The sequence below is a fragment of the Desulfitobacterium sp. LBE genome (genome assembly GCF_007830365.1).
Taxonomy (GTDB): domain Bacteria; phylum Bacillota; class Desulfitobacteriia; order Desulfitobacteriales; family Desulfitobacteriaceae; genus Desulfitobacterium; species Desulfitobacterium hafniense.
Genome location: NZ_VLKD01000001.1, coordinates 1,800,162 through 2,261,534 on the forward strand (window position 1 = coordinate 1,800,162; position 461,373 = coordinate 2,261,534).

Annotated in this window: 418 protein-coding genes, 6 pseudogenes, 14 riboswitches and 1 other annotated feature (2 of these 439 running past the window's edge); of the genes and pseudogenes, 71 read left to right on the forward strand and 353 right to left on the reverse strand. The window is 47.8% G+C overall.

The genetic code is table 11. From position 1 onward, the window contains the following. Positions 1-490, reverse strand: the 5' portion of a protein-coding gene (locus DESLBE_RS08570; protein WP_005809520.1) for an FAD-binding protein. Its footprint begins 1,667 nt before the window's first position; only the first 490 of its 2,157 coding nucleotides appear in the window; it begins with the start codon at positions 488-490; its stop codon lies off the left edge, out of view. A 200-nt stretch (positions 491-690) separates the two neighbouring features. Between DESLBE_RS08570 and DESLBE_RS08575 the strand changes: the two genes are divergently transcribed. Further along, on the forward strand, positions 691-1,509 hold the full coding sequence (locus DESLBE_RS08575; protein WP_005809521.1) for a MerR family transcriptional regulator: 819 nt from the start codon (positions 691-693) through the stop codon (positions 1,507-1,509). Positions 1,510-1,594: 85 nt separating this feature from the next. On the opposite strand, the gene DESLBE_RS08580 is transcribed toward DESLBE_RS08575, so the two are convergent. Both DESLBE_RS08580 and DESLBE_RS08585 read right to left on the reverse strand, forming a co-directional pair. Further along, positions 1,595-2,665 carry an acyltransferase gene (locus DESLBE_RS08580; protein WP_041272581.1) on the reverse strand — a complete coding sequence of 357 codons (1,071 nt, stop codon included), beginning with the start codon at positions 2,663-2,665 and terminating at the stop codon, positions 1,595-1,597. Beyond that, a complete protein-coding gene (locus tag DESLBE_RS08585; protein WP_011461313.1) occupies positions 2,665-2,901 on the reverse strand; it encodes an AbrB/MazE/SpoVT family DNA-binding domain-containing protein in 237 nt (78 codons plus the stop codon). The genes DESLBE_RS08580 and DESLBE_RS08585 overlap by 1 nt, the downstream gene beginning before the upstream one ends. A 42-nt stretch (positions 2,902-2,943) precedes the next feature. Here DESLBE_RS08585 and DESLBE_RS08590 point away from each other — a divergent pair, with 42 nt between their 5' ends. Next, entirely contained in the window at positions 2,944-3,519 is a 576-nt protein-coding gene (locus DESLBE_RS08590; protein WP_243131267.1) for an ABC transporter permease, read from the forward strand. 100 nt (positions 3,520-3,619) lie between these two features. Here the strand turns inward: DESLBE_RS08590 and DESLBE_RS08595 are convergent, their stop codons facing one another. The 6 genes from DESLBE_RS08595 to DESLBE_RS08620 form a co-directional block, all read right to left on the reverse strand. Further along, positions 3,620-4,798: an MFS transporter gene (locus DESLBE_RS08595; protein WP_011461315.1), complete on the reverse strand. Its 1,179-nt coding sequence runs from the start codon at positions 4,796-4,798 to the stop codon at positions 3,620-3,622. A gap of 70 nt (positions 4,799-4,868) precedes the next feature. Continuing rightward, on the reverse strand, positions 4,869-6,233 hold the full coding sequence (locus tag DESLBE_RS08600; protein WP_005809528.1) for an MATE family efflux transporter: 1,365 nt from the start codon (positions 6,231-6,233) through the stop codon (positions 4,869-4,871). A gap of 42 nt (positions 6,234-6,275) precedes the next feature. Then, complete coding sequence (locus DESLBE_RS08605) at positions 6,276-6,698, reverse strand: MarR family transcriptional regulator (RefSeq protein ID WP_011461316.1); 423 nt, start codon at positions 6,696-6,698, stop codon at positions 6,276-6,278. 128 nt (positions 6,699-6,826) lie between these two features. Continuing rightward, positions 6,827-7,438 carry a DNA-3-methyladenine glycosylase gene (locus tag DESLBE_RS08610; protein WP_011461317.1) on the reverse strand — a complete coding sequence of 204 codons (612 nt, stop codon included), beginning with the start codon at positions 7,436-7,438 and terminating at the stop codon, positions 6,827-6,829. A gap of 99 nt (positions 7,439-7,537) precedes the next feature. After that, positions 7,538-8,140: a class I SAM-dependent methyltransferase gene (locus tag DESLBE_RS08615; RefSeq protein WP_005809532.1), complete on the reverse strand. Its 603-nt coding sequence runs from the start codon at positions 8,138-8,140 to the stop codon at positions 7,538-7,540. Between the two features lie 65 nt (positions 8,141-8,205). Beyond that, positions 8,206-8,748, reverse strand: coding sequence for a DUF4256 domain-containing protein (locus DESLBE_RS08620; RefSeq protein WP_011461318.1), 543 nt, complete (start codon positions 8,746-8,748; stop codon positions 8,206-8,208). A gap of 272 nt (positions 8,749-9,020) precedes the next feature. On the opposite strand from DESLBE_RS08620, the gene DESLBE_RS08625 reads away from it, so the two are divergent. From DESLBE_RS08625 to DESLBE_RS08635, 3 genes are all read left to right on the forward strand, one after another. Further along, the gene (locus tag DESLBE_RS08625) at positions 9,021-10,292 is read left to right on the forward strand and encodes a D-alanyl-D-alanine carboxypeptidase family protein (protein WP_041272582.1); all 1,272 of its coding nucleotides are present in this window, start codon (positions 9,021-9,023) and stop codon (positions 10,290-10,292) included. A gap of 84 nt (positions 10,293-10,376) precedes the next feature. Next, a complete protein-coding gene (locus tag DESLBE_RS08630) occupies positions 10,377-12,458 on the forward strand; it encodes a catalase (protein ID WP_011461320.1) in 2,082 nt (693 codons plus the stop codon). A 177-nt stretch (positions 12,459-12,635) separates the two neighbouring features. Beyond that, positions 12,636-13,157, forward strand: a complete 522-nt coding sequence (locus DESLBE_RS08635; RefSeq protein WP_005809539.1) for a ferritin family protein — start codon at positions 12,636-12,638, stop codon at positions 13,155-13,157. A 113-nt stretch (positions 13,158-13,270) separates the two neighbouring features. On the opposite strand, the gene DESLBE_RS08640 is transcribed toward DESLBE_RS08635, so the two are convergent. The 15 genes from DESLBE_RS08640 to DESLBE_RS08710 all read right to left on the reverse strand — a co-directional run bounded on the left by DESLBE_RS08640 (position 13,271) and on the right by DESLBE_RS08710 (position 29,151). After that, positions 13,271-13,735 (reverse strand): cupin domain-containing protein, encoded by a 465-nt coding sequence (locus DESLBE_RS08640; protein ID WP_011461322.1) that lies wholly within the window; start codon positions 13,733-13,735, stop codon positions 13,271-13,273. 77 nt (positions 13,736-13,812) lie between these two features. After that, positions 13,813-15,090, reverse strand: coding sequence for a hypothetical protein (locus DESLBE_RS08645; RefSeq protein WP_242659952.1), 1,278 nt, complete (start codon positions 15,088-15,090; stop codon positions 13,813-13,815). Between the two features lie 387 nt (positions 15,091-15,477). Beyond that, complete coding sequence (locus tag DESLBE_RS08650; RefSeq protein WP_011461324.1) at positions 15,478-15,918, reverse strand: MarR family transcriptional regulator; 441 nt, start codon at positions 15,916-15,918, stop codon at positions 15,478-15,480. A gap of 256 nt (positions 15,919-16,174) precedes the next feature. Next, positions 16,175-16,996: a TIM barrel protein gene (locus tag DESLBE_RS08655; protein WP_011461325.1), complete on the reverse strand. Its 822-nt coding sequence runs from the start codon at positions 16,994-16,996 to the stop codon at positions 16,175-16,177. Between the two features lie 59 nt (positions 16,997-17,055). Further along, positions 17,056-17,259 (reverse strand): 4-oxalocrotonate tautomerase family protein, encoded by a 204-nt coding sequence (locus DESLBE_RS08660; protein WP_015943568.1) that lies wholly within the window; start codon positions 17,257-17,259, stop codon positions 17,056-17,058. Positions 17,260-17,457: 198 nt separating this feature from the next. Continuing rightward, a complete protein-coding gene (locus DESLBE_RS08665) occupies positions 17,458-18,672 on the reverse strand; it encodes a 4Fe-4S binding protein (protein WP_041272583.1) in 1,215 nt (404 codons plus the stop codon). A 30-nt stretch (positions 18,673-18,702) separates the two neighbouring features. Continuing rightward, positions 18,703-19,560 (reverse strand): NrfD/PsrC family molybdoenzyme membrane anchor subunit, encoded by an 858-nt coding sequence (nrfD, locus tag DESLBE_RS08670; protein ID WP_005809553.1) that lies wholly within the window; start codon positions 19,558-19,560, stop codon positions 18,703-18,705. A 16-nt stretch (positions 19,561-19,576) separates the two neighbouring features. Beyond that, a complete protein-coding gene (nrfD, locus tag DESLBE_RS08675) occupies positions 19,577-20,455 on the reverse strand; it encodes an NrfD/PsrC family molybdoenzyme membrane anchor subunit (RefSeq protein WP_015943565.1) in 879 nt (292 codons plus the stop codon). A gap of 26 nt (positions 20,456-20,481) precedes the next feature. Further along, positions 20,482-21,177, reverse strand: coding sequence for a molecular chaperone TorD family protein (locus tag DESLBE_RS08680; RefSeq protein WP_011461328.1), 696 nt, complete (start codon positions 21,175-21,177; stop codon positions 20,482-20,484). A gap of 38 nt (positions 21,178-21,215) precedes the next feature. Continuing rightward, entirely contained in the window at positions 21,216-21,752 is a 537-nt protein-coding gene (locus DESLBE_RS08685) for a 4Fe-4S dicluster domain-containing protein (RefSeq protein WP_011461329.1), read from the reverse strand. Positions 21,753-21,776: 24 nt separating this feature from the next. Continuing rightward, positions 21,777-23,981: a molybdopterin-dependent oxidoreductase gene (locus DESLBE_RS08690; protein WP_011461330.1), complete on the reverse strand. Its 2,205-nt coding sequence runs from the start codon at positions 23,979-23,981 to the stop codon at positions 21,777-21,779. Between the two features lie 200 nt (positions 23,982-24,181). Further along, positions 24,182-24,871 carry a molecular chaperone TorD family protein gene (locus DESLBE_RS08695; RefSeq protein ID WP_011461331.1) on the reverse strand — a complete coding sequence of 230 codons (690 nt, stop codon included), beginning with the start codon at positions 24,869-24,871 and terminating at the stop codon, positions 24,182-24,184. 50 nt (positions 24,872-24,921) lie between these two features. Beyond that, positions 24,922-26,127 carry an NrfD/PsrC family molybdoenzyme membrane anchor subunit gene (gene nrfD / locus DESLBE_RS08700; protein WP_041272584.1) on the reverse strand — a complete coding sequence of 402 codons (1,206 nt, stop codon included), beginning with the start codon at positions 26,125-26,127 and terminating at the stop codon, positions 24,922-24,924. 17 nt (positions 26,128-26,144) lie between these two features. Beyond that, positions 26,145-26,765 (reverse strand): 4Fe-4S dicluster domain-containing protein, encoded by a 621-nt coding sequence (locus DESLBE_RS08705; RefSeq protein ID WP_005809567.1) that lies wholly within the window; start codon positions 26,763-26,765, stop codon positions 26,145-26,147. A gap of 13 nt (positions 26,766-26,778) precedes the next feature. Next, the gene (locus tag DESLBE_RS08710) at positions 26,779-29,151 is read right to left on the reverse strand and encodes a molybdopterin-dependent oxidoreductase (protein WP_011461333.1); all 2,373 of its coding nucleotides are present in this window, start codon (positions 29,149-29,151) and stop codon (positions 26,779-26,781) included. A gap of 313 nt (positions 29,152-29,464) precedes the next feature. On the opposite strand from DESLBE_RS08710, the gene DESLBE_RS08720 reads away from it, so the two are divergent. The 3 genes from DESLBE_RS08720 to DESLBE_RS08730 are packed head-to-tail and all read left to right on the forward strand — an operon-like array spanning position 29,465 to position 33,369. Beyond that, positions 29,465-31,531 carry a molybdopterin-dependent oxidoreductase gene (locus tag DESLBE_RS08720; protein ID WP_035213676.1) on the forward strand — a complete coding sequence of 689 codons (2,067 nt, stop codon included), beginning with the start codon at positions 29,465-29,467 and terminating at the stop codon, positions 31,529-31,531. 4 nt (positions 31,532-31,535) lie between these two features. After that, complete coding sequence (locus DESLBE_RS08725) at positions 31,536-32,141, forward strand: 4Fe-4S dicluster domain-containing protein (protein ID WP_035213677.1); 606 nt, start codon at positions 31,536-31,538, stop codon at positions 32,139-32,141. Then, positions 32,128-33,369, forward strand: a complete 1,242-nt coding sequence (locus DESLBE_RS08730) for a helix-turn-helix domain-containing protein (protein ID WP_005809578.1) — start codon at positions 32,128-32,130, stop codon at positions 33,367-33,369. Before DESLBE_RS08725 ends, DESLBE_RS08730 begins: the two co-directional genes overlap by 14 nt. Before the next feature lie 169 nt (positions 33,370-33,538). Here the strand turns inward: DESLBE_RS08730 and DESLBE_RS08740 are convergent, their stop codons facing one another. Next, on the reverse strand, positions 33,539-35,113 hold the full coding sequence (locus DESLBE_RS08740; protein ID WP_242831848.1) for an FAD-binding protein: 1,575 nt from the start codon (positions 35,111-35,113) through the stop codon (positions 33,539-33,541). A gap of 540 nt (positions 35,114-35,653) precedes the next feature. Here DESLBE_RS08740 and DESLBE_RS08750 point away from each other — a divergent pair. The 5 genes from DESLBE_RS08750 to DESLBE_RS08765 all read left to right on the forward strand — a co-directional run bounded on the left by DESLBE_RS08750 (position 35,654) and on the right by DESLBE_RS08765 (position 41,282). Continuing rightward, positions 35,654-36,271 (forward strand): TetR/AcrR family transcriptional regulator, encoded by a 618-nt coding sequence (locus DESLBE_RS08750; RefSeq protein WP_005809583.1) that lies wholly within the window; start codon positions 35,654-35,656, stop codon positions 36,269-36,271. A gap of 14 nt (positions 36,272-36,285) precedes the next feature. Further along, positions 36,286-38,118 (forward strand): PEP/pyruvate-binding domain-containing protein, encoded by a 1,833-nt coding sequence (locus DESLBE_RS08755; RefSeq protein ID WP_282433447.1) that lies wholly within the window; start codon positions 36,286-36,288, stop codon positions 38,116-38,118. Between the two features lie 24 nt (positions 38,119-38,142). Then, positions 38,143-38,958, forward strand: a complete 816-nt coding sequence (locus DESLBE_RS27255; protein WP_282433448.1) for a PEP-utilizing enzyme — start codon at positions 38,143-38,145, stop codon at positions 38,956-38,958. A 214-nt stretch (positions 38,959-39,172) separates the two neighbouring features. Further along, the gene (locus DESLBE_RS08760) at positions 39,173-40,279 is read left to right on the forward strand and encodes a helix-turn-helix transcriptional regulator (protein WP_005809588.1); all 1,107 of its coding nucleotides are present in this window, start codon (positions 39,173-39,175) and stop codon (positions 40,277-40,279) included. A gap of 16 nt (positions 40,280-40,295) precedes the next feature. Further along, the gene (locus tag DESLBE_RS08765) at positions 40,296-41,282 is read left to right on the forward strand and encodes an alpha/beta fold hydrolase (protein ID WP_050810362.1); all 987 of its coding nucleotides are present in this window, start codon (positions 40,296-40,298) and stop codon (positions 41,280-41,282) included. Here the strand turns inward: DESLBE_RS08765 and DESLBE_RS08770 are convergent. Next, positions 41,236-41,811, reverse strand: a complete 576-nt coding sequence (locus DESLBE_RS08770) for a uracil-DNA glycosylase (RefSeq protein WP_011461340.1) — start codon at positions 41,809-41,811, stop codon at positions 41,236-41,238. The genes DESLBE_RS08765 and DESLBE_RS08770 overlap by 47 nt on opposite strands. Positions 41,812-42,281: 470 nt before the next feature. Beyond that, positions 42,282-42,414, forward strand: a riboswitch (molybdenum cofactor riboswitch). Between the two features lie 87 nt (positions 42,415-42,501). On the opposite strand from DESLBE_RS08770, the gene DESLBE_RS08775 reads away from it, so the two are divergent. After that, positions 42,502-44,040: a keratin gene (locus DESLBE_RS08775; RefSeq protein ID WP_144676320.1), complete on the forward strand. Its 1,539-nt coding sequence runs from the start codon at positions 42,502-42,504 to the stop codon at positions 44,038-44,040. Between the two features lie 129 nt (positions 44,041-44,169). Here the strand turns inward: DESLBE_RS08775 and DESLBE_RS08780 are convergent, their stop codons facing one another. Then, a complete protein-coding gene (locus tag DESLBE_RS08780; protein ID WP_041272587.1) occupies positions 44,170-44,946 on the reverse strand; it encodes a DUF3102 domain-containing protein in 777 nt (258 codons plus the stop codon). A gap of 416 nt (positions 44,947-45,362) precedes the next feature. On the opposite strand from DESLBE_RS08780, the gene DESLBE_RS08785 reads away from it, so the two are divergent. Next, the gene (locus DESLBE_RS08785; RefSeq protein WP_011461343.1) at positions 45,363-46,055 is read left to right on the forward strand and encodes a winged helix-turn-helix domain-containing protein; all 693 of its coding nucleotides are present in this window, start codon (positions 45,363-45,365) and stop codon (positions 46,053-46,055) included. A 20-nt stretch (positions 46,056-46,075) separates the two neighbouring features. On the opposite strand, the gene DESLBE_RS08790 is transcribed toward DESLBE_RS08785, so the two are convergent. The 3 genes from DESLBE_RS08790 to DESLBE_RS08800 all read right to left on the reverse strand — a co-directional run bounded on the left by DESLBE_RS08790 (position 46,076) and on the right by DESLBE_RS08800 (position 49,946). Next, positions 46,076-46,951 carry a DMT family transporter gene (locus DESLBE_RS08790; RefSeq protein ID WP_005809600.1) on the reverse strand — a complete coding sequence of 292 codons (876 nt, stop codon included), beginning with the start codon at positions 46,949-46,951 and terminating at the stop codon, positions 46,076-46,078. A gap of 83 nt (positions 46,952-47,034) precedes the next feature. Continuing rightward, positions 47,035-48,165, reverse strand: coding sequence for a response regulator (locus tag DESLBE_RS08795; RefSeq protein WP_005809602.1), 1,131 nt, complete (start codon positions 48,163-48,165; stop codon positions 47,035-47,037). Beyond that, positions 48,162-49,946, reverse strand: coding sequence for an ATP-binding protein (locus DESLBE_RS08800; RefSeq protein WP_015943545.1), 1,785 nt, complete (start codon positions 49,944-49,946; stop codon positions 48,162-48,164). Before DESLBE_RS08800 ends, DESLBE_RS08795 begins: the two co-directional genes overlap by 4 nt. Positions 49,947-50,149: 203 nt before the next feature. On the opposite strand from DESLBE_RS08800, the gene DESLBE_RS08805 reads away from it, so the two are divergent. The 3 genes from DESLBE_RS08805 (at position 50,150) to DESLBE_RS08815 (ending at position 53,390) form a co-directional block, all read left to right on the forward strand. Beyond that, positions 50,150-51,139 (forward strand): HD domain-containing phosphohydrolase, encoded by a 990-nt coding sequence (locus tag DESLBE_RS08805; RefSeq protein ID WP_005809605.1) that lies wholly within the window; start codon positions 50,150-50,152, stop codon positions 51,137-51,139. Positions 51,140-51,167: 28 nt separating this feature from the next. Beyond that, the gene (locus tag DESLBE_RS08810; protein WP_005809606.1) at positions 51,168-51,593 is read left to right on the forward strand and encodes a chemotaxis protein CheW; all 426 of its coding nucleotides are present in this window, start codon (positions 51,168-51,170) and stop codon (positions 51,591-51,593) included. 78 nt (positions 51,594-51,671) lie between these two features. Beyond that, entirely contained in the window at positions 51,672-53,390 is a 1,719-nt protein-coding gene (locus tag DESLBE_RS08815) for a HAMP domain-containing methyl-accepting chemotaxis protein (RefSeq protein WP_005809608.1), read from the forward strand. A gap of 159 nt (positions 53,391-53,549) precedes the next feature. On the opposite strand, the gene DESLBE_RS08820 is transcribed toward DESLBE_RS08815, so the two are convergent. From DESLBE_RS08820 to DESLBE_RS08870, 11 genes and pseudogenes are all read right to left on the reverse strand, one after another. Then, positions 53,550-54,275 (reverse strand): GntR family transcriptional regulator, encoded by a 726-nt coding sequence (locus DESLBE_RS08820; protein WP_035213694.1) that lies wholly within the window; start codon positions 54,273-54,275, stop codon positions 53,550-53,552. 42 nt (positions 54,276-54,317) lie between these two features. Next, positions 54,318-54,947 (reverse strand): cobalamin-dependent protein, encoded by a 630-nt coding sequence (locus DESLBE_RS08825; RefSeq protein WP_005809612.1) that lies wholly within the window; start codon positions 54,945-54,947, stop codon positions 54,318-54,320. 207 nt (positions 54,948-55,154) lie between these two features. Then, the gene (locus DESLBE_RS08830) at positions 55,155-56,399 is read right to left on the reverse strand and encodes a uroporphyrinogen decarboxylase family protein (RefSeq protein WP_011461347.1); all 1,245 of its coding nucleotides are present in this window, start codon (positions 56,397-56,399) and stop codon (positions 55,155-55,157) included. A gap of 34 nt (positions 56,400-56,433) precedes the next feature. After that, positions 56,434-57,069, reverse strand: coding sequence for a cobalamin-dependent protein (locus DESLBE_RS08835; RefSeq protein WP_005809616.1), 636 nt, complete (start codon positions 57,067-57,069; stop codon positions 56,434-56,436). Positions 57,070-57,477: 408 nt separating this feature from the next. Further along, a complete protein-coding gene (locus DESLBE_RS08840; protein WP_005809618.1) occupies positions 57,478-58,086 on the reverse strand; it encodes a zf-HC2 domain-containing protein in 609 nt (202 codons plus the stop codon). Further along, positions 58,083-58,199 (reverse strand): annotated as a pseudogene (locus DESLBE_RS26955) (RNA polymerase subunit sigma); the annotation flags it as partial. The gene DESLBE_RS08840 and the pseudogene DESLBE_RS26955, both read right to left, overlap by 4 nt. Before the next feature lie 3 nt (positions 58,200-58,202). Next, complete coding sequence (locus DESLBE_RS08850; protein ID WP_005809620.1) at positions 58,203-59,387, reverse strand: MFS transporter; 1,185 nt, start codon at positions 59,385-59,387, stop codon at positions 58,203-58,205. A gap of 26 nt (positions 59,388-59,413) precedes the next feature. After that, complete coding sequence (locus DESLBE_RS08855; RefSeq protein ID WP_035213695.1) at positions 59,414-60,088, reverse strand: Crp/Fnr family transcriptional regulator; 675 nt, start codon at positions 60,086-60,088, stop codon at positions 59,414-59,416. Positions 60,089-60,287: 199 nt separating this feature from the next. Beyond that, entirely contained in the window at positions 60,288-61,100 is an 813-nt protein-coding gene (locus DESLBE_RS08860; protein WP_005809623.1) for a DmsC/YnfH family molybdoenzyme membrane anchor subunit, read from the reverse strand. Positions 61,101-61,111: 11 nt separating this feature from the next. Then, positions 61,112-61,675, reverse strand: coding sequence for a 4Fe-4S dicluster domain-containing protein (locus tag DESLBE_RS08865; RefSeq protein WP_005809624.1), 564 nt, complete (start codon positions 61,673-61,675; stop codon positions 61,112-61,114). A gap of 20 nt (positions 61,676-61,695) precedes the next feature. Continuing rightward, on the reverse strand, positions 61,696-64,098 hold the full coding sequence (locus DESLBE_RS08870; protein ID WP_005809626.1) for a molybdopterin-dependent oxidoreductase: 2,403 nt from the start codon (positions 64,096-64,098) through the stop codon (positions 61,696-61,698). Between the two features lie 360 nt (positions 64,099-64,458). On the opposite strand from DESLBE_RS08870, the gene DESLBE_RS08875 reads away from it, so the two are divergent. Beyond that, positions 64,459-65,304 carry a sialate O-acetylesterase gene (locus DESLBE_RS08875; protein ID WP_011461349.1) on the forward strand — a complete coding sequence of 282 codons (846 nt, stop codon included), beginning with the start codon at positions 64,459-64,461 and terminating at the stop codon, positions 65,302-65,304. 219 nt (positions 65,305-65,523) lie between these two features. On the opposite strand, the gene DESLBE_RS08885 is transcribed toward DESLBE_RS08875, so the two are convergent. The 7 genes from DESLBE_RS08885 to DESLBE_RS08905 form a co-directional block, all read right to left on the reverse strand. After that, positions 65,524-66,801 (reverse strand): DEAD/DEAH box helicase, encoded by a 1,278-nt coding sequence (locus DESLBE_RS08885; protein ID WP_243131269.1) that lies wholly within the window; start codon positions 66,799-66,801, stop codon positions 65,524-65,526. A gap of 64 nt (positions 66,802-66,865) precedes the next feature. Further along, complete coding sequence (locus tag DESLBE_RS08890) at positions 66,866-67,324, reverse strand: VOC family protein (protein ID WP_144676324.1); 459 nt, start codon at positions 67,322-67,324, stop codon at positions 66,866-66,868. Further along, positions 67,290-67,418 (reverse strand): hypothetical protein, encoded by a 129-nt coding sequence (locus DESLBE_RS27260; protein ID WP_274532759.1) that lies wholly within the window; start codon positions 67,416-67,418, stop codon positions 67,290-67,292. The genes DESLBE_RS08890 and DESLBE_RS27260 overlap by 35 nt, the downstream gene beginning before the upstream one ends. A 323-nt stretch (positions 67,419-67,741) precedes the next feature. Then, positions 67,742-67,915 (reverse strand): hypothetical protein, encoded by a 174-nt coding sequence (locus DESLBE_RS26960; RefSeq protein ID WP_005809636.1) that lies wholly within the window; start codon positions 67,913-67,915, stop codon positions 67,742-67,744. A gap of 10 nt (positions 67,916-67,925) precedes the next feature. Continuing rightward, entirely contained in the window at positions 67,926-68,303 is a 378-nt protein-coding gene (locus tag DESLBE_RS08895) for a hypothetical protein (RefSeq protein WP_005809638.1), read from the reverse strand. Between the two features lie 3 nt (positions 68,304-68,306). Continuing rightward, positions 68,307-68,732 carry a VOC family protein gene (locus DESLBE_RS08900; RefSeq protein ID WP_005809639.1) on the reverse strand — a complete coding sequence of 142 codons (426 nt, stop codon included), beginning with the start codon at positions 68,730-68,732 and terminating at the stop codon, positions 68,307-68,309. A 157-nt stretch (positions 68,733-68,889) separates the two neighbouring features. Continuing rightward, positions 68,890-69,519 carry a class I SAM-dependent methyltransferase gene (locus DESLBE_RS08905; protein WP_005809641.1) on the reverse strand — a complete coding sequence of 210 codons (630 nt, stop codon included), beginning with the start codon at positions 69,517-69,519 and terminating at the stop codon, positions 68,890-68,892. Positions 69,520-69,838: 319 nt separating this feature from the next. Here DESLBE_RS08905 and DESLBE_RS26965 point away from each other — a divergent pair. Beyond that, positions 69,839-70,174 (forward strand): annotated as a pseudogene (locus DESLBE_RS26965) (IS110 family transposase); the annotation flags it as partial. Positions 70,175-70,360: 186 nt separating this feature from the next. Here DESLBE_RS26965 and DESLBE_RS08920 read toward each other — a convergent pair. From DESLBE_RS08920 to rlmD, 5 genes are all read right to left on the reverse strand, one after another. Further along, positions 70,361-71,056: a response regulator transcription factor gene (locus tag DESLBE_RS08920; protein WP_011461351.1), complete on the reverse strand. Its 696-nt coding sequence runs from the start codon at positions 71,054-71,056 to the stop codon at positions 70,361-70,363. Between the two features lie 3 nt (positions 71,057-71,059). Continuing rightward, a complete protein-coding gene (locus DESLBE_RS08925; protein WP_018305012.1) occupies positions 71,060-72,481 on the reverse strand; it encodes an ATP-binding protein in 1,422 nt (473 codons plus the stop codon). Between the two features lie 39 nt (positions 72,482-72,520). Beyond that, on the reverse strand, positions 72,521-73,171 hold the full coding sequence (locus DESLBE_RS08930; protein ID WP_015943530.1) for a TrkA family potassium uptake protein: 651 nt from the start codon (positions 73,169-73,171) through the stop codon (positions 72,521-72,523). 11 nt (positions 73,172-73,182) lie between these two features. Beyond that, positions 73,183-74,523 (reverse strand): TrkH family potassium uptake protein, encoded by a 1,341-nt coding sequence (locus tag DESLBE_RS08935; protein ID WP_018305011.1) that lies wholly within the window; start codon positions 74,521-74,523, stop codon positions 73,183-73,185. An 818-nt stretch (positions 74,524-75,341) separates the two neighbouring features. Beyond that, complete coding sequence (rlmD, locus tag DESLBE_RS08955) at positions 75,342-76,682, reverse strand: 23S rRNA (uracil(1939)-C(5))-methyltransferase RlmD (protein WP_018305009.1); 1,341 nt, start codon at positions 76,680-76,682, stop codon at positions 75,342-75,344. A 357-nt stretch (positions 76,683-77,039) separates the two neighbouring features. Between rlmD and DESLBE_RS08960 the strand changes: the two genes are divergently transcribed. Then, positions 77,040-78,443 (forward strand): MATE family efflux transporter, encoded by a 1,404-nt coding sequence (locus DESLBE_RS08960; RefSeq protein ID WP_005809662.1) that lies wholly within the window; start codon positions 77,040-77,042, stop codon positions 78,441-78,443. On the opposite strand, the gene DESLBE_RS08965 is transcribed toward DESLBE_RS08960, so the two are convergent. The 4 genes from DESLBE_RS08965 to DESLBE_RS08980 form a co-directional block, all read right to left on the reverse strand. Further along, the gene (locus DESLBE_RS08965; protein ID WP_005809664.1) at positions 78,431-78,808 is read right to left on the reverse strand and encodes a metal-dependent transcriptional regulator; all 378 of its coding nucleotides are present in this window, start codon (positions 78,806-78,808) and stop codon (positions 78,431-78,433) included. The two genes, DESLBE_RS08960 and DESLBE_RS08965, sit on opposite strands and share 13 nt — an antisense overlap. Before the next feature lie 140 nt (positions 78,809-78,948). Further along, the gene (locus tag DESLBE_RS08970) at positions 78,949-79,365 is read right to left on the reverse strand and encodes a DUF523 domain-containing protein (protein WP_144676326.1); all 417 of its coding nucleotides are present in this window, start codon (positions 79,363-79,365) and stop codon (positions 78,949-78,951) included. Further along, positions 79,362-80,681, reverse strand: a complete 1,320-nt coding sequence (locus tag DESLBE_RS08975) for an MFS transporter (protein WP_144676328.1) — start codon at positions 80,679-80,681, stop codon at positions 79,362-79,364. Before DESLBE_RS08975 ends, DESLBE_RS08970 begins: the two co-directional genes overlap by 4 nt. A gap of 35 nt (positions 80,682-80,716) precedes the next feature. Further along, positions 80,717-81,409, reverse strand: coding sequence for a FadR/GntR family transcriptional regulator (locus DESLBE_RS08980; protein ID WP_144676329.1), 693 nt, complete (start codon positions 81,407-81,409; stop codon positions 80,717-80,719). Positions 81,410-81,596: 187 nt separating this feature from the next. Here DESLBE_RS08980 and DESLBE_RS26540 point away from each other — a divergent pair, with 187 nt between their 5' ends. Further along, positions 81,597-81,926 (forward strand): hypothetical protein, encoded by a 330-nt coding sequence (locus tag DESLBE_RS26540; RefSeq protein ID WP_005809669.1) that lies wholly within the window; start codon positions 81,597-81,599, stop codon positions 81,924-81,926. On the opposite strand, the gene DESLBE_RS08985 is transcribed toward DESLBE_RS26540, so the two are convergent. The 5 genes and pseudogenes from DESLBE_RS08985 to DESLBE_RS27410 all read right to left on the reverse strand — a co-directional run. Then, positions 81,915-82,607, reverse strand: a complete 693-nt coding sequence (locus DESLBE_RS08985) for an LrgB family protein (RefSeq protein ID WP_144676331.1) — start codon at positions 82,605-82,607, stop codon at positions 81,915-81,917. The genes DESLBE_RS26540 and DESLBE_RS08985 overlap by 12 nt on opposite strands. Continuing rightward, positions 82,608-82,982, reverse strand: a complete 375-nt coding sequence (locus DESLBE_RS08990) for a CidA/LrgA family protein (RefSeq protein WP_144676333.1) — start codon at positions 82,980-82,982, stop codon at positions 82,608-82,610. Positions 82,983-83,183: 201 nt separating this feature from the next. After that, positions 83,184-84,071: a LysR family transcriptional regulator gene (locus tag DESLBE_RS08995; protein WP_026198655.1), complete on the reverse strand. Its 888-nt coding sequence runs from the start codon at positions 84,069-84,071 to the stop codon at positions 83,184-83,186. Positions 84,072-84,236: 165 nt separating this feature from the next. Then, entirely contained in the window at positions 84,237-88,367 is a 4,131-nt protein-coding gene (locus tag DESLBE_RS09000) for a DEAD/DEAH box helicase (RefSeq protein ID WP_144676335.1), read from the reverse strand. 70 nt (positions 88,368-88,437) lie between these two features. Continuing rightward, a pseudogene (locus DESLBE_RS27410) lies at positions 88,438-88,527 on the reverse strand (transcriptional regulator); the annotation flags it as partial. Between the two features lie 173 nt (positions 88,528-88,700). Here DESLBE_RS27410 and DESLBE_RS09010 point away from each other — a divergent pair. Next, positions 88,701-89,501, forward strand: a complete 801-nt coding sequence (locus tag DESLBE_RS09010) for an arylamine N-acetyltransferase (RefSeq protein WP_144676337.1) — start codon at positions 88,701-88,703, stop codon at positions 89,499-89,501. A gap of 164 nt (positions 89,502-89,665) precedes the next feature. Here the strand turns inward: DESLBE_RS09010 and DESLBE_RS09015 are convergent, their stop codons facing one another. From DESLBE_RS09015 to DESLBE_RS09120, 22 genes are all read right to left on the reverse strand, one after another. Beyond that, positions 89,666-90,298, reverse strand: a complete 633-nt coding sequence (locus tag DESLBE_RS09015) for a hypothetical protein (RefSeq protein ID WP_243131270.1) — start codon at positions 90,296-90,298, stop codon at positions 89,666-89,668. A gap of 65 nt (positions 90,299-90,363) precedes the next feature. Then, on the reverse strand, positions 90,364-90,663 hold the full coding sequence (locus tag DESLBE_RS09020) for an isopentenyldiphosphate isomerase (protein WP_144676339.1): 300 nt from the start codon (positions 90,661-90,663) through the stop codon (positions 90,364-90,366). Positions 90,664-90,922: 259 nt separating this feature from the next. Then, a complete protein-coding gene (locus tag DESLBE_RS09025; RefSeq protein ID WP_243131271.1) occupies positions 90,923-96,787 on the reverse strand; it encodes a cell wall-binding repeat-containing protein in 5,865 nt (1,954 codons plus the stop codon). 355 nt (positions 96,788-97,142) lie between these two features. Then, entirely contained in the window at positions 97,143-98,009 is an 867-nt protein-coding gene (locus tag DESLBE_RS09030) for a response regulator (RefSeq protein WP_144676341.1), read from the reverse strand. 92 nt (positions 98,010-98,101) lie between these two features. Beyond that, a complete protein-coding gene (locus DESLBE_RS09035) occupies positions 98,102-101,152 on the reverse strand; it encodes an ATP-binding protein (RefSeq protein ID WP_144676343.1) in 3,051 nt (1,016 codons plus the stop codon). Between the two features lie 203 nt (positions 101,153-101,355). Then, positions 101,356-101,721, reverse strand: coding sequence for a hypothetical protein (locus DESLBE_RS09040; RefSeq protein ID WP_005809690.1), 366 nt, complete (start codon positions 101,719-101,721; stop codon positions 101,356-101,358). A 119-nt stretch (positions 101,722-101,840) separates the two neighbouring features. After that, complete coding sequence (locus DESLBE_RS09045) at positions 101,841-103,001, reverse strand: amidohydrolase (protein ID WP_035213685.1); 1,161 nt, start codon at positions 102,999-103,001, stop codon at positions 101,841-101,843. A gap of 204 nt (positions 103,002-103,205) precedes the next feature. Further along, positions 103,206-103,940 (reverse strand): GntR family transcriptional regulator, encoded by a 735-nt coding sequence (locus DESLBE_RS09050; RefSeq protein WP_144676345.1) that lies wholly within the window; start codon positions 103,938-103,940, stop codon positions 103,206-103,208. Further along, entirely contained in the window at positions 103,930-104,127 is a 198-nt protein-coding gene (locus DESLBE_RS09055) for a hypothetical protein (protein ID WP_015943514.1), read from the reverse strand. The genes DESLBE_RS09050 and DESLBE_RS09055 overlap by 11 nt, the downstream gene beginning before the upstream one ends. 161 nt (positions 104,128-104,288) lie before the next feature. Further along, positions 104,289-105,098, reverse strand: a complete 810-nt coding sequence (locus tag DESLBE_RS09060; protein WP_144676348.1) for a CPBP family intramembrane glutamic endopeptidase — start codon at positions 105,096-105,098, stop codon at positions 104,289-104,291. 109 nt (positions 105,099-105,207) lie between these two features. After that, the gene (locus tag DESLBE_RS09065) at positions 105,208-106,575 is read right to left on the reverse strand and encodes a diguanylate cyclase (protein WP_144676350.1); all 1,368 of its coding nucleotides are present in this window, start codon (positions 106,573-106,575) and stop codon (positions 105,208-105,210) included. A gap of 200 nt (positions 106,576-106,775) precedes the next feature. Then, positions 106,776-108,368, reverse strand: coding sequence for an ATP-binding cassette domain-containing protein (locus DESLBE_RS09070; protein ID WP_144676352.1), 1,593 nt, complete (start codon positions 108,366-108,368; stop codon positions 106,776-106,778). A 68-nt stretch (positions 108,369-108,436) separates the two neighbouring features. Further along, positions 108,437-109,048, reverse strand: coding sequence for a hypothetical protein (locus tag DESLBE_RS09075; protein ID WP_005812540.1), 612 nt, complete (start codon positions 109,046-109,048; stop codon positions 108,437-108,439). Positions 109,049-109,129: 81 nt separating this feature from the next. Continuing rightward, a complete protein-coding gene (locus DESLBE_RS09080; RefSeq protein ID WP_005812538.1) occupies positions 109,130-109,522 on the reverse strand; it encodes a YbaN family protein in 393 nt (130 codons plus the stop codon). A 218-nt stretch (positions 109,523-109,740) separates the two neighbouring features. Next, positions 109,741-110,652: a hypothetical protein gene (locus DESLBE_RS09085; RefSeq protein ID WP_144676354.1), complete on the reverse strand. Its 912-nt coding sequence runs from the start codon at positions 110,650-110,652 to the stop codon at positions 109,741-109,743. Positions 110,653-110,903: 251 nt separating this feature from the next. Beyond that, the gene (nspC, locus tag DESLBE_RS09090; RefSeq protein ID WP_144676356.1) at positions 110,904-112,034 is read right to left on the reverse strand and encodes a carboxynorspermidine decarboxylase; all 1,131 of its coding nucleotides are present in this window, start codon (positions 112,032-112,034) and stop codon (positions 110,904-110,906) included. A 4-nt stretch (positions 112,035-112,038) separates the two neighbouring features. Beyond that, on the reverse strand, positions 112,039-113,244 hold the full coding sequence (locus DESLBE_RS09095) for a saccharopine dehydrogenase family protein (RefSeq protein WP_011461406.1): 1,206 nt from the start codon (positions 113,242-113,244) through the stop codon (positions 112,039-112,041). A gap of 72 nt (positions 113,245-113,316) precedes the next feature. Continuing rightward, the gene (gene lgt / locus DESLBE_RS09100; RefSeq protein WP_005812530.1) at positions 113,317-114,132 is read right to left on the reverse strand and encodes a prolipoprotein diacylglyceryl transferase; all 816 of its coding nucleotides are present in this window, start codon (positions 114,130-114,132) and stop codon (positions 113,317-113,319) included. A 77-nt stretch (positions 114,133-114,209) separates the two neighbouring features. Next, positions 114,210-115,070 (reverse strand): alpha/beta hydrolase, encoded by an 861-nt coding sequence (locus DESLBE_RS09105; protein ID WP_144676358.1) that lies wholly within the window; start codon positions 115,068-115,070, stop codon positions 114,210-114,212. A 222-nt stretch (positions 115,071-115,292) separates the two neighbouring features. Continuing rightward, complete coding sequence (locus tag DESLBE_RS09110; protein WP_005812525.1) at positions 115,293-116,486, reverse strand: ABC transporter permease; 1,194 nt, start codon at positions 116,484-116,486, stop codon at positions 115,293-115,295. Then, the gene (locus tag DESLBE_RS09115; RefSeq protein ID WP_144676360.1) at positions 116,483-117,217 is read right to left on the reverse strand and encodes an ABC transporter ATP-binding protein; all 735 of its coding nucleotides are present in this window, start codon (positions 117,215-117,217) and stop codon (positions 116,483-116,485) included. Before DESLBE_RS09115 ends, DESLBE_RS09110 begins: the two co-directional genes overlap by 4 nt. Next, on the reverse strand, positions 117,201-118,442 hold the full coding sequence (locus tag DESLBE_RS09120; RefSeq protein WP_018213546.1) for an efflux RND transporter periplasmic adaptor subunit: 1,242 nt from the start codon (positions 118,440-118,442) through the stop codon (positions 117,201-117,203). The genes DESLBE_RS09115 and DESLBE_RS09120 overlap by 17 nt, the downstream gene beginning before the upstream one ends. Before the next feature lie 266 nt (positions 118,443-118,708). Here DESLBE_RS09120 and nagB point away from each other — a divergent pair, with 266 nt between their 5' ends. Further along, on the forward strand, positions 118,709-119,524 hold the full coding sequence (nagB, locus tag DESLBE_RS09125) for a glucosamine-6-phosphate deaminase (protein ID WP_018213547.1): 816 nt from the start codon (positions 118,709-118,711) through the stop codon (positions 119,522-119,524). Positions 119,525-119,536: 12 nt separating this feature from the next. Here nagB and DESLBE_RS09130 read toward each other — a convergent pair whose 3' ends face one another. After that, positions 119,537-120,493 carry a hypothetical protein gene (locus tag DESLBE_RS09130; protein ID WP_242830601.1) on the reverse strand — a complete coding sequence of 319 codons (957 nt, stop codon included), beginning with the start codon at positions 120,491-120,493 and terminating at the stop codon, positions 119,537-119,539. Between the two features lie 116 nt (positions 120,494-120,609). Between DESLBE_RS09130 and DESLBE_RS09135 the strand changes: the two genes are divergently transcribed. Continuing rightward, positions 120,610-120,756, forward strand: a complete 147-nt coding sequence (locus DESLBE_RS09135) for a small, acid-soluble spore protein, alpha/beta type (RefSeq protein ID WP_005812514.1) — start codon at positions 120,610-120,612, stop codon at positions 120,754-120,756. Between the two features lie 63 nt (positions 120,757-120,819). On the opposite strand, the gene DESLBE_RS27415 is transcribed toward DESLBE_RS09135, so the two are convergent. Then, positions 120,820-121,524, reverse strand: a complete 705-nt coding sequence (locus DESLBE_RS27415; protein ID WP_144676362.1) for a DUF5655 domain-containing protein — start codon at positions 121,522-121,524, stop codon at positions 120,820-120,822. 216 nt (positions 121,525-121,740) lie between these two features. Beyond that, positions 121,741-121,997, forward strand: a binding site (T-box leader). A 52-nt stretch (positions 121,998-122,049) separates the two neighbouring features. On the opposite strand from DESLBE_RS27415, the gene tyrS reads away from it, so the two are divergent. Continuing rightward, positions 122,050-123,282, forward strand: a complete 1,233-nt coding sequence (tyrS, locus tag DESLBE_RS09145; protein WP_018304984.1) for a tyrosine--tRNA ligase — start codon at positions 122,050-122,052, stop codon at positions 123,280-123,282. Here tyrS and DESLBE_RS09150 read toward each other — a convergent pair. The 26 genes from DESLBE_RS09150 to DESLBE_RS09275 all read right to left on the reverse strand — a co-directional run bounded on the left by DESLBE_RS09150 (position 123,236) and on the right by DESLBE_RS09275 (position 159,639). Continuing rightward, positions 123,236-124,249, reverse strand: a complete 1,014-nt coding sequence (locus DESLBE_RS09150; protein ID WP_015943504.1) for a radical SAM protein — start codon at positions 124,247-124,249, stop codon at positions 123,236-123,238. The two genes, tyrS and DESLBE_RS09150, sit on opposite strands and share 47 nt — an antisense overlap. A gap of 131 nt (positions 124,250-124,380) precedes the next feature. Beyond that, positions 124,381-125,463 (reverse strand): ABC transporter substrate-binding protein, encoded by a 1,083-nt coding sequence (locus DESLBE_RS09155; protein WP_018304983.1) that lies wholly within the window; start codon positions 125,461-125,463, stop codon positions 124,381-124,383. A gap of 25 nt (positions 125,464-125,488) precedes the next feature. After that, positions 125,489-126,277: an ABC transporter ATP-binding protein gene (locus tag DESLBE_RS09160; RefSeq protein ID WP_005812501.1), complete on the reverse strand. Its 789-nt coding sequence runs from the start codon at positions 126,275-126,277 to the stop codon at positions 125,489-125,491. Beyond that, positions 126,277-127,299 (reverse strand): iron ABC transporter permease, encoded by a 1,023-nt coding sequence (locus DESLBE_RS09165; protein ID WP_015943502.1) that lies wholly within the window; start codon positions 127,297-127,299, stop codon positions 126,277-126,279. The genes DESLBE_RS09160 and DESLBE_RS09165 overlap by 1 nt, the downstream gene beginning before the upstream one ends. Positions 127,300-127,334: 35 nt before the next feature. Continuing rightward, complete coding sequence (locus tag DESLBE_RS09170) at positions 127,335-128,537, reverse strand: molybdopterin molybdotransferase MoeA (RefSeq protein ID WP_018304982.1); 1,203 nt, start codon at positions 128,535-128,537, stop codon at positions 127,335-127,337. Between the two features lie 32 nt (positions 128,538-128,569). Continuing rightward, positions 128,570-129,790 carry a nitrogenase component 1 gene (locus DESLBE_RS09175; protein WP_035248471.1) on the reverse strand — a complete coding sequence of 407 codons (1,221 nt, stop codon included), beginning with the start codon at positions 129,788-129,790 and terminating at the stop codon, positions 128,570-128,572. A 5-nt stretch (positions 129,791-129,795) separates the two neighbouring features. Next, positions 129,796-131,037: a nitrogenase component 1 gene (locus DESLBE_RS09180; RefSeq protein WP_144676364.1), complete on the reverse strand. Its 1,242-nt coding sequence runs from the start codon at positions 131,035-131,037 to the stop codon at positions 129,796-129,798. Further along, positions 131,030-131,788 carry a nitrogenase iron protein NifH gene (locus DESLBE_RS09185; protein ID WP_144676365.1) on the reverse strand — a complete coding sequence of 253 codons (759 nt, stop codon included), beginning with the start codon at positions 131,786-131,788 and terminating at the stop codon, positions 131,030-131,032. Before DESLBE_RS09185 ends, DESLBE_RS09180 begins: the two co-directional genes overlap by 8 nt. Positions 131,789-131,802: 14 nt before the next feature. Then, positions 131,803-133,113 (reverse strand): molybdopterin molybdotransferase MoeA, encoded by a 1,311-nt coding sequence (locus DESLBE_RS09190; protein ID WP_144676367.1) that lies wholly within the window; start codon positions 133,111-133,113, stop codon positions 131,803-131,805. A 142-nt stretch (positions 133,114-133,255) separates the two neighbouring features. Beyond that, positions 133,256-133,388, reverse strand: a riboswitch (molybdenum cofactor riboswitch). Between the two features lie 154 nt (positions 133,389-133,542). After that, positions 133,543-134,199, reverse strand: coding sequence for a double-CXXCG motif protein (locus DESLBE_RS09195; RefSeq protein WP_243131273.1), 657 nt, complete (start codon positions 134,197-134,199; stop codon positions 133,543-133,545). Positions 134,200-134,352: 153 nt separating this feature from the next. Continuing rightward, a riboswitch (cobalamin riboswitch) is annotated at positions 134,353-134,532 on the reverse strand. A gap of 167 nt (positions 134,533-134,699) precedes the next feature. Continuing rightward, positions 134,700-135,098 (reverse strand): type II toxin-antitoxin system HicB family antitoxin, encoded by a 399-nt coding sequence (locus tag DESLBE_RS09200; protein WP_005812484.1) that lies wholly within the window; start codon positions 135,096-135,098, stop codon positions 134,700-134,702. A 330-nt stretch (positions 135,099-135,428) separates the two neighbouring features. After that, positions 135,429-135,866: a HEPN domain-containing protein gene (locus tag DESLBE_RS09205; protein ID WP_005812482.1), complete on the reverse strand. Its 438-nt coding sequence runs from the start codon at positions 135,864-135,866 to the stop codon at positions 135,429-135,431. Further along, on the reverse strand, positions 135,863-136,180 hold the full coding sequence (locus tag DESLBE_RS09210; protein WP_005812480.1) for a nucleotidyltransferase domain-containing protein: 318 nt from the start codon (positions 136,178-136,180) through the stop codon (positions 135,863-135,865). Before DESLBE_RS09210 ends, DESLBE_RS09205 begins: the two co-directional genes overlap by 4 nt. A gap of 135 nt (positions 136,181-136,315) precedes the next feature. Beyond that, entirely contained in the window at positions 136,316-136,858 is a 543-nt protein-coding gene (locus tag DESLBE_RS09215) for an enhanced serine sensitivity protein SseB C-terminal domain-containing protein (protein WP_144676371.1), read from the reverse strand. Positions 136,859-137,110: 252 nt separating this feature from the next. Further along, positions 137,111-137,395 carry a hypothetical protein gene (locus DESLBE_RS09220; protein WP_243131274.1) on the reverse strand — a complete coding sequence of 95 codons (285 nt, stop codon included), beginning with the start codon at positions 137,393-137,395 and terminating at the stop codon, positions 137,111-137,113. Between the two features lie 160 nt (positions 137,396-137,555). After that, a complete protein-coding gene (locus DESLBE_RS09225) occupies positions 137,556-140,213 on the reverse strand; it encodes an ECF transporter S component (protein ID WP_144676373.1) in 2,658 nt (885 codons plus the stop codon). Continuing rightward, positions 140,210-141,118: an energy-coupling factor transporter transmembrane component T gene (locus tag DESLBE_RS09230; protein ID WP_144676375.1), complete on the reverse strand. Its 909-nt coding sequence runs from the start codon at positions 141,116-141,118 to the stop codon at positions 140,210-140,212. Before DESLBE_RS09230 ends, DESLBE_RS09225 begins: the two co-directional genes overlap by 4 nt. Positions 141,119-141,182: 64 nt before the next feature. Further along, positions 141,183-142,052 (reverse strand): DUF4430 domain-containing protein, encoded by an 870-nt coding sequence (locus DESLBE_RS09235; RefSeq protein WP_144676377.1) that lies wholly within the window; start codon positions 142,050-142,052, stop codon positions 141,183-141,185. Positions 142,053-142,069: 17 nt separating this feature from the next. Beyond that, entirely contained in the window at positions 142,070-142,372 is a 303-nt protein-coding gene (locus DESLBE_RS09240) for a cysteine-rich small domain-containing protein (protein ID WP_144676379.1), read from the reverse strand. A gap of 77 nt (positions 142,373-142,449) precedes the next feature. Next, a complete protein-coding gene (locus DESLBE_RS09245; protein ID WP_144676381.1) occupies positions 142,450-144,402 on the reverse strand; it encodes a cell wall-binding repeat-containing protein in 1,953 nt (650 codons plus the stop codon). Positions 144,403-144,579: 177 nt separating this feature from the next. Further along, positions 144,580-145,830, reverse strand: coding sequence for a DUF4430 domain-containing protein (locus tag DESLBE_RS09250; protein WP_144676383.1), 1,251 nt, complete (start codon positions 145,828-145,830; stop codon positions 144,580-144,582). Between the two features lie 129 nt (positions 145,831-145,959). Continuing rightward, positions 145,960-148,881, reverse strand: coding sequence for a leucine-rich repeat protein (locus DESLBE_RS09255; RefSeq protein WP_144676385.1), 2,922 nt, complete (start codon positions 148,879-148,881; stop codon positions 145,960-145,962). Between the two features lies 1 nt (position 148,882). After that, positions 148,883-157,225, reverse strand: coding sequence for an InlB B-repeat-containing protein (locus DESLBE_RS09260; RefSeq protein ID WP_144676387.1), 8,343 nt, complete (start codon positions 157,223-157,225; stop codon positions 148,883-148,885). Between the two features lie 33 nt (positions 157,226-157,258). Beyond that, entirely contained in the window at positions 157,259-157,570 is a 312-nt protein-coding gene (locus tag DESLBE_RS09265) for a DUF2149 domain-containing protein (protein ID WP_243131275.1), read from the reverse strand. After that, positions 157,521-158,195 (reverse strand): MotA/TolQ/ExbB proton channel family protein, encoded by a 675-nt coding sequence (locus tag DESLBE_RS09270; RefSeq protein ID WP_144676389.1) that lies wholly within the window; start codon positions 158,193-158,195, stop codon positions 157,521-157,523. Before DESLBE_RS09270 ends, DESLBE_RS09265 begins: the two co-directional genes overlap by 50 nt. A 135-nt stretch (positions 158,196-158,330) precedes the next feature. After that, positions 158,331-158,507, reverse strand: a riboswitch (cobalamin riboswitch). Between the two features lie 229 nt (positions 158,508-158,736). After that, a complete protein-coding gene (locus DESLBE_RS09275) occupies positions 158,737-159,639 on the reverse strand; it encodes an AraC family transcriptional regulator (RefSeq protein WP_144676391.1) in 903 nt (300 codons plus the stop codon). Positions 159,640-159,885: 246 nt separating this feature from the next. After that, positions 159,886-160,074: riboswitch (cobalamin riboswitch) on the reverse strand. Positions 160,075-160,281: 207 nt separating this feature from the next. After that, positions 160,282-160,461: riboswitch (cobalamin riboswitch) on the reverse strand. 579 nt (positions 160,462-161,040) lie between these two features. Here DESLBE_RS09275 and DESLBE_RS09280 point away from each other — a divergent pair. Together DESLBE_RS09280 and DESLBE_RS09285 are read left to right on the forward strand one after the other, a co-directional pair. Further along, positions 161,041-161,301 (forward strand): AbrB/MazE/SpoVT family DNA-binding domain-containing protein, encoded by a 261-nt coding sequence (locus tag DESLBE_RS09280; protein WP_144676392.1) that lies wholly within the window; start codon positions 161,041-161,043, stop codon positions 161,299-161,301. Continuing rightward, entirely contained in the window at positions 161,301-161,555 is a 255-nt protein-coding gene (locus DESLBE_RS09285; RefSeq protein WP_144676394.1) for a type II toxin-antitoxin system YafQ family toxin, read from the forward strand. Before DESLBE_RS09280 ends, DESLBE_RS09285 begins: the two co-directional genes overlap by 1 nt. Before the next feature lie 151 nt (positions 161,556-161,706). On the opposite strand, the gene DESLBE_RS09290 is transcribed toward DESLBE_RS09285, so the two are convergent. After that, positions 161,707-162,519, reverse strand: coding sequence for an Rpn family recombination-promoting nuclease/putative transposase (locus DESLBE_RS09290; RefSeq protein WP_282433897.1), 813 nt, complete (start codon positions 162,517-162,519; stop codon positions 161,707-161,709). On the opposite strand from DESLBE_RS09290, the gene DESLBE_RS27270 reads away from it, so the two are divergent. Further along, a complete protein-coding gene (locus DESLBE_RS27270; protein WP_282433882.1) occupies positions 162,406-162,669 on the forward strand; it encodes a hypothetical protein in 264 nt (87 codons plus the stop codon). The genes DESLBE_RS09290 and DESLBE_RS27270 overlap by 114 nt on opposite strands. Before the next feature lie 330 nt (positions 162,670-162,999). Here DESLBE_RS27270 and DESLBE_RS09295 read toward each other — a convergent pair whose 3' ends face one another. The 13 genes from DESLBE_RS09295 to ligA all read right to left on the reverse strand — a co-directional run bounded on the left by DESLBE_RS09295 (position 163,000) and on the right by ligA (position 178,563). Further along, the gene (locus tag DESLBE_RS09295) at positions 163,000-163,242 is read right to left on the reverse strand and encodes a 4Fe-4S binding protein (protein WP_015943492.1); all 243 of its coding nucleotides are present in this window, start codon (positions 163,240-163,242) and stop codon (positions 163,000-163,002) included. 26 nt (positions 163,243-163,268) lie between these two features. Continuing rightward, positions 163,269-163,955: a response regulator transcription factor gene (locus DESLBE_RS09300; protein ID WP_015943491.1), complete on the reverse strand. Its 687-nt coding sequence runs from the start codon at positions 163,953-163,955 to the stop codon at positions 163,269-163,271. Between the two features lie 75 nt (positions 163,956-164,030). Beyond that, entirely contained in the window at positions 164,031-165,146 is a 1,116-nt protein-coding gene (locus DESLBE_RS09305) for a HAMP domain-containing sensor histidine kinase (protein ID WP_041272054.1), read from the reverse strand. A gap of 254 nt (positions 165,147-165,400) precedes the next feature. Further along, positions 165,401-165,548: riboswitch (cobalamin riboswitch) on the reverse strand. Positions 165,549-165,726: 178 nt separating this feature from the next. Beyond that, positions 165,727-166,011, reverse strand: a complete 285-nt coding sequence (locus DESLBE_RS09310) for a DUF4491 family protein (RefSeq protein WP_041271930.1) — start codon at positions 166,009-166,011, stop codon at positions 165,727-165,729. A 258-nt stretch (positions 166,012-166,269) separates the two neighbouring features. After that, positions 166,270-167,697 carry a sodium:solute symporter family protein gene (locus tag DESLBE_RS09315; RefSeq protein WP_144676396.1) on the reverse strand — a complete coding sequence of 476 codons (1,428 nt, stop codon included), beginning with the start codon at positions 167,695-167,697 and terminating at the stop codon, positions 166,270-166,272. A gap of 107 nt (positions 167,698-167,804) precedes the next feature. Further along, complete coding sequence (gene larA / locus DESLBE_RS09320) at positions 167,805-169,082, reverse strand: nickel-dependent lactate racemase (RefSeq protein WP_018304959.1); 1,278 nt, start codon at positions 169,080-169,082, stop codon at positions 167,805-167,807. Positions 169,083-169,205: 123 nt separating this feature from the next. Beyond that, positions 169,206-170,417 carry an NADP-dependent isocitrate dehydrogenase gene (locus tag DESLBE_RS09325; RefSeq protein WP_005812388.1) on the reverse strand — a complete coding sequence of 404 codons (1,212 nt, stop codon included), beginning with the start codon at positions 170,415-170,417 and terminating at the stop codon, positions 169,206-169,208. A gap of 31 nt (positions 170,418-170,448) precedes the next feature. Then, the gene (gene nifV, locus DESLBE_RS09330) at positions 170,449-171,597 is read right to left on the reverse strand and encodes a homocitrate synthase (protein WP_144676398.1); all 1,149 of its coding nucleotides are present in this window, start codon (positions 171,595-171,597) and stop codon (positions 170,449-170,451) included. A 281-nt stretch (positions 171,598-171,878) separates the two neighbouring features. Beyond that, positions 171,879-172,700: a methyl-accepting chemotaxis protein gene (locus DESLBE_RS27275; RefSeq protein ID WP_015943487.1), complete on the reverse strand. Its 822-nt coding sequence runs from the start codon at positions 172,698-172,700 to the stop codon at positions 171,879-171,881. 469 nt (positions 172,701-173,169) lie between these two features. After that, complete coding sequence (gene gatB / locus DESLBE_RS09345) at positions 173,170-174,624, reverse strand: Asp-tRNA(Asn)/Glu-tRNA(Gln) amidotransferase subunit GatB (protein ID WP_005812379.1); 1,455 nt, start codon at positions 174,622-174,624, stop codon at positions 173,170-173,172. Then, entirely contained in the window at positions 174,624-176,099 is a 1,476-nt protein-coding gene (gene gatA, locus DESLBE_RS09350) for an Asp-tRNA(Asn)/Glu-tRNA(Gln) amidotransferase subunit GatA (RefSeq protein WP_005812377.1), read from the reverse strand. Before gatA ends, gatB begins: the two co-directional genes overlap by 1 nt. 81 nt (positions 176,100-176,180) lie before the next feature. Further along, positions 176,181-176,465 carry an Asp-tRNA(Asn)/Glu-tRNA(Gln) amidotransferase subunit GatC gene (gene gatC / locus DESLBE_RS09355; protein WP_144676402.1) on the reverse strand — a complete coding sequence of 95 codons (285 nt, stop codon included), beginning with the start codon at positions 176,463-176,465 and terminating at the stop codon, positions 176,181-176,183. A 118-nt stretch (positions 176,466-176,583) separates the two neighbouring features. After that, positions 176,584-178,563, reverse strand: a complete 1,980-nt coding sequence (ligA, locus tag DESLBE_RS09360) for an NAD-dependent DNA ligase LigA (RefSeq protein ID WP_144676404.1) — start codon at positions 178,561-178,563, stop codon at positions 176,584-176,586. A 378-nt stretch (positions 178,564-178,941) separates the two neighbouring features. Here ligA and DESLBE_RS09365 point away from each other — a divergent pair, with 378 nt between their 5' ends. After that, positions 178,942-179,124, forward strand: coding sequence for a hypothetical protein (locus DESLBE_RS09365; RefSeq protein WP_018304954.1), 183 nt, complete (start codon positions 178,942-178,944; stop codon positions 179,122-179,124). Between the two features lie 82 nt (positions 179,125-179,206). On the opposite strand, the gene ltrA (DESLBE_RS09370) is transcribed toward DESLBE_RS09365, so the two are convergent. Further along, positions 179,207-180,616 (reverse strand): group II intron reverse transcriptase/maturase, encoded by a 1,410-nt coding sequence (gene ltrA / locus DESLBE_RS09370; RefSeq protein ID WP_144676405.1) that lies wholly within the window; start codon positions 180,614-180,616, stop codon positions 179,207-179,209. A gap of 436 nt (positions 180,617-181,052) precedes the next feature. Between ltrA (DESLBE_RS09370) and DESLBE_RS27420 the strand changes: the two genes are divergently transcribed. Beyond that, positions 181,053-181,274, forward strand: coding sequence for a hypothetical protein (locus tag DESLBE_RS27420; RefSeq protein ID WP_144676407.1), 222 nt, complete (start codon positions 181,053-181,055; stop codon positions 181,272-181,274). A gap of 38 nt (positions 181,275-181,312) precedes the next feature. Here the strand turns inward: DESLBE_RS27420 and DESLBE_RS09380 are convergent, their stop codons facing one another. The 5 genes from DESLBE_RS09380 to nrfD (DESLBE_RS09400) form a co-directional block, all read right to left on the reverse strand. After that, positions 181,313-182,947 carry a putative manganese-dependent inorganic diphosphatase gene (locus DESLBE_RS09380; protein ID WP_011461447.1) on the reverse strand — a complete coding sequence of 545 codons (1,635 nt, stop codon included), beginning with the start codon at positions 182,945-182,947 and terminating at the stop codon, positions 181,313-181,315. Positions 182,948-183,020: 73 nt separating this feature from the next. After that, positions 183,021-185,288 carry a DNA helicase PcrA gene (pcrA, locus tag DESLBE_RS09385; RefSeq protein ID WP_144676409.1) on the reverse strand — a complete coding sequence of 756 codons (2,268 nt, stop codon included), beginning with the start codon at positions 185,286-185,288 and terminating at the stop codon, positions 183,021-183,023. A gap of 237 nt (positions 185,289-185,525) precedes the next feature. After that, positions 185,526-186,422, reverse strand: a complete 897-nt coding sequence (locus tag DESLBE_RS09390; RefSeq protein ID WP_144676411.1) for a rhodanese-like domain-containing protein — start codon at positions 186,420-186,422, stop codon at positions 185,526-185,528. 45 nt (positions 186,423-186,467) lie between these two features. After that, positions 186,468-187,136, reverse strand: coding sequence for a molecular chaperone TorD family protein (locus DESLBE_RS09395; protein ID WP_041272599.1), 669 nt, complete (start codon positions 187,134-187,136; stop codon positions 186,468-186,470). Between the two features lie 20 nt (positions 187,137-187,156). Then, positions 187,157-188,305 (reverse strand): NrfD/PsrC family molybdoenzyme membrane anchor subunit, encoded by a 1,149-nt coding sequence (gene nrfD, locus DESLBE_RS09400; protein ID WP_144676412.1) that lies wholly within the window; start codon positions 188,303-188,305, stop codon positions 187,157-187,159. A 639-nt stretch (positions 188,306-188,944) separates the two neighbouring features. Between nrfD (DESLBE_RS09400) and DESLBE_RS09410 the strand changes: the two genes are divergently transcribed. Beyond that, positions 188,945-190,192: an IS110-like element ISDha12 family transposase gene (locus DESLBE_RS09410; RefSeq protein ID WP_005808714.1), complete on the forward strand. Its 1,248-nt coding sequence runs from the start codon at positions 188,945-188,947 to the stop codon at positions 190,190-190,192. A gap of 145 nt (positions 190,193-190,337) precedes the next feature. Here DESLBE_RS09410 and DESLBE_RS09415 read toward each other — a convergent pair whose 3' ends face one another. From DESLBE_RS09415 to DESLBE_RS09430, 4 genes are all read right to left on the reverse strand, one after another. Further along, on the reverse strand, positions 190,338-190,886 hold the full coding sequence (locus tag DESLBE_RS09415) for a 4Fe-4S dicluster domain-containing protein (RefSeq protein WP_144676414.1): 549 nt from the start codon (positions 190,884-190,886) through the stop codon (positions 190,338-190,340). Continuing rightward, positions 190,886-193,084 (reverse strand): respiratory selenite reductase catalytic subunit SrrA, encoded by a 2,199-nt coding sequence (srrA, locus tag DESLBE_RS09420; protein ID WP_144676417.1) that lies wholly within the window; start codon positions 193,082-193,084, stop codon positions 190,886-190,888. The genes DESLBE_RS09415 and srrA overlap by 1 nt, the downstream gene beginning before the upstream one ends. A gap of 26 nt (positions 193,085-193,110) precedes the next feature. Continuing rightward, a complete protein-coding gene (locus tag DESLBE_RS09425) occupies positions 193,111-194,223 on the reverse strand; it encodes a rhodanese-like domain-containing protein (protein WP_018213577.1) in 1,113 nt (370 codons plus the stop codon). A gap of 299 nt (positions 194,224-194,522) precedes the next feature. After that, positions 194,523-195,206, reverse strand: coding sequence for a Crp/Fnr family transcriptional regulator (locus DESLBE_RS09430; protein WP_005817200.1), 684 nt, complete (start codon positions 195,204-195,206; stop codon positions 194,523-194,525). Positions 195,207-195,389: 183 nt separating this feature from the next. Between DESLBE_RS09430 and DESLBE_RS09435 the strand changes: the two genes are divergently transcribed. Together DESLBE_RS09435 and DESLBE_RS09440 are read left to right on the forward strand one after the other, a co-directional pair. After that, complete coding sequence (locus tag DESLBE_RS09435) at positions 195,390-195,674, forward strand: metalloregulator ArsR/SmtB family transcription factor (protein ID WP_005817201.1); 285 nt, start codon at positions 195,390-195,392, stop codon at positions 195,672-195,674. 18 nt (positions 195,675-195,692) lie between these two features. Beyond that, positions 195,693-197,438, forward strand: a complete 1,746-nt coding sequence (locus tag DESLBE_RS09440) for an FAD-dependent oxidoreductase (protein WP_144676419.1) — start codon at positions 195,693-195,695, stop codon at positions 197,436-197,438. Positions 197,439-197,527: 89 nt separating this feature from the next. Here the strand turns inward: DESLBE_RS09440 and DESLBE_RS09445 are convergent, their stop codons facing one another. From DESLBE_RS09445 to DESLBE_RS09525, 17 genes are all read right to left on the reverse strand, one after another. After that, positions 197,528-198,550 carry an FAD:protein FMN transferase gene (locus DESLBE_RS09445; RefSeq protein WP_243131390.1) on the reverse strand — a complete coding sequence of 341 codons (1,023 nt, stop codon included), beginning with the start codon at positions 198,548-198,550 and terminating at the stop codon, positions 197,528-197,530. A 224-nt stretch (positions 198,551-198,774) separates the two neighbouring features. Beyond that, entirely contained in the window at positions 198,775-200,022 is a 1,248-nt protein-coding gene (locus DESLBE_RS09450) for a lipoprotein (RefSeq protein WP_026184102.1), read from the reverse strand. A 426-nt stretch (positions 200,023-200,448) separates the two neighbouring features. Further along, entirely contained in the window at positions 200,449-201,255 is an 807-nt protein-coding gene (locus DESLBE_RS09455) for an energy-coupling factor transporter transmembrane component T (protein WP_018213581.1), read from the reverse strand. Positions 201,256-201,335: 80 nt separating this feature from the next. Beyond that, positions 201,336-201,959: a Gx transporter family protein gene (locus tag DESLBE_RS09460; protein WP_015943476.1), complete on the reverse strand. Its 624-nt coding sequence runs from the start codon at positions 201,957-201,959 to the stop codon at positions 201,336-201,338. Further along, positions 201,952-202,341, reverse strand: coding sequence for a NusG domain II-containing protein (locus tag DESLBE_RS09465; protein ID WP_011461457.1), 390 nt, complete (start codon positions 202,339-202,341; stop codon positions 201,952-201,954). Before DESLBE_RS09465 ends, DESLBE_RS09460 begins: the two co-directional genes overlap by 8 nt. Before the next feature lie 38 nt (positions 202,342-202,379). Continuing rightward, positions 202,380-203,522 carry an FAD:protein FMN transferase gene (locus tag DESLBE_RS09470; RefSeq protein ID WP_005817208.1) on the reverse strand — a complete coding sequence of 381 codons (1,143 nt, stop codon included), beginning with the start codon at positions 203,520-203,522 and terminating at the stop codon, positions 202,380-202,382. Between the two features lie 279 nt (positions 203,523-203,801). Then, positions 203,802-204,482, reverse strand: coding sequence for a bifunctional phosphoribosyl-AMP cyclohydrolase/phosphoribosyl-ATP diphosphatase HisIE (hisIE, locus tag DESLBE_RS09475; protein ID WP_144678636.1), 681 nt, complete (start codon positions 204,480-204,482; stop codon positions 203,802-203,804). 56 nt (positions 204,483-204,538) lie between these two features. Then, positions 204,539-205,300, reverse strand: coding sequence for an imidazole glycerol phosphate synthase subunit HisF (gene hisF, locus DESLBE_RS09480; RefSeq protein WP_144676423.1), 762 nt, complete (start codon positions 205,298-205,300; stop codon positions 204,539-204,541). Continuing rightward, on the reverse strand, positions 205,300-206,070 hold the full coding sequence (gene hisA, locus DESLBE_RS09485; protein ID WP_144676425.1) for a 1-(5-phosphoribosyl)-5-[(5-phosphoribosylamino)methylideneamino]imidazole-4-carboxamide isomerase: 771 nt from the start codon (positions 206,068-206,070) through the stop codon (positions 205,300-205,302). The genes hisF and hisA overlap by 1 nt, the downstream gene beginning before the upstream one ends. Next, a complete protein-coding gene (gene hisH, locus DESLBE_RS09490; protein WP_144676427.1) occupies positions 206,042-206,677 on the reverse strand; it encodes an imidazole glycerol phosphate synthase subunit HisH in 636 nt (211 codons plus the stop codon). Before hisH ends, hisA begins: the two co-directional genes overlap by 29 nt. A gap of 16 nt (positions 206,678-206,693) precedes the next feature. Then, positions 206,694-207,284 (reverse strand): imidazoleglycerol-phosphate dehydratase HisB, encoded by a 591-nt coding sequence (hisB, locus tag DESLBE_RS09495; RefSeq protein WP_172625409.1) that lies wholly within the window; start codon positions 207,282-207,284, stop codon positions 206,694-206,696. Between the two features lie 48 nt (positions 207,285-207,332). Next, entirely contained in the window at positions 207,333-208,415 is a 1,083-nt protein-coding gene (gene hisC / locus DESLBE_RS09500) for a histidinol-phosphate transaminase (protein ID WP_144676431.1), read from the reverse strand. After that, a complete protein-coding gene (hisD, locus tag DESLBE_RS09505) occupies positions 208,409-209,689 on the reverse strand; it encodes a histidinol dehydrogenase (protein WP_144676433.1) in 1,281 nt (426 codons plus the stop codon). The genes hisC and hisD overlap by 7 nt, the downstream gene beginning before the upstream one ends. A gap of 35 nt (positions 209,690-209,724) precedes the next feature. Next, positions 209,725-210,396 (reverse strand): ATP phosphoribosyltransferase, encoded by a 672-nt coding sequence (gene hisG / locus DESLBE_RS09510; RefSeq protein WP_144676435.1) that lies wholly within the window; start codon positions 210,394-210,396, stop codon positions 209,725-209,727. Between the two features lie 576 nt (positions 210,397-210,972). After that, the gene (locus DESLBE_RS09515) at positions 210,973-212,007 is read right to left on the reverse strand and encodes a virulence RhuM family protein (protein WP_015943469.1); all 1,035 of its coding nucleotides are present in this window, start codon (positions 212,005-212,007) and stop codon (positions 210,973-210,975) included. Positions 212,008-212,282: 275 nt separating this feature from the next. Next, positions 212,283-213,434 carry an ATP phosphoribosyltransferase regulatory subunit gene (gene hisZ / locus DESLBE_RS09520; RefSeq protein ID WP_144676437.1) on the reverse strand — a complete coding sequence of 384 codons (1,152 nt, stop codon included), beginning with the start codon at positions 213,432-213,434 and terminating at the stop codon, positions 212,283-212,285. Between the two features lies 1 nt (position 213,435). Further along, the gene (locus DESLBE_RS09525) at positions 213,436-213,777 is read right to left on the reverse strand and encodes a YerC/YecD family TrpR-related protein (protein ID WP_015943467.1); all 342 of its coding nucleotides are present in this window, start codon (positions 213,775-213,777) and stop codon (positions 213,436-213,438) included. A 198-nt stretch (positions 213,778-213,975) separates the two neighbouring features. Further along, a riboswitch (SAM riboswitch) is annotated at positions 213,976-214,076 on the forward strand. Between the two features lie 80 nt (positions 214,077-214,156). Here DESLBE_RS09525 and DESLBE_RS09530 point away from each other — a divergent pair. From DESLBE_RS09530 to DESLBE_RS09540, 3 genes are all read left to right on the forward strand, one after another. Further along, on the forward strand, positions 214,157-215,179 hold the full coding sequence (locus DESLBE_RS09530) for a methionine ABC transporter ATP-binding protein (RefSeq protein WP_144676439.1): 1,023 nt from the start codon (positions 214,157-214,159) through the stop codon (positions 215,177-215,179). Continuing rightward, positions 215,172-215,849, forward strand: a complete 678-nt coding sequence (locus tag DESLBE_RS09535; protein ID WP_015943465.1) for a methionine ABC transporter permease — start codon at positions 215,172-215,174, stop codon at positions 215,847-215,849. The genes DESLBE_RS09530 and DESLBE_RS09535 overlap by 8 nt, the downstream gene beginning before the upstream one ends. A 201-nt stretch (positions 215,850-216,050) precedes the next feature. Beyond that, positions 216,051-216,896 (forward strand): MetQ/NlpA family ABC transporter substrate-binding protein, encoded by an 846-nt coding sequence (locus tag DESLBE_RS09540; RefSeq protein ID WP_015943464.1) that lies wholly within the window; start codon positions 216,051-216,053, stop codon positions 216,894-216,896. 97 nt (positions 216,897-216,993) lie between these two features. On the opposite strand, the gene DESLBE_RS09545 is transcribed toward DESLBE_RS09540, so the two are convergent. Then, entirely contained in the window at positions 216,994-217,497 is a 504-nt protein-coding gene (locus tag DESLBE_RS09545) for a hypothetical protein (RefSeq protein ID WP_144676441.1), read from the reverse strand. A 208-nt stretch (positions 217,498-217,705) separates the two neighbouring features. Between DESLBE_RS09545 and DESLBE_RS09550 the strand changes: the two genes are divergently transcribed. Beyond that, positions 217,706-218,407: a hypothetical protein gene (locus DESLBE_RS09550; protein ID WP_005817226.1), complete on the forward strand. Its 702-nt coding sequence runs from the start codon at positions 217,706-217,708 to the stop codon at positions 218,405-218,407. Here DESLBE_RS09550 and DESLBE_RS09555 read toward each other — a convergent pair. The 12 genes from DESLBE_RS09555 to DESLBE_RS09610 all read right to left on the reverse strand — a co-directional run bounded on the left by DESLBE_RS09555 (position 218,402) and on the right by DESLBE_RS09610 (position 233,956). After that, the gene (locus tag DESLBE_RS09555; RefSeq protein ID WP_015943462.1) at positions 218,402-219,757 is read right to left on the reverse strand and encodes an MFS transporter; all 1,356 of its coding nucleotides are present in this window, start codon (positions 219,755-219,757) and stop codon (positions 218,402-218,404) included. The genes DESLBE_RS09550 and DESLBE_RS09555 overlap by 6 nt on opposite strands. Positions 219,758-219,934: 177 nt before the next feature. Next, positions 219,935-220,489, reverse strand: coding sequence for a manganese catalase family protein (locus DESLBE_RS09560; protein ID WP_011461471.1), 555 nt, complete (start codon positions 220,487-220,489; stop codon positions 219,935-219,937). Between the two features lie 79 nt (positions 220,490-220,568). Then, on the reverse strand, positions 220,569-221,828 hold the full coding sequence (gene purD / locus DESLBE_RS09565; protein WP_144676443.1) for a phosphoribosylamine--glycine ligase: 1,260 nt from the start codon (positions 221,826-221,828) through the stop codon (positions 220,569-220,571). Between the two features lie 34 nt (positions 221,829-221,862). After that, the gene (locus DESLBE_RS26980) at positions 221,863-222,273 is read right to left on the reverse strand and encodes a hypothetical protein (RefSeq protein WP_243131276.1); all 411 of its coding nucleotides are present in this window, start codon (positions 222,271-222,273) and stop codon (positions 221,863-221,865) included. A gap of 294 nt (positions 222,274-222,567) precedes the next feature. Then, complete coding sequence (gene purH / locus DESLBE_RS09575; RefSeq protein WP_144676445.1) at positions 222,568-224,124, reverse strand: bifunctional phosphoribosylaminoimidazolecarboxamide formyltransferase/IMP cyclohydrolase; 1,557 nt, start codon at positions 224,122-224,124, stop codon at positions 222,568-222,570. A gap of 52 nt (positions 224,125-224,176) precedes the next feature. Continuing rightward, a complete protein-coding gene (gene purN, locus DESLBE_RS09580) occupies positions 224,177-224,776 on the reverse strand; it encodes a phosphoribosylglycinamide formyltransferase (protein ID WP_005817233.1) in 600 nt (199 codons plus the stop codon). After that, positions 224,776-225,795, reverse strand: coding sequence for a phosphoribosylformylglycinamidine cyclo-ligase (purM, locus tag DESLBE_RS09585; protein WP_011461474.1), 1,020 nt, complete (start codon positions 225,793-225,795; stop codon positions 224,776-224,778). Before purM ends, purN begins: the two co-directional genes overlap by 1 nt. A 41-nt stretch (positions 225,796-225,836) precedes the next feature. After that, positions 225,837-227,255, reverse strand: a complete 1,419-nt coding sequence (purF, locus tag DESLBE_RS09590) for an amidophosphoribosyltransferase (protein WP_011461475.1) — start codon at positions 227,253-227,255, stop codon at positions 225,837-225,839. 18 nt (positions 227,256-227,273) lie between these two features. Further along, positions 227,274-227,990 carry a phosphoribosylaminoimidazolesuccinocarboxamide synthase gene (gene purC / locus DESLBE_RS09595; RefSeq protein ID WP_144676447.1) on the reverse strand — a complete coding sequence of 239 codons (717 nt, stop codon included), beginning with the start codon at positions 227,988-227,990 and terminating at the stop codon, positions 227,274-227,276. Positions 227,991-228,107: 117 nt separating this feature from the next. Further along, entirely contained in the window at positions 228,108-229,403 is a 1,296-nt protein-coding gene (gene purB / locus DESLBE_RS09600) for an adenylosuccinate lyase (RefSeq protein WP_144676449.1), read from the reverse strand. Between the two features lie 153 nt (positions 229,404-229,556). Continuing rightward, positions 229,557-230,051: a 5-(carboxyamino)imidazole ribonucleotide mutase gene (gene purE, locus DESLBE_RS09605; RefSeq protein WP_005817242.1), complete on the reverse strand. Its 495-nt coding sequence runs from the start codon at positions 230,049-230,051 to the stop codon at positions 229,557-229,559. Positions 230,052-230,101: 50 nt separating this feature from the next. Then, positions 230,102-233,956 (reverse strand): phosphoribosylformylglycinamidine synthase subunit PurQ, encoded by a 3,855-nt coding sequence (locus tag DESLBE_RS09610; RefSeq protein ID WP_144676451.1) that lies wholly within the window; start codon positions 233,954-233,956, stop codon positions 230,102-230,104. Between the two features lie 304 nt (positions 233,957-234,260). Further along, a riboswitch (purine riboswitch) is annotated at positions 234,261-234,362 on the reverse strand. A gap of 301 nt (positions 234,363-234,663) precedes the next feature. On the opposite strand from DESLBE_RS09610, the gene DESLBE_RS09615 reads away from it, so the two are divergent. After that, positions 234,664-236,103 carry a YncE family protein gene (locus DESLBE_RS09615; RefSeq protein WP_243131277.1) on the forward strand — a complete coding sequence of 480 codons (1,440 nt, stop codon included), beginning with the start codon at positions 234,664-234,666 and terminating at the stop codon, positions 236,101-236,103. A gap of 52 nt (positions 236,104-236,155) precedes the next feature. Here the strand turns inward: DESLBE_RS09615 and DESLBE_RS09620 are convergent, their stop codons facing one another. Then, positions 236,156-236,959 carry a glycosyltransferase gene (locus DESLBE_RS09620; protein WP_144676453.1) on the reverse strand — a complete coding sequence of 268 codons (804 nt, stop codon included), beginning with the start codon at positions 236,957-236,959 and terminating at the stop codon, positions 236,156-236,158. A 247-nt stretch (positions 236,960-237,206) separates the two neighbouring features. Between DESLBE_RS09620 and DESLBE_RS09625 the strand changes: the two genes are divergently transcribed. Then, entirely contained in the window at positions 237,207-238,292 is a 1,086-nt protein-coding gene (locus DESLBE_RS09625) for a hypothetical protein (RefSeq protein ID WP_243131278.1), read from the forward strand. Between the two features lie 862 nt (positions 238,293-239,154). Here DESLBE_RS09625 and guaA read toward each other — a convergent pair. The 34 genes and pseudogenes from guaA to DESLBE_RS09790 form a co-directional block, all read right to left on the reverse strand. Beyond that, positions 239,155-240,687, reverse strand: a complete 1,533-nt coding sequence (gene guaA / locus DESLBE_RS09630; RefSeq protein WP_018213724.1) for a glutamine-hydrolyzing GMP synthase — start codon at positions 240,685-240,687, stop codon at positions 239,155-239,157. Between the two features lie 111 nt (positions 240,688-240,798). Next, the gene (hpt, locus tag DESLBE_RS09635) at positions 240,799-241,344 is read right to left on the reverse strand and encodes a hypoxanthine phosphoribosyltransferase (RefSeq protein ID WP_005817255.1); all 546 of its coding nucleotides are present in this window, start codon (positions 241,342-241,344) and stop codon (positions 240,799-240,801) included. Positions 241,345-241,564: 220 nt separating this feature from the next. Beyond that, the gene (locus DESLBE_RS09640) at positions 241,565-242,230 is read right to left on the reverse strand and encodes a hypothetical protein (protein WP_144676457.1); all 666 of its coding nucleotides are present in this window, start codon (positions 242,228-242,230) and stop codon (positions 241,565-241,567) included. 800 nt (positions 242,231-243,030) lie between these two features. Further along, positions 243,031-243,570, reverse strand: a complete 540-nt coding sequence (locus tag DESLBE_RS09650) for a DUF3231 family protein (protein WP_072772112.1) — start codon at positions 243,568-243,570, stop codon at positions 243,031-243,033. Between the two features lie 379 nt (positions 243,571-243,949). Next, on the reverse strand, positions 243,950-244,153 hold the full coding sequence (locus DESLBE_RS09655; RefSeq protein ID WP_015943421.1) for a hypothetical protein: 204 nt from the start codon (positions 244,151-244,153) through the stop codon (positions 243,950-243,952). A 542-nt stretch (positions 244,154-244,695) separates the two neighbouring features. Beyond that, positions 244,696-245,058: a hypothetical protein gene (locus DESLBE_RS09660; protein WP_144676459.1), complete on the reverse strand. Its 363-nt coding sequence runs from the start codon at positions 245,056-245,058 to the stop codon at positions 244,696-244,698. A 14-nt stretch (positions 245,059-245,072) separates the two neighbouring features. Further along, a pseudogene (locus DESLBE_RS27425) lies at positions 245,073-245,592 on the reverse strand (N-acetylmuramoyl-L-alanine amidase). 14 nt (positions 245,593-245,606) lie between these two features. Next, positions 245,607-245,903 carry a hypothetical protein gene (locus DESLBE_RS09670; protein ID WP_015943419.1) on the reverse strand — a complete coding sequence of 99 codons (297 nt, stop codon included), beginning with the start codon at positions 245,901-245,903 and terminating at the stop codon, positions 245,607-245,609. A gap of 127 nt (positions 245,904-246,030) precedes the next feature. Continuing rightward, positions 246,031-246,138, reverse strand: a complete 108-nt coding sequence (locus tag DESLBE_RS27280; protein WP_282433451.1) for a CD1375 family protein — start codon at positions 246,136-246,138, stop codon at positions 246,031-246,033. Continuing rightward, positions 246,138-246,566 (reverse strand): hypothetical protein, encoded by a 429-nt coding sequence (locus DESLBE_RS09675; RefSeq protein ID WP_072772109.1) that lies wholly within the window; start codon positions 246,564-246,566, stop codon positions 246,138-246,140. Before DESLBE_RS09675 ends, DESLBE_RS27280 begins: the two co-directional genes overlap by 1 nt. 20 nt (positions 246,567-246,586) lie before the next feature. Continuing rightward, positions 246,587-247,597 carry a hypothetical protein gene (locus DESLBE_RS26995; RefSeq protein WP_243131279.1) on the reverse strand — a complete coding sequence of 337 codons (1,011 nt, stop codon included), beginning with the start codon at positions 247,595-247,597 and terminating at the stop codon, positions 246,587-246,589. Between the two features lie 12 nt (positions 247,598-247,609). After that, a complete protein-coding gene (locus tag DESLBE_RS09685; protein ID WP_144676461.1) occupies positions 247,610-248,368 on the reverse strand; it encodes a hypothetical protein in 759 nt (252 codons plus the stop codon). Positions 248,369-248,391: 23 nt separating this feature from the next. Beyond that, on the reverse strand, positions 248,392-248,643 hold the full coding sequence (locus DESLBE_RS09690) for a hypothetical protein (protein WP_144676463.1): 252 nt from the start codon (positions 248,641-248,643) through the stop codon (positions 248,392-248,394). Between the two features lie 95 nt (positions 248,644-248,738). Further along, positions 248,739-249,818 (reverse strand): sodium:proton antiporter, encoded by a 1,080-nt coding sequence (locus tag DESLBE_RS09695; protein ID WP_144676465.1) that lies wholly within the window; start codon positions 249,816-249,818, stop codon positions 248,739-248,741. A gap of 5 nt (positions 249,819-249,823) precedes the next feature. After that, positions 249,824-250,663, reverse strand: a complete 840-nt coding sequence (locus DESLBE_RS09700; RefSeq protein ID WP_144676467.1) for a radical SAM protein — start codon at positions 250,661-250,663, stop codon at positions 249,824-249,826. Positions 250,664-250,678: 15 nt separating this feature from the next. Next, on the reverse strand, positions 250,679-250,816 hold the full coding sequence (locus DESLBE_RS26545; RefSeq protein WP_172625410.1) for a CD1375 family protein: 138 nt from the start codon (positions 250,814-250,816) through the stop codon (positions 250,679-250,681). Next, the gene (locus tag DESLBE_RS09705; protein WP_144676469.1) at positions 250,809-251,093 is read right to left on the reverse strand and encodes a hypothetical protein; all 285 of its coding nucleotides are present in this window, start codon (positions 251,091-251,093) and stop codon (positions 250,809-250,811) included. The genes DESLBE_RS26545 and DESLBE_RS09705 overlap by 8 nt, the downstream gene beginning before the upstream one ends. Positions 251,094-251,105: 12 nt before the next feature. After that, the gene (locus DESLBE_RS27000) at positions 251,106-252,836 is read right to left on the reverse strand and encodes a hypothetical protein (protein ID WP_243131280.1); all 1,731 of its coding nucleotides are present in this window, start codon (positions 252,834-252,836) and stop codon (positions 251,106-251,108) included. A gap of 2 nt (positions 252,837-252,838) precedes the next feature. Beyond that, a complete protein-coding gene (locus DESLBE_RS09715; protein WP_018213737.1) occupies positions 252,839-253,120 on the reverse strand; it encodes a hypothetical protein in 282 nt (93 codons plus the stop codon). Continuing rightward, complete coding sequence (locus DESLBE_RS09720) at positions 253,117-253,704, reverse strand: putative phage tail protein (RefSeq protein ID WP_015943415.1); 588 nt, start codon at positions 253,702-253,704, stop codon at positions 253,117-253,119. Before DESLBE_RS09720 ends, DESLBE_RS09715 begins: the two co-directional genes overlap by 4 nt. Next, complete coding sequence (locus tag DESLBE_RS09725) at positions 253,697-254,776, reverse strand: baseplate J/gp47 family protein (RefSeq protein ID WP_144676471.1); 1,080 nt, start codon at positions 254,774-254,776, stop codon at positions 253,697-253,699. The genes DESLBE_RS09720 and DESLBE_RS09725 overlap by 8 nt, the downstream gene beginning before the upstream one ends. Beyond that, positions 254,776-255,177, reverse strand: coding sequence for a DUF2634 domain-containing protein (locus tag DESLBE_RS09730; RefSeq protein ID WP_144676473.1), 402 nt, complete (start codon positions 255,175-255,177; stop codon positions 254,776-254,778). Before DESLBE_RS09730 ends, DESLBE_RS09725 begins: the two co-directional genes overlap by 1 nt. After that, positions 255,174-255,533 carry a DUF2577 domain-containing protein gene (locus DESLBE_RS09735; RefSeq protein WP_144676475.1) on the reverse strand — a complete coding sequence of 120 codons (360 nt, stop codon included), beginning with the start codon at positions 255,531-255,533 and terminating at the stop codon, positions 255,174-255,176. The genes DESLBE_RS09730 and DESLBE_RS09735 overlap by 4 nt, the downstream gene beginning before the upstream one ends. Before the next feature lie 28 nt (positions 255,534-255,561). Beyond that, a complete protein-coding gene (locus DESLBE_RS09740; protein ID WP_144676477.1) occupies positions 255,562-256,533 on the reverse strand; it encodes a hypothetical protein in 972 nt (323 codons plus the stop codon). A 25-nt stretch (positions 256,534-256,558) separates the two neighbouring features. Next, the gene (locus DESLBE_RS09745; protein WP_144676479.1) at positions 256,559-257,230 is read right to left on the reverse strand and encodes a LysM peptidoglycan-binding domain-containing protein; all 672 of its coding nucleotides are present in this window, start codon (positions 257,228-257,230) and stop codon (positions 256,559-256,561) included. Positions 257,231-257,266: 36 nt separating this feature from the next. Then, on the reverse strand, positions 257,267-259,105 hold the full coding sequence (locus DESLBE_RS09750; protein ID WP_144676481.1) for a hypothetical protein: 1,839 nt from the start codon (positions 259,103-259,105) through the stop codon (positions 257,267-257,269). Between the two features lie 243 nt (positions 259,106-259,348). After that, positions 259,349-259,762 carry a hypothetical protein gene (locus DESLBE_RS09760; RefSeq protein WP_144676483.1) on the reverse strand — a complete coding sequence of 138 codons (414 nt, stop codon included), beginning with the start codon at positions 259,760-259,762 and terminating at the stop codon, positions 259,349-259,351. A 166-nt stretch (positions 259,763-259,928) separates the two neighbouring features. Further along, positions 259,929-260,396: a phage tail tube protein gene (locus DESLBE_RS09765; protein WP_144676485.1), complete on the reverse strand. Its 468-nt coding sequence runs from the start codon at positions 260,394-260,396 to the stop codon at positions 259,929-259,931. A gap of 19 nt (positions 260,397-260,415) precedes the next feature. After that, positions 260,416-261,732 (reverse strand): phage tail sheath family protein, encoded by a 1,317-nt coding sequence (locus DESLBE_RS09770; protein WP_144676487.1) that lies wholly within the window; start codon positions 261,730-261,732, stop codon positions 260,416-260,418. Further along, on the reverse strand, positions 261,733-261,912 hold the full coding sequence (locus tag DESLBE_RS09775; RefSeq protein WP_144676489.1) for a hypothetical protein: 180 nt from the start codon (positions 261,910-261,912) through the stop codon (positions 261,733-261,735). It lies immediately after the preceding gene. Further along, positions 261,905-262,372, reverse strand: coding sequence for a DUF6838 family protein (locus DESLBE_RS09780; protein WP_144676491.1), 468 nt, complete (start codon positions 262,370-262,372; stop codon positions 261,905-261,907). The genes DESLBE_RS09775 and DESLBE_RS09780 overlap by 8 nt, the downstream gene beginning before the upstream one ends. Continuing rightward, the gene (locus tag DESLBE_RS27285; RefSeq protein WP_282433452.1) at positions 262,369-262,500 is read right to left on the reverse strand and encodes a hypothetical protein; all 132 of its coding nucleotides are present in this window, start codon (positions 262,498-262,500) and stop codon (positions 262,369-262,371) included. Before DESLBE_RS27285 ends, DESLBE_RS09780 begins: the two co-directional genes overlap by 4 nt. A gap of 100 nt (positions 262,501-262,600) precedes the next feature. Then, a complete protein-coding gene (locus DESLBE_RS09785) occupies positions 262,601-263,029 on the reverse strand; it encodes a transcriptional regulator (protein ID WP_144676493.1) in 429 nt (142 codons plus the stop codon). A 122-nt stretch (positions 263,030-263,151) separates the two neighbouring features. After that, a complete protein-coding gene (locus tag DESLBE_RS09790; RefSeq protein ID WP_144676495.1) occupies positions 263,152-263,412 on the reverse strand; it encodes a DUF5405 family protein in 261 nt (86 codons plus the stop codon). An 848-nt stretch (positions 263,413-264,260) separates the two neighbouring features. Here DESLBE_RS09790 and DESLBE_RS09795 point away from each other — a divergent pair. Next, a complete protein-coding gene (locus tag DESLBE_RS09795) occupies positions 264,261-264,602 on the forward strand; it encodes a helix-turn-helix transcriptional regulator (protein ID WP_018213754.1) in 342 nt (113 codons plus the stop codon). Positions 264,603-264,717: 115 nt separating this feature from the next. Here the strand turns inward: DESLBE_RS09795 and groL are convergent, their stop codons facing one another. From groL to DESLBE_RS09910, 23 genes are all read right to left on the reverse strand, one after another. Then, the gene (groL, locus tag DESLBE_RS09800) at positions 264,718-266,352 is read right to left on the reverse strand and encodes a chaperonin GroEL (RefSeq protein WP_144676498.1); all 1,635 of its coding nucleotides are present in this window, start codon (positions 266,350-266,352) and stop codon (positions 264,718-264,720) included. 100 nt (positions 266,353-266,452) lie between these two features. After that, a complete protein-coding gene (gene groES, locus DESLBE_RS09805) occupies positions 266,453-266,737 on the reverse strand; it encodes a co-chaperone GroES (RefSeq protein ID WP_005817319.1) in 285 nt (94 codons plus the stop codon). Positions 266,738-267,136: 399 nt separating this feature from the next. Then, positions 267,137-267,961, reverse strand: coding sequence for an NYN domain-containing protein (locus tag DESLBE_RS09810; protein WP_144676500.1), 825 nt, complete (start codon positions 267,959-267,961; stop codon positions 267,137-267,139). A 125-nt stretch (positions 267,962-268,086) separates the two neighbouring features. After that, positions 268,087-268,587, reverse strand: a complete 501-nt coding sequence (locus tag DESLBE_RS09815; protein ID WP_144676502.1) for a MogA/MoaB family molybdenum cofactor biosynthesis protein — start codon at positions 268,585-268,587, stop codon at positions 268,087-268,089. Further along, positions 268,587-269,021 carry an MOSC domain-containing protein gene (locus DESLBE_RS09820; protein ID WP_144676504.1) on the reverse strand — a complete coding sequence of 145 codons (435 nt, stop codon included), beginning with the start codon at positions 269,019-269,021 and terminating at the stop codon, positions 268,587-268,589. The genes DESLBE_RS09815 and DESLBE_RS09820 overlap by 1 nt, the downstream gene beginning before the upstream one ends. A 43-nt stretch (positions 269,022-269,064) precedes the next feature. Then, positions 269,065-269,556: a cyclic pyranopterin monophosphate synthase MoaC gene (gene moaC / locus DESLBE_RS09825; protein WP_026184117.1), complete on the reverse strand. Its 492-nt coding sequence runs from the start codon at positions 269,554-269,556 to the stop codon at positions 269,065-269,067. A 2-nt stretch (positions 269,557-269,558) separates the two neighbouring features. Further along, positions 269,559-270,530, reverse strand: coding sequence for a GTP 3',8-cyclase MoaA (moaA, locus tag DESLBE_RS09830; RefSeq protein WP_144676506.1), 972 nt, complete (start codon positions 270,528-270,530; stop codon positions 269,559-269,561). 72 nt (positions 270,531-270,602) lie between these two features. Further along, a riboswitch (molybdenum cofactor riboswitch) is annotated at positions 270,603-270,729 on the reverse strand. 199 nt (positions 270,730-270,928) lie between these two features. After that, on the reverse strand, positions 270,929-271,552 hold the full coding sequence (locus DESLBE_RS09835; RefSeq protein WP_144676508.1) for a molybdenum cofactor guanylyltransferase: 624 nt from the start codon (positions 271,550-271,552) through the stop codon (positions 270,929-270,931). Positions 271,553-271,766: 214 nt separating this feature from the next. Next, entirely contained in the window at positions 271,767-274,448 is a 2,682-nt protein-coding gene (fdhF, locus tag DESLBE_RS09840; RefSeq protein ID WP_144676510.1) for a formate dehydrogenase subunit alpha, read from the reverse strand. 17 nt (positions 274,449-274,465) lie between these two features. Continuing rightward, positions 274,466-276,259 (reverse strand): NADH-quinone oxidoreductase subunit NuoF, encoded by a 1,794-nt coding sequence (gene nuoF / locus DESLBE_RS09845; protein WP_005817338.1) that lies wholly within the window; start codon positions 276,257-276,259, stop codon positions 274,466-274,468. Between the two features lie 11 nt (positions 276,260-276,270). Continuing rightward, a complete protein-coding gene (gene nuoE / locus DESLBE_RS09850) occupies positions 276,271-276,753 on the reverse strand; it encodes an NADH-quinone oxidoreductase subunit NuoE (RefSeq protein ID WP_144676512.1) in 483 nt (160 codons plus the stop codon). Between the two features lie 28 nt (positions 276,754-276,781). Then, entirely contained in the window at positions 276,782-277,384 is a 603-nt protein-coding gene (locus tag DESLBE_RS09855; protein ID WP_005817342.1) for a 5-formyltetrahydrofolate cyclo-ligase, read from the reverse strand. Positions 277,385-277,527: 143 nt separating this feature from the next. Beyond that, entirely contained in the window at positions 277,528-278,454 is a 927-nt protein-coding gene (locus DESLBE_RS09860; RefSeq protein ID WP_005817344.1) for a lysine exporter LysO family protein, read from the reverse strand. Between the two features lie 532 nt (positions 278,455-278,986). Next, the gene (gene tsaD, locus DESLBE_RS09865) at positions 278,987-280,006 is read right to left on the reverse strand and encodes a tRNA (adenosine(37)-N6)-threonylcarbamoyltransferase complex transferase subunit TsaD (protein ID WP_015943403.1); all 1,020 of its coding nucleotides are present in this window, start codon (positions 280,004-280,006) and stop codon (positions 278,987-278,989) included. A gap of 29 nt (positions 280,007-280,035) precedes the next feature. Next, on the reverse strand, positions 280,036-280,482 hold the full coding sequence (rimI, locus tag DESLBE_RS09870) for a ribosomal protein S18-alanine N-acetyltransferase (protein WP_005817348.1): 447 nt from the start codon (positions 280,480-280,482) through the stop codon (positions 280,036-280,038). Then, positions 280,479-281,195 carry a tRNA (adenosine(37)-N6)-threonylcarbamoyltransferase complex dimerization subunit type 1 TsaB gene (tsaB, locus tag DESLBE_RS09875; protein WP_005817349.1) on the reverse strand — a complete coding sequence of 239 codons (717 nt, stop codon included), beginning with the start codon at positions 281,193-281,195 and terminating at the stop codon, positions 280,479-280,481. Before tsaB ends, rimI begins: the two co-directional genes overlap by 4 nt. A gap of 8 nt (positions 281,196-281,203) precedes the next feature. Further along, the gene (gene tsaE / locus DESLBE_RS09880; RefSeq protein WP_005817350.1) at positions 281,204-281,707 is read right to left on the reverse strand and encodes a tRNA (adenosine(37)-N6)-threonylcarbamoyltransferase complex ATPase subunit type 1 TsaE; all 504 of its coding nucleotides are present in this window, start codon (positions 281,705-281,707) and stop codon (positions 281,204-281,206) included. 105 nt (positions 281,708-281,812) lie between these two features. Continuing rightward, complete coding sequence (locus DESLBE_RS09885) at positions 281,813-282,982, reverse strand: amidohydrolase (protein ID WP_144676514.1); 1,170 nt, start codon at positions 282,980-282,982, stop codon at positions 281,813-281,815. Positions 282,983-283,034: 52 nt separating this feature from the next. Next, positions 283,035-285,200: a Tex family protein gene (locus DESLBE_RS09890; RefSeq protein ID WP_015943401.1), complete on the reverse strand. Its 2,166-nt coding sequence runs from the start codon at positions 285,198-285,200 to the stop codon at positions 283,035-283,037. Positions 285,201-285,368: 168 nt separating this feature from the next. After that, positions 285,369-286,073 (reverse strand): DUF4652 domain-containing protein, encoded by a 705-nt coding sequence (locus DESLBE_RS09895; RefSeq protein ID WP_243131281.1) that lies wholly within the window; start codon positions 286,071-286,073, stop codon positions 285,369-285,371. Between the two features lie 347 nt (positions 286,074-286,420). Continuing rightward, positions 286,421-287,449 carry a homoserine dehydrogenase gene (locus tag DESLBE_RS09900; RefSeq protein WP_144676518.1) on the reverse strand — a complete coding sequence of 343 codons (1,029 nt, stop codon included), beginning with the start codon at positions 287,447-287,449 and terminating at the stop codon, positions 286,421-286,423. Between the two features lie 106 nt (positions 287,450-287,555). Continuing rightward, positions 287,556-287,657, reverse strand: a riboswitch (SAM riboswitch). 109 nt (positions 287,658-287,766) lie between these two features. Continuing rightward, positions 287,767-288,570, reverse strand: a complete 804-nt coding sequence (gene larE / locus DESLBE_RS09905) for an ATP-dependent sacrificial sulfur transferase LarE (protein ID WP_144676520.1) — start codon at positions 288,568-288,570, stop codon at positions 287,767-287,769. A 50-nt stretch (positions 288,571-288,620) separates the two neighbouring features. Next, positions 288,621-288,977 (reverse strand): hypothetical protein, encoded by a 357-nt coding sequence (locus DESLBE_RS09910; protein ID WP_005817362.1) that lies wholly within the window; start codon positions 288,975-288,977, stop codon positions 288,621-288,623. Between the two features lie 248 nt (positions 288,978-289,225). Beyond that, positions 289,226-289,324: riboswitch (SAM riboswitch) on the forward strand. 109 nt (positions 289,325-289,433) lie between these two features. On the opposite strand from DESLBE_RS09910, the gene DESLBE_RS09915 reads away from it, so the two are divergent. Continuing rightward, a complete protein-coding gene (locus tag DESLBE_RS09915) occupies positions 289,434-290,570 on the forward strand; it encodes an aminotransferase class I/II-fold pyridoxal phosphate-dependent enzyme (protein WP_172625411.1) in 1,137 nt (378 codons plus the stop codon). Positions 290,571-290,575: 5 nt separating this feature from the next. On the opposite strand, the gene DESLBE_RS09920 is transcribed toward DESLBE_RS09915, so the two are convergent. From DESLBE_RS09920 to DESLBE_RS09985, 14 genes are all read right to left on the reverse strand, one after another. Next, positions 290,576-291,244: a membrane protein gene (locus tag DESLBE_RS09920; RefSeq protein WP_005817367.1), complete on the reverse strand. Its 669-nt coding sequence runs from the start codon at positions 291,242-291,244 to the stop codon at positions 290,576-290,578. 116 nt (positions 291,245-291,360) lie between these two features. Then, complete coding sequence (locus DESLBE_RS09925) at positions 291,361-292,584, reverse strand: MFS transporter (protein WP_144676525.1); 1,224 nt, start codon at positions 292,582-292,584, stop codon at positions 291,361-291,363. 97 nt (positions 292,585-292,681) lie between these two features. Next, positions 292,682-293,326, reverse strand: coding sequence for a TetR/AcrR family transcriptional regulator (locus tag DESLBE_RS09930; protein ID WP_011461502.1), 645 nt, complete (start codon positions 293,324-293,326; stop codon positions 292,682-292,684). Positions 293,327-293,398: 72 nt separating this feature from the next. Next, a complete protein-coding gene (locus DESLBE_RS09935; RefSeq protein WP_144676527.1) occupies positions 293,399-293,782 on the reverse strand; it encodes a DUF2809 domain-containing protein in 384 nt (127 codons plus the stop codon). A 112-nt stretch (positions 293,783-293,894) separates the two neighbouring features. Next, entirely contained in the window at positions 293,895-294,107 is a 213-nt protein-coding gene (locus tag DESLBE_RS09940) for a hypothetical protein (protein WP_005817375.1), read from the reverse strand. Positions 294,108-294,128: 21 nt separating this feature from the next. Beyond that, positions 294,129-294,656 (reverse strand): GNAT family N-acetyltransferase, encoded by a 528-nt coding sequence (locus DESLBE_RS09945; RefSeq protein ID WP_144676529.1) that lies wholly within the window; start codon positions 294,654-294,656, stop codon positions 294,129-294,131. Positions 294,657-294,734: 78 nt separating this feature from the next. Then, positions 294,735-295,256, reverse strand: a complete 522-nt coding sequence (locus DESLBE_RS09950; RefSeq protein WP_144676531.1) for a hypothetical protein — start codon at positions 295,254-295,256, stop codon at positions 294,735-294,737. Positions 295,257-295,340: 84 nt separating this feature from the next. Continuing rightward, entirely contained in the window at positions 295,341-296,042 is a 702-nt protein-coding gene (locus tag DESLBE_RS09955) for a substrate-binding domain-containing protein (RefSeq protein WP_144676533.1), read from the reverse strand. Positions 296,043-296,469: 427 nt separating this feature from the next. Continuing rightward, the gene (locus DESLBE_RS09960) at positions 296,470-296,886 is read right to left on the reverse strand and encodes a hypothetical protein (RefSeq protein WP_242830607.1); all 417 of its coding nucleotides are present in this window, start codon (positions 296,884-296,886) and stop codon (positions 296,470-296,472) included. Positions 296,887-297,052: 166 nt separating this feature from the next. Continuing rightward, positions 297,053-298,768, reverse strand: coding sequence for a methyl-accepting chemotaxis protein (locus DESLBE_RS09965; RefSeq protein ID WP_144676537.1), 1,716 nt, complete (start codon positions 298,766-298,768; stop codon positions 297,053-297,055). Positions 298,769-298,958: 190 nt separating this feature from the next. Beyond that, a complete protein-coding gene (locus tag DESLBE_RS09970; RefSeq protein ID WP_144676539.1) occupies positions 298,959-300,095 on the reverse strand; it encodes an FtsX-like permease family protein in 1,137 nt (378 codons plus the stop codon). 33 nt (positions 300,096-300,128) lie between these two features. Then, positions 300,129-301,289: an FtsX-like permease family protein gene (locus DESLBE_RS09975; protein ID WP_144676541.1), complete on the reverse strand. Its 1,161-nt coding sequence runs from the start codon at positions 301,287-301,289 to the stop codon at positions 300,129-300,131. Beyond that, positions 301,286-301,984: an ABC transporter ATP-binding protein gene (locus DESLBE_RS09980; RefSeq protein WP_144676543.1), complete on the reverse strand. Its 699-nt coding sequence runs from the start codon at positions 301,982-301,984 to the stop codon at positions 301,286-301,288. Before DESLBE_RS09980 ends, DESLBE_RS09975 begins: the two co-directional genes overlap by 4 nt. Before the next feature lie 67 nt (positions 301,985-302,051). After that, positions 302,052-302,633: a DUF2318 domain-containing protein gene (locus DESLBE_RS09985; RefSeq protein WP_144676545.1), complete on the reverse strand. Its 582-nt coding sequence runs from the start codon at positions 302,631-302,633 to the stop codon at positions 302,052-302,054. Between the two features lie 339 nt (positions 302,634-302,972). On the opposite strand from DESLBE_RS09985, the gene DESLBE_RS09990 reads away from it, so the two are divergent. The 6 genes from DESLBE_RS09990 to DESLBE_RS10010 all read left to right on the forward strand — a co-directional run bounded on the left by DESLBE_RS09990 (position 302,973) and on the right by DESLBE_RS10010 (position 307,643). Beyond that, positions 302,973-303,740, forward strand: coding sequence for a tRNA threonylcarbamoyladenosine dehydratase (locus tag DESLBE_RS09990; RefSeq protein WP_144676547.1), 768 nt, complete (start codon positions 302,973-302,975; stop codon positions 303,738-303,740). 179 nt (positions 303,741-303,919) lie between these two features. Continuing rightward, positions 303,920-304,612 carry a response regulator transcription factor gene (locus tag DESLBE_RS09995; protein WP_005817393.1) on the forward strand — a complete coding sequence of 231 codons (693 nt, stop codon included), beginning with the start codon at positions 303,920-303,922 and terminating at the stop codon, positions 304,610-304,612. Between the two features lie 4 nt (positions 304,613-304,616). After that, positions 304,617-306,008 (forward strand): ATP-binding protein, encoded by a 1,392-nt coding sequence (locus DESLBE_RS10000; RefSeq protein WP_144676549.1) that lies wholly within the window; start codon positions 304,617-304,619, stop codon positions 306,006-306,008. 150 nt (positions 306,009-306,158) lie between these two features. Then, positions 306,159-306,326 (forward strand): hypothetical protein, encoded by a 168-nt coding sequence (locus DESLBE_RS26550; protein WP_015943386.1) that lies wholly within the window; start codon positions 306,159-306,161, stop codon positions 306,324-306,326. Positions 306,327-306,457: 131 nt separating this feature from the next. Continuing rightward, positions 306,458-306,775: a zf-TFIIB domain-containing protein gene (locus DESLBE_RS10005; protein ID WP_144676551.1), complete on the forward strand. Its 318-nt coding sequence runs from the start codon at positions 306,458-306,460 to the stop codon at positions 306,773-306,775. A 325-nt stretch (positions 306,776-307,100) separates the two neighbouring features. Further along, a complete protein-coding gene (locus DESLBE_RS10010; protein ID WP_005817398.1) occupies positions 307,101-307,643 on the forward strand; it encodes a nitroreductase family protein in 543 nt (180 codons plus the stop codon). 61 nt (positions 307,644-307,704) lie between these two features. Here DESLBE_RS10010 and DESLBE_RS10015 read toward each other — a convergent pair whose 3' ends face one another. Beyond that, on the reverse strand, positions 307,705-308,280 hold the full coding sequence (locus DESLBE_RS10015) for a DoxX family protein (protein WP_005817399.1): 576 nt from the start codon (positions 308,278-308,280) through the stop codon (positions 307,705-307,707). A 328-nt stretch (positions 308,281-308,608) separates the two neighbouring features. Here DESLBE_RS10015 and DESLBE_RS10020 point away from each other — a divergent pair, with 328 nt between their 5' ends. Then, complete coding sequence (locus tag DESLBE_RS10020) at positions 308,609-310,843, forward strand: sigma 54-interacting transcriptional regulator (protein ID WP_144676553.1); 2,235 nt, start codon at positions 308,609-308,611, stop codon at positions 310,841-310,843. 95 nt (positions 310,844-310,938) lie between these two features. On the opposite strand, the gene DESLBE_RS10025 is transcribed toward DESLBE_RS10020, so the two are convergent. The 17 genes from DESLBE_RS10025 to DESLBE_RS10105 form a co-directional block, all read right to left on the reverse strand. Continuing rightward, positions 310,939-311,895, reverse strand: coding sequence for a radical SAM protein (locus tag DESLBE_RS10025; protein WP_144676555.1), 957 nt, complete (start codon positions 311,893-311,895; stop codon positions 310,939-310,941). Positions 311,896-311,941: 46 nt separating this feature from the next. After that, entirely contained in the window at positions 311,942-312,304 is a 363-nt protein-coding gene (locus tag DESLBE_RS10030; protein ID WP_144676557.1) for a NifB/NifX family molybdenum-iron cluster-binding protein, read from the reverse strand. An 18-nt stretch (positions 312,305-312,322) separates the two neighbouring features. Further along, positions 312,323-313,111, reverse strand: a complete 789-nt coding sequence (locus DESLBE_RS10035) for an ABC transporter ATP-binding protein (protein ID WP_144676559.1) — start codon at positions 313,109-313,111, stop codon at positions 312,323-312,325. After that, positions 313,108-314,124, reverse strand: a complete 1,017-nt coding sequence (locus tag DESLBE_RS10040; RefSeq protein WP_144676561.1) for an ABC transporter permease subunit — start codon at positions 314,122-314,124, stop codon at positions 313,108-313,110. The genes DESLBE_RS10035 and DESLBE_RS10040 overlap by 4 nt, the downstream gene beginning before the upstream one ends. A gap of 21 nt (positions 314,125-314,145) precedes the next feature. Continuing rightward, on the reverse strand, positions 314,146-315,249 hold the full coding sequence (locus DESLBE_RS10045) for an ABC transporter substrate-binding protein (protein ID WP_011461517.1): 1,104 nt from the start codon (positions 315,247-315,249) through the stop codon (positions 314,146-314,148). A 37-nt stretch (positions 315,250-315,286) separates the two neighbouring features. Beyond that, positions 315,287-316,804 carry a nitrogenase component 1 gene (locus tag DESLBE_RS10050; protein ID WP_144676563.1) on the reverse strand — a complete coding sequence of 506 codons (1,518 nt, stop codon included), beginning with the start codon at positions 316,802-316,804 and terminating at the stop codon, positions 315,287-315,289. A 10-nt stretch (positions 316,805-316,814) separates the two neighbouring features. Next, positions 316,815-318,149 carry a nitrogenase component 1 gene (locus tag DESLBE_RS10055; RefSeq protein WP_144676565.1) on the reverse strand — a complete coding sequence of 445 codons (1,335 nt, stop codon included), beginning with the start codon at positions 318,147-318,149 and terminating at the stop codon, positions 316,815-316,817. Between the two features lie 38 nt (positions 318,150-318,187). After that, on the reverse strand, positions 318,188-319,066 hold the full coding sequence (gene nifH / locus DESLBE_RS10060; protein WP_144676567.1) for a nitrogenase iron protein: 879 nt from the start codon (positions 319,064-319,066) through the stop codon (positions 318,188-318,190). Between the two features lie 197 nt (positions 319,067-319,263). Beyond that, positions 319,264-319,464, reverse strand: a complete 201-nt coding sequence (locus tag DESLBE_RS10065) for a YezD family protein (protein WP_011461520.1) — start codon at positions 319,462-319,464, stop codon at positions 319,264-319,266. 57 nt (positions 319,465-319,521) lie between these two features. Then, positions 319,522-319,830, reverse strand: coding sequence for a DUF2325 domain-containing protein (locus tag DESLBE_RS10070; protein WP_041272609.1), 309 nt, complete (start codon positions 319,828-319,830; stop codon positions 319,522-319,524). Positions 319,831-320,092: 262 nt separating this feature from the next. Next, entirely contained in the window at positions 320,093-322,222 is a 2,130-nt protein-coding gene (locus DESLBE_RS10075) for a molybdopterin-dependent oxidoreductase (protein WP_243131282.1), read from the reverse strand. Between the two features lie 294 nt (positions 322,223-322,516). Beyond that, on the reverse strand, positions 322,517-323,239 hold the full coding sequence (locus DESLBE_RS10080) for a gamma-glutamyl-gamma-aminobutyrate hydrolase family protein (protein ID WP_144676571.1): 723 nt from the start codon (positions 323,237-323,239) through the stop codon (positions 322,517-322,519). A gap of 196 nt (positions 323,240-323,435) precedes the next feature. Continuing rightward, positions 323,436-323,786, reverse strand: a complete 351-nt coding sequence (locus tag DESLBE_RS10085; protein ID WP_005817423.1) for a type II toxin-antitoxin system PemK/MazF family toxin — start codon at positions 323,784-323,786, stop codon at positions 323,436-323,438. Next, the gene (locus tag DESLBE_RS10090) at positions 323,783-324,061 is read right to left on the reverse strand and encodes a ribbon-helix-helix protein, CopG family (protein WP_011461523.1); all 279 of its coding nucleotides are present in this window, start codon (positions 324,059-324,061) and stop codon (positions 323,783-323,785) included. Before DESLBE_RS10090 ends, DESLBE_RS10085 begins: the two co-directional genes overlap by 4 nt. Positions 324,062-324,290: 229 nt before the next feature. Further along, on the reverse strand, positions 324,291-325,055 hold the full coding sequence (locus DESLBE_RS10095; protein ID WP_005817427.1) for a glutamine amidotransferase: 765 nt from the start codon (positions 325,053-325,055) through the stop codon (positions 324,291-324,293). A gap of 2 nt (positions 325,056-325,057) precedes the next feature. Continuing rightward, positions 325,058-326,458 carry a MurT ligase domain-containing protein gene (locus tag DESLBE_RS10100; RefSeq protein ID WP_144676573.1) on the reverse strand — a complete coding sequence of 467 codons (1,401 nt, stop codon included), beginning with the start codon at positions 326,456-326,458 and terminating at the stop codon, positions 325,058-325,060. Positions 326,459-326,593: 135 nt separating this feature from the next. After that, positions 326,594-327,610 carry a 2-hydroxyacid dehydrogenase family protein gene (locus DESLBE_RS10105; protein ID WP_144676575.1) on the reverse strand — a complete coding sequence of 339 codons (1,017 nt, stop codon included), beginning with the start codon at positions 327,608-327,610 and terminating at the stop codon, positions 326,594-326,596. A gap of 292 nt (positions 327,611-327,902) precedes the next feature. Between DESLBE_RS10105 and DESLBE_RS10110 the strand changes: the two genes are divergently transcribed. Beyond that, a complete protein-coding gene (locus DESLBE_RS10110; protein ID WP_144676577.1) occupies positions 327,903-328,433 on the forward strand; it encodes a gamma carbonic anhydrase family protein in 531 nt (176 codons plus the stop codon). A gap of 186 nt (positions 328,434-328,619) precedes the next feature. On the opposite strand, the gene alr is transcribed toward DESLBE_RS10110, so the two are convergent. The 6 genes from alr to DESLBE_RS10140 all read right to left on the reverse strand — a co-directional run bounded on the left by alr (position 328,620) and on the right by DESLBE_RS10140 (position 335,502). Further along, complete coding sequence (gene alr / locus DESLBE_RS10115; RefSeq protein ID WP_144676579.1) at positions 328,620-329,732, reverse strand: alanine racemase; 1,113 nt, start codon at positions 329,730-329,732, stop codon at positions 328,620-328,622. 10 nt (positions 329,733-329,742) lie between these two features. Next, a complete protein-coding gene (locus DESLBE_RS10120) occupies positions 329,743-331,308 on the reverse strand; it encodes an NAD(P)H-hydrate dehydratase (protein ID WP_144676581.1) in 1,566 nt (521 codons plus the stop codon). 540 nt (positions 331,309-331,848) lie between these two features. Further along, positions 331,849-332,961 carry an IS110 family transposase gene (locus DESLBE_RS10125; RefSeq protein WP_144675186.1) on the reverse strand — a complete coding sequence of 371 codons (1,113 nt, stop codon included), beginning with the start codon at positions 332,959-332,961 and terminating at the stop codon, positions 331,849-331,851. 209 nt (positions 332,962-333,170) lie between these two features. Then, positions 333,171-333,527 (reverse strand): holo-ACP synthase, encoded by a 357-nt coding sequence (locus tag DESLBE_RS10130; RefSeq protein WP_015943369.1) that lies wholly within the window; start codon positions 333,525-333,527, stop codon positions 333,171-333,173. 21 nt (positions 333,528-333,548) lie between these two features. Next, the gene (locus DESLBE_RS10135; protein ID WP_005817438.1) at positions 333,549-334,829 is read right to left on the reverse strand and encodes a histidine kinase; all 1,281 of its coding nucleotides are present in this window, start codon (positions 334,827-334,829) and stop codon (positions 333,549-333,551) included. A 67-nt stretch (positions 334,830-334,896) separates the two neighbouring features. Continuing rightward, positions 334,897-335,502, reverse strand: a complete 606-nt coding sequence (locus DESLBE_RS10140) for a TrkA C-terminal domain-containing protein (RefSeq protein ID WP_005817440.1) — start codon at positions 335,500-335,502, stop codon at positions 334,897-334,899. Between the two features lie 177 nt (positions 335,503-335,679). Then, positions 335,680-335,807: riboswitch (cyclic di-AMP (ydaO/yuaA leader) on the forward strand. A 104-nt stretch (positions 335,808-335,911) separates the two neighbouring features. Here DESLBE_RS10140 and eam point away from each other — a divergent pair. Then, the gene (gene eam, locus DESLBE_RS10145; RefSeq protein ID WP_005817444.1) at positions 335,912-337,153 is read left to right on the forward strand and encodes a glutamate 2,3-aminomutase; all 1,242 of its coding nucleotides are present in this window, start codon (positions 335,912-335,914) and stop codon (positions 337,151-337,153) included. A 24-nt stretch (positions 337,154-337,177) separates the two neighbouring features. Next, positions 337,178-337,372, forward strand: coding sequence for a hypothetical protein (locus DESLBE_RS10150; protein WP_144676583.1), 195 nt, complete (start codon positions 337,178-337,180; stop codon positions 337,370-337,372). A 60-nt stretch (positions 337,373-337,432) separates the two neighbouring features. On the opposite strand, the gene DESLBE_RS10155 is transcribed toward DESLBE_RS10150, so the two are convergent. From DESLBE_RS10155 to DESLBE_RS10170, 4 genes are all read right to left on the reverse strand, one after another. After that, complete coding sequence (locus DESLBE_RS10155; protein ID WP_144676585.1) at positions 337,433-338,437, reverse strand: TIGR01212 family radical SAM protein; 1,005 nt, start codon at positions 338,435-338,437, stop codon at positions 337,433-337,435. Positions 338,438-338,457: 20 nt separating this feature from the next. Beyond that, on the reverse strand, positions 338,458-338,838 hold the full coding sequence (locus DESLBE_RS10160) for a VOC family protein (RefSeq protein WP_144676587.1): 381 nt from the start codon (positions 338,836-338,838) through the stop codon (positions 338,458-338,460). A gap of 44 nt (positions 338,839-338,882) precedes the next feature. Continuing rightward, the gene (locus DESLBE_RS10165) at positions 338,883-340,046 is read right to left on the reverse strand and encodes a DVU0298 family protein (protein WP_144676589.1); all 1,164 of its coding nucleotides are present in this window, start codon (positions 340,044-340,046) and stop codon (positions 338,883-338,885) included. 133 nt (positions 340,047-340,179) lie between these two features. After that, entirely contained in the window at positions 340,180-340,395 is a 216-nt protein-coding gene (locus DESLBE_RS10170; protein ID WP_005817453.1) for a tautomerase family protein, read from the reverse strand. A 264-nt stretch (positions 340,396-340,659) separates the two neighbouring features. Here DESLBE_RS10170 and DESLBE_RS10180 point away from each other — a divergent pair, with 264 nt between their 5' ends. Continuing rightward, entirely contained in the window at positions 340,660-340,848 is a 189-nt protein-coding gene (locus DESLBE_RS10180; protein WP_015943365.1) for a CooT family nickel-binding protein, read from the forward strand. A gap of 5 nt (positions 340,849-340,853) precedes the next feature. After that, on the forward strand, positions 340,854-341,471 hold the full coding sequence (gene tsaA / locus DESLBE_RS10185) for a tRNA (N6-threonylcarbamoyladenosine(37)-N6)-methyltransferase TrmO (RefSeq protein ID WP_144676591.1): 618 nt from the start codon (positions 340,854-340,856) through the stop codon (positions 341,469-341,471). 88 nt (positions 341,472-341,559) lie between these two features. Here tsaA and DESLBE_RS10190 read toward each other — a convergent pair whose 3' ends face one another. Then, positions 341,560-342,390 carry a manganese catalase family protein gene (locus DESLBE_RS10190; RefSeq protein WP_144676593.1) on the reverse strand — a complete coding sequence of 277 codons (831 nt, stop codon included), beginning with the start codon at positions 342,388-342,390 and terminating at the stop codon, positions 341,560-341,562. Between the two features lie 145 nt (positions 342,391-342,535). Next, positions 342,536-344,512: a methyl-accepting chemotaxis protein gene (locus DESLBE_RS10195; RefSeq protein WP_144676595.1), complete on the reverse strand. Its 1,977-nt coding sequence runs from the start codon at positions 344,510-344,512 to the stop codon at positions 342,536-342,538. A 329-nt stretch (positions 344,513-344,841) separates the two neighbouring features. Between DESLBE_RS10195 and DESLBE_RS10200 the strand changes: the two genes are divergently transcribed. The 6 genes from DESLBE_RS10200 (at position 344,842) to DESLBE_RS10225 (ending at position 353,916) form a co-directional block, all read left to right on the forward strand. After that, positions 344,842-346,935, forward strand: a complete 2,094-nt coding sequence (locus tag DESLBE_RS10200; RefSeq protein ID WP_144676597.1) for a glutamine synthetase III — start codon at positions 344,842-344,844, stop codon at positions 346,933-346,935. 152 nt (positions 346,936-347,087) lie between these two features. Beyond that, positions 347,088-348,710 (forward strand): sigma 54-interacting transcriptional regulator, encoded by a 1,623-nt coding sequence (locus DESLBE_RS10205; protein ID WP_144676599.1) that lies wholly within the window; start codon positions 347,088-347,090, stop codon positions 348,708-348,710. Positions 348,711-348,956: 246 nt separating this feature from the next. Beyond that, complete coding sequence (locus DESLBE_RS10210; RefSeq protein ID WP_018213786.1) at positions 348,957-350,315, forward strand: amino acid permease; 1,359 nt, start codon at positions 348,957-348,959, stop codon at positions 350,313-350,315. A 129-nt stretch (positions 350,316-350,444) separates the two neighbouring features. Next, positions 350,445-351,833: a tryptophanase gene (locus DESLBE_RS10215; protein ID WP_015943364.1), complete on the forward strand. Its 1,389-nt coding sequence runs from the start codon at positions 350,445-350,447 to the stop codon at positions 351,831-351,833. Between the two features lie 202 nt (positions 351,834-352,035). Then, a complete protein-coding gene (locus DESLBE_RS10220; protein ID WP_144676601.1) occupies positions 352,036-352,416 on the forward strand; it encodes a RidA family protein in 381 nt (126 codons plus the stop codon). A 138-nt stretch (positions 352,417-352,554) separates the two neighbouring features. Next, positions 352,555-353,916, forward strand: coding sequence for an FMN-binding glutamate synthase family protein (locus DESLBE_RS10225; protein WP_144676603.1), 1,362 nt, complete (start codon positions 352,555-352,557; stop codon positions 353,914-353,916). Between the two features lie 134 nt (positions 353,917-354,050). Here DESLBE_RS10225 and DESLBE_RS10230 read toward each other — a convergent pair whose 3' ends face one another. Then, entirely contained in the window at positions 354,051-356,300 is a 2,250-nt protein-coding gene (locus DESLBE_RS10230; protein WP_144676605.1) for a cell wall-binding repeat-containing protein, read from the reverse strand. Positions 356,301-356,950: 650 nt separating this feature from the next. Here DESLBE_RS10230 and DESLBE_RS27005 point away from each other — a divergent pair. Continuing rightward, on the forward strand, positions 356,951-357,292 hold the full coding sequence (locus tag DESLBE_RS27005) for a hypothetical protein (protein ID WP_242659942.1): 342 nt from the start codon (positions 356,951-356,953) through the stop codon (positions 357,290-357,292). Here the strand turns inward: DESLBE_RS27005 and DESLBE_RS10240 are convergent. The 4 genes and pseudogenes from DESLBE_RS10240 to DESLBE_RS10255 form a co-directional block, all read right to left on the reverse strand. Further along, positions 357,289-357,786: a PspC domain-containing protein gene (locus DESLBE_RS10240; RefSeq protein ID WP_144676609.1), complete on the reverse strand. Its 498-nt coding sequence runs from the start codon at positions 357,784-357,786 to the stop codon at positions 357,289-357,291. The genes DESLBE_RS27005 and DESLBE_RS10240 overlap by 4 nt on opposite strands. Positions 357,787-357,879: 93 nt before the next feature. Further along, a pseudogene (locus DESLBE_RS10245) lies at positions 357,880-358,761 on the reverse strand (NAD(P)-dependent oxidoreductase); the annotation flags it as partial. Between the two features lie 179 nt (positions 358,762-358,940). Further along, a complete protein-coding gene (locus DESLBE_RS10250) occupies positions 358,941-359,906 on the reverse strand; it encodes a DUF2935 domain-containing protein (protein WP_018213791.1) in 966 nt (321 codons plus the stop codon). Positions 359,907-360,175: 269 nt separating this feature from the next. Next, on the reverse strand, positions 360,176-364,381 hold the full coding sequence (locus DESLBE_RS10255) for a cell wall-binding repeat-containing protein (RefSeq protein WP_172625412.1): 4,206 nt from the start codon (positions 364,379-364,381) through the stop codon (positions 360,176-360,178). A 51-nt stretch (positions 364,382-364,432) separates the two neighbouring features. Here DESLBE_RS10255 and DESLBE_RS26555 point away from each other — a divergent pair, with 51 nt between their 5' ends. Further along, complete coding sequence (locus DESLBE_RS26555) at positions 364,433-364,696, forward strand: hypothetical protein (RefSeq protein ID WP_172625413.1); 264 nt, start codon at positions 364,433-364,435, stop codon at positions 364,694-364,696. A gap of 53 nt (positions 364,697-364,749) precedes the next feature. On the opposite strand, the gene DESLBE_RS26560 is transcribed toward DESLBE_RS26555, so the two are convergent. After that, positions 364,750-365,121 carry a hypothetical protein gene (locus DESLBE_RS26560; RefSeq protein WP_172625414.1) on the reverse strand — a complete coding sequence of 124 codons (372 nt, stop codon included), beginning with the start codon at positions 365,119-365,121 and terminating at the stop codon, positions 364,750-364,752. 266 nt (positions 365,122-365,387) lie between these two features. Here DESLBE_RS26560 and DESLBE_RS26565 point away from each other — a divergent pair, with 266 nt between their 5' ends. Then, a complete protein-coding gene (locus DESLBE_RS26565) occupies positions 365,388-365,591 on the forward strand; it encodes a hypothetical protein (protein WP_172625415.1) in 204 nt (67 codons plus the stop codon). A 403-nt stretch (positions 365,592-365,994) separates the two neighbouring features. Here DESLBE_RS26565 and DESLBE_RS10260 read toward each other — a convergent pair whose 3' ends face one another. The 4 genes from DESLBE_RS10260 to DESLBE_RS10275 all read right to left on the reverse strand — a co-directional run bounded on the left by DESLBE_RS10260 (position 365,995) and on the right by DESLBE_RS10275 (position 371,865). Further along, complete coding sequence (locus DESLBE_RS10260) at positions 365,995-366,297, reverse strand: hypothetical protein (protein ID WP_144676613.1); 303 nt, start codon at positions 366,295-366,297, stop codon at positions 365,995-365,997. Positions 366,298-366,328: 31 nt separating this feature from the next. After that, complete coding sequence (locus tag DESLBE_RS10265) at positions 366,329-366,868, reverse strand: hypothetical protein (RefSeq protein ID WP_144676615.1); 540 nt, start codon at positions 366,866-366,868, stop codon at positions 366,329-366,331. A 115-nt stretch (positions 366,869-366,983) separates the two neighbouring features. Then, complete coding sequence (locus DESLBE_RS10270) at positions 366,984-369,431, reverse strand: LuxR C-terminal-related transcriptional regulator (protein WP_243131283.1); 2,448 nt, start codon at positions 369,429-369,431, stop codon at positions 366,984-366,986. A gap of 205 nt (positions 369,432-369,636) precedes the next feature. After that, on the reverse strand, positions 369,637-371,865 hold the full coding sequence (locus DESLBE_RS10275; protein ID WP_144676617.1) for a YcdB/YcdC domain-containing protein: 2,229 nt from the start codon (positions 371,863-371,865) through the stop codon (positions 369,637-369,639). Between the two features lie 241 nt (positions 371,866-372,106). Between DESLBE_RS10275 and DESLBE_RS10280 the strand changes: the two genes are divergently transcribed. Next, on the forward strand, positions 372,107-372,658 hold the full coding sequence (locus DESLBE_RS10280; protein ID WP_026184123.1) for a hypothetical protein: 552 nt from the start codon (positions 372,107-372,109) through the stop codon (positions 372,656-372,658). Positions 372,659-372,823: 165 nt separating this feature from the next. Here the strand turns inward: DESLBE_RS10280 and DESLBE_RS10285 are convergent, their stop codons facing one another. The 19 genes from DESLBE_RS10285 to ltrA (DESLBE_RS10370) form a co-directional block, all read right to left on the reverse strand. Next, positions 372,824-374,233, reverse strand: coding sequence for a sodium:proton antiporter (locus DESLBE_RS10285; RefSeq protein ID WP_144676619.1), 1,410 nt, complete (start codon positions 374,231-374,233; stop codon positions 372,824-372,826). Between the two features lie 213 nt (positions 374,234-374,446). Beyond that, complete coding sequence (gene cydC / locus DESLBE_RS10290) at positions 374,447-376,168, reverse strand: thiol reductant ABC exporter subunit CydC (protein ID WP_144676621.1); 1,722 nt, start codon at positions 376,166-376,168, stop codon at positions 374,447-374,449. Continuing rightward, positions 376,165-377,934 carry a thiol reductant ABC exporter subunit CydD gene (gene cydD / locus DESLBE_RS10295; protein WP_144676623.1) on the reverse strand — a complete coding sequence of 590 codons (1,770 nt, stop codon included), beginning with the start codon at positions 377,932-377,934 and terminating at the stop codon, positions 376,165-376,167. Before cydD ends, cydC begins: the two co-directional genes overlap by 4 nt. 107 nt (positions 377,935-378,041) lie before the next feature. Further along, positions 378,042-379,046, reverse strand: coding sequence for a cytochrome d ubiquinol oxidase subunit II (cydB, locus tag DESLBE_RS10300; protein WP_144676625.1), 1,005 nt, complete (start codon positions 379,044-379,046; stop codon positions 378,042-378,044). Further along, positions 379,037-380,425 carry a cytochrome ubiquinol oxidase subunit I gene (locus tag DESLBE_RS10305; protein WP_144676627.1) on the reverse strand — a complete coding sequence of 463 codons (1,389 nt, stop codon included), beginning with the start codon at positions 380,423-380,425 and terminating at the stop codon, positions 379,037-379,039. Before DESLBE_RS10305 ends, cydB begins: the two co-directional genes overlap by 10 nt. Before the next feature lie 268 nt (positions 380,426-380,693). Next, positions 380,694-381,830, reverse strand: coding sequence for a threonine-phosphate decarboxylase (locus DESLBE_RS10310; protein ID WP_144676629.1), 1,137 nt, complete (start codon positions 381,828-381,830; stop codon positions 380,694-380,696). Continuing rightward, a complete protein-coding gene (locus DESLBE_RS10315) occupies positions 381,772-382,761 on the reverse strand; it encodes a GHMP kinase (protein ID WP_144676631.1) in 990 nt (329 codons plus the stop codon). The genes DESLBE_RS10310 and DESLBE_RS10315 overlap by 59 nt, the downstream gene beginning before the upstream one ends. Continuing rightward, a complete protein-coding gene (locus tag DESLBE_RS10320) occupies positions 382,761-383,321 on the reverse strand; it encodes a cob(I)yrinic acid a,c-diamide adenosyltransferase (RefSeq protein ID WP_144676633.1) in 561 nt (186 codons plus the stop codon). The genes DESLBE_RS10315 and DESLBE_RS10320 overlap by 1 nt, the downstream gene beginning before the upstream one ends. A 2-nt stretch (positions 383,322-383,323) precedes the next feature. Further along, positions 383,324-384,787, reverse strand: a complete 1,464-nt coding sequence (locus DESLBE_RS10325) for a cobyrinate a,c-diamide synthase (RefSeq protein WP_144676635.1) — start codon at positions 384,785-384,787, stop codon at positions 383,324-383,326. 295 nt (positions 384,788-385,082) lie between these two features. After that, on the reverse strand, positions 385,083-385,214 hold the full coding sequence (locus tag DESLBE_RS27290) for a hypothetical protein (protein WP_282432839.1): 132 nt from the start codon (positions 385,212-385,214) through the stop codon (positions 385,083-385,085). Between the two features lie 575 nt (positions 385,215-385,789). Continuing rightward, on the reverse strand, positions 385,790-386,755 hold the full coding sequence (gene cbiB / locus DESLBE_RS10330) for an adenosylcobinamide-phosphate synthase CbiB (RefSeq protein ID WP_058490862.1): 966 nt from the start codon (positions 386,753-386,755) through the stop codon (positions 385,790-385,792). A gap of 5 nt (positions 386,756-386,760) precedes the next feature. Next, on the reverse strand, positions 386,761-388,305 hold the full coding sequence (locus tag DESLBE_RS10335) for a cobyric acid synthase (RefSeq protein ID WP_144676637.1): 1,545 nt from the start codon (positions 388,303-388,305) through the stop codon (positions 386,761-386,763). A 15-nt stretch (positions 388,306-388,320) separates the two neighbouring features. Continuing rightward, positions 388,321-388,959 (reverse strand): precorrin-8X methylmutase, encoded by a 639-nt coding sequence (locus DESLBE_RS10340; RefSeq protein ID WP_005812307.1) that lies wholly within the window; start codon positions 388,957-388,959, stop codon positions 388,321-388,323. After that, a complete protein-coding gene (locus DESLBE_RS10345) occupies positions 388,956-389,324 on the reverse strand; it encodes a CbiX/SirB N-terminal domain-containing protein (RefSeq protein ID WP_144676639.1) in 369 nt (122 codons plus the stop codon). Before DESLBE_RS10345 ends, DESLBE_RS10340 begins: the two co-directional genes overlap by 4 nt. Further along, positions 389,314-390,099 carry a precorrin-6A reductase gene (cobK, locus tag DESLBE_RS10350; RefSeq protein WP_144676641.1) on the reverse strand — a complete coding sequence of 262 codons (786 nt, stop codon included), beginning with the start codon at positions 390,097-390,099 and terminating at the stop codon, positions 389,314-389,316. Before cobK ends, DESLBE_RS10345 begins: the two co-directional genes overlap by 11 nt. Beyond that, the gene (gene cobJ, locus DESLBE_RS10355; RefSeq protein ID WP_026184126.1) at positions 390,096-390,782 is read right to left on the reverse strand and encodes a precorrin-3B C(17)-methyltransferase; all 687 of its coding nucleotides are present in this window, start codon (positions 390,780-390,782) and stop codon (positions 390,096-390,098) included. Before cobJ ends, cobK begins: the two co-directional genes overlap by 4 nt. A 26-nt stretch (positions 390,783-390,808) precedes the next feature. Next, positions 390,809-391,948 (reverse strand): cobalt-precorrin 5A hydrolase, encoded by a 1,140-nt coding sequence (locus DESLBE_RS10360; RefSeq protein WP_144676643.1) that lies wholly within the window; start codon positions 391,946-391,948, stop codon positions 390,809-390,811. After that, positions 391,945-392,730: a precorrin-4 C(11)-methyltransferase gene (gene cobM / locus DESLBE_RS10365; protein ID WP_144676646.1), complete on the reverse strand. Its 786-nt coding sequence runs from the start codon at positions 392,728-392,730 to the stop codon at positions 391,945-391,947. Before cobM ends, DESLBE_RS10360 begins: the two co-directional genes overlap by 4 nt. Positions 392,731-393,196: 466 nt before the next feature. Continuing rightward, on the reverse strand, positions 393,197-394,606 hold the full coding sequence (ltrA, locus tag DESLBE_RS10370) for a group II intron reverse transcriptase/maturase (protein WP_144676648.1): 1,410 nt from the start codon (positions 394,604-394,606) through the stop codon (positions 393,197-393,199). A 413-nt stretch (positions 394,607-395,019) separates the two neighbouring features. Here ltrA (DESLBE_RS10370) and DESLBE_RS27430 point away from each other — a divergent pair. Next, positions 395,020-395,204 (forward strand): annotated as a pseudogene (locus tag DESLBE_RS27430) (hypothetical protein). Positions 395,205-395,239: 35 nt separating this feature from the next. Here the strand turns inward: DESLBE_RS27430 and cobI are convergent. The 6 genes from cobI to DESLBE_RS10410 all read right to left on the reverse strand — a co-directional run bounded on the left by cobI (position 395,240) and on the right by DESLBE_RS10410 (position 402,160). After that, positions 395,240-395,983: a precorrin-2 C(20)-methyltransferase gene (gene cobI, locus DESLBE_RS10385; RefSeq protein ID WP_144676650.1), complete on the reverse strand. Its 744-nt coding sequence runs from the start codon at positions 395,981-395,983 to the stop codon at positions 395,240-395,242. A gap of 97 nt (positions 395,984-396,080) precedes the next feature. After that, positions 396,081-397,421, reverse strand: coding sequence for a precorrin-6y C5,15-methyltransferase (decarboxylating) subunit CbiE (gene cbiE, locus DESLBE_RS10390; protein ID WP_172625526.1), 1,341 nt, complete (start codon positions 397,419-397,421; stop codon positions 396,081-396,083). 9 nt (positions 397,422-397,430) lie between these two features. Next, a riboswitch (cobalamin riboswitch) is annotated at positions 397,431-397,609 on the reverse strand. Positions 397,610-397,644: 35 nt separating this feature from the next. Continuing rightward, positions 397,645-398,808, reverse strand: a complete 1,164-nt coding sequence (cbiD, locus tag DESLBE_RS10395) for a cobalt-precorrin-5B (C(1))-methyltransferase CbiD (protein ID WP_005812293.1) — start codon at positions 398,806-398,808, stop codon at positions 397,645-397,647. 28 nt (positions 398,809-398,836) lie between these two features. Beyond that, the gene (locus DESLBE_RS10400; RefSeq protein ID WP_243131284.1) at positions 398,837-399,679 is read right to left on the reverse strand and encodes a glycosyltransferase family 8 protein; all 843 of its coding nucleotides are present in this window, start codon (positions 399,677-399,679) and stop codon (positions 398,837-398,839) included. Between the two features lie 134 nt (positions 399,680-399,813). After that, entirely contained in the window at positions 399,814-401,640 is a 1,827-nt protein-coding gene (ftsH, locus tag DESLBE_RS10405) for an ATP-dependent zinc metalloprotease FtsH (RefSeq protein WP_144676656.1), read from the reverse strand. A 67-nt stretch (positions 401,641-401,707) separates the two neighbouring features. Then, positions 401,708-402,160 carry a MarR family winged helix-turn-helix transcriptional regulator gene (locus DESLBE_RS10410; protein ID WP_144676658.1) on the reverse strand — a complete coding sequence of 151 codons (453 nt, stop codon included), beginning with the start codon at positions 402,158-402,160 and terminating at the stop codon, positions 401,708-401,710. Positions 402,161-402,338: 178 nt separating this feature from the next. On the opposite strand from DESLBE_RS10410, the gene cls reads away from it, so the two are divergent. Beyond that, positions 402,339-403,868, forward strand: coding sequence for a cardiolipin synthase (gene cls / locus DESLBE_RS10415; protein WP_005808122.1), 1,530 nt, complete (start codon positions 402,339-402,341; stop codon positions 403,866-403,868). A gap of 107 nt (positions 403,869-403,975) precedes the next feature. On the opposite strand, the gene DESLBE_RS10420 is transcribed toward cls, so the two are convergent. The 16 genes from DESLBE_RS10420 to DESLBE_RS10495 all read right to left on the reverse strand — a co-directional run bounded on the left by DESLBE_RS10420 (position 403,976) and on the right by DESLBE_RS10495 (position 421,936). Beyond that, positions 403,976-405,388: a 4Fe-4S dicluster domain-containing protein gene (locus DESLBE_RS10420; RefSeq protein WP_144676660.1), complete on the reverse strand. Its 1,413-nt coding sequence runs from the start codon at positions 405,386-405,388 to the stop codon at positions 403,976-403,978. A 16-nt stretch (positions 405,389-405,404) separates the two neighbouring features. Next, the gene (locus DESLBE_RS10425) at positions 405,405-407,681 is read right to left on the reverse strand and encodes a nitrate reductase (RefSeq protein WP_144676662.1); all 2,277 of its coding nucleotides are present in this window, start codon (positions 407,679-407,681) and stop codon (positions 405,405-405,407) included. 33 nt (positions 407,682-407,714) lie between these two features. Further along, positions 407,715-408,020, reverse strand: a complete 306-nt coding sequence (locus tag DESLBE_RS10430; protein WP_015943351.1) for a hypothetical protein — start codon at positions 408,018-408,020, stop codon at positions 407,715-407,717. A 15-nt stretch (positions 408,021-408,035) separates the two neighbouring features. Beyond that, positions 408,036-408,614 carry a 4Fe-4S dicluster domain-containing protein gene (locus DESLBE_RS10435; protein WP_144676664.1) on the reverse strand — a complete coding sequence of 193 codons (579 nt, stop codon included), beginning with the start codon at positions 408,612-408,614 and terminating at the stop codon, positions 408,036-408,038. Further along, a complete protein-coding gene (locus DESLBE_RS10440; RefSeq protein ID WP_005808112.1) occupies positions 408,607-408,867 on the reverse strand; it encodes a chaperone NapD in 261 nt (86 codons plus the stop codon). Before DESLBE_RS10440 ends, DESLBE_RS10435 begins: the two co-directional genes overlap by 8 nt. Before the next feature lie 190 nt (positions 408,868-409,057). Next, positions 409,058-409,762: a response regulator transcription factor gene (locus DESLBE_RS10445; protein ID WP_005808110.1), complete on the reverse strand. Its 705-nt coding sequence runs from the start codon at positions 409,760-409,762 to the stop codon at positions 409,058-409,060. A gap of 24 nt (positions 409,763-409,786) precedes the next feature. Continuing rightward, complete coding sequence (locus DESLBE_RS10450; RefSeq protein ID WP_144676666.1) at positions 409,787-411,469, reverse strand: ATP-binding protein; 1,683 nt, start codon at positions 411,467-411,469, stop codon at positions 409,787-409,789. Between the two features lie 54 nt (positions 411,470-411,523). After that, positions 411,524-412,030: an iron reductase gene (locus tag DESLBE_RS10455; protein WP_005808104.1), complete on the reverse strand. Its 507-nt coding sequence runs from the start codon at positions 412,028-412,030 to the stop codon at positions 411,524-411,526. An 81-nt stretch (positions 412,031-412,111) separates the two neighbouring features. Next, a complete protein-coding gene (locus DESLBE_RS10460; protein ID WP_243131285.1) occupies positions 412,112-412,930 on the reverse strand; it encodes a DmsC/YnfH family molybdoenzyme membrane anchor subunit in 819 nt (272 codons plus the stop codon). A gap of 219 nt (positions 412,931-413,149) precedes the next feature. Further along, complete coding sequence (locus DESLBE_RS10465) at positions 413,150-413,992, reverse strand: DmsC/YnfH family molybdoenzyme membrane anchor subunit (protein WP_005808100.1); 843 nt, start codon at positions 413,990-413,992, stop codon at positions 413,150-413,152. 2 nt (positions 413,993-413,994) lie between these two features. Beyond that, complete coding sequence (locus DESLBE_RS10470) at positions 413,995-414,573, reverse strand: DMSO/selenate family reductase complex B subunit (RefSeq protein ID WP_005808099.1); 579 nt, start codon at positions 414,571-414,573, stop codon at positions 413,995-413,997. Continuing rightward, a complete protein-coding gene (locus DESLBE_RS10475; protein ID WP_144676670.1) occupies positions 414,573-417,170 on the reverse strand; it encodes a molybdopterin-dependent oxidoreductase in 2,598 nt (865 codons plus the stop codon). The genes DESLBE_RS10470 and DESLBE_RS10475 overlap by 1 nt, the downstream gene beginning before the upstream one ends. Positions 417,171-417,189: 19 nt before the next feature. Further along, on the reverse strand, positions 417,190-418,020 hold the full coding sequence (locus DESLBE_RS10480; protein WP_011461565.1) for a DmsC/YnfH family molybdoenzyme membrane anchor subunit: 831 nt from the start codon (positions 418,018-418,020) through the stop codon (positions 417,190-417,192). Between the two features lie 2 nt (positions 418,021-418,022). After that, a complete protein-coding gene (locus tag DESLBE_RS10485; protein ID WP_015943344.1) occupies positions 418,023-418,598 on the reverse strand; it encodes a 4Fe-4S dicluster domain-containing protein in 576 nt (191 codons plus the stop codon). A gap of 17 nt (positions 418,599-418,615) precedes the next feature. Continuing rightward, complete coding sequence (locus DESLBE_RS10490; protein WP_144676672.1) at positions 418,616-421,192, reverse strand: molybdopterin-dependent oxidoreductase; 2,577 nt, start codon at positions 421,190-421,192, stop codon at positions 418,616-418,618. Between the two features lie 45 nt (positions 421,193-421,237). Further along, on the reverse strand, positions 421,238-421,936 hold the full coding sequence (locus DESLBE_RS10495; protein ID WP_144676674.1) for a molecular chaperone TorD family protein: 699 nt from the start codon (positions 421,934-421,936) through the stop codon (positions 421,238-421,240). Between the two features lie 259 nt (positions 421,937-422,195). Here DESLBE_RS10495 and DESLBE_RS10500 point away from each other — a divergent pair, with 259 nt between their 5' ends. Both DESLBE_RS10500 and DESLBE_RS10505 read left to right on the forward strand, forming a co-directional pair. Further along, entirely contained in the window at positions 422,196-423,875 is a 1,680-nt protein-coding gene (locus DESLBE_RS10500; RefSeq protein WP_005808085.1) for an ATP-binding protein, read from the forward strand. A gap of 17 nt (positions 423,876-423,892) precedes the next feature. Further along, positions 423,893-424,594, forward strand: coding sequence for a response regulator transcription factor (locus DESLBE_RS10505; protein WP_058490848.1), 702 nt, complete (start codon positions 423,893-423,895; stop codon positions 424,592-424,594). Between the two features lie 106 nt (positions 424,595-424,700). Here the strand turns inward: DESLBE_RS10505 and DESLBE_RS10510 are convergent, their stop codons facing one another. The 31 genes from DESLBE_RS10510 to DESLBE_RS10660 form a co-directional block, all read right to left on the reverse strand. Then, a complete protein-coding gene (locus DESLBE_RS10510) occupies positions 424,701-425,303 on the reverse strand; it encodes an ATP-binding cassette domain-containing protein (protein ID WP_144676676.1) in 603 nt (200 codons plus the stop codon). Continuing rightward, entirely contained in the window at positions 425,293-426,204 is a 912-nt protein-coding gene (locus tag DESLBE_RS10515; RefSeq protein WP_144676678.1) for an ABC transporter ATP-binding protein, read from the reverse strand. Before DESLBE_RS10515 ends, DESLBE_RS10510 begins: the two co-directional genes overlap by 11 nt. 11 nt (positions 426,205-426,215) lie before the next feature. Then, positions 426,216-427,076: an ABC transporter permease gene (locus DESLBE_RS10520; RefSeq protein WP_005808079.1), complete on the reverse strand. Its 861-nt coding sequence runs from the start codon at positions 427,074-427,076 to the stop codon at positions 426,216-426,218. Continuing rightward, complete coding sequence (locus tag DESLBE_RS10525) at positions 427,069-428,067, reverse strand: ABC transporter permease (RefSeq protein WP_144676680.1); 999 nt, start codon at positions 428,065-428,067, stop codon at positions 427,069-427,071. The genes DESLBE_RS10520 and DESLBE_RS10525 overlap by 8 nt, the downstream gene beginning before the upstream one ends. Before the next feature lie 66 nt (positions 428,068-428,133). Continuing rightward, the gene (locus DESLBE_RS10530; protein WP_144676682.1) at positions 428,134-429,735 is read right to left on the reverse strand and encodes an ABC transporter substrate-binding protein; all 1,602 of its coding nucleotides are present in this window, start codon (positions 429,733-429,735) and stop codon (positions 428,134-428,136) included. A 340-nt stretch (positions 429,736-430,075) separates the two neighbouring features. Then, positions 430,076-430,864, reverse strand: a complete 789-nt coding sequence (locus DESLBE_RS10535) for an alpha/beta hydrolase (protein ID WP_144676684.1) — start codon at positions 430,862-430,864, stop codon at positions 430,076-430,078. Between the two features lie 68 nt (positions 430,865-430,932). After that, positions 430,933-431,562, reverse strand: a complete 630-nt coding sequence (locus tag DESLBE_RS10540) for a DUF3786 domain-containing protein (protein ID WP_026184133.1) — start codon at positions 431,560-431,562, stop codon at positions 430,933-430,935. A gap of 96 nt (positions 431,563-431,658) precedes the next feature. Beyond that, a complete protein-coding gene (locus DESLBE_RS10545) occupies positions 431,659-432,201 on the reverse strand; it encodes a DUF1697 domain-containing protein (protein WP_041272617.1) in 543 nt (180 codons plus the stop codon). Positions 432,202-432,260: 59 nt separating this feature from the next. Next, complete coding sequence (locus tag DESLBE_RS10550) at positions 432,261-432,725, reverse strand: hypothetical protein (protein WP_026184134.1); 465 nt, start codon at positions 432,723-432,725, stop codon at positions 432,261-432,263. Between the two features lie 69 nt (positions 432,726-432,794). Beyond that, positions 432,795-433,613 (reverse strand): DNA-formamidopyrimidine glycosylase family protein, encoded by an 819-nt coding sequence (locus DESLBE_RS10555; protein WP_144676686.1) that lies wholly within the window; start codon positions 433,611-433,613, stop codon positions 432,795-432,797. A gap of 63 nt (positions 433,614-433,676) precedes the next feature. Further along, on the reverse strand, positions 433,677-435,290 hold the full coding sequence (locus tag DESLBE_RS10560; RefSeq protein ID WP_144676688.1) for an ASKHA domain-containing protein: 1,614 nt from the start codon (positions 435,288-435,290) through the stop codon (positions 433,677-433,679). Between the two features lie 103 nt (positions 435,291-435,393). After that, the gene (locus DESLBE_RS10565) at positions 435,394-435,681 is read right to left on the reverse strand and encodes a hypothetical protein (RefSeq protein WP_005808060.1); all 288 of its coding nucleotides are present in this window, start codon (positions 435,679-435,681) and stop codon (positions 435,394-435,396) included. Positions 435,682-435,721: 40 nt separating this feature from the next. Continuing rightward, positions 435,722-436,174: a hypothetical protein gene (locus DESLBE_RS10570; RefSeq protein WP_035213278.1), complete on the reverse strand. Its 453-nt coding sequence runs from the start codon at positions 436,172-436,174 to the stop codon at positions 435,722-435,724. Positions 436,175-436,227: 53 nt separating this feature from the next. Further along, entirely contained in the window at positions 436,228-436,923 is a 696-nt protein-coding gene (locus DESLBE_RS10575) for an aspartate/glutamate racemase family protein (protein WP_144676690.1), read from the reverse strand. Positions 436,924-436,979: 56 nt separating this feature from the next. Then, on the reverse strand, positions 436,980-437,429 hold the full coding sequence (locus tag DESLBE_RS10580; RefSeq protein WP_144676692.1) for a DUF3788 domain-containing protein: 450 nt from the start codon (positions 437,427-437,429) through the stop codon (positions 436,980-436,982). 98 nt (positions 437,430-437,527) lie between these two features. Next, positions 437,528-438,436: a TIGR01777 family oxidoreductase gene (locus DESLBE_RS10585; RefSeq protein ID WP_144676694.1), complete on the reverse strand. Its 909-nt coding sequence runs from the start codon at positions 438,434-438,436 to the stop codon at positions 437,528-437,530. Between the two features lie 158 nt (positions 438,437-438,594). Then, the gene (locus tag DESLBE_RS10590; RefSeq protein WP_041272618.1) at positions 438,595-439,128 is read right to left on the reverse strand and encodes an HD domain-containing protein; all 534 of its coding nucleotides are present in this window, start codon (positions 439,126-439,128) and stop codon (positions 438,595-438,597) included. 193 nt (positions 439,129-439,321) lie between these two features. Further along, positions 439,322-439,891, reverse strand: coding sequence for a GNAT family N-acetyltransferase (locus DESLBE_RS10595; RefSeq protein ID WP_144676696.1), 570 nt, complete (start codon positions 439,889-439,891; stop codon positions 439,322-439,324). Next, complete coding sequence (locus DESLBE_RS10600) at positions 439,888-440,415, reverse strand: DUF5680 domain-containing protein (protein ID WP_058490828.1); 528 nt, start codon at positions 440,413-440,415, stop codon at positions 439,888-439,890. Before DESLBE_RS10600 ends, DESLBE_RS10595 begins: the two co-directional genes overlap by 4 nt. Continuing rightward, positions 440,396-441,952: an AMP-binding protein gene (locus DESLBE_RS10605; RefSeq protein WP_144676698.1), complete on the reverse strand. Its 1,557-nt coding sequence runs from the start codon at positions 441,950-441,952 to the stop codon at positions 440,396-440,398. Before DESLBE_RS10605 ends, DESLBE_RS10600 begins: the two co-directional genes overlap by 20 nt. Beyond that, positions 441,945-442,805 (reverse strand): SDR family NAD(P)-dependent oxidoreductase, encoded by an 861-nt coding sequence (locus tag DESLBE_RS10610; protein ID WP_144676700.1) that lies wholly within the window; start codon positions 442,803-442,805, stop codon positions 441,945-441,947. The genes DESLBE_RS10605 and DESLBE_RS10610 overlap by 8 nt, the downstream gene beginning before the upstream one ends. Positions 442,806-442,832: 27 nt before the next feature. Then, entirely contained in the window at positions 442,833-443,651 is an 819-nt protein-coding gene (locus DESLBE_RS10615; RefSeq protein ID WP_144676702.1) for a metallophosphoesterase, read from the reverse strand. Positions 443,652-443,758: 107 nt separating this feature from the next. Continuing rightward, on the reverse strand, positions 443,759-444,553 hold the full coding sequence (locus tag DESLBE_RS10620) for a lipid II flippase Amj family protein (protein WP_011461588.1): 795 nt from the start codon (positions 444,551-444,553) through the stop codon (positions 443,759-443,761). Further along, positions 444,553-446,469, reverse strand: a complete 1,917-nt coding sequence (locus DESLBE_RS10625; RefSeq protein WP_144676704.1) for a sensor histidine kinase — start codon at positions 446,467-446,469, stop codon at positions 444,553-444,555. The genes DESLBE_RS10620 and DESLBE_RS10625 overlap by 1 nt, the downstream gene beginning before the upstream one ends. 192 nt (positions 446,470-446,661) lie before the next feature. Then, entirely contained in the window at positions 446,662-447,441 is a 780-nt protein-coding gene (pstB, locus tag DESLBE_RS10630) for a phosphate ABC transporter ATP-binding protein PstB (protein ID WP_005808031.1), read from the reverse strand. Between the two features lie 14 nt (positions 447,442-447,455). Then, positions 447,456-448,361, reverse strand: coding sequence for a phosphate ABC transporter permease PstA (gene pstA, locus DESLBE_RS10635; protein ID WP_050754238.1), 906 nt, complete (start codon positions 448,359-448,361; stop codon positions 447,456-447,458). A gap of 2 nt (positions 448,362-448,363) precedes the next feature. Next, positions 448,364-449,287: a phosphate ABC transporter permease subunit PstC gene (gene pstC / locus DESLBE_RS10640; RefSeq protein WP_011461592.1), complete on the reverse strand. Its 924-nt coding sequence runs from the start codon at positions 449,285-449,287 to the stop codon at positions 448,364-448,366. Positions 449,288-449,387: 100 nt separating this feature from the next. Continuing rightward, positions 449,388-450,404 (reverse strand): PstS family phosphate ABC transporter substrate-binding protein, encoded by a 1,017-nt coding sequence (locus DESLBE_RS10645; RefSeq protein ID WP_011461593.1) that lies wholly within the window; start codon positions 450,402-450,404, stop codon positions 449,388-449,390. A 239-nt stretch (positions 450,405-450,643) separates the two neighbouring features. Then, entirely contained in the window at positions 450,644-453,061 is a 2,418-nt protein-coding gene (locus tag DESLBE_RS10650) for a methyl-accepting chemotaxis protein (protein ID WP_243131286.1), read from the reverse strand. A gap of 484 nt (positions 453,062-453,545) precedes the next feature. Then, positions 453,546-454,205, reverse strand: a complete 660-nt coding sequence (phoU, locus tag DESLBE_RS10655) for a phosphate signaling complex protein PhoU (RefSeq protein WP_011461595.1) — start codon at positions 454,203-454,205, stop codon at positions 453,546-453,548. 172 nt (positions 454,206-454,377) lie between these two features. Then, positions 454,378-455,082 carry a response regulator transcription factor gene (locus tag DESLBE_RS10660; RefSeq protein ID WP_041272621.1) on the reverse strand — a complete coding sequence of 235 codons (705 nt, stop codon included), beginning with the start codon at positions 455,080-455,082 and terminating at the stop codon, positions 454,378-454,380. Positions 455,083-455,344: 262 nt separating this feature from the next. Here DESLBE_RS10660 and DESLBE_RS10665 point away from each other — a divergent pair, with 262 nt between their 5' ends. Further along, positions 455,345-457,504 carry a bifunctional diguanylate cyclase/phosphodiesterase gene (locus tag DESLBE_RS10665; protein ID WP_144676706.1) on the forward strand — a complete coding sequence of 720 codons (2,160 nt, stop codon included), beginning with the start codon at positions 455,345-455,347 and terminating at the stop codon, positions 457,502-457,504. An 86-nt stretch (positions 457,505-457,590) separates the two neighbouring features. Here DESLBE_RS10665 and DESLBE_RS10670 read toward each other — a convergent pair whose 3' ends face one another. Beyond that, complete coding sequence (locus DESLBE_RS10670) at positions 457,591-458,187, reverse strand: superoxide dismutase (protein WP_144676709.1); 597 nt, start codon at positions 458,185-458,187, stop codon at positions 457,591-457,593. Positions 458,188-458,473: 286 nt separating this feature from the next. On the opposite strand from DESLBE_RS10670, the gene speD reads away from it, so the two are divergent. Beyond that, positions 458,474-459,304, forward strand: a complete 831-nt coding sequence (gene speD / locus DESLBE_RS10675) for an adenosylmethionine decarboxylase (protein ID WP_011461599.1) — start codon at positions 458,474-458,476, stop codon at positions 459,302-459,304. Positions 459,305-459,400: 96 nt separating this feature from the next. Here speD and DESLBE_RS10680 read toward each other — a convergent pair whose 3' ends face one another. Both DESLBE_RS10680 and DESLBE_RS10685 read right to left on the reverse strand, forming a co-directional pair. Beyond that, positions 459,401-460,363: a DUF5668 domain-containing protein gene (locus tag DESLBE_RS10680; RefSeq protein WP_144676711.1), complete on the reverse strand. Its 963-nt coding sequence runs from the start codon at positions 460,361-460,363 to the stop codon at positions 459,401-459,403. Position 460,364: 1 nt separating this feature from the next. Continuing rightward, a complete protein-coding gene (locus tag DESLBE_RS10685; RefSeq protein ID WP_058490752.1) occupies positions 460,365-460,823 on the reverse strand; it encodes a PspC domain-containing protein in 459 nt (152 codons plus the stop codon). Between the two features lie 229 nt (positions 460,824-461,052). On the opposite strand from DESLBE_RS10685, the gene DESLBE_RS10690 reads away from it, so the two are divergent. After that, a protein-coding gene (locus tag DESLBE_RS10690; RefSeq protein WP_026198861.1) for a hemolysin III family protein crosses the window boundary here: on the forward strand, positions 461,053-461,373 show its 5' end (the start). The gene runs 324 nt beyond the window's last position; the window shows 321 of its 645 coding nt (coding positions 1-321); its start codon is at positions 461,053-461,055; its stop codon lies beyond the right edge, outside the window.

Below are 461,373 nucleotides of genomic sequence, written 5' to 3' on the forward strand. Positions count from 1 at the left end.
TGGCGTTATCCTTGAACGTCACATCCGCCTTAATCATTCCGGTCCAGCTGAAGCCGGGAGCCTGACCGCTGTAAGTACCGTCGGCTACAGGGGTCTTCTGGTCGGTATCCTCCCCTTTGGCCTGGGCCACGCAGTTCGCGGCGGCGGCCAGGACCGCTTTGCTTGTGTAGCTGGCGCCGCTTATGCCGTCGATGTCGGCAGACTGCGCCTCCATGAGCATCCCGGGAAACTCTTCGATGGCTTTGCCGCCGACGGCGGGAGTCTCGTCAGCCCCCTCAATCTTCACGTCGGTGATGGCATTGGCGTCAAAGGTCATGGTGACGGAGACCTTGCCGCCGAATCCCGCTGCCTGGGCAGTATAGGTGCCAGGGGTATACATTCCTGCTTTCGTTCCTGTTTTAACTCCGGAGCCGGAGCAGCCGGTCAGTACCAGACTCAGTGCCAGCAGGCAGAGCAAGAGTGTGCCGCAATGCTTTTTCATTCCTTTCATTCTCCCTTTCCTTCCTTTCTTCTCCTTGCCGACTTGTTAATCGGAACTTTATAAAAAAGATACATTAATCATAAACTTGGGGGTTACACCGGAGTCAACACTGTTTGTGAAAGTATTTTTATTTAATTGTACTTTTTTTAACAATATTGTATGATTGAAAGTGTATACCCCTTAGATTCTTAAGCAAGGAGAGAATAGTCATGAAATATCGTATAGGCGAATTTTCTAAGCTGCTGGGGGTTACAGTAGATACGCTGAAGCATTACGAATCATTGCAAATCATCGAACCGCTTAAGGATGAGAAAAACAATTATCGTTACTTTGACGACTATGATGCCAGAACCATTATTAAGAGCAGAACTCTGAGAAGCCTGAACTTGCCTTTAGACGATGTGGCAAAACTCATGGCAAGTGATTCGACAACAGATGTTGTTGAGAAAATGGAAGAATCAAAACAGGCCTTAAAGGAGCAAATTCATAAAAACACCCTACTTCTGAATAAAATGACAGAAGTTCAGGATGAAATAATCGCGATTAACTCATCGCTGCATAAATTTAAAATTAAATCCCTGCCTGGGCTGTATCGCCTGCAGCATACAGATAAAGATCATTTGTTAAAAAATAGTTCCATCGAAAATGCCGTCAGCAGCTGGATGAATGCTTTACCCTATACATTTTCTTGTTTCCGAATTAAGACGGAAGAATTTTTATCCGGACTGGAGATTTATGACTATGACTGGGGACAGGCTATTTGGGAAAATGAATTAGAATATGTTGATCTGAAAATTACTGAGGATATTGAATATATACCCCCACAGACTTACTTATCTACGGTATTATCCAGCACGAATCGTGAATATTTCCTAAGTAATTCAAGAGCCTTGATCATGAATCAGATCAATGAACAGCCCTATGCCATTATGGGAGACATTGTCGGCAAGTTGATCTTTACGTCGATAAAAAATGGGCGGCGCATCTCCTATATTGAAATATACATCCCTGTTCAGGGAGAACTTTAGATTCTCATTGAATCCCCCTTATAATAGGAAAAACAACTAAGGCATCAGAACTTTTTAGGTTCCGATGCCTTTTGTCAACGATTCCTCATTTCCCCAATAAAAGATAGCGGATGACCGGTATTCTGCTAACGATTTCATAGAAAAGTATGGGTGCGGCGAAAGTGAACGGCAGCAGAATCAGATAAACCGCCGCCATGGGCAGCTCGGTATAAGTCGTGAGCCAATACGCCGCCGTGACCAGAAGGGGATAATGGAACACATAAAGCGCGAAACTGCGTTTTTGCAGATACTTCGTTAAGGAATTGCTGAAATCAAGCCATCTCTGCGCACATCCCAGAATAGCGAGAATCATCATCCAAAGGTATAGGTTCGTGAGCGGGTGCTGCAGGCAGGCGTCGGACGCATAGTTCTGGCCGAAAAAATACCAAACTTCAGCGACCCCCAACCCGACGGCAATGATGGAGAACAGGACAGCATGTTGCTTAAGCTTTGCCAAAACGGTGTCATGGGAAAATACATAGTAGCCGAGCAGGAACATCAGCCAATAAATCCCGTTGCGGAAGACAACGACAACAGGCAGATTGAGCACAAAGGAAGAACCCCATACCGGCAGGAAGAGCAAAACCATCAGCGGCAGGCTGGCCTTCCCCGCCAATGTCCAAAGTCTGTCCCGGCGATCAAGCTTACGAATCAGCAGCAGAAGAATGGAAATCACAAACAGCTCCAACAAAAACCACAGCGGCCCTATATTCAGAGTATATACCAGATATTTTACAAAACCCGGAACCGCCTGCCCGCCGAACATATCCACATAATGGGCGGTAACCCACCCGTTGAGCCAGCCCAGTAAAAACGCGCCGCCCAAATACGGGACGATCAGTTTGCGCACCCTTTCCCGGGCGAATTGCCCGGCGCTGCGTGTCTGCAGGGAATACCTGGCGCTGATGCCGGCAACCACAAACAACAGGCACATAAACCAGGGGTAAAGAAAATAACAGATGCTGTCCAGCGCCGGAATTCCCTGTATAGGAATATTGCTGACAACCCCCGCGCTGTTAAAAATATAAACCACATGATACATGAGTACAAGTACAATTGTCGCGGAACGGATATTATCAAAGTACTTTTTCCTTGGCGGAGGGATATTGCCGGACATTATTCCTCCTCCCTTCCGCCGTTCTCCGGAGGCCTGTTCTGGGAGAAGATCGCCTTTGCCAGCTGGGCAAACATATCCTTCGGGGGGATGGCAATACCCTGCTTTTCATCGGCTAAAACAATCAGTGTGTCACCCGGCTTGATATTAAAAATCTCTCTCGCTTCCTTGGGAATAACAAATTGTCCTTTTTCGCCCACCTTGACAGTCCAGGCATATTTTCCTTCGGGAGAAGCCATAGAATTATCTCACATCCTTATGGTATAATTTGTGTCTTGAGTATGAAAAGTATGAATGGTATCCTTATTATAAATCGATTACCTTGCCCAGTCAAGGTATCCGCAACGCTTGCTGTTTTTTCGGGCATGCTGATTGCCAAGGACAAAACCAGCTCATTTATGCTGCGCTTATTTACCTCCCCCTTAACCTCAAGTCATTTTATCTTCGGGTATACCCTTCCTCTGTTCCCTATGGCCGTGTTGCAGATTGCCGTATGCTTTACGGTGGCCTTTATTCTTGGGTTGGCTTTTAATATAAATGCCTTGCTCACCATTGTGGTGTTGATTCCGGCAGCAGTATTATTTATTGCCATCGGTCTGTTATGCGGAGCTTTATTAACCAATTTAACTGCGTGGCTTTCCGACATTTGGTTTGATCTCGATTTGGTCGGTGGTGCATTTAAAAGCATTGCCGAGGCTCTGCCATTCGTTCATGCTGTTGAAGCGGGAAGAGCCGCGCTTGCCGGAGATTATTCAGCCATATTCCCGGACTTATGGTGGGTCATCTGTTATGCCGCTGTGATTATGGCGATTGCCATATTGGTCTTTACAAATAAAATGAATAGTGACACCACCTAAAAATAGGACGTCCTCTGAAATTCCCGATGTCATCCAGGAATCAGATAAAAAAACAAGGCCAAAAGCTGCACTTCTTCGGCCTTGTTTTTGCTTATTTTCTTCACATTTTCCTTTTGGCGCTTATTAAGCTGCTTATTAAGGCTGCTCCACTGCAGATCAATGGCAAAGTGAAGAACCCCCATTTGGTAATAATAAAACCGCCCATCATGGAACCAAGGGTAATCCCAATATATAAGGCTGTGTTATTTAAGGCAAGGGCCATACCACGAGTTTCTGGAAATTCTTCCGCCAAACGGGCTTGATATGAAGTAAAGGAAGCATATCCAATCAGTGCCCACAAAAACAACAAAAAATAAACCCAAGTTCCCGCTGAAAGGAAAAAACCTAATAAGGCAAGTATGCCGACAAGCATGACTGTACTGAATATGGAAACCTTTCTTGCACCAATTTTATCTGTAACTCTTCCACTGAACAGACTGCCAGCCACAGCTCCTATACCATAGGCAGTGATTGAAGCCGCAAGTTCACTTGAAGAAAAATGGTTATCTAAAACCAATCCTGTGCCGAGAAATACATAAAGAGCATACATGGCAATTGCCCAAAAAGCAGTGACACTCACTGCAGAAATAATTTTCAGGGCGCTTCCTTTCACCTGTGCTTCTTCTGGATGTGCTTGATTTGTTGATGCCCAAACCCTGAAGTTTAAAATTGACAGTAAAGCAGCAATGACAGCTAAACTAATAAAAACAGAACGCCACCCCAGAAATTGTTCCAACAAAGTTCCCAGCGGCGCTCCTGCCCATAAAGCCGTAAGATGTCCTGATACTACAATAGAAAGCCATACTCCCCTACGTTCAGGCAATGCTGTATCGCCAATAATTGCATAGACTAAAGGGGTTATTGACGCAACAGATAAACCGGCAAAAATACGGCTGGTTATTAACATTGCAAATGATTGGGAAATGGCTGTCAAAAAATTGGCTATGCCAAACGAGAATAAACCGCAAACAATCAGAAGGCGGCGGCCTTTGCGGTCTGAAAGCCATCCAAAAAGCGGGGCACTGATGGCATACATCAGTGAAAATACAGTAACCAGCCACCCTGCAACAGCAGGAGTTATTTCGTATTCTTGAGCAATAAAGGGCAACAAGGGAGATATCACAAACAAATCAGTACCAATGATAAATAAGGTAAACCACCCTGTAAGAAGATAAATGGCTTCTTTTAAGCTAATACGAATATCAACCACCCTTAAACAATATATTGGCATCTCGATCATTTATGAGTATTTCCAGAGACTGAATAAAATGAAAAAATCTCCACTGCTTTAATGTAGTGGAGATTTTCGCTTAGACGCTTTCCTGGGGAATCGGCACGCTTTTGGGAAGCTTTTTCATCTCGAAAAGGATAACGGTGGAGGTAATCAGGACCGCTAAACTATCGGCGATAGGAGCTGTTCTCCATACCCCTTCGATTCCCCAAAAATTCGGCAGAATCAGAAGCAGCGGAATGAAGAGCAGCACCTGCCGGGATAAGTTGAGCAAGGTGGATTGAAGCGGCTTGCCCACAGCCTGAAAATAACTGGAGCAGAGAATTTGAATTCCGATCAGGGGCAAAAGCGCAAAGAAGACCAACATGGCATGAACGGTAAGCTGGGTAAGAGCCACATCATCTTTGCTGAAAAGACCGATAATTTGATAAGGCCAGATCCGGATCACCACATAGCCGACGACGGCCAGGATGGTGCTGAAAAGAACGGATTTCTTCAAGGTTTCTTTGATCCGGTCATACTGCTTGGCCCCGTAGTTAAAGCCGATAAGCGGCTGAGCGCCCTGGCTGATGCCGACGATGGGCATAAAGATAATGGTGGAGATGCTCATGATGATGCCTACGGCCGAAAGGGCTATATCACCACCATAGACCATCAGGGTCTTATTTAAAATCGTTTGCTGAATACTGTTGGCAATTTGCATAGCGAAGGGAGCAAAGCCGATCACCAGAATGCTGAAAACGATAGATGGTTGGGGTTTAAGGTTTCTGAGGTGAATTTTGATCGTGCTCCGGTTAGTAAAGTAATACCCCAGGACAAAAAGCGCTGAGACGGTTTGACTGCAGATGGAAGCCAGGGCTGAGCCTTTGATCCCCAAGCCCAGTTTGAAAATGAAAGTATAATTCAAAATGACATTCAAGACTGCACCGATGATCTGAGTGAGCATGGCATAACGTGGATTTCCTTCAGCCCGGATAAAGTTGTTCATGCCAAAGGCAATGGAACCGGAGACTGAACCCAGCATAATAATATGGGTAAAATCCCTGGCATACGGCAGAACTTCCGCACTGGCGCCGAACAATTTCAGAATCGGGTCGGTAAATATGAGATAAACAATGGTGAGCAGCAAGGGCAGCAGAATAAGCAGCCCGGTAGCATTGCCGGCAATCTTTTCTGCTTCTTCTTTTTTCTGTTCGCCCAGACGGATGGAGATCAGGGCCGTGGCGCCAATGGCAATCAGCATCGAAGTAGCCATATTGATAATCATAATCGGGAAAGCCACCGTGGTTGCGGCAATTCCAATATAGCCGACGCCCTGTCCGACAAAGATTCGGTCCACGATATTGTATAAAGCATTGACCAGCATGCCGATAATTGCCGGCAAGGAGAACTTCCAAAGAAGTTTGTCGATTTTCTCATCACGCATTTCTAAATTCCTATTCATTATCTGTCCCCTCTAAACTCTTTTTATTATTCTAAAAAATATCTATAAATTTTCATATATTCTATTAAGTATTTCAAGCAATTTTTGTACTTCCTGTTGATCGATGCCTTTCAAAACTTCCTTTAACTTTTTTTCAGTCAGGGGTATCAGGATATCTTTTAATTCTTTTCCTCTATCTGTAAGATATATTAAATAGGAGCGATTATCCGCAAAATTCACCTCTCTGAATATCAGCCCTTTTTTCTCCAGCTTTTTTAATATTCTTACAGTTGTGGGCTGGTCCTTGAATGTCAATTCCGCTATGCATTTAGGTGAAATCCCATCTTGTTGCCATAAGCGCTTTAGTGTCCCCCATTGCTCTGGTGTGATATCATATGGTTTCAAAATTTGAATCAAGGCATTTTTAAGTTTGTTATTAGTCCGATTTAAAACAAATCCCAATGAATTATCAGGTCCGGAAGTCATTATTACACCTCCTCAATATAATTGTCAAGACAATTATATTGATTAACTTTTAATGGGTCGGGTTGGGAACTCCGGATCATGTTTTTCCATCCCATCGAGGATTCCGGAGATGAAGAAGGTTATATCTTTTACTTTACTGAAACATACTGGCTATCTTCTAGATAAAATCGCCAAGGATAATCTTTAGCTTCCTCAGCATAATCAATTCCCACCCGTTTAGCAGTTACTATGCTCAAGCTTTCCTGGCTTTCCTCTGCCACATAGAGTTTACTGCCACACAAATCTTCTCCATTTAAGCTTTTATCAATTGATAAAGCCCTGCATAACTTCCCCGGTCCATTGGTCAGCCCAAGTATTTGGCTCTTGTTTAACTGATGATATGACTTTTTAAACCGATTTTGGGCCATCAGCTCAGAGCCTTCCCTTGGTTCAGCCGCCCTGATCAATACAGCCTGCGGGTTTCCTTCTTCTCTGGTAACCACATTAAAGCAATAGTGCATACCGTAGACAATAAATACATAAGAAAACCCTGGCCCTCCATACATCACTTCTACTCTGGGCGTTCTTTTTCCGCCATAAGAATGGGCAGCTTTGTCTTCAATACCCCTATAGGCTTCTGTCTCAACAATTCTTGCCGAAACTTTCTGCCCTTCTATTTCGTGTACGAGGACCTTCCCCAGCAGTTCTCTGGCGACGATTAATGAATCTCTATTATAAAATTCTCTGCCTAATCGTTTCATTTTATTGCTGTATTCCTTTCCACATTTCAGGACCTTTATCATATCTTCCTCTTTTTTTGCCGGATTTGCCCGGAGCAATCCATCCCTTATCGAGAGGATTTAGAGTTTCTGGGAATCAAGGATAAACAAAGATGCGTCCTGCCCCATGAATTTAGCTCCGGTATAAAAAGTCCTGGTTTGAATCTTTCTGTAGCCTATTTCAGTCATGAGCTCAACCAGCTCTGTTTGTTCAAATCCGTTATGAACCTGATCTGAAACTACTTTTTCATTTTTATCAAAATCCACGATCAATAAATGTCCGCCTTCTTTTAGTACCTCATACAATCTTGATAAAACCAGTCCAACATCAGGGATATGAAGCAATACCTGAGCCATAAAAATATAGTCGGCATGCAAGCCCGCAAGGCTGTCTTTTTCAAAGTCAAAGCATAATGTGGTTGCTTTCTGTAGATTGGAACCGGCTATTTTCTGCTTAATTTGCTCAATCATGCCTTGTGATGTATCCAGAAAAAGCATCGAATCAAACTCATTCAATAAGTTCATGCCCACAAGGCCGGTTCCACACCCAAAATCAATAGCACTCTTGCTTTTAGCCTCAACTAAATATTCGCGAATAGCAGCTGCTGATTCCTTGGCAATTTCCACTCTTTCAGGTGTGTCATATCGATCAGCTATCATTTCAAATTTATCCGTATTCCCCATGATCACCTCTCCAATCTACTTTGGCAAACTGTTGTTGCAATATTAAAACCAGCCCTTTGAAACATTCAAACCCTCAGGCAACCACGAAATGCCCTGCTGCTATAGAAGGAGGGTGCGCTGTTATGATAAACGAAGACATGGTCGTAGCGACGGTCGGCAAAGATGGCTCCGCCGAACTTTCTAATGTCGGAAGGTGTCTTCAGCCAGCTGGACGTCTTCAGATCGAATTCGCCAAGTCTCTGCAACTCTCTATAGAGTTCTTCCGTTAACAGCTCAATGCCCATGGCCGCTGCCATCTCAACTGCATTGCCCTTCGGAAATATTCCTTTCTTGTTTCTCTCTTCCTGGCCTTTACCGTCATAGCAAATATTCCTGCGCCCGCTTGGCGTTTCCGGTGAACAATCGTAAAAAATGTATTCACCCGTCACTTCATCCTGAGCAACAACATCGGGTTCACCGCCGGTTCTTTCCATTTCACTGAGTGACCAAAGTTTTTCCCCACTCTCTTCCAACCTTGCCTGCACCTCAGCCCATTCAAGACCTTTATGCCGGTTCATATTTTCCTCAAAGCGTTTCTTTAATAGTCCGATTAATTCGCTGTTTGTCACTGCTATCCCTCCATCTTCATCTCATTCTCTAATTACGTACTATGGTTCGTATTTTTTTCAGATTGCTGATATTTCATGCCCATGATCTTGGTGTGCTCCCCGTCAAGTAGATAGAACAGACAATTGAGAAATTTGGAGAATGGAGACCCTTTGCTGATGTTGGAACGACTTCAATGTTTTTCCCCCGGTAAGATAGATTATTTTATCAATTTTTGATAAGCTTCTTAGGTAACGCTTATCGATTATTATTTTGTTCCTTGGAGGTTTTAGCTTTGAGATTAATTACAGTACTATTCACAGCCCTGGCTATGCTACTAAACTTCGCAGTACCTGTCTTCGGCTCTCCAGATAAAGTTCCGGTTCCGGAAATAAGCAGCGAAGGTGCCATTTTAATTGATATTACCACGGGCCAGACCCTATTTGCCAAAAATCCCGATCATCCTTATGAACCGGCCAGCACTACCAAAATTATGAGCGCTCTCATTGCTCTGGAAAAAGGAAATCTAAATGATCTGGTGACCGCCGGTCCCTCCGTGCTGGATCAGGAATTGACCCAGGGAACACGTATCTATCTGGAACCAGGTGAGCAAGTGACTCTGGAAAACCTTCTCTATGCTTTGTTGCTTAACTCTGCTAACGACGCAGCGGTGGCCATTGCGGAGCATATTGGCGGCGATATCCAAGGCTTCACAGATTTGATGAATGCTAAGGCCAAAGAAATCGGAGCATTAAACACCTCTTTTAAGAACCCCAGCGGCTTAAGCGCGGACGGTCATCTAACTACAGCCCGGGATCTGGCAATGATTGCCCGTTTTGCTTATCAAAATCCTGTTTTCAGAGATTACGTCAAGACGAAGACGAAGATTATCCCTAGAAACAGAGAAAATATTCCTACGGAAATGTATAACATCAATGAGTTTATCTGGACCGAGCCTACCGTAACCGGTATGAAAACCGGTTATACCTCTTCAGCCGGCAATACCTACGTCGCTACTGCTGAGAGAGACGGACGTGCCTTACTTGGCGTTGTTTTAAAGTCGCCAAGCAAGACAAGTATCTATACGGATATGAGAAAACTTTTTGAATATGGTTTTACCAACTTTGAAAATGTAGTCTATAAGCCCAAAGGCACGGCGCTTTCCAGTCTAATGGTAGGTGATACCCCCGTTAATCTCATTCTTACCGACGAGATAATCCATACCAGAGAAATTGGCAGTACCGCCCCTCCGGATATATCGCTTCATGTACTGCCGATTGCTTCCGAGCTCAAAGAAATAAGGAAAGATCAGGTTCTAACCAGCGTCGAAATAGTAGAGGAGGATAGGGTTCTTAATTCCTTTGCCTTAATGGCCGACAGCAGTGTTATCCCCCCCATACCCCCCCAGCCGCCCAGTAAAAAATCCTTCAATTGGGCTGCGCCAATTATCTTAATCTTATTATTATTTCTCTATATGGTATATAGGAGAGTATCCTATCTAAGAAGACATCGAAGCATTGAGCGGAAAATTACAGCCGGAAGATACCGGGACAGGGATCTCTTTTAAGGATAGTTTTTAAAGGCAGCTGATTCGCTGCCTTTTTCAGTGCTGTTCACATGAATTCACTCTTTTAGGGGACACTATTGCTATATGGCAATTTCTATAGGGAGGTACACTATGGAGAATCAGCAAACAAACCAGAAATCCTTGGATCTTGATGCCGCTCGGGTCAGTCATGACAAGGGGTATCTCACTACCAACCAGGGGGTCGGGGTTAGCAATACGGATGACTCTCTCAAAGCAGGCAAACGGGGCCCTACCCTCATGGAGGATTTTATCTTTCGGGAAAAGGTTACCCATTTTGACCATGAACGGATTCCCGAGCGGGTTGTTCACGCCCGGGGCTCAGGTGCCCATGGTTACTTCCAGGTTTACGAGAACCTGTCTCATCTGACCAAGGCTCATTTTCTCAGTGATCCCAATCTGATTACGCCGGTCTTCGTCCGTTTTTCCACTGTTGCCGGGTTTCGCGGCTCCGCGGATACGGTGCGGGATGTCCGGGGTTTTGCGGTCAAGTTCTACACACAGGAAGGCAATTATGATATCGTGGGCAACAACATGCCGGTATTCTTTATTCAGGATGCTATTAAGTTCCCCGATCTCATCCATTCCCTAAAACCTGAGCCCAACAATGAGATGCCCCAGGCGGCCTCGGCCCACGACACCTTCTGGGACTTTGTGGTGAATACTCCGGAGACCATGCACAATGTCATGTGGCTGATGTCTCCCCGCGCTGTTCCCAAAAGCTTTCGCATGATGGAAGGCTTTGGCATCAACACCTTCCGTCTGGTCAACGCCAAAGGGGAATTTAAATTTGTAAAATTTCACTGGAAGCCTGTTCTGGGTGTCCATTCCCTGATCTGGGATGAAGCTCAGAAGGTGGCCGGCAAGGACCCTGACTTTAACCGCAGGGACCTTTGGGAGACTATTGCACAGGGCCAGACCGTCGAATTTGAACTTGGCATTCAGGTGCTGAAGCCGGAGGATGAGTTCAGATTTGATTTCGATATTCTGGACCCCACCAAGCTTTGGCCTGAGGAATTAATCCCCGTTCAAAAAATCGGCAAGATGACCCTGAACCAGAACCCGGACAATTTTTTCGCCGAAACGGAACAGGTGGCTTTTTGTCCGGCCAATGTGGTGCCCGGCATTGATTTCAGCAATGATCCTTTGCTCCAGGGCCGGCTGTTCTCCTATCTGGACACTCAGCTCTCCCGTCTGGGAGGTCCCAACTTCCACCAGCTCCCCATTAACCGTCCCCTGCCCAAGGTAAACAACAACCAACGGGACGGCATGCACCGCATGACCATTGACGAGGGACAGACCAGCTACTATCCCAACTCCTTGAATAAGGGTGAGCCTCACGCCGCCCGCGCTGGGGAAAGTCACTTCGAACACTATCAGGAAAAAGTGGATGGCCATGTTATCCGGGAGCGCAGCGAGAGCTTCCGGGATCACTACACCCAACCGGCTATGTTTTGGAACAGTATGTCCGACTGGGAAAGGCAGCATATCATCGATGCTTTCCGGTTCGAGCTGGGCAAATGCAAGCATAAGCATACCCACCAAAAGCTTGTGGATATGCTGGGCAACGTGGATCCGGAGCTGGCCCAAAAGGTGGCGGAGGGCTTAGGGGCCACACCTCCGGCCAACGGGGCCAATCCCACCACGGCTTCTTCCCCCGCTCTCAGTATGGCCAATACCGCCAAGAGCCCGAAAACCAGAAAAGTGGCTGTCCTGCTTGAAAGCGGTTTCGATAAAGCTCAGTTTGATGCTCTTACCGCTACCCTTATTGCTGCCGGCGCTTGTTTTGATGTGGTGTCCTGTAAGCTGGGACCGGTTACTGCCGGTGATAACGGCAGGGTAGAAGGCAACCAAACTTACGCTACCACAGCTTCGGTCTTTTACGATGCCGTTTATATCCCCGGCGGTTCCCACACTGAGGCCCTCAAAGGCTCGGCGGATGTAAAGGGTTTCCTCTTGGACACCTTTAACCATTATAAGACCATTGGGCTAAGCGGTGAGGCGTCGGCCCTGCTGGGCCTGTTGCCTTCCGGACAAAAGCCGGAACCAGGTATCGTCTGCGAGTCGGCCGGAAACATGGAAATCTATGCCAACAACTTCCTGGCAGCTCTCACAACAGGACGCCATTTCGAGCGGAATGTCCACTAAAATAATCCAAAAGGGACCCCAGCGCTCTATCAGATAACACAATCTGAAGACGCTGCGGTCCCTTATTTTTTGCTCCGTTCCCCGCGGCATATCAATCCATCCGCCATGTTAACGGCACTGTTATAATCTCCTCTTCGCCCGAATAAATTGTATCATAATCAAAATGGGAAAGGGAGCATGGCGATGAATGATAACAACATCAACACATGTCGGTACAGGGTGGATGTGCCGTATCCGCCGGTGCGGGTGGTCGGCCCCAATCCCGTTTATGCCTGTGAGATGCTTGGCAACATGGGGGACGCCGTTTCCGAAATGAGCGATGTTACTCGGTATTTCTATATCTCTGTCGTGACGAAACCCCAGTATAGTTGGATCTCAGCCTGCTTTCGCGATATCAGCATCGTTGAAATGCACCATCTCAATATATTCGCCGAGCTCGCTCTGCTGCTGGGAGCGGACCCGCGGCTTTGGAGCTGCCGGGATGGTATGCAATGGTGGTCCCCTTCCTATATCGGTTATCCCCACGGGTTGCGCCCTCTGATCACCGAATCAATTCAAGCAGAGGAAGCAGCCATCCGCAAATATTCCCATCAGGCGGATACCATCTGCGATAGGAATATTGTGGCAATCTTACGCCGCATCATCCAGGACGAGATGCACCATCTCCAGATTTTCAGAGAGATGTACCAGCAGGTTTAACAAACACTATCCCACATTTTTATCTGCTGCCTGAAAACCGTTTCGTTTTGAGCATTTACTCATATTAAAAAAGAATCTGTTATGCAGCGCTAAGGAAGATGAGCCTTTCAGTATTATGAATTCGGATCGGAGGTCCAGCCTTTCATACAATCTTTGATATCAAATACCAAACCTTTGTTCCTTATAAAGACTACGTTTTCATCAGGATATGTCGCAATATCATCCTTTTCACGAGTACCTGCATCAAGTATCTGCAGGATCTCCGAACCATTGTTAATGAATTGATGGGCGATCTCCTGACCGGCAGGTTTGGAAATGACATCACCCGTTTTAATGGATACCTCTTCACCATTCATCCTCAATAGACCACTCCCCTGCATGATGAGAAAAAACTCCTCTTGCTTCGAATGGGAATGATATTTTACGCTCTTGCCGCCTGGTTTTACATAGTCGATGTTGACATAGATTTTTTCACATCCCAAAGCGTTACCTATTAATAAGGTTTGCATTTTTGATTGAAAATCCGGATCATCGATATGCTCCCTGGGCATGTTATCAATGTTTAATATTTTCTTCATGCAGAGTCCTCCACTTTTTACCCGTATTGTATCGTATTTGCTTCATACCATGACCTCGTCTTCCCAGGCAAACCGCTTCAGTAATCGGTGGAGTAGATATCCGCCCAAGCCAGCGTGTCATACCGCCCGAACAGCATAGCGATGTGTACATCGCCGGTAAAGATATCCACATTGTGCAGGGTGGAGGCAAATCGGTAGTCGCGGGTAAAATAGCTGTCCGGCGAGCCAGGTAGCTGGCCTTCTTCCTGGCCTGAAGGGAATTTTTTGATCACGTCTTCATAAGCGTCCCCCAGCTTAATGTCACGGAAAATCACATCGAGATAGTCGCGGATGTTGATCGCCATAAGATATTGGTTTTTGTCATCGCTCTTTTCCTTGGGGAGAGTGCGGAAGGTATAGCTCCAGCCGTCGGCATTGACCAGGGTATAATCAGCATAGCTGTCTTCACGGTATTCATAGGCCCCTTCGGGCAGCTTAAGCAGCTTTTTCGCCTCATCCAGGGTCATGCCGATGGCAAGCCCGTGAAAGGATTTTAGTTCATCGCGGCTTACCTTTTTTAAGTAGTCCGTCTCCTGGGGCGGTGAGGCAAATGGTCCTTCACGGGGTATCAGGGTAAATTCGCTGAACTTTAAATAATACGACTCTCCCTCCGGGATTTCGGTGAAAGTCGCCTTCACATCCTGCGTATGGTAGACCTCCATTCCCGGATCCCCCTCAAGAATCCTGCGATCTAAGTCGGGCAGCACGCGATCCGTCTGGATTTGATACAGTTTAAAAACCGCACTGTAACTGCCGTTGCCGTTATCGGTAAGCTGCTTTAAAAGCAGCCGGTGCACCCGGATCACATCCTCAATCACACTGCCCATCTGAACATCTCCGCTGGCCGTCATACTGGAGATTCCTGTGCTGTATCTTTTCGGCTTGATCCCGAAATACTTCATCAGGACATCATCGACCTGCTTCTGCGTGCGGATATTAGCCGACGTTCCCTCCGCCGGCTCCGTATTCATGAAGGCAAAGTAGATCACATCGTCCTGCAGCGTATTTTCATTGATGGTAAATACTCTGTTATCCACCAGGGTGTGGTGATCCACAAAGTAGTTGTAGTATTTCTGTACAGCAGGGGCTGTCGGCTGCGTTGCCTCGTGTTCTGTCCCGTTAGACACAGGGGTATCCTGTGCCGGTGCTGAAACACCAGGCGGTTCGGAAGGTGGAGGAGTGTTGTCCGTCTGATCACCGGACAGAGCCGGGTTTGTGCAGGCGGACAGAAGCATGACGATCAGCAAGGACGCACACCCACACCACACTTTGCTTTTCTTATTTTTAATGCTATTCCATTTTTTTACCGCAGTCATACCCATTGCCTCTCCCTTGATAACGTTTATTTCAAATCAAAACGTCCCATGATTCGGGCAGTTTACCAAGGTCGCTTTGCATCTGATTATGAATATTTTACCATAAGGAGGGTGTCTATATATCTTTTTAATAGCTTAAACTGAGGAAAGTTTAGTTATATTGTTTATCAATACCGGAATTGCATTTCAACAACGGTGGCCAATGGGGTTAAGTCCGATACATGCGCGCAATAATAAAAAAGAACCTACTGATTGTAAGCTCTCCTGGATAGACAATATCTTATAAATCGATCTTATTGTTACTAGCCTTACTGCCTTGAATCATCTCATGAACTCAAACGCCTCTTCTTTACTCTCAAAATGACCCGATTGGAATACCCCCTGCTATCAGGAAAGGTTGCCAATAATCTTATCGAGAACGTTAATACAGGTTTCAATTTCTTCCCGGGTAATGCCCCGTGTCACTTCTTCATTTGTTTTTTGGCCCAAAAACATAAGCATTTCCTTCATATTTCTGCCGCTTTCTGTCAGATGAATTAGATTAGTACGGCGATCGTTGGGATGAGGGGTTCGGAGCACCAGATTGTTTTTTTCCATCGTATTAATGATCCGCGAAATGCTGGGCTCATCTTTTCCAGTGGCCTCAGATAGGCTGCACTGGGTCTGGCCATCCTCACGATACAGGTAAAGAAGAATCTTCCACTGTTCCGTACTGATCACAATATCTTGATCTTTAAAATTCCTGGCTAGCTGCCGGGTGATCAGGAGTGCCGACTTATTGGCCTTATAGTCAAAAGATCCACGGGTATATTTATCAACGGATATCATAGTATTCAACATCACCTTGTTCAATTCTATTGTTAATGTCCTTCAATACCTTAATGTCAGATATTCTTTAAAAACAAAGAACATTTTTGCGATAAATTTATTTTATTAATCATTCTCTTTTATTTTGCTGTTTCCTGTGTAACTTTTATATTCAATAAAAGCATTAAATATGGCTACTGCTACTTAAAAATTTATCACTTTTTTATCTTCTCCGCAAGTTCCAAGAAGCCCTATCACAGATAGAATTATTTCCGGCCTATTGCAGCTTTTCATAGGTTTCTTTTAGAAGCAAAGCATCTCTTTCTAAAAGAGGCCCTTCGGCTATGACACATCCCCGGACACCATAATCTTTTATAGCCCTTAGACATTCCTGATAATTAAAGTCACTTTCCAGTAATGGAGCATGACTTCTTTCCCCTTTCGCTGTGTATCTTATTCCACCCATATGGATGTGTAAATCCTCCAGGGCCGTTCTGCCTAAATGATCTAGGACGTACTTAAGAACACCGGCAAAATCATCATAATTCTTAAGGCCGCCGTTTGATCTCGCGTGAATATGAGCGAAATCAAGGCAAAGCTTACATAAGGACACCTCTTGACAAAGAGAAACCAGCTCTTCCAGCGTTCCAAACTGAGACCCTTTTCCGGTTGTCTCAAGCCTGTAATCTATGCCACAACTCGAAAGCCTCATCAAATTGCTTTTAATTGTAGCGTAAGCAACTTCCTTGGCGTCACTCATGTAGAATCCCGGATGGAATACCAAACTCCTTCCTCCAACCTTTGCTAAGCCTTTTGCAGCACCAATTATTCTGGCAATTGATTGGTCTTGCTTAGCGATATCATTGGAATTTAGGTTGATATAATGAGATGCGTGGGCTGAGAGATAAAAGCCTTCCTTTTGCTTTGCCTCCAGGATAGCCCCCTTGTTGTTATCCGTCACATTGACACTGTGGCCAAACAGCAGTTCCATGGCATCCAGCCCTATAGACTTTAAATAATGTATGCCGGTTGCATAATTAAACCGTTTCGTCCCATCACCTAACGGCAAACCGGAAATACCAAATAATAATTTTTCCATGCTGATTCACAATAATCCGGGTTCTATTTATTCAATAAAACCCGGATTCCTTTCAAATGTCAGCGGCCGTCTTTTCTGCGAGCTGTAATAGTTTCCCCGCCAATACCCCAATTATCAGTATTGACCTCATCGATTACCACAACCGTTGTATTAGGATTTTTGCCCAACACATCCACAAGCAATTGGGTAGCTCCCTTGATAAGCAATGCTTTCTTTTCCGGAGTGACGTTTTCATTCGTGATTCTGATGTTTACATAGGGCATAATAATTGCTCCTCTCCATTTCTTAATTACATAATGTATCCGAACCGATCTTACTAAGGTCTTTTTTCTCATCACCTCCCTATCTCTTCCTTAAATAAAGCGGGACAAAAAGTTGATACTAATCAACAAAACAGTTGAACCAATGAGGAGTAGAAATAGCTTATCCTGTTTATTTTCGTTGGAATTCATCGTCGCACCTCATTGATCCACTGAATTTTGTGCTGAACACCCTTGGTTTGATTTTGCTCCCAATTTCCTCTTAAAATCAATCAAATGATGCCTTAATCTCAAAATAATTCTATTGACAATCATTCCCGGACAAAAAAAGCGGCACCAGAATCTCCGCATCAATAATGAGGAAAATAAGACAACCACTAACACCAGCCACTCGGTGATATTTCCCTGCATTCCGAATAGGGTGGCAAACGGTTCATAACCGGCCACTCCCGGCGACTGATAGATTACAGCGCCCAATAAGGCAATATATACCAAAGCATACCTGACCAGGGCAGCCTTTTCTTCTACCCCCCGGCTGCAGCAAATAACCTCTTTGCCTACAAATACTTTGGCCAATAACTCTTGCAGGGCTCCAAAGGGACAAAGCCAGAAGCAGTATAGGTTCTTACCAATCAGAAAAGTTAATATCGGAATAACCATTAAAAATATATACCAAACCAGGTTCTGCTGAATTGAAGGAAGATACCCCATTAACAAGGAGGCCAGATTTGAAAGTGAGATAGGTGTGTTGTATTGGAAACCAATCAACACCAGACTTCCTGCTATGGTTAGCCAGCGGATTCTATCACTTTTCAGCGCTATCCCCACAAGCATCAGGATAACCAAGGCCATAACAGAACCTTCTCTCACTCCAAAAACCCATGCCGCTTCTTCATCTTCTACGTCCAGCCCCAATTGATTTCTGGCCACCTCATGACTGCCGATCGAAATCGCTTCGGCAATGCCTCGGGAGCTATACGTTGCTCCCGATATGGCATTGATGTCCTGTTTGATCGATAGGGGATCGGTTATTTTTCTATCTTCGAACTGCTTGAGAAAATCATATTTCTTAATAACTCTAATATATGAAGGTGTATCCTTGTGTTCAATAATAGCTGTGCCAACAATAACCCCATGGGGGTCAATTCCTGTGGCGATGACCATGGGTCCGCCATAGGAACTCCCCTTTGCGATGACAACATAGCCTTTGACCTCTTCTTCACCATGGGGGCCCTGACTTATCCCCTTTAAAGTAAGGGGGGCAGACGCAATCTTCAGGAAAGACTGCGCCTCAGGCAGGACCTCTTCAGCTTGCAACAGCACAGCCTCTCCTGGCTTGACCCAGCTTAAGCCTATAAAAACAGCCAATATTAAAGATAAAGTCATGATAAGCGCTTTTTTCATCTCTATTTTCATACCCTTAGCAGTCACTCCCGGTCGGGTCGATTATATACTCCAGATAGGCAATGCCGACAATACGATAACGGCCCGCAGGGTTGCCCCTCCGATCAGTGTGGCCACCTCGCTTAACAAACCGAAGATCTTGCCACTCTTTTCGTTTTGCTTTTTCTTGGGATAGACGTTGTTGAAAAGCGGCAAAACCAATCCGACAGCAATTAACAAAATCCAAAAATAGGCGGCTAGTCTTCCGGTGACAACTATTTGGGCAGAATCAGCAGCAACCGGACCTTTAGCCCCTGAAAAAGAGAGCAGAAGCAAAGCCGCTAAGAGCACCCATTCCACCAAGAGGAGGCTGATGTTTATCCTGGTTACCGCAGCCCCCCCTTGCTGAACGGGTTTTTCGATGATGCGGGCCAGCAGGGATGAAGAAGCCAATCCCATGATCAGTGCCGACACTACAAATAATCCCGGTACAAGGATCGTGTTCCAGAAGGGTTGAGCAAAAAGAACGGAAAGCTGCCCCCCGGTGTATATGGCTGTTACCACTGCCAGTAATGCTCCCGCTCCTGAGATCATTGCCGGAACTTGCTTGTTTTCACGTTTATGATAGGCACTCCAAAAGGCCAGGACCATAAACATGATTAAGAGATAGACCCCCCAAGTCATCACCGACGTAGGATTACCGATCATGGTTAAAATTCCAGTGATGCTGACACCCAGATTCAGGGAAAAAAGAAACAGCCCCACGGCCAGGCAAGGACCTGAAATAAAATAACCGGCCCGCACCAAATTACTCTCTTTGCCAAACAAACCTTTTTCCGCTGCAAAAGATGTCAGATAAGCACCCGAGCCAAGACCGCCAAAGAACAGGAAGCCAATAATAAGCCAGCCCCAATTTCCCACTGATTTCCCTCCTATCTTAAAAAACCCTCACGGCGCATAAGACTATGGTGGCCCTCAGAGTCAGCCCTCCGATGAGCACGGCAAAGTCAGTTGATAGACCATTAAAGAATGAAGCCAGCTTTCTTTGCCGTTCTTTGGCTGAGACAATATAGTAGACCAAAGGAAAAACTAAACCGATGGCCACCACCAACAGCCAGAATGGCAGGGCTAAGGAACCACTGGTAAGCATGTGTGCAGAAGCAGCAGCACCGGCCCCTTTTGCGCCTGTTAAGGCTAATGCCAGAAGCATCATGATCAGAATCGATTCTAAGCCAAGCAACACCAGATGAACCTTGTTCGTCTTTGCTTCACTTGACCGATCCCCTCCCTGCTCCCCTTTCTTTTCCAGGAAATGCGCGCACAATGCGGTAGCGGCGAGACCTGTCGATAAAGCGGAAACAACAAATAAGAAGGGAAGAAGCAAGGTGTTCCAGAACGGTACAGAGGTAACCACAGCCAGTAAAACCCCGGTATAGGCTCCGGTTCCTAATGCAAGAATTGCTCCTAGAAGAGATAGCATTGCAGGCACTTCTCTGTTCTTCCCTGTATAATAAGCAGAAAGAAATCCAACCAGAATGAACAGCGATAATATATAAATCCCCCAGGTCATGACCGAAGTAATGTTGGCGAACATTCTTAAAACACCGAGGGGATCGGAGAATGCTATACCCAGATCCAAAAACAACAACAAACTTCCGATGACGATGCAAGGCCCGGACAAAAAGTAGCCCGCTCTGCCCAGTTTGCTGTTTTCCCCCAACCAGCCTTTTTGAGCTGCAAAAGACGTTAAATAAGCCCCTGCTCCTAATCCGCCTAAAAACAAGTAAATGATAATTTTCCAGCCCCAATGATACATATGATCCTTATCCTCCATTCCGCCGCTTAGATCTGGCAATATAAATTGAGTTCCCGTTGAACCCGCTGGATCTGTTCCTTGTCTTCTTCTATATAGTTCTCGGTAAAGACAGCAATACTTCTCCAGAATTCGTTCTGAGACGATTTCAGGATATCCTGACAGAATTGGGGTAACCACTTTAGCAGGTGAAGATCCACGAATTGTTCCTGAGCGGATAAAATCCTCTTTAAACTCTCGAAATTCCCCTCCCGAAAAGCTTGCAAAGCCTCTTCACTCAGGGCATACATAAACTCCAGCTCTACCCCGATCTGATCATCAGGTTCCTTATAGACCCCGCTTCTTTCATAACCGTTCTCTCTGTAAAACCTTTTGACATTCATGGTAACATCCTGCATCATGAGCCGGTTGGCGTTGCGGTATACCGATTCATAAGGAGGAGCTTCCAAGTGATAAGGTCCCACAAAGAGTCTGGTAAACTCTATCGTTGCTTCATGATAGACCTTTTGCAGCTCTGCCGAGGATAGGGATGACAGACCTTTCCTGAATCGGGCTTCTGCACAGTCTGGGGCCATTGCTTCACCACGTTCCAACTCTGACCAGGAGAGTATGTCTGCGAAAAGTTCTTCCGGGCATTCCCACATAAATAAACTTCGCAGCAAATCAAACACAACACATCGATAAGCCAATCTTTCCCGAATCTCGTTATCGTCAAGACTTCTCAAAACGTCCCATCCCTTCGCGTCTAAATCTTAAGAGCACTCTACTGCTTCATCTTCACAAAACGCATGGATGGATTGGTGGCAAAGGCCTGGAAACCGATGGCTTCCTTAACCGCTCCTTCAGCATCGAGCTTATCGATATCCTCTATTTTTAAGACCTGTACCGGACACCCCCGGACACACATGGGTTGTTCCCCTGCGTCAATCAAGTCATAACAGCCTGTGCATTTTTCCACCTTTTTAGTATGGGGATTCATCTTCGGTGCCTGATACGGGCAAGCATAGATGCAATACCCGCACCCCACGCATTTATCGTGGTCCTGAATCACCAGCCCATCCTCCCGTTTGGTATAGGCTTTGGTAGGACATACTGAAGCACATTGAGGTTCTGCGCAGTGCATACAGGAATGGGAAAGATAACGCTCCACCATTCTTCCGTTGATCTCAACCTCAAAGCTATCCAAGGTTCTCCAGCTTACACCCACATCCACTTGGTTCTTGACCATACATGCCGTTTCACAGGAATGGCATCCTACGCAATAATTCTGATTGTAAAAAAACGCTTTCTGACCAGCCATCGTTCAGGACTCCTTTCACATCAATCAAGCTTTCGTGATTTGCACTAAATTTGTATTATAGGTGGAGATTCCGTCTAAATCGCCAATCGCATCGGGGGCCAGGCAATTGATCGTGTTTCCATCCGTAAACTTATTCCAATAGCTTTTGAAGCTCACGGCCACGCCTGCTTTAACTGCACTATTGCTGACCTTCGCTTTCAGCCTGACCTGCCCCCTGTCATTTTGAATCAGACAATAATCCCCATCTTTAATTCCCCTGTCTTCGGCGTCCTTGGCATTGATCGTGACAAAAGGCTCACCCAGGTTTTCCTGGATATAGGGGACATTATGCCATTGTGAGCTTAACAATTGGGGTGAAGCCGGGGTCAGGAGGTTAATGGGGTATTTTGCAAATAAGGCCGGCGAACCGTCCTGACTCTCCTCTTCCGGCAGATATTCCGCCACCGGATGCAGCCCTGCTTTGATGATATTCTCAGAATAAAATTCGATTTTCCCCGAGGGCGTATTAAATTTGTGGTCACTGAAAACATTCCCGAAATCCACCTTGATCCAGTGATTTTTCCTCAGGTTCTCATAAGTGATGTCTTTAAAGATGGGCTTATTAAGAATCCCCTTCTTAATGATATCGGTGGATGTTTCATTGAAACACTCATCAGTGAACCCCATGCGTTTGGCCAGTTCATTAAACAGCTGCACATTGGATTTGGATTCTCCCATGGGCTCCAGCCCTTGTTCGCTGTAGCGGACATACCAACCGAGATAATCGGCAATGACATCCTCAAATTCAATAAAATGAGCAGCGGGAAGGATAATATCGGCATAGTCCGCCGTATCCGTCATAAATACTTCGTGAACCACTGTGAATAAATCTTCTCTCTCCAATCCTTTCTTGATCAAGTTCACATTGGGAGCCGAAGGAATCGGATTGCCGCCGAAGCAGATCAATACTTTCACCGGATTCTCCTTCGTGGTGGGAAGCTCTCCGGCAATCGCCCTGCCTAATTCATTCATATTAATGGTCCGCATCTTGCGGGGAGCTAAGTCCGGACGTTTCGTGTAACTGTTGTCAAAAGGATAATGGTTGTAGTTAACATAGCTGAATCCCCCACCCTCGACACCGACCACTCCCATCAGGGCAGGAAGAAACGAAATGGCCCTGACCATCCCCCCGCCATGGGTCCGCCTTTCAAAACCAAAGCCCATTCTAATGATCGAGGGCTTAGCCTGGGTATACATCTTCACAAATTCCCTTATTTCTTCTTCTGTAACTTCACATAATTGAGCTACCTTGCTGGGCGGATAGTTCTGGACTTGTTTTTTAAGCTCCTCGAAGCCCATCGTATAGTTTTCCACAAAGTCCTTGTCATAAAGATTCTCATTGATGATGATATGCTGGACACCCAGAGCAAAGGCGGCATCGGTTCCCGGTTTAAGCTGAATGAATAAATCCGCTTGGGAGGCCAGGGGATGGCGATGGGGATTAACCACAATGAGTTTGGCCCCATTATCCCGCGCTTGTTGAATGAATTTCACGGAATGGACATTGGTGTAAGATTCATTGGTTCCCCAGGTAACATAGCACTTTGTTTTCGCAAAGGTTTCCGGATCGATGGATGAGAAATCGCCATAGGTGTAGGGCAGCGCCGCCTTGCCACCGGTATTGCATACCGTTCTGGTAATATTGGTCGCTCCGATCTTATTGAAAAACCGCCAGGGAACACCATGCTGATGAACAAACCCGATGGTCCCCGAAAAATTATAGGGCATGATCGATTCTGAACCGTATTGGTCGATGGCTTCCTTAAGTTTTTGGACGATCGTAGCATAAGCTTCATCCCAGGTAATCTTTTCCCATTTTCCTTCCCCTTTTTTACCGGCACGCTTAAGGGGATGTAAAATACGATCAGGATGGTAAAGCACATTGATGTGGGTTTGTCCCTTGACACAAGGTGTCCCTGCGGTTATGGGATTCTTAGGGTCGCCGACAATCCTGACGATCCGCCCATCAACCTTCTCTCCAATCAAAGAACAGGTATCATAGCAATTGCGGGGGCAGGTATGAGTGGTGAAGGTTTTTTCTCCATTCTGAACACCTATTACACTTTTGCTGCCTGAATTTTTGTCCGTACATGCTGTCAGGCCAAATAACCCCATACTTAAACCCAAAGCTGTTGAACCCTTTAAGAAACTGCGGCGGCTAAATCCTTGGCTACCCTTTGCATCAGTCATTTAAGTACCTCCTTTTTAACAAAACAACTTTGATCTTTATTCGATTCATTAATTCGTTAATTTCTTAACCATGGCCTATGTTATTAACTCCAAATATCGGGGGGATCCGTTGTGAAAATACACATTATCCCTTGAATGACTTGAGATAAGGGCATATAGCGAAACCATGGCTCCGCTATATGCCGCGCTGCATCAGATGCCTATCCTAAAATGTCAGCTAAGTCCTCATCCTGAGCCAAAAACTCCTGCAAGAGTTCACGATCCCAGAGGAGAATTCCCCAAATCAGTTCGATCAATCCACCATAGTAGCCTAGGCTGCCATTTTGTTTCGCATCCTGGCAAAGCCCGGGAATCCAGGAAAGCAAGTGCTCATCTATAAAGGAGGCCTGCCGGCCAATTCTCGTCTTTTGCTCCTTCCGTTCCTGTACATCCTGCACATTCTCACTCATAAGAGCTAAGGCAAGCAATTCAATCCCAATATGATCTTCAGGCTGGTGGTTTTTTTCTACCATTTCCAAGCCGTTGTCCGCAAGGATTTTTCTGACTTCATACGTTGTTCTTGAAAACAGCAGCTGCCCTTCCGTCCGATACACGGACTCCCACGGCGGGGCTTTGGGCCGGCCAGGTCCCAAAAAGAGGATGGTGTACTCCACCATAACTTCTTGTCGGGCTTCATTTGGCGGCATAATCTTAAGACCTTCCGTACACTTTCTTAGCTGCTCCAGTCCGGAGTCCATCTGCCGATTAGCCGGCTCTAAGGGGAAACTTTCCCATACCTTTCCATCAAAGGTCTTCGTCGTTGATGCCGAGAGGGGCTCCAACAGGCAATTGCCCAGAAACTTATACAGCTCGGTTCGCAACTTCCAAACTTCAGGCCAGGTATACATCATGACCACCCCTCCTCCTTTCTGACCATTTTCTCTTCCTTCCCTTCAGCAGGTTATTTGTTCTCCGCAGCTTGTCCTGACTTCACCGTTGGTATGAAGTCGGTTCTTCCTAAAAGGAACCGGTTGCTGAGGTAGGTGAAGAGCAAGGCACCCATGGACAACATGCCGATGATGATGGCTAATTCAACCCAGGTTGGCGCATAACTGCCCTGAAGGGACCACATATCCCCCATAGTTTCAGTAAATTTTCCATAGGTAACACCGGGAGCCCCTTGAACATTAGGATGGATAAACGAGGAAAACAGCAGCCAGACGCGTTTGCAAAATACTCCTAAAATCACGATCACCGAAGCAAACATAACACAATTCGTATTCTCTCTGTTCTTCTTAAATACCAGAATCATCAAGGGCAGGATAAAGCCAAGGATGATTTCCCCCCAGAAAAACGGAGCAGCAAACCCGCTGGTCATTTCCCTTAATACAAGCATGGCCGACTCTTCTCCCGGATAAAACATCGTCAGAACTTCCGAGAAGACGAAAAAGGCATCAACGGCAACACAGGTAACGAGGAGGCCGGCTAAAGTAGAAATCAACTTTTTCTCCACTTCAAATACTTTCAGTCTGTTCAAGGCCAACAAGGCGATAATCAATAACGCCAGTCCGGAATCCAGGGCCGAGGCAACAAATAGGGGTGCCATCAGGGCACTGTGCCAGCCTTCACGGGCTATCTGTAAGCCAAAAATCCAAGCTGTGACGGAGTGGACCAGCACTGCCGTCGGCAAAGCGATCCTGGAAATAATCTTTAATTTTCTTTCATCGGGCTCCGATCGGCTCATGAAATAGAGGTAGACCAGATTCAGCGCCAGGTATAAGCTGATGACCACAACATCCCACATCAAAGGAGAACGGAATTGAGGATGCAGGATTAAATTGTAAATCCGCCATGGGCTGCCAATATCCACAATAATGAATACCCCGGCGATAATAATACAGACCGTAGAAAGAATGACTGCCGGCTTCGCTACAACTTTAAAGGACGGGATATTGAATACCGTTGCCGAAGAAGATACAATCAGTCCCCCGGCGGAAAGCCCCACAAAGAGCATGAACATCGCAATATAGGATCCCCAGGAAACGACATTATTCATTCCTGTTACGCCAAGTCCATTGACCAGCTGGAAAGCCCAAGCTCCTAACCCCACAAGGGTTAATAGCGCCAAGACAACCATTCCGATAGTTAGGTTTCCCTTTTTATCCATCACATTACACCTTCCTTCTAGTCCAAATAATATACTTGCGGCTTCGTCCCTTTTTCCGATAAAAGTTGCTGTCCATTCCTTTCCCGAATCAAACGGGAAACTTCACTTTCCGGATCATTCAAATCACCGAATTTCCGGGCTCTGGTCGGACAACACTTTACGCACATGGGTTCTAATCCTGTGTCGGTACGTTCCTTGCACATTGAGCATTTTTCCATGACACCTACTTTACGAATCGGCACGTCTTTATCTCCATAATTAAAGCCAGGGTCACGCACCGGTTCCTCCCAGTTAAATACCCGGGCATTATAGGGGCAGGCAGCCATGCAGAAGCGGCAGCCAATGCATCGGTCGTAATTGATCACTACCCTGCCCAGCTCATCTTTGTAAGTGGCACCTACCGGACAAACCTTAACACACGCTGCATTTTCGCAATGCTGGCAGGCCATCGGGAGGAAGCTCTTTTGCAAATTCGGGTATACTCCTGCGCTGGTATCATACTCTTCCCCGCCTTCTGTGAGCACACGGTTCCATAACATACCCATCGGAACATTATTCTGCATCTTGCACGCGTTTGCACACGTTGTGCATCCCGTGCAGCGCTTTAAATCAATCACCATGCCTAATTTCTTTGCCATCTTTCTTCACCCCCTATGCTTTCTTCACTTCAACCAAAGTATCATAAAAAGGAAAGATCGGTCCGTATTTTCGCTTAAATCCACGGGAATTAAAGGCATCATTGATTACATTATTCATATCTCCTTCAGGCATATCTTTGGACCACCAGCCTTCTTCCATCCTGACTGCCCCTGACCGCAGATCATGCATAATCTTGCAGCGGGCTTTAAATTTACCCCGGTCATTGAACACCTCAACGAGGTCTCCATTTGCCAATCCCCTACTCTTGGCATCAGAGGGGTTGAGCTCCAGCCTTGGCTCAGGGCAAAACTGCCTAATCCAGGAAACTCTCATGAACTGGGAATGAACATGGAACCGGGAACGATACTGAGCAAATTGCAGCGGATACTTTTGCCTTAACTCAGAGTTCATTTCCGCAGGTTCTTCATAGGCCGGTAAAGCTTGGTCGAATTCTATCATTTTCTCATTGTAAATCTCCAGTTTAGTGGATGGTGTCTTATATATCTGATCCTTGGAAGCTATATAAGGTTCTGTCGGGCAATTCAAACGCATAATGAAATTATTTGCTTTAAGCGTTTCCACCGTGATTCCTTCCAGGAAAGGATGGGAAGAACTCAGCTGGGCTCTTATATAATCTTCCGGGGTTTTGGGCATGTATTCTGCAAATCCTAATCTGGCAGCCAATAACTGTTCGATCTCAAAATCGCTCTTGCTTTCAAAGAGGGGTTCGATTACTTTTTCGGAAAGCAGAGCATGATTTCTGTTCAATTGGAAGCGCGTGATATCATAGTTACTCTCAAAACAGCTGCCGATAGGCAGTACAATATCAGAGTAAGCTACGCTGAGATTGTCCCATACATCCACCGTAACTATAAATTCTAATTGTTCTTTGAACCATTTTTCGGCTTGATGGAAATTAGGAAAATGCTGCTGGAAGCTGTTCCCAAGGTTGAGAACGGCTTTTACAGAATTCGGTCTGGAACGCATGAGGGCAGTAGGCATTTCCATTACACCGGTCTTGAATTGAGGCGGCAGCGGCCATGGGGCAAGGGGTGTAACATATGCCCAGCTGATTCTATGGAACAGGCAATTGCCTACACCGCCGCCTGTTCGCCCGAAATTACCGGTCAGAGCCCCGAGGATAGCTCCGGCATGCCCGAAAATATCGCTATTGGAAATCTTCTCTGCGCCGCCAAAGCCCCAGGCCAGACGTGCCGGACCGCCTGTAGCATATTGCCGGGTTAAGTCTATGATGGTCTGTTCCGGTATTTCTGTCGTCTCAGCAGCCCAGGCTGGTGTATAGTGCTTCATTTGTTCCTTTAATGCAGAGAATACAGTCTTGACCTGCATCCCGCCGACAGTGAATTCTCCTTCCAATTTAGGTTGAATTCCAGCGGCGTTATAAGGCTGCAGAGAATCGCTAACCTCATCCCACACCATGAACGGATTCTGATCAGGCCCGTCGGCAGAGTCGTTTTGCCTAAGCAATTTTTGATTATCCGATCTGATTAAGAACGGCGCGGACGTATTCTTCTGCAGGAAGTCGGCTTGATACCAGCCATTGGCAAGGATAAGGTTAATCATCCCCAGGAGCAGAGCCGGATCGGAACCTGGCTTGATCGGAATCCATTGATCGGCTTTTGACGCTGTCGTACTGTAATTGGGGTCTATGACAATAAGTTTGGCACCTGCTTCCTTCGCTTCAAAAACGAATTGGGAATCAGTTACCGTCGTTTCAAAAATATTGACGCCTATCATAATGATCGTCTTGGAATTGACCAGGTCTGTAATCTCATGATGAGAATAACCAAAAGGCGCTGTACCTGTTACTTCTTCATATCCACTGGCGATTCCGGTATCAATCGAAGTTTCGAGGGCAATCGGCATTCCTAACAAAGATGATAAAAGGGGCATTGCATATTCCTGATTTGCCGAAATCATTTTTAAAATGGATTTGCCGCCATATTGGCTGTGCAATTCTTTAAATTTGTCGGCAACCGTTGTAATCGCCTCATCCCAGGAGATAGGAACAAATTTCCCTTCGCCCCTTTCCCCTACTCTTTTCAGAGGGGTTTGGAGACGGTCGGGGCTATACACCCGCTGCAGTTCGCTCAGCCCTCTTGTGCAGAGCACGGAATACCGGTGATCCGGCCAATCATTCGGTTCAATCTTTACCAGCTTGCCGTCCCGCACCGTGCATTTATATGCACAGCGGCCGCCACAGCCCGGGGGGTGATACGTATAGGCTATTCTTTCTTCAGCATCGTTTGCCGCGGTGGCGGGGCGCAGCCATCTGCCGGCAAAGAGCAAGCTGCCGGACAATCCCAGTGTTGCTGTACCAGCCACACCACCCTTAATGAAATTACGTCTCGAAATGTTCATCATGATTTTCCTTTCTTTTCGGTATTAAGTATTAAAACTTTCGCTAAAGCTATTTCGTTTTTATACTTTCTTTCTCTTCTGTAGGAAAATCCATGAATTGCCTCTTTTATTTGTGAAAAGCACAGTGGCTTTTTTGTTAATATCCCTATCATTGCAACCTGTGTGGAAATTGACATTTCAAAGGAATCATGATTGTGATAAACCACATTATCACTTTCCAGGCGCCTAAAAGGGTGAATTTGCCGGCAAATTCTGATAAAATGAGGTGAATTTTCAAGATCACTATCCTTTTCAAATAAAGGGAGGTATCCATAAGATGTCTCAAACCTACTGCAATGTCTGCACTGCCGATTGTCCCGCCTCCTGCCGCCTCCTGACCGAGGTCGCCGACGGCCGGATTATCAACATAAAAGGTGATCCCCGGGATCCTTATACCCGGGGAAAAATCTGCGCCAAGGGTTATGCACTGAAAGAGCTGGTCTACTCTCCCGACCGGGTTCTTTATCCCCTTAAACAGCAAAGAAAAGGCAGTGGAAATTGGCAGAGGATTTCCTGGGAACAAGCTTTCCTGGAAATTGGGAACAAACTGGTTGGCATAGCACAAGACTATGGCAGCTTATTGCCGGTCAGTATGAATAAATTCTTGGGAACTACCGGCCTTCTAAGCCAGAGTGTAGAAGGGTTTTTCAGCTCCTTGGGGCCGATCACCGCCCTTATGGGCAACCCCTGTGTATCCGCCGGAACGGATGCTTTTATTCTGAATTATGGTGCGCTTAAAAAACCCCTTCCTGAAGACATGAAGAACTCCCGGCTCATTCTCATTTGGGGGGCGAATCCGGCTTGGACGGCCATCCACCAAATGCGTTATATTTTTGAAGCTCAGGACCAAGGAGCCATCGTTGTCGTGATCGATCCCATTTTCACCTCTACAGCTGCCCGCAGCGATATTTATTATCGGATACGCCCGGGGGCAGATGGTGACCTGGCTCTGGGGCTTGCCAAGATCCTAGTTGAACAAAATCTGATCGACCATGAATTTTTAAATAACTTCACTTTTGGCTGGCCTGAATACCGTGATTATTTGGAAACCGTCGATCTCAGCCAGGTTTCATCTTCTACGGGTATTCCCCTCGCCGAACTGTACGAGTTGGCACGTTTGTATGGCACCACCAAACCCGCTACGATCAGGTTGGGTCCCGGCATTCAACGGGGTCCCTCCGGCGGACAAAACGCCAGAATCATTGATTGCTTGGCCGCCTTAACCGGCAACATCGGTATTTCCGGCGGCAATGTGCATTATACTTCCTATGAACAGTTACTCCATACCGGTAAGTACGGTCAGCTTCGTTTGCCTTATGGAGCAAGGCAGCGTTTATCTGAACATAAAATTGACAATCGAATTCTGGGGACCGATTGGTACACTCATTTGGATACCCTTGATCCGCCTTTAAAATTCCTGTGGATTGCCGGACGCAACCCGGTGGCCCAAGACCCCGACTCGGCACAAATTATCCAGGCCCTGAAAACGATTGATACGGTGGTTGTCGCTGAGCAAACTCTCTCTGCCACCGCCCAGATGGCTGATTATGTACTGCCTGTTTCTTCCCCTTTTGAATTTGAAGATGTGGTTATTTCATTTTGGCATTATGGTGCGGCGATTAATCAGCAAGCCATTCCCCCTTTAGGAGAAAGCAAGTCGGATTTTGCCATAATGCACGGGCTGGCCTCCATGCTTCATCAGCTCAAGCCGGGTTTAAGCTCTTTTCCCTTGCACGGAGATGCCCGGACATGGCTGACCCAGGAATTTACTTCACTCAATGATTTTCTGGGCATCACCGACTACCGCGAACTGGCCCATCACCCTGCCCGGGTAAACCTGCCGGCTGTCCCCTGGCAGGATCGTCAATTTCCTACGGCCTCCGGGCTCTATGAATTTTACTCCTTTACAGCCGCCTTCCATCAAACCCCTCCCTTGCCCATTCCTGTTGACCAGCCGGTTTCATCACATTCCTATCCTTTGCGCTTAATGGTTTCCCGCTCTCCTATCACTCTAAACTCTCAGTTTTACTCTATCGATTTATTACGGCGTTTGGAAAACCTCCCTTTACTCCTCATTCATCCTGATACCGGCCGGCAAAAGAACCTGGCGGAAGGGGATCTGGCGAAAGTCTATAATGAAATGGGTGAACTGGAATTGCCCGTTTCCTTCTCCCTCAGCCTCCCACCTGATATCGTGCTCACTTATATGGGGACGGAAGATATCCATAACACACTAATCAATACCCTGCTTAGTTTTGAGAGTACCGATCTGGGAAAAATCTTCTCAGGAAGCCCTGGCATTGCTTATAACAATTGTTTCGTCAATTTGGTCAAGATGGGGTAGCAAAATGAATCAAAAAGGTTTTGTTTTCAATCCAAACCGTTGTCTCGGCTGCCGTTCCTGCCAGACGGCATGCTCTGTCAACCATAACCTGCCGCCAGGTATTACTCTGCGCAAAGTAACTGCCATAGAATTGGCAATGGAGGGGCGTCTCCTCAAATACTATCTTTCTTCATCCTGCAATCATTGTCTCAACCCTGAATGTTTTCGTTTATGCCCTAATCACGCCTATCGCAAGCGACGAGACGGCATTGTCGTATTTGACGAAGGAAAATGCAAGGGCTGCGGCACCTGTATACGCAGCTGTCCTTTCGAAGCTCCCGTACTCCTCCCGGATACCGGAAAGGTCATCAAATGTGATTTGTGCTTTGCTAAATTGGAAGAAGGGGAGGAACCTTTCTGTATAGGAGCCTGCCCGGTCGGAGCCTTAAAACTCTTTGATCCCTCGGAACATCACGAACACCTTTTGCTTAAGGTCCTCCCCGGAATCCCCCGGATTCAGGTTACCCGGCCGGCAGCCCGCTATCACCCGCTCAAAATAGGGAAACAAGTCGGCTTACAGCTCCCCAACCATACTATGATGAAGGAAGGTAGCAGTAATGACTCATCCTGATAGCCTATTCTATCAGCTCATTCAAGATCTTGCTCAAGGTAAAGGGTTGCCTCATTTAATCTGGCGCTTATCTCAAATCCTGAACCGGCCGGTGCTGCTTACCAATTCAGTCCACCGCATCCTGGTCTTCCATGATCCCCATAATCTCAATCTTGATTTAGATGAGTTCTTATATGTTCCCCCTGTAAAACTCAATGAAGCGGATTTTCTCAGCCGCTCTGAACATAGTTTGCATCATGCCCAACTTACTTTAAATGGTCAGGTTTTTCCCTTTGTCTATTTGCCCTTGCTGGCCGGAGACTATTGCTTGGGCTATATTCTTGTTCTGGAAACCTACCCTGTTGCCGATTCACTAAAACTGAAATCCTTATCTGCAAAAGACAAGGAAACTATCTTCGATGCCGCTATGCCCTTGCTGCTCTGCCTGAAAAACAGCAGTGAAGTCAGCTTAAGACAAGAACAATACCGGGACGATTTCATTCGCGATATTCTTTACAACAATTATGACTCGAAAGCAGCCATCCATGAAAAAGCAAAATCCTGGGGGTGGAATTTACAGGGCTCCCTGCTTGCCCTGGTTATTGATTTGCCGGATCAAGATTTTAAAACGGCCCGGGAAATACTGCCCCGCTTATTTAACCACTCCTCACCGATTAGCGCTTATATCAACCTGCAATTGGTGATTATCCTCAATATTAATGGGTTAAAAAAAGTAAAGCTTAAAACTGCCTTGAATAATTTTATTAACAGCTTTCTCGATCGGCTTGCTGACCACGGAAAAGACCGTTCCTCCATCGGTATAGGAATAGGCTCAGGAGTCCCTTCCATCACTGATTTATATAAAAGCTATCAGGAAGCCAAGGTCGCCTGGGAATTAGGAAAAGTCTTTGATCATAAAAGCGTTTGCTACTTTGAAGAGATGGGGTTTCTTAAATTTATCTTTACCCAGCCGGCCAGGGAGCTGGAGGAATTCAGCCAACGGGTTCTCGGTCCTCTGCTTGAATACGACCAGGCTGAAAATACAGGATTGCTGGACAGCCTCAGGGTATTTATCGAGTATAAATGTCAGATTGCCGAATGTTCTAAAGCTCTCTACGTTCATGAAAATACCCTGCGCAACCGCATTAAAAAAATCGAACAAGTAACAGGCTTCGACCTGCGCCGGGTTGATCATATGGTCAATGTCTATATCGCCCTACAGGTATTAAACTTGGGGAAAGATGATTAACCTAACCAATCATTAATATTGAAAACCAGATCTTTATTCCTTATAAAGATCTGGTTTTGATCAGGATAGGTTCCCATATCATCCTTTTCACGAGTTCCTGCATCAAGTATCTGCAATATATCCAAACCATTGTTTGATAAGGCGGGCAGGTCTTGAAGATACCGGATGGTTATTGAAGGGCTGCTATGTTTTTGCCGGCAATCCTGCCAAAGACGGCCGCTTCACCTAAATTGCCTCCGCCATTGTACATATCGGGCCACATGGCACCGCACTCACCGCAGCTATACAGGTGTGGGATGGGGTTTCCATCCAGATCAAGGACTTCTGCTTTGCTGTTTCTTTCCGGTCCGCCCTGAGTATTATACATGGTGGGACCCAGCTTCATAGCATAATAAGGAGCGGTAGCCACCGGAAGCAGTGAGGCTCCGCTGCGACCGAACAGTGCATCGGCTCCTTTGGTGCAGCTGGCATTCCATTCATCCAAGGTCTCTTGAAGGGTTTTGGCATCCAATTCACAGGCCTTGGCCAGCTCTTCCACCGTGTCGGCCTTGATAATCCAGCCTTTGGCAATTTCTTCTGCATTGCCGGCACTGAATGAACTGACCAGTTTGTTGGCGGCAACCTGGGTGCTGTCCACAATATACCAGGTAGGCAGGGGGACCGGCATGTTCACCCAACGTCCACCAAAGTTGATCCTGCCGTGGCGGTTGGTCTGAGCTTCATTCATAAAGCGTCTAGCATTGGGTCCGACCATGATGCCTTTCTGGGGAGTTACCGTTTTGCAGCGCTTGGCATCGGGGGGCATGAATCCCCACAACCAGCCGGCGCAGTTGCTCATATGCCAAAGCTTGGCTTTAACCTCCTGGGCCATTTTTATCCCATCCCCAGTATTATAGAGAGCTCCATAAGGGTAAAAGTAGGGTTGCTGAGTAAAGTTGGCCAGCATCTCTTCATTATTCTCAAAACCGCCGCACGCCAGCACCACACCATTGTTTGCCCGTACATTAAGGACTTTGCCGCTTTTAACAACCTGCACGCCCAGGATTGCCCTGGTCTCAGGGTCCTGAATCAAATGAGAGCCGGGTGAATCATACCAGACCTCGATCTTGTCAGCCCGCTTTTCCACATTATCATGGAGCAGTTGATAGAAGGCACCGTCGAAATTTTTGCCGCTGACCAGCCAGCAGATGCAATGGTCGCTGCCGGGCAATTCCGGGTATTCATTCCAAATCCACGGCTTGCCTGATCCGCCCATTCCTTCATCGAGTACATCAGCATTTGCCCCAAGGCTGATCAGCCATTCACGATTTTCCTTAGCTCCATCGGCGAAAGCCCGAATGATCTCATCGGAAATAGTGTGGGTGAACAAGCCGCTCATGGCTTTCACATACTTAAACAGCTCATCGGCATTGTCCGTGCCCATGATACCTTGGCCGGAATACTTGGTATTTCCCCCTTCCTCGCCTTTGGCTGCCTTTTCAATCAGAAGGACCTTAGCACCTGCATCGGCAGCAGTGATGGCGGTAGCTGCTCCCCCTGCACCGAAACCGATAACGACCACATCTGTCTCATGATCCCAGGATTGCGAAGCGGTGCCATTATTGCCGGCCGAGGCGGGCTCAGAGTTGCAACCCGTCAAAAAGGTGGCTCCAAGGGCGGCGCTTCCGGCCAAAAGTCCGGTGTTTCTGATAAAATCTCTCCTGGAAAATCTCTTGTTCTCCCTTTCTTTCTTGGTGTCAGACATTTTCAATCCCTTCCTTTTCCTTACAGCTTTCCACACAAACGAGATAGATATCTCTTTCACAATCTCAGGCCTGCCACTGCTGTCAAGGGTGTTGAGAAAGTTCAGATAGCGAAATGATATCTCACATTTGCATAGTAATTCTTTAAGAATCAAGCGTCAAGAAACAAATTTGCACTTTATTTTTCTTTTCTTTTAATTATTTCTCAGTGTTTTAAAGTGTTTGACATTTTAGTATGGAAATATTGTTGTATATTAGTGAATTATAAATTTTAATAGATATTTTTTCAGATAAATACAAAGAATAGACCTTTTGCCAGGGGCGGCAAGAATTTTGTATCTTTACTGCATGCAGCTCAAATGATGCAGCGCTGCAACATTTGAACTGTCTTCCCCGTGGGAGAGGCGAGTTAGGGACCGTATTCCCGGTAGGTTTTCATCAGCCTGGCCGCCGTGCTGCGGGATATTTTTACCCTTTACCTAATCCTAAAAAAGTGCTATCTTTGAAGTATAGAATATCATTCTACGCTTGGAGTTGATCAAATGGCGTATAAAACCCCCAAACATGTTCAGGAGAAAAAGGATGCCAAGAAACATCATATTCTCGATACCGCTTTAAAGTTATTTGCCCTGAAGGGCTTCGAAAACACCTCGATTCAGGACATTTGCCAGGCAGCGGAGGTATCTGTGGGGTCAATGTACTTTTATTTCCCCAGCAAAGAAGACATTTATGAGGAAGTATACTCCCGCATCAACAATCAATCTCTCCAGCACTTGGAACGGGCTGTCGCTGGTGCCGCAAATCTTGAGGAAATCATCCGGAAAGTAATCGAAACCATCGTATTGTCTGCTCTGCCCGACCGTACCGAGGCACAGTTTTTTCTTGCCAACCGAACCATGAGCAATCTGAAAATCAAGCGTGATGATTCCCTGCAAAAGTTCGCCCGCTGGTTTAAGGCCATACTTGATGAGGCTGTTGAAAATGGGGAATTCAATCCTCAAAATACGGAACTGGCTGCAGTAAGCTTTATTTACGGCACCTACCAGAGCGTCCGTTACTGGAATGTTTTTCAGCTTGAGACATCTGCGGAAGAGATGATCGATACCCTTTACGCTTATCACAGCAAAGGTCTTGGCTTAGAAAACTGCACACCAAAGTGAGGGAGCAACCCATGATGTTTATTAAAGAATTCGGGCAAATCGATATCAACAGCATTCAGGAAGTCGGCGGCAAGGGGGCTAGCTTAGGTGAAATGACTCGGGCCGGACTGCCCGTTCCACCGGGCTATTGCATCACCGCCGGGGCTTACCGCCAATTTGTGAGCCGGGCGGGCTTAGCTGAGCTCTTGGCTCAGTTTGCCGAGCCCTCGACTATGAAGAATGAGGATATTGCTCTCCTTGCCCAGGAGATTTCCCAACGCATTCTGGAAACTCCCCTCCCGGAAGAATTGGAGCAGGAGATTGTTCAGGCCTTTACCCAAATAATCGGTCACGGCTCTCTGGCTGCGGTCCGTTCCTCGGCCACAGCGGAAGACCTGCCTGAGGCCTCCTTTGCCGGGCAGCAGGAATCCTATCTCAATATCCCCCGGTCTGAGCTGCTCAATCATATTAAGCAGTGCTGGGCTTCCCTTTGGACGGAGAGGGCCATTCATTACCGCATCAATAACGGCTTTGACCATCGTCAGGTTTATTTGGCTGTCGTTGTACAGCAGATGGTGGACTCGGAAGTTTCCGGAGTGGCCTTTAGTGTCAATCCCATGAATGCCAAGGAAAATGAGATGGTCATCGAATCGGTCTGGGGGCTTGGGGAAGGTATCGTTTCGGGCAAGGTAACCCCGGACCACTATGTGATTAATAAACAAAATGACCCGCTCATCCGTTACGTCATCGCCGACAAAGAGAAAATGGCAGTGCGCCCTTTGCACGGATCGGGTACACTTTTTGCTGAGGTTGCCGAGGCTCAGCGGCAAAGGAGTTCTTTGAGCCAAAAGGATATTCTGGAGCTTACGGAGCTGATTAAACGCATAGAGGAACATTACCAGCTCCCTCAGGATATTGAATGGGCAAAAACAGGCAACCGCTATTACATTCTGCAAGCGCGCCCGATCACTACCCTGGATAAAGCCCCAGTTCAAGTTGATGAGTCTATAGGTGAGAGTGAATTCTTCAACTTTGATCCGGAGCTTGAGTGGACAAATCTCGGCGGAGTCAAGGAGCGCTACAATAAACCCTCTTCGGTTCTGGGCTGGTCCATTCTCGAACCTTGCGACACCGAAGGCGGGCTGTATGCTTACCGCTCAATCAGCAAGAAGGAGCTTCCCTCCCCCCTATTTGCTGCCAATATTTATGGTTACTTATATCTCAACTTTACCAGCCTCAAGTCCCTTCAACCGCTGAAAATGCTTGAGCCCTATGCTGCTGTCCCGGATTGGCAGCAGTTCGCACCCAAGCGGGCCTGGTTCCAGGAGCTTACCCTCACCATCGGGTCCATAAAAGCCGGGAACAAACTTATCAAATCTTTGGCCAAAGACTTTTATGCCATGCTGCCCGGTTATCTGGATAAGATAGACAAGTATAAAAAGACCGATGTCACTGGTCTGACTACGCCGGAACTTCTGGATTATATTAACAACAACCTGGAGCTGGCCAAACAGTTCTTTCAGCTTCAGCTGCCCAGCTTATCGGTGACCGAGGCTCTCTACAACATGCTGACCGGTTTCATGAAAAAGTGGCTGGGAGACAAGGATTTGACCTTAAGCTCCAAGCTGGTCTCAGGCCTGCCCGATAATCTGACCGTCCGGACCAACAACAAACTATGGGAGTTGACTGAGACCATTGCCTCATCGCCCTATTTGCGGGAATTATTGGCACAGAGCACTATTCCCGAATTTTTAAGCAGGTTGGCTGATTCTGCAGAGGGGAAAGCTTTTCAAGCCCAATTGACTGATTTTCTGGGGGACTATGGGCATCTCAATGTCAACATGGATATCGCCGAAGACTTCTGGTGAGAGAACCCGGGGATCGTATTAGCCATGGTGAAAGGCAGCCTTACCGCCGACAAACGGATTAATCCGGAAGAAAGGGAGCAGCAAAAGCAACAAGAACGGGAAGAAACTGAAGTCTTGGTTCGCAGCAAACTGAACTTTGTACAGAGGGAGATCTTCGCTAAACTGCTTAAATCCACCCAGTCCTATATGCTTCTGCGAGACAACCGCCATTTTTACGTCACCATGCCCTTCTCCTTAATCAAAAAAGCTGTGGTCACCCTTGGGGAAAGGCTTACAGCACAAGGATATTTGCTTGACCCGCGGGATATCTATTATTTAACATTGGCAGAGATCGAAGGATTGCTGTCCCACCAGCTGGCCTGGAGCCAGGGCTATGAGAAGATCAACAGAAGGAAATCGGCCCCCCGGGTTGCCCTTGATGATCTGCCATCCTTATTTAAGGGCTGGCCTAAATTAAGCGGGGATGCAGCAACAGCCAGGCAAGCATCTTCTGTCCCCTCAGCAAACAGCGGGCAGGGCTCAGCTCTTCAAGGTGTGGCCGGGAGTCCGGGGCAGGTGCGCGGCCAGGTCAAAATCATTTGTTCTCCCGCCGATTTCTCACGATTTCAGGCCGGAGATATCCTGGTTGCGGAAAATACCGATCCGGCCTGGACTCCCTTGTTCTCTATCGCCAGCGCGGTAGTCACTGAACATGGCGGGCTCCTGAGCCATGGGGCAATCGTCGCCAGGGAGTACGGCATACCTGCGGTGCTGGGGGTGAAGAACGCCACCAAAATCTTCAGGGATGGACAAACCATCACGGTGGATGGTAAAAAAGGTGCCGTCTATCCCGAGTCATAGCAGTGATGATCCATGAGCACCTAACTATTTTCCTTGATACATTGTATTTTTGAATCCCAGTATACTATTTTAAAACACAGTTCATCCTACATGGAGAACTGTGTTTTAAAATAGTATACTGTTTCCCTGTAGTTGATTTTTCCCTGAAAAGTCAACTACAAGTTGCTTTAAGGTTGACTTTGTAAACCTTATACTATAAGTGGAGGTGACATTGATGAAAGAAATCAATCTGGCGTCGGTCCTTGTGGCCAAACGCAGGGAAAAAGGAATCACCCAGGATGAACTTGCAGCCTATATCGGTGTTTCCAAAGCATCTGTTTCTAAGTGGGAAACGGGGCAAAGCTATCCCGACATCACATTCCTCCCACTGCTTGCTGCCTATTTTAACATCAGCATCGACGAGTTGATGAGCTATTCTCCGCAAATGGAGCGCTCGGACATCGCCAAGCTCTACACCCGGTTAGCCGCCGATTTTGCTAGTCGGCCTTTTGAAGATGTGATCGCGGAGTGTGCTGCCCTCATCAAAAAATATTACTCCTGTTTCCCGCTCCTTGTGCAACTGGTCAAGCTGTACACAAATCACTTCATGTTGGCGGGAACACAGGAGCGCCAAGAGGTCCTCCTGAACGAAACCGTGACGCTATGTGAGCGGATTCAGGCAGAAAGCGGCGATGTTCAGCTGGCCAAAGAAGCGGTTTCATATCAGGCCCTTTGCTGTCTGGCTCTGCAAAGGCCACAGCAGGTTCTGGATTTACTTGGGGAAGGAATCCGTCCCATGCTGCCGGAGGGTATGTTAATCGCACAGGCCTATCAGGTTATGGGCAACATCGGCAAAGCCAAAGAAACCTTGCAGACAGAGCTATATCAGTATGTAATGGTGGCCTTTCAAGGGCTGCTGAACGTCCTGCAAATGGCTACGGACCATTTTGAAAAAGCGGAAGAAGCCTTTTTGAGGGCCTCAGATCTGGCACAAATTTTTAATATGAAACAGCTGAACCCCAACAATGTCATCCTGCTTTACGCACTGGGCGCCCGTATGTATTGTGCGAACAATTCCCACGCCAAAGCTATTGAACTGCTTGGCAACTATGTGGATACCTGTGTGGGAGCATTCTTTCCCTTCGAGCTCCATGGGGATGCCTTCTTTGATCTGATTGACCCGTGGCTGAAGGATTGCGGTGCAGCCGCCCCCCGTAGTGAGCAGGTGATCAAGGAAAGCATGCTGCGGGATGTACTGATGAATCCAGCCTTCGCTTCGCTGCAGGATGACCCTGGCTACCGGCGGCTCGTCCAAAAAATGGAGAGATTTATAGGAAGGTAACATGGAGGTTATGGACATGGATGAAGAAGTAATCATTGGCAGAGAAACACCATACCCTTTGCAGGGAATTTTGTCCTTGCCGGATCATTGTTCGGCAAGAGTTCCGGCTGTGGTTCTGGTGCACGGCTCCGGCCCTGCGGATAGGGATGAAAGCATCGGCGCCAATAAGCCGTTCCGCGATATTGCCGAAGGGCTGTCCAATAAAGGAATCGCCGTACTTCGCTATGACAAGCGCACAAAGGTTTACGGAAAACAGCTGCTGAAAGCAGGCCCCAGCGCTGTAACTGTGAAAAGCGACACCATCGAGGACGCCATCCTCGCCGCCAAAGTGCTTAAAAATGACAACAGAATTGACCCCGGCCAGGTGTATATTTTGGGTCACAGCCTCGGCGGGATGCTCGCACCGCGCATTGACGCTGAGGGCGGCGATTTCGCGGGTATGATCATCTGCGCAGGCTCACCGCGCCTTTTTAGCGACATTTTATTGAGTCAAAACGAGGATATGCTGGGCCAATTGCCAAAGTTGCTGCACTGGATCGCCAATAAGCAAATCGCAAAGCTCAAAGCCAAATTCACCGCCATCGCCGGCATGAGTGAAGAAGAAGCCAAGCAGGTGAAGGTTTTTGGCAAAACCTACGCATGGTATTTCAAGGAGATGGACGCCCATCCTGCTGCCGATTACCTTGCCAGGACGGAAAAGCCCGTGCTGATTTTGCAGGGCGACAAGGATTTTCAAGTCACCGCAGAAAAGGATTTCGCTCTCTATCAGCAAATCTGCATCGGTAAGCCCAATGTCTCTTTCAAGCTCTACTCCGGACTGAACCACCTGTTTATGAAGTCGGTTTACGGCAGGGTCAAGGATTTCAAAAAAGAGTACAAAGTCCCGCAAAAAGTGTCTGCAGAGGTTTTAGCGGATATCGCAGAGTGGATAGCAAGGTATGATCAATCTCGCATCTTCAACAACCTGATAAGCGCTGCCTCAGCATATCCCAATCCTCTCTAAACTGACGTGCCAGATTGGGCCGTCTCCTTACTGCCAAGGGATGGTAGGAGACGATGCAGGGGTATCCCAGTATAACATGCCATGATCCTCGCAGATTCTTTACGTGGGCCTCCTGGTCATCAAACATCGCCTGAACAACGGTATCTCCCAGACAAACCAGCAATTGCGGCTGTATGGTTTTAATTTGTTGGATCAGAAATGATTTACTGAAGGCCCTGGCTTCTTCTTTATTGTATCGGCGAAGGGGCCGGCATTTTAAAAGATACGTTATATAAATGTCATCCGGCGTCAAATCAGCTTGATGCAAAGCTGTCTGCAACGTTTGCCTTGTGCCGCAGACATATTCATGGCCATCTTTGTCTTCACGGGCGCCTGGATTATCTAAAATTATAACAACAGGCGCCTTGGGATTACCCTCTCCCCAAATGATCCGCGCTTTTTCCGTGCAGACTTCACATTCCCTATAAGCGACGGCTTCTTTGGGCAATTTATCTTCCGGCCAAATCACCGGTTCAAAACACGAATCCATATTAACTCTCCTAACCCTGCTGGGATTATTAGGACCAACTATTTAGCTATCGCTTTAATGGTTATATTGTCCATAATTTGCGATATATTTCATGATCGCATTACCACCCATTACATATTACCTATCACTCATTACCCATACCCATTTCCTTCCCTGCACTTTTGCGACCCATTACGCATGAAATTTGCTTCGTCAGCTTGCATCGATGCATGGTGTTATTAGGAAAAAATAAACCGTTTTCTCCCAAAACCAAACAAAACCATTGATAAATATAAACGTTATGCAGTATAATATCATTGGAAGAATGTAAATCATGTTTATGTCAGTTCAATAGCGACGTTCACAAACTTCATCCTCTCACCAACACTAACACAAGCAAATAAAACAAACATCACCATTAAGCTGCATGTTCCCGAGCTAATCGGATACCAGTCAATTGTGCTGGTTTTGACAGTAAATTTAGATTAAAAACTGAAAAAGATCTCCGAGCCGGAATGAACCTAAAGAGCAATTCTATGGACACCGGACAGGGCCCAGGCCCTCGGGGTATACTTGGAAACGGGTATGCCTTCACGTTTGAAAAGGAGGTGGATTAAAGCCAACTGTGTATGAAATCAGTTATGGCTCCGCTTTCTATTGGCGGAGCCATTATTTTTTTTAAATTTTAAAACTGTTAGGTGGTGAATTTCATTGGCAAGTATAAAAATGAAACAAGTCATGGAATTTTTTGCGGAGAACTATGATATAAACCTCAATGATGCTGAAGAATATTTCATGGCCATTGTTTCTGTCGGATTGTCTTTAAATAAGGAAATGCGAAAAGATGTAGCTGCAATCTATAATCAGAACAAATTAATGTTTTTTGAAAGCACTAAAGAATTTTCAGGATATAATCATGTTTTGCTGAGCAGCGGCGACCTGGAACAAGAAATTTATGCTAAAAAAACTTTAGGTATTTTGCTAAGCGCTGAACAGTCCGAGCTGATCAAAGTGAAGATCTTACGGCTGATCAAGAAGCATTACAAAGATATCTATGTTTACGCTCAAAATAATAATTACGATGGATTTAGAAAGAAATTATCAGCCATAGAAGACACCAGCAAAAACCTCAAGGTAACAGAAACCCTGATTGTTTTATTTTTTTACACTATGAAACAATTAAATGAAAATATAATCAACCTGCAAGTAGTCGAAAATGCCTTTAATGCGGCGAGTTTGTTTATTAACATTAACCCTATCAATACGGATATTCAAAATGAATTAAAAAGAGAAACCAGATTAGCCCAGGTAAAACAGATCGTCAAGGATGAACTTGGAACAATAAAAAACTCTTCAGATATTCTTTATAGTAACCATAAAGATTTAAAAACTATGGTAAGTTGTTTGCGCAATCTCCTGATCATAGATAAATTAGATCTTGATTTCATTGCACCCAAGGTTAACCAGGATGATTTGGATAAAGTTATGCTGGCCTTTATAAAAACTACAGGAAAAGCGGAATTTGATGAAACTCAAGTTGTGCAATCCTTCGGTGCCGGATATATTATGAAAATGCTGCTTAATGAATACTTAAGAGCGAGGGAGCTTTATCTTACTTATAGTGATGAAGATGCCCTCTATTCCGAATTAAAAGCTCTTAAGGAAAAGCTGGATACTGCATCATTGGCAAAGGACACTGTTGAAATCCAGGCGCACAAACTGAAAAGCGAGATTGAAACGCATGAGCTTAAACTGAAAAATGCCTTATCAGAGCAAAGCAGATTTTATGAAGCACAAATCAATGAGTTAAATAAGGAGATCGATAGACTTAAAATAAACCTGGATGCGGAAATGAAAAATAGAGAGGAACTTTTTCAGCTTCGGGAGTTTTTCATCGATCTTAAAAACGACTATTCACCTACAGATACCTCCTTGGATCTATCGAGGTTTATCGCCAACAAGAAGCTCTTAATCATCGGCGGGACCCCAAGTTGGCGGAAACGTTTGGAGGCTAAATTCCCCACCATCCTTACGGCAGATGGCTTTAATGACAAGATTGAACTGAGAAGTTATGGAGAGGTGGATTTCGTTCTCTTCTATTCAAGCTATATGAGTCACAAAACCTATTATAAAACCGTCGATTTCATAAGAGCCAATGATATTCCGGCCGGTTATATTGGTAGAACAAATATGGATTTAGTCGAATTTGAAATAGCTGAAGAATTAAATAAGCGATTAGCAGCTCATTAGGGGATTTTTAATCCTGTTCTCGGTTTGAGCATAAAAAGACGGTATGAATCTGTACATTTCATCAAAATGTTCAGGTCTCATACCGTCTTTCCTTTACTGTGGAGATAATAGGACTCGAACTGTTTTGCATTAAGGAGGCGTCGTGTTCCCATGAATCTTCAAATTCGTCTTAATCCTGGGCGGATACTCTTTCAGCGTCGTTGCCATGTTGGTGGCGATCTTCAAGGCCTCTTTTCTATTTCTTTCCTTCTTCACCGGGTCTGTTCTGTCCAGGGCGACGAGGGTTTTCAGCAGCTCTCCGTAATTGTTGAGGATGTTATCACGGTGCATAGCGTATTGGGCATCATACCTCTCGCTGTCGGGATGAACACTTTCGGCAGGCCGCACCGGTTTCGGCTTGATGACTCTCGTTATGACTGGAATTGGTTCCGCGGTCCTTGCCAACTCTTGTTGCCTGGCTTCGCTGTTTTGGTCATTTTCCTCTGGCGTCTGCTTCCTTTCTTTGACGGTCTGCTCCAATTCGCGGACAGACATGGTTTCCACCTCGTTGTCTGCCATAAATTGCTCCCGCTCTTCATCCGGGACGCCAAAGAGGATGAGTCCCTGCATATAGCCCAAATGATGCAGCGCTGCAACATTTGCACTGTCTTCCCCATCGGGTGAGGCGAGTTGGTGACCGTATTCCCGGTAGGTTTTCATCAGTCTGGCCGCCGTGCTGCGGGAATAACTGACTGACTCCTTAAGCCAGTTGATCCACTCCCCATGAGGTACCAGTTCCTTGGCCTCCGTCAGCCGCCGCCCAATCTCGACGGCGTTGACCAGCAGCATTTGACCGCTTTGTTCCTTAATAAGGTTAATCTCGGACGCGATTTGCCCAGGCGTCCGGGCAGATAGTATATCACTCATATTATGACCCATCCTTATCCGGCATGTCTTTTTCATACTACGTTATAGAATATGCCGGCCTCCAGACAGGTGTGTGTACATCAGAAGCAACCTTATTCAATTGACCTGTAACCATGATACAGGATTGACATTCTTCTCGGACAGTTCCCTTGAGCTTCATCAATTAGGCTTAGGAGGATTTCGTGCCGTAAATATTAGGCTGTCCCTTTTGGTAGCATATATATGCCGCAGATAATGGCTTGCAAGCAATTCCAACTGGTTAAGCACCAGGCCATGCATAAACATAGCTATTGCACCCAGCATAATTGCTGGTAACATAATAATCAGCCAAGTAAAATGTTTAAGCTTCCATGCTGAGCACTCTAAGACTTCAGACATTTAAGAGAAAACTATTGAGGAGAAAGGATTTGGTTGACATGAGTATAAGCCCAAACCCAAACATTGCTGAAATAGCTGCTCTCTTTGGGGAAACATCCCGTGCAGCGATACTGACAAGCTTACTGGATGGCCGTCTGCATACCGCCAGTGATCTGGCTTATCGAGCAGGGATAACCCCTCAAACCGCCAGCTTCCATCTTGGCAAACTGGCAGAAGGAGGGCTCGTCAGCGTTGAAAAACACGGCCGTCATCGCTATTATCAGCTGGCAAACGGCGAAGTTGCCAGCCTTTTGGAATCCTTTCTGGTTATTTCTCCCCAACCTGAGGTCAAGTCTTTAAAACAATCCGCTCAAATGGTCATGCTGCAAAAGGCCCGAACTTGTTATGATCATTTGGCTGGGAAACTAGGTGTAGGGATTACTGATTCCATGCTGGATTCCGGTTATTTGAAAAAGGACGGCAAAGAATTCGTCCTCACCGAAGCAGGAGTACAGTTTGTAATTAATTTCGGACTTGATCTGGAAAGCATAAAGAGAAAGCGACGCTCCTTATCTCATGCCTGCTTGGACTGGAGTGAGCGCAGCTATCATCTTGCCGGTGCTTTAGGAAATCAATTTATGCAACATTTTTTTGACTTGGGATGGATTACACCCCTGCCGGGCATCCGGGCTGTCAAGGTGACCGATCAAGGAAAAGCAGGCTTTAAACAATACTTCAATATATCCCTGTAATTACTCCCTCGCTGCCTCGTTCAATTTGCTGAGACCCTTTTGCGATTGAAATCTTTATTGACAAGGAAAATACCTATAATGATCAGCAACCCGCCGGCTAACAGGGAAGGATATAATGGATCGCCTAAAAGCAGCCAACCGGTCAGCACCCCAAAAAACGGGGCTAAAAACAAAAAAGCACTGGTTTTTCCCGGTTCTCCCTTTTGCAACAGGTAATACCAAAGGGCAAATTGAACAATCGAAGATATGAGGCTTAGCCATAACAGAATAAGCAATGCAGTTCCGTTTACAATAAAGAATGGGGTTTCCAGTATAAAGCTGCCAACCCAAAGGATCAGTCCGCCGAAAAGCATTTGATAAGCCGATAAAACCCATATATCCGTTAAGCCGCCCCACCTTTTCGTTAATAATGTAGCAATTGCCCAAAAAACGGCTGAGAGAATACCGAAGAATACCCCTATCCTAAATTCAATTTGCGCCCCCATGGTAATACTCACTCCAACCAAACCTAAAATGACACCTATCCATTGATAAAGCCGGTAGCGCATTTTTAGAAAGACAGTGCTGAATAAAACCACCAGCAATGGATTCGTAAACGTGAGAATGGCCGATTCACTGGCTGTAATTGTCCTTAAACTTAAGAAAATACACCCCATCACTCCTGCAGTCTGGAAAGCTCCAATGATCAATAGTTTAACCCATTGGCCTTTTGTGGTTGGATGGGTTCTTTTTAATACGCCTACGATGATTCCCATGATGCCCCCGGCAAGGATGAAGCGCAGTGCCGCCAACAACAACGGGGATGAATAAATCAGACCGATTTTGACGACTGCGAAAGAGGACCCCATCAGAAATGTCGTCACCACTATCAAAAGCGTAAATCTGGAAGCACTCATTTTCCCATCTCCTTCTCATGCTTTGCTCATTAGAATCATTATAGCCGCTTAATACTTCAACAGCCCTCGAAGTATGCAATACATTACAGAAGGGATTTCTTTAAACTCAGAAACAATTGTGCCGTCCGATTGCTTGGTGAGATGGCCAGCTCCCGCTGCAGGAGTTGGACATAACGATCATAATGCCGAATAAGGGAGGGCAGGTCGTTCTGCGCCGCATAAACTTGCAGCAAAAAGCAATGGGACTCTTCATCCAGTTCATTTATGGCCACAAGTTTCTTAAAGACCTGCAGCGCTAAGGCTGAATTCTGATTCTCCAAAAGGTACCGGCCCAGCTTTTTAGCAAAGCTGCAATAGATATCCCCTAATCTCTCCTTTTCAGCTAAGGACCATTGGTAATCCTTATCCCCAAAAAGTTCCCCGGCAAATAAATGAAACGTCTGGATTGCTTCCTGGAGATTAGCCTCGGTGATGCTCGGCAAGGTACGGACTTTATTTTCAAACTCGATGAAATCAATATAGAAATCCTTTATTTCCATGACATAGCTCTCACTGGCGACCACAATGGCCGAGCGTTTTCCATATTGCTCTAATACTTTTCGTAATTTATAGACGGTTGTATTCAGATAGGTTTCCGCATTCTGGGGAGACATGCCCTGAAAAACATCCTCCATGATTCTCCATTTGGAAGTCAGTCTTTCCCGATGGACTAATAGATAGGCAAATAACTCCTGCCCTTTGGATGAGCTAATCATCACAAAGTCATCGTTGGTATTTCTAAGATCCAGTCCGCCTAAACAATAGACGAATAAGACCTTGGCCTGTTCAACCGTGTTCCGTGAGGAAATCCCGGCAGCCTTGCGTTGCAGGACACGGCTTACCGTCCTTTCCAGCCTTTCCTGTTGGATCGGCTTGACGATATAGTCAAATGCCTGAACTTCAAAGGCCTCCACGGCATAATCTTTATAGGCGGTTAAAAAAACCACATAGAGATCCGGGAATTCCGCCAAGCTTCTCCATGCAAAATCAAGCCCGCTTTCCCCTGGCATTTTAATGTCCACAAAGGCCAGCTCCACAGGGTTATGCTTAAGAAAATGATACGCATCTCCGGCGTTCAAGAATTCGCCGACGATTTCCACCCTGGGGATCTTGGCCAGCATTTTGTTCAGAATAAATAAGGTCGGCTGATCATCATCGATAAGAATTGCCTTCATGCTTCTCCCCCTGCAAAAATTGATTTACCGGATGTTGAGAGAGAAAAACTGAAGGTGCTTCCTTTTCCCAGTTCACTTTCCACCCATATCTCCCCGCCGTGACTATGCAGGAATTCTTTACAGAGCCTAAGCCCCAGCCCTAAGCCCTTTTCTCCTTCAGTTCCCCGGGTCCCTGGAGTGGCATCCTCGAACAGGGTTCTTAACCTCGCCGGGTCCATCCCGATTCCGGTATCCGTGACTGAAACAATCACGTTGGTGGAGGATGAGTGTGCCTGAATGGCGATTGTTCCGCCTTTGGCCGTAAACTTTATGGCGTTGTCCAGGAGATTGCGCAGAACAAATTCCACTAACTCCCTGTCTGCATAGACATGCAGATTGGCTGTGATCCTGTTTTTGACCTCTATCCCTTTCCCTTCCGCTTGCCTGGCATAAATCCTGAGGGTTTTTTGAGTGTTTAGATACAAGTTGATTTGGGAAGGGTTTAGACTTACTTTCTCTTTCTGTTTTTGAAACCACTTCAAGACGTTTTCCATCATAGCATAGGTATATTTGACCTGATCTGACACTGTCGTTAAAAGGTTGTGATAGTCTGGGTCATGATAGACTGGGTCACGTTCCTTTCCCTCCAGCAGTTCCATCAGACTGACCAGGGTTGCGATAGGGTTGCGGATATCATGGGTAATTGCCTGAATGAGCTGATCTTTTGTCATATTGAGCTCAGTCAGCTTCTGCGTCAACTGAGCCTGTCTTTTGTGAAGAATTTGATCCGTTATGTCCTGGGTAAAGAATACAGCATAGGTCACATTTCCTTCTTCATCATAAATAGGCGTTCCGTTAAACAGCAAATGGGTCTCACCGGTTATCCCCTTCATCATAAAGTGATATTGAGATACTTTTTCTCCACTGAGCACTTTGATCTCCGGGATATCACAATAGTCCATTTCTGTTCCGCCGGCATAAAAATACAATCCTTTGCGGAAGGCCGAGCCAATCGTAAGATCGGCGGCAGCTTCGACAAATTGGGTTTTGACGGCCTCGGTATAAAACAAGTAATTACCGTTGCGATCCACAATGGATAACAACGCCCGGTCCGATATGGTGCTGAAAACCATCTCCATTTGCCGTTTCAGCAGGGTTAACTCTTTTTGAACCAGCTCTCCGCTGCATTCTGAATCCGAGGTCTTCTGTCCCCGGATTCTGTCCTCCGTAATATCCGTAAGCACCGAAACCGTTCCCCTTTTCCGGAAATTATATTCTTGAAGAGGATACACTTTTACCCGGAAGAATCTGGCCTTTCCCCAAGCTGAAACATCGATCTCAAACTCATCTTCATGCCCATTCTTACAGGCCGATTGCCATTGGGGCCAGGCAGAGAGCACCGACTCAATATTCTTGCCGATGACATTGCGCTTCACCCCGATAATGTCGTAGATAAACCTGTCTACGGCAACATTATGATCAACGACTCCGCCCTGTTCGTCGACGATGATCATCCCTTCCTGAATCGCATCGATGGCTGCCGCTCTTGCCAGGGGCAGCCATGGCAAGAAACGATACCTGGATATACCTAAAAAAATACCCATGCCTGCAATAGACACCGCAGGCAGCATTTTATTCTTTTGGGCAATGTCAAGCACAGATTCTACGGCCAAAACAGCCCTTACCTGTATAGGCAAAGAAAATACACCGGCGATTCCCACATCTTGCACCCTATACCCACAGATAACCAACCCTAATGAAAAGATCGCAAAAAGCAAGGTTAATTGCTGATGAAACTTCACTGAACAAACCCCTAATCTAACTTTGGAATTCATCACTCAAATCAGTCTGACGTTATCGTAGCATCACCCTTTGGTTTTGCATAGCCATGAGCAATTAATGACTCATGGCTTCGCTTTTACTAAGACCATAGCAAGCGGGTTGTCAGAATTCTGTCAGATTCCTATAGTATTATTTTACGAAAAAGACCGTTTATTGTCTATTAATGCAAATATATGCAAGTTTATTGTTGATTTTGAAACTTGAGCGAAAGCTGTGCATTTTTTCCGGAAAGGTGATGGAACTGTACGAAATGTATTACTTTGCTTTCAACAAATCATCGGAACCCATGTTATTTGCCGATCCCAATACAGGAAGGATCTTCGATGTCAATCAAGCCTTTCTGGCTCTGCTGGGTTATGCCAAGGATGAAGTCATGGTCAAAACAACCATTGAGCTGGGATTATTGCCAGAAGAAGACAGCCAGCCCCGCCAGCCCCTATGGGTTAAAACCAAAAATGGCTCTTTAAAATCCGGGATGGTTTCAGCCACTGATTTAGTGCATAAGGAAAAAATGATGCGCCTTATGGTTTTTCAGGAACAATCTGAGAACGGCAACTTTACCCTTGAAGAAATGCTGACCCAAACCATCAGCCTCATCTCCAAAATCAGCGAATTTCGGGACCCCTATACTTCAGGGCACCAAAAAAGGACGCAAAAACTGGCCTGTGCCATTGCCGCAGAGATGAAGCTTTCAGGGGAGGCGATCCATCATGTTTCTATGGCTGCTGCGATTCATGATGTGGGAAAAATATATATTAGCTCCGATATTTTGAACAAACCAGGAAAGCTGACCCAACTTGAGTATCAGATGCTCCAAACCCATGTGGAAGTTGGTTATGAAATTATTAAAGATTTCCAGCTTCCTTGGCAGATCCCGAAAATCATCAGCCAGCACCACGAGCGGTTGGATGGCTCAGGCTATCCCAAGGGCCTGACCGCCTCACAGATCTTCCTTGAAAGTAAAATCATCGCCGTGGCAGATGTTGTCGACGCTATGAATTCACACCGCCCTTACAGGCCGGCCCTCGGGATAGAGGCTGCCCTTGAGGAAATCTGCAATTATAAGGGTGAAAAATATGATTCTGAAGTTGTTGAGCATTGCGTGAGACTTTTTAAAGAAAAGCAAGCAATGCCCAATCGCTTCAAAATATGATTTTAATAGCAAAGGAGGGATACCACACATGCAGGTCGTCGTATTTAAGCTCAATGATCAGGAGTTCGCTTTCCACATCCAATCGGTAAAAGAAATCATCAAAATTACAGCCATAACCCATGTTCCCAATGCTCAGGAGTCTGTCCAGGGAATTATCAATCTCAGAGGAATGGTTACACCGATTATTAACTTAGCAGAGAGATTTGGCTTTAAGGAGAAGCCCACTACCGAGCATTCCCGAATCATTATTCTTAATATTTTCGAAAGTACGGTTGGGGTTATCGTCGATAGCGTTTCCGAAGTCTTAATGTTCAAGGATGAAGATATACTAGCCCCTGGTGATGAACCGCTGGTCCTTGAAAAATTCATTCATGGCATTGGAATGCTGGACGATCGGTTGCTTATTCTTTTGAAGCCTGAGGAGATTCTCGGTGGAATATCTCAAAGTGCCTGAGGCTTGATATCTTGACTCATCTCACCCCGTATTGAACACAGCATCACCTTTAGTTGAATTTCAGAAGGGAGAAACATAATGAAAGCTTTACAGAATCTCAGAGTAGGAACCAAAATAATCGCTCTTGTGATGTTAATGGCCGTCTTTCTTTCCGTTGTGGGTTACACAGGCTATTACAATAATCTGAAGTCCAATGATATTATCAATACCTTGTACACCGACAAGCTTAGATCCATATCTTTGCTTAAAGAAGCCCGGGCAGCTAACCGCAACATTCAAGGCATCTCTTACCGGTTACTGACAGCCCCTCTCACTCAAACTGAATATCTTGAACTGAAAAACGAGATGGATGCTTTAATCACTCAATTCAATGAAATCTGGACCAATTATAAACAGACCAATCCAGATACTTATGAACAGGATATGTTCCCAACCTTTGAGTCAGAGTTGGAACAATATCGGACCGAGCGCGAAGAGGCCCTGGCCATTGCCTCAGCAGGGAATGAGGAGGAGGGGTTCCGGTATTTTACAAGGGAAGTTACCCCCCACATGGAGAAGCTTAACTCCATCCTGCTGGAAATATCCGATTACAACGATCGGACATCCAAAGAAATGATGGATCAGGCCAATGAAGATTTTAAAAGCTCTACTCGGGTCATCATCATCGTCTTGGCCGCAGCAGTGGTGTTGGCAATCGCCGTGGGCACGTTCATAGGCAGACTTATTTCAGTACCGTTAAATAAAGTCGTGACCAATGTCAATGAGATTGCCCGGGGCAATCTTACCGTTGAAGCGGTCAAGCTGGATACGAAAGATGAAATGGGGATCCTGGCCCAAGCGGTCAACCAAATGGCTGCCAATCTTAAAGACCTGATCAAACATGTCAGTGTCTCGGCGGAACAAGTGGCTTCTTCCTCAGAAGAGCTCTCGGCAAGCTCTGAGCAGCAGGCACTTGCCACAAGCCAGGTCGCCACAGCCATTGCTGATGTAGCCGCCGGAACGGAAAAACAATCCATGGCCATTGATGATACGTCCATGGCCATTGAACAGATATCTGCAGCGATTCAGCAAGTAGCCGCCACCAGCAGCGAGGTGGCCGAACAAGCCAGCAATACTTCCCTGGCGGCCCAGGATGGTCAAAAAGTCATCGACCAGGCTATCAAACAAATGAATAGGATCGGTCATGCTACAGACGTCACCCAAGGAGCCGTTGACAAACTGGCCCAGGGCTCCAGAATGATTGGCGAGATAACGGATGTGATCTCCGACATTGCCTCCCAGACTAATTTACTGGCCCTTAATGCTGCAATTGAGGCCGCCCGGGCCGGCGAGCAGGGCCGCGGTTTTGCAGTGGTTGCTGAAGAAGTGAGGAAACTGGCCGAACAATCCTCCAAGGCAGCCAACCAAATTGCGGAGTTAATCAACGAAAATCAACTCAATATCAATAACGCCGTAACCGCCATGCAGACTGGAAACCAGGATGTGCAGCAGGGCATCGAAATGGTATCTTCTGTCGGCGCGACCTTTGAGCAAATTGCCGGCTCAATCAACCAATCCGTCAACAGCATCCAGGAAGTATCCGCCAGTGTCGAGGAAATGGCCGGTGGAAGTCAACAGATCGTTAATGCCATCAACCAGATCGACACGATCAGCAAACAAAATCTCAGCCAAAGCCAGACCGTTTCAGCGGCCACCGAAGAACAAAGCGCTTCCGTGGAACAGATCTCTTCTTCCAGCCAGGCCTTAGCGAAAATGGCCCAGGATCTTCAGCTTGCTGTGAGCAAGTTCAGCGTCTAGGCCGAAAACAAATCAGGCACCCTACGCTTCATTCAGCGTAGGGTGCCTTTACACTCATTTTTTTATCCTCGGAAACATCTAAAACAAAGTCAACTGGATCAGCAAAATAATGAATAATATCATATTAACGAAACCATTCCCCGTGCTTGAGCAAGCAGATTACCCGTTATCATACAGCCTTTGCCCAAAGCTCCACATGGCATTCAGTTCACAAAATTCAGCGATATAATATATTTCTCCCCAGCCGATTACCTTGTTTTCAGCAGTATAAAGCTTCTGACTAATGACCAGCAGGGGATGGCCTTCTTCAACATTTAACAGGGTGCATACTTCTCCGGTAGCATTTTTAGCGCAGATTTTCAAATCCTTCTTAATCGAAAACAAGGATGTTTTTTTCCCGGCTAACTCAGGGAACGTAGCATACTTAATTTCCCTTTCGACCAAAGGCAGGCCACGGTTGTAAGGCAAATACTTAACATCGTACGCAATCGGGGCACCCTCCGCCAAGAGAAGTCTCTTGATGACAATAACATAGCGGTCGTCAGGAATCTGCAACTCATACATCATTTTGGTGCTGGGAGGAACGACATTCACTTCCAATAATTTGCTGGAGGCGGCAGATCCGCCGGCATTATTCATTTCATTAAAGTTTAAAATATATTTGTCTGTTACCGGTTCGCGGACAAAATATCCTTTTCCGGGCGCAGAATAAGTATAGCCTTCCTGTTCCAATAAGGACAGGCTTTTTCTTACCGTCACTCTGCTGATCTGGTACTCTTGGGACAACTCATTTTCAGAGGGGAGCATATCGCCAGGTTTTAATACGCCCAGCTGAATCTTTTTTCTTAGTTGGTCCACTAATTGAATGTACAAAAGTTCTTTCATTGCCAGCTCCTCAAACAACACATTTGCCGGGACGAGCATTTATTATGCTTCGAACCAATCCAAACATAGTTTCACCCCTTCTGAGGGGTCGACCGTATAGGCATCGGCTCCGATAAAATCGACGCCGTTTTTGACAATTGTCCCCCCGAGAATAATCTTGACCGAATCCCTTAAACCGGCGGCAGTTATTAATTCCACTGTCTCTTTCATGCCCTCCAGCGCAACAATCAGGACGCCGCTTATCCCCACAATCTGGGGCCTAAACTCCTTGATACGTGCGACAAAGGTTTCCGGGGCAACATCAACCCCTAAATCCAGAACTTCAAATCCAGCCATTTTCATCATGCTGCCGAAAACATTTTTGCCAATATCGTGCAAATCGCTTTTGGCAGTCCCCAACAAAACTTTGCCAATCTTGCATTTTTTGCTTTCAGTGGTATAGAGATTCATTTCTTCAATCTTCAGCACATTGTTGAAGATGATGCCGGACATGATCAGATCGGCAATGAAATATTCGCCTTTTTCGTAAAGCTCCCCTACCTTTTCTATCCCGGTCTGGATCTGCTTCAGAATAGATAAAGGCTCCAAGCCCTGGCTAAGCTCCTCTTTTACCAGCTTCAAAACGGCTTTCTCATCTAATTCTGCCATTGCCTTAATCAATTTGTCATCCATTCCGCTCACCCACTTTCTCACTGCCGATCGATTAAATCAATTAATTTCCGCTCAATAACTTGTTAATATTTGTATTTTATTATAACTTTCCCAATTTATATGGTCAAGTTCTCAGCATAACCCAGGCGCACGGGAAATAAAGATAAGGGGCCAAAGGCCCCCCATACTGTTTGTGACAGTTTTGCTTGTTTCAGGCTGTTTTTACGCCTATCTGTAAACTCCGTATTCTTTGGTAAATTCGAACATTGCTTTGACGTTTTCAGGTTTTGCTTCGTCAATCAGCGCCCCACTGTCCATCATGAAGCCGCCGTCTTTGCCGCAAACATCAATCAGTTTCTTACAATAATCTTTGACCTCCTGGGGAGTCCCGAAGTATAGTAACGAATTAGGCACATTGCCGGAGATGCAGGCCACATCGCCCAGTATTTCTTTGGCTCTGAACATATCCACATGTTCAAAGTGGTATAAGACTTTGCCTTTAGGTACGTCTCTTAAAACCTCCAGGCGCGTGTTCATACTGCCTTCACCGTAAACCATTGGGGTAAGTCCGGCATCAATCAGCCCCATCAGCAATTTTCTCAGGCTAGGCCAGTAAAAGGTTTTATATTGCTCATCAGACATGAAATCATCGACCCCTTTATGCAGCCAGATCCAAACAAAGGGGTTGCCCATGGTTTTGGCCGAATTAATGCCTGATTCGATAGCAATCGGGACCATGGCCTCAACGGCCCTCAACAATTCCTCCGGATGTTTGCGCATATCCATCAGAGCCGGGACTGTACCGCGCAGGGTATCCGCCACCATATCAAAGGGGGCAAAGGCAAAAGCGCCCCAGGCGGCCGGAAAGCCTTTTTCCTTCAGTTTCTGACGATACTCAAAGATCGAGCCAAACCAGCGTGCCAGTTCTTCACTGGCTTGCATCAGGGTATTCAAGGATTTCTGCACTTCCGGCAGGGAGAAAGGGTAAAAGGAAGAGAACCAGCCCAGCCAAAGGGAATCCCTCATGGAAGACAAATTGCTGAATGCTTCGAGGGCACCGAAAGACCTGGGGATCCACTTGCTCATAATAAAGTTGGTAGGATCGGAAATCAACTCTTCATATTCGTTGGCTTTCATGTATTCCCCTTCGAGGAATTGATACATGCTGTTTGCTCTAACCCCATGCCCAGGCCATCTGAACCATTTAAGGTCCAGCAATTCCATAACTTTGGCCGGATACAGCAAAACGTTGTCCCAGGCCAAATCCGGGTCAAAATCCGCATAAAGCTTGTCATGGGCCTCAGCTGCTTTAGCATAATCGTTCATGGCCTCTTCGAGGGTTACCCCATAATGGTAAAATGGGAAAGCCTGAAAAATAGGAATAAGGGGCACCCGGTCAGGGACTTTAAGCTGAATGGCATCATTTACTCTTTTAAGTCTCTCTTCATATAATTGTTCAGGTGATTTATTCACACCAAACACCTCCACGCTTTATGTACCGGAATCGTTATTTAACCCATTCCTGGCAGATCTTTACCCCTTCAGCGGCATTTACCGTGAAGGCATCCGCCCCAATATGCCTGCAGGCATCTTCCGTTACCGGGCTGCCTCCCAAAATGATTTTAATCCCGTCACGCACGCCGGCGGCTGTTAAGGCATCCACCGTAGCTTTCATGGCGCCGAGCGTCAGGGTCAAAAGACCGCTCATCCCTACGATCTGCGGCTTTATTTCTTTTACTTTTTCTACAAATACGCCGGCGGGAATATCAATGCCCAAATCATAAACTTCAAAACCGGCTGCTTCCATCATGCCTCTGAAGATATTTTTGCCGATATCATGCAAGTCACCTTCAACAGTACCTAAAACCATTTTGCCGATTTTTTCCGTGCTTGCCTCTCCAATCACCGGTTTTAAAATGCCCAGTGCGTTGTTCAGCAGCTCGCCGGCATAGATCAGATCGCCAACAAAATATTCGTTTTTCCCAAATAAATCACCAACAATAGCCATACCCTGCTGGCACGCTCCAACCACACTATTGACCTCGGCTTCACCGGGCTCTGAGGTAACAAATTCATTCAGCATTTTTTCCATTGATTCTCCGTCGAGATTACCTAAGGCCTGCGTCAATGCCTTTAAATCCATCTTTACATCCTCCCTGAATCAATCTTTCCAACCGGTTAAATCCAAACTGAACACAAACATTTCGTGTTAAAAAGATAAGACAACACCTCCTCATCTCTCAACCCGATATTAACTTGTATTAATAAGTTGTGGTTTAAAAATAGCTGCCTTTTGGATTTGGCAGTTTGCTGCGTATATTTTTTTCAAGCAATATTTCACTCAGATTATTTATAGATTTTCAACTTATTAATACAAGTATTATCAACTTAATTATAGTTGGGCTATCCGGATTGGTCAATCGTTTTTGTCGTTATTTTCTGACTTTATTGTTTCGCCCTTGTCCTATCTGTTGATCCACCCTTGACGGCATAATAAGCAAGGCACTCTACGGAATTTAACGTAGAGTGCCTCCGATTTAGTGATTGATGGTTATTCCACCAGCCTGCCGTCGATAAACTGAACAGTTTTATCGGCAAATTCAATCGTAACGGTATGGGTAACCCCAGCCGGGGAATTCGGCCCCGGCAGCTCGCTCCCCATAGTAAACGTGGAACCGACGTCGTCAAAGGGATTATGAAATACCCATGTGGGACGGTAGCGCTGTCCCGTACCGATAACCTGATGATTTTCGTCATAGGTTATCTCCGGTGTGTAGGAGCCGAGCAGGTCATGTCCGTTTTTCAGCTGAAAATGAATTTCCAGGTGATTATCCTTAACCTCATAGGTCATGTCCATGTCCTGAGAAGAGACGGAAAAGCCCACGGCAAACAGACTAATGAGAACAAGCAGACATACCACCGCACTCCCCACCGCGACAGCGGCCCTGCGGATATAACTGATCCGCACTTTTTTCAGGCAGTCAACTTCCTTATCTCCGGCAATGGGGACCTCTTCCCTGATCTCACCTGCCATCTCGCTGTGAAAGGTCCGGCATTCTTCGCAGCCGGCCAGGTGTTTTTCGATTTCTTCGTTACTGGCTGCGCTGGCCAGGCCTTCAATATAGGTGGGCAACAGGTCCCGGATAATATCGCATTTCATACCCTTCTCCCCTTCATGATTTTTTGTTTTCCCCTGTAAAACGTGACCCGGGCCCAGGTTTCATCTTTATCCAAAATCTCCCCGATCTCACGGAAGCTGAATTCCCCCGTCAGCGTTTAGCCCCTAAACCCGCTATATCTTGAAACTATAAAAGCATAGCCAACCCACACCATTCCTAAAGTTCCATAGAGCCAAGCAGCGTTGCCGACTGCGGCCAGCAGCATCCCGAACATGCCGCTGCCCGCCGCAATCCCCATGTCCAAGGCGTTCTGCTGCAAAGAAAGGGCGGTCGTGCGTTCGTTCAATTCAGCTTTTTCGGTCATCCAGGCCATTAATACGGCGATGCTGCCAAAATAACCGGCCCCGGAAAATAATCCGGCGGGATAAAAACAAAGAGGCACTTGCGGGATGATTGAGAAAAGAATGATCCCGCCGCCCAATAATAAAAAGGACCAGCTGTTGATGGGCAAGCGGCCCCAACGATCGGAAAGCCAGCCGAAACCAAGATTGCCCAGGATTCCTCCCAGGGAGAAAAGGGTAAAAAAATAACCCGGATTGCTAATCTTGGTTTCATCTTTAAGAAATAAAACCGCAAAAGAGATCAGGATCCCGTAAATCAAGGCGGCGGCAAAAGTATTGCTTATAATCAAGGGACACTTTTGTAGAAATATCCATAAATTGAGCCTTTGCCGCAAATTCATTTCCCTTGGGTTTGTTTCCTGAGGAGGCCCGGCTTTCTTTAAAGAAATCAAGAAGATGGGCAGCATCCCTAACAAAGCCAACCAAGCCGTCCCCTGAAAAAACAAAGGATACCTGTAATTTTGAATGATATAAAGAGCACCAACAGGGCCAACCATCAAAGATAATGACGCCACCATCCGCAAGATGCCGATATATTGACCTTTTTGGCCACTGCCCCCGCAAGTGGCGGCCGTTGCCGAAGCGGCCGGAAAATATGAAGCCAACCCTACTGCCTGCAGCAGGCGCAGCAGGACAACCTGCCAAACTGTTCCGGCATAACAGAGCATAACCGAGGCAAGCAAAAAAGAGGCGCTGCCCAGGAGCATGACAAAGCGCCTGCCCCGCACATCGGCCAGGGGTCCGAAAAAGAAACGCAGGATTACAGCCGCAGCCAGAAAGAGGGTTGACTGCAAGCCCACGATCATATCCGTACCGCCCATCCTGACCAGCAGTACCGGTGTTACCACCATAAAGATATTGTTGTAGGTATAGATAAAAAAAGCGGAAATCAGGAGAATCAGGAAATCCCGGCACTCCCTGGCCGGTTGTTCGGAACACATGCCGCTCACTTCCTTCTTGCCAATGATTATACGTACTCCTTTAAGCGGGGTAAATCAGCAATAACCAATCTTCCTCTGCCCTTATGAATCAGCTTCTGCTTTTGAAATACGGATAAAGCATTAAAGACGCTGTTGCGGCAAGCACCGACCATCGTCGCCAGTTCCTCATTATTAAAAGGAATCTCAATATAGCCCCGCTCATTCTGGGGAAATTCTTCCGCCAGAAGAACGAGAAGGGCAGCCAGTCGTTCCGCCGTATTGTATAAGGATATATTGACGATTTCCTCTGCCTCCACCGCCATATGGTGAAAAATATAACTTGTGAAAGCAGCAAAATATTGAGGGTTGTTCATAACAAAGGTGTAGAGCAGGGAGAACTCACAGGCGTAAAGTGAAGTCGGTAAAATGGCTGTGGCTGTGGTAATCGTCCTTTTTTCTTTAGCTAAATTCTGAAATCCTAAAAGAGAACCGTTTGTATAGTAAAACAAGGCTTTTTCCCGGCCTTCTTTCGTAACCACGTGAAGCTTGATGATGCCATTGATAATAAAATAACTGTAAGGGTGGGGCTCTTTGTCATGCCAAAGGATTTCACCCTTTGGCAAATGCCTTACCGTGCAGGGTATAAGTTCATTTTTAAATATTTCTTGGATGCTGAGCGATAAATCGTTTCCTTTTAAAAACTGTTTCATAATTTTCGCCATGAAAACGACTCCTTTCCAGGTATACTCGCTGCTTCTTCCTTCTTTCCATCTGTTTTTGTCCCATTCAGACATTACAACTTAATCCCATTATACTACATTTCTTCCTCATAAACGGCCATTAGTTTGGCCGCCCTTGCTGAGGCTGTGACCGCAGGCGGAAGCAGAAAGGCCATCCCTCCTGCTCCCGCCCTCACCTCACTTAGAGATGAACTCCCTGCATAAAGAAGATCAGGCGCGAGAAGATTTCACCAAGGATGACACATCCCAAAAAGAAGCGGGCGGCATTTTTACTGCTTATCTTGCCCTTCAGAGCCAGATAAGCTATAATGGCCGGCGCCACCAGCCCAATTCCCCAACGCACCATATCCAAACCCACTGTTGAGGGAAGTACCACATCCATGGTCTGAAGGCGCAGCTGCAGCATAAACGCTAGAGACACGATAATCTGCACAGCCACGGCGCTTAAAGCCACAACGGTCATTTCCTTGCCGGCTTTTTCCTCATGATACTGCATATGAAGAGCATAGATCACCGCTGCTCCAAGCAGGAACGCACTGCTGAAATAATAAACCACCGTCAGGCCGCCGTTCCAGGCCGGGATACCATTGGCTCTCACATAGACCAAGGAACAAACCAGAAGCAATCCACAGGACACTACGCTGCCGATGATATAAAGCGCTGTAGGTATCTTCTTATCTTTGTATACCAAAAAGGCGGCAACCAGGAGAATGATCCCGAAAACCAGGGACCAAAGCCCTTCCTGGGCGATCATAGAACCCAGATTATGAAAGGCGTTGAGAAAACGGAAAGGCCTGCCCAGGTGGGTTGCCGAGGCCAGCATAGCGATGCCTGCAAGAACCAAAAGAAGAGGCATAACCTGACGCGCTGTTTTTTCCCGGACCTCTGCAGAGGGAATGCCGCTGGCCTGCCAGAGTGTATAGGACAGGAAGGTTCCTGTGCATAAACCCATCAATAACGTGAAAACGACCAAGGATAAATTAAGTTCTGCCATAGTTCCACCTCCTACACATAATAAACGGACGGCCCGGTTCCGAATTTGGGCAAAAAGGGCTGGGCGTGTTTGGCGGCAATAAGACGGGAAATCTCACTGTCCGGATCGCTGATCACCCCGAAGATCCGCGCCTCCCCGGGACAGGATTCCACACAATAGGGTTTTTCACCCTTAGCAATGAGTTCCATGCAAAAGGTGCATTTGCTCATCACTTTTTTCTCTGTATCAAATTCCGGGGCATCGTAGGGACAAGTCCAGACACAATATTTACAGCCGATGCAGACATCCTGATTGACTGAAACCAGCCCGTTATCGTCCTTGTGCATCGCTCCTGTCGGACAATTCTTAACGCAGGCCGGATCTGCACAATGATTGCACAGCCGGGGCCGGAAGGCCAGCACCGGATTCGGATAGTTTCCGGCCGGCTGATACATGATCCGGCTGCCGATCATCTCCACACTGCTCCAATGAGCGCCTCCCGGGACTTTATGATTGATTTTACAGCCGATGACACAAGTTTGGCAGCCTACGCATCTTGTGGTGTCAATCAACATTCCGTATTGTTTATTGGACATGGGTCAACCCCCTTTGTAATTTATACTTTTTGCACTTCCACCAGAACATCATAAAAAGCTGAATTGGTCTGACTGATGGCTTCTTCAACCGGATTAAGGGTTAAGTGGGTTAAGTTTTGCAGATTCCCTTCAATATAGTAATCCGGCGACCAACCGCTGGCTATGGCAGTAACTCCGGGCACAATGCCTTCCGTCACAAAGGCTTTGACCACGCAATGGCCCCGATCGTTGAAGACTTTGACCTTATCCCCATGGGTGATGCCCCTGGCTGCGGCATCCACCGGATTGATCTGAATTTCCGGCTCTGATTGCACGATGCGCAAGGCGGGGTAAAGCATGTGCTGAGTGTGGACATTCAGGCGGTCATGATAATTGATACACACCAAGGGGAACTTTTTGCCAAGTTCTCCCCGGGGATTCTCCAGCATGGGCTTATAGGTCGGAACATGCTCACCCAGCTCTTTGAGTCTTTCCGTGTAAAATTCGAATTTGCCGGTTGGGGTCTTATACTTTTGATCCTTGAAGGAATAGACAGGGTCAAAGATACCGTCAGAGCGGGTGAAAATCCCTTCTCCCACGAATTTATCCCAATTAAAGGAAGCGAAGGCAGGATGCTCGGAAGTCATAAAAGTACGCACCCATTCCTCATCGGTTTTATTCCAGAGATGCCCGAAACCCAGTCTTTCGGCGACACCGGAAGCAATTTCGCAATCGGATTTGCTCTCGCCCATGGTGGGGATAGCGGGCTGATCGAGCATAACCCAGGGAGAGCGCACTAGAATGTCCCAAACTTCCCAATGGGTTTTGCCCGGCAGAACCAGATCGGCATATTTGCCTGTCCAGGTCCAGAAGGGATCCACATGAACGATAAAGGGAATGTTCGGCAGAACCTTATTGATCACGCGATTGGCATCCGGAGATTGATTGACAAAGTTGGAGACCCCAATCCAAAGGAATTTGATTTCCCCTTTTTCAGCCATATCATAGATATGGGCACTTTTTCTCTCGGTAATCGGTTTGCCGCCAATATCGGTCCATTCCTTAAAATTGAAATCAGGTACGGTAACACCGGGAATAGGGTTGATGGAAGAGGTTCCGCCCATATGGGAAGCTCCGCCCCCGGAAACACCGATATAACCGGCTACGGCTGCCAAAGTGGCCACTGTCCGGAAGGGTGAAAAAGAATGATACACCCGCTGCATCCCTTGACCCATGCGGATACCGGCCGGCTTCATGGTCGCGTACTCATGGGCCAGTTGCTCCACAACCGCTTCTTCCAGCCCGCAGATTTCAGCCGTGGCTTTAATGGTATACTTGGCAGCTTCGTCAACCAAATCGACAAAGGAGGGATGGCATTTCAGGCCCTCGGCAGAGGTATATTCCCCGGCAAGGGCAGGATTTATATTGGGGGTATCCGCAGGGACAATGGTCCGGGAGTTTTCGTCCCAAACAGCATATTGCTCACCCAGGCGCAGATATTGGCCATTGTCGTTGCGCACAAGCAAAGGGGCGCAGCTATTGGCTTTAAGCCAGGCTGTGTCATGCAGATTGTGGGAGATGAGGTAGTTGATCATGCCCAGAGCCAGGGCCGGATCAGTCTGAGGCCGGATGGGGACCCATTGGTCGGCGACCGCTGCAGTGCTGGATTGGCGGGGATCGATAACGATGATTTTGGCGCCGTTTTCCCTGGCCTTAATGATGTAACGCAATTCGCTGGTATGGGTATCGGCAAGATTGCGGCCCCAGATGATCACCAGTTTGGAGTTCAGATAGTCCCGGGTATCATGGCCGCCACGCTCCTGACCGAAGACCAGCCTCATGCCCATACTGGCGCCGTGGTCCCCCATCAGCCCTTCTGTGATGTACGTCGTGCCGCCGAAACATGCACCTAAACGGGTGGTGGATTCCCAGGCCAGCTTGGCCAGATTCCCTGACATGGTAAAAAAGGATGCCGCTTGTGTTCCATAGTTTTCTTTGGTCTCGGTAAGCTTTTCAGCGATGATATCATAAGCCTCATCCCAGGTAATCTGTTCGAACTTCCCTTCTCCCCGCTCTCCCACTCTTTTCATGGGATAGAGTACACGCTCCTTAGGGTCCTGCAGGCGTTGGGCATAACTCATTCCACGCAGACAGGCATTGGGATAATCATCCCGCCCCGGCAAGAGCCCAGGGGTGACGGCGACGATTTTGCCGCCTTGCACATGTCCCTTCAGATGACAGCGTGAGGTACAGTTAACAGTGCAGCAGCTGTGAACGTATTTGACCGTTGCCTCATCCGCGGCCTTCAATGCCGGCGAGCCGGAGCTCAAAGCACCGGCTATGCCCAGGGAGCTCGTCACTGTAACTGCCCCTACCCCTTTGAGGAACATCCGCCGGGTAATCTTGGGGCCTTTAAAGGATAAACCCATTGAAACTTTTTTCATTAAAATCCTCCTTCCAATTAGTGAATAATATTATGAGTACTTGCTCCTATCTTAACAGCGATCCTTGTTCCCTTCTGCACAATATTGGGCGTAAGTCCACGAGTACATAATAAAAAATACGACCCTCATCTCCACTTCCCGGTGATAAGAGTCGTATTTTTCAACTCTGGAAAGATGTCATTTCCCTCTGGTACCCCCTTGGCGGCACACTATCATTTTCTCAGGTATATGGGCACTGTTGTGAATAACTATGCTTTCGAAAAGAAACGGAAATATCTCCATTTATTATTTGATATAATATAAATGTTGTTACGTTCAGAATTACCTAAGAAATATAGATAAAAAGGAGTTTACTTCACAATGATTCATTCTTTTTTAATGATCGGACAGTCAAATATGGCTGGCCGGGGCTTTTTAAACGATGTTCCACCTATTTATAATGAACGCATCAAGATGCTCCGAAATGGGCTTTTTCAATTTATGGAGGAGCCCATAAATTATGATCGCTCAATTGCCGGTGTTGGTCTTGCGGCATCTTTTGCCGCTGCATGGTGTAAGAAAAACAAGCGGGATGAAATAGGTCTTATTCCCTGCGCCGAGGGAGGCAGCAGTCTTGATGATTGGTCAGTGGACGATGCACTCTTTGCCAATGCCATAGCACAGACAAAGCTTGCTCAGCGTATTAGCACATTGGACGGAATAATCTGGCACCAAGGAGAAGCTGAGTCTCATTCGGGAAAGTATCGTGACTATTACGATAAGTTCTTTGTAATTATTGAAAGACTGCGCCAAGTACTTGATGTTCCGGAAATTCCTCTGATCATTGGCGGTCTTGGTGACTATCTTGGCCACGGCATAATGGGAGGGTATTTTAATGAATACAGCCAAGTCAATGAAGAACTTAAAAGGTTTGCCCACAGTCATAACAACTGTTACTATGTCACAGCTGAGGGATTGACTTGTAATCCGGACGGTATTCATTTGAACGCTGTATCTCAAAGGATTTTTGGTCTGCGCTACTATGAAGCTTATGACCAAAAATGTCATATTCTTGGGCCTGTTAGAAATGAAAACAGCGCGAATGAGATAGATAACGATAGACCACATACCAAGGCCGAAAAAGCACAGATGATCAACGTACTCTTTTTTGGTGGAAAGATTTCTTTTGAAGAATACCAGCAGAAGATGTCACAAATCGGTGACTAACAAAGCAATCCCTAATTACTTTATAGCATACCTGACAATAAAAAAGCAGAAAAACCCTGGCTGCAGCTTCCAGGATTTCTGCTTACAAGAAGAGTATCTTTCACACTATACTATATGTCCCTAACGCCATAGATGTGACAGGCACCGATTAGTTTTCGGTGCTTTTTTCGTGCGTGAGCAGCTCCCCCACTCCGACGTCCAGGTAGGTGCAGAGCTTATCTATAAGATCTTCCGGGGATTTGGCTTTGCTCTATGTGCACCTTGTTGGGAATAGGCTGCCGTCTTGGCTGTGGCGGGCTTTTGAGGCCTTGCCGCAGCTGCTTGCTGAGATGTCTTTGCTTTTGGCACGATAACGGTGTTGACCAATGGATAGGGATGCTCCTTCACTTCGGGTAATGTTTTACCGATTCGTTTTTGAATGTCGCGCAATAAGGGCTTTTCTTCAAAGTCACAAAACGTAATTGCCTTGCCGCCGAGGCCGGCTCTGCCTGTACGACCAATCCTGTGAATATAGGTTTCAGGAACCTCCGGCAGGTTGTAATTGATGACATGAGAAAGTTCTTGGATATCCAGCCCGCGGGCAGCAATATCTGTTGCAACAAGAATTCTTGTTTTCCGTTTTTTAAAAGCATGCAAAGCCTGCTCCCTGTTGGCTTGAGATTTGTTTCCGTGAATTGCTACTGCTGTAAATCCCTTTTTATTCAGTTCTTTTACTATTTTATCTGCACCATGTTTTGTCCGCGAAAATACGAGCACAGAATCATATTCGTTGTTTTTCAGCCAATAAGTCAACAGAGCCGCCTTGTTGGCCTTATCCACAAAATAAACTTCCTGTTCAATGATATCAAGCGGAGAAAATTCCGGCGTCATTGCAATCTTCACAGGTCCTTTTAAGATGGTATCCGCGAGCTTTTCTATTTCAACCGGCATAGTTGCTGAAAACAACATGTTCTGCCTTTCCCTGGGCAGGTAAGTGATAATCCTTTTTACGTCGTGAAGCATACCCATATCCAGCATTTGATCAGTCTCATCAAGCACAAAATGTTCCACATGGCTTAAATCGATAAATCCTTGGTTGATTAAGTCAAGCAGTCTGCCCGGGGTTGCCACCAGGATATCAATTCCCTTTTCCAGTTTCCTTGTTTGCGGGGCCTGCCCTACACCGCCAAAAATGACCAGCGGCCTTAGGGGCAGGTTGACTCCGTAAGCAGTGAAGGACTCTGCGATTTGAGTCGCCAGTTCCCGGGTCGGCGCGAGAACTAAGGCTCTGATCTGTCTTTTGCCCTTTAGCAAACCCTGCCCCATGGCAAGGCTTTGCAAGATCGGAATTGCAAAAGCGGCGGTCTTGCCCGTGCCTGTTTGGGCACATCCCAACAAATCCAGCCCCTCAAGCAGGTGCGGAATCGCCTCAGCCTGGATAGGGGTTGCCTCTGAATATCCTTGCGCTGTCAGCGCCTTTTGAATCGGATTGATTATCTTTAGTTCGTTTAATAACACTTGTTTCACCTTTAATCCTTTAATATTGATAAAATTGGTCGTTTTTTTCTGACACTTTGTGTCATTATAAAGAAAGTTCCCTGATGATGATCTTTTGCATTTTCATCATCGCCTGTATTTGAGCGTCCGTGCCGGTTAAGGCTCTCATGTTATAGGGTACGATCTGCCAGGACAGACCAAACTTATCCTTAGCCCAACCACATTGCTCCGCCTCTTTGACATGAGACAGCTTATCCCAAAAGTAATCGATCTCATCCTGGTCTTCACACTCGATCGTCATTGATATGGCTTCGTTAAAATGGAAGTATGGGCCACCGTCCAGCGCAAGATACTTTTGTCCGTTTAATGTAAATTCAGCAGTTATTATTTTACCAGACATACCTTTAAAATGTTCATCAAGAGCTTCATTGGGATACCTTACAATTTTCTGTATTTCAGAATTGGGGAATACATTGACGTAGTAATTTATTGCCTCTTCACAATTATTGTCACCGAACCATAATGACGGTACTATCTTTTTCATGTTTCCTCCTTGCTGGAATCTCCTGCTCTTCAGAATCGATGGGGTGCCGGGCCATAATGGTCAAAGTGTTGACTACCACTGACGCATAATACATCCCGGCTGTTTCCTTCCTTAAAATTCGGCAGTTTGGAAAATCGCGAAGCCTGCTTCCTGATTTTTAAAAAGGGCGGATTTTCAAGATGGCCTCGAAGAGCTCCGCCACGTATAGCGCCAGTGGCTGACCGGATCTTGCCAATATCTCAAAAGCTACCGGACACACTTCAACCACATTCAACACACTGTAAAGACTCTTTAACCTTTCCGGCTGGTTTGTATACGGATACGTCTTGCAGCTTTCAGGTTTCACATCACCTAGTTTACATTCCCCATCTTCAGCCAGAAAATCACAGGGCCGGTGCTTGGTTTGATAATTATACCCTACTTCGTCGAACCCAGAAAGAACTCTTTGAACTGATCAGCTGTTAGCTTCATGTATCCCGCTGCTTTTTCCAGTTCATCTTCATCGGCACGATTCTTCAGGAAGGAACGAAATCTGAAATTATCAGCCTCTATCATCTTTGCTGCTTTTTTAACTTCACTCGGTTTCAGCATATCTTCTGTTTCATCTCACATTATTAGCAGTATTGGCAACATAATGTGTAGCATAGGCTTTTTCTATAAGGGCATCTCCGGATTTACTAAAACGCAAGGGGATTTTTTTGCCTTTTACACCCCACCGGTTATATGCTGTCCATGAAGGCTTTAACTGATTCTCCAGAGCATATGCCCTCAGTTCTTTCATAATAAATGACAACTTCCTCAAGTTGGCCTTACATACCTTTTCAAGGTACGGTACACGGCCGCACCGCCAATCTTCATAATCTTTGGCAGATAATACTCCGATTTTCATCAGTAGCCCTACAGGAGATATGTAAATCTCCTCCGTTAGTGTACTGCTTGCCATAGAGTGTATCTTATGTTTTAGTTCCTCGTTATTCATTCTTCATCCCTTCACTTGCTTTGGTCCTTCCTCAGCGACGACGTTCCAGTTCACGCCAAATTTGTCTCTTACTGCGGCATGGAACACACTGTAGAAGGTCTCGGTCGGCGGGAGCGTCACCTCGCCACCCACGCAAAGCACGTCGAAGATAGCCGTCGCTTCCTTGCCCGTAGGTACCGTGGCGGTTAGCTTGATGTTATCACCGTTCTTGGGTGGTGCAGCTTCATCGGCAAACCAGACGTTCGTACCACAGACGATCATCTCAGCGTGCATGACCCAAGTACGCAGCAATTCAGGCGGCGTCTTTGAGCCCTCCGGCATATAGTCACCGTAAGGCAGAATTTTTGGTTCGTCACAATTGAAGACGGCGCGGTAGAAATTCAGCGCATCTTTGCAATTCCCGTTGAATGTAAGATAAGGTATAATCATGGTTTTATCTCCTTTGTTTTACGTTTGGTGATACTCCCTCTTATTCTTTCCCAATATTTCTAACGAGCAATCTTTTTCAGCCGGATCTCAACAACGTTTATCATCCAGTTAATTTTCTGCTGTACTTTTAGATCCGAGCTTTTCATTTGCTCTAATTTTATAAAGATTGACTGACTTTAGTCGCCTCAAGATAGACAAGCGGAAAGGCGGCTCTTAATACTTTCCGCCGGCCAACAGAAAAACCATTTTTCTCAATAAACCCGGTATATTCCTCCGGTGTCCACTTCGAGTAAGTTTCAAACCCGATAAGTTTCAGTATTCTGGCGTTCAGATTCCAGGTAGAGTTTTTCAGGTGCCCATGGGCAAAGGTCGGCGCGATCAGTAATCCGTCAGGTTTCAGTACCCTGCGGATACTCGCAAGGGTTGCTTCGGGGTCTGGCATAATATGCAAGGCATTGGAAATGATGACCGCATCAAACGAGTCATTCGCAAAGGATAACGCCGTAGCGTCTTCGAGGGAAAATCTAACATTTGCCGGAGCAATTTTCTTTTTTGCGGTTTCAATCATCTTGGGGGAGAAGTCCGTCGCCTCAACTTGCCGGACAAATTTGGCTATGCCAAGGGCCATCAAACCGGTTCCGGTGGCGACTTCCAAAACCCGCATATCGGCTCTCAGCACTTCCGACATCAGACTGTACATTTCTTCGTATGCCGCTTTGTTAAACCGATTAATCTCGAAGTCATACAGCCCGGAATACCGGTCCCAAAATTTTTTGTTGTTGCGCATAGTCAATTACTCCCTTGACCTGAAATTTAATCGTCCAGGCTAAGCTCCACTTCTAAAACATCACGAACAAATTCCTCAAACTCCCGGGGCGAAAAACAGTTATGAAAAACATAATTCGGCATTTGTACCTTTAAAATATTGTAAACTATTGTCATAATATAATAATAAGACCAAACATATGTTCAGGTCAACCTGATAACATATATTTGGTCTCAAAACTTAAGTTACACTCACAAAATAGTTTCATAAGAATCCTTCTACAATTACCACCGATAGACACTATCCAATCCTTCCATCATTGCACCCTTATGGGATAAACCAGTGGCTTTTGGCAAACAACTGCAAGGATGTTTGTATGGAATCGACCGAAAAATATTGGACTCCCGTTTACAATATCCTCGAAACCGACTGCAAAATCGTCCTCGCCCACCCAAGTATGTCAAGGCCATTCGCGGCAAAAAAACCGATAGAGCACGATTTGGTGTCCGGCAGCTTTATCCCTCCGGCAGAGATTCGCCAGCTTCGGGATTTGATGCGCTATCAGAACAAACTGACCAACTTTTCCACCGGAGAAAAGAACCGTGCTCAAAAATGCCTGACGGTTTCCAATATCAAATTGGATGATGTGTTTTCCGACGTTTTTGGAAAAAGTGCGTCATTCCAAATCAACTGTCTCTCCTTTTTTGTTTATCATGCCTTGAGAATGCCAAAGAAGATAAGGTTCCGGATCACTCCGTCTTCTCTCAAAAACGCAGACGCCGCTTCAAGGATACGGAAGTGTTTCGGGCGACTTTCAATACCGTGGTTAAGCGCTGCGCCGAAGCGGGCCTCATCGGCGGCGCTATTCGTCGACAAAACGATAGCCGACCCCGATTTCAGTCAGTATAAATCGCGGCTTTGCAATGTTCTTCTCTATTTTACGCCGCAGATTGGCCATAAAAACCCGGATAGTTTTCGTATCGCCTGTTTCACTATAGCCCCATACTTCCTTAACGATATAGTTGTGGGTCAGAACCTTCCCCTTGTTGGCAATCATGAGCTGCAGCAACTTGTATTCCATCGGAGTTAAATGGACCTCATTCCCATCAACGAGGACTTTGCGTTTTTCATAATCCACCGTTAAGTAATCACAGGAAAAAACGGATAGGGATGGAGGCGCCAATTGTTGCTGGAGCCTTCTCTTAACCGCGCGGATTCTCGCCAGCAGCTCGCCCATATGGAAAGGTTTCGTAATATAATCGTCCGCTCCCAAGTCCAATGCTTCGATCTTTTCCTTTTCCTGCTCTCTTGCCGACACCACAAGTATTGGCGTACCGGAAAAGCCGCGAATTTCTCTGATGACCACCAGCCCGTCCTTATCCGGCAGTCCGAGATCCAGTAATACCATATCGGGATGATTGGATGTAAATAAAAACAGCCCTTCATCCGCGCTTTCGGCAACCGTGACCTTATAGCCCTCCTTTTTGAGAGAAACCGCGACGAAGTTTGAAATATACCTATCATCCTCAATCAGCAACACAGTGAGTTCATCCGTCATTTTTTATTCACCTCCATTTGGAAGGGAGAACACAAAACGGGCGCCTCCGGCCGGCTGATTTTCCGCCCGGATCGCTCCGCCATGAGCTTCTACAATAGCCTTGCAAATTGCAAGACCCAGCCCCATTCCGCGTTTTCCATCAATAATATTGTTTTTTTGGGTTGTAAACCCATCAAACAGCCTGTTCATGATATCTTCGGCAATGCCATTTCCATTATCGCAGACTTCAAATACCACGTCATTTCCCAATATACCTACTTTAAGATCAATACAGCTGTCAAGGGGTGTATGCTTGACGGCGTTGTCCAGTAAATTTACAAGAACCTGCACGACAAGCTTGCCGTCCATGGGTAATGAAATCACCTCATTGGGCAACGAAACCTCTAAATGTCTGTTTTTCAGAATTCGAGACATATGAGAAGTCGCTTCGTTCACAACATCATCCACAACCTCGTCCTCTTTGTGCAAAAAAAGCTGGCCTTCTCCTATACGGGTCATATTCAATATGTTCTCTACAAAATTGGCCAGCCAGATCATTTCTTCGCTAATGTCGGCGGCCAGCTTTTTTTGCTCTTCAAGCGATAATTGCTCAAATTTGTCCGTTAGCAGCGAGCTTGCGCCGGTGAGCGCCGTGAGCGGGGTACGCAAATCATGGGCCACCGAACGCAGCAGCGTACTGCGCAAGCGCTCCCGCTCCATAGCGACCCGTATTTCTTCCCGTTCACGATAGCTGTACTCTCTGTCCAACGCGGCCCCAAGCTGTGTCGCCACGGTTTTTACTACCAGTTCCTGCTGGAAGGTCAACTCATCCCTTCCGCAATATAAGGTGAGCGATCCCATTTGCTTTGCAACGCCTTGTATGGAAATTGTGAGCCCTTCCATATCTGATTGGGCATACTGTTCGCTGAAATATTCCTGATCATCCCCGTCCAGGATAACGCGGCTTGCATATCCTGTATGATCATAGATGTACTTAATTCCCCGCAGAATGATATTGCGTTTTCCTGTGATATGCAGGAAATCTTCGGCCACTTTATAGAGCAACCTCGCCGTCAGCTCGCTCTGATGGGAAATGCTTATTTGCTTTTGCAGGCGGGAGGTGATCGTGCCCGAAACAACGGCGGTTACAAGAAAGAACAGCAACAGCATCACGTCCACCGCACTGTAGATCAAAAAGGCATAACGTGGCTCCGTAAAGAAAAAATCGAACAATACCACGCCGGCCACGGATGCAGCAATGCCATAAATATATCCATTGGTCAGTATCGTTACAAACAGAACGCCAAGCAGAAACATCATGAGTATGCTTTCTCTGCCTGCGCCAAGTCTGGCGATCAGGAGCGAACCTAACAGGGATAACGTCAGTACAACCAGCACCTTCATTACCGAACGGGCGATTTCTCTGTTTTTCCTGTTTATCGTCACGAGTCCATAACCTCCCTTCGCCAGAGTACATAATTAACGTTATTTCATATCCAGTATACGGGAGCAGTCTTTCGTATTTCCTGCGATGATCAGGTGCTGGTTCTTCATAAAAACATGCTCGGCGCTGGTAACGGGGATTATTTTCCCGTTTTTCTTTATAGCGATGATATTGATATTATATCTGGAACGGACATTTACCTGTTTAATGCTTTTATCTACCCAGTTATCCGGCACCTCGATCTCAAAGATCGAAAAATCCTCTGCCAATTCAAAATAGTCAAGGACATTGCGCGCGCTATATTTCCGTGCGGCCTTCAGCGCCACGTCCCGCTCGGGATGAATGACCTCGTTGGCTCCGTTGCGCAGCAGGAACTTTTCATGAATCGTTCTGTCTGCTTTTGATACCACATACTTTGCTCCAAACTCCTTCAGCAACGATGTGATTTCCAAAGACGCTTGAAAATTATCGCCGATGCATACAAAGCATATGTCAAAGTTGCTTACGCCCAAAGAACGCAGCAGCTTTTCATCCATACAATCGCCGATATGGGCACGCGTGACGCAGGGCAGCAGGTCGTTTATCTTTTCCTCTTCCTTATCGACGATCATGACTTCATTGCCAAGCTCCGTCATCCTTGTGGCCAAATGCTTTCCAAACCTGCCAATGCCGATGATCAATACTGTTTTCATGTTCTTCCTCCCTAGCCGATGATAATCTTTTCTTCCGGATTTCTAAGCTTCGATTTCGTTCCCATCATTACAGCCATTAACAATGTCAGGCTGCCTACGCGCCCGCTGTACATGAGCAGTATGATGACCATGCGTGACAGCGTATCCAATTCTCGTGTGATCCCTGTGGACAGCCCTACCGTGCCAAGGGCCGACAGCGTTTCAAAAGCCGCATCTTTCACAGGCAATCCCTGCGTAGTAATGAGCAAAAATATGCCCAAAATCGATAACATAATGTATATTGTCGTACTGCAATAGGCCCGTTTGATCGTATTGTTCTCCAATCTCCTGTGGAAAATATTGATGTCGTCCGTATTCCTGATGTAGGATATCGTCGCCAGCAAGATGACCATGATGGTGGTCGTCTTGATACCGCCGCCTGTAGAACCGGGAGATGCTCCGATTAACATCAGCAGCATGGACAAAACCGTGCCGCCTTCAGTTAACGCAGCAGTATCCACCGTGTTAAAACCGGCTGTTCTTGGCGTGATCGATTGGAAGAGCGAGGCCAGCAGCTTATCGATCGGGTGCATCGCCGCGAGCACGTTGCCCTGTTCCATGGCATAGAACAGAATTGCGCCGCCGATAATTAAAAACGCCGTCGACAGTAGAACAATCTTGGTATGAAGCTTATAGCGTACGTAACGCAGCTTGTGCTCCATGATATCATCCCAGACCACAAACCCAAGTCCGCCGATGACGATCAGCGTCATAATCGTCAGATTGACCAGCACATCGCTCTGATAAGGTATCAGAGATGTGTATGGGGCAAATCTTCCCATCAGGTCAAAGCCCGCATTGCAAAAGGCGGATATCGAATGGAATATGGCATAATAAACGCCTGTCGCTACACCCATCTGAGGACAAAAGCGAATAGCCAACAATATCGCACCCATGCCCTCAACTATCGCAGTACAGATGATTATGCGTCGAATCAATCGCACAATACCGCCTATTTGAAAAGCGCTGACCGACTCCGTCAAAACACCCCGTTCCGCAAGACCGATCTTGCGCCGGGCCATCATCAAAAAGAGAGTAGCCACCGTCATAAAACCCAATCCGCCGATTTGAATCAGGCATAAGATCACGATCTGGCCGAACAGGCTGAATTGCGTATATGTATCATGCACAACCAACCCTGTCACGCAGGTGGCGGAAGCGGAAGTAAACAAAGCATCGATAAACGGGAGAGAAGCTCCGTCCCTGCTGGCGGCGGGGAGCGATAGAAGAAGCGTTCCTAACAATATGATACCGGCAAAACCAAGCGCGATCATCTGTATGGAATTGGCTCTGAATTTCCCTAAAAACATCATAATGTTATTATCAACCTCTCAGGCAAGCGAGTATCTGGTTTACAGAAACACCATTTTTTAGTATTACCGTATTATGCCAACTGAAACAACTATAAGGAGGACAATCATGCAGACACCTCCCTTATGACAATAGTATAACGAACCGGACATAAACATAGTGCAAATATGCTTCCGGTTTGTGTTAATTTTGTATAAACGCCGCTTATTCCTGCTCTGAAAAAAATGGTTATAAGATCAAAAATGATAGATTTACTGAAAAAGGAATCTTAATAGGAAAGAATATTTGTAATGAGCAAATTGGAAATTAAGATTTTAACCAGAGATTACAGCAAAGGCCGGGGGGTATTCGATCTGTCCTTCTCAGTTAGCCAGGGTGAGGTATTCCGGCATTGGCGTTCATCATACAGATGATGGCCAATACCGGAAAAGAGCTGGAAAACGCAAAGTATGCCACATTCTTCACCTGTTCAATCCGGATGGGATCATTGCGGGGGAATCAGCGGCGATTTGGGGCATAGCTGTTCTTTTCGTAGGCGCCATTATCTTATTCTCATCCGCAATCGCAATATTTGCAAAAAAGATTTGCCCATTTAGCAAAAGGAGGAATTGACTATGCCATCATGCGGGCGGTTTCCACGTATTCAAGTAAAAGAGGATCCCCAAAAAACTTATACTTTGTGATACGTAAAAAAGGCATATCTTCATTGTGAAAACATGCCCGCTCCTTTTGTTGTGTTTCTATATTCAGTTGTTTGCGAGATGGGGCTATGTCATCTATAGAATAGGCCCAAAACGCTATATATGGTATCTGAACCGTCTTATTTGCCCTTTTGACCACTATACGTCATCATTATTATACTCTCAACGCTCACCGTCCATGGAAACATATCCACCGGCTGCACCTCAGCCACCTGATACCCACCGTTCTGCAGTATCCCCAGATCCCGGGCCAAAGTCCCCGCATCACAGGAAACATAAATGATCTGCTCCGGCTTCAGTTCCAGCAATCCCTCCAGTACTTTCCGGTGGGCTCCGGCCCGGGGCGGATCAAGGACCACGATATGGGGTGAATCGCCGATCTGCTGAAAGGTGTCCTCCGCTTTGCCGACCATAAACTCCACATTATTCACTCTGTTGCGCTTGGCATTTTCCCTGGCATCTTCCACGGCATAGGGGTTTTCTTCAATTCCCCAGACCTTTTTGGCCTTGGCAGCTAAAGCCAGGGTAATGGTTCCGATTCCGCAGTAAAGATCCCAGACCACTTTCTCGGTGGAAAGTTCCGCCCAGTCCAGCACTTTGTTGTAAAGTTTACGGGTTTGAACCGGGTTCACCTGCAGGAAGGCCAGCGGGGAGATCTTAAACCTAGCCCCCAGCACATCCTCGGTAAATTCTTTTTGACCAGCGATTCGCTCCGGCTCACCCGAACTGTTGATACCCCAAACCGAGTGGATTCCCCCGCCCATCTCTGACCATACATCAGCCTTTCGGACATCCTTCAAAGAGTCCAGAATCAACATTCCTTCCCCCTGGGAATTTTCCCGGAAGGTCAGCGCGTTCAGGTCAGGAAAGAGATTTTTATCCTGTTGGCCAAGAATTGCCTCGGCTTCCCGGACCCACCGGTTCATCGATTCACTGATCAGAAGGCAATCGGTGAAGGGAACTGTCGCTTTGCTTTTTTCCTGATAATAGCCAAGCGTATTCCCCTCTCCGCGATGAAGCCGCGCTTTGTTCCGGTAACGCCAGGGTTCATCCATACCCAAGGTTGGATGGACTTTGACTTTTTCCAGAGGGATTTTGCCGATCCTGGTCAGAGCATCTTCTACCCAGCGCTTTTTCCAGAGCAGGGTCTGGGCATAATTGAGGTGCTGCAGCTGACAACCGCCGCATCGGCCGAACACCGAACAGGGTGGTTCGATTCGCTCTGCCGAGGTTTTGCAGAGGCTCAGCAGTTGACCTCTTTGCCAGTTCTTTTTCTCTTCCACGATGCGAATCTGCCCTGTCTCCCCCGGCAGTAATCCGGAAACGAAGGTAGCTTTTCCTTCATGATATCCCACCCCGGAGCCATCTGAAGAAAGGCGCAGACATTCTATAGTAATCGGACGATGGGTACCAGCCGATTTCTTAACCATAGGTTTTGTATCCATTGAGTTTTTGCTCACAGAGTTGCCTCCCCTACACTATTTCCAGTTCATTGTAAACTAAAAGAAACCCCTCTGTCCAATTAGAGATGTGAGAATGATCCTCATTTTCCTGTTGACAAAGAAAGATAACAGCGTTATCATAACATTGTTATATAACATCGTTATGTAGCAATGTTATCATTCTCTACTGACAACAGGGACGCAATAGCAAAACAAGACGCAATGACTGAGCAACCGGGCAGAATAAATCAGATTGCAGGAAGGAGGGTACAAAAATTTTTACCCCCAAAGTTAGGTTAATCTAACTAAGGAGAATCCCCGCTGCGCTTTCACAGAAGCGGGTTTCATTTTAGATGGAGAAGGGAGAATTTAAAAATGGCTACTACATTAGTGGAGGAAAAAGAAAAGCAAAAGCATTTTATTTTATCCGGAAACCTCTGGAAGGTTATGGCTGATTTATCCTGGCCGGCGATTGTGGCCATGGTGTTATACGGTATGAATTCCGTGATGGATGCCTTCTTTGTCGGTCGGTACGTGGGCGAAGCCGCTCTGGCCGGGGTTTCTGTGGCTTATCCTCTGTCACAGATCAGCGTCGCTTTCGGCTCTCTGATCGGAGTCGGTGCCGGCTCGGTTTTGAGCATCGCCCTGGGTGCCAAAGACAGAAAGACCCAGGAACATTTGCTGGGCAATGTCAATTTACTTTCGCTCATCGTCACCGCTGTATACATGCTTCTGGGCCTGGCCTTCTCCACCCAGCTGATCGCTATGATGGGCGGCAGGGGTGAAGCTCTCATACTGGGGGATCAATACTTCCGCATTACGATTTACGGCGCCTTCTTCTGGGTATACGGATTGGCCGGCAATATGATCATCCGGGCGGAAGGTAAAATGAAAACCGCCGCAGTGATGATGGGCTTCGGTCTGGCTGTGGACGTCATCTTTAAATATCTGTTCATTGTGGTATTCCAATGGGGCGTTGAAGGGGCCGCCTGGGCAACCAATATCGGCATGTTGGTCTACACCCTGGTCAGCTGGCTTTATTTCAGCAAAGGCTGGGCAACCTTTCACTCCAAGCTGGCTTCCCTTCGCTGGGATCAAAAAATCGGAACTTCCGTGCTGCGGCTGGGGGCTTCATCCCTGATTATGAGCGTCATGAGCCTGGTTCAGGCTATATTCGTCTTCAACGCCTTATCTAAATACGGCACAACGTGGGATGTGGCCTTCTACGGTGTGGTCTACCGCATCTTCACTTTCCTGCTGACCCCTATTTTTGGCCTGATGCGCGCTTTGCAGCCGGTGATCGGCATCAATTACGGTGCCCGGCAATATGACCGTGTGATCAGTTCCTACAAGATCTTCGCCGTAACTGCCCTGGTATTGACGCTGCCTTTCTGGCTTTTATCCATCGCCATCCCCGGTCCCATTCTGGGCCTGATGATGAAGGATGCAGCCTTCAGCGGTGCAGATCTCCTGTACTTCAGAGTGTATATGGCCATTTTGCCGGTGCTGTCCTTTATCTTTATGGCCATGACCCTCTTCCCATCTGTGGATAAAGGCAAACCGGCAGCCATGATCGGTATCGCCCGGCAGTTGGTATTTTACGTTCCGGTCATGATCTTTTTGCCCAAAGCAATCGGCGTTGCCGGGGTTTATTACGGCTCACTGGCCATTGACGCCGTCATCATCCTCTGGACCCTGTTCATGGTGCGCAAAGAGTTTTCCCAGCTGCGGCAAAAAGCCCGCTCCGATAAGCCGGAAAGTATAGCCTATTCCTTATAATTACGCAGAAATTTCTCCATGGCTTGTATGGAGTCGTTGCTGATCACATGTTCGATAGCACAGGCATCCACGCCGGCCGTATCGGCGTTCAGCTTCAGAACCTGAGTAAAAAACTTTTCCAGTATGCGATGCTTATTGGAGGTAAGCTTGGCCAGTTTTCGCCCTTCCGGAGTTAAAAAGATCTCCCCATACTTTTCATTGGTAATCAGGCCCTTTTCAGAGAGCGTTGCCATGGCTCTGTTGGTGCTGGCTTTGGTAACGCTGAGCCGCTCGGCTATGTCGGATAGCCTGGCACCGCTTCCTTTCTCTGAAAGTTCGTAGACTGCCTCCAAATAATTTTCCATAGTAAAGGTCAGTTTTGTCATTTTACACCCCTCATTTTTTCAGTTCCAGGTCATTACTAGCAAAAGAGATTGTCCCAATTTATCGTGTAGCATAAATCTTTATAGAACAGAAACACTAGAGTCCCGATTTTCTGTCTTGAAAAATCGGGGCTTTTAATTATTCAGAAGTCCCCGGCATCCATCACCCGATATCCCGCATCCCTTAATGCCTGAGCAAATAGTCCCTGACCTGCAATGAGCTTCCCGGTAAAGCTCCCATCATATATTGTCCTTACCCCACAAGTCGGGCTTCGTGATTGCAGGATGGCGAAGTCTATTTCTTCATCCTTAATAGCCCTTAAGGCCAATGCCACTCCTTTGCGATATAACGCGTCCACATCGGCTCCATTTTCGTCTCTTATTTTCCCCTCCACCATCTCTGCACAGGCCCTGGGGGTTCCCATTCCCGCCATTATCTCCGGGCAGATTTCCATAATTTCTTTGTCCTTTAGATAATCGACTACTTTGGGGCTTAAATTATTGCCGCCGTTATACTTGCAGTTGTATCCCAGCAGGCAGGAGCTTACCAGTATCTTCATAATCGCCCCCCTCTATTTTTCACAGTTGCACTGATATACCGATCACCTGATGCACAAAAACCGGTAAGCCAGCAGAGAACAGCGACGGCGATCAGAATGATCAGCGGCAGCGTCCAGTTAGCGGTTAGATCGTGCAGATACCCAAAAAACATAGGCCCGAAGGCAGCCAGGAGATAGCCAATCGATTGGGCCATCCCGGAGAGCCTGGCCGCTTCGTCCGCATTTTCCGTGCGCAGGCTGAAAAGCATCATCGCCAGACTGAAGGTAAATCCTCCCCCAATTCCCAATATGATAATCCATAATAAGGTCAGCCCTGACCCGCCCCAAAGGAGCAGCCCCGCAAGCCCTATGATCACGCACACCGAACCGAAAGTCACCAATGAATGCTGACTGGCCTTGCGCCCGGCAAGAACAGAGCCCACAAAGGTCATGGGGATCAGTGCCAGCTGCATAAGGGAAAGCATCCAGCCTGCTTGGCCTGAATTCATCCCCGCCTGAATTAAAATGTCCGGCAGCCAGGCAACCATGCAGTAAAACACCATGGATTGCAGCCCCATGTACAAGGTGACCTGCCAGGCCAAAGACGATTTCCACATGTTTATGCTTTTGGCGTCCGCTCCCTGCGCCCTATTCCTATGCTTAACTTCTTCAGAGCGTCTATAGGTTTCTGCTTTGGCCTCCCTAGTGATGGATTCTCCGGCAACTGAGCTTCCTTGGCTGTTCCGCCTTAACTGGGGAATCCAGCAGAACATGGCGATCAGGCTAAGTACCGCCCAAATCCTTAACGCCCCGGTCCATCCTAAGCCCAAGCCCACCGCTAAGGGAATACTGATACCGGAGGCCAGTGCCGCAAAGGTATTCATGGAAACGGTGTAGACACCTGTCATCACTCCGACCTGTCTGGGAAACTCTCTTTTTATCAGACTTGGTATCAATACATTGCCCACTGAGATGGAAAGCCCCAGAATTGCCGTTCCCAGAAACAAGCCGAAACTTCCCGACCAGGAACGCAGTAAAATTCCAGCGGCAAGAATGACAACGGAGCCAAACAACACCCGTTCCATCCCAAATCTGCGGGCCAATCCGGGAACAAGGGGAGAAAACAAAGCGAAGGCAAACAGGGGCAAGGTAGTCATCATACCCGCTAAGGTGTTGGAAATATGCAGGCTGTCGCGCATTAAACTGACCAAAGGTCCAACTGAAGTCAAAGGTGCCCGCAGATTGGCTGCGAGCAGGGCGATTCCCAGCATCAAGATCAGGACTGTTCTATTTGGCGAAGATGAATGCTGTGTTGGTTTAGTGCTTAACTGATTCATTGTTCTATTTTCTCCTTAAATGACATACTTTCCTTTTATTCATTGATCAAATGACTCAGAGACTTCTTAGCATCCTCCAGATAATGATTGACGCTATCTAACGCCAGCTGGGAGTCGCCGGCTTGAATTGCTTGAAAGAGATTGGTATGGATTTCGTTTTCATAATTGATAGGATTTCTGATTCGCAAAACCTCATCCACCGAACGCTGTAAAGCATCGGTAATGTGCTCGTACATTTCAATAAACATTGTATTATGTGTGGCTTTTACCACAGATTTATGAAAAGCCGTATCCGCCTCTATAAATCGGCCCACTTCATGGCTTTGGGCCGCTTCTTTGCAAAGTTCAAGGCAAGCTTCCATGTGTTGCAAATCCTCTGCCGTTCTTTTCCCGGCGGCCAGCTGAGCGGCTTCTCTCTCCAATCCTAAGCGAACCTCTAAGGTTTCATAAAGATTGCTTTTTTGAACTTTCTTTGCCAAGGCCAGGGCAAAGTTACTGTTGGCTTTTACCGTAGTCCCGATGCCTTGACGGGTCTCCAGCAAACCGACATGAACCAGGGCTTGGATTCCTTCTCTTAGGGTATTTCTGCTTACATCAAACCTATCCATCAATTCCGGTTCCGCAGGTATTTTTTCACCAATCTGCCATTGCCCGCTTTCTATCATGTGCTCCAGTTGGGCAGTTACCTGCCCCACTAAAGTGGATCTGCTCGCTTTCTGAATGGACACCGAAGCTCCTCCTTTCTAAACGTAGGATGATTGGTTTATAGTACATTTATAAAGAATCTTGTCTCTTTTGTCAAGTAAAGGCTTGAGGAGATGAATGATGCTCCGGACCATTGAAAATACCCCTATCCGTAGTATTGGATAGAGGTGTTTTTGCTTACTGGAGATTGGCTGGCTATTAGGTTAAGTCATGGCTGCCGCCCTCAATTCATTTGTTTTGCTCAGGAAATTTGTTTTCCTCTTTCCTGTCTTTTTCCGGGTAGTGTTGGCAATGGTCAAGAAGGCAATGCCCTTTTTCGTCAGCCATCATGCAATGTTCCCTATGCTTGGCACACCTGTACCAACCATCGTTTTCACTTACAAAGGCCCTGCTCATGAAGAACCAGCTTCCTTTCCTTACCTTTCTTTTTATTGTGTTTTCTATAGTATATCATTTTTTCAAATTACTTTTTCAGATTCACTTGCCGATGGTTTTCAAATGGTGCACCGGTGCAACATTTGCAGACCTTTACAAACTTAATAAATTATGGACTAAAAACGGAGCAGCCACCGACATATAAATGGCGGCGATTCCCATGGCCACCCCGGACATGGAACCCTGAAGCGTTCCCTCAGCCAGAGCCGAAGCTGTGCCCTGACCATGGGCCGTCGTTCCATAGGCTAATCCGCGCACCAGGGGATTGGTCACTTTGAACAGATTTAATAAAACGGGAGTCAGAAAAGACCCAATGATTCCAGTAGCAATGACAAAAACCGAAGTGAGGGTCGGATCGCCGCTTAAGATACCGGAGACGCTGACGGCAATGGGCACGGTCACGGATTTGGGCACTAAGGAGGTCACAATGAGCTTATCCAGCCCTAACCATTCAGCCACCAAAACCGTCGTAACGATATTGACCGTCGTTCCCACCACGATCCCGCCCACCACCGGCAGGATATTTTTTCTTAATACCTCCCGGCTCCGGTAGAGGGGAATGGCCAAAGCCACTGTGGCCGGCCCCAGCAGGTAAGTCAAAATAGCCTTGGTATCCTGGTACTGGCTCACCGTGATGCCGGAAATCCAAAAAACGGCGATGATTAAGGCGGTGCTCAGGAAGACCACATTGACCAATGGACTGGGATAACGCTTATTTAAGAAACGGCTGAAGGCATAGGCGCCTACCGTAATGGCCATCATCATCAATACAAACAACAGGTTCATTTAAACTCCTCCTTTAGGTGAACGAAACCGGACCAGCAAGGTGGTCACTGAGTTCATAACCATAACACATACTGCCGTGCCCAAAACAATGGACACTAAAAGCTGGACGCCGCTTAACTGGAACAGGCCAATCCATTGCATCAATCCTACGGCAATGGGAATAAAGAAAAAAGCTAGATGTTTAAGCAGCAAATCTGCTCCTTCTTCGATCCATTCCATTCTAACAATTCCCGCCAGCAATAACAAAAATAAGATAATCATACCCAAAACATTTCCCGGAATGGGAAGATGGCTTTTTTCCGCTACCCAATTTCCCAATTGATAGATTACCCAAAGCAAAGCAATCTGCAGGATAAAACGCAACCCCTGAGCCATGAACTCTCACCTCTTTCTCTTTCTATATACGATTATAGAGTCATTCTTTTCATTTGTAAAATAGATAGTTGTCATCAAATCTATCTATTTAATAGATAGTTAAAGTCAGGAATCTGCACTATTATTCCCTGAAAAATAAAAAAGACTTTTCCTTCCTAAGATAGGTAAAAGCCTTTAACTACACATATTCCCCCAAGCCAATCAATTTTTGACAAAGAACTTGGCGGCAAACTGCAGCCATAAATTAGCCGCATGGGACATGGATCGTCCTCGTTTCCAAATGATAAACATCTGGTGAATAATCTGGGGATTGGTCACCGGTATAACGGCAAAACGCCGCGGGTCCAGCTCCCGGCAAGCGGCCCCCGGCAGGAAAGCGATTCCCAAATCGGCGGCAACCATCTGGGTCATCAGTTCAAACTGAGAGGTCTCAAAAATAATGTTCGGTGCAAAGCCCTCATTTTTACATTTGCTGATGATCTCGTCATGCAAGCTGAATTCGCTGGAATATAAAACAAAGGGCTCATCTGCTAAGGATTTGAGATCGATGGATGCCGATTTGCTGATGGGATTGCGAACGGAAACGATAACATATAAGGGATCTTCAGCAAAGGCAAAGGATTCAAAATACTGACTGTCCGGCACGCTGCAGACCACTCCCACATCTAAGGTTCCGTCTAAAATATCCATGATCACTTTCTTCGACCCGCGCTCAGAAAGGCTGATCTCTATTTGCGGGTACTTCTTTTTAAATTCTCCCAGCAATTCGGCAAATAAGGTGGTTCCGGTAATGGGCAGCAGGCCAATGGCAATCTTTCCTCGTTCCAGTTTAATGCGGTTTTGAAATTCATGGGTTAAATTTTCGAACTTGGTTACGATCTCCAAGGCTTGATCGAGAAATATAGCCCCTGTATCCGTCAATTGCACGTACTTGGATGTCCGGTTAAACAGCGAGGTGCCCAGTTCCCCTTCCAGATCTTTGATCAATTTGCTGATGGTTGATTGGGTAACGTGACATTTTTCCGCAGCTTTACTGAAACTCTTCTGACGAGCTACTTCAACAAAATACTCCAAATGCTTGATTTCCATAGTAAACCTCCCCAACGCCTGAACCTTGCCCAACTCTCATAAGCGTTATCCTTAACGCTTTTGCTGACATTTTATCATCTCCTTCGGGAAATAAAAAGCGCCCTTCAGTTTCGTTGGGAAACCAAAAGACACTTATGTTACTATTTATTCCGTTTGCATTCCCGCTCACCGATAAGGCCGGTAGAACACATAGTCCAGCAGCTCACGGCTGAAGCCGGCAGCACTGAGGGCTGCGGCAGCTTCCGGCGGATAGTCCTTGACGACAATCCGGGTCTGGGCCGGGAAGACCCGGCGGCCGGCATAATCCTGGACGAAAGCCTCCAGGGCTGAAGCCAGATGCTCGGGCGCAAAGACCCGCAGGTTCCTGCCCTGCCGTTCCAGCACGGCCACAGGCACACCGGCGCGCAAGGCCACTACCGTTCCGGGCAGATTGTGAAATTTCCTGTCCGGCTGGTGAGGCAGGCTTTTGCCCCAGGGCTGGGCCGGATCGCCGGCATTCAGCCAGAGGATCTGATCCCGAGGCTGGGCTAGAGTAAGCATGGTACCGGCATAATCCTTCTCCCGGATAAACTGGATTCCCGACAGCCCCTCGATAAAGTAGCCCCGGCGTACCCGGCCGGTATATTCCCAGATGCGCAGGGTTGCCAGGGCGGTGCTCCAGCCCATTCCCTGGATGGTTTCACGGCAGAGAATCACCGCCCGGTCAAAATTGCGCTCAAGCTGCTCTTCCACGCTCAGAGCCTTAAGCGGGCGGATCACTTCCCAGCGTCCGGTGGCCAGAATTCTCATCCGGGCGTTGACCCGCTGTCGGGGTGTGCTCTTTTGCAGTTTATCCCGGTCCAGCCACTGGCGGACGGGAATAAAGCTGTCCGAGCTCACCAGCCCTTGGGCTGCCAGTTGGAGCAGGGTATCATAGGGGGAGCCTTCCACCAGTCCATTCAGTCGTTGCATAAAGCTGGCCCCATAATTCAACAAAGCCTGATAGATCACCTTTTCCTTGCCTGTTAAAGCTTCCAGGGTCCCGGACAGATCCGCCTCCCAGTCAAGATCAGCGGTCAGGTGAAAGCTGAGCCCGCCATCAGGACTGAGCCGCCAGAATAAGGTGCCGCCGGCCAGACAAACATCCATCAGCTCCGGACGGTAATTCTCCACCCGGGCGGGCAGCAGGATAGCTTCCCAGGCTTCCGCCGGAAAGGGCTGATCCCTGAGGGTTTTCAGCGCGGTCTTCAGTTGTTCGGCGGTCGGGGCTGAAATCTGCATCCGGCTGGTCAGCAGGGCAGCATAGCGCTCGGCCGGCAAAGTGGTTACCTGCCGCCGGCTTTTAAGCGTGGCCTTTCTGGCCCGGTCATAAAGCTCTCCATGGTAATACAGCCCTTCCTGTTCCACCGCTTTTCCCTCGGCACAAAGCGAGGTCAGAAGCTCAAGGGCCCTCTCCACGGGCCACAGGTAACGTTCCCCCACCTGCTCGGCCGATTGGGCTCCCCGGTAGCGCAGCAGCCTGCGGACCAGCCGTTGGGCGGCTTGCACATCCCGGCCGGATAAAGCCTCCTCATATTCCTGGGCCTGCTCGGCGGCAACCCACAGGCCGGGCTCGATATACTGAACCCGCCCCCCGGCCGCCAAAGCCTCCAGCCATTCAATCGGGACCTCCAGTTCCCCCGCCGTCAGATCCCCCTCCATCATCAGCAGGGCATGAAGCTGGTCCGCATCCTGGGGAAGTCTGGTCCGCTCGGATACGCGGGCCAGCTGCTCCGGAGCCGGATCAATCCCGTCCGCTTTCTTTAAGGCTGACTCTATGGCCTGATGGATGGGTTGGGGCGTGGGCGCATAATCGTACATCATGGCAGCTTCCGTCTGCCGCCTTAAGGTCAGGGACATGGGTGAAGGGACATCAAGGTACAACTCCCGAACCTGGATATCCCCCGCCCGAATGCCCTCCAGGAGATATTCGACTCCGTCCAAATCCCAGTAATCCTCCAGGCATTCCCGCCTGGTTTCCCGGATCAGCGGATGCTGTTCCTGCTCCACCAGAGAAGCGAGAAGTTCCGCGCTGCGCATGCGCTGAATCCACAAGGGCTGGCGCTGATTGCCTTTTACCCCCATCAAAAGAGCCCGGGCTGTGTTATAACGGAAATTCATATTATAGAGCGGGGTGGCCGGCAGCAAAGCGGCGGCAATCCGCCGGGCGGTGGCCGGCACCACCTCTTGGAGCAGGCCCTGGGGCAGGGGACTGCCGTCATAAGGAAAGAGCAGGAAGCCGTCATCGTCGGCCACTGCATTGATGGTGGTCTCCATATAGCGGGCGGCCACTTCCTTGATCAATAGGGAGAGGGGCTCATTCACCGGGCGGCCGAAGATGGAATGGACCATCAGCTGATGGTTGCCGCTTTCATCCTTAAAATGCTCGATGATGATGGTTTTGTCATCGGGCAGGCTGCCGGTACTCTGGAGTTGGCGCTGGAGAAAGCCCAGAGCGCTTTGGGCGGCAGCCTCATCCAGCCCCAGCTTTTTCAGTTCCTTGAGCAAGGTCCCTGATGGAGCCGCCTGGGTCAGTCGGCGGAAAATCTCACCAAAAGCCAGGCCGGTGCGCAGCCTGCGTCCTTTCAGATCCCCGTGCCAAAAGGGCAGTCTGGCCCCGGCCGTAGTGGCCGGGGTTACGGTCACAGTGTCCTTGGAAATGCCGGCAATCTGCCAGGCAAAGGTACCCAGCAAAAACCGGTCCCCGAGCCTCGATTCAAAGACAAATTCCTCGTCCAGTTCCCCCAGCTTGACTCCGCTTTCCGTCCGGCAGGCATATAATCCCCGGTCCGGGATGGTTCCCCCCGCGCTGACGGCCAGCATCCGGCTGTAGGCATCCCCCCGGACCTGGTCATGGAGCCGGTCATAGATGATTCTGGGACGGACGGGGATATCCTGCTCATGTTCGTAATCCCCCGCCAGCATACCCAGGATTGCCCGCACATCCTCTGCTGTTACCTCCCGGAAGGGATATGCCCGGGGCAGCAGGCTCAGCACATCCTCCACCGTATAACCCTCGCCGCAGGCCATGGATACCAGATGCTGGGCCAGGATGTCCAGGCAAAGCCGGGGCGGCCGGGAGTACTCGATTCCCCCCTGGCGGGCCACCTCCGCAGTCAGTCCGCAATAGAGGCCTTCCACCCCTTCCCTGGGAAACATGTGCATGACGCTGATCCGGTTGGGATTGTGTCCGGCCCGGCCCAGGCGCTGCATGGTGCTGGAGATGGAACGGGGACAGCCAATTTGGAAGACCTGATTGATCTCCCCCACGTCGATACCCAGCTCCATGGAGGAAGTGGCGCACAAAAGCCTCAGACTCCCACTGCGCAGAGCCTGCTCCACTTCAAAACGCTGTTCCTTGGCTAAGCTGCCGTGATGGGTGCGGGCAAAGCCCTCTCCCCCGAGCTGATTAATAAAATAAGCCAGCTTTTCCGCGTAAGCCCGCCCTTCCACAAAGGCAATGGCACTGCCGGCACCGCCGCAATAGGCATAGACCGTTTTCGCCAGCTCTTTCCAGACCGTATCCTTTAAGGCCACCCGCTGATCGGATAAGGGGCTGGTCACTTCAATGCGGATCTGTTTTTCCATCTGAGGGGCGATCACCGTCACCGGGTCGGGAGAAAGATAGTGGGCGGCGATATCTAAAGGCTCGATGGTGGCTGATAAGCCAATCCGCTGCAGCGGCCGGCCGCACAGCCTGTCCAACCGGGCCACGGACAGCATCAGGTGCGCCCCCCGCTTGGAATCGATCAGGGCATGCAACTCATCGATAACGATCACCTGGGCAGTGCGCAGGATTTTCTGCCCGGATTGGCTGGTCAGCATCAGATAAAGGGATTCGGGAGTGGTGATCAGAATATGGGGCGGCGTTTTAATCATCCGGTTCCGCTCTTTTTGCGGGGTATCGCCGGTGCGCATACCAATGTGCAGCTCCGGACCGGCCGGGACACCTGCTTTTGACCGTTCCGCCAGAATCCCCTCCAGGGGACGGCGCAGATTCTCCCGGATATCACCGGCCAGGGATTTCAGAGGGGAGATATAGATGAGCTGCAGCTCTTGTTTTAAAGCACCCCTTGCAGCCTGTTCCAGCAATCTATCGATAAAGACCAAAAATGCCGTCAGGGTCTTGCCGGTACCGGTAGGGGCGGATACCAGCGTATGCCGGCCGGCGGCAATCACCGGCCAGGCTTGCTCCTGAACGGCCGTGGGCGCACCAAGGTCGTTGGTAAACCAGCGCTCCGTCAGCTTATTAAAGATTTCCAGTGAAGGTTCTGACATGGGCATCTCCCGCTATCTCTTGATTTCTTCTTCCGCTTACGGCTCACTATTGCCGTCCGGGTATTTTGATTCACTTTGACTTGAACAATTCATCTACGGTGACCTGCAGTACCTCCGCCAGCTTATAGGCTAAAGAAAGGGTAGGGTCATATTTGTTGTTTCAATGGCATTGAAAGGTGCAATGATAAGCCCTTCCGGGTTTCATAAGTCTGCCGAAAAGAATAATGGCAGACAAGCCTGTTGTTATATGATATGGTTAATTTGATTATTAAGAATATTGAATATTGCCCATTTTCTTAGTCCAGCATTGTTAAACGAGGAGATGAAGATATTATGTACGAAGAATTATCCGCACCACTGCCGGATAAAAAGCGGTATCTGGAAAGAATCGGCTTTACCGGCGAACTGAAGCCCAACCTGGACACGCTCAATCGACTTATCCTGGCCCAGCTGCACACTGTTCCCTTTGAAAATCTCGACGTTTATGACGTTGGCCGGGAGATTCTCCTGGACACCGAATCCCTTTTTGACAAAATTGTCGTCCAGGGCAGAGGCGGCTATTGCTTTGAACTCAACGGGCTTTTCATGAGCCTTTTGCAGGATATTGGCTTCGACTGTTATCCTGTTATGGTGCGGGTGGTCTGGATGGCGACGGGCTATATGCCTATTTCGCACTGTGCCGGAATTGTCACTATTGAAGGAACACGGTACTTCTGTGATGTGGGTTTCGGCGGCCCGGCCCCCTGCAGCGCGCTGAGACTGGATGACCCCGGGGAGCAGCAATCGGGAGCGAACCGCTTTGTTTTTGCTCAAGCTCCTGATGGCGACTTTATCATTTACAGGACAGCGGATGGCGACAGGGAGCAACTCCTCAAATTTAACGATCGCCCTTGCCAGAATGTAGATTTCCTTGCCCCCAACGAATATTTATCCCGCAATAAACAATCCGGCTTTAAACAAATGCGTATGATCAATATCGCCCTGGAAGGCGGCAGTGCCGCGATCAACAACAATGTTCTGAGGCTCCATCAGGGCGGGCAGGTGGAGGAAACCCTGCTCGACACGGAAGGCAAGCTCAGGGAAGCGCTCCTGAATTATTTCGGTCTGGCGGTCAGCTTTCCCCTCAAACTTTAACCGTATTCATGCTCAGTGTTTCATCAGTCTCTGGAATCCATGGCTCAATCTTTCCTCAGTCTCTGGAATCCCAATCATAGTTTTCTCATAGTTGACCTTTTAAAATCACCGTTTTGGGTTCGGGCCCTCCACTCTCCTTAAAAAATCGCCTGTTTTTGAAATAGTCATCTAGATGAGTCCATCTCCAAAACGGCGAATTTTAAAATAGCCGAACCGAGTGACCCGGCTCCGGATGCAACATAGTCGTCGATTTGCCGGCCGGATTGATCATAAAACTGAAACTCGGCCGAGGAATACTGGTCATCCGGGCATCTTAGAACGGTCATGCCGGGAATAGTGCCGCCCACATAGCTGGAATCGGCCACACCGTTGACCGTGCGTTGGATGCGGGCCAGATTTTCATTATTGCTGAGGATTACATCATACTTCGAAGGTGTTTTGCTGAAAGAGCAGACAACTATTTTGTCTTGGGAAATGGCTCCGTCTTTACACCGATAATAGCTCTCCAGGCTGTATTGATCACCTTCCCGCCGAAACAGCGCTGCGCCCAGATCGGATCTCGCTTCGCTGCGGTCGGCAAGAAACCCCAGGATATACCACCCCTCCTCCCAGGTTTCGTAAGTACCGAACACTGTAATCTCGTTTTCCGCCAGCCCCAATGCCCGGGCGATAGCCGCTTCGGGGGTTGGGCTGTTTTTGGGATTGGTCAGAAAGCATAAGGCAACTCCAATACAGAAAATCAAAGCCACAACCCTAATCCATGAAGCCGGCTTTTGGTAATTCAAGATATTTTTCACTTTTGTTTCACCCCCACCTCCGAAGACCATCAGGAAAAGCAATCCCGTCTCTTCTTGCGCTGTATCTAACGTGTGCAAACAAATATTAATTCTCTCCCATTTTCAATAGGTGATTTATCGTACCATCCATATTCTTCTTTGATGCGGAAGCCAGCATCCTGCAAAAGCGTTGTCAGCTGTTCATAGTAATAATATTTGAGTGCCAGATGATTATCGGCGAATCGTTCAACCACCCCGTTGCTCGCCATAACTTCATAGGCAAAGCCAGGATATATTATCTGATTCTCAACATCGATCCGCTGACCATGCTGGAAGACCTGCATAATTCCAACTTCGTAACCCATTTCGACGCTTTGTGGCCCCATTCCTCCTGTCTGGATAGTTTATCTACTATGGCTAGGCATACTGTCTATCATATAAAAATGAGCATTTTCTATGTCTAACCACGAATTGGTTCCGCTGAAAAATTGCTGCTGTCCGCATAAGAAAAACCGCCACCCCGATTATTAGGTGATGGCGGTATTATAAGTTTTTTAATTTTTTCCTTTTCCAAAGTGAATAAAAATGCCGTGCTTATTTCAAGAGTTCTGTTGCTTTCTTCTTTTCTTTCTAGCGATCAAGAGATCATTTCCCAATCCAGGACCTGAGCTGCTCTTCAATATTTTTAGTCACTGCTCCCTCTCCTCCAAACAAGGTCATTCCCGTCAAATTTCGGGCCTTTACATACTCGCTTAGGCTGTTTGACAGGCTACTGTCCACCAGCAGAATCGGAGCATTGCGCTTTGCAGCATAGACGCTTCCAGCCAAGGCATCGGGGAAGTTATTGCCGGTAGCCAGGCAAAGACTTCCTCCCGCTTCATTAAAGTACTGCGCTACCGCCAGTGACGTTTCGTAACGGTCCTGTCCTGCAATTCTCACGATATTGGTTTGATCCAATGATGTGAGCTGAGCTGTCTGGGCTGCCACTGCCGTGCTGATGACCCCTGTTCCGCCGATCAGATAGACTTTGGCCGGCCTGATCTTAGTCATGGCTTCCTTGATGTCCTTACTGAGCCCATCCTTTGGCACTAAGAAAATCGGGCTCTGCATTCTCGCTGCGATACTGCTGACCGACAGCGCATCAGGATAGCTTTCTCCATAGGCCAAAATAATAGGTGTTCCGGTTTTGACTCCTAAGCGTTCAGCGATTTTGAGGGCTGTTTCATAACGGTCTTTTCCAGCGAGCCTGGTGATGTGGTTGAAACCTTTAGCCACGATTTTGGCTTCCATATCTGCCCCGACAACCCCTGTGCCTCCCAGGATATAGACTTCTCCTGCTTTATCCATGCTGTTATTGATATACTCAATGACCTTCGCTTGATCGGCTTCCGTACTTCCCACTAAGAGAATGGGGGCATTCAATTGGTAAGCCAGCACGCTCCCGGCTAAGGCATCCGGATAATTGCCGGCGGTGGCTAAGATCACATGATTTACTTTTCCCGGGAAAGCTGCTTTGGCAATGGCCAAGGCCGTATCCACACGTGTTAAGCCGGCCAGTCGGTTGACTCCCGGGCTGGGTTTCATCATTTGGATATCCCATTTGACGATATCCTGTTCTACGCTGATGGTGGGACTCTTATACTCTTCATATCCCTCCTTGGTAGCGACAAGGTAGTAATCGGTGATGGGAAATACCATGAATCCATAGGCTCCGTGGACATCGCTGAGCTGAGGATTTCTATTGCTGTTGGGCTTAAAGTCTTCAAGGATGGGCAGTTCCACAAGGGACCCGGGCGTTTTGCCTGCGGCTTTATTTCTGGCTGTGTCGGCATAGTAGAGAGTTATGTGAGCTCCGGCAATCACCTCTCCGGTTGTGCCGTCGGTGAGGATTCCATAGGGGTCAATTAAGGTAACGGTAAGCTCAAACACATTGCCGGCTTCATCAATTTTGATCTCCAGGGTGCCCAGGTTGATTTTCTGGCCATTCCCAAAATCATAGCTGATCTTATAGGTATGGTCTGTGCCTTGAGCAAGGCTGGAGACCTGTAGGGTTCCATCGGCTGAGACGGCAAGGGGAGTTCCTGTTTCACTGGTGATGGCAACCTTGGCCACATCGATTAAGGGACCGGTTGTACCGTCGGGCTGCTTGACAACGACAAGCTGGGCTGCCGGCATGGTGAGGGTCAGTCGATTATTGCTTTCCTTGGTCACTGTCGCGGTTATATTGGCTACAGTGTTTCCGGTGGTTCCATTTTTAATATCCCCTGTAACGGTGGTGGGTTGGGTAGAAGGTGTGGAGGGTGATGTTGGTGCTGTGGGAGTGGATGGCCTATCGTCATCCGATGAAACCCGCGTCCATTTGGCATAGACTGTCACATTGCCCGTCACCGGAGTGGTAGCTGTAAACCCATGGGCAAAGGTGCCATTGTCAGTGTACCAGCCGGCAAAATAGTACCCGTCTTTCGTCGGTACTGTCGGCAAGGTTATCGTGCCATTGTCTGCCACATTGCTGATTGCTGGAACCGCGTTTCCTCCGTTAGTGTCAAAGGTCACGGTATAGGTGGTTGAAACGGCCGTCCACTTGGCATAGACGGTTAGATTGCCGGTGACTGGGGTCGATGCAATAAAGGCATCGGCAAAGGTGNCATTGTCCTTATACCAACCGGCAAAAGTGTAGCCAGCCTTCGTCGGTTCGATCGGTAAGGATACAGTGGCATTTTTGGCAATATTGACAATCGCTTCGACTGCACTGCCGCCGTTGCTGTCAAAAGTCACCGTATAGGTTTGGGCCGATTTTTGCACCCTGTTATTATTGGTATCGGCTACATAGATATTGCCATCATTGTCCACTGCTATGCCCAAGGGATTGTCAAACTGACCGGCACTGTTCCCACGGGTTCCCCATTTCGCCAGCAAAGTACCGGTAGAGCTGAACATCCTAATCCAATTGGCGCTGGTGTCTGCCACATAAACATTGCCGGCACTGTCCACAGCGATTCCATGTGGGAAGAAAAACTGGCTATCACCGGCTCCCAGGCTTCCCCACTTCAATACAAATTCGCCATTGGCATCAAACTTTTGTACCCGATTGTTATTGTTATCGAGCACATAGATATTTCCACTACTGTCAACAGCTACACCACTTGGGCTGTTAAACTGGCCATTACCGTTGCCGTAACTGGTTCCCCCCCATATATATTGCGGCTGGAATGTAGAGTCGAACTTCTGCATCCGATGATTCAGGGCTTCAACCACATAAATGTTGCCATCACCGTCCACGGCGACTCCTGACGGCCTTTTAAATTCTCCTTCACCTGTACCGGTGCTGCCAAACGCTTCCGGATTTCCGCCCATCGAGTCAAACTTCTGAACACGATCATTTTCGATGTCGGCAACGTAAACATTGCCGTTACTGTCCACGGCGATTCCTTTAGGCGAATTAAACTGACCAAGCCCAGTACCGTAGCTCCCCCACGTTGTAATAAACACACCCGCAGCATTAAATTTTTGAATCCTGTGATTATTACTGTCCGCAACATAGATATTGCCATCACTGTCCACAGCAATTCCATAAGGACGGTTGAATTCTCCTTCATCAGAACCGTTGCTTCCCCACTTCGTCAGAAAGCTGCCTGACGAATCAAATTTTTGGATCCGCTTATTACTGGTATCTACCACATAAACATTACCGCTGCTGTCTGTCGCAACATCTTGTGGGGCGCCAAACTGAACATTCCCTACACCATTACTTCCCCACTTCGTTAGAAACTCACCTTCCGCACTGTACTTTTGAATCCGGTGGTTAAGTGTATCTGCAATATAGATGTTTCCATCTTGATCCACGGTAACACCGAGGGGAAGGTTGAATGGACCCCCAGTGCTGTCTGAGCCTCCAAATGCCCCTACATAAACGCCATCAGATGTAAATTTTTGAAGCCGCGGGTCATTACTATCAACAACATAGATATGACTGTTGTTATCCACCGCAATATCGGATATCAGGCTAAATTGGTAATCTCCATTGTCCTGACTATCCCCCCATTTCGTAATTAATGTACCATCTGAATCGAACTTTTGAATCCGCTTGTTCGTGGTATCTGCAACATAGATATTCCCATCGTTATCTACGGCCACACTTTTCGGATTTCTAAATTGTCCATCTCCGCTGCCGGTGCTGCCAAACTCCATCAAGTAACCGCCTGTGGAACTGAACTTTTGAATTCGATTATTACCCGTATCAGCAACATAGACATTATTATCACTGTCTATGGCAATATGACCTGGAACATTCAATTGACCCTCTGCGTTGCCATAGCTTCCCCATGTGGCCAGAATTTCCCCCGTAGAACTTAATTTCTTGATATGATGTCGGTTTGAATCGACAATATAAATATTGCCATTGCTGTCCACTGCCGCAGCGGCTGGAACGTCAAAGAACCATTGCTCATCTGGAATGATGGGTACAAAGCCGCTTGGTGCCCCAACCGCCGTCCATTTCGCATAAACGATTATATTTCCGGTTACCGGAGTAGCTGCGGTAAACCCATTTCCAAAGACTCCGTTATCCTTGTACCAGCCGGCAAAAGTGTAGCCAGCTTTGGTTGGAGGAGTGGGCAAATCCACCGTCGTATTGGCTGTCACATTGCTGATCGCTGCAACCAGGCTGCCGCCATTGCTGTCAAAGGTCACCGTATACCCTGCCGGAGCAGTAGCTCCCAGCTTTTGAACCCGGTTATTACCGCTATCCACAACATAGATATTATTGTTACTGTCAAGCGTTATACCACCCGGCATGAGAAACTGACCGTCAGCAACCCCAGGGCTTCCCCATTTTTCTATGGATTTTCCTGTAGAACTGAACTTTTGGATCCGATAGTTACCACTATCTGAAACATAGACATTCCCCGCACTATCTACGGCAATGCCATTTGGGTATCTGAACTGGTCGTTCGCGCCTCCAAAGCTCCCCCACTCCAGGTCAAAACTTTCAATATTAAACTCACTGAACTTTTGTACCCGGCTATTTTGGGTATCAAGCACATAGATGTTTCCACTGCTGTCAACGGCTACACCGCCGGGGGCAATAAATTCGCCGGGGCCAGTACCGGGGTCGGTACCGGATTCAGCCCCTCCCAAGGTCCCCAAGGAACTGCCTGCAGGGCTGAACTTTTGCACCCGATGGTTCATCAGTTCAGTGACATAAAGGTTATCGCTGCCATCCACCGCTAAACCCATGGGCATATTTAAGCTGAAGTCCGATTCTTCCGAACTCTCAATGGTCCCCAGGTACCCGCCCGCAGAATCGTACTTCTGAATTCTATTATTACCCATATCAGCAACATAGACATTGCCGGCAGAATCCACCACGATGCCCATTGGCATATTTAGCTGATCCTCATCACTGCCATTGCCCCATGATGTAACAAATACACCTGCAGCATCAAACTTTTCAATCCGGTTATTGCCCGTATCGGAAACATAAATAGTTCCTTCATGATCCACTGCGACTCCATAAGGTTGATAAAACTCACCGTCAGCACTGCCTCCCCTCCCCCACTTTTTCAGGAAGGTGCCTGAGGAAGCAAATTTTTGAATTCGGTTGTTCATACTATCGCTAACATAAATATTTCCGGCACTATCTACCGCGATACTGCGTGGAGTGGCAAACTGACCATCGTCAATGCCTGCGCCGCCCCAGCCCATTATAAAACTGCCTGCCCCATCAAATTTCTCAATTTGTCGCGTACTGGCATCGATTGCATAAACATTTCCCATGCTGTCCACTGTAACACCCTGGGGCTCAATCAGCTGGCCTCCGCCAAGCGTCATCAGAAAATCGCCTTCCGAAGTTAATTCGACGATTTGGCCCGTACCCGAATCAACTACATAGACATTTCCGTGAAGGTCCACTGCAATATCGGTTGGCTGACTGAATTGATATCCACTGGCCTGACTCCACCAATCAGTGACCACTTGCCCTGATGAATTAAATTTTTCAACCCGATTATCATTCATATAGCTGACATAGATGTTACCATCGCTGTCCACCGCAACTCCACTTGGTGACATAGGGTATTCACCATTGCCGTCGCTCTCCAGGTTCATCTGGAAACTATGATAATCTTCTATTAACATGAATTTTTGGACCCGGTTGTTACCTGAATCAGCGACATAAACATTTCCGTCACCATCTACAGCAATGTCCGCTAATTCATTGATTTGCCCATTTTCTTCACCAAGAATCCCCCAAGAATCCAAAATCACACCCGCAGGGCTTAATCTTGTAACCTGGTATGGGTTTTCATCGCTGGCATAAGTACCCACATAAATATTCCCGCCGCCGTCAACGGCCACCGCATTCGGGGTATCAAAAAACCATTGCTCCCCTGGAATAATCGGTTGAAAATCTGAAGCAGTAGAAGCTGAAACCGTCTTACTGCCTAAAGGAAACATGGTCAATACCAATACTAAAATCATCAATACACTGATTGATTTTCTGAACACTCTCACGTTTTTACATCCTCCTTGTTAGTGCCCGCCAAAATCTGTCTTGTTTTGGCTGACCTGATCATTTAAATGTGCTCGCCATCTCCATCTGCTTCATTAAACTTTTGGTCTTTGTTCGTGATTTAGCATCTTCCCCCTCTGTATCCCAAAAAAATCGCTTCGTTCCACAAAATTCCTTTATTATTAGTTAATATCATAAAACACTCAACCTAAATGGACCCTAAACAAACCCTAAATGAACCCTAAATGGAAATTACCCCACAGGACTTATGTCCTATGGGGTAATTACCTTAAACCCTTATTTATCAATGATTTTCATCTTTTCATTGTCTAAACATGTAGATTATGCGCAAAAAAATTATTTTCTCTTTTCCAAATTCTTAAGTACTCTCTTGCATACGCCATCAAGTTCAGCGGCCTTGGCATAGGCCCAGACATACCCGCTCCCTTCCATATAACCTCTTTGCTCCAACTGCTCAAGCAAGCGGACCTCTTCCTTGCCCATAATCCGCTCACCCTTGATCAACTCTTCCAGTTGATAGAGGTCACAATGAACCTGGTCTTTGATGATTCGGTAATTTCCCCGTCCGTTTTCAAGAATCTGAGTCAGGCCTGCTTCCGCCAATCTCTTCCGCAGCAAATAGGTGGTGGCATGAAAATTGGTTTGGGCTTTTTCTGAATTGTAATCAGGCCAAACCGCATCACTTATTTTTTCCCAGTTGGCCGGCACACCTTGCTGGTGCACCAAAAAAGCCAATACTTCCTTGGCTTTGGAGTTTTTCCACGCCAGCGCTTTTCCATCCAGAAAAACTTCAAAACCCCCAAAGCATTGAATAAAGGGTTTCCCGGGCCGATCCGTTGAACCTTTGGTTTTCAATAACCGTTTTACCGTTTTTCCCAGCCTATCTTTGCTTAAAGGCTTCATAAGATAGTCCATCGCCTGCAATTCAAAAGCCTCGACAGCATATTGGTTAAAGGCAGTCACAAAAACGATATCGATAGTTTCATTCAGGTCCAGGATCTGCCCGGAAAGCTGAAGCCCATTAATACCTGGCATCTCAATATCCAGAAAAACGACATCCAAGGGATGCTCTTTAATATAGGCTAATAGCTGTTTCCCCGTATTAAACAGTCCGCACAACTCAAGCTCCTTGACTTCCGACACCATTCTCTCAAATCGTTCCAACGCATGCCTCTCATCATCTACTGCAGCAATCCGTATCATGATTGTGTGTCTCCCCATTTCCAGTTTCACTATGTATTCCCACCGCTCCCACGCAGGCGGGCATCCCACGCCGCTGCTGCCAGTGAAGCAGGTCACCCTCGGAAACAAAACTGAACCTTGGTCCATTCTCCTTCCCGACTGGTTACATGCAATTCTTCCCCGCAGAAGTGCTTCAACCGTCGCTGGATATTGGCCAGCCCCACTCCCCGCCTCTCGGAAGAGGAGTTATCGCTCAGCCACAAATTCTTTAATTGCTCTTCTCTTATTCCCACCCCATTGTCCCACACTTCAACGTGAACCCTATCCCCTGCCAATTGGATGGTCAGACGGATGGTTCCCCCCTCCTCACGCTTCATCACCCCATGGCGGATGGCATTCTCCACCAAAGGCTGGATGGTGAGAGGCAGGATCCTCTTCAGCAAAGCGCCCGGATCAACCTCATACAACACAGTAAGGCGGTCCTCAAATCTGGCCTTTTCAATTTCCACATAGGCTTCCACCAGCCGGAGTTCATCTTGCAAAAGCAAGAAACTATCCGTCCGGGGCTCAAAGCATCGCCTTAAGTAATAGCTCAAATGGGTTATCAGCTGCTCCGCCCGCAGCCCATCCGTCCCGCATAAGGTGATAATGGCGTTTAGCGCGTTGAACAGGAAGTGGGGCTTAATCTGTGATTGGAGAAAATCCATTTCTGCCTTCAAGGCGGCTGCAACCGACTGTTTCAGCTGCAGGAGGGTTTCGGTCCTGGCTCGTACCTCCAGGGCGTCGAAAGGCTTGATCATAAAATCATTAGCTCCGGCCTTAAAGCCTGCCGCGATATCGCCGGGAGAATGGCGCACTGTCAATAAGATAACCGGCAATTCAAACAGGGAAAACTGCCGCCTGATCTCCCGGCACACCTCATAGCCTGACATTCTGGGCATCATCACATCCAGCAGAACCAAATCGATATCCGAACGGCTTTTTAACAGCTCCAAGGCTTCCAGCCCATTGGTCGCCCAAAGCACGTTATACGGTTCATTAGCGAATAAGCGGGCTAAGACCTGCAGGTTGGCCGAATCATCATCCACAGCCAGCAGCGTGAACTTGCCCGTGCCTCCCTGGGGCAGCTCCGTCCTGCCCCAGGGTTCATCCATTAGGTATTTTTCCGGGGGCCGGACGGCCGCCGGGGCAGAGCACGAACCTTTAGCCGCCAGCGGCAGAGTAAAGGCTATCCGGGTTCCCCGCTCCGGCTCGGACCAATCGATATAAATTTCCCCGTCCATCATCTGCACCAATCTCCGGCAAATAAAAAGCCCTAAGCCTGTCCCACCATACTCATTGGGAGAGTGGGCCTGCTCGAAAAGTTGAAAAACCGTATCCCAGTCGGATGGGGCAATTCCCACTCCGGTATCCTCAACCATAATTTTCACATGGTTCTCCAGGACCTGGGCGGAAATGGCAATCGTTCCCGCACTGGTAAACTTCATGGCATTGCCGACCAGGTTATGGATAATCTGCCGCAGCCGGTTCTCATCCGCATAAACAAAAGGCAAATCCTCAGGAACCCTATTGATCAGCCTGATTTTTTTCGCTGTGATCAAGTGCTTAAGTAAATCAAAGACCAGGGAAACGGTCACCCGGACATCGACCTCAGCCGGATGAACCGTCAATTCATTGCGCTTGATTTTATCCAGGTCCAGAATATCGCGGACCAAAGCGGACAGCTTTCGGGAAGTGTCCCTGATCACAGCCAGATTCTGCAGATGATTTTCGCTCAGTTCCCCCTCGATCTCCAGCATGGACTGGGACAAATTAATAATGCCGTGGAGAGGAGTTTGAAACTCATGGGAGGTATGGAGCAAAAACTCGTCTTTTTGCTTGTCGGCTTGCTGAAGCTCTGCAGCCATGCTTTCAATGGTCTTATAGGCTTCGGAAAATTGGTACGACATGATGAATGAAGCCAGAAAACAAAAGCTCAAAATCGCATAATATCCTAGTTTATAATCAAGAACCACACTGCTCAGATAGAGCCCATAGTCGATTAAACCCAGAAGATAGCAGCCCAAGGCCAGGATAAAGAGTCCCAGGCTTTTCCGGTTGAATTCGCCGTATCTTCCCTGCCGGAAAGAATAGAGCAACAGCCCGACGATGATGATGTTAGCCGCCATTTGAATAAAGCTGAACAATAAATTGAAGGGGGAATACCATTGGAAGGGCGTGACAAGGACAACACCGCTATACAAACCCATCCCATAGATAATACCCTTGGTCAGCCAGCGGGGGATCAGTCCTTTGCACATGGTTTTGATGAACATGGCCATGGGAATCAGGGAAGAGTACAAAGAGATGGCCTGGATCTTATAATAGATTTCCGTGGGCAGGTTAAAGTACTCAATCAGGAGCCTGTCCCCGGTAGAGGCATACGACCAGGCAATCACGACGCAGCTTAAGCCAAAATAGAGGGGACCTTTTTCCTCTCTGCGGATAATAAAGACACTCAGCTGATAGCACCCCAGCATGAGCAGGGACACAATCAGGCTCACATTAAGCAGGGTCGTATTGGTATTTAAGGTATGAATGCCTTGGGCACTGCCGAAATATAGACGATAGGGAATCCCTCCCTGATTATTTTCATAGTTGGCCACATGAATCAAAATTTCCGCCGTATCCCCCTGCACGGGAAAAAATACATTATACGGCTTATTCTCGTATTGATACTCATCCTGGGTTAAAGCGGGCTTACCGCTCCCCCCCGCCTGATTTCCATTCACATAGATCGCGCTGGCCATCCGGATGTTGGAAATCCTCAGCCCATAAACCGTATCCGAAGGCTTCAGTTTGATCGTCAGGCGATAGGTAGCGGCTCCCCTGGCATGGTCAATCCTGGTTGCCATATCATTTCGCCAAAAACCCGGAACTTGAATAACATTTGCCGCGGAATCAGGTTCTCCACCCGGTTCCAGCAGCTGATTCCAATAAAATTCCCATTGTCCGTCCAAGGGAACAACCTGATCGGAAGCAGCATCCCAATCCCGCAAATCCAGAACCCCTTGCTGAGATAGTTCTGATTTGAGGACTTTATTATCCGTGGTCTCCAACAGGCCAAAAAGCAGAAGAAAACACCCGAAACTCACTGCAACAAGCGCTATCAGCATTTTTCTCATCCAATGATCGACTCCATATCCATCATATCAGTTTTTTGGAAATGAATATGACCTAAATATTCTTCATTATGCCATAAAAGCTATCCATCGGATAGCCATTAAATAACAAAACACTGCTATGACGGCAGCTCTATTCAACTTGTCTTCAGTACATGAAAAAGTCCGGCCTCAGATTGCCCTGAGACCGGAAGCTTTTTGGGTGATCAGATGAGGCCGTCTTGAGCACGAATTTCCTGGCGCAGCTGCTCGAATTGGGACTCATCGACAATCGCCGCCAGTAAGATATCCCGGCCAGAGGCGGCTGTTCCGCCCCCATCACTCATGCCGCTGGCTGAAGTATCGGCTGCCATTAAAGGACCTGCACCCCCGCCGCCACTGCCCAGGGTTAAATCCGCTAAGCTGCCCATCTGACCGGTGAGTGGATTCATGAGATGATCAGCGGTCCCTTCAGAGAACTTATGAATTCGATCAATCTGTACATCCGTTATTCCTAAATCTTTGATGCGGTTGGCGATAACTTCAGCTTGTTCCACCGTGTTGAAATACGCAAGAATATTTCTTTCCGCCATATTTCGAACCCCTTTCCTTAGATGATCTTTGTTGTTTTGCCCTTTGAAGAAGGTGATTTGAATTTAGAGTCGGTTATTTTCAGCTATTCTATTCTTCTTACCTCACTAACCATCTCTGCTTATCGCTGACTATCGCCAGGGTATCCCCGCTTAAAGACAACCTCACCATCGATCAGCACCCAGGTGGTTTGCGCCTGAACATCCAAGGGATGCCGGTCAAAGACCGCAATATCTGCGTCTTTACCCGCCTCCAGGGAACCTACCCGCTCCGAAATCCCCAGGATTTCAGCAGGATTCAGAGTTATGGCCTTAAGGGCCGTCTCTTCAGCCAGTCCCGCTTTGACCGCCAAGGCCGCGCACACCGGCAGATAATGTACGGGAACAACCGGATGGTCGGTCATCAAGGCTATTTTCAGCCCGGCTTTATGCAGGATCGCCGGGGTAGCAAAGGTCAGTTCTTTTAACTCCACTTTTCCCCTGGGGCCGATGAAGGGCCCTGCGATGACGGAAAAGCCTTCTTCCGCCAGCTCATCAGCGATTAAATGCCCTTCAGTGCAGTGCTCCAGGGTCATCTTAAGGCCAAACTCTTTGGCAATGCGAATTGCCGTGAAAATATCATCGGCTCTGTGCACATGGGCTTTGACATTCAGCTCACCTTTCACCACCGGGATCAAGCTTTCCAGCTTCAGATCAAACCCTGAACCCTTCTCTTTATTCTCCAGATAATTTTTGGTTTTAAACAAATACTCTCTCCAGATCGCTGCGGTGGCCATTCTTGTCGAAGGGCTTTGTTGCTTGGCACTGTATCTTTTCTTCGGATTTTCACCGAAAGCAACCTTCATCGCCGCCGTTTCCTGGAGAATCATCTTATCGATTCTTGTCCCTTTGGTTTTAATCGTGGCAAATTGCCCACCTATCACATTGGCACTGCCGGGACCGGTGCAGATGCAGGTCACGCCATGTTCATAGGCTTCCGTCAAAGCTCTGTCCCTCGGATTAATAGCATCGATGGCCCTAAGGTGGGGTGTCGCCGGGTCAGTACCTTCATTGCCGTCCGCTCCCTCAAAATCCAGCCCGTCCTCCCACATACCTGCATGGCAGTGAGCGTCAATCATACCAGGCATGATAAAACCGCCTTCAGCATCAAGGGTCGGACAATGTTCGGGAATGCTCAAATCCTTGCCCACGGCAATGATTCTGCCCTTATCCACGAGCAGTTGGCCATTCTCAATCGGTTCACCTGTCATCGTAAGCAGCGTTCCATTTTTAATTAATAACATACTAATCTCCTCCTGTTTTTTACAGCTATAGAAAAAACCGCCCAAAGAAAAAAGTACCCCCCTCCTGTAAAGGCAGGGCACTTTTTCTGTCCGCAATTAATTCTATATCCCTAAGATCTAAAAAAGATATCCAAGGTCGCCGCCTTTGGATATCTCTTTTTATATTATAGCACATTTAAACAACAAAGTAACCTGTTTATGACTCTATTTGCCGGTCTGATTTTCAAGTTTTATAATCGCTTTTAGATACGGAGCCATATGTGCCTGAAAGGCGGCTAACACCTGATCAAGCACCCCTGTACGGCAGGCCTCGATGATCCTTTTATGTTCATCATGTTTTTCCATAACTGAGCCTAATGTTGATATATCCCTGTTCATCGCCGCCAGCAATTGGAAGTATTGGTTTTCTAAAATCTCCACCCTGCGCAGGCTTTCTGATCGTTTCCAGAAAAATTCATGAAAAGCCAAATCACAGGTATTAAAAATATAGTTTTTCTCCCTGACATCCATGGCCATTTCCTTGTCTGCCCTGATCATCTCCTGATTCAGCTTCTCCAGATAATCTAATTCCTGTTCCTGTAAAAGGGATTTTTTAAAAATAAGGGTCAGCACCTGCATCTCCAGCGGAATTCTTATGGACAGGATTTCTTCAATGTCTTTATAACCTAAATTAAGCACCTGACTGCCCTTCTTGGGCAAAAATATCAGGATTCCCCGCATATTCAACTCTCTTAAGGCCTCGCGTATAGGGGCTCTGCTTATCCCCAGCTCTTCTGATATATCCGTTTCAACCAGCCGATCCCCGCTCTTCAATTCCCCGGTAAGAATCTTATTCTTCACATAGGAGACCACGGTCTCACTTAGATTTGCTTTTGAATAGGTGATCATATGATTTAATCGATCATAAGCATTATTCCGATCATAAGCATTATTCAGCATGCGCCCACCTCTTGGTATTATACCCCCTGATCATTTCCTCAATTTTTTCAGGAGCTGCTTCTGCTTTTACCACTGCTTCGACTTTTTCACCATTTCTATAGATGGCCATAACTCCCAGAAAATCAACCAAAACAGTCTCTTTGAATTCTGATACTAATGCTTCAAACCCAGCCTTAGCTCTCTCCATACGGATCCTCATCCCTATCTTCTCGCAAATTTCCTTTTTAAATTGTAGATTGTCTACAATTTTTTAATTTAATTATAGCACTAATAATCTCACTGGCAAGAAAATAGTTACCATATTTTTCTTCGATTTTCTACAAATATCGACTCTAAAATTACCCCTCTCTACCGTTGTATCCACACCATTAAAGCCATGAGCGTATTCCAGGTGCCATGGGCGATAATCGAAGGCCAGAGGCTGCCGGTCTTTTCGTAGAGCCAGGTTAAAACGACTCCCCCCACCAGTAAGGGAATAAAGCGCAGAACATCAAAATGCAGCAAAGCGAAAAGCCCCGCCGTAAAAAGAATCCCTTTACCCCTGCCATAGCCTTGGCGAAAGGGTGGATAAAAAATTCCCCGAAAAAAAACCTCTTCCTTGATCGGAGCAATCATGCCGCCCAGGATAATAAGCAGCATCAGCTGCCAATCGTATTGAGCACCCATAAGCACGAGGGTGAAGCTTTGGGGCGCAGGTGTTCCTAATTTGTTGGCCAGGAAATTCCCGATCAGCCCTACGACCACCAGGAGAAAAACTCCCATCATCAGCCCCAGTAGAATATAGCGAACATGAGGTCTGACCAGACCTAACTCTCTGAGAGGACGGCGGATGAGCTTAAAAAAACATAAAATGATGATAAGGTAAAGCAGAGCCTCACCCATTCCCACGGTCAAAAAGCGAAAGAACCCCTCTAATTGATCTAAATCCTTAGGAGTTCTAAGCCAACCGAGAAAGAATTCAATTCCATAGATAATGAGCAGCAGAAAAAGCCCTTGCCAAACATTCCATACCGGATGACGGGGAGGGATTCTGTTATCCTCTTTATTTACTGTTTCTTTTTTATTTTTATCTTGAATTTTATCTTTATTTTTATCCTTATCTTTATACTTATCTTTCTTATTACCTTTGGGCACTTTTCGGTATGATTTATTGTCCATGGATAATTTCTTCCCAACTTTCTCTATGTAAAGCCATTATGTCAGGCAAATCTCATTCTATATTGTAAACGAAAGGGCTAAACGTGTCTACATGGCATGGCTGTTGGGGTTATGGCGTGCATACACAATTTCTTCCGGTTTTCTTGGCTTTATATAGAGCCATATCAGCCTTATGCAGCAGTTCCTCCAAGGAGTTATCCACGGAAGGCAACGCCGTGGCCACACCGATGCTGGCCGTGACCACTCTATCCACATCGGAAATTTCGGATGGGATATTCAGCTTGACGACAGCCCTGCGCAAACGTTCACCCACCAGCATAGCGCCAATCCGATCCGTATCCGTAAGAACGCAGGCAAACTCTTCCCCGCCCCATCTGGCTACCAAATCTGAAGAGCGCTTTACATTTGACTTTAAGGTTTGGGCAATTTTATAGAGGCATTTATCCCCCTCCAAGTGACCGTAAAAATCATTGTACTTTTTAAAACAATCCACATCGATCATCAATACGGATAAGCTATTCCCGTTACGCCTGGCCCGATTCCACTCTATAGTCACCGTTTCATTGAATTTCCGACGATTGGCAATTTGCGTCAATTCATCAATATAGCTATTTTCTTTTTGCCGATCCCTGTATTTCTTTTGCTCCACATGGTTTCGGAGCCGGCCTTTGATGATGGGCAAGCTGAAGGGCTTCGTGATATAATCCACTACCCCCAATTGCAGAGCATACTCCTCATTCTTTTCGTTTTTGAGAGCGCTAAGGAAAATTACCGGAATATCCCGCGTCTCCGGCATTTCCCGCAGACGAATGCATACTTCATAGCCATCCATCACCGGCATAATAATATCCAGCAGGATAATATCGGGCTGGCTTTTTCCCGTGGCCAGCTCTAAGGCCTCAATCCCGTTGTCGGCGGTCATCACGATGTAATCTTCTTTAAGAGCACTTTCTAAAAGCTTCAAATTAAAAAGCTGATCATCCACGATTAACACTCTGGGTTTGGAGGGTTCTTCATCTTTTAGCTCACAGGATATATCGCTGGCGAAATCAGGCTTTTCGCACCAAGCCGCCCCGCTGATCCCTGTATGAATCTCATCAGGCTCCAGGAATGGGGTTGAAGAAGCTCTTTCTTCTTTTGACAAATCCTTAATGATGGCAAAAAGACAAGGCTCATTATGCCACTTCCCCTGCCAGATACGCGCTTTTGCAGGGATGGAGGTTCCCTCCTTTTTTTCCAGGGACAAAGGGAGACTCTCTTTTTTGCCCGCAAACAGCTCAGCTAAGATCTTTTCACCTTCAGCCATCTTACCGGCGCTGGTAATGGTCAGGATATGCATGCTCATTAATTCTTCATGAGGATAGCCCAGCTTCTTAGGCACGGCAGTATTTGCATATAATAATCTTCCTTCCCGATTAATAATGAGGATCATATCCTCAATCGTTTCCAGAAAATTTTTCATATCAACATCTTCCACACTACGCATCTCCTATCGAGCCCTCATGAACCAATAAAAACCTATCAAATCCCAGTAACTTGATAATTCGCTATATTTCAGGAATCACCTCTCGATTTCCAAGAACAACGATTAATTTTCCCGGTGAAGTTGGGATGGCTGACATTGAGGAAGCAAAAAGGAATGCCGCCGGCATTCCTAATCTGTCTTTATCCCCTTCATTATCCGATAGCCAGGTTATCCAGAAACTCATCATAGGTCAACCGAACATCGAGCATCTCTTCAGGAGTGATCTGAATAATGCGGTTGGCAATGGTCTGGATGAATTGATGGTCATGGGAGGTAAAGATAATATTGCTTTTATAATCCGTCAGCCCATTGTTCAGGGCTGTGATGGATTCCAGATCCAAGTGATTGGTGGGCTGGTCCAAAAGCAGCACATTGGCCTGACTCAGCATCATTTTAGCCAGCATGCACCTGACCCGCTCGCCGCCGGAAAGGACTTTAAGGGATTTCAGGGCTTCTTCCCCGGAAAAGAGCATCTTGCCCAGAAAACCACGGACATAGGTGTCGGTTTTATCCGCGGAAAACTGCCGCAGCCAATCCACCAGGCTCAAGTCCACATCCTGAAAATACTCTGTGTTATCCTTGGGGAAATAGGCCTTGGTAATGGTGACGCCCCATTTATAGCTGCCGCTGTCCGGCTCCATTTCTCCGGCCAGTATCTGGAGCAGAGCGGTATAGGCCCCTTCATTGGTGCCTACCAAAGCGACTTTATCCCCTTTGCTCAGAATAAAGCTGACATTATCCAAGACCTTAACTCCATCGATGGTTTTGCTCAAACCTTCTACCGTCAGGATATCATTGCCCACTTCCCGCTCCGGTTTAAAGCCTACATAGGGATATTTGCGGTTGGAAGGTTCAATATCTTCGATATTCAGCTTATCCAGCATCTTTTTCCGGGAAGTGGCCTGTTTGGATTTGGAGGCATTGGCGCTGAAGCGGGCAATAAACTCCTTAAGCTGTTTGGCCTTTTCTTCTTTCTTTTTGTTAAGATCCCGGGTCATTTGCAGGGCTAACTGACTGGATTCATACCAAAAATCATAATTGCCCACATAAAGCTTGATCTTGCCAAAGTCCACATCCGCCATATGGGTACAAATCTTATTGAGAAAGTGCCTGTCATGGGAAACGACGATGACCGTTCCCTCAAATTCGATCAAAAACTCCTCCAGCCAGCGGATGGATTGGATATCCAAATGGTTGGTGGGCTCGTCCAAAATGAGGATGCCGGGATTGCCGAAAAGAGCCTGAGCCAAAAGCACCTTAATCTTTTCCACACCGGTCAGTTCAGACATAGCCTTCTCATGCAGCTCTGTGCCGATGCCCAGGCCTTGTAAAAGAGTCGAGGCTTCGGACTCCGCTTCCCAGCCGTTCATCTCTCCGAATTCATGCTCCAGCTCCGCAGCCTTGATTCCGTCCTCATCTGTAAAATCAGCTTTCCCGTAGAGGACTTCCTTCTCCTTCATGATGGCATAAAGCCGCTGGTTGCCCATAATGACCGTATCTAAAACCGTATACTGATCATACTGGTAATGATCCTGCTTGAGCATCGATAGCCGGACTCCCGGCGCGATGGTCACATCTCCGGAGTTCGGCTCAACTTCTCCCGAAAGAATTTTGAGAAAAGTGCTTTTTCCGGCACCGTTAGCGCCAATCACGCCATAACAATTACCTGGCGTGAATTTCAAAGAGACATCTTCAAAGAGCTTCCGCCCGCCATATCTTAAGCTCACGTTATTAACACTAATCAATTTATGCCCGCCTTTATGATCTTTATTTTTGTATTTGCATACATCATAAGAGTATAGCACAAATACGATCATAATGCATTAATCTTAAGCCCTCTTCTCCCCACCTCATTGGCATACAGATCGATGGTTGTCCGGGGTTTCACTGCTTTCAGGTCACCTTGATAGATGATCCGGCCTTCGGCATGGAGCAGGTTTTGCGGCCTTACCAGGTTTCTGGGTATCTGTAAATCCATAACACCGCTTTCCTTTAAGACATAGTACACAAATTCCGAACACATAAAGCGATCCTCACTGGACAAGGGCTTATCCCATATACTATCCCAAAGGCCCCGGTAATTATATTTATAACGATCACTATGCGCAATAAAGTGATCCAACACTTCTTTCACTTTGTCATACTGCTGCTTGGTTACCTCGACTTCAACAATAGCGCCGGGTAAATTCTCACAGAAGCCATAAACCCCTTCATGGATATCTTCCCTTCTGAACCGCCCGATAAAAGGGTTATAAGGATTCCTTCTGCCAAAACTGTACATATGATTCAGATCGCTGTCCAGGGACAGCGCCGCATGGGTATAGTCGTCTTTCTTCAACAGATGAATAAGCCTGGACAGAACGGTAGTGGTGCGGGTCAATACGATATATAAATAATATGTTTGCATAATGAGTTCTTCCTCCATGAATTTAAATTAAATGACATGCTTAATTATGACACAGAGAATTAAAGAACTCCTAAAGAAAATCTTAAAAAATGATTAATTTTATTCATTGGCTCTTTCATCTTTTTTTAATGTAGTGATATGAAAAGTAAAATAATAGTATTTAAAGATAAACATGCCGGCGATCAGAACTCTGGCCAAAATACTGTTAGTGAAAACAAAAGCGAGGAGAAGCATGGCTGACGCGAAGGCCAGTATGCTTGCTTTCGTTTTAAAGGTCATGGAGCGGGTGCTGACAAAACTCTCCAGATGGTTTTTATACAACTCTGTTCCTAAAAACCAAGTGTTGAATTTTTCTGAACCCCTGGCAAAGAAAAAGGCTGCGGCCAGGAGAAAGGGTGTGGTTGGCAGCAGAGGCAAAAGGACACCGACAGCACCCAGTCCGAAACACAGCAATCCCAAGCCTATACACATATATTTTTTGATCACCTTCATCACTCCCGCTCTTTAAAACTAAGCACACAGGAGACATCCCTTAACTGGTATGAGGAATGATGCCGGCATCATTCCTCATAAAAAATTAATTGATCTTTCTTTTTCTTCTTCAGCTAAGCACTTGACGGAAATTTTTGAGCAGCCGCAAGTTAGCAACAGCTAACTTGTATGATCACAATATACTATGGATGACCATTTGTCAATGTTTTTTTCACATCCTAGTTCACCTTATCATACTGAGGCGCATAGAGAATCTTTCCCTCATTGTCCATAATAATAACCTCACCCATCCACATCCATTCATCGCCGCGAACAGGTTCAGCATGTTCATCCAAAGTGAATTTATCTAAAATCACCTTATGAATCAAGCCAAAGCTATCTGTTGCCAGGGCTGCCAGGGTTAAGGTTTGGCCTGCGGAAAGGGTAATTTTTTCGTCAATCTCAGTCCCTAGACCACCAGAATTCAAAGCCTTTTCGGAAACAATACTGCCATCCACATCCACAACAAAGCGTGCTTTCTCTATGGTATTATTTTGTACCGGCGTTACCACCATGCTCAAGTTCCCTTTGCTGCGATACTCACCGGATGATTCAGCAGGTGTCTTTCTATAGATCGTTCCGCTTTCACGCTCAAATCTTGCCTGGACAGCCGGCAGCACCCTGGCGCGCAGGTCCTCCCATACCTCCAATTTTTCGGTTCTCTCCGTGCCGTCATCTGCTATGACCACCTTAGCATCAATGGTATCAAAAATATTTACCGGGAGGGTGCCGGAAAAGCTGGTTCCGCTTCTGGCCATTTCCGTACTTTGACCTGATACATATAAGGTGGCAAGAGTCTCCGCCTTCGTTTCCTTAGGTGAGATGTTAAAGGTTACGGGGACAGTGAGACTGTCTCGGTCAAAAGTTCCCAATGCATAATCATAGCTATCGATAATGCTTGCCTGGCGTTTCAGCATCGAATCGATATTGGCGTAAATACTGTTGATCTGGCTTGACTGGGCAGATGTCATATCCATAAGTTGATTCCGTGTATTTTGGAGTTCATCCTGCAGATCTCCGATCCGGACCAGGGTCACCACCTGTAAAAGGATGAGTATGGAAATTATAATCGGGACTATGTTTTTTTTCATTACTTACCTCCGTTGTTACGCTTGTAAACTCTGCCCCTCTATAATTCGACTCACCTTAGCGTCTCTCCTTCCTGTTTCAATACTACTCAGAAAAAGGGCCGAAAGCTGATTCTCCAGGATTTTGGGTCTGTGCAGTGCGGCTACGCAATCCGATTCGCGTTTTTCATCCTCTACCAGTGCCGCCTAAAAAGATAGCAAAAGGCCTGCCGCCCTACGTATGCAACGTTTGGCGACAGGCCCTTCAGCTCCAGCTAAGATAATCGGTTTTTGAAATCCTCATAGCCAAAACGGCGCACCATTTTAAAGCCTTCTTCTTCATTATAGAGCATAATATTGGGCAAATTTACCCCGTTGAACATATTATTCTTGACCATGGTGTAATGAGCCATATCGCAGAAGATAAGCTTGTCCCCCGGCTTTAAGGGTTCGGCAAAGGAATAGTCGCCGATCACATCCCCGGCCAGGCAGGTATTGCCGCCCAACCGATAGGTGTAGGGATGTTCCCCCGGCTCCCCTCCATTGATAATCGCCGGACGATAGGGCATCTCCAGGACATCGGGCATATGGCAGGCCGCCGAAGCGTCAAGCAGGGCGATCTTCATTCCATTATCCACGATATCCAGCACCTTGGTGACTAGGAACCCTGTATTTAAGGCGATGGCCTCTCCTGGCTCCAGATAGATCTCCACCCCGTATTTTTCCCGTAAATAAAGGATACAGCGGACCAGGGTCTCAATATCATAATCAGGGCGGGTAATATGATGGCCGCCGCCCAGATTCAGCCATTTCATCTTCCGGAGATGTTCACCGAATTTCTCTTCCACCACTTTAAGGGTGCGTTCCAAGGTATCCGAGTTCTGTTCACATAGGGTATGGAAATGCAGTCCATCAATTCCCTCAAGTTCTTCAGGCCTGAAATTGGCCAGGGTCACTCCCAGCCGGGAATTCTGATAGCAGGGGTTATAGATATCCGTGGCAATCTCCGAATACTCAGGATTAACCCGAATTCCACATTCAATGTGGCCAGGATGGTTTTTCACCTTATCTTTGAATTTGCGCCACTGATCAAAGGAGTTAAACACCATATGATCACAATACCCCAGCAGCTCGTCAAACTCCTCTTCGATATAGGCCGGTGAGTAGACATGAACTTCCTTGCCCATCTCTGCAACGCCAAGTCGCGCCTCAAACAAGGAGCTGGCGGCGATACCCTTCAGGTATTGGCCCACCAAAGGAAACACAGCATGCATGGAAAATCCTTTCAAGGCCAGCAGGATCTTGCACCCTGTCCGCTCTTGAACAGATTGCAAAATCTCCAGATTTCTCCTGAGCAGGTTTTCATCCACCACATAACTGGGTGTGGGTAGTTCTTTTATATTCATGACTTTATTCCTCATCCAATAATGTGGGGGCAAAATCTTCCCGCCAAGGCAATCCGTACTTATTCAGGTCTGCCATAAAGGGATCGGGATCAAACTCTTCAACATTATAAACGCCGGGCTTCTGCCATTTTCCTTCCATAATCAACTTAGCGCCGATCATGGCCGGTACCCCGGTGGTATAGGAGATAGCCTGAGAGCCCACTTCAGCATAGCATTCCTGGTGATCGCAGATATTGTAGACATAATAGGTGCGGGGCTGACCATCCTTGACTCCTTGGATAATGCAGCCGATATTGGTTTTGCCCTTGGTTCGCGGTCCCAGGGAGGCCGGATCAGGCAGGACAGCCTTGAGGAAATGGAGGGGAATGATTTGCTGACCCTCAAACTCAATAGGTTCGATGGAGGTCATGCCCACATTTTCCAGAACCTTTAAATGGTTGAGATAATTATCGGAGAAGGTCATCCAGAAACGGATCTGTTTGATTCCCTTAATATTCTGTGCTAAAGATTCCAGCTCTTCATGATAGAGCAGGTAGATATTCTTGGGCCCAATCTCCTCAAGATCATAGACCTTCTTCACGGACAGGGGATCGGTTTCAATCCATTCTCCCTCTTTATAGTAACGACCCTTGGCGGTGATTTCCCGAATATTGATCTCCGGGTTGAAATTAGTGGCGAAAGGATAACCATGATCCCCGCCATTGGCATCGACAATATCGATGGTATGAATCTCATCAAAATAGTGCTTTTGGGCATAGGCGCAGAAAACACCGGTTACCCCGGGATCAAAACCGCTTCCCAATAAAGCCGTTAATCCGGCTTGGGCAAATTTTTCCCGGTAGGCCCATTGCCATTTGTATTCAAACTTCGGCACATTGGGGGGTTCATAGTTGGCAGTGTCCACATAATGAACGCCGGTGGCCAGACAGGCCTCCATAATGGTCAGGTCCTGATAAGGAAGGGCCACGTTGATCACCAGCTCCGGTTGAAACTCCTTAATGAGTTGGATGACTTCTTCTGTCTGATCGGCATCAACCTGAGCGACCCTGACTTTAGTCCGGCTGCCGGTTAATTTATCTCGAATATCCTCGCATTTTTTCAGCGTCCGGCTCGCAATGCAAATTTCCTCAAACACCTCAGGAACTTGACAGCATTTGTGGGCGACCACATTGGCCACACCGCCGGCCCCAATAATCAAGGCTTTTCCCATGTTAAGACCTCCCATTTCAAATAAATTCACAAAGATGATTATAATGAATGTCGAAGAGTTTATCAACAAGAATTATCCATTGCTGTCCATCAGATATTTCCCTTCATAGTCCAAATGCTCTTTAAACAATCTTTTGCGGAAAACGAACATCAGAATGCCCACAGTAATCAGGATTAAGGATAAAGCTTGGGATACCCGCAACCCGGGAATCAGGTAAAGACTGTCCGTGCGCAGCCCTTCAATCCAAAACCGTCCCAGCCCATACCCGATGAAATAGGTGGCCAACAGCTGCCCGGTAAATTTCGTTCTCTTGCGAAAATAGATGAGCACAGCAAAAACAGCCAGATTCCACATGCTTTCATAGAAAAAAGTGGCTTGGTGCCATTCCCCTAACCGGTCGATCAACACAGCATAGGGAAAAAACTGCAGGTTAGGATTGGTGACCAGGTTGCCGAAAGCCTCCTGGTTCATAAAATTCCCCCAACGGCCAATGGCTTGTCCTAAAATTAAACTGGGCACCACCATATCGATCAGCCTAAACAAAGGAAAGCCATTTCTTTTGGCAAAGATCAACGCCCCGATAAAGCCGCCGATCACACCGCCGTAAATAGCCAAGCCGCCTTCGCGGATGGCAAAGATGCGCATGGGATCATCGGCGTAGTTGGCCCATTCAAAGATGACATAATAAGCCCTGGCCCCGATGATTGCCAAGGGCAGAACGATGATTAAAAAATCGAAGATCATATCCCCTTTTAATCCCTGCCGCTCTGCTTCCCGGCTGGCTAACCATACTCCCAGGATAATGCCGAAGGCAATAATTGCCCCATACCAGGCAATGTTCAAACCTTCAATACCAAAGAGATTTTGAACTAAAAAACGATCGGTCATGTGGTGCTCACCTTTCTATGCTTCTTTAAGTCCTTCTCAAAGTGTACCACAACACTATTTGTCATACAAACAGTTGTTCAGAGGTTTTGTCCCGCAATAAAATCCCCCACTACTCTGGCAAACTCCTCGGGGCGCTCTTTCTGGGGCCAGTGCCGGCAGCCTTCCATAATATGCAGTTGGCAATTGGGGATCAGCTTGCTGGCCGCCAAAGCGTCTTTGAGGGGCACCGCCTTATCCTTGCTGCCATGGATCAGAAGGGTTGGCACGGCTATTTCCGAGAGGCGGCTATACAAATCCGTGTGCAAACCGGTCCTGGTGATTTCGCTTCTTTGAAAGGAGATAAAGGGTTTCCCGGCCTCAGGCTCCAGCATCCCATCCCGGACCTCTTCCACCAAAGCCTCGGTGACCTTTGACTTATCTCCGAATAAGTTGTAGGCCAGGGACCAACGAACAATAGCGGGGTACTTGCCGGTCCATTGGTATAAATTGTCGTTTAATTTCGAGCGGGTGTACCAATGAGTCAAACGGTGATAGGGAAGCTTGGGAAACAGCCCCCAGGCGTCGACAGGTATCAATAAGCGGATCAGCCCAGGATAGTTAAGGGCCATATTCAAACTAATGCCACCGCCCAGAGAAAGCCCCACCAGCACCACCGGCGGGCATTGGAATGCTTCGATAATCCCTTTCACTGTTTCAGTGTAGAACTCAAGGGTGTATTCACCGTCAATGGAGTCGCTGCCGCCATAACCGGGCAAATCGGGAGCAATCACCCTATAGTTTTCTCCCAAGAGCCGTATAACCTCAGCCCAGGACATCATGGCTGAATCCACTCCGGCGCCATGTAACAGGACAATCGTTGCCGCGCCATTTCCGGCATCAAAGCATTGTATGTTTATGCCCTGCACAGTAATCATCTTCTTATTAATATCAACAGCCATTATGCTCAACCCCCTCCATTCTATTCTTTCTTAATCATTCCCCTTTTATTATTAAAGAAAGCCCGGCTGTAGCTGAGCCTCTGGGGAAAGCGGCTGCCTAGCTGCCCTTATGCTTAGAAAGTATAGTGTGCAAGTTTTTTACTTTTTACATAGTGAGAAATCCCCTGCCGGTTTAATCTCCGCAGGGGATTTTGCTGCTTATTCTATATCTGCATTAACACATTACTCATAACGCAAAGCTTCAACAGGACTCATCTTAGCGGCTTTGCGGGCCGGGTAAAGGCCGAAGAAAAGCCCGATGGTCGTGGAAAAGCCAAAAGCAATCACAATCGTGAGGGGGGAGATGGCCGGCGGAATCTTCGCCAAGCCCGCGGCCAGGACACCGCCGCCGATGCCAAGCAAAGCACCGATGGCCCCGCCTATGGAACAGATGACCACTGCCTCAATGAGAAATTGGATCATAATATCCTTATATCTGGCTCCTAAAGCCTTGCGGATGCCGATCTCCCTTGTCCGCTCAGTCACTGAGACCAGCATGATATTCATGACCCCGATCCCCCCTACCAAGAGGGAGATCGCAGCGACAGAGCCGATTACCAGCTGCAAGATGGTCATAATGGTGTCAATCTGTTCCACATCCTGCTGCAGGCTATAGGCATAATACCGATCCTCCGCATGATGACGGCTGTTCAGGATCTTTTTGGCCTGGTTCATAGCGCTGTCGGTTTTATCCTTGCTCACGGCACTGCCTTCCACATAAGGAACATAATCGATATTAACCATGGTCCGCAAAGCGGAGTAGGGAATATACAGGGATGAACGCTGATTCGGCCCGCCCATCAGGAAACTGTCATCCCGCTGGGTTATGCCAATGACCGTATAGGAGGCGCCAAAGATCGTGATTTGCTTTTTCAGAGCTTCTCCCCGGCCGAACAGGTCTTCTGCCAGCTTGCTGTCGATGACCGCTACCCTCCGGCCTCCCTTTTCATCTTCTTCGGACAGGAACCGGCCTTTTTCCAGCTGAATATTTCTGATCTGCTTGTACTCAGGCCAAACCCCATAAGCATAGACCTGTTTGCTCTTTCTTTCATATTGGGCCGAAAAAGACCATGAATCAGCCGGGGAAATGTATTGAATATCGGTGGCTACATTGCGGATGACCTCTAAATCCTGAACGGTCATCATATCAGCTTCGGTAAGAGAAGATTGTTCATCACTGCGGGGATAGACACAAAACAAATTGGTGCCCATCTTCTCCAGAGAAGACATAATCGCCGCCTGGCCCACCTGCCCGATGGCCACTACGGTAATGACGGCCGCTACCCCGATAATAATGCCGAGCATGGTCAGGGCCGAGCGCATTTTGTTGGCTCTGATCCCTTCGAAAGCAACCTGAATGCATTCTTTTAAATTCATACCGGGTCCTCCTCAGCAGGGAGTCCGGCCAGAATGTCTCTGGCCTGAACCGGCTCTTGCACCCCTTCATCTTCCCTGAGCAGACCATCCCGGAATTTAAGGATTCTCTGGGTATGCCGGGCGATTTCCGGTTCGTGGGTGACCAGGACGATGGTAGCCCCTTGCTGATGAAGCTCCTGAAAGATCGCCATCACTTCTTCTCCCGAGCGGGTGTCGAGATTGCCGGTGGGTTCATCGGCCATGATGATGGCCGGATTATTGACCAAAGCCCGGGCAATGGCTACCCGCTGTCTCTGCCCCCCCGATATTTCTGTAGGGCGATGAGCCGCCCACTTCAGCAGCCCCACTTTTTCCAGGGCATTGTAAGCTTTCTCTTTTCTTTCCTTTTCCGCAATTCCCGCATAAATCATCGGCAGCTCAACATTGCGCAAGCAGGATATTCTCGGCAAGAGATTAAAGGTCTGGAAGACAAAGCCGATTTTAAGGTTGCGGACCTTGGCCAGATCTTGCTCCTCCATATGGGAAACATCCAGTCCATCCAGGATATACTGCCCGGCGGTGGGCGTGTCCAGGCACCCTAAAATATTCATCAATGTGGATTTCCCTGAACCTGAAGGGCCCATAATCGCCACAAAACTGCCGGCCGCGATATGGAAGGTAACCCCTTTCAAGGCCGTTACGGCAATTTTCTCCGTATGGTAGACCTTAACTAAGTCAGTTGCTTTGAGCATTAACGATCACCTGCACTCCGTCCTTGATTTGTCCATCGGGGTTCAGAATGACCTTTTCTCCCACTTGAAGACCCGCGACAATTTCCATGAACAGCTCATTGCTTAAGCCTGTCTGCACTTCTTTTTCGGTCACTATCCCATCCTGTCCCACGACATAGACCAGTTTCTGACCTTCACCCTCAATGACTGCTTCCAAAGGAACTAACAACGCTTGTTCCTTTTGCTGGAGGATGACTTTAAGATTAACATTAAAACCGGGTTTTAAGGGAGATTCTCCTTCAGTAGCCGGCACATTAATCCTGATTTTCACTTGGGTTTGCTCACCTTGAGAGGTTGCCACCACCTCGGCTGTAGGAGCAATGGCTTCAATACTGCCGAGCAGGGGTTCCTTAAGCAGGGCGCTGTTGGTTATTTCCACCTGATCTCCTACCTTGAGCAGGGCGGCGTCCACTTCATTGATACCTGTTTCAATCAAAAGCTGAGCCGGATTACCGATTTGCGCCAGGATCGTTCCAATCTCCGCTTCCTGGCCAGCCTTGACCGGTAAATTCAAAACGATCCCCTCGTAAGGGCTATGTAGTGTCGCTTTCTGCAATTTTTCCTGGGCTTTCCGGTAGAGCACTTCAGCTTGCTCGAGCTGAGCTTTGAGCAGAGGCAAATTGGCCTCTTGCTCCACCACTAATTTTTCTTTGGTCTCAGTCACCTTTTGCTCGGCCTGCTCCAATTCCTTAAGGCTGGCCGCGCCGCTTTCCATAAGAATCTTCGTATTGTCATAATCCTTTTGCGCCAGATCATAAGCTTGCTGAAGAAGTCTGATATTCGATTCACTATTGATTATTTTGGCCCGGAGCTCCTTGCCTTCCAGCTCCTTTTGGGATGCTTCCACATTCAGGTTGCCGGTATCCATCATCAAAATAATCTGGCCTTTAGCTACTTTGTCCCCAGGCTTGACCAGGATCTCCTGAACCGTGGTTTTGGTTTCAGCCCTGAATTCAGCCAGGTCTTTCACTTCCAATTTGCCGCTGGCAAAAACATTTTGTTCGAAGTTGCCTTGAACCACTTCCGCCGCACTTACGGGGATCAAGCCGGCTTGCCGGTTCAAAACCTGGGAAGCAATCAGCACCCCGGCGAGCAAAATAATGACGACGATTAGTTTCTTGCGGTGTCTCCGCAAAAACGAACCCCTTCCATGAACATTGTTTGAAATACTGGTATCTGGTTGCATAATCTCCTCCTGATTATTATAAAATTATTTCTTTGCATAAATTACCAAGATATCAATAGGTTCATTATAACAGTAATTTACCAGCAAACTTATAAAGAAACTATTAATTTTTCCATAAAAACTATGATTTTCCTGATGATCTGCTAAGACTTTTGCCTTTTTTTAAAAATGATTTTAATACCAAGAGTATTTATCTTTGCATAGACTTTTAGTAAAATAAATAAGTATCTTCAATCCTAATTATTAGAGTGAGCTGGGAGAAAAACATGGATATTATTATCAGAGAAAATTATGAACATATGAGCCAATATGCCGCAGACATTATTGCGGGTTATGTTCGGTCCAAGCCGGATTGTGTGCTGGGACTGGCCACGGGAAGCACTCCCATCGGCATTTATCGGGAGCTGATCAGAAAACATCGGGAAGAAGGCCTTGACTTTTCCCAAGTCAAAACCTTTAATCTGGATGAATACCTGGGGACCGGAATGGATTTGGAGAAGCCTTATCCACTCGATCAAAGCTATGCCCGCTTCATGCACGAAGAGCTGTTAAAACATATTAATGTCAAAAAAGAAAATATCCACATACCTGATGGCTTAAGCAAAGAACCAAAAAGGTTCTGCCAGTGGTATGAGGACGAAATCAAAAAAGCCGGGGGTATCGATCTGCAGCTTTTAGGACTTGGCGGAGACGGCCATTGGGGTTTCAATGAACCCGGTTCATCTCTCAGTTCCAGAACCCGGGTCGTAGTCTTGACACAGCATACCCTGGATGATAACTATGAAGCCTTTTACAAGAAAGCCGGTATCGAGCGCAGCCAGATGCCTCATTTTGCCATCACTATGGGCATCGGAACCATCCTGGAAGCCAGGAATATTTTAATGATCGTCAATGGCGCTAAAAAAGCCGGCATGGTCGCCCAATGCTTAGAAGGTCCCGTGACCTCTCAGGTTACCGCATCGGCTATCCAGCTGCACAGCGGCGAAATCACCGTGGTGCTTGATGAAGGAGCAGCTTCCCAATTAACAAACTCTGTTCATTACAGACATACCGAAAACATTAAATGTGCGTATGGGCTGTGAGAATTTTAAGTTTCAAAAGAACTCTTCTCTTTCATCGGTGGTATAAAAAAGCTGTCTCATTTCTTGATCATTGATTGAATCTCTACAGGCCAGGAGCCGTTTCCTGGCCTGTTCTCTTTCCAGAGAAGCCCTGGCTTTTAGATCCTCTAACACCTCAGGTATCCCGCCCTCGACCAGCCTTCTTTTGACCTCGGCAAACAGAGCCTGGTTCCCGCACAAGAATTGCCCTTCCTCCAGAACCTTGGCCGCCACCATGGATTCAAATCCGACAAATTCCAACTGTCTCTCCACTGTGGCAAGATCCTTGATCACATAATCGATTTCCTCTTTATAACCGGGATGTTTAAGCAAATAAAATTTCCAATCATAGATGGCGGAGTCCAGCTCTTTGATCCTCTCTTCCGGCAAGTCTTGATAAACAATCACGATATCCAGATCAGAGCCATTGACCAATTTCCCTGTGGAAAATTCAGGCCTTGGTTCAAGATGAGCCATGTCATAGGCCACGTCACCCGCAATAATAAAGCAGGTTTTTTCTTGAATACCTTGCGGATCCGGCTGAGCTGCTATGATCTTTTCCATAATATCCTTCGCCAGCGCCAATTTATCTTTGCTGATCTTGATGATGGATTGATGGAGCTCTTCCGCCTTGATCCGGGCTTCCTCAGACTGTTCCTTCAAACTAAGCACTGTGTAATTGTAAAATTCTCTGATGATCGAAGGAGAAAGCCGGGCAAAGCCTTCCACATGTTTGTCCAGCCTGAGATACTTGGTGCCAATGGTTTTCGTGACAATATCAGCGCATTGATTGCACTCCTCCCAAAGATCAAAAAGATTCATGACAGTTTTTTCGTGGATTTCTTTACCTGTGAGGGGTCCATGAACTTCAAGCAAATGAATAAGCTTCTCCATACGCAAAATCCTTTCAATGATAATCCAAGGCCTTCCCACCGGGTTTTTCAATGTCATTCCTCTTCACAGTCCATAAATTTCCTGATTATTTGTCCTGAAATCGGGTAAATTAGAATCAGTGATTCAAGCCTCAAAAAACCTAAACTACTAAACATCTTGGGAGGTAATCAATCATGGCAAAGTACAATTTACCTGTAGACAAAAACACGGTAGCAACCCAATTTAACGTCACTTTAGGTCCGGATGCCACTTCCCGTCAAAACGGTTCCGTTGGTGGAGAAATGGTTCGTCGTACATTTGAAAGCTTTGGCAAACGATAAATAACTGCCGCTAAAGGCCAGCAAACGCTGGCCTTTAGTATGTTTACGCTCTCTTAAAATCCTTTATTCCACTTCCCCCGCCCTGAAGCGGGTGATTTCTGCGATCAAAGCATAGGGCATGGGTTCGGACAGTGGAAATTGGATCGCGCCCTTGGAGGTTTTATAACCTCTCAGCTGATCAGCAAAGGCACGGACTCCGCTCTCACCCGGATAAAATCCGATATGATGTTTCGCCACAGCAAAATGGACAAGATTCTCTTTCTGCCGGAAGGTCGGCATCTGCCAGCTTATCTTCTCTGCAGCCTCCGGGGCGGCCTTGCGGATGGTCTGCCTGATTTGTTCCAGTATCTCCTGCAGCTCAGGGGGGAAGAGGGCGATATATTCATCAATGGTTGTAAAGACGGGTTTTTCCGAAGGGGTCTTCGACGGACGGTTGGACTTGGTAAGATGGTAAGCCTCGGCAATACCCTCCACCAAGGCCGGGAACTGACCATTGTCCACAATCTGAAAATAATGGGCCACCCGGTTTTTCGATGTCTGCACTACTTTATCCGGCTGCCATTCATCATGGCGGACAGGGGCAGCAAAAGCGACCACCAGGCCATCCTTTTTGGCACTCACTTCGGCAAAGGCCGAGCTATGCCGCCAGAGTACGGCACTTGCGGTCTCATGTTCTTCAAATGGTCCTAATTTTTCCACAGCCATGCTGCGAAGCTCTTCATACAGCGGCTGCCACTTGGCGCGGACACCGGAAAAAACCTCATTCACCTCTTGATCATCTCCCCTATTTCAGTTTAACCCTTTTCAGCCTAGCATAACACTCTCCTGCCTTCTGAGCAACTTTCTCAGACGCTTGAAGGAACCGACCTTTGAATTGGTGCATGAACTGACACTTGACAATTCTCCCTTGCTTCACTACAATAGACCCTAATTTAATATCTCCAATCAAGATTTGCAGAGCTTTCTGCATTTCGGAGTAGCAAAACAAAAGCTGTGATAAGAACAAGTAATAACCCGTACCGCAAACAGAAAGTTGCCGGCTGATGAGAGGCGCTTGGCAGGCTGGTTATGAATACCTCTTTGAGCTTCACACCGAACATCTTTCAGTAGGCTGTGACGGTTTCCTGCACACGTTATAGTGCTAGAGTATACCCATATCCATGGCGTACTCGAAGAGGCGGGCAATGGGAATTGTTCGTAAAGGTAAGGTGGTAACACGGGAGCATACTCTCGTCCTTCTGGCAATGAAGGACGGGAGTTTTTTGTTTTTATTTTAATCAAGGAGGAGTCACTATGCAAACAATAGCAGAACAATTTCAGATCATTACCAAAGGAGTCAGTATGCTGGTCAATGCTGAGGAACTGAAAAACAAACTGGCGGAATCCCATAAAAACCGCCGCCCTCTGGTCATCAAGCTGGGGCTTGATCCCAGCGCACCGGATATTCATCTGGGCCATGCCGTAGTGCTGCGCAAAATTAAGCAGCTGCAGGATCTGGGTCACGAAGCGGTGATCGTGATCGGCGATTTTACCGGCAAGATCGGTGATCCATCCGGCAAAGCCAAGGGCCGCACAGCCCTTTCCGATGAACAGGTTAAGGAAAATGCCCGCACCTATTTCGAGCAGATCTTCAAGGTGCTGGATAAGGAAAAAACCACGGTCCGTTATAATAGTGAATGGCTCAGCAAACTGAATTTCGAGGATGTTCTCAAGCTTGCCGCCACCACTACGGTGGCCCGGATGCTGGAACGGGACGATTTCCAAAAGCGGTTCAGCGGCAATGTCCCCATCGGCATCCATGAGTTCTTCTACCCTTTAATGCAGGCCTATGATTCAGTCGCTCTGCAAACAGATATAGAGCTGGGCGGCACCGACCAGACCTTTAACATCCTCATGGGCAGGACGTTGCAAAAGGCCATGGGGCAGCCCCAACAGATCGCCATGTTTATGCCGCTTTTAGAAGGGCTGGACGGCGTGGAAAAAATGAGCAAGAGCCTGGGGAACTATATCGGAGTCTATGAGCCTGCCCCGGTGATGTTTAAAAAGGTCATGGAAGTCCCCGATCCCTTGATTCTGAAATACTTTGAACTGGCCACTGATGAACACCCGGACCGCATCGAAGCCTTCCGGGTAGAGCTGGCCCAGGGTAAAAATCCCCGGGATGTCAAATATGCTTTGGCCGAGATCATCACCCGGCTGTATCACACAGAACAGGATGTCATGACTGCCAAAGCATATTATGAGGCCGCCTTCAGCAAGAAGGCCATCCCCGCTCAGCTCCCCTTGCTGCCCATCAAGGCCCGAAGCCGGCTGATTGAGCTTGTTCCCCTCCTCGTCCAAAGCGGCTTTACCGCCAGCAATGGGGAATTCAGACGTCTGGTTCAACAAGGGGGCGTCCAGCTCAATCAGCAGAAAATCAGTGATCTGGACCGGGTCTTAGCCGATGGAGATGTCTTGAAAATCGGTAAAAAATGTTTTGTTAAAATTGTGACTGAAGGGCCCGGTAATCCGGCATCTCACAAGTAACCTCCAGATTCATGCCCTCCAGGACCCTGGCCACCTGTTGGCGCTTATCGACCACATAGGCTCCTTCCCCGATGGCATAGACATCCACATCCGGAGTCGCCGGGGGTTCCTTTCTGGTGATGGATACGCCGAGCAGTTGGCTGCCCCCTCCCGCCAGATACCACAGGGGTATATCATCATTGCTGTTGCCTGCCGCCAAACTGATCTCCAGATTGGGCAGAATCAGGCGGGCCATCGCCGTGATCAGAGCAGTATCCCAGGGTGAGCAGCGGGACCTGTCCTTATAAAGAGTTCCCGGAAAAGGCATAAAACGGGATAAACGCAGCTGATAGAGTTTTTTAAACTGCTGCAAATAGAACAAATGCTCAATTCTCTCCTGATCGGTTTCCCCCAGTCCCAGGAGCATCATGGAGCGGCTGGGCATATCCGCCTCTTCACAATGGTGCAGCAATTCACGGCGCCGTTCCAGACTATCACCGGGCTTGGCCCTGGCAAAGATCGCCGGCGTGTTGCACTCCAGGGAGCTGGTAACGCTGTCGATGCCCAGTTTCTTTAACTCCAGAACGGTTTCTTGCCGAAAAGACGGTCCCAGATTGATTTCCAGCTTTAAGCCTGAACGGGTTTTAATGGCTTGCACAAGCTCCAGCAGCTGTTCGTCATACCCTTCGTCCAGATCCGTTCCGCCGCTGATATGGAACTGCTGAATCCCCAAACTTTCAATGAGTTCCAGACCTGTCAGCAAAACATCGGTGGGAAACAGCTTTTCTGTATAATAAGTGCAATAGGAGCAACGGGGCTTGACCAGGCAAGGGAAAATACCGCCTGAGCCTGAAGACCACCATAAGCGTTTACCAAAAACTTTGTCTCTGACTTCTGCCGCCTGGGCAAATAAATCATAGGCTTTATCCGGATTCCGGGCACTTTGCAAAATGAGCAAAGCCTGCTCACTGGTTAAATTCGGATACATGTCACTCCCTCTTTTCCATAGGATTATCCGCTGTAGAATTGTCCCGCTGTATTGAATTGTAGCTCTGCGTAAACGTACAGCGTCAACGCAGAGCTACTGGGTTGCAACGGCTGCTCAGCCGGCCACAATCATTATTGGCCCATAATCTCCTTAAGCTGGTCAGCATTGAAATCGTATTTGAAGAAGTGGCTGTAGAAGTAGGAGATATCTTCCGCCAGCTGGCTGTCCGTTACGATCTCGGGATAGAGTTTGTTCATAGCCCACATAATGGTCAGGGGCTGTTCGGTGGTGCGGTTGCCCCAGACATGAGCAATGCGGGGGACGATATAGATGGCGCCGTTCTTGACAGCGGTAATCTCACCCAAACGGGCGTCTGCCAGGACGTCTTTCTTCTCGGCGGCGCTGGCTACGAACATCACATCCGGATTCCACTTCAGCAAATCCTCCAGAGTATAGGTCAGGGATTCTTTATTCGCTTTCGTCATAGCCTCGCTGGTCACGCTGATGCCGCCGGCTTTATCAATCCACCATTCGGCGATCACATGGGGTTGGGAGAATTTGCTCACGTTGCCATAAACCACGGTTTTCTTATCGGCATCCTTAATATCTTTGGTCAGGTCTGCCGTTTTGGCCAACATATCATCGAAGTATTTCAGATAATCGGCGGCAACTTCCTGCTGGTTGAGCACTTCGCCCAGGAGAGTGATGCATTCTTTGACATCTTCGGTCTTCGTCCAGGAAAGCTGAACCACATTGAGTCCTTGCTTTTCCAGCTGTTCGGTCAGGTCGGTACTCATGGTCAGGCAAACATCCGGTTTGGCGGCCAGGATATTTTCCATCAGCAGTTCGTTGTCCGCACCTTGGAAAGGTTTCAGATTCTTGATATGAGGTGTGAATTGGTACTGATATTTTTCCCAGGTGGGGCTTTTGACAAAGGATGGGGAGCCTTCGTTGGCGAGTCTTTCCCCTGCGCTCAGGGTTTCCACAAAGGCGTTAAGAACGCCGATGGAGCCGAAGGTTCCTACAGTTTTAACTTCAGCAGGCAGAGTCACTGTGCGTCCGGCCATATCGGTGACTGTGCGTTCAGTTGGAGTGCCGGCCTCTGGTGCAGCCGGTGGATTGGCAGGGGCCTGGCTGGTTTGTCCGCAGCCGGCCAGGCTCACAGCAAGCAGAGCCGCCATAAGCAGGGCAAGAATTTTTCTTTTCAGTTTCATGATACCTCTCCTTTTGTTTTGTTTTTTAATTATTCATAACCGGGATACACACTTTCATAGCGGTATCCATAGCATCCAATCTGGCTTCAGCTACACAGACAGGGGTAGAATAAAGCCTGGTCAGATTCTCGGTGGTTACGACCTCATCAGGGTGTCCTTGGGCCATGATCACGCCGTCCCGCATGAGCACCGCTTTGCTGCAGGCCAGAAAGGCGTGATCCGGAAAATGGGACGTCATTAAGATGGCGTACCCCTGCTCAGCCAAGGCTTTGATCACCTTGAGCATTTTTACTTGGTTATAATAATCCAGATTGGCGGTAGGCTCATCCATGACCAGAATTTTGGCCTGTTGGGCAATGGCTCTGGCGATCAGCACCATCTGCTTTTCTCCGCCGCTCATCTCATTAAAGGGATAGCTGCTCATGTGCAGAATTCCCATCTTCTCCATCGCTTCTTCAGCCAGCTTCCGATCCCGTGCCGAGGGCCGGGCTCCCAGGGACAGATTGACGACCCGCCCCATCTGTACGATCTCCGCGGCTTCGTAAGGGAAAGCCACCGTGGTAGCCTGAGGGACATAAGCCATCATCTCCGCCCGCCTTTTGGGGGAAATTTTGCTTAACTCCAAACCATTCAGGGTAATCCGGCCGCTTTTCATTTTATTGAGGGAAAGGATGCATCTGAGCAGAGTGGTTTTACCGGTCCCGTTGGGCCCCAGCAGGCAAAGAATCTCATGGCTGTCCAGATCAAAGGAAATATCTTTGAGGATGATTCGTTCCGGTTGGTAGTGGAAACTTAAGCTTTTAACACTCAGCATCAGGACCACCCCTTTTTCACTCTGGACAGCAGGAGGACAAAGACGGGAGTACCCACCAAAGCTGTCAGTACGCCGAGGGGGAGTTCAACCCCTTCCACACCGCGGATGATATTATCGATCAGGAGCAGAAAAACCCCGCCGATAAAGAAGGATGTGGCCACCAACTTAGAGTAATTGGCACCGGTAAGCATCCGGGCAATATGGGGGACGACCATGCCCACCCAGCCGATAATACCGCAGATACTGACGGAGCAAACCGTCATCAGGGTGGAGCTGCAGATGACTATCAGCTTGACCAGGGGCACATTGACCCCCATCGTGGCCGCCTCATCCTCCCCGGCAGCCAGAGCATTGATTTGATTGCGAAACAGGAAGAGCAGCGCCAGGGAAAGCACCATGGCCGGCAGCATCAGCATCACATCCTGATTGGCCCCTTTGCCCAAGCCCCCCATCAGCCAAAAGGTAATGGCCGGCAATTGGTTTTCCGTATCGGCTAAGGTCTTGATAATAGAAATCAAAGACTGAAACAAGCTGGAAACCACAACCCCGCCCAGAATCAGGATCGTAATCGTCTGCCTCCCGAAGACATAAGCGATGATATAGGCGGCTATAACGGCGATCATGCCAAAAGTAAAGGCCGTGGTCTGGATCTGCCACCATGAACCATCATTGATCATGGCCAGAGCCGCTCCGAAGCCCGCCCCCGCCGACACGCCCAGCAGATCCGGCGAGACCATAGGGTTCTTAAACAGGGTCTGGTAAGAAGCACCGGAAACGGACAGGGCCCCTCCCACCAGAATACCGAGGGCAATCCTGGGCAAGCGTACCTGCATAACCACCGTTTCCAGGGTAGAATCCCAGTATTGGGGGATGGGTAAAAATTGGGAGAGGATGATATCCATGACCGTCTGGGGGGGAATCGGATAGCGTCCCACCAGAAAGGAGCCGAAAAACAATGCCACTGTTAAAGCTACCAGGAGCAGGATCTTGACACCAAAATATTCACTGTTTCTGATCTTCAATCTTGACTCCCCTTTATTACTGAATGAAGTGTTGTTCAAAGATATTCAGGCCCGCACATGAGCTCCACTTCAACCTCTTCTCCTGCTTGATACCCGGCAACACCGATGGGCACGATCAAAATTGCGTCCATTTTCAATAGGGAATCGGGCAGATTCCGATCCCAGCCCAGGGGAGTGGCTTCATAGCCCCCGTCCTTCCCGGTCACCATCAGCCTGAAATAGAATTCGTAATCAGGCCGCTTCTCAAGAGCTTTGGTTAAGCTGACCTTGACTTTCGGCCGCTGGGGTGCCGGCAGTCCGTAATAATGATGGACCAGACCGGAGACACACCAATCCATGGCCAAAAATGTGGCAAAAGTAGGTCCGGGCATATTGATCACCGGTTTACCAGCGATGATGGCCATACCCACCGGTCGGCCGGGAATAGCCCTGACTCCGTGCCGGAAAAGATCGGCCCTTTTCCTCAGGAGAGCGGTGTTGAAATCCTCAGCGCCCTTGGAGGAGCCACCGTTGATTAAAACAAGATCAGCGGCCTGCAGGGCTTTATCCAAAGCTTCCGCCAGTTCTTCAGGCTTGTCCTTGATAATGGGATAGCAGGTCACATCCGCTCCCCATTGCTCCAGCAAGGCGGTTACCATCAGGCTGTTGCTCTCGATGGTTTGACCGCGCTCCGGTCTGATTCCGGCTGTAATCAATTCGCTTCCGGTGGGGATATAAATGACTCTGGGCTTCCGCAGCACTTCCAAATGATAAATGCCGCTCAGGGCCAGCATGCTGAGGTGCAAAGGAGTCAGCCTGACCTGAGCGTCGGCGATCAGATCCCCCTGGCGCACTGCTGTTCCTGCCGCTCCTACACAGTCTCCTGCTTTCAGAGTAAGACCCTTGGCTAGACCAAGCCGGCCGTCGCTGTCGTAATGAGTATCCTCGACGGGAATAACCGTATCGAACTCATCGGGGAAGTCATCCCCGGTATCGGCCTGAACATAGTCCACACCTTTCACCCAGCCTGAAGTATCGGGGATGCCATTCATAAAATCACTGAAGCGGACCGCAATGCCATCCACCTGGGAGATGCGGTAAACCGGCATGGTGTTTTGAGAATAAAGAGGCTTTGCCGTAACCCGCCCTAAAGCGTCTTTTAAGGAGATCCATTCCCTTTCCTGTTCCGGATTCCAGGAGCTGGACAGCAGCTCCAAAGCCTCCCCTCTGGTGATAAACAAATTCGTATCTTCACTCATGTTGTTTCTCCTTTGCTTTGTTAAATTATTCTTTAATTGCCGTCACTCCAGCTCAAAATGAGCTTTTCAAATTCCTCGCCGAGGAAAAGAGGCACATCCTGCCAGTGCAGCAGGCTGGATATGGCCGGGTGCGGGAGGCTATGGCCCTTAAGCCCGGCTGCGGCGGGAATACTGAGGATCAGCGGATCGGCCATAAGCCTTGTATAAGCGCCGCTGCGCAAAAGCTTAATCAGCTGCTTTTCGCTTTTCAGCAGCAGATCGCCGGGTAAAGCCAATTCCGGTTCCAGGTCAAAGAAGCTGGCCACGGTGATGTCCTGCCTGCAATCGGCTTGCCGGAGAGCGGCCCGCAAAGAATTGGCCATTACCTGATCGCCGATTATCAGCAAAGCCCCTGTCCCTGCCGCCGGCCAAGCTCCATCTTCTCCGGCGGCCAGCCAAGCAGCACCAGTTCCCGTCTTGGCATCCTTAATGATCCGATTTTGCTTATCCGCCATGGTCTGCCCTAAAGCCTCCAGCACCATCCTGCTGTGCCTTATCCCTAAAGGAGCCGCCGCCACATAGGGAATACCGTAACTTTTATAGAGGTATTGAGCAGCCGCCCAACCGGACTGGGATACCACCAGATTGACCTTCGCGGCGGGAGCCCGCCGCACCTGGTCCAATCCCGTCTGCATCCAAAAGCTTACGTTAACCCGGAAGCCGTTATCTTCCAGCAGACGAATTAGATCTCTGCTGTTATCATTGGCCGAGAAATCCAGGGGAGTCAGGCCTAAAATATTCACATGACCGGCAGCCGTCGGGATTCCGGGGACAGCGAATCGCTGAAGCAGCTGCAGGTGAGCGGCGGAAATTCCTTTGTTGTAATAGGAAAATCCGGTCGTATCAAATCCTAAGGCCGCAAAACCGCTGCGCGCTTCAATCTCCCGGGCGATACCCTTCATATCCCTGCCGATAATCGCCGGCACAGGGCTGCCCAGCAGAGCAATGAATTCCGGCTTGAGCTTCTCTGCCGCTTCAATCGTCTGGCTGATCAGCCGTTCTTCATCCCCCAGCACTGCTTCAATGGTTCTTAGATTGGAACCAAAGGTGCTGCGCGTGCTTTCCGTCCAGCGGGGTTCGTCATAGGTGACATAATTGCGGGTACAGCATGAGGCATCATCGATAATGATCAGACAGTTCAATTCATACAGCGCAGAGCAGACTCCGGAGTAATCGCTGGCAAAAGGCGGGAGATAGACAGCTAGCCGTTCCATGATGCTCACTTCCCCTCATCCTTTTTCTCGTTCAGGTGTTCCCAGTCCGCTGACCTGGCGGCAGCTTTGCCCATCAGCCCCATCAGCTTGCGAATACCGTGGAACCCATAATGGGATTCGTCATTGAACATATTCACAAAATACCTGGCCTTCAGCAAAAAAGCACAGTCATAGCCAATTGCCATGCATTCCTTGTCCAGGCCATAACCGGCAACGGCTTTGACACCCTCTCGGTAAATTACGGTGACCTGAGGGTGATGATCGGCCAGCCATTGCCGCTCCTCAGCATCCTCCCGGGGAGAATGGGGGGCAAAGACCGCCTTCACTTGAAAGCCGTAGCCCAGAAGAGCCTTGGCCAAAGCAAAAGGCCGCATGGAGGCGGAAGAATCCACAACAATCGGAATATCCCCCACCATTTCTCTGGCGACTATGATGTCCAGCAGGGTCTGCCGGATCTCCCCGCCAAAATCCGGGCAGGACTTGCCCAACAGGTCGGCGAGATCTTGATAATGCTGCAAAACTTCCTTTATATCATAGGAAACCGGGTTGTCATAATAAGGAATGCCCAGCTTTTCCGTCATGTTTTGAGCGGCAACCTGACCCATCGGCATCAGGACCAGGTTTAACCGGCTGGAGGCCATCTTCTGATAGTCCGCAAAGGTCTCACAGGTGAAAAGCTCCCGTATGGTGTCAATCCCCCACTCCTTCAGGACAGTAAACAACTCGCTCTCCGGGTCGAGGGAAACATAATTGCCGATGAAATTGAGGCTATTTTCCTTTTGCTCCGTATATTCCAGCAGCCCATACATCTGGTTATGCTTGCGCATGCCCTGGGATATTTTTTCATCAGCCGCCACGGGATTGATATGGCAAACTGTGAAATAAAGCCCGGGAAAACGGCTTTTCAGCTCCCGCAAAAGCGCTTTTTCATCAGTACCCAGAAAATCGTCGATACAGTTGAAGTACAGCACAAAGGCCTTGGGCACCGGCTCCAGCACTTCCAGGAGCTCCTCTACGGCATCGCCGATATTCTCCACATATTGCCCGGAAACCGCATCCTCTTCCCCAATATATAGAAAGGAGAGAAACTCCTTTTCCCCGTTTTGCAAAGCGCGGATAGCGTTGCGGCGGCCACAGGCCGTGGGGCAGATATGGAGACTGTGGCTTTCCGGGATGCGCAGAATCGTTTTTGACCTGCTCCGGTTGGGAATATAATAGAGAAGATTATTTTGAACCCTTTTACTCATGTTCGCACACCTCAAGGAAGCGCCGGGCCAGAGTGCGGTAGCCTTGGGCAATCTCCGTTTCCGGAAAAATCTCCATAACCGTCTTGCCCTGCTCTTCCCCCTTCTGGATCTCGGCCGCCCGGGGAATAACGGAAATAAGCTCGCCCTGAGTTTCCGCCGCCAGCTGCTGCACCAGCTCCATCTCCCTGTCCACATTGCGCCGGTTCAGGATCAGCCCTCCGTAACGGGCATAGTCCCGGCTGCGAAAATTGGCCAAAGCTGCGGCGATATTGGAAGCTGCATACATGGACATCATCTCTCCCGAGGTAACGATAAAGACCACATCCGTATACTCCCCCCGCAGAGGCATGGCAAAGCCGCCGCAGACCACATCTCCCAGCACATCGTAAAGCACAATATCCGGCTGGTAGACTTCATAAGCCTTCATTTCCGCCAAGGTATCAAAAGCGGTGATAATTCCCCGTCCCGCACAGCCGATGCCGGGCATAGGACCCCCTGCTTCCACACAAAGTACCCCGTTATAGCCCTCCTGCACAAAGTCGCTCACCTGCAGGTCATCCCGTCTGCTGCGCACTAGCTCCAAAACGGTAGGAATGGACCGGCCCCCGGTCAGCATCCGCGTGGAATCCGCCTTGGGATCGCAGCCGATCTGCATTACTTTATAGCCCATCCCGCTCAAGGCCACCGCCAAATTAGAGGTGGTGGTGGATTTGCCAATCCCTCCCTTACCGTAAACAGCTGCTCTAATCATGGTTTATGCACTCCTTACCCGATGGGTTTGTCCTGCCCAGTTTGACTGCGCCGCCTGAGCGTCTTTTCGCCGCAAAGCAGCCGTACTGTAGCTGGTTCCCCCTTTTTTAGCAAACGGTCCTCAGCTTCCTCCATCAAAATCCCCGTGGCATTGACAAAACAATCCACTGTGTCTCCCATCCGGATAGGAACAATCTCATAATCCTCCCCGGTCCAACGGAGACCTACATGAGCATGACGGCCGGAGCGGATTCCGCTTTGGTAATCTTCATGCAGCCGGGCTTTGATCTCCGGCCGCTCATAACACGGACAACTCAGAAAGCGTTCCATAATCGCCGGCAGGTACTGCTCAGCCTGAGTCAGAGCCGCATGAGGAGGCGCGGGAATTCCCACGACACATTTCCCCTGGATTTCTGCCAGCAGCATGGCTTTCCCACCAGGGTTGAATCCCATGCCCTGGACCAGCACTCTGCCCAGTTTTTCGACAGCCTGGACGGTATAATCCCCATACCGGGCTCCGCTGCGGCCTAAGCCCCCGATCAGAATCAGAACATCACAGCGGAAGATAACCTGCAGAATAGCCTGGCAGATCAGGTCTACCCCATCCCCTGCCACCGGTTCTGTCCAGGCCTCCCCGCCGCATTCCTGAAGGATCCCTGCCAAGAGAATGCTATCCGACTCCACTACCTGTCCGGGGCCGGGCCGGCGGCCGGGTGCCACCAGGTCGTCCCCCACCGGAATGATGGCAGCTTTGGGCTTTTTCCATACGGTTATCGTTTCCACTCCGGCAAAACGCAGGATCGAGAGATGAGCCGGGTTTAGTCGGTAATTGGCCGGAACAAGCCGCTCACCCCCCCTGATGCTGCTGCCTGCCCCCTTGATTCCCTGCCCCGGTGCGGGCAGGGCCTTGATTTCCACTCTTCCATCTGTCCAATGCTTTACCTGTTCCAACGGAATCACTGTATCAAAAGGCGGTTCAATCACCGCGCCCATGGCCCGGAGACAAAATTCATGTTCAGCCAGCACCCGGCTGCCGCTCTCAAGCAGCTTTTTAGCCTGTTCCCAGTTCACCATAATTCCGTCATGCTGGGCGGTATCTGCCGAAGGCACCGAGAAGGCCGCATAGGTCGGTTCCGAAGTCACCCGGCCCAAAGCTTCATTCAGTGGTACGAATTCCTTGGCCAGTTCAAATTTGGCCTGGTCGAAAAGGATCGCCAAAGCCTCATCCCGGGAGAACGGATCATTCTGCTGCCGATGACAGCGTGTGGCACAACCGATGCAGGATGAGGAGGGGCAGCTGATGTGATCATGCTGATTGTTTGCCATGGTTTTCTCCTTATAAAAACAATATAAATGACACAATATGAATAACATCATAGAACTCATTACCAACAGAAAAGGCGGCCTGCCTTTCTAAAGCAAAACCGCCTGATGACGAAAACAGCAAAAGCCAGCATCCGATCTGTCAATCCTGTATTTTCTGCTTCCTTTTCATCAGTGAAGGCCAGCTGGTTTCCTGACTGACCCCGTGAGCGGTTTGCTCAGGCTCCTCCGTCATGAGATAGTCTTTTAGACAAAGGAGCTCGGAAAACTATTCAATTTCGTTGTTTATCCATAAACATAACACAACATAAATCAACACAAAAATAAATATCCTGATTTTATTTTACATTAAATTAGGTTATATAGGTTTATATAGTTATAAAATTGGGGTATACAAAGCTATGTTTATGCTCAAAAAAGAAGTGCCTGATATCAAAGCACTTCAATCTCGGTAAATGTCAGCCCTGTGAGCTCGTGTCTTTTATAGACTTCCACAAATCGCTCGGAGCAATAAACGGTAACACCGTAGCCCTTGGCTCTGAACAGATCCGCTCCTTTGAGGGATTCTTCTCTTAAATAAAGGTAATCCCGCGCTTCAACCCGCTCCTTGTTCTCGGCACTATAGGTTTCGTAGCCGCATTCCGGACAACGATCGAGCAGAATAACATTTGATTTTTTATAAAATTCGGCACTCACGGCGACATGAAGCTTGTGATAGGCCGGCGGTTCCGTGGGTATCTTATGGATTCTGATCCCCTGGCGCCGGAGCTCCTTTAGTTGCAGATCCGATAGATCACGGACGGATAGTACATGAGCTTTCTCTAAGCTGTAACCCGTAATCTTTTCTCTTTCCAGAACGTCTTTGGCCTTCCCTGAGATATGGTTGATATAAAACCAGAGAAAATCAGGATAATTATCATTAGACAAAACAATAGGGTTATCGGTTCCCCAGTCATACATTGTGCTTTTTTTCCATTCTCTTTGGCATAGTGGACAATGGATCTCTTTTCTTGGCCATTCGCCTACACTTGCTCCATAGGCGTAGGGCTCTTTTTCTCCTTCATCAATTTCCAAACAATAATAGCGCATCTCATCACCTTCCAATATATACTCTACCTTCCAGCATATACTCCGATAATAAAAAAAGAGCCGGTGTATTCGGCTCTGGCAAACGTCATGTAATAAGTAAAGATGAGCGATCATCCTACCCATAAATTTGCTACACTTATTCTCCCCCGAAAACTTGTGTTTCCGGAATGGGGCAGGTATCCTGACTTGAACTCATCCTCATCCCTTACCTTCCCGGTTTTCACCAGTGGATCCTCTAAGGGACTCGTCCTTCTTACAGTAGCGGGGCTGTCCCGGCTTCACACCGGAGTTCCCTATTAATGCATTTAAGCAACCCTATTCCGCCTGATATTCAGTTTTTTCCTAAACTTTCCCTTAGTCAACATTATATCAAGTACCACTGTAAGTCAACAGAATATTTTGCCTACAGCAAAGAGCATCACTCAAGTTAGGAGTCATTTTGGCTCTTTCACTTCAAAGCAAAAGTCCAGGGAACTAATCACTCTGGATTTTTCTATCGTTTACTGGATACCTAATTGCTCTTTTAAAGCATTTTGTAGAACTTGAGAAAAGTTGATTCCTTCACGTTCTGCGATTGAATTAAGCCATTGAGGAATAGTAAGAGTTTTCTTTATCGCTTTGTTGTCGTGAAACTTCCTATACTCAAGAGTATCAACGCCAATCAGAGTAATAAAAGAGCCGTGCTCAAAAGGAATGTCTGCCGGATTGGAAGGTGTAGGAATAGGTTCATTAGATTCTTCCAGATCATAGAGCCGTAAGCATAAAACATCTTCAGCCATTTCATAAGCGTCTTGCACGTCATCCCCTTGGGTATAGCAGCCTTCAATATCAGGAAAATTGATTGAATAGATACCATTGGCTTCTTGCTTAAAAACTGCGGGAAATAGATATTTAGCCATAATTAAAATCTCCTTTCAAATCTGTTAAAGATACGAAATCTTATTTCAATCCCGCATCTCTTAGAATATTGTCAAGTGTACCTATTCCCCTCTTTTTGATTATAATTTTTAACACGTATAAACACGTATTTAAATAGCAACTATGTATTCATACGTATTATTTTAATAAAGTTAAAACACCTCTACCAGGGTTGTACGGCTCTCGTAGCGGTGTTTTAGTGTTGCTATAGTGTGGCTTACGTTGGGTGACTGTCGCTGTAAGGGGTATCGGGGCAATAATCAATGTCTTGCGGCCATATTACCTGTCGTCGCAATGGCTAACATTCGTATTCATAACTCCTGTTCATCTTTACTTTGTTCTAAGTTGAATTCGGGAGTTGTTAAATGTTCCTTATTAATTACTGTAGAAATCTCTTTAATTAATTCTCTGACACTGTCTCTGACTTTTTTTGCTTCTTCTGTTGAAAAGATTTTGAAATCCTCATAATCTGCTTGAGCTCGCAATGCAAATACATTAGTAAAGGTTTTTGACGACTCTTTACTTATGATTTGTGTTTTAACAAATTCTTTATTGAAAAGAGACATTACCCCACTGTGTTTGGGTGAATCTAATTTATTCAACGCTAATAATGCCCGAACCGCATAAAAAGCCGCATAGTAAAATCGATTAATAGCCCCCTGATTAGATCCGATGGCTAATAATTGCTCCCCATCATTAAACGTATCCATAGCCCTCTCTAAACGCCACTCAGATAATCCGTTTGTCATAAAACAATCCCTTCTCTCTCAATAGCTTGATAAAAACTCGTTTCTTGAAATAGTGGGAATTTATATTCGGTTGCCGTCATAACCACAGGACATATAACGACATCATGTTCTACATTAACATCCACCGTGGCTTCGACTATCTCATCTCTCGTTCGTTCATCGACATCTTCCAAAAGAACCAAGATATCAATATCCGATTCTGGAGTATCTGTTCCCCTAGCGACAGAGCCAAAAAGTTTGGCAACAATTAAATTATCACCTAACTTATGAGAAAGACGTTCTTTATATTCATTAATTGCCGCTTCATGCTTCACAACGGTTCATCCTTTCTATATTCTTCACCAGAAAACCATTCTATGGAAATAGTATACCACACTCTATTGGTTTGCCCATAAGTTGTTATCGGGATTATTTCGTCTGATACAGGCTACACACCAGCATAGGTGTTTTTAATCTTCTTCCCGCTGAAAAAGGGGTTCGCCCTTGGCCGCAGCCATCTCCAGCAAGCGGGGAGGCGCTTTCAGCAGCTCAAAGGCAAATCCCCGCTTCATGTAACCTCTTACCGCTTGCGCCACCTGCGGGAACAAGTCACTTTCCGCTCCGTCAAAGTCGATCAAAAAAAGCCAGTATGGTTCGGGTTTCTCCGGTTCCTGCGCCAGCATCAGGTAAACCCGGCGGACTTCTCGCCGTTGGCGCCAAAAGTCCTTCATCCCTTCTACAAGCCCGGAAGGCAGGCTCCCTGGACACAGCTGGCGCAATCCTTTCTCGTGCCACACCCGCCGTACGGACATGCCCTGTACCGCCCTGTCGATTTGTTCAATCTGACTTAGCCTGAGCACCATCGCTTTACCAAAGGGATTAATCACAATACCTGTCAAATTTTGCGGGTCCGTCAGCATCGTATGTTTTAGATCGTCAAGGGAATATATGGATACTCTTCCTTGCTCCAACGGCCGTTTGTCAAGTTCCGCACGGGCAGAAAAAGCGGGCATTTTTTATCGCCGTAAAAAAACGGAACTCTCTTTCCTGCTCTGACTCCCCCTGCCGCCGTTTCAAGCTCTCTTCCGGCTGGAAATCAGCCTGAAACGAAAAGGTATTATCCTCTCTGGCTGTATCTTTCATATTTTTCTTCCCTTCTATAAAACTATAAACCCATCGCTATTACTCCTACCACTGGGCATTCAAATGCAACACCTTTGACTCCGGATGGTAAAAGACAAATAGATTTCCATGGTCCCCAAAAATCAGGTAATCATCAGGGATGGCACGGTTTTCCCTATTAACCACTTTGATCGAATCATCGGAATTAATAGTGCAGACAAAGCGCATGACGCTACATTGTTATCCTGCCAGTACCCGGCAGTTACTCCGCCAATCGTAATTGAAGTCACTCCACTGGGCGTGGGAAGTGGCGTGCTTGAGGTCGGCGCGTCCAGCGCAAACATGGGGACGGCGCTCAGAAGCAGCGCCATGATCAGCAGCACCACTATCCAGCCCCTTTTCTTAGAGCGCTTGGCAAATAGACTCATCAATTTCGACTCCTTTCATAAATCCTAATTTTCACCTTCCAAATTCCTTGTACCGGATTTCCTCAATTCTTCATTCTCTCTCCCCGAGCCTTCCTCATTCAGCCCATACTTCAGCTTCACCCGCTCCAGCTTCCCGGACCGTGGAATTGCTTGTATCCCCTCAATCTACCAGTCCGTATTTGACCTTAATCCGGTCGAGCTTTTCCAGCATAGGCTCTGCAGCGAACCAGAGGAAGAACACGGTGGCCGCGGCACGCACCAAATCCACAGGGAATCCGGTGATATAGTAGGTCAGGAGGATCTTCCAGTCCAGGGTATGGGCCCACATGAGAGCGGCGGCCGGATTCATGATGCCACCGTAGATAAGGACACTGGCAAGGGCGCCAAAGACACAGAGAGAGGCGCGGCTGCGGCGCAGCCATCCCTTGCGGAACAGCACACCCGCCAGAAAGCCGATGATGCCCATAGCGAACATCTGCCACGGCGTCCAGGGCCCCTGGGAGAACATGACATTAGAGGCCAGCATCGTCAAGGCTCCCACAAGAAATCCTGCTTCACCGCCGAAGGCCACCCCGGAGATAATGACAAGGGCTACCACAGGCTTAAACTCCGGCAGCATGAAAAAGGCCGCCCGTCCGGCAACACCCAAAGCGCATAGGACGGCGATAACCACCAGCTCCCGGGCCTGGGGCCTTCGTCCTTCAAACACCATAGCGAAGGGCAGCATGGTTTCCAGCAGGATCAGCAAAGCAATGAAATAATACTTCCGTGCCCCCAAATAATACACACCCACAAAGATGGTTAGGGGAATGAGCAGCAGAATCATAATTGCCGCAGCCAGGGTGCGCTTCCCAAGCTTGCGCTTTTCCCGGGGCACCTGCACAGGATGGATGGGCGGCGGGGACTTGCGGCTGACCGACAGAGCCAGGACAAAGAGCGCCGCGATCAGGACGGCATAGATAAGAGTGTAATCACCGGCTAAACCGCTCATGCCCGACGGCGTTAAAAGGGCCGAAAGGTCGGTGACACCGATGGATTTTATAAAAGCGGCCAGGGCGATCAGGCCGGACAAAGCGGCAATGACCTTGCGCCACAGGGGAAGTTTGACCGGCTTCCCGTCCCTTGCATCCGACCCAGGTTTGGGCAGGGGCGGGGCATCCCCACTAAGCTCCGCCGCCGGGGGAACCTGGCCGCCGCAGGCCTCAATCACATGGGCGGCAGTAATGGCCTCAGGCAGAAGACCCCGGGCCATGCGGTTGGCGGAGGTGGTATAAAAGCTGTTGCCGGAGAAGAAGGCGCGAGGTGTGCCTTCCGTGACAATCCTACCATCAAAAAACAAGGCACAGCGCTGGGTGTACTCGGCACAGAACTCCACATCATGACTGACCATGAAGATCGTCACGCCCCGGCGTTGCAGGGTCTTGAGAATCACAGCGAAAACCTGCTTAAACTCAGCATCCAGCCCCTTTGTGGGCTCATCCAGCAAGAGAATCTCCGGGTCGAGGAGCAGGACCTTGGCCAGCGCCGCCCGTTGCTGTTCACCCCCGGACAGATCATAGGGATGGCGGTCAAGGAGCTGCTCAAGGCGGCAGAGTTTTACCACCCGGGCCACCTTATCGTCCTTTTCCTGATCGGAAAGACCTTTTCCCTTGAATATCTCGTCCAAATCCTCACGAACAGTCTTTTTCACAAACAGGGCTTGAGGGTTCTGGGGCAGAATGCCCAGGCTGCCGGAGACGGTAACTTCCCCCCGGTACGCCCTACGCAGCCCGCCGATAATGGCAAGAGTCGTGGTCTTGCCCGTGCCGTTACCGCCGAGGACGGCGAAGAATTCCCCTTTCCTCACGGTGAGAGACAGACCCTTTACAACATCGGGCAGGTCCTTTTCGTATTTAAACCAGATATCCTCAAGGGAGATGGCCACTTCTCCTGCCAGAGAGGCCGTTTCTGGCCATGACCCTGTTATAAGGGTATGATTTGCCGCAAAGTCCGCCAGCCAGTCCCGCCCGTCCCGGACGGTGATGGGGCAGTCCCTATGATTGGGCACCGCCGCCCAAACCCGCATAGCCGTGGGCATAGCCAGGAACATGGTGTGGCCCGTGTCCTTGAGCTGATGGCCCACCTGTCGTGGCGGGCCGTCCGCGATGAGGCGGCCCTCGTCCATGACCAGCACCCGGTCGGACATGGGGAAGACTTCTTCAAGGCGATGCTCCGTCATGATCACCGTCGTGCCCAGTTCCCGGTTGATCTTCCCCACAGTGGCGAGAAAGTCCGCTGCCGCGATAGGGTCTAATTGGCTCGTCGGCTCGTCTAAGATAAGTACGGAGGGCTGCATGGCCATGATGGAAGCGAGATTGAGAAGCTGTTTCTGGCCCCCGGAAAGCTCCGTAACCCTTTTATAAAACCATGTCTGGATACCGAAAAAGCTGGCCATCTCCGCTACACGGCCCCGGATGGTAGGTGTATCGTAGCCCAGGCTTTCCAGACCGAAGGCCAGCTCATGCCATACCTTGTCCGTAACGATCTGATTTTCCGGCGATTGCTGGACAAAGCCGATACGGGCGGATTGCTCCCGCTGGTCAATAGAATCCAGGGGTCTTCCCTCAAACCGTATTTCCCCCGTCTTCACGCCGTGGGGTGCGAGGACGGTTTTCAGTTGACGCAGCAACGTGGATTTTCCACAGCCGGAAGGGCCCACGAGGGTCACAAACTGTCCCGGCTCCAGGGCAAAACTCACCTCTTGCAGCGTCTCTTTTTCCTGTTCGGGGTAGTAGAACGTCAGATTCCGTATGGTATAGCCGGATCTTGGATTCCTCATACGTCTTCTCCCTTCCCGAGCCGGGCCCATGCCCAATCCTCTTGCTGGTTCAAAATTATCGGTGTCAGACAAAGGGCAAAATACACCACCATGAAGCTGATGGGGAAGGGCGACAGAAGGACACCCTTCAGCGTGGGGTAGTATCGCCAGTACATGCCGCCGGCCAGCCAGCCGGAAATGATATACCCACCGCAGAACAACAGCCACAAAAGGGCATTTTTATCCCGGCTGTTGAAGCGGTAGATGGAAAATGCCGTGCGCCCGGGCAGACCGTAGCCCCGGCTTTTCATGCTGTCGGCGGTTTCGATGGCGTTCTCCAAGCTCCAGGTAATCATGATGGAGAGGATGGTCAGGCCGTTTTTGGCCCTTTGGATAAGACTCCCCTCAGACACATCCCGCCCGATACAGCGTTGGGCTTCGGATACCACTTTAATCTGGCTCGTAAACCTGGGCACAAAGCGCAGGGTCATGGAGAGCACCAGAGAAAGGGCAGGAATGATCCGCCCGAACAAGTAAACAAATTTATCCGAGGTCATCACCTCGTTGTAACAGGTAAACCAGATGACGACAGAAGCCAGCATCACCGCCGCGGCGATGCCGTAGATGATGCTTTCCAAGGTCAGGGGGTTATCTGAAGGCAGATAGGTCAGGATGGTCGCCCCCTCATGGTTGAAGGCGGGATTGATAAGAGCGGCCAACAGCAGCATAGGCAGCATAAATAAAAGGGAAAACCGCACAGCCTTTCTCCCCCGCAAATAGATGCTGTAGGTCACCGCAGTCACTAGGGATACGGCAAGGTAAACCGGGTGCATAAAAAACATGGTAAAGACCAGCACCAGGCCGAAGTACAGAAAGTTGATAATAGGATGACAGCCGGAAAAGGCGTCTTTGTTTTGCATTTGCATCAGTCCATTTCAAGAGGGTGCGGCAGTTTTTTGCCGCACCCCTGTCCTATTTCTTTCCAGAAAATTATTCACCCATGGCATAGCCGCCACCCACATCAAAGCCCAGGTCACAGGTATAGATCCATTCAATCACATCCCCGGCTTGAACCTGATAACGGGAGCAGCCGTAGTTGGGGAACCAATCGTTCACCTTATACATCCAGCCGGACAGCTCTCCCACATCGAATTCATAGAGGTTATGGATGCCCTCGATATAAGCCGAGTTATAGATGGGGGTATTCATATACTCCAGATGAATTTTATGCTCCTTGCAGGTGCGCCGGAGAACATCGAAGACGCTCTCCCCCTCGTTGAAGGTTACCACAGTGGGCTTCAGGATCCAGCCGTCCTCAGGTACCAATTCCACCTTCTCCGGATTGCAGAGATCCATATTGTCCAATATGGTCGCGCAGGAGATGGAGATGGTACAGGGATATGCCGTAGGGGCGACTTTCACCTCCTGGGGCTCCACAGGCAGGGGCTTGCCCTCCGGTACCGGGTCGGTCAGATAGTTGTCCTTGCCGGTTTCGGGATTGATTTCCTGTGTAGACTCCGCTGCTTTTGTCTCCGGAGCCTCAGGGGGCGGGGGAGTCTCCGCGGGTCCGGCCTTCTCCTCCAGGTCAGGTGTCTGTTCCGGACTTTCTATTGGTGGGGAGGATTCCTCCGGCGGGGATGTCTCGGTCGATTCCTTCTCACCCTCCTGCCCGGGCTCATCTGCTGCTGTGTCCGGTGTTTCCGTAACCCTTGCCGTCATCCCAGCGGAGGACGCCGGAGTATCAGCGACACTCCAGCCCCGGGAACCGGGGGCGTTGCCCCCGTAGTAAAACACACCGGCCAATACGGCTGCCATGAGCACCGGGATAATAACCTTCCATTTATGCTTTTTCCACCCCATGGTCCACTCTCCTTACCTTAGCCTGGCTTTTGTCTTCCTTCTAATGATTGTTTTCTTCTCCCCATGGCTTCAACGATTTGGGAAAAGCGGCTTGTTATATAGTCGTAGCCCTCTTGGTTATGGGGCAGAAGACAACTGCTGCAATCCTTAAACCCTTTTTCGGTATAGGTAAAGCTGCCCCCGCAACCTTCCCCCAACATATATAAGGGGCAATAACAGAATAGGCAATTAAAGCTGTCGATATCTGCATCCGGATGACAGGGAAAAAACCGGCAAGCCCGGTTGGAAAAATAGCTATAGGAATCCACAGTTTTCTTCATAGTCGATGCTCCTTTTCCGCGGTGACTTCGAGCTTGCCCATACCACCGTCAGCCAGTTGACGAAATGCCTCCTATCGTTATTTTCCCAGGACTTCCAGGGCATCCCGCAGAATTCCGCCGGAGACAGCCCCTTCACCGCCCAACACATAAAGCTCCGTGACTGTATCCTTTACCCCTTCCAGCATATCCTTCTGTTCGGCACTTAATCCCCCCTGAGCGGTCAGGAGGATCCAGCTATTGGCTTGCGCCGCTACAGCCCCTCCGGCCAGGGCATCGGCAAAGTTTGAACCTGTGGCCAGGTATATCTTTGTAGGCTGAGGCTGAAGCTGGTTCAAGACCTGACGATTCGTCTCGTAAATATCCTTTCCGCTATAGCGCTGAACTCCCGGCAGCAAGCTCTCCAAGGAAGCCGGCAAAGCTCCCTCCTCCCCCACCAGGAAGGTTTTCTCCACATTCAGCTCTTGGATAGCCTTAGCCGTCGCCTCCGGTAAATTACCGGCCCCATCCAGGAAAAGAATGGGCACCCCCTGATAACCGGCCCAGGGAGAAATCGATAAAGCATCAGGGAAGCTGACCTCGGTATTGCCTTTGACCAAAGCTGCCTTGCCTTGATTGTTCAAGCTTTTAGCAATCCAGTAAGCAGTCTCGTACCGATCCTTACCGGCCAGACGCTCAACCTTCAATCCTTTAGCCTTAAGCTCTCCTTCAATCTCTTTGGCAACGACTCCCTCTCCACCGATGATCAGGACATTTTTAGCCTTTAAATTTTGTATTCCCGTCAGAATTTTATCCGGCAGCTTCTGTGAGGGTGTTAAAAGGAGGGGGGCCTGGTGTTTATGAGCCAGGGGTACCGCCGCCAGAGCATCTGCCGCCAGCTCCCCCCCGGTCAGCAGCACCGTTTCCGCACCATCGGGAAAACTCCCTCGGACGATCTCCCATGCCGTCTCATAGCGGTCGGCACCGGCCAGACGGTTGCCCAGCTCACTCTGATTCCTCACAATATCGGAATAATCATAGAGGGGGGTTTTCCCATCTTTGAATCTTACATAAGAAGCTAAAGCAATCAGGGCCTGCTCGGAAGCCATGGCATCTGTGCCTTGATCCAGGATATGTTTGAATCCTCCATCGTCAGCTCTGAACTGAAGCAAATTCCCCGGCAAAGTCCGGCCGTTTTTAATGAAGCGAGGATCTGTATCAGGATCGATCCCCAGTGAGCACAGAGCAATGATCACCTGAGCAGTGCTCTCACTGTTGACCGCTCCCCAGGAGATATAGTGCCCATCCTGATCCTGCAGCTTGGACAAGGTAGCCAAGGCCTCATCCACAACGGTCCTTACCTCAGCCCGACCTTCCCGGTAATAAGGTGCCAGGGCCTGGAGAGCCATGGCGGTCATATCAGGATCACTGCTTCCGGTGCTCCTTAGGTTGAAGCCACCATCGGGAAGTTGTTTGCTGAGAATGATCTCCAGCAAATCCTCCCGGCTCCATTTCGCCTCAGCGGGAACCACATAATTGCCGCTGTCCAGAGCAATAAGGGCAAAAATCGGTCCGTTCAGACCTTGGGCCTGAATATTAGGGAAGTTATAGATCTCGGCGATGAGATCCTTACCGGCGAAATTCCGGGGATCTCCCTGAGCCGCCCCTGTTGCCAAGGCGATTCTCTCCAGATCGGTTACTTTGCGGGAAATAGACTGCCAGTTCTGAGCGGCATAGTATTCCGTTTCAGTCAGGTATTTTTCCAGGCCATCATAGTAGCCCAATCTGGCCAAACCCAGGGTCGGCCAGTTATAAATGGTCGGTTCAACGATGTTCTCCGGTGACTGCCCCGCAAAAGCTTTCTCCAAATAAGCTTCTTCCCATTGCACCAGATCCGTAATAACCTGATCAATCTGCGCTCTGGTCGTGCCTTGTTCCTGAGCAAAAGCCGCCCCCGGCAGTCCCCCCAGGAATACCAAGCTGCTCATCAGGATTATGGCTATAAAACGATTGAACTGAGCAATTTTACTTATACTCTCGTTATTGGTGATCATTTACTTCAGCTCCTTTCACAAGGAATTAATATCAGACTCTCCAGTGCTTTAGGCTCCTGCTAAAAACAAAAGAGCCAGAGCCAACCCGAATGGGGCTGACTCTGCAAAAAAGGGGTCAGTGTAGGGTGCTATATTAAAGTGTCAACTTTGGCGATTAATGCTCGCTAAGAGCGAAAATTAGAAATGGTTGAAGTAGTCGGTGGTATAGAACCAGGTAATGGTTCCATCCGTGGTCAAGGCATAATCAGCCGCGCCCACCCAGGGAACGGAGACAGTCAGTGAATAGGGAAGATCCGTATACATCCAGCCGGAAAGAGCTCCACCGTCAAATTCGCCCAGCCCGTTCAGACTGGAGAGATAGGTGCCGCTGTTGCTGGTTGGATAAGGGAAATAGTCGATAGATAACGGATTATCTCCATTCGCCCAAGCGGTAAAGTCGAGCATGATATCCATTACCGTAGTCCCGGAAGGAACGGTAATGGGCTGTCCACCAGTATAGGCATTGATAGCAGCCTGAATTTGGGCGGCCTTAGCCCGCAGTTCCGGACCGTTACCCTCATAATAAGGGAAGTCTTCGTTATAGACATCTTCGCCCAGCTCCGTAAAGTCGAAAAGATAACCAACATTCACAGTCGTCGGATCGGAAGCGAACACCCGGTAGAGGCGCTCATTGCCGCCGTTGGTCACGACGAAGCTGGGCACAAGGCTGCTGAGATCGAATTCATAATTGTTGCCCCCGGTATTTACAGCGTCACCGGAGATTACGGCACCAGTGGCTGTAGTCATGGTTCCTGCTACCTGAGCGCGGTTCGCCGGCACGCTGCTCAGGTCAACCGAGACGAAATAGTTAAAGTTATTGCTGTCAGTGTCGGTCCAGGGGATAGCGTTGCTGACTAAATAGGGGTTGCCCATATAAGGGCTTTGCACAACTGCGATATAGACGGTGGCGCTATCTCCGGCGATACTGACATTGGCCACTCGCAGGGGATCGCCGGCGTTAAGGGGAACCCGGCCGAAGCCGGCTGCCAGAGTATAGGTGGTGCTGCCGATGGTTACGTCATAGGCCTGGTTCAGCAGATCCACATTGCTGGCGGTACGGGTGGCGGTGCCGCCGCCCGTGAAGGTCAGGGTGGTGGAAGTCACCGGGGTCGCCGCACTGTTCAGATTGATGGTAACTGTGGCTGCATCCAGAGCGGTCAGAACCTGGTTAACCTTGGCCCGGATGTAGATGTCACTGCCCGTGTTGTCATCCGTTTCATAGTAAGCGGTTTCACCGTTGATCTGGACGGAAGCGATTTCCGCAGGCTTCGCTACAGGATTATGGGCAGTCGGCCGATCTCCCGGGGCGGCAAAGGCTGGGATGCTGAAGGCCAGCACCATCACAAGGGCCAGCAGGACGGAGAGACTTCTTTTAGTGAATTTATTCATTTTGGATCCTCCTTCAAATCAGATATTGATTTGGGTAACTTTACAAAGCCGTTCAGTCACCTCTTTTTCTAGTTCATGGGAATCACCCCCCTTCCGAAATCCGCTTCTCTCATTCCTCATAAATAGTATTTACCGGCTTTGTCGGTATTTTTGGATTCTCCCTGCCCCGCCCAGAGCAACAAGGGTCAAGGCAGCTATTCCCAACATCATCGTCAGCCAGGGATTTTCCGCAACAGTTTTTTTGACGATTTCCAAGACAGTGGCTGTTTCTTCTTTTGGGCCTTCTTTTTCGCCGTCAACTCCCTTGCTGTCGGCAGCCGCCTCTCCAGCGGTGTCTGCAGAAGGCTGAGTTCCCGGATCGACAGGGGGGGCGGAGCCCCAGTTGATCCTTGCCAGTGTCGGGGACCCACCACCCGGATTGGCAGCTAAGGCCGGCTCCCCATTGCCCGTCGGAAAACCAGTAAAGGTATCCAGTTGGATATTGCCGAAAGCATCCCTGACCCCCGTCCGCACCTTGCTGTTGAATAGGGAACCCCAGTCGTTGCCGTCAGCCGGATGCAGAATCACCAGATCCTTGCTCTCCTGGTAGTCGTATTTAATATGCTTGTTGTCAATCCCCCGGATAAAATCGATGCTAAGGGCTGCAAAGGGGTTATAGTTTTCTGTAATACCAGTTTCCTGCCGCATCAGGTAACCCTGCAGCTCCACCGTCTTCAGATTGCTGCAGCCGCTGAAATCATACATGTTCAAGGCCTGCAGGGTGGAAGGAAGGGTGATGGATTCCAATGAAGCGCAGCCGGCAAAGGTGTAGCCGCCGGTTGCGGTGATGCCTTCGGCCAGGGTTACTTCCGTTAAGCTGCGGCTGTCCCGAAACACGCCGATGCCCAGGGGGTATTCCAGATTGCTTGACTTGACGGTCGCCGATTGCAGCTCCTGGCAGCCGGCAAAGGCAGCATCCTGAATCCAGGTGACGCTTTGCGGTACAACAAGCTCCCGAATGCCGGTTCCGGCAAAGGCGTTGACCCCGATGTCCCTGATCCCTTCCTCCAAGATAACCTCCCGGAGCAGGGCGCAGTAATAAAAAGCGTTATTGCCAATGGTTTGCACGGTGCCCGGTATCCTGACCCTTCTGATGGAGGGATTTTGGGCAAAGGCATGGCTGCGGATGGCTCCGACAGTATAGCCCCCAAGGATCCGGGGAATTTCCAGATCGGTCATTGCCCCCTCGCCGATTCCTTCCCGAAAGCCGTTGATAATGGCCGTTCCGTCTCTCTGTACACTCCAGGTAAAGGGCGATTCCGGGCCTGTTGCCCTAACTTCTACTTCCCCTATGTAAAGGGTTCCTTTATAGATAAGGGTCGCGGTAATAACGCTTACCCCTGCTTGAAGCACCGTCACCCTGCCGGAATCATCCACGGCGGCGACACTGGGGTCGGAAGAGCTCCAGAGGATGGGTCCCGCATCCGTCGGCAGTCCGGCCCTGATCAGGCCGGGAACCTCTGCCGTACTGCCTGTCTCCAGATGGGCAAAGGACTCAGGAGCGTGGAGGATCAAGCGGGGATTGTCCTGCTCTGCTTCCCTCTCCAGCGTGTAGTACTCCACCGGATAAACAAAAGGTATTCTGCTGGTCGCTCCCCACCCCTCCGCGAAATCTTTAAAGGAGTTTTCCCAGCCCCGGGCCCCGGCAAGTACATAGATTTTCAGCTTCTCGGCCACAGCCAGGGGCAGGCCGCTGAAAGAGTCATTTTCCCGGGTCCAGACTTCATTAGGGACACTGGTTCCAGGCCCATCCCCTCTGAGGGGCATATTGCCTTCAAAATAGACGGCCTTCAGAGCGGTGCAGCCTGCAAACACGCCGCTGCCCAGGCTCTTCAGGGTATAAGGAAACGTGATGCTTTCCAGTTCAGCACAGCCGGTAAAGCTGCTTTTTAGCTGCCGCAATTGGGCCGGTAAGGTGATCTCCGTGAAGGTGCAGTTGCGGAAGGCGGAATCTTCAATCACAGTAATCCTGTCTCCCAGGGTAATGTCCTGTAAGCGTACACAGTCCCAAAAGGTCCCATAGGGCAGGGTCTCCAGCCCGGACCCGGCGAGATCCGCTTTTTCCAGTCCGGAGCCTTTGAAAGCGTTCTGTCCCAAGGAGGTCAGACCGGCCGGCAGGACAATTTCCTTTAAGGCAGCTGTGCCTTCAAAAGCATTAGCACCAATGCTCTCCAGCCCTTCGTTGAAGAGAATTTCACCAAGGCGAAGGCAGTCTTTAAAAGCCTTGTCACCGATGCTTTTCAGTCCTTCATTCAAATTGACCTCTTCCAGCTGCAGGCAGCCGCTGAAAGCCTCCGGGCCGATGGTTTTCAGGTTCGACCCCAGAGTGATTGTGGTGAGCGGGTGGTGAAAGAAGGCACCGGAGCTGATTTCCGTCACCGGGTCCGGTACCACAAAGCTGTCGCTGCCGATGATGCCCGCCCGAACCAGGGTCTTACCGTCTTTGGTATAGATGACTCCGTCCCGGCAGGTATATACCGGATTCTCCTCCGCAACGGCAAAGCGGATATCCCCATTGCTGCCAAAGGTATTCAGGTTGAAGTCCTTCAGACTGGCGGGAATATTGACTTCCCGGAGGGAGCCGCAGGCTCGGAAGGCCTGCCCTCCCAGCTGTTCCAGGCCCTCCGGCAGATTGATCCCTGTCAGGCTTTGGCAGCCTGCGAAGGCGGCGTAGCCGATTGTTCTGAGCGTGTCCGGCAGCCTGATTTCCGTCAGATCCCGGCAGCCGCTGAAGGCTTCCCTGGCAATGTTGGTGACCGGTTTGCCCTCGATATAGTCCGGGATATCAATCCGTGTTGCCGCTTGATCACAGGCGGTGATGGTAATGCCTGCGGTTCCTGCTTTATACTTGAGAAAGCTGCCGTTATCGTAAACAATGCCGGTCAAATTTCCCCCCGCGGGGGCGGTCTGGGCTTCGTCGGCCCCAACGCCTGCCGGCAGGAAAAAGGCCAGCAGGAGGGCTGCCAGGAACAGTTTCTTTTTCTTTTTTATGGCTATCGCCTTATCCTGCATCCTAGTTATCTCCCTTGTGCCTCTTATACCGACGCCAGCCGGCGGCGGCCAGGATACCCAGAACTCCGGTTGAGACAAGAGCGACGGCCAGGGGATTTTCCTTTACCACATCCCTGACGATTTCAAATACGGTCAGCTGCTCCTTATCTTCGTCGTCCTCAGCTTCGTCCTTGGCTCCGCCGGCCGGGGAACCGCCCTGCTCCTGATCCTCTTCTTGGTTGCCTCTATTTCTTTCAATCGTCGTCTGTTCATCCTGCCGGGCCATTACTGAAGAAGTCGCTGTCTCTTCCCCGTTGTCCGAAGGCGCTCTGCTGTCGGCTGAAGCCGTCCGGTCGGCATTGCCTCCCTGTCCGTCACTGCTGCCGTCGCCTATGCCACTGCCGCTTCCGGTACCAATACCGCCGTCACCAGTGCCCGGTCCGCTTCCCGATCCTTCTCCATTTCCAATACCACTTGGGGGAACCGGGATTGGGTCCACTGGAGGAGCCGGCGGGGGACCCGGTGGGGGAGGAAGAACACTACCTCCTCCTGGCAGGGGGCCCGGCGGCTTTGGTTTTTCTTTTTCCTCCATCTGGAAGGTGGCCCGTACTGTTGCATTTGATTCGAGATCAAATTGTGAATCTTTAATAGGTTTTTCTTCTCCGCCTTGTTCGACCACAAGCTTTACGAGTTTATACTCATAGGATGTTGTCTCGTCCTTGGGCTCAGAGGGGTTAGGGGTTGCCGTCACATGAATTGTAGAGGTTTGGCCGGCATAAATCTCTGTCTCCGGGTCTCCTTGAGCATAGTCTGTGCCTTTGTCGGTTCGTTTCGGGTCAATTACAGTAAATGACACAGTACCAAAGTCTTTTCCATCTATTATTTCCGCAGTTATTCGGTAATAGGTCGGTTCCCCCCATTCCGGACGGCCTGCACTGTCATCCTGAGTCCAGACATTTTGATGCTGCCCTTCATCGCCGTCCAGCAGATAGGCGACCTCGCCACTGGCGAATTGCTCCGGCGTCATCCCTGTTGAGCCTTGGCCATCATTGGCATCGCTTAACACCGAATCAGCCGCAAGCGGCTCTCCATACACCCGCAGGGCCTGACTTGCGCCAGACTGCGGCTGGATGCCGTAGTAGTTATAGGCGCTGCCGGCGGCAGTGGCATTGCTGATGCCAAAGATCTCACCTGAGCCGGAATCGATAGATTCTCCATACCAGAAGCTGTTGGCAACGATCAATTTGGTGTTGGTTGCCGACCCGCCGGAGACCTCTCCGTATAACAGGCCGTAAGCGCCGGTTGTGCCTTTGATTGTACCGGTGCTGTAGCAGCTGCTTAAAGCCTCCGCGCCACGGGCGCTATAGTTTTCCATGCAATAACCAATCAAGCCGCCGGCCCGGCCGGCTTTTGCTTCAATATCCCCTGTGCTGAATGATTTTACGAATCTGACCTGATAGCCCCATCCGCATAATCCGCCCACATTGTCTTTTCCTGTTACCGCCCCCTTATTGAAGGTGCCTGAGCGGCCATAAACCACAGTAGCATTACCCACTAATCCACCCACATGGCCTGCATTTTCGGCAATGATCGCTCCCTCATTACCGCATTCTTTTCCATTCTCAGCTTCAAAAGAAACAGTGTCTGTGTTGCCGATCAGACCGCCGACAAAATTACCGGAAGCTGCGCTAACTGTGATATTACCTGTGTTTGTACAAGCGGCTAAGATTGCACCACTACTACCACCACCACCAGATATGCCGATAATTCCGCCGACATTGCTGACAGAGTCGCCCGTCAGATTAAAGTCTGCTTCATTAAGGCAATTCTTAATGTCAACTGACTTACCGCCCCTTCCGATAATCCCGCCGATGCATTGTCTACCGGAAACCGGCTTATGGTTCTGGCAATTGGAAATCGACACAGAGCCTAAAAGATCAGTTACTCCTCCCATAATCCCGCCGATATTTTCTGTGGCGGCGACTGGGCCGTTGTTCTTGCAATCCGAAATAGTCACCGTTCCAGAGTCCGGGGCCTGGCCGACGATGCCCCCGACATTTTTACTCCCTCTAATGGCGCTATTGCTATTGTTCGTGCATCCTGTAAATTTGCTGCCGGATTTAGCGACGCCGGCGACGCTGCCGATATTATCAAAGCTGCCGCCGCTGACATCGAAATTCACAGAGACGGTGGTGTCGGAAATGGTTCCATAATTGTACCGGGCAACAGTTCCGGTATCGTTGTCTGTGATCTTGAAACTGCCCTCCATTGTGAGGCCGGTTACGGTTCCGCTGCCGCCGATATTGCTGAACAGCGGAACAGAGACATCCACCAGGGTGATGGTGTGTCCGTTGCCATTAAAGGTTCCCTGGAAGGGAAAAGCGGGATTGACGGCGATGCTTTCCTGCCAGTTGTCTGAACTAAGCCTAAGATTATCTCCCAGAGCAAAATGTTGGCCTGCGAAGGTTTCCCTGGCGGCAACCCGATCCCTGAGGATGTACAAAACGTCCATGCTTTCGATTTTAAAGGGCTTGGCCGCCGTCCCGGTCAGCAAGTTATCCATTTTCGTCCACTGGGCGTACAAGGTCAGATCGTCTTCAATAGCCTTCTCAAAATCCCAGGCTGCGCCGCCGCTCCTCCGGTCGAACCATCCCGCAAAAGTATAGGATATAATTTCGGTGCCGCCGGGCGGGGTGATGCTTGGCCGCGTAAGCTTAGCTCCCGGCTGGACTTCCAGGGTATAAACAGCCTCGCCATTGACTTCTCCGCCGTTGGCGTCAAAGGTAACGAGAACTTTTCCGGCTTCCTTCCAGCGGGCGGCCAGGGTAAGGTTCCCGATGACGGAAAGGGTAAAATCATACTTTTCGCCATTCAGAGTGTACCAGCCCAGGAACACATAACCCGGTTTGCCGGGCTGCTCCGGAATTGGCACCGCCTCTCCGGCCTGTACGGTCTCCGTCTTCGTTTCCAAATTGTCTGCAAATTCTCCGCCGGCGGCAGCAAAGATAACCTGATATCCCTTATCATCTTTTGGGATAAATTCCGCCGTGATCGTTATATCGGTACTCGGCATGGTGAAAGTGATATCCAAACCCGTCCTGCCTGGATCTCCCTTGCCGGGATCCCCTACGGCAAATCCGGCAGGGTCACTGATCCTGACTTGTTTCAACATTTGCTCCGCAGCGGGAACCGCCGTTACCTTCACCTGCTCCCCCGCCTTAAAATACTGATAATCCGGGATTAAGGCCAGACTGCCGCCGCCTGTTACCGTCCCGCGTACAGCCTTGTAGATCAGACCGTTGCTCTCATCTGCGATGATGGGATAGCCGTTCTCTTCTGTCCGCTGCTGACTCCAAATCCCTCTCCGGAATCCAGTCTGACCGCCGTCCAACAAATAGGCTACCTCTCCGCTGGTGAAGGCTTCCTTGCTTTGGAGCATCACATCCGCACTGTCCGCGTTACCTTTAGGATCAGTGGTCCAGTTATCGCTGCAATAATAATTATTCACATTGGTTCGAGAGTTCTTCCCTGTAATCGCACCCACGAAGGATCCCGTCGGCGTGCCGGAATAAGAGCCATAGTTGTAGCAATATTTCACCGCTGCCGAGGCGTCGCTGTTTTGCCCGGCGATACCCCCTCCGTTGCCTCCGGCATTGATTTGACCCAGGTTGTAGCAATCCTGGACAAGGCCGCTGTTTTCTCCGGCAATGCCCCCTACATTGGTGATGCCTTTAATCAAGCTCTCATTCCAACAGTACTGAATATTTCCGTTGTTTTTGCCCGCGATACCGCCGCCTCCACTGCCTGTTATCGTTTGTCGGTTCGAGCAATGCTGAATGTTACCATTGTTGTCGCCCGCGATACCGCCGATGTTGCCTCCCGTCACCGTCAGGACTCCTTCGTTGCTACAATAGGTCACTTGAGCCCCAGAGTTTACCGAACCGGCTATGCCGCCGAGGACGTCACACCCCGTAAGAGTACCCGTATTGCTGCAGTCTGTCACTATCACATTGGCACCAATTACCCCGCTGATGCCGCCAGCGTTCTGGCCGCTGGCGGCAACTGTTCCCTGGTTTTGGCAGTCACTTACCTTGCCGGACGCGATATAACCGACGAGGCCGCCGATGCCCATATCACTCTTGCCTCCGGTCACCTCGCCTGCGTTGGTGCAGCTGGTAAGCGTTGCTCCGTCCGCGTAGCCGATAAGACCGCCGACATAGCTGCTGCCGCTGATTTTGCTGTCGATAGGCGTACTGTCATCCACGGTATCGGCGACAACCTGACAGGCAGTGATGGCGGTGTTTTTGGCATAACCGACGATGCCGCCGGCATAGTTACCCCTGGTTTTAACCTTCCCTTTAACGGTCAGGTTCTTGATTTCCCCGCCGCTGGTATAGCCGAACAAGCCTTGATAGTCGGCATCCGTATCAATCAGCAAGCCGGAAATACTATGGACCTTGCCGCTGAGATCCTGACCGTTGAAGGTCCCCTTGAAAGGGTGGTCAGGGGTTCCGATGGGCATAAAACCCGCCGTAATGACAATATCCTCATCCAGAACAATCGTCTTGCCGGCAAAATCCACAGCCTCAACCGGTGTTTCGGCTATCATAACCGGTGTTCCGTCCATTTTCTCGCCGCGCACCAGTTCCGCCAGGCCGACCAACTCAGCGTCCGAAGCGATGTGAAATTCACTTTCGTTCGGATCATACCATGAGATATCACCTGCTACCGGCGTGACGAACATGTATTGAAGGACGATGTTATTGGTGCTTGAATCCGCTGGCATGGTTAGTATATAAGTGACGGTGCCGTCTTCGCCGCTTGCTTCAGTGACCATTTTTCTCGGTTCAAAGCTCAGCCTGAATAATTCGTATTCGGGATCGGGATTAATAACCACCTTGAAAGGGACCGTTGCACTGAGAGGCAAATAAACGCAGTCGTAGCTGTCACCGTCGATAAGGTCCGTGAATACTTTCTCCCCGGGCAGATCAAGTTCTACCGACCCCGCCGCCGTTGCACTGCCCCTCAGCGTCAGCTTATAGAATGAGTCCGGCGTGCCGACACCTTTCAGGATAGGGTAATCGTCCGTATCCCGCTGAGTCCATGTTTTATTGGCGGCGCCGGTCTGTCCTGCATCCAGAAGATAGGCCACCTCGCCATATTTGAAAGCATCGGCATTTTTGGCTGAGGGATCGTCGCTTGTACCTGCCACAAAGTAGTAAGAATGCGTTGCCTTTCCACTTCCCGAACCGAGAATGTTATTTACTCCACCGTCGGTTAAATTATAAGAGAAACAGGACGTGACTGCTGCTTTATCTGCACGAGAGCCGCAGATTCCACCAATCGTAGTTTTCCCTATCCCCCCGGAAACGCTGCCGGTATTGTAACAGCTTTCCACGGATGTCATTGCCGACGTTTCAATCCCTCCCACAACTCCGCCTACATTCTCGGCACCTGTTATCGTTCCTTCATTGCCGCATTTTGTAGTACATTTGTTGTAGCCTGATCTAATATACCCCGCTATGCCGCCCACATAATTGGCACCCGTTACCGCTCCAGTCTGACCATTGATACATCCTGTAAGGGTGCAGGAAGCGTCGTTCGGCTGAAAATAACCCACAATCCCGCCTATATAATTTTTCGTGCCTGTTATCACACCGATATTGCTGCATTGCTCAATCCTGCTAGTGAAACGACCGGCGATCCCGCCCATGTATTGCATTGCAGCTGTCCCGTCACAGAGTACTTCCCCGCTGTTCTCACATGATTTCAGGACATACTGTAGTGACTGACCACACCCCACGATGCCCCCGACATACTGATTATGGCCGATGATGCCACCCGAGTTCTTGCAGTTGGTAATCGTTACATTTTGAACGGTTATACCGGGCATTAGATTTCCAACTACACCTCCCACATAGTTCTTCCCCTCCACCTTGCCTGTATTTTCACAGCCGCTGATGGTTCTTTGGTTGGTGTCACCTTTGCCATTATTGTTATACATTGTACCTCCGGCAATACCACCAATATAATTAGTGGTGCCTGTAACCTGGCCGTTGTTGGTACAGCCGCTGACCAAGGACAAATCCCCGGCTCCCACTTCAGCTTTACAATTTATATAGCCTGCAATGCCGCCAATATACTGGTTAGTAGTTGTGCCCGTCCCTGTCACCGCGCCTGATTCGTAATTTGTACAGCCGGTAATTTTATACGTTAGGTTACCGGCAATACCGCCGGCGTGGGTTGTTGCGGTTGATACTGTACCGTAATTACCGCAATTTTCGATCTTTCCCGCCGCATCTGAGGTGCTGCCGACGATGCCGCCGACATACTTATTTCCCGCCACCGCACCAGGTTCCCCCGCACTGCCAAAAACACAGCCTATTAAGGTCGTACCGACCGCCTGGCCGACAATCCCACCGACATAGTCTTTGGCGCTGTAAACATTTCCCCTGACGGTCAGATTTTTGATTTCCCCGCCGTTGGTATAGCCGAATAACCCCTGGTAGTTTGTTGTGTTTTTCGGGTTCGCTTTGCTGCCCAGTTGGTAAATGATAGTGTTGTTATGTCCGTCAAAGGTTCCCTTAAACTGGTTCTCCGTATTTTTCCCATAATCCCCGATCGGTGTCCAATCCGTTGTCACCGTAATGGCGGACCCGGTCGTCGGTGCCAGGTCGATGACCTTGCCGGAAAAAGAATCCTGAGCAATCGATGACTCGCCATTTTTGGCCGTACCGTTAACGATATTAGCCAGGCCCACCAGCTGCGCTTCCGTACTGATGGTATAGGAGGAATCGCCAGCGTTGTACCAGTCATATTCAGCCGTCACTTGTCCCCAAAACCGGTATGTGAGCGCTACGTTGTGGTCCTGAAGCACGGCTGTGTACTGCTTGGTTGCGCTGTCATAGCCTGACACCGTTTCAGCAGGAGCGAAGACCACCTCATCCTCAGCAGCGGCACCTTCTTTGCTCACTGCCAGTTTGATGGAACTGCCGGCCCCGCCGCCGCCCGGCAGATAGGTGTATTTATCGCTGCCGTCACCGTCAAATATCCTATAGTTGTCACTCACCTGGGGTGCGACAAAACTTACCGTCCCTTGCTCATAAGGCGTTACCGGCTGCACCAGGGTCAGCTTATAAACGGAGTTCGTCCCAAAGACAGGATAGCCGTTATCCCCCTGGGTCCAGATTTTGTGATGCGGCATTGTGTCGCCGCCCTCCAGAAGATAGGCAACCTCTCCATATTTAAATGCCTCTTCGCTCTTAGCCTGTTCACTGTCATCCTCATCGTCATGGGTCAGATAAAAGCTATTAATTATTCCTGCTGTGCCGCTGCATAAGGGAGGAATCCTTTCCTCCGCCGCGCCTTTCCAATATGAAAAGCTGTTCGCGATCGATACCTTTTCTCCAGCGCCCCCTGCCAGACTGCCTGTTGTATCGGCTTTACCTTGAACCTTCGCCAAATTAGCACAGTTCCGAATAACCCCTGTTTCAATACTATCTCCAGCAGATACTCTTCCGGCAATACCGCCGGTATTACCATTTCCCATCACTGTCGCTTTGTTTATACACTGATCCAGCTCACCTCCGGCGAGAAAGCCGATGATGCCTCCCACATAATCGCCGCCGGTCACTGTTCCCTCTACCGTTACTTTTTTAATTATGGCATCTTTGGCATAGCCAAAGAGCCCCTGATAATCCTCACCAGCTTTGTCAATTGCAAGACCGCTGATCCTATGTCCATCGCCATCAAAGGTCCCGCTAAAAGGATTCTCCTCCATCCCGATGGGAATCCATTCCTCCACACCCTGCAAAGTTATATCCTCAGCCAATTTAATCGTCTTTCCGGTAAAGCTGATCGCGCTCGGAGTCGAACTTGTCGCAAAGCTCATCGCACTGGGAGTCGTACTTGCGCCAGAATCTATCGCACCCGGAGTTGTATTTACCGCGAAGCCCATCGCCCCAGATGTAGTACTTTCAGCGAAGCCTATGGCACCAGGTGTCGTTCCTCCGGCGACGCTCATCCCGCTTAAGACCCCTCTTCCCTCTGCTCCTGCCGTACCGTTAACCAACTGCGCCAAGTAGCGAAGTTCCGCTTCATTTTTTATAGTGAATGTTTCGGCATCCGGATCATTAAGATACCAGGAAGTAATCCCATCATCCTCGGCCTCTGTCCCATCCCCCATCAAAAACACCGGCTCAGAAGCTATCTCCTCTACTGCCGTCCTTTCCTCCGCCATAACTTCCACAGGTCCCGCACCGGACAGATCATCCCCATAGACAAAGCCGCTCATCGGCTGCAACACCAGAACAAAGCATAATAGCATACTTAAAAAAGAATAAATCCATCTCTTTTCCCTTTTCACTTAAATCTCCTCCCCAAATATGCCGCTGAAAAGTTATTCGGAAATGATATACATCCTGCCGGTTTTCGGATCTTCATACACCATGCCTTTGGAAGTGAATCCCTCGGCAAAGGAACCATCCTTAACGGCTTCTTCCAGGTCTTCAACCTCCACCAGATCGTCGGTGGAGATCACATCCTTCACCTGGCTCAAATCCACACCCCAATAGATAACAATGGACAGCATCAGACCGCAGGCAAAGACCAGCATGGCATCGACGAGATTGACAATACCGTCCAGGGGATTGATTTCTTCCCTATATAACCGTGATCTGCGCCCGCCCCTTAGGGCTCTGTTCCTGAGCATGGGCAGCCACCTCCTCCAGAACGCATTCCATGATCAGCTCAAAGTTGGTCAGGTAATCGTCATACCAGCGTTTGCGGATGTTGGATATCACATAGCTGACCGCGGCTGAACTGACACCGGCAATGGCCGTATCGAAAGCAATCGCCAGGGAAGCGGATAGGGTGGCCGTATCCCCCATTCCCAAAGCCACGATTCCGGGACCCAGGGGAATCAAAGTACCGAGCAGTCCGAACATAGGACCCAGCTTCGCCACCAGATCGGTAACCGCCGTCGTCCTTTCGTACTTACCCTCTTCCGTGGCCAGAAGTCTCTGGGCCGTGGCGATCAATGAGGGGTGCGGTAAGTTTTTTGACTCTATCACCAACTGCTGGAGAGCCTCCCGCTGCCGGCGGATCAGCCCGCTGCCCTCTATGGTCTTGCGCAAGCCTTCCGGACCGGCTCCGTGAATTTCCTTAATGAGGGTATAGATATCGACTTTCATCCGGCGTCTTTCCATAAACAGTTCCACCAGCAAGTCCCCTACCTGCCACACAGAGGTTATAATCAGAGCAACCAAGACGATCAGACAGGGCACCAGAATTCCCTGCCCGATTAAGTGCAATGTTTCGCTAAGCCAATGTTCCATCTTCTTTTATCTCCTGTCTCTTCTTAAAATGAAAAGGAGCCGATACATCCGGCTCCGAAAATAAATGACTTAGCTGTTAAAATGACTCTTCCTCATTCAACAGCAAAGCTGCTCACATACTTCCCCCCCGAAAGATTCGTGATTTTTGAACAGGGCAAGTCTCCTGACTCGAAATCATCCTCATCCCTTGCCTTCCCGGCTCCAGCCAGTGGATCTTTTAAGGGACTCGTCCTTCATACAGTAGCGGGGCTGTTCCGGCTTCCCACCGGATTCCTTATTAATGCATCTGCAACCCTATTCAGTATTCAATTTTTGCATCCATATTAAGATTTTTCTTCGTTACATCCCTCCAAGGCCTGTCCACTTTGAACTCATTTTTGTGACAGGTTTTTTTATAATGTAAAGTAAAAAAGAGCCTGCTTTCGGCTCCGGTAAACATCATGCAACAAACAAAGATGTATGATACATCCTGACTTAGACTTGTCACATATGTTTCCCTCCGAAAACTTGTGAGTCATCTTATCCCTTATCTTTATATCAATTATCCATTCTCTTTGATCTTTTTCACGGGAATATAAATATTGGCAACGGCACTCATGCTGTCCATCCCGCCATTCTCATTCGTGTAGAACTCAAAGGCCAGCTTTTCCTGGTCAAAAATATAATCGCTTTCTTCAAACCATTCCTCAAAAATATATTCCCAGGTCTTTTGAACCTCTTGGCCAAAAGCAAATCTGTCATGGGCCAAATCCGCCGGACAGGTGGTGAACACTGCGTAATCGGCCCCGGGAACCTCCAGAGTGACCATTCCCCGGGGAACGTAAGCAAAATCCTCCACCACAGGCCCAAAAAAATAATTTAAATTGTCGCTTTCCTGGTCGGGTTGAAACCACAGGCCAATTTCATCGGCGATCTCCCCTTTGGCCAATTTGGCATAATCCTCTTTGCTGACGGAAGAAAAATCGGCATGGAGCCAGTAGGCTCCCAAATCGGAGACTTTTGATTCCCTGCTCTTGCGTTCATCCTGAGGGGATATAGAATATCCCACCGCTTTGAAGCCTTCCTTCCGCGCCATCTTTACCTGCATGCCCATTCTTCCTTTCTCTGCATGCTCATTGTGCTGAAGCAGCATTTTTTTATGGGCCCGGGCACTCATGCCAAATTCTTTTTGAAACGCTTTGGCAAAACCCGCAGACGTCTCAAAACCGGACTTTAAAGCGATTTCGGTGATCCGCCCTCCCTGTCCCAGGGCTTCCCGCGCCCGCTGCAAGCGCCGGCGCCGCAGGTATTCGCCAATCGACAGGCTGTTGCAGATGCGAAACACATGGCAGAAGTGATAAAAGGAATATCCTAAGAATTCCGCCAAATCCTGCGCTGTAATGTTCTCATCGAGATGGGCCTCGATATAATCGCGGCAGCGCTCCATATCCCTCTTATAAGGCATACTTATGCCTCCTTGTCTCTTCAGTATAGCAGGTTAAGATATAAAAACTTTTCCAAACTTGCGAAATTTTAACAAGATCACTCTATTTCTTACCGTTTTCCCCAGGAATAAAAAAGAACCGACACATTCGGCTCTGAAATAAATATAACCAAGCTTTTTAAATAACGAGAAAATCAAACAGCTAGAATACAGCTCTCCGTTCTTCTCAGCCAACAGCAAAGTTGCTCACTTACTTCCCCCCGAAAGACTTGTGACTCTGAATAGGGCAAGTCTCCTGACTCGAAATCATCCTTATCCCTTGCCTTCCCGACTCTAACCAGTGGCTCTTCAAGGGACTCGTCCTTCATACAGTAGCGGGGCTGTTCCTGCTTCTCACCGGATTCCTTATTAATGCATCGGCTTAATGCCTTTGCAACCCTATTCAGTATTCAATTTTTGTATTTCTTTTTATATTTTCATTGAGAGCCTTTTTTGCCACACCCCTTTAATGCTTGTCCGTTTACTTCATTCTTCAATAGCTCTTCATAGGTAAAGTGAAATAAAAAAAGAGCCTGCTTTCGGCTCCGGTAGACATCATGCAACAAAGCAGAGATGTATAAATACACCCCAACTTAGATTTGTCACACTCGTCTCCCCCCGAAAACTTGTGTTCCTGAATAGGGCAGGTATCCTGACTTGAAATCATCCTCATCCCTTGCCTTCCCGGTCTTAGCCAGTGGTCTTTTAAGGGATTCGTCCTTCATACAGTAGCGGGGCTGTCCTGGTTTCTCACCAGAGTTCCCATATTAATGCCTTGAAGCAACCCTATTCACGAAAATATCCTATTTTTTATCTGTAACTCTCTTCTATAACCAACATTATAACACTCCTCAATTGTAGTCAACAGAATACTTTGACAATTAAACAGGCATTTTGTCATATTATGCTGAATTGAGCAAGTAACTGGTTTTTCATTCATCTGCCCGATCTCTGTGTTAGATATAGATCACTTTTTAGAGTTTTTTGAAATTGCCAACCAGTTGGGCATTTGGATAGCATTAACCGTCTACCTGTTTAATTGCCCTCTCATGGCCTGGTTGCTTTTATGCTTAGAAAGTACATAACGCCTGTTCACTCTTGACAGATCCCCTAGGCAGGGACATAATGAAGAAAATTTTCATTATTGCGAAAATTGGCAAAACGGCCCAAATAAGATTTAACATGGAAAGTGAGGAAAATCATGAGAGAAATCGCATTGCAACCACTATAGCTTTCATCAGAAATTCCCAAGCGCTTGGGAATTTCTGAACAGAAAACTAGATTATAATCTTTGAGGTTCGGGGTAGATATCTTTTGAAAAAAAGCATTACTATTGGTAAGAAAGTTAGAAAGTTATAATACTTTAATAGGAGATGATAAGCTATGTTAGCAGAGCTACGGGCCAAATCACAAATTACCATCCCCAAAGAGCTTGTGGATAAATTGGGCCTCTCCGAAGGGGACAAAATGGAGATTTACGAACGGGACGGTATAATCTGCATCATGCCGGTGGCTGTATATCCTAAGAAATATCTGGATGAACTTCGGGAAGAAATCAATAATACGAAAGTAAAAATTGCCTCCGGAGAACAGCCCGTTTTTGATAATGTAGACGCGCTGTTTGCAAAGCTGGAGGGAAACTGATGGCTTACGAGTTTACCTTTACCCCTCGCTTTCAGAAGCATTTCAAATCCTTGACTGCACAGGAAAAGCAGCGGCTTATGAACAAACTGGAATTACTGTCGAAAAAACCAATGCACCCTTCCTTACGGACTAAGCGCATTCAAGGGACAGCGGATTTATTCGAGTGCAGCGTCAATATGGATATTCGTATCATTTGGTATTACGAGGGCGACACTATGATTATCCTCGTTAACGTGGGACATCACAACATTTGAAGCAGTATTAGCGTTCTTGCAGTGTCCTACTTTCCTGGACAGTCGCAGGAAGCGCTAACTCCCACTGAGTAGCTCCTGAACAGATTGGATTTTTAGGACAGTCCAAAAAAAGCATCACTCCATACGAGCGATGCTTCTCAAAAGCACACCATCAGTTCATAAGTTTTCTTATCTCATCCTCCGGCAGTCCTGTAGCCTTCACGATCTTATCCATCTCTATCCCTAACTCCAGCAAATTTTTGGCTACTTCCAGCTTGCCTTTTTCCATGCCTTCTTCTCGGCCTTTTTCCATGCCCTTTTCCATACCTTCCATAATCAGCTTCTCTGCTAAAGTCATCATCATTTCACCCCTTTCCAGTGAAACTTCCTTGGCTATTTCGTAAATTCTTTTCAACTCCAGGTCCTGCCGGGTACTTAAGATGTATATGATCAAGGTTTCAAAGAATTGCTTCGCCTTTTCCTTGTCTTCCACCTTCTCCAAGTTGAGAACTAATTCATGCAGGATGGTATAGAAATTTTCTTCATCTTTGATAAAGATGGCCCGCATCGCCCTCAATACAATCAGGAGCAACATATTGCTGACCAGTTCTTGATCAGTGTATGTGGAGAGGTTGTAGAGGATGTATCTGTACTCCGGGATATATTGGGTTACCGTATCAGGCAGCTGTTCATAATAGTCGATCATCCCAGATAGTTTCAGCGGACCGTTCCATTGCTCCTGACCGTGATAGATTACCAGCGGAATGATGACCGGTAGTCTATCTGTCGGAGATTCCTTTAGCTTACTTTCCCATATCCTGACCATATATTTCAGCAGCTGCAGGGCTATGCTTTGGGATGGGGAGCTTTTATGCTCGAACAGAAAATAGAAGTATCCTTCATTCCCACGGATCCTCACTCGAAACAGCAGGTCGGAAAAGCTTTCCTGCAGCTCCTGATCGATATAGCTGTCCTTTTGCGGCAGGACGGTTTTCAGATCAACCAGTGCCCGAACCTCCTGGGGAAGATAGTTCTACAGAAAACTCCTGGCCGTGCCGACATCACCAAAGGTTTCTTTAAAAAATTTATTGTGGGGATTGTGAATAAGACTCATATTCTTCCCCTTCTTACTTAAATATTAATATATCATAGTTTGAGGTTATAGAGTAACTAATACCTGGATTTTAGGATAATTACCTTTTATTCCTTCAATAAAATTGCACCAAACATATGTTCTAAATACCATCACTTATGCGAATATTATTTGAATCTTTAAAATCGGATTCGTATCCGCTTTTAGCCATCTCCTCTGCTATAACCCTTCTGATAAATATCTTGCCCCAAGTTTCCAAGCGCTTGGAAATTTGGGGCATTTCACATGGTTTCGTTCTCCTGCTTAGGACTAGATCACCTCTTAAGCTCCGAAATTCCCAAACGTTTGGGAATTTCAAATGGCATTAACCCATCAACCGACTTTAATCGCCCGCTCATGGCAGTTATTTTGACACAGTTTACACCTTGTACAGGCGGATTCATTGCTGACATAGGCTCTCGAATTACCCTTGACTCTGATCTTTAATTTTCCCATCATATTAAGCTGATTATAATCGGCCTGCTTAACCTCTTTTAATTCCAATACCTTAGCCGGACATTGGCTGATACATAACCCACAGCCATCACACCGATTTAAATTAATGCTTACACTCATAAACCAACACTCCCCTAAATTAAATTTTACGGATTAAACCGATAGCCGGTTCCCCAGACGGTCTCTATATATTCCGGGTTGGCCGGGTCTCTTTCGATTTTCTTCCTGATCTTTTGAATATGAACCGGGACGGTTGCCAGATCCCCGTAGTACTCTGCCCCCCAAAGCAGATCAAAGATGCGCTCCTTGCTGAAAAGTATATTCGGGTTGGAAGCAAAGAAGAGCAGGAGTTCGTATTCCTTGGCGGTGAACTGAACTTCTTTGCCATTGACATAGACTTTATGGGAGGCGGTATTGATTTCCAGCCCACGGTGATTAATCACCTCTATGCCCTGGTGCTTACCGGTCAGACGTTCGTATCGTTTCAAATGGGATCGGATGCGGGCCATGAGCTCCGCGGGGCTGAAAGGTTTCGTCAAATAATCGTCGGCACCGTAATCCAGTCCCCTGATTTTATCAATATCTTCACTGCGGGCCGACAGGACGATAATGGGAATCTCCAACTTCTTGCGGACTTCTTTAATGATCTCAAACCCGTCCAGCTGGGGCAGCATTAAATCGACGATCAGAATATCATAAGTCCCGGAGACAGCTTTCTTCAGCCCCGTTGCTCCATCCAGGACGATATCGACCTGGTAGCCGTTAAGCTGCAGGTAATCCCGTTCCAGTTCGGCAATATTGACATCATCTTCGATGATCAGGATATTTTTCATTGCCATAGGCCCTCCATCCTATTGTCATGATTGAACTACACTATTTCGCGCGGAGCAAAGTATTGAGAGGATTTATTAAGATGATTTACTAATAGGCAGCTTTATGGTAAAGCGGGAGCCGGCCCTGTCTGTGCTGGCAGCTGAGATTGTGCCCCCCTGGGCTTCAATCAACTCTTTGGCTATGGCCAAACCCAGTCCCGTACTTGTGAAATCTTTGGAGCGTTCCGTGTCAAGCCGGTAAAAGCGGTTAAAAATATGGGGCAGCTGCTCTTCCGGAATTCCCGGGCCATTGTCGGCAATGTCGATGCAGATATCATCTTCCTGAACATATAGCTCCATTGTCACCTTTAAATCCTGCTCCGGCCCATACTTCATGGCATTATCGATGATATTGCGGATCCCTTGATACACCCGTTTCCCATCAATAGTGACCGCATAGTCCCGATCCGTTCTGTTCTGATAGAAAAACTTGAATTGCCTTTCTTCAAACTCAAATTTTAACTCGGTGGCCAAATCGTCCAGATAAGCGCCTATGCTCAGGACTTCATAATTCATCGCCACTTTGTCCAGATCCAGCTTGGAAAACAAAAACAGATCGTCAATCAGCTTATTCATATAGGCAGTATTGCTGTAAATCGTCTCCAGGTAACGCTTTATTTTTTCCGGTTCGCCGACGCACCCCTCAAGAATTACTTCCAGATAGCCCTGGATCGAGGTAATCGGCGTTTTTAGATCATGGGAGATGTTGGCCACCAGAGTCTTTCTGTTTTTCTCATACTCCTGATTGCTTCTTTCGCTTTCCTGCAGTTTAAAAGCCATTTCATTAAAAGCGTAAATCAGCTGCGTGAATTCATTTTCGACTTCCGGCTCAATTGACACCTGATAATTTCCTTTGGCGATTTCATCAAAGCCCTGCTTCAATTGTTCCATCGGTTTAAAGACCCTCTTCTCCAGACGCCGGAAAAAACCGAGCTGGAGTATTTCCCGGGTGATGAGGATCAAGGCAAAAAATACAGCAATGGCTTTGAGCCCGATCCATTGAAAGAGCAGGTATAAAAGAAGCAAATTCAAAAGGACGCCGACCGGGCGCAGAAACTTCATGGACCTGCGCAATTCCCGAAATTCCCCGTGCTGCCTGCCCTTATGAAACTCCTCATGATACAATTTATGAAACTTTCTATCTGGTCTCAATCCATCACCCTCTTCCTGAAACCTCTACCTAAAATAACCCTTAACATCAATCCACCTGTTTTAATTTTACTTTATTATTTTAAATATCTTATAAACCAATTATAAAAACTTTATAAAAATCAAAAAGGATCTTTATATTTTTGCCCCTTTCTGCAAAAAAAGCCGGCTGCCACGTTCTTCGCGGCAGCCAGCTTTTGCTTTATTTCTTTATTATGTCCCTAAACCCGGTTCAATACCCTCTATCGCTCGTAGAGAGTCATAGGCATAAAACAGGCAGGTCTTCTGACTTGAGCAGGAAAAGACTCCTCTCTTACAGCGGCGGGACCGTGCGGGCCTTGCACCCGGCTTCCCCTTTAATCAAAGATGGCTCCATCTTCCGAAACCTGTTTTGACATGATTCAGTTTTACGGCCATTATAGCATAGTACAGATGGGGTAAACACCTAAAACTTTGAGAATCTACAGTCAATTCACCCCAATTTGAGCCCAGCCGTTGAATATAAGCCAAATGATGCAGCGCTGCAACATTTGACCTGTAGCCAGTCTGCAGCCAAACAGAAATGCAAAGACAGGCTTTCCACTTACCTTCTGTTCGGATTACCCGGAAACCAACCTTTTTTCACCCGTTTTTCCTGCTCAAAAATTTCATGGATGCTCCAGAGGCAGGAAAAGCCTGTCACACTGACGATGGCGGAAAGCATATTATTCGCGATGAACAGAGAGGCGCCTATCAAGACTATCCCGGCAACCAAGAATAATGGCCAGATCCTTTTTCCGAAATAGTATTCACCTTTGATGACAATGGGATGAAACACGCCGATGATGATAAAAGCCATTGCCCCGATGATCACACCTTGAAAACTTATCTGAATCCCCTCCCTCCGGACTTATTAATCCGTTAATGCCCAGTACTCTTTAACACCTAGTTCTTCACATTTCCGGCGGTTAAATTTTCCGCAGGACTGAGAATTTCAAGAGTCACAGAGTCCTAGAAGTTTATTTTAATCCCATAGCTCTCTTTTGTCACTAGTATAGTACGCTCAATGGCTTCCGGAAATACTGCTTCCCGACAACCAAAAAACCGAGGCCCAGCCTCGGTTTTATACACATACAACACTCCAGCCCTACTTGGCAGTTTGCCCTAATGCAGAAGCTTCCTTATTTCCAAGTCGAATAGGCTGTCTGTCAAAGATAGGCACGAGTAAAAACGTCACTAAACAAGCAATCCACTCCAAATAAATCACATGAGGGAACACCCGTACCGCCGGGATAAACTGCCACAAAACAATGACGGCAATCCCCACGAGATTCGTATAAAAAGCGGAGTTCCTCCGGGCAAGCCCCGGGGCAAAAACCGTGAATAAAAACACAATGGTAAAGGCCGTGGTCAGACTGAGCCCGATCATAATCGTCTTCAGAATTCCACTGACCGTTAAAGCTAAGATAAAGGTCAGAGCACCTAAAGCGATCACCGAAAACTTCGTCACCCACATTAAATGTTTCTCATCGCTGCCCGGGCGTAAAAAGCGCTTATAGATATCTTGTGAGAACAGTGTCGCAGAGCCTAACAATAAGCTTCCCGCTGTGGAAACGTCCGCTGCCCAAAGAGCAGCCAGAGTAATTCCGGCCAGAACCGGCGGCAAGGACATGATCATCTGGGGCAGCGCCAAAGTCGCGCTCATATCCGGATACATTCCCTTGGCGGCAATCCCCATCAAGGCGGCCAGGAAACCGATGGGCAGCATCAGGAGTCCCCCAATGACAAACCCATTCCGTGCAGTTTTGGCATCCTTAGCGCTTAAGGAAATCTGCACTGTACCCTGCAGGGACATGGTTTGGGTCATCATCACCGCAAACCAGCTGGCAATGGCAATCCACCCCAGACCACCCACCCAATGAAAATAAGGCACCTCCTGTGGAAGCTTGACAGCGATTTGGGCTATCCCTCCCTGATTGATGAGGGTAGCAATGGTCGCTATGGCTATGCCCAGATAGATTAAAACCACATTCAGGATATTCGAAATGCCGGCAGACCACATTCCTCCGACAAAAGTAATGCCAATGAAAACGATGGCACTGGTAATAATTCCCGACTGCAGAGTAAACACGGAAGGGAGCAAGGAAGCCAGGATCGCTCCCCCTGCCAGGTATTGCAGGGATGTTATGACCAGTTGAATGGTGATTTGACTCAGTACACAGATCACCCGGCCCTTGACATCATAGAACTTCTCAAACATTTCGGGAACTGTAGTGATATTCATACTACGGTATTTGGCGGCCGCCAAAATTCCCATACAAATTGCCCCTGCCCCCCAGGCCACATTATACCAGCCGGCAGCAAGACCTACATTATAGGCCTGTTCCGCCACACCGATGGTGGAAGCTCCGCCGATGGCTAAACCTGTAATCAACACAGCAATGAGGGGAGTCGTCATCTGACGGCCGGCAAGGAGGAACCCTTCCGTTCCCTTGGCCCGTTTTGAGGCATAAAAGCTTATTCCAAATAAGGCAAAAATATAAAGAATCACAATCAGCAAAGGAATATTGAACATCTCCGCCACCATCCTACTAAATTATTAAAAATCACCCTATTAAATTTTCATAAGTTTCCTACTGAACTTCTGTACTTCACCTTTTATAACTACACATTACTTTGCCCTTATCTCTTTTGATACAGCGGTATGGTTGCTCCCCCATAGGGCATTAAAATCACATCCTGATTTTCCTGATCAACCCCAGCCAATTCTATCGCCTCTGCGAAGGAGTTGGCCCCGATCATTCCCATAGGTTTAACCAATTCAGACTCTATCTCCGAGTAGAGAATGACTTTTGCCTTAGCGGCCGATTCCACGGCAGCATAGAAGATGTAGCCGGGAATGGTAAAATTTTTACGCAGCTCCGGATCAAGGGTTTTCTCTTTAAGGGGTTCACTCCATCCGAAAAACTCATCCGCTCCGGCGCCTTCCCGGCACTCAGCCAGAAGAAGAATCGTACCGCCGGGTTTGACGGCAAGTGCCGCATTAAATAAGGTCTTGGTACTCTGATAGAGGGAGATATCCTTAGGGAAGCCTCCGCAGCTGGCAATGACGAGGTCGGCCTGCTTATCAATCGGCACGCCATAGTTCTCATCAGCCCATGCGCAGCCCTCTTCCCAAGCCTTTAGCCAGTGTCCGGCCACAAATTTAGCAATCCGGCCATCAGTATGCATAATGGTATTAATGAGAAAATCAGGATTCACAAGACCTGTCCCATCCACCATATCTTCATGTAAAGGGTTATTGATAAGTGCTCCTACCCCAATCAGTGGATTAGACTGCTCAGCGTTGGGGTCTAAGGAATGCAGATGATTCTGAGCAATGGTCTTCCGGCTTGCTACTCCGGGGATAATGGACTTGCGCCCGCCACCGAAGCCTGCCATCAGGTGATGAACGATTCCTCCGGTGAGAATAACCTTCCGGTCCACAACTAAGCGGTTAACAACGACTTCCGTTCCCCGCGGGGTTGTTCCCACATACACCATCTCCGAATGATCGCAGTCATGATCCACCACCTCAATTCGAGCATACACCTCCTCTCCGACAATCTTCTTTTTCTCCTCAGGAGTTTGTCCCCGGTGAGTTCCGGTAGCCGTCAGGATCAGCATATCCTCATCCGGGATGCCTAAACTATTCAAGCGATTCACAATCGTGGGCAGATAGTCAGGGAGCTTTAACAGACGTGTGATATCACTGACCACAATCGTCACCTTATCCCCTGCTTTAAAAAGGGTATTGAAAGGCGCAGAAGCGATGGGGTCATCAAGAATTCTCCCGATTTCCTTAACCACATCCTCTACAGGTTGAATCGCTTTGGCATGGAGCTCTTGAATAACATATTGCGGATTGAGCAGAAAACTCTGATAACCTTCACCATATTTGAACTGATATTCCTTCTTCACACATTTTCCCTCCTTCTCAAAGTCTCAGATTCCTTTGCACCCTGTCATTGAGCACTGAATCAGCCTAAGATAAGGGAAAGGCCCCTTATCTCAGGCAGAGATAGGGGAACCTTTCCTCTTGGCCTATGGGCGGAGCGTATCGAGAGTTTTCTTAATTTCTTCGAGGAAATCCTTGGTGTTGACGGTTTTGATATTGGGCAGTTCCGAGATCAGAGCCAGATCCTTGGTCATAATTCCGGCTTCGATGGTCTTTAATGAGGCTTCCTCCAACTGAGCGGCAAAGTCGGCTAAATCCGGCAAACCATCCAGCTCTCCCCGTTTCTTAAGGGCGCCTGTCCAGGCAAAAATCGTCGCAATGGGGTTGGTGGATGTCTCTTCACCCTTAAGATGTTGATAATAGTGACGGGTTACCGTACCATGGGCCGCCTCATATTCGAAATTCCCTTCGGGCGAAACCAATACCGAAGTCATCATCGCCAAGCTTCCGAAAGCAGTCGCTACCATGTCCGACATGACATCCCCGTCATAGTTCTTACAAGCCCAGATATAGCCTCCTTCAGAGCGAATAACCCGAGCCACAGCATCGTCAATAAGAGTATAGAAGTATTCAAGCTGAGCCGCTGCAAAGCGTTCCTTATATTCCTTGTCATAAACTTCCTGGAAAATATCTTTAAAGGTATGATCATATTGCTTGGAGACCGTGTCCTTGGTAGCAAACCACACGTCTTGTTTTACATCGAGGGCATAATTAAAGCACGCTCGGGCAAAGCTCTCGATGGAGCTATCAAGGTTATGCATGCCCATGAGAATTCCCTTGCCTTCAAAGTTACAGATGGTTTGACGGGATTCCTCCCCATGTTCACCTGAGAAAACCAGCTCCGCCTTGCCGGGACCACCCACCCGATACTCCACATTTTTATAGATATCGCCATAGGCATGACGAGCGATGGTAATCGGTTTCTTCCAGGTGGTGACCAAAGGCTTGATCCCTTCTACCAAGACGGGAGCGCGAAAGACCGTTCCGTCGAGCAGGGCCCGAATCGTTCCATTGGGGCTTTTCCACATTTGCTTCAGATTGTATTCCTCAACACGCTGGGCATTGGGTGTAATCGTCGCACATTTAACCGCTACCCCATATTTTTTGGTGGCCAGGGCTGCATCAACGGTGATCTGGTCATCGGTTTCATCCCGTTTCTGCAGACCCAGATCATAATACTCGGTCTTCAATTCAATATAGGGATAAAGCAGGATTTCCTTGATATAGTCCCAGATAATCCGGGTCATTTCATCTCCGTCCATTTCCACCAGGGGGACATTCATTTGAATTTTAGTCATAGCTTCCTCCTTATATTAAAACCACTTTGGGTTAGGTTGACGATTTTCCTTTTTCCCTATGCAAATCTTCGTAAATATACATGAGCTCCTTATCAAAAAGGGAGCGCTTCATATCCACAGCAAAAGCTCTTACCCGGGCCAGCAGCTCATTGGCTTCTTCCTCGGAAATCTCTTTGCCGTATTCATTGCGGAACTTAGCTTTGATGGCCGCAGTTCCCGAGTGCTTGCCAATCACAATCTGGCGCTCCAGGCCCACTTCCTCCGGTTTAAACACTTCGTAAGTGAGGGGATTTTTCAAAGCCCCGTCAGCGTGAATCCCCGACTCATGGGCAAACATATTGCTGCCCACGATAGCCTTCCAGGCAGGAACAGAACGTCCTGACGCTCTCGCTACAAACTCTGAAACCTCGACAAAACGCTCTGTGGCAAATTTCAGATCGACTCCGGCCAAATACTTCAGGGCCATGACAATTTCCTCTAAAGCTGCATTACCGGCCCGCTCGCCCAAGCCGTTGACCGTTACCCCAATATGGCTGGCTCCCGCTTTCACACCGGCTAAGGCATTGGCCGTTGCCATACCAAAGTCATTATGAGTATGCATCTCCACATCGATATCGATGGTTTCTTTGAGCTTCGTGATTCGCTCAAAGGTCGTGAAAGGCTCAAGGATCCCCACCGTATCGCAATAGCGAAGCCGGTCTGCCCCCGCCTCTTTGGCCTGACGAGCAAATTCCAGGAGAAAATCCAGATCGGAACGGGAGGCATCCTCCGCATTCACGGATATGTAAAGCCCGTTTCTCTTGGCAAATTCAGCAGCCTTGACCATTCTGGCCAAAACGTCTTCCCGTGTGGTCATCAGTTTATGTTCGATATGAATATCTGAGGTGGAAATGGATATAGCCACCGCATCGCATCCACATTCAATGGATTTTTCAATATCGGCTATGACCGCCCGGTTCCATCCCATAATACTGGCTTTCAAACCCATTTTAACAATATCACGGATTGCCTTCTGCTCATCGCCGCCCATGACCGGAACCCCGGCTTCAATCTGATGGACACCGAGATCATCCAGCATCCGGGCAATCATCAGCTTCTCCTGATTAGAAAATACTACTCCTGCGGTCTGTTCTCCATCCCGCAATGTCGTGTCCACGATGGTTAATTTTCTTTCCTCCACGACGATTCAGCTCCTTAGCATTTTTGGCAATTATTCATCGACCTTAATACTAACACAATCTAGAAATTTGTGAACTATTATACGCCAACAAATACTGTATACTTTGCGAATAATAAAGAAAACCCGGCTTCGCCGTGCCTTAAACGCATACTTGCAGATGAGGCGAAGTCGCTGGTTGCCCTTATGCTTAGAAAGTATACAGCGCAAGCTTATACTTCTGATAGTGCAAAAACAAGACTTCCTTTCTGTCGGATTATACTCCAGAAAAGAAGCCCCATTGCTTATAGCTTTGCCGCGAAGTCCTTCAATTTTAACCCTACATTGCGCAATTCATCGATAGTTGCAGTATTCTCCTGAATGGCGGCTGCTTGCTGCTGGGAGATCGCTCCTGATTCCTCCGCTGAAAGGATCATAGTCTTGACCGCCGAAGAAATCGCCTCAATGATGACCTTTACCTGCTCTGTGGAATGTTTGCTTTCATCGGCCAATTTTCGGATTTCCTGAGCGACGACACCAAACCCCCGCCCATATTCTCCAGCCCTGGCGGACTCGATGGCTGCATTTAAGCCAAGCAGATTGGTCTGATTGGATATGGACTTGATGGAATTGATGATGACTTCCGTTTCAGCAATTTTCTTATCGGACAATTGGGCCTTCTCGGTAAGTGCTTGCCCGACTTCCGCCAGCCTTGCCGCTCCAGAAGCAATCTCATTCATCGCCCCGGCCATTTGGTCCAGCGTATCAGCTAATTGCTCAGCAACCTGATTGACATCCTGCTGTTTTTTTCGGCCTGTAGCACAGATTATGGTACCTACGGAATTGTTATTTTCATCGAGGATCGGAATGTTAACCCCTTTAAATGGCATGCCGTCACGGACATTAAACGTTGTTTTTCTTTTTTCCACCATACACTTTTCCGTGGCTTTTCCCCATACCTTGCTTCCCACAGTGATGCCAATCGGTAAATCGGAACCTTCCACAGCTTGTAAGTATTTTTCGCCATCAGTTACATAGAGTGCCATATCTTCAGGCAGAGACTTAACGATATGAGGCAAAACACCAACCAGAGCCTGCAACGCTTCCTGCCCTTTCAATACTTCTATCTTCTTTCCTCCAGACTTCGCAATTGAACGAAACTTGGGATTCACCATCATTTTACTATGGTTTTTCAAGGGAAACAATCTTGTGAATAATTATTTTGAAATTTCCAATTATAAAACGTTGATGCTGTTACCAGAGTCGATGCCTTACCAGAGCATACGCTTTCATCTCTTTTCTTGTGCTATGATGCACATGAAGCCGGACATATTTTCACTATATCTGCACATCTATGCTATATGTGGATAGCGTAACATATTTAGGTATAATCGTCTTTGTTCAATATCGACAATCATTTCTAATAATTTTTTACATAATTGCATAAACATTCCTGATTCCACGTCAATTCTTTTCAGCAAAATAATTATGCTTTGCCTATCTCATACACATCTCGCTAATAAAGCTTCCCTTCCAAGACCATGTCCGGAAAGGAAGCTTTTCAAGCAAATCTTCTGAGCTTTATGAACTTCAGGCTTAAAATTTCGCCAGCTGCTCCTTCAGCAAGTCGTTGACCACGCCAGGGTTCGCCTGGCCTTTAGTGGCCTTCATAATCTGGCCGACCAGGAAACCGATGGCCCGGTCTTTGCCGGCCTTATAATCTTCCACCGATTGGGGATGAGCGGCAATCACTTCATCCACCAGCTTCAACAAGGCAGCCGTATCGCTGATTTGGGCTAAGCCCTTCTCCTTGATGATAACTTCCGGATCCTTCCCGGATTCAAACATTGCTTCGATAACCGTTTTGCCGATCTTACCGCTGATGGCACCTTTTTCGATCAAAGTCAGGAGTTCAGCCAGCTGAGAGGGCCGAACCGGGGATTCTTCCACACTGATTTGTTTGGCATTGAGGAGACGGGTGAATTCCCCCATCACCCAATTGGCCAGGGCCTTGGCATCGCTATAGCTCTGCAGCGCTTCATCAAAAAAATCCGACAGCGCTTTCGCCGCGGTAAGCACTCCTGCGTCATATTCCGTCAGTCCCAGGGACTGATAGCGTTCCCGGCGAGCCCCGGGCATTTCCGGAAGGGTTTGACGGATTTCTTCCACCCACTCCCTGGCGATGACCAGGGGCACCAGATCCGGCTCAGGGAAATAGCGGTAGTCATGGGCCTCCTCTTTAGAACGCAAGGAAAGGGTGACTCCTTTACCTTCATCCCAGGTCCGGGTTTCCTGAATAACTTTTTCCCCATCATCCAACAGCCGGGCTTGCCGCTCAATTTCATATTCCAGGCAGCGCCGTACCGAGCTGAAGGAATTGAGATTCTTCGTTTCGGTCCGGGTACCAAACTCCTTCTGTCCGTGGGGGCGCAGGGACACATTGATATCAAAGCGGACCGAGCCTTGTTCCATCCGGCAATCGGAGACTTCCGTGTACTGAATGGTCCGCACCATTTCTTCTAAAAAGCTTACCACTTCGGCAATAGACCTCATATCCGGTTCTGAGACAATCTCCAGGAGCGGCACTCCGGTCCGGTTGTAATCCACAAAAGACTCCTCCGAGGTGGAGATGGTGGCGCCGCTATGCACCAATTTTCCGGCATCATCTTCCATATGGGCCCGGGTTATGCCCACCCGCTTCTTTTCTCCGTCCACTGCAAATTCCAACCAGCCGTTTTTGCAGATGGGCAGATCATATTGGGATGTCTGAAAGTTCTTGGGGGCATCGGGATAAAAGTAATTCTTACGATCGAATTTAGAGAAGTCGGCAATGTCGCAATTTAAAGCCAGACCTGCTTTAATGGCCAGATTGACCACTTCACGGTTGAGGACCGGCAATACTCCGGGCAGCCCCAGGCAAACGGGGCAGACATGGGTATTCTGCTCTCCCCCAAACTCAGTGGAGCAATTGCAGAAAATCTTGGTCTTGGTGGCCAGCTCCACATGAACTTCCACGCCGCAGACCATTTCATAACGTTCAAAAATGCTCATTACCGCGCACCTCCTTTGCCTAAACCCGGTTTCATGGTATGGAAGGGGGTATTTTTCTCGAAGGCGTAAGCCGCTTTATAGAGGGTTCCTTCAGCAAAATGTTTCCCCATCAGCTGCATGCCCACGGGCAGTCCGTCCGCAAAGCCCGCTGGAATGGATAGAGCAGGAATTCCGGCCAGATTAATAGGAACCGTGCAGACATCGGACAGATACATAGTAAGAGGATCTCCGGATTTCTCCCCGATGCGGAAAGCGGTGGTGGGTGTTGTTGGAGAAAGGAGCACATCAAATTTCGCCAAAGCCTCTTCGAAGTCCCGGACGATTAAGGTTCTCACTTTTTGGGCTTTCAAATAATAGGCGTCATAATAACCGGCACTCAAAGCATAAGTGCCCAGCATGATCCGGCGTTTAACCTCTGGGCCGAAACCTTCAGCCCGGGTTTGGCAAAACATCCCGATCACATCTTCAGCCCCTTCGGCCCGCCGGCCATAGCGAACCCCGTCATAACGGGCCAGGTTGGAGCTGGCTTCTGCCGTGGCAATCAAATAATAAGCCGGCATAGCATATTCCGTATGGGGCAGGGAGCATTCTTCAACGATCGCTCCCAGACTTTCATAAGTACGCAGGGCTTCCTGAAGGACCCCTTCCACATGGGGATCCAGCCCTTGTCCAAAGTACTCCTTAGGTACACCGATTCGTAAGCCCCGGATATCCTCGGTTAAGAATTGGGTATAATCCGGTTTTTCAAAGACCGCCGAGGTGGAATCCTTCGCATCATGTCCGGCGATAGCATTAAGGACCAGGGCATTATCTCTTACAGTTTTCGTCACCGGCCCGATCTGATCCAGGGAAGAGGCGTAGGCGATCAGGCCATAGCGGGACACGACACCGTAGGTAGGCTTTAGACCCACCACACCGCAGAAAGCTGCCGGCTGGCGAATCGATCCCCCTGTGTCGGAACCCAGGGCATATACCGCTTGGTCGGCGGCTACCGAAGCTACTGAGCCTCCGGAAGATCCTCCCGGTACCCGTTCCGGATCCCAGGGATTGCGGGTGGCGAAAAATCCGGAGTTCTCCGTAGAAGAGCCCATAGCGAATTCATCCATATTGAGCTTGCCTAACAGAACGGCGCCTGAGTCATGTAACTTCTCCGCCACCGTAGCCTGATAAGGGGGAATAAAATTCTCAAGAATTTTAGAGGAACAGGTAGTGCGGATTCCTTCTGTGCAAAGATTATCTTTCAGGGCCATGGGAATCCCCTCTAACATCCCCAGCTTCTCTCCCCGCCCTAGTTTTTCATCCACAGCCTTGGCTTGGGCAAGGGCTTCTTGCTTAGTAACTGTAATAAAGGCTCTGATATCGGGATCTACGGCTTCAATTCTATCCAAAAACCCTTGGGTAAGCTCTGTGGCACTGAGCGTCTTGCCCGCCAATAACTCATGCAGCTCACCAATGGTCAGTGCTGTCATCTCCATGAAGATCTTTTCTCCTTTCCGAATAAACAAGCGAAAGCATTTAAAAAGGCACTTTATTTAAGAAGGTATTTATTATAGAAGTTAAACAATCCGCGGTACTTTAAAGAAACCATCCTGGGCATTAGGCGCATTAGCCAGCACCTTTTCCCGGGCCATGGAGGGCTTAACCTGATCTTCCCGCAGCACATTATGTAAGGGAACTGCATGGGCTGTAGGTTTTATATCGTCCGTATTCAGCTTTTCCAGCATGGCGGCATAGTCCAGAATGGAGTTCAACTGTTCTGTATTGGTCACCAATTCTTCTTCAGTCAATTCCAAGCGGGCCAGAAAGGCCACATGTTCTACTTCTTCGCGAGAGATTTTCACTTCATTCACCATCCCTTTGTACAAAATAACGGCTAGAGTTTAATACTATAACCCCAAAATGTATATTACAACAATTTTATGGGTAAATATACATTTTTCTGGAACAAAAATCAAGTTTTCAGGGCAAAAGTTCCGCAAATTCCTCTTCGCTTAAAACCGGAATTCCCAGTTCCTTAGCCTTGGCGAGCTTGGAACCGGCCTTCTCCCCGGCGACCACAAAGGCGGTTTTCTTGCTGACACTGCTGGCAGCCTTGCCCCCGAACTCTTCGATCATGGTCTCTACATAGTGGCGATCCCAACGTTGCAAAGATCCTGTCACCACAATGCTTTTCCCCGCAAAAATCTGAGGCTTGGCAGAATGCTGCGCACTCATCACTACTCCTGCCTGGCGCAGTTTATTCAGGAAGTGGTGGGTGCTTTCCTGCCGGAAGAACTGAGCGACACTTTGGGCCATAGCGGGGCCCACATCCGGGATCTCCTGCAATTCCTCCACCTGAGCTTTCTCCAGGTCTTCCATGGTTCCGTATTTTTGGGCTAGGATCTTGCCGGCTTTTTCTCCCACATGGCGGATTCCCAGACCAAAGATAAGCGGAGCCAATCCTCGTTCCTTGCTGTCTTCGATAGCTTTGAGCAGATTCTCGGCAGATTTTTTACCCAGCCGCTCCAATGGAACCAGGGCATCATATTCCAAAGCATAGAGATCGGCGGCATCCTTAATCAGTCCGGCTTCCAAAAGCTGATAAATAACCGCCGGTCCCAGTCCATCAATATTCATGGCATTCCGGGACACAAAATGAATAATGGCTTCCCGCTGCCGGGCCGGACAGGTGATGCTGGTACAGCGGTGGGCTGCTTCCCCTTCTTCCCGGATGACCGGACTCTGGCACTCAGGGCAGAGCTCGGGCATCTCAAAGATCCGCTCCTCACCTGTCCTTTTCTCCGGCAGGATTTTCACTACTTCAGGGATGACATCTCCAGCCTTTTGGATCAAAACATGATCCCCGATGCGAACATCCTTGGCGCGGATATTATCCAGGTTATGAAGAGTAGCCCGGCCCACGGTGGAGCCGGCCACAAAGACCGGAGTCAAATAAGCTGTGGGAGTCAGCACTCCTGTCCGCCCTACCCGAATCACAATGTCCTCCACAACAGTTTCCACCTGCTCCGCCGGAAATTTATAAGCGATGGCCCAACGAGGACTTTTGGCCGTAAAGCCCAGTTCCCGCTGCTGAGCGATATCATTGACCTTAATCACCAGTCCGTCAATATCATAAGGATAGTTATGGCGTTTCTCTACCATTTCCCCGCAATAAGCAATAACCTCTTCTATGGCGGAAAAGACCCGATATTCAGGGTTAACCGAGAACCCCTGCTCCTTAAGATAATCCAGTACGGCAGTCTGGGAAGCCAGCTCTCCCTCTTCAGGAGTCAGGACCTGATAAGCAAAATACCCTAATTTGCGCTGGGCCGTAATCCTGGAGTCAAGCTGGCGCAAAGAACCGGCCGCCGCATTCCGGGGATTGGCAAAGAGAGGCTGTCCAGCCTCTTCCCGTTCCTGATTCAGGCGCAAAAAGGAGCCCTTAGGCATATAACCCTCTCCCCGCACATCCAGGCGGGCGGCCTGTTTACGCAGCCGCAAGGGAATAGCGGGTATGGTCTTCAGATTGGCGGTAATTTCTTCACCCACTTCACCATCGCCACGAGTAGCGCCGCGCACCAGCGCTCCATCTTCATAAGTTAAAGCAACGGTTAAGCCGTCGATTTTAAGCTCCACCACATACTCCACTTCGGCAACCAAAGCGCGGACCCGGCGGTCAAATTCCAGAAGATCTCCGGCATCAAAAGCATTATCCAAACTAAGGAGGGCTTCAGCATGACGAACTTTAGGGAATTCCTTGGCGATATAGCCGCCGACCCGTTGGGACGGGGAATCGGGAGTCAGGAATTCCGGGTGTTCTTTCTCCAGGCGAATCAATTCCTGGAGGAGTGCGTCATACTCTGCATCACTTAAGGTCGGCTGATCCAAGCCATAATATTGATAATTGGCTTCCTCGATTTGTTCACGTAAGGCCTCGATTCTTTGTGACACATCGGACATAAAGTTATTCCCTCCTTGCATTGATTAAAAATATTCAGGTTGGAGCGCTTTGCTCACAGGCCATCTTTGCTCGGGTCGCGTAGCTTTAGGCACAACGGTCACTCCATAGCTCCAGGGCTGGTTCACTCGCTTTCTTAACAGCTCCGCCAAACCCCGCTGCTATCTGCATGTTAACCGTGACTCCGCTTCGTTAAGAAAGCCTCGTTCACCCGACCGCCCCTCCGCTAAATCCGTTCCCTTTTGTGCCTAAAGCTACGTCTTGCGGGACTTAGACGCTTTTTCCGGGGCTTTTGCGGGGCTTTTCTGAGGTCTTTTCTGGGACCCTTTCTGGAGCCTTTTCTATAGCCACCCCTTAAACCTTTCCCAGGATAGCCGACCTTGCCGCCTCAAGCGGCGTCGGTAAAGACGGAAAAAGCAACCCAGGTCAGCAACCTGCCCCATCTTTCCCACAAAGCCCTGCTCACTCAGACCCATGAAGCTGCCCAAGGATTTTGCTTTACACTAGGGAGCGAATTTAAGCAAGCGGAAACAAAACTTCGCGAAAAGCACGCAATCGGGTAGGAGGCTAACCATTATTTGGTCAGCCGACCTCCCACAGCACCGTACGTACCGTTCGGTATACGGCGCTTCCAAAGTTTACACCTTACTTTGCAGAATAACATCCTGTGAAACTGAGATATCCAGCTTGTTCGAATCGTTTGTTAGGCAAGGCAATCCTCACTATTGGACTATGAGCTATTCGCCAATATCCTTTTCTTGTGTTTGCCCACATCCATGCCTTTTCTTTGCTTATGCCTGCTCTCTTCAGGTAGTCATAGCGGCTTCGAATTCGCTTCCACTGTTTCCAGGCCACCATTCGTATCCGGCTTCTCATCCATTCGTCTATCTCTTTCAGCTGACTCTTTGCGTCTGCCAGCTTAAAGTAATTCGTCCATCCTCTGACCACTTGGTTCAGCTTGGTTTTCCTTTCTTCGATTCCCATCCCGTTACTTCGCCCTGTGACTTCCCGGATTTTGTCCTTGAGTTTTCTGATGCTTTGGGGATGGATTCTCAGTCGGCCTTCTCCTCGAGAGATGTAAAAGCTATACCCAAGGTATTTCACATAGTTGACATGCGACACCTTGGTTTTCTCTCGGTTGACCTTCAGAAATAATTTCTTCTCGATATACGGTAAGATATGTTCCAAGCTTCGCTGGGCCGCTTTCTTACTTTTGCAGAAGATCATCAGGTCATCCGCATACCTCACAAAGCGGTGTCCTCGCTTTTCCAGCTCTTGGTCACATTCATTCAACATGATGTTACCTAGTAGCGGGCTTAAGGGGCCCCCTTGGGGCACTCCCTCTGGACTTTCTTCGAACATTCCATCGACCATAATTCCCGCTCTGAGGAATTTGTGGATGAGCGATATGACCCGCCCATCTTTGATACTCTCCGATAGGATTTGGATGAGCTTGCTTTGGTTGACGGTGTCGAAGTATTTCTCCAAGTCCATATCCACTACGTATTTGTACCCTGCTGTGATATGGCTTTGACACTTCTTCAGCGCATCATGAGCACTCCGGTTGGGCCGGAAGCCGAAACTACTCTCTGAGAATTGTTTTTCGAAGATAGGGCTCAGAACTTGGGCTATAGCCTGTTGGATAAGCCGGTCGACTACAGTGGGGATTCCTAGTTTTCTGGTCGTTCCGTTTTCTTTGGGTATTTCCACCCTTCTTACGGGGCTTGGACGATACGTTCCTTCTCGTAGACTCTCTAGGAGTTCCTCCTTGTGGTCTCTCAGGTAGGGTAGAAGTTCCTTCACCTGCATGCCGTCGATTCCACCGGCTCCTTTGTTCTTCTTCACCTGCCGGTAGGCTTGGTTTAGATTTTCGAAGCTCAGGATTTGCTCCAGTAGTTCTTCGTTCTGCTCGTTGGTGTTGGTGTTGTCGGTTTCCGTCATCTTCAGTGGCACCCACGCCTCTGCATACTCTCTCTGTTCCGCAGATGTCCTTTGCAGCTCGCCTCCGTTTCGAAGTTGTCTGTGGTTTAATTCGCCACCTTCAGTAACTTTCATTGACCCACAACCTCCTTTGGTTCAGCCCTTCCTTCGGGTTTGTCTTTCAACCTCTGCTACTTATGGCTTCTGCTTGACTCCCTCACGATAAATTTTCTTGTTTCACCGCGGCTTCTTTCTCTGCTTCTGGCCCCGTCCGTGAGGCCTCCCACGAGTAAGATGATTTCACTTTCATTCCATCTACCCGCACCATTTACGCTGAACGTGTCCGTGTAGCTTTTGGGCTTCGACTTGTCTCGCGCAGTCTCACCCCACCGTTTCGCGCCGTGCATTTGCTGTTTGTGTTCCTCAGGCCGGAACTTTGCCGCTGGCTTCCTTCAGATTCCATCTCGCGATGGACACCCTTGCCTTAAGGCTAATGGTTGGTCGCTACATACCCCCATAGCGGACTTTCACCGCCAAGTTAATCATCATGCGTGGCGCACGCGGAGTCGGGTTGGAAACAGGACGTTTCCAACCGCCCACTGAGCAGGAGCGATTTGGGCGGGCACCCGACGGAGCGGAGGGCTTGAGCGTTAGTTTTGTCCGCGCAGCTTATGGAGCGACCGGTGTAAAGCAAAATCCTGGAGACCTAGCTTTCATGCCTTTCAAAACAGGCATTCAGTTTTGTATTTTACAGGAGAGGCGCTGCGGGTCACCCTCACAACGCCATCTATAGTCTAACCCGTTAAAGGAACTCAATTCTCCGGGAGCTATTTATTGAAGGAAATATTTCGACAAGGGGGGAACCACCTGCTTCTTCCGGGACAGCACCCCAGGAAGGAAAATGCTCTCCTTGTCCAGGGGTTTATCAAACGCCTTGGCTATCTCCTCAGGCTTGGCGCCGCTGATGAACAATTCCGTGTTTTCCTCCAAGAGGTCGGTCACCATCAGCATCAGGTAATTCATAGCCCGCTGGCCGCGAATCTCTTCCAGCCTTTGGGATAATTCGGCCCGCAATTGATCCAGACCTTCCAGCCCCATGACACTGAATTGACCGATGCCAACCCGGAGCTCTCCCATAGTAAATTCTTTGAGATCTTCTTCGATCAGCTCATCCACTTGCCGCTCCCCAAGATTGGAAGCTGCCTTGAACATTTGCACCCCAAATTCCTTGGGATCTACTCCGGCGATGCTGGCCAGGTAAGTGGCATTCTCTCTATCGATCTCGGTGCAGGTGGGAGATTTAAAAATAACCGTATCGGATAAAATAGCTCCCAGCATGATTCCTGCGATAGCTTTTTCCGGAACAACATCCCAATCCCGATAGCATTTGGCCACGATGGTGCAGGTGGAGCCCACAGGCTCATTGCGGAAGAGGATTGGCTCTCCGGTTTGGATTCCGCCTACCCGATGGTGATCGACCACCTCAAGAATCTGGGCTTGATCCGTGCCCACGACGGCTTGGCCAAATTCATTGTGATCCACGAGGATCACTTGTTTCCGGCTCAGGCTCAGAAGATGATAGCGGCTGATCAAGCCGACGACCTTGCCCTGTTCATCCAGGACAGGATAATTGCGGAAACGGGTTTCCAACATCTTCTCTTTGACTTCAGAGATCAGATCATCTTCATTAAAAGCGACGATACCCTCTGTTTTCATGGCATTTTGCACCGGGGCGGTCATGGGCAGGAGCCGGGCCGCCGTAAAAGTATCATAGGGCACAGAGATGACCACGCAATTCTGCTGACGGGCTAAGTCTTCCAGCTCCGGCGCTAAGGTCGCACCCCCCGTAAGGATCAGGGCCGATACCCCTTGGCGGAGAACGCTTTCCTGGGCGGTCTGCCGATCTCCCATCAGGACAATATTGCCATTGCCTACATAAGCTTCCAGAGTCTCATGGCGCATGGCCCCCACATAGACATTCCCTTTAAGATCCTGCTCGGCACTGCCTACCAATAAGCGTCCGTTCAGTGTTCTGATCACGTTTTCCACCGGGATATGCAGGGATTCCAACTCATGATCCGCCATGCTCTCAATATAAGAACCGGATAAATCACCTACTGTGATCATCCCGATCATTTGCTCGGTATGATCCACCACAGGCAGGGTCTTTTGGTTACTCTCCTTCATAATCTTCCAGGCTTCCAGAAGAGAGGTTCTTGGTTTAACCGCAGGAATAGGACCATTGAGCATATCCTTGACGCGAAGATGAAGATCCTTTAAGAGCTCCGGAGCTTCCACTCCGAAAGCATTTAAGACGAATTCCGTCTCACGGTTGATTTTTCCGGCCCGGTAAGGGATAACATGGTCCATGCCCAGGCGCTGTTTTAAGCGAGCATAGGCAATGGCTGCGCAAATAGAATCGGTATCCGGGTTTCTATGACCTACGACATGGATTTTTTTTGACACGTTGTTCTGTCCTTTCCCATAACGACATGAATATATCAGACTAAAGGTTCTCAATCAAACCAAGCATTCCCAATCAAAGCTTAACAAGCCTGGCATATTCCGCCATAAGCTTCTTGATCTCGCCCCCAAAGACCACGGAAAGTTCAGCCGAACTCCCCTCGCCTTTGATAGCTACAATCACACCTTTGCCAAATTTGGCATGTTCCACTTTTTCTCCCACTTTATAGTCCACCCCGGGGGCATCCTGGACGGGATTGCCAATAGTTCTCTCCCCGGTTCTCCAGGGTGATGGGCCTCCCGAGGGCGTCGCTGCCGGCCTTGCCGCAGCTGAATGGGCCTTCTGGGCCCGGGTGGGCGGGGGATCAATAGGATCCCGGTCCACCAGGACATGGGTGGGAATTTCCTGAAAGAACTCGGAAGGGCGGTTGTATTGAGTTCTTCCGTAAAGCATCCGCTGCTGGGCATAGGCCAGATAGAGACGCTCCCGGGCACGGGTTATGGCCACGTAGCAAAGTCTCCGCTCTTCCGCCAAAAGCACCGGATCAAGCATGGAGCGGCTGCTGGGGAAGATTCCTTCCTCCATCCCGCCCAGGAAAACCACCGGGAACTCCAGTCCTTTGGCACTGTGGATGGTCATCATCACCACAGCATCATCTGCCTGATCCAAGGAGTCGATCTGAGCTACTAAGGACACTTGCTCCAAAAACCCTGTTAGTCCAGGAACCAGGGCATCTTCAATCCCCTCCTGGACCACCGCGGTTTCGTAGTTATCCGCTTTCTCATCATATTCGGCAGTCACGGATAAGAACTCCCGCAGGTTTTCCAGCCGGGCTTCCGCTTCCGGCGATTTATCACTAACCAGATTATCCCAATATCCGGTCCGTTTTAATACTTCTTCAACCAATTTGGTTACTGAGCTCTCCGCGGCGGCTAAGGCCCTGAGCTCTTGCATCAGGTGGGCAAAAGCCAGCAAAGGTTTCTTGGCCCGTGACTGCAGCTCAGGTATATAGTCGGCCTCCATGATCGCATCCAGAACAGGCATCTCCTGTTCATTGGCATAATCGAGAATCTTTTCTAAAGTGCTCTCTCCCAAGCCCCGCTTGGGAACATTCAAAACCCGGGAAAAGCTCACTTGATCCGCCGGGTTATGAAGAATGCGCAGATAAGCCAGGATATCCTTGATTTCCATCCGTTCGTAGAACTTAAGTCCCGAAAAAATCCGATATGGGATTCCTTCCTTCATAAAGCGTTCTTCAATAACCCGGGATTGAGCATTGGTGCGGTAAAGTACGGCAAACTCATTAAATTTGCGGCCTTCCACATTGAGCAGGCGTTGAATGCGCTCACCCATATAACGGGCTTCATCATGCTCATTGTCTGCCACGTAATAGACAATAGGCTGCCCGTCCTCATTTTCCGTCCATAGGGATTTTTCTTTTCTCTCCGTATTGTTCTGAACCACTGAATTGGCGGCCTGGAGAATAGATTTGGTTGAACGGTAATTCTGCTCCAGCTTCAAGGTTTTGGCTTCGGGATAATCCCGTTCAAAATCCAGGATATTCTGCACATCGGCCCCGCGAAACATATAGATGGATTGGTCGTCATCCCCCACCACACAGAGGTTGCGGTATTTCTTAGCCAGAAGATTGACCAAAGCGTATTGGGCATGGTTGGTATCCTGATACTCATCCACAAGAATGTAGCGGAATTTATCCTGATACTGGGACAATACTTCAGGGTTCTCCCGGAACAGCCGGACCGTCAGCATGATGATGTCATCGAAATCCAGAGCATTATTGGCCAGGAGCTTCTTTTGATACAGTTCGTAGACCCGTTCTGCCTTTTGCTCAAAATAATCCTTGGCCCGGCGGGAAAAATCCTCCGGTGTCAGCAGCTTATTCTTGGCATCACTGATCACCGCTTCGATAGCCCGGGGTGCAAATTTCTTCTCATCCAGGTTCAGTTCTTTCATGCAGGATTTGATCAATGCCAGCTGATCCCCACTGTCATAAATGACAAAACTCCGCGAATATCCGGGCAAATAGCCGATCTCGCTTCTTAAAATCCGCACACAAGCAGAGTGAAAGGTTGCTACCCAAAGCCCTCTCCCTTCACTGCCTACCAGGCTGTAGACCCGGTCACGCATTTCCTGGGCTGCTTTATTGGTAAAGGTAATGGCCAGAATGTGCCAGGGCTCAACGCCTTGGGCGATTAAATGGGCGATACGGTAAGTTAAAACCCGTGTTTTCCCGGAGCCTGCCCCTGCTAATATTAATAGGGGACCTTCCCGATGCTCTACCGCTTGGCGCTGAACCGGGTTCAAATCCTCTAAACGATACATCTCACTCCACCTCACTATTCGACTTATTATTATATCATAGGATGGGGAGCTTATTTAAGACTTTCCTGGAGATTTCCTTTCAGCTTAACATGAAACAGGCCGCCGTAGTTGAACGGCGGCCTGTTTAAGCCATAAATGTTACATCGTCATCGTCCAGAGGGATGATAAAAATGATATCCCCATGAGCAACGCTGGCAAAATCATAATTATTACCATGATAATTTTTACTTAGGTTATTTATTCAAACTTATAGTTGCCGCTGGCATCAATGGTAATCTTATTGTCCAGGGTTATTACATTAGTATAGCCTTCAGCCTTCAGATGAGCCTGAGCTACTTTCGCACGGGCGCCTACCGCGCAATGAACCAGGACTAAAGCATCTTTGTTGGGAATGGCTTCCTTCACTTTGGCGATGGTGGCGGCATGATCCACAGTGAATTGATCTCTGACACCGAAATTCAAAGCGCCTTCAATATGTCCGGCATCATATTCACTCTTGTCACGGGCATCGAGGACATAATATTCTTTACCAATCGTTCCTTGCATTTTTGCTACCCAGGCATCCGGCTTAAGCTGCTCGGAGCTGGCAGTAATTTTCGTGGCGCCAAAATAGCCTTTGGCATCAAAAGCAGTCCAGCCGTCAAGGGCAAAAGCATTGACATAGCCTTTGTCTAAGAAAGCTTGAAGATTCTTTTTCGCTCTGCCCCCGGATTTGCAATGAACGAGGACGACGGCGTCTTTAGCTGCACCTTGCAGTTTTTCGTCGATAACATCGGTATTGCCGGTGCCCAGGGTGGCATTGGCATCGATGTTGATGGAGCCTTCCAGGGCTTTTTCCAGCTTGATTTCATCAGGAGTTCTTAAGTCGACGATGTAGTAATCCTTGTTAATGGTCCCTTTCATTTTGGCTGACCAATCATCCCAGCCTAAGGTGTTGGACTCTACGGTAGGAGCAGTTGCCGCCGGTTGTTCAGGCTGCGCCGGGGTTTCCGGTTTAGCAGGTTCCTGACTTGCCGGCGGTTGGGCAGGCGTGGTGGATGCGGGTGCAGAGCCGCAGCCGGTAACGAGACTGAGAACAAGCAGCAGAGAGGTGACCAGTGTTAAGGCTTTTGATTGTTTTAGATGTTTTAACATTCTTTTTCCCCCTTTTTTATTTAAACTGACTCGTAATGAGCCAATTTAATTCAGAAACCTGGCCGGTTCAATCATTTCCTGCAAAGGTCCATGCTTCTGATCCTGATTCAGGAAAGCTTGGAGAAGGCCTTCTAATTCAGCAAGAGCCGCCATGAAAAGGCGTCCATTGACGGGAAGAGCTTCAATAGCCTTTTGCAGATCCGGCAGCCAGTCAAAATGGTCCCGGCAAAACTGCTTAGCCTCTTTTTCAAAACCGCCCCCTACCAAAAAGGCCAGCAATTCCAAAAGAATGATCAGGTGATCCGGCATCATCGTGTATTCAGGCGGGATTTCCAGGCCAAAGGATTTAAGAATATGCTGAACATGGTGTGCGGAATCCCCCATCAGGTACCCTTTTTGAGCTTTAAAGGACACTTGAAAGCTTTCATCCCCGGTCCAGGGCTTGTAGAGCGATTCAATGGGCGGGGCAAAGGGCTTCTGGACTCCTAAGAAGCAGTGATTATAGGCAGTCACCCACTCCTCATAGGTCAGGGCATCCTGCTTAAATTCGCTTTCTCTGGGCAGCCCTGCTCCTTGACTTAGTTCTTTTACCTGCAGATCGACAAGCCCCTTGCGGACCGCTGCACAGAACTCCTCATCAGGGAAAGTGAAAAACTCTGCCAAAAGCTGCAGCAAATTCTGTAAGGCCTGCCGGGAGGCACAGGTGTTATTCATAGTTACACCTTCATTCCCGCTTAATGATGAGAATCCAGAGAAAGTTTGCTTTCGGCATAATCGAACACCAGGATAATCAAGCCTACAGCCCCTATAATCAGAGACCATTCACTCCAGGTCGGTGCATAAGCATTGAACACATGCACAGCCTTGGCCGCCGCGTCGGTCAATTGCAAGGGCACCACTTGGCCGGCGTAGACAAAGTCCAGTCTGGAAAAGAGCAGGCCAACCATGGTCAGGATTCCGGCCCAGAAGGATAGCCCCGGTGATGAGAATTTAGATCGATAGAGAATCAGCAAGGGAGCCACAATTCCTACCAAGACTTCCATCAGCCAGAAAGGTACTGCCATCGGACCGGATATCAAGGCTTGAGCGGCCTGAGCCACTGCCTGATTGCCGCTGCCCAGGGATGTGCCTACCTTGATGGCCTGGAAGAGCGCAAAGACAAGCAACCCACCGGCTAAGATCTGACTGAGTGTGCGGGCAAGGTCTTTGCCCTGAGGGTTTTGTGAGAAGGACCCCGGGGATTCTTTTCCGGATAGATAATGAATCATGGTCAGCACCGCAGCACCGGAAACCACTGCCGAAACCACCATATACGCCGGATAATAATACCCGTCCCAAAAGCTGCGGGTGGTAGTGAAACCAAACACTCTGCCTAAATTGATGATGGCGGATAATTTAACGATCAAGGACACATAAGCAATTCCGGTAGCGGCTTTGTGATTGTTTTTCATGGTGAAAAAGAACTCACCGAACAGCAGCACCAGATAGAACCCATAAAAGACTCCCATCCAAAGGATTGGGCTGGACAAATTAGGGGAAAGCAGGAGGTATACCATCTTAAAGGGATTGGACAGCTCCACGGCCAGCACGATGAAAGCGGCAAGCAGCAGGAGTATGGAGGCCAGCAGAGCGCGCTTGGAGAGAACTTCGAATTTCCTGATGCGGAAGACATGGCCTAAGGAACCCACCAGCCCTGTCCCGGTAGCAGCCACGGCAAAGAAGACATAGCCGGAAATCAAGGCTCCCCAGGGAACGTCCGGGCTGACGCCAAAGGCATGCTCCCCGCTGATCAGGTACTTATTGATGGCTCCCGCCACAGCAAAGGCCAACAAAAGAAGAGACACATAGGTCCAAATACTTCGCCGATACTTTCTTTTTTCCATGGGCTCACCTCCTCGTATAATTGATTTAGTTCCTGCCCCACGAGTCCCAAAAACTAATGGAACGTGGGGTATTTAAATGACCATAGAAAACTGGAAATTCAGTAGATATGGTCAACAGCAACAAGATGCACACAGGATAACGCATACCCCATGCAGCCGTCGTGCCTGTGGGCAGTGTGGACAAGTCAACCCCAAGGCATACTTCAAATTCGACTTGTCCAAAGCCTGTTGGGAAAGCTCTTTTAAGACAGACCCCAAAGGACTTTTCCACAGGCTGGCACTGTCCACAGGCTCAGGATGAGGAATACCTGAGATTCCTCAGATCGTTCTTTGACAACAAAAAAGTATTTAAATTTGTTGGGATTTCAAGCAAAATGGTACCGTGAGGTTCGTTCTGGCAAAGCCTTTTCCTCCTTGAGGCTCTGACCTCTTTTTAAGTCTGACTGCCAGCCCACAATTTGAACTTTTAACTCGAAGGTTGCACAGCTTAAAGGGAACTCCTCCGATAGTAGCAGATCGGTTGGATCCGAGGTCTTTTTAGGACAAGTGCTGATTCGGCGAGGTTGTTGACCTGTTGTGGTGCCTGGTCCCAACGTTAATCTTACAAATTGTTTGGCTCAGAAAGTGAGGTGATTTTAATTGAGTTTATTTGTCGGTATTGATGTGAGTTCCAGTGATTTTAAAGTGCGAATCTTAGATGAGCGTGGTAATGAACCGGTTAAAAGGCTACGGGCTTTGAATGATCAGCCTGGTTGTGAGCAAGTTGCCCGATATCTCTTTGACGCCTGTGCTCAAGTGAATGTGGACCGGCTGGTTATTGGTTTAGAGGCCACTTCCGTATACAGTTGGCCGTTACAAATGTTCTTAGCGGAAGACCATTCTTTAGCCCCTTTGCAGCCCCAAATTTATTCCTTTAACCCCAAGGTCGTTGCTAATTTCAAGAAGGCTTATGTGGACCTTCCGAAAAACGATTGGATTGATGCCTGGGTCATTGCCGAACGTCTACGCTTCGGTCGGCTCCCAGAGGGCTCTCAGGTCGATTTCCGCTACTTACCCTTACAGCGCCTCACTCGCTTTCGGTGTCATTTGATTGAGATGATTTCCAGAGAGAAGAATTATTTTCTCACGAACTTGTTCTTGAAGTTTAGCACGCTTGCCCAAGGTGCGGTTTTTAGTAACACTTTCGGCGCTACTTCTGAATCCTTGACACTTGAGTTTTTTTCTCCAGAAGAGGTTGCGGCTCGACCGCTTGATGAACTGATTGATTTCCTCATGGAGAAAGGAAAACGTCATTTCGAGGATCCGGAAACCAAAGCCAGAGAGTTGAAGGAAGCTGCCCGCAAGGCCCATCGACTGCGTGGAAGCCTATTGCAACCCATTAACCTTATCCTGGCCACGAGCATTGAAACCATCCACACCTTGGAGAAGCAGGTAAAGAAAATCGATAAGGCAATCGAAGCAGAAATCAGGCATTTCCCGAATACGCTCATTACCATTCCCGGTATTGGCCCTGTGCTTTCAGCGGGTATTATTGCTGAGATCGGAGACATCCGTCGTTTTCCGAATGAAGGAGCCTTAGCAAAGTTTATTGGGTTAACCTGGCGTACCCACCAGTCAGGTGATTTTACAGCCGATGACACACCCTTAACTCGAACTGGCAACACCTACTTGCGCAGTTATATCATCCAGGCTGCTAACTTAGTACGCCAAAAGGAACCAGAGTACAAGGTCTTCTACCAACGTAAATTTTCGGAAAGTAAGACTCATCATCATCGCCGTGCTCTCGTGCTTACTGCACGCAAACTCGTCCGTATGGTTGATGCTCTGCTACGCAGCAACCAAATCTATAGGCCACATGGCAATAGGGGGAATGCTAACCAAGCATGAATTGCGCTAACCGATACTCCATTTTTGTAACTTTTTCCCACGATAGTTTGGGAATGAGATGGTTTCTTGTTGCCTTTTTTGCCCACTGATTATTAGCTAACTGAAAATTTGACTCGCTTAGAGTCTTGACATATTACCGAAGGACTTAAATACGTTTACTCTTGGCATAGTAGATTCTCGGCTTGGTCTGGAGATCAGCCCGGAGTTGGATAAGGTCTTGGTTCTTGAGCAGTTCATGAAGAGGACTGCCGGGGTCGTCCAGGTCGCCAAAAACGCGCACATCGTTCATACAAGTGGATACGCAGGCCGGTGTTTCCCCATTGACCACATACTCGGCACAGAAGCGGCATTTCTCCGGCACTCCGTGCTCATTGATGACCCGGGCATTATAGGGGCAGGCTACCATACAATATTTACAACCAATGCACTTCTGGGCGTCAATTAAAACAATTCCATCTTCCCGCTTGTAAGTCGCCCCCGTTGGGCAAACCTTTTGACAAGGAGCGTCGTCACAATGCTGACATTGAACGGGGGTAATCAGCCGCTGCACCTTGGGATATTTCCCTGTCTCCTGTTCGATGAGGCTGTTAAACTTCAGAGTTGGCGCTAACCCCCACTGGGCCTGGCAGGCGATTCGGCAGGCATTGCAGCCTGTGCAGCGGTTGGGGTCAATGAACATTACATAGTCAGCCATCATTTCCCCCCCTTTGTAATAGTCACGATGCATTCCTGTCCCATCACATGACCGGTCTTCTTATCGATACGGGCAGGAATAAAATCGTTGTAATTCACACCCTGGCCATAGCCAAGTTCCAGTTTTTCAGAAAAGGTCCCGTAGGTTGAGGGCAGCCAAACACATTCCGGGTGAAGGCCTTCCGTTATATGGACCTGCACCTGTTTGGAGGTTATATCACTGGACACTGTAACCCAATCCCCCTCCTGGATACCTAACTCACCGGCCCGGGAACTGTTCATCCACATATAGGTTCCCTTTTTCTCTTCGGTAATGGCCATTAAATAGGGGTTGTTGGTGGTCATGATGTGGGAATGCCAGGGTTGCTTGCCATGAATCAGACGAAATTGGTTGACTTCCGCCGGCTCCACTAGAGGGGGCACCCAAGTGGGTACACCCAGGTATCCTTCTTTTCTCCAGGCTCCTATAGAGAACTCTATTTTTCCGGTAAAGGTGCCGAAGGTTAAGCCTTCCTCTTTAGGCAGCACTGAGGGCATCAGCTCGATGCAGCCCTTTTCCCGCAGCTCATCCACACTGACCCCAATGGGACCCAGAGCCACCTCCAATTCTTCCTCCACGGTATAGCCGTAGAGGTTTTCGATTCCATAAGCCTTGGTCAAGCCTTTCATAATATCCAACAGATCGAGGCTTGAAGTGGTGCTCTCCAGAGCTTTAAAGCGGGTAGCCACTTGAGTAGCCGGCCAATAGATATTGCCATTGATGACCTTGGGATGTTCCGTCCGCTCCAGATAGTGGTTCTCAGGCAGAATATAATGGGCGGTGTAGAGAGAGGTCTCATTCCAGTCATAGGGAATGCTTACCACTAAATCCGCATTCTTAATCTTCTTTTGGTATTCCGGTTCAGGAGCTGAGCGCAAAGGGTTGTAGGAGTAGAAGAACACCATTCTGGCTCTGCCTTTTTCGATCATGTCGGGGATTCTTTGCGGAATACCCCGGGAAGGTTCCACTAAGGGATATTCTCCTACCTCACCGGCTCCGTCGGCCCGGATTCCTTTAGCGGCGACAGGTCCGTAATAGGTGGCTTCAGGATGACCAAAGGTGGTACTGGCGGCGGGGAACAATCCGCCGGCTTTCCAGAAGTTGCCCAGCAGAGCATTGATAATAATATTGAGCATCATGGTCTCATTGGAGTTTTGGTAATGGGCGGCCAATCCGTGATAGCCGGGATCCAGGAAAGCATGGGGAGCACTTCCGGCCAATTCCCTGGCCACTTCACGAATCTTAGCGGCGGCGATGCCGCAAATCGTGGCTGCCTGATCGGCACTGAAGTCCTTATTATGCATCCAGAATTCGTCAAAGCCATAAACATATTGCTCCACAAAACTCTGATTATAGAGGTTTTCCGTAATCAAGGTGTGGGCGATTCCTAAAAAGAAAGCCAGGTCTGTACCGGGCCGAATGGGAATCCATTCGTCGGCGATGGTCGCCAATTCACAGAAGCGGGGATCGACAACGATGATTTTTCCCCCTTTGGCTTTGGCTTCCGTGATCCGTTTCATAGCAGCGGGAATAATTCCCCCGGCATAGTTTCTGCCTACAAAGAGCATGGTTTTGGCCTGATCGAAGTCTGGATTAAACATACCGCCCACCATGTTTTGCCAGATGTTGGTTTTTGCTGAAAAGCAGGTCGCATAATGAGTTATATAGGTAGAAGAACCGATGATATCCATGAATTGCTGGGCATAACTTTCCTTGCCCCCATGGCAGGCCCAGACCATCTTGTCGCCGCCATGTTCTTCAACGATGGCTTTCATCTTCGCACCCACCTCCTGGAAGGCCTCCTCCCAGGTCATGGGTTGGAAATTGTTTTTGTCATCCACACGCTTCATAGGCTGAGTTACCCGTCCAGGGTTATACACATTCTGAGCAATTCCATGCCCCCGGGCACAGATATGCCCTCTGGATTTCATATGAATGTCGTTGCCTTCAATTTTCCACAATCTGCCGTTTTTCACATAGGCCCACACTCCACAGTAGCTGGAACAGCCATTGCAAAGGGATGGAACCCGTGTGACCTCTGCATGCTTAGCCTCTTCGGCAAAAGCTTGGAAATCCATCTTCAATGCTTGGGGCAGAGCAACGGCTGTCGTGGTCGCAGCAGCAAGTTTTAGAAACGACCGACGTGATATTGGCTGCATAACCTTCCCTCCTTGTCCGTAATTCATCAACCACAACCTGCCGCACCTGTACTCGGTGGGAGATAGTTCAACGGAGTTAATGGGTAATATTCCTTAACAAGGCTGTGCACCGGAACCGCCCCCGTGGCGGCTTCCTGAGCACTCCAATAGCTCATGCCATACTTCAGAGCCACGCAATCATATCCCAAGGTGACCAGGCTCCGGGCGCCCTGGCTGGCATCCATACCGTCATAGCCGATTAAAACAATCCGTTGATCCGGTGAGTAGTTCTTAACCTGATCCGAAGCGGCCAGTTGGTCCAGGGGAATATTGACGGCTCCTTCAAGATGCCCCTGCTGGTAATGCTTCGGTTCACGAATGTCCACCAAAAGATAGTGCTCTGCAGGCCCTTGCTGCAGCTCACTATCAAGTTCCTCCGCAGTAATGACTCCTTTATAATTCCGATCCAGATAGGTTCTGGTGGTGTGAACGATATACTCCTGGGTTTTCCCCTCAGGGTACTTAATTTCCGGAAGAGCATTCTCTCCAAGGGTTGCTGTTGTCATGTCTGTAACCAGGGTGTTATTGAGCGGTTGGGCAGGAAATGCCTCATAACCGGTGGGTGATGCTTCCTGTGTCCAGCTTTGCATGCCATAGAGAAGCGGTACCGCCTGATATCCCAATTGATTCCAGGTGGCTGCCGTTTGTGCCGCCAAATGGCCGTTATAGTCAATAACCACCAAGGTTTTGTCTTTAGGCAAACTTTCCAGCCTTTCCGGGTTAGAAGTTTGGGCGTAAGGTATGCTGACCGAACCTGGGATATTGCTGCTGACGAAATCCTGATTAGCTCTTATGTCCACTAAGAAGTAATGACCGTTACACTCCCGGACGATTTGATAAAGCTCTTCAGGCGTCATGGCGGTGACTTTATCCCCGGCCAGAAATTCATCCACCACTTGCCTGACGGATTCAAACTGCTCCACCAAGGGTGCTTCACTAATGCCCGGATCAACCACAGTCGCCGGGCTTGTATTGGCACACCCTGCCAAAGCAAATCCAAGCAACGACACTCCCAGCAGAGTCTGGAATCGAATCCGATGTTTCATTGGCTCCCCCTCCTTTTTAATGTCCTCATATTTTGTGATAATACTCACATTCATAAAACGAGCAGTACCTTTGGTTCATTTACTGCCAGGATACAGAACTGCTGAGATACAGATGGATCTCTGACTTGTTCATTCCCTGCTCTTTATGTAACATTTATCACAACTCTCATCCTTATCCTAACATAACTCCCTTTACTTCATCTGTGACTAAAGTACAATTGTGAAGAAAATGTGAAAAGCATCCTTCCTCAGGCTTATTGGCAAGACCACATGGCAGCTGATTTAAAAAAAGGTGAAGCGCAAGCTATGCCTGCCTTCACCTTTTCTAAGCTTTATTAAAACTATGCCAGCTGCTATTGAACGAGCTTTTCTAATTCCTTAGGATCTTTAATATCCAGACGTCCCCGTGATAAGGTTAAAATACCCAGCCGCTCAAACCCTTTCAACTCCCGGCTGATAACTTCCCGTGCTGTACCCAGCTCCCGGGCAAAGCCCTCATGGGTCATATAAACGGGAGAGCGTCCACCATTACTGCTGGCGAACAAAAGCTGAGCCAGCCGTTTTCTTACCGGAACAAAGGCAATACTGTCCACCACTTCCGTCGCCTCGAAAAGCCGATTGGATATATCGTTGATCACAAACCGATAAAAGGGTTCCGATTCGGCAAAAGACCGTGCGAAAAACCTGCGGGATACCCAAATGACCTTAACGTCGGTCTCAGCTGTAACCGTGACCGTGTTGCCTTTAAAATCACCTAACACACAGGCCGCCGACAGAGGACAAATCCTGCCTTTAAAAATATGATAAATGGTTACTTCCCGCCCGTCCTCCGAATTCATAGCCACCCTCAGCTCTCCGGATAAAAGTAAAGCCAAGCCGTGGCAATAGGAACCCTTTTCCGCAATGATGGTACCGGCAGGGACTTCTTGAATATTTGAATGTTCCACCAAGGCCTCAATCTGCTTATAGGATAACTCTTGAGCAAAGCTGAAGGTTTCGATTAATTCCTCAACGATACCTTTAGTTTTACCTCCCATTTATCACCCTCCTCAATTTACTTGCTCTTGCTGTTGCCTATTCGACACTGAGCAAGGATTTCCCTTTTAAAACAATTCTTTAAAAGCAATTGACAATGACTTGCTTTTCATTATATCGTATTATATGAATATAATGATACAAAAAAATTAAAAAGTCCTATCATACAGAAAGGCGGTATCTCTTTGGATCATGGTTACGCAAAATACAATGAGGTCGCTGAATTGCTTAAAGTTTTAGCTCATCCGGTAAGACTTTGTATTGTGAGCAGGTTGCTGGAAATGGGGGAATGCAATGTAACCACCATGCATACTTGTCTCAATGCTCCTCAGTCCACCATATCCCAGCATCTGCAGAAATTGCGTTCCGCCGGCATCGTGGAATACCGCAGAAACGGTCTGGAGATCTACTACAAAATAAAGAACAAAAAAATCAGCCAACTTGTCAGCGATGTCCTTCAAGAAGTGTGAAAGAAAGGATTGGCCAACATGAAGAAAAAAGTGCTCATTGTCGGCGGAGTGGCCGGGGGAGCCTCCGCAGCGGCGCGACTAAGACGTCTGGATGAAGATGCGGAAATCATCCTCTTTGAACGTGATGACTACATATCTTTTGCCAATTGCGGATTACCCTACTATATCGGAGGAACGATTACGAAACGGGAGCGATTAATGGTTCAGACCCCGGAAGATATGCAGGCCCGCTTCAACATTGATGTGCGGATTCGCAGTGAAGTCATCCGGCTTGATGCCGCTAACAAGAAAGTTCTCGTCAGAAGTCAGTCCAGAGGAACCTATGAAGAGAGCTACGATGCCCTCATCCTCTCCCCCGGCGCTAAGGCTTTGCGGCCTAATATTCCCGGCATCGACAGCGAGAGAATCCTCACTCTCCGCAATATCCCCGATACGGATGCTATCAAGGGCCTGGTGGATCAGAAAGGCGTGCAGAGCGCCATTATCATTGGCGGTGGTTTTGTCGGAGTTGAAATGGCTGAAAACCTCAGGGAACAGGGATTGAATGTCACTCTCGTGGAAGCCGCTCCTCATATCCTCGCCCCCTTTGATACGGATATGGTGGTCCTTGCCGAGAAAAAACTGGTGGCCCACGGAATTCGCCTTGTCCTGAACGATGGTGTGAAATCTTTTCAAGATCTGGAGAACCAGGTTGAAGTGACCCTGGCCAGCAATAGGAAGCTCCAGGGAGATCTGATCATCCTGGCCATCGGCGTCATTCCTGATACAGGATTCCTCAAAGAAAGCGGTTTAGAGCTGGGGCCCAAAGGTCATCTGATCGTCAATGAACATATGGCAACGAATCTTCCCCATGTCTATGCCGCAGGGGATGCTGTGGAGGTTCTGGACTATATAACCAAGACGAAAACGGCCATTCCTCTGGCCGGCCCGGCCAACAAGCAAGGCCGCATTGCAGCGGATAATATCGCCGGCTTAAATTCAACCTACAAGGGCACTCAGGGGACTTCCATCATCAAGATTTTTGAACTCACTGCCGCCAGTACCGGTGCTAATGAGAGAACACTGCAACGGGCTAATCTGCCTTATCACGTCATCCATATTCATCCTGTTTCTCATGCTTCCTATTATCCCAACGCTTACCCGATGACCCTGAAACTCATCTTTGGCGCCGATGGGAGGATTTTCGGCGCCCAGGGCATCGGCAGGGATGGCGTCGATAAGCGTATTGATGTCATCGCCACAGTCATCCGCCTGGGGGGTACCGTCGAGGACCTGACCGAGCTGGAATTAGCCTATGCACCGCCCTTCTCTTCAGCTAAAGACCCTGTGAATATGGCCGGGTATGTGGCTCAAAATGTCTTAACCGGCCAAGCTCATATGCTGGTATGGGATGATCTGAATAAGATCGACGAAGAATATACTTTTGTTGATGTTCGGACTAAAATTGAATTTGCCAAGGGTCATGTAGAAGGTGCTATAAATATTCCCGTGGATGACCTTCGCCAACGAATCCAAGAGCTGGATCCTGGAAAACTCATTGTTGTCTATTGCGAAGTGGGATTAAGAGGCTACTTCGCCGAGCGAATTCTTACCCAAAAGGGCTATCGGGTCTTAAATCTCACCGGCGGCTATACCACTTACTCTGTCCAGGGCTTTGATCCCAATCAAGCCTTGGATGACTACAAAAAAGATTTCAACCCTTACCCCTGCTGCGCCGGCGAAGACATAATCGATCCCGATACCCAAAGGATCAAGCATCAATAGTTTTATAGATCAAACATCAATAGTTCCATAACGGTCATTTCCCTTAAAGAACAAGAGGGCTCTCCAATTATTGAGATGCCCTCTTGTTGTCATTTGCTTTCTGGGGAAGATGTCGTCTGCAGATGATAATCAGGGTTGGTGATTTCAAAGTTGGAGCTGTTGATGCCTGACGTTACATATACCTTTTTATCGGCGGTGATGAATATCGCTTCCGTATCAGGAATCTTTTCAATCATTTTCATACCTTCCTCAAGGCCCAGCAGGAAGGTTCCGGTGGATAAGCCATCGGCATTAATAGATTCTTTCGTAATGATGGAAACACTGATCAACCCATTTTCCCCAGGATAGCCTGTATCCGGATCAATCAGGTGATGATAAACTTTACCACCTTCTTCGAAGTACCGTTCATAGGTCCCGGATGAGACCATGGTCTGGTCATTGAGCAGAACCACGCCCATGGATTTACCCCTGATTTCATAAGGATCCTGCAAACCAAGCCGCCAAAGGGAGCCATCGAGTTTAGTATTCATCGCCACAATATTGCCGCCAAGATTAACAATGGCGTGTTCGATCCCGGCCTCTTTGAGGATCTTTACCGCCTCATCCGCAGCATACCCTTTAGCGATAGCTCCTAAATCCACCACCATACCCTCTTGGTTCAGCTTAGCACTGGAATTGTCTTTATCGAGAATAAGATTATGATAATCCACCAAAGGCAGCTTTTTATTTATTTCATCAATACCAGGAACCCGGGCATTATCCGAGCCGATATTCCAAAGCTTGACAATGGGACCGACAGTGATATCGAATTTTCCTTGCGAAAGCTCAGCGAGATATTTTGCTTTCTCTAAAACATAAAATGTATCGGGGTTTATTTTCACAAACTCCTTACCGGAAGCTTTATTCAACTGGATTATCTCACTGTTCGGATAGTCATCATTAATCGTCATTCTTTGCTCAATATCGGTGAGACGATCAAAAACCCTCTGAAAGATTTCGTTATCTTTTATCTCATCGTAGATGGTAATCTTGGCCACTGTTCCCATCAAAAAAGTTGTTTCGACGACAGGTTCAAATTCCTTCACCTTGGTCTCTGCAGACAAGCATCCCACCAGGGAAAAGCTTAAACATACACAAATTAACATCACAAGCAGCCGAGATTTGAAGGATGACGGTCTTAGATTTTGCATAGTAGAAGAAAACCTCCATCTTTGCGAGTAATCATCTTGTCCCAAGCCTTATTATAGTATGAAACAGTGTTTTTTTATAGAAGAAAGAAATGAAGAAGCAGCCGAAACCGCTTCTTCATGGTCTTAGTATTCTTGCCTAAACCCTATTATTTGGCACCTTCGAGGGCCTTTTGCGCCAGTTTGAAGAACTCACCAACTGTTACGGATACTCCAGCGATATCATCGGAATGACCGGCATCATCCTTATAGTTGATCTTGGTCGGATCTTGGGTCTTTAAGAGATAAGCTTCGGCTTTTTGAGCTTGCACAGCCCATTCACCCTGGTTTCCAGGAGCGAGTTTGTAATCGCCCTCAGTGGATTGAACGTCTTTATTCGGCTTGGTAGCATCTTCGGGGATACCATTCCAGTCAACACCAACAATCGTTCCGTTCTTAACGACGATACTGGTCATATACTTCCAGCCGCCTTTGAAAGCCTCTTCGGCAGCATAGTAGATGCCGTCTTTATAAGAACCTTGGGCAATGGGTCCTTTGTCTAAGGCAGCTTTAGCCAGGTCAAAGAACTCAACAACATGAATGGATACACCGGCGATATCGTCGGTATGACCGGCATCATCTTTATAGGTGATCTTGGTAGGATCCTGGGTTTTTAAGAGATAGGCTTCAGCTTTTTTGGCTTGTTCATGCCATTCCGCCTGAGCTTTACCTTTTTCTACCAGACCATATTCCCCGTCAGCAGATAAGGTGTCCTTATCTTTGCCGCCGTTAACATTTAAGCCGTTCCAATCAGCAGCCACGATGTTGCCGTTGATAACCGTCAGGCTGGCAAAGTATTTCCAGCCGCCGCTGCCATACATAGCATCCTCAGCATAGTAAGCACCGTCTTGATATGGGCCTTTGCCTACAGGGCCGGCATCCAGAGCTTGCTTGGCTAAATCAAAAAACTCATTGACATGAATGGATACACCGGCTATATCATCCGTGTGCCCTTCATTATCTTTAAAGGTAATCTTAGTGGGATCTTGGGTTTCAATCAGATAAGCCTCGGCTTTTTGAGCTTGCTCATGCCACTCAGCCTGAGCTTTTCCTTTGGCTACCAGACCGTATTGACCGGATGCCGAGAAGGTATCCTTATCGGGTCCACCTTTTTCATTGGCGCCATTCCAGTCGGCAGTAACAATTTTACCATCTTTCACTTCGATGGTGGCGGTATATTTCCAACCGCCATCAAAGTCGGATTGTGCAAAATAAATCCCATCTTTATACTTTGCCTCTTGGGCAGGAGCCGGATCTTTAACCGCAGTAGCCGGTGTAGTTTGACCACCTGAGCATCCACTTAAAACAAGAACAGTCCCTAAGGCAATAACTGACGCTAATGATTTAATCTTTTTCATTTCCTTCCTCCTCCTTGTGAAACTACCTTTATACACTTTTCATTAAAGAATTAAGTTATTTAGAACAGCCCCTCTCCCTGTCCTCCTTCCCTTAGTCTCTATGAAACAATTCTGAGAAAGCTCTCGTGGAGAAAATGAAGATTACCACAAGCTTGCATATTCAATAGATGCATTTGCAATAGATGTCTCAGCAACATATGTAATTGCAATATTTGTCACAACAAGCTTTTCTCAAGTAGACTTTATCAAAAAGAGGTTTTGCTGTCAATACATAATTCAGAACTCTTTTAAATAATTATTAGATAAACAATTGTCTGAAAGATCAGCCGCCAGGACACAACTAAAAAACAGCGGGCAGGAATCCCCTTGGGAACCCTTACCCGCTGTTTTTCGATTACTTTTTAATTGTTTTCAAGTTTTCCAGCTCTATAGTATTATGCCGTTTTCTATCAGCCAAATCATCACTGCCAAGGCAAGGAAGCTGGCCAGAGCTACCCCATCCTTCAGGGAAAACTTAAAGTGATAATGATACAACTCCTCAGGACTCACTTTGTCAACATACTCCTGAACCTTATCAATTTTATCGAAGGAATCAACGATAAGATTGACGATAACCTGGGAAATCCCTTTTACATTGATTTTAAACTTACGCTTTCCTTCCCCAACCACTGTACGCATCTTATCTCCCAAGCTCTTCTTCACTTCAGAGCCTGTATCTTTCAGCTGGGCTACGATACACATGATGATTTTCAAATAGTCCTGAACCGGCAGCCCCAGCTTTTTTAACGGCAGGAAAAATTTATCCAGCATTCCTATAAAAGTCCTCATTGGGGTGGTATGGAAATACAGGATGCTGATATACCAAATCACAAAAAGCTTGAAAAGCCTTAGAAAAACCGCCCCAAATCCTTGGAAAGCAAACATTGGGTTCTGGGAAAAATGAAAAAAGACAGCATTCATCATCAGGCCAAAAAAATAGGGAATGAGTACGATAATCCCAAAGGAAGCCCCGCTGATCATTAAGGTGCGCAAATTAATCTTAAAAATCCAGGCAACCAGGATTAAATAAGCACTTAAAAGGCCAAAGCTTAAGGAGCTTCGGAACCAAAAGGGCATAACCATAAGCAGAATCGCCAGGATCAACTTGATCAGTCCATCCATCCTGAAGCATTCTGCTTTATTTAACCCCTTATTTTCCTCATCAGAATTCATTACCGTTAAATCCTTCGCCATAAACCACTCAATCTCTTCTCCAGTATTTCATCTTGCTTCCCTTTGCCATGAAATTCTATCCTATTCTTTTCTATTGTTTCCTATTCTTCCCTCCGCTCTATCATCCCGGTTTTAATCTCAGCACGGGGAAGGTCCTCGTCCTCTTCACTCTTGAAAGGGATCTGTTCTTCCTCATTCACATCAGGTTCGGCGGTCTTAGCAAAAATGTCCTTTTTACTCACTTCATTAATGGCCAATTCGCCTATGCTCCCGGTGATCAAGCCAGTAACCACCGCGGATATAAGAAGGATCGGCAAATAGTAGAACACCACCACTTGACCAAGGATGAAGGACGCTACAGTGATCTGGGTCGTATTGTGAACGATGGCCCCGACAATGCTGACTCCTTTAATGCTGAAAAATCTGGAAAGTTTTTTATAAAGCAGCCACATGACCAAGGCACTTAAGAGACCGCCCGTCAAGCTGAAGGCCAGCATCATCACACCCCGGGTCAGTATAGCCACCACGAAGCACCGGACTACCACGATAAATAAGACATCCTTCAACCCTAAAAAAGCAATGGCAATCATCGTGATAATATTGCCCAGGCCCAGCTTAATCCCCGGCACGGGAATGGGCACAGGAATAAAGGATTCCAGAAAAGATATGATAATCGCATTGGTAACTAAGATGATAATTATGGCAAAACGCTTATTTCTATTCATATTCATCACCCTCAATAGTCACGATAGTTCCCGCAGGCAGGCAGGCCGCGAAATCACCGGGCTTGCTCAAAGATCCGGTTTTTACACAGATTTGATCGGGGCATTGGGATTCTAAAAATCTAATCTTGCCATTCTCAGCAACGATCGTCAAGGCAATGCCGCCTTCATAATGGAAATGCTGAGGCTCAGTGACTTTATCCAGATTGATCCTGGCCACTTCCTTGCCGTCCCGGGTAATCACTGCAATGCGTTCGTGTTCCCCATTCCCCCCACCTGGATTAAGCTGATTCCAGAGCCAGGGCACCGCCGCTCCAACTCCGATGATCAGCACAACCAGAATAATGAGCAAATCACCTTTTTTTCTTTTACCTTCTGCTTGCATAGTTCTCTCCAGTCCCCTATATCCGGCAATTAGTAAGTTCAATCTTTGACGAATTCGTACTCTTTGCTTTCGTCAAAAAATTCAAAGCTGTCCTTTAACCCATCTGTGACATAGATCTTTTTATCTCTGGTGATAAAAACCGCTTCCACCCCGCCATAGTTTTCGAGCATCTCCCGGCCTTTTTCCAAACCGAGAATATATACTGCCGTATCCAGAGCATCAGCCAGCAAAGAGGAATCCGTCACCAAGGTGACGCTCATCAAATCCGATTGGGCCGGATAGCCTGTGTGAGGATTGAGAATATGGTGGTAGCGCACCCCGTCTACTTCAAAATAGCGCTGATCATCACCGGCCGTCACAACCGCTTTATCCGCCACAGTAATCATACCCACGATCTGATCCTCTTCACCGGCAGGACGAGGGTTACGCACCCCTACGGTCCAGGAGCTGCCATCCGGCTTAGTCCCCAAGGTCACCACATTACCGCCGAGGTTGATAAAAGCTGAGGTGATGCCTTGCTTTTTATAGACTTCAATAGCCGCATCTCCGGCGTACCCTTTGGCAATACCACCCAGGTCCACCATCTGACCTGCTTGTTTAAGATAGGCTGTGTTTCCCTCAATAAGCAGATTTTTATAATTAACAAGAGGCAGCAGCTCTTTCAATTCTGTCTCAGAAGGAATCCGGGCATTGTCCGTACCAATCCCCCAGCTTTTCACGATGGGACCCACAGTCACGTCAAAGGCTCCGCCGCTGAGTTCAGCTACTTCCTGAGATTCTTTCAAGACAAGCAAGGTCTCCGGCTGGAGTTCTACACTTTGCTTCCCGGCATAATCATTGAGTTTATTAACGTCTCCTCCTGGAGCATTGAAGGTCAAAAGTGCTTCCAAACTCTTTATCTTCTCCAGTGCTGCGTCGATGGCAGCCTGTCCATTATCGCCAAAGACTCTTTGCGATATTACCGTACCCATGGCAATATCCGTGCTTTCAAACTTCTTAACTTCTTCCTGTTGTACAGGTTTCCCATTGCATGCAGTCAGTAGTCCCAGTGTTATCAAGGCAACTGCTACAAACGATAGTTTTTTTCTTCCGCACTTTTTCTTGTCAAACAACAACTCCAGCTCCTTTATCTCTAAACCCTCTTTATTGCTTATAGTGACCAGCCTAGCACTCTGTAACACCTAATTCCTCATTCTTCCGCCTTGTCCTGCGCAAATTTCCCTCGCCGGGCACGGCGAGTTTTAAGTGTTAGAAAGTACTAGAATTAGCTTAACCCGATTCAGCTTAATTCTCTACAAATAATACCATACGAATCTTGAGATTAAAATAGCTTATCCTTTAATCACAGATCTTACACAACTGCTTTCTGATTACTCTATATCGCTATGGTACGACACTACAAAAAAATCCCCGCAAGGGTGCCTTGGCGCTCCCCTTGACAAGGATTCTTGTATGTCTGACTATTTTCTTCGTGACTGCAGCTCCTGAGCAATAGCCTTTAAACTTACCCCCCGTTCTTCCAACAGGACCAGAACATGATAAATGAGGTCTGAGACTTCATAGCGAATTTCCTCAGCGGAGTTGTTTTTGGCAGCAATGATGGTCTCCGCGCATTCTTCCCCCACCTTTTTGAGGATCTTATCAAGCCCTTTGTCAAACAGATAGGTTGTATAGGCTCCTTCCGGACGTTCCATATTTCGTGAATGAATCACTTCCGCCAGCAGCTCCATGGTCCTGCCCAAGGGTATTGCCGGAACTTCTTCAGGCGCTCCCAGAGTTACATAGCCTTCTCCCTGGACTCCATAATGAAAGCAGGAGTAAAACTCTTCATGACAAGCCACACCCTTTTGCCTGACCGTCAGCAGAATCGTGTCCCGGTCACAATCAAAGCGGAGATCCACAACTTCCTGGGTATGGCCTGACGTTTCTCCTTTCAGCCACAGAGATTGACGGCTGCGGCTGTAATACCAGGCCCTTCCCTCCTGAAGGGTGAGCCTGAGTGCTTCTTCGTTCATATAAGCCAGCATCAGGACCTCTCGCGTATCCACATCCTGCACCACGACAGGAATTAAACCATCAGCATTCCAGCGTATCCCTTGGGGGAGCTGGGTCTGTGATTCTTTAGAGTTAGATGTATTCATCAAATCTTCGCCTCTTTGCCTATGATTTAGTTTGGTTTTGCTGCGGGAGAACCCATCTAACCCTTCCTCACCGGAATCCCCCGCTCCTCCAGATAAGCTTTCGCTTCCCCAATGCTGTATTCCTGATAATGAAAAATCGAAGCGGCCAACACCGCATCCGCCTCCCCTATGGTCAGCCCTTCAGCCAGATGCTCCAGGGTTCCCACCCCGCCGCTGGCAATGACCGGCAAAGAAACTGCTCTGCTTACAGCCCTGGTCAGCTCCAAATCATAGCCATTTTTCGTCCCATCCCGATCCATGGAAGTCAGCAGGATCTCACCCGCTCCTAAACGCTCCACTTCCTCGGCCCACTGCAAAACATCCTTCCCGGTGGGAGTCCGTCCGCCATGGATATAGACTTCCCAGGCTCCCGGACGGGTTTGCCGTGCATCGATGGCCACGACGATACATTGGCTGCCAAAAGCGTGAGCCCCCTCCTCGATCAGCCCAGGAGTCTGGACAGCCGACGTATTCAAGGATACTTTATCCGCTCCGGCTCTGAGCATCTTGCGAATATCTTCAACCCTTCGCAGCCCCCCGCCAATGGTAAAAGGAATAAATACTTGTTCCGCCGTTCTGCGCACCACTTCAACCATGGTTTCCCGTCCTTCAGCCGATGCCGATATATCAAGAAAAACCAATTCGTCTGCCCCTTCTCGATCATAGAGAGCCGCCAATTCCACCGGATCTCCGGCATCACGGAGATTGACGAAATTTGTTCCTTTGACCACGCGCCCCTCATGAACATCCAGACAAGGTATAATCCGTTTCGCTAACATCAATCTTCCCCCTTGCCGCCCTTATTTACGGCTTCGCCACGCTGACCAACAACCCTAAGGGCCTCCGACAGCGAGAAGGCGCCGGCGTAAAGAGCCTTGCCCACGATGGCCCCCTCAAGGGACACCCCCCTATTCGCTTCTTCCCGGAGCAGCCTGAGATCTTCCAGCCGGGAAACTCCGCCTGAGGCCACTACCTGCAGACCGCTTAAGCGGGCCAATTCAACGGTGCTTTGAATATTGGGACCTTGAAGCATACCGTCACGGGAGATATCCGTAAAGACCAGATGCTTAACGCCCGCCTCCTTCATACTCAAAGCCAAATCCAGAGCCTTAATCTCTGTCTTTTCCGCCCAGCCCTGTACCGCTACCAGGCCATCCTTAGCATCAATTCCTACCACGACGGCTTCTCCAAAGCGCTGCACTGCCTTTTCCACAAGCTCAGGGTTGCGCACAGCCACTGTACCGAGAATAATCCTTTCAACTCCTAATTTCAGAAGCTCCTCTATTCTCTCCAAAGTTCGAATCCCTCCGCCAACCTGCACCCGCAGCCCGGAGGATTGAATAAGCTTAAGTATCACAGCATCATTGACAGGCTTACCGGCAAAGGCACCGTCCAAATCCACCACATGGAGGGAATCCGCTCCTTGTTCCTTAAAATTCCTGGCTACTTCTACCGGCTGCTCCCCATATACGGTAGCATCTTCCATTCTTCCCTGAAGCAGGCGGACGGCTTTCCCCTCTTTAAGATCGATGGCTGGAAACAGTCGCATCCTCATTCACCCACTTTCCAAAGTTCTCCAAGAGCTTAAGACCCCAAGGACTGGACTTCTCGGGGTGGAATTGCGCTCCCCAAACCGTATCTCTTCCCACCAAAGCGGGAAAAGGCACTCCATAGTCGCTCATTCCAACAAGAATCTCCTGCTCCTCACTGGCCACATAGTAGGAATGAACAAAATAAAAATAAGCTTCCTCGGGAATCCCCTCAAGAAGCCGGCAAGGCTTTTCCTGATGAAGGGTATTCCAGCCCATATGAGGAATCTTGCGGCCGGCCGGGAATCTAACCACTCTCCCGGGGAGCAATCCCAATCCCTTATGCTCACCATGCTCTTCCCCAACCTCAAAAAGCACTTGCATGCCGAGGCAAATCCCTAAGAAGGGCTTTCCTGAATGGGCATAGTGAATTAAGGGCTGAATCCATCCTTTTTCTTCAAGAGCTGCCATAGCATCGGCGAATGCTCCCACTCCCGGCAAAATGATGCCCTTCGCAGTCATCAGTTCAGCGGGAGATTCCAGAACCTTAGCCGGATATCCTAATTTCCAGAGGGCTTTTTCCACACTGCGCAAATTCCCGCGACCATAATCGATGATTCCTATCATAGCGAGAAAGACCTCCTTAAAGTACTCCCTTTGTCGACAAAACTCCTTGGAAACGAGGATTCTCGCGGAGAGCCAAGCCCAGGGTCCGGCCAAAACCTTTGAAGATCGCCTCCAGGATATGGTGACGATTCTTGCCGGAGAATAGCCGAATGTGCAGAGTTATACCTGCTTGAACAGACACCGCCCGGAAAAATTCCTCCGCCATTTCCACAGGGAATCCTCCTACCATCCCATCGGGACACTCCACATCCCAAACCAGATAGGGACGGTTGGAGAGATCCAATGCAACCTGCACCAAAGCTTCATCCATGGGAAGAAGAGTATCGCCTACCCGCTCAATGCCACGACGCTCCCCCAAGGCTTCCCTGATGGCCTGCCCGAAAACAAGACCACAGTCTTCAATGGTGTGATGAGGGTCCACCTGCAAATCCCCTTCAGCGGCTATTTCCAGATCAAGATAACCAAACCGGGCCAAGGCCTCCAGCATATGATCAAAGAAGCCGATACCCGTATCGACCTGAGCTGCACCGGCTCCGTCAAGATTCAGCTTAACCCGAATCCTGGTTTCTTTGGTTTGACGTTCAATGTGTGCTTCACGCATTTTCAAAACCTCACTTACAAGGTGTTACCCTAATTACTGGGATGGCTGAATCATCTATTTTAGAATCTCCTCAAGTGCTTTGATAAGTCTCTCATTATCTTCAGGCAAACCGGCGCTAAGCCGCAAGGCCTTGCCCACCAGCGGCTGATTACCCATATTGCGGATCAAAAACCCCTTCCCGATCAATTCCTGATAGACCCGGTCCGGATCCTCGGGCTGAAAAAGAACGAAATTAGCCCGGGTTGCAAAAACCTTTACCGAAGAAAAAGCCGTCAGTGCCTCAACGATCTTTTCCAGTTCGGTAATCAGAACCCGACCTTGTTCAGCGTATTCCTCCCCATAATTCAGAGCAATCGCTCCCGCCTTTTGACTGAAGCTGTTCACATTAAAGGGCTGCCGGGCCCGGTTCAAGGCTTCAATGATGGAGGGTTGTCCCAGAAGATACCCAAGCCTGAGAGCAGCCATGGCAAACAGCTTGGAAAAGGTCTTCATCACTAAGAGATTGGGGCAGTAAGGAATCTGATCCACGACGCTCTCCCCGGAAAATTCTCCATAGGCTTCATCCACAATGACGATCTTGCCCGATTCTGCCACGATTCGCAGTATCTCTTCCCGAGGGAACAGGGTTCCCGTAGGGTTATTGGGGTTGCAGAGTACAATCATATGGACCTGAGGCCGGGCCGCCGCCTTAAGTATCCCTTCCACATCCAGGCGGAAGTCCCTGCCGGTTTCGGTGAGGAGAAGCGGAACTTCCAGAACCCCCGTGCCGGTCACCCTGGCCGCAGCTTCATACATACTGAAGGTGGGCGGATGAATAACCACAGCTCCCTTCTCGCCGCCAAAGGTCGTCATGAGCAGCTGGATCAGCTCATCAGAGCCGTTTCCTGTTAAAATCCCCTCAGCGGGCACTCCTGTATAGCGGGAGAGGGCCTCCTTAAGTTCTTGAGCCCCACCATCAGGATAGCGGTTAAAGGCAATGGCTGAACCCAATAATTGCTCAATCATTCCTGGGGGCCAAGGCAGAGGATTTTCATTGGCATCCAAGCGTACACAGTCCGGGATGGATTTGCTCTCATAGGCTTTTAAGGTTCGTATGGATGGCCGCATCCACTGTTCAAGGTTCATTTTATCTACCATAGCTTCCTGGCCTCCACAGCCCGGGCATGGGCTTCGAGTCCCTCTTTCCGGGCTAAATGAGCGATGTGCCTGCCGTCCCGCTGCAGGGCCTTTTCCGAATAACTGATCACACTGACTTTCTTCATAAAGGTATCCACATTTAACGGAGAATAAAAGCGGGCCGTACCTCCCGTGGGCAATACATGATTGGGGCCGGCAAAATAATCGCCTACAGGTTCCGGTGAGAAACGGCCCAGAAAGACAGCTCCGGCATTTCTTACCCGGCCCAGCCAGCTATAGGGTTCCTTAACCACCAGTTCAAAATGTTCGGGAGCTATCTGATTGGCTAAACTCATGCCCTCAGCCAGATCCTTAACCAAAATCGCCGCCCCATAAGTCTCCCATGAAGCTCGGGCGATATCCTGCCTTGGCAGCAATTTTAATTGTCGCTCCACTTCCGCCACTGTCTCCTCCAGCATTTTCCGATCAGGAGAGACTAAAATGGAGGAAGCCAAGGGATCATGCTCAGCCTGGGAAAGCAGATCGGCGGCAAGCTCTTCCGGCTGGGCGGACTCATCGGCTAAAATGAGTATCTCGCTGGGACCGGCCAGCATATCAATATCCACGGTGCCAAAGACCTGTTTTTTGGCCAGGGTGACGTAAATGTTCCCCGGTCCGGTGATTTTATCCACAGGAGAGATTTCCCCTGTACCAAAGGCTAAGGCGGCAATAGCCTGAGCCCCTCCTACCTTATAGATTTCCGTGACTCCGGCTTCCGCAGCGGCTACCAGGACTTCCGGCAGTAAGCTGCCATCCTTGCGCGGAGGGCTGACCATCACGATCTCTTCGACCCCTGCTACCACGGCGGGGACCGCATTCATCAGCACTGAAGAAGGATAAGCGGCGGTTCCTCCCGGAACATAGATACCAACCCGTTTGAGTGGAAGCAAAAGCTGTCCCAGGATACTGCCATCTTCTTTGGCATCCAGCCATGAGGTGCGCTTTTGCTTTTCGTGGTAAGAGGTAATATTCTCCTTGGCAAGCCGCAGGGCTGCCAGGAATTCCTCATCCACCTGGGAGTAGGCTTTCACCAGTTCTTCTGCTTGAACGCGCAGCCCGGATGGGCGGAGATCCACTCCATCATATTTTTCTGTTAAGGCATAGAGGGCTGAATCCCCTTCTTTCTTAATCTCAGAAAGAATTTCCGCTACCTTATGTTCCAGCAATTGATCATCGCCATAGGATTTGCGCGTAAGCATAGTCAAATCCAATTCCTCAAGGGTCTTAATCTCCATAGCTGTTCCCTCCATCTTAGCCAACTCTCCCGAGCTTAATGAGCTTTGCCGAGAAGCTGACGCAGCTTCTCAGTCAGCTCATTAATGCGTTCATGCTTCATCCGATAAGCGACACGGTTGGCAATCAATCTTGTCGTCGCTTCAAGAATGGGAGCAATTTCTACCAGCTTATTTTGCCGCAGTGTGGTTCCGGTGGATACGATATCCACAATCATCTCTGCCAGCCCCACCCGGGGGGCCAATTCGATATTGCCATGAAGCTTAATGGGCAGAACCTGCATCCCCTGCTCCCGGAAAAAGTCTTCCGCTACCCGGGGAAACTTGGTGGCCACCCGCTGATGATTTAATCCGCTCAGATCAAATTTGCCGTCCGGCAGACGGGGAGGAACCTTTTCTTCCGGCATGGCTACAACAAAGCGGCAATAGCCGAAACCAAGATCCAAAAGCTCCACCACATCTTTGTTTTCTTCCAGCAGGGTATCTTTACCGACAAAACCTATATCCGCCGCCCCATATTCCACAAAGGTGGGGATATCCGTGGGGCGGCAGATGATGATCTGAGCTTGAGCCTTTTCCAGAGGAAAGACTAATTTCCTCGACTCTTCACTGACCTCTTGGCATTCAATTCCTATCTTTGTCAAAGCCTCCAGGGAGTCTGTCAATAATTTTCCTTTAGGAAGAGCGATAGTTAAGAAATTACGAGCCAACCTTTCTCAACTCCTTGACCTGTATTTTATCACTTTAATTAGTTAAAGCATTAGCGTATTATGGTTATTATAACAACCTCATTTTTCCCTGGCAATAGTTTTTTAATATTTAATGACTTCCGGTGAATTTCCTGCCTCTTCTACCCATAGCTTCAGGACTGCCTGTAAGAGTAACAACATGTCCCAGAACGCGACAACGTTGTCGTGTTCTGGGACATGCTAAAATCAATACCGCAGAAACTCGGCAGATCATTTTTTCGCTTGATCTTTTGTAAGATCGGCTCATGCTGAAGAATCTGTTCAAATGCTTGCCTCATCTTTGTTCGCCATACTTTTTCTACATGTTTAATCTTATCCTTGTGACCAGTAATAAGATCTCCTTTTCCTCTTATTACTTTTCACAAGCAAATATACGAGCTTCTGGGTCGTACGGGTAACGATCAAGACGGTTATTATAACTGGCAGCTACCGCTTTTTCCACTGTTGCCAATACATCATTCCCGGGGAGAAAGACAATTATGAAAATCATAATTTGGCATTTATTCAACGCACTCCCTTTAGCTTCCGAACATTTCTTCACTCTTGATCATTGCCAATACTGTCTATCAACCTATCGAAATCTGACATAAAAAGCCTGTCCTGAATGACACGATATTTTTCAAACTCACCCTCCGCAAATTCCTTAGCAATTGCAGTGGTCACTTTTCCCGCATTTTCTAATATATCCTTTTCATTGAATTGCAGAAAAGCATTGAGCCTTTTGGCCCAGTCTTCCATTGTCATTGGAATATTCTTCTCCGCCTGGCTTTCAGCGTAATCAAGATACATGGTAACGAAACGGTCCAATGATCTGATTTCTTTTTCCGAAAGGTAGTTCTTGGCGACAGAAACATCGCTTTTTACGATTTTGCCATGTGGCGCGTTTTTCCATGTAGTCAGACCCATATGGGCTTTTATGCTGTCCGCTCTGTTATAAATGACTTCTGCCGCCGTGCAGCCATGAATCGCATAATGCAGTTTGTTTTGAACGGTCTTAAAGAAATCCTTTGTCAATTTGGTGTGAAGATTATAATCTACAGCAGTAGCATAAATATCCGTAATTTTTTGATAGAACCTTCTTTCACTGGCTCTGATTTCTCTGATTTCTTCCAGCAAATGCTCAAAATAGTCTTCATTCAAGAAGGTCCCGTTTTTTAATCTTTCTTTGTCCAAAACATAGCCCTTGATGGCAAAAGTACGTAATACACCGGTTGCCCACTGTCTGAATTGAGTTGCTCTGATTGAGTTTACTCGATAGCCGACCGAAATGATGGCATCAAGGTTATAGAACTTTGTATTATACTCTTTCCCATCAGTTCCAGTATGTCGGAATTCCCGACATACTGAATTTTCGTCAAGCTCTCCCTCGTTGAAAATATTCTGTAAATGCTCAGTAATTGTATTTCTGCTTTTATCAAAAAGCTGGGCAATCAATTTTTGAGTTAACCAAACTGTCTCATCTTCAACTCGAACTTCTATTGTATTTTCATTTGCTTGCGAAGAGAATATTAGAAATTCTGCTGTACTGTTTCTGATTTGTAATTTATCCTGACGCTTTTTTTTATTATCCATCACAGCAATACCTCCAAAAACATGTAAACTATTGTCATAATATAATACTAAGACCAAACATATGTTCAGGTCAACTACTAAACATATATTTGGTCTCAAAAACTTAAGTTACACTTCGCGAAAAAACTACTTTCTGCACAGTTATTTACGCGTTCGATTCCAAATCGGCTGAACTAGCTTGGTAGGGGAAATTAAAAAACGCATGCGAGGTCTGTTATGCTTCATTATCTGCTAAATCCTAACCTAACTCCAATCAACCGGAAGCATGTCTTTAATCACCTTACGCACACTATTTCCTTAATTCCTTTACGGTCGGCTAACTCTATAGCTTGTTCCCGAGTCAGGGATTCCAGGCACATCTCCACTCGTTTCCCTGCTTGGCGGAGCTGCCGGGCTTCGGCGATCACTTGGAAAACGTCACTGCCGCAGACATAAACCTCCGGGCTTTCCGCATTGGAGCAGGCCATTTGCTCGATGATCGCCTTGAGGTTGATCGCAAAACCGGTGGCCGGGGCATCCTCCCCAAATTCACCGTACAGAGCGTCATAGCGCCCCCCCTCAACAACGGGGAAACCCACTCCGGGAACATAGCCTTCAAAGACCGCCCCCGTATAATAGCTGAAGCCGCGCAGAATACCCAAATCCAGAGACACATAATCCTGGACTCCGAAATCCTTTAAGTACCGATAGACCTGCCTCAGGGCAGCCACCGCTTCCAACAGGGAAGGCCGCCGGCTCCACTCCAGAACCTGATCCAGCATATCCTCTTGGCCGTGAAGATGGGGAAGCTTTAAAAGAACGTCCTGAACCCCAGCTTCAAAACCGTAGTCCTTAACCAACCGCTCAATCCCCACAAAATCCTTGCGGGCCAGCTTCTCCTGATAATGGAGCTGGAATTCCTGAGGAACCCCTAACTCAGCCATAATACCGGTAAAGATCCCCATATGTCCCAAATTGATTTGAAAGTCCATGCCGCCGATTTTGCGGAGAGCTTCAATCGCTAAGGCGACCACTTCGGCATCTGCCGCAGGAGAGGCCGAGCCAATCAGCTCCACTCCCACCTGCCTGAATTCTTGTTTATGAGATTTAGAATAGCGGAAGACATCTGCTGCGTAACATAAGCGCAAAGGAAAGGCAGTCCCCCGCATCCGGGTGCTGACCATCCGGGCGATGGGAGTGGTTAACTCCGGACGCAGCACCAGGACATGGCCCTGACGATCAAAGAGCTTAAAAAAACTATCCCCTTCCTCTTCGACCGGCTGGATGCATGCCCCATACTCCAAGGTCGGAGTGACAACCTTCTGATAAGCCCAGGCTTTGAATAAATCCAGTGCAGAGGCCTCTGCCCGCTCTTGTAAGGCTAACTCATCAGGAAGAAGATCATGCATCCCTTCCGGGATTCTTAAGCCCAGAGAACTTCGCAGCATATTAATCCCCCCCCTTTTCCTTCTCCTCCAGACGCTTCAGGACCATCTGATAACCGTCGGCCCCAAAGTACAGGCACCGCTTAACCCGGCTGATAGTCGCCGTACTAGCCCCTGTGGATTGGGCGATGGTGGTATAGGTCACATTCTTCTCCAGAAGTTTGGCCACTTCCAGACGCTGAGCCAAAGACTTAATCTCCGCCACCGTAGCGATATCCTGAAAGAACCTATAGCACTCTTCCCGATCCTTTAATAATAAAATAGCGTCAAAAAGCGCATCCGTTGAGGAATCACGCAGGCGCTGATCAATTCCCTTGAAATCATCGTCTTTATATTCATCCATCATCGATCATCTCCTTATACTTCTATACTTTAATTTATTAAAGTATAGGGCCCTTGTCAATATTCATAGCCTCTCTTCAGAAAATTTGTTTAACCTGCCAGAACTTTCTATTGAAAAAATTACTTGCCAAGACTCTATGCTTTATGTTAATATAATGTCTATCAAGATTTCGACTGAAACTTGGTACAAAGTTAATAAACACTCTTATCCAGAGTAGGTGGAGGGACTGGCCCGATGAAACCCGGCAACCGACATGAAAATGCACGGTGCTAAATCCTGCAGGAAATACTGGGAGATGAGAGGAAACCCGACTATAACTCTGCGGATTTCCTCGTGGAGTTTTTTGTTATATTCAGTTAGAACCTAACGAGGGGGAACAGCGTTGATTAGAATTGAGAACTTAACAAAGGTTTACACCTCCCGCAAAGAGCAAGTTACAGCCATTGAAGATATCTCCCTGCATATTCCCAAAGGAGCGATTTACGGCATCATCGGTTTAAGCGGTGCCGGTAAAAGCACCCTGGTCCGTTGCATCAATCGCTTGGAAGAGCCCACCGGGGGTAAAATCATCATCGATGGTCAGGATTTAACAGCGATGTCCGCGGCAGAGCTCCGGCAAGTCCGCCAAAAGATCGGCATGATCTTTCAGCACTTCCATCTGCTCCAGTCCCGCACCGTTTTTGATAATATTGCTTTTCCTTTAGAAATTGCCGGTTTTAAAAAACCAGAGATAGAAGAGAGGGTTAAGGAGCTGCTTCCCCTAGTAGGCTTGGAGGATAAGGCCCATGTCTACCCTTCCCAGCTCAGCGGCGGTCAAAAGCAAAGAGTGGGGATTGCCCGTGCGCTGGCCACCAACCCTAAAGTGCTCCTTTGCGATGAGGCCACTTCCGCCCTTGACCCCCAAACCACTTTATCTATCTTGAATCTCTTAAAGGATATCAATCAGCGTTTCGGCTTAACCATTATTATGATTACTCACGAAATGAAAGTGGTTAAAGAGATCTGCACCGATGTGGCCGTCATCCATGAGTCAAAAATCGCTGAACAAGGGCCTGTGGAATCCGTCTTTATTCAACCCCAGTCCAGCGTCGCCAAGGAATTCATCTCCACTGTATTTCCCAATGAACTCCCTGAAGATTTGCTTCGTGAACTGGCCACTCATCCCAATTCTCAGATTGTGCGCATCCAATTCCTGGGTTCACGGGCATCGGACCCCATCATTGCCGACCTTATGAAAGAATGCGAGGTTCGGGCCAATATCCTTTATGGAAGCATCGACCACCTCCGCTCCACTCTCTTTGGCACCTTAACCTTGGAGCTGCAGGGAGATCCCGGACAACTGGCTTTAGCTCATCAATATCTAGCCCAGCGCGAACTCAAAGTGGAGGTGATCCAAAATGTTTGATTTTACCAACCCTCAATACTGGGAAACCATCTATCAACTTCTGGTCCCTGCTACAGGAGAGACCCTATACATGGTTATGGCCTCTACTCTGCTGGCTTATCTTCTTGGTGTTCCTCTGGGGGTCATTCTGGTCATCTCTTCTCCCGATCATATCTCGCCGAATCCTTGGATAGAACGCACCCTCGGCACAGTGATCAACATCTTTCGCTCGGCACCTTTTATCGTTTTGCTTCTGGCTTTGATTCCTGTCACTCAAGCCATCATGGGCACATACATCGGTACCGACGCTGCAATAATCCCTCTGGTCTTTGCCACAGCACCTTTCGTGGCCCGCATGGTGGAGAGTTCGCTTAAAGAAATTCCTTACGGAGTCATTGAAGCGGCCCTATCCATGGGCTCTTCCCCTTGGCAGATTATCCGTAAAGTTCTTTTGCCTGAAGCCAAGGCCTCTCTCATCTTAGGCGCCGCCATCACCACGATCAGCGTCGTCGGCTATACCGCCATGGCGGGGACCATAGGAGCCGGTGGCTTAGGAGACGTGGCTATCCGCTACGGGCATCAACGTTTTCGGACCGACGTGATGATTATGACCGTCATCATTCTCGTGATTATCGTCCAATTGGTTCAACTCTTTGGCACCAAACTGGCTCGCCGGATTAGTAACCACTAAGCATGTTCCAAGCGCTCACTCAAATTCATGGCGGGCGATACCGGTACTCCTGTCAAGTTCTTTGGGGAGGAGGCTTGAGCATATATCTTCTCAAGGGTATCTCACAATGAAGGGTATCTCACAATGAAGGGTATCTCACAAAAAATGTCTTCATGTGTATCTTCAGAGGAAAAGAAAGAAGAATTTAAGGAGGAAATAAGAATGAAACGTAAACTCTCGACTTTAATTATCGGCTCCGTAGTAGCCCTATCCTTGGTACTTACCGGGTGCGGAAGCACCCCTCAGAAAACCGATACCCCACCCGCCTCCGGTAATGCCAATGAGCCTGTGACGATCAAAGTAGGCGCTACCCCCGTTCCCCATGCCGAAGTGCTTGAATTCGTCAAACCCAAATTAGCAGAACAAGGCATCAATCTGGAAATTGTTGATTTTACGGATTATGCTCTTCCCAACCCAGCCGTTAACGACGGATTACTCGACGCCAACTACTTTCAACACACTCCTTACCTGGATACCTACCTTGCTCAAGGCATGAAGCTGGCGATCATCGGCACTGTGCATATTGAGCCCATGGGCTTCTACTCTGAAAAAGTAACCAAAATCGATGAGCTCAAAGACGGTGATGCTATTGCTATCCCTAACGATCCCTCCAATGGCGGCCGCGCTTTAGCCGTCTTAGAACAAGCCGGATTGATTAAACTTAAAGACGGTGCCGGTGTTACCGCAACAGAATTGGATATCGCTGAGAACCCGAAAAAGCTAAAAATTCAAGCTATTGAGGCTGCTCAGCTCCCCCATGCTCTTACCGACCCCAAAATTGCCGGAGCTGTCATCAACACCAACTACGCTTTAGAAGCCGGCCTCAATCCCACTGAGGATGCCATCGTCCTTGAAGGCAAAGATTCTCCTTATGCCAACATCGTCGTAGCTAAAGAAGATCGCAAAGACGATCCCAACCTCAAAAAATTAGTGGAAGCTTTGAACACCCCAGAAGTTAAGAAGTTTATCGAAGATACCTACAAAGGTGCTGTCGTTCCTGCCTTCTAAGAATTATTACTTCAACTCATAAAGAAAGAGCCGTTCCTCAGCTGAGGGCGGCTTTTCTCATTGCTATGCATTCTATATCTATTTTAATCTTAACGATTTAATCTTTGCTCTTACCCTTGGCTAGATTCACTAGGTATAAATCCTTAATTTCTCGGTCATGTTTACTGGATTCCATTTGTAAAGCCTCAACCTTAGTACCTAAAATCTTAATTTCACTTTTGACTTCCTCATTAAACTGTTTCTGAGTCTCCCGCCAATCATAAAAAAGAATATCCAGCTTCCTACCAAAGTCTTGCTCCATCCTGACCTGAGATTGCCTAAGGACAACTAGATCCGTCTCCATCCTGGTTTGAGATTCCTTCAACCCGGTTACATCTTGCTTTACTCCGGCTAGCTCTACCTTCATCCCAGCTACATCTTGCTTTACTTCAGTTAGCTCTGCCTTCATCCCAGCTACATCTTGCTTTACTTCAGTTAGCTCTGCCTTTATCCCTGCTACATCTTGCTTTACCTCAGTCAGCTCCGTCTTCATGCCAGTTAATTCATTAAGTACTTTTCCAAAATGCTCCAGCATCAAATCCTGAAATTTCTCATTATCCATGAATCCACTTCCTTATTCCTAGGAATGGAATAATTATATCATATCCCCTAAATTAACCCAAGGATAAGTTTCTTTAATGCCTGTACTTACCCCTGCCATGATTACCATATTTTTGATGGCATAGAACGGGTCACTCCTCACACACTATAGACAAATTACCCAGGATGAAGAACTAATCAACATTCTGGAACATGAGGAGAACATCTCTATGAATTCCTTCGATAAGAAAATTCAGACCCGCTTGCGCATGCACCCGGAAATGCTGCGCCACATTCTAACCGAGCCCAATGAGGAGACCCTCACGACCTTGACCCGCTATAAACTATTTGAATCCAAGGGAGCCTATCTCGGCCAACTCCTGCTTTCCCTGCTTCCTCAATGGGAATACCTGGCCTGCGAAGGCAATGCCCATTTAGGGCAAATTATTCGCAACCTGGAAAAGACCCCCATCAGTCCGGTTTCCCAGGAATCCGATTTTCTGCGGGCAAACCTGTTGCGCATCCGCATTCTTGCCGAAACTCCGGGAGTATTCCCTTTCTCTCCCTTCATCATTCAGGAACATCTCCTTAACTTTTTAGAAGGTGCGGATCTGATCGCAGATTTGCCTCAACTGACGGTCATTAACTTCAGCAGGGATGAGCTGAGACCCTTAGCCTCCGAACTGGCGCAATACAGGCTAAGCCCTTTAAGCCGCCGCTATGTGCAGAACCTTTTCCACCAGGAACGTCAGGAAGCCATTCTCGCCAACCTTGCTTATCTATGCAAAAATTATCCTTTGCTGGGTACTTGCCGGCAAGCCTATGCTTTGCTGCTCTCCCTGGACAACATTGAAAACTGGAGCAAACATCCCTTCTGCCTCCGCCTGGTATCCAACCGCTTCTGGGATTACCGCACCAAGGAGATTCTATAGTTCATCCATGGGCCGGCCTTTCGTCTCTTCGCCAAGAATGAGGACATTAAACACAACGAGGATGAGCACTCCGGCAAACATCAGGAAAACCGTTTCCGTAGGCATTTCCGCTCCCAGCATACGGCCTACCACCATAGGTGCTAAGATGCCGCCGATGCGGCCAAACCCGGCGGCCCAACCGGCACCGGTGCCCCGGGCTCTGGTAGGATAAAGCTCAGGAGTATAGGTGTAGAGAATTCCCCAGGCGCCAAGGTTAAAGAAAGACATGAGGGAACCAAAGACCAGAATCATCATTACACTGTTGCCCAGTCCAAAGAAATAAGCGCTGATCGCTGTCCCTAAAACGAAAGCGGCCAAGGTAGGCTTGCGCCCAATGCGATCGACCAGAAATGCCGCGCTGAAATAGCCGGGAATCTGCGCCAAGGTCATAATAATAACATAGCTGAAGCTCTTGGTCAGGGAAAAACCCTTTAAGGCAAGAATAGAGGGCAGCCATGTAAAAATTCCATAGTAAGAATATACGATTCCAAACCAAAGCAACCAGAGAAACACCGTTCTGCGCAGGAACTTCCGGGAAAACAATTCCGCTACCGTGACTCGCTTCAGCACCTTAGTCTTGGCCGTCCCCTTCTGGGGCTGCCTGTGTTCACGTTTTGCCTCCTCAGCAGTTCTGCCCGCCTTTACGTCAGGGCCTGCCTCCCCGGCGACCAGGCGGTACACTGCCTCAGCCTCCTGGATTCTTCCCTGTTCCTCAAGAAACCGCGGTGACTCCGGGATGTACTTCCAGAGATAAAAAACGTAAAGAGCCGGAATGGCACCAATGAAGAAAGCAATATGCCAACCATAGTTGGGAATGATCAGATAGGATATAACGGAGGCCAGGAGCCACCCTATAGCCCAGAAGCTCTCCAAAAGGACCAGAAATTTTCCCCGGTGTTTAGCAGGAGTGAACTCACTCACCAATGTTACCGCAACCGGCAATTGCCCTCCCAAACCAAACCCCACCAGAAAGCGAAAGAACAAAAGGGAGGCATAGCTCCAGGCCAGGCCGCATAATCCGGTAGCCAAAGAATACACCACCAAGGTAAAGGCAAAGACCTTTTTTCTGCCGATTCGATCCGCCACACTCCCGGACAGAATAGCTCCCAAAGCCATTCCTAACAGGCCGACACTCCCGATATTTCCCACCTGTTCCGGTGTTAACCCCCAAGTCTTCATCAACACCGGCAGGACAAAGGAAATAATGCCCGTATCCATGGAATCGAACATCCATCCCAAACCTGCAGAGATAAGGAGTATATAGTGAAATCTCTTAACCGGTAATTTTTCTATTCGTTGTGATATACTCATCTTTATCCTCCTGTGCAAATAGCTGATATTTTTATTAGGCAAATTGCTGATAATTTTATATAGTTTAGCAAATTTTAGTAAAAAAATAAAGAAGCTTGGGGATAAGCTTCTTTTTGCATTTTCAAATTTCCTGCTTTCATGATCTATCACTTATTAAAAGGAGCTGAACTATCTTTCTTACTCTAATACCTGGAGGCTCATTTTATACTCATAGATAATCTCCATATACTGCTCTGACGTTCCCCCTTCAGTCAGAACCTTATAACACCGATAGAGAAGCCTCTGATGAACCCCTTCACGCCGGGCTAAAAAAGTAAGCAGACGTTTCACCCCAGGATCCTGGGTCATGGCTGCATGCTTCTCATACAAAAGGCGTGCTCTCTTTTCCAAAGCAGCGTTTGCTTTCAAAAGTTTATCCGGTTCAGAGTACTGGTTTACATAGGAAAGAGACCAGGGAGTATCCTCATGATCACTTAAGCGAGTAACCTCCCCCCCCAGCTTGGTAATCATTGCCGATAAAGTCTCTAAATGAGCAAGTTCTTCCGCCATGATGAGCCCCAAAAGTTCACGCAAAAAACGGTTGTCTATATTAACCTGATGATTTAAGTACTGAACTGCCTGGGTGAGTTCTCCATCCCTTCCACCATAATGCTCCAGCAATTCTTTAGCCAGGACCGGATCGGGCCTTTCCACATGGATTGGATAAAAGAACCTTTTTCGATAGATGTACACACCCTTCCCCCCTTGAACGTCGTCCTGCCTTCATTATATGAAGATAGGACAACCTAAGGTCACAGGAGGAAAAGCCGAACTAAAGACCTTTTACCCCAATATCTTTCCGATAATGAGCGCCGGGGAAATTTATTTTTTCTACTAAAGCATATCCCAATTGACGGGCCTGGTTAAGATCATCTCCCCAAGCCGTTACCCCCAAGACCCTTCCGCCGGAGCTTTGCAGTTCTCCCCCCTGGAAAAGGGCAGTCCCGGCATGAAAAATCACGCTCTCTTGAGCAGGGACTTCAGGCAAAGTGATCGGAATGCCTTTGGCATAGGCCATGGGATAGCCCGGTGCGGCCATAACGATACAGAGTGCGGTTTCTTTTTTCCAAGCCAGCTTTAGATTCTCGATCTGTCCTTCCGTACAGGCCCACAGAACCTTGAATAAATCCGATTCCATACGGGCCATCACCACTTGGGTTTCCGGATCACCGAAGCGGACATTAAATTCCAAGGTTTTCGGACCGTCCTTGGTCAGCATCAGCCCGGCAAAAAGAACTCCTTGAAAGGGCATCCCTTTATCCTTCATGACTTGTAAGGTGGGCTGCACGATGGTTCTTAGTGCCTCCTCTTCCAACTCTGGATTCCAGAAAGGCGGGGGGCTATAGGTACCCATGCCGCCGGTATTCAAGCCCAGATCCCCATCCAAAGCCCGTTTATGGTCCTGAACAGGGACTAAGGCAACCGCATGCTCACCATCACAGAGACAGAGCAAGCTCACTTCCTGCCCTTCCAGATATTCTTCAACCAGAAGCAATTTTCCCGATTCGCCTAAAGAGCCGTCCATTAACTCATCCACAGCCGTCAAAGCTGTGTCCAAATCCATGGCCACAATCACACCTTTGCCGGCTGCTAAGCCATCGGCCTTTAAGACGATCGGTGCTCCCACCTGTTTGATATATTCCTTAGCCTGCTCCGGTTCAGAGAATACCCGGCTTTGAGCTGTGGGAACCCCCGCCGCCTCCATGATTTCCTTAGCAAAAGATTTGCTGCCCTCCAGCCGGGCGGCTTCTTGAGTGGGTCCGAAAATCCTCAGTTCTTCTTTTTGGAAAGCGTCTACAATCCCTAAAGTCAAAGGTGCCTCAGGGCCCGCAATTGTCAAATCAATGCCTTCTTTTTGGGCAAATTCAAGCAACCCGGGGATATCTGTAGCCGCAATCGCCACATTCCATTCCTGAGTTCCGGCGTTTCCCGGAGCAACGTACAATTTCCCGACCTCCGGGCTTTGGGCTATTTTCCAGGCAAGGGCGTGCTCCCTGCCGCCATTGCCTACTATTAAGACTTTCTTAGCCATGGGGCACCTTCTTTACTATTTGATTTAGACTGCTTCAGGAAAACTCTAAAGCTGATTCTCCAGCTGAGTCTCCAGGATTTTGATTTACACCGGTCGCTCCATAAGCTGCGCGGACAAAACTAACGCGCAAAGCCCTCCGCTCCGAAAGGTGCCCCGCCAAATCGCTCCTGCTCAATGGCGGGTTGGAAACGTCCTGTTTCCAACCTTTCTCCGCTGTGTGCTTTTCGCGAAGTTTTGTTTCCGCTCGCTTAAATTCGCTTCCTACCGTAAAGCAAAATCCTTGGGCTGTTTTTGGAGTTTGAGCGGGCAGGGCGTTGCGGGAAAGGTGGAGTAAGTCGCCTGACTCCCGGCTTAAGTCGCTTTTTCCGTCTTTGCCGACGCCGCTTGGGGCGGCAAGGTCGGCTACCTTAGGAAAGGCTTTGAAGGCAACCCAAGAAATCCTCACAAAAAGTCTCGGGAACCAGGTCCTTAAGGAAAAGCTAAAAGAGACCCGCAAGACGTAGCTTTACGTACAAAAGCGTACGGATTTAGCGGAGGGGCGGTCGGGTCAGCGAAGCTTTCTTAACGTAGCGAAGCCATGGTTCACATCAGGTATTACCCTGAGGTTTGGTGTAGCTGTTAAGAAAGCGAGTAGACCAGCCCCGGAGCTATGGAGTACGCGTTGTGCGTAAAGCTACGCGACCCAGGCAGGAGCCTTTTCACTCTCTGCCAAAACCGCACAGCGACATGACAGCTATACTCAGTGCTTAAAGTGACGGCGGTTCGTAAACACCATAATCAAATTCAAACGGTCAGCCGCTTCGATAACTTCCGCATCTCTGACAGAGCCCCCCGGTTGAACCACAGCCCGCACTCCTGCCTTAGCCGCCTCTTCCAGGGAATCGGGGAATGGGAAAAAAGCATCGGAGGCCAGATAAGCCCCTTGGGCTTTATCCCCCGCCTGTTCTAAAGCAATCTTAACTGAGCCAACCCGATTCATCTGTCCCGCTCCCACGCCAAGGGTTTGACCGGCTTTGGCCAGTACAATGGCATTGGATTTAACATGCTTTACCACCCGCCAGGCAAAGTCCAGTTCACGAAGTTCTTCAGGTTCAGGTTGGCGCTTGCTGACGACCTCCCATGCGGAGATCGGCGTAGTCCCCCCATCCTCTTCCTGAATTAGAAATCCTCCTTGAATGGAACGAACTTTCCAGGGCGTATGGGCTGGCTTCCCGTCCTGTGCTACTTTGACGAGACGAAGGTTTTTCTTTTCCTGTAGTATTGCCCTGGCGTCAGAGCTGAACTCATGGGCAACGATAACTTCATAGAAGTGAGCCTTAAGTGAGGCGGCACATTCAGCATCGACGGTCCGGTTAAAGGCAATAATTCCGCCAAAGGCCGAGACCGGGTCCGCTGCCAGGGCCTTTTCATAAGCTTCCAAAGCAGTTTTCCCCAAGGCTGTACCGCAGGGATTGGTATGCTTAATAATAGCACAGGCCGGCTCACTGAAATCCTGAACAATCCCCCAGGCCGCGTCCATATCCATCCAATTGTTATAGGATAATTCTTTACCCTGAATCTGTTCACCATAGGCCAAGGTGCCCGCTGCATCCGCCCCCCGGTAAAAGGCCGCCTTCTGAGCAGGGTTTTCCCCATAGCGAAGATCCTGAGCCTTTTGGCCCCCAAGTGTTATGGTTGCAGGGAAAGGTGAAGAAGAAGAGGAAACGGATTCCTCAGCAAGTGCGGCAGTCAAATACCCGGCAATGCATTGATCATATTCGGCTGTATGGGCAAAGGCCTCTGCCGCCAAACGTTTACGCATATCATAAGAGATTTCCCCTTGCTCACGCAGGGCCTGAAGCACCTCCGGGTACCGCTCCGGATTGACGACGATACTCACCCGCTCCTGATTCTTTGCCGCCGCACGAACCATGGAAGGACCGCCAATATCAATATTTTCAATAGCCTCCTGGAACGAAACCCCCGGCCTGGCAATGGTCTCCTTAAAGGGATAGAGATTGACCACCACAAGATCGATCAACCCGATGCCATTGTCCTCCAGCTGCTGCAAATGCTCTGCCGTAGCTCTGGCCAAAATACCCCCATGAATCCTGGGATGAAGGGTCTTGACCCGCCCATCCAGAATCTCCGGAAATCCCGTGACCTCGGTAACATAGCGAACAGGCAGCCCCGCTTCGGTCAACGTTTTAAAGGTGCCGCCGGTAGAAATCAAGTCAAAGCCCAATTCCACAAGTCCTCGGGCAAGCTCCACAAGACCTGTTTTATTGGAGACGCTGAGCACAGCTCGACGATTCATCAAAAAACCCCCATCCAATTCCTTTACAACTGCTCATTTTATTTTACTATGCCTATAGCTTAACTACGATGCGCCCATTTCTTTTGATCCGTCCACCGGCCACCCATCCTACTGCTTCCGGATAAAGACGGTGCTCTGCTTCCAAGATACGGGCAGACAAGGAATCCTCCGTATCCCCCGGCAAAACCGGCACCGCTTCTTGGGCAATAATGGGGCCGCTGTCCAGACCTTCATCCACAAAATGAACTGTGCATCCGGAGATTTTGACCCCGTAGTCAAGGGCTTGCCTTTGAGCATGCAATCCTTGGAAAGAGGGCAAAAGGGAGGGGTGGATATTGAGTACAGGAATCTGAATATCCTGGAGAAACTCCTTGCTTAAAACCCTCATAAATCCGGCTAAGACCAAAATCTCCACCTTTTGTTCCCGCAGCCAGGTCAGGATCGCTTTCTCCTGCTCCTGGCGGGAAGAAAACCGGCTCAAGGGAAAGGCACCATGGGGTATTCCAGCCTCTTCCGCTCTTTTGAGAGCCAGGGCCTCTTCATGGTCCGAACCCACAGCCACCAGTTCCCCGTTTAATTCGCCAAGCTTCCAGGCTTCAATCAAGGCTTGCAAATTACTCCCGCGCCCTGACGCAAGCACTCCGATCCGCATCAAAGATAACTCACTCCTTCGCTTTGCCCGCTTACCTCTCCTAAGACAAAGCACTTTTCACCGGCTGCCTGGAGCTGAGTCTGAATAAAATCGACATCTTCAGGATGGACGATCAGCACAAAGCCAATGCCCATATTAAAGGTGCGCAGCATTTCTGCTTCCTCCACCTCACCCAGCCTTTGCAAAAGGGTGAAGAGGGCCGGGACCTGCCAAGCCGAACGAGCGATTTTTATTCCCAATCCTTCAGGGAGAATCCGGGGAATATTTTCCGTAAGACCTCCCCCGGTAATATGGGCCATACCAAGAACTTTGCGGCTTTCGATCAGAGGCAGGACAGTCTTGACATAAATCCGGGTGGGCCTAATTAAAGCTTCACCCAAGGTTTCTCCCAGCTCCGGATAGTTTTTCTCCCATAGGTCAGGAGTAAAAATTTTACGAACCAAGGAATAGCCATTGCTATGAAATCCTGAAGAAGGAAGTCCGATCAGAACATCCCCTGCCTGGATTTGTGAACCGTCAATCAGGTCAGGCCGATTCACAGCCCCCACAGCAAAACCGGCAATATCGTATTCCCCTTCGTCATAAAAGCCCGGCATCTCTGCCGTCTCTCCCCCAATCAGGGCACAGCCCGCCAATTCACAGCCCTTGGCGATTCCGCCGACCACCTGGGCTACCCGTTCCGGAACCAGCTTTCCTACGGCGAGATAATCGAGAAAGAACAAAGGCTCCGCACCTTGAACTAATATATCATTGACACACATAGCCACTGCATCCTGGCCAATGGTATCATGACGGTTCATCTGAAACGCCAGCTTAAGCTTCGTTCCCACACCGTCCGTTCCCGAGACCAGAACCGGTTCCGGATATTTTTTAAGATCCAGGGCAAACAGCCCGCCAAATCCACCCAGTCCGCCCATGACCTCCGGTCGAACAGTCCGTTTTACCGCCGGCTTCATCAGTTCCACCGCCTGGTTTCCTGCATCAATGTCCACCCCGGCCTGCCGATAAGAATATCCCATTACAGAACCACCTTTCTATGCAACCCACTCAGCGTTATCTCTTAGCACTTGCTTTTAAATTCTGCCCATTTCTCTCTGGTTCCCGCAGGTATCCCTGCAGGGTAATCCCCATTAAAGCAGGCCAGACAGACTGACAACTCGCCTAAAGCCCGCTGAACGCCCTCTTCCGATAGATAATGCAGAGAATCCGCTCCTACATAGTCACGTATCCCCTCCCGATCCAGCTGAGTAGCAATCAGCTTCTCCCGTTCCGCCGTATCGATGCCATAGTAACAGGGATAAAGAACCGGCGGCGAGCAGATGAGGAGATGGACCTCCTTGGCTCCCACCTTTCTCAGCAATTCGACGATGCGGGAACTGGTGGTTCCTCTCACGATGGAGTCATCGATCATAATGACCCGCTTGCCCTTAATCACTTGGGCATTGGCATTGAGCTTCAGGCGGACCGCTACTTCCCGCATTTCCTGGGTGGGTTGAATAAAGGTTCTTCCCACATATCGGTTCTTCAGCAATCCCTGGGCAAAGGGGATGCCGGATTCCTCAGCATAGCCAAGAGCGGCGGTCATCCCCGAATCAGGTACCGGTATGACAATATCGGCATCGACAGGATATTCCCGGGCCAGCTCAACGCCCATTCTCCGCCGGCTCTCGGTCACATTCAATTGATCCATGGTACTGTCGGGACGGGCAAAATAAATGTATTCGAAGGCACAGACCGCTGTTTTCTGGGCGGGAAACCCCTGCCGGGAATGAAGTCCTTCCTCATCGATGGTCACAATCTCTCCAGGCTGAACATCGCGCACGAATTCCGCTCCGATAGTATCCAGGCCACAGCTTTCCGAAGCCAGAACATACCGTCCTTCCAGCTGACCAATACATAAAGGGCGGACGCCATGGGGGTCGCGCATCCCCAGAATCTTGTCTTCTGCAGCCACTACTAAAGCATAGGCTCCCTGCAAATCCAGCATGGTTTTGACGAGGGCATCCTCTAAGCTCCCCCGGCCGTAGCGGGCGATCAGCTGGACAATCACCTCTGAGTCAACAGTGGTCTGAAAGACTGCCCCTTCTTTAGCCAATTCCTCCCGCAATTCTCCCGCATTGGTCAAGTTGCCATTATGAGCCAGAGCCATCATACCCTTTTGGTAATGAACCACTAAGGGTTGGGCATTGGTCAGGAGGCTGGAACCTGTGGTTGAATAACGCACATGGCCGATGGCCATTTTACCGTCCTGTTCAAGTTCCTTAAGAATTCTTTCCGAAAAGACCTCCGCCACCAGTCCCATTCCTTTATGGACTTGGATATCCCGGCCATTGGATACAGCAATCCCTGCACTTTCCTGTCCCCGATGCTGTAAGGCATAGAGCCCGAAATAGGTGAGACGGGCCACCTCCTGCTCAGGCGCATAAATACCGAATACTCCGCATTCCTCATGGGGTTTATCATCCCAGGGTTCTCTCAAAGCGATGCCCTCCTAATTTTAATCCTTAAGGACTTCTTTAACACGTCGATACACTTCCGCATAGGCTTCTTCAACCTTGCCCAGATCACGGCGAAAACGATCCTTATCCAGCTTTTCCTGAGTTTCTTTATCCCAAAAGCGGCAGGTATCGGGTGAAATCTCATCTCCCAAATAGACTTTACCCTCCGCTTTGCCGAATTCCAGTTTAAAGTCTACCAGGATGATGCCGGCCTGGTCCAAAATCTTTTGCAGCTCTCCATTGATTTTCAGTCCCAGCTCCTGAATCTCTTTAAGATCTCCTTCTTCAGCCCAACCCATAGCTAAGGAATGAGACTCATTGACAAAGGGATCACCCAAAGCATCATCCTTGTAGTACAATTCCACCACAGGCCGTGATAATTTCAGCCCCTCTGCCACTCCCAGACGCTTGGCCAGGCTGCCGGCGGCGATATTGCGCACCACCACTTCCAGGGGAATCATCTCCAGCTTGCGCACCAGCATTTCCCGATCGTTGAGCAGCTCTATAAAATGAGTGGGGATCCCGGTCTTTTCTAAAACTTCGAAAAGGAGGGCGGAGAGACGATTGTTAACTATTCCCTTATCCCCAATGGTCCCTTTCTTCTCCCCGTTAAAAGCAGTGGCATCATCCTTATACTCTACCCAATAGATCCCTTCCTGATCGGTTGTATAAACCTTCTTGGCTTTTCCTTCATATAACATTTGGCCTTTTTCCATAGCACACTCTCCTCATATAAATTGCTTCATGTAAATCGTTTCATGCCAATCACTTCAGTAATTGCCACCAGCTTCAGCCTGTACATCACCTCAGCTACGCTGGTTTCCCAAAGAAATTTAAAGAAGCCCGACTCTCTTGAAAATGGTATCCACATGCTTCGTATGGTAGCTGTAATCGAAAAGTTCGGCAATTTCCTCTTCGCCTAAATACTTCCGAATATCCTGATCCTTAAGCACCAAGGATTGGAAAGCCTCCTTAGTCTCCCAAGCCTGCATAGCATTCCTTTGGGTCCAGGCATAAGCGTCTTCTCTGCTCAGTCCTTTTTCCACCAAGGTCAGCATAACCCTTTGGGAAAAGATCAGGCCAACTACTTTATTGATATTTTCCTGCATGGTTTCCGGGTAAACCCGCAATCCCTGGATCAGCTTAATCATTTTATCCAGCATATAATCCAAGGCAATGGTGCTGTCCGGCAGAATAATCCGCTCCGCCGAGGAATGGGAGATATCCCGCTCATGCCAAAGAGCCACATTCTCTAAAGCCGTCTGGGCATTGCTGCGGATAACCCTGGCCATACCGCAGATTCTTTCCCCGGTAATGGGGTTTTTCTTATGGGGCATTGCCGAAGAGCCCTTTTGTCCCTTGGCAAAAGGTTCCTCCACCTCATGAACATCGGTGCGCTGAAGATTGCGCAGTTCTGTGGCTATTCTGTCCAAGCTGCTGGCTACCCCGGCCAGAGCAGTCACGTAAAAGGCGTGGCGGTCACGCTGCACTACTTGGGTGGAGATGGGATCCGCCTTTAATCCCAGGGACTCACAGACCCATTCTTCCACAAAAGGCTCAACATTAGCAAAAGTTCCCACTGCCCCGGAGATTTTTCCCACCCGAATCTCCTCCCGGGCAAACTGGAGGCGGCTGATTTGGCGTTTAATCTCCTCGTACCACAAGGCAAATTTCAGCCCCATGGTGATGGGTTCCGCATGGATGCCATGGGTTCTCCCCATCATCAAGGTATCTTTATGCTCAAGAGCTCTCTCTTTCAGCACTTCTTCCAGCCGTACCAGCTTCGCCAGCAAGATGTCCGCAGCTTCCACCATCTGCAGGGATAAAGCCGTATCCAGAACATCTGAAGAAGTGAGACCCAGGTGAATGTATTTAGCTTCCTCACCTACATATTCCGCTACATTGGTGGTAAAAGCCAGCACATCATGGTGGGTGATCTCTTCAATTTCCTTGACTCTTTCCCAGGAAAACGCCGCCCGCTCACGGATCACCTTAACTGCATCTTCCGGAATTCTGCCCAGCTTTGCCCAGCCTTCACAGGCTGCTATCTCAATCTTGAGCCAAAGCTCCAGCCGATGTTCATCCGTCCAGATCCTCCCCATCTCAGGAAGGGTATACCGTTCAATCATCTGCAAACCCCTTTATCGGTTATTTAGAATAAAGAAAACCCTGAAAGCACTGCTTTCACACCTGTTGCTTCGCCCGAAGACACTGTCGACCCACTTATTTGCCCTAAACGCATACTTGCAAATGAGGCGAAGTCGCTGTTCATAAAAACCGGATTACTTCTGAAGTTTCTCCTGCAGAGCTTTATCCTTCTCTTCCACCCCTTGCGCCATCTTGACCCGGTAGTTATGCAAAGCTTCTTTCAACTGATCATCAGCATTGGCCAGCATCTGAACCCCTAAGAGTCCGGCATTCTTAGCCGCGTTGATCCCTACAGTTGCCACAGGAATGCCGGGAGGCATCTGGACGATGGCATAGAGGGCGTCCACACCCTCCAAGGCGCCGCTGCGAATAGGTACCCCGATCACCGGCAGAGTCGTCGCTCCGGCCACGACACCGGGCAAGTGGGCAGCCATTCCTGCCCCCGCAATAATCACCTTGCCCCCCTGTCCTTCAAATTCCTTAACCCAATTCAAGGTTCTTTCCAGAGTTCGATGAGCAGAGGACACCTTGACCTCAAAACTTACCCCGAATTCCTTCAGGACTTTGATAGCATCCTCCATCACGTTAAAATCCGAATCACTGCCCATGACGATACCAACCAAATTCATATTGCTTCCTCCCTTTGCTTTGTCCCTTGTTTCATTAATCGGTAATACGATTATCCTCTAAAATAATTCACGCCGCCTGCAAAGATCGGCTGATATTTATTCCCGCTGATATTGATGGCCACACCTTCACCCACACGCTCGGAGTGCCCCATCTTGCCCAGGACACGGCCATCCGGACTGGTGATCCCCTCAATGGCTTCATAGGAGCCGTTGGGATTGTAAAGAACTTCGTTGCTGGGACATCCTTGGTGATCCACATATTGAGTGGCCACTTGTCCCCTCTCCATCAGCTTCCTGACCACATCCGGGCTGGCCACAAACCGGCCTTCCCCATGGGATACAGGGATGGTATGAATATCTCCCAACTCCATCCCACTGAACCAGGGAGATAAGGTGGAGACCACTTTGGTCTGCACCATACAGGAAACATGGCGTCCGATTTTATTATAGGTTAAGGTTGGCGCCTCTTCATCCAGATCCATGATTTCCCCATAGGGCACTAAACCTAATTTGATCAAAGCCTGGAACCCGTTGCAGATTCCCAGCATTAAGCCATCTCTTTGCTTAAGCAGTTTCATGACCGCTTCTTTGATGCGGGGATTGCGGAACATCGTGGCGATAAATTTACCGGAACCGTCCGGCTCATCCCCGGCACTGAAACCGCCGGGGAGCATAACCATTTGTGCTCTTTCTATCCCTTTGACAATCCCGGCAATAGACTCTTCCACATGGTCAGGGGTCAGATTGCGAATCACTAAGGTCTCCACCACAGCCCCGGCTTTGGTGAAAGCCCGTTCTGAATCATACTCACAATTCGTCCCCGGAAAAACAGGGATAAACACCCGGGGCTTGGCCAGTTTAATGGCTGGCCGTTGTGAATTTCGTTCACCAAAAGAAATCTTTTGCGGCTGATCTACGGTTGCAGTTTTGGTGGGGAAGATTCTCTCCAAGGGTTTTTCCCAAATTGCCAAGGCTTTATCCAGGAAGATTTCCGCTTCATTCAGTTCGATGGCAGGCTTTTCCTGAGTGCTGCCCAGAACCATATACCTGACTTCGCCAAGGGCATCCCCGAGCTCAACTGCTGCGGGAATTTCCAAAATAATGGAGCCATAATCCGTCCGGAACAAATCCGCCCCGGCCATAGGTGAGCTGAACTTCATGCCGATCCTGTTGCCAAAGGCCATCTTCGTAAGAGCAGCAGCCAGCCCCCCCATTTTTACAGTGTGGGAAGACAGGACTTTACCCCCATGAATCAGTTCATGAACTTTATCATAATTCCCGGCGAGATGTTCAAAATCTATCACTTCATCCTGATCCCGCCTTGCCGGAACCAGGACCACCTGGCTGCCTGCCTGTTTAAACTCCTGAGAAATAACTCTATCTGTATTTAACACCCCTACTGCGAAAGCCACTAAAGTGGGAGGCACATGCCGATCCATGAAGGTTCCGGACATGCTGTCCTTACCGCCAATAGCGGGAATTCCCAGCTTCTTTTGGGCATAGAAGGCTCCTAAAAGAGCAGAGAAAGGTTTGCCCCATTTCTGAGGATCCTTGCCCAGCTTTTCAAAATACTCCTGCAGGGTTAAGCGAATGCTTCGATAATCGGCTCCCAGGGCCACCATTTTCGTAACCGCCTCCACCACGGCATAGAGGGCACCGTGGAAAGGACTCCATTGGGCACATTGGGGATTATATCCGTAGGTCATCGCCGTCGCCGTGCGAGTATCTCCGGACTCCACAGGAATCTTGGCCACCATTCCTTCGGCCGGGGTGGCTTGATATTTTCCGCCAAAGGGCATCAGCACTGTATTCGCGCCAATGGTACTATCGAAGCGTTCCACCAGGCCTTTTTGACTGCAGACATTCAGATCCTGCAGATTGGCTAACCAGGCATCCTCTAAGGCCATTCCTGCTAAACTCATATCACCTGCCGCTGCCCCTGATGAGCTGTCGGCGGCAGCACCTGAAGCGGTCTCTCCGCTTCTGCCCCCTTGGGGAAGCTGTCGGAAATAATTCTCGCTGCTTTCCGGAAGCAGCACAGATACATCCGTCTTTTGCTTCACGCCGTTCGTGTTCAGAAACTCCCGGCTGATATCCACAATGGTTTGGCCCCGCCAGGTCATATTCAGCCGGGGATGCTCACTGACCTTAGCCACTAAAGTGGCCTCCAGGTTTTCCTCATCCGCATAGCCGACGAAAGCTTCCAGGTTTTCCGCGGCGATGACCACCGCCATCCGCTCCTGTGATTCAGAGATAGCCAGCTCCGTACCATCCAGGCCCTCATATTTCTTGGGAACTGCGTCCAGATCGATCTCTAAACCATCGGTTAATTCACCAATAGCTACCGACACCCCACCTGCCCCAAAGTCATTGCATTTCTTAATCATCCTGCTGACTTTAGGGTTGCGGAAGAGGCGTTGTATTTTTCTCTCCGTGGGGGGATTCCCCTTTTGCACTTCTGCTCCACAAGTGGCCAAAGATTCCGTAGTATGCTCTTTGGACGAGCCCGTAGCCCCTCCGCAACCATCCCGGCCGGTACGTCCTCCCACTAAAACCACCACATCCCCGGGTTTAGGCGCTTCCCGCACCACATTTTCCCTGGGTGCCGCGGCGATAACCGCGCCGATCTCCATCCGCTTGGCGATAAAACCTTCGTCATAAACTTCGGCAACTTGTCCGGTGGCTAAGCCGATTTGGTTGCCGTAAGAACTATAGCCGGCTGCAGCAACTGTAGTAATCTTTCGTTGCGGCAGCTTTCCAGGCAAGGTTTCCTCTACTTTGGCCCGGGGATCGCCGCTGCCGGTAACCCGCATGGCCTGATAGACATAAGTCCGCCCGGATAAAGGATCCCGGATGGCCCCGCCCAGACAGGTGGCCGCGCCTCCAAAAGGCTCGATTTCCGTAGGATGGTTATGGGTTTCATTTTTAAACATGACAAGCCATTCTTCACTCCGGCCATCTACATCCACATTGACAACAATGCTGCAAGCATTAATTTCATCAGACTCGTCAAGATCCTGAAGAAGTCCCTTCTTTTTCAGCTCCTTCATGCCGATCACAGCCAAATCCATCAGACAGACATCCCGGCTCTCAGCCTTTTCCCCATAAACCAACCCCCGGGACTCCTGATATTCCTCATAGGCTTTGCGAATAGGCTCCGCAAACTCCCCTTCCGCGATGACGATATTTTGCAATTGGGTAAAAAAGGTAGTATGGCGGCAATGATCCGACCAATAGGTATCGATAACCCGAATCTCCGTAATGGTGGGATCCCGTTTCTCTTCATCCCGGAAATACCCCTGACAGAAAGCCAAATCCTCCAGGCTCATGGCCAGGCCTGCTCCTTGATAGAACTGTTCCAGCTCTGTTTGCGCCATCCCTGTGAAACCCTCAATGGTTTCCACATCCTCAGGCAGTTCAGGAACAAAGGCCAGGTTTTCAGGTTTCTCCAAACCGGCCTCCCGGGATTCCACCGGATTAATGCAATACTGCTTGATGCGCTCCAGTTCAGCTTCTGTGATCTGCCCCTTAAGAACCATCACTTTCGCAGCAGCAATCTCCGGACGCTCCTTTTGGGTAAGAATCTGAATGCATTGCCTTGCTGAATCCGCCCGTTGATCATATTGACCGGGAAGGTACTCCATGGCAAATACACGGTCTTGGGGAGCAAGCTTAAGTTCTTCATCATAAACCCAATCCACGGTCGGTTCGGAAAAAATGATCCTTCTGGCCTGAGCGTATTCTTCAGATGTAATACCTGCCACATCATAGCGGTTGATGATCCTTAAATCTTCCAAGTTTTTGATGCCCAGGTTTTCCTGAATATCCTGCAGCAGCCCCTGGGCTTCGATATTAAAACCAGGCTTCTTCTCCACATAAATACGCTTTACGCTTTGCAGTTCCATGATACCCTCCTGTTCAATGTCTTCTTAGCTATTACCCACTAACCAATGAAACAATCATTAGTGAAAAAAAGACAGGTAGATTCCACCTTGCTTAAAAAGAGTGAAACCTACCCGCCTGGGCTTGTCTCCACGACTATCCGCCACCAGGCTCCACTCTTGAGCGGGTGCAAGTGACGAAACGTCCTGGACATAGGAAATATGCTTCCTTTGTCCCATGGGTGTGATCCGACAGCAGACCAAGGTCCATTCCTTAAAGAATCCACCTTAGCAGGCAACCGTCAGACCTGTGCCCCTCGGGCAATACCCTGGGCACAGTTTCGCTCATAGTCAGGCCATTTACGGCAGCCCGGTAGAAACTTGCGGACCCTATCTCCGCGATTATATGAACGCCCTATTTAAATTTTTTGTTTGCTTTGCAGTAGCTATCTTCTGGAATAATTGTACCGTTTCTTAATTCATCGGTCAACACTTTTTCGAACATTTTATTGTTTTTAAACAAAATCGTTCGACTTTTTTACAAGAACTCCCTGCCCTTTCCGCCTGCAAATATCCTCTCCGATCTGTAGCTTCTTTAAATCTTAAGAATAGAATACTACAGGATCAACCGGAGCCTTATTGGAATCCTGAGAAAAAGAACCTTGAGAAAGAATCCTTAAAAAGTTAGAGTGCCTAAAGTTGAACCACAGTGTTAAAGGAGGCCGAAAAATTTGACTCATAGTTTGCTGGCTTGGGTGAGCATGCCGGCAATTGACTCCTCGTTGCGGGGTGATATTGCTGTCTATCATATGGAATCAGAAAAGCTTCTCGGGATGATTCCCGTGGGGATCGGCCCCGGATACTTAGCCTGCTTTCCGGAAGGTAAAAAACTTTATGTCCCCAATCGCGGAAGTGCTACCCTTTCCGTAATTGATTGTGACTCCTTCATTGTAAAAAGGACCATCCCCGTCGGAAAAAATCCTCAAGCTCTGGTAATCGATTCTGCAGGTGCCAAGGGGTATGTTGCCGGCCCTGAAGAGCAGCTCATCTCGGTTATCGATCTGCATAAAGATGAAGTCATAAATACCATTCCCTTAAATTTATACCCCAGCGGCCTTGCTCTATCCAGTGATGGCAAAAAACTTTATGTATCCCACCAGGCTGGCTGTTCCATTTCCATCATCGACACAGAGCATCATCAAGCTGCGGACACTTTTCATCTCAAGGATTACCCAAAGAATTCTCCTTTATCTTCCCCAGACCTAGCTTTATCCCCCGTAGGCCTGGCCTTATCTCCTGACGGTACCCTCCTCTACCTCATTCTATCCCCTGAAAATCGGGTTTCCGTAGTCGACCTTGGCCTGCGGGGGGAAGTCGCCTCAATCCCGGTAGGCCGGAATCCCCAGCGGATTGCGCTCCATCCCAGTCGGCCCCTCGCTTACGTTACGAACCATGATTCCGATTCCATCAGCATTATCTCCACCTACGAACATCAGGTACTTGCAACCATACCGTCACTATCTGCTCCTCGTGAGCTTACCCTGACTCCGGAGGGTTCCCAACTCTGGGTAACCAATGGTTGCCAGCTTACTCTGATCGATACTGAAACCAAGGCAATCATCAGCACTCTCTATGCCCCGCTCTCAGTCCAAACCCGTCAAGGGGTTGCCATAAGTGAGAGCCATCGTCAATTGCTTCTATCTGAGGTCCTCCCCTGCAACACTCAAAGGCCCTATTCCTTTGTCACGGAAAAGCTCTATTTTAAACCGCCTAAGCCCTTTGACCTTACCATTCATCACCAGTTCCCCATACCCGCAGCTATTGCCGAAGGATTAATCTTTGAGGAGGCCGAAGTCAAACATCATTCCATCAGTATCCTCCCCATTCCACTTCGGCCTAATTATCATCATCTCACCTTTTCCCTGCGGATTCCTTATAAAATTATTTATCGAGATGAGCAAAACCAGCTTCACGAGCTAAAGGATGCTATCCACCATGTGCTCTCTGCCGTAGAAACCCATCTTACTCCATCTCGAATCAAACAGAATTTCAACTTAAGGATCTTTACTCAATCCGAAGTCATTGGCAAGTCCGTTCCCACCCCCAACTCCCTGGACCTCATTATCCGGACCCAGCTTGTGGCCATGCAGCAGATCCACCCCACAGAATAAACCAAAGGGCTCCTTACACAATCCGTGTTAAGGAGCCCTAAAATTTCCTCGTTCATACTGTAATCATCGGTAGAAAATCTCCCCCCTGCTGTAAAATATGAGCTTGCCGGTAAACAAAGTCAGAGTTTACACTCCAGGTATGATCCATGCGATCCCCATGACGCATGTAAACATAATTATAGCGATCCGCTCCATAGATCAAGATATTCCGTCTCGTGCACTCCTGAAGAAATTTCACATCCTCCCCTAAGTTTACGGAGGGAAACCTCACCTTCCCGAAAACCTCTCTCTTGATCATAAAGGTCCCCCCCGACAAGGACGGTCCCCTTGTATAACGGTTTTCAAAAAACACTCCTTCCTCAAGGGAGTAGGGAACGGCGATAGGCAAGCGGATCCCTAAGGCAAAATTGGACTCAAAATAAACAAAATGGACCCCTTTACCCACAATCTGTGCATTGGTATATTGGAAAGCCAGCATCAGATCCTCTAAGAAAAAGGCTCCATAATAGTCATCGTCATCCATTTTCCCGATATAATCATACTTGGCCATGTCGATACCATAATTAAGACAATCCCCCAGAGTGTAGCTCTCGTTTAAAACTAAAAACCGGATCTCTGCCAAATCCTTTAACTTCTCATAATAGATCTCAGGCCGGGCGCGGGAGGTGTTGATAATCACGATGTATTCGACCTTCGGATAGTGTATGCGCTGAAGGTTAGCATAGATATTTTGTAAATACTTTGGCTTAGAAGTGGGTAAAATGATGGACACCCCGGGCCTCTCTATCCCTTGGTATTTCTCCCGAAGTTTTCTGATTTGGCTTTTCTCCTTCTCCATGCGGATTAGTTCATCCATAGCCTCGCTCCTATTTGTCATAATACTGTCTCTTCTTTTGTCACTCTGCTCCATTCTATGCAATCTTTCTAAGGAAAACCTACAAAAGCACAGCAAAATGCCCTTCCAAAAAATTCATTTTTCGCCAAGTGCCCCTCAAATTACTCCCCCAGAATAATTTGACCTTCTTAAAAGATAAAAAACTTCTAAGATTCTGTATAAGAAAGAGGATTCTCTTCATTTATTGTGAATATATTAACTAGAGAGGATGATTCACTTGAACAAAAAAAGCAGAACCTTAGTCATTACACTTTTCTTGGTATGCATCACTTTGCTGGGAGGAAACCACTTTGCAGTCAGTGCCTCCGCTCTCCAGGCTAATTCCGAGGCCCCTCTCCTAACCTATAAAGGCACCCATGGTGTGGAGATTCGCAGCTACGTACCCGGTTATGACCTGGACAAGCTCAAAGAAATCTATGATGAATTTGCGAAGAATACCATAGGGGAGGAAATCGCTTATTTATCCCACATCAATCTCTACCCTGATTATCCCAGAGGGACGAATACCGTAGGCATGTGGCACGGGGAGTGGTTTAGAGACCAGATTGCTCCAGGGCGCTATATTGATCTTTTTGGCGTGGGGGATGATAATCCCTATGTCCTCAATACCCTCTCTCATGAATACGGGCACCATTTTCTTTATTATTATCTGAATAAAAAAGAAGGCATATCCAATAATTATCTTGATTCTGAATACGCAAAAATCCGCAATCTCAACCACTATACAGAAATCGACAACGGTGACCACTGCTGGTCAGCCGTGGAAATTGCTGCCGAAGACTATGTACAACTTTTTGGCAGTCCAAATTTAACCCGGATCCGTTCCTATCAGTATACCCCCCAGGAAAACGCTCATCTGCCCCTGGCCTGGGAAGTTCCCGGGCTCTATGATTATTTTGTCAATCTTTCCGGACTTAAGGGTAAAGAAGATCGGGATGCCCCCAGTATGCCCTTGCTTCAACTCACCGAGGTAACTTCCGAAGGACTCTTTTTCCAATGGGATGAAGCCACAGATGATTCCAGGGAACCTCTCATTTACTCTATGGTGGGGGTAACTCACCCTACTGAAGATTCTACCGTCAAATATCTGATGAGTATCACCAAGGAAAACAATTGTTATAAATCCTCACTCAGCAGAAGACAATTAAGGGAGGACCGTATTAAGGACATCCTGGTCAAGCTTATTGTTATGGACCAAAGCGGCAATGCCGTATCCAATAACATACAGATTGATCTAAGTCGTCCTGAGGACTACTTCTTCCTGATGCCTTCTCCGGTTCTGTACCTCAAATAATTACATGATAATTACAAAAATTTAAGCGGTTAAGATTTCATTAGCATGAAGTCCTAACCGCTTTTTCATTCGGGTCTATAAGTTCAATTTTCGTAGTAGTTCCCCAAAAATCCCAATCGTCTCATCCTTGTATCGGATCTGTTCAAACCTGGGATCAGTGCCATGAACCGGCTAAAGACTCTTACAAAAAACCAACACCGGCTGAATCGCAAACTGATACCCTTCAACAAACCATTACAAGCTTTTGATCATGATATCGACTAATATCGATCAAAAGCAGATGGGATAAGAGGGTGTTAAGCTGTATTTTGTCTTAGCTAAACCAATTTCTTTATCTTCAGATTGGCAAGCGCTTGCCAATCTGCCGAGACTGGCAGTGGGAACCATTTTCCATAAGGAATCAGACCTCTGGCCTCCACCAGACGGCAATCGGTTTCATCCTATCCTCCGCCACGGTTCCTGCCTTAATCAGGAAAACGCAGTTCATGGTCATGGCCGCTCATCCTTTTAGGTGACTTACTCATAGGATATGAGGCCAAGGTCTCAAATGTGACAAATCTTATTATTATTTTATTTATTAGTCAATCTCTTCCTTCGCCTGAGTGACCATACCTTCCCCTGGTCGAATACCGTGCCTTCTCCGTCCAGAATACAGGGCTGCTTTGCACTATCGCTCTATCCTATTCATTTACCCTCATAGTATAATAGCGGATTCCCCATATCCAAACGCTCGCCGAGAGCCTGCAGGCCAAGCGTATTTTCCATGATTTAAAGGCTTAAGCCCTATAGAGCCAAAGTAGAGCCAAGGACAAAAAAAGAGCCGGCAACCCTTTATACATACGGGTTTCCGGCTTTTCCATTCTTACTCCCACTCAATGGTCCCAGGGGGTTTTGAGGTAATGTCATACACTACCCTATTGACACCCTTCACTTCGTTGACGATGCGGGTGGAGATTTTCTCCATCAGGTCATAGGGAAGTCTTGCCCAGTCCGCCGTCATAGCATCCTCGCTGGTCACGGCGCGGACAACGATGGGATAGGCGTAAGTCCGGCCATCTCCCATGACGCCAACGCTTTTTATGGTAGGAAGTACAGCGAAGGATTGCCATACCTCTTTGTAGAGTCCTGCATTACGGATTTCTTCCACGATGACGGCATCAGCCTCCCGAAGAATGTCCAGCTTTTCTTCCGTAACCTCGCCAATAATGCGAATCGCCAGTCCCGGTCCGGGGAAAGGCTGCCGCCAGACGATCTCGTCGGGGATACCTAATTCAGCACCTACTTCACGAACCTCATCCTTAAAAAGCATATCCAACGGCTCAATCAGCTCAAACTGCATATCTTCAGGAAGTCCGCCCACATTATGATGGCTCTTGATGGTTTCGGCGGTATCCGTACCACTCTCCACAATATCCGGATAGAGGGTGCCTTGAACCAAGAAATCAATCTGTCCTAATTTGCGGGCTTCATCTTCAAAAAGGCGGATGAACTCATTGCCGATACCGATCCGTTTGGTCTCAGGATCGGATACTCCGCCGATCTTGGCCATAAAACGCTCCCGGGCATCCACAAAAATCAGCTTAAGATGGAACTGCTCCGTAAAAATCTTCTTGACCTGTTCCGGCTCATTCTTACGCATAAAGCCATGATCCACAAAGACGCAGGTCAGTTGGTCGCCGATGGCCTTGTGAACAAGAACGGCTGCTACAGAGGAGTCTACACCGCCGCTGAGGGCGCAAAGGACCTGCCGTTCTCCCACTTTCTCCCGAATAGCTTTGACTTGGGCGTCGATAAAGGACTCCATCGTCCACTCCCCATGACATCCGCAGATATCAAACAAAAAGTGCTTAAGCATGGCCTGCCCGTCTGGAGTATGCTTTACTTCCGGATGGAACTGTACTCCGTAAAAATGACGTGTTTCGTCCATCATAGCAGCTACCGGGGTATGGTCTGTATGAGCGGCGATAACGAAGCCTTCAGGAAGCTCAGTGACTGAGTCCCCGTGGCTCATCCAACATTGGCGTTCTCCCCCCAGGCCTTTCCACAGACCCTTGGCCTGATCCACATGGAGCATAGCTTTGCCATATTCCCGAACTTCGGGATGCATTACCTTTCCACCCAGCTGAACCGTCATCAACTGCATACCATAACAAATACCGAAAATAGGAATGCCTAATTCATAGATGGCCTCATCCACCTTGGGTGCCCCTTCTTGATTGACGCTGGCAGGTCCGCCGGAAAAAATAATTCCTTTGGGGTTTCTTGCTTTAATCTCCTCCACAGGTGTTTTATATGATATCATCTCCGAGTACACATGAGCTTCTCTGACACGCCGAGCAATCAGCTGATTATATTGGCCACCAAAATCCAGAACCAACACGAGTTCTTGAGCCATCTTTGTACCTCCATCCTTTTTATCAAAAATTCATAAAAACAAACAGTATGCTTAAAAGAGCTCGGCAAATCTGCCGAAGCTCTATTCTTGTTCATGCTTCAACTTCTTCTTTTAGCCTTCTGAGCTATAAGCTTCCGGCTTTAGAATACCAACATAGGGCAAATTGCGATAGTGCTCATCAAAATCAAGGCCATATCCTACCACAAATTCATCGGGAATCGTAAAACCATTATAATCCGGCACTACCTCAGCCTTGCGGCGGTCCGGCTTGTCCAGCAACGTAACCACCTTGATACTGAGCGGATTCCGGGCAGCCAGATTCTCTTTTAAGTACTTCAGAGTCAAGCCAGTATCAATGATATCTTCCACAATCAATATATGGTGATCTTCTACACTTCGCTCCAAATCCTTGAGAATCCTTACTACACCGGAAGAATGCGTAGAAGCGCCGTAACTGGAAACAGCCATAAAATCATACTTTAAAGGAATTCTAATCTCCCTAATCAAATCCGCCATGAAGGGAACTGCCCCTTTAAGAATTGCTAGAACTAATAAATTCTGGTCTTTATAATCACGGGTGATTTCCTCACCCAGCTCCGCGACACGTTTTTGAATTTCTTCACGGCTGAGCAACACTTTGCCAATCTTTTCTTCCACCCTAATAACACCTCCGCCAACTAAAAGTCATTCTAGAAATAAAATTATAACAGAGGCATTACATCCAGTCAAACGAAAAGCGAACGATTTGCGGAATCTAAACTCCAAAGTCCGGGGAGAGAAAGTTAAAAGAAAGAGGCCTTCCAAATTCTCAGAAGCCTCTTTCCGCTGACACAAATTAAACCTTTCTCATTTGATTTTCTCAGGAAATTATCCCTCGTTAATTATTAATGGGTACAGAAATATTCATCGTTTCACCGTAATCTTTAAACTCCATCATCAAGGACATCATCTGACCATCTGTCTTGCTCTTAGCTTCGATAATGACGCGGTGAATCAGTTTATCTCGTTTACCAATGAACATAATATAGGCGAAATCGGTCCAACCATCTTCCATGATTTGATTTTGAATTGTAGGGCTAAATTTCAATACCCAAGTATTTACCTTATCCAGCTTCTCTTGTCCCTGAAGCACCACCTCACCATACTCTTTAAATTGCAGAGATGATAATGGATTGAGCTCCGCCAGAAAGGCTTCATGGGCAGCCGGGACACTGGGATACCGAATCCACCGTTTAGTAAATGGGTCTTGCATGTAGAGACCTTCACTGGTGAGAATCATTTCCGTTTTTGTGCCCACAACCTCCCCTGAGATTCGAGTGTTCCCACCGTCCTTTTCTCCTAAAATCTGATTGAGTATGCGATCCTTTCCTTCTACCGTTTGATGTTGGATCATAGTGTAGCGAAAAGAGGTCGCCTGGGTCAATTCTTCTAGGCCGTGTGTAAGCAACTCTATGGGGTCGGGTTTCCATAAAAGTTTCCCCGCAATTCCCCCTAGTAACACGGTACTGATTAAGATGAGTAACAGTATGCCTCTTTTCTTCATATGCTGGCCCCCCTGGCGGAGTTCTTATCACACTCTATGTATTTTCAGGTTGCCTTATTCCATGGTAAATTTTACAGGGCGGCAATAATAATCTCTCGACAAGCCGTAACCTCTTGTCATCCATGTACATATATTAAATCAAGGAATAACAAAAAATCTCCCCTATTTCTCACTCTTATGAAGCCACTGCGGCGTGGCAAGAACTCGAAAGGGGATCAATCTTTATGTTATTCCGTAAAAGAAACACTTGGCTTTGCCAGGATAATGCGCAATTGCCTAATAACAGTCCTCAGTTATGTCGAAGTGATGTGCAATTGCCTAATAACACTCCTCAGTCTCGTCAAGGTGATGTGCGATTGCGTAAAAACAATCCTCGCTTTTGCCAAGGTAATGTACCATTACGCCAAAATAATACGTCTATCATGGCTTTATTCTGCAGCCTTCCTTTGGGGACCAAGCTAGACGTGAGAGCTGGAGATCGCATATGGAGCGGCAACTTTTCCGGAGTTTCTAACTGCGTTATCACTTTAGCAGAAGCACAGCTCCTCTCCGATTCGTTCAAACCGATTATTGGAACTAAGCACAGTATTCGGATTCCCGTCTCAGACATTAGCTTCGTCAGGGAAGGATGTATTCAAAGATGGCCGTGCGTAGTGAGAAACTGCAATTGCCACTGCATCTCTTGACCATTTGAAAGATTGGACACACATGTGTAGATTAGATACACATGTGGTCCAATCTTTTTTCTATAAAAAAACTGAGAATCACGAAATACGTGATCCTCAGCACCTTTTTAGGTTTTAATGTGTAATTTTAGCAACGTGAGGCAGCCAGCCGCGATTGATCATCAATTGCAGGAGACGATAGTTCCAATCCAGGCTTTCATCCAGGAATTTGCGGAACATAATTCCAATATGCAATTGATAGGAGTTCTGCAAAGCAGCCAGGATATTAACCTGAGCCGCCTTGGCCATAGTTCCAACGGCAGCCGCAATTTCCATATCTGTCATTCGAGCATCTTCAGGAATATTCAACTTCTCCTTATGCTTTTTATGATTGGTGAAATGGAATTGAGGAACCTGAGCATTGCTTTCTTTCAAAAGTCCTTCACACTCTTCAATTAAAGGGCGTGTAAGCTTTTCCATGGCTTCTTCGATACGTTCTTTCAGTTCAGAATCCTGGGCATGGTTATACATAATCTCCAAAGTACATAAATTATGTCGTCCTTGAGAGATTATACCATAAATACCCCCGCCTTCAAGATAGTTAACAGGTTCCCGGTCGACAATACCTTGCACTGTCGCCCGTGTAGCGGATTGAACTTTATCCATTATGGTCATAGAGCCACCTCCTTGAAATAACTTCACATAGCTATTAATGTACATTTTTAAAGTATTTATTCTTTATTAAAGATACTTACTTGCTCTTATTTCTTTTACTGCTCTTATTAATCTTGTCACAAAATTTTTATTTAGGGCCATAATTATTGCACAAGCGGACTTTACCTACTCGAAAGAGAAAAAGGCCTCACAAGAAGTTCTTTCTGAACCCTGTGAGGTCTGGTCTGGTTTGTCGTATAAATTATATGTTCCAAAAGGAAGTAAGGTTCCATGGGTGTTAGTGTGGTGTTAGTGCACTAGAACATGCCGCCCAGTCGGCAAATAAAGCCTATTGTTAATTTATGCTTATAATGATTTGTATGTCTGCGTTACCCTTATGTTACTTCTCACGTACTGTTAAATCATTAAGTGTTTTAAAGTCATCAAGTCCTTTTCTCATTTGCTCACACGCATCCACAAAACCATTATAATTAACGCTTCTATCTTCCTCATTGAGCAGCCTGATTCTTTCATTAAACACAAACAAACAATTTTCTAAGCGTGTATATATTTTATCATAATAATAAACCTCGAATTCCTTCATAAAATTAATTACCTCACTTATACAGTCATTTCTTGTTGCCTTCATTGGCATAAATAGGTATAATTCAGTTGGGCATTACCCTTTAGGGTAATTCTATAAGAAGCCAAATGCTCTGGGGAGGGTAGCTGGCTTCTTATTATTTTTTGGTTTTTTGATTTTTGGGTTTCTTTGTTTTTTTGATCCTTTAATTTCTTTGATCTGATTTTGTTTTCTTCGCCTTCAGAGATTTAACTTTCTAGTCCATCATCCTTCCAAAACGCGCATTTCATTCCGACTCATAGCCATACCTTTAATCGTAATCCTGCTCAGCATAAATCCTATTGCTTCATCCCAATATTACTACCCTTTAAGAACATATATTTCTTATATATTAGAACATATGTTCTGATATTGTTCAAGGGGTAATTTGTCGAATATCCTCTACGTTCAGTTTTCACCAGCTGCCAAGATCTTCTGTAATTTTAATGTATGTCTATAGACGGAATTTCCTGATGTTTGTCGGAAAAGCGAAAAATATCTCTATTAAGAGATGATTTTAAGTCTTATCCATGATCTATTTCCTTATGATTCTTAATTTGTACCGGGATAGACTTTTTGTCCAGGCTCATCAAATAACTTTTTGCTTCCTCATATAATTCATAGGCCAGCTCAACAAACATCTTATAGGTGATAAACATCTCTATATACTTAGGCAGCAGTTGGTACCCTCTCTCGACCACAAATCTAAACTTCTCTTCACCCGTCAGCAATGCATACTCTTCTGCTTGCTTTTCCAATCTCAACATCAGCGAGAGTAATATCTTTCCCGCTTTCGCCCTTCCCTGGCTGACCAGATAAATAATAAAGGCTGCCATAACAAGCAGCAGCCCCCAAAAATCCTGAACATAACCTAATGCAGTTTCCATAGCCCATTCCCCCCTTATAATCCTAACTTTGCCGTCTCGATTCGATCACTGCCGGCATAGTAGTAATTCCCGTTACCGTTTATCCCCAGTACCCCAATCCAGTGCTTATTTTTGGCATGAACTTCATCGGCAAAGGCCTTATGGATCATCGGACATTTCAATTTAAAGCTGAGCAAAAGCGCGGTCCCTACATCTCCGTCGGCATAAACCACAAGATTATCCACCTCATTCTCTCTTTTCAAATCCGCAAATAACCTTACCCACGGAAATTTAGTTCCTGGGCAATTCGGCCTATTGACACTGTCAATGCGATAATGGCCGATTATATGATTTATGTCCAGTATCCTCATCTTTGACCATCTGTAATATACGACCGTTTCTTAGAACCAGGTAATGAGCACTTACTTGGGATTTTGGGTTCTGCATCCAGCTTAAGCAGCCAGGATAATAACCGGCAGTGGTATGGGCCACAATGGCCAGCGGCTTGCGGCCATTGCGCCCGGATCTAAAGTTCGGTGTACCTACCCATTCAATTTGTGGCGTTTAACTTACTCTCCTTTCTGCTCGATGCGGTCAATCCTTTTATGAGCTTGTTTGGATGACTCTTCAACTCGGCTAAGGCGTTCGCCCATGGTATCCATGCGTTGCCCTTGTGCCCGTTGCTCTATCCGGATATCGTCTACCCCACGTTTTAAATATTCCATGTCCGTCCGGATTACTGTATCTATTTCTGCATCTTTTCTTACTTCGTTTTTAGCTTCCTTTGCCCTTGCCGACCAGCCTAAGATGATTCCAGACAAAGTTGCCGCAATCCCAATTAGTGCTGTAATAAGTGTAAAGTCCAAAAAGCATCACCTCTTTCAAGCCTGTACATTATATGAATTTTGCATCAGTATTGTGACTAACCTGCTTTTGAGCATAAAAAATACGCCCTGTGTGGCGTTATTCTTGGTGTTGCGCAAAAAGGGTCTATTACGCAGCAGCGTCTATCATGGCCCGAACTTCTGCTCTCCACCGGATTGGCACATTTTCTACTTGCCAAAGCCCTGCTTGGATCAAATCAAAATAGATTTTTGCCATTATTCAGCACCTCCGATCATGCTGCCCAGTTCTGCCAAGGCAAGCTGAATCTCCATTTTGTCCATCTCTTGTGTCGATGCTAACTCAGCAATGGCTAGTTTAATGCTTAGGCTTTCCTGCTTAAGACTATTGTTTTCAGCCTCCAGTCTGTCTACCTTTACAGATAAAGGCTGCTCAAAAATGGGGTAATTAAACACCAGATTCCCGGTCGCTAAGTCAACCCTCCAAGAGTTCGCTGTCAGGAAGTCGCTGGAGTACTGCCCGTATTCGAGTTGAATTACACCTATCGATTCTGGACTATAAGCTTGTAAAGCCTGATACATAGCAAGATCCTGCTCTTTGGTTGTATCGATCCCGTTTAATTTTTCTAATGTGGTCAATACCACATTACCCGTGGGTAATTCGTAGTATATTTTTCTTCCTATCACAAAAATGCATCCTCCTTATTTTATGCTAATATAAAGAAAATTGTCCCTGAAGAATATCCGCTTACTGAAGATGAATCTTTATAATGTGCAAACCTTCCTGTTACTTGCCCAGGACTAAACACAACATCAGAAAATTCAACCCAACCTCCATATGAACCATTCACTCTAGCAGTTAAATAATCACCGTAAGCTAAATGTCCAGATTTTTCATTAACACCTTGACGATGCGTAGCTGAAGCGAATACTTGTCTTGGTGTAAAATTTAAATTATCTATAGTGAAATATTCGCTATAAGTGTATCCATAGGAAGAAGTACTCGCAGAAATAGAAAAACTAACGTTTTTTGCCGCATAAGAAATAGGTACAAGAGTCCCAATCTTACCAAAAATATTTACACCTTCTTTAATATTAGCCGGAATTAAATTCGGACTCCCCAAAATCGTCTGCACTCCACTCAAATACTGCTCTGTCGCAATGGTCTGATTCGTTGTGGTGGGGGTGTAGGTCTGCGCCCCCTTACTGGGGATAGTGCCAGTCAGCTTTGTTTTAGCGTTGTCACGGTAAAAGGTTTTCCCGCTTAAGACATCGGCTGCAACAGCAGTTCCAGTGAGCTTAACACCCCCTTTACCCTGTAAGATAAAATTTGTGCCATCATACCGTAGAGTAAAGACTCCGCCTACTGCCAAATCTCCTGATTCAACATTTGTTCCGTCAGGATTTTTGATAGATTTTGCGCCCTTACCGTTCCAGTTAAGAGTAGCAGCGCCCGTGTTGGCAGCATGGATTTTAACTGCAATGGCCACTCCAGCCACCAGAGCAGGCAAAGCAGGAGTCGTAGCTGCCGTATAAGCGTTCGCACTCCCTGCGGTCACAGCATACGGTATTTGTTGCGTAAAATCCGCCAAGTGCGTAGCAAGGGTATCTCCTTCGGCGTTGATCAATACATTCTCGGCAGTGGTAATCGGCAAAACGGAATCCCAGCCATTGTTCGTTGCATTGCGCTTTTTTATAACTGTGTTGTATGTGGCCATTTTAAGCCCTCCTTAAATAATCGCATACCATAAGTCGCCAGCAGCGGGGCTACTTGGCTCATTAGCATTTACTGCTATGCTAGTTAACCCGTCAAGTTTTGATTTATCCCCGCCGCTCATCAGACCGGCGTTACCCCCTGCTACGGCATCCGGAATTACGTCGGTACCACCCGTGATATGTGTTGCTCCGTGGGCAGAGGGTGTACCTGACGCGTGTGAGTGTGAAGATATTACTCCTGTAAGTTTGGCCTCAATCTCGGCTTTGGTGATGTCACTATTTTTCTGAGCATTAGCTGGAGCGTGGGCAGATTGGCTATGATCGTAAGCTGTTTTTCCACGGTCACCGCGATAGGCTGTACTTGACGTTTCACCCAGGGCCAGGGAGGCACTTATTTCAACATAACTAGTACCACCCCAGCGATAGGTTTTATTCGTATCTATTGCGATGTAGATTTTCCCAGTTTCGCCGGTCGAGGGAAATGCGGCCTGATTTGCGTATTCTAAAACATCGTCTACATAGGATGGCAACTGCGATGCAGGCACTTTGCCGCTTGCATCGAGTTCAGGATACCCGTTAGCCGTTCCTTTTTTACTCGCATTTTCCGGTGTAAAACCCAGAGCAGTTTGCTTACCATTCCATGATGCTTTTTCAGTATCTGACACAAACCTTTTAGCCGTGGACTCGGTTACGTTCTCGGCTTTTGTCTTCGGATAGAGATTATCCCAAATTTCTCCGTTTCTTTGTTTGATTTGGACGTTTATATCAGCCATGGTATTGTCCACCTCTTCCTTTACTAATTTTTTATAGGCTCAAACCAATAACCATCAGTTTCCGGTGGAGTAGTGCTGGTTTGAGCATTTGCAATATTTACTCCACCGCCATCAAAATTTGCTTCAGATCCTATTGCAAACCACAGTGTTTTATGGTTCACTGCTGATGGTTCCTCTTCTTGCAAATATATACTTTCCGCCTCATACGCAGCAAAATCATCTATTTTCTGTGATAGCAATGGATGCAATTCTTCTTTTGTAATTTTTCCAGCCACTATTTCACTCTCCTCATAAGATAAATTATTCCTCTTTACATCGTATTAAGGGTCTATTGCTCACTTGCTTTTTATATTTTTGTCTCCTTCCCCTATTAAATTATTATCATTCCTCTCATAAAATAAAAATAAATGGTTAAAACAACTAATTGGGAAAATACAACAAACAATCCCTTGCCAAACATAGTTTTTTGACTTAATCCGTAGCTAGATGCTACGGCTAACCCAGAATTTGCAAAAATACTTAGATAGCTCATACCTATGGCTTTTGTTACTAATACGTATAACCAGATATTATCAGTAAACTGGCTACCTATGACTAATGGCAATAGTATTGTAGTAAGACCTGTATTTGTCATTATATTCGTTAGAACAATTACAACTACGAGAATTACAATAATACCTAACAATGAATAGGCGTTCTGAGGGATACTAAAGAGTACATTGTTTTTAATAAATGAACTAATCGTAGTGCCAAATAAAATACACATTGTCCAGATATAGAACCCTTTGTAAGGCATTTGTAATAACATATGCTTATCAATGTGAACCAAGAGACCAGCAATTAAGGCACAGACAGCTGTGATATACCAAGAAGATGAATTTACGAAAATACTACATAGTCCTATCAAACCAATTGTGCCAACAAGATACATTCGAATAGTTATCTTTGGATATTCAGTAGTTTTTATAACTATCTTTTGATTCTTAGTGAGTAATATCAGACAAATCAGGGTACACAACAAAGCTAAGAAAGTTGGCACCCAAAACAATCTAGCCCACGTCAGCATATCGAGAGGATGCCCTAAATAATCTGATAGGAGCATCCACCCGATAATATCATCTCCTCCGCCAAAGTATGTCCATTCACTACCAACCATATTTCCCCAGGTTGTAGCCAATAAAATATCTACTTTATTCATATCCCGGTATTCTGCATATAGGACAGCTAACGGAGTTAGTATATAAGCTAACGTAAGATCAATAGTAAAAGCACTTAATGTTGTGGCTAACATGAACCAAACCATGATCACTGTTTTGGAGTTAATAATTTTGTCTAAAGGCTTATACAATTGCTCAAGTAAGCCAGCCTTCTTCAAGCTCAAGATGATAATACTTAGAGAAAACATGATGATTAAATTTGCCCCTATCTTGCTTAGTAACATTGGTTCCATTATCTCTATCCCTCCGGAACACCGTTAGGATAATTACAGGTACAATTCTGAATAACAGACTGCATTTCTTCTCTCACCTTATCAGCATCATAGTCGTAAATGGTACCAAATTTATACTTTCCTAACATGGGACAAGGCGTAATATAACCGCACTCGTCGATGCTAAGCCTCTCACTAGACAATAGTAGTGGGCATTGTGTTTTTCTTCTCCTTAGTGTGCAATCCCTTATACTCTTGTTTGATACACGACTTTCTAATAACTGCTGAACGGATACTTCAGAAATTTTATCATCTTGTTTTAAATAACGACCTCGTCCATTAGGTGTGGCGAATTGCAATTCCAAAGGGACCTGTAGTCCTATTGTTACATAGTCAATAAACTTCTCTAGACTCCTTAGGTTTTTATGCTGCCCCATGAGAACATGCATCACTTTGACATTATGCCCTTTCGCCTTCTGTGTTTGGATAAATTGTATTGCCTTGTCGAATACTCCTTTACCTCTGATATTGTCATGAACCTCACTGAGGCCATCCAGGCTAACTTGAAATTTTATCCGGTCTACGACTTGATGACTGAATTCATGGGTTCCATTCGTATTGATGTGGGCAGTGCCCTGCTTTTGTAAGATATAATCAACAAAAGCTTTAGTTCTTCTATAATTAAAAGGAGCTAAAGGTTCTCCACCTGTCAGACGCAAGTGGTTTAAAGAGGGAAAAGTATCCAAAAACTTCAATACATCTTCAGTAGGCACTTCTACGTTTTTAATAGGCATGGCATCCTTGAAGCAATGCGGACAGTTTAGATTACATGAATTACTGACTACGATAACAGCACTCTCAACCATAAGACTCACTCCTAATTAAGAAGGTAACTTATTGCCGTCTTCATCATAGCCCCGCTTTATCAGGACTATACGCACGGCATCTTTAAGATCATCTGGTACTTCGTCAAAATCTCTTTTCCCTAAGATTATCAGTTTTGCAAATACATCAGCCATCTTTATATTCCTCCGATCGACTAGCTAATTGAATACATAGGTCCGCTATAGCACTCATAATAACTATCTGGTTTTCTAAGACTTCTTGTACATCAATTGATGGTTTAGGATCTTCTCCATAAAACATGTTAGTAACAGGATCGTAGAACCAACCCTCTTGAACCTCAGATATATCTGTGATATCCATAAGTACAATATTTGAAGCGAATTCAGGAGCTTCTTCAGCTTCAAATATCCACCATGCTTTATTTTCATGTATTTGGGCAAATCTTTTCACTATAAAACCTCCTTACCAAGTAATAGATATAGCACCATTTGTACCTTTTTCCCCTGCCTCGCCAGCGGCTCCTTTACCATATACTTTACTTGTTGTATCTGTAATACCCCCACCAGCTTTACCACCAGCACCACCATTACCACCAACACCAATAATTATAGTAATTGGTTGACCCGGATTTATGGTGAATTGTTGATTTAATGTATTAGGGGGGTAATGCCCACCTCCACCGCCACCGCCTGGATAATTAGTTCCCCAACACATACTACCTACCCATGACCCATGACCTCCTTTTCCACCACCTATAGCACCTCCACTATTACCCCCATAAGTGTTATTGGAATTCCCAGTATTATATCCAGTACCACCAGCACCACCTCTGCCAGTACCGCTTTGCCAATACCCACCAGCACCACCTTGTCCTACACCTGTTGCTGGTAACGATGCGTAACTACCAAAACTGGTAACACTACCACCGCTCCCTGCACTCCCTGATTCACCATTAGCCATAGATGGCGAAGAAGATTGTCCACCTCCACCTCCACCTCCACCGCCTGTTGCAGAGGTTATATTAACTGTAACCTTTGTCACACCAGCAGGGGGAGTCCAAGTATATGTGCCGGGGTTTGACCAAGATGCAGAACCAGATATTATAGCAGTCCCAACTTTGCCGAACAAATTGACACCATAAGCTATGTTATTTGGTACATAATCAGCATCCGTTATTGTTATATTGGAATCAATCCCATAGTATGCTGATGCTGGCATATTTAACTTTAAAGTAGTTCCTGATACAGATGAAGAATTACAGACATAATCCCCAGTATTTCTATTTGGCATTGTACCTGTTTTCAATCCCTCCTCGGTGCCAAAGGTAGTTCCGACTAAAACCTTATCTGGGGCTACGTCGCCATACTCACCCCCTTCACCCAATAATTGAAAATTTGAGCCAGTATAAACCAAGTGTACAATCTGGCCAGCTTTAATATTACCAGATGATAAGGCACTTCCATTGCCCTTGGTAATGCTTTTTGCGCCTAGGCCGTTGATGTTAATCGTGGACGCTCCGGTGTTGGCATTGGTGAACTTGGTTTTGACACTCAAACCCTCTGTCAGGGCTGTAATGCCTGTGATGGATACCATATAGGTATTTGTGCCGGATGCAGTGGCATAGCCGATATGCTGCACTTTATCTGCCAAATGCACAGCAAACGCATCATACCCCGCCACTCCTCCGGGCACATCCTTTTTCATCTCATCAGCCATTTTAGACACTGTCACAGTATCATTAGCTAGCACTGCCGCTGATATCGCTCCATCCGGACCGATAGGCACATTCTTCCACACCTGAATAAATATTTCTGTTCCTATATTTACGCCTTCCACCAACCGAACTATTTTCGGGTCAACAACACTATATCGCTCCGTGCTCAGCACCGTACTATTCTGGGCAACGGTTACCGTGTCTGTTTCCTTAACAAAGGTTTCCAAAGGTATTTCAAAATCAGTTTGACCCTGCTGATCAGCCGCCAATACATATGAGTAGGTTACCAGCTTGGGGATGCCGGTAGCTGTAACCAGCTGAATTTGCTGATCGGTATAGGCTTTGCTGCTTTGTTCCGCTTCCCCAAGCTGCTCTTCCAGAACAGCTAATCCAGCTGTGGCTTCATTTACTTCTTGCCCCAACTGGCTAAAATCTTCCTCAGTAACAATTTCACCATATTGCCAGTTTGTCTTTGCCATTCTCACCCCTCCTTAACCCGAATGGTCTGCGTTATGATTGTATCTGCGGTAATTGGTACATATACTTCATTTGAGCTGATGACATTATCAGAAACATCCTTAAGCTCGATTAAAACTACTGTCGGCACCACGCCACTAGGAACAATATATTGCATATTAACCAAGCCTTGCTCTGTCTCTTTAATACTAAAGTCGGTGATTTCGTAGCTCTCATTTAATACGATCTTGGCTACCTGACCATCTACATAATCTGCCACATTGGATAAAAACTCTGTTGATATCACTTAACGCTCACCTCCAAATCTGCTACGGCAAAAGGTGTCATTCCTACCCTCCATGTTGAACCCAGCCGGGTTTGCCTCTCTAATGTACGGAAACGTATATGCTCTTCCATGGAGATATGATCACCTAAAGCGGTTTGCTGGTTATAGATCAAGTTTGCCGGTTTGATGGTTTTTATTGTCCGCTCGACCTCTTTAAAGAGCGCCGCATTTTCAATGGCGGTCTCCACGAAAAGTAAAAAGTCTTGACCATCCGCACTCACAATTGCTTTCTCCTCACCCACTAGAAAATCCAAGCGGTCTTGAAGATAACGAATAGTGAACGGCGGCTTCGTTGAATAACGGTTAATAATCCGTTTTTTCCGGAAGTCCAGCGTTTCATTCGTGGGATCAGCCTGGATGCCCAGCATCCTTTCCCGGCGTTTTACCGCCTCATAGCCTGAAGTGAGAACAAATTGGTCAGCGAGTTGCTGATCCACTGTCTCACCTAGAGACTGTATTTCGGTATCCACTGCATCAGCTAGAAGCTGAAAGTCTAAAATGTTATCAAACAATTGGGGCCAATATTCTCTAATAGACTTACTCATTGATAATCACCGTCCCCAAGATTGGAATTTCTTCCTCATCAAGCAAGAAATTGGCCTCCGTCCCATTAAGCTTTGTTCCAGTCACATCTTCGACGCCTTGGACAGTAAGCATCCGAGCATCAATTTGTGCCATACGGATGATGATCTGGGTTTGCGCAGCCCAGGTTTTTCTTTGTTCTAAAAGATAGGCATCTAAGATCGCTTCTACATCGGACTGAACCTGCCCGGGAGTTACACCTGGCGCAAGTGTGAGTGTCGTTTCCACATCCACCGTAACCTTATCCACCCCGGCTATCGTCACGGCATGGCCGATCGGTGCCTGCCCCAGTCCCATCCCCTGATTCTCTTCCGGATCCATGGTGGATTGGACCTCATTCACTAATTCAGGAGATGGCTTAGCCCAGTCAGAGGCAATAATCGTGCATTTCACAGTGCCACCTCCAGCCCAGGTGGGAAAGACTTTGGTTCCTCCTACGCCATTGATAGCGTTGATTTTCTGCCGATAATCTGCCATATTCCCGCCAAAAGCCGGTTCGTTTACCGTCTCATAGTATCGGGAGAGCAGGGCTTCGTCTGTCTCCTCATCCTCACCTGGAACCAGCACCTCGGTGAGTTCCGCCTTGGCCAAACTATTGACATAGGCGATAGGGAGCAAATCCCCAAACTGCTGATTGCCTGCTGTGCCGGCCGTTTCACATTCAAGAACATACGCGCCGGTACTGATCTGTTCGATAGCTGTATAATTCAGCCCACCGATGCTGTAGCGGCTGCCTAGCGGAATGTTAAGAAGGGCATTATTACTATCCAGAAATCCGCCACGCCGCCAGGCTTTTGTAGCCACCTTCCGCTTGATTCCAAACTCAGCGGCCCGGCGGGTTAAAAATTCTCCGCTGGCCGTATCCGCGAAAGAAAGATTATTGTTAACCTCTAACTCGGCATATGCCTGAGCCAGCTCTGCCGCTGCCGGGGCCAGGGCATCGTAAATCAGACTGCCCTCCCGCTTGTCGATGGTCTCCGGCACCCTGGCGAGCATCCTGACCAAAATCGCCTCATAAGTCTGATGTTCATACATTAATCGCCCACCTCCTGAGTCATATTGAATCTCCCATAGGTGCTGATCACGGTAAACTCAATCAGCAGGCCATCTCCCGCAGCTGTGGTCTGCACATTTTCGACTCCTGTGATCCGATCATCTTGAGTCAATGCCTCTTCAAGCATCCTAACAGCTTCAGATTTCACAAAAGCCCGATTCATGCCTATCAATTGACCCAACTCACTACCGTAATTTGGGGTGTAGATCAAATGGCGAAACCGCTGGGTCTGCAGAATCTTGGCCGCGGCTTGTTGCACAGATTCCAATCCGTCCAGCCTCCCAGTGATGCGCCCTTTGGCCGGGTCAAGCCTCCAGGTAAGGGAAGGCCGTTGGGCATACTGAATCACCCCATGGGTAATGCTTCCACCTGTGGGGATCATAAAGACACCACCACCTTATCTAAAATGACATAACGCTGCCCACCCTGGACTCTAAGCATCAAAACCCTATCCCCCGGGGCAAGTCCGGAGCGAATCACGATTCTTTGGGTTAAAGCTTCCGACGTGTTACTCGTAGACCCATCATCGGTGTATTGGTGCGTATGTTGTAAATCCACTTCATATTTTGACATTCTCTCCGGCACAATTAAAAAATCCGCCGGCAGTATAAAGCGTTGATCGACTTTGACACTGAGCGGATGCACGGTTAAGATTTCGCCAAAAAGGATATTTACAGGGTTCGAGGCATCCACAGCATCAGATCCAGCTGCTTTGATCAAGTCTAATAAACTAGACATTATATCACCTTCCTAGTTTGTTTTTCCATCAAATAACCCTTAATTCCAGGCTCATAGTATGATTCACCCCATCGAAGCTATGAGTACATTCATCGACCAGAAAAGGCTGATTGATTCCATACTCCGCTATTTGAATTCGTACATAGCGACCGGCCCGAACCTGGATATCCCCTAGCGCCTCGATCTTAAGAGATTTCGTCTCCCGATTTTTAATGGCAGATAGATTTTTAAGCAGCTCATCAATCTGGGCATAATTCATCTTTTCATCTACCGATTGACAAAGCTGCAACACTCCCCATTTGGCCACATTAGCACTGTCGCGTTCCTCGTAGACTTCACGCATCCCGGTTTCCTCATTGTCCTTATATAACTTGATGACATTGTGCGTATCAGAATCAATGGAAACCTTATGACTGAAGCCTGTCATAAGGCTATGATCGCCGATGATAAAATCCAAGAGAAAATCCTCAACATTCTGAACGGTTAGAACCCCGAAATCATCAAAGAAGACATAGTTCTTGCCGGTATTGATGAGCGTCAGGTCCAGTGCCTTACAGATCATATCCATCAGCTTCTGGTTATCTTCGGATAGAGTCGGTATCCTATACTCTGTATCATCAATGCGGCCTATCTCAAGTTGGAATTTGGCCGCTATATCTCTGACTAGCTCTGAGGCTGTGATATTCGTATAAATACAAGTATCACTGGCCATGAGGTAGCGCAGCTGGTCATAGCAGGTGATTCTGACCTCCTCATCCTTACCGCCATCTATACTAAAGATATAACCATAGAAGACTTTGGTGCCATCTTCCATCTGAACATGGACAATGTCCCCGTTGGAGTACTTAAAGGACTGTTCCTGATCGGGCGCATTCTTGATGAGCGTAAAATCCATGCTACCGGCCTTGCCAATCCGGCTCGTTTTCCAATTCAGAGCAGCGACGATCTGGGAGACGTCCCACACGTTTCCATCTTTATTGTCGATCGCGATTTTCAGCATCTTTAACTCCCTTCCGCTGGATCTATTAGGGCAATTTTACTACCCGACCGATCTGCAGCCGCTTAATCTCCGCGTCCGTAATACCATTTAGCTTTTGTATTTCCGGCCAGCGGGCACCATTGCCCCAATGCTTCTGAGCCACCGCCCACAGGGTATCCCCAGCCACCAGTGTATAGGTCTTAGGGGAGTTAGTTTCATTTGGTCTGACCGGCGCCGGAGGCGGTACTGCCGCTGTGGAAGCCGATTTATGGATAAGATTTTCTATCGGTACCTTTTGTGCCGCATAGGGGATATACCTTTTTAGCTTAAGTGAGTATTCAAGATCCCCTGAGCCGCCGGCAACCTCTTTCCATTCAAAGCTCTCAATACTGGCCAAGGTGTTGATTTCAAATCTGTCCGAGCTAAAAATAAAGTGGATGGATTGCTTAGACTCCATCCATTTTATGATAAGTTGGACATATTCGATAGGCTGCAAGAGTGTTTGAACTGTCACAAAGGGATAGCGCTGGGCTGGAAAGATGCTGCTGAATCCGTACTCGATGCGCTGGGGATTCTTAATAATGTTGATTTCACCCAGAGCTATGATGTCATAGGTTTTGTTGTTGCCAGACTTATTCACTTCAAGGCTTCCCGGCATGACAGGAAGCTCGAAGGATTCGGCCTGGTTGCTGAGGCTGAGTTTAATGTTATAGGGCATTTGGAATCACCTGCCTTTCAAGGGTATCTTTACTACTTAATTTCCATATACTGCTGATGCTGATGATGTGATATCTCTCTCCAGCATTGTCTTAATCTTTGCGACGATGGTGTCCGCATCGCTCCCGTTACGGATGTCTCCTGTAGTCACAGATACGGTCGGTGTCAGGGTAACGAAGTTTTGGATGTTCTTCATTTCGGCCAATTCACGCATGATCTTCAGATCCTCACTGGAGATATCTACAGTATCCTTGATTTTGCCGACTGTTCCAACTTCGTCAATGTTGGGGATGCCTTCTTCCCCCCCTCCTCCAGCTATTGCTCCAATATCGTTGTTAAGTCCGAACATATTTGTTAAATCAAACTTTTTACTGAGGTCGTCTCCCCATTTATATCCAGACTCAAAAGCCTTAGTAGGCTCATAGCGTTCAAACTGTATATCACGCGAATCCAAGCGTTCAAATTTGTATGTCGGCTCGCCCACTAAATCATCAACTACACCCTTCAGCCCGTCCCGCCATCCACCAACTACATCAACTAAGTTAGATCCAAATATTGCGTCGATCGCCGATGCTACGGTCACCAGAATCGAAAGAATTGTATCGGCCATACCGGAGAATAACCTTACTATCGAGCCTACTGGATCATTAAACACATTGGCGATGAATTCCGCAAGTATAGGAATAATATTTAATACTGTGTCTACTGTATTTAGCATAAAGTTTGCAATCGCAACTAGAATGTTTCCTATGAAGGCTACAAGCCACATAAAAGCCCCTGCGATTAGACCTGTAGCAGAAATACTAGTTCCTGCGAAATGATTCACGGCAGCCACAGCGAGATAGAAGATACCAATCAAAATGAAGATTGCTCCGATAATCCAGGTGATAGGGCATGCGGCTAGGGCAGCATTCAACCCATTCTGGGCTATTATTAATCCCATTATTGCTAGCGTTTCTGCCGATGAGGCTGCGGCATGTGCAATCTTAAGCGCAATATCTTTAACTGTATTTGCCATACTTATAAGCGATTTGCTGTTGTATATGATCAAAGCACCAATTATCATCCACAATAATGGTATGATCATGCTCCAGTTCTGCTGTATTCCTATCGCTAATCCTATAGCCATACTCGACAGATTCGACACAAGTTTTGAAACCACAAAAATACCATTACTTAGCCCATTGAAAAAGGCTTGCATTTGCCCGTCCTCAAACATTTGGTTTATCAGATCAAAAAGTGGCGTTAGTGCTGCAACGGAGCTTTCCCCGGCATTCGCCATATTAAATTTAAAATTACTTACAGCTCGTTCCCACTTTGCAGCCGGCCTATCCAGCATCTTTTCAAAAGCTTCCTCCGTCATATTTTGTTGATTTAATAACTCATCCATTCCTTTAATGAATCCATCCACATCCCCTTTCAGCCCGGCTTGGTATGCCGCACTGCCCTGGAGCATTGTTCCGCTCATATTAAAGCCTTCGGCGATTGATGTGTAGTCGCCGGACATAAGTTCCTTCATGGAAAGAGCTGCCCCCTCTAATCCTTCTGCAGGATTCAGTTTTGAGAGCCGCGCCGCTAAAGCATTAAGTTGAGTTAACTTATCAGGATCCATGGTAGTGGACATAAAGGACATTGCTCCCGAAAGAGAGGTATTTACATCTTCTCCCCATCCCAAGGCCTGCTTTGTAATCCGGTCATAAATCACCGCACCTAAAGGCTCGCTCCCGGTTTTTACACTGAAAGTATCCATGATCTGCTGTTGCTCCATTGCAGCACCAATTGTTGGCTCACCGATTACTTTAGCTGCCTCTATTAAGCGGTCTGCAACATCGGACATTTTACCGAACATTTTTAACGCTGAATCGATCGTTGCCACATTGCCACCTCCTTTTGGGTTTCCTGGCGAAAACAAGGTTTCGGCTAGTATGGTGTATTAGATATTATCTTCTTTTCCTTTTAGCCCTGGCCGCCTCGTCTTTCTCCTTTTTAATCCTGATATCAATCATGGCATAAACAACCGCCTTTTCCTTACGGGGTAATCTTACCAATGCCCCGGGTAAAATATGAAGCTCGTGGAGGGCGTAGTAAGCGTAATTCGCCTCACCATCGCCCTCCTCAATTAGTTTTTTGCTTCTTCGACCAAATCGTTCATGCTCTTGTCATAACCATTGACTTCACTGACAATATTGGAAAAAGTGGCATATTCGCCATCCTTCATTTTCGTTTTCATAGCTTTCAACAGATTTTCAGCCCCCAGCACACCCCAGCTTTGCTGAAGCTCCTGAGATTTGAAATCAGGAACTGTTGTTGTTTCAATAATTAACTTAGCCACAAAGGCATCCTGATCCGTTTCAACAAGCCGCTGACCTTTATGGAAGGTTGTTTTGCGGCAGCTCCTCCTGATCTCGTCACCCGTGGCGGCTGAAATAGGCTTAAACTTCATAATCTTTTCCTTCCCGCCAAGGCTTACTCTCCGTTCAATCGGTTCAACCTCTTCAAAACTGTCCATTAAGAAATCCTGTAAATCACTCATAATTCTTTAATCCTCCTAAACTCCCCAAGACTTAAAACTCTTATTGCCGCAGGCAAGAGAAGGAGACCAGAATACTGCTGATCTCCTTTAAAACTCTTCTTTAAGACGAGTTGGGGATATGCCTCATACCCTGTCCATAACCCCGGCCCATAATCGCAAAACCCTTTTATCCCGTCACCGGCCGGCTGAACTGATCCAGCATATCAATATCCTCAAAGGTAAAGGGCATCTCCTCTTCCAAAGGATCGTCTGAAGTGATATCAAAAGACGCTGCTGTAACGCTGTCCAAATTGCAGCCCTTAAGCACAACGGTCTGCTTTCCTACACCCGAGGCCGGGTCCTCATTGACGATCTGAAGATCAAAGTAGAAATCCCGCCCGGTTTTCACATAGTCGATCATCAGCTGCCTGAACAGGCTCGTAATGTAATAGATCGTCAGGGTCCCACTGCCGGTCCAGCCAGCAGCCTTCTTTCCCACATTCGTCCTGCCGAGAATAGGCACATCCGCTTTATTCTTTTCGATAGTTGCCTCAATGGATTTAGCATAAAACAACTCTTCCACCCGGCCATTGATCGTAGCAAAAGCTTTGGCCTGTTTGCCGCTCACTGCGTCTTCCGCTCTTAAAAATGCCATCTTATCTCACCTGCACTTTCTATTTAATCCGCACACGAACATAAATCTTTTCAATGCTGTCTACCGGCCATGCGTAAGCCTCAATATAGACCCCATCCACATCGTCCCCGGACTGGACTGTTAGATCAGTCTGACCATCAAAATTCTTAATTGCGTCAATATCCTGCAAAGTGTTCATGTAGTTAATGCACTCTGATTTCAACAAATTCCGTCCCTCTGCATTATTGGACACTTTACCGATATAGAACTTAGAAAAAATCCGCACAAAATCATTGTTGATTCCGTCCAAGACCCTGATCACCCGGTTCTTGGCGAACTGTTTCCCTTTATCCGCCATGAAACTGGTCAATGTATTAATGTCCTGTTCCACCAACGCCTGGTTGTCATTAGCAGTAAATAAAAATTCCCCCGCCTGCAAAGCTGCGATGATCTGTGCATTGGTATACCGGGGGGACACATCAACAGCCCCATCATAGCCCTGGTAAGTGAGGGATTCGTTCACCCGTGCCCCTGCCGTGGCACCGGCCACCCACGCTGTCGCCTGAGCTGCTGTCAAGGCAGTTCCATCAGCGAGCACCACACCATTTTTAACACTAATCACACCCTCATAGTCAGCCGCCGGATAGTTTTCGAGAACGACCTGGATCTTCTTCCCTTCGTCATCCCGGAGCCGTTTGGCAAAGGCGGTGAAGGTGGCTTTGAGCGCATCATCTGTGCTGGGCAGTGCGATAGTGTTAAAATCGCAAATCTCCACAGCAGCCAGATAATCCACATAGGCCTGATTGGTTACAGTTCCGTCGGAGCCGTTCACCAGTGGGGCACCTGCTGTTTCTGTTAAGGCGCCGGTACCGGAAAAGATGACCCAGTCGTTTGCAGCAAGGCCGGCGATATCGGACACAGTTTGCTTATCGAGCTCAGCTCCATCCACTAAGGTGGACACATCAAACTTTGTCTCATCATCGATATTTTCCTGGATAACGAGGGCCATGTCGTTGCCACGGGCTCCACCCCACTTAGCCGTTACCGTCAAGTTTCCGACCGTCACCGCCGCCTTCGTGCCGGCGTTCAGCCGGTAGAGGAGCAACGTCTTGGCCCGTTTCAAAGCCTCATTGATCAAGCGTAATTGGGCATCCATGATGGAGTACCCCAATTTTGGGAATACATCCTCACCGGCTTCGATGGTGATCATTTTACCGGGTTCGCCCCAGCTCAGAATCAGGGGCATGGATACAATCCCCCGTTCCCCCAAAGTCCCTGCCGCTTGGGGCTCAGATTTGAAATTGATATATACGCCGGGTCTCACCTTGTTTTGAGCTGTAAATGTGCCTGCTGCCATTTATTTAGCCTCCTTTGTTCGAAAGTCCTCAGAAATTGAGATAACCTCACTCTTGGTATAGTTGGCATCGTCCTGCAGCAAAGCCTCCAGCACATCCCTTTGCTGCGCTGAGAATTGCTTTGATTGCAGAATCTGCAGCTTTGAATATACTTTTTCAATAAGTTCATCTTTCTTAGCCACGAATAAATCCCTCCTGTTCCATGGTCTGCATCAGTGGCTCCAGGGTCGCCTCTTTTATAACCTGGAAATTATAATCCACAAAAAAATGCAGTACCCCTTCGATGATTTCATGTCGCATTTTCGTGCCTCGCATTAGTCTGTCGCCCTCGTCAACCACTGGGATCAACTCCATTGCTTCGTACAGTTGCTCAGCCACATCGTGCATGTCTTGATTTTGTCTATTCCCTTCGCCTTCTCCCTCATCTACCACTACCGGGAAGTAGCAAATATCGAAAGAGTGGTTCCGTTGATATCGCCGGCCAAGAAGCTGATTCTGCGACACCGGGAAAAGCTTGACAAAAAAACAAGGCTTATCAAAGCCTTGCCGGATCTCTTCGCCATAAACAGAGATGCCGGGGAAATGTTGATGCAGTATTGTTATCACACTGTCCCGGATCCCATTGCCTGTAATAGCGCTCATTGGATCACCCCCTTCGACAGTCGGTTATTCATGATTTGCCCCATTGGCCGCTTGGCCGGATACTTGGTCCAGCTCTTTTTCTTTCCGACATACGTCCCGGTAAAGCCGTAGTTCTCCTGATAGGCCATCCTCACCTCCTATAATAAGGAAAGGCGCCCATCTCTTGACGCCTTTCACTGATACCATAATACTACGGAAATGGTGTTAAATACTTCGCAAATTCTACACTTATATTAACCTCATCCTTAAAGCAAACTTCCTGATTATTCTTTTTTTATCTCCATAGTATTTTGTTTGCCCTATGTGCAGCTCACCGATGATTCCAAAGTCTGTATAGCAACTCTTAAAATACTTCATCTCCACTAATCGTGTTTCCTCTTCCGACAACTCTGCTAAGACATCCTCGATGCACATCACAACATCTTTCATCCTTCTAACTCTCTGTTCATTAGCAATAACCCCTGCTACTTCATCATGCGTTGGGTCACTGATCCGATTCTGCGAAAACCTCCCCGTCGGGTCTTTGCCAAGCCCCGATCTAGCACCTCTATACAGCATCTCTTTATCGTATTCACCAATAAGTTTTTTATAGGTCCGATAATTCCTAAGTTCTGCCTCGACATATTGGTGAATATGCTTCTCAATTCTTTCTTCCACTGCCGCTCCACTCCTTTATCTGCTCACACCAACTCTATCAGCTCATTGGAACATCGCACATCCACCAACATGTATTGCTGTGGTGCCCGCGTGACCCATAGTGAAGGTGCTCTTCACAACGCTTAAAAATTAATAGTTCTATTTATTTCACTTCTGATTTCTTCTATTCGCTTTACAACGTCTCTGAGGGAAATGCAATCTGATTCCCTGATTTGACGCTTTACAAGTTCCTTAAGACAATGATTGAGATCTGAGCAATAAGCAACTGCTTTTAATTCTTCTTGCCCCTTTGTCTTTTTACCGTTACTAACGAATTTTGTGTTAAGAATATATTGGTATTCATCAGAGGTGATGCAGTATTTCTCATTTATGTCGATTCGCATACTATCTCTCCACCTTTATATCCAACTTCTCCGCGCTCCGCCTGGAAGAGTTTTTTCCTGTAGGTTCAATCCATGGTAATCTATTCATTATCCCATCCCCGCCAAGTCATTTGGATTTGCATCATTGACTATAGGATCAGTGGTTTTCTAGTTTGTATAACCTATTATGCTAGAGAACCACTGATCCTACTTAAGCAATCCACACAGCAGACAGCTTCAACTTGATTATTAATGAGCTGATGTACTGACTTGGCGAAACATGATATACTAAGATAGAGATTATTTTTATTCTGCCCGTTAAATCTGCCAGGACTTGCGGGCATTTTCTTTTTGTTCAGGCATTTTCATTAGCCTGACTTCCCTTCAATAAAAATGAATTCTGCATTTGACTTTTTTCTTGAGCATTGTGGTTCACCTCCACCTTTTCTCTTTGGATAGTCAGGGCTTTATGGTCCCTCCCCTGACTAATATCTCAGCCCATTTGCTCTTAGGGAGATTATCCAGCTTTCGAGTACGATAAGACGTGATTGCCTTAAGCCACTTCAAAGGTTTTATTCTATATAGCCTGCAACCGCTCATTCATTTCACCTCCCATCCCCATCGATAATCTCTAAAATAACTACTGGCAAGGGTATCTTTGACGTTCACGCCGACGGAGAAGAGTTGCAATCCTTAAAGCTTGGTTTTCACCAAACATATTCTCATTCCAACTTCATATTTCATGAACCCCTAATACCACCTTACTTCACAAACTGTGATGTGTCAATATATTTTATTCATATTTCATGAATATTATCTTGATTAAGATCATAGTTATCTATATAATCAACACAAGGGAGTGGTTATCAATGGAGGCAATTAAATTAAGGGTGGCGGAAAACCTACGCAAATATCGCGAAAGAAAAGGTATAACCCAGAAACAATTAGCCGACCATCTAGGGGTCAGAGACAATACGATCTCATCGTGGGAGAAAGGGACCAACTCTATCGACATATCTACTCTTCTGAACATTTGCAATTTCCTAGAGATTAACCTGGACGATATCTATGGAATAAGTGACAAAAAAATATCCCCCGTTGAATTAACAGAGGATGAACTGGCTCTTGTCTCAAATTTTCGCAAGCTGTCCCATGATAACAAAATGAAAATCCTTGGAATGATCGAATTAAAAGCTTCCGAAGATGCATGATGCAAACTTATACAAAACCTCTAAAAAAATCGAGACTCATGTTAGCAAGATGTTGGCTATGGCCACATCGCAACACGAGTCTCGCTTATTTCAGGGATTTATTTGTGATTTAGGCTTACATCATTCCGCCCATGCCACCCATGCCGCCCATACCAGCCATAGCAGCCGCACCATTATCCTTTGATGGGATATCGGAAACTAAGCACTCGGTAGTAAGGAGCATAGCAGCGATGGAAGCTGCATTCTGCAGAGCAGAGCGCGTCACTTTAGCGGGGTCAACGATACCGGCAGCAATCATATCTTCATATGTTTCGGTCAGAGCGTTGAATCCTACCCCACGGCCGCCATTGCGAACCTTCTCCACAACGATGGAGCCTTCGAATCCTGCATTATTGGCAATTTGACGGAGAGGCTCTTCTAAGGCACGATAGACAATAGCTACACCGGTCTTTTCGTCTCCGGTAAGCTTAAGGCTGTCAAGGGCTTTAGCAGCATCCACTAACGCGCAGCCACCACCGGCTACGATACCTTCTTCAACTGCTGCGCGGGTTGCAGCTAAAGCATCTTCAATGCGGAGTTTCTTTTCTTTCATTTCAACTTCTGTTGCAGCACCTACTTGAATCACAGCAACACCGCCGGCTAATTTAGCCAAACGCTCTTGAAGTTTTTCCCGGTCGAAATCAGAAGTCGTTTCATCGATTTGCTTTTTAATGGCTTCCACACGGCTCTTAATATCATCTTGAGAACCGGATCCCTCGACAATGGTGGTTTCTTCTTTAGTTACGCGAATTTGACGAGCACGGCCCAGCATATCAATCGTAGTGTTTTCCAGCTTTAAGCCAAGATCTTCGGTAATGACGGTACCACCAGTGAGAATCGCGATATCTTCCAGCATTGCCTTACGGCGATCACCGAAGCCAGGAGCTTTTACAGCAACGCAGGTAAAGGTTCCGCGGAGTTTGTTCAGAATGAGGGTAGCCAAAGCTTCCCCTTCGATATCTTCGGCAATAATCAGAAGTTGACGGCCGGCTTGAACGACTTTCTCAAGAACAGGGAGAATGTCGGCGATAGCGCCAATCTTTTTATCGGTAATTAAGATGTAAGGATCATTTAAAATAGCTTCCATCTTATCGGTATCGGTGATCATATATGCAGAGAGATAGCCCCGGTCAAATTGCATACCTTCGACAACTTTGAGCTCGGTGGTCATTCCTTTAGCTTCTTCTACGGTGATTACGCCGTCTTTGCCGACCTTTTCCATAGCATCAGAAATCAGAACGCCGATGTTGTCATCGCCGGCGGAGATAGAAGCTACTTGAGCGATAGATTCCTTGCTTTCAATGGGTTTAGCATTGGTTTTAATATCCTCGACAACAGATTCAACAGCCTTCTCAATGCCCCGCTTGATGCCCATAGGATTAGCACCGGCAGCTACATTCTTTAAGCCTTCACGGATAATCGCTTGGGCCAATACAGTTGCAGTGGTGGTTCCATCCCCTGCTACATCATTGGTTTTGGTTGCAACCTCCTTGACAAGTTGGGCACCCATATTCTCGAATGGATCTTCCAGCTCAATTTCCCGGGCGATGGTTACACCATCATTGGTAATCAAAGGAGCGCCGAATTTTTTGTCCAAAACCACATTACGGCCTTTAGGTCCAAGAGTTACCCGGACAGACTCAGCCAGGGCATTAACACCACGCTCTAATGCGCGGCGAGCTTCTTCATTGAAAACGATTTGTTTTGCCACCTGTAAGTTCCTCCTTAAAAATCCAAAATTCAAGGGTCAATAAGTAAAAAACACTGTACAATGTCAAGTTCATTAAGTGAATAAAGCAAAGAGTATTATCTTAGCCAATAACCGCTAAAATGTCAGTTTCCTTAAGAATAAGATACTCTTGACCATCATACTTTACTTCAGTACCGGCATATTTGGAATAAATCACGCGGTCACCCACTTTAACATCCAGGACGATGCGCTCTCCTTTTTCCATTTTTCCAGGTCCTACTGCAACGACTTCACCTTCTTGAGGCTTTTCTTTAGCCGTATCCGGCATGATGATTCCGCTTTTTGTCTTTTCTTCCATGGGGAGTGCTTTAATGACTACCCGATCACCTAGAGGCTTAATGTTCATTGAAGAAAGTCCCTCCTTAAGAACTCAAATATTATTTTGATATTGTTAGCACTCATTCCTATTGAGTGCTAACATCATACTATAATAATATGCAAGGTGGATGAAGAAATCAAATCCTGTCATTTGCATTTTTAAGAGATTTACAAGCGAAAACCTTCTATTTTCTCCTTATATCTTCCCCTTATTGCATCACTCTTAAATTGACAGAATCTCATAGCTTCGACTTGCATTCACTAAGCAATATATTGACCAGTCCCCGGGGGGTTTATTCATCCTTTGGACAAAAAATCATCACGGCATCTAAGAAGAAGGGATATCCAGCCCTCCCGGCCAGATACCCCTTCTTCTCATTCTTTTATTACCCTATGCCGTGCCTGCTCAATTTTACACGGCAAACCATCAATGAGTTCTTAATTTCTCATAGCGTTTGCGAATCTCTTCGATTGCGGAACCCAGAACAACTTGAACCATAGAATGGTCAAGATTCAAAAGATAGACCTTGGTTTTACCGATCTTTAAACTGGAATCGGCATATTCTTGTTCAAGAAGAATCCCCTCTCTTAATGCGTAGCGAATAAGCTCTTTCACTTGGGATATGGTAACTCCCAGATGATCCGACAGGGCGAGCCTCGCTTTGGTGGAAGCAATATACGTCATGCTTAGCTGAAGCTGAGCTATGATTGAGATTGCTTGTTCAAGATCCTTTTCAGGCTCATATTCCTGCGGTCGCTCCTGAGGGAGAAACTCACCGAAAAAGTCCCCGGAATCACTGAAGGCTTGAAGTTCGTGGTGCATGCTTCCCTTCACGCCGATAACTTTAACATCTTTTCCCCAGGCCCTTACTTTGCGAAGTAAAGGCAAAAAATCTCCATCCCCAGTTAGAAGAAGAAACACATCAAAGGTTGCGGTACGGGTGAGCAAGATCTCCTGCGCTTCCAATATGAGCTCCACATCCGCCGCATTTCGCCTTAATCCTGTACTGGCAAAATTGTTTTTTCCGTACACATGGCGTGTATATACATGAATCTTCTCAAAAGAAGTCTGGGCACGCCAGAATTCTTCCCGATCGAAATTAGCATAGAGATAAATAGCAGATAGAACATAGTCGTTTTTCTTGGCATACAGTTGAATGGATTCCATAAGGATTTCCGGAGTTAATTCATAACCTTGTTCAAAGAGTCCAGTCCATATATTTTCATAATCAATAAAAGCAATCGCCTTCAAAACAATGTCACCCCATTTCCACTTTCCCTTACTATAGAGTACGCAGGAAAAGGACAGGAGTGACAAGCAAAAAAATTTTTATATTGAATTGAACCTAAAAAATCTCAAAAACACGCTGAAGATGCCTATTGATGAACAGGCACAGCACACTCGCTGGCCTCCCCTTTGAGGATCTGAATTCCATGGGGCAAAGCAGGGACAAGGGCTGCCCAACACTCCTTACAGGCCTTAGGCGAACCCGGCATATTGATGATTAGAGTCTGCTTGCGCAAGGCCGCTACTGCCCGGCTTAACATAGCCTTCGGAGTAATTTTGTAGCTTTCATAACGCATCACTTCAGCAATCCCGGGGACCATACGATCCGCAATAGCAATCGTCGCCTCCGGGGTAACATCACGCAAGGAGAAACCCGTGCCACCTGTGGTCAGAATGAGATCTAAGCCCTCTTCATCGGCCCACTTTTTCATAGTTTGGGCCAAAAGCTCCTGATCATCCGGAAGAATGGTATAGAGAACGACCTCGCCGTCAATCTCTTTCACCAGTTCCTTGAGAACAGCACCGGAAAGATCCTCTCTTTGCCCCTGAGATCCTTTATCACTGGCGGTTATAACCCCAACCCTCAGCATTACTCCATCACCTCAACACTATCTCCCACATTAATAGAGCCGCCTTCCAGAACACGGATGAAGATCCCTTCCTTGGGCATAACACAGTCCCCCGCTTGATAATAAATAGCACATCGGGTGTGACATTCTTTGCCGATCTGTGTCACTTCGCCCACGCCGGTTTCACCTATCTTTAATTTTGTGCCCAGGGGCAGGCTCACCAGATCGATTCCTTCAGTGGTTAAATTCTCGGCAAAATCTCCCGGTCCTACATCAAGTCCCATATCCTGCATCTTCTTGATGCTTTCCATCGCCAGCAAGCTTACCTGACGATGCCAATCCCCGCCATGAGCATCTCCTTCGATACCAAAATCAACCTTCAGTACTCCCTCCCCTACATTTTTTTTCCGCATCCCTTTTTTCTCACTTGTACAAACTGCGATAATCTTCGCCATCATCATTCCTCCTAATTTATTTTAAATCATTCGAATTTATCTATTAAGTTGTGCCCTTTAAGTGATCTTCGCGAATAAAATGCCCGCTCTTGCCGCCGGTTTTTTCCATAAGCCGGATATCGCCGATGACCATGGTCTTGTCGATAGCCTTGCACATATCATAAATAGTTAAGGCAGCAACACTGACAGCCGTAAGCGCTTCCATCTCAACCCCGGTTTTACCCGTGACTTTGACAATTCCTTCGATTTCTATGGTTCCGGGAGGGACAATTTCGAAATTCAGCTTTGCTCCGGTAATAGCCAGAGGGTGACACATAGGAATCACATTTGAAGTTTGTTTGGCTGCCATGATTCCCGCGACCTGGGCCACCGCCAACACATCCCCTTTGGCAATCTGTCCTGAGCGAATCCTCTCCAAAGTCTCCGCCTGCATTTCCACCTTACCCCGGGCCGTAGCCACCCGGGTCGTCTCCGCCTTATCCGAGACATCCACCATACGTGCCCGGCCTTCTTCATCAAAATGTGTCAGTTCCATAATTATCCTCCAATCTGGGACATAATCCGTTGATCCTGCCAGGCCTGATCATTCATATGATGTTCAGCCGGCTTATTCCAAATCGCCTGGGCAAAAACATCCCTGACCTCGTCATCACTCTTGTTGGAGCGAAGCACTGCACGAAAATCCACTTCTTTGGAACTGTGTAAGCACAGGCGCAGCTTCCCGTCAGGCGTCAGGCGAATTCGATTGCAAGTGCTGCAGAAATGCTTGCTGATAGCGCTGATAAAGCCCACACTGCCCTTAAAACCCTCTGAAGTGATATATTCCGCAGGACCTCCTCCTTGAATATCGTGAGTGGCTTTAAGGCCTTCTAAACCCAGTATCGCTTTCATCTCATCGATAGATACAAAATCACTGCGTTTATCCGAGCTGATCCCGATAGGCATCAATTCGATAAAGCGAACATGAAGTGGATAGTCACGAGCTAATTCCATAAAACGGGGCAGCTCATGGCTATTGAAATCACGAACCACCACCACATTGAGTTTAACCGGATGCAGCCCTACTTCGAGAGAGCGGTGTATTCCCTGAAAGACTTTCTTAATATCCCCACCACGGGTAAGTTCCCGGAACCTATCTTCATTGAAAGTATCCAGGCTTATATTGACCCGATTAACTCCCGCCTTTTTCAGATCTTCCGCCATGTCCGCAAGAAGTATCCCATTGGTGGTCAGCATCAAATCTTCCACTCCTGGAATTTGCGAGGCATTCTGCAAAAATTCCAGAACTCCGGCCCTGATTAAGGGTTCCCCGCCGGTGATGCGGAACCGTCTAAAGCCCAATGTGGTGCTAATCCGCATGACACGCAATATTTCCTCATAGGTTAAGATGCGCTCATGAGGAATCCATTGGACTCCTTCAGCGGGCATGCAATATTTACATCGTAAATTGCAGCGATCTGTAATGGAAATCCTCAGGTATTCGATCTGGCGCCGATATTGATCTTGCATAGATTCCCCTCACCTTCACGTTCATTATTCCACAAAATAAATAAGCCCCACGGTCTGTAAAACCGCGGAGCTCCCGCATACCCTACAGACTCCTTTCCAAATGGGAGGCATTACTGTTTCCAATAATACCCGGTGCAGAATGCACGACTGGTAAACCATAGCTAACTTTAGGTTTCCAGTTTCGGAGCACATAAACATATTCTATTTGCTCATTATTCCATGTTTCAAAATAATTATAGCAGAATGAATGTAACTACTTGTAGTATACACCATTTTGGAGATTGCCAAAAGAGTTCAAAGCAATAATATTTCTTAATCCTTATTAATATTTCTTAATATATTCCAGATAAATAACATTTTTTCCATTAAAAATAATAAAGAATGTTCTTTTTACAGCATTAAATACTATGACTATTGTGTTGCCGCAGCTCCAGGCACTCCTGAGGGGTATTCATATTGCTTAAAAAAAGATGTATTGCGGGAAAATCCCGGAAATCCTTCTCCCTTAGATAACGCACTCTGCTGTATTGCTGAACAAGTTTTGTCAGTTTAAGATGCTTTGCCTTTAAGCTCTCGGCAAGCAAGGGGAGGCAATTCTTGTGGTAAAAAGCATGAAGAGGGTGAACTACACCCTCAATCTCGGGGACTAAAATATCCTCGCCTTTAATTTCTTCAGCCATAAATCGAATCACCTCTGTATTCAAAAAAGGCATATCGCAAGCAGCAAAAAATGCATAATCATAACGGGCTTCCCGCAGGCATGCTTCCAGTCCACCTAATGGCCCATGATCCGGATAATTATCCTTGATCACCTTTACTCCATAGTCAGCGTAAAGCTCCGGATGATTGCTGCTAATCATCACTTCCGCAAAAACCGCATTGAAGACAGCTAAGCTGTGTTCGATAAGCGGTGCCCCATCCCATTCAATAAAAGCCTTGTTGCAACCCATGCGGGAACTTTTCCCACCGGCCAGAATAATCCCGGTCATCGGCAGAAGGGTTTGTCCATAATCAGCACCCATATCCTATGTCTCCCTTATCTCTATCAACGTTTAAGCTTTTGTCTTATATTGTAACACAGATAGCGAAAACATGCCTAGGGTGGAGCTCTAGAAGGTTTTAACCATTGCTGCCTTTTTTCTGTAACAAAAAGAGAGTGCCCTACGCTATATACTGGATATAGCCAGGCACTCTCCTATTCTTATCCACTTCGAGGATAGGCCAACTGCGCTTAAATTACTTCAAAGCTTCCACACGCACACCACAGACCTTATATTCGTAGGTCTTGGTTACTTTATCATACGCCCCATTGGTTAAGACATTGGTCGGTGACTCCCTATAGTGCAGGGTCATAAAGAGCACCCCTGGCGGAACTCGTTTGGTTACCCAAACCTTGGTCACTACCTCACCGCGGCGGGAAACTACCTTGATTTTCTCACCATCCTGAATCCCCAATCGCCGGGCGTCCTTAGGATTAAGCTCAGCCAATTCCTCGGGGGCATGCTCATCCAGCGCCGCCGAGAAACGGGTGGAGATGTTATAATGCTGCAGCTTGCGACCCGTGGTCAGCAGGAATGGGTACTCTTCATCGGGCAGCTCATCCGGCAGTTGATGCTCAATCACCGTGAACACGCCTTTGCCGCGGGTAAATTTCCCTTGGTGCAGGAACTTCGTGCCCGGATGCTCGGCGTGGGGAACCGGCCATTGCAGGCCTTTTTTGCCCAGACGCTCATAGGTAACACCAGCAAACTGCGGTGCCAAGGAGGCAACCTCCAGCATGATCTCTGCAGGCGATGGGTAAGCCATCGAGTACCCCATCCGGTTGGCAAGCTCGCAAATGATTTCCCAGTCCGCCTTCGTATTGGCGATCGGCTTAATCGCCCGGTTAACCCGTTGTACCCGACGCTCGGTATTGGTGAAAGTACCGTCCTTTTCCGCAAAGCTGGCCCCCGGTAAAATAACATCGGCCAATTCGGCAGTCTCAGACATAAAGATGTTCTGAACAACCAGGAAGTCCAAGGCCTTCAGGCCTTTACGCACATGATTGGCATCGGCATCGGTCAGTACAGGATCTTCGCCCATGATATACATGGCCCGCAATTCCTTCTTGACCGCTGAATCAAACATATCCGGAATCATGAAGCCCTGATTGGGATTAAGGGAAACTCCCCAGGCCTCTTCAAACTTAGCCCGTGCCTCTGGGTTGGTAACACTCTGATAGCCGGGGTAAACATTGGGCAGAGCTCCCATGTCGCAAGCTCCCTGCACATTGTTCTGCCCCCGCAGCGGGTTGACCCCGGAGCTTTCTTTGCCGATATTTCCGGTCAGCATGGCCAGATTGGCCAGGGACATAACATTATCCGTACCACAAACATGTTCCGTGATTCCCAGGGTGTAGAAAATCTGAGCTCGCTCCACACTGGTGTAGAGACGGGCAGCTTCTGCCATCAGCTCCACGGGAACTCCAGTGATTTTGCTGACTTCTTCCGGCGGGAATTTCTTGAGATTTTCCCGGAGTTCCTGATAGCCTTCGGTTCGCTCCTCAATAAAGGCACGATCCTCCCAGCCGTTCTCGACAATGATGTTCATGATCCCGTTGATCAGGGCAATATCCGTACCTGGTTTCAATCTCATCCAGATATGAGCATCCCTGGCCAGTTCGATCTCCCGCGGATCAGCTACAATAAGCTTGGCTCCCCGGGCCAGAGCCTGCTTCATCTTGGTGCCGATAATCGGATGGGCTTCTGTAGTATTGGAACCAATCACAAACATGACTTCGGCATTAGGGATTTCGTTGATAGAATTAGTCATCGCTCCTGAACCAAATGAAGTGGCAAGACCTGCCACAGTGGGAGCGTGTCAGGTACGGGCGCAGTGATCAACATTATTGGTTCCGATCACTGCGCGCATAAATTTTTGCATCAGGTAATTTTCTTCATTGGTACAGCGGGCCGAACTGAGTGCCGCAAAAGAATCCGGTCCATAGTCCTCTTTAATCTGGGAGAACTTTGCGGCAATTAAATCAAGGGCTTCATCCCAGCCTGCCGGGACGAATTCTCCATCCTTTTTAATCAAGGGAGTGGTCAGGCGCTGAGGGCTGTGGATCAAATCCATGCCAAAACGGCCCTTGACACAAAGGGCTTTACCGTTCACCGGTGACTCCGGATTGGAGGTTACCCCGATCACTTTGCCATTGCTGACATTCAGGTCAAAATTACAGCCTGTGCCGCAGAAAGGGCAGGTGGTCTGTACTTTTTCGATGTTCCAGGCCCGAGCCTGGCCGACCATCTTTTTCTCCACCAAGGCTCCCACTGGGCAAACCGAAACACAGGAACCGCAGAAAACGCATTCCGATTCACTATAAGGAACATCAAAGGCCGGTCCCACCTGGGAGTCAAACCCCCGTTTAAAGAAATCCAACACACTTCGCCCCTGAATCTCTTCACAGGCCCGCACACATTTGCCGCAGAGAATGCATTTATTCGGATCTCTGAGAATAAAGGGGTTGCTGTCATCAAGGGGCAGCTCACGCCGTTCTCCCCGGTAATCTTCGCCAGTCACACCATATTCATAGGCATACTGAGCCAGCGCACAGTCTCCCATTTTCTGACAGGTCATGCAATCCAAAGGGTGGTTCGCCACTAAGAGCTCCAGAATCACCTTGCGGGACTTGCGCACCTTTGGTGTCTGGGTCTTCACAACCATCCCCTGGGTCACCTGGGTAACGCAGGAAGGCGGCAGATTGCGCATACCTGCGATCTCAACAATACAGAGACGGCAAGCTCCGACATTGGTGAGTTCCGGATCCTGGCAAAGGGTTGGAATCGGAATATCGTGCATACGGCATGCTTCCAAGACCGTGCTCCCTTTGGGTACGACAACTTCTTTTTCGTCAATAGTTAAGTTAAGCCATTCCACTAAATCCACTCCTCCTTCTAGGCCCGGATAACCGCGCCAAATTTGCAGGAATCCATACAACTTCCACAGCGGATACATCTTTCCCCATCGATCACATAGGGGGTATTCTTATTGCCGCTGATACAGTTAGCCGGGCAATTTCTGGCACATAGTCCGCATTTTTTGCATTTTTCGGCATCGATAGAGTAGGTCAGAAGTTCACTGCAGACTCCGGCCCGGCATTTTTTGGCGTGGATATGCTCCTCGAACTCTTCCCGGAAATACTTTAAGGTAGCCAGGATAGGGTTGGGCGCATTCTGACCTAAGCCGCACAGTGAAGTTTCCTTAACTGTATAAGCCAGGGTTTCCAGTTTTTCAATATCATCCTCCCGGCCTTCACCGCGGGTGATGCGGTCAAGAATCTCCCACATCCGTTTATTCCCTTCGCGGCAGGGGGTACATTTTCCGCAGGACTCGCTCTGGGAAAAGTTCAGGAAAAAGCGGGCAATATCCACCATACAAGTGGTTTCGTCCATGATAACCAGACCACCGGAACCTACCATAGCACCGGCCTTAGTTAAGGTATCATAATCTACAGGGAGATCCAGCATATCTTCCGGCAGGCATCCCCCCGAGGGGCCGCCGATTTGAACCGCTTTGAACTTTTTACCATCTTTGATGCCGCCGCCGATATCGAAGATAATATCTCTTAAGGGCATTCCCATGGGAACTTCAACCAATCCTGTGTTGTTAACCTTACCTGTTAGAGCAAAAATCTTGGTCCCCTTGCTCTTCTCCGTTCCGTACTGGGCATACCATTGGGCTCCGTTTCTCAAGATATGAGGAATATTGGACCAGGTCTCAACATTATTGATATTGGTGGGCTTCCCCCATAATCCACTTTGGGCCGGGAAAGGAGGCCGCACACGAGGCATACCGCGTTTGCCCTCGATAGATGCCATCAAAGCGGTTTCCTCACCGCAGACAAAGGCTCCGGCTCCGGCGTTGATTTTTAAATGAAAATTAAATCCGGAACCCAGGATGTTATTCCCTAAGAATCCCGCTTCTTCTGCTTGTTTGATGGCAATTTGCAGGTTCTTGATCGCCAGGGGGTACTCTGCTCGGCAATAAACATAGCCCTCATCAGCACCAATGGCATAAGCGCCGATCAGCATACCTTCAATGATCGCGTGAGGATCTCCCTCGAGAAGACCGCGATCCATAAACGCACCCGGATCTCCTTCGTCAGCGTTGCAAATCACATATTTTTTATCAGATGGGGTAGCCCTGCATAAGCTCCATTTCAGACCGGTTGAGAAACCGGCCCCTCCCCGGCCACGCAAGCCGGATTCCTTGACCTCCTCCACAATGGCCTCCGGAGCCATCGTAAGGGCTTTTTTCAAGCCTTCATAGCCTTTGTGAGCCAGATAGTCATCAAGTTTGGTGGGATCGATAAATCCACAATTTTTAAGAGCAATACGAGTTTGCTTAGCAAAAAAGCTGATGTCCTCATAACTTAAAGCAGGTTCCCCCGACTGAGGATCCACATAGAACAGGCGCTCCACTTTTTCCCCTTGAGCTAATTCCTTCTCTACCAGTTCCGGAATATCTTCCGGCTGAATTCTCCGGTAGAATCTTTGGGCAGGTTCAATAACTAAAGTCGGCCCTTGCTCACAAAAACCACGGCAACCCGTGGCAATGAGCTCCACATCTTTTGCTAACCCTTGACGTTCTATCTCCACGTTCATTAAGTCGATGATTGTATTAGCTCCTGAAGAGATACAGCCTGTGCCTGCACAGATAAAAACCTGTTTTTTAGCTTCTGTGTTCATCCCTATTCCCCCTACTTATACTCTGCCAGGATTCCTGGGATTTGATCTGCATTCAATCTTCCGTGGACATTCCCATTAATGGACATAACGGGAGCCAATCCACAGGCTCCAATACAGTTGACGATCTCTAAAGTAAAGCGCCCGTCTTCCGTGGTCTGCCCATCTTTAATCTTTGTATCCTTCTCTATGGCTTCCAGAACTTTAGCGCCTCCGCGAACATGGCAGGCCGTACCTAAGCAGACACTAATCACATTGCGCCCCATAGGGTTAAGGCGAAATTGAGCATAAAATGTAACGACTCCATAAACCTTAGCTGAAGGTATGCCCAGCCCCCTGCTGATGTGCTTGATCACATGTTCAGGCAAATACCCATAAAGCCCTTGCGCTTCCTGCAAAACAGGAATAAGCGCCCCTTTCTCCCGCTTATGATGAGCTAATATCTGATCCAATTGCTCCTCTTTAGGATCAACTAACTCTTTACACTCCTCACACAAAATAGTTCTCCTCCCTTTTCCACTAAATTCAAAGCGTTTCCTTAAAACGCATGGCACCTTGTTCAGTGATCAACATATCTACCTTCTTATCGTAAACTTCAACTGGGATTCTGTCCACAATCTGGCAGTGAAAAGCGAGAGCAATCTTAGGCGTCCCTTCTCTTACCCTTTCGAAAAACCGATCATAATATCCGCCCCCATAGCCAAGGCGATTTCCCTGCCCATCAAAGGCGGCCCCAGGAACAAAGATACCGTCGATCTCCAAAGGATCTACCTCAGTGAGTTCTTGCTTTTTGGGCTCACGGATCCCCCACATTCCCGACTCAATATCTTTTGCCAAATCTCCGATAAGTGCCGGTATAAGCACCCCTTTAGGGGCACATCGCGGCAATACCAACCGCTTCCCCAAGTCCAGGACCTTCTGGGCCAGCTCAGTCGTCTCTACCTCATCACGGAAATTCATAAACAGCATGATAGTGCCTGCTTCCTGAAACTCACGGGTCTGAGTCACGATAGCCCGAATCCTTTGGCTTTTAGAAGCCCGTTCTTCCGGTGTCAACGCTGATCGCAGGGACAGTACATGTTCCCGCAATAACCGCTTCTCCTCAGACACCTTTCCATCCTCCTTCATATCCCCTGCTAAAACAAAAGCAGCTCTTCCATTTTATCGAAAATTCAGTCAATCCTACTAATGGATTCGTCAAAGATTAAAATATTCCTTCTCCAAACTTCGATAAAAATACTTTAACTGCTCACTATGCTTGCTAATTAAGGTTAACCCAAAACCAAAGGCACCAAAACAGGAACTAAAAGAGATAAAGAAAGACCGCTTATGATAGCTACTATACTGACACCTTTAGGTCCCACCGCCACCAAGAGAGGAAGTGTGGAGTCCATAGCTGTTGCCCCACTGGGAGCAACAAGAGCCAGCGGCCCAACTCTCCTGGCTAAAAAGGGGGCAAATATTATGGCTAAAACCTCTCTGAATATATTGCTCAAAAAAGCGATTGTACCCAAGGAGACTGAATGAAGGTCAGAGATCAAAACACCGGATAAGCTGTACCACCCAAACCCGGCACCAACTGCTCCCCCTTCGCGAAGGTTCCATCCAAAGCATAAACCTACCAGCATAGCCGCCGCAATACTGCCGAGCACCACACCCACAGGTGCTAAAAACACCTGCCAACCGACTTTGAGCATATGTCTCCAAATATCGCGATTCAACCCTAAATCAATACCTACCATAACCAAAGTAAAATCAAGGGCTAAGGTCGTAATGGTGGGCAAATATACCGTCCATACCTGAGGAAAAAAAATCATCCCTCCGAAAACTCCTGCAATAAACGCTCCAATAATTGTAAACGTCATACGGTAGGGATGAGTCGTCTCGGTGCTATCGACTTCCAGCTTATCCTGCTGTGGAACCATGCCCGCTTTCCCGATGAAAGCTCTTTCCAACAGCAGAACAGCCACTACACTGCCTATAATTGCCGCAACGGCAAATAGAAAGGCCTGCAACCCAAAGTTCCCCAGCTGGGAGAGAGTGTCCTGATCAACGCCAATACGCAAACCCATGGTTAATAAGAGAATCAATACCCCGATCATCATCCCCCGCCCCGCTTGATTCAAGACAGCCTTAGGCAATAAACGAAACCATCCCACAAAAGCTCCTGCTATGAGGCATACAAATAAAACCCACATGTTCGTTCTCCGTTCTTATAAATAAAATAAACCAGTAAAGCTTCCAATCATCTATAAGGGCTCTCCCTCATGGTATATGAAACTCTGTAAACACATGTTTCTATTTTATCTCGAACAAAGGGTAAAAGAAAAGCACTTTGTGATACTTTTCTATTTTTAAAGTTATCCCCATATCCATCCCCCTAAAAAACCCCTTGTTCCTAACTTATCCACATTATCCACAGGATCTGTGGGTAATTATGGACAATACTCTCTCATAGATCCAACACCTCTCAGCCCGCCAATATCAGTTAGTCACAGAGTTATCCACATTGTCCACAGAGTTAACTATCCACAGAACATATTATCCCTTGCAAAATTGCTTACCCGAATGTCCTACCGACTAGTGCGATAGTGCCTTTTCGACTGTCCTAACCTGTTGCGAGACCCCCGCATTACATATAGAGGCTGCTGCAAATTTCCAGGCGCTTGGAAATTTGCAGCAGCCTCGTCAACCTACTGACAGCGTTTAAACCAATTTTCTTCTATACTTTTAAGCCAAATTCAGTCCCGGTATAGCATTCAAATTCCAAGGAGCATAATCCTTATCCAAATAACGGTAATATCCGGCAGTCGCGATCATGGCCCCATTATCCGTACAGAGGATTGGGGGCGGGTAACTAAAAGCAATTCCTCTTTTTTGAGTTGCCTCAGTGAGGCGTTCCCTTAGCAGAGTATTAGCTGCTACTCCCCCGGCCAGAACCAGAGTGGGAGCTTTTGTCCTAGCCAAGGCCAGCAAGGTCTTACGCACCAAGACATCGACGATGGCCTCCTGAAAAGAAGCCGCCACATCGGCAACATTTACGGTCTCGCCCTTCATTCGTGCCGAATTCAAGGTATTGAGCACCGCCGACTTCACGCCGCTGAAGCTGAAGTCCAGACTGCCGGGCTCAAGCATTGCCCTGGGAAATTCGTAGGCATGTGGATTCCCTTCAAGGGCAGCCTTCTGAATATATGGTCCACCCGGATAACCCAGCCCTAAGGTCCGGGCCACCTTATCCAAAGCCTCTCCGGCAGCATCATCCCGAGTCTGCCCAAGAACCTGGTATTTTCCATGTCCTTCAAAATAGACCAAATGGGAATGCCCTCCCGAGACAAGGAGAGCCAGCAAAGGAAACTTCAGCCCCGGATTATGAAGAAAGTTCGCATAGATATGTCCTTCCAAATGATTAACTCCCAGCAGCGGAATCCCTGCCCCATAAGCCATCGCCTTTGCTCCTGCCACCCCTACCAGGAGAGAGCCCACAAGCCCCGGTCCATAGGTTACGGCAATTCCCGCCAAATCGCCAAACCCCATCTTTGCCTCTTGCAAAGCCTGCTCCACAACACTTTGCAAATGCAGGATATGCTCCCGAGAGGCCACTTCCGGCACAACTCCGCCATATTTTTGATGGGTCTTTATCTGTGATGAAATAATATGACTGAGCAGCTCACAGCCATTGCGAAGCACAGCAGCTGAGGTCTCGTCACAGCTTGTCTCAATTCCAAGTATATTAATATCTTTATTGTTCACCGGCAACCTCCTGATATCAGCCTGCTTCTCTAGTCTTTGCCTATGTCAAGCCACATAATGAGGGCATCTTCACGATTATCTGAATAATAGCCTTTACGAACTCCCGCTGTCACAAAGCCAAGACGTTCGTACAATCTTTGGGCGGAGGTATTGGAAGCTCGTACCTCAAGGGTCATACGTTCCATACCTTCCTTAACCATCAAATCGATCACAGAGCGCATCAGAAACTCTCCACCGCCCATCCCCTGATACCCCGGCGCTACAGCTACGTTGGTAATATGTCCTTCCTCGAGGATAAACCAGAGCCCCATATAGCCAATGATATTGCCCTCGTGTTCCAGACAAAAGTACCGCGCATATTCATTATCTCTCAATTCGCTGACAAAAGACTGGGGAGCCCAAGGCGCCGGAAAGCAGGCATGCTCTATCTCCAGAATTGTGGATAAATCACTCTCTTGCATGGGGCGAATCATCATTTCCCCTTTTGCGCCTCCTCTTTCTTAGCCCAATTGGTCTCAGCTTCCGATAACCGAATATAATACGGTTCCACAAGCTTTTCCTGGCTTCCCTTCTGCCATTCATTCCAGACACACCGAACAGTATACGCTCCCCGCGGCAAAGCTAAATAATCCGGGAGAAGCACTGCCTTATCCCCCAGGATGGCCTTGATCTTCTCTTGATAACGGGAAACAGCGTCACCGACAAAAACAATGGGCTTGCCTTGTTCCGCCAATTCCTTAAGCCAAAGTGCCGGCTCTACCGCGAAAGGCTCTCGGCTTCGTATGGGGATTTCCTCCCTTTCCGACCATCGGTACTGAGCTGTATACCATTCATTCTTGCGGGCATCAAGAATCGGTACGATCTCTTCCTTTCGGCTATGTCCGGCCCAAGCCAAGGAATCCAAGGAAAGCACACCTATTAAGGGAAGCTTAAGCACTTGCGCCAACCCCTGAGCTGTGGCAATCCCAATACGGATTCCTGTGAAAGAACCCGGTCCTCGCACCACACCAATAAAATCAAGATCCTGGAGCTTCCAGGCCGATGCCTCCAGGACTTGATCCAGTACAGGAATCAACCTCTCCGAATGGGTTTTGGATGTATGCAAAAAACCTTCCGCCACCAGCTGCCCGTCATCCGCCAGAGCTAAAGCTGTGACTTTGGTGGTTGTATCGATGGTGAGATACTTCATCGTTCCTCCTAGTATTCGAAAGGATTAACAAGATTTATTTCTGTGATAATATCTTTGAGCCGTTCTGCCCAGGCTTCCGCTTGGGAAGAAAAGCCGATTAAGCGCGGCTCCTCACCTGATCCTTCAATCCGGATTGCTAATGAATCATCGGGCAGGATATCCTCCGCAATTCCCGGCCATTCAATCAAGCAGATAGCATCCTCTTGAAAAGCATCTTCTACCCCGATTATCTCTACCTCTTCCGGATAACGCAAACGATATAAATCCATATGGATCAGCCGCACGGGACTATCCTGAGCCATCCCTGAATACTCAATCTGGAAGGTAAAGGTTGGGCTGGTCATGGGTTCCTGTACCGCCAGGGCTTCCCCAATTCCTTTTGCTAAGGCAGTTTTTCCCGCCCCCAGATCGCCGGCAAGACACACCACATCTCCACCACGAAGCACTTTTCCTAAATTGTAGCCCAGGGCATGAGTATAATCTGCACTTAAGCTTTGAACTTCCAGCTCCATCCTGACTTCCTTCCTTTAATCATTCGCTCTGAATTCTAACTATAATGTCTATTTACGTATCCTTAATTCCCAAAGTTTCCGGCCTTTTCTCAATCATTCGGAAAGCTAATCCGTGATCACCTTACCGTTGATAATCACCGTTTCCGGGCGTGACTTTAAGACAAAAGGATGTTCACTCCAAATCACGATATCCGCATCTTTACCCACTTCCAAAGACCCTAAGCGATGATCCACACCCAAAATTTCCGCCGGGTTAATTGTAATGGCCTTTAAAGCCTCTTCTTCATCCATTCCGGCCCGTGCCACCAGCGCTGCACAAAGGGACAGCTGTTCAATCGGAGTCACCGGATGGTCTGTAATAATAGCCACCTTAACACCTGCTTGTGTCAGGACATGGGGGGTCTCAAAAGACTTATCTTTCAATTCCACCTTAGCCCGGTTGACCAGTGAAGGACCCACAACGGCAGGATATCCATACTCGGCGATTTCCTCAGCAATCTTATGTCCTTCGGTACAATGTTCAATAACCAGATCCACATTGAATTCTTTAGCAATGCGGATAGCCGTCATAATATCATCGGCCCGGTGAGCATGGGCCCGCAGAGGAATCTCACGTTTAATCACCCGGATTAAACTTTCCATCCCCAGATCCCGCTCAGGTACCTTTTCCGGGTCCTCGATGCCTTGTTCTAACTTTTCCAGATAAGTCTCAGCATCCACCAGCGCTTGACGAAGCAGGGCGGCAGTAGCCATACGGGTCATAGGCATTTTCTTTTGTTCCCCACCATAGACCATTTTGGGATTCTCTCCAAAGGCCACCTTCAGCCCTGCCGGCTCCCGTACAATCATCTTATCCACGACTTTGCCGACTGTTTTCAACACGACACCTGTCCCACCAATAACGTTGCCGCTGCCCGGTGTGGAGAACACAACCGTAACTCCTCCTAAACGAGCATCCCGTAAACCTTCATCCTCCGGATTGATGCCATCGATAGCACGAAGCTCAGGGGTAACCGGATCGGTCATTTCGTTGAGATCATCCCCTTCGTTTTGGTAGATCTCCTCTCCCAGCCCCACATGACAATGGGCGTCAATAAAGCCGGGTAAAATCAACTTCCCATGGGCTTCAATAATCTCCGCTCCCTCAGGAGCAACCAGATTCTCCCCAAGAGCTTTTATCTGTGTGCCTTCCACCAGGATGCTGCCAATGAATTCCTGACCCTTCATGGTCTTGATCAGACCATCACGGATAAAAAGGCTAGTCTTTGCTTTCATGATTACCTCCGTTATAAACAGTATTGCTTTTAGCTTGTTCTTATAGACAGGGCTATATGGATACCATGGCGTCCGCTGCAATCTCCTTCATGGAGAGACTGACTCGCTCACGGGCGGTATCGATGCCTAGAACACGGACTTTAACGATGTCTCCCACGGAAAGCACTTCCATAGGATGCTTAATAAACTTCTCGCTGATTTGAGATATATGCACCAAACCGTCGTGTTTGACCCCTATATCAATAAAAGCTCCAAAATCAACAATATTTCTCACAGTTCCTTCCAGAATCATTCCCGTTTTTAAATCCTCCAGATGGGTAACATCCTGACGCAATTTCGGCCTGGGCAGATCCTCCCGGGGATCCCGGCCAGGGCGTTGCAGAGCGGCAAGAATATCTTTGACTGTAGGAACTCCGGCACTGAACTCCCGAGCACATTCCTCAGGATTTAACCGGGCAATCCCCAGCCGTACTTCATTAGGACGTTCTTTTAGATCCATGATAGTGAATCCTGCCTTATGCAGGATATTTTGAGCCAGCTCATAGGATTCCGGATGAACCGGTGTATTTTCCAGAGGGTTGGCCCCTTCAGGAATACGAATAAAGCCGGCGCACTGCACAAAGGTCTGCTCCCCAAGACGGGGAACCTTTTTCAGCTGCTCCCGTTTTTGGAACTTCCCATTACTTTCCCGAAAAGCCACAATATTTTTGGCAATGGTCGGTTTAAGCCCGGCCACATATTGAAGGAGGGAAGGCGAGGCCGTATTCAAATCCACACCTACAGCATTAACGGCGGATTCAACGACACCATGCAAGGATTCCTCCAAGCGCTTAGGCTGAACATCATGCTGATATTGCCCGACACCCACGGCTTTGGGTTCGATCTTAACCAGCTCAGCTAAAGGATCCTGCAAACGCCGGGCAATGGAGACAGCACTGCGCAAAGAAAGATCAAAATCCGGAAACTCTTCTCCAGCCAGTTTAGAAGCAGAGTATACGGAGGCTCCGGCTTCACTGACGATGATATATTCCGAAGCCAGGTCACTTTCCCGAATCATCTCAGCAGTGACTTCCTCAGTCTCACGAGATGCTGTGCCATTGCCAATGGCGATAACCTCCACTTGATATTTAGCAATAGTATCTCTAAGTACCTTCTTCGCTTCTTCCCGCTTGTTTTGAGGGGGATGAGGGTAAATAACACCGACATGAAACAGTTTTCCGGTATCATCCACTACAGCAAATTTACACCCTGTCCGAAAGCCCGGGTCCAATCCCAGTACAACTTTCCCCCGTACCGGAGGTTGGAGCAGAAGCTGTTTCAAATTCTCAGCAAAAACCTTGATGGCTTGCTCCTCCGCCTTCTCAGTCAGAGCTCCCCGGATTTCCCTCTCAATAGAAGGGGCTATTAAACGTTTATAAGAATCATCTGCAGCATTACGAACAATCTCCGCTGCGGGTCCATGCTTCACATAAGCCTGCTCGAGCAGAGCAAGCATACGCTCTGTAGGAACATCCACTTTAACGCTGAGAACCTCTTCCTTCTCACCGCGATTGAGAGCCAGGATACGGTGAGGGGGCAGCTTTTTCACAGGTTCCCGGTAATCATAGTACATCTCATAAGGAGAGCGTTCCTCAGCCTTTTTGGCCGAAGCTGCAATATCGCCAAAACGAAAGGTTGCTTCCCGGATTCTCTTGCGCATGGCGGCATCATCAGAAATCATTTCCGCAAGAATATCCGAAGCCCCAGAGATTGCTTCTTCTGAGGTTTCGACACCCAGTTCAGGGTTAATATACTTTTGAGCTTCCTCTAAAGGCTGGGCCTTGGGATATTGCTCCAATATCCATAGAGCTAAGGGTTCAAGTCCCTTCTCCTTAGCTATAGTAGCCCGTGTACGCCTTTTCTGTTTGTAGGGCCGATAGAGGTCTTCCACCTCTTGGAGAATTGAAGCGTTCTGAATCTGCTCTGCTAACTCATCTGTGAGTTTGCCTTGCTCTTCAATCAACCGCAGGACTTCACTTTTCCGTTGCTTTAAGTTCCTTAGATATTCCAAACGCTCTACGATACTGCGCAGGGCGTTCTCATCCAACTCTCCGGTGGCTTCCTTACGATAACGTGCAATAAAAGGAATGGTATTCCCCGCATCCAAGAGTTGAATGGCTTCTTTGACCTGATGGGCACGCAAGCTAAGTTCTTGCGCGATACTTTCCGCAAATTCCAAAGGATAATCCCTCCTGATAGTTCTCAATTTTTTATTATACCATTCTTTTCCCAAAAAGTTAAAGAAAGATAGGGAAAGTGAAAAGCAAGCCCACTAGAGACCTGCTTAAAACTATCCTGAGAGGAAGTGATTTCTTTTATAAACAATATCCTGCTGAGATGATGTATCTCAATCAAACAGGGGAACTCTCATCTCCTCCTTTTCCAGACAGAACCCATTGGCATCTAAGTGATCTATAGTGATAATCAGCTCTTCTTCCACCTGTTCAAAATCAATAACTTCTTGGTTGAGCTTTTGATATGCCGGATAAAGTGTTTCCGCTTCACCAGTGGCCGGTGTAACCTTTACCAGCTCTCCACCCTTGGCAATCGTCCCATAGGCCAAGCCGATAATGGTAATAAACTCTTGATCATTAAGCCATAAGATCTTCTTTTTCGGAGTATATTTTCCTTCAGGTGCAAAAGAATTCCACATTTTTATCCGGTTCTCCTGATTGATCTGCAGCCGAGTCCAACGATTGCTTACATTATCTTTGATATAAATATCTCCAATGGTTTCCCATTCATCCGGGTAGATATAAGCTGTAAATTGCTTATTGGGCGAACTGCCATGAACCACATAATTTCCTTGGAGAATAAAGGCCGGGACATAGGGATTGGTAGTCACACGAAAAAGCTGCCCTGATTGCTCGGTAGTTACCGGTTGCGGAGTCTCTTCCTTCACTGCTCCCCGATCAGTTTCACTTGGGTTAGCTGCAGCGGTCTTTACTTTCTTAACATAAGCAGCATAATTGGCTCTTTGCTGTTGGATTCTTTGCTGCGGCGTTTGTTCGGGATCGGTGACCAGCATTGCCGAGTAAGTCGGTTCCTCCACACCGGGCTCCCTAAAAGAAGCACTTAAAGGAAAGATATCAAAATTCAAGAACAAGATACAGAATACCACCCCCAGGAAAAAAAGGGTGCCGCGAATAATTCTTCGTTTCTTGATAACGCTCCCTCCTTAATCTGTTTCTAATCGAATTACACCATACCATTATTTACCATATTCTTAGAATTGATTCTCTGTTGCTGTTTCTCAATCCTTCTTTTAGCAAGGATATGCCAAATTGCTTTAGGAATCGTGCCGATAAAAAGGAAATCATCAAAAAGCGAACCGGCCTGAACCAGTTCGCTTTAATTCCACTATACATTTTAAGAAACTCAACATTGAGCCTGCTTTACTTAACGAGCAGCATTTCCTATGCTGCGCTCTACAACTACTTTCTTCGCGATCTCAACAATATCGGACAAAACGGCTCCCCCTGTGGCCAATCCACCAGCGCCAGGCCCCTTCCAAAAAAGATCACCCACCAACTGCGTTTCCAGTGATAAGCCATTATCCACACCGGAGACGTGACTGAGAATTGCTTCCCCCGATAACCACTGCACACCCACTTTAGCCATAATTCCTTCCCGTTTTTTTTCCGGCTCTGACGAAGAGTGCTCAATGATGGCTGCCTCGGCAACTAATTTAGGCACCCGCCCCTGTTCTTTTTGCTCCGCGACCTCTTCCGGCGTCAGCCTTTGGATTCCATTAATCTCCACCTCTTCAAGAGGAATATTCAGCTCAAAGCATTCCCGGCAGAGAATAACAAGTTTACACGCCGCGTCCAAACCGGTTACATCCATAGTCGGATCACTTTCCGCATAACCAGCCTCTTGCGCTTCGCGCAATGCCTCCTCATAGCCTTTTCCAGACTCCGCCATTTGAGTCAGAATATAATTAGTGGTCCCATTTAAAATGCCACAAATTTTCTTCACCTGGTCTCCGGCCAGCCCATATTGAATGGTTCTAAGGATCGGAATCCCTCCTAAGACGCTCCCTTCATAAAGCAGGCAGATTCCTTTACGCTGGGCTATTTCTTGCAACTCCGCGCCATGAAGAGCCAGTAAGAGCTTATTGGCTGTCACTACATGCTTTCCTTTAGCCAGCGCCTCTTTGATAAAGGAATAAGTGGGATGCTCACCACCCATAACTTCCACTACTACCTCAATCTCCGGGTCATCGAGAATATCCTGGGGTTTCTGGGTTAGAACAACACCCTCAATCGCCCGCTCTTTACTTATATCTTGAACAAGGGCCTTGCTTACAACCAATGTGGCCCCCAGTTTGCGAAGAATCTTGTTTGAATGGAGCAGTATTCCTTTTATCACCCCTTGGCCCACATTCCCACACCCTAATAGACCAATATTCACTGTATTTTCCTTCATCTCTTTGTTCCTCCCCTTCATCGGTCCTTGACGTTGCCTGCAATATTATGGCAAGAGCATATAAAAAGCCCTTCCCTATTCCAGGAAGAGCTTATGTGTCATATTTTGCTCATCTTCCAGGAATAATCCTGCTGGAATTAGCACCACTGCCATATAGGCCGGTTGCCGGGTTTCATCGGGCCAGTCCCTCCACCACTCTGGATGAGAAGTATTCAATTTTTCATTATTATATGACAGTAAACAAAGTAATGTCAATAGAGCAGATTGATATATTACAGAATAATGTAATCCCTTCACTATAGAACTCTGAAGCAGTGCTACAGAATTTGTATTCCTTCGTTTAGACTGCCGCTTCGAAAACCCTCTAAATCCAGAGTAACATAGGTAAACCCTAATTCCTTGAGGGGCTTGACAATAGTATCGTGGTCCAATTCCATAAGTTTTAAAAAATCCTTTTTAGGAATTTCCAATCGGGCCATATCCTGATGATAACGCACTCTTAAATTTGCAAATCCCAGTTCTTTAAGTAAAGCTTCCGCTTGCTCTACGCGCCGAAGCTTTTCGATCGTGATCTCCTCTCCGTAGGGAAAGCGAGAAGATAGACAAGGGCTGGAGGGCTTATCCCAAGTTGAAAGTCCCATCTTCTTGGACAATTGACGAATCTCTTCTTTGTTTAAGCCCGCTTCCTGCAGCGGACTCCTGATCCCCAAAGCTCTGGCTGCCTGCATGCCGGGGCGGTAATCCTTAAGATCGTCGGCATTGCTCCCGTCAAGAACCCAATTGATCTTCTTCTCTTGGGCAATGCCTAACAGCTTTGTAAACAGCTCATTTTTACAATGAAAACAACGATTCTGGGCGTTCTTTACAAACTCCTCTTTGCCCATTTCTTCAGTTTCGATGACCAAAAACTTTGCCCCAAACTCTTTGGCCTGCTGCAAAGCATTGTTATAATCGGCTGAAGGCATAGTTTCCGAAGCACCGATGACAGCAAGACAGTGATCCCCCAAGGTTTCATGAGCTACTTTTAAGAGAAAGGTGCTGTCCACCCCACCCGAAAAAGCCACCACAACCGCTTCCATTTCTTTGATAATTTGCTTTAAGTGATTCAGCTTTGCCTGCATGATTTACCTCCAGATTACTCAAGCTTAATTAACTTTCACGCTTCAATCGATTATGCTTTAGAATTATCGCTAAAATAGTAGTTTCTCAGTTTCTCCATTTTTCGAGAATATTCCTCTTGAGTCAAGATTCCTTGCCTGACTAATTCCGAAAGCACTTTCGTATAGCGTTCTAATTCTTTCATCTTTTTACTTGAAACCTTCTTTTGATTGTAAAACTGTATGACTTCTTCTAACTCATGATTATCCAGCACACCGATAGCTTGCAACTTAACCAAGCTTAACTCGCCTTCCTCATTAACCGCAACGTTATTGGCGTTTTTGATCAATGGCTGTATAGCCAGCCTTACGGCAAGAAATATAATAATGAAAAGTAATATCGAATATACAAGGATTCCCTCTATTGTCATAGCTCCCCTCCGCGAGTTAAATTAATCAGTTACTCACCAATCTTGTTCCCAGTGTAAACAGTTCAAGGCTGGATTCCTGCTTAGCTCCGCTTAACTAAGGTATTCTCAAAAAGCATAGAATTTTCCTCTTTTCAGAATGAAGTATATTTAGGACATAAAAAATTCACTTGCAAAGCCCATAGGAATAATATAATATTATAAACATCTTAGCAGGCTTAAAGCGAATTAAATATGGACTTATGTCAAAGCTCTTATCAAGAGAGGCGGAGGGACTGGCCCCATGAAGCCCGGCAACCTACATATGTGAGGTGCTAAATCCAGAGAACCATCAGGTTCGAAGATAAGAGGACGTGGAAACAGTTCACGACCTCTTTGGAGGTCGTTTTTGTTAGTTCGAATCTTCTTTGAGGCTCAACAACATGAATAACCTTTGCCAATGTGTTCATACGAGGAGGAATGAAAATGAATATTTTAACCGAACTGGCTCAGATCGGCAATCGCCGGGATCCTTACGGAGCGATCAGCTTTCCTGTTTACCATTCGTCTACCTTTGCTCACCCCGGCTTTGGCCAAAGCACAGGCTTTGATTACTCACGAACCGGTAATCCCACCCGCCAAGCATTAGAAGATGCTATGGCAAGCCTGGAAGAGGGTACCAAAGGGTTTGCTTTTTCCTCAGGCATGGGTGCCATCACTACCATCCTCTCCTTATTCTCCCAGGGCGAGCATCTTCTCGTCACCGAAGATCTCTATGGAGGAACCTACCGCATCCTTGAAGAGGTCTTCAGCCGCTTTGGCCTCCAAGTCACTTTTGTTGATTCCAGTGATCTCGACACCATCGCAAAAGAGATCCGCCCCCACACAAAAGCCATCTTCACCGAAACACCGACCAACCCTCTAATGAAGATTGCCGACCTAAAGGGGATCGCTTCCTTGTGCCAGAAGCACGGTCTCTTAAATATAGTGGACAATACTTTTCTTACACCCTATTTGCAAAAACCACTGAACTTGGGAGCAGACATTGTTATTCATAGTGGCACCAAATATCTTGGCGGCCATAATGATGTCGTGGCGGGCCTCGTCGTGGTTCAAGGAGAAGAGCTTGCAGCTCGCTTTGGACGTTTGCAGAACTCTCTCGGCGCTACATTGGGCCCCCAAGATTCCTGGCTAATTATCCGGGGGTTGAAAACCTTGGCCCTGCGCATGAGAGCACAAGAAGAAAATGCCCTCCAGATTGCACAATGGCTGGAGACGCATCCCCTTGTCACCGCGGTCTATTATCCCGGACTTAAGCATCATCCCGGCTATGCAACTCAGCTTGAACAAGCCCGAGGCTTTGGTGCTATGTTATCTTTCCGGGTAAAAAGTCCCAGCTTAATCCCCGAGATATTAAAATCCCTCAAAATTATCTCCTATGCGGAAAGCCTTGGTGGTGTAGAATCTCTAATCACTTATCCCGCTACCCAAACCCATGCCGATATCCCTCACGAAGTAAGGACAAGGCTTGGGGTGGACGATTGTCTTCTCCGGTTATCCCTGGGTATTGAAGCCGCCGAAGATCTCATTGACGATTTAGAACAAGCTTTAAAATAGATGCTTTAGGCATCCTCGCCAACGGATTTCTTATAAAACCCCTTCAGATTCTTTACCGTTTCATCAATGGTCTCATGTTTAACCGAGGTCGCATCAAATTTCACCCAAGCAAAGACCATCTGTACGCAGATCCCTATTCCAAATGCGGAAATAACTGTACCAATTCCTACGGGTCCGCCCAAAATCCAGCCTATCAAGCACACCGTTACTTCAATAATCCCACGGCAAAGCCCTATAGATAATTTAGTCTTTCTCTCTAAAGCCACCATCAGACTATCCCTTGGGCCTGCTCCAAAACCAGAGGCAATGTAGAGATAGGAACTAAAGGCGCAAAGGAATAAGCCAAGAATGAGCATAACCATCCCTGGAATAAAACTCTGCATCTCAGGGATTAGCTTTAAGGGCAATAATAAGTCGATATAAATTCCAATGGCAAATATATTAAAGATAGTGCCAAAACCCAGCTTCTCTCCAAGCAATACAACGATGATAGAGATCACCAAACTGGCCACTATAGAAACATTGCCAATCGTCATGCCCACAGTATCAGCAGTCCCCCGATGGAACACATCCCAGGGAGCATAGCCTAAATTGGCTTTCATGGTCATCACAATTCCCACGGATAATAAAAAAGTGCCTAAAAATAAATACACAAGCCTTTTCCATAAACTCATATCCGCACTTCTCCTCAATATCTCCTGATCGATTATCTAATAAGTGTAACATTTTATTGAGCACATTTCCAAACCTTTATTTTATTTCTAAGAATATCTTACTCATAAAAACGGTATTAGGGCTGGGAGACAACCAAAAGAAAGCTAATGCTTGTAATGATAAAAAACGCTATGCCCGTTAGATAAAACCAGAATTTCACCCCGTAAATTTCAGCCACTGGTCCCGCGATTAAAAGTCCCAGCGGCATCGTTGCCGACATGAGGCTGCTCATGATAGAAAAAGCACGCCCTTGTACCTCACGAGGGATTTTCTCCTGCATATAGGCTATGTAGGGGATATTATAGAGGTTTCCGCTTGCTCCCATAAACGTGCATAATGCTGCAAAGAGCCAGAAAGCGCTCTCATTCTGAGGAAGTAAACCGCAGAAAAAAGCAGTAAGCCCTAGTCCCAGAAGTCCAATATGCACCACGAACAACTTCTTTTTGATCCGGCCATAGGCTCCGATCAGCAAAGCACACAACATCATTCCCCCCGAATAGCCAAATTGGACTATACTGGCATGCCAAGCGCTTGCTTTAAAATAGTCACTGGCCATCAGGGCAAAGAACGAAGAAAGCGGCATATAAAAAATCATAGAAAGTGCAGCTGCTAAGGTAACGATACACAGTTTTTTATCTCTCTGAAAAACAGCCACTCCCTCGTGCATTTCTTTTCGAAAATTTGGGGCAAGCTGTTTTTCTTTTTTTAACTCAGGGATTTTGACCGCTGCCACAGCGATGCTTGCCAGCAATGCTCCTACTAAATCCGATAATAGTACGATAGGGAGTGGAAAAATTGCATACAATGCCGCCCCCAAAACCGGCCCCAGCATCAAAGCACCCGTCTGAGCAAATTGACTCCACCCATTCACCCGAACAAGCTCTTTTTCCGGAACCAGCAACGGTATCACCGATTGAATCGCCGGAGTATGAAAAACACTGCCAATGGCTCGAATTCCGAGGACAGCACACGCCGACCAAAAGGGCGGATTCACAACGATAAGGATCAGTGCATAAACAGCGGCTACCATCCCTATAAAAAGATCGGCACAGATAATTACGGTTTTTCGTTTTAAGCGATCTACCCAGACCCCAGCAAAAGGTCCAAGCAATAATTGCGGCAAAAAAGCAAACAACCCTGCCATAGCCAACATAAGTGGTGAAGAGGTATTGCTGGCAATCCACCAAATTAACGTAAACTGTACCGCTGAACTTCCAACTATAGAAATTGTTTGACCGATAGTTATCGTAAAAAAGTTTCTCTTCCATGGCTGTTTTCCATTGCTTGAATCAATACTCATCCTCGCATCTCCTCTTTTAAAATATACCGACGTTTGGTATGTATGTTTTCAAAATATTAGCTATTCTCTACAAGCCATTTGTAAAGAATAGCTACTTCTATTTTTGGGAAAGCGAATGGAGTTCGCCAATGGATTGAAGAACCTCTTCTGTAACTATAGGGACCCCTATTTCTTCAAATACATTTCTTGCAAAGGAAATGATATCCTTTAACTCATTGGGAGTCCAGGAATACATCCACGGGTTAAACCAAACGTTAAAAAACAAGAGAATCATCTGGGCAAGCTGACGGGGTTGAGCTGTATGAATAGAACCGTCTCTAATACCTTCCTCAATAACACCTGTAAGCAGGTCGGCTGCGGAGCCCATAGTATCACGCATATGAAGAGCCAATAACTGAGGATTTCTAAGAAACGGCGGTACGGTCTGATCGAGAGCCTCGTGTTGGGCCGATTGGATAGAAAACACAAGCATCTTGCAAAGTTTATCCAACCCGGATAGACTGCGCTCGTGAGCAATTGTTTTTATATCGGCTATCCCCTGCTCAGCTAATCTTTTATTCACCGCATCCATGATTTCTTCTTTTGACTTGAAGTGATGATAAATAGCGCCCTTGCTCAAATCTCCCAATCCATCGATGATATCCTGGATCGTCGTATGCTCATATCCTTTGGACATGAACAATTTCATAGCTGTATCGAGAATGCGGTTTATCGTTACTTCAGGATACTTATTCCGCGCCATAGTGATACCCCATTTTTTATTACATACTTTCGGTATGTATCATAGCAGGTTGCTACGTAGATGTCAAGGCAGCTAAGAGTTTATCTGCCTGTCTATGACTGCTCCCACTGCTGCTCCGATGGTGTAGGCCACTAAATCCCTCCACAAAAAGCCATACCCCAGCACCAAACCTCCCAGCCGGATTTGCCTTATAGCATCAATCCAGGGAGCATGATAAAGCTGACTGATTTCAATTCCAAAGGCGAAAAGCAACGCTACTGCAGCAAGCCAGCCGGTTCCTTTCGACCTGAAAATAAAGCAAAATATAAAGAAAACCATAAGTGCCCATAAGGCATCTCCCAAGTAGAGATTGATTGCTCCGGGCAAATCCCCTGAAAACTGCCGGCTGCTTAAGCCAAGCATTATTGTCACTCCAACCAAGATAAGGTAAGTCCATCGATTTCTTTTTATTGCCATAATCATTTCCTCTTTTGACAACAACCAATAAATTTCAATAGCTCCTCCACAGCTTGATTATACTTAATTTTCTCAACCTAGTTTAAGCATCATTAAAACATAAGCTACAGAGTTATCCTATTAAAAGTAATTTTAACAAGCTGAGTACGGAAAGCGTAGCGAGGATGATTCCTCCGCTTCTTTCCATCAGCTTTATCTTCTCATCGGGCATGGGGAGTCTTTCCCTTACCCAGCCAATATATCTCCTGCTATAGGTAAGTGTATATAGTACTATTCCCGCAAGCAGCCCAAAAATCCATAAAGATATATTAAACCACTCGGGCATCGCTTTCCTCCTTAGGCTAAATTAAGACTGAGGATTATAATTTGATCTGTTTATTCTGGCCATCAGATATTCATCTTCATATTTTCCATTTCTTATTGCCGCCAAGCGCTTTACTCCTTCTTTTTCAAAGCCAAACCTTTCATACAAATGTATAGCTCTGGCATTGTCTGCGAATACAGTCAACTCAATCCTAACCAACATTAGCCAGTTGTCCGCAACATCTACAAGCCTTCCTAACAAGGCACTGCCAACACCCTGATTCTGGTAGTCTTTATGAATCATTATGCCAATGCCCCCACTATGCCGCATGCGCTGATTAGGATATACCGTTAAGCCTGCATGTCCGATGATCACTTCCTGACCATCCTGAGATCTGGCTACCGCCACAAATTGATGCTGGTTGGCATCTAAATTGGCGATAAAATCCTCATTCCGCTTTAACTGCTCGGACGGGATACCTAAAATATTTTCAAAAACCCCAGGCATGCGCCTTAATACATTTATCCCTTTACCATCACCAATTTCTATCGGTCGAATATAAAACTCCATTCTTATTCCCTCCTGGCAAAAGTTATTGCTGCATTCCTACCCTATGCGGCTTCAACATCCTATTGTTCTTCCATTCCATCATTCTTCTGATTCTGAATCCCTTTCTCTCTTTAGCCCGATCGTTCTAATGAGGCTCAGTAGATTAACCAACCCCTGTGAACCAAGAAAAATGCCTATTCCAATAAGCAATTCGGTTATTGGTCCTCCTAAAAAAAGTATCAGCAACCCGGTGGGTTCTGACAATCCATAGCTGGAAGTATGCAGGCCGACTAATTTATTCACCAATTCCGGCAGTGAGTTTCCAATAAAATAAAGTCCCAATACTGAAAAGCCTATTCTCTGTAGCTCACTAGCCCCTAATCCGACAGTCTCATTTCGATTCTTTTCCTTAACCAAAATTTTAGCTAATTTATCAGAAAAGCACCACAGGAAAATACCAAATAGGATCGTAGTTAACGAATAAAAAGTATTTATTATACTATAATTATCTATCATATTTACCGCCGCAGGTACATTAAGTGAAAGCACTCTGAACCCTTGAATAATGAAAAAAATCCCAATAAGCTTACACCCTATACTAGCAATCTCACGCTGGTTCATTCTTTTCCCTCCCTTAAACAACCTATCACCTTTACATCAGCATTCAAGGTATTGGCAAAGCTTCTCTATTCAAATTCCGGCTCATTATGGCGACTCATACAACGTCTTTAATGCACCCAATCCGGAAATAGCGACTTCCCATTGACCACTGGTCGTCACAAGCCAATCCGCAATTTTCCGCGCCGGATGATCCGCCGGCAGATCTTTGCGCACGACTGCGTAATAATTGATGGCGAGGGGGTACTCCTTGCATACAATCGTTTCCGGCGTCGGATCAATCCCGTTATAAGAAAGCGCCTTAATATCCCTTCTTCCGTTCACGCTTTCGGAAATCTGGATATAGTAATAGAGCGAATAACCCAACGAATAGGCACTTTCCTCTCCCTCACGGGCAAAATATCGGTAATCCTCCACCATTTCCAGTATTCCGTTCATATCCCGCTCCATGTAGTTATCCTCTATTGCTGGGTTTATCGTCCTGCCCATCAGTACCAGATTCTCCAACTGTGCTTGAGAGCCGGAATCAGCGTTGCGGCAGATAGGCACGATACGCCCTTTTAGGCCTCCGAGCTCCGACCAGTCGGTAACCGACATATCGGAGTAAATCTGTTGCACCTGGGAGGCGGTAATATTGTTTACGATATTATCCTTGTGCGTAACAAACACAAGAGCTTCCGCCCCGATGGGGATATATTCAAGCTCCGTTCCTGAACTCTCAGCCATCTGCCGGATCTCTTGCGAAGGGTCCGGTACGAGAATTAAATCGACGTCTCCTGCGATAAGCATCTCATAAGACCTCATTGTTTTGGAAGCTTTCTGCGGAAGGCCCGGCCATCCGTCTCCACCGCCATCCACGTGCAGAAACATCCTTTTATATATCCTCTGCACAAGCGGAAGCGTGGAGGTCGAACCGTCGATGCGCGGATAATTTTCCGCCGTGATACCGATGGCTGCAGCGTCCTCCGACGGTGTCGGCGTTACCGTTTGCACAACTGATTTTTGAGCCGCCGGCAACTGAGACGGCAACGGCCCTTCCGCATTCCCCGTTTTCGTACAGCCCTGTATAAGAAGAGGTATCATAGCAAGCACCAAGCCCGCTGCAATTCTCATTACAGTTTTTCTAAGTTTGATTATTCTTATCCTCATAGTTCCTCCATGACTGACTGCCATAACAATCAGTTAAAAATGAATTATTGCCGGGCAAATCCATTGCTCACGTGCTTTCCCAATTATATTTAATCAGGCCAAAATGATAAATTTCAATATCACATGCAAACCATTCATGATTTACCGTCATATTACAGACGAACTTTGCCTGATTGTAACCATATGTTTCATCTATAATATCAATGATAAACACACCAGCCTGTAGTTTCGTTGTGAAATCTCGAATATCCCACTCTTTTCGATAATTATCTCTGCCGGTACAGTAGATCCTGCAAAAATCAAAGTCCGCTTTTGGAAAAGAAACCATTGCCTTTCCGATTTGTTCTACCTGATTACCATCAATAGTTCGTATCCCATCTTCCATGACAAAGATTATCATGTCACTCTCTACTCTAATACTGCTCAACCTGGCATCATGTAAGCTGATTGGCAATATCATATTAGGTTTTACATATTCCTGCATCCCGGCTACCTCCGCTAACTGATGAATCTTAGTTTCTTTACTAAGATATAGCTTCGCCAAATTAGAACATTCTTCCTTCTAATCCTTAAATTTGCACGGGATAAAGTGCAAGCACTGAATGACGGGCTTTCTCGTCATTCAGTGTTTGTCGATGGGAATTCTGACATTAAACCCTAAACTTCCCGATTGAATTTTGCAGTTCATCCGCCATCTTGGCCAGTGCTTGACTGGATGCGGCAATCTGTTCCATAGATGCGGACTGCTCTTCGGTAGCAGCCGAGACAGTCTGAGTTTGGCTGGATGCCTCCTTGCTGATATGCTCAATATCCCGTATCGAATCCACGATTTGCTGGCTTCCGGAAGCCATCTGTTGAATTGCTGCTGAAATTTCCCTGACTTGGGTGGAAACTTCACCGATAAGATTTACAATCTCTTTAAATGCCTGTCCAGCAGAGTTTACAACTTCAGATCCAACCTTTACTTCACGGGTGCCATCATGCATAGCATTGACTGCACTGCCGGTTTCCTGCTGAATTTCTGCGATCAAGCCGGCAATTTCCTTAGCCGCTTCCTGGGATTGCTCAGCCAGCTTGCGTACTTCCTCAGCAACTACGGCAAATCCTCTGCCTTGTTCGCCGGCACGAGCAGCCTCTATCGCCGCATTCAGTGCCAACAGATTGGTTTGGGCGGCAATTCCGGAAATCGCATCAACTATCTGACCGATTTCTTTCGATCGCTCACCTAATTGCCTAACTACCTGAGCTGTACCTGCTACCGTGATTTCAATGTTTTTCATCTGGGTCACCGCTGCTTCCACAGCCTTATCTCCTTGGCCAGCCGCAGTTGCAGTCATTTCAGCAGATCTCGAAACAGTATTAGCATTCGCCGCAATCTCCTGAACACCTGCCGACATCTGCTCCACGATGGATGCTGTATCATCTATAGCAGCTTCTTGCCTGGTTGCTCCTGCAGCTACATCAGTAATTGTTGCGGCAATCTGATTCGTGGCAGAGGCTGACTGCTCGGCACTGGCCGTTAGTTCCTCTGAAGAAGCCGCTACTTGTTCTGAAGTGTAGGCTATATTTTTGACTAAAACCCGCAAGTTGTCCGTCATAGTATTAAATTCAGCAGCCAGCTGACCAACTTCATCTTGAGAAATAAGATCCATTCTTCTTACCGCTAAGTTGCCTTGGGCGATTTCGCGAACTGTTCCTACTAACTGAGCCAGGGGATTAGCAATCATCCTGGCGATATACCAACCTATGCCCAAAGCCAAAACTATAGCGGCGAAAGTTATTCCTATCATAAGTTTGCTTACCATTGAAGCTAACGACTTGCTTTTTATCTCTTCATCATCGGCAATTTGGGCATTATAATCAGCAAGTTCCTCTAAAAGGGCATTCACAACATCGAGGTCGTCAGCAGCATTAGCAGCAAAATATGTATAGGCTTCATCCTGCTTTCCCGCTAATGCCAAATCCACTGCTTTGCTTCTTTCTGTCCGGTATATCTGCAATTCATCCATCAGCTTTGGTAATCGTTCTTGTTCGTATGTGTCCATAGTTGTCTTGCCATAATCGCTAAGGAGGGTGTCTACTTCCGCCGCCCGCTCTTGGACGTCCTGGAGAATCTCCTGCTGTCTGTCTTGATCCTGAGTGATAAATAATTCAAGAGTCATTGCCTCTACTGCCCTGCTTTGCCCCCGGGCTGCATTGAGCCATTTGATTGGCAGCAAATTATCCTGATACATACCTTCCAAAGAAGCAGCTAAGTTATTGGCGGAATATATCCCCACGAAGCCTACAAGCCCAAGAAATACTGCCATGAGCAGGACTAAACTATTAATTTTTGAGGCTGTTTTCAGATTGCGGAATTTTTGCATTGCTGTTACCCCCTTTTGCTTACGCTACAAATAATTTCTGAAAGTAAACATTCCTGAGTGCAGTTTCTATACTTAAATAATTCTATTGAGATTTATAAATTCCTCTAACATAAGTTTAAGTTTAGGGCAATTATTTATTAATAATAAAAGAGGAAGCCTTTTTGGGCTTCCCCTTCTACACTGCACTAAGCTAAAGTGCAATCAATATTTCCTGTAAATCAAGTTTCAATGTTCTCCATGCAGGATAAATCATCGCCAATATTCCCACCAAAAGAGAACCGATAACCAAAGCGCTTCCTAATCCGACATGAAAGGCAAAGGAAAATTTGCCATAGCCTAATAACGGCCCCAGAACCAGGGGAGCAACGATTCCTATACTGTAGCCAAGAAGACTTCCGACAAGGCTGATGATCAGCGCTTCTCGGCCAAGCAAGAATAATATATGCTTTTGACGAAAGCCAATCGCACGGAGCACTCCCAGTTCCCGAATCCGGTCATTCACATTTCCGGCCAAGGTCACGATAATCACCATGGCTCCAATTAAGCCCATGGCTAAGGAGATAGCCCGGGAAAAACTGGTGAAGCGCTCCACATTCTCTTGGGAGCCTTGAACGAGCTGAGTCACTTCCGTGACATTAGCCGACTCCAGAACAGGCCTTAATTGGGCTACGGTCTGTGCAGCATCCGGCGTGTTAAGTTCGATCAAGGACCATTCGGAAGTAATTCCTGTAAGAGTTCGGGCAGTATGGATCGTTGTAAACACTCCTTGGTCCTCAGAGCCCCCTGTCTCTGCCATAATTCCTACCACCGGATAGTTTCCCTTCCCCAAATCCAGAGTATCCCCTATCTTCAGGTCAGAACTCATAGCCAACCGGGAACCGATGACCACCTGGTTGTCTTGAGCAGCCATGCCCTCAATTTTCCACCATGGCTTCATCTTAAGCTCTTGGTCGAAGTCAACGCCGATAATCATAAAGGTTTGGCCCGGGGTTTCCGCTGAGCCAATAACTTTGGGAGCAATGATCACTTCCTGGCCCACCTCTTGGGAGACCTTCTCCCCAGTACCGGCATCCAGCTTCTTGACCTCATACTCCACTCCTGAGACAGATAATCCGCCATAGCTTAAATTCAAGTGCTCGGAGCGCGGACTAATCACTACATTGGCACCATATTCGGTTAAACTTTTCTGCAAGTTTGCTTTCATTTCCAACGCCAGAATCGTTAAGGCGGAAATGGCCGCAACGATAAAGGCAAAAATCAGGATCAAAAAGAGGGTTTTGCCCGGTCTTCTACGCAGATTTTGCAGAGCGATGTGGTTAAGTGTCATATATACCTCCGGAATAGAAGTAAGCAAAATTCCTTAGAAATAACGCAAGGCTTCAACAGGATCAAGCCTGCTGGCCTGCCAGGCTGGATAGATGCCGGCTATAAGGCTGATCACCAGAGCGGCTGCCAGAGAATAAAGGGCAAGCAGCGGCTGAAAGGGTACCTGAACGGTCATCTGGACCACAGTGGAACCCAATTGCATCGCCAGCCCCATGCCCAGAGCAAAGCCCATTAAACCTCCTAAGGCGCTGAGCAGGCTGACTTCATAAAGAAACATACGCAGAATATGCTTTTTCCGAAAGCCAATGGCGCGCAAAATTCCAATATCCCGTGTCCGTTCTTTAACTGCCGAGATCATGGACATGGCCACTACAAAGCCACTGGTCATGAGCAAAATCACGGATATCACCGCAGCAAAAAGGCTGAACTGAGCGACGGTATCATCCCTTGATTCTATGGTGGACTGGAGAGCGGCCACTTTAGTACCGGGAAGTTTTTCACTTAATTGCAGGCTGACATCTTCAATGGGACAGGTATAGCAAAGCACTGCTGCTTCAATAAGGCTGATAGCGGTGGGCTTATCTTCAACTTTTTGCAAGGCAGGCAAATCCATAAAGATCGCCTGGTCATTCTCCAGGGAACCTGTGGGTTGGATGATTCCTCCTACCCGGAATTTTTCCCCTTTAATTTCAACCTCTTGCCCAAGGCTAAGATCAAGGATGCGTGCCACTTCGCTGCCGATCAGAATCTCGTTGCTCTTTGGGAGCTGACCAGCTGCCAATCCATCAATCGTCCACCACTTTTTTAGGCGCAGCTCCTCAGGGAACTGCACCCCCACCAGGAGTACTCTCTTCGTGTTTATCTCCCCTTCGGCAAGCAGTTTAGGGGATATGGTGGCTAACGTCTCATTATTCTTAATGGTTTTCATCTGCGGGATCATGTCCATATCCAGCTCTTGGCCCGGGCTGGTTCCCACGGTCACCCCGCCAAAGGATAAGGTTTCGCCAGTCTTGGGGAGAATGAGAAGATTGGAGCCAAACTGGTCGATTTTATCAGCTACATCCTGTTCCATAGAGCGGGTGGTGGTAAAAAGAAAGACACTGGAGGCCACACCGATGATGATGCTGAATAAAAGCAAAAGAGAACGCAGTTTGCGCCGTTTTAAATTCCCCAGAGTAATGGTGAAGAGGTTCATATCACACCACCGACCACAGGCTGAGGAGCTTTTTCAATAATTCCATCCCGAATCTGCACCGCATGGGAGACATAGGCAAGATTCTCCAGATTATGGGTCACCATAATGATCGTCTGCCCCTCTTTATTCAAGGCTTGGAAGAGTTCCAGAATTTCCTTGGCCGTCTTGGTGTCAAGGCTTCCTGTCGGTTCATCGGCGAACAGAATCACTGGATTATTGACGATGGCCCGGGCAATGGCCACCCGGTTTTGCTCGCCACCGGAAAGCTGGTTAGGCAGGCGTAGAGACTTACTGCCCAGCCCCACCTTTTCCAGAACGTTTTGAGCCATCTCACGCTGGGTTCGATCCGAGTGCCGGGTGATCGCTAAAGGGAGCATCACATTTTCCAGGGCGGTGAGATAGGGTATCAACTGATATTGCTGAAAGACAAAGCCAATATACTCGTGGCGGAAATCAGCTCTGCGCTCTTCATCCAGCCCATAGATATCAATATCATCGATGAAGACCTTACCCTCTGTGGGCAGATTCAAGGCACCGAGGATGCTGAGCAGGGTGCTCTTCCCTGAGCCGGAAGGTCCCAGCAAAGCCAGAAACTGACCTTGAAGAACCTGGAGATTCGTATCTTTCAGGGCATAGACTGTTCCCTCGCCGCCTTGATAGATTTTTGCTACATGATCGACCTTGATTAAACTCATCTTCAACCTCCCTGCTGCTCAAGGCTATTTACCTGAATACTGCTGGATTCCATGGGCAAGCTATTGACTAAACTCTGGGCTTCCAGGCATCCAGTATCCCTTGATCTACCTCCAGGTTATCCCCATTTTGAGTATAGATAAGGCGATCCGGCGGATAAGCCTGGCATCCTCCGCTTAAGCCTTTGAAAGAGTCCAAGGCCCAGGTAGTGTTGCAGGCATTGCAGACCAGCTTTGTCCCTTCAATCCGGAAAGAGTCACTGTTGCAGGGCTCACAAATACTCACAGCCACAATGGCTTTGCCATCGGGCAGAGCGATAGCGGTAAGCGGAATGGTCTTGTGATTGACCTGATATTGAGTATAGATAAATTTCTTTTCCTTAAGTTCGGATAACGTGGTGACCACCACTTTGCCGTTTGCGGCCTGAACAGGTGGCGTTTCCACCTGGGGAAGAGGAGACCCGCTGTAATCGAAGGTTTGACCAAGAGTTGCGACAGCGTATTGATCCCCGTCGGAGCCTTTGTTCCCCAGGAAAAAGCTTCCAGCAATAATGGCGATTCCTAGTACGATCACTCCGCCAATCAGAGGCGCCTTACTTTTTTTCTCAGGTTGGGTGAATTTTTCTTTTTTACTGTTTTGGTTATTGCTCATCAGATCCATACCTCCATAATTTTTGTTTGGACAGTCATACCATATACAATACAAGTGAGCGATCGTCCACGGTCTGTACCTCACGAAACCTCTCAGAAAATAATAGCTTAAACGTAATCTTTACAAACTGGCCTTTCCTAAATATAATCAAAATACGAGAGTTTTTCAAGTAAGCCTATCATCTTTCTAATATTTTCTTGTTCTTCGTTCAGGGCACCGCCTTTCACACTCACTTTCTTTGCCTAAAACACTATGCTATACTGATTAACTGAAATCATCAGATCAATCCAATCAATCAATAAACTTCTACTAAACTTCCGACAAATGAGGAGGATACTCATGCAGCATAAATTCTCAAGAACTGAGCTTCTTATCGGCAAATCCGCCTTGGCGAAGCTCAGCCAAAGCACAATCATCATCTTCGGCATAGGCGGCGTAGGCTCTTATACCGCAGAAGCCTTAGCACGGGCCGGCGTGGGGCATTTAATCCTCGTGGACTACGACGAGATTTGCCTGACCAATATCAACCGTCAGCTTCATGCTCTCCATTCCACCATCGGTAAAGCAAAGGTTGATGTCATGAAAAACCGCATCTTGGATATTAACCCCAAAGCGAAGGTGGATGCCGTTAAAGAATTCTTCTCCGCTGAGAATGCGGAAAGCTTCCTGGGCCAAAAGCCGGATTATGTGGTGGACGCCATCGATACCGTCTCCGGTAAAGTTGCCCTGGCTAAGGAATGCAGCCAGCGCAATATTCCCTTGATTGCCAGCATGGGAGCCGGCAATCGCCTTTCTGCCGAAAATTACCGCATTACAGATTTATCCAAAACCAGCGGTGATCCTTTGGCCAAGGCCGTGCGGAAATTACTGCGCAAAGAAGGGATTACCAAGGGAATCAAAGTCGTCTATTCTCCCGATCTCCCCCTTACTCCTCTGGATACGGAAGCCGACTGCCGCTCCAACTGCATTTGCCCGGGGGGCGATGCCCATTGTGCCCTTAAACGGCAGATTCCCGGCAGCATTTCCTTTGTTCCTCCTGTATCAGGACTTCTCATGGCCGGGCAGGTCGTGAATGACCTAATTGCCGATTGTCCCCGTGAGGCCTGAAAACTAAGAAGACCGAAAGCAAACGGCTTGGGTCTTCTTTATTTTTACTGATGGCTGTGATTTCCCTATGAAAAACTTATGACTTTCTTATGAATTCCATGAATAATCCAGATTGATTACTTTCCAACAGCAATTTGGTCCACTAAAATTAAACTATGTTGAAAAAGAGGTGAATCTTCATGCGAATTCTCTTAGTTGATGATGAAAAAAATATCAGCAATGTCCTGAAAGCGTATTTACAGCAAGAAGGGTTTCATGTGACCACAGCGGTCAATGGCCTCGTAGCCTTGACCTTATTTAAAGAGAACTCCTACGATCTCGTCCTTCTCGATCTTATGCTGCCAGGTTTATCCGGTGAGGAGATCTGTAGAGAGATTCGTAAAATCTCGGCCACTCCCGTTATTATGCTCACAGCCAAGGTCGAGCTGGAGGATCGGCTGCAAGGCCTTAACTTGGGTGCCGATGACTATATCGGCAAACCTTTCAGTCCCCGGGAAGTGGTGGCCCGGATCAAAGCCGTGCTTAGGCGAACCCATATTGAGACCTCTCTCCTTGCCGACAGCATCACTTACGATAACGGTTTGACCATTGATAACGCACAGCACGAAGTCCGTTTACAGGAAGAGGTTATCTCCCTTACCCCCACTGAGTTCAAAATTCTTGGTGCTTTAGCCAAGTATCCGGGGCGAGTGTATTCCCGGGGGCAGTTGGTACAAATCGTCCAAGGCCATGATTTCGGCGGGGATGAACGGGTAATCGATGCCCATATCAAAAAATTACGCCAGAAACTTGAGCGAGTACCCAGCGATCCTAAAATTATACTGACGGTCTATGGAGTCGGCTATAAATTCAATGCCCATAAGGAGGAGTAAACTCATGCGTAAACGCTTATTTCTCTCCTTCCTGGCCATTATTCTCCTGACCTTATTGCTCAGCATTCTGTCCGTTAACTTTGTCTTCCAAAAACATTTCAGTGATTATCTCGCCCGCTCCACGGAAGTAACTCTGGAACAATTGCCCGAGCGTTTAAGCAGCAGTTTCTTCAGCCATGGGTGCTGGAATTCCGATTCCCTGTATAACATCGCCCACTCCCTTCCCTTTGGAACCCATATCGTAATCAAAGAACCCTCCGGGAAGACCATCTTGACCCTCATCAACCCCATGGAATCCATGCTGAAAAATGATCCCGGTCTATGGATGGACATGGGTTTAAACTACACCATCGAGGAATGGAAAAACAAGACCCTTATGATCTCCGGTCCCAATGGAGTCTTTGCTGTTGCGGAAGTTCGCTATCCGGCCAGGGCCAGGGTTTTGAACCCTGCTGATCAATCCTTTATTTCCGCTATCTACCAATCCTTGTTTCTGGCCGGAGCTTTGGCCTTGATCATTGGCATAATCCTGAGTTATTGGATCAGTCGGCGCCTGACTTCCCCTTTGCAGGGGTTGACGAAGGCCGTGCAGAGGGTGGGGGAAGGATCTCTGGACGAACAAGTCCCAGTTACCACTAAAGATGAAGTCGGTCAATTGGCTACTGCCTTCAATGGGATGGCCGAAAACCTGAAAAAGCAGGAACGGCTCCGCAAGCAGTTCACTGCAGATATTGCTCACGAATTGCGCACTCCCTTAACCTCTATCCGCAGTTATATCGAAGCCTTCCAAGACGGAGTTCTGCCAGCCGACAAGGAGAACCTTGCCATTATCAATGAAGAAATTGAGCGGTTGACAAGGTTATCCAGCGATCTTAAAGATCTCAATGTCGCGGAGATGGGAGCCTTACGCCCTTATTTGACTCAGGTCAATCTTTCCGCCCTTATCGATAAAACAGTGAATATGCTCTCCCCGCTTATCCAGGAAAAAGGAATTTCTTTAACATGGCACAAGCCTGAATCAATTCTTATCGAAGGGGATGAATACCTGCTAACCCGCCTCTTCTACAACCTTCTTCACAATGCTTACAAATTTACGGAAAGTCCGGGCAAAATTGAGGTTCAAATGGAGCTTCGCCATCAGGAGGTCCTGATCACCATTTCCGACTCTGGAATCGGTATTCCTGAAGAAGATCTTCCCTTTATTTTCGAACGGTTCTATCGCTCAGAAAAATCCCGCTCTCGGGAAACTGGCGGTACAGGCATCGGCCTCGCCTTAGCTCAACAGATCGCTCTTCTTCATCAAGGGACACTTACGGTCGAAAGCTGCCCAGATAAAGGCAGCCGATTTATGCTCCTACTTCCCCTAACCATTGGAGAAAAATCCACCTCCGTCTAAAACAGAAAGTTTCTCTGCCGTAAGGAGTCCGAAGGGTTTAATTCACATGATCTTCACAACAAAATTCACACGATATTCATGATTATCCGCTATGATGATGTTGTTATGGTATTGCCCATTTAAAATCAACTATTGTAGGGAGGAATTGAAATGATAAAAAAACTCGCTTTAGGAGTCATTACCGCAGCCCTGCTGATTGTCGGAACTACTGCCGTCTTTGCAGAAACCGGTGGTTCCGCGCAACCTGCTCAGAATCAAGGCTGCTACGGGCCACAATGCGGAGCGTCACCCTGCGGTCCTATCAATAACAGCTACTAATTCTAAGTCTGCGGCCACTTTCTGACCCACTCAGTCGCTGAAGTCTGATTATGTAAAAATTGTAGCCATGGTAGTTTTGAAAATTAAAATAACCATGCTATAATTTTTATATTAGAAAGGAGTGTTGCCTTTTGAAATGTCCAGTCTGTGATGCAGAACTGACCATGTCCGAAAGACAAGGTATAGAGATTGATTACTGCCCTAAATGCCGGGGTGTCTGGCTAGACCGAGGTGAGCTGGATAAAATCATTGAAAGAAGCAATTCTTTTGCCAGTTCCGTAAACCCTGCCCCTGCCTCAAGTAATGCTCCTAATCCCAGACAGCAATACAGCGGACAAACTTATGAGCAGCCTTATGGGCAGCCTCAGCACAACCCCAATTATTCTAATCAGGATTACTATTACAAAAAGAAACGGCGTAAATCTTTCCTTGAAGAGTTATTTGACTAAACAGAGGACGTGTGAAATCTTAATTTTCTCACGGCCCATAAACTTAGAGACACTAATCTATTAAAGATGGCACGACCACCCTTACACCAGGGTAGCTGCCATTTTTCTCATATTATGAGCTATACAATCACCTGCCTTAGCTCTGCAGACCTCAATCCGGAATCTTGGCGTTTATAGACTCTTCATAGCCTTTAGTGACTCAATTGTGCCAAATCTTTCTATACAACTTCATTTACTAAATGTTTGGATTAGAGTAAAATTAACTAAACATTTTCCAAGCTTTGAAAACAAAGAAAACTTTGCTTGTTGGAGGAGAGACTGGATCATGGATACTATCAAGGCCATAGAGTTAAGAAAAAGTGTGCGGAGCTATCTGCCCAAACCTGTAGAAGCAGAAATTATAACCCAACTTGTGAGAGCCGGCAATAGTGCGCCTAAAGTGGGGATCTTCCATACTTCAGTCATTGAGAATCCTGGAATATTAGGAGAAATTAACGAAGAAGCCTTAGTACAATACCAGAACTCCGGCGACAAACTTCTGATGGGGCGGGCGGCACTGGAAGGGTATCAGCCCCTATACGGCGCTCCTGTCTTCTTTCTCTTTTCTGCCCCCTTTGCCAACCCTCTGAAAGAAGCCACCACCTCCTGTGCCGCAACATGTATTACCATAGCGGCAACGGCACTGGGACTGGGTTCTTGTTATATTCATTCTGCCTTACAGGGTATCAGAGGAAATTCAAAACTTATGGAAAAAATCGGTATCCCCTTTGGCTTAACTCCTATCTGCGGAGTCGTGGTAGGCCATTCTGCCGAAGATTCCTTGTCTCCCCACCGTTCCATCACAGAAAATGTGAATTATTGCCGATAAAAAAAGCGCCTGCCCCCGTGACTTGGTTGGGGCAGACGCTCATATTTATAGATTCAGATGATTAGCCCGCTTGACTTATTGTGTTCTTTATTGCCCCTCTATGCCCGGCATCAACCGGGAAAAGATGTCTCAAGAACCCTTTGTTTAAGATGGGGAATTTATCCACCAGTTTATGCATAAAGAAACGATCTACACCAATTGCCCCCGAAGCAGCTGCAAAGTATAAAACAAATAAAAACCCAATAACCATTTGGGGGTTAGAAGATACTGTACCCGAAAGTAAAAAGGAAAAATTCATGGTTAGAGCGAAAAATGCTGCTAATGTGGTAAAACAGCCAAGAATAAGACCCAGACCGATCATTACTTCACCGGTTTTAACCATAACGGCCATGATATCTGCATTAGGTAAGAACACATGGCTGATCAGCCAGCCCCAAGTGTCGGTTACATTGGCTTTCCCGGTTTTACCCGCAGCTGCCATAGCTTCCGCCGTCTGAGCCAAGCCGCCTTTTAAGAAACCACCGACTGAGTCTCCGTTAAAACCGGTTTGGAACTTACCAATGCCGGCATTAAGGAAGTAGTAACCAAAGTAGAGACGAATCAATAGGGCAATAACGGATTTGATTGGATTTTTCATTTAAAACCCTCCTGCAAAATTATAATAATATCAGTGCTTTTTGATCTGAGGTTAGGCCTCCTCTCCCCGCCTCAGTAACACTTATATCTACATCAAGATTACATTGCAAATATCATGCCAATACTAAAAAGGCTTATTTTCACTATGATATTCAGAATTAACGGTTAACTGTTAACACTGTCAAGTTAACAGTGTTAACTCAGACCCTATTCACTTTGCTCTTATATCTATCTGTGCTGAAGAGACAGTTGTTAACCCTGAGGGCAAAAGCAAAATTGCCCATAAGACTGCCATGAGGATTGCCTTAAACAGATTAGGGAGAACGATTATGCGTGATGAACTATTTGAATCCTTTCCTTTTGGGATAATCCGTATAGACTCCGCCAACAAAATACAGCGGATGAATTATTATGCCAAACAACTGACTCATGCCCTGGATCAGGAATCTTTAGAGACCCTTCTCACCTTAAAACCGAAAAATGATATTACCACATGGTCTGTGGCCAATCATCAGATTGCTTTAAATGTCGAACTCTTTATGGTAAGCGGCGACTCCAACCGCCTGCTTCTGCTTGGGTTGGAACCGAATTTTACATCTGCACTTCCTCCCCAGTTTGAACGAGCGCTTGAAGATCTGACCACAGATCCGGAAGAGATCGTGCTGCGAATTGTAACTATGATCAGCGAGGCAACCTCTTTTGAACGTTTTGATTTGGTACGGGTGAATCCCCAGCTTCGCAAATACAGCTATGCTTACTCCATTGGTTTGGAAATAGAGGGCAGTATCTACGCACCTTATTCTCAGATTCGCAAGACCGGTTTAGGCTGGATTTTAGAAACGGAAGCTCCCCAACTGAGCTCCTCTCTTCAGCCGGAAGGTTTCTCCTTCAGCGAGGATCCCATGCTCTATCGGACAGGATTTCGTTCCGCCCTGAGAGTTCCTATCCTCTTTGGTCACGAGGTAATCGGCGCCATCTTATTGGGCGGCACCAAAGCCTTGCAATTTGAGATAGAAGATGCCTATTTAATTAGCCAGATTTCCCGGCACTTCAGTCAGGCCTTTTATCATTCCGGAATAATCCAGGAACGCTCTTATCAGGCTATGGCTACATCAGCCTTTCTGCACAGCATGGCGGAAAACCTTAAAGATGATCACATCCTTGATTTTCTCAATGACTATTGCATTCAATTGCAAATCGCCACTCAGCTGGAAAGCATTTATCTTTGTCTCCTTGATCAGACTCACCAACAGCAAAAACTCCTCGTTAGCGCAGGCAGAAAATTTCCCCAGAAAAATGAGTGGAAACCTTTGGACAAGGAAATCGCCGCAATGCTTCAAGCAAAGAGTATTGTCTGCTATAGCTTAGTCCATACCTCAATCCAAAATACGGACGAACTTTTGAACCAGGGATTTACCTCTACTCTTTACGCTCCCATCGAACATCGGGAAACTATTGTCGCCGCGCTGGTGGCCGCCGCAATGGACGAAAAAGCTTCTTCCCCCTATATGTCCGGATTATTCAAAGTAGCTACAGAGCAACTTAGCTCTGTAGTAGCCCGCCTCCCAAACGCTCCCGGTGCTGTCCCTGAACCAAACTCTTCTCGGCAGCTCCCTAAGCCAACAAGAAAAGATCGTCTACAAGATCAAGAGACTTCCGGATTTTCACGAATTATCGGCAGCTCCAGAATCATGCAGGACACGCTCCAGAATGCTGCCCGAGCTGCTCAATATGACTTCCCCATATTGATTACCGGTGAAACAGGAACCGGGAAAGAGCTGCTGGCGAAAGCGATTCATCAATCAAGTCAAGTTGCTCAGGGTCCGTTTATTGTGGTTAATTCGGCAGCTATACCGGCTAATCTTTTAGAATCCGAGCTTTTCGGTTATCAGGAGGGTGCTTTTAGCGGCGGAGTGAAAGGCGGCAAGCCCGGAAAAATCCTGCTGGCCAATCGAGGAACTTTGTTTCTGGATGAGATTGGTGAGCTTTCTCCGGAACTGCAAGCAAAACTCTTAAGAGTTATCCAGGAACAAGAAATAGAACCTTTAGGCGCTATCAAGCCCATTCCGATTAAGGTCCGCATTCTCTCCGCAACCCATCGCGACCTTAGTTCGATGGTTGAGCAGGGAGAATTCCGGGAAGATTTATTATATCGACTTAATTCTATTGAGATCAAAATCCCTCCCTTACGAGAGCGGGGGCAGGATATTCTGGAATTAGCCGAGCATATGCTTCAGTTCCTTGCTCAAAGTCATGATACTCCGGAAAAAACCCTTTCCCCTGGCGCTCAAGACCTCTTTCTCAAATACACTTGGCCGGGCAATATCCGCCAACTCCAAAATATTATCAACCGGCTTTACGTTTTTGCGGAAGGTTCCACCATTCATACTCAGGATCTGCCTCCTGACCTGCGGGTGGCTGAGACGGACAAGGGACATTCCGAGAAAGAAGAAATCTCAGGCTTACTTGCAGAGTTTGGAGGAAACAAAACCGCTCTGGCACAATATCTGGGGATTACCCGGACCGGTCTTTGGAAAAAGCTAAAACGTCTAGGACTTCAATAAATGAATCAGGGGGACAGAATCAGGGGGACAGGTACCATTATTCATCTGAATAATGGTACCTGTCCCCCTGATTCACCCCTGCCAAAGGAACCCACTCACCCGTGGGAAAAAGTCTCCATTCTCCGTCCGCCATAAAGTTCAGCGGATAGATCTTCCTGGCCAATAATGCCGCAGGCATCAGCCCGGCAATGTTGGCAGTGACGGAATTGCTTCAGATAAATTTCTCCGTCACTACGGGCTTTATTGATTTGTTCGCAGGTGGGGGCCGGAATATCCTTCAGCTCATGCTGAGGTATAAGAGGGATGATATTATGCACTGTTGCCCCTGCCTTCTTTACCGTACGGGCAATATCTCCGATGCCGTGATCATTGATTGTGGGAATGAGTACTGTATTGACCTTGACCATTATCCCTCTTTGACTTGCTTGCTGAATCCCGCGCAACTGATGAGCAAGCAATATCCGCCCTGCTTCTTCACCCCTGTAAACCTTCCCCTCCCAAAGGATATGAGAGACCACCTTGGATGCGCTCCAAGGATCTACGGCATTGACCGTCACCGTTACAGTGCGGAGTCCCAAATCATACAAAAGATCCGCTTTGCCGGGGAGAGCTAATCCATTGGTACTCAGGCATTTAATTAAGTGGGGGTACGCTTTGTGAACCTGCCGGAAAGCTTCGACTGCATGAAAAGAGGCCAGAGCGTCCCCGGGTCCGGCAATCCCCACTACCGTGATTTCCGGACACAGTTCCAAGGCTTTGCCCACTATATCAACTGCTTCTTCTATGGGAAGGATGCCTTTGGCAACTCCGGGGCGCAATTCCTTACTATTGCAGGCCCGCCGGCAAAACCGGCACTGGATATTGCAGGCGGGGCTGATCGGCAGATGAAGTCTGCCCTTTTTCCCATGGACTGCTCCGTTGAAGCAGGGATGATCAGAAATATTAGGAGTTCGCAATTGATACTCCATCTGAGTTTCTATCAGCTGCTCTATTTGATTGATGATCTGCCTTCGCAAGGGTCTTACACCTTGAGCCTCAATTTCCACGGCCATTTCAGCCTTGGCACCCCTCCTCTGGAGCCGGATGCCGCTTTCATCATTAATGCTTATGATGGACCCTCCTCTCCTTCTGCTTTTTCAGATAGGAGATATATCCTGTTAAGATATCTTCAATAAAGCCGGTCATCTCCAAGACCTGAACATTGTGTCTCTGCAGCACTGCCTTAGCGTAAGATCCTACTTTGACCGCAAAGAGAACCTGGCAGTCAGATAGTAAGGAGATACTATCTGCAAAAGTCTGATCATCATGCTCACCGAAACGGCAGGGAGGACTGTTTTCACGACGTTCCGCGAAGGTCCAGGCATAGGACTCCTCATTGATTTCCACGATATAAAAGCAGGGACTATGCCCAAAATGCTGACTTACGAATTTCCCATCCTTAGAGGCAAAGGCTGCCAACATAAGCACCTCCCCTTTCCTTCAGAGATAGTATTCCGTTACCTCTTCATCGGCAAAATGCAGAAGCTTGAGGATTTGATTGCGATAATCGACAAATTCAGAAGCTCCCCGATTGCGGGGATGGTACATATCCAATTTTAACTCTTTCATGATGCGCCCCGGCCGGGGCGACATCACAATAATTCGATTGGAAAGATAGATAGCTTCGTCCACATCGTGGGTAATAAGGATCATGGTGGTACCGCGCTGCTTCCAGAGATTGATCAGCTCATCCTGGATATTCATGCGGGTAAAAGCATCCAGAGCACCCAAAGGTTCATCCAGAAGCAGAACATCCGGTTCATTGGCCAGTGCCCTAATCAGAGAAACCCGCTGGCTCATGCCTCCGGAAAGCTGATGAGGGTAAGACTTATGAAACTCCTCCAGCCCAATGAGTTGGAGCAATTTTGAAATGCTTTCTTTTTTCTCCTGATATTTCCCCTCTGCTTTCAGCCCGAAAGCAACGTTATCCCAGACATTGAGCCAGGGAAAAAGCGTTGGATCCTGAAAAACCAACCCTCGCCTGGCACTGGGTTCCTCTATCCTTTTCCCATCGCAAAAAGCTCCTCCATGAGTGGGTGTCTCCAACCCGGCGATAATTCGCAAAAGGGTGGATTTACCGCAGCCGCTGGCCCCCACGATGGACACAAATTCTCCCGGCTGAATATCTATACTCACATCACTTAAGGCAGTCAGGGTCGTAGCCAGATCATTGCGGGCAAAAATTTTAGTAACATTCTTGATTTGGATATACCCTTTTCCTCCGTTCATTGGATCGTCCCTTCCTGCCAGCGCAATACTCGTTTTTTCACTTGGGTCAGCACGATGTTCACCACAGTGAAGGTCAGGCAAATGACAATAACCGCTGCATACATCTTGCCAAACTCCGCCCAGCCCTTTTGCCAGTTGATATACCACCCCAACCCTGACTCCACTCCCATCATCTCCGCCACCATAAGGGTAGTGCAGGCTACACTCATGCCCTGGGTTAACCCTTGAAAGATATTCGGCATAGCGGCAGGAAAGGCAACTTTAAAAATAAGCCGTCTCTGCCGTGCACCCAGGGTTCTGGCGACTTCAAAATAGGATTTGCGCACATTCGCAACTCCTGTCAGAGTGGCTATGGTCACCGGATACCAGACTCCTAAAGCAATGAGAAACACACTTCCTTTAAACAATGAAGACGCTATGATCAGAACAATAGGCAGCCAGGTGGTGGAAGGAATCGGGCCTAAGATCTTAATGAGCGGCATAACCCAGTAATGAACTTTTTTCGACCATCCGGCAGTCACGCCGGTGATGAGGCCAACAATGCCTCCAAAAAAGTATCCCGTAAACAGCAGAATGAGCGAATTTCTGATGCAATCCAACAGCAGCACCCGGTCCTCAATGATGGCATTGAGAATCTTGTCCGGCCAGGGAAAGTAAGGAAGGGGCAGTTTTCCGGTTTTAAGAGTCAGGTAATCAAATATAATCAGCACAATAAAAACTGCGCTATAAAAAGGAGCTTGAGCCCTTAAGCTTTCATGAACTTTTTTGGAGAAGAAAGACCCAATGAACCGTCCCAGCAGCAGGAGCACAAAGAATCCCACAAACAGCGGATAAACCGCTGTTGTGGTATTGAATTTATAGTTGGGCAGGAAATAATATTGCAGAAAGAGGGTTACGGCCACGGCTACAGGTGCACCACTGATCATATAATCTAAAGTTCGCTGCCATTCAGTCTTGGGGCGTTTTTCCAATTCCGCCAGCTGGTCGCTGGTCAACGGCGGTGTGGTGCTCATGATAATTTCCCCTTTCGCTCATTAATTCTTCAGATCTTCCAGCTCAAACCGATGCCAGACTTGTTTCTTAAAGGTTTCAGCATCAAGATTCTGATCGATGACACCCAAGGCCTTATATTCGTCGATAGAATCATAGATTGATTTTTCCGTGCCATCGTTGGTGACGTTATAATTATAGAGCTTAAGCAAATCCACGGCATAATCAACACTGCCACTGATATGCTTATTATCCAGGAGAATCTGAGCTGTTTCTTCTTTATTTTCCTCTACCCACAGACTGGCCTTGTAAATTGCTCTGGTAATTTTTTCGGCAGTTACAGGATTCTCACGGATAAAATCTCCTGAGATACCCAGTACGCAGCAGGTTTCATTCTTAAAATCTTCATCCAGAGTAGTGGAACGAATTCTTTTCACCAGTCCTTCCTGGACCCATTTCTCAGCTAGTTGATCCGCAAGAACGGCTATAGAAGCTTCCCCTTTCTGCAATACCTGAAGAGCCTGTTCGGCAGGGAAGTCCTTCCAAGTAAAATCTCCCGGAACGTACCCATCATGGGCAATCAAACGATAGGCAATGTTATGATAGATACCGCCGATCCCGCCATTAATGGCCACAACCTTTCCTTTGGCATCCGCAAAGGAATTGATGGGCGAATCAGCCAGGGCAATGGCCGAGGCGCAGCCGGTGTGCAGGCCGACCGTAAATACCAGATCCACTCCGCTGGTGATGGGTTTAAGCCAGCCGGCAACCATGCCTGCCGAGGTATCGATTTTCCCGCCCACAATAGCGTCACGGGTATCTTCGGCACGGGTCAGCTCCGTATTAAGCCCTTCCGCCTCGAAAAAGCCTTTTTCTTGAGCAATGGCGATGGGCGCCTGGCACAGCCCGCCATTGTACCCAATATGAATCACCCGTTTGGCGGCCGGCTCCGCTTGATAGGCTGCCTCATATTGCTCCGGGGTCAGATTGGCGGATTCCCCGGGCTGCGGCTGTTCTGTCCCGACTTGGCTGCTTTGGGCCGGAGCCCCTTGGTTCGAAGCGCAGCCTGTAAGACTCCCTGCCAGCAGCGCTCCTGTAAGAAGCACTGCGGTTAATCGGAATACCAAGCCTCTTTGCGGTTTTCTCATACTCATCTTCTCCTTCTCACCATCTATTTTTCCTGGCTCATCCTTTGAGGTAACTGAAAGGATCCTTTTCGTACCATTCCTTTTTATAAGGAAGGTTCACATGTTGGGCCAAACGCCTGGGCAAGGAAGTATTCTCAAAGGCAAAAGCGATCCGTTTGACCAGGGAGAACAGCCCTCTGTATCCAAAGTAGGCCCGATCCACATCGAATAACTGAATGGCCGGCACCCCCATCTTCGCTACCCAACCCTGGGTGCCGTTGTGGGCAATCACCAAATCCGGTTGATACCGGGCGATTTGATTGGCCAATTCAAACAGCTGGTTGCTTACCGATACGTGAACTTCGGGCAACTCATCAGCCAAAGAGCCATAAACAGATTCTGCACCGTTATCATAGTGATAGGCTCTCACACCGATGACTTCCAGGCCCAGGTCCTTGAGAACTTTTGCTTCTTCGGCTACGCGGACGACCCCGCCGCTGATCAATACACGCTGGCCCTTGAGGGCCGGCAGGAAGGGCTGAAGAGCTTCGTTCACCTGCTTTTCCTCTTGGTCTGCCAGCCGATTAGCCTTCTCTTTCAAGCCGAAATGCTCAGCCACCGCAAGGAGCCATTTTCGCACCGCTTTCGTACCGATCGGCATTCCTTGGATTACATAGGATATGCCATACTTTTCCTTCAAATATGCAAGCAGATAATCGTCATGAACATTGCACATGCTGATATTCAACGCAGCCTGAGACATTTTACGGTACTCAGCCAAAGAACTGTATTCTGTGTAAACCTGTACATTAAGGTTCAAAGCCTTTAAAAGACGCACCAGTTCTTCCTCATCGGCAGGGCCGATGGAGGTGGCGTTAAACAAATTGACCGTGCGGTTTTTCTGGTAAGCAAAGTTTTGGATGGCCAGCTCATATCCGGGCTCATTTTCCTTAAGGGAAATGAAATCTTGCCCGGGAAGCGGTTCTAAAGGAAGATGCTTAAGCAGTCCGTGATAAAAGGAGTCATAAGCCGTTGCCACCACCCGGGTTCGAAAGCCCGGGCAATGAATGGAGACCAGATGGGCAGCAACTCCTTTCTGGGTTTGACGAACTACTTCTTCCACATCATCACCGATAATGCTTGGGGTACAGGTGGATACTACAAAAATGATCTCAGGACGGAAAGTTTTGTCCGCATATTCGACAGTTTCTCTAAGCTTCTTTTCCCCGCCGCCGATGACGTCTGACTCCTGCAAATTGGTTGTCAGCCAGACCAGGGCCTGCGGCTTCTTTCCCCGTTTCGCTTTGCCTTTATTGGCTGCGGGCCCAAGACTATGCAGTGTACTTCCGCACCCCACCGGACCGTGCATAATGATGACTGAATTCTCCACCGTTGCAGCCATCATCAGGGACAACTGCATCTGGCAGGCACCGGCTTGCCAAAACTTCCTGTTTTTTTGCAGCATGCATCCCGATTGGGCGCAGTCCAACAGCTCTTTCCCGCAGCCGCTGAAGCTGTCTCCGATGGTTAGACGCTGTTCCCGGGTGGGGGGAATATTTTGTTCATAATAGCTCATGTTTGACCTCCTACTTCGGGGCGACAAGGACATCGATCAGATCTTCAAATAAGTGCAGCCCGCCCCGGTATCCTGAATACCCTCGGTCCACAATAATGCGGTTGTATACGGGGAAGCTGACGCTTAAGTAATGGAGACCCCGGCCGACTGCCAGCTCCTTCTCCAGTGAACTGCCTAAGAGGTAAAGAGGAGTATAGGCATCAAAGTAACGCTGTCCCTGGTCCTGAGGATGCCTTTGCCTGAGAGTCACACCGATGCGGCTGGTGTCCCTTTCAAATATCAACTCACCCAGTAAATTCTTCGCCTGAAACGCCTCCCTGAGTAGTTCTTTTTGTCCGTCATGAAGAAGATCGGTTATGAAAATATCTTTGGGTACCCACCCTAACTCCCTTTCTAAAAACTCTGCATAGGGGATGGCATAGTTGGAGTTGGTGATTATGGCTGCATAAAATTTGTAGTCAGCATCGGTAAAAATATCCACAGCCCGTTCGAAATAGCCATAATACTCTTTGTTTTCCTGGGCAATAACCTCTTCAACCTTTTGCGGTTCTATCTCCAGCTTTTCTGCAACCTCCTTCAGAAAGTGATCAGTGGCTTCAGGACCGATGGGCAGATCGGTGATCCAGTAGGGTGTACCATGTCTTTGCTCAAAGTTCTCCACAAACTCCACCCCCCACACATGGGAAAACAGAATATTTAAGGTGGCTGACGGAGCACTAGTAAGGTTGGCAAAGGTCTGTTCAGGGGTAAAGAAGGTATTCACCTCCAGGCCCAGCTTTTCTAATAGCCGTTTTATTTCACTTAGATCTCCCCGAAAAAACGGGTCGTAAGAGGGCACCAAACCAAAAAGATTGACCAGTTTAGGTTTTTTAGGGTTAGACCTGGGCAGATACTTATTAAAAATACCTTCCAGGGTGATGGAATAGCCCGCATAGGCATCTCCCTTAAAACTGGGAGTGCTGATGGCGATGACAGGCTTTCTCCCGCCGGCAAATTCACTGACAACACCCTGCACGTCATCCCCGATCATCTCGGTCATGCAGCCGGTAGCTACGACGAATAAGTCGGCATCAATAAGGTCCAGCGTGGATTGAATTTCCTCATGCAGACGGTCACTGCCGCCAAAGACAATTTCCGTCTCGGTCACGGCACTGGTAGGCGCACTTTGACCACTGGCATAGCTGGAACCGCAGTATCCGGCTCCAAAAGCCGCGGCACCGCTGAGATTGCCTCCGCAGCCGAGGGTGCTGTGAATTATGGGCACCACCCTGGGCAGAGCACTCATGGTGGCCAGAGCCCCTCCCAATGCGCAGGATGTTCGCGGTCTTTCGATAAAGATTGCCATGGTTTTCCTCCCCTAAAGTCTTAATCAGATAAAAGCGGCTAAATCCCCGCAGCATTTCCCCCGACGACCACTCCCCTTTCCAAGGCCAACAATTGATCTGACCAGCTTGTCGCCCACTCTTGCAGTTCTTTTATTTCCAAGGGAGCGGGAACCTTAGAGCTTTTATGCTCCACAATTTTTTCGGCCAGGCGGGTATATACTTTTGCTTGTTCGGATTCAGGAGCAGCTTCAATGGTGGTCTTTCCCTGCAACTCACTTTGGGTTACTGTAATGGAGCGGGGAATATATTCCACCACCTGGGTCTGAGTCCGTTCAACAAAATCATCGACAATGGCTTTGGCATAGCCCTGGTTGATGGAATTGGCAATGACGCCCCCCAACAACGCTCCACCTGAATTGGAATATTTCTTGATCCCTTTAAAGAGATTATTGGAGGCATAAATGCTCATAAAATCTGATGAGGAAACCGTAAACACATGTTCGGCGATCCCTTCCCGAATCGGAATCGCAAACCCTCCGCAAACCACGTCCCCTAATACGTCATAAATGACAAAATCCAAATCCAGGCTTGCAAAGACTTTTTGCTGCTTAAACAATTCCACCGCTGTGATAATCCCCCGTCCCGCGCAGCCCACACCCGGGGCCGGGCCTCCTGCCTCCACGCAATAGATTCCATTGAAGCCCTCAAAGATTACTTCGGATGCTTTCACCACACTTTTTTCCCTCAAGGTATCCAGCACCGTAGGGATGTACCTTCCTCCCCGCAGCGTATTGGTGGAATCGCTCTTAGGATCGCAGCCAAACTGCATCACCTTATACCCGAGCTTTGACAAAGCTGCACTTAGATTTGATGTGGTGGTGGATTTGCCAATCCCTCCCTTGCCATAAATTGCAATCTGTGTGATTTTCTTTTCCATAACACCCTCCGCAAAAATTAGTTCTGTCTACTCCATACACTTCTGATGTGATCACTAAGCTAAAATCTTTACACAAAAGAAAAAGAGATCAAGTATATACCTTAAGATAAGGTCCTGCTTAATCTCCAGTTTACTGGTCAATTATTATCAAGTTGTCAGGTTTTGATGCTTAATCCCTATAGATTATGATCCTTTAACTAGGCTGTTCCTTTTCTGTTAACTTGGTTTTTTAACCTGAATTTCTCATTTTTATCAATCTGGATGACAATACCATCTTGAACAATTATCGTGACAGAACCATGTTTCATTGAGTCAATAATTTCTAATAGTGTTACTACCCATGAAGGATTAACCTGGCTGACGGCGGGTTGGACTTTTTCGCTCTCTTTAATCCTCAACACCTCCTGACAAGGGTACTTGATCAAGGCATTCCTGAATACGCCGCCTGAAACTATCTATGCTGTATACGCAAGTTTTCCCGCAATTTGCTTAACTATAGAGGAAATTCCAATTCCCCTGGAAAAAAGCACTTCTTTATGGCATTTTTTTGCTGCCTTTTTGGTATCCCACATACTGGCATGTGAACAAGCTCCCAGAATTACGATTACCAAATCCACGTCTTTAATTAATTTCTCTAAATTCCTTTTATTATGTTTCTTCGGAATGCCATCATAAAAGTGAATTTCGACCCGGCCTGTTTTTCCCAGAAGCTTACCATATGTTTCTTGATTATGATTTTGCCCACCTACGATAGCAATCCTCATTTTAATCCCTCTCCTTCCACTAGATGATAACACTTTTCAACACTTACTTATCCAATCAATTTACTATGTTTTGCATTAAAAAAAGAGAGCTGCAAACTTCATACCATTCTTTAATTTGTCTATGCAAAAAATTATATGTTTTTATTTTACTATTATTCCTATAGGATTTATAAATATATCTTAAGGGGTATTCTATTCTACAACAGATCTTTTGTCAATAGGAATTTCATCAAATTTTCTTCCCTTACATTCCCGGATTCTCTTATGTTCTTTCAATCTGGCATAAAAGTGCTTTCAACACCGGGAACCCGGAGATTGGATCGCGATTATAGAAATCAGTCAAATTATTGGCATTGGCATGGCGCCAGGGTTCCGCCTGGATCGGCCCTCCCCCGCCCACATTAAGTTCTACCACTCCCTGGGGAATGTCTTCCGTTACGGCAGCATAAAACTCCACACTTCCTCGTTCCGTAAGAATGACAACCTTATCGCCATTCCGGACACCACGAAGGAAAGCATCTTCCGGATTAATAATGACCTGAGGTTTTTCTTGAAGTTTGAGCAAACCAGGGATATTCAAATGCTGGGAACGGAAAGTAGATTGAATTCTCGCTCCGGTATTCAAAATCAAAGGATATTTCTTATACAAATCCGGGTTGCCGAACTTCCCTTCTGCGGGTTCTGAGTATACCGGCAAGCCGTCGTATCCATATTGGAGCAGTATGCCGGCATTGATTTCTACTTTGCCGGAGGGGGTATTAAATCCTGCTTGACCATCAGCCCGCAGCAACCCTTTCGCGTATTTTTGATACTGCGGTTCCGGCCGGGGTAAAAGAATTCCATCTTCTGCTTCCTGCAATCTCTCCAATACTTCAGGATTTTCAGCAAAAGCCTGCTTTAAAAACTCATCATCACCTTGAGGAAACAGCTCGCCATATCCTAACCGTTCAGCCAAAGCCGCCAAGATTGCCAAGTCGCTTTTTGCTTCACCCACTGGTTCAATCACTGGTCGTCTTAAACGCAGATAACCTGGATAACGCTGATAAGATGTGTTTTCAAAATAGGTTGTAGCCGGCAGCACTACGTCTGCGAATTGAGCATCCCGGGTGAGAAAACGATCTATTACCACCAAGAAATCCAAGCTTGCAAAGGTCTCTTCCCATATGTGGGTTTGGGGATAGGAGGTCAAAATAGATGCACCTATATTGATCAGCCCTTTGATTGGGTAGGGTTTACCTTCTAAGACTGCTTTGGGGAATTCCATAAATTGAGCACTTTCCGTGAGTTCGTAGAACAGTGGGTATTCTGCCGCACCAATCGGAGCTATGCCTTCAGGTTTATAGGCAAATAATCTTTGGTTCCCTGGTCGCAAGGCCTGATTGATGACTAACCCACCGGGCACATCGATATTTCCGGTAATGGCCCAAAGAAGATAGACAGCTCGAATGGATTGTACTCCCCCATTGGAATACTCCAATCCGGTATACGTCCTTAAAGTCGTGTGCTTCGTTGTTGCAATCAGACGGGCCAATTGAATGACTTGCTCAGCCGGAACCCCAGTAATTTTCTCCACTTCAACAGGGGAAAATTCTTTCACATATTCCCTTAGCTCGGCAAAGCCTATAGTCCAGCTCTCCACAAATTCTTTGTCATATAATTCTTCTTCAATCACCAAATTGAGAAGACCTAAAGCTAACGCGCCATCCGTCCCCGGGCGAACAGCGATCCACTGATCCGCTCTTTTGGCAATATCGCTGCGCATATGGTCAATGGCAATAATCCCTATTCCTTTCTGCTTCGCTTTTAGAATCCGGTCAAACATAAAGGGCGGGGAATCCGTAGCAGGATTTGCTCCCCAGACAACAATCAGCTTGCTGTTCTCAATATCCGGTTCTAAAGCGGGTCCCAGCAGCCCGAAATTCGCCTTAGGTGCCAATACACCGAAAGAGGTGAAACATAAGGAGCTTACACTAGCCACATTAGGAGAGCCAAAAGGCCAAAGAAATCTGGAAGTCATGGTTTCCCCACCACCGGTGAACTCCGCAAAAGACTGTTCAAAGGTTCCCCTTCCGCTATGACTGGCTACCGCTTGAGGGCCATATTTCTCCTTAATTGCCAGGAGCCTCTCAGCCACATAATTCAAAGCTTCATCCCAGGTGGTTTCCCTAAATTGACCGTCTCCCCGTTTTCCTGTACGAATCAGCGGTTTTTTCAAACGATCAGGTGAGTGAACCACTTCAGGTGCATGTTTTCCCCGAATGCATAAGGCTCCAAAAGGAACCCCCTTTAAAGGAGAGATCTCCACTAATTCACCGTTCTTAACTCCAACTTCTACAGCGCACCCTCCCGGGCAAATCCCGCAAATTGTTTTCTGGGTTACCTTGGTACTCATTTTCATCCCACCTACCCCTTCTTATTTTGTCAAACATAAAGTGATTCCGCCTGCCTTAATGACCCTAATTCCTGCCTTAACAATGACTGTATCAATTATCCGCTTGAGTCCTCCATTCATGGTTTTCATGGTTATATAATAAAGGCCCCATAACATCAGTATTTCACTAATGTCATAGGGCCTTTAGTTGACTAATCAGCCATTGAGTTAAGGAGATATTCAATTATATACCCGACTAAACCTAGTTGATTACTTTTATTTATAAAGCAATTTTAATCTAACACTATTAAAATGTCAATGCCTTCTTCTATAATATCCTGCCCCTGCCGCCACTAACTCCTGAAATATCTTTTGACTGCTCTTATCCTTCATCATCACTTCAGGATGCCATTGCACTCCTATGCAGAAATGGGCGTCAACTTTCTCAATCCCTTCGATGATGCCATCGGGAGCGACAGCGCTGATCACAAATCCTTGGGGAGCCTCGGAAACTGCCTGGTGATGAACACTGTTAACTGCGATTCGCTCTTCACCAAGGAAGGTCCTTAATCGGGATTCCTTGAGAGTTATTTCATGCCAGGGGAAGTCCCGGGGGGCTTTCATCTTATGCTCCATAGATTCTGGGCATTGGCTGATAATATCCTGAAAAATCTTTCCGCCTGCGGCTACAGCCAGCACTTGAATCCCTTTGCATATCCCTAAGAGAGGAAGGTTCACTTCCAGAGCCTTTTGGGTCAGGAGAATCTCACTGAAATCCCGATCCGGCAGACAATCTCCGATTCCCCGCAGCGGATCTTCCCCCAGCAAAATAGGGGAGATATCCCCTCCACCCGTAAGGATAAGTCCATCCATAAGGGCAATGACTTCCTCGGCATCTTCAGCGGCAGCGACTGGGGGTAATAGTATGGGCTGCCCTCCCGCTTCCCTAACCGCTTCCACATAGCGGGCCCGCGGATAGGATTTTAGCTCCTCATTACAATGAGCAGCAGTTATGCCAATGACAGGTTTGCGCTTCATTATGTATCTCCTCTCCATACATTTCTCTACACCGTCTTTATAGCGTATGATTATTGGGCCGCTCAGAGCCTCTTCCCTAAACATACTATTCAATACTCTGCATTAAGTGATGAAGAATAAAAACAGCATTAGTCGTTCCGACCAACGCTGCCGCTGTGTTTATCTTAATTTATCTTCATTCCATGTATTATACTCATTAAATATCAGTCAGTCCTAAACTGATTTCAATCGCTTGATCCACCCTCAGCATCACTTCTTCATCAAGAACGGCGACCTTCTCCTTGAGGCGGCTTTTGTCAATCGTTCGGATCTGTTCCGTCAAAATGACCGAATCCCGTTCCAAACCACTGCGCTTGGCCCGCACCTCCACATGAGTCGGCAGCTTTGCTTTAGCAATCTGAGATGTAATCGCAGCTATAATAGTCGTCGGACTAAACTGATTTCCGATATCATTTTGGATCACCAACACAGGGCGGGTACCGCCTTGCTCGGATCCGACGACGGGGTTGAGTTCAGCATAGTAGATTTCCCCGCGTTTTATAATCATCTCTGACACTCCACATTAGAATCTTCATAAACCACCTGGACCTCTTCCTCAGCAAGGAACAGCTCTCTGGCAATGGCTAAGTTCAATTGAGCCATTTCCTCATAACCTTTACGCATCTGTTCGCGGATTCCCCGTTTCCGGCGTTCATGAAGAACACTGTTGATTGCTTCACGTATAAATTCGCTACGATTTCTATTCTCAAGCGTAACGACATCATCCACTTCCGCGAGCAAATTCTCCGGCAAACTAATCATTATCCGCTTACTCTCTGCCACACCAGCACCCCCAAGTCATTTAGCCACAGCTATACTTCATTATAGACAATAACCCTAAAAAGTGTCAACGAAGTATGACGTTGAGATAAGCTAAAAAACCTTCAAATCAGCCTTATTCGCCATGTAAATTTTGGCATTCCTTGGTTTTCGCCATTAATTAGCTTATTTTTCGGGATTATATCTATTATATGAGTATAGCCTCAATGATATACTCTCAATCTGCATTCTGCTAAATTTTCTTCTGCTTGGCAAGAATTCGTTCCACTACGCTTTCATGGGCAAGTCTTTCCAATTGATCATCTAAAAGAGTTAAGTTCCCGGCTTCTCCTCTTCTTTCCATGGCTAATTTCAGCAACACATCAGCAAAATGAGGATTCTTAGGCAGCAGGGGGCCATGCAGATAGGTTCCAAAGACATTTTTATAGCGCATGCCCTCTCCTTGATCCTCGCCATTATTCCCATGACCATGGATGACCTTGCCCAGGGGTTCTAGTCCAGGGCCAAGATAAGTTCTCCCCGAATGATTTTCGAATCCCACCAAAGTAGACAGGGAACCGGAATTCACCTCTGCCAGCTCTTCAAGCTCTAAATTCACCACCACATTGCCGATCAAGCGGTTGGCACCGGCCACGGTCCAGAGATCCAGAATCCCCAAACCGGGAATCCTCTGCCCCTCAGCGGTCTGATAGTATTGACCCAGAAGCTGATAACCACCGCAGATGGATAATACCACCAGTCCATCTTCAATGGCTGCCTTTAATTCCTCAACCCGTCCCATCAGGTCAGCCACGAGTATGTTTTGTTCCCGATCCGATCCTCCCCCGAGAAACAAGATATCCAAAGCATGAAAATCAATCTGCTCCCCTAAAGAAACATTTTGCACCTCAAAATCTAACCCACGCCAACGGGTTCGTGCTGCCAAGACCAGAATATTTCCTCGATCCCCATAGAGATCCAACAAATCCGGGTAGAGATGGCCGAGTTTGATTTTCAAATTTACCCCTCCCCTCTTTGGATGTGTTGCCTGGAATTCAGCTCGCAGCTCTTAATCTGCCTGTTCGCCAGAAGTTCCCGTGTGGGAAAAAGCAAGGTGTAGGTAGGAAGGATAAAAATTGTTGCCTGACCTGCCAAGCCCTCAGATAGTTTCTCCAGAGCATTGCTCATTTCCCGTTCAAGGTGCAACTTGTCTGCCGGTACTCCTGCATATTTGAGGCGGACCGCCATATCCTCCGCCCGCAGCCCGGAACAGACAATTCTTTGAATTCGTTCCTCTTCTCGGCCTAAACACTCAAAGTCTACATCCCACAGCCAGGAAATATCCCGGCCATCGGCCGCTAAATCATTGATGCCGATGAGCAGACGAATAGGATGCTCTTTACGGCTTAATACGGTCTGAAGCACTTGATTAAAGCCGGTGGGATTCTTAACCAGGGTCAAAGTAACTGCTCCTTGGGGCAGGATGAATTGCTCCATGCGGCCGGCCTGTGGTATGAATTCACTTAAGCCCCTCTGAATTTCCCGATCTTTTATTCCTATACGCTTGGCTGCCGTCATGGCCGCTAAAGCATTGTAAAGATTATAATATCCTTGCAGGGTTATGGAATAGGAAGTCGGCTCCACCCTGAATTGGATTCCATCTTCCCCCGCTTTGACATTCTGAGCCAGTACAGGGGGCTCCGGACGCTTATAACCGCAGGGGCAGGCATAGATTCCTAATTGTCCATAATGATAAAGAGTATAGACCAATTCTGCTCCGCAATGAGGGCAGAACCTGGCTTCCCGAGTCTCTGTGCTGTAGATTTTACTGTCCGGAGTCTGCTCCACCCCATAATATAAAGTATGGATTCGCTCCCGACCGAATTGAGCCACCAAGGGATCGTCAGCATTAAGAATCAAATGCGTTTGAGGGGGAATGGCGTCCCGGACAAGTTTAATGGTGGTATCCAGTTCTCCATAGCGATCCAACTGATCTCTGAAAAAGTTCGTTACGATGGCGACATGAGGAGCGACCTGCTGACAGAATTTCGGTACCGTAGCCTCATCCACCTCCAAGAGGGCCATCTTTACTTTGGATCGTCCCCCCCAACCGGTATTGGCCAGCAACGCCCCGGTAATCCCTGTGACTAAGTTAGCCCCCGCCTGATTAAAGGCAAAGGTCTTTCCGTCCGCCTTGAGTATCTGGGCCAGGAGGTTGGCTGTGGTAGTCTTGCCGTTGGTTCCTGTCACCATAATAATCCCATCCGTATAAGCGCTGCTCAGCATGCCCATGAGCTGAGGTTCAATCTGCAAAGCTATTTTGCCGGGCAGGGTTGTTCCCTTTTTGCCCAGCAGCTTTAATATACTGCCCATGCCCTTGCCCGCCCATAGGGCGAGCCAAAAACGACTTGTTCGTCTCACGCCTGTATCTCCTTTTCACCCGATGTCCCAATTTTAGCATTCCTTAAGGGACTATATCAAGGATTAACACAGGTTCCTGTCAGAACTACTTGAAAATAAAGCAGGGAACGGACTTCGCCGTTCCCTGCCAGGCTCTTATTTAGCAGCCATGCTCCTCTTCTTCAGATAATTTTGATTGACACAAGTCAAGGGAGCTTCCCCTCTCAGCACAGCGGCAATATTACCAGCGGCAATCTCGGCCATGGCATCCCTGGTCTCAACAGTAGCATTGCCGATATGAGGAGTAAGGATGACCTGATCCAGCTTTTCCAGCCCTGCCGTGATCTGAGGTTCAAACTCATACACATCCAGAGCTGCTCCGGCAATGCTTTTATTTTCCAGAGCCTTCAACAAAGCTTTCTCATCGACCAAAGGCCCCCGAGCGGTATTGATCAGATATGCCGAAGGTTTCATGGTTTCCAGCTCCCTTTCCCCGATCATATGATGAGTGGCAGGACTATAGCTTAAGCTCAAGCTCACAAAATCCGCAGTTTTCAACACACCTTCCAAAGACATATAGGTGAACCCAAGTTCTTTCTCCTGCTGTTCTGAGAGGCGTGTTCGGCTGGTATAGACGATTTTCATATCAAAACCTTTCGCCCGCCGGGCAATAGCCTTCCCAATATTCCCCATGCCGATAATCCCGAGGGTCTTGCCTGTAACATCCACTCCCAGATGGTACAAAGGAGCCCAACCTTTAAAGCGTCCGGCACGGGTCTCTTTATCCCCTTCAACAATGCGGCGGGCGATGGCCAGAATAAGGCCGAAGGTCAAATCCGCCGTGGCATCCGTGGAAACATCCGGAGTGTTGGTTACTGGGATATTGGCTTCCCCAGCTGCAGCAATATCAATATTGTTATAACCGGCACCATAATTGGCGATCACTTTCAGCTGGGGGTTGGCTTCGATAATATCTTTATCAATCGCATCGGACAAAAGGCAGAGCAGAGCATCCTTGCCTTTCAGACCGGCAATGATTTCCTCCTTGCTCAATAGCCGCAAATTATCATGCATGGTTACATCAAATTCTTTAGAGAGAATCTCATAAGCAAGTGAAGGAATCCTTCCTGTAATAAACACCTTTTTTCTGTTTGAATTTACATTTTGTTTCATATATTAAAACCACCTTCCGCAATGTAAAACACTCTTTGTTGGTTCTAAAATACCATAGCACTCACCCAAAGACAATACCTGGAAAAAAAGCTTTTATCTTTGAAAAACTGTTAAATTTAAAAACGTTCCAATAAAAGGGATAGTTCAGATAATTATCTTAAATCTGTATACCTGTGCTGGACAGTCCCCAAAAATCATCTTATAATTTAATAGCCAATTTCCTTTTGGTAAAATCTATTTGTGATGTATTTATGATGTAGTTGTATTGAGCAAAAGACAGGAGGGAAAGCCCGTGCTCTATTCTTATCTGGATAAACGGCCCACCCTGGGGAAGGATGTCTTCATCGCCGATGGAGCAAAGATAATCGGCGATGTCCATATCGATGAGGGTGCCAGCATTTGGTACAATTCCGTAATTCGCGGTGATATAGCTTCTATTTACATTGGTAAAGGAACAAATATTCAGGATCTCTCCGTAATCCACGTTAATACTAATGTGCCCGTGATCATTGAAGATGATGTTTCCATAGGCCACTCCGTAACTCTGCATGGGTGTACCATTAAGAAAGGAACCATGATCGGCATGGGTTCCACGATTCTTAACGGAGCCATTATTGAGGAGGGCTCTATGGTGGCTGCAGGCTCCCTCATCACAGAGAACAAACAGTTTCCCCCTCATGTTCTGATTATGGGATCACCGGCTAAAGTGGTAAGAGCGCTCACCTCTGATGAAGTAAACGCTCTTAAAGAAACTGCCGAACGTTACTCCCAAAAAGCGCGGGAACATCGGGAAAACAGCCCTCTTCCTATAGCAAAATGCTAAGATCTGTTTAAAAATCCGGCAATTTCGAAATGACTCAGCAAGATGAGTAAACTTCAAAAGCGGTGATTTTTAATATACCGGTCGAATAATACACTTCCCACAGAAAAAGCACCTTCCTCAAACTGCTATGCTCCCCTTAATGACATTGACTTGACAGGGGGCAGTTCAAATGGAAAGTGCTTTGTTTTATTTAATATACACCCGTGGAACCCGCTTCGATATTCCACAGACAATCTCATAATTTATCGTATCCAACCAACCGGCCATTTCCGTGGCATCGATCCGTTCATAACCATCCATGCCGAGTAGGGTAACCACATCCCCTACCTGCACCTCCGGTATTTTCGTGACATCCAGCATGGTCTGATCCATACAGACTCTCCCAATCATGGTGGTTCTTCTGCCTTTAATTAAAACTTCACCCTTATTGGATAGATTCCGGCGCAGACCATCGGCATAACCGAGGGGAATCGTCGCCACCCGGGTGGGATAGGCGGTTCTGAAGGTTCTGCCATAGCTGATGGTTTCCCCTTGGGGGACCACCTTGATATGGTTGATCTTGGCTTTCCAGGAAAGTACGGGCTCCAAACCTAAATCATTGCCCACATGCTGGGAGGGAGGAAGTCCATAGAGAATAATCCCCGGCCGCACCATGTCCAGATGAGCCTCCGGCAGCTGCAGCAGAGCTCCGCTGTTGGCTGCATGCCGGATAGGGATATGAATTCCCTGGGCTTTGATTTTATCACACATCACTAAAAATTTCCTCAGTTGCTCCCGGGCAAACCTCAGATCACTATGATCCGCCGTGGCAAAATGAGTATAAATTCCCTCTATGTAAAGACCAGGCAGCTTGGTACAGCCGAAAAGTTCTTCCCAATCCTCTTCTCTGAAGCCAATGCGCCCCATTCCTGTATCCACTTTAAGATGAATTACTGCCTTCTTGCCCTGTCTCTCTGCTTCTTTCGCTAAAATTACTGCTTGATCTAACTGATACACCCCGCAAATAATATCTTCTTTAACAACTGTCTCTATGGATTCTTCGGGTAAAGAACCGATGAGCATGACTTTGATATCCGGATACGCTCTTCTAAGCTCCAAAGCTTCATTCAATAAGGCAACTCCGAAACGACGGGCACCTCTTTCATAAAATGCTTCTACTGCTTGTAAGGCTCCATGTCCGTATGCATCAGCTTTGACTATGGGCATGATTTCACTTTCAGTCAAGGCCTGAATCCGGTCATAATTCCTCTGCAGCGCTTGTAAGTTGATTTCTGTCCAAACCGGTCGTCTATTTTCCATGGTGCCCTCCTTAATGATTATTCTCCAGACTTCTCCGTGCCTTGGGCAGCTGATCCGCCACCTCACCGGCTGTGTATCCGCTTAAGCCGAATTCACCGGTCAATTGATCCGCTGCCTTGCCATGGAGATATACCCCCAGACAGGCTGCAGCTAAAGGTTCCACCCCTTGGGCCAACCAAGCCAGAATACTCCCTGTAAGCACATCTCCCGTCCCTCCGGTCCCTAATCCTGGATTACCGGTAGGGTTAAGGAATGCCCGCCCATCCGGGGCAGCAATAATAGTAATCGCTCCTTTAAGAACAATGATACTTTCCCATTCTACAGCCTTACTTATGGCCAGTTCAAGCCGATTGGCCTGCACTTCTTCCGTCGTACACCCGCACAAGCGAGCCATTTCGCCGGGATGAGGGGTAAGGATTAAAGGCCCCCGGCCCTGGCGCCAACCCAGAATTCCTGGTTCCTTGGCCAAAACATTCAAAGCATCGGCATCAAGGATTACCGGAAGAGGAAGATTGCGTAGAACTTCCTCTATAACCAGCAACAACTCAGGCTCTTGCCCTAATCCCGGGCCTATGGCTAAGGCTTGGGCCTTCTCCGCCCGTTCGTAGATAACAGGCCAGGCATTGCCATTGAGGGCCTTTTCACTTTCCGCACCCCAAACCGTAGCTTCTGTCAAAGCAAGATCGATTCCTTCCGCAAGTCCACGGGGAACAACCATCTGCAATAAACCTATCCCCGAGCGCAGGGCGGCTTTACCAGCCAACAAAGCGGCACCGGTCATTCCTTCCGAACCTGCCACCAAAACCCCCCGGCCATGGGTCCCTTTATGTCCCTGCAGACTGCGGATGGGTAAATATTGGCACACATCCTCAGTCAATATAGATGTAGTCAGCTTTTCATCATCCAGGAAGCGTTCCGGAATGGAAATAGGGTCTACGCTGACCCGACCCGCATATTCGGGTCCTACCCCTAAAAAATGACCGAGCTTGGGCAGACCAAAGGTAACCGTGGCATCAGCCATGATGGCCTTGCGGTAAACTTTTCCCGTATCTGCCTCCACACCACTGGGAATATCTACGGCAACAACAGGCACCTGAGCCCGATTGATTTCTTCCACATATTCATCAATTAAGCTGGGCAGGGCGCCGCGAAAGCCCGTCCCATAGATAGCATCTATAATCACATCAGCCTGAGCAAGCGAGATTCTCACCAGTCTGCGCTGTTTTTCTCCCTCGATAGTGAAGAGCTTACCCCCGGTATTTTGGTACAGTCGATAATTGAGGGCTGCATCACCTTTGAATTCTTCAGCCCTGGCGAAAGAATAGACGGTTATATCCATTCCTAAGATCAAGAGGTGCCGGGCAACAGCTAAGCCATCCCCGCCATTATTGCCTTTACCCACAAAGACCGTAGCTCTTCCCGCCGACAGTTGAATATGCCGGTCTTCAAGCATTTGACGGACTTCTTGAATCACTGCCAAGGCTGCATTTTCCATGAGCAATAAACTGGGTATACCAAAATCCCGAATTGCCCGTTCTTCCAGTTCGCGCATTTGTTGGGCACTGACCACTCTCATAGCTCCACCCCCACCTATCTTTATAGAAAACCCCGAAAGCACTGCTTTCGCACTGATATGAACGAGGCTGTCAAGTGTGCCTCTTTAAAATCTTTTGGTTTTATCTTGGAAAGACTAACTATGGCTCTTTCCAATCATGGAGGATAGGGCAATGCTGGAGAGCAACCCGAGCGCCATGATTGGGTTCTGCTACAACGGGGAACTGGATTACCCCCGGTTCCCTCTTGAATTTGAAACGTTGTAGGAGAATCTAAAGCGTTAAACTCTTGGGGCAAAGCCCCAACCTATTACACTCTCCTTTTAAAGACACGGCACGAAGGCAAACAAAACATCGACGGTGAGCAGTCTGATATTCGTGGGTTTGGCTATCCACATTAAATCTCTCCGTCGGGGGAGCTAAGCCACGAACTTGTGTCGTGCATTCAAACGTCAATGACATCTTAGCACATGTGCGAATCGTGGGTTCTCCTTTACGGATTTTCACGTTTGCCTTCGGGCCCTACCTTCAACTGGGTGTTCTTTATTCGTTATCGTTGAATCTTAAGACACGGTCTCTTTCTCCAGTTCATTGGCAATGGCCCAAACAAAGCCTGCTAATTCACGGGCCACTGCTGAGACGACTTTGCCGGGAGGTTTGCCCTTGGCCATAAGTTTAGAGTATTTACCATGCAAACGATGTTGAGCCTTCCATGCCATAGCTTGAACCTGAGGGGGGAGTCCTTCCTGTCTTTTGAGAAGATTCCCTTTGAGTGCCGGTTGATATCGGTAACTCCAAGCAGCCTCGACCAGCAATCGGCGAACATGGGTATTTCCTGCCTTGGTGATCGCCCCCTGTCTCCGTCTTTCTCCACTGGAATATTCGCTGGGAACCAGCCCGGTATAGCTCATCATGGATCGAGCACCTTCAAATCTAGTAAAGGAACACACTTCAGCCACTAACCCTATCGCTGTAATCTCTGCTACTCCCCGTAGTGATTGTAATCCTTGAATGATAGGGGCTTTAGGGCTATACAGGGCTTGATGATGCATTTCCTGTTCTATCCGTTGTAAACGTTGCTCTATCTCGTTGAGATGGTGGAGGTATTCCTGAAAGACCACACGAAGGGCTGCATTACTCCATTCTAAACGATTAAGCCACTTACGATGCGCTGCAGACCAATTTCTGACGTTCTCTGGAGAAGTGATGTTATTGCGCATAAGAAACTTGGTGAGGCGATGCCTTGCTCTGAGTTGATCCTCTTTAGCATCTTCCCGAGCCCGGACTAAGTCACGAAGCGCTTCATCCTCTTCAGTTGGAACATAAACAGAGGTCAACTCTCCGGCACGCAAAAGCTGGGCTAAACGCAAGGCATCACGACGGTCCGTCTTGACCCGTTCCCCGGGTCGTTTTGGAATGAGTGACGGGGCCACAACAACACATTCAATGTCCATACTTACCAGCAAACGATACAGCCAATAACCCGTTGGACCAGCCTCATAGCACACCTTGAGTTGTGAGGAGTCGCCTAGTTTCTTAAAAAGTGTTCTTACGGCTTCAGGTGTATTAAGAACAACTCCCCAATAACGCGGTGCTCCACGACCTTCGTCAGCAAGAGCGACAGCAATCTTTTCTTTTGAAACGTCTAATCCTACGTATTTTGTGGCATCCTTCATAGTATGGCTCCCCTTTCGTATGTAGCTCTGTTTTGGTTCGGCCATACTAGTTTGTACCAAAACAACCTACGATTTACGAAAGGGGTGCCTCGTTCATGATAACTTGTTGCTTCGCCGTGCTTTAAACGCATGCTCGTAAATGAGGCGAAGTCGCTGGTTGCACTTATGCTTAGAAAGTATATAGCGCAAGCTTATACTTTCTGACAGTGCTAAAAAAGTATGGCCATTCCTACAGCGTACTCTTTCTCGTGGGAAAGGCTTATGCGGATCTGGGTTCCCCCCCGTCTATGCAGCACTATCTCAGCCTTTTCCGTAAGGAATACAGCAGGTTCCCCCAAATCATTGCTGAGGATCTCAATATCATGCCAGGAAAGGCCTCTTAGTCCTGTCCCTAAAGCTTTAAGGACCGCTTCTTTACCTGCAAAACGCGCCGCCCAGCTGGATACTGCCTTATGCTGCAACTTCTCAATTTCACGTTCGGTAAACAAACGCTCCCGAAGCTTTGGTGTTCGCTCACAAGCTTTAGCAAAGCGCTGAATTTCTACAATATCCACTCCTGGGATCATAATATGCCTCCCTAAAAATCCCTACAACTTTTCCAACATATCCTCATCTTCCATAGTGGTTAAGGGCAAATGCATGGTTACAGTCGTGCTGATATTGGGTTGACTCTTAATCTGTAAACCATACTCTTTGCCATAGTGGCCAATTAAGCGTTCATGAACATTAGCCATACCCACTCCATTACCTGAACCAACACCGGGTTTTAACACTTCCTGGAGACGTTCCGGCTGTATGCCGACTCCATCATCAGCCACAGTAATATACAGCTCCTGGCCTTTTTGCTCCACTTTCACAGAGACGACTCCATTGCCGATTTTCTCCGTAATCCCATGCTTGACGGCGTTTTCCACGAGGGGCTGAACGCTTAAGCGCGGAACCAAGGCATCCATGAGCTCTTCGGGAATCTCACTTTTAAAATGAAGCTTACGCCCAAAGCGAGCTTTTTCGAGAATTAAGTAAGTCTTAACAAAGCTCATTTCCTCCCGCAAAGTAATCAAACTTCCATGGGATTTGAGCGCCTTGCGGAAAAATTCCGCAAGATGAATCAACAATCGTCGTGAACGATTGGGGCTGGTGCGGCTGGTGGCAATAATAGTATTGAGAACATTGAAAAAGAAATGGGGATTGATTTGAGCTTGCAAGGCATTCAGTTGTGCTTCCGCAGCCAGTTTCGCCTGGTGATCAAGTTCTGCTAGTTCAATTTGAATCCCCAGTAGATCAGCCATCCCAATAGCTAAGCGAATCAGATCCGATGAGAGCTGTCCAACCTTGGTTTCATACAATTTCATGGTTCCCACTACTTCACCCTGACACTTCAGAGGTACGATAACAGCCGCCGCCAGAGGACAATCACAGGTGTTCTGTCTGGGACAATTCAATTCTTTTTGAGTTCGTACTATCTTATAAACTCCGGATTGGATCACATCCCGTGTCGCCCGGGTAAGAATTTTATCTCCCGGATGATGCTGATCGCAGCCCACGCCCAAGTAGGCCAGCTGCTTTTCACAATCTGTGATTGAAACAGCCGCCACTTGGCCAATCTCTTGAATGATTTTAGCGATGTACTCTGCGTTTTGTTCATTAAGCCCCCGGCGCAGGTAAGGAAGAGTCTGGTTGGCTATTTTGAAGCTAAGCTCCGCGTTTCGCTCTGTAGCCTGCCGGGCAGTTTTTTTATATTCCAGATTTAAGTGATATAAAAGAAAAAATGTATTGCCTATTAAAAATAAAATTAACAGATTCATCTGGCCTGTTACTAAGACCAGCATTAATTCCACACCGAGTATGACTATGCTTTCAAAGATCATCCATCATCCCTCATGTCCTCTATAATTCATAGAGAGTTTCGACAGATGGCTATCCACTTCCTGTATTCTAGCGAAGGATTTCCTGAAGTTTTTCTTTCCCTTGTTCAGAGCCTACCGCCAGTAGGATATCTCCGTCGTCCAGGATAAACTCCGCTCCCGGAGAAAATTGCTCGATTCCCCCTCTGACCACAGCCACCACCGTTAAACCTGTTTTCTCCCTTAATTTTAAATCGCTTAAGGTTTTTCCCTTGGCGCTGGAGCCTTTGGCAACTTCAATTTCGGCCACATCCATCCAACGGCTGGCCAAACGATCCGTATAGTTCACGATTTTCGTGAGATGGGCATCGATCTTCTGATCGAGCTCACGTCTTTGTTCCATCAGCTTTTTCAGCTCATCAAAATAGACCTGAATTTCTGCTTTCTGGTCAAAACCTCTCATAAATTTTTCGGCCATGCTTTTGGAGACTACCGTAATCCCCACCCCTTGGCTTACCATGACTACACCCATCGTTTGGAGGATAGCAATGGAACGCCGGATGGTCTCCGGAGATACATTATAACGACCCGCTAAAGTAGAGCGTCCATGAATTTTTTCCCCTTCCCGGTATTCTCCCATAACGATAGAATGAGCAATATCTATCGCAATTTCCTGATAACGTGCATTATATTCCATCGGATTCCTCTCCTTGATTCATCTTATCATTAACCTTTAATTCTGCTACTAAGTGAACTACAAATTCTTACACTTAAATGCTTACTAAGATAACCCATATACAAAATAAACATATGTACAAAATATACAATTGACTGCTACCAACCCATATGATACTATTAAGTTGTTAGTTATGCAACTTAATATGGGCTTAATTTCCCAAGGGGAAAACGGGGGAACCAATTTAGGGGTGAATCGTTTTAAACGTAGAGCATGTTTCAGCTCGAACCCGTCAGCTAACCTCGTAAGCATTGAAGCACATGAGGCGTAAACACCTGATTATGTAATATGCTTTTTCTTGGGAACCGCGAGGTTCTTTTTTGATTCTAAAGACTTATTTTATATCTGCAAATAGAGGAGGGCAATCACTATGGCAATAGAATTTCTACCCCCTAACCCAAGACAGGCTTCACAAGCAAGAGCTTTGGAATTAAAACAAAAAGTTCAATCCTACAACAAACGCAAAGAAACGATTCCCTGCGGCCTTGCCTTAAGCGAAGAATTTAATGAAAACCGAGACTTTATACTGGATCAGTTAGATGCTGACCTGGAGCATTGGCAGGATTGGAAGTGGCAGCTTAAAAACCGTATTCAGGATGCTGAAAACTTGAGCACCCTGCTTCCCCTGACCCCCAAGCAAAGACATGAAATCAACGAGGTGGGCAAGGCTTACCGTTGGGCTGTTTCACCCTATTATTTAAGCCTGATCGATAAAGATGATCCTCAGGATCCCATCCGTCTGCAAAGTCTCCCCTCTGTGGAAGAGATCCTCGACGATTCCGGAGAAGCAGATCCCATGGGAGAAGAGTATACATCCCCTGCGCCTTGCATCACACGTCGTTACCCGGATCGCCTCATTATTAATGTAACCAATTTGTGTGCTATGTATTGCAGGCACTGCCAACGCCGACGGAATATCGGGGAAATTGACCTCCATGAAACCCGTGCTAACCTGGAGGCCGCCCTGGATTATATACGCTCCAATCCAGAGATTCGGGATGTGCTGGTCACCGGTGGCGATGCTCTCCTTCTCAGCGATCAAATGCTGGACTGGTTATTGGGAGAATTGCATGAAATTAAGCATGTGGAGATCAAACGTATTGGCACCCGGGTTCCTGTCACTCTGCCCATGCGCATTACCGATGAGCTCTGCGCCATTCTTGAAAAATATCCACCCCTTTATATCAATACTCAATTCAATCATCCCCAAGAGGTGACCGAGGAGACCAAGAAAGCTGCTGATCGCTTAATCAAAGCGGGAGTCATCTTAGGCAACCAAGCAGTTCTTCTCAAAGGAATCAATGACCAACCAGAGATTATGAAACGCCTTAACCAAGAACTTCTTAAAATTCGCGTTCGCCCCTACTATATTTTCCATGCCAAAAATGTTAAAGGCACGAGCCACTTTATTCCCCGCATTCAGGACGGGTTAAGGATTATGGAAAACTTGCGCGGCTACACCTCTGGTTTGGCCATTCCGACCTATATTATTAATGCCCCGGGAGGCGGTGGCAAAACCCCCATCTTACCACAGTACCTTATTTCCCTAAACGATGAAGAAGCAGTCATCAGAACCTGGGAAGGTAAGGTTGTGCATTATCCTAATCATTAACTATCTATATAAGGAGGAATCGGTATGAATTCACAAAAACTAACCCCTGACCCAGTCTATCAGGCCATCCTCCAGACCCATACCGACAGCCTAAAGCGCTATCTCTCTTTAGCGCCTGCCCTCAGAACTCCTTCTCAAGGGAATAAGAGTGGGGCCAATCCGGCCAATCAATACAATCAAAATCTACAGAGTCAAGCCAAATCATTCGAAGAAGGCTAATAACCTTATCCAAAGTCAAAAATTTATCTTGCCAAGCGATTTACGGCTGGCCCCCTTTCCTTAAATTGAATGGGTGGTGTCAGCCGCTTTATTTTGCGCCTTTTTCCCTTGCCAGGTTCCCCTTCTCTCCAGTTCACGGTCAATGGCATTAAGAATTTCCCATTTTTTCAGGCTCCAAAGAGGGGCTAGCAAATCCTTGCGGGGGGCATCCCCAGTCAAGCGGTGAATAACCGTCTGCGCAGGCAGGATTTCCAGTGTATCGCAAATCAAATGGATATACTCATCCTGAGAGAGTAAGGGAAAAGGACTCTGCTCGTAGATATCAGCCAGAGGTGTCCCCTTCAGCACATGCAAAAGATGCAGCTTAACTCCCTGCACATCGAGTTTGGCTAACGTTTGTGCTGAGCCGAACATATCCTCCAGGGTTTCCCCCGGCAGCCCATAAATCATATGGGTACAGACCCGTATGTTTCTGCGGCGGAGCTTATCCAAACCCTGAAGAAAATCCTCAAAAGTATGTCCTCTCCCCACCCATTCCATAGTCCGATCATGAATGCTTTGCAGGCCCAGCTCCACCCAGAGATACGTTCGTTGATTGAGCTCTTCCAAATAATCCAGCACCTCAGCCGGCAAACAATCCGGACGGGTGGCAATGGACAGCCCCACCACACCCTCCTCCGCCAAAGCTTGCTCATAGACTTCCTGCAAGCGCTTCAGTGGGGCATAGGTATTGGTATAAGCCTGAAAATAAGCCAGATATCTGGCACTGGACCATTTCCGGTTCATGACTTCCTTAATTTCACAGAATTGTTCATGAATAGATTTTTCTGCCTGACCGGCAAAGTCTCCGGAACCTCTCGCGCTGCAATAAATACACCCTCCCTGTCCAACCCGGCCATCCCGATTAGGACAAGTAAATCCTGCATCAAGGGATACCTTGAACACTTTGTCACCAAAAAAATGGCGCAAATGTTGATTTAAAGTGTAATAACGCTTATCCCCATTTTGCCAATTAAAGTTTGATTTTTCTTGCCTACCGTAACTCAACTTGGTATTGCCTCCCATTTCCTCGGCTGAGCTGCTGATTATCCCTGAAATAGTTCCAGTTTCTCACCTGAGGGACCTCTAAAGAAAAAATTATAGCGTCCTCCTTCCATCTCACGAGGTTCTTCATCAATACATTCTACATGGTGATCCTTCAACCAGGCTACCGCCTGAAAGATATCTTTTACTCCCAGTGCCAGATGATTGACCACGCCATCCCCGAATTTCCTTTGGTCATTAACTTCAATCAGCTCAATGACAGTTTCCCCGCATTTCAAGAAAATAAGCTCTACATCCCCGGGTTTAATCCGCTCGATGAGTTCAAAGCCAAGTACCTCAGAATAAAAAGCGGCGGCCCGATCCATATCGATTGCTTTAATCCCAATATGGGCTATACCCTGGAACAATTTCTTCTCGCTCACTTCAATACCTCCACTATCTTTTTTGAACTGCCGCTTATAGAGCTTTATTGGTGACGATGGGCTGCTTCCCAGTTGAGAAGCCGCACTTTATGATCAAGACCACTGGCATACCCCACCAAATCCCCCTTCTTACCTACTACCCGATGACAGGGTATGATGATAGCTATGGGATTCTTGTTATTAGCCAAACCCACGGCCCTTTGGCCTTTAGGGTTGCCAATATTTTGAGCAATCTCGCCATAACTGCGGGTTTCCCCATAAGGTATTCTGCACAGCTCTTCCCATACTTTAAGTTGAAAATCTGTTCCCCTGGGGTCCAAAGGAAGATTGAATTCTTGGCGGATACCCGAAAAATAGTCTTCCAACTGCTCCATAACCTTTTGATTAGGCAAAGCTCGAGGAATAACCAATGAGCCAGGCACATGCTTCCGCGCCCATGCTCTTACTTCACCTTCTTCTTCTTCCGGAGTCCCTAAACCTACCCAACAAAGGCCTTTCTGAGAGCTGGCCACGCTGATATTCCAAGTGAAATCTGCTTGCTTATATTCTCTGGCATAGAAAGTAAATATTTCTTTTTCTAATAATTCAGAGACCGGAAAGTGGTAATATTCCCCTTCCAAATAGATTTCAGCCATCTCTTGATCCTGAATAAGTGTTTTGTGCAATTCCTCCTCAATTTCCCATCGTTCCTTGGCTGAGGGACAGGCTTTCATCAAAGAAAAAATCCAGACCGCCAGCCCTCTTTGGTTGACATCCCGGGCTTCGAGAAAGGGATACACCCTCTCCACCAAGGGATCCACCACTTCGGGAGCATTAATGGAGAGGTTAAGCAACCCCCAAAGAGTCCCTTCCTGCAAGCTTTCATCTTCCAAAAGATTAGCAAGCATCCAGTTAAAGTGACCGCACTTCTTAGGGTTAGAGGCCATGATACTGCCAATCGCCTCAGCGGCATTCCAAGCATTGCCGCCGGATTCCTCATTCAAAGACCAAAAATACCGGCGTACCAGTTCCACAGAAGAGTCCTTCTTCTGTTCCTCCGCCAAAGCGGAAGCTACCCCCAGCGCTTCTACTGCACGCCATAAACCCAATCCATCCTTTATATAAATCCTGTTTACTAAGGTGCGAATTGCTTTTTTACTGCTGAGAAGAACCAACTTCTCTAAGTCCTGCCAATTTCGTTCCAGTAAGATTTTTTCCATCCTCTCCATCGTTTCACCTACTTTTCTGATTCTTGACCTATTTATTAATCATCCTCTAAAAGTGGAATTTTTTCAATAGCAAAATAAAGCTAGCGGGGATTTCCGCTAGCTTTATAGCTTCGCCAGATTGAAAATACTCATCCTAGTCTTTAATCTCTTTAACCTTAGCCCAAAAATTAGACTCAACCAATACTTCTCCCCCGATACCAAAGTTGCTGTACTCATGCTCATCGAGAACAACAGTAAAGGAGGCCATTGGCAGTCCTGTTGCTTGAGAGGCTGCTTGGGATATTCCATGAATCAGACTTCGCTTCTGATCCATAGTAAGTACAGGGCCATCGAAATGAATCATTGGCATAAAATGACACCTCCAAAAAGCTTCTTAATACATCTATTAAGCTTCCCGAATTATAACCGAAACATGTAAAAATAAAGAAGGAAAATTTCAATGAATGGAGAATAACCATGATAAAGGAATGGATTAATAAGGCCATGGAGGTCTTGCCGTTACAATGGTGTCTCCATGGCTTTTTAGCACTCTTTTCGCATTAACATATACAGCACGAGAGGATTGGGCGTTAAAATACTTTAGGTATGTTACTCATGATAAGGAGGAATGGCAATGTGTGAAGCAAATGCTTATTTGAAAGATGGTGTTGAGGAAGTTCTATTTATGGAAGCGGTGGATATTATCGAACCTCATGACGAAGGGCTGAAGCTCGTCGATATTTACGGCAAGCAAAAGTTTATCAGAGCGAGTATTAAGGATATGAATTTGCTCAATCATCGCATTGTGCTTGAGAAAGGTTGATATGTATGAGCATTGAATTGAAATCCATCGGGACCATTCATACTCCCTATATACCAACACTGCCGATTCCTGAGCAACCTGTGCAGGACGCTCCCGGGGAATTCTGGATTTCCCTTAACCCTGAGTATGTCGAGGGGTTGAGTGAGCTTTCATCTTATCGCTACATTACACTGCTTTTTTACCTTGACAAGGTATCTGAAAAGAATTTAAAAGTTAACCCGTCTATAGCGCCCGAATTGGAAGTGGGGGTTTTTGCCAGCCGCTCTCCCCGCCGTCCCAACCCTCTCGGCTTAAGTGTGGTGGAGCTTAGAGGAATTGAAGGAAACGAGATTCTCATTTCCAGCATTGATGCCTATAATGGTACGCCTCTATTGGATATTAAACCCTATATTAAGTCCATTGATATAAAGGCTGATGCCAATGATGGCTGGATGGATACCCTTCCCGACAAGGAGCATCTCCTGGCTCATTTCCTGGGCCTCCCCCACGACCATACCCATGAGCACTCCCTCGACCATGCCCATGAGCACTCCCTCGACCATGCCCATGAGCACTCTCACGACCATGCCCATGAGCACTCTCACGACCATGCTCATAAACACTCCCACGACCATAACCATTGATCTAGTGCTGATAACAAACAATGCTCCCTGGAGAATCAGGTTTACCTCTTCTCAGGGAGCATTTTCATAGTGCAATGCATACTCGGGTTTAGTGCACCGGTTTTTCCTGCCCCGCTACATTAGGGGTAGGTGCCTTGGGTTTAGTGTACTGGGGATTATTTCGTGTGCTATCACTATAGCCGGGGCCAATTTCTCCCTTGCTGTCTGCTCCAAGGTCTTGGCCATATGATGCGGGTCCACCATACTTTTCATTAGGATTCTCCTCATATTGGATGCCATTGCCCTGGTTCCATGGACCACGGGCATCCCCCGCACCGGTGGATAGATTCATATACTTCTTCGTGAATTCAGTATCCCGGAAATTCGCATCTGTTCCCGTGCCTTTTAGAGTTTCCAGCGCCTGCAAAAAGGAGAAGTTATGAGATTCTTCCCGACTGAGGAGGAAACGAATCATATCTTTGACACCTGCATCGTCGGTTTGTTGAAGTAAACGCTCATAGATTAGTTTTGCCCGAAGTTCGGCAGATGAATTGGAGGCTAAATCTGTATAAAGATCGCCGGTGGTCTCGATATAAGCCGCGGTCCAAGGAGCGCCCATGGAATTCGTAATAATCGGTCCTGCAGGTAAGAGCGCCATGTGAATCGCCGGAAAATCCCGGGATACATTATCAGTTGGGCCAAGAAGCATGGCGATACATTCCCCAACCATCTCAAAGTGGCTTAACTCCTCTGCCGCGATATCCTGCAGCATATCCCGAAGCTTAGGATCGTTGCAGCCAACGGCTTGAGAGAAATATTGCATTGCCGCTTTCAATTCTCCATGGGGTCCACCAAACTGTTCAAGCAAGAGATTAGCAAAACGAGGATCGGGGCGATCGACACGTACGGTGTATTCCATATCCTTGATATGTTTAAACATACGAACCCTCCTTTAATTTAGCTATAAGCAGTCGAATTTATTATCCTCAAAAGGGGAGAAACTATGCGAATAAAAATGCCCAACAGACAATGGTTTCATCTGTTGGGCTATCTTTTTTAAAAGCTTAATTCAATGCTTGCTTTAATTAAATTTTGAACTGAGCAATTTCCAGACTTAATTTTCCGGCCAGCTGTTCAAGTTCTTCTGCCGTTTTGACTACATTGCTAAAAGCACTGGCTGTTTGCTCCATGGATGCACTCACTTCTTCTGATGCGGCAGCGGTTTCCTCGGTTACTGCGGAGATATTCTGAATCACGTCCACGACTTGATTCGAATCCATGGTCATTTCTTGAATCAAAGCCGTAGTATGCGCAATTTTTTCTCTAATTGCAGCCATCGCTTGAGATATCTCAGCAAAGGATTGGCTGACATCCGCCACAGATTGCCCAGTGGCTTGGGAGTGATTCTTCACTTCTTTCATCACACCCACCGCATGATAGCTCTCCCTTTGAATATCTTCCACAATCCCTTCAATACCTTGGACCGATTGAGCAGATTGCTCAGCAAGCTTACGGATCTCATCCGCCACCACGGAGAATCCCCGACCGGCCTCTCCGGCCCGGGCAGCTTCAATGGAAGCATTTAAAGCCAAGAGATTGGTTTGCTCTGCAATATTTGTAATTGCAGCAAGAATACTGCCAATAGCTTGGGATTTACCATCAAGATTACGGATCACTTCACTGATCTGATCAACAGCTAAGCTGCTGTCTTCCGTTTTTACACGCAAATGCTCAACCGACTGCAGCCCCCGCTCATTGGCCTGTTTAGCATCCATGGAGGAGTTAACCATTTCCACCGAGTTCGCCCCGAGGGTTTGGATTTTTGTGGCAAGTTCCGTAACCATTCGAGTACCTTTTTCCGCCTGAGCCGCTTGGTCGGAAGCACCGCCGGCAATCTGAGCTGCTGTGGCATTAATCTCTTCACTGGAGGCCATCGTCTCCTCGGCACTGGCTGCCAACTTTTCGGCAGAGGTATTCATCTCTTCAGCAACATGCTTAATATTTCCGATCAGACCCGCCAACTGAATGACCATTTGATTTAAGGTGTTGGTCAATGCACCGGTTTCATCCCGGGACAAGGCCCTGGCCCGAACTGTAAAATCCCCGGAACCAATTTTCTCGCTATAGGCAAACAAGGCTTTAAGGGCTTTAGTGAAGCCACGGGTGGCAAGTATTCCAAAAACTATAGCTAACGCGGCAAAAATTACACAATAGGTCAAAGTATTTCTGAGGATTTGGGAGACCGCTTTATTGATCTCGTTATATCCTAATACGCCAACGAACTTCCACTGGGTCTTGGGATAGGCCGCAAAGACACTGAATTGTTCTTCTCCACCATATGTATAATCGACAATTCCTTGTTCCTGAGCCACGGCCTTCTTAAGTTCTTCCACAGGGATCTCTTCCCCAATCAAGGCAGGGTCAGGATGCGTCATAATTTTGCCGCTTTGATCCAAAAGGAAGATATAGCCCTGACGGCCAATCTTCATATCCCCAACTAAAGCACTTAAAGTATCGAGGGCAATATCAACGCCCACCACCCCGGTTAATTCCTTTGTGGATGGGTCCAGGACAGGTCTGGCCGCTGACACCACTAACCTTTTTGTCGCTGTATCCACATAGGGTTCGGTCCAAATAATCTGCCCGCTGCCTGCCGCCTGCCGGTACCAATCCGTAGCCGTTGGATCAAAACCCGGAGGCAACTCTGCCGCGGGGTACACAATCATCTCCCCACTCTTTGTTCCTAAATAAATATTCAAGATGTCAGGGTTGCTCTCTTTATAAATTTGGAAGCTCTGCAAAGCCTCCTCACTTTCCCCCTGCAGGGCGGCAATCAGAATACGATCTTCCATTCCCAGCCGCTTTAGATTTTGTTCATATCCTTCAAGATACAATGTCGTGGAATCTTGTATACGTTGCATCGATTGTTCTGCTGTATTCTTAAGCTCATTTTCCAGCGCATTACTCGCTCCCTTGTAGCTAAAGAACCCCAGCAGCGCTGTCGGGATCAGGGCTGCAAAAAGTATGACTGCCGTTATCTTTTGTCTAATCGAGAAAACCATTCTTTTACCCCTCTCAGAAACATCCTAAATTTTTTTCTTTTTCAACAAATTATACATATCTTCAAATAAATCAGCAATATATGTCGAAATAAAAGACCATATTTTGTTGAAGCGCTTAAAGCCTATGCGAGAGCAGTGGTTCATTCGGGATACTCTTGTCAGAAGAAATTATTTCTAATGCCTGCTCCTGTCTTGTTTTTTACAATGAGATATGCTATTTTTATGAATAAGGCATTTCGAGAGTTAAGACGCTCAGTAGAGATTTTCTTGCGCAAGAGAGTCCAATGGGGGTCTTTTTCTGTTTAGTCGTAATAAGGAGAGGATAAGAGATGGATTTCTTCGGTAAAAATGTATTTAATGACGCCGTGATGCGTGAGAGATTACCCAAAAATACGTATAAGGCACTCCACAAAACCATTGATGAAGGCCTTCCTCTGCAATTAGAAGTGGCCGAAGTCGTGGCTAACGCTATGAAGGATTGGGCAATTGAAAACGGGGCAACCCATTATACTCACTGGTTCCAGCCCATGACCGGTTTTACCGCGGAAAAACACGACTCATTTATTTCCCCCACCAGTGACGGCAAAGTAATTATGGAGTTTTCCGGTAAAGAGCTGATTAAGGGTGAGCCTGATGCTTCTTCCTTTCCCAACGGCGGAATCCGTTCCACCTTTGAAGCCAGAGGGTATACTGCCTGGGATTGCACTTCACCGGCCTTTTTACGAGAAGATGCAGGCAAAGTTATCCTCTGCATTCCTACCGCCTTCTGTTCTTACACCGGGGAGGCCTTAGATAAAAAAACCCCCCTCCTCCGTTCCATGGAAACCATTTCCAAACAAGCCCTGCGTATCCTGCGCTTATTCGGCAACACCACAGCCAAACGGGTTACTCCTACAGTCGGTGCCGAACAAGAATACTTTCTCATTGAAAAAAAATACCATCAAAAACGTTTGGACCTCATGCTTACAGGCCGTACCCTATTTGGTGTTCTACCTCCCAAAGGTCAGGAAATGGAAGACCATTATTTTGGCATCATCAATGAGCGGGTTACTGCTTTTATGCAGGAAGTCAATATCGAGCTCTGGAAGCTGGGTGTCCTGGCCAAAACCCAACATAAAGAAGCAGCTCCCGGCCAATATGAGATTGCTCCTATATTCACCAGTACGAATATTGCTACAGACCATAATCAAATTGTCATGGATACCTTGCACAAAGTGGCTAACCGCCATGGCCTGGCCTGCCTTCTTCATGAAAAACCCTTTGCCGGTGTCAACGGTTCAGGCAAACACAACAACTGGTCTTTAAGCACCGATGAAGGAGTTAATCTGCTGGAGCCCGGTAAGACACCCCATGAAAACGCACAGTTTCTGACCTTCATTTGTGCCGTCATCAAAGCAGTGGATGAATATGCCGACCTTTTGCGGGCATCTGCAGCCAACTCTGGCAATGATCATCGTCTGGGAGCCAATGAAGCCCCCCCCGCCATTATCTCCATTTTCCTTGGTGATGAATTATCCGACATTATCGAGCAGCTTAAAAACGGCAAACCCAACTCATCCAAACAGGGCGGCGAATTGACCATTGGTGTATCAACCCTGCCGTCCCTGCCCAAGGATTCCACAGACCGCAACCGGACCTCTCCCTTTGCCTTTACCGGCAATAAATTTGAATTCCGTATGGTTCCCTCTTCCCTTTCCATTGCCGGTCCTAATGTAGTGATCAACACTATCGTCGCTGAAGTGCTCTCGCAAATGGCTGACCGCCTGGAAAAAGCTGAGGATTTCCATGGCGAGCTGCAAGCTATCCTTCAAGAAATCGCCATTCATCATTCCCGTGTCGTCTTCGACGGCAATGGTTACTCTGAAGAGTGGGTTAAGGAGGCCGCAAGACGGGGTCTCCCCAATCTCTCTTCCACAGTGGAAGCCATTTCCGCACTGATCAGTGAAAAAACCATTGAACTCTTTAAGCATCATGGCGTCTTCAGTGCCACCGAACTCCACTCCCGTTATGAAATTTATTTGGAACAATACTCCAAAACCATCAATATTGAAGCCCTGACCATGGTGGATGTCGCCAAGCGCCAAATTCTCCCCGCCGTCATGCGTTATTCCACAGAACTGGCTCATTCTATCAATACCATCCGCACAGCGGACCCGGAAGCGGAGGTACTGGCGCAAAGGTCTTTACTCAACGAAATATCCCCTTTGCTCAAGGAACTCAGTTTTAAAACCAAAGCTCTTCAAGATGCAACCTGTGCAGCAAAACAGCTTCACGGAGACGCCTATAAGCAAGGCATCTATTACCGGGACGTGGTCTTTAAAGCCATGAATGAACTGCGCCAGACAGCTGACCAACTGGAAGTACTTGTGGACTATGACATGTGGCCCTTGCCTTCCTACACTAAAATGCTGTTTAGACTATAGCAAATCTCACCTTACCCTTTGTTTAGCCGGTTAGTCACCGGCTTTTTTCTTTTTGAGATGTTTTCTAGGAGGATTCACATGTTAATGCTATAATAGTGGCGAATTGTAATCATTCACCTTGGTCAAAATCAGAGTTGGAAAGGGTGACGGCTATGGAATCCCTGGAATTTATCGTACGCATCGACTTTATTGATCGCCCGGGTCTTGGTTATGATATATTTCTGCGTTTTGAAGATCATAACGCTGATAAAATCGTCATGGAAGTCACCCATGGGCACCACATGATGATTAAATTCCGTTGCTCTCATCAGGAAAAATTGGCTACTCTCATTCAGGACCTTCTCACCGTTCAAGGTGTCGTATCCGTGAAGCTGGCCGATTACATGCCTTATGAGAAGCGCGAGCAGGAATTAAAAACGATTCTCGATTTAGTAAGCGAAGGCATTATCGCGGTTAATACCAACCATGAAGTAACTCATATTAATGAGGTTGCGGCACGGATCTTTCATACCACTCCGGAGAAAGCTCTAAACCAGGACGCCGAACTTTTGTTTGAAGCAAATGCTCCGATTTTCGAAACCCTGAAAACAGGAATCCCTTATAGCCTAAAAGAACGCAAAATCCGCAGAAATCAGAAATTAATTCATTTCTTGACCAGTGGCGTCCCCATCTTCAACAAAAAAGGACAAATCATTGGCGGAGTCATGACCATCAAGGATTTTCGTCAAGTGGAAGAGCTCCTTTCCAAAGTCGAACGCAAGCCCCAATCCATATCTTTTGACACTATCATCTATGAGAGCCGGCGGATGAGAGAGCTCATTGAGACTGCTAAAACAGTAGCACGGGGGACTTCAACCATATTGCTGCGGGGGGAAAGCGGCACAGGAAAGGAACTGTTCGCCAGAGCTATTCATGCCGAAAGCCCGCGTTCCCAACAAGCCTTCATACCTATTAATTGTGCGGCTTTACCGGATACCTTATTGGAGAGCGAACTCTTTGGTTACGAGGAAGGCTCCTTTACCGGAGCAACTAAAGGGGGCAAAAAAGGGCTTTTCGAGCAGGCCCACGGGGGCACCCTTTTCCTCGATGAGATCGGGGAAATCACGCCTCAGGTTCAGGTGCGCTTGCTTAGAGTATTGCAGGAAGGAACGATTCGCCGTGTCGGAGGTTCAAAAGAAATTCCTGTGGATGTACGAATCATTGCCGCCACTCACCGCAACCTCGAGGAATTAATTGATAAAGGACAATTCAGAGAAGACCTTTACTATCGTCTCAATGTGATTCCCCTGCATATTCCCTCACTGCGGGAGAGACCTGAAGATATCCCTTTGATCGCCCAAGTCTTAACCCGAAAGATTGCCAGAAAGCTTGGCAAATCCGAAGTGCACCTCACCAAGGAAAGCACGGATTTGCTCATGGCTCAGAAGTGGCCCGGCAATGTTCGTCAACTGGAGAATCTCCTGGAGAGAATTATTAATTTAAATTCGAACTCAGAGATCAGTCCCGATTCCTTCTATGAGTGGGGGGATCTGGCTCCGGCGCTTCCTGTGTCTGAATCGGAAAACATAGCTCATCAACTTATCATTCCTTTTGCGGAACCCTGGCCTCCTCTTAAAGACATCGTTGCTCAAGTGGAACGTCAAGTTTTACTTAAGGTGCTGGCGGAACATCCTTCTTCGCGTAAGGCGGGTAAAATACTGGGCGTTTCCAATACAACAATTTTAAACAAAATGAATTCCTATGGACTTGGCAAGATGGATGAACCCGAGGGATAATTTAAAGGAATAAGCAGAATGTGCAAAATTTTTTCACCATGTGATAAGAAAAGTTGTCAACTTTTCTTATCACATTTTATTTTAGATACGTATGTCGTTATTCTCTTGCAACGATTCGACAGTTACCCTACAAAATACAAGAAAATATCCTAAAATATTTAATAGTTTTGCAATTATTTTTGGCATGGGATTTGCATTATCATAAAGCACGTACTATTCAATTACATTATCGGGAGGAGAAATTTTATGAGCAACCAAGAAAACGGTATGCACCGCGGTCTAAAAAACCGGCATATCCAAATGATCGCTCTAGGAGGAGCGATTGGCACAGGTCTTTTTTACGGTTCTGCTGCAACGATTGAGCTGGCCGGTCCCGCAATCACATTTTCCTATCTTATTGGTGGATTAGTTATCTTTTTCATCATGAGAATGTTAGGGGAAATGGCCGTCGATGAACCTGTTTCCGGCTCCTTCAGTCACTTTGCCTATAAGTATTGGGGGGAATTTCCCGGATTTCTTTCTGGTTGGAATTATTGGTTCAATTATATCGTCGTAAGCATGGCTGAATTGACTGCCGTCGGGATCTATATCAATTTCTGGTTCCCCGACATCCCTCACTGGCTAACTGCTCTGGTCTGCCTCGTCCTCGTTACTCTGCTTAACCTTATTAGTGTCGGCACCTTTGGTGAATTTGAATTCTGGTTTGCGATTGTTAAAGTTGTGGCAATTATCGGCATGATTGTCTTCGGATTATTTCTTATCTTCTCTGGAATCAACGGTGAAGCTACAGGATTTGATAACCTTTGGATTCACGGCGGATTTATTCCCAATGGCATGATTGGTATTTTGTTCTCTTTGGTACCGGTCATGTTCAGCTTTGGCGGAATTGAGCTCATCGGTATCACGGCCGGTGAAGCTGACAACCCCAAAAAATCCATTCCTAAAGCCATCAACCAGGTTATGTGGAGAATTCTTATTTTCTATGTGGGAGCCTTATCTGTCCTGATGGTTCTTTATCCCTGGAATCAGGTGGGTGCTGACGGAAGTCCCTTCGTTATGATCTTCTCTAAAATTGGAATTCCTGCGGCTGCAACCCTCCTCAATATCGTTGTTCTAACCGCTGCCCTTTCCGTGTACAACAGCGGTGTCTACAGCAATGGACGTATGCTGTACAGTCTGGCTATGCAAGGCAATGCTCCGAAGCTTTTTGCCAAATTAAACAAACGGGGGATTCCTGTCGCCGGAGTGCTGGTCTCTTCCGGAATTACCTTAGTCGGTGTTATTCTCAACTTCCTGCTGCCCGGCAAAATCTTTACGTATCTCATGGCTGTGGCGATCATTGCCGCAGTTATTACCTGGACTACGATTATTATCGTAAACCTTAAATTCCGCAAGGCAAAAATCGCTCAGGGTGAAGGCGATGCTCTTCACTTTAAGACCCCCCTACACCCTTACACAAACTACTTTTGCGCCGCTTTCCTTGTGATGATTGTCATCCTTATGGCCTTTACTGAAAGCATGAAAATGGCTGTATTGGTTCTTCCCATCTGGTTGCTTATCCTCTGGATTAGCTTCAAAATCAAAAAATCAAGAGAAAGTAAATAAAAGCCTTAACATTGGCATGAATCTTGCATAAAGATTAAGACAGAACTTGTTCCAACTACTATGCCAAATACCGACCGCTCATCATTTCGATAACCGGGGTATGAATAAAATTAAATGGAGGTATTTGTTATGGCAATCAAGTATGTACCCGAACCCTTCCGAATTAAGGTGGTAGAGCCCTTGCGGATGCTTACCCAAGAAGAAAGAGAAGAGAAAATCGCCAAGGCTAATTACAACCTTTTCAACTTAAAAGGAGAGGATTGCTACATCGATTTGCTGACTGACTCCGGAACCAATGCCATGAGCCAGGAGCAGTGGGCTGGTGTAATGAGAGGCGACGAGGCCTATGCAGGAGCTTCCAGCTACTTTAAACTCATGGAAGCAGGCAAGGATATTTTTGGCTTTGGCTATATCCAACCTGTTCACCAAGGTCGTGCAGCAGAGAAAGTTGTCTTCCCTTTACTGCTCAGCGAAGGTAAATTTGCAATTTCCAACATGTTTTTTGATACCACTCGCGCCCATGTCATCTTGTCTGGCGCCAGACCCATTGACTGCGTGGTAGAAGAAGCCAAAGATCCATCCAAACGCGCTCCCTTTAAAGGGAATATGGACGTTGCCAAGATGGAAGAAGTCATCAAAGAGAAGGGCCCGGAAAACATTGGTTTGGTTGTCATGACCATCACCAACAACTCTGCCGGCGGACAACCCGTCTCCATGAAAAATCTTCGTGAAGTTTCTGCTTTAGCTAAAAAATATGGTATTCCTATGTGCATTGACGCAGCCCGCTATGCGGAAAATGCTCACTTCATCAAACGTGATGAGCCAGAATACAAGGACGTATCCATTAAAGATATTGTTCGTGAAATGTTCAGCTATGGCGAGCTCTTCACTATGTCAGCTAAGAAGGACACTATCGTCAATATGGGCGGCCTCCTTGGTGTTAAAGATGCCGATTCACCGCTGGTCTTAAAAATCAAAGCTAATTGCATCAGTTATGAAGGCTTCTTCACTTATGGCGGTCTTTCCGGTCGTGATATGGAAGCCTTGGCTATCGGTCTCTACGAGGGAATCGATGAAAACTATCTCCGTTACCGAATTGGTCAAATGGAATACCTGGCAGCCCGCTTAGATGATGCCGGTATTGCCTATCAGTCCCCTGTCGGCGGCCATGGCGTATTTGTTGATGCTGCTGCCATGTTCCCCCATATTCCTTACAATGAGTTCCCTGGTCAGGTTCTTTGCGTGGAGCTTTATAAAGAAGCCGGCATTCGGACTTGTGATATCGGTTCTTATATGCTGGGCAACGACCCGGATACCGGCGAACAGCTAAAGGCCGACTTTGAATTCAGCCGCCTTGCCATACCACGCCGGGTCTACACCCAGGCCCATCTTGACATTATGGCTGATGCCTTGATCGCAATTAAAGAACGGGCTCACACTATTAAACGCGGATATAAAATCACTTGGGAACCCCCCATTCTGCGTCACTTCCAGGCATCACTGGCACCCATCGAGTAATATTACTGAGCGGAAGCCCGGAACCCCATTGTCGATAGGGCTCCGGGCTTCCCTCCTTTTCATTGACAAACAATGATGCAAAAACATTCAGGCTGTTTTGAGGCATCCACCTGCGGTTAGTGTTATAATAAACTCACTATCTGCATAATCCCCTTAAATTTATTTAATTTGCTCCAAGAGCATTTAAACAGGAGGTTAATTTATGTCTATCAATGTTTTACACACCGATAAGGCTCCTGCCGCTATCGGCCCCTATTCCCAAGGAATCAAAGCGGGAAATTTGGTGTTCACTTCAGGTCAATTACCCCTTAATCCCCTCACCGGTGAATTAGAAACCGATATACGTCAAGCGACCCGGCAATCCCTGGAAAATGTAAAGAACATCTTAGAGAGTGCCGGGACCTCCCTGGGTAAAGTGGTTAAAGTGGTGGTTTTCCTGAGAGATATGAACGATTTTGCCGCCATGAATGAAATCTACGGAACCTTCTTTACAACCAATCCGCCTGCCCGTTCAGCAGTACAAGTAGCCCGGCTCCCCAAGGATGCCATCATTGAGATTGAAGCTATTGCTTTAGCCGACTAACATAGGAAACAGCAGCCACGACTTTTTTAGTCGCGGCTGTTGTTTATTAATGCAGCATACTTTCTGTTTTTTTATGCTTGCCGATAAATCTTGGCAAAAGACACATACTATAACAACTTAACAAAAGAGGTGTTTTGCATGATTAACGAATTGATGCTGCGCTTAATGAACCCTTTAACAGATGGTATGCTAAAGACCATGCTTACCGAGTCTTATCCAAATAACCCCATGGTCATGACTACAACCTTTGAAAAACTGACTTTGCGGGCTGTGATCGAAGCGGGGATTCGGGCAGAGACAGGAAAAGCACTGACAAGACCCATGGGCAGCCCCCTGCGTTTATCCCCTTGGGAGCAGTTGTTGCTGAACCCAAGACAGCTTTTTGAGCTCCCTACCCCGGACGATACGACCATTGACACTAAGGTGGTCATCGGGCCCCAAGCTCAAAAGCCCCTCAAGCTGGATACTCCTATTCTCATCACCGGCATGTCCTATGGAGGTTCTCTGAATCTGCCCATGAAAATCGCTCTGGCCAAAGGGGCCTCAACAGCCGGAACAGCCACCAACACCGGGGAATCGGCAGTATCTGAGGAAGAGCGGGAGGCCGCCGATTTCCTGATCGGTCAGTATAATCGCGGCGGCTGGCTGAATTCTCCCGAGCAGCTGGGGCTGGTGGATGCCATTGAAGTTCAGCTGGGACAAGGCGCCTGGGGCGGTGCTGTCTCTTCTTCCGTAAAGGAAGAGGATATGGATGAACACCTCCGGGTGCTCTGGCAAATCGATGAAGGAGGCAGCACCGGAAAAAGCTCACGCTTACCTGAAGTCAATTCACCGGAAGACCTCGTTAAACTCATCAAAAAGCTGAAAAAAGAGTATTCTGTTCCGGTAGGAATCAAAATCGCCGCCACCCACTTTATGGAAAGGGAATTGGAAGTCATCGCCAAAACCGAGGCCGATTTTATTTGTATCGATGGTCAAGAAGGCGGAACCGCAGCTTCTTCCCCCACTTTGGAAGATGATATGGGCTTACCTACCCTCTTTGGCTTAGGAAGAACGATCAATTGGCTGAAAGGGCAGAACCTAAGGGAACAATTCACAGTCATCGCAGCCGGAGGTTTCCGTACTCCGGGCGAAATCCTCAAAGCCCTGGCTCTAGGCGCCGATGCCGTCTACATAGGGTCCATCGCCATTATGGCTGCACTCCAAAGTCAAATCACCAAAGCTCTTCCCCAGCATCCTGCTCATCAGTTGGCACTGTATAACGGCTCCCTTGCCGAGGAGTTTGATATTGAAGAAGGAAGCCGGTGCCTTGCGAACTTCCTCCTCTCTTGTCAGGAAGAGCTGAAAATGGCCTTGCAGGCCATGGGTAAAAAAGCTATTCAAGAGCTGGGCCGGGAGGACCTGGTTTGCCTGGATCCTGAGCTGGCCAGAAACCTTCAGATCGGCTATGCAGGCACTCCGGCAGTAAATTACTGGGGTTCCCCCCTGGCAGCCAGATAACACGGGAGTTTTTTCATTGCTGTTTTAGACAGAAAAAAGGAGGGGCAATCCCCCTCCTTAACTAGTTTCTTCGACAGTGTATCCAATTCATTCATTTTCAAGCACTGCCCTGTAAATTCTCTATCTAAGCCGTCTTATTCGTTGCCTTCTGCAGGTGCTTTAGTGACCACCACTTCACCTTTGGTGGAAGCAAGGACTTCACTTTGCTGACCTTCCTCGGCAACGGTCACGACTTCCAAGTTGTACTTATAGGTCCCGGCTTCGCTGAAGGTTACTTTGAACTGGCTTGCAGCATTCAGGAAAGGGAACCCGGTTTCAGGACCATAAAAGGCGCTGTTCTCTGCACCCAAAGGAAGTGCTTGATAGGTTCCGTCATTTTCAAGATATTGAAGAACCATGTTCTCTTTATTCCCTTGGGTTAAAGTGATCTTGACCCGAACTTTGGTGGTAGCCGCTGCCGGCTCAGCGACAAAGCTGTTGGGAGCGGTGGTCACCGCAAAATCGACCGTTTCCCCTACAGTTAAGTCTTTAGCTAATCCGGAAACGATAGCAGGTGCGGCAAGAAGTTTTGCATCCCCGGTTAACTCGGTATTTTGAACGGTAAATTTACGTCCATCCTGGTATTGAATGGTGATGATAGCTTTGGTAGGAACATCTTCAATAGTTCCGTTGAAATCACCATAGGTCCAGTAACCATCGTTTTCAAAAGAGCCATCGATATTGAAGGGAGAAGAAAGCTGTTGGCCGGTTAATTCAAAAAGCTTGGCATTTTTAGCACGGGTTGCTGTATTGGTTGCCAGGACTGTTTCTTTTATTTGCTCTTCTTCGCCATCTTCATCTTTAATCGTTTCTACTTTAACCAGGCTCACTTCAATGCTCTGCAAATCCACAGGAAGTTTATCCACTAAAGAGAACCCAACATTATAGCCATTAACTCCAGACGCTTGCATTACACCAAAGTCTTCAGCTTTGACATGATTGAGGGCTTCTTGGTTAAGATCTTCGGGATTACCGGCAAGCTTTGTATTAACGACTTCATAGACACGACCATCCAAATAGGTCACTTTGATAACTGCTTTGGTAGGAATATCGAGAACACTTCCGTTCCACTTACCGTAAGACCAGTAACCGTCAGCAGAAAAGTTTCCGTCAATATTGAAAGGAGAGGAAAGCTGGGTTGCGGTGGGGTAAGAATTAAAGAGCTTATTCATACTGGTGTTTTTGGCAAGAACGGTTTCCCCTCTGTAAAGGGTCACTTCAACACTTGCCAAATCCCGCGCGCTTCCATCAACGATTTGAAGTCCTACATTGTAACCGTTAACACCGGATGCCTGCATGACAGCGAAATCTTGGGGACGCACATGGTTAAAGGTAAGAGCTTTGTCTGTAACAGCAGTAGTTCCGCCTACAGCCACAATGCTCTTTTCCCCCAATTTAGGAAGCAAGAGATCTTCTGCTTTTTTGCTGAGCTCTTTTTGAGCCAAAACGATAGGAGAATTGGTTTTGGCAGCAAGAGCCGACACAACTAAGGCGTCCACGAGATGCTCATCATAACCATTGCCCACATAAACCTTGCTGTACTCCAGATCGGTGAAGGTTTTTAATACTTCTAAGTTAGTATCAAAACGGTCATCGCCGAAAATACGCATCTTGCTTTCACCATCGGTTCCGGGCAATTCTTCATATACTTCTTCGCTGATCAGTATTTCTCCACCTAGTACATAGGTTGCTTTCACTTGATCCTTGATTTCATCAAGGTATGCCGCCTCGATTTCAGGCAATCCATCCTGATCGGCCAGGAGGATGGGTATATTCTTCGCAGCGGCGATAGATGCTACAGAAAGCGCATCGGCATATTTATATGCCGTGGTTACCATGATTCCCTCGACATCGTCAAGGTGGCTGGCAATATTTTTAGCCGTCTCGAAGCGATCTTTACCGCCTAATTCTTCTTTAATGACGATTTCTAAATTATTCTCTTTAAAAATCTTTTCTAAAGCATCTTTTTTAATGGCACCGCTTACGGTGTAAATTTCTTCTACTTTTAGAGTTTTAAGTGCTTCAATGGTTGCTTCCGGAATATCCGCACCATTGGTCAGAAGAATCGGTGCATCAATAGAATTAGCGAAAGGTGCTGCAGTCAAAGCATCCACCAAATTTTCCTGTTTGCCGGAAGCAAGAATCGCTGCTTTAGAGGTTTCCCAACCTTCTGTGGCAACTTTCGCTGCAGTTTCAAAACGATTTTCACCGTGCAGACGATTCAATGATACTTTACTTTCAGCAGGTACTTGGGTGTCAGCCAATACGGCTGCTGGCAAAGCTGTGCCAAGAACCATAGCTGCAACTATAACACTGGATACGACACGAGCTCTTGTCTTCTTCATTCGAATATCTGCCCCCTATAATATAATACTATTTCCCGCGTCGGCAACTGCATTATTTAGCAGCATCTTGCATATATTATTACACATAAAATATATACATTATCTTGCCTTTTGCAATCACTGAACGCAATATCAATGTTATATCAATAATCCACATAAGTCACTAGTATATTATTGGGAATCAATAATATATACTTTTCCGACATATTTATATATCATATATACACATTATAATATACAGTACGATATACAATATAATATACCTCATACTATCGATTCGATAAGCTCGGCGTCAGCATAAACCTCTGTTTAAAGAACTAAAATAGTACAACTTGATCAGTAACTTATATAAGTCAAATGGAATATTTTGGATTATAATAATGTGTAAGTGTGTATTGGGTAATGACTCGTTTATCCATATAGGAGGGAATGAAATGCATCTTTTCTCGCCGGCTAAGCCTCAAGTCAATTTTTTAGATACTCCTCAGGCTAATTCTCGGTCCTTTCAATATAATATAAATAACCTTCCCCCAAGCCCCCTCTCATCTTCTTCACCATCTTCCACTCCTCCACAAACCCTCGAACGGCCATCTGCACAACCCCCAGCAAATTCTATTTTGCAAAGCAATTTAAACCCCGTGCAGGCCAACTTGGCAAATTCGCAACCGGTTGCGAATTCTACCAGCACTCCGAATTTAACACCGAAACCTGCCGCACCAGCCCCGGTTGATGTTAACTCGGAACTCAAATCTCTTCTGCAAAAGCAAGGTGTTAATTTTCTGCAGAGCTTTGGCCCCGCTTTCGCCCGGGAATTTGGGGCACCCTTAGCACGAAATATCGCTCCCCAGCTTGCTGATCGTTTGGGTCCTCCCCTTGCTGAAAAAGTTGCTCTGCCCTTAATACAAAAAGTAGGCTTCCCTTTGGCCAAAAGGGTAGGCCTACCTTTAGCTAAAAAACTAGGTGGACTGGTTCTGAAACGAATTGGTCTTTAAACTCTTTTCCAAATCAATGCGGCTCCGATCATGATTAAAACCAGGGGCCACATTTTACTTATGCTTTCCCATACCGGGAACCACTGGTTGACTAGCAGAAAGATGCCAAGAATAATCAAAATTAGCCCAGCTGTCCTGCCGCTCTGAGAGTACCTCTTATTCGAACTATAGGATGATCCGGAATAGGATGTGGAGTTGGCAAAGGAATCTATTCCGAAATCCCGGGCAGTATTCTTGACATTTTGGACAACTTCATCCACTATATCTTCTACATGTCCCCTTTGCCCTCCGGACGCAATAGGGCCCTCACTCTGATCGCCGGGGACAACAAATAAGGCGGCAATATAAAGAAAGATGCCGGCTCCACCCATCAATAAGGTGATAAGAGCAACTAAACGAACCAGGGTGACATCTACATCAAAATACTCGGCCAGTCCACCACATACTCCACCGATCATTTTTTCCCTTGAAGAACGATACAAACGATTGGTCATAATTAAATTCCCCCTGCACCATCTCCAAAATTCGCCAAATAATTGTTTAATAAAGATAGCATCCGCTACGATTTGCCTCTAATATCCCCTGCTTCACTTCATATATAATTTATACAAGGCATGGGTACCGCTGTTTTCCTCTCCTTCGGCAGCCAGTTGTTCATAAAGTGATTTTGCCAGCTCAAGGCCGGGGGTCATCAACCCCATCTCTTTAGCCGACTCTAAAGCAATGTTCATATCCTTGATAAAATGCTTCACATAAAAACCTGGTTCGAAGTTTCCGGCTATCATCCTTGGTCCAAGGTTGCTCAGGGACCAGCTGCCTGCCGCCCCTCCCGCGATGCTGTCGAGGACCCGGCTGGGATCCAAACCGGCCTTTTGGGCGTAAGCTATAGCTTCACAAACCCCAATCATTCCCCCCGCAACGGTGATTTGGTTGGCCATTTTCGTATACTGTCCTGCACCGGCCGGTCCCTGCAGGATTATATTTTTACCCATCGCTTCAAAGATCGGCTTGACCTTGTCAAATACCCCTTCTTCTCCCCCTACCATGATGACCAAAGTACCGTTTTAGGCTCCCACATCCCCGCCGGATACGGGTGCATCCAAAACATCAATTCCACCGGCTTTCCCTGCTAAGGCAATCCTTTGGGCCAAAAGGGGGCTGGAAGTTGTCATATCAATAAGAACAGATCCGGGCTTGGCATTAGGTATCAGCCCCTCTTCACTTAAGTAGACTTCTTCCACATCCTTGGGATAGCCCACCATAGTGATCACCACATCGGACAGCCTGGCAAGCCCGGCTACCGAATCCACCCACTGCACCCCTAAGGCAAAAAGCTCTTCAGCACTGCTTTTCGTCCGGTTGTAAACCGCTACAGAATACCCATCCTTCAGGAGATTCTTGACCATACTGCGGCCCATAACTCCAGTACCTACAAAACCGATTTTAAGATTACTTTTGCTCATTGTTGCTACTTCTCTCCTTCTGCAAAATCTACATTTGCTTTCCTAAGCCCATTACTTCTTAACACTTCTATAATATTATAACAGCTTATCCTCCTCAGAGAAAATTAAAAGGAGCATCGCACCACCTTTAAGACTCTGCAATGCTCCATCAACTTTGAAAAACCGGACCTGTCCCTTTGATTCGCTTATCCTTTTCCGCCTTTGAACTCCGGTAAGGGTAAGCCAAGAATGCGCAGGTAGTGAATCGCTTCTCTTAAGACATGATCGGCCAGCAAGGGAAGAATCAAGGATCGCAACTGACAGCATAAGATGGCATCCGTTCCCGCGGCTTTAAAGTCCTTGAACTCTCCGGTTACCCGGATGGTTTCATTGGTAATTCTCCTGAAGCTCTGGTCGGGTACTGTTCCATTTCCCAACTGATTTAAGAGCTGTTCATAAGCTTGGGCAAAATGGTCAGCCCGGGTAATCATGGCCTTTTCTTTAGGGTCCAGCAAATGGCTGATCACTTCGGCATGTTCCTTCATAATATGGTCCCAGAACATTTGCATTTCCACCATGTGGCAGGTGGGATCCGTATACTGATGGTTTTGCAGTTTCCTGATCTGCTTCATATACATTTCTGTTTCTTTCATTTGATGTTCATACAGGGACGGGAAATTATGACTGGTGATACAGCACTGCAAAATGGCCTTTAAAGCCCGATCCGTAAACTCATAGACATTGCATGCACAGGCCAGAGCCTTTTCGTTTAATGCATAGACTTGTTCGGCTATTTCCTGCTCACAGGGAACCATGCCCATCCCCACGCCCATATAAGGGTGTAAGCTCATGGTTTCTACAGTCAACTGAGAGTTAATCGGTATACAGGTAAGCTCCTGGGTCTTTTGCTCCGCCTTCAGGGTCTTATTGGTAAACAGCTCTCCCGACTTCATCACTTCAATGCCCACTTTTCCATCGGCCAAACAATTGGCTTCATGGAGAATTTCTTCAAAGCTGCATTTGAGAGCATCGGCTTCCTGCATCCAATCCGCATCCTTACACATAAAGCCGCTTTCCAAAAAGATGAGATGCTCTTTTATAATCCTCGCCCAAAAAAGATGCAATTCCAAGGATTCCCGAATGAAATCACCGGTCATTGGCAGGGTACTCATAGAGACAACTCCTTTCCATAAAATGCCCCGGGGCATAGTTTTTTCTGACACAGCATATTCAGAAAGAGGGTCTATAGCAACCTATCCATACAATCCTTTTTATTCCATTATACAGATCGAATCTCGCTCCTTATGGTTCCTTCTGCTCTATCGTCCTATAGCATATCTTGACGATATTCGTGAGAGAGAAATGTTCCCCTCCCAAGCAGGATGTTAAAAACCACCCTGAGGCCTGGCCGGCCGACAGGGTGGTTTTAATTTGCCTATTCTTACTTCAGGCTGGCCTTGTCGCCGACCTCAGCGGAGATGGCTCCCGTGCCGCCGAAGATGTAGAGTTTCTCAAGCTCCAACTCTTTCAAGTAAGCCTGTACGGCTGGGTCGATGCTGCTTTGACCGGTCAGCAGAACCGGCATCCCCAGCTTGACAGCCAAAGCCGCACCGGCTAAAGCGTCGGGATAATTTTCCCCGGTGGCCAGAGCTGCATAGGGTGTATCTGTCCCTTCGGCAGCCTCCACTAAATATTGGGCTATCGCCAGCGCCGTCAGATAACGGTTATCGCCTGCCAAGCGGGTGATCTCAAGGCCCAGTTCTTCTTCAAGGGTGGTTGTGATGGATTCACTGAGCACGCCGCTGCCGCCGCAAAGCAGAACCGTTTGAATATCCCATTCTGTAAGGGCCTGACGGGTCAGAGTGTTGAGCTCATGGGCAGAGGTAAAGAGAATAGGAATGGTGCGCTGCCCGGCCAGGGAAGCAATGCTTAAGGCATCGGGGTAGTTTTCTCCGGTGACCAGGATAGCGGTATGCCGGTATGAGTTTGTCGTTGAAGCTGTGTTTGCGCCTGTTGCATCTGCCCCGTTATCCGTCCCTGTGCGGACAAGTTGGCCGATTTCCACCGCCGTTGCATAGCGGTTGTCTCCGGCGATGCGTTTGACCGTGTAATCCTGAGCCAGCTGCTGTTCGATATTGGGGGCGATGACCCCCGGGCCGCCCAGGATATAGACGGTTTGGGCCTGGAGACGCTTCAATTCGGCCTCGGTCTCCGGGCTCAGGTTATCCCGTGAACTCAGCAGTATAGGGGACTGATAAAGACCGGCCAGTACAGTACCGGCCAAGGCATCGGGGAAGTTTTCCCCCCCAGCCAGGATGACACGCTCGGCGTGCTCCCACCCCGCAGCACTGATGGTTGCCGCAGTCGCATAGCGGTTATCTCCAGCCAGGCGCTGGGTGGGTGTCCCTGCTTCAGCTATAGATGACGGGGGGGTGTAGCCCACACCATACAGGGAGAAGTGGGTGGTGGTGAACACCACGCACCTGCTGCTCACATCATAGGCGGAACCATCAATGCGGGTCGCTTTTCCGTTAGCATCCACATACACGCCGAAGAGATAGCCCACGGCTTCGTTTTTGCCGGGTGTATAAGGAATGGACAGGGTTGCCATACCATTGCCAAGACTGGTCACATTGGTGTTTTTCTCATCCTTCACGGTGCTGATGGTGATGTTATACACCGGACGGTTGCCGATAAGTGCCTTTGCCTCGTTGGAAAGCCCGGTTGCCGGAGCGATGCTGATGGTGATATTCCCGCCGCTCTGCCTCTGGATTTCCTTGAGGGCGGCGAGGTCAAGTCCGAGGGAAACCGGCGCGCCGTTTATCTCAAGGCTGGTTACTCCGGCGTTCACAAGGCTGTTCAGAGAGCTTTGGGTCAGGGTTGTTGTCAGGGAAGTTGCACCCTGGGGCATGGTGACATCCAGCGCAACAGAGGTTCCGTTTGCAGTTTTGCCTTGTGCCTTGGCATCTGCCTGAGCCTTTGCGATGGCGTCGGTGATGGTTTTATCTGTTATCGCTGCGTTAGCTGCTCCGCCTGTGCCTGCTGTCGCTGTGACAGGAGCCGATGCTGTAACAGGCTGGTTCGGCTTTGTTCCCGGTGTCGTTGTAATTGGTGTTGTCGGGCTGCCGCCGGAAGAAGAACCTCCGCCTGTACCACCACCTGTACCGCCGCCACTCGTATCTGTCCAATGAGCATAGATGGTGGTGTTTGCGGTAAACACAGTGCTTGTGGTAATTTGTGTACCGCCGCTTGCCGCTGTGAACCAGCCGTCAAAGCGATAGCTGTCGCTACGGGTCGGCGTAGGCAATTCCTCCAATTTGCCATTCGTCGTGGTCAACGTATCAGGTACGAGGGCATTGCCGCCGTTTGCGTTCAGGGTGATGGTAAGGAGGGTACCGGACGTAGCAGGGAACTCCTTGCCGCCCTCGGAAAACACCTCGCTCAAGCCGGGGATCTTAGCGGTATTATCCAGTGTGACTGTGCCAACATCTGCTGTCCCCTCATAGTTTATTGACCCAATGATGCCCTTGCTGCTGCTGATGAGCAAGCTTGCCGGCTTGCTGGCAAAGGTCACGTTGGCTTTATCGGCAGAATCATTCATGACCATAAGTATTCCATAGGTTTTGCCGCGAATCTCCAACAGCCCGGTGAAATCAAAGGTAAGGGCTTTGCCTGCGCCATTTTCACCGATACCAAAAGAGGTTTCCCCGTTGGCAAGGATCGTTCCTCCACCGCGAATGGTGCGCGCACCTTGGAATTGGATGCCGTGCCCTCCTGATGCGTTCAGGATGCAACCAGATCCCACCGTCAAATCGCCGGCACAAAACACAGCGACGCCGTTCGCTGATCGCGCCTCTACTGTACCGGTTCCGCTCAGGGTGAGATCAGATGTAATGATGGATAGTGAATATCCCAAGTTTCTGTCTACCGTGAGCGAGGCATCATTCAAAATAATATCAAGCTTACCCGTATTGATACCACCTGTTACATGACTGTTGGCTGAGACAGCTATCGTGCCGCCCTTGGCCACGTACAACGCATCGTAACCTGCGGGGGACTCAAAGACTGCGCCGTCTAATACCAGATAAACAGGGTTATCGGGAGAAAGCACGCGCATCTCGCCGCTTGCCTTGCCTTTAAGAACGAAGACACTTGGGCTGTTGAGCGTCAGCGTCTTCGTTGTATTGTTCCAAGTCCATGCAGTAGCGGCACTGCCGCCGCTTGTGTCGCTGGTGGGCAACTCGGGGAGGAAAAAGGTGAGCTTCGTTTCATCAAAGAAGGCAGGGGCAGCTGTGTATTGATAGACAGCGCTCTTTTCGGATTCATCGCTACTCGTATTTGGCGCAATCGCATTCGCGATAACAGTAAAGGTATATGCGCCGGTTTCGGTAATGGCACTCGTAAAGTCGTACTCGGTGGCTGTGATCGTAGGAGGAGAAGCTGTTTTGAAAGCACCGTCCTTGTAAAGCCTGACCGTGTATGTGAGGGCATTATCAACCGCAGTCCACTTGGCCTTGCCGAGGGTCGTGGTATCCCAGATGAGGCCGGTGGGGGTGGCAAGCTTGACGCCTCCCGGTGCGCTGCCGTTCAGCGTGCCGCCCGTGTGGGACAAGCCTCCATGCGCATGGAACAAGTTGTCGGGGTTATCGCTGTTGGCCAAGGTTACTGCGCCGCCGCTGATGCGGAGGGCAGCATCTGAATCGATGGTTTTCAGCGCATACCCTGTGCCCTTTGCCGTGGCGGTTACCGTACCGCCGGTGATGCTGATGCCGCTTTTACCTTGTATACCGTTGCCGTTTTTCGCCGTATTCTCGGCAGTTACCGTACCGTTTTGCAGGATGATTTCCCCAAGCGCAGTAATTGCACCATAGCCTGGGCCGCTTGGAGCGATGGCTGTCACCTTGCCGGTGGTGTTAAGGGTAATGTCTCTGCTTGAGAAAATGTCACTGTTTGAAATTCCCGAAGGGTTCACATTGGCGCTGCCGCTGATGACGAGGTTTCCGCCTGATTGTATCGCAAAATTATTCGCGCTGCTTGCGGTCACCTGTGCGTTTCCGCCGATGGTCAACGCTGCATCAACCCTTATAGCGTTATATAAGTCCTTGGTGCCGGTGGAGTTAAGTGTCAATGTTCCCCCACTTCCGGTAATACCAAGGCTGCCCACACAATAAATTGTGCTGGCGGTGTCGCTGGTGATGGAAACATCGCCGGTGTATACAAGGTTGATGGTATCTGCGCTATCGCAGTTAATGGCAATCGGCTGATTGCCGTAGCCGCTGTTCAGCGTCAGAGTTGCTGTGGCAGCGTCCCATGCCCAGCCTGTGCCGTTTTGGTTGTTGGAAAGGTCTTTGTCGGTTTCGCCGCCGATGTTCATGGTTCCGGTGGTTGTGCCGCCGATGTCCTTCTCAATTTTTACATACTTTTGGCTGGCATTCCAAGTATAGGTGCTGCCGGTGGAAGCACCGGAGCCGTCCGCATTGTCGCTCCAGGTGGCCGTATAGGAAGGGGGTAAGGTGTTAGGGGCCTTGTTGAACGCACTCTGGGCGCCGCTGCTTACCGTGACAGAGTTAATGATGTGGATGCTGCCTCCCGCATCAATGCCGGCACCAGCACCACTGTCGGAGGTGCGGACGGCAATCTCACCCACGCTGCCGACAATTGTGACGTCAACGCCTGCATCAATTGCCGGGATGCTGGGGTGTGTGCTGATAATATCGCCCGTTTCACCTGTGATTGTGACGCTGGCGTTTGCGGAAATGCCGCCGCCGAAGATGCTGCCTGCGACACCTGTAATATCGCCGGTTTTACCGCCGATTGTGACGCTGCCGCCTGCGTCGATGGCGTGTTGAGCACCGGCGATATTGCCTACAACAGCGCCATGTGGAATTGTAACACTGCCCGCTGCCGCATAAATGCCGTTGACTTTCGTGCCGGTGATATCGCCGGTTTCACCTTTGATTAAAACTTCACCTGCTTCTGCGTAGACACCGTAATTACCCTTGGAGCTGATTGCGCCTATTGTGCCGTTGATGGCAACGCCAATTTTTGCGCGAATGGCGGAGTCATCTGAAAATGATCCCTCTGCACTGCTGATGTCACCTGTTGTGCCGTTGATGAAAACATTGCCGCCCATTGCGTGAATTCCACAGGATCTGCCTGAAACATCACCTGTTGCGCCGTTGATGGTAACGCCGCCATTTTGGGAGTAAATGCCGTATCCGCTACTGCTGGGACCGGTGCCTCCCGCACCGATTTTGCCCACAACGGCGCCGTTTGAAATGGTGATGTCACCACCTGCGAAAATAGCATTGCTGCCTGTAATATCACCCACCGTGCCGATAATCTGAATGTTGCCATTTGCATCAATGCCAGGATTGCCGCTACCACTGATATTGCCCATCGTACCTATGATGGCGATATCCTTAGAGGCTTGTAGACCGCCGGAAACCGTAAGCGGGCCGGAACCTTTGATGACAAGGCCGCCCCAGGATTGTATGGCGTAGGCAGAACCCTTGTTGACTGTGACAGCACCCTCGCATACAAGGTTGATGGTAGCGCTGCTGTCATCACATGCAAATTTGATAAAACCGCCTTGGTAGCTGCTGCCCAGCGTCAGGGTGGCAGCCGCCGCATTCCATGCCCAGCTTGTTCCATTGGCATCTTGTGTCAGGTCGGAGACCGTTGTACCGCCGACATTCATGGTTCCGGTGATTGTACCGACACTCAATGGCCCGACCATGTCCCTTGCCTGTGGCGCGGCGGATTCCTCCCGCACCGTCACGGTAACGGTCGGCAGGGTTACACCCTCCGCCAGCGTCAAGCCCTCGGGCAAACCCAGCGCAGGGGTGAACACATAGTCCCCCGCCGTATCACCGTCATAGGCCGGGGCGGAAGTCCAGCCCGACACTGCCACGGCGGTTTCTATTTCCTCCGGTTCCGCCTTATCCGGCTCCTCTGCTTCACTGTCCGTTGCGGTAGCATTGCCGCTTACTGTGGCAGTAATCGCTGCACCGGTGGTGGCGGTTACCGTCAGCTCATCCGGCAGGTTCAGTTCGTCCTCCGCTGTGCCGGTTTCCACGGTCTGTTCCGCAACCTCCGCAGAAAGCTTCTCAAATACGGTGATGGTTCCGCTCACACCCAGGGGCGCGCCGGAATCTGTGACGCCGGTTTCGGCAAAGGCCATTGTTGGCAGCATGGTAAATACCATGCAGACCGACAGAATCAGGCTGCCGATTTGTTTCCATTTTCGTTTCATACGTTTCATTCCTCCTCACAATTGTCTTGATTTTGCTGTGCATTGCCCTTGGACAGCAGCATATCCAAAATTTTGTTCAGGGTCAGGGACATCCCTCCGGGCCAGCAGAGCTTCTTTCCGTCGGTGCAGGGCTTGCAGAAATCCCCGTTTTTGATAAGCGCGGCAAAAGCCGGTTCATGGATTCTGCCCCCAAACTCCAGCAGGATGGTATGCCCGCTCTCCAGCGTAATGCCGAAGGAGTCCCCATCCAATGCACCGACATGGGTGATTTTCAGGTTTTCATGATCCGCTCGTTTTGGCCATAGCATATGAGCCACCTCCCAATACTGTCATGCTTCATCAGCTTTCTTCCTCACTGACCACAGGCGGGATCGATATCGCCAGCATAATCAGTTCTTCCAGATCGATGGTCAGGATATCGCCAAAAAACAAATTTTCCCCGTCTGTACTGACAGACTGCAAAACCTCCGGCTCCTTCAGCGGACTGTAACGGATGGTATGCAACCAGTTTTCCATGTTCAGCATCAGGATGCTGCCGCTTTTCATCTCCAGCCGGAGCGACCCGTTTTCCAAAGGTTGAATGCGCAGAATGCCCATGCCGCCGTCCGGGTCCCGGATCGCCCTGTCGACGGTTTCTCTGGCGAAAATCTCCAGTTTAAACCGGGTGCCTGTGTCAAAGATTATTTTCGATCCGTCCGTCACGGCGGACCGGAATACTGCATCGTCGTTCAGCTCATAGTACCGGTTGGTACACAAGCGGTTTTCCATATTCAGCTCCAGAACACTTCCGCTGCCGAATCCGATATGCAGCCGGTGATGGTCAAGGGGCGTCACCGTCCGAATGATGGGAATCTTCTGTTTCCGTTCTTCCCCCGCCATATGCCTTCCTCCCTTCACCTTTTTCCGTATTTTTGATGGTGTGCAGACATAAAAATACACCCTACAGTTTGATTGTAGGGTGCAGAATTAATTTTTTATATTGGCCGGTGGCCATTTATTTTTTGTTTTTCAGCAGTTCACGGGAGGTCACTCCCTTTTTGGCAAGGACACTGCTGACGATTGCCTTCGCTGTGGAAAGGGATACATGGAGTCTCTCGGCGATACCTGGATTGGTCAAGCCTTCTTCAAGGAGCAACAGCACTTCCTTTTCCCGCAAAGTCAATTCCTTTCTCACGAATGCCGAACGCCCCTGTTCAACTATATAGGCAAGGGCTGCGATTCTTTCTGCGTCTTTTCTGTCACAACCGGCATCGGACAGCAGCTTTTTGAGCCCCTCATAGTTTTCCGCAAAGGGCAGCAGAATGCCGTCAGGCAGAGCCGCATTCAAGGCGCTGTTTAAGGCATCCAATGCTTGCGGGCGTTTCCCCAGCGCGTCAAGCACCTGCGCCCGGTAGATATGTATATAAATCTGCGGCAGCAGGTTGGGGAAGATCGATGAAATTCCCAGTCCGAATTCACTTACGCCGAGCAGCTTTTGGTATTCCCCACGCGCAAGCAGGATACGCCCGTAAACGATATGGGCGAAAGGCTGGGTCATGATGACCAGCCGCTTGTCGTTTATTTCTCCCCCGGCAAGCCATGGGGAAATCTCACCCTCCCGCCCAAGCAGCGTGTACAGGAACCCGCAAGCCAAATCCAGCGTATAGCGGCATAAGTCCTCCGTGTTCTGGCGGGAGCGTTCCGACAGCGAATCCAGGGCATTTTGCAGCATGGATTCATCCCCCCGCAGGATGGCAATGCGGGCCAGAAGAAACAGGCCGCACTGGTAGATGCTGTTCTGGCGCTTGCTGTCGGCGGTGAACATGGCTTTATGGCAGAGGATTTCCGCGTCATCAAGCTCGCCCCTCATCAGATGGGCCTCCGCCCGCATAATGATTTCCGCGCCGCTGCCATGCCCGCCCGTCAGTGCGTAATAGATCGGCATACACTCGTCCATTTGCGAAAGCTCTTCGTCCAGCTTCCCGCTTTCTCGGTAAAACATATACAGCACAGAGGGGGAACCGAAGGTCCATGTGCTTTTGACATTGATGAGCGCAGCAGGACCGCCCAGCAGCTCCAGCGCCCTGCGGTGCCTAGCGCTCATGGCGTCAATGCGATTGTATTCCAGAAAGGACAGGAGCAGCTCCATTTCACCGGACAGCGCGTTCTTCTCAGCATCGGGAAGGTCGCTCTGTTCAATGACCTGCTGAATTTCCCCTTTCATGGCAAGGAGCTTTTGATTTTCGTGCAGGAAAAACAGGGTAAAGGCCAGCGGCACTATGGCAGCCGGGTATTTCCGCTTGATCTCAAAGGGGGTATGCTCCATAATGTCCAGAATCATGGGCTTTGTGTGTTCATCCACCACATCCGCAATCTCGTAGCTGGTCAGGGGCAGCGAGAGTAGGCGTTCCCATTCGTCCGAGAGATAGTAAAAGCGCAGGGTATTCACCCGGTCACCTGCCTGCTCCGACAGATCGCCTCCGGTAAGATAGACCGCCTTCTGCCTTGTCTCCGGCAGCAGTTTGAACTGCTCCGTGAGAAAACTTTGAAAGAGGGCGTGTAGATAGAACCTTCGGGTTTCCCTGTCGAAATGGACGAACACCCGCTTTTCCTGCAGGAGCCGCTCCGTTTTCTCGGCGCTCATGCCGGACAGGGCTGTGGCCTGGGTCAAAGAAAAGCGGGGAAAGATGGAAACTACGGTCAGAAACTCCTGCTCAAAGGCAGGCAGATAGTTCCACAGGGCATTGCGAATCATGTTTTGTATGCTGCCGCCCTCAAAACGGCCGCTTTCGATAAAGGACAAAAGCTGGAGGTACAGCGCCATGACCCAGCCTTCGGTGATCTGCCGTACTTCCTCAAGCTGTGCGGGCGTCAGGGAAATCCCGGCCTGCCGGTAATAGGCGTCAATATCCTCCGCCAGAAAGGTGAGGGCGGATTCCCGCAGGATGAAAAAGCGGCTGCTTTCCCTCATAGAGGACTGCTCTTCCGAAGGCAGGAGCTGGGCAGCCGCCACCACATGAAGGGCCCCGCCGCCGTGCTTCGAAAGCGCCGTCAGGAATATGCCTGCGTTCGGCAGCTTCCAGGCGGCCAGATCATCCAACACAAGATAGGTTTCCTCCGGGCAGTGGAACTTTTGGAAAATCCTCTCGATTTCCGGCATGGTGTCCTCATCCGGCGGGCCTGCCGCTGCCAGCCGTTCTGCGCTTTCCGGGTCAAACTGCCCGATCAGTCCACAAAAGGCTTTCCAAGAAGCATTGGGCAGTTCTGCAGGAAAGGTATGCCAGATGATCTGTGCGGTTCCCGAAACCTGTGTATCGAAAAAGTGTCGCAGGGCCGTTGTCTTGCCGAAACCGGAGGGAGCCTCCACCAGCGTCAGCGGATACGCCTTAATGAAATTCAGGCGTTCCATAAGCCTTTTAGGAAAAAATAATGTTTCTGGTTTGAGCATTTTGGTTCGTGCCATGTTGCTCCTCCCTTTTCACATCCTCTGATGCGGGTTTTCATCCGTTGTCCTTTCGTCTGTCCTCTGTCCGGGTGAATTGCACTCTTTTTAATTATTGTATTTCTTGCCCAAGAAACAATCAAGAGAAAAAGAAAAGACTGTAAAAGGCATTCATACCTCTTACAGTCTTTTCCATTACCCTTGTCTTTTGAATAAGTCTCGCCAATTAACGGTTGGACTGCAATGCTTTCACCAGGGCATAAGCAGCCTCGGCACGAGTCATTTTCTTGGTGGATTCAAATGTGTTTCCCTCGATGTTCATGACCCCCAGACCCTTGGCTAAAGCAATATAACCAAGACTACCATCGCTAAAGGTATCGGCATCCTCATACGGAGCCTGGAAGAGTTCCTCAAGCTGAGCGATCTTCTCCAATTGCAGCATCCGAACCACTAATTTGGCTTGAAACTCGCGGCTGACCTGATCATTCAGTGACAGGTTCTCTTTGACCCACCCCAGCTCCTTGACTTGCTTCAAGAGCTCTTCATCGCTTAATCCTTGATAGGACCAGACGCCATTCTTGGCGATCAGCATGGAGCTTAGCAACGATTTTACGGTGACATGCTCATCAGGTCTGAATTGATCACCATACTCACCAAATGCTCCGGCTTGACCAAGGAGTCTGATTTCTTCCTCAGCGAAACTGCCTGAGATATCACCGAAGTTATAGGGTCTTGGCTGCTCCTTAATGGGCTTGCCTTGCCAATCGAGGAATTCACCGGTTTGGGCATCCATAATGTTGGAGACGGCAAAACTGTTGTCCATTTTAGGTTGATACACTAAGCGGATATCCGATAACTGACCATTTTTGTTAATCTGAACATATTTGAGTTCCAGAGGTCTTTTCTTTAAGAAGGTATCCTCACCTTGTTTTTGGTCCATAGCCTGGGCGATATCCGGAAAATTCACATCAGCGAAATCCATGTTATAGCTGACGACTTTTTGGGTATTGCGTTCTACGGAGACGGAGAAACCATTGCCGGGCACATGTACTCCGTTAACAACCCGCTCATAGCTGAAATCGTGGTTGGGTTGATCTTCGGGATACTTTTGACCATTGTCCATAGCCTCTAAATACTCGACCTGCTGAACCCGGTCAGGTTGAATTTTCTTGATGAAAGCATCGGCAATTGCTTTCGCCGCAGTCCGATCAATGGCATCCGGGCCTTTGGGCTGCGGGTTAGGAGTATAGGCACTGAACCCAAGGACTTCACCCGTGGCCGCATCCACCCGGGCATAGACATAGTTGTATCCATCCGCGCTTTCTTCCTGACTCCAATCAAAGGACCAGACACGTTTCTGGCTTAAGCCACCTTCCAAGCCAAGATTGGCACCGCGCAGAGTGAGGCTGTCCGGTATTTCCACCCATTTCTTGGCACTTTCGATAGCCTGCTCCTTCGTCAGCAGCTTAGATGCATCATCCACTTCTTTTTGCTCGGCCGGTGCTAAGGCATTTTCTGAAGACTTCGCCATTCCACCCATACCACCGCCGGCCTCCATAACGGCATCGCTATTAAGCCATTCGCCAGAGTTAAGCTTGAGGGGTTCCCCTGTTTTGGCATCAATCATACCGCTGAAAGATTGATTGCTTAATTTGTAAACTAAAAGGGCATCTTTCTTGGCGTCCTTTTCCTGACTATCCAGCGGTCTAATGCCGTAGTTAAGGAAATATTGCAGCTGGAGAAGATTATTTTTTACAAATGCCTCACGAGCCTTGTCTGCACTGATAACATCTTTGGGATCGGGAATGCTTTCTTTGCTCCAGTTGAGAGAATAGCTTGTAATCGTACCATCATAAGCATTCACTTGAACTGATACACCATTGCTTGGGAAAGCAACGCCATTGGCCACCCTCTTCCATTGCACTGAATAGGTCGTATAGCCATAATCTATGACAGGAGTGATTTGGGTGTTTTCCGGCACCAATTCCATCTGATTGAGCCGATCTCCCAGAATTTTGTTCACCAGACCCTGAGCGATATCTTTAGCCTCTGCATAGGAATATTTGGGAACACTGGTCTGCGAAGATGAACTTGCAGGATTCCAACTGTTCATATGAATGATTTCACCGGTGCTTACATCCACTTGAGCGTTAAAACTACCCCCGGCATCATCTGTGGAATTCCAATTTAAGGACCAAGTCTCTCTTTCATTATAGTTATTGTAGCCCGAAGTAAACTTTGTATAGGCTGCAGGAATAGTAAAGTTATTTTTAACGAGTTTAATAGCATCTTCCAAACTCACTTTAACCTGTGCCGGGGCGGCAATCGTTTCTACCGCACTTATGGTTTTGGCACTCACCTCAGCTGCCGCCATCACGGAGGCAGGTAGTGCACCCTGCACTAATAAGGCCACAGCCATGGGAATTGCTAACTTATGCATTTTTTTCTTATTCATTTTTCCATTCCTTTCTTACCTTGTCTTTTTCAACCTCTATTACCATTATAGACGAAAAACTCACGGCCAATATGACGCTGAAAAGCAAACCGGAAATAAATTAATTATTGTCAATCATTATGCTTTTATTACTATTTCTAATATAATACATTTTTCTAAACATTTATAATAATCAGAAGGGGTTTTGTTTTTTTTGCAGAATAGTTATATAAGTACTAAATTGAACAGGAGTGAGCAGAAAATGAAACGCAGCATTTGGGTCTTTTCCGTTCTCTTAGCTACCATATTTCTTCTTGGCCATTGGATTCCTGGTTTTTCGGCGCACTCTACTCTTAATTCCTCCGGTCAACCCGCTCTGGCCTCTGCTTTCACCGACCCCGTTACGCCAACCGAGCGCAAAGAGATGGAAACTTTAGCACTGGATTTTACAAAAAGGTATTATACCTATACTTTGGATAATTATTTGGAAGAAGGCCTAAAGCTCCTGCCCCTCCTGACACAAGATTATCAACCGATCTATATGGGTTCTCTTGAGAAAAGCTTCAGCGCAGCCGAAGCCGTAAATGCCAGGTCGACCGTGGAAAGCGCCTTAGTCCTGGGGCTGGAAAAAACTGCTCCGGATTCGAGCTTGATTAAAATGCAATTTAAAGCAAAGGTTTTGACCCATGATGTTGTAACCTTGAATCGCTACAGTGTTGTTTTGGACTTAAAAAAAGAAGATGACGCATGGTTGATTAACGATATAGTGGAAGAAGAGCCTGTTGCCTTTTCCAACCTTCAGGATTTACTCTAATTTTCGTAGAATTTCGTTTTAATTAAGCTTTAGTACCTGATAAGGTAGATTAAAACTCCCGTGAAAATGGTCTGTGACTCACATAGACCTTTCCATCGGGAGTTTCTGTTTTGTATCATTGGCCTATTAAATTGCTCATGAGGTGATACTCCGAGCCTTTAAATCTTAGAGAAAGAAAAGCCAGGTTACTATCCCAAAAAGAGGAAGCAAAATACAGACACTATACACCATATAGCCGAAAAAGCTGGGCATTTTTACTCCGGATTCTTCAGCTATAGACCGCACCATAAAGTTTGGTGCATTGCCGATATAGGTAACTGCTCCAAAGAACACTGAGCCGGCAGAAATCGCCAGGAGATATAAGGGCTGTTCCACTAAGAACTGAGCCACTGCAGGCCCTTCAGCCACACCGGGATAGAATTGACCTAAAGCGGTGCTAAAGAAAGTCAGGTAGGTCGGGGCATTGTCCAGGAAGCTGGATAATGCTCCGGTAATCCAGAAATATTGAGCCGGCTCTTTTACTGCTGCAGTAATAAAAGACAAGGCTCCGGACTCTCCGGCCTTCAAAATCGCTAAAGCAGGCGCCATGGTGACAAAGATTCCGAAGAAAAGATAAACAATCTCCAGAATGGGTCCCCAGGAGTATTCATTTTCCTCACGAACTGTCTTGGCTGTGATTTTCATAGAAATAACCATAATAGCCACAAGAACCAGATTGCGAATAACATCCTGCCAGCCAAGATGAACCCCTAAAATCGATACTTCGCTCATCTTAACATAACCGCTAAAAAGAATCACACCAATAATTGCAGCTAACAGAATAAAGTTCTGAGCGCCCAGAATTTCCAGCTTTTTCTCTGGCGTTGAACCTTCATTGGCGGTGTCTTGCGTTGCCGCCACCGCTCGATCGCCGGCAGATGAGGCAAGGGCCAGGCCGGCTTCTTTTTGTTCCTTAGCCAGATAGTATTTATCAAAAGCAATATACATGAGCAATAACCCGGCCAGTACGACAGCCATGGGGGTTATGAGGCGCAAGGTCCAAAAGAAGGGGACTCCATGCAAAAAGCCCAGGAAAAGCGGCGGATCCCCTAGGGGGGTCAATGATCCTCCTACATTGGCAACCATGAAAATAAAGAAGACCACCATAAAGGCCTTATACTTACGGTCCTTATTCACACGCAGGAAGGGGCGGATCAACAGCATAGCCGCTCCTGTAGTTCCCATCCATGAAGCAACAATAGCCCCGATGGTCAGGAAACCTGCATTGACCCAAGTGGTCCCCTTAAGGGATGTGCGAACTAAAATTCCACCACCCACTGTAAATAGGGAGCCAATGAGAATGATAAAGGGGATGTAATCAGCGATAAGTAAATGGAGCAGCTCATCCACGCCTTGTTTTCCATAAACTACAATTAGTGGAACAGCAAGCAATGCTGCCCAGGCAGCCGACACCTTCCCAAAATGATGATGCCAAAACTTAGGAAACAGAACAGGTCCGAGGGCGATGGATAACAACATACCGACAAAAGGAATGACAGAATATAATGGTAATAACGTTCCTAAAGAGTGTTCCATTTTTTCCTCCTTAAATTAATTGGCAGGCAAAGCAGCCTTTTTTAGAATTTAAATAACTTTCGCACACCGAAAGTGACGCAAACTAAAAAGCGTCTACGTCTATGTTACAACACAACGCTCCTTATGAACATACCAAAAAGTACAACTTTCTGTTTCTTTTTACTTTTATAACTATTTAACAAAAATAAATAAAAAGGCAACACACCCCCAGCTTTAATAGCCCTTCTCCCATAGACGCCGGTACTGACCTTCTTTTCTCATCAACTCTTCGTGTTTCCCCTGCTCAAGAATTCTTCCCTTCCCCAACACCAGTATTTCATCCATATCTTTAACAAGTTCAAGATGATGAGTAATCACGATGAGTGTCCTATTCTCTGCCAAAGCAAATAGTTCTTCTTTAAGCTCCCGTTCCGTAACCGGGTCCAGTCCACTGGTCGCTTCATCTAAAATAAGGATAGGCGCATCTTTTAGTAAGACGCGGGCGATGGCCAGACGCTGCTGCTGCCCACCGGAAAGCTTCATCCCCTCTTCACCGATTAAGCAATCATATCCTTGAGGAAGAGAAAGAACAAAATCATGAATTCTTGCTCTGCGGGCTGCTTCGTATAACTCTTCGTTAGTGGCTTCCGGCTTGGCCAATAAGAGATTTTCTTTGATTGTAGCATGAAAAAGATAGGGTTTTTGAGACACTATGCCCATGTTTTCCCGAACAACCTGGGGAGTTAATTCTTTGATGTTTACTCCCCCTAAGCGAATTTCCCCGGCAGCGGGTTCCCAAAATCGAACCAATAGATTAACTAGGGTGCTTTTCCCCGCTCCACTTTGACCCACGATACCAATCCGTCTGCCTCTTGAGATCTTAACCGAAATGTTATCCAATACCCAGGGGCCATCCGGCTCATAGCGAAAACGCACATTCTCGAAGGCAAGCTCAGGCTCAAGGCCAGGGGCATCCAGCCTGCCTTTCTCCTTCTCCAGATTACGGCCTTCATCGATTAGGTGCTTAAGGCGCCTTCCCGCCGCCTCATTTTCCTCCAAATACTGCTGGCCGGCGGGCAGGGTCGCTACAGCCTCGAAACTGCTCAGTACCCCCAAGGCCAACATACCCAATAGAACCCCGTCAATCTGTCCTCCCTCTACGAGAATTATTCCCAGAACCAGGACAGCCAGCATTCCCAAATGAGAGCTCATCCCCATCAGGGCATTTGCCGTTCCTGTTACTTTAGCCATTCTTCGCTCAGAGTGACTGAGTTCACTTTGGGCTTCTTGAATCCGCTGGAACACAGCTCCGGTCTGTCCAAAGGCCAGCATTTCCGGCATCCCCTGCAAGCTATCCAAAATAAAAGTATACATCCTGGCTTTGGCCTGGATTTTCATCTGACCGATACCCTTTCCTAAAGCCCGGACAAGCAAAGGCAGAGCAACACCTGCAGCCAGAAAAAATGCTGCCAGGATCATAGTAAATCCTTGATTAAAATAAGCAAGGAAACCTCCATAGCCGAGCAAAACCAGCACGGCCACAAGGGGGGGAGCCAGGACCCGCAAAAACAGGTTCTGCTGTACTTCCACATCTCCCACAGTGCGGCTGAGCAAATCCCCGCTGCGCAACTCTTTAAGCCGGGCAGGAGCTAATGGTTCAATACCCTTATAAACAATCATCCGCATACGGCTTAACACCCGAAAGGTGACATCATGGGAAACCAGGCGCTCAAAATAGCGGAAAACCGCCCGGGAAATCCCAAAGAAACGAACCCCCACAATCGTGATCATCAGATCCATAATCGGGGGCTGCAAGGCTGCCCGGGCCAGCAGATAGGAAGAAGTCGCCATCAAACCGATGTGGCTGGTAACGGTCAGGGCACTTAACAGCAAAGCCAAGCACACCCTGGGCCAGAGAGGAAGTATTTCTTTGATGATCCACCTCAGATTTTTCATTCCTCTTCCCTCCCATAGGTGCTTACGAAATGGGTATAGAGCCCTTGATTATTGAGTAAGGTCTGTGGAGAGCCCTCCTCAATAATCCTCCCCTTATCAAGTACCAGGATCCGATCCGCCTCAATCGTCGTCCTCATGCGATGGGTAGTAAAAATTACCGTCCTGTCCTGACAAAGGCCCTCCAAGGCTATCAGCAAATCCTTTTCATTTTCGTTATCCAAGCCGCTGGTCACTTCGTCCAGCAACAGCAGCGGCGCATCCTTAAGAAAGGCCCGGCTGATGGCTATGCGCTGCGCCTGCCCCCCGCTTAAACGGGCTCCTCCCTCACCCACAGGGGTATCATAGCCTTGGGGAAGTTCGCTGATAAACTCATGGGCCATGGCCAGTTGAGCAGCCTTTACCACATCTGCCCAAGCTGCCCCGGGGTTGCCGAAGCGAATATTCTCCATAACCGACCCGGCAAAGAGATAAGGTTTCTGGGGAACGTAAGAAATCATCCCCCGCCAAGCTGCCGCCGGGATCCTGGTTAATACCGTATCGTTAATCAGCACCTTTCCTTGTGTCGGTTCTACAAACCTAAGCAGAATCTGCAGAAGGGAGCTTTTTCCCGCGCCACTGGGTCCAATCAAAGCCACCCGTTCACCAAGGCGAAGGGTAAAGTTAATATCCTTTAAAACTCTTTCTCCCTCTTGCTCATAGCATAGGTCCACCTGTTTAAATATAAGCCAAGGCGCATCTTGCTCTCCCCTGAACAAATGACCGGGCTCCTCAGCCCCTCCTCCCAAGTCCACCCCATTCAACGCAGATTCCAGCTGGTTCTCTAGCTCAAGGACTTCGAAAATGCGCTGAGCAGCATTGCTCCCGGAGAGTCGTGCATGAAAAGACAAACCAAGAGTCCTTAAGGGCAAATAAAACTCCGGAGCTAAGATCAGAATGAAAAGCGCCTCAGCATAGGGAACCGTGCCATTAATCAAACGAAGGCCCAAGGTTACAGCAATGATTGCGGTGCTGATCATCCCCATAAACTCCAGGACAAAAGCCGATAAAAAAGCTACTTTCATGACGCTCATGGTATTCTTCCGAAAGGCCTCGCTGACCCGGCCGATCACTGTGGCCTGGTCCTTACTCCGCCCGAACAGCTTCAGGGTGGTTAAGCCTTGAAGCATATCAAGAAAATGGGCGCTCATACGGCTTAAGCTTTGCCATTGCCGTAAAGACTTTTTCTCAGCAAGTCTGCCAATCAAGATCATGAAGAAAGGAATGAGGGGGCCGGTTATGATTAAGACAAGAGCAGATTGCAAATCCTTAGGCAGGACAAAAGCTAACGTAAGCATTGGTACTAAAACAGCTAAAATGAGTTGGGGAACATAGCGGGCAAAATAATCATCCAAGGCTTCAATTCCCTCTACGGCTGTGTTGAGCAGTTCCCCTCCCCGCTCACCCCGGGCATACACAGGCCCCAGCGCCAGGATCTTGTGCAGAAACTGCACCCTTACCCTTTCCTTTACCCGGATGGCCGCCTCACGGGCAGTTACTTCACTGTAATACTGGAAAATCCCCCGTACGCCGATGACACCCAAAACGGCCAGAAGATATCCTTTCACCTGGCCAAAAGGTGCGTCTTCCAGAAAGACTTGAGCAATCACCTGGGAGAGCAGCCAGGCCTGAATAATCGCCAGCAAAGCTATTCCCAGGCCAAGGGCTATGGTTCCTAAAAGGTATCTTTTAACATGTTTGCTTTCCCGCATCAAACGCTTATCGAGCATAATTTAAAAAGGGGCAAGAATCCCTTGCCCCATCCCCCTAAAATCAAATATTCTATCCTTAGTTTACATGATTGATAACTTTTCAGCAATTATAATTGATTTCCTGCTTAATAATGAACATCCTTTGCTGTGACCCGTTTGCGGAATACCCAGTAGGTCCAGATCTGATAAGCCAGAACAATCGGTACCAAAGTCAAAGCGACTATCGTCATGATCTTTAAGGTGTAGGGGCTGGATGAAGCATTATAAATATTCAGGCTCCATTCAGGATTCAGGCTGGACACCATGACCCGCGGAAAAAGTCCTAAGAACACGGAGAGCACCAAAGATGCAATAGTCAGGCTGCTGGCTATAAATGCTTTGCCGGCGGCTTTCTTATAAGTAAACAGCACAGTCAGAATCATAGCTAGGGCACATACCAGAATTCCCAGGGTGGCAGGAGTGCTCAGGAAAAGATCGGTTTGGAAATAGGTCATAGCCGCAAGAAGGACAAGGACTATAAGAGCTGCAACGCTTACTGTTTTAGCTATGCCCCAAGCCCGCCGAACCATTTCACCTTCCGTTTTTAAGGTCAGATAGAGAGCGCCGTGTACCGTGAATAAAAGGAGAGTGGTGACTCCGCCAAGGAGGGTGTAGGGTGATAAGAGGTCAAAAAAGGTCCCCACATACTGCATCTCCCCATTGATAGGCACACCCCGCAAGATATTGGTAACTGCCACACCCCAGAGAATGGCACTAAGCAAGCTGCCGGCGAAAATTCCTCCATCCCAAGCGGAGCGCCAGCGCGGAGAGCGATCACTGCTGCGGAATTCAAAAGCTACGCCGCGAAGGATCAAAGCCACCAGAATAAAGAACAGGGCTAAATAGAAACCGCTGAAAAGAGTGGCATACCAGTTGGGAAACGCAGCAAAGATAGCACCACCCGCGGTAATCAGCCATACTTCATTGCCATCCCAAACCGGCCCGATGGTATTGATCACAATACGGCGCTCGGTATCGTTTTTGCCCATGAAGGGGAGAAGAATCCCTACCCCATAGTCAAAGCCTTCCAAGAAAAAGAAACCGATGAAGAGTACGGAAATCAGGATAAACCACAGAATATTTAAGTCCATAATGATGCCCCCTTCGCTACATCAGTTGAGGAATCTTCATCCTCAGCCTCAACAGGCCCTCGCTTGACGAACTTCAGAATGAGGTACACATCAACAATGGCTAAAACACCATAAAGCAGGGTAAAGCCAATCAGGCTGGTCCAGATATAGGCAGCGGGTACAGAAGTGGAAAGTCCATCCGCCGTCTTCTGCAGACCATAAACAATCCAGGGCTGACGGCCTTGTTCTGCCAGGAACCAACCCGTCAAGTTGGCTATATAGGGCAATGGAATCATCCAGGGAAGAAGCTTTAAGAACCACATCGTATTTTCGAAACGCTTCGTCTTATAGAGGAAAGCCCCCAGCAAGGCGATCAGGACCAATAAACTGCCGACCCCCACCATAATCCGGAAAGACCAGAACAAGGAGGTAACCGGGGGAATATAATTTCCCTCGCCGTACTTTTGGACAGCTTCTGCTTGTAATTCATTAATTCCCTTGACCTCAGCATCAAAGGTTCCATAGGACATAAAACTCAATACACCAGGAACTTTAATCTCAAAACTGTTGGTATTGTTTTCTTTATCGACAATAGCAAACACATTGAATCCGGCAGGGCTCTCCGTTTCCCAATGGGCCTCAGCGGCAGCCATCTTCATAGGTTGGGATTCAACCAAATGCATGCCTTGAGCATGGCCGATGCCCAGGACACCAAAAATACTAATGATGCCGAAAATCAAAGCAAATTTTGCCGACCGCATGAAAACATCCACATGCTTTTTCTTGGCGAGATGATAGGCACTGATCCCCAAGACAAAGAAGGCCCCCGTAGTAAATCCGCTCAGCACAGTGTGCGGGAATTGATAAAAAACGTGCTGATTGGTCACTACCGCCAAAAAATCCACCATTTCTGCACGGCCATTGCGCAGGACATAACCCACAGGCTCCTGCATAAAAGAATTGGCGATTAAAATCCATAAAGCCGATAGATTGCTGGCAATAGCTACCAGCCAGATGCTCATACAGTGGACTTTCTTGGATAATTTATCCCAACCAAAAATCCAAGCCCCTAAAAACGTCGATTCGATAAAAAACGCTAAAAGTGCTTCAATCGCCAAGGGTGCGCCAAAGATATCCCCCATGAACCGGGAATACTCAGACCAATTCATCCCAAATTGGAATTCCTGGACTAACCCTGTCACGACGCCCATGGCGAAGTTAATGAGAAAGAGCTTACCCCAGAACTTGGCCATTTTCTTATAGGTTTCATCCCCCGTCCTGACGTACCAAGTTTCCATGAGGGCAACGAGAACGGACAGCCCCAGAGTCAGCGGCACAAATAAAAAATGATAGGATGTTGTCACCGCAAACTGCAACCTGGATAAGATTAGTTCGGTCAACTTTATTTCCCCCTTACCTTTCTTAATTATCATATACTATGTATAAGAACCTATTTATATTTATTATAAGTCTAAAAAATAAATACGTCCAGAGTTTATGTGAATTTTTTAGTTATGAAATAGCTTCAGTGAAGGCGTTTTTATGGATTAAAAAAGGCTGATGCTTTAAGATCCCCCACATCAGCCTGCCTCAATTACACTATGTTTCAGTAGTTGCCCTGTACAGATCCACTTGGAAATCTTTTCAATCATCTTTATAATATCATAATTAACATAAGTTATCCAGCATCATAAAACCTGCCAATAATGAGTTCATACTTTCCTGATCTTTGATGGCCACCCTTATATAGTTTCCTTCCAGCCCCGCAAAGTTTCCGCAATCCCTGACCAGAATTCCCTGTTTCCCCAACTCCTGGATGAGGGTTTTTTTTCGTTTGCCGGCATCGTCCCGATCAGCATTTGAATCTTCAGCTTCTAAGACTTGAATCAGGGCAAAATTAACCTTACTGGAATATAGACGCAGGCCAGAATACTTCTTTCCCCTGTGCCCTTCAGCAAAACTCCGGTAAAATGACTCTTTGCTTTCTTGCAAGAGCTGCCTTACCCGTTTCCCATACTCTGCATCAGCCAAAGCAGCCAGCCCGGCTTCTTCCGCCAAGCTGTTAACAGCCCAAGGGTCCCGTTGATCCTGCAGACGGCCAAGTAGTTTGGCTGCCCCAAAAACTGCCCCCAGGCGCAGCCCCGGAATAGCATAGAATTTGGTTAAAGAATATAACACCAACAGATTGGGATACCTTCGTAAATACCCTTTGCCTGACCAGCGGCTCTCATCCTCCAGAAAGTCAACAAAAGATTCGTCTAAAACGACCCAAGTCTGATGTTTTAAGGCCAGGTTGAGAATCACTTCAAACTGCTGCTTCGACAGGGCACTGCCGGTAGGATTATGAGGAGAATTGATAAACACCAGCTCATTTTCGGCGAGGGCTTGCTCCCATTCTCTATGACTTTCTTCGTTCTGAAAAGAAAGCTCCCCCCACCCCTTTACGCCAAGGATAAGCTTATTTACCTCTGCGCCGCAGGCCAGGGCCGCCCGTTCATATTCACTAAAGGCCGGCTGGGGTATCAGCACTTTGCGGGGCCGGAGACCGTGGAGAATCAGAAAAATCAACTCACCGGCTCCATTGCCCAGAAGTATCTCTTCAGCGTTAAGAGCGTAATATTCTGCCATCTTCCCCCGGAGGCGCCGATAATTCGGATCAGGGTAATGGATTATATTGGCAACTCCTTTTTGAAGGGCTTCCCAAACTCCCTGAGGAGGGCCAAATGGATTAATATTAGCGGACAAATCAATAAAGTTCTGTCTCCCATACTGTGCCGAGGCGTCCAACAGATTTCCGCCATGCATTCATAACCCCTCCTTCAGTACCGCCATCATAAGTCTCCACCCACTCCACTATAACTGGCCGGAATTGAATACGGCTTTCTCTCTCGAGATTCTTTTTTTCAGTTGTGGATAAATCCGGGGGAAAAATTCCCGCCAGCAGGGTTCCGCTATGAGCTGTAATGACTCCCAGCCCTCCTTTGCCCAATGTCCAGGAGAGAAACTCCTCAAAAAAGGGTTTAGGGTTAATATCCTGGTTGCAACGGGCACTTATGGTGCCGGCTTGGGCGATTTTCCCTAAATCTCTTTGCGCCATCCCTTCGTAGAAAAGAGCCAGAGCGCTCTTGATCTTACGTTCATACTTGCGATAATGGCCCGGCAAATCTCTGCGGGCATTAAAGGCCAGAGTGTCTAAAAAGCCCCCTCCATCCAACATCAGCAGCTGAGCCGAAATCTTCGCTCCCAGGGATTTGATATAAGTGCCGTCTCCATGGGCTAATTCCGTAACTCCCGGAAACATGATCGGATCAGAAGGCTCTATGGCCAAGGCTAAACGCGCCTGTTCCTCAGACTGCCAAGGTATGGCCAAGGCCTGAGCTACCGCGCTGACCGCTGCCGTCATATCCGCAGTGGAGCTGGCCATGCCTTTGCCGATGAGCAATTGGGATTGCATATGAATCTTGCCTGTCAAAGGAGGCAGATTCTGCATCCTGGCAAAGCGCTCCAAGGCCTGGCGGGTCTTTTCTTTACCCTCGGGAAGTTGCCAAATCCAGTCCTTAAGCTCCTGCTGATGGCCGGAATTGTCCCTGGCGACGGATTCCGAGAAAAGAATTTCCGCCTTTGCCTCCACAAACCGGTTGATGGGACAACCAACTAAAAAAGGGGTGCCGTCTTTCGCTCCTTGAACCCATTCTCCACAGGTCCCGGGGCATTTTGCCCAACCTAATCCCTTCATCAGTATTCAATCCCCCTTCGGCTGCGTATCCCCGCTTGCAAAGGATGTTTAAGGGGATTAAGCTCCCACCAATGCTCCACAAAGGGAAGTAATTCCTCAGGCATATCCCGCCCGGTCAAAATCCAATCCAGGCCCTCGGGTTTCAGCCCGATCAGTTCCTGCAATATCCCCATTTCCAAAAATCCCTTATTCAGAGCATGACTCACTTCATCAAGAATAATAAGACCCCAATCTCCTTCTTCAATCTGTGTCCTGAGGAACTCGACTCCTTGTGCCACAAGGGGCAGAGCAACCTGTGGATCCCGGTTCTGGCGAAAACACTCCCCGCAGCCACTGCAATGCCTTAAGCCTGTTCGAATCATACCCGACCAACGGCAGCCTACACCAAATTGGATTAAGGGTATACCTAAACGCCCCATGGTATAAAGCTCACCCATATAGGTACTTCCTTTGAGGAATTGAACCATCAGAACTTTTATACCCTGTGACTGTGCCACCAGGGCCTCCCCCAGGGCTGAAGTGGTTTTCCCTTTTCCTTTGCCTGTATACACTCGAATCATGCCTATGCTCCTTGCCGTATATGCTCCGCCCAATGTTGTAAAAGCTCCGGTTGCCCTGCAAAGTTGATATGAAGATAGGAGGCCACGATATTATCCCGTGCATAGCCGTCCATCCTTAAGGATCTCTCACCTTTGACCAGTTCAAAAGCAGGAAAAGCTTCATCATCACAACTTAAATAGTTTACTTTTGAGTAATGAAATTCATGACCGTAGACCATATTTCCTGCCTTACTCAGAAAATTATCCCGGCGGAAGATTCCCTGGCGGTAGCCCATGCCCTGGAGCTTTGACGCCATCTCCGCCGCAATGGGAATCAGTCCGGCCATGGGGTAGGTTCTGCCTTCGAAATCCGTAACCTGGGTGCCCAGATACATATATCCCCCGCATTCTCCGTAGATGGGCTTCCCTGATCGGGAGAACTGCCGTAAGGATTCCAAAAAACTCTGGTTTTGGCTGAGCCGTTCTAAATGCAGCTCCGGGAATCCGCCGCCAAAAAAGAGTCCATCCAATCCAGCCGGCAGAGACGAATCATGAAGGGGGCTGAAAGGAACCAGAACAAATCCCAGGTTCTCTGCACAATCCAAAGCATCCTGATAGTAAAAGGAAAAGGCCTCATCCCTGGCCACTCCCAAGCGCAGGGGATGGTAATTGCGATTCCCCGCTGCTGCTTCACTTAAGCCTTCATGGAGAATCGGTTCTCCGCCCCATGAAGCGGTGCCCTTAGGGCAAGTTAGCTCAGCGACAGACTGCTTTTCCGGCGGAGCTTCCTGTATAACCCTTTGCTGCATAATCCTTTGGATCTGTTCCAGGTCAATGGTGCGGTTCACCACGCTGATCAGCTCATCAAAAAAACTCTCCTGAAAAGCTTGTTCCTGAGAAGGGACCAACCCCAGATGCCGTTCGGGCAGACGGATTCCCTCTTCTTTAGGCAGCACTCCCAAGATGGGGACTTGAATTTCACTAAGGGCTTCACGCAGCAAGCTTTCCTGAGCTGGAGATTTCACCCGATTGAGAATGACTCCGGCGATCTTGACCTCAGGGTCAAAGGTGCAAAAACCATGGACCACGGCCGCTGCACTGCGTGATAAATTGCCCGCATCCACGATCAGGACCACAGGGACATCCAGCAGTTTGGCAATATCCGCACTGCTTCCGTACCCTTTGGTTCCGGATACCCCATCGAAAAGTCCCATAACTCCTTCGATGACCGCCCAGCAATCCTGAGAAGTTCTTGCAAAAATCGGAATTAATTCTTCCCTGAGCATCCAGCGGTCTAAATTCCGGGAAGAACGGCCTGTAGCCAAAGTATGATAACTGGGATCGATATAGTCTGGACCAACTTTATAGGGCTGCACTGGCAGCCCTCTCTGAGCCAGGGCAGCCATAATCCCTGTGGCGATGGTCGTTTTGCCAACTCCACTATGTGTCCCAGCGATAAGAATACGGGGAGGCAGGGGATGAGGCATTGTCTTCACCTCTTTGTAAAAGATTTTGGGGTCGCCTAGTTGCATGTGAGCTGTGTTTAGGCTGTATTTGAGCTGTGTTTGCGAGTTTTTTCAGCGCAGGCGATCAGGCTGCAACACCAGTAATAGATAAGAGTTGTCCGGGTCGCGTAGCTTTACGCACAACGGACCTTCGGGCGTGATCTCCTGAAACCAACCTGCGCCGCTAAGTTTTCCTCTGTGGCGTTGCGGCTTGGGCGAAACCATTCACCGGATGGTTTCGTCACCGGAAGGTTTCTTGATCGGAGACTCACGTACTCTATAGCTCCGGAGCTGGTTCACTCGCTTTCTTAACAGCATCTGCGGCGGATAAGTATTCTTTGGGGAGTGCCGCCTTGAGCGAAACTGTCCACTGGACAGTTTCGTCGCCAAACCCCGCTGCTCTCTGCATGTGGCCGCTCCTGCACGTCCATGTGCCCGCGGCATCAGGACCTCCATGTCCAAGCAACCAGTGGCTCCGCTAGTTAAGAAAGCCTCGTTCACCAGACCGCTCCTCCGCTAAAGGCCGTTCCCTTTTGTACGTAAAGCTACGCTTTTGGGTCTCTTTCAGCACTTCTTTGGGTCTCTTGCGAGTCTTTTCTGGAGCATGTCTTGAGATATATCATGGGCCATCCCCAGCGCCCTTTCCCAAGGTAGCCAACCATGCCACAAGCGGTGCCGGCAAGGCTAAAAAGGTTGCTTGAGCTGGGCCATCTGCCCCACATCGCCGCGTTCAAACCCGAAAAGCAGCCCAAGGATTCTTACTTTACGATAGGAAGCGAATTTAAGCGAGCGGAAACAAAACTTCGCGAAAAGCACACTGCGGAGTCGGGTTGGAAACAGGACGTTTCCAACCGGCCATTGAGCAGGAGCGATTTGGCCGGCGTCCCGACGGAGCGGCGAGCTTTTTGCGGTAGTTTTGTCCGCGCAGCTTATTGAGCGACCGGTGTAAAGGAAGAATCCTGGAGACTCCTCAAAGTGGCCCGCTCACCTAATACTATTGACCCAAACGATACCCCCAAGAATCAGCGCAAAACTGATCCACGTCCCCAACCGGACTAACTTCCGGCACCGCTCAATATCACGCCAGGTCAGCTCATGGAGAGGATCACCCATTTCAGCCCGGTGATGAACCTGACCATGATAGATGTTCTTCCCTCCCAGCTGGATCTCCAGCAACCCTGCGACGACACTCTCCGGGTTACCGCCATTGGGGCTGGGATGGGTTTTGGCATCCCTGCGCCAGATGGTCAGGGCATGGCCTACCGGCAGTTTATAAAACCAGCCGGCCAGCAGCAGAATGCCCACTGAGAGACGGGCCGGCAGATAATTCGCCCAGTCATCGGTCCGGGCGGCAAACCAGCCAAAATCTTCATAACGCTCATTGCGATAGCCGATCATGGAGTCCAGAGTGCTTACAGCCTTAAAAGCCATCGCCAAGGGTGCGCCGCCAATCAGCATATAAAATAGGGGGGAAAGGATTCCGTCCACAAAATTCTCCGCTAAGGTCTCCACCGTACCCCGCACTATTTCCCCTTCCGGCAATTGAGCAGTATCGCGGCTGACAAACCAGCCCAATTTATGGCGGGCTTCATCAAGGTTTCCTTCTCTTAATGGGGTGAGCACCAGATTTCCGGCCTCCAGAAGGGATTTGCCGGCCAAGGTTGAACCAAGGAGAAGCACTTCAATGATAAGGCCCAAAGCGGCGGAGATTTCTTGGGCTCCCTCAATGACACCCGCTGTCAAGGCATAGCTTCCGATCACCAGGGCCAAGGTGAGCAGAGCGCCCTTGAGACGGCGGAGTTGGGGGCTCCCCTGGTTAAAACGCTTATCATACCAAGCGATAGCCTTTCCCATGTAGATCACAGGATGAGGCCATTTGGGCGGATCACCCACGGCTTGATCCCATAGAAATCCCAGACCAAAAGCCAGGGGATGAAGCATCAATATCATGAACATCATCCTTTGTGCAGACCCATCATGGCACGGATTTTTTCCATATCCATACTATTTCTTACCCAGTCCGCCAGTTCATTAAAAGATTGCTCACGAATTGCTGCCTGGGACATGGTCTCGCCCACCGGGCGTGTTCCTCCTCTTCTCTCCCAAAGCCATTCCAGGAGTGCGGTCCGCAAGGGATCATTATCAAAGATCCCATGGAGGTAAGTTCCTACAGCACTGCCGGCCGACATACCATCCCCATAGGCCGTTTCCTGGGCTTCGATCTCAAAAAGAGAATGACCTTCTCCCTGGGAACGTCCCATATGAATCTCATAACCGGTGATCTCGGTCCCCTGACAGCGTGCCAGGAACAATTCCTCGCCCACGACCTTGCCACGGCTTTGCACCGTATGTTTATCCAACTCAAACTCGGTCTCCATAGGAAGAATACTCAACCCCGCGATTTCCTTCAAGTCGGATTCCGTACCCAAAGGATCCCGGACGATTCGTCCCAGCATTTGATAGCCGCCACAAATGCCAATAATGGGGACATCTTCTTGCCAGAACTTAATGATTTTCTCACCTAGGCCGCTCTCCCATAAAAATCGCAGATCGGATAAGGTATTTTTACTTCCGGGGATAATAACACAATCCGGCTGCCCCAACTCGGCAGATTCTCTGACATAGCGGAGAATGACATCGGGCTCATCTTCAAAAGGATCAAAATCCGTGAAATTGGATAAATAGGGTAAGCGGATGACCGCCACATCCAAGGCTTCATCCCGGCTCTTCCCTTGATCCCGTTTGCTTGTCTTCTGTTCTTCGAGAACCACGGAATCTTCTTCCGGGATTTTGAATTGATCATAGAAGGGTACGACTCCCACCACAGGAATTCCGGTTCGCTCTTCGAGAAAATCCAGGGCGGGCTGCAAAAGCTTAATATCCCCACGGAATTTGTTCATCACAATTCCCTGAACCAATTGGCGCTCTTCGGGCTCAAGGAGTTCAAGGGTACCGACCACGGAAGCCAGGGCTCCCCCACGGTCAATATCCGCCACCAGAAGCACCGGGGCCTGGGCTTCCTTAGCCACGCGCATATTGACAATATCATTTTGCTTGAGATTTACTTCGGCGGGGCTCCCGGCTCCTTCAATGACCACAATCTCATGTTCCTCAAGAAGTTCATGGAGAGCTTCTTCCACAATAGGCCAGGTTTTTCTCTGATAATCGCCGTGATATTTAAGGGCAGAAAGAGTCCCCTGGGCTTTGCCCAGAACAATCACCTGGGAGCCCGTATGCCCCGTGGGCTTCAGCAGAACAGGATTCATCCGCACATCAGGCTCCAACCCTGCAGCCTGAGCCTGTACCACCTGAGCTCTGCCCATTTCTCCTCCGGAGCGGGTGATAAAGGAATTTAAAGCCATGTTTTGCGCTTTAAAGGGTGCTACATGATACCCTTCCTGATAAAATATCCGGCAAAAAGCCGCCGCTAAGACACTTTTTCCGACATTGGAAGAAGTTCCTTGGATCATCAGCCGGGCTGCTGCTTTTTTTTCACTCATTCTCTCACCTCATTTTTAGATCTCCCGGTTTACAGCGAGATAGATTAAGGCGTTGACACAAGTTGCCGCTAAGGGGCTTCCCCCCCGATTTCCCAGGATTGTAATGGAAGGCAGTTCCTGATGCTCATCCCAAAGCAAATCCTTGGATTCCCTGGCTCCTACAAAGCCAACCGGTATGCCGACCACCAAGGCCGGCCGGGTCTCGGGATCCTGAGCTAGCTCCAGCACTTCCAACAAAGCGGTGGGAGCATTGCCAATAGCCACAATAGCTCCTTTCAGGCGCTCCTTGTTCAAACGCAGAGCCGCCATGGAGCGGGTAATCCCCCATTCAGCAGCCTGATCCGCAACCCGGGGATCACTGAGAAAACATTCCGCAACGCCGCCTAACTGGGCTAATTGCTTCTTAGCAATTCCCGCTCTGACCATTTCCACATCGGTAATCACCGGAGCCCCTTGCTGGAGAGCCTTAAGCCCGGCCTCAATCCCCTGAGGATGAATGCGGATCACTGATTCCAGGGTAGGGTCCCCACTGGTATGGATGCAGCGCTCCACGACTTTTAACTCCTGCTCAGTCCATTCCTGCTGCAAGTATCCGTGAATAATCCGCATGCTCTCCCGCTCAATTTCCAGCGGGTCGGTTATAAATCCCTTCATGCCCCCAAGGCCTCCTTGATTCTTAGGCTTGCCAACTGAGCAATGACATCATCCGCACCCAGTTCATTGGCGAATATGATCTCTACATCAGGATATTGTTCCTTGATCTCACGAATCTCCTCATGGATATCCACGGTAACATGCATGCCCCGAAATAAAAAGAGGGGCATAATGATAATCTTCTTGGCACCTTCTTGAATTTTTTCCAGGACTCCATCGGGTAAACTGGGTTTGTCATGATCCATAAAGACCGGAATTACCTCTTCCCCCAGGATCTTGCTGACTTTATGAGCTACCTCAATCAACCCTTGATTAGCCTCCTGGCGGCGGCTCCCATGACCTAAAAGTAAAAATTCAGTTTTCAAAATGCTTCTCCACCTTTCTCATAAACTTTTCAATCGTCGCTGTATTTTCTTCTGCCGCCATCCCCGGTAGGGCTTCCTGGGGCCGTTTCAACACAATAATGGGAATGCCCAACTGCAGACAGGCCTGAACTTTCTCATCCGTACCGCCGACGGTACCGCTGTCCTTGGTGATCACCACATCGATGTTCAGCTGATCCCAAAGGCCTTCATTGAATCTTTGACTAAACGGCCCCTGCATGGCAATAATCTGGTAAGGCTTCAACCCCGCCTCTTCACATTGGCTGAGAACCTGGGAGGTGGGAAGCACCCGGACATATAACTCGCAATTCTTTAATTCCGGGCTCTCCATCCAGTCCCGGAGGTTTTTGCTTCCGGTACTGAGAAAGACCCGTTTACCCTGTTGGGCCGCCAATCGGGCAGACTCCTCAATAGTGGAAGCAAAATAAAGGAGGGGGTGAACAAGGTAAGCTCCCGAAGGACGCTCCCAGCGGAAATAGGGCAGATTGCATTCACCGGCCACATGCCGGGCTAAATTCCGGATATTCTGAGCATAAGGGTGGGTGGCATCAATCAGGCCATGCATTGCCTTTTCCTGCAGAATCTTCATCAGGGAGTCTTGATCCAGAGCACCCGAACAGGTGCTAAGACCCTGACGTTCAGCCAGTTCAGCCCCGTATTCCGTTAAGGTTGAAACCAGGACCTCATGACCCCGTTCTTGCAGGGCCAAGGCTAATTCCCTGCCATCCTCGGTTCCCGCCAGGACAAATAATCTCATAGAATATATCCCCTGGGGGTCACCATATAAGGACCGATGACACGGGTATGAGAGTTGCCGATGACGACCGTAGTCAACATGTCAATGGGGGATTGGGTAAACTCTGCCAGAGTGGTGATGATCACTTGCGACTCCCCACGCAGCGCTTCTCTGACAATTCCCACAGGGGTTTGGGGATCACGATAGTCAAGTACAGCCTGACGAACCCATTCAATCTGATCCTGACGGCCTTTGCTCTTAGGATTATAAATGGCCATCACAAAATCCCCTTCAGCGGCCAGCTTGACCCGTTTTTGGATAACCTCCCAGGGCGTGAGCAGATCACTGAGACTAATGACCGCAAAATCGTGCATCAAAGGTGCTCCCAGCAGGGATGAGGCAGCATTGGCCGCACTTACTCCCGGGATAATCTCCAGAGAAATATCCAGAGCATCTTTTTCTTCCAGACATTCGATCAGAATCCCCGCCATGCCATAGACTCCTGCATCGCCACTGCTGACCAGGGCGATAGACTGGCCCTCCAAAGCGATCTCCACGACTTCGCGGCAACGATCAATCTCCTGGCGCATACCGGTAGCCACCACTTTTTTATCGGCCAGCCAGGGGCGGATCAAATCAATATAGGTCTTATACCCGGCAACCACATCCACTTCATTCCATACCGACTGAGCCCGTTGGGTCATATGCTCCGCATCCCCGGGACCAATCCCTACCACATAGATTTTGCCTTGCTGATGGCCACCGTGACCCCGTTCCATTTCTGCTTGGGAAGAACCAACTCTCCCTGACTCGTTCCCAGTAAGCTCGCTGCTTCGCATACACCATCCACTCCAATCTTCTCTTTGACATATTCCGATGGCCTTAACCCTCGTTGCTCATTCATATTCTGGATTGCTTGGGCTGAAAAAGTATGAAAAGGTATACCCAAAGTTTGGGCTGCCTCGATAATTCCCGCTTCATCTGCTTTTAGTTCAATGCTGTATAGCCCCCGAATACTTTTTGGGGATATCCCTACTTGCCTGAGACTTCCCGCAATGGCTTCCATCACCTGCTCCCGGCTAACTCCCCGGCGGCACCCTATTCCGATACCGAAAATCCTCGGCAGCAAATGCAGGGGTCTGCTTTTTCCCTGGAGCTGCCCGGGCCCAGGCACCTCATGCCCAAACACCTCATTTCCAGACACCTGTTTCGCTGTAATCCATAGCTGGGCATGTTCTTGATCATCATCCTCAAGAAAATGGTAATGAGGATCTTGACGCAGAGGGTGTTCCTCGGGCAGACAATCGGTCCAGACCTTGAGATACCCCTGCTCCAGCAGCAAAGAATTGACTTCCTTCAGACCTGATAAAGGTTCCACAGACCAGCCAAAACGCCGGGCATACTCATCAGGTGCAGTCAGCCCCTGAACATCTGTGGCCGTGGTGATCACCGGTCGAGCATTGATCCACTGGGCTACGGATTTCGCCCAGGCATTGGCTCCTCCTAAATGGCCGGATAAGAGGGAGATGACAAACTCGCCTTTTTCATCCAGCACCAATACGGCCGGATCCCGATCTTTCCCCTGCAGAAAAGGGGCAATATGACGAACGACAATCCCCGCAGCCATGATAAAAATCAGGAGGGAGGAACTTTCCCATAGTTTAGGCAGAACGTCATTCAGCTTGTCAAAATAATGAGGGCGGAGGCCAAAGGGCGCTTCTTTCACTTCTTCCCTTTCCTGAACATGCTCCTGGCCCTCAAGACGCCGGTGCAGATAGAGGGAGACCGGCTCCTCTTCCGACCACTTTCCGATGATCCGGCAGGCTGTCTGTAAGCCTTGATCCCTCAGCACCACAATGGCTGTTTTCATGTAGAACGTCCTTGCCGGTATTCATGAGTAAATTCCGGGTCATACAGCTTAGAGCGGGTTCCTTGATCCCGGAGAAAGTCTCCCACAAGAATTTGGGCATGTTTGCGGATTCCTGCCTCTTTTACCTGATCGGCAATGGTTTCCAAAGTACCCTCCAGGATGTGCTGATCCGGCCAGCTGGCCCGATACACAACAGCCACAGGTGTATGGGGAGGATATCCTTTCCTTAGGGTCGCCACCACTTCCCCTATATCCTGCACACTGAGAAAAATAGCCATGCTGGCTTGATGTTGAGCCAGTAATGCCAAATCTTCCTTTTCCGGCACCGGGGTTCTTCCCGCCAACCGGGTAAGAATCAGGGTCTGGCTGACCTCCGGCAGAGTAAACTCCTTTTTTACCGCAGCGGCGGCGGCAAACACCGAGCTCACTCCCGGAATCACCCCGTAAGCAATACCCTTTTCTTCCAGGCATTGCATCTGTTCCTGGATAGCTCCATAGACACTGGGATCGCCGGTATGCAGGCGAACGACCTTCTCCCCTCTTTGGACCCCTTCCACCATGATGGCGACAGTCTCTTCCAAGGTTAACCCGGCACTATCAAATAAGGCTATGCCCTCCCGGCAATGCTTCAGTATATCCGGATTGACCAAGGAACCTGCATAAATAACCCGCTGGGCTTCTTCAAGAGCCTTTTTGCCTTTTAAAGTGATTAAATCCGGATCCCCGGGACCCGCTCCCACAAAGAGAACCTGACCCAAGTCAGGATTAATATTCTCAGCCAAGCTTTTCACTCCTGTCTTTATCACTTGTATAATCTAGAGATTCGTTCGGGTTGTGTAGCTTTACATTCTGGTCGTGTAGCTTATAAGTCTTTTCAGCACTTCTTTGAGACTTTTGCAAGTCTTTTCAGAGGGTCATCTCCGTGTCCTTCCCTGCGACCTTCTCTTGAGCCTTTCCCAAAATCTAACCGACCATGCCGCCTCAAGCGGCGTCGGTAAAGACGGAAAAAGCGCTCAACTCAGGCAACTTATCCAAAGCCCCCCCCCCCACATTTCCCACAAAGCCCTGCTCAAACCTGAAAAGCAACCCAAGGATTTTGATTTACAAAAGAGAGCGAATTTAAGCGAGCGGAAACAAAACTTCGCGAAAAGACTGCAATCGGGTAGGAGGCTAACCATTATTTGGTCAGCCGACCTCCCACAGCACCGTACGTACCGTTCGGTATACGGCGCTTCCAAAGTTTACACCTTACTTCGCAGAGTAACATCCCGTGAAACTGAGGTATCCAGCTTGTTCGAATCGTTTGTTGGGTAAGGCAGTCCTCAGTATTGGACTATGAGCTGTTCGCCAATATCCTTTTCTTGTGTTTGCCCACATCCATGCTTTTTCTTTGCTTATGCCTGCTTTCTTCAAGTAGTCATAGCGGCTTCGAATTCGCTTCCACTGTTTCCAGGCTACCATTCGTACCCGGCTTCTCATCCATTCGTCTATCTCTTTCAGCTGACTCTTTGCGTCTGCCAGCTTAAAGTAATTCGTCCATCCTCTTACCACTTGGTTCAGTTTGGTTTTCCTTTCTTCGTTTCCCATCCCGTTACTTCGTCCTGTCACTTCCCGGATTTTGTCCTTGAGTTTTCTGATGCTTTGGGGATGGATTCTCAGTCGGCCTTCTCCTCGATAAATGTAAAAGCTATATCCAAGGTATTTCACATAGTTGACATGCGAGACCTTGCTTTTCTCTCGGTTGACCTTTAGAAATAATTTCTTCTCGATGTAAGGCACGATATGCTCCATCGTTCGTTGGGTCGCTTTTCTGCTTCTGCAGAAGATCATGAGGTCATCTGCATACCTTACGAAGCGGTGGCCTCGTTTTTCCAGTTCATGGTCGCACTCATTCAACATGATGTTTCCCAGCAGTGGGCTTAAGGGGCCCCCTTGGGGCACTCCCTCTGGACTTTCTTCGAACATTCCATCGACCATAATTCCCGCTCTGAGGAATTTGTGGATGAGCGATATGACCCGCCCATCTTTGATACTCTCCGATAGGATTTGGATGAGCTTGCTTTGGTTGACGGTGTCGAAGTATTTCTCCAAGTCCATATCCACTACGTATTTGTACCCTGCTGTGATATGGCTTTGACACTTCTTCAGCGCATCATGAGCACTCCGGTTGGGCCGGAAGCCGAAACTACTCTCTGAGAATTGTTTTTCGAAGATAGGGCTCAGAACTTGGGCTATAGCCTGTTGGATAAGCCGGTCGACTACAGTGGGGATTCCTAGTTTTCTGGTCGTTCCGTTTTCTTTGGGTATTTCCACCCTTCTTACGGGGCTTGGACGATACGTTCCTTCTCGTAGACTCTCTAGGAGTTCCTCCTTGTGGTCTCTCAGGTAGGGTAGAAGTTCCTTCACCTGCATGCCGTCGATTCCACCGGCTCCTTTGTTCTTCTTCACCTGCCGGTAGGCTTGGTTTAGATTTTCGAAGCTCAGAATTTGCTCCAGTAGTTCTTCGTTCTGCTCGTTGGTGTTGGTGTTGTCGGTTTCCGTCATCTTCAGTGGCACCCACGCCTCTGCATACTCTCTCTGTTCCGCAGATGTCCTTTGCAGCTCGCCTCCGTTTCGAAGTTGTCTGTGGTTTAATTCGCCACCTTCAGTAACTTTCATTGACCCCACACCTCCTTTGGTTCAGCCCTTCCTTCGGTGTCTTTTCACCTCTGTACTATGGCTTCTGCTGACTCCTCACGATAAATCTTGTTTCAACCGGGCTTCTTTCTCTGCTTCTGCCCGTCCGTGAGGCCTCCCACGGTAAGATGATTCACTTTCATTCCATCTACCCGCACCATTTACGCTGACGTGTCCGTGTAGCTTTTGGGCTTCGACTTGTCGCGCAGTCTCACCCCACGTTTCGCGCCTGATGCTGTTTGTGTTCCTCAGGCCGGAACTTTGCCGCTGGCTTCCTTCAGATTCCATCTCGCGATGGACACCCTTGCCTTAAGCTAATGGTTGGTCGCTACATTACCCCATAGCGGACTTTCACCGCCAAGTTAATCATCATGCGTGGCGCACGCGGAGTCGGGTTGGAAACAGGACGTTTCCAACCAGCCATTGAGCAGGAGCGATTTGGCTGGGCCGAAACCCGGACGAGGGTTTCACCCAAGCCGCCACGCCGCTGAGAATAACTTGGCGGCGCAGGTCCGACGGAGCGGAGGGCTTGAGCGTTAGTTTTGTCCGCGCAGCTTATGGAGCGAACGGTGTAAATTAAAATCCTGGAGACCTGCCTTCAAAGGGGACTCTTGCTCAGGACTGAGGCTTCCTGCAAAGCACAAGACTCAAATAGTCCACTTTCTCCAGCACTTCCTCCGGATCAAGCAAACGAATCTCTTCCCCCGCCTGACCTACCCGGGTAGCTAAAACCGCCTGTGACCCGGTCCTTTGGACATGATTCAGTACCTCCGGCAGATTCCGCGATACTTTCATTAAGACGAGATTAGGGTAGTGCTCATACTCCTCTAAACCTTCAATCCCCGGCAAAACAATCAGAGGCTCATCACCTGTGGCTAAAGGCCAATTTACCCGGGCAGCGGCAGCCGCCATAGCCGTGATCCCTGGGATGGTCTCTATTTGGTCCGGCTCAAGCCGCTCTCTTAGAATGGTCAGTAAATAACTATAGGTACTGTATAAGGAAGGATCACCTAAGGTAAGGAAGGCAACAGAATGCCCTTGACTGAGCTCCGCCTCAATCTTCTCCGCTGCACTCTGCCAAGCAGCCTGGAGTATGCTTTCGTCGGCGGTCATCGGCATTTCCAGCTCTAAAATGCTGACTCCGGAGGGGCAGTGTGACTGGGCAATCTCCCAGGCAACACTTTCCCGCTCCATCTTGGATTTGGGTATGGCGACAACTTGAATAGCTTGTAATATTTCCACGGCTTTCAGGGTAATGAGCTTAGGGTCCCCCGGTCCTACACCCACCCCATAGAATTTGGCCTTTTCCCCGATCAGGGTGGTTACTGTGTTTTTGTCTTCGTTCCTATCCTTCTTCACTTTGTTCCTCCTTAGTTCCTCGTCTTGCAGCCAGTTTGCAGTTCTGCAGTGCCGCTCCCTTGCCAGGGTTCTTGGCTCCTGTGTTTGAGCGGAGACCTTAGCTTCCTTTCCTTCCTGAGAGTATAAATACAGGATTTTGGGCCTGGGCAAGATGAATATCCTTAATGCCCTTCCAGCGTACAGCTTGGATCGAAACCACATCAACATCCTCGTATTGCAAGCTTTTCAGGGCCTCCATACCATGAGCCAATGTCTCTAAAGTTACGGCAGTCACCACTGCCCGTCCCCCAGGTACCAGAGGGGCTTGGTGTAAAATCTCCCGAATCTGTCCATGGCTTCCGCCAATAATGCAGACATCCACAGGAGGGATTTCCTGCAGAGCCAGCGGTGCGGAGCCACGAATCAAGCGCAGGTTGCTTACCCGGAATTTCTCCTGATTCTTCAGGATCAGCTCTTGTGCCTCCGGATTTTCCTCCACCGCATAAACGCAGCCGCGATGAGCCAGAAGAGCAGCTTCAATGCTTATACTTCCCGTCCCGGCTCCCACATCCAAGACCCGGCTCGCGGGGATAATTCCCGCCTTAGCCAGAACTTGAACGCGAATCTCCGTCTTGGTCATGGGGACATCACCGCGTATAAACTCCTCATCCTTGATGCCAAAGCTCCTGGGCAGGGAGAGGACAGATTGTTCCGGCTTATGCTCCGCTTCTTCCGGATAGAGGATCATCACCGCATTGGCGAAATCTTCTTCTGAATTCATGAGCTGATCAGCATCTGTATTCAGCCAACGCTCTTCCGCATAGGTTAAGGCGTTGCCAAGTGAAATCCGCGGATTGCAGCCATAGGTGTGATAATACTCAGCGATCTTCCGGGGTGAGTTTTCACCGCCAGTAAGAACTCCCACTGGCCGGCTGAGATGTAAAGGCAAGCAGTTCAGCGGACGGCCATGGACACTAAGCAGCTCTGCATCCTGCCAGGGTATCTCTGCCCGGGCAAAGGCCAGCTGAATGGAGCTGAGGCCCGGCAATACTTGAATTTCTTCTTGAGGAAACTCCCTTTTCAGCCAAGGAAGCAGACTATAGAAACCTGGATCACCGGAAACCAGGACACTGGCTTTTTTGCCCTGCTGCAATACTTTCTGCAAGGTTTGCCGAGTTTCCGCCAGATTTCCAGTGACCCGGTATGACTCTCCTTGGAAATCCGGGAACAGCTCCAGGGCTCGTATCCCTCCTACCAAAACATCACTCTGAGCGACCATTGCTTCAACAGCCTGGGGAACCCATGCTCTCGTACCAGGGCCTATCCCCACTATTTGAATCATCCCATCACCTTCCCCTCGATTAAGCTCAATAAAAAAGCAAGCTAAACAAAAAAGAGCCCTGAGCGGCTCTTTGGTTCTTCCCTTCGGTATTTCCGAAATCGTCACTACATCATCCATCGCTCGTGGACGTAGCGCAATGTTCAAGGCAGGTCTCCTGGCTTCCAGTCTTTATGCCTCTTCCCTTCCCAGGCTCATCCCAGTGGGCCTTAAGAGACACTCGTGGTTCACAGTGGCGGGACCGCGCCGGATTTTCACCGGCTTCCCTTTTCTTCCTCTAAAGAGGAACCTTGAATACTATTCGGTTGTTAAGACAACTTAATTCGAATTACTAAACTATTCTCTATTTTCGCCAAAATTCCTCCTCCACCGGCGGCCAATGCCAAAATTCTTTGCCGATCTCCATAGCCGGATCGTCCCAGGCGATGATCTCTCCGTTAAGCAAAGTAAAGGCAGTTCCCACCTGAAGTTCCCCATGCACATGGTCTTGAGCCCGGTGGCTTGCCCTTTCAGCCAGTTTAAATAAAAGGCTCCCCCAGCCCTTGCTGCGAATTTCCTCGGCAGCACCTTCAACTGTCGGCAACTCCGCGATGGTCTGCAAGGAATTTTGATCCATACCAGCCAGGGCGGCATGGGCCACCAGGATCTCCATCCGGGCATCGGCAACATGAGTATGAGTATGGAATATTCCCCCGGCCACTTTAATGAGTTTGCCAATATGACCTAAGAGAAGCACCTTTTCGATCTTGCGATAAGCAGCCTCTTCCAGTAAAAAGCCCACAAAATTACTCATCTGAATAATGGCTTCCTCAGGGACCATGAGCTGCTCCCTGGCTACCTTAAAGCCATAATTGCCAGGAGTCAGAACAATGGCTTTGTGTCCATAAGCGACGGCTTGATCCAATTCAGGCAGGATCGAATTCTTAAAGGCTTCTTCCGACATCGGCCGGACGATACCCGTTGTACCTAAGATCGATACCCCTCCCATAATTCCCAGGCGGGGATTCAAGGTCTTTAGAGCAAGCCGTTCCCCTTCAGGCACTTCGATCACCACCAGGATTTCTTCCTGGGGAAATACCTCCCGTACCGCGGCCTGAATCATGGACCGGGGAACAGGATTGATAGCGCTTTCCCCCGGAGGAATCTGCAGACCCTTTTTGGTGACAACTCCGATGCCCCGCCCGCCGCGAATAAGGATTTCTCCTCTTTGAGAAAGGAGCTGCACCCTGGCGACCACTTCCAAACCATGGGTGACATCGGGATCATCTCCCGCATTTTTGATAATGCTTACCCAAGCAACATCTTCCGCCCTGTCCCATCTATGTACAGGCAATTGAAGCCGTTCGCCCTGAGGCAGCGGGATATCCACCTCTGTTCCCTGATGCAGTCCTTTCAGCAAAAGGCAGGCAGCTTTTGCTGCCCCTGCTGCACAACTGCCCGTAGTAAAGCCCGTTTTCCATGAATGCCTGTCCTTCGTCTTTTTCCTCATATCAGCCGCCCCACCCATTATCGTATTTAACTATAATGCTATCATTTCACCTCATAGTTTCAAAATCCTTCATTTGGGCACGAACCTTTTGCTCATAGTTTTTATAAAAAACGTCCAACTCCCCAATATAGTTGTCTTTCCAGGGTTTGTTGCGGCCGCAATAGTGAATAATCGCTGTATTGCTGCGGACCCAATCCAGATCAATTTTAGCATCCCAGTACTTGGGGTTGAGATTATAGAGGGCATAATACCGCTCACTGAGATTATAGATTTTCGCATCTACAGTCAGAGTTCTATCACTATACACCCCATTAAGAACATCCTGGTCAGGCAGGAATAAGCGGTGCTTGTATTCTTCAATATATTGGTAGACTTCATGAACATCCTGTTCCTGGCGCAGCAGGGACAAGTTCATCATCATCACCCCCGAATTGACATAGGTGCTGTCTTCAGCCATATTAAGTCTGACGTGATTGAGCTTTTTCAATAGTTCCTTAACATGGGAGGCTGCTGCGAAGAAGTTTCCTTGGAAGTCTATGGTGTAGAGCTCCTTTAGGGGATTGATGACGACAAGATCAGGATCCAGGTACAAAATTCGTTCAAGGTGATCGGGAAGATAATTCACTGCAAAAATCCGGTAATACATTTCCTTGGGATAGCGGCTGGTAATAGGTGCCTTGCTCAAACCTTCATCAGACAGCTTAATTCCTTCAACCTTGCATCGTGAGCTATCAATGGCCTGATCGATACGTGCAAAGTCCTCCTTGGACATAGCGGAATGAGCTACATAAACCGTAAACTGCTCCCCTGGGTTGGAGTCAAGCAGAGAGGTCAGCATAACCATTAACTGTTTTACATAACTTGAGTTCAGGGTGACTAAAATATTCATCGTTTTACCCCTTTGCTGATTGATCTTATCCTGATTGAGCATGCTGATTTATCTTAGAACAAAAAGATGCTGCGATGCTGCAGCTTAACACCAAACAAGGACTGGGATGTCAAAACATCACCAGTCCTTGTTTTCTACCTGGAGAGCACCGCCATAAATTCTTCTCCGGTGATGGTTTCCTTTTCCAACAAATAACGTGCCAATTCATGAAGCTTTTCAATATTTTCTTTTAAAATTTCGAAGGCCTTTTTGTGGGCGCTTTTGATGATGGATAAAATCTCCTCATCAATCCTGGCTGCGGTTTCCGGAGAACACATCAAGGAAGTATCGCCGCCAAGGTAAGGATTATTCACTGTTTCTAAAGCCATCATATCGAAATTCTTGCTCATCCCCAGACGGGTAACCATGGCCCGGGCAATTTTGGTGGCTTGTTCAATATCATTGGAGGCTCCTGAAGTATAGGTTCCAAAGATCAATTCTTCGGCTGCCCGGCCCCCCGTAAAGGTGGTGATTTTATTGAAGGCCTCTTCTTTGCTCATGAGAACGCGCTCATCTTCTTCCACTTGCATGGTATAGCCTAAGGCCCCGGAAGTCCTTGGAATAATGGTAATCTTATGCACAGGAGCAGAGTCCGTTTGTTTGGCGGCTACTAAAGCATGGCCAATCTCGTGGAAAGCAATAATCTCTTTCTCGCGATGAGAAATCACTGCCCCCTTCCGCTGATAACCGGCAATCACAACTTCTACAGACTCCTCCAAATCACTTTGATTCACCCGGCTTCTCCCGCAGCGAACAGCCCGTAAAGCTCCTTCATTAATAATATTGGCTAATTCCGCCCCGGATGCTCCGGCAGTGGCCCGGGCGATGGCTTTAAAGTCGATCGGGGAGTCCATTTTTACCTTTTGCCCATGAACTCTCAGGATGGCTTCCCGGCCTGCCAAATCCGGAAGCTCCACAGGGATCCGGCGATCGAAGCGCCCGGGACGCAGCAAAGCCTTGTCTAGGGACTCCGGCCGATTGGTAGCGGCGAGAATCACCACACCCTTCTTGCCGTCAAAGCCATCCATCTCGGACAGAAGCTGGTTCAAGGTTTGCTCCCGTTCATCATTGCCTCCGCCGAAGGAGCCGCCATCCCGTTTTTTGCCGATGGTATCAATCTCGTCGATAAAAACGATGCAGGGGGCTTTTTCATTGGCTTGTTTAAATAGATCTCTGACTTTGGCCGCGCCCATACCCACAAACATCTCTACAAATTCACTTCCGGATATGGAGAAAAAGGGCACTTTTGCTTCTCCGGCAACGGCCTTGGCCAGCAAGGTCTTCCCCGTTCCCGGAGGACCCACCAGGAGAGCCCCTTTCGGCAGATCGGCTCCAATGGCGGCATAACGGCTGGGGTCGTGAAGAAAATCCACGATCTCAGTCAGAGCTTCTTTCGCCTCATCCTGACCGGCCACATCGGCAAAGGTCTTGCCTGTCTGGGCTTGAACGTAGATTTTCGCATTGCTCTTGCCAAAGGTCATGGCGTTCATGCCACCGCCCATCTTTCTCTGCATCAGATTTCCCAGCAGCATCCAAAGTCCAAATAAGAGAATCATGGGGAGAATCCAGGTTAAGAGAATGTTCATGAGGGGGGAGTTCTCCTTGGGGATAACCTGAGAATATTTATCCACCCCGGCAGCCTTAAGACGATTAACCAATTCAGGGTCCGCCATGGCGCCCGTAACAAAAATCGTTTCTTTGCCTGTTGAATCCTTGGTCATAAAGGCAATCTGATTATCCTGAACTTCGACTTCCGAAATCGTTCCACTCTCAAGATAGGACAGGAAAGAGCCATAATCCACTTGGGTAACCTGTCTTTTCAGCAAGTGCGGAAACACAAAAGCATTCAGAAGCAGAAGAATCAACAAGGCAATCAGGGAATAATAGATAAGCGGTTTCTTCGGCGTTGGTTTTTCATTCATTTTTTTCACTCCATTATTTTCTATAACTAACCGCTTCCGTGAGCCTTATTCTTTTCGATTGAAAATTCTATTTCGGTTGAAATTCATACATCTCTTGCATAAAGGCTTTGACATTTTCCATGCACTCAATAAATCGTTGATATTCCTGTTCACCTTTATATTCCAAAAAAACACCGTATCGTCGTTCAAGAGCCTCTTCGATGCGATAAATTGTGTCTTCACCGTGCCGGGTCAGGGCAAGTTTCACGAACCGTTCGTCCTCAGGTGTACGAATACGCCTTAGAAATCCTGCTGCCTCCAATTTCTTGCACATAGAGGAAGCATTCCCGCTGGAAAGGCCAATAATACTTCCCAGACTTCCTATAGTATGAGGTGCCCCGTCTTTAACTTCCACCAAGATTCGAGTCTGCATTAATGTCAAACCGTATTCTTCTACAATCGGGCGAAATGCATTGGCCATACCTTCGGTTATCGTCCTCAAGAAATCCCAGATTTCATTCTCAAACACCATGCTTCTCATGCTTTGGCCTCCACCACGCTCTCCAATATTATCTTTACACTATATATAGTATAGGGTATACTTTGTTTAGTCAATACATTTTAAGACACGATAAAACTTTGTTGTTTATTATTGGACAAAAAGTCTGAGGATTACATATACTAAAAGATAATAATAATGAGGAGGAGGGAGAATCATCATGAAAAATTTGCCGATGCTTTACCGCGTAATATTTATCGCCTTGCTTCTCCTCCTGCAAATCTTTGCTCTGGTTATGATCATCTGGAGATTCAGCAGTTATTTTATTTATTTTTATACTGTTTGCACATCGCTCAGCATCGTTGCTCTGCTTTATATATTGAACAGCAAATCTGATCCTGCCTATAAGATTGCCTGGGTTATCCCAATCCTTATTTTTCCTATCTTTGGCGGACTGTTCTATCTTTTATTTGGCCGCAATAAATTAAGCAAACGCAAAAAGCGCGAGATGAAAGCTGTTAATGAAAAAATGAATCAGTCCCTTATCCCGAATCAAGCCATCCTTCAGGAGCTTGAGGCGCAAAACCACCGTGCAGCTAATCTTTCACGTTATATCGATAAATATTCCTATTGCCCTGTTTATCAAAATACCATTACTGAATATTTACCCCTCGGAGAGCTGATGTATGAGCGTTTGCTGGAAGAATTAAGAAAGGCCGAAAAATTCATCTTCCTGGAATACTTCATTATTGATGAAGGAGTCATGTGGGATTCTATCCTGGAGATTTTAGTGGAGAAAGTCCAACAAGGTGTAGATGTCCGGGTTCTTTACGATGATGTAGGCAGTCTCTTCAAGCTGCCCTATGGCTATGAAAAGAAGCTGGAGGAGAAAGGAATTAAGTGCAGTGTCTTTAACCGTCTGATTCCCGTTCTCTCCATTCACATGAATAACCGGGATCATCGCAAGATCGCCGTGATCGATGGAAAAACAGCCTTTACAGGCGGAATCAATCTGGCGGATGAATATATTAATGCGTATGATCGGTTTGGTCATTGGAAGGATAGCGCTATACTCATCCAAGGAGAAGCTGTCTGGAATTTCACCGTGATGTTCTTATCTTTATGGAATTATGAGACCGAGACGGATGAAGACTACACCCGGTTTAAGTTACCTGTGCATGAGGCGGAAGCCTACCCCAGCGATGGGTTCGTCCAGCCTTTTGGGGATAGCCCCTTGGATGAAGAACCGATGGGCGAAAACGTCTACCTCACTCTCATCGTTCAAGCTGAACGCTATATCTATATTAACACACCCTATCTTATCCTTAATAATGTAATGCTTTCAGCCCTCTGCTCTGCCGCTAAGCGAAGTGTCGATGTGCGCATCGTGACTCCTTATCGCGGGGATCGTTGGTTTGTTCATTCCATGACCCGTTCCAACTACGAATTTCTGGTGGAAAGCGGCGTAAAAATCTACGAATATTCACCCGGCTTTATCCATGCCAAATCCATCCTGATCGATGACGTCCACGCTGTGGTGGGAACCATCAACATGGACTACAGGAGCCTTTACCTGCACTTCGAATGCGGGGTCTACCTCTATAACACCCAAAGTGTCCTGGCCGTAAAAGAAGATTATTTAGCAACGTTAACCAAATGCCAGCAAATTACCCTGGAAGACTGTCGTGCTGTCAGATGGTACCGTAGATTAGGGCGTACAATCCTCCGTATTTTCGCCCCATTGATGTAGAATTAAACAGGAGCTTTTCAGCATCTTCGTGGATCTGCTGAAAAGCTCCTGTTTGAGTTTATAAACACTTAGCCTATTTATTTTAAGAGGAGATGGCAATAAAGAACTCAGGACATCCGTTTAATCTGAATAGCCGGGTATTCCATCACACAGACATACTCACAGATTCCACACCCTGTACAGATCTCCGGATCAACCACCGGATATTGAAATCCTTCCATCTTAATCGCTTCATCGATCAACGGGCAACTGTTGTAACAGGAGCGGCACACATCATCCTGATAAGCATAACAGCGGTCTTGATCAATTTCGGCAATGCCGATTTTTACTTCACGCATGTCTAAGGGCACAAGGGCGCCGCTGGGACATACATCAGGGCACTCCATGCACAGTGAGCAGGGGATTTGGCGGGGAATAAAGTAGGGTGTCCCCAGGTTTAAACCTTGATCCAGATGGGCACTTAATAAGGTCTTATCAGGACAGATCTCTATGCATTTGCCGCAGCGGACACATTTCGCCAAAAACTCTTCATCCCCAACTGCACCCGGGGGACGAAAAACCTTAGGGGCAGCGGCTGCGAGAGCCTTGGCAGGCTTATAGCTTAAACCTGCCAAGACCACTAAGCCCACACCCTGCAAGGCAGTTCTTCGGGATATCCTCCCCGCCGCCGGGGTATCTGCTTTTAGGTTCTTGGCAACAGCCATACTTTCTGGTTCCGGAGATTTCTCCGGTTTCAGCGAAAACTGCAAAGCCCTGGCCGGACAGACATCGATACAGCGGCCGCAGCGGGTACACAAACTTGAAGCCGCGTATACCTTTCCTTCTTCAATCATGTTTTTTAAGCTTGCGGCGGTATAATCGCAAGCCTTTACACATTGAAAGCATTGTACACACTTATCTGTATCGCAGCGAACCTTGACGGGACTCCAGCGGGCGCTCAGGGCATAGAATGCGCCGATTGGACAAAGCATCCGGCACCAGCCACGCCTGTATCCTGCCAGTTCCAAGACAATGATGATCAGGATAAGCAAAACTTCCAGCCCTAACCCGAACAGAAAGGCTCTATAGATGATACCTATGGGGGATAAAGTCTGAAATACAGGAATCCCAACAACCAAACTAAGGACTAAAAAGAAGGGTAAAGCCCAGTAATATTGATTCTGTTCATCGATGGCATTTTTATGAATCTGGATCCGTGTTAGCCATGGCCATTTTCTCTTTAGAGCATCAACTCCTTCAATCAGGAATCCTATCGGGCAAATCCAGCTGCAGAAAGCTTTCCCTAAGAAGAGATAGAGCCCGGCAATCCATAGTGCACTGATCAGGAAAGTCATGGTGATGGTTTTTGATGCCAAGAGGACTTCCCCAAAAGCCAAAGGATCTGTTAAGGTCAAGCCGAGAATCCGGCTGGAACTCAACGTCCCCAGCACCTGGTACATTCCCGTAAGGGGTAATAGAAAAATTAAGATCATGCCTGCTTGAACAAGGCGCCGACACCGATTCCAGGAGAATTTAAGCATTACTCCGCCATCTTTCTTAGACTTTTTCTATTTTAACAGCACAAATCTTGAATTCAGGCTCTTTAGAAGCAGCATCCACGGCATCAATGGTTACAGCATTTACCAAGGGATCCGGTTCAAACCAAAGAGCAAAGAGCAGACCGGGTCGCGGTTCGCCAGGCTTCCCTACTCTGACCGGTATTTCGACCTTGCCCCTGCGGGAAACCAGCCGAACCGTATCCCCCTCTTTGATCCCCAATTCAGCAGCGTCCTGGGGATTTAATTCCACATACTGTTTGGGCACCGCCCGCATTAAGGTAGGGCATTTGCCTGTCATGGTCAGGGTATGCCAGTGTTCAAGAATCCGGCCGGTCGTTAAATAGTAGGGGTACTCCTCATCCACCACTTCAGCAGGACCCAGATACGGTCTGGCAAAGATAACCGCCTTGTGATCCTTTGCGGAATAGAAATCAATGCCTTCTTTGACATAGGGATCCTCGGGAGCCACATAACGGCGCACGGCCCCTTTATTGCCCTGGTGATCCTTAACCGGCCACTGAATGCCATGGGCCTCCCTAAGGGCCGGATAGGTGGCCAGTTCCATATGAGTCCCTGTGGTACATTTAAGGTATTCGTTCCAGACATCTTCGGGAGTTTTGAAGGGAAACAGCTCCCCATAGCCCAGGCGCTGGGCAAGGTCGAGAAGAATATCCAAATCCGGCTTAGCTTCACCGGGGGGGTTGATGGCTTTAGCCAAATGCTGGGTACGGCGATCCGTATTGCCGTACACCCCTTCTTTCTCACACCAGAAAGCTGCCGGAAGAACCACATCGGCATACTTGGTGGTAGCTGTGGGGTGGAACGCCTCCGCTACCACCAGGAAGACCTTTTCAAACCCCTCCTGATAAGCATTGACATTCGGCAGGGAGTGGGCCGGATTAGTGCACATAACATAGAGGCACTTCACTCTGCCGTCCCCGCAGGCCTTAAATAACTCCATGGTATGTAGACCGGCTTGAGGACTAATGCGATCAGCCGGTACGCCCCATAGCTCGGCCACTTCTTTCCTGTGCTTCTCGTTGGCAATGACACGATGCCCGGGGAGTAAATGAGATAATGCTCCCGTTTCCCGGACACTGCCGCAGGCACTGGGCTGACCGGTCAGGGAGAAAGGAGTTGAGCCAGGTTTGCAGATTTTCCCGGTAAGCAGATGCAGATTATGAATAAGATTATTGGCCCAGACACCGGCTACCCGCTGATTAATACCCATCGTCCACATGGACATGGTGTTCTTGCCTTTTTCACCGAAGAGGCGGGCAACCTCTTGGATTTGAGCAGCAGGAAGGCCTGTTACTTTTTCAGCCTTTTCCGGTGTAAATTCCTTAAGGAACTCCTTATAAGCTGCAAAGGTTATAGCTTCCTTGCCATTGGAAAAGCTCGTATGTTTAGCAATGAACTCCTCGTCCGCCATTCCTTCCTCGATGATCACATAAGCCATGGCGTGGAGAAGGGCCATATCGGTCCCCGGTACAAATTGCAGCGAAATATCGGCAATTTCATGGGAGCGATGACGTCTCGGATCGGCAATAATTATTTTGGTATCAGGATCTTTTTTCTTTTTATCCGTCAGTCTGCCAAACAGAACCGGATGTGCTTCCGCAATATTGGAGCCGATGATAAAGAACACATTGGCATGTTCAAAATCCTCGAGGCATCCCATGGGTTCATCGGCACCAAAGGTAGTGGTAAAACCGCCTACCGCGCTGGCCATGCAAAGCCGCGGATTCCCGTCAATATTATTGGTGCCGATGGCTCCCTTGAAGAGTTTATTGGCCACATAACCTTCTTCCGCCAATTGCTGTCCGGAACCATAGAAGGCTACGGAATCCGGACCATTGTTGGCAATGGATTCTTTGAACTTTGCAGTAACCAGTTCCATGGCTTCGTCCCAAGTACAGGGCTCCAATTTGCCATTTTTACGTATCAAAGGCTTAGTAACACGTTCGCTATGGGTAATGACCTGTGGCAAATAATAGCCTTTGGCGCAGAGCAGCCCTTTATTGCCTTCATTATCCGGATCCCCTTTTACGGCAGCTACCTTGCCATCCTTCACTCCGATCAGCACACCGCAACCGGTTCCGCAATATCTGCATACGGATTTAACCCATTGATCCACATCTATCTGCTTAGGGGCGCTGGGGGCTGGTTCAGGCGAGTCAACCTGAATCGTCTTGGTTTGACTGGTACATCCTACTGTCATCATTGCTGCCGAAATTGCACAGGTTTTGAGAAAATTTCTTCTACTGAATTCCATGGTCTAACCTCCTTCAAAAATCAACTTGCCTGATTAAACATGGCATTGCCGGCAGACGGTCAGCTCCGGATGAGGGGTCTTGGGAGCGCCTCCCACACCCTCGTTATGACAGGTGCCGCAATTCTCTCTGCCTTCAATGGCATGGGAAGCCGGCGGCGGAAAGCCTTCTACAGTTGCACTGCCCATTGCCGTCCCAGGCTCTTTCTCCCCAACCGGAGCAGGCGGATTGGCAGACTGGTCCACAGGCTGACTTTGGCAGCCGGTTAACACAAGGGCACTGAGCATTAACACCAGCAGCATTAACAACAGGACTTTTGCTGTTTTTTGGCAACGAACCATAATTCTCTCTCCTTATCATTCTTTCTTAGTTGGGCATGGTACCACAGTGATTGCAGGATTTTCCGCGATACATGCCTTGATACATCGGCCGCAGCCAATGCAGCATTCCGTCCGGATGATGGGATAGCGAAAGTCTCTTAATTCAATGGCCTTTATTCCCATCGGGCAGGCATAAAGGCAGGAACTGCAAAGTTGTTCATGATAAGCGAGGCAATTATCCTGATTGATTTTGGCCACACCTATAGCATAGGATTGGCTGGACTCCCGTTTCTCTAGAACTCCACTTGGACACACTTCAATACATCGCAGACAGAATGTGCAAGGCTGTTCATCAGGAACAAGGTAAGGAGTTCCAACTAAAACTCCTTCATCCGGTCCGGCTACGTGAATAGACCTATCTTCACAAGCTCCACTGCACTTCCCACAGCGTTGACAGCCGGCCAGAAAAGCGATTTCCTCTATCGCTCCAGGAGGTCTTATGAGGCTTTTCCCGGGGGCTGTGGCCTTGACCGCATTGATGGTCAGCCTGCAAAAGTCATTCACCACAGTGCCCAGGAAGTCTCTCCGACTGATGAGTTCATTTCCCTTAAGCAAAATTCACACCTCCTTCAGGGAAATCCGTGTCCATAGCTATATAAACCGGATAGACTCCAGTGACTCCTGGCAATGCACCAATCCCGCTTTCAATCATCTGCACCGCATCATGTACCAGCTCATTTTCCATGACCAGAATGATATCCCCATTCATGACTCCTTCCACAGAAACCCTTTCCAGATCTTTTAGCCGGCTTAAAAGCGGCTCCTCAAAACCGGGCAGGCATTTTACTATTAAACTTGAAATCACCATAAAGCATTCGGTGCCCCCTTCCCTCTTTTTCTTGCCTCTTTAATGGAGAATGCCCTAATTTTCGCAAAAAAAATACTTGCTTTTAATATAGCAAGTATTTCTTACGAGAACGTTAGTCAAATATTCAGAAATTCTTAACAAAATCTTCACATTTCCTTGTGATATTCTTAACAAAAACTTAAGCAAAAATCTACTGGGAAAACTTATACCCGATTCCCCATACGGTTTGGATATATTGGGGCTTGGCCGGATCCCGTTCGATTTTCTCTCTCAGCTTGCGAATGAATACGGTAATCGTGCTGGTATCATTGACATACTCGTCTCCCCACATATGGGCAAAGAGCTGTTCCCGGGTAAAGACCTGATCAGGATGCTCCGCCATAAATGTGAGCAACTCAAACTCTTTGGGAGTCAAATAAACAGGCTTGCCCCGCACAAAGACCTCATGGCTCTCACAGTTGATTTCCAGCTCCCCTTTACTTATTTTGGTGGTCTTTCTTGCTTTGGGAGCGGACTGTTCTTTGTCAAAGGAACGCCGCAGCAGAGCTTTAACACGCAACCCCAATTCAACGGGGCTGAAAGGCTTGACAAGATAGTCATCGGCGCCGAGATTAAATCCCACGCTTTTGTCGATAATCTCCCCCTTGGCCGAAAGCATAAGAATGGGGACCTTGCTTGTTTCTCTGATGGTTCTACATACCTCATAGCCATCAATCAAGGGCAGCATCACATCAAGTATCACTAAATCCGGGCTTTCTTTTTGAAAGGACTCCAGGGCCCCTTCGCCATTGTCCGCATAAAGCAGTTCATAAGCTTCCCTCTTTAGGACTTGCTCGACAACTCTATAGATGCTTTCTTCGTCATCGACCAACAAAACCTTATAGGTGCGCTTCATCCCTTTTCCTCCTTGTGCCTCACTCTATATTTCTTTATTACCCCCTGGATCGACTTTGTCGGGATCCTTCGGTAAGAGTACCACAAAAGTACTGCCTTTGTTTAATTCGCTCTCGACCCATAGTTCTCCTTTGTGAAGGGTGACTAATTCTTTGGCCAAAGCTAGGCCCAGACCCGTACCTCCATATTTTCTGGAGTTGGAGCTGTCTATCTGGGTAAACCGTTCAAAAATCTCTTCCTGCTCTTCAGGTGGGATGCCAATTCCGGTATCAATGACGCGGATCATGAGCCAATTGTCCCTTGGCGCATTTTTCACCTGAATTTCCACCCGTCCCTCAGGAGGGGTGAATTTAATGGCGTTCCCGACTAAATTCTCGATGACCCGGCGGAGTTTCTCCGGATCCGCGCGCAGCAAAGAAACCTCAGGATCAAGGCTTATTTCCCAGTTAATGCCTTTCTTCTTGGCCAAAGGGGCGATAACGCTGTCAATGGCCCCCATGACATCAGCCATATCGACATATTCTAATTTTAACTCAAGGCGCCCGGCTTCGATCTTAGCCAGATCAAGGATATTATTGATCAGCTTCAACAGGTTTTGGCTGTTGGCTTTAATGTACTTGAGATTCTGCCGCTCTTGTCTTAGATCCTTAGGGAGATCCTGAAGAAGCAGATCGGTAAAAGCCATGACGGAGGTCAGAGGAGTCCTTAATTCATGGCTCATAATGGCCAGAAACTCTGACTTGTAGGTATTGATCTCATTCAGTTTAATATTGGCAGCTTCCAATTCATCCTGCTTGATTCTTAAGTCTTCATTGACCAATCTCAGCTGATGGGTTCGCTTTTCCACCTTGGCTTCTAAATTCTGATAGAGATCCTTCAATTGATCGGCCATCTCCTGGATATGCTGAGCCAGCTCTTTTATTTCACCCTGAGCCTTAATGCGATTCAGGTCAATATCAAAATCTCCTTGTCCCACTTGGGCCGTGGCGCCCTTCAGCTCCCCTAAGGAACGGGTAACCAGGCGGGTGACCAGCAAGTACATGGAGATCACAATCACACCGATCAGCAGCAGTGAAAAGGACAAATGGCGATATACATTGAGCTTAATCCCGTGCAGGAAAATATCCATAGGCATAATCAGACTGATGGCTCCGCCTAAATCCTCAACCTTATACCCTTCTTTGCAATGCCCGGTGATATCCAAATCACCAATGGGTTCGCCATGACAGGAGAGGCATTCTTCCTGCATATGCAAAGGAACCATATAGCGAAAAACCCGCTCTCCTGCCACTACATCCTCCCCCCAGATTTCGGCAAGATGGGGTTCATGGCTAAACCTCAGCAATCCCTGGGCTTCATAATCATCCGGAGCATTGCTGTCAGAGCGGTAGTCAAGCCGCGTCTGTTTGATGGAGTAATGGGTCAGCTGCCCAAAGATATCGCCGATTTGCATGCCAACTGCTGCCGGATTAAGATGCTTAAACTCAAAATTTCCTTGGGAATCATAATTAATGCGGTTCTGATTCTTCGCGATGACTTCACGGGTGGCGATGAGCTGTTTTGTGATAACCTGGGCTTTCTCATGCATTTCTAAAGTGGCTTGAGCTCTTTGGTTGCGATAATCCCAGATGAAATTGATGAGCATAATGAATACCACCACAATGGTGGTGAACAGCATAAACCGATGTGTTAAACTATCCTTCATCATATCAGCTCACTTATCAGGTAATCATACACGCAGATGCCAAAACTTAAACTCTGCTTATTGGAAATTGATATGGATAACGATCAGCACCGCCAGGAGAATGGTCATAAAAATATGGTTAAAATAGGAGGATTTGATCTCTTTGCTTTTGGCCATGATGTTTTTATCCAAGCCTGAGGTCACAACCAAGCTCATGGGAATCAAAGCCAGGACGCCGGTGATGTAGTAATTGGGGGAAATTTCATTTTGCGGCCAAAAAGCTAAAGATAAGAAGTACAAACTATGATAGATCACCAGGACAAAAACAATCCACCCCAAGCAGGTATGCAGAAATTCTATGACTTTCTTGCCTTTCATACGCCAATCCGGATCTTCCACAAATTCCAGGAAGAGAACCTTAAACACCGCCAGGATCAAGATGCCCGCGATAAAGAAGCAGGCTATTCCTCCGGCTTGTTTAACAGTGCTTCGGGTCACCGCCGTGATGAGCAGGAATACGATGGACAGGCCCAAGGCAAAAAGCAGCTTTTGATAGGTTTTGGTAAAGCGGTTAAGGAATAGCACTCAATCACCTCATTCTTAAATCTTAAACTATTTTCAGGAATGTTTAAAGATGGTTAGTGGAAAAAATTGACCAAAGTGCCTTCATCCCATGATGGGTATGGCACCGGCGTAAAACAGGTAGCGTCCGATTATTTGGGCGCTGAAGAGCAGGATGAAGCTGAGATAAAAAACGGAGCGCAAGCTTTTGCCTGGGTTTTTAAAGTTTTGAAAGCTATACACCACAAAGTTGATTCCGCCCAGAAACAAAAGTGTACAGTAAAGCAGGGGCAGCAAAGAGTATGACTCGGAGTTGAAAAGGAAGAAAGCCAACTGAACCAGCAATACTCCCAGGGTAAGGAGTGACAGCTTCCAAAGTAAACCTCTTACCTCCTGATAATTCGGAAAATCCCTGACGGTCTCCATAAATAAGGCGCAGACGACGGCTCCCAGAATAAGCATGGTGGCGAAAAAACTAATGTAGGTATTGGCAGAGGCCCAAGCAGGGATAGGTGTCGTGTAATAGATACTGGACATACTGAATACGGCAATCAGCCCCAGGGCGGAAGTGAACCATCCTAAAGCCATGCCCGGCGCCTCCCGCCGGTAGAAGACAACGGAGATCACCCAGAAGAATAAAAACAACCCGCTGAAGACAATCTCACGGCTCAGCCATGACGTAAGCAAATTAGCTACCGATGCATAAGCCTGTGTGGGTGAACCAAGGTGAAATATGGAGATCACTAAGGCGACACACATGAGAGGACCTACCACCAAAAGAGGGCGCCGGGTTAGTTTAGCTACAATCTCAGGTTCTGTTTTGCCGGTCAGAAAGGTTCTCAGCCCTACGGCAACGACCCAGATCCCTACCGCACATTGAGTCAGAATACTGAAAAGAATTAAAGACCATTCACCGCTATACATTCTCATCCACCTCATTCCAGTTTATAAGCCTTATTGCAGAGTATATATGTCAGTAGTTTAACATGATTGCCAATAGAGAAATATACAAAAAAACCAGGAAATATTTGTAGCCAATGCTAAAGAAAGTGTTATAGAAAAAGAATCCTGCTTTCTAAGACTGAAGAAAGCAGGATTTAAATAAGGTATTGTACTAATCGGGGTAATTAGGGGAGTCGTTGATTAGGTCAGCCCAATCGTTGACGCAACCATCCCTGCATAAAACACATAGCGGCCGATAAATTGTCCACAGATCAGGGCGGCTAAGGAAGCGTAAAGCAGGCTGGAGGATTGGGTCTCAGGCTTGGCGGATTTTTGCAGAGTAGGCCAGAGCAGAATTACGGCTCCGCCCAGAACAAGAATCCATTTCACTGTAATGATCAAACTCATACCGCCGAGGATTGCCGCACTGGCTTGAGCAGCCGGTCCTCCCAGGCCTAAGTTGATGGCATAAGGTATGGCCACTGCGGCTTGAATAATCACCGCAGCCAAAACCAGATAACCGAAGATCTTTTTATCGACATTTTGCAGTTCTTTCATGCTTACGACGAGGAACAAAAGGGCACCCACAGCAATGGCTGTGGCATAGAAGTCCACGAAAGTATTGATCCCCTGCCAGACCGGTACGGAAGCGGTGGTGTAGAGCTTGCTCATGGAAAATACGGCAATCAGACCGATACCGCTGCCCAGCCACCGCAGTCCGGCGCTTAAAGCGGAAGCATCCGCTTTAAACCATTGGACCAGGGCATAGAGGACGGCAACACCCATGAACATTCCGCTAAAGAGCACTTCCCGGCTCAGCCATGAGCTGCCCAGATTGAACAGGGAGTTCAGGGCGTGAAACGGTTGGCCCAGATGGGCCAAAGAAGCCAGGACACCAATGACACTTAATCCGGCGGCTGTTGCCGCTGCACCTTTGAAGACTTTTCCTTTATACAGCTGATGACTTAGAGTCATGAAAAACATGATTCCGATCGCGGCCTGCATGCAAAAGGAAAAAATCAATAACGCTGTTTCTCCTCCCATGATCAGTCCTCCTTCACTATAAATTCTTTATTGAGAGCAACCGTTTTGGGTTTGATCAGAACGGAGGGGGTTGTTTTGGCAGAGCTGGGCAGCACCGGCAAGTCACTTACGGCATCCGCCCCATATTTTGCCCGCAGTTCGTCAAGCTCTCCCCATTTGATAGCTCTCATGGTGCAGGCATCGACGCAGGCAGGGTTCTCCCCTTTTTCCACTAGGTTTTGGCACATATCGCATTTGCTGACCTGGCCGGTTTCTTCGATAAATTGAGGAACCCCATAAGGGCAGCTCCAAGTGCAGTAACGGCAGCCGATGCATTTGCTTTTATCGTGGGCGACAATCCCATTCTCCAGCTTATGCATAGCCTGAGTTGGGCAGCCTTCCACACATTTAGGCTCTTTGCAGTGGTTGCAGGTGATGGAAAGGTAGTAAATCCAAGGCGTGGGGAATTTCCCGCCTTCAAAGCCTTTAACTCTTCTGAACAAAGTTCCGGGCTTCAGGTCATTGCGATCGTTACAAGCAATTTGGCAGGTTTTGCATCCGCCACAAGCGGTCATATCAAAGTAGAATCCATATTGCGCCATTATTTATTCCCCCCTTGTGCAGCAACAATCCGTTTGGGCCATAAATAGTCGGTTTCCAATTTGCTGTCATACTTCTCGACTTGAACATTACATGTGTTGTATGCCTGCACCCCTTGTCCGGTAGGAAGTCCTCCATTCAGTACATTGGTGGCGCCAGCCTTGCAGATACCGGTTTCATCGTCCACTTCCGCCCAAGCGCCCTGACCTAAAGTAAGGGTTCCCGGCATGATTCTCTCTGTGATATACACAGGCCGGATCACTTGGCCATGGCGGCTGCTGATTTTCACGATATCATTCTTAGCGATTCCTCTGGCGGCAGCATCGGCGGGATGAATATAGAGTCTGTTTTGGAACGCCTCTCTGAGCCAGGAGATATTATCCAAGGTGGAATGGCTGCGGCGTGCATAGTGGATCGTGGTGAGCTGGAGCGGATAGCCGCTCTTCTCTTTCTTCTCAAAGTTGGCGAAGGTCTCTTCATAACCTTCAGTAACATATTGATACTTAGGGATGGGAGCTAAGGTGTTCCAACCATAAGCATTGATCGTATCGGCTAAACCTTGGCTGTGGATTTGGAATTTGCCGCTTTCGGTGCCCAGCGGGTTCTTTTCAGGGTCCTCAATGAAGTCTTGATAGTCAATATAGGTGTATTGGTCTCCAGGGGAACGGGGCACCTGATAGACTCCTTGTTCCTTAAATTCTTGATAGCTGATGCGGCCTTCCTGGGGAGTTCCTTTCACTCCCAGGGCGGCAATATCCTCAGCGGTAATGGTCACCAGCTTCTCATAGCCTGAGCCGTCTTCCTTCATCACGGTGCAGCCGGCCACCATATTGAAGAGCTTCTGCTCAGGGGAAAGGGGATCAAAATCAGCAGGATCCAAGCCCAGCCGCTTGCCGATCTCGGCATACATCCAATCATCATCTTTGGCCTCAAACATGGGTTGGGTGATTTGACTGTAGAAGATGATCATTTCCGGGTTGCCCGTTAAGAAACCGCCCAGTCTTTCCCACTCGGTGGTAGCCGGAAGCACGATATCTGCATATTGGGCCGTGGCGGTAAGGAAATGGGCCGATGTTACCACAAATTCAACTTTGCGGAAGGCTTCGATTCCTTTCATGATATCGGTATTCTGATTGAGCACATTGCCCGAGCCGATATTCCAAATCATGCGGATATCGCAGGGCTGTTTGCCTCTCACTCCTGCAGTGTACTCCCCATTGATCACCGCGTCCCAGGCTTCGTCGATAACGATGCCATGCCAGTCTGTTTTAAAGGGATCCGGTCCGGGGAAGGTCGGTTCTTTATAAATGGGATTAGCCGGAGATTTGCCGCCGGCAGTTCCTGCTTTGACAAGAGCCGGCCCGCCATAGCTTTGGGTATTATGACGGTTATTGGAGCAGACACTGGCCCCTGGTTTCCCTACATTTCCGGTCATCCAGCCCACGGTCAGGAAGGCCTGGCAGAATTGTTCCCCTACGGAGGTTCTGGCCGCTGCCGAGGAACTGGTGAAGGTCATGGGTTTCGTCACGGCAACCTCATGAGCGAAAGAGCGAATCAGATCCGGATCGGTTCCGCAATGCTCGGAAGCCCATTCCGGAGTTTTGGGTGTGCCGTCATAGGTTCCCAGAACATAATCTTTAAAGTTCTCTTTCGGATCGGCACCTTCCGGCATATGCTCGGCATCAAAGCCCACGCAGTATTTATCGAGGAATTCCTGATCATGGAGGTTATTGGTGATCATATAATGGGCCATTCCCAACAATAAAGCTGTATCTGTTCCGGGTCTTACCGGAATCCACTGATCGGCAAGGAGCTGGGCTGTGTCGTTATAGAGTGGATCGACAATAATGAATTTGGCCCCTGCTTCTTTGGCCTGTTTAAAATTGTAGGCAGGATTACCGCCACTGCTCCATACGGGATTAGCTCCCCACAAGACAATGAGTTTGGAGTTTCTCAGATCCAAGCGGTCGTTGGAGCCTCTGGAACGGCCGCCGTTCATAAATTGCTGAGGTTTTGGCCATGCTCCATCTGAAGTACAACCCCAGTAGGTCATAGCTCCGCCGTAAGCATTAAGAGCCGGACCCGTGCTTTTAGCGAGAATGGCTTTATTGCCATAGGTTTCTTTGACACGTTTTAATTCGGCGGCGACATGATCCAGGGCTTCTTCCCAGGAAATTCTTACCCACTCATCTTTACCCCGGAGCTCTCTTTTGCCGCCGTCCTCTGGGTTCCAATTTTTGCGTTTCATGGGGTATCTTAAGCGATCGGCACCAAAAATCTGCTGGCGCTGGGATCTCCCTCTGGCGCAGCCCCTTTGTTGTGGGTAATCCGGGCTGTCCGGATGGGTGTCATCGGTTTTTTGACGGACAACGACGCCGTCCACCACCAAGGCCTTGTTCAGGCAGCGTCCGCCGCAGTTATGCCAGCAAGCCGCCGTAATCCATGTTCCTTCTTCATTGGCAGCCTGACCCGCATTGGTGGTGGTCAGAGTATTGCCACAGCCCACTAAAGATAAGCTGGCAGCAGCAGCGGTACTGGCTTTGATGAAGTTTCTGCGGCTGATTGTCATTTCATTGATCTTATCAAAGAACTTTGTCATGAGTATGAGTAGCCTCCTTTTAAATTAGTCCAATGTTGGTAACGACCATGGCGGCGTAAAAAATATACCGGCCAATAAACTGACCACAGACCAAAGCTATACCGGCCAGATAAATCATCCCTGTGGCTGACTTCGCTTCCTGCTGAAGAGTGGGCCAAAGCAAAATTCCTGCTCCGCCAAGAACAAGGAGCCATTTTAAGCCAACCGCTGCACTCAAGCCATTGAGGATTTCGGCGCTGGCATGGGCGGCCGACCCGCCAAGACCCAGGTTAATCCCATAGGGTACCGCTACGGCAGCTTGAATGACGACGGCGGCCAGGACGATCAAACCAAGGATCTTTTTATCCTTACCCTGTAATTCTTTAAAACTTAAGGCCAGGAAAAGCAAGGCGCCGACGGCAAGGGTTGTTCCATAAAAATCAGCAAAGGTATTGGCCCCCTGCCAAACGGGAACCGAAGCAGTGGAATAAAGTTTCGCCATGGAGAATACGGCGATTAAGCCAATCCCGCTGCCAGCCCATCTGAGCGCTGCTTTAATCCCTTGATTCTCCACCTTGAGATATTGGACCAGAGCATAAAGCACGGCGATGCCCATAAATACACCGCTAAACAGGACTTCTCTGCTCAGCCAGGAACTTCCCACATTGAGAAGAGAATTCAGGGCAGCCAGTGGTTTCCCTAAGTGAGCCAGGGAAGCAATTACGCCGATGATGCTTAAACCGGCGGCCAGATAGGCCGCTTTCTTAAACTCTTGATCAGCGTGGAGGATCTTGCCAAGGGTCATAAATAGCATAATTCCGATAGAGGCCTGCATGAAAAAGGAAAATACCAGTAAAGCGCTTTCACCCATACTTAAACCTCCTTATACCTGAAGTCTTTTTGAGCAGCAATTCTTTTCGCCTTGATCACCAGGGACGGCTTCGTCCGGGACGCTTCAGGCAGAATTGCCAATTCACTGGTGGTGTCACCGTGTTTAGCCTTCAATTCATCCGTATCTCCCCACTCCAGGGCCCGCATCGGGCAGGCATCCACACAGACGGGGTTTTTGCCTTCATCGCGCAAGTCCTTGCAACCGTCACATTTTCCTACTTTCCCCAAATCTTTGATGAATTGAGGCACCCCATAGGGGCAAGCCCAGGTACAGTACCTGCAGCCAATACATTTGCCTCTGTCATGCTGAACAGTGCCGTCTTCAGCTACATGCATGGCCCCGGTAGGACATCCTTCCACACATTTAGGCTGAGCGCAATGGTTGCAGCTTCCTGAATAGTGGTAGGCCCCGGGAGCCGGATAAACCCCTACTTCGTAGGTTCTGGCTTGCCTGAAGATGGTGCCTACTTTCAAATCATTTTTATCTTTACAGGCAATCTGACAGGTTCTGCAGCCAATACAGGCCGTCATATCAAAATAGAATCCCAAATAACCCATTTACTGCACGCTCCCTTCTAAAAAATGATCCGTTGGGGTTTTTCTACATCCGGGATTAATGAAGCTCCAGCATATTTCTCAAGCTGAACGATACAGGTATTCCAGCCGGAAGCACCTTGTCCCGTAGATACCGGACCGCAGAGAATGTTGTCTGCTCCGCCTTTATCAATACCGGTTTTTTCGTCCATGTCCACCCAAGAACCATGAGGCAAGCCGATGACACCCGGCATAAAGCGCTCGGTAACCAAAGCAGTGCGCAGGACCTTGCCATGTTGGCTGGTTAACAAGACGGTATCTCCATCCATGATCCCTTTAGCTTTGGCATCCTGAGCATTGATGAAGACAGGATTAGGCCAGGTTTCTCTGAGCCATTGGACATTATCAAAGACGGAGTGGGAGCGGCGCAGATAGTGAGGATTAATCACTTGGAAAGGATAGTCTCCTTTGGCCTTGCTCTTCCAATCACTGAAAGTGGCCTGATAGCCTTCAACCGGTGGAATATAGGTGGGAATCGGCTCGATCTTGCTATAGCCCATATTGTTGATTCTCTGGGCAAGAGCACGGGAATAAATCTCCATCTTGCCGCTTTCGGTGGCCAGCGGATTGGCTGCCGGATCATCTCTGAATTTCTTATAAGCGATAAAGCCGTAATTATCTCCCGGTTTTCTTTCGACCTGATAGAGGCCTTGCTCTTTAAATTCTTTAAGAGTAATTTGACCTTCCTGGGGCTCACCTTCCACTCCCCATTCGGCAATATCGGCGGCCGTGATGGTAACCAGAGGAGCTTTTGTCTTGCCATCGGGCAAGGTCACTTTGCTTCCCGCAATCATATTAAAGAGTTGCTGTTTTTCGTCAAAGGGGAAGGCTTTGCTGACATCTACCCCTAAACGTTTTCCCAATTCCTTGGCTATCCATTGATCGCTTTCACATTCGTACATTTTTTCGGTAATTTGGGAATACATAATCAAAATTTCCCGGTTGCCGGTGACAAACCCGCCAAGTTTTTCCCATTCTGTAGTCAGAGGCAGCACAAAGTCTGAATACTTAGCGTTGGTGGTTAAGAATTGAGCATGGCTTACCACCAGCTCCACCTTACGGTGGGCTTCGATCCCTTTGGTCATACCGTCGGCAGTTTGCAGACGGGCACTGGTATCGTGGTAAATAGCGCGGATGTCAATGTCGCGCATTTCTCCCTTTTTCCACTTCATTTGACCTGTAAAATTATACTTTCCGTCGACGATGGCCCGCCACATTTCCGTATGGTTGAGGCTGTCGTCCACAGGATTCTCCACGGAAGGCAGTCCATCTTTACCTGCGCTCACCAAGCCCGGTCCGCCATTGCTGGAGCCGGTGTGGCAGCTTACTCCGCACATATGCCCGGATTTTCCCATATGCCCGGTCATGGCTCCGATGGTCATCACCAGTTGGGGAAGGCTATCGGCATTCTGAGTTCTTGCTGACGCCCAGCCAAAGATAATAGCCACTTTTTTGTTCTTACTCATGGCTCTGGCCAGATAACGAATGCGCTGGGGTTCCACTCCACAGATTTCAGAGGCCCATTCGGCATTTTTAGGTGTGCCGTCATAGGTTCCCAGGACATAATCTTTGAAATTATCCTTAGGATCGGTGCCTTCCGGCATGCTGCCGGCATCAAAGCCGATGGTATTATTCTTCAGGTACTCCCAGTCAATCAGGGGATTGGTAGCAGGATCATCTTCAACAATCAGAGTATGGGCCACTCCCAGAAGCAGGGCGGTATCTTCCGAAGGGCGTGAGGGAATCCAATCCGCTTCCAGTAAGGCATAGGTATCATTGTAGTATGGGTCTACGGCAATGAACTCCGCACCGGCCTTTTTAACCTGCATGAAATTGTAGGCTGGGTTGCCTGCCGAGCTCCACGCCGGATTCATGCTGAACATAATCACGGTTTCGCAGTTCCGCATATCAATCCGGTCATTGATACCTTCAACAGCGGAAGGTCCAATACCCACAGGGCCATTGGTTCCATGCCAGGTTCCCCGGGATGTGGTGCCCCAGTTACTTACATAGCCTCCAAACAGAGCCAGTGTTTTAGAAGCATCTCCGCCGTCGGCAAAGATAGCACGATTGCCATGCTCTTCTTTAATTCTTTTCAGCTCACCGGCAATGGACTCAAAGGCTTCTTCCCAAGAGATTCGCACCCATTCATCCTGTCCGCGCAGCTCTTTCTGTCCGCCGCCAGGCGCCCAATTCTTCCTGCGCATGGGGTATTTCAAACGGTCGGCGCCAAAAACCTGTTGTCTTTGGGAACGCCCGCGGAGACAAGCTCTTTGCTGGGGAAAGTCCGGACTGTCCGGGTGGGTATCGTCTGTTTTTTGACGAACCACCACGCCGTCAACCACCAAAGCCTTGTTCAAACATCGGCTGCCACAGTTATGCCAACAGGCTGCCGTTCTCCACTCACCTTCCTGATTGGCCATTTGATCAGGGCTGGCCGTGGTCAGAGTGTTGGCGCAGCCTCCCAAAGAAAGGGCGGCAGCGGCGGCGGTGCTGGCTTTAAGAAAGCTTCTGCGGCTTAGATTCAATTCATTAATCTTATCTAATAAATTTACCATTCCTTTTCTTTACCTCCTTAACTTGGTACCTTGATACTTTAGTGCTTAGATCCCCAGGGAAGCCATCACCTCCTGTATAACAGCCTTGTCCACTTGCAATATCTGCTCGGTCAGAACAGCCAACCGGGGATAAAAATAATGAGTCTTGGCGTTTTGAATCTCCCGGGAAAAATCCGTAATCCAAGCCAACAGATGCTCCTCCAGGAACTCCTTTTGGCTGGATAAGAGTCTGCTGACCTCCGCGTACTCTTCTTCCTCGAAGCGTTCCAAGGTCATCTTGCTCAAATGAGCCATAAAGTCCAACTCCATGGCCAGATGATCGTCTGCCTCATGGGGGTAATTGGCGGGCAGGAATTCATATTCCAGATAAGCCCGGCGTACTTTTAAGGTGCTTTCCTGGAAAATGATTCTCTCCTCACTGCGGTATACTGATTCCCAGGGAGGGGCGGGCAGCTTATCAGGACCAATAAATAAAGCGGTATATTCACCTTTTAAGCGTTCTAGTGTCGTTTCTCGGTCTTTAGCCAGAGCGGCTTTCACTTCGGCCAACAAGCTTAGATAGTCACTTAAATCACTTTCTTCATCAAGCCATAATCCCAGGGCATCCCGGGTGTGATCACTGGTGACAGCATCAAACAAGGGGCTGCTGGGCTCATTGCCAAAGATGTGCTGCAACAATCCATAGAGGTAATGACGATTAGCAAACACTATTGCAATACCATCATTTGGGGCTGTTTTCATCATTAAACACCTCATTACTCTTTTGTGTAGTTTATCACATAAATATTAATTCTCAACCTGTAAATATTAACAAAATCTTAATACGATATTATTTTTCACAAACTATTTTTTAAACCAGTATTTACATTACCTTTAAGCTCTTACAAAACACCGGCTGATATGATAAACTTTTGTAGACCCTAATTTTTTATGATGAGCATTATCTTTTTTAATTTCAAGATAGTCTTCACAAGGATTAATGAAGGACAAAAGGTGTTGAACTATGAACGGCATAAAGAAAAGAATCAGGACTACTGATAATTTAACCTTCAGCTTTATGCTGGCAACTGTGATTGTCATTATTATGGTTATGGGTGCTAAATACTTTTGGGATTATCATCAGGAGATGAAGCAAGCTGAGCGCGAGATGCTTGAGAAAGCTCAAATTATCACCCAGCAGCAAAAAGCTCTTTGGGAGTTTATGGCTATCAACCAACGTAAGATCAATTATGATCTTGACGGCAATTTAGAATATAAATTTCTCAGTTGCTCTACAGTGGCCATGGGGGTAGGCGCCATGCTGGCCGCAGAAACAGATTATAAATTAAAACCTACCAATGTTAATTATCGTAACATCTTGAATTCACCGGATGAATTTGAGATTCTGGGGGTCATCCACCTCAAGAAATTTCCAACCACAACTGAGTATTGGGCCATCGAGGATATGAATGGCAAACCTGTTTTCCGCTATATGACTCCTCTGATCATTGATAAGTTCTGTTTGGATTGTCATGGAGAACCCAAAGGTGAAATCGATATCTCCGGCTATGCTAAAGAAGGTTTGCAAATTGGGGATTTTGCGGGAGCCCTGAGTTTGACCATGCCCATGGATCTTTATCTGGAGAACATGCATGGCAGTCAAAGGAGCAATGCTTTCTTTTCCTTTGTGCTTATTTTGGTATGCATCACCTGCATTTACCTGTTGGTGACCAAAATGGTGACCAGTTCCCTGGGGGAATTGGAGCAGGCCGTCTCCAAGGTAGGTGCGGGCCAATGGGATGTTAATCTCAAAGACTTAAGGGCCAGAGGTGAAATCCGCAGGCTGACCAACCATTTTCAAAATATGACGGAACAATTGAAGGACCTCTACAGCAACCTGGAATTAAAAGTGGAGCAGCGGACAGATGAATTAGAAAGAGCCAACTCCATCTTAAAGCAGCATCAATATGAACTGGAGCAAATGAACCTGCGCCTTAACGAGACCAATATTTATAAATCGGAATTTTTGGCTGTCATGAGCCACGAGCTGCGAACTCCACTCACTTCCATTATTGCCTTTACCGAACTGCTGTTGGTGGATTTACCGCCCAAAGAGGAAAATAAGCTCCATATTCTTGAGGAGATACAGACCAACAGCCAAATCCTGCTCCGGCTGATCAACAACATTCTGGATCTGGCAAAAATTGAAGCCGGCAAGGCCCAATTGAATCTGGAAATCGTCGATATGCAGGATATTATCGCCTTGGTGGAAAGCGTGATCACGCCTTTAGCGAAAAGCAAAGACATCGATTTGAGTGTTCATGTGGACTCCCATGTCCCCTTAACCAAGGCCGATCCGGAAAAGATTCGCCGCATCATTGAGAACCTGGCCGGCAATGCGGTTAAATTCACCGACCCGGGAGGAAGAATTGAGATTCTTGTTGAATACAGTTCTGCCACAAATGAAATCATTCTCCAGGTCAGTGATAATGGTATTGGGATCAAAGAGGAGGATCAAAAATATATTTTCGAAAAATTTACCCAAGCAGACGGCTCCGCTTCTCGTAAATATGGGGGTACCGGATTAGGACTCTCTCTGGCCAAAGAATTGGTTGAACTGCATCAGGGGTGGATCAAGGTAAAAAGCCAACTCGGCGGTGGAAGCAGCTTTATCGTGGGTATTCCTGTTCAAAATTTAGAATAAGAGAGCGGAGGGAAACCATGGAAAAGCAACTCAAGATAATGTTAGTGGACGATGAGGACAGCATCCGCAAAGTCGTTGCCCATCTTGCCCAAAAAGAAGGCTATGACTTTTGCTATGCATCCGACGGGGAAAAGGCTTTACAAATGTTTGCCCAGGAGAACCCGGATCTGATCATTTTGGATGTGATGCTGCCGGAATTAGATGGGTTTGAAGTGTGCCGGAGAATTCGTCAGGAAAGTGCGGTCCCGATCATCCTTCTGTCTGCCAAAGGGGATATCGTGGATAAAAGTGTCGGCTTCAATATGGGGGCTGACGATTATATGACCAAGCCCTTCAGCCCCATTGAGCTGGCCTTGCGGATGAAAGCCATGTTCCGCAGAGCTTTTCGCCTTTCCAATGAGAATTCGGCTGAAGATAAAGATCGTTTAATCTTTAAGGATTTAGAGATTAATAATAAAACCTTCGAGGTGATCGTCCGCGGCAAAAAGGTGGACCTCACTTCCAAGGAGTTCGAACTTCTCTCCTTTATGGCCAATCATCCCGGTCAGGTGTTTACCCGTCAGCAGCTTTTTGACAATCTGTGGGGGGAAAAGTATTTAGGGGACTCCGGCACCATCACTGTGTTTATCCGCAAAGTCAGGGAAAAAGTCGAACTGGACCCCGGCCGGCCGGAATACATCCTGACCGTCTGGGGTGTGGGCTACAAATTTGCGGGTTAAAGGCTAAAAGGGGTTAACGAAAACCGAGGCACCTATGGCCTCGGTCTTTTATTGCCCTCTAACAGAGAGGACCCCAATATATACAATCCTCAACTGAAAGAGCAGTTCAGAGATCTTCAAAATGAATAAGACGTGTGCAAATTTTTTCAGCAAGAGCGCGGTTATGGGTGACGGTCAACAACCCCATATTGCGCTCTTTGATGATCTTCAGCAACACATCCCAAATCTGGGCCTGAGTGATCACATCCAGCATGGTGCTTATTTCATCGGCGAGGATAAAGCGGGTCGGGTGACCCAGGACCCGGGCGATACAGAAGCGCTGCAATTCTCCTCCTGAAAGCTCGTTGGGATAGCGTTTCAGCCATTCCTTCTCGATTCCCAGTTCCTCAAGGGTTTGGTCATCAGGCTCCCACCCCTCCGCCAGGGAGGCTCCCAGCTTCCAGCGGGGATTGAGGGCTTTTTCAGGGTGCTGATAGATGAGTTGAACCGGACAATAGCCCTTTTCTGGTAAAGGCTTGCCGGCCAGCAATACCTCTCCCCGGATTGGTTTAAGATAACCGGAGAGGATTTTGGCAAGGGTGCTTTTGCCACACCCGGAAGGCCCAATCAGTCCCACCCTCTCCCCTTCTTCAAGCTGAAGATTGATATCCTGAAGAAGCCAAGGTTCCTGGCCATAGCGGAAGCAAATATTTTTTCCCTCAAGAAGCATGGACACACCTCACTTCGCAATCTCCCACTCTGCGCATCGGTACTTCCCCGGCACATTCCCGGCTGATCTGTGCACAGCGGGGAGCAAACCGGCAGCCTGTGAGGATGCTTCCTGCATAAGGCTGGGAACCGGCAATAGGATGAAAACCGTTTTGGGGAAGAGCCTGCCATAAAGCCCGGCTATAGGGATGACGCAAGGCCTCTTCACCCCCCAGGAAATTCTCAACCGGTGTGACCTCCACGGTGGTACCCGCATAGAAGACGGCAATCCGATCCGCGTATTTTAAAGCCAAGTCGATATCATGAGTAATGAGCATCACACCACAGCCCTGGTCGGCCAGTTCACGAAAAATCCGCATAGTCTCCTCGGCGATTTCCGGATTGAGTCCGGGGGTCGGCTCATCGGCTATGATCAGCTTGGCATCACCGAGCACTGCGGTGGCAACCAAGACCCGGCGGGCCATCCCGCCGGAAAGCTGAAAGGGGAATTTTTGACCGACCTCCTCTTGGAGGGCAAAGCGGGCAAAAGCTTTCCGCTGCTGCTCCTGGGTCCCTTGCTCACCGCGGACCTGCTTAGCAACCCGCATAAGGGGATCAAGGTAGGATACGGATTGGGGAACCAGGGCGATCTCATGACCGCGCAACTTTTTCTGGCGTTGGGGGGTGAGGAGCTCTCCCTCATACTTCAGGGTACCCGCCATGGTGGCATTGGCAGGGAGAATTCCTAAGATAGCATGGGCCAGCAGACTCTTGCCTGAACCGCTGGAGCCGACGACCGCTAAAATCTCTCCCTTATGGATGCTGACATCCAGATGGGTTATGACCTCCAGCTCCCGCTGTCTGAGCCCTTTTTCATACATCCGGAATTTAACGGACAGATTATTCACTTCGAGAAGACTCATACCTATCCCTCCTATTCTTGAGCACTATAGGGATCGATCAGCCGTCTCAGGCTTTCCCCGATGGCTTCAAACATCATGACGATGAGCAAGAGCATCACGCCCGGGAAGAACGCCAGCCACCACATCCCTGTGGCCAGGTGTTTCATAGCTTCAGAAAGTATGACCCCTACCGCCGGCATATCGAGAGGCAGTCCATAACCTAAAAAGGTAATGGCCGCTTCATGAAGAATAGCGTGGGGAAAAAGCAAAATCAGTCCGATCACGAATTGCGGGAAAACATGGGGGGCAATATGATCTTTGGCAATGGTCCAGCTGCTCTTGCCTAGTTTTTGGGCGGCCTGGACATAGTGGGCATGGCGGATCTGGAGGACTTCAGCCCGCACCACCCGGGTTAGAGCCGGCCAGTGAGTTACGGCTACGGCAATAATCACTCCCTGAAGCCCCCTCCCCAGCATAAAGGATACCAGCATCAGCAAGACGATATGGGGAATTCCCATGCACAAATCCACAAGCCAGCTAATGCATTGATCCACCTTGCCGCCGGCTGTGGCCGCCACGATGCCCAGGACCAAAGCGATGACCGCGCTGACCGTGGCCGCTAACAGGCCAACCAGAATGCTGGTGGACAAACCCTTAATCGTCCGGGCAAACATATCCCGTCCCAGATAATCGGTGCCAAACCAATGAGCTGCCGAGGGTGCCAGCTTTTTGGCCCCATAGTCCGGCGCATAGGCTTCCGGACCCATCGTCACACCCACCACCGTGATGGCGATCAATACTGCTGCGCAAAAACCCAACATCAAAAAGGTCTTGGTTCGCCGGTTGAAGCCCCCATTCCTTGTCAATTCAGCTGTCATTGTGTAGTTATCCATGGGGGTTAGCCTCCTTTATGTGGGGATCAACGATACCATAGATAAGGTTGGCCATTAAATTCCCTGTGAAGACGAAGACGGCACTGAACAAAGCAATTCCCAAAAACAGGGGCACATCGCCGCGCAGTCCTGCCTGAGTCACGGCATTGCCCAGACCTGGATAGGTAAAGACCTGCTCTGCCAAGACAGAGCCCCCGAATAATTCACTGAAAGAGGCAAACTGCAGGGTAATCGCCGGCAGCATAATATTGCGAATGCCGTGCCGCTTAACAATGCTGTAGGTGGACTCTCCCCTTGCTCTGGCAAAGAGCACATACTCCGACTCCAGCACATCGATCATTTTCTGCCGGGTATGCAGGGCAATATTGGCTACTCCCACGATGCTTAGTGTAAAAGCGGGCAAAATCAGGTGATGTATCCGCTCCCCGAGCGTTACCTCAGAGGCGAGCTTGCCGATGGGAGCCGCTAAACCAATGGGAAACCACTGCAGGTTCACAGCGAAGACCATCAGAATCAAAAGCCCAATCCAGAACGTCGGAGCTGAAGATAAAGCCAGGCAAAACGTTTTGATGAAGCGATCCAGCAGCCTTCCCCGGTTAACCCCGGCCAGGATGCCAAGGACAAAGCCCATTACCCCGGAAAGAACCCAGGCTACTCCCATTAAGGCTAAGGATGCTTTCACCCGTTCCCCGATCACTTGGGTGACCGGCAAGCGATAAGTGCTGGAAATCCCCATATCCCCTTGCAGCACATGCCCTGCCCAGATTAAAAAACGCTCCGCCGGGGGCTTATCCAGCCCCCAGTAACGGGCTACATTATCCCTTTGCTCCTGGGAGACATTGGACTCTGAACCTACAAACCCATCAATGGGATCAACCGGTGAAGACATCACCAAGGCAAAGGCAATCACACTCATGGCGACGAGCAAAGTGATCATACGCAAGAAGGATGGCACGATTAGCTTCTGTAAGACCTTATTTCTCAGTTTCATCTGCGCTTCCTCAAGTCTCTTCATTTTTTTCTAATGGCAGGGATCGTTTTTCTGGACACCCTTTTATCAGGATTCAAAGGTCCACTCATTCAGATTGGCGATAACCGGCACTCCATGGCCATGGGGGTGAATCCGCTGCTCGCCGAGGCTTAACCCATCCCGTACAAAATAAGTGTGGTCGATATTGACAATCCACAGGAAGGGATAATCGACGCTGGTTCCTGTCTCGCCATCCCACTGGGATAGCTTCCAATAGTCTATGGCTTCTGCCATGCTGGTTGCCGCCAAGGCTTTCTCGATATAGTCATCCACTTTGGGATTGGCATAGGAGGCAGGATTGCTGGTTCCGACGCCAATCATCTGAGAATAGTGAGCATTGTAAAGGTCGATCGGATTATAGTCACCGCTTCCCCAACAGGTGGGTATAGTGCGGGTCAGGGCTTTACAGTCGGCCCAGGCCAATGCTTCGGCGATAAGATTAATGCCCAGCTTCTTAGCATCTTCGCTCAACGCCACAGCCAGATTATAGCGCTGTAAATCATCGGTTCTTCCGGAAATCTTGAATTCAGCCTTAATTCCATTCTTCTCCCGAATGCCGTCTCCATCAGTGTCGATCCAGCCCGCTTCTGCCAAGAGAGCCTTTGCTTCTTCCACCCGGCCATCCTCGAATTCGGGGGTGTTGTTCCAAGGCAAAGCATCCACCCGGCCGTAGGCAGGGGTTCCGATCCCGTTAAGAGCGTTTTGGATAATAGTTTCCCGGTCAATGCCAATGTTTAAGGCCTTGCGCACAGCATAATCACTGGTGACATTGTTGCCGATCACATTGCCCTTGTCATCCTTGGTCTCCCCTATGACGGGCAAATTAAATCCCCGATTATCCACAGTCTTAATCCTCGCCATGCTCATACCCGGAACTTCTTCGTAGGCATATTCAGGATTGACCATGACCACATCCAGGTTTCCTGATTTGGCTGCCGCTAAGGCGGCCTCCTCATCCAGGTTCAGAATGGAGATCTTTTTAAAGGCGGGCTTGGTTCCATAGTAATAATCATTGGGGACGACGATGAGCTGCTGCTCTTTATCCAATTGAGCTACCTTAAAGGGGCCTGTCCCGATGGGATTGTCCCCGTAACCCGGCCCGTAAGCATGCTCCGGAACAATGCCCAGCAGGGCTGTGGTGGAGGCAAAGGCCGACCATTTCTTATTCAGGGTAAAGACAACGGTAACTTTATCTTTAGCTTCGGCTTTTTCCAGCATTGTCAAATCCACGCTGGAACCGCTTGCTTTGGCGGTCATATAGGTAAAGGCCACATCATCGGCAGTCAAAGGTTCTCCATCGGAGAATTTCACATCATCGCGAAGAGTATATGTATAGGTTAAGCCATCGTCACTGACTGTATAGCCGACAGCCAAATCAGGCTCTGCTTCGATTTGGGCATTGAATTTCAGCAGGTTGCTATGAAAAATTCCGTCCCCGTAGATGCCGTACCCAGTGCAGGGATCATAACCGCCGCTGGTCATTCCATACCCTATATAAATAACCAGTTCATCTTTGTTGGTCTTTTCTTTGGTAACCGCTGGATTGCTTCCGCCGCAACCTGCCAGAACAAGGGCTAGACTCATGATCAGCATACCTAAAACTGTCCACTTTTTATTATACCTTTTCATCTTAATCATCCTCCACTTCTTTGCCACAGGTTTTAAAGAAAGCTGCCTGGATTCTTAACCTTACTTTGTTAAGTGCTCAAAATACTTCGTTAAGTGCTCAAAAATAAAAAACACCATGAAGCACGTATTTAACGACCTCCATGGTGTTAAGGCAGGTTCATCCTGCCGCTATTGCTATTTGATTCCCGGCTCTGCATAAGGTTTTGAAAAACAAGGACACCAACAACTAACAACACTTAAGAAGAGAATATACTATAGTCCCGCTTATTGTCAAGACAATTCAGTTTTTGATTTCTAAAAAATCAGACTATTTAAAAGCATGACCTTGGCCGTATCCTGATTAAGGCTTAAGAATCCGTTTAAGGCTGCCTGTGGGAAGCCGGCTTTCGGCAAGCCAGGCCTGCAGAATCTCATTGTAGAGCACCGGGTCTTCGAAATTAAAACCATGACCTGCGCCCTGGACTATATAGCCTTCAGCATGGGGAAGAAATGATACTAAATCCTGCGCAGAACGGATCATTACCCCTCTTTCCTTCTCCCCTACCAGAACAAGGGTTGGTACCGGGTTATTCTCCAAACCTTCAGGCAGCTTAAAGGCCGCATTTTCTCTAAGCAATCCTGCCAATGTCTCAGCCGATATGGACTTGGATTCTTCATAATATCTGGGAAAATATTCTGCGGGTATGCTCAGGGTTTGGGCCTGGAGTTTAGCAAACCATTTTTTCCGGGTCAAGGGAAGGGTCAGTTTTACGGTAGGCTTAATCAGACTGGACACTCCCCAAAGGGAACGAACCAATGCACTATGAACAACCCCAGTGTGAACTACCTCCGGTGAGTCCGCCAAAAGCTGCAGGAGAATTTGGGCGCCGATGGAATGTCCCACCACATGGGCTTTACCATGATGCCCTTTGCTTTTGATCAGGGCGGCCATCCGTTGGGCACATTCTTTAATGGAAAAATTCTGAAGCTCCCTGCTCTTCCCATGCCCGGGCAGATCAGGAACAAGGCAATGGAAGTCATTCAGAGCTTTAATCTGCTTATCCCACATCCAGCCGCTTAAACCGCCTCCGTGGATAAACAGCATACTAATGTCTTGTGCCTCGTTAAATTCCTGGAGGAATATTTCCATAGTGCTCTACCCTTTCCTGCCCAAACCTTTGCTGTGGGAACCGGCCCGCCATGAGCCCCCTTCGTGTTTTATCTGCTGCTGCTCTCCTTGGCAGCCCTCTTGTTTAATCGGTTGGCCAAGGAAATACCAAGCCCGATGATGCTTTCACTGTGCAGCATAGGCTCTATGGAAGGATCAAAAAGGATGGTGGCGTTGGCTTTAACCTCTTCGTCCCCCTCCCAGATAACCACACAGACAGGGATTTCCGGGAAGGCCTGAAACAGCACCGATGAGCTTCCCATTTGGGCGGGCTGCCCGCCTAAAGAGGCCGCCACAGTGTCCAAAAGCTGGGCCTGATGGCCAAAAGCCTTGATCAAGGGTGAGATGGCCGTTTTAAGAAAAGCGGCATAAAAAATCATCCCTCCCGGTATCTCCTTAATGCTCACCCACCTGGGCTCTGCTTCCGACAACGGCTGGGCATAGGCCAAATAGTTAAGAATAATGATGGCATCCATAATATCCGGAGCATGCCCATCCGCTTTACGGTATACTGTCTCCTGATTGCTATCCGCAATGTACTCCTGAGCAAAGAATATCACTGAAAACTGCCCGGTATCCTCGTTATAGGATACCGCTCGCGTCGCTGTAATCTCTGCCGGCTCCCTCTTTTTTATGTCCTGCCAAAATTTATGGTAGGCAACACGGTAATTCGTCTCCATTCTTATCTCCTCCACTCCACTCTCATCATTCGTTCCACGCCACTGCGCACTAATTAGGCTTAACCCCCTTCCTGCCCTCCCTGACATCCTGGAAAATTAATCAGACAGGGTCAGCTCCAACATCTTTTTTGTGGTGTTGGCATTTCTGATGGTAACGGATTTATAAGTCTTGGTTCCCACGATTTTGGACCACCGGGTGCGGGAAAAGGTCTTTAACTGTGCTGACCAAAATATCACAGGGCCATAAGCAAATACTTGTTCATACTCCGGTTTGGTGGCCCCTACTTCGGCCACGATGTCTGCAGCTGTGGCAGGATGGATCACAAACAGGGCATTATGTTTGGCCTCAGGGTCCTCACCCCACCAAGCCGGCGCATGCTCCAAGGCTTCCCGCATGCTCTCTTCATCGATCAATGCTAAATCTATAGGAAATTTAAATTCCTCTTCTAAAATCACTCTGCATTTTTCAGCAAGCATGATCTGGTCCTGGGCTTGAGCATCGAAGATGACATTCCCGCTATTGATGTAGGTCACGACATTTTGAAACCCTGCTTTTGTAAAGCATTGTTTTAATTGCACCATGGGGACTTTATTTTTCCCGCCTACATTGATCCCCCGCAGCAGGGCGATATACTTCATATAAAACTTCTCCCATTTCATTATTAAGGAATATATGCTGTGCCAAGAAGGCCTTGCTCTTACAAGGTATAATAGCGCTGTACGGAAGGAAGCAAGGTGAGGGCCTGAATGAGTAAGGCCCAAAAAATATAGCCCAGATGAATGGCGACAAAGCCTTTAATGATATAAGCTTCGACCGCAATGAAGATAATTAAAATAAATCCGATATAGAGTGAATAGGTCCAGGCCCAGTCTTTATCGGCAAACAGGTTGAGCCGATTGGCTATTGGCAAAGGCTGATTTCTTACTAACCCATAAGCTGCCAGCAAGGGCAAAATCCCTAACAGGGTGAGCAGAATGATGCCGGGGATCAGAAAGCTGCTGAAGATGGAACCGTCCAGTATGGTGACCGGCATCTGAATTATCCCGCCGCTGGGATCGATGATGAGAACCACCCCGCCAAAAATTGCGCCTAACCCTAAGATAATGTGCAAAACGATCAATAACTTGCTGGAAAAAGGCCTTCTTTTAATTTTAAACCCCATGTTTATCACTCTCTTTTCCCTCAGATAATGTGTATTATATTATCTTAGCTGTATGATCGACAGGCGGTGTTAATGCTGGCAGGTTAAACAATAATAAGCATTCCTGCCGCCAACTATTTTTTGTTGTATGGGCTCACCACATTGAAGGCAAGGCTGTCCCGTGCGATCATAAACCTTAAAATGGGGGATCATGCCTCCGCTTAACTTATCCCAGGGGGCAAAGGGCTCTTCGATATATCCCCCTTTGGCAATCCCTTGCTGGAGCAAATCAGGGATGACCCCATACAGCCGTTCCTTCTCCCCATCGGTTAAGGTGGGGGTTTTGCGTTCCGGCAGTATTCCTGCGGCAAATAAAATCTCGTTGGCATAGGCGTTGCCTATGCCTGATATGTTTTTTTGATCCATGAGCAGAGGCTTAATCATGCCTCTTTTCCCGCTAAGGATCTTCAAAAAAGCGGCCAAGGAAAACTCCGCATCCAAAGGATCAAGACCCAGCCCCTCCTTGATGGCATCCACCTGAGATGGCTCGAGCAGCTTAAGGTAACCTAATCTTAAGTCGCAAAAATGGAGAATGGAGTGATCGGCAAACTTCAGCCGGATATGGGATCTGCCCGGCAGTTCTACAGGTTCTCCCGCCACTTCATAATACATTCTGCCATCAAGCATCATATGAGCGCAGAGGGCTTTCCCTGAGCTCAGGGCAAGGATGAGGTATTTCCCATATCTTAAGACCTGCTCAATACTTGTATCCTGCACCCATCTTACAAACTCATCGGTAGGAACATTGGTGCTGCGGGCCCTGGTGATTTCAGTTCCCACAATTCTTTTGCCAAGGACGGACATCTGTAAATAATTCTTGTACGTTTCCATTTCAGGAATTTCCGGCATAATGCTCACCTCAAGCATAGTGTTGCCAGACAAACCCAGTCTGACTCAACTATCGGCAGATAATTAGCAGCGGCTCCTTTGCCGAACTGCCAATTTCTCTTGGACACTGGGGAATAAGTCCATATTCGTGTGCGGTAAAAACCGGCTGCCGCCGTATTTATCCATAAAGCTGCTGCTGGCATTCATTTCGAAATAAGTGATCTTTCCGGCTATTTCCTCTATTTCTTGGCGCTTGCTGTTGGAAAGCAGAACTTGACGCGCGCCTTCACCTGAGCTGTTGCCCAGGCGCAGCATCTGCTCCCGGGGGAGATCGGGGTAAAGCCCTATGGTAATTGCCGATTCAATAGGTAAATACTGACCGAAGGCACCTGCGGCATAGAATTTGGCAATCTCTTCCCATTGGCAGCCCACGCTTTCCATCAATACTTCAAGGGCGGCGTTTACGGCTCCTTTGGTGCGCATAAGGCTGTTAATGTCCTTTTGGCTTATGAATATCTCCTTGCCCGTTGCGCTTTCATCGGCAGGAACGATGGTGAAGCGCTCTCTCCCGTCTGTGAAGCGGGCGGCTCGATTAATGAGCCCATTGAGAAAAAGTTCGGCTAAGGAATCAATCAGTCCTGAACCGCAAATTCCCCGTGCCGGGGCATTATCAATGGTTGTATATCCCACATGATGTTCAGAGTCTATGCTGACCTGATCCACAGCCCCTTGTTCAGCTCTGATTCCCCATTCTGTTACTCCCCCTTCCAAGGCCGGGCCGGCCGCTCCCGCACAGCCTACCAGCCATTCCTGATTGCCCAGAATAAATTCCCCGTTTGTTCCGATATCGGCCAGGAGTGAAACCTCTTCCTGCTTATGCATACCGCTTACCAGAATCCCCGCTAAGACATCCCCGCCAATATAGCTGCCGATGCTGGGCAAGCAATAGGTGGGGGCGAGGGGATGGACAGCCAGGCCGATTTCCCCGGCACAAACTATCCCCGCATTATTAACCGCCGGTCTGTAGGGCGCCCGGCAAATTGAACCGGGGTCCAGCCCTAAGCATAAATGAACCATGGTTGTATTGGCTCCGATACATACTCCAGTGATAGCTTGCTGTTTCAACCCGGCTTCCAGGCATAATTGTTGGATAAGGGCATTGAGTGTATTCACAATCAAGGCTTGCAGCTCTTTTAAACCTTTTTCTTCCCTGGCCGCCATAATGCGGCTGAGTATATCATCGCCAAGCTTAATTTGGCCGTTATAGTCCGAAGCTTTAGCCATAATATCCCCATTAACCATGTTGACAAGATAGACGACCACCGTGGTTGTGCCTATATCAATGGCTAATCCGACCTGAACACAGGTGTGATCCCCAGGTTCTGCATCAATTACCTGATAGCTTGCAGCCTTGCCATCTTCATTGATATCATTGCCGGCAGCCAGTGTGGCTGTAATCACTTCATTACCGTCATGAACAAGCTTTACGAGATGATTCATAAGGGCTAGCGGAATCTCCACGGGGACGCCCAGCCTTTGCTGCAAATTTTGGCGGAGGGTGTCAACCATGCCCTTATTGCCTTGCTCATGGCCTTGAAGTATCTTGATGCTTATTTTCCTTGTCAGTGGATCGAGCTCAAAATCACTGACAACTCTCTGGTCCGCTAAAATGACCGGCCGATAATGATTCATGTTCATCCCCCCTTGTCTAAGTATAACTGGAAAGCCGGGAAATTGTTAGAATAATTCAAATATAAAAGAGGAGTTGCCGCCGGCAATTCCCCTTAGAGTTCTGGGTTCCTCAATTATTTCCGGAATGATAGGATTCACCAGGCAAAAGCCTAAGTCTGTAAATATTATTCTCGGTGTGAATCTCTACATAGTCCATGGCTTTAATAACATTAGTTATCCGGCTTAAATGAGTCCTTGAGCATTGGCCATCCTGGATGTATAAGAGTTTTCCCCTCGAGCCGATTTCAATATCCTGCAGCCAAACCACACGTCCCCATCTATGAAGGGATGTGGGAACTTTAGGCAGGGTGATATCATAAACGCCCTCAATAATTCCTACATCATTGTTTATGTTCATACATATCTTCCCTCCTTAAGCATGCATTGGCTTTAGATAATTATTTCGCCGGCGACCATCTTAAAACAGGCCAGGGGAGATCCAAGGGCTTAATCGCCCTCTTTTCGCCCACATTCTGTATTTTAGCGTTGCAATACCCTTTATCCTCCAGCATCAGCAGCTGCTTGACATCAATATCCATGATCGTCCCGGTATAATCTGTTACCCGTATGGAGGTGATTCGATCGCCTTCCTTGTACGTCCCGACGATGATGTATTTATCATTCTTGATGCATTTTTTGGTCTGAGCATCAATCACAGGCAGCATATCGATGGTTCCTTCGTCTGCAACCAAGGCTACCCCTGAAGCATGAGCATTGCGGCAGCCATGTTCCTTAATGTATTCCAAGGTACTCGCCAGCCCCATATCCTGCATTGTTGCCGAAATTTCATCAAGCAGGCGATAACCCAGGGTTCTGTGCCGCTCCTTAATGATTGCGATGACTCTTATCACTATAAACACCTCTTTTAGTTTTTTATCCTGTTTCAAATCAATGGATTATCTCCTCATCCTTCTGTCAGAGCATAATCTACCGCCCCGCTGGCATGAATTAACGTGGTATCCAATAAAGACACTGCTGAATCCTCTTGTTTGATTAATAAGCCAATTTCCGTACAGCCAAGGACTATTCCCTGGGCACCTTGTTCGACTAAGTCGGCGATGATTCTTTTAAATTGGTTTCTTGACTCATGATTGATGATGCCCAGGCATAGTTCCTGATATATTACTTCATTGACGACTGCCTTATCTCCTTCTTCCGGCGTTAAAACTTTTATTCCCTGAGCTTCCAGGCGTGATCTGTAAAAGTCCTGCTCCATGGTGTAGCGGGTTCCTAAAAGTCCTATGGTTCTTATATTATTAGTCAACGCCTGTTGAGCCGTCATATCCGCTATATGCAGCAAGGGTATCTGTAGCCCGGCTTGAATCTCATCAGCTACTTTGTGCATGGTGTTCGTGCACAGAACTATAAATTCCGCTCCTGCCGCCTCAAGGCTTCCTGCGGCATTGGCCAGAATCTCCGCGGCTTTTTCCCATTCACCGCTGCTTTGACAAGTCTCAATTTCTGCAAAATCCACACTGTATAAAATACACTGGGCTGAGTGCAATCCGCCCAGTCTCCCCTTAACTTTCTCATTGATAAGCCGATAATATTCGGCAGAGGATTCCCAGCTCATGCCGCCGATCAATCCTATTGTCTTCATTGGTTGCCTCCTCTGTAACATAGACTCTACTTGGTTTAGGCCTGCTTAGCGAACAATCAGCCTGTACCCACTTGCTGCTTTGGCCTTACCCGGATTGCCATCAGGTTCTTAACATCATCGAGTACCGATTGGTCCCTTACCTCTATCATGAGCCAGCGTCCACCACAGGAGGAAGGTGTCTTTCGGTATAAATTTTGGACATAAGCAGTAAATGTTCCTAGCGCCATTTCTACTGTTTCTTCTTCCTTAGCCCCTATCACGACAAGGGCAATAAAGAATCCTTCCATTGGGTATAGAGTACCTAGTGATTTGCCACTTTTTTGATACTTTACATTCCATCCAGGCTGTGCAGAGCATTTACTGAAGGACAATTTGGGCTGCACTTGGTAAGCAGCATCGATATATGAAAGCAGTTCAGACCACAATAGCTCTCCCTGACCGATAAACGCTTTAATATCATCATAAGACGGCTGTTGATCGGCGCTAAATACCTCACTCCAGTTCACGTGCTCACCTCCTATTCAAGGTCTGTTATTCTCCTATTACCCGATAGAAATGTTTCCTTATTTAGGATACAGGTCTTTATTTTTATAACGGATCAGCTTTACAGCAAAGCGTTTGCCAAAGCTTCCTGCAAATTGCCATACCTATAGGCAAAACCGGCCTGCCGCATCTGCTTGGGCACAGCCCGTTGTCCGTGCAATAGCATTTCCGCCATCTGACCCAAGGCTATTTTCAAGAGTATTTCCGGAACGGGAAACCATGATGGTTTATTTAAAACCTTGCCCAGGGTTTTACTGAAATCCCTCATTTTTGCCGGATTGGGAGCGACGGCATTAATCGGACCGGATAACTCCGGATGTTCGATAATAAATCTGATCATACTGACTAAATCCTGGCTATGAATCCAGGAAAGCCATTGCTCTCCTGTGCCCAAAGGACCGCCCAGATAGAATTTAAAGGGCAGAGCCATTCTGTTGAGAGCGCCTTCATTGCCCAGGACGACCCCAAGCCGAGGGGTTACTACCCTTGTCGAAGAGTCTTGGACCTTGTAGGCTTCTTCTTCCCATTTTTGGCAGACTTGAGCCAGAAAATCCTTGCCAGGTTCTTCAGACTCCGTAATCTCTTCATCCCCACGGGGGCCATAGTAGCCCACTGCCGAGGCGTTGATCAAAACTTCAGGCTGAAGCACACCCTCATTAATAGCTGTCGCAATGGCACTTGTTGTTCTAAGCCTGCTGGCGATAATCTCCTCTTTTACTGAAGGGGTCCAGCGGCGATTACCGATGGATTCCCCAGCCAGATTGATCACAGCCTCAATTTGCGCCAGGTTTTTAAGCGAAGCCAGTGGGGAAACATTATCCCATTCGATTACCCCTACCCCGCCAGCCAGGGTGCCGGCCGTTCTCTGAGCATTTCGGGTGACAATATACACCTGATAGCCATTCTCAAGCAACTCCCTGGTCAGATTTCTGCCCACAAAACCTGTTCCGCCAAAGATTAAGACGTTCATAATTCTCATCCTCTATGTAAAAATTAAAGGCTAACATTTTCTGTCAGCCTCATGGTGCTAAATCCGCTTCCCAGCAGATGTTTCATTCCCTATGATGATTATAACCCGGATAACCTGGTTTGGAAATACTTCCAGCTCTTTTGGCCACGACCCCATTTTCAACGGCTTTCCTGGTCAGGGCCTTCCATCGTTGCCGCTTCCCTGACAAAACGTTCATAAGCCATAGCCTTGCCTGTTCTGGTTCGGAAATTCTTGGCGATGAATTGCTCTGCTTTTGCCCTGTCCTTGCTTATTGCCATGGCTCCCAGGTTCTCCAGCAGATCGGCATCCCATTGTATCTGGAAATCCAGGCCGTCGATTCTCGACGGTGTATGATGGTTTCCTACGATATAGCATACCCTGTCTATTTGGGCCGTATTATATCCTATCTCTTCGAGTATCTTTCTGGATACCGGCGGCCCTTCTAATTCCTGGAAGCGGGCCTCCATTGAACCGTGCTTTTTTTGCGCTTCGATAGCCCCGATATCGTGAAGTATGGTTACAATGGAGACCAGCTCTCTTTCCTCTTGCGGGTACTCTTCTCCCTCCATAATGCTTTCCGCATTTTGAAGCACCTTTAGGGTATGCTCAATTCCATAGGGGACATCCTTAAACACTTCTTTCATTTTTTCAATCACTTTTGCTTTGTACATCTTTTGCTTCACTTCTCCTGTTTACAGTAATTCAATTGCTGCATTTGCCATGACGCTATCTCGCTATTTTTTAGTTTGGCAGAGCACTACCTTGGGGTGGTAGAGGTACCACGTTCAAATCGTGTCCCTTCGCCCATTAACGAAATCAGGGAAAAACGCCAAGATTTATACAAGTATCCAGCTATTTTTTGCTTTATCGTTGATGACTTGCATAGTAATCTTCGGCAACAAGCCCGTACATTGAGCAATCACAGATTCCCTGATTGCTCCGGTCCCCCTGCTTCAGAGTCCCTTCATACAGCAGCCCGCACTTCTTCATTACCTTCCCTGAGTTAGGGTTGCGGGGATCATGCCTGGATTCAATCCTATTGACCTGAACCTCTGCGAAGAAAAAACGCATTAATTCAGCAAGGGCTTCGGAGGTAATCCCCTGGCGCCACCATCGTTTACCGATGCAATACCCTACATGAACCATGTCAATGCGGTCATCCATTTTGACAATGCTGATGCTGCCAATAGGCTCGGAGCCATTCTCTTTGAGCACGATCGCCCACTGGTAAAACGTTTCGTCTTCATATTGGCTGACCCAGTCTTTCAGAACTTCTGAGGAAACTTCCACATTGTCATGGGGAGGCCAGGTCAGGTATTTCGTTACTTCCCCATCATTGGCCCAATTCTTAAACATGGCTTCCGCATCAGTTAACTCAAACCTGCGCAAAATCAGCCCCTCGGTTTCCAGTTCTTTGGTTCCCCTATGCCTCATGGTGCAGCCTCCTTCCCCCAATAACCGGCAGATAGTTGGGTTGCCACTAATCTGCCCCGGCAGTAAATTTCCTCGGTCTGCAGCACACCTTGCGAGGAGCTGCGGAACCGGGTTTGATAACCAAAATCCCCCTCCTGATAGGAGTAGTCAGAGAACAAAGTTCCGGTACATTCCCCGGCCCATTCCAATAAATGCTTACCCCTGCCCCGCTTCAAAAAACCATAGATCTCCTTTGCGGAAACACCCCCACCGGCCAGGGCATAGCCTACATAATCGCAGGACCAAATCGGCTCACTCTGCTCCTTATAATAGATATATTCCACTCCGCTATAAGGATTAAAGCCGCGGTATGAATCACTAAAAAGGTAATCCCCCCAGGAGAGTTTAAAATCCCAATCATAGATCTGACCCGGGCTATAGGGATTATATGCGGAGCTTTTCTTAACATAGCACTCGATACGCCCCTTAATGAGAACTTCCCTAAGGGCTCCCATGAGCTCAGCCTTAATCACCACAATCACCACCCATGCTATTTCTTAACTGCTTCTTATCGATTTTACCCAAGGATGTATAGGGCAGTTGCTGAACAAGGACTATCTCTTTGGGCAATTGAAATCGGGCCACCCGCGGCCGCAGCCATGCCAAAAGTTCCTCCTGGGTTAAGCAGGCCCCTTCTTCTCTGACCACAAAACCCTTCAGTCTTTGCCCAAATCTTTCATCGCTGACGCCGATGACCGCCACCTCTTCGATGTGAGGATGATTTCTCAGCACCTGCTCCAAATCGGCGGGATAAACATTTTCCCCGGCCGAAACCACCATGTCGTCTACTCTGCCGCATAAGAAGTAGTATCCCTGCTGATCCCGATAGCCTAGATCACCTGTTTCCAGCCACGGCTCGCTTTTATTGCCCATAGACCAGGCGTTTTTAATACAGAATTGGCCCACACTGCCGATGGGGACTTCATGTTTGTTCTCATCCATTATTTTGAGCCGGACACCTTTGATGATTTTCCCGAGAGTATTGGCTGAATAGCTTAAATCCTGGGGGGTGGCGATTATATTTAACCCCGCCTCCGAGGTTCCATACAGATTGTACAGAACATCCCCCAGCTTCTCCGCTGTCTCCCGGATAAGCTTAGGATTGAGTTCCGCCCCGCCGGAAACAATGCAGGCCAGGGATTGCAGATCTTCAGGATTTTGCCTGAGCATTTTATCAATCATCAAGGGGACGACGGTCACTACTTCAACCTGATGCTTGCGGATCAGCCGGCAGGCTTTGACCGGATCAAAGCCCTTTTGGATCACGACCTTTTTCCCCATGGTGATCAGCACCAGTAAAATTGCCAGGCCATAGCCATGATAAAGGGGGGTGGCTATATAAGCGATCTGATAATGGGTAAGCTTCAATCTGTTGATTAAGGTCAGGAAGGGGTTCAGATAGTTGTATAGGGAAGGTTGATGAGCCGCTGCCCTGGCCTTTCCCGTTGTCCCGCCTGTCAGTATCACCAGCCTGCCCCTTGAGGAAGGCCGGCTTTGCAGATTTTCAGGGCAGCTTTGTTCAGCAAGGTTATTGAGTGCCGGTAAATGCTCATGATAGCTCAAAAGCTTACCCTTTTGATAGGCTGAACCATCCAGCAAGGGACTGGCTTCAAAATCGTAGATAAGCAGGTTGAAGTCAATTTGCTCTGCTAACTGATTGAACTGACTGCCGCTCATTTCCGCATTGAGCAAATAGATATCCGCACCGGATTGGGCAACAGCGAATAAGGCTTTGCTAAAAGCAGCATGGTTTTTGCAGATAAACCCTACCTTATCACCCCTCTGCAGATGATACTTCTCCTGAAGAAGCCAAGCAATGCGGCGGGACTGGGCATACAGTTCCCGGTAGGTCAACTCTTCCTTTTCATCGATTAACCCGGTCTTTTCACCATATACCTTGGCCGCAAAATCCAATAAAGCCATGATATTTATGCCATGTTTACAGAGAGCGGCGGCCAAACTATAGAGCCCCCAGGGGGAAAACAATCCTATTTTAAGCAAAGCATAAAGCAATTTAATCATAACTTCCACCCTGTTTGTGCTTTTTAAAATAAGCAGGAGCGGCACATTCCCAGATTCCCCTGCAGATAATCGAGGCAAACTGCCCGGGCAGCAGCCACCAGGGCCGGTACTTGGATCTTTGTGTATAAATTAGCTTGGCGACAATCTTTCCCGCCTGCTCCGGGCTCATGGCCGGCAGCTTTTGATATTCCTTGGTCGGCAGGATCATGGGAGTTCTGACCAAGGGCAGATAGACTGAGGACGTGGCAATCCCCATGGCCTTCAGCTCCCCAGCCGCCGAGCGGAACCAGGTATCAAAGGCCGCTTTTGAGGCCTGATAGGCGGCCCAATGGGGAAGCGGCAGGAGCAGGACATTGATGGTGGATACGTTAATGATCTGTCCCTTATTTTTCTCAAGCAGAGGAATAAGGGAGAGGGCTAATTGCACCGGCGCTAAATAATTGATGGCCATGGTTCTCGTAAAATCATGATAGCGGTCTAAAGAATCCTTAATCCCGCGCTTTATGGATAAACCGGCGTTGCTGACGAACACATCCAAACCCCCGGGCAACTGCTCAATGAAATTCAGCAGCTCCTTCACCTTTTCAGGCTCTCTAAGGTCGGCCGGGAAAATGCTTACTTCAGCCTCTTTCTGTTCAATGTTCTGCTTGACCTGGAAAAGCTTTGCCTCAGTTCTGGCCACTAAAATCAAATGACACTCTATATCTGCCAACTGATAAGCCAGCTCTTCCCCGATGCCGGAACTGGCACCGGTGATCAGAATCCTCTTGCCCTTAAGCTTGGCCTCAAGCCTGCTTCTGTTGAGCGATCGAGGGGGGAATAAAATAGCTTCCCATAAACTCTTGGTATGCATAATTACCCCTTTTCCAGGCATGGGCTATTAGGGAGCGGAAACCAGCTTAACAAGAACGATTTCCGGCCGGCTGCAAAATCGCAAGGGCAACGTGCTCTCCCCCAAGCCGCCATTAACGATCATATTGGTGGAGCCCGCCGTGAAATGACCATAATCGTATTGGGGAAAAAGCCCTTGACCGGGGGCCACGATGGCCCCGATCAGAGGCAGTCTGACCTGACCGCCATGGGTATGTCCCACCAACACCAACTCAACCCCGGACTCAGCGGCAGGCTTAAAGATATTGGGGGCATGAGCCAATAACAGTTTGGGCTGGGCATCGGCAATGCCATGGAGGGCCTCCTCCAGCTTATCTCTGTGCAAATAGGGATCATCGACCCCCGCTATCCAAAGCCGGGCATCCCCTCTGGCTAATTCAGCGTTCTTATTGTCTAAAATCTTTACTCCATGCTCTTCTAAGCTGGACTTAATGCTAAAATCGTACCGCCACTCGTGATTTCCCGGTACAAAGAAAATGGGCTTGGCTGCCAATCCCTGAATCAGCTCCAGGGTGGGTTCAAGATCAGGATTATCTTTATCAATAAAATCACCGGTCATCGCCACCATATCAAAGTTCTGGCGATTGATGAGTCTGATAAGCTTATCCTGCCGATCACCGTACTTTTTGGCATGCAAATCCGTCAAATGAAGAATGGTAAAGCCTTCAAACTCCTGGGGCAGACCATTAATGGCAACCGTATAGTGTTTTACGGCCAGGGAATGGACATTGAAGTAAAGGTAAGACAGCAAGCCAATGCTACCGATGATAAATGTTCTGCGGGATATACCTTTCTGTGCTGTTCGCATTTGGACCTTCCCTTCAAATATCTATAATATCGCGGTACTCGCTTCAATTTTCCACTCCTTTACTATTTATACCAGCAGCGGATAACTTCCATACTTATTATAAAGCATTATCCCCCGTAGAAGCTGGCAATAATCCTGGCTGCCGGGAAAAATATCACTTGCCCCAGCAGCGTGCCGACGAGCTTAGAGGCGATCAGCAAAATCACCAGGGCCTTCACATCACCGTAAGGCCGGTCTCCTCTTAAGGCTTGATCCGTAATGACAGCCGACTTGGGGTCGATAAATAAGGTCAGCAAAATGGTGGCAAGGCCATTGATCATTCCTGAAGAACCTACAGCCGCGATTCTGTACTGTTCAGCTACCAATAAGGCCGAATAGTTCGCGGCAAGAACCCCCACTGTATAAATTCCTGTCACTAAGGAATTGATGAGCAGCAGCCGCTTGGGGATTTCCCGATATCTAAGCCTTTCCAGCATTGTTTTATTGGGCCGGGTAGCCCTTTTCAGCATGCGCTTAACATTGCTTATTTGCAAGGCTTCAATCACTAATAAAGGAACCGATCCGGTTGTCTCCAGCCGTTTCACAGCGACCTCAAAGAGCCTCAGAAAGGTTGGAATCAACAGAATTCCCAACAAGGTTCCTAAGGTCGCAGCGAAAATCACCCTGCGTATATCGTCGATAGGGTCAATTCCTGCGGCAAGGCTTTCCCCAATGATCCAGCCGATTAAGGGGGCCTGAAACATATTGGCCGTCCGGGAAACAAGCACAAACAGGTTAAATAAAGAAAACGACAAGGCGAATTGTCCGCTTTTGACTGAGTTGAGCCGGACTGAGTAAGAAAGGGTGTCAATAAGGTGGATGATCAAAGTTAAAACCATCAATTCCAACAAAATAGTTTCCATTAAGCCTTAGTCTCCTCTGCCCCCTGAAACTTCACTCTGACCTTCGTCCCTTGGGGGCCGGATTGGAAGTCAATCAGGGCATTATGCCGTTCAGCTATACTATAGCATATAGCCATACCGAGGCCGGTCCCATTGAGCTTTGTGGTGAAGAAGGGGGTCCCCACCTTATCTTTTATCTCATTGGGTATGCCCCTCCCTTGATCTTCTACTTCAAGGATAACATTTCCTTGTTGCCGATAGGTAGATATGGTCAGCCTGCCTTTGACCGGCATGGCTTCAAGACCATTGCGGACCAGATTCAGGATGAGCTGACACATCTCCTTTTTATCCAGATATAGATCAGGCAGGGAGCCCAAATTTAGTTCGATGCTCTTATCCTCCATCTTAGTATGAACGGACAATATAGGATAGAGATGCTGAATAATGGTGTTTAAATTGATGCGTTTGAAATCGACCACCCTGTCCTGGCTTAAGGATAAATATTCGGTGATGATTTCATTAGCCCGGTCCAGCTCTTCAATCATCAGCTGGAAAGTCTCTACTTCGTCGGCATACTTGTCTTTTTTGGAGATATACTGCAAATAGCCTCTTACGGTGGTCATGGGATTGCGGATCTCATGGCCGATACCGGCCGCCATCTGACCGATTAGATCAAGACGCTCCAGGCGGGCCATTTCCTTTTCCAAGCGCTTCTTCTCCGTAATATCCTGGCTCACCAGCAGGAGGCACATCTCCTTCCCAATCATGATCTTTTCAGCTGAAAAAAGGGCCGTTCTTTTTATCCCGGATTTAGTAATCAGCTCAACCTCCCGGTTCAGTACGGTGCCCTGCTGATTTAAACTTTCATAGATATGTTCATAATCACTTTGACGAATCAATCCTAAAAGCTCACTGCTCTGTTTATTAAGCAATTCACTGCGGTCGTAGCCTAAAACTTCAATAAGGGTATCGTTGACGTCGATGACTCCTCTTCCCTCCATCGATAGTATCATCATCAGCGCGGGGCTTGCTGTAAAAGCAGCCGCTATTAATTGCTCTGAATTCCGGCGGGCGATCTCGGCCTGCTTTCTCTGGATAGCGCTGAATATCACTTCTCCCACTACTTTAATAAGACGAATATCTTCTTCAGAAAAGGATTTGCCGTGATAGCTGGCTACACCAATAAAGCCGACATTTTCACCGGCTTGGGTTATGGGAATATTAAGGAGCAACTGTGCTTTAAGATTTTGCTCTTTTTCTTCATAGTAAAAACCATCTTTTTCACTTAATTTCCTGTACCACCCCGGTACAGCTTCCACTGTCAATTCCTGAGTTAAAAATGGCGTTATCCCCGGCGGATTCCACTCCATGACCTTTTTATATTTCCTGCCCTCTTCATAAAACTGGTCAATGAAGATACAGTCAACTCTTAAGAACTTGCCGATCTTTTCTAAAGCGCTGGTTATCTCTTCATCAATTTTATCTACCGGACAATTGATAAATCCTGTCGATAGTGTCGTCACAAATCTTTCAAACTCAACGCGATAGCTTAAATTATCTTCCACGCGCTTCCTGGCCGTTATATCCTGGATTTGTACGATGGAATAGAGGGGAATCCCCGCCTCATCCCGCACCAGAGAGGCACTGGATAATCCCCATTTTATTTCACCCGTTTTATGAACAAAGCGGTTTTCTAAATGACATGTCGGTATTTCCCCTGAGAGAAGTTTGCGGATCTCCTGGGAACCCAGCCCAATATCTTCGGGATAGACCAGCTTTGTAAATAATAGTTTAGACAATTCAAGCGGATCATACCCAAAGAACTCACAAAAATAGGCATTGACTTTTAAAAACTCTCCTTCTAAGGACAATAGGGCCATGCCAATCGCTGCAAAATCAAAGACAATTTCATAATCCTCCGGCAATTTTGTGCACATTTTCGCCTCTCTCCCTCCTTCATAAGAACATTACCTTTAAAATACAACATTTACCATACTTTTGCACTATTTTCCTTACTTTTATTGGTACTTTTTTACCAGTCAGCTGGTCCTTTAAACAACAAAAAAACCCACAAAGTGCCGCCTTGGCCCTTCATGGGTGCTTTTACTGTCCTGCTGCGCTGAGCATGGTTATCCTATTCTTCCCGTAATATAATCTTCGGTCCGCTTATCTTTCGGATTAGAGAATATTTCTGTGGTCTTATCAAACTCGATGAGGTCTCCCATCAGGAAAAAGGCTGTATCGTCGGATATCCGGGCGGCCTGTTGCATGGAGTGGGTTACGATGGCGATGGTGTAATGTTTTTTCAAGCTCTCCATCAGTTCCTCGATCTTATAAGTGGCAATAGGGTCCAAAGCGGAGGTCGGCTCATCCATCAAAATGACATCCGGCTGGACTGCCAAACATCTGGCGATACACAAACGCTGCTGCTGCCCTCCGGAGAGGCCGTAAGCATTATCATGGAGCCGGTCTTTTACTTCATCCCATAAGGCTGCATTTCTCAGGCTGGTCTCCGCAATATCCAGCAAGAGTTTTTTATCCTTGATGCCATGAATCCGCGGTCCATAGACCACATTGGCAAAGATGGATTTCGGGAAGGGATTGGGTTTTTGAAAGACCATGCCGACTTTTGTCCGCAATTCCTCCACCCGGACGGACTTAGCAAAGATATTTTGCCCTTGATAGATGATTTCTCCGGTGGTTTTAACACTGGGAATATTCTCAATCATTCTGTTCAGGGTTTTAATAAAGGTGGATTTTCCGCACCCGGAAGGACCGATAATCGCGGTGACCTTATTCTTTTTAATCTGCATCTTGATGTTCTTCAGAGCCTGGTCTTCTCCATACCATAGATTCAGCCCCTGAACATCAAAAACAACACTCTCATTCTTACTTATATCTTTCGTCATGAGGTTCCTCCTGTTTAGAAGCGTTGTTGGAACTTGTTCCGTATGATAATAGCTACAGAGTTCATTAAAAATAGGATGGCGAGCAAGACAACAATGGTTGCGGCGGCGAGATTGGCGTACTCGGGTTTTAGCACGGAATCCAGGGTCCAATAATAAATCTGTATAGGCAATGCCGTAAAATTATCCATGACCGAGGTGGGGAACTTCATAATAAGCGTAGGAATTCCTAGCACAACTAAAGGCGCTGTCTCGCCGATTGCCCTGGACATGGCTAAAATGGTACCGGTCAGAATCCCGGGCAGAGCCACTGGGAGAACAACCTTTCTCACCGTGGTCCATTTGTCGGCCCCCATGGCATAAGACGCTTCTCTCAAAAAACTCGGCACAGCCCGAATAGCCTCCTGAGCGGCTACCACGACAATGGGGAGTACCAGCAAAGACATGGTCAGGCCTCCCGCTAAAATACTTGAGCCCAGATTCATCAGCCTTCCGAACACAGTCAAGCCTAATAATCCGAAAATAACGGAAGGTACACTGGCCAGATTCGATATATTCACATTAATCAAATATTGAAGCTTGCCCTTCTGGGCGTATTCTTCCAGATAAATAGCCGTGGAAACACCGAGAACCGTCGTAACGGGTATAACAATCAACATCATCATGACGGTTCCCAGTATGACTCCATAAATCCCGGCCTTATGAGGAAATATGGAAAGATTGCTCGTTAGAAATTGAAGATCCAGCCAGCCAATACTATCCACCCCGACTTGATAAAGAAGAACCCCAAGCACTAATAGAGAAAATATTGTCGAAAAAGAGAACAGATACTTCAGCATAATATTCACTTTTATTCTGTTGTCAATGCGTTTGCTGTCTATTATAAATTTAGGGCGGCTGCTATACCCTTCGTTCATGCTCATCGTCAATACACCTCTCTATACTTGCGGGAAATATATTGGGCAAGCAGGTTGATGCCTAAGGTAAAGATAAACAGTATCAAGCCTACTGCATAAAGACTGTAATAGCCTAATGTCCCGCTCCCCGCATCCCCGCTTGTAAATTCCACAATGTAAGCCGTCATGGTTTGCATAGATTGGGTTATATCGAGAGTGAAATTCTTTGAGCTGCCGCTGGCGATGGTCACAATCATGGTCTCACCTATGGCTCTGGATATTGCTAAAACAATGGAAGCCATAATTCCTGAAATGGCCCCCGGAATAATCACCTTGAATGTGGTTTCCAATTTTGTGGCACCTAAGCCTAATGAACCTTCTCTGATGATTTCCGGTACTGAGTTCATAGCATCCTCCGATAAGGAAGCCACCATAGGGATAATCATAATTCCCATAACAATCCCCGGGCTCAGCACATTTTTAGCCTGCAGAGAAGGTATGATATTCATAAGCAAGGGAGTTACAAAGGAATACGCAAAGAATCCGTACACGATGGTGGGGATACCCGCCAGGATTTCCATTAAAGGTTTAAGAACTTTCCTTATTTTGTCCGTAGCAAACTGACTTAAAAAAATCGCCGCGGCGAGGCCTATGGGCACTGCGACCAACATGGCTATGATGGTTGTCATGATGGTTCCGCAAAGCAGGGGCAAAATTCCAAACGAAGGGTCTTTTCTTAATGGCGCTAATTCTGTACTGAATATTTCTGTCAAGGGGACTGCGCTAAAGAACTTACTCGCATCCGATACTAAAATAAATACTATAGCAAAGGTCGTTAAGATAGATATGGATGCCATGAGCAGGAAAATATTCGGCATAATTTTATCGGAAATATCTTTTTTATTGGCAATATTATTGCGGATAGTCTCTCTTACCTTTGTTGTGTCCTCCATAGTTCACCTCTAACCCCCGTTTTTTAAACAAACACAAAAATTCTAGGACGGGAAATTTAAAGCAAAACTTCCCACCCTAAAATTTATGTGAACAAATGGATTACTTAAGTGCTTCTAAAGTTGAAGCGTACTCTGCATACATTGAATCGGGCAGGGGGGCAAATCCATTATCTGCAGCCAATTTTTTAGCACCTTCGTTTGATACTACATATTTAGCATAATCCAAAACCTGGGGTTTTTCTTTAGCATAGTTCAGGTTCAAGTAAGTGTATACCAGACGAGTGAATCCTGCATAGTCAAGATCTTCACCAATTGTCTTAAGTTCCGGAGCGACAGGTCCTTTACCAAAGTCCACTTTAACGGCTGTCAGCTTATCCGTGTTGCTTGCATAGTATCCATATCCAAAGAAGGCGATGGCATTTTTATCTTTAGAAACCAGATCAACCAGTGTGGGATATTCTTGCTGCAGATTTACGGAGGCAACCAGGTCTTTTTTACCTAAAATGGTTTCATAGAAGAACTCATAGGTTCCGTGATTCTCATTAGGTCCGTAGAATTTAACTTCTTCTTTAGGCCACTCGGGGCGAATATCGGACCAGAGCACTTTGTCGTCTCCTTTAACGGCTTTCGAAGTAAACATTTTGATAATCTCATCGTCGGTCATTTCTTTCGCCCAATCGTTGTTTTTATTGATAACGATGGTCAATCCGTCGTAAGCAAGCTTAATTTCCAAAACATTGGTTCCCATTTCCAAGCCTTTGGCTTTCAGCTCATCAACTTCCTCGCTTTTAATTTTTCTGGAAGCATCGGAAAAATCAAGTTCCCCAGGAATGAACTTTTTAAAGCCGGCACTGGAGCCTGCCCGTCCAACCTGTACGTTGACATCAGGCTGAACACTGGTCATATAGTTTTCAGCAATATGTGACATTAACGGATAAACGGTACCGGAACCATCAATAATGACATCACCGCTTAATTTTTCAGTTTGTGCTGGTTCATTATTGTTTGCTCCTGACGGTGTTTGCTCACTTGGCTGGTTGGTTTGCTGGCCACAACCGGCTAAAGACAGAACCATACCTACTCCTAAAATAGCCGCTAGAACTTTCCTTTTAAACATTAACAAAAACCCTCCTTGAAATCATCTCAAAAGTTAAACTATGACTTAAATTTTCCAGTCAGCCTTCCTCTTAGTGACTCTACCTCCTTTTCGCCGAGAGTCCTCTCAGGAATTACGACTCCCTTTTATGCAAATGATACTGCTATTATGTGTATTCTCGGAAACAGTCATGCTCATTTGCATAAACCAAGTATAGCAAGCCATTGTTTTTTTGAGGTTAACTCATTGTTAAGTTTAGGTTAATTTGCATCGGCAATTGGGTCTTCTATTTTAAAGTGACTTACCAAAACCTGAAGGTGTTGTGCGCATTCATCCAACATTTCTGAGGCACTTGTGATCTCCTGAATAGAAGCCGCTTGCTCTTCCATGGATTCTGATACTTTGCTTATGACGGCAGAATTTTCTTCTGTCATCCCGACGGATCTTTGCAGTCTTTCTTCCACTTCCAACCGCATGCCATCCATTTCTAAGCTTGACCTATTCAGCGTTTTCACCTTTTCCTCAACTATTTTTATTGCTTTAGCGATTTCCAGATACTTATCCTGAGTTACCCTAACACTCCCCACTTGTTCGCCATTGATCTTCACTAATTTTTCCATAGTTTGAACCGTATCGGTATTATTCTTTTTTAATTCATTAACTATTTTATCGATAATTCGAGTGGATTCTTTAGATTGCTCCGCAAGTTTTCTAATCTCTTCCGCAACTACTCCGAATCCCCGACCGTGCTGACCTGCTCTTGCCGCTTCGATAGCCGCATTTAAAGCCAGTAGATTGGTTTGTTCGGCAATTCCGGTGATAAGTTTACTGGCCCCCTCGATTTTTTGGGAGTTTTCAGTGGATTTGATAATACTGGAATATACTTCGCTGTTTGCTTCACTGGATTCGCTTGTAATATTAGATAAACTTTTGATGATGATTAAACCCGAATCCACTAACTGATTGACCCCGTCAGTTGCTTTGGTCATCTCTTCCAAATTTTTGATATCTTTCATAATAATATTGCTTAATTCTTGGGATTTTTCGGAGCTTTCCCGAACAGCTTGAGCCTGCTCAAGAGATCTTTTGTTAATATCCGAAATATTCTCTACTACTTGTTCTATGGACTGTGATGCTTGTTGAGCATTTAAATTAAGCTCTTGGGAAGACGCTGCCACTTCGCGGGCCGAGCTCTCAACCTCTTGAATGATATTCTTTAGATTATCTCTTATTTTTAAGATAGAGCGCTCTAAATCGCCAATCTCGTCTTTTCGTATTATCTCTTCAGCGTTAACCGGTTTTTCTATTTTGCTTAATTCTGCAGTTTCTCCATCTTTTATAGTTAGCTTATTCTGATTTTCAGTCTTCCTGCCATGGGCTTTTGTTTCTTTATTGGCGACTTTTTTGATGCCAAAGTTTGTTAAATTATAATTGGCGATTTCATTCGTAACCCCAATAACTTCTCTGATAGGTTTCGTTATGGATTGCGCTATGATGACCGCAAACATAATCGCTATCAAAAGAATGACGGCAACAATAATCAATAAACTTGTCTTTAATTCTTCGATACTTCCATACGCCTCATTTTCTTCAACCTCAATAACTAAACCGGCAAAATAGTCTCCTATCTTGGTTATGGATAAAGTACCAATGACAAGATCTCCCGCATAATTTTTGTAATTGCTGGTTTTATTGAATTCAATATCTTTTTTAGTTATTGGTTCGGCAAGAATATCCACTGCGTATGTCTCGACAGAGTCTTTCAAAGGAATATGAGCCGCCGCTTGATCTTTCATGGTATTGGTAAGAAGCAATCCTTTCGAATCGATTAAGTAAGATTCAGCCGATATGCCCAATTTATCAATGCCATTTTGGACAATGCTGTTGATCTTGCTCTGATTCAAAATGATGCTCAATGCTCCAATGGGTTCCGTACCATCGGCATTAGAATAAACGGGTGTCGCCAAAACGATGAGATTGTCATCAATATAGGTATTTCTAAAGATTTTTGACCAATTCTGTTCCCCTTGCATTGCTTTTTCTTTGAAATCTCCGGCAACCATCAAAGGGGCCATATCATTTTCCTCATATTCATTGCAAAAAACTATTTCCCCATATTTATTGGTAATCACAATATCTGTATAATCGTGACTTTCCATCGCAACATCAAGGAACTCCTTGAAACTTTCAGCGATCATCTCTTCTTCAAGTTTGGTGTTATCAAAACTATTAAGCTTAGCGATTCCTTCCGTAACCACTTTCGAATTCGCCAGGATCCGGGCATCGGCTTCTCTGTTGTAAAAGTACTCATCCATCCTTTCTTTGGTCAATGTAGTATACAACTCATTAGCATTTAATACCTGTTCCTTAATTTTGTTACTCGCGCTGTTCATAAATATTATACTTAAGACCATAAGCGGAATAAGAACCGTCAGCAAAACCATAAGAATCAATTTGTTATGTATTTTTAAGTCATCCAGATTAATACTTTTGACCCCGCTCAAGATATCACCTGGTTGTATACCCTTAATTCTAATCAAAAGATCTTTAACCTTAAAACCTTTAATTCGGGAGATAAATCTGGCATCTTTAATTGAAAATAATATATTTTTGATTTTTGAAAAGAGCCTTTTCAGGCTTTTTCCCATAGGAACTATGAAATACTTTTTTAATTTCATCCTATAAATCCTCCATACCTCTATGTTTCAAATTCTTATTGTAATTTTCATGATAATCTTAGCACTGGATTGTATAAATTTCGTTTCCTGATTGTAAAGTTTATGTAAAGTATTAGGTAACTCCTAAGATTTTTTGAACTTTCCGGCCGGCTGTCTATTTATCCGGACTTTACATAATTTTTACGCAATTTGAGTAGATATTTAACAACCTCCTGCTATAGTAAGTATTACAACATCCTTCTTACTTTTTTTATATATAGAGGAGTCTTCCTCGCACCGTACCGCTTTTAGCGGTATTTTTTTTGTTATTGAGAAAGTACACATATCACGGCGCACAAGGCAAACTGTTCTTTTGCTCGGTCCGACAATAAAATTAAATAACGAACTAAAAATAAGAAAGAGCTATTCCTCCTTTCGGAGTAATAGCTCTCTGCTTGGGCTTTCGCATTATTTTTCCTGTTCACAATTTCACTTCTGTTTTTTACTATTGATTAAGATCCGTTCTTTTTCCTGTTTCCACATAAACGACTTCTTCAGCGATATTGGTGCAATAATCTCCCATACGCTCCAAGAATCTTCCTACAAAAATGAGATAGGTTGCTTGATTAATCGTTTTGGGAGCTTCCATCATGAAGACAAGCAAATCACGGAAGACTTGGGCATAGAGGTGATCGACTTCATCATCCATGAGGGCCATAGCTTTGGCTGCTTCCGCATCTTCCGCTTTATAGGCTTCAATTCCCTTAATCACCATTTGCTGAACCAAGTCGGCCATCCTCGGCAAATCCACTAAGGGCTTCAATAGTTCCTGACTACCTGTACGGAGGGTATGCTTGGCCACGTCAACGGATAAATCTCCTATTCTTTCCAGGTTGATAGAGATTTTAAAAGCTGCCACGATTTTGCGCAGATCTTTAGCAAAAGGCTGTTGTTGAGCAATTAAATGCATGCAGGTCTCTTCAATGTCTGCCTGCAGTTCATTAATTTCCAAATCCCCGGTAACTACTTTATTGGCCAGCTCTAAATCCTGATTAGCCAAGGATTTTATGGCTGCATCCACCCGGGAATTTACTTTCTTTCCTAATTCAAACACTTTTACATTGAGTTCCTCTAAGGATTTGTCAAACATTTGCCGATTAGCCAATTGAAAGCCTCCTTTTTCAACAATAGCCTTAAAACTTATGCTCAATCCTTCTCATAAGCTGGATGCTGATCCGATCTTAAACTATTTTCTATGAAATATATTTATTATACCATATATCTTTATCACGTAAACATGACTCCGTCTCAGCACTTTATATTGTAGACAAATTCCCTTAGAAGTCTTTGGGCTTAGAGTGGTTTACAGCCAAACGGTAACCAACCCCTCGTACAGATTCAATAATAGGGGAAATGGATTTGAGCTTACTCCTTAAGTTACTTATATGAACATCTACAGTTCTTGTATCCCCGCTTATTGTATATCCCCAGACTTTCTGCAAGAGGTACTCTCTGCTGAAGACCTGGTTGGGGCGTTTCATAAAAATATGCAGCAGATCAAATTCCTTGCCCGTAAGGGTGACATACTCGCCTTTTACCGTGACCATATAGCTCTCAGGCCAGATCTCTAAGTCACCCCAAGTAAGAGAAGTCGGCAGGGGGGTTGAATTGCGTTTTTCTTCTCTCAAGCGGGCCTTAATCCGTGCTAATAACTCCCGGGGACTGAAAGGTTTGGTGACATAATCATCTGCACCAAGCTCCAGGCCAATGACCCGATCAGCCACCTCATCCCGGGCACTGAGCATAATGATGGGGAGGCTTGCTGTCTCTTGGTTCCCTCGGATTTTTTTGCACACTTCCAGCCCATCCAATTCCGGAAGCATCACATCCAAAAGTACAAGATCCGGCTTCTCCTTATCTAATAACTGTAAGGCACTATTCCCTTCTTCGGCGATGATTACAGTATAGCCTTCACGTTGTAGATTGTAGTTTACAAGCTCTTGAATGATTACATCGTCTTCAACGAGCAAAATCTTCACCATAGTATCCTCCAAGACAGTCCATTACGTTCATCACAAGTCGAACCTTTATTCTTTACATTTATCATAATAATTTCTTGTTAAGTCAAGATGAAGCTTGCGTTAAGTTATGGTTAAGAAAACACTCCATCCCAAATAGATCAGCGGATAATGACCATAAATTAATCTTGCCTTGACACAATATTAACTATAATTTGATGTTCTGCCGATAAAATCTAAGTTAACGCGGACTATGTAAAGAATCGATTAGAAAGGGTTCTTACCTATGATCAGAAACTCAGGGATTCATCATGAAAAACTTTCCCAGCTTCTGCAAAGCGGCCATTCCCTATGGGTGCTCTATTTAGATATTGCCAAATTTCATGAAGTCGAATTCAGGCAGGGCTATCGGGCATGCGCTCAGATTCTTGACCTGGTTTTAACCGAAATGAAACATACCTTACATAACTATATGCATCTTTTTCACACTATTCTCCTGGATTATCAAGGAGGCGATGATTTTTTATTCTATTTTGCACCTAACGAAAACACTCCTTGGAGCATTGCCAAGCTTATTCCGGAATTTGTGCCAACCTTAGAGTCACGCATCAACCATCGAATCCAGCGGCTCGTCAACGAAACCATTACCCTCCATTCGGGACTGGTGGAATGCAAACCCCAACCCGGACGCAGTGTGGATTATCTCTTATACGGCGCCTTGAAAGAGGCCTTTCTGCTCAACAAATCGGAGCCTGATCCTTTATATTTTTCGCACCGAGAAGAGGTTAACCGCCTTCTCGAGGAACCGCAGACCTATCTAAGCTCAGCCTTTCAACCTATTTTGGATGTGGTAAGCGGAGAATTCTTCGGTTTTGAAGCCTTGGCGCGCCTTAAACCACCCAGTTCTTTCGCCGGCATCGCTGATCTTTTTCCTTTCGCCGAGAAAATCGGCCAGCTCTATCCTGTCGAAACGATTTGCCGCCGCACCGCCATCCTTAACTCTTCGCAAATTCTTCGCCCCAAAGAATTGCTGTTCCTTAATGTGGAACCCCAGGTTCTGACCGATCCTGAGTTTTCCTCGGGCCAAACCCGCAGACTCCTCGAAACTCAAGGTTTAACTCCCTCAGATGTGGTCTTGGAGATCACTGAGCGCAGCGCCATTGCCAACTACGGGACCTTTCGTGAAGCTTTGGAGCATTACCGGAAACAGGGCTATCTCATTGCCCTGGATGACGTTGGAGCAGGGTACTCTTCACTACAGTCCATCGCCGAATTGCACCCTGATTTTCTGAAAATAGACCGTTGTCTAATTCAGGGAATTCATTTGGACCCGATCAAATGGGCACTCTTCGAAACCTTTGTGACTTTCTCGCGGCGTATCGGCTGCCGGATTCTTGCTGAAGGAGTGGAAACCCAGGAAGAAATGCGGACGGTTGTCCAGCTGGGGGCTGATTATGTACAAGGTTACTTCATCGCCAAACCTTCCTTTACCCGCCCGGAACTTAGTGACCCGGTCACCCAAATCGTCCAATCACAGCAAAGGCTGAGCTTTAATTCCGAAAAAACCGTTCAACACCTTCTTGAGCCCCTGCCCCTGGTAACGCCGCAGACCACGGTCAATGCCGTGCAAAATTATTTTGAGGAGCATGCCAAGATTTGGCTGATTGGGGTTGCGGATAAGGGTGAATTGCTGGGGGTCGTCCAGCGTGACAATTTATATTCGGCCTTAGCCACTCCCTTTGGTGTCAGCCTTTATAGCCAGCGGCCGGTCACCAGCCTTATGAATAACAAACAATTGCTGATCGAAGATACCACACCCATCGAGGTGGCCTCCAGTTTAGCTATGGCCCGTCCTGACGCCCATCTCTATGATGGCATTGTCGTCGTTCAGCAACAAAAACCCATCGGGATGATTCGCGTGGCCTCCTTAATTAAAGCCATGTCTGATACACAGCTGCAAATCGCTCAAGGGGCCAGTCCCTTAACAGGCCTGCCTGGCAATAGTGCCATTGAGCAGGAAATTAAACGGCGCTTAAACTCCGGCAATGCTTTCGGGATGATTTACGCTGACCTTAATAAATTCAAGGCCTTTAACGATACCTATGGTTTTCAATATGGGGACTCCATTATTAAGCTGCTGGGGAAAATTCTTATGCAGGACTCCCTGAAGGCCGACGATCTGGCTTTTGTGGGTCATGTGGGCGGAGATGATTTTATCATCCTCACCACTCAGAATGTCACCAAAACCCTGGGCGAAACCATTCTGCTCAGTTTCCAGGAACAGCTCTCTGCCCTGCAAGGAGCCCAGGATTTAAGTCTGGCCTTAGCCGGACTCATCATCTATCCCCATACCGCCTGGACCCCGGCAACGCTATCTGAGCGCATCGCCGCTGTGAAACGCGAAGCTAAGAAAGCACACTGCAATTACTTCCTCTTGCGGGAATGAGATCACAAAAAAACAGGCTGTGGAAAACGTATCGTTTCCACAGCCTATTTAGTCTTCTTTAATTCTTGATCAGGTTGCAGCTCAGATTACTTTGCTGCTTTGTCAAATCTTTGGGACACATCCGCCCAGTTGACGAGGTTCCACCAGGTCTCCACCCAGGCTGCCCGTTTATTCTGGTATTTCAGATAATAGGCATGCTCCCAGACATCCACCGTAAGGAGGGGCACAGCTCCCCACTGGGTGAGATTCTGATGCTTTTCGGCTTGCAGAATCTCCAGTTTTTTAAATTCAGGATTCCAGACAAGCACTGCCCAGCCGGAACCTTCGACGGCCACAGCGGCGGCGGAGAATTGCTTCTTAAAGGCCTCGAAAGAACCAAAGTCCTGGCTGATTCTTTCTCCCAGAGAGCCGGCGGGAGTGCCGCCGCCATCAGGAGTCATGTTCGTCCAGAATAGGGTGTGCAACAGATGTCCGGAGCCATGGAAGGCCAGCTCTCTTTCCCAGTGCTTGACCAGACCGAAATCGCCCTTTTCACGGGCTTCGGCCAGCTTAGCCTCCGCGTTATTTAATCCATCAACATAGCCTTTGTGATGGATATCGTGGTGGAGTCGTACTGTAGCTTCGTCATAATGGGGCTCCAAAGCGTCATAAGCATAGGGTAGTTCTGGTAATTGATATGGCATATTGTTTCCTCCTTAATATTATTTTCCAGTTGGCTCTGCTGCTATTATCTTCAACCTCACTGGAAATATCACTGGAATATTAAATAATAATGCTATACTAGGGGGAAAACTTGTATTATAGTATCCTTATATACAAAACAGCGTACCGATATATTCTTTTTATATTCTTGCCCAGGAGCTTTTCTCCTCCTTTGTTCTTCACTAAAGGATGGATTATTGCCAATTTTTTATAGGGACAGCAAGAGAAGTAAAGTACATCAATCAAACCGCTAGGAGGAACACAGAATTGGAAGTAAAACCGCTCAAGAAGCTGAAACTTTACGGGTTCAATAATCTCACCAAAACCCTGAGTTTCAATATGTATGATATATGTTATGCCAAAACGCCGGAACACCGGGATGCGTACATACAATACATTGACGAAGAGTACAACGCGCAAAGACTGACCAGCATTGTCACTGAGGTCGCCCGGATCGTGGGGGCCAACATTTTAAATATTGCCAAACAGGATTACGATCCCCAGGGAGCCAGTGTCACCATGCTCATCGCCGAAGAGCATCTAGGCCCGGAGAATCCGGATGATAATCCCTTCGATCCTGTCTATACCGATAAGGAAGGGCCTCTCCCCGATGCAGTGGTTGCACACTTGGATAAAAGTCATATTACCGTGCACACCTATCCGGAAAGCCATCCCCACGGCGGGATTTCCACCTTCCGGGCGGATATCGATGTTTCCACCTGCGGGCAGATTTCTCCTTTGAAGGCCCTTAATTTCCTGATCGAAAGCTTCGCCCCGGATATCATCGTCGCCGATTATCGTGTCCGCGGTTTTACCCGGGATGTGGATGGCAAAAAAGTCTTCATTGACCATAAGATCAATTCGATTCAAAACTATGTGGATCGCAAATACCGGGATCTCTATCAGATGATCGATGTTACGGTCTTCCAGGAATATATCTTCCACACCAAGATGATCCTTAAAGATTTCGACCTGGACAATTATCTCTTTGGCACCGCCAAAAAAGAACTTTCCATCAATGACAAACGCAAAATCAAACAACGGCTGAAGAAAGAAATGGCTGAGATCTTCTACGGAAAGAATATGCCGAGAATGTAGAATGATTCATCCTCAACAGCCCCGGCTGCTCAACACCCCGCTCCATCCAGGGAGCGGGGTGTGTTTTTCTGATCATCCCGATTATCATGTTTTCGTTTACAGTGATTGGGTATTTCCATTAGATTGTATGGGAGCTGAAAGGCGCTCAAGGTTAATCTTGCCGGCAGCCATGGAGATATCCATGTCAATCTTTGTCCTGGCCGCTTCATAATTGGGGCTTACCCAATCCTGTGAGCTCAGGATTAAACCGTCTCCGGCAAAATTCGTTTCACTGGCAATGCCGCTCATATTGATCTTTAAACCTACGCCCTCCGGCACGATAAGGTTGAGCTTGGTGGCACCGGTACTGAGATCCAGCTTGGTCCGGCCGCCCGTATCACCGAATCTCAGCTCAATATCGCTGGCGCCGGTGCTGATGTCCAGGTCTTCAATCTGCAGCAGGCTGAAGTCCATAGCCCCTTGAACGGCTCCTGCATTGAGCTCCACTTGGGTATAGTGTACTTGATCGGAGAGATTGAGCAGCAGCTTATTCTCACTGGAACGGGGCCTTTTTTCCGAGTTGAACTCCAGCTTCGTGGTGTCTCCATCGGTTTTATAGTTAAACTCAGGAGAACCGTAATTGGTGCTGCCGTTCCATTCATAAGTTCCTTTAGCCAATTGACCCGGCTCCGACCGCCCATCGACCCCCTGGACACTCATAGCCACTCCCCCCAAGTTTAGGGTGAGCCTGGCTTTCTCTACCTGAGGCTCCAAAGGGGCGGCGAGTTCCAGGGCCTGACCTGAGCCATGAGCGCCCGGGAGCCATCGATCCGGCACAGGGCTTCCCCAAATCAGCGAATAGCCCACAAGCCCGATCAGAAACGCCACCAGAACAGCGCTGAAAGGAATGCGTTTGTTAAAGAACAAGGCCAGTCCTGCGAAAATCAAAAGCAAAGGCCAAAGATCAAGAACATTGCTCCAAAAGTTCCACGGCAGAAAGCCATACATATTAGCAAAGAAAACAATCCCCAGCAGAATCAAGAATATTCCTTTAAACACGGAGTCCACAGCTCGGCGCATCTTAATCCCTCCTTATGATAATCCCAATACCGATGATGATCAAAATGAGGGGCCACATTTTCCCCCAGGCAAAGAAATGGGGAAACCATTGATCCAGGAGAAAAATGACTCCCAGAATCATTAAGCCGATTCCTATATACCGTTTTCTCTGGGATGGGTTGGCTGTCCTCAAGTCCTGGGCGAAGCTTTGGGCAGAGCTGCCGATATCCTGAACACTTTCTTTCATCTCATCCACCACCGTTCCGCCATGGTGATAACCCCCTCCTGCCCTATAGCCCGGATTAACGGGGATCACCGCCCAGGCAATGATATAGAGGAAGAAGCCAACACCTCCCATGAAGAAGGTCAGGAGGACAACCAAACGAATCAAGGTAGAGTCAATATCAAAGTAATCCGCAAGTCCCCCGCAGACTCCACCCACTTTTTTATCTGTTTCTGAGCGGTATAATTTATCTGTCATGCTCATCCCTCCGAGGTTTATTTATCGTTACACCTTTATTACGGAAAGCAATCCCCAATTGTTTCAGCCCGCTCATAAAATCTTTCCTTTATGGGCAGAACATCTTATGAGGATCTTAGGAAAAGAACACGTCCTGTTATGCTACAGGTCTTGCGCTCTCACCAAGATAGGATTAAAATTAGAGTATCACTTATTGCCAGCCGTGCTGCTCTCAGATAAGGAGGCCTCTATGAGAATTAAAGAACCCATGAATACCCTGACTCATTTTATCCCCTTTATTGCCGCCTGGTTTGGGCTCGTTTCCTTAATACTCCTATCCTATGGAAGTCTCTCCAAGATCATTACCATGACCATCTACGGGATAAGCGTCATTGCTTTGTATGGAACCAGTTCACTCTATCATGCCTTGCGGACCACCCCCAAAAAAGAGCTTGCTTTACGCAAAATCGACCATATGATGATCTATGTACTTATTGGCGGTTCCTATACACCCGTCTTTTACTATGGTTTGGACGGAGTCTGGCGTTGGGTCATGCTTATCGCTGTCTGG

Coding starts and splice junctions, on each gene's coding strand:
- DESLBE_RS10540 (WP_026184133.1), bottom strand. CDS start 431,562: ATGGAGACGAATTACCGTGTTGCCTACCATAAATTTTGGCAGGACATA.
- DESLBE_RS09255 (WP_144676385.1), bottom strand. CDS start 148,881: ATGCAGGATAAGGCGATAGCCATAAAAAAGAAAAAGAAACTGTTCCTG.
- DESLBE_RS09525 (WP_015943467.1), bottom strand. CDS start 213,777: ATGATGGATGAATATAAAGACGATGATTTCAAGGGAATTGATCAGCGC.
- DESLBE_RS09075 (WP_005812540.1), bottom strand. CDS start 109,048: ATGGAGGAAGAACTCATTATGCAAACATATTATTTATATATCGTATTG.
- DESLBE_RS10535 (WP_144676684.1), bottom strand. CDS start 430,864: ATGGAAATATTCCTCCAGGAATTTAACGAGGCACAAGACATTAGTATG.
- DESLBE_RS08665 (WP_041272583.1), bottom strand. CDS start 18,672: ATGAAAATAGAGATGAAAAAAGCGCTTATCATGACTTTATCTTTAATA.
- DESLBE_RS10495 (WP_144676674.1), bottom strand. CDS start 421,936: ATGATGAAAACAGCCCCAAATGATGGTATTGCAATAGTGTTTGCTAAT.
- DESLBE_RS09925 (WP_144676525.1), bottom strand. CDS start 292,584: ATGAGTATTGATTCAAGCAATGGAAAACAGCCATGGAAGAGAAACTTT.
- DESLBE_RS08615 (WP_005809532.1), bottom strand. CDS start 8,140: ATGGGGAATACGGATAAATTTGAAATGATAGCTGATCGATATGACACA.
- DESLBE_RS10530 (WP_144676682.1), bottom strand. CDS start 429,735: ATGAAAAGGTATAATAAAAAGTGGACAGTTTTAGGTATGCTGATCATG.
- DESLBE_RS09095 (WP_011461406.1), bottom strand. CDS start 113,244: ATGGGAAAAGCCTTGATTATTGGGGCCGGCGGTGTGGCCAATGTGGTC.
- DESLBE_RS09815 (WP_144676502.1), bottom strand. CDS start 268,587: ATGCTGAGGGTTGGGGTTATAACCGCCAGTGATAAAGGATCTCAGGGG.
- DESLBE_RS09235 (WP_144676377.1), bottom strand. CDS start 142,052: ATGGGGTGGAAAAAGCATAAATGGAAGGTTATTATCCCGGTGCTCATG.
- DESLBE_RS10500 (WP_005808085.1), top strand. CDS start 422,196: ATGAACGGCATAAAGAAAAGAATCAGGACTACTGATAATTTAACCTTC.
- alr (WP_144676579.1), bottom strand. CDS start 329,732: ATGGAAAATAGACGACCGGTTTGGACAGAAATCAACTTACAAGCGCTG.
- tsaA (WP_144676591.1), top strand. CDS start 340,854: ATGAGCATTGAATTGAAATCCATCGGGACCATTCATACTCCCTATATA.
- DESLBE_RS10070 (WP_041272609.1), bottom strand. CDS start 319,830: ATGAGGATTGCTATCGTAGGTGGGCAAAATCATAATCAAGAAACATAT.
- DESLBE_RS09275 (WP_144676391.1), bottom strand. CDS start 159,639: ATGCCTTATAAGAGGGATATGGAGCGCTGCCGCGATTATATCGAGGCC.
- DESLBE_RS09270 (WP_144676389.1), bottom strand. CDS start 158,195: ATGGAACATTGGCTTAGCGAAACATTGCACTTAATCGGGCAGGGAATT.
- DESLBE_RS27260 (WP_274532759.1), bottom strand. CDS start 67,418: ATGTATTATGCGTCAGTGGTAGTCAACACTTTGACCATTATGGCCCGG.
- DESLBE_RS09650 (WP_072772112.1), bottom strand. CDS start 243,570: ATGACCATAATGGATAAAGTTCAATCCGCTACACGGGCGACAGTGCAA.
- DESLBE_RS09985 (WP_144676545.1), bottom strand. CDS start 302,633: ATGAGCAATAACCAAAACAGTAAAAAAGAAAAATTCACCCAACCTGAG.
- DESLBE_RS10320 (WP_144676633.1), bottom strand. CDS start 383,321: ATGATTCGAGTGTATACAGGCAAAGGAAAAGGGAAAACCACTTCAGCC.
- DESLBE_RS10585 (WP_144676694.1), bottom strand. CDS start 438,436: ATGAACGTCTTAATCTTTGGCGGAACAGGTTTTGTGGGCAGAAATCTG.
- moaA (WP_144676506.1), bottom strand. CDS start 270,530: ATGCAAGATCAATATCGGCGCCAGATCGAATACCTGAGGATTTCCATT.
- hisF (WP_144676423.1), bottom strand. CDS start 205,300: ATGTTAGCGAAACGGATTATACCTTGTCTGGATGTTCATGAGGGGCGC.
- DESLBE_RS08645 (WP_242659952.1), bottom strand. CDS start 15,090: ATGACTGCGGTAAAAAAATGGAATAGCATTAAAAATAAGAAAAGCAAA.
- DESLBE_RS08660 (WP_015943568.1), bottom strand. CDS start 17,259: ATGCCCTATGTAAACATCAGAATCACGAATGAAAACGTCACTCCGGAA.
- DESLBE_RS08995 (WP_026198655.1), bottom strand. CDS start 84,071: ATGGAAATCAAGCATTTGGAGTATTTTGTTGAAGTAGCTCGTCAGAAG.
- tyrS (WP_018304984.1), top strand. CDS start 122,050: ATGCAAACAATAGCAGAACAATTTCAGATCATTACCAAAGGAGTCAGT.
- pstB (WP_005808031.1), bottom strand. CDS start 447,441: ATGACGAAAGATATAAGTAAGAATGAGAGTGTTGTTTTTGATGTTCAG.
- DESLBE_RS08905 (WP_005809641.1), bottom strand. CDS start 69,519: ATGCGCAACAACAAAAAATTTTGGGACCGGTATTCCGGGCTGTATGAC.
- moaC (WP_026184117.1), bottom strand. CDS start 269,556: ATGGAACTGACACATTTTGATGAAGAAGGCCGGGCACGTATGGTGGAT.
- DESLBE_RS09175 (WP_035248471.1), bottom strand. CDS start 129,790: ATGGAACGGCTAGCTGTCTATCTCCCGCCTTTTGCCAGCGATTACTCC.
- DESLBE_RS10195 (WP_144676595.1), bottom strand. CDS start 344,512: ATGGTTTTCTCGATTAGACAAAAGATAACGGCAGTCATACTTTTTGCA.
- DESLBE_RS09885 (WP_144676514.1), bottom strand. CDS start 282,982: ATGAAAGCAAAGACTAGCCTTTTTATCCGTGATGGTCTGATCAAGACC.
- DESLBE_RS09110 (WP_005812525.1), bottom strand. CDS start 116,486: ATGAATTTAAAAGAATGCATTCAGGTTGCTTTCGAAGGGATCAGAGCC.
- DESLBE_RS08970 (WP_144676326.1), bottom strand. CDS start 79,365: ATGAAGATACTGGTAAGCTCCTGCCTGCTGGGATACAACTGCAAGTAT.
- DESLBE_RS08720 (WP_035213676.1), top strand. CDS start 29,465: ATGTCTCAAACCTACTGCAATGTCTGCACTGCCGATTGTCCCGCCTCC.
- DESLBE_RS09250 (WP_144676383.1), bottom strand. CDS start 145,830: ATGAATAAATTCACTAAAAGAAGTCTCTCCGTCCTGCTGGCCCTTGTG.
- DESLBE_RS09055 (WP_015943514.1), bottom strand. CDS start 104,127: ATGGAGAGAGCTAAGGCTGGGTTTGAAGCATTAGTATCAGAATTCAAA.
- cydB (WP_144676625.1), bottom strand. CDS start 379,046: ATGGACTTAAATATTCTGTGGTTTATCCTGATTTCCGTACTCTTCATC.
- eam (WP_005817444.1), top strand. CDS start 335,912: ATGGCAATAGAATTTCTACCCCCTAACCCAAGACAGGCTTCACAAGCA.
- DESLBE_RS09450 (WP_026184102.1), bottom strand. CDS start 200,022: ATGAAAAAGATTAAATCATTAGCGTCAGTTATTGCCTTAGGGACTGTT.
- DESLBE_RS09460 (WP_015943476.1), bottom strand. CDS start 201,959: ATGAATAGAAATAAGCGTTTTGCCATAATTATCATCTTAGTTACCAAT.
- DESLBE_RS08960 (WP_005809662.1), top strand. CDS start 77,040: ATGGCTACTACATTAGTGGAGGAAAAAGAAAAGCAAAAGCATTTTATT.
- DESLBE_RS09950 (WP_144676531.1), bottom strand. CDS start 295,256: ATGAACCAGCGTGAGATTGCTAGTATAGGGTGTAAGCTTATTGGGATT.
- DESLBE_RS08655 (WP_011461325.1), bottom strand. CDS start 16,996: ATGGAAAAATTATTATTTGGTATTTCCGGTTTGCCGTTAGGTGATGGG.
- lgt (WP_005812530.1), bottom strand. CDS start 114,132: ATGACCGATCGTTTTTTAGTTCAAAATCTCTTTGGTATTGAAGGTTTG.
- DESLBE_RS08575 (WP_005809521.1), top strand. CDS start 691: ATGAAATATCGTATAGGCGAATTTTCTAAGCTGCTGGGGGTTACAGTA.
- DESLBE_RS08790 (WP_005809600.1), bottom strand. CDS start 46,951: ATGAGTGCTTCCAGATTTACGCTTTTGATAGTGGTGACGACATTTCTG.
- DESLBE_RS09700 (WP_144676467.1), bottom strand. CDS start 250,663: ATGGTTGAGAGTGCTGTTATCGTAGTCAGTAATTCATGTAATCTAAAC.
- DESLBE_RS27290 (WP_282432839.1), bottom strand. CDS start 385,214: ATGCAGAGAGCAGCGGGGTTTGGCGACGAAACTGTCCAGTGGACAGTT.
- DESLBE_RS27270 (WP_282433882.1), top strand. CDS start 162,406: ATGCTCGAACAGAAAATAGAAGTATCCTTCATTCCCACGGATCCTCAC.
- DESLBE_RS26550 (WP_015943386.1), top strand. CDS start 306,159: ATGATAAAAAAACTCGCTTTAGGAGTCATTACCGCAGCCCTGCTGATT.
- DESLBE_RS26540 (WP_005809669.1), top strand. CDS start 81,597: ATGGCTGCCGCCCTCAATTCATTTGTTTTGCTCAGGAAATTTGTTTTC.
- DESLBE_RS26545 (WP_172625410.1), bottom strand. CDS start 250,816: ATGGCTGATGTATTTGCAAAACTGATAATCTTAGGGAAAAGAGATTTT.
- DESLBE_RS10225 (WP_144676603.1), top strand. CDS start 352,555: ATGATTAACGAATTGATGCTGCGCTTAATGAACCCTTTAACAGATGGT.
- DESLBE_RS08765 (WP_050810362.1), top strand. CDS start 40,296: ATGGATGAAGAAGTAATCATTGGCAGAGAAACACCATACCCTTTGCAG.
- srrA (WP_144676417.1), bottom strand. CDS start 193,084: ATGCAGCCAATATCACGTCGGTCGTTTCTAAAACTTGCTGCTGCGACC.
- DESLBE_RS09195 (WP_243131273.1), bottom strand. CDS start 134,199: ATGCGCTATTATTGTTTGGAAATTGATGAAGGAGAAAAAGAGCCCTAC.
- DESLBE_RS10080 (WP_144676571.1), bottom strand. CDS start 323,239: ATGAAGCGCAAACCTGTCATTGGCATAACTGCTGCTCATTGTAATGAG.
- DESLBE_RS27255 (WP_282433448.1), top strand. CDS start 38,143: ATGGTGAAAGGCAGCCTTACCGCCGACAAACGGATTAATCCGGAAGAA.
- DESLBE_RS10265 (WP_144676615.1), bottom strand. CDS start 366,868: ATGGCGGGGGAAGAACGGAAACAGAAGATTCCCATCATTCGGACGGTG.
- DESLBE_RS10155 (WP_144676585.1), bottom strand. CDS start 338,437: ATGGGAGGCAATACCAAGTTGAGTTACGGTAGGCAAGAAAAATCAAAC.
- DESLBE_RS08900 (WP_005809639.1), bottom strand. CDS start 68,732: ATGATTATACCTTATCTTACATTCAACGGGAATTGCAAAGATGCGCTG.
- DESLBE_RS09900 (WP_144676518.1), bottom strand. CDS start 287,449: ATGAAGGAAAATACAGTGAATATTGGTCTATTAGGGTGTGGGAATGTG.
- DESLBE_RS09685 (WP_144676461.1), bottom strand. CDS start 248,368: ATGGCTGATATAAACGTCCAAATCAAACAAAGAAACGGAGAAATTTGG.
- cydC (WP_144676621.1), bottom strand. CDS start 376,168: ATGAAAAATCTGAGGTGGATCATCAAAGAAATACTTCCTCTCTGGCCC.
- DESLBE_RS09245 (WP_144676381.1), bottom strand. CDS start 144,402: ATGATCACCAATAACGAGAGTATAAGTAAAATTGCTCAGTTCAATCGT.
- DESLBE_RS09415 (WP_144676414.1), bottom strand. CDS start 190,886: ATGGCTGACTATGTAATGTTCATTGACCCCAACCGCTGCACAGGCTGC.
- DESLBE_RS09180 (WP_144676364.1), bottom strand. CDS start 131,037: ATGAGTAAAAGGGTTCAAAATAATCTTCTCTATTATATTCCCAACCGG.
- DESLBE_RS09960 (WP_242830607.1), bottom strand. CDS start 296,886: ATGCAGGAATATGTAAAACCTAATATGATATTGCCAATCAGCTTACAT.
- DESLBE_RS10490 (WP_144676672.1), bottom strand. CDS start 421,192: ATGGTAAATTTATTAGATAAGATTAATGAATTGAATCTAAGCCGCAGA.
- DESLBE_RS10400 (WP_243131284.1), bottom strand. CDS start 399,679: ATGAATATTTTAGTCACCCTGAACTCAAGTTATGTAAAACAGTTAATG.
- DESLBE_RS10190 (WP_144676593.1), bottom strand. CDS start 342,390: ATGTTTAAACATATCAAGGATATGGAATACACCGTACGTGTCGATCGC.
- DESLBE_RS10510 (WP_144676676.1), bottom strand. CDS start 425,303: ATGCTTCTTGAGGGAAAAAATATTTGCTTCCGCTATGGCCAGGAACCT.
- DESLBE_RS09695 (WP_144676465.1), bottom strand. CDS start 249,818: ATGGAACCAATGTTACTAAGCAAGATAGGGGCAAATTTAATCATCATG.
- DESLBE_RS08930 (WP_015943530.1), bottom strand. CDS start 73,171: ATGAAAACAGTATTGATCATCGGCATTGGCAGGTTTGGAAAGCATTTG.
- cbiB (WP_058490862.1), bottom strand. CDS start 386,755: ATGATATTGATGCTTCATCCCCTGGCTTTTGGTCTGGGATTTCTATGG.
- DESLBE_RS09265 (WP_243131275.1), bottom strand. CDS start 157,570: ATGCTCAGGAACAGAGCCCTAAGGGGCGGGCGCAGATCACGGTTATAT.
- DESLBE_RS08750 (WP_005809583.1), top strand. CDS start 35,654: ATGGCGTATAAAACCCCCAAACATGTTCAGGAGAAAAAGGATGCCAAG.
- DESLBE_RS08850 (WP_005809620.1), bottom strand. CDS start 59,387: ATGTGTTCCGAACAACCGGCCAGGGAGTGCCGGGATTTCCTGATTCTC.
- DESLBE_RS10180 (WP_015943365.1), top strand. CDS start 340,660: ATGTGTGAAGCAAATGCTTATTTGAAAGATGGTGTTGAGGAAGTTCTA.
- DESLBE_RS08975 (WP_144676328.1), bottom strand. CDS start 80,681: ATGAATCAGTTAAGCACTAAACCAACACAGCATTCATCTTCGCCAAAT.
- DESLBE_RS08725 (WP_035213677.1), top strand. CDS start 31,536: ATGAATCAAAAAGGTTTTGTTTTCAATCCAAACCGTTGTCTCGGCTGC.
- DESLBE_RS10650 (WP_243131286.1), bottom strand. CDS start 453,061: ATGAAATTAAAAAAGTATTTCATAGTTCCTATGGGAAAAAGCCTGAAA.
- nspC (WP_144676356.1), bottom strand. CDS start 112,034: ATGAATATAAAAGAACTACCCACACCCAGTTATGTGGTGGATGAAAAC.
- DESLBE_RS09965 (WP_144676537.1), bottom strand. CDS start 298,768: ATGCAAAAATTCCGCAATCTGAAAACAGCCTCAAAAATTAATAGTTTA.
- DESLBE_RS08785 (WP_011461343.1), top strand. CDS start 45,363: ATGAGTATAAGCCCAAACCCAAACATTGCTGAAATAGCTGCTCTCTTT.
- DESLBE_RS09395 (WP_041272599.1), bottom strand. CDS start 187,136: ATGAATAACACCTGTGCCTCCCGGCAGGCCTTACAGAATTTGCTGCAG.
- DESLBE_RS09760 (WP_144676483.1), bottom strand. CDS start 259,762: ATGAGTGATTTACAGGATTTCTTAATGGACAGTTTTGAAGAGGTTGAA.
- DESLBE_RS10625 (WP_144676704.1), bottom strand. CDS start 446,469: ATGTGCACAAAATTGCCGGAGGATTATGAAATTGTCTTTGATTTTGCA.
- DESLBE_RS09150 (WP_015943504.1), bottom strand. CDS start 124,249: ATGTATCCGAATTTAACCAGTGAGCAGGCTTTGCTCATTTTGCAAAGT.
- DESLBE_RS10250 (WP_018213791.1), bottom strand. CDS start 359,906: ATGAGTACCCTGCCAATGACCGGTGATTTCATTCGGGAATCCTTGGAA.
- DESLBE_RS09910 (WP_005817362.1), bottom strand. CDS start 288,977: ATGACAATAGAGGGAATCCTTGTATATTCGATATTACTTTTCATTATT.
- DESLBE_RS09835 (WP_144676508.1), bottom strand. CDS start 271,552: ATGGGTGCTGATTATGGACAAACCCTTCTGCCGATGACCGGGATTATT.
- nrfD (WP_041272584.1), bottom strand. CDS start 26,127: ATGGATAAAAAGGGAAACCTAACTATCGGAATGGTTGTCTTGGCGCTA.
- DESLBE_RS10130 (WP_015943369.1), bottom strand. CDS start 333,527: ATGATCCCAGGAGTGGATATTGTAGAAATTCAGCGCTTTGCTAAAGCT.
- DESLBE_RS27285 (WP_282433452.1), bottom strand. CDS start 262,500: ATGGCCTATCAGGAGAACTACGGCTTTACCGGGACGTATGTCGGAAAG.
- guaA (WP_018213724.1), bottom strand. CDS start 240,687: ATGGCTCAAGAACTCGTGTTGGTTCTGGATTTTGGTGGCCAATATAAT.
- DESLBE_RS09535 (WP_015943465.1), top strand. CDS start 215,172: ATGTTTGATTTTACCAACCCTCAATACTGGGAAACCATCTATCAACTT.
- DESLBE_RS10270 (WP_243131283.1), bottom strand. CDS start 369,431: ATGGCACGAACCAAAATGCTCAAACCAGAAACATTATTTTTTCCTAAA.
- DESLBE_RS10505 (WP_058490848.1), top strand. CDS start 423,893: ATGGAAAAGCAACTCAAGATAATGTTAGTGGACGATGAGGACAGCATC.
- DESLBE_RS09995 (WP_005817393.1), top strand. CDS start 303,920: ATGCGAATTCTCTTAGTTGATGATGAAAAAAATATCAGCAATGTCCTG.
- pstC (WP_011461592.1), bottom strand. CDS start 449,287: ATGGAGGACACAACAAAGGTAAGAGAGACTATCCGCAATAATATTGCC.
- DESLBE_RS10310 (WP_144676629.1), bottom strand. CDS start 381,830: ATGCATGGCGGAAATCTGTTGGACGCCTCGGCACAGTATGGGAGACAG.
- DESLBE_RS10680 (WP_144676711.1), bottom strand. CDS start 460,363: ATGCGCCGAGCTGTGGACTCCGTGTTTAAAGGAATATTCTTGATTCTG.
- DESLBE_RS10590 (WP_041272618.1), bottom strand. CDS start 439,128: ATGTACAAAGCAAAAGTGATTGAAAAAATGAAAGAAGTGTTTAAGGAT.
- DESLBE_RS09945 (WP_144676529.1), bottom strand. CDS start 294,656: ATGGAGTTTTATATTCGACCGATAGAAATTGGTGATGGTAAAGGGATA.
- DESLBE_RS10025 (WP_144676555.1), bottom strand. CDS start 311,895: ATGGCCGTGGAAATTGAGGCTCAAGGTGTAAGACCCTTGCGAAGGCAG.
- DESLBE_RS10525 (WP_144676680.1), bottom strand. CDS start 428,067: ATGAAACTGAGAAATAAGGTCTTACAGAAGCTAATCGTGCCATCCTTC.
- DESLBE_RS08695 (WP_011461331.1), bottom strand. CDS start 24,871: ATGATGTATACCTGGCCTGAAGTTTGGAAGTTGCGAACCGAGCTGTAT.
- DESLBE_RS09740 (WP_144676477.1), bottom strand. CDS start 256,533: ATGCTGAAAATCGCGATCGACAATAAAGATGGAAACGTGTGGGACGTC.
- DESLBE_RS08890 (WP_144676324.1), bottom strand. CDS start 67,324: ATGAAAAAGATAGTACCGTCATTATGGTTCGGTGACAATAATTGTGAA.
- DESLBE_RS10050 (WP_144676563.1), bottom strand. CDS start 316,804: ATGAGCTATTATGAACAAAATATTCCCCCCACCCGGGAACAGCGTCTA.
- DESLBE_RS10315 (WP_144676631.1), bottom strand. CDS start 382,761: ATGAAGGGATTAGGTTGGGCAAAATGCCCCGGGACCTGTGGAGAATGG.
- DESLBE_RS09790 (WP_144676495.1), bottom strand. CDS start 263,412: ATGCGAATCGACATAAATGAGAAATACTGCATCACCTCTGATGAATAC.
- DESLBE_RS10520 (WP_005808079.1), bottom strand. CDS start 427,076: ATGGATAACTACACAATGACAGCTGAATTGACAAGGAATGGGGGCTTC.
- DESLBE_RS09930 (WP_011461502.1), bottom strand. CDS start 293,326: ATGGCGCGGAATAAGTATCCTGAAGTAACGATAAACCGCATTCTCGAT.
- DESLBE_RS09765 (WP_144676485.1), bottom strand. CDS start 260,396: ATGGCATTTTTAAGAGCGGAAGACGCAGTGAGCGGCAAACAGGCCAAA.
- DESLBE_RS10215 (WP_015943364.1), top strand. CDS start 350,445: ATGGCAATCAAGTATGTACCCGAACCCTTCCGAATTAAGGTGGTAGAG.
- ligA (WP_144676404.1), bottom strand. CDS start 178,563: ATGTCCGATGTGTCACAAAGAATCGAGGCCTTACGTGAACAAATCGAG.
- DESLBE_RS10260 (WP_144676613.1), bottom strand. CDS start 366,297: ATGCTATGGCCAAAACGAGCGGATCATGAAAACCTGAAAATCACCCAT.
- DESLBE_RS09295 (WP_015943492.1), bottom strand. CDS start 163,242: ATGAGTGTAAGCATTAATTTAAATCGGTGTGATGGCTGTGGGTTATGT.
- DESLBE_RS10340 (WP_005812307.1), bottom strand. CDS start 388,959: ATGAAGGGATTTATAACCGACCCGCTGGAAATTGAGCGGGAGAGCATG.
- DESLBE_RS08650 (WP_011461324.1), bottom strand. CDS start 15,918: ATGATATCCGTTGATAAATATACCCGTGGATCTTTTGACTATAAGGCC.
- DESLBE_RS10000 (WP_144676549.1), top strand. CDS start 304,617: ATGCGTAAACGCTTATTTCTCTCCTTCCTGGCCATTATTCTCCTGACC.
- DESLBE_RS08640 (WP_011461322.1), bottom strand. CDS start 13,735: ATGAAGAAAATATTAAACATTGATAACATGCCCAGGGAGCATATCGAT.
- DESLBE_RS08805 (WP_005809605.1), top strand. CDS start 50,150: ATGCAAATATATGCAAGTTTATTGTTGATTTTGAAACTTGAGCGAAAG.
- DESLBE_RS08795 (WP_005809602.1), bottom strand. CDS start 48,165: ATGAAGGCAATTCTTATCGATGATGATCAGCCGACCTTATTTATTCTG.
- DESLBE_RS10205 (WP_144676599.1), top strand. CDS start 347,088: ATGGAATCCCTGGAATTTATCGTACGCATCGACTTTATTGATCGCCCG.
- DESLBE_RS08840 (WP_005809618.1), bottom strand. CDS start 58,086: ATGAAATGCGATATTATCCGGGACCTGTTGCCCACCTATATTGAAGGC.
- cobJ (WP_026184126.1), bottom strand. CDS start 390,782: ATGACCCAACGGGCTCAGTCGGTATGGAATGAAGTGGATGTGGTTGCC.
- DESLBE_RS10485 (WP_015943344.1), bottom strand. CDS start 418,598: ATGGGTTATTTGGGATTCTATTTTGATATGACGGCCTGTATTGGCTGC.
- nrfD (WP_144676412.1), bottom strand. CDS start 188,305: ATGGAAAAAAGAAAGTATCGGCGAAGTATTTGGACCTATGTGTCTCTT.
- DESLBE_RS09730 (WP_144676473.1), bottom strand. CDS start 255,177: ATGATCCCCACAGGTGGAAGCATTACCCATGGGGTGATTCAGTATGCC.
- DESLBE_RS10515 (WP_144676678.1), bottom strand. CDS start 426,204: ATGAGTCTTCTCGAAGTGAATAATCTGTCCGTTAAATTCCGGATGTAT.
- DESLBE_RS09990 (WP_144676547.1), top strand. CDS start 302,973: ATGCAGCATAAATTCTCAAGAACTGAGCTTCTTATCGGCAAATCCGCC.
- DESLBE_RS09955 (WP_144676533.1), bottom strand. CDS start 296,042: ATGCTTATCGCAGGAGACGTCGATTTAATTCTCGTACCGGACCCTTCG.
- DESLBE_RS09060 (WP_144676348.1), bottom strand. CDS start 105,098: ATGGACAATAAATCATACCGAAAAGTGCCCAAAGGTAATAAGAAAGAT.
- DESLBE_RS09085 (WP_144676354.1), bottom strand. CDS start 110,652: ATGAAAAAAAACATAGTCCCGATTATAATTTCCATACTCATCCTTTTA.
- DESLBE_RS09115 (WP_144676360.1), bottom strand. CDS start 117,217: ATGCTCAAAGCAACTGACTTAGTTAAGGTCTACCATACGGAGAAAATT.
- DESLBE_RS09735 (WP_144676475.1), bottom strand. CDS start 255,533: ATGTCTAGTTTATTAGACTTGATCAAAGCAGCTGGATCTGATGCTGTG.
- DESLBE_RS09515 (WP_015943469.1), bottom strand. CDS start 212,007: ATGGATAATAAAAAAAAGCGTCAGGATAAATTACAAATCAGAAACAGT.
- DESLBE_RS10200 (WP_144676597.1), top strand. CDS start 344,842: ATGGATTTCTTCGGTAAAAATGTATTTAATGACGCCGTGATGCGTGAG.
- DESLBE_RS09975 (WP_144676541.1), bottom strand. CDS start 301,289: ATGAACCTCTTCACCATTACTCTGGGGAATTTAAAACGGCGCAAACTG.
- DESLBE_RS08810 (WP_005809606.1), top strand. CDS start 51,168: ATGCAGGTCGTCGTATTTAAGCTCAATGATCAGGAGTTCGCTTTCCAC.
- pcrA (WP_144676409.1), bottom strand. CDS start 185,288: ATGTATCGTTTAGAGGATTTGAACCCGGTTCAGCGCCAAGCGGTAGAG.
- DESLBE_RS08815 (WP_005809608.1), top strand. CDS start 51,672: ATGAAAGCTTTACAGAATCTCAGAGTAGGAACCAAAATAATCGCTCTT.
- DESLBE_RS10420 (WP_144676660.1), bottom strand. CDS start 405,388: ATGCTTAAATTCTCCTGGAATCGGTGTCGGCGCCTTGTTCAAGCAGGC.
- hisIE (WP_144678636.1), bottom strand. CDS start 204,482: ATGAATACATCTAACTCTAAAGAATCACAGACCCAGCTCCCCCAAGGG.
- DESLBE_RS09020 (WP_144676339.1), bottom strand. CDS start 90,663: ATGGGGCCACAAAGCGTCGAAATGGGTTACGAAGTTGGAATTATGCAG.
- DESLBE_RS09720 (WP_015943415.1), bottom strand. CDS start 253,704: ATGAGTAAGTCTATTAGAGAATATTGGCCCCAATTGTTTGATAACATT.
- DESLBE_RS08610 (WP_011461317.1), bottom strand. CDS start 7,438: ATGAAACGATTAGGCAGAGAATTTTATAATAGAGATTCATTAATCGTC.
- DESLBE_RS10335 (WP_144676637.1), bottom strand. CDS start 388,305: ATGAGTGAAAAAAAAGCAGCAGCCCGGCTGATGATCCAAGGAACTTCT.
- DESLBE_RS09205 (WP_005812482.1), bottom strand. CDS start 135,866: ATGACAAACGGATTATCTGAGTGGCGTTTAGAGAGGGCTATGGATACG.
- DESLBE_RS08595 (WP_011461315.1), bottom strand. CDS start 4,798: ATGATCGAGATGCCAATATATTGTTTAAGGGTGGTTGATATTCGTATT.
- DESLBE_RS08710 (WP_011461333.1), bottom strand. CDS start 29,151: ATGATGAACATTTCGAGACGTAATTTCATTAAGGGTGGTGTGGCTGGT.
- DESLBE_RS08825 (WP_005809612.1), bottom strand. CDS start 54,947: ATGGATGACAAATTGATTAAGGCAATGGCAGAATTAGATGAGAAAGCC.
- DESLBE_RS10125 (WP_144675186.1), bottom strand. CDS start 332,961: ATGAAGGATGCCACAAAATACGTAGGATTAGACGTTTCAAAAGAAAAG.
- DESLBE_RS09770 (WP_144676487.1), bottom strand. CDS start 261,732: ATGGCAGCAGGCACATTTACAGCTCAAAACAAGGTGAGACCCGGCGTA.
- DESLBE_RS09225 (WP_144676373.1), bottom strand. CDS start 140,213: ATGAGGAATCCAAGATCCGGCTATACCATACGGAATCTGACGTTCTAC.
- DESLBE_RS09120 (WP_018213546.1), bottom strand. CDS start 118,442: ATGCAACCAGATACCAGTATTTCAAACAATGTTCATGGAAGGGGTTCG.
- DESLBE_RS08585 (WP_011461313.1), bottom strand. CDS start 2,901: ATGGCTTCTCCCGAAGGAAAATATGCCTGGACTGTCAAGGTGGGCGAA.
- DESLBE_RS09640 (WP_144676457.1), bottom strand. CDS start 242,230: ATGAAGAAAAGAGGCATACTGTTACTCATCTTAATCAGTACCGTGTTA.
- tsaE (WP_005817350.1), bottom strand. CDS start 281,707: ATGGAGCTGGAAGTTCAAAGCTTAAGTGCAGATTATACTCATGCCCTG.
- DESLBE_RS10055 (WP_144676565.1), bottom strand. CDS start 318,149: ATGGCAATCTTTATCGAAAGACCGCGAACATCCTGCGCATTGGGAGGG.
- purD (WP_144676443.1), bottom strand. CDS start 221,828: ATGGCTAAGAAAGTCTTAATAGTAGGCAATGGCGGCAGGGAGCACGCC.
- DESLBE_RS10470 (WP_005808099.1), bottom strand. CDS start 414,573: ATGGCGCAATATGGATTCTACTTTGATATGACCGCTTGTGGCGGATGC.
- DESLBE_RS09550 (WP_005817226.1), top strand. CDS start 217,706: ATGAATTCCTTCGATAAGAAAATTCAGACCCGCTTGCGCATGCACCCG.
- DESLBE_RS10020 (WP_144676553.1), top strand. CDS start 308,609: ATGCGTGATGAACTATTTGAATCCTTTCCTTTTGGGATAATCCGTATA.
- DESLBE_RS08740 (WP_242831848.1), bottom strand. CDS start 35,113: ATGTCTGACACCAAGAAAGAAAGGGAGAACAAGAGATTTTCCAGGAGA.
- DESLBE_RS09300 (WP_015943491.1), bottom strand. CDS start 163,955: ATGAAAAATATCCTGATCATCGAAGATGATGTCAATATTGCCGAACTG.
- DESLBE_RS10610 (WP_144676700.1), bottom strand. CDS start 442,805: ATGCATACCAAGAGTTTATGGGAAGCTATTTTATTCCCCCCTCGATCG.
- DESLBE_RS10165 (WP_144676589.1), bottom strand. CDS start 340,046: ATGGAGAGGATGGAAAAAATCTTACTGGAACGAAATTGGCAGGACTTA.
- DESLBE_RS08895 (WP_005809638.1), bottom strand. CDS start 68,303: ATGAATAACGAGGAACTAAAACATAAGATACACTCTATGGCAAGCAGT.
- DESLBE_RS09855 (WP_005817342.1), bottom strand. CDS start 277,384: ATGAAGGAGGATGGAAAGGTGTCTGAGGAGAAGCGGTTATTGCGGGAA.
- purC (WP_144676447.1), bottom strand. CDS start 227,990: ATGGAAAAAGGCCAAATGTTATATGAAGGAAAAGCCAAGAAGGTTTAT.
- DESLBE_RS26960 (WP_005809636.1), bottom strand. CDS start 67,915: ATGCTGAAACCGAGTGAAGTTAAAAAAGCAGCAAAGATGATAGAGGCT.
- DESLBE_RS08985 (WP_144676331.1), bottom strand. CDS start 82,607: ATGAACCTGTTGTTTGTATTGATGATGATGGCCATTACGGTAGGCGCC.
- DESLBE_RS09860 (WP_005817344.1), bottom strand. CDS start 278,454: ATGTGGGTTTTATTTGTATGCCTCATAGCAGGAGCTTTTGTGGGATGG.
- DESLBE_RS10325 (WP_144676635.1), bottom strand. CDS start 384,787: ATGCCTCATCCCCTGCCTCCCCGTATTCTTATCGCTGGGACACATAGT.
- DESLBE_RS09655 (WP_015943421.1), bottom strand. CDS start 244,153: ATGAAGGAATTCGAGGTTTATTATTATGATAAAATATATACACGCTTA.
- DESLBE_RS09425 (WP_018213577.1), bottom strand. CDS start 194,223: ATGAATGTGAGTATTATCACAAAATATGAGGACATTAAAAAGGAGGGG.
- DESLBE_RS08600 (WP_005809528.1), bottom strand. CDS start 6,233: ATGAATAGGAATTTAGAAATGCGTGATGAGAAAATCGACAAACTTCTT.
- DESLBE_RS08590 (WP_243131267.1), top strand. CDS start 2,944: ATGAAAAGTATGAATGGTATCCTTATTATAAATCGATTACCTTGCCCA.
- DESLBE_RS10555 (WP_144676686.1), bottom strand. CDS start 433,613: ATGCCGGAAATTCCTGAAATGGAAACGTACAAGAATTATTTACAGATG.
- rimI (WP_005817348.1), bottom strand. CDS start 280,482: ATGATGATTCGCCCCATGCAAGAGAGTGATTTATCCACAATTCTGGAG.
- DESLBE_RS09220 (WP_243131274.1), bottom strand. CDS start 137,395: ATGAGTCTATTTGCCAAGCGCTCTAAGAAAAGGGGCTGGATAGTGGTG.
- DESLBE_RS09940 (WP_005817375.1), bottom strand. CDS start 294,107: ATGCCCGAGTGGTTTAATATATCTTTATGGATTTTTGGGCTGCTTGCG.
- hisC (WP_144676431.1), bottom strand. CDS start 208,415: ATGGTAGATAAAATGAACCTTGAACAGTGGATGCGGCCATCCATACGA.
- DESLBE_RS10240 (WP_144676609.1), bottom strand. CDS start 357,786: ATGACCAATCGTTTGTATCGTTCTTCAAGGGAAAAAATGATCGGTGGA.
- DESLBE_RS09745 (WP_144676479.1), bottom strand. CDS start 257,230: ATGCCCTATAACATTAAACTCAGCCTCAGCAACCAGGCCGAATCCTTC.
- DESLBE_RS10105 (WP_144676575.1), bottom strand. CDS start 327,610: ATGAAACAAAATGTAAATTCAAACAGAAAAAAGGTGTTTATTACAGGA.
- DESLBE_RS09285 (WP_144676394.1), top strand. CDS start 161,301: ATGGCTTACGAGTTTACCTTTACCCCTCGCTTTCAGAAGCATTTCAAA.
- DESLBE_RS09105 (WP_144676358.1), bottom strand. CDS start 115,070: ATGGCTGTTGATATTAATAAGAAGATGATTACTGTGCAGGGCATAAAC.
- hisZ (WP_144676437.1), bottom strand. CDS start 213,434: ATGCTGCGAAGTTCTCTGGGCTTAAGAATCCCGGAAGGGATGCATGAT.
- DESLBE_RS09230 (WP_144676375.1), bottom strand. CDS start 141,118: ATGCAAATGCAAAACAAAGACGCCTTTTCCGGCTGTCATCCTATTATC.
- DESLBE_RS10030 (WP_144676557.1), bottom strand. CDS start 312,304: ATGTTGGCAGCCTTTGCCTCTAAGGATGGGAAATTCGTAAGTCAGCAT.
- DESLBE_RS09200 (WP_005812484.1), bottom strand. CDS start 135,098: ATGGCTAAATATCTATTTCCCGCAGTTTTTAAGCAAGAAGCCAATGGT.
- DESLBE_RS10010 (WP_005817398.1), top strand. CDS start 307,101: ATGGATACTATCAAGGCCATAGAGTTAAGAAAAAGTGTGCGGAGCTAT.
- DESLBE_RS09280 (WP_144676392.1), top strand. CDS start 161,041: ATGTTAGCAGAGCTACGGGCCAAATCACAAATTACCATCCCCAAAGAG.
- DESLBE_RS09035 (WP_144676343.1), bottom strand. CDS start 101,152: ATGAGAAAAATGCTGATAGCGCTTGTTGCAGTGAGTTTCGGGTGTTTT.
- DESLBE_RS08860 (WP_005809623.1), bottom strand. CDS start 61,100: ATGGCAGAACTTAATTTATCCTTGGTCGTTTTCACGTTATTGATGGGT.
- DESLBE_RS10560 (WP_144676688.1), bottom strand. CDS start 435,290: ATGAACATGAATCATTATCGGCCGGTCATTTTAGCGGACCAGAGAGTT.
- DESLBE_RS09040 (WP_005809690.1), bottom strand. CDS start 101,721: ATGGCGGAAAGAAATATTCTTGCGTATTTCAACACGGTGGAACAAGCT.
- DESLBE_RS10430 (WP_015943351.1), bottom strand. CDS start 408,020: ATGGTTCGTTGCCAAAAAACAGCAAAAGTCCTGTTGTTAATGCTGCTG.
- larE (WP_144676520.1), bottom strand. CDS start 288,570: ATGCAGGCAAAGCTGAATCACTTAAAGCAAATTATCAAAGAAATGGAA.
- DESLBE_RS09240 (WP_144676379.1), bottom strand. CDS start 142,372: ATGAAGAAAACTGTGGATTCCTATAGCTATTTTTCCAACCGGGCTTGC.
- DESLBE_RS10605 (WP_144676698.1), bottom strand. CDS start 441,952: ATGATTAAATTGCTTTATGCTTTGCTTAAAATAGGATTGTTTTCCCCC.
- DESLBE_RS08605 (WP_011461316.1), bottom strand. CDS start 6,698: ATGACTTCCGGACCTGATAATTCATTGGGATTTGTTTTAAATCGGACT.
- DESLBE_RS08705 (WP_005809567.1), bottom strand. CDS start 26,765: ATGGCAAAGAAATTAGGCATGGTGATTGATTTAAAGCGCTGCACGGGA.
- DESLBE_RS09725 (WP_144676471.1), bottom strand. CDS start 254,776: ATGTATGAACATCAGACTTATGAGGCGATTTTGGTCAGGATGCTCGCC.
- DESLBE_RS09160 (WP_005812501.1), bottom strand. CDS start 126,277: ATGCTGAGTGTTAAAAGCTTAAGTTTCCACTACCAACCGGAACGAATC.
- DESLBE_RS09620 (WP_144676453.1), bottom strand. CDS start 236,959: ATGGATGAACTAATCCGCATGGAGAAGGAGAAAAGCCAAATCAGAAAA.
- DESLBE_RS09315 (WP_144676396.1), bottom strand. CDS start 167,697: ATGTTCAATATTCCTTTGCTGATTGTGATTCTTTATATTTTTGCCTTA.
- DESLBE_RS08770 (WP_011461340.1), bottom strand. CDS start 41,811: ATGGATTCGTGTTTTGAACCGGTGATTTGGCCGGAAGATAAATTGCCC.
- DESLBE_RS10275 (WP_144676617.1), bottom strand. CDS start 371,865: ATGAATAAGAAAAAAATGCATAAGTTAGCAATTCCCATGGCTGTGGCC.
- nrfD (WP_015943565.1), bottom strand. CDS start 20,455: ATGTATCATTGGGGCTGGAAAATTATCATTTACTTGTTTTTAGGCGGA.
- DESLBE_RS10575 (WP_144676690.1), bottom strand. CDS start 436,923: ATGAAGACAATAGGATTGATCGGCGGCATGAGCTGGGAATCCTCTGCC.
- DESLBE_RS10085 (WP_005817423.1), bottom strand. CDS start 323,786: ATGATTATAAAACGCGGGGAAATCTACTATGCTGAACTCAACCCCGTC.
- nifH (WP_144676567.1), bottom strand. CDS start 319,066: ATGGAAAAGAAAATCACACAGATTGCAATTTATGGCAAGGGAGGGATT.
- DESLBE_RS10045 (WP_011461517.1), bottom strand. CDS start 315,249: ATGAGAAAACCGCAAAGAGGCTTGGTATTCCGATTAACCGCAGTGCTT.
- DESLBE_RS10545 (WP_041272617.1), bottom strand. CDS start 432,201: ATGAAGTATATCGCCCTGCTGCGGGGGATCAATGTAGGCGGGAAAAAT.
- DESLBE_RS10665 (WP_144676706.1), top strand. CDS start 455,345: ATGATCAGAAACTCAGGGATTCATCATGAAAAACTTTCCCAGCTTCTG.
- hisA (WP_144676425.1), bottom strand. CDS start 206,070: ATGCGACTGTTTCCAGCCATCGATCTTAAAGAGGGGAAAGCCGTCCGC.
- DESLBE_RS08685 (WP_011461329.1), bottom strand. CDS start 21,752: ATGGCTGGTCAGAAAGCGTTTTTTTACAATCAGAATTATTGCGTAGGA.
- cls (WP_005808122.1), top strand. CDS start 402,339: ATGAAAAATTTGCCGATGCTTTACCGCGTAATATTTATCGCCTTGCTT.
- DESLBE_RS10550 (WP_026184134.1), bottom strand. CDS start 432,725: ATGGGGTTTAAAATTAAAAGAAGGCCTTTTTCCAGCAAGTTATTGATC.
- nagB (WP_018213547.1), top strand. CDS start 118,709: ATGGATATTATTATCAGAGAAAATTATGAACATATGAGCCAATATGCC.
- DESLBE_RS09980 (WP_144676543.1), bottom strand. CDS start 301,984: ATGAGTTTAATCAAGGTCGATCATGTAGCAAAAATCTATCAAGGCGGC.
- DESLBE_RS10135 (WP_005817438.1), bottom strand. CDS start 334,829: ATGATCTTTGAAAGCATAGTCATACTCGGTGTGGAATTAATGCTGGTC.
- DESLBE_RS09610 (WP_144676451.1), bottom strand. CDS start 233,956: ATGGAACTGCAAAGCGTAAAGCGTATTTATGTGGAGAAGAAGCCTGGT.
- cbiE (WP_172625526.1), bottom strand. CDS start 397,421: ATGGATGATGTAGTGACGATTTCGGAAATACCGAAGGGAAGAACCAAA.
- DESLBE_RS08635 (WP_005809539.1), top strand. CDS start 12,636: ATGGCGATGAATGATAACAACATCAACACATGTCGGTACAGGGTGGAT.
- DESLBE_RS10035 (WP_144676559.1), bottom strand. CDS start 313,111: ATGAACGGAGGAAAAGGGTATATCCAAATCAAGAATGTTACTAAAATT.
- DESLBE_RS10660 (WP_041272621.1), bottom strand. CDS start 455,082: ATGGTGAAGATTTTGCTCGTTGAAGACGATGTAATCATTCAAGAGCTT.
- DESLBE_RS08990 (WP_144676333.1), bottom strand. CDS start 82,982: ATGGCTCAGGGGTTGCGTTTTATCCTGCAGATTGCTTTGCTTTGGGTA.
- DESLBE_RS08870 (WP_005809626.1), bottom strand. CDS start 64,098: ATGAAAAAAGTTTCAATGGGTTTATCCTTTAAAGGCCCCAAGATTACC.
- DESLBE_RS09455 (WP_018213581.1), bottom strand. CDS start 201,255: ATGGCGAAGGATTTAACGGTAATGAATTCTGATGAGGAAAATAAGGGG.
- ftsH (WP_144676656.1), bottom strand. CDS start 401,640: ATGAATGAAAAACCAACGCCGAAGAAACCGCTTATCTATTATTCCCTG.
- purE (WP_005817242.1), bottom strand. CDS start 230,051: ATGAATTTGGTTGGTATCGTCATGGGCAGTGATTCGGATTTTAACGTG.
- DESLBE_RS10450 (WP_144676666.1), bottom strand. CDS start 411,469: ATGATGAAGGATAGTTTAACACATCGGTTTATGCTGTTCACCACCATT.
- DESLBE_RS08755 (WP_282433447.1), top strand. CDS start 36,286: ATGTTTATTAAAGAATTCGGGCAAATCGATATCAACAGCATTCAGGAA.
- DESLBE_RS10645 (WP_011461593.1), bottom strand. CDS start 450,404: ATGTTTAAAAGGAAAGTTCTAGCGGCTATTTTAGGAGTAGGTATGGTT.
- gatB (WP_005812379.1), bottom strand. CDS start 174,624: ATGAGCATTTTTGAACGTTATGAAATGGTCTGCGGCGTGGAAGTTCAT.
- DESLBE_RS27000 (WP_243131280.1), bottom strand. CDS start 252,836: ATGGCAAAGACAAACTGGCAATATGGTGAAATTGTTACTGAGGAAGAT.
- nuoF (WP_005817338.1), bottom strand. CDS start 276,259: ATGAACACAGAAGCTAAAAAACAGGTTTTTATCTGTGCAGGCACAGGC.
- DESLBE_RS08865 (WP_005809624.1), bottom strand. CDS start 61,675: ATGTCCAATAAACAATACGGAATGTTGATTGACACCACAAGATGCGTA.
- DESLBE_RS10220 (WP_144676601.1), top strand. CDS start 352,036: ATGTCTATCAATGTTTTACACACCGATAAGGCTCCTGCCGCTATCGGC.
- DESLBE_RS10040 (WP_144676561.1), bottom strand. CDS start 314,124: ATGAGCACCACACCGCCGTTGACCAGCGACCAGCTGGCGGAATTGGAA.
- DESLBE_RS26995 (WP_243131279.1), bottom strand. CDS start 247,597: ATGGCCACATACAACACAGTTATAAAAAAGCGCAATGCAACGAACAAT.
- hisD (WP_144676433.1), bottom strand. CDS start 209,689: ATGGAGATTAAGACCCTTGAGGAATTGGATTTGACTATGCTTACGCGC.
- DESLBE_RS08835 (WP_005809616.1), bottom strand. CDS start 57,069: ATGGATTTAAAGGCATTGACGCAGGCCTTAGGTAATCTCGACGGAGAA.
- DESLBE_RS10285 (WP_144676619.1), bottom strand. CDS start 374,233: ATGGAACACTCTTTAGGAACGTTATTACCATTATATTCTGTCATTCCT.
- DESLBE_RS09130 (WP_242830601.1), bottom strand. CDS start 120,493: ATGACATTGAAAAACCCGGTGGGAAGGCCTTGGATTATCATTGAAAGG.
- DESLBE_RS10670 (WP_144676709.1), bottom strand. CDS start 458,187: ATGCCATATCAATTACCAGAACTACCCTATGCTTATGACGCTTTGGAG.
- DESLBE_RS08820 (WP_035213694.1), bottom strand. CDS start 54,275: ATGAAAGAACTTTTGTACATTCAATTAGTGGACCAACTAAGAAAAAAG.
- cobK (WP_144676641.1), bottom strand. CDS start 390,099: ATGAGATTATTTGTCCTGGCGGGAACCGAGGATGGCAGGGAATTAGCC.
- DESLBE_RS10230 (WP_144676605.1), bottom strand. CDS start 356,300: ATGAAGAAGACAAGAGCTCGTGTCGTATCCAGTGTTATAGTTGCAGCT.
- DESLBE_RS09540 (WP_015943464.1), top strand. CDS start 216,051: ATGAAACGTAAACTCTCGACTTTAATTATCGGCTCCGTAGTAGCCCTA.
- purH (WP_144676445.1), bottom strand. CDS start 224,124: ATGAATCGTCGAGCTGTGCTCAGCGTCTCCAATAAAACAGGTCTTGTG.
- DESLBE_RS09010 (WP_144676337.1), top strand. CDS start 88,701: ATGTACGAAGAATTATCCGCACCACTGCCGGATAAAAAGCGGTATCTG.
- DESLBE_RS08730 (WP_005809578.1), top strand. CDS start 32,128: ATGACTCATCCTGATAGCCTATTCTATCAGCTCATTCAAGATCTTGCT.
- DESLBE_RS09915 (WP_172625411.1), top strand. CDS start 289,434: ATGAAAATGAATATTTTAACCGAACTGGCTCAGATCGGCAATCGCCGG.
- DESLBE_RS09970 (WP_144676539.1), bottom strand. CDS start 300,095: ATGACACTTAACCACATCGCTCTGCAAAATCTGCGTAGAAGACCGGGC.
- DESLBE_RS08780 (WP_041272587.1), bottom strand. CDS start 44,946: ATGAGTGATATACTATCTGCCCGGACGCCTGGGCAAATCGCGTCCGAG.
- DESLBE_RS08580 (WP_041272581.1), bottom strand. CDS start 2,665: ATGTCCGGCAATATCCCTCCGCCAAGGAAAAAGTACTTTGATAATATC.
- DESLBE_RS09030 (WP_144676341.1), bottom strand. CDS start 98,009: ATGATACGGATTGCTGCAGTAGATGATGAGAGGCATGCGTTGGAACGA.
- DESLBE_RS10015 (WP_005817399.1), bottom strand. CDS start 308,280: ATGAAAAATCCAATCAAATCCGTTATTGCCCTATTGATTCGTCTCTAC.
- DESLBE_RS08935 (WP_018305011.1), bottom strand. CDS start 74,523: ATGATGTTTTTAGGGAAATTCAGAGCCAATTCCATACAGATGATCGCG.
- DESLBE_RS09170 (WP_018304982.1), bottom strand. CDS start 128,537: ATGAGTGAAGATACGAATTTGTTTATCACCAGAGGGGAGGCTTTGGAG.
- ltrA (WP_144676648.1), bottom strand. CDS start 394,606: ATGAAAGTTACTGAAGGTGGCGAATTAAACCACAGACAACTTCGAAAC.
- gatA (WP_005812377.1), bottom strand. CDS start 176,099: ATGGAGATGACAGCACTGACCATTGGTGAGCTGCATGAGTTATTGGCG.
- DESLBE_RS10685 (WP_058490752.1), bottom strand. CDS start 460,823: ATGACAGATAAATTATACCGCTCAGAAACAGATAAAAAAGTGGGTGGA.
- DESLBE_RS10170 (WP_005817453.1), bottom strand. CDS start 340,395: ATGCCAATGATTCATTTCGATGGCCCTGTACTTACTATGGATCAGAAG.
- ltrA (WP_144676405.1), bottom strand. CDS start 180,616: ATGAAAGTTACTGAAGGTGGCGAATTAAACCACAGACAACTTCGAAAC.
- DESLBE_RS09465 (WP_011461457.1), bottom strand. CDS start 202,341: ATGCAAGCAGAAGGTAAAAGAAAAAAAGGTGATTTGCTCATTATTCTG.
- DESLBE_RS10480 (WP_011461565.1), bottom strand. CDS start 418,020: ATGGGTGAAAGCGCTTTACTGGTATTTTCCTTTTTCATGCAGGCCTCT.
- DESLBE_RS09820 (WP_144676504.1), bottom strand. CDS start 269,021: ATGGCGAAGATTATCGCAGTTTGTACAAGTGAGAAAAAAGGGATGCGG.
- DESLBE_RS09660 (WP_144676459.1), bottom strand. CDS start 245,058: ATGGAAACTGCATTAGGTTATGTTCAGGATTTTTGGGGGCTGCTGCTT.
- DESLBE_RS09080 (WP_005812538.1), bottom strand. CDS start 109,522: ATGAAGGTGATCAAAAAATATATGTGTATAGGCTTGGGATTGCTGTGT.
- DESLBE_RS08690 (WP_011461330.1), bottom strand. CDS start 23,981: ATGACTGATGCAAAGGGTAGCCAAGGATTTAGCCGCCGCAGTTTCTTA.
- cbiD (WP_005812293.1), bottom strand. CDS start 398,808: ATGGGTGGGGCGGCTGATATGAGGAAAAAGACGAAGGACAGGCATTCA.
- DESLBE_RS10445 (WP_005808110.1), bottom strand. CDS start 409,762: ATGAAGCGCACCTATAAGGTTTTGTTGGTCGATGACGAAGAAAGCATC.
- DESLBE_RS10595 (WP_144676696.1), bottom strand. CDS start 439,891: ATGAGGCATAGGGGAACCAAAGAACTGGAAACCGAGGGGCTGATTTTG.
- DESLBE_RS09920 (WP_005817367.1), bottom strand. CDS start 291,244: ATGAGTTTATGGAAAAGGCTTGTGTATTTATTTTTAGGCACTTTTTTA.
- DESLBE_RS09795 (WP_018213754.1), top strand. CDS start 264,261: ATGGAGGCAATTAAATTAAGGGTGGCGGAAAACCTACGCAAATATCGC.
- DESLBE_RS09935 (WP_144676527.1), bottom strand. CDS start 293,782: ATGGCAATAAAAAGAAATCGATGGACTTACCTTATCTTGGTTGGAGTG.
- DESLBE_RS09135 (WP_005812514.1), top strand. CDS start 120,610: ATGGCAAAGTACAATTTACCTGTAGACAAAAACACGGTAGCAACCCAA.
- purB (WP_144676449.1), bottom strand. CDS start 229,403: ATGATTGAACGGTATACCCTTCCTGAGATGGGGAGGATCTGGACGGAT.
- DESLBE_RS09625 (WP_243131278.1), top strand. CDS start 237,207: ATGATTCACTTGAACAAAAAAAGCAGAACCTTAGTCATTACACTTTTC.
- DESLBE_RS09000 (WP_144676335.1), bottom strand. CDS start 88,367: ATGTCAGAACCTTCACTGGAAATCTTTAATAAGCTGACGGAGCGCTGG.
- DESLBE_RS10425 (WP_144676662.1), bottom strand. CDS start 407,681: ATGGAATTCAGTAGAAGAAATTTTCTCAAAACCTGTGCAATTTCGGCA.
- DESLBE_RS09185 (WP_144676365.1), bottom strand. CDS start 131,788: ATGATTAGAGCAGCTGTTTACGGTAAGGGAGGGATTGGCAAATCCACC.
- DESLBE_RS08630 (WP_011461320.1), top strand. CDS start 10,377: ATGGCAATTTCTATAGGGAGGTACACTATGGAGAATCAGCAAACAAAC.
- DESLBE_RS10620 (WP_011461588.1), bottom strand. CDS start 444,553: ATGGAAACTATTTTGTTGGAATTGATGGTTTTAACTTTGATCATCCAC.
- DESLBE_RS10460 (WP_243131285.1), bottom strand. CDS start 412,930: ATGTATAGCGGTGAATGGTCTTTAATTCTTTTCAGTATTCTGACTCAA.
- DESLBE_RS09045 (WP_035213685.1), bottom strand. CDS start 103,001: ATGTTATTAATTAAAAATGGAACGCTGCTTACGATGACAGGTGAACCG.
- DESLBE_RS10140 (WP_005817440.1), bottom strand. CDS start 335,502: ATGGAATATAATGCACGTTATCAGGAAATTGCGATAGATATTGCTCAT.
- tsaB (WP_005817349.1), bottom strand. CDS start 281,195: ATGAAGTATCTCACCATCGATACAACCACCAAAGTCACAGCTTTAGCT.
- pstA (WP_050754238.1), bottom strand. CDS start 448,361: ATGAGCATGAACGAAGGGTATAGCAGCCGCCCTAAATTTATAATAGAC.
- DESLBE_RS08920 (WP_011461351.1), bottom strand. CDS start 71,056: ATGACGGATGAACTCACTGTGTTGCTGATTGAGGATGATAGGTATATT.
- DESLBE_RS10280 (WP_026184123.1), top strand. CDS start 372,107: ATGAAACGCAGCATTTGGGTCTTTTCCGTTCTCTTAGCTACCATATTT.
- DESLBE_RS10475 (WP_144676670.1), bottom strand. CDS start 417,170: ATGACAAAGTTCTTTGATAAGATCAATGAAATGACAATCAGCCGCAGA.
- DESLBE_RS10360 (WP_144676643.1), bottom strand. CDS start 391,948: ATGAAAACAGCCATTGTGGTGCTGAGGGATCAAGGCTTACAGACAGCC.
- DESLBE_RS08875 (WP_011461349.1), top strand. CDS start 64,459: ATGATTCATTCTTTTTTAATGATCGGACAGTCAAATATGGCTGGCCGG.
- DESLBE_RS09390 (WP_144676411.1), bottom strand. CDS start 186,422: ATGTTAAAACATCTAAAACAATCAAAAGCCTTAACACTGGTCACCTCT.
- DESLBE_RS10410 (WP_144676658.1), bottom strand. CDS start 402,160: ATGAGAAGCATGGTGTTTGAGAATGAAATCTGGGATTTCTTGAGGACG.
- DESLBE_RS09555 (WP_015943462.1), bottom strand. CDS start 219,757: ATGAGTATATCACAACGAATAGAAAAATTACCGGTTAAGAGATTTCAC.
- DESLBE_RS10615 (WP_144676702.1), bottom strand. CDS start 443,651: ATGCGAACAGCACAGAAAGGTATATCCCGCAGAACATTTATCATCGGT.
- DESLBE_RS08855 (WP_035213695.1), bottom strand. CDS start 60,088: ATGGCGAAAATTATGAAACAGTTTTTAAAAGGAAACGATTTATCGCTC.
- DESLBE_RS09430 (WP_005817200.1), bottom strand. CDS start 195,206: ATGGGAGGTAAAACTAAAGGTATCGTTGAGGAATTAATCGAAACCTTC.
- DESLBE_RS09780 (WP_144676491.1), bottom strand. CDS start 262,372: ATGAGCGCTATTACAGGCAATGGGATCCGGGACAGTGTGATAACAATA.
- DESLBE_RS10210 (WP_018213786.1), top strand. CDS start 348,957: ATGAGCAACCAAGAAAACGGTATGCACCGCGGTCTAAAAAACCGGCAT.
- DESLBE_RS08760 (WP_005809588.1), top strand. CDS start 39,173: ATGAAAGAAATCAATCTGGCGTCGGTCCTTGTGGCCAAACGCAGGGAA.
- purN (WP_005817233.1), bottom strand. CDS start 224,776: ATGCGGATCGGAGTGCTTGCGTCAGGGCGCGGGAGTAATTTGCAAGCC.
- DESLBE_RS10565 (WP_005808060.1), bottom strand. CDS start 435,681: ATGAACATAAACAATGATGTAGGAATTATTGAGGGCGTTTATGATATC.
- DESLBE_RS09545 (WP_144676441.1), bottom strand. CDS start 217,497: ATGGATAATGAGAAATTTCAGGATTTGATGCTGGAGCATTTTGGAAAA.
- DESLBE_RS10150 (WP_144676583.1), top strand. CDS start 337,178: ATGAATTCACAAAAACTAACCCCTGACCCAGTCTATCAGGCCATCCTC.
- DESLBE_RS08965 (WP_005809664.1), bottom strand. CDS start 78,808: ATGACAAAACTGACCTTTACTATGGAAAATTATTTGGAGGCAGTCTAC.
- DESLBE_RS10465 (WP_005808100.1), bottom strand. CDS start 413,992: ATGGGAGGAGAAACAGCGTTATTGATTTTTTCCTTTTGCATGCAGGCC.
- DESLBE_RS10075 (WP_243131282.1), bottom strand. CDS start 322,222: ATGAGTACCAAGGTAACCCAGAAAACAATTTGCGGGATTTGCCCGGGA.
- hisH (WP_144676427.1), bottom strand. CDS start 206,677: ATGATAGGAATCATCGATTATGGTCGCGGGAATTTGCGCAGTGTGGAA.
- cydD (WP_144676623.1), bottom strand. CDS start 377,934: ATGCTCGATAAGCGTTTGATGCGGGAAAGCAAACATGTTAAAAGATAC.
- groES (WP_005817319.1), bottom strand. CDS start 266,737: ATGAACATTAAGCCTCTAGGTGATCGGGTAGTCATTAAAGCACTCCCC.
- DESLBE_RS09050 (WP_144676345.1), bottom strand. CDS start 103,940: ATGCTGAATAATGCTTATGATCGGAATAATGCTTATGATCGATTAAAT.
- DESLBE_RS27280 (WP_282433451.1), bottom strand. CDS start 246,138: ATGGCAAAAATCTATTTTGATTTGATCCAAGCAGGGCTTTGGCAAGTA.
- purM (WP_011461474.1), bottom strand. CDS start 225,795: ATGGGATATTCTTATCGGCAGGCCGGGGTGGACATTGATGCAGGAAAC.
- DESLBE_RS10120 (WP_144676581.1), bottom strand. CDS start 331,308: ATGAGAGTGGTCAGTGCCCAACAAATGCGCGAACTGGAAGAACGGGCA.
- DESLBE_RS09440 (WP_144676419.1), top strand. CDS start 195,693: ATGAAGAAAAAAGTGCTCATTGTCGGCGGAGTGGCCGGGGGAGCCTCC.
- DESLBE_RS09155 (WP_018304983.1), bottom strand. CDS start 125,463: ATGAAACTGAAAAGAAAAATTCTTGCCCTGCTTATGGCGGCTCTGCTT.
- DESLBE_RS09215 (WP_144676371.1), bottom strand. CDS start 136,858: ATGCCCGCTTTTTCTGCCCGTGCGGAACTTGACAAACGGCCGTTGGAG.
- DESLBE_RS10440 (WP_005808112.1), bottom strand. CDS start 408,867: ATGGTGATTTCAAGTTTAATAGTAAAATGCCTGCCCGGTTTTGAGGAG.
- DESLBE_RS09190 (WP_144676367.1), bottom strand. CDS start 133,113: ATGGCAAACAATCAGCATGATCACATCAGCTGCCCCTCCTCATCCTGC.
- DESLBE_RS09325 (WP_005812388.1), bottom strand. CDS start 170,417: ATGACTAAAATTCAAATGAATGTCCCCCTGGTGGAAATGGACGGAGAT.